We start from the raw sequence: 454,207 nt of genomic DNA on the forward strand, positions 1-454,207 counted from the left end.
CGACCTGCGCACGACGCTCGACCGCGACCTGCAGTGGTACACCCAGCGGGTCCTGCGCCAGACCGTGCGGCAGTCGGGCGGCGAGTCCGGCATCGCGGTGGTCATGGACACCCGCACCGGCGACGTCCTGGCCCTGGCCGACGACCCCACCTACGACGCCAGCAAGCCGCTCGAGGCCGACAAGTCCGACTACAACTCCCGCGCCATGACCGACGTCTACGAGCCCGGCTCGGTCGAGAAGGTGCTCACCGTCGGCGCGCTCATCGACGCCGGCAAGGTCACCGCGCGCACCAAGCTGAAGGTGCCGGGCAGGCTGATGCGCCAGGACCGGCCCATCGGCGACTGGTTCGACCACGGCCTCATCAAGCTCACCCTGGCCGGCGTCATCGCCAAGTCCTCCAACATCGGCACGGTGCTGGCCGCCGACCGGTTCGAGGACGGCCAGCTGCGCGACTACCTCACCCGCTTCGGTCTCGGGCAGAAGACCGACATCGGCGTGGGCGGCGAGACCGCCGGCATCCTGCCCGACGGCAGCCTGTGGACCAGCCAGACCGAGGACCGGATCGCCTTCGGGCAGTCGCTGTCGGTCAACGCCGTGCAGATGACCGCCGCGGTCAACGCCATCGCCAACGGCGGCGTCCGGGTCGACCCCAGCCTGGTGCGCGGCACCGCCACGACCGACAAGGGTGCGAAGGTCGGCACGGACCTCACCACCACGCGCCGCGTCATCAGCGAGGACGCCGCGCGCCAGACCGCGCGGATGATGGAGCGCGTCCTGGACCCCGAGGTCGGCGTCGCGCCCGGTGCGGCCGTCCCGGGCTACCGCGTCGCCGGCAAGACCGGCACCGCGCAGCGCGCCGTCGAGGGCGGCGGCTACGAGGGCACCACGGTGTCCTTCGCCGGCTTCGCCCCGGCCGACGACCCGCGCTTCACGATCTACGTCGTGGTGCAGGACCCCAAGACCGGTGGCGGTGGCTCCGTCGGCGGCCCCGCCTTCGCCAAGCTCATGAGCTACGCGCTGCGCCGCTACGCGGTGCCGCCGACGGGCACCCCGGCCTCCCGGCTGCCCGTCGAGTGGAGATGAGCGATGATCGTCCGGTGGCCACCCGACCCCTGCACCCCGAGGTCGCCGACCTCGCGGACGTCGTCGCCTGGCTGAGCGGGACCGACCGGGTCGAGACCGTCGGCGAGGTCACCGGCGTCGCCGTGACCGGGATGTCGCTGAGCTCCCAGCGGGTCCGCCCCGGTGACCTCTACGCCGCCCTGCCCGGCACCCGCGCGCACGGCATCAGCTTCGCCGCGGCCGCGGTGGGCGCCGGCGCGGTCGCGGTGCTCACCGACCCCGCCGGGGCGGCCGCCGCGGCGGCGGACCCGGCGCTCGGCGTACCCCTGGTCGTGGTCGAGCGCCCGCGCGAGGTGCTCGGCCGCCTGGCCGCCCGCCTCTACGGCGACCCGGCCACCGCGCTGCGGATGATCGGCGTGACCGGGACCCAGGGCAAGACCACCACGACCCGCCTGGCCGTCGACGGCCTCGAGCGCGCCGGCATCAGGGCCGCGGTGGTCGGCACCGTCGGCACCCGCATCGACGGCGTCGACATCAAGACCTCGCTGACGACCCCGGAGGCGCCCGACCTCCACGGGCTGTTCGCCCTCATGCGCGAGCGGGCGGTCGAGGCCTGCGCCATGGAGGTCTCCAGCCACGCCCTCGTGCTCGGCCGGGTCGACGGCGTCGTCTTCGACGTCGCGGTCTTCCTCAACCTGGGCCGCGACCACCTCGACTTCCACGCCGACGTCGAGGACTACTACGCCGCCAAGGCCTCGCTCTTCACCCCCGAGCGCGCCCGCCTGGCGCTGGTCAACCTCGACGACGAGCACGGGCGCCGCCTGGCATCGGAGACCGCGATCCCGGTCCGGACGATGTCGTCGGCCGGGCGCGACGCCGACTGGCGCGCGGTCGACGTCGACCTGCGGGCCGACGGCTCCTCCTTCACGGTCCTCGGTCCGGCGGGGCTGAGCGTCCCGGCCGGGTGCCCGGTGCCCGGCGACTTCAACGTCGCCAACACCCTGGCCGCGGTCGCCGCCTGCGCCGAGGCCGGGCTGGACGCGACTGCCGTCGCCGCCGGCATCCGCGACGGCGCCGGGGTGCCCGGCCGCTTCGAGCGCGTCGACGAGGGCCAGGACTTCGTGGTCGTCGTCGACTACGCCCACAAGCCCGACGCCGTCGACGCGGCGATCCGCACGCTGCGCGCCCTGACGCAGGGCCGCGTCATCGTGGTGCTGGGCGCCGGCGGCGACCGCGACCCCGGCAAGCGCCCGCTGATGGCGGGCATCGCGGCTCGCCTCGCGGACGTCCTCATCGTGACCGATGACAACCCGCGCACCGAGGACCCCGCCGCGATCCGGGCCGCCATGCTGGCCGGGGTCGAGCCCGGGGGCGCGGAGGTCGTGGAGGTGGGCGACCGGCGGGCCGCGATCCACGAGGCCGTCTCCCGAGCCCGTCCCGGTGACATCGTGCTGGTCGCGGGCAAGGGCCACGAGACCGGCCAGAAGATCCTCGACGTGGTGCACCCCTTCGACGACCGGGTGGTCGTGCGCGAGGCGCTGGCGGCGCGGCACCCCCACGGGGCGGCCCGATGATCGCGATGACGCTGGCCGAGGTCGCGGCCGCCGTCGGGGGAGAGGTGCACGGTGACCCCGCGCTGCTCGTCACCGGTCCGGCGTACGTCGACAACCGCACGCCTGTCGCCGACGGGCTCTTCGTCGCGGTGGTGGGGGAGCGGGTCGACGGCCACGACTACGCCGACGGCGCGCACGCGGTGCTGGGCAGCCGGCCGACCGCCGTGCCGACCGTCGTCGTGCCGGACCCCGTGGTCGCCCTCGGCCGCCTCGCCCGCCACGTGCTCGACACCCTGGGCACGCCCGTGCTCGCGCTCACCGGCTCGCAGGGCAAGACCGGCACCAAGGACTACCTCGCACACGTGCTGGCCGCCGCCGGCCCGACCGTGGCGACCCTGGCCAACAACAACAACGAGCTCGGCGTCCCCCTGACCGTGCTGCGCGCCGACCCCACCACCGCCCACGTCGTCGTCGAGATGGGCGCCCGCGGCGTGGGCCACATCGCCTACCTGTGCGACATCGCGCCGCCCACGGTCGGAGCGGTCCTCAACGTGGGCACGGCCCACATCGGCGAGTTCGGCAGCCGCGAGGCGATCGCCCGCGCCAAGGGCGAGCTGGTCGAGGCACTCGCGCCCACCGGCACCGCGGTCCTCAACGCCGACGACCCCCTGACCGCCGCCATGTCCGGGCGCACGCGCGCCGCCACGCTCACCTTCGGGGAGACCGGCGACGTCGCCTGGCGCGAGGTGCGGCTCGACGAGCTCGGGCGGCCGCGCTTCGAGCTGGGCCACGCGGGCCACTGGGTGCCGGTCGCGCTGACCCAGTCGGGCGCCCACCAGGTGCCCAACGCTGCCGCCGCCGTGGCGATGGCGACGGCGGCGGGCATGCCCTTCGCCGAGGCGGCCGCGGCCCTGGACGGTGCCAGGTCCGCCTCGCCCTGGCGGATGGAGCTGCACGAGCGCGCCGACGGCCTGCTGGTCGTCAACGACGCCTACAACGCCAACCCGGCCTCGATGGCCGCCGCGATCGACGCCCTCGCGGCGATCGGCGCGCGGGCCGGCCGCCGTACGGTCGCGGTGCTCGGCGAGATGCGCGAGCTCGGCGCCGACGCGCAGGCCGGGCACCACGACGTGGGCCGCGCCGCCGCCGCGGCGGGGCTCGACGTGATCCTCGTCATCGGCGAGGCCGCTCGCGGCATCGCCGAGGGCGCGCGGACGGCGCCTGGATGGCAAGGTGAGGTCATCGTCACGGCGGGGCGGAGCGACGCACTCGCCTGGTTGCGGGAGAATGCCGTGGCCCGGGACGTCGTCCTGGTCAAGGCCTCACGGGGGGCCGCTCTCGAGGTGGTGGCCGACGGCCTGCTGGACACCGGGGGAACGACAGCGGAAGGAGGTGCCACACGATGAGAGCGATCCTGCTCGGCGGCGGCGTGGCCCTACTCGTGTCGCTGCTCGGCACCCGCGTGGCGATCACCTACTTCACGCGGTGGGGCTACGGCCAGGAGATCCGCGACGACGGGCCGACCAGCCACCACACCAAGCGCGGCACGCCCACGATGGGCGGCGTGGTCATCATCCTGGCCACGGTGCTCGGCTACGGCGCCGCCAAGCTGATCACGATGGACGCGCCCTCGGCCTCCGCGCTGCTGCTGCTGTTCCTCTTCGTGGGGATGGGCCTCGTGGGCTTCCTCGACGACTACATCAAGATCTCGCGCCAGCGCAGCCTCGGCCTGCGCAGCAAGGCCAAGATGGCCGGCCAGACCGTGGTCGCCGTGGTCTTCGGCGTCCTCGCCCTCTCGCCCTGGCTCGAGGACGGCAACGGCCGGACCCCCGCCTCGGAGAAGGTGTCGTTCCTGCGCGAGATCGACTGGCTCGCGCTGCCGATGATCGTGGCCATCGCGCTGATCTGGCTGATCGTCACGGCCACCAGCAACGGCGTCAACCTCACCGACGGCCTCGACGGGCTCGCCACGGGCGCCAGCGTGATGGTGTTCGGCGCCTACATGCTGGTCAACATCTGGCAGAGCAACCAGTCGTGCCAGCTCGACCCCAGCGGCCTCTGCTACAACGTCCGCGACCCCCTCGACCTGGCGGTCATCGCGGCCGCCGTCACCGGCGCCTGCTTCGGGTTCCTGTGGTGGAACGCCGCACCGGCCGCGATCTTCATGGGCGACACCGGCTCGCTGGCCCTGGGCGGCGCGCTGGCCGGCTTCGCGATCCTCACCCGCACCGAGCTGCTGCTGGTCATCCTGGGCGGGCTCTTCGTCCTCGAGACGTTCTCGGTGATGCTGCAGGTGACCTGGTTCAAGACCACCAAGCGGCTCACCGGCACCGGGCGCCGGGTCTTCCGGATCGCCCCCATCCACCACCACTTCGAGATGCTCGGCTGGGAGCAGGTGACCGTGGTGATTCGGTTCTGGATCATCACCGGGCTCTTCGTGGCCACCGGCCTGGGCGTCTTCTACGCCGAGTGGGTGGCACGGCTCTAGTGGACATCGACGACCTGGGCCGCCACGACTCCTGGGAGGGGGTCCGAGCGGTCGTCGCCGGCTTCGGGGTGTCCGGCTTCGCCGCGGCCGACAACCTGACCCACCTCGGCGCGAGCGTGACCGCACTGGCCGAGGGCGCGCGCAACGCCGAGGAGCTCGAGAAGGCCGAGCTGCTGGAGATCCTGGGCGCCCGCGTCCTTCTGCACGAGGGGGCGACGGCGACGCTCCCCGACGACGTGGACCTCGTGGTCACCTCGCCGGGCTTCCGGCCCGACGCCCCCCTGCTGGTGCAGGCGCAGGAGCGCGGCATCCCGGTCTGGGGCGAGGTGGAGCTGGCCTGGCGCCTGCGCGACCCGGCCCACGACACCCCCTGGCTGTGCGTGACCGGCACCAACGGCAAGACCACGACCGTGCAGATGCTCGACGCGATCCTGCGCGCGGCGGGCCTGCGCAGCCGGGCCGTCGGCAACGTCGGCACGCCGATCGTCGAGGCGGTCATGGACCCCGAGCCCTACGACGTGCTGGCCGTCGAGCTCTCCAGCTTCCAGCTGCACTACACGCACTCGATGAGCCCGCAGGCCGCGGCGGTGCTCAACGTCGCCGAGGACCACCTCGACTGGTACACCGGCCCCTCGGGGATGGACGACTACGTCGCCGACAAGGGCCGCATCTACGAGCGCACCCAGCTGGCCTGCGTCTACAACGTCGCCGACCCCGTCACCGAGCGGCTGGTCCGGGAGGCCGACGTCGTCGAGGGCGCCCGGGCGGTGGGCTTCACGCTCGGCACGCCGGGCGTGGGGATGGTCGGGCTGGTGGAGGACATCCTCGCCGACCGGGCCTTCGTCGAGCAGCGCGGGAGCAGCGCCGCCGAGCTGTGCACGGTCGGCGACCTCGCCTCGGAGGCGCCCCACTTCGTGCAGAACGCGCTGGCCGCCGCGGCGCTGGCCCGCGCCCACGGCGTGAGCCAGGCCGCCGTGCGCGACGGCCTGCGCGGCTTCCGCCCCGACGGCCACCGCATCGCGCTCGTCGCCGAGCAGGACGGCATCCGCTGGGTCGACGACTCCAAGGCGACCAACCCGCACGCCGCGCAGTCCTCGCTGCTGGCCTACGACCCCGTCGTGTGGGTCGCCGGGGGCCTGGCCAAGGGCGCCCGCTTCGACGACCTCGTGCAGGCCGCACGCGACCGGCTCAAGGGCGTCGTGCTGATCGGCCGCGACCGCCAGGTCATCGCCGAGGCGCTTTCGCGACACGCACCCGATGTGCGGGTGATCGCCGTGGACGGCGGCGAGACTGGGGCGCAGGACGATGGACGGGCCCTGATGGGGCGTGTCGTGGACGCGGCCGCCGGCCTGGCCGGCGCCGGGGACACGGTGCTCCTCGCACCAGGATGCGCCTCGATGGACCAGTTCACGAGCTATGCGGCGCGAGGCGATGCCTTCGCCGCGGCAGTCCGGGACCGGCTCGACGACCAGCGCTAGGAGGGGTGGGACATGACCACCGTCAACCCCGAGCGCGCCCGCTTCCTGCGCACCTCCGGCCTGCGCAGCTGGCGGCGGGCCGTCAGCGACGCGCTGGCCCGCCCGCTGACGTCGTACTACCTCCTGATGGGCGCGGCGGCGCTGCTGCTGACCATCGGGCTGATCATGGTGCTCAGCGCCTCCAGCGTCTTCTCCTACGACCGCACCGGCGACTCCTTCCTGATCGTCCGTCGTCAGCTCATGTGGGTGATCCTCGGGCTCCCCACCGCGTTCGTCGTCAGCCGGCTGCCACCCCGCCTGGTGCGGCAGCTGGCCTACGTCGGCTTCTCGGTCTCGCTGACCCTGCTCGCCCTCACCGCGCGCTTCGGCGTCGAGCGCAACGGCAACACCAACTGGCTGCCGCTCGGCCCGGTCGAGATCCAGCCGTCCGAGATCGCCAAGCTCGCCCTGGTGATCTGGGCCGCGCACATCTACGCCAACAAGGAGCGCCGGCTCGACAGCTTCCACCAGATCCTGGTGCCGGTGGTGCCGGGCATGCTGCTGGCCACCGGCCTGGTCATCGTCGGGCGCGACCTCGGCACCGCGCTGATCCTGTTCGCCATCCTGCTCGGCATGCTCTGGGTGGTCGGCGCCCCCGCGCGGTTCTTCATCATGTCGACGCTGGTCGTCAGTGTCGGGGTCTTCGCCATGGCGACCACCAACAAGGAGCGGTTCGGCCGGATCACCACCTTCGTCGACCCGTTCAAGGAGTTCGAAGGCGCCGGCTGGCAGCCCGCCCACGGCCTCTACGCCCTGTCCAGCGGCGGGGTCTTCGGCAAGGGCATCGGCGCCAGCCAGACCAAGTGGGGCGACCTGCCCGAGGCCCACACCGACTTCATCTTCGCGGTGCTCGGCGAGGAGCTCGGCCTGGTCGGCACCCTCCTGGTCGTCTCCCTGTTCCTCACCATCGCCTACGCCGCCCTGCGCATCGCCCGCGAGACCGCCGACCCGTTCGTGCGCTACTGCAGCTTCGGCATCGTGGTCTGGCTGATCGGCCAGATGATCATCAACGTCGGCATGGTGCTCACGCTGCTGCCGGTCATCGGCATCCCGCTGCCGCTCGTGTCCTACGGCGGCTCCAGCCTGCTGCCGACCCTCGTCGCGCTCGGTCTGCTGGTCGGCTTCGCGCGCCGTGAGCCCGAGGCCGCGCGGGCGCTGGCCCAGCGGAAGAAGGTCCGCTCCGCCGGGCTCTCCGCCCGATGAGACGATCGGTCTGATGCGCGTCCTACTCGCCGGCGGCGGCACCGCCGGCCACACCTCGCCCCTGCTCGCCACCGCCGACGCCCTGCGCCGGCTCGACCCGGACGTCGAGATCACCTGCCTCGGCACGCCCCGCGGCCTGGAGAACTCCGTGGTCCCCGCGGCGGGCTACCCGCTGGAGCTGATCCCACCGGTGCCCCTGCCGCGCCGGCCCAACGCCGACCTGCTCCGGGTCCCGGGCCGGCTGCGGGGCGCCGTCAAGGAGACGCTCGCGGTCTTCGACCGGGTGCGCCCCGACGTCGTCGTGGGCTACGGCGGCTACGTCTCGATGCCGGCCTACCTCGCCGCCCGCCGCCGACGGCTGCCGCTGGTGGTCCACGAGCAGAACACCGTGCCCGGCCTGGCCAACAAGGCCGGCGCCCGGGTCGCGACCCGGGTGGCGGTGAGCTTCCCCGACACCCCGCTGCCGCGGGCCGAGTACGTCGGCCTGCCGATCCGCCGGATGATCTCCCAGCTCGACCGACCCGCCCTGCGCGCCGAGGCCCTCGCGTTCTTCGGCCTCGACCCCGACCGGCCCACGCTGGTCGTCACCGGCGGCTCCCAGGGGGCGCGCCGGCTCAACCAGGCCGTCTCGGGCGCCTCGACCGCGCTCGGCGAGGCCGGCGTCCAGGTGCTGCACGTCGTCGGGCCGAAGGGCGAGGCCACGCCCGGCCCGACCACGGCGACCGGTGCGCCGTACGTCGTGGTGGGCTTCGTCGACCGCATGGACCTCGCCCTCGCGGCCGCCGACCTGATGGTCTGCCGGGCGGGCGCCTCCAGCGTCGTCGAGGCCGCGGCCAGCGGCGTGCCCGCGATCTTCGTGCCGCTGCCGATCGGCAACGGCGAGCAGGTGCGCAACGCGCAGCCGGTGGTCGACGCCGGGGGAGCGCTCCTGGTCGACGACGCCGACCTCACCTCCGCGTGGGTGGCCGCAACGGTGCCGGCGCTGGCCACCGACCCCGCCCGCCTGGCGGCGATGAGCGCGGCCGCGACCTCCCTGGTCCCGCGCGACGCCGACGACCGGCTCGCTGCGATCGTCCGCGAGGCGGCCGGCTCGTGAAGGTGCCCGTCCCCGACGTCATCGCTCCCGCCGACCAGCTCGGCGCGGTCCACTTCGTCGGCATCGGCGGTGCCGGCCTGTCCGGCATCGCGCGGATCATGCTGGCGCGCGGGATGACCGTGAGCGGCAGCGACGGCACCGACTCCCCGACGCTCGAGGCGCTGCGCGCGCTCGGCGCCCGCGTCCACCTGGGCCACGACGCCGCGCACGTCGCCGACGCCGACACGCTGGTGGTCTCCACCGCCGTCCGCGACGACAACCCCGAGTACGTCGAGGCGGTGCGGCGCGGGCTCGTGGTCCTGCCCCGCTCGGCCGCCGTCGCTGCGGTCATGGCCGGGCGCCGGGTGGTCGCCGTCGCCGGCACCCACGGCAAGACGACGACGACCTCGCTGCTGACCGTGGCCCTGCAGGCCGCCGGCGCCGACCCGACGTACGCGATCGGGGGCGACCTGGCCCAGACCGGCACCAACGCCGCGGAGGGCACGGGCGAGGTGTTCGTGGCCGAGGCCGACGAGAGCGACGGCGCCTTCCTGGTCTACGAGCCCTACGCCGCGATCGTCACCAACGTCGAGGCCGACCACCTCGACCAGTGGGGGACCGAGGAGGCCTACTCCGCGGCCTTCGACGAGTTCGCCGAGGGCATCGACCGCGACGGCTTCCTGGTCTGCATCGCCGACGACGCCGGCGCCGCCCGGCTCGCCGCCCACGCGGCGTCCGTCGGCCTGCCCGTGGTGACGGTGGGGGAGCGCGAGCCCGCCGACCTGCGCGTCACCGACCTGGTCTTCGCCGGCACCACCTCGGCGTTCACGGTCGTCGACGGTGACCGCGAGCTCGGGCGCGTGACGCTGCAGATCCCGGGCCGCCACTACGTCCTCGACGCGGCGGCGGCGCTCGCGACCGGTCTGCGCCTCGGTCACGGCTTCGACGACCTGCGCCGCGGGCTCGAGGGCTTCGGCGGCACCCGCCGGCGCATGGAGGCCAAGGGCGAGGCCGGGGGAGTGCGGGTCTACGACAGCTACGCCCACCACCCCGCCGAGATCGCCGGCGACCTGGCGGCCGCCCGTGCGGTCGCGGGCGAGGGCCGTGTGGTCGTGGCCTACCAGCCCCACCTGGTCTCGCGCACGCGCATCTTCGGCACGGCCATGGGCGAGGCGCTGGGCGCCGCCGACGAGGTGGTCGTGCTGGACGTCTACCTCGCCCGCGAGGAGGCCGACCCCGAGGTCACCGGCGCGCTGGTGGCCGCTGCCGTGCCGCTGCCGCCCGAGCGGGTGGCCTTCGTCCCCGACTTCGACGCCGTCCCCGCCGAGGTGGTGCGGCGCGCCGGGCCCGGCGACCTGGTCGTGACCCTCGGCGCGGGCACCGTGACCCAGCTCGGACCGCGGATCCTGGCGCTCCTGGCGGACGCGGATGGCTAGGTCGCGTCGCCGCGGCTCCACCACCGAGGAGGAGCGCTCCGCGCTCCAGACCCGCCGCCGCTTCGCCCGTCGCCAGTGGCGGCGCCGGTGGCTGGCGTGGAAGTACGTCGTGTCCGCGCTGGTGCTGCTCGTCGTGGTCGTGGGCGGGCTGGTGACGGTCTACTTCTCCGACGCCCTCGCCGTCGACGGCGTCGAGGTGACCGGGCAGCGGACGCTGAGCGACGACGAGGTGCGCGCGGCGGCCCGGGTGCCGCTCGGCGAGCCGCTCGCGCGCATCGACCTCGACCAGGTGCGCGCCCGGGTCGAGGGGCTCGCCGTCGTGCGCTCGGTCGAGGTCTCGCGCCAGTGGCCCCACGAGGTCCTCATCACCGTCGTGGAGCGCACCCCGGTGGCCGTGGTCGAGGTCGCCGGCAAGGTGCGCGGCCTCGACGAGGAGGGCGTCGTCTTCGGCACCTTCAAGAAGGCGCCGGCCGGCCTGCCTCGGGTGCTCACGACCGCCGAGACGAGCGGCGAGGCGCTGACCGAGGCCGCCCGGGTCGTCGCGGCGCTGCCGAAGGATCTGGCCGCGCGCGTCGACCACGTCACCGTGGTGAGCGTGGACGCCATCAACCTCGAGCTGCGCAGCGGCGTCGAGGTCCGGTGGGGGAGCTCGACGCAGTCCGACCAGAAGGCGCGGGTCCTGGAGAAGCTGGTGCTCCAGGAGGCCACGAGCTACTACGACGTCTCGGTCCCGGGCAACCCGACGTTGAACTAGCCCGTGTCGCGGCGTGTCGCCGTCGTCGGCGACCCCGCGGTGCCTAGTGTCGTGACCACGACGAGGTTGACATAACGATAACCCTCAGGCTGAGGGTCAGGGTTCTCGACCCGCCGACTTCCCCGAGCCGGACCCGTCCAGACATACCGAGCACGTACTTCCGAGAGGTGAAGCCGCCGTGGCAGCTGCACAGAACTACCTGGCCATCATCAAGGTCGTCGGCATCGGCGGGGGCGGTGTCAACGCCGTCAACCGGATGATCGAGGTCGGCCTCAAGGGCGTCGAGTTCATCGCCATCAACACCGACGCCCAGGCGCTGCTCATGAGCGACGCCGACGTCAAGCTCGACATCGGCCGCGAGCTCACGCGCGGTCTCGGCGCCGGCGCCAACCCCGACGTCGGGGCCCGCGCCGCCGAGGACCACGCCGACGAGATCGAGGAGGTCATGAAGGGCGCCGACATGGTCTTCGTGACCGCCGGCGAGGGTGGCGGCACCGGCACCGGCGGCGCCCCCGTGGTCGCCCGGATCGCCCGCTCGCTCGGGGCGCTGACCATCGGCGTCGTGACCCGCCCGTTCGCGTTCGAGGGACGCCGCCGCGCCGGCTCGGCCGACGAGGGCATCGCGCAGCTGCGCGAGGAGGTCGACACCCTCATCGTCATCCCCAACGACCGGCTGCTGTCCATCAGCGACCGCAACGTCTCGGTCCTCGACGCCTTCAAGCAGGCCGACCAGGTGCTGCTGCAGGGCGTCTCGGGCATCACCGACCTGATCACGACCCCGGGCCTGATCAACCTCGACTTCGCCGACGTCAAGTCGGTCATGGCCAACGCCGGCTCCGCCCTGATGGGCATCGGCTCGGCCCGCGGCGAGGACCGGGCCGTGGCCGCGGCCGAGATGGCCGTGTCCAGCCCGCTGCTCGAGGCCTCCATCGACGGCGCCCACGGGGTCCTGCTCTCGATCGCCGGCGGCTCCGACCTCGGCCTGTTCGAGATCAACACCGCGGCCGCGCTGGTCGCCGACGCCGTCCACCCCGAGGCCAACATCATCTTCGGCGCCACGATCGACGACGCGCTCGGCGACGAGGTGCGCGTGACCGTCATCGCCGCCGGGTTCGACGGTGGCACGCCCAAGCGCAAGGAGGAGGGCAACGTCCTGCGCCGCGACCCCAAGCCGCAGCAGACGCAGGCCGAGACCCGCGCCGCGGCCGCCGCGGTGGCGACGCGCCGCAAGGACGAGGTCGAGCCGGGCGCCGAGGCCGACAAGGCCAAGGAGACCGAGCGCCAGGCCGTGCTGGCCGGGGCCCGCACGACGCCGGCCGAGGCGACGACGCCGAAGGCCGCGCCCGCGCCGGTGCAGTACGACGACGACGACCTCGACATCCCCGACTTCCTGAAGTAGGCAGTGTTCTTCCACCGAGAGACCCGGGAGGGCGACGTCCGCGTGGACGTCGCCTTCACCGACTCCACGCTCGACCTGCAGGAGCTCGGCCCGGACCTCGCCGCGAGCCTGCCGGCCCTCGAGGAGGCGTGCGGGGTGTCCTTCGCGCGGCTGCGCCAGCGGCACGGGCCCGAGGTGCTCGACGTGGACGAGCCCGTGCCCGCACCGGGGGAGGCGCCCGAGGGTGACGCCCTGGTGAGCGCCACGCGCGGGCTCGGACTGATGATCCGGGTCGCCGACTGCGTGCCCGTCGTCCTCGCCGACCCCGCTTCCGGCGTGGTCGGGGCGGTGCACGCGGGCCGGGCCGGCGTCGCCCTCGACATCGTCGCCGCGACCGTGGAGCGGATGCGCGCCCAAGGCGCCGGCGCGCTGGTGGGGTGGATCGGCCCCCACGTGTGCGGCGGCTGCTACGAGGTGCCCGAGGAGCTGCGCGCCGAGGTGGCCGCGGCCGTCCCGGCCACGTTCGCCACCACCACGTGGGGCACGCCCTCGCTCGACCTGGGGGCGGGGGTCCGGGCCCAGCTCGAGGCCGCGGACGTCGAGGTCGTCGACGTGGGCGGCTGCACCCGCGAGGACGACCGGCTGCACTCCCACCGCCGCGACGGCGACCGAGCGGGCCGCCTCGCCGCCCTTGTGTGGGCGTCGTGAGCCGCCGCGAGGAGCTGGCCGCCAACCTGGACGCCGTGCGGGCACGGATCGCGACGGCCTGCGCGAGCGCCGGCCGTGACGCGTCCGACGTACGACTGACGGTGGTGACCAAGTTCTTCCCGGCCTCCGACGTGCGCCACCTGGCCGAGCTGGGCGTCACCGACGTCGGCGAGAACCGCCACCAGGAGGCCGAGGCCAAGGCCGCGGAGTGCGCCGACCTCGGGCTCCGGTGGCACTTCATCGGGGGGCTCCAGAGCAACAAGGCGGCCGCGGTGGCCCGCTACGCCGACGTCGTCGAGTCGGTCGACCGCGCCAAGCTCGTGGCCGGCCTCGGTCGCGGTGCGGCCGAGGGCGACCGGGACGTCGACGTGCTGCTCCAGGTGAGCCTCGACCCCCCGGGTGCCGAGCACCGCTCGGGCGCGGAGCCGGGCGCGGTCGCCGACCTCGCCGACGCCGTCGCGTCCACGGATCGCCTGTCCCTGAAGGGATTGATGGCCGTGGCCCCCCTCGGCGGCGACCCCGACGCGGCGTTCGCGCAGCTGGCCCAGGTCCACCGTGAGCTGCTCCTCCGCCACCCGGCGGCCACGTGGCTCTCGGCCGGCATGAGCGGCGACCTGGAGCAGGCGATCGGGGCCGGTGCGACACACGTGCGCGTCGGCTCCGCGGTCCTCGGTCCGAGGCCGGAGTTCAAGTAGTGTCCCCATCAGAGAAGGTCGTCCCGACGGGGCGCCCGATTGTCGAAAGGCTTCAGCCATGAGCGGTGCGATGCGCAGGATCGGTGAGTACCTCGGCCTGCTCGAGGACACCGGTCGTTACGACGACTACGACGGCGACGACTACGACACGCAGCAGACGGCGCCGGTCGCGGCCGCGCGTGCGCCGCGGGTCCGCGAGACGCGTCCGGCCCCCGTCTCCGACCTCGCCGAGCGCCGCCGGCACACCCCGGGCCCGTCCGGGGTCGTGGCCGAGCTCTCGAGGATCACCACGCTGCACCCGCGCACCTACAACGAGGCCCGCACCGTCGGCGAGAACTTCCGCGAGGGCGTGCCGGTCATCATGAACCTCTCCGAGATGGACGACGCCGACGCCAAGCGCCTCGTCGACTTTGCCGCCGGGCTCGTGTTTGCCACCCGTGGCACCATCGAGCGCGTCACCAGCAAGGTGTTCCTGCTCTCCCCGCCCAACGTCACGGTCGCCGCCGAGGACAAGCAGCGGATCGCCGAGGGTGGATTCTTCAACCAGAGCTAGGTCAACATCTTGGTCATCGTAGGGACGGTCATCGATGTCGTCCTCTGGATCTTCATCGGCATGCTCTGGGTCCGCTTCGTCGTGGACTGGGTGCAGGTCTTCGCGCGCTCGTGGAGCCCCCGCGGGCCGATCCTGGTCGTGCTGGAGGTCGTCTACTCCGTCACCGACCCGCCGATCAAGGCACTGCGCCGGGTCATCCCGCCGCTGCGCATCGGCAACTTCGCGCTCGACCTCAGTTTCATCATCGTGATGATCTGCGCATACCTTCTGAGGTACATCAACGCCATCGTGTTCCTCAGCAACTAGCGCCGGTGCGGACGTGACCCCACCAGGTCACACCCGCCCCACGCAGGCGCTATTGTTCCGGGAGACACATACTGCTCGAACCGATCAAGAATTGGGTGAGGTCATGCCGCTGACGCCTGAGGACGTGAGCAACAAGCGATTCACGCCTGTCCGGCTCCGTGAGGGCTACGACATGGGCGAGGTCGACCAGTTCCTCGACGAGGTCGAGGCCGAGCTCGCTCGTCTCACCAAGGAGAACGACGACCTGCGCGCCAAGCTCGCGTCGGCCCAGAGCGGCGCCTCGTCGCCCGCCGAGACGGCCCCGCAGCCGGTCGTGGTCGAGCGTGCCCCCGAGCCGCAGCCCGAGCCCGAGCCGGTCCGCGAGGCGCCGGTCCCGGTCGCCGCCGCGGCGCCCGCCCCGGAGACCTTCCGGGTCGAGACGGTCCCGCAGGCCTCCAACGCCGCGGCCCGCCTGCTCGAGATCGCCACGCGCAACGCCGACGAGCTCGTCGAGGACGCCAAGAACCAGGCCGACAAGATCATCGGCGAGGCCCGCACCAAGGCCGAGCGCCTCGAGCACGAGTCGAAGAGCAAGGCCGACCGGCTCGAGTCCGACGCCCGCACCCGCTCGCAGATGCTCGACGCCGAGACCGCGGAGCGTCGTCAGCAGCTGTTCGGCGACCTCGAGAAGGAGCGCGACAAGCTCAGCCTCGACGTCGAGAACCTGCGCTCCTTCGAGCGCGAGTACCGCTCGCGGCTCAAGAGCTACTTCAGCCAGCAGCTCGAGGCGCTCCAGGGCTCCTCGGACACGGCGGCTCCCACGGGCGACCAGGCCCACGCCCCCAAGCGACTGCGCTCGATCCTGGGCGAGGACGAGGCCTGAGCCTCTCCCTCACCGCGACAGACGGCCGGCCCCGAGGGGGTCCGGCCGTCTGTCGCATTTACGGTGCGGCGGTTTGAGCCGTCTCCGCGCGACCGGCTACCCTCCGTGCAGCCCGTGGCTCTCGTCACGGCGACCCCGGTCACAGGAGGCGGCATCCATGGCTCGCAGCACCAGGAAGTCGCTGGCCGGACAGGCCGCCTCCGTCGCCCGCAAGGTCATCTCCCGGCGGCCCGCCACCTCCGCCGCGGTCTCCGCCGAGAAGTCGGCCCCGGTGAAGAAGGCGGCACCGGCGAAGAAGGCGGCACCGGCGAAGAAGGCGGCTCCGGCGAAGAACGCCGCGCCCGCGAAGAAGGCCGCGCCCGCGAAGAAGGCGGCACCCGCGAAGAAGGCGGCACCCGCGAAGAAGGCCGCACCGGCCAAGAAGGCCGCACCGGCCAAGAAGGCCGCACCGGCCAAGAAGGCCGCGCCCGCGAAGAAGGCGGCACCGACGAAGAAGGCGGCGCCGGCGAAGAAGGCCGCACCGGCGAAGAAGGCCGCGCCCGCGAAGAAGGCCGCGCCCGCGAAGAAGGCGGTACCGGCCAAGAAGGCGGTACCCGCCAAGAAGGCGGCACCGGCCAAGAAGGCCGCGCCCGCCACGAAGGCACCCGTGACGACGTCTCCTGCCAAGAAGGCCCCTGGCAAGAAGGCCTCCGCCAAGAAGACCTCGACCAGCGCCCTGGTGGTCAAGGAGGGCGAGGGCGCCTGGACGAAGGCCGAGCTCAAGGAGGTGCTCGACGAGCTGCACGCGCAGCGCACGCACAGCACCGAGATCGTGACCGCGCAGGAGCTGGAGCTCTCCGCGCTGCTGCGCAACGCCGGTGACGGCGCCGGCCAGGACCAGGCCGACATGGGGGCGACGAGCTTCGAGCGCGACCACGAGCTCACGGTGCTCAACAACGAGCGGGACAAGCTGGCGCAGATCGACCGCGCGCTGGGTCGCATCGACGACGGCACCTACGGGGTCTGCGAGTCCTGCGGCAACCCGATCGGCAAGATGCGTCTGATGGCTTTCCCCCGTGCCACACTGTGCATGCCATGCAAGCAGCGCGAGGAACGTCGCTGAGCGACGACGCCACGTCCGACCAGCCACCGCCGAGCACCTCGAGGCGACGCCTCTGGCTCCGCTTCGCGGCCGTGGCCCTGGTGGTCTACGCCGTCGACGTCGGGAGCAAGATCCTGGCCGTCGAGCGGCTGACCGGGCGCGAGGACATCCCGGTCGTCGGTGACCTGCTGGTCCTGCACCTGACCCGCAACCCCGGGGCGGCCTTCAGCACCGGCACCCAGTTCACCGAGGTCCTCAGCTGCATCGCCATCGCGGCGGTGGTGCTCGTGCTCTGGATGAGCCGCCGCCTCGGCAGCGCCGGGTGGGCCGTCGGCCTGGGGCTGCTGCTGGCCGGCGTCGCGGGCAACCTCACCGACCGGCTGCTGCGCGAGCCCGGACCGCTGCGTGGCCACGTCATCGACTTCCTGATGCTGCCGAACTGGCCGATCTTCAACATCGCCGACATGGCCATCAACGCCGCCGCCGTGACCATCCTCGTCCAGGCCTTCCGGGGCGTGCACCTGGACGGCGCCCGCGAGGACCGCTCGCGCGACCACGACGACGACGACCCCCACGAGACCGATCCCCCCGAGTCCAGCCCCCAGGAGCCGACCGCGTGACCCAGACCGACCACCGCAGCCTGCACGTCCCCGACGGGCTGGCCGGCGAGCGCGTCGACGCCGCCCTGGCACAGATGTTCGGGCTCTCGCGCACCCGCGCGGCCGACCTCATCGCCCAGGGCCTGGTGACCGTCGACGGCGGGGGCGTGGCCAAGAGCGACCGGGTCCTGCCCGGCGCCCTGCTGGACGTCACCATCCCGCACGAGCGCGACGTCCTCGCGGTCGTGCCGGAGATCGTCGAGGGCATCAAGATCATCCACGACGACGACTCCATCGTCGTGATCGACAAGCCGGTCGGCGTCGCGGTGCACCCCTCCCCGGGCTGGTCGGGGCCCACCGTGGTCGGCCACCTCGCGGGGGCCGGCTTCCGCATCGCCACCAGCGGCGCCCCCGAGCGCCAGGGGATCGTGCAGCGCCTCGACGTCGGCACGTCGGGCGTCATGGTGATCACCAAGTCCGAGCACGGCTACTCGCTGCTCAAGAACGCCTTCCGGCAGCGCACCGTCGACAAGACCTACCACGCGCTGGTGCAGGGACATCCGGACCCGCACGAGGGCACGGTCGACGCCCCGATCGGGCGCCACCCCAAGGCGGACTACAAGTTCGCCGTGATGGCCGACGGTCGCGCCAGCGTCACCCACTACTCCACGCTCGAGGCGCACCGCTTCGCCAGCCTGCTGGAGGTGCACCTCGAGACCGGCCGGACCCACCAGATCCGGGTCCATATGGCCGCGCTCAAGCACCCCTGCGTCGGCGACATCACCTACGGCGCCGACCCCACGCTGTCGCGCCGCGTCGGCCTCGAGCGCCAGTGGCTGCACGCCGTACGCCTGGGCTTCGAGCACCCCGACAGCGGTGCCTACGTGGAGTACGAGTCGACCTACCCCGACGACCTCACGCACGCGCTCGAGGTCATCCGAGATGCCGACTGACCTGGTCCTCAGGCCGGCCGACCCGCGCGACGCCGCCGCGGTGGCGATGGTCCACCTGGAGTCCAGGGCGGCCGCGCCGATGCCGCCGCCGACGCACCCCGAGCACGAGGTGCGGGCCTGGCTGTCCGGCCGGCTCGGCACCGACGAGGTCTGGGTCGCCGAGCGGGACGGCCGCGTCGCCGGCTACGCGCGGCTGACCGACGTCTGGCTCGACGACCTCTACGTCGCGCCGCCGTACGCCGGACGGGGTGTCGGGTCCGCGCTGCTGGACCTGGCGAAGTCGCGGCGACCGGGCGGGTTCTGCGTGTGGGTCTTCGAGATGAACGCCCCCGCCCGGGCCTTCTACGCCGCGCGCGGGCTGGTGGAGCTGGAGCGCACCGACGGCAGCGCCAACGAGGAGCGCGCGCCGGACATCCGGATGGCCTGGCCGGGCGCCGACCCGGTGGCGTTCCTGCGCGGCCTCATCGACGAGGTCGACGAGCAGCTGGGCGACCTGCTGGCCAGGCGTGCCGCCCTCACCCGTGCGGTGCAGCCGCACAAGGCGCAGCCGGACGCGCGCGACCCCCAGCGCGACCTCCAGCGCGAGCGGGCCATCGCCGAGGCGCTGGCCCGGCGCGCCCCTGCCCTCGGTGCCGAGCGCCTGCAGCGCATCGTGCACGCCATCGTCACCGAGTCCCTGGACGCGGCCCAGGACGCTCCCTGACCGTCGCGGGGGAGCGGCCGTGCTGACCGCCGTCCTCCTCACCCTGCTGGGGTCGGTCGCTCACGCGGCGTGGAACCTCCTGGCCAGCCGCGCGCACGCCGAGGACAGCCGCGTCTTCGTGTGGGTCTACTCCATGCTCTCCCTGGTGGCGCTCGCGCCGGCCGCGGCGGTGGCGGTGGCGCTCGGCGCCGAGCTGACCTGGACGCTGGTGGGGGCCAGCGCGCTGAGCGCGCTGTTCCACACCTGCTACGCGGTGTCCCTGCAGGCGGCGTACTCGCGCAGCGACCTCAACGTCACCTACCCGGTCGCCCGCGGCCTGGGACCGGTGCTGGCCTCGGCCTTCGCGGTGGCCGTCCTGCACGAGCGGCTGAGCGCCGCCGGCTGGGTCGGCATCGCCCTCATCACGGCCGGGGTCGGCGTGGTCTCGACCGGGGCGGCTCCCGCGGACACCCGGCACCGGCGCGCGGCCGGGCTCCGGTGGGGCCTGCTGATCGCGGTCGCGATCGCTGCCTACACGCTGTGGGACGCCCACGCGGTCGCCGAGCTGGGGGTCGACCCGGTGCTCTACTACGCCGTCGGCGGGGTGTGGATGTGCGCGGTCCTGACCGCCTCGTGCGCCTCGCGGCTGCGCCTGGCCCGCGAGGTCGCGCGGCGGCACTGGCGCACCGGCGCCGCGGTGGCCGTGCTGTCCCCGGTCGCCTACGTCCTGGTGCTGGTCGCGCTCACGATGGCGCCGGTCTCGGTGGTGGCGCCGCTGCGCAGCACCAGCATCGTGGTGGGCAGCCTGGTGGCCTGGTGGTGGCTGGGCGAGGCGCACGGGGCGCGCCGCCTGCTGGGGGCGCTGGTGGTCACGGCGGGGGTGGCCGCCCTGGTGCTGGCGTGAACCGGGGCTGTCGGTGCGTGGTGCCACCATGGCCGGAGCGGTTCGCGTAGGCTGGCGGTCTTCCCCCAGCGAGACGATCAGGAGCCCGCGCCAGCGATGGCGACGGGATGACGAGGCCGCTGACGCATGCCCGATCTCGACCGGCGAGGAGCGCCCAGCAGACCATGACGACCGGCTCCGACTCCTTCGTCCACCTGCACGTCCACACCGAGTACTCCATGCTCGACGGTGCGGCCAGGCTCGGGGCGCTGACCGAGCGGGCCGCCGAGCTGGGCATGCCCGCCGTGGCGATGACCGACCACGGCAACGTGTTCGGCGCCTACGAGTTCTACGCGAAGGCGAAGAAGGCCGGGGTCAAGCCGATCATCGGCATCGAGGCCTACTTCACGCCCAACATCTCGCGCTTCGAGCGCAAAGGCGTCAACTTCTACGGCGGCGGCCCCGACGACGTCTCCGCCCGCGGCGCCTACACCCACATGACGCTGCTCTCCGAGACGACCGAGGGCATGCACAACCTGTTCCGCCTCTCGACCGGCTCGTGGCGCGACGGGTTCTTCAAGCACCCCCGCATGGACCGCGAGCTGCTCTCGCAGCACGGCAGGGGCATCATCGGCACCACCGGCTGCCCCTCCGGCGAGGTCCAGGTCCACCTGCGCCACGGCAACTACGAGGCGGCCAAGCAGGTGGCGGGCGAGTTCCAGGACATCCTGGGCCGCGACAGCTACTTCCTGGAGCTGATGGACCACGGGCTCGACATCGAGCGCCGGGTCAAGGACGGCCTCCTCCGGCTGGCCAAGGACCTCTCGATCCCGCTGCTGGCCACCAACGACTCCCACTACGTCATGCGCGAGGACGCCAAGAGCCAGGAGCACCTGCTCTGCATCAACTCCGGCTCCACGATGGACATCCCGGCCGGTGACGGCCCCGGCCAGCGCTTCGCGTTCAACGGCGACGGCTACTACCTCAAGTCCGCCGCCGAGATGCGCGACACCTGGCGCGACTTCCCCGAGGCCTGCGACAACACGCTGCTCATCGCGGAGCGCTGCGACGTGCAGTTCACCGAGGGCAACGGCACGTTCATGCCGCGCTTCCCCTGCCCTCCCGGGGAGAACGAGGACTCCTGGCTGGTCAAGGAGGTCGAGAAGGGCCTGCGCTTCCGCTACCCCGACGGCATCCCCGACGCCGTGCGCAAGCAGGCCGACTTCGAGGTCGGCGTCATCACCCAGATGGGCTTCCCGGGCTACTTCCTGGTCGTCGCCGACTTCATCAACTGGGCCAAGGACAACGGCATCCGCGTCGGCCCGGGCCGCGGCTCCGGTGCCGGGTCGATGGTCGCCTACGCCATGCGCATCACCGACCTGGACCCGCTGGTCCACGGGCTGATCTTCGAGCGCTTCCTCAACCCCGACCGCGTCTCGATGCCCGACTTCGACATCGACTTCGACGAGCGCCGGCGCGGCGAGGTGATCCGCTACGTCTCCGACAAGTACGGCGACGACCGGGTCTCGATGATCGTCACCTACGGCACGATCAAGGCCAAGCAGGCCGTCAAGGACTCCAGCCGCATCCTGGGCTACCCCTTCGCCATGGGCGACCGCATCACCAAGGCCATGCCGGCCTCGGTCATGGGCAAGGACGTGCCGCTCAAGGAGATCTTCGACCCGGCCCACAAGCGCTACGGCGAGGGCGGGGAGTTCCGCACGCTCTACGACGGCGACGCCGACGTCAAGAAGGTCGTCGACACCGCCATCGGCATCGAGGGGCTCAAGCGCCAGTGGGGCGTCCACGCCGCCGGCGTGATCATGTCCAGCGAGCCGCTGATCGACATCATCCCGATGCTCAAGCGCCCGGCCGACGGCGCGATGATCACCCAGTTCGACTACCCGACGTGCGAGGCGCTCGGGCTCATCAAGATGGACTTCCTGGGGCTGCGCAACCTCACGGTCCTCGACGACGCCATCAAGAACATCCAGGCCAACCGCGGCGAGACCGTGGTGCTGGAGGACCTCGAGCTCACCGACGAGGCGACCTACGGGCTGCTGCAGCGCGGCGACACGCTGGGCGTCTTCCAGCTCGACGGCGGGCCGATGCGAGCGCTGCTGCGCTCGATGAAGCCCGACACGTTCGAGGACATCTCGGCCGTCGGCGCGCTCTACCGGCCGGGGCCGATGGGCGCCGACTCGCACAACAAGTACGCCCGTCGCAAGACCGGGCGCGAGCCGGTCGACCCGCTGCACCCCGAGCTCGCCGAGGCGCTCCAGGACATCCTCGGCGAGACCTACGGCCTGATCGTCTACCAGGAGCAGGTCATGGCGATCGCCCAGCAGCTCGCGGGCTACACGCTGGGACAGGCCGACATCCTGCGCCGCGCGATGGGCAAGAAGAAGAAGGAGGAGCTGGACAAGCAGTTCGCCGGCTTCTCCGCGGGCATGCAGGAGCGCGGCTTCTCCGCCCACGCGATCAAGACGCTGTGGGACACCCTGCTGCCGTTCTCCGACTACGCCTTCAACAAGGCCCACTCCGCCGCCTACGGGCTGGTGTCCTACTGGACGGCCTACCTCAAGGCCAACTACCCCGCCGAGTACATGGCGGCGCTGCTGACCTCGACCAAGGACGACAAGGACAAGTCGGCGATCTACCTCAACGAGTGCCGACGGATGAAGATCCAGGTACTGCCGCCCGACGTCAACGAGTCGGCCAACAACTTCACCCCGGTCGGCCACGACATCCGCTTCGGGCTGACCGCCATCCGCAACGTCGGCGCCAACGTCGTCGACGGGATCGTGGCGGCGCGCTCCGAGCACGGCCGCTACGAGTCCTTCGACGACTTCCTGAGCAAGGTCCCCGCGGTGGTCTGCAACAAGCGGGTCATCGAGTCGCTGATCAAGGCCGGGGCCTTCGACGAGCTCAAGCACCGTCGCCGCGCGCTCGTGGCGATCCACGAGAACGCCATCGACCAGTACATCGACATCAAGAAGAACGAGGCGATCGGGCAGGACTCCCTGTTCGGCGGCCTCGAGGACGAGGTCGGGGGAGGGTTCGCGATGACCGTCGCGATCCCCGACATCGACGAGTGGGACAAGACCACGCTGCTCGGCCACGAGCGCGACATGCTGGGGCTCTACGTCTCCGACCACCCGCTGCTCGGGCTCGAGCACGTGCTCTCCAACGGCACCGACTGCACGATCGGCCAGCTGATCCTCGACGAGGAGCGCGCCGACGGCTCCACCGTCACCGTGAGCGGCCTGGTCACCTCGGTGCAGCGCAAGATCACCAAGCGCGGCGACGCCTGGGCGATGGTCAGCCTCGAGGACCTCGAGGGCGCCATCGACGTGCTGCTCTTCCCCAGCTCCTACCAGCTGGCCAGTCCCTACCTCGTCGAGGACGCGATCCTCACGGTCAAGGGCCGGCTCAGCCGCAGCAAGGACCAGCCCGAGCTGCACGGCCAGGAGGTGACCGTCCCCGACCTGTCCGACGGGCCGTCCGGGCCGGTCGTGATCAGCCTGCCCTCGACGCGGTGCACCCCGCCGGTGATCGAGCAGCTCAGGGACGTCCTCGGCACCCACCCCGGGCTGACCGAGGTGCGCCTGCGCCTGCTGACCCGCGACGCCACCAAGGTGATGCGCCTCGACGACCGGCTGCGGGTCTCACCGAGCCCGGCGCTCTTCGCCGACCTCAAGCAGCTGCTGGGCCCCGGATGTCTGGCGGGGTGACCACCGAGCCGCCCACCCACGTCGCCGCCGAGCGTCGCGCGGTCAGGCCGCTGGTGTGGCAGGCCGTCGCGGTCGTGGTGCTCTACGCCGCGGTGGGCGCGGGCGCCGGCTGGCTCTGGCACCACCTCTGGGACCCGCCGACGGGGGTCGCGGTCGACGGCCGCTTCTACCTCGACTCCGCCGGCCTGCGGGGGGAGTTCTCCAGCACCGGCTGGTTCGTCGTCGTGGCGGCCGGGGTGGGCCTGGTGCTGGGCGTCGGGTGCGCCCTGCTCGTCCAGCGCTCCGAGCTGGTCACGCTCGTGGCCGTGGTCGTGGGCGCCGCCCTGGCGACGTACGTGATGTGGAAAGTCGGTCTCTCGCTGAGCGCCGAGGACCCCGCCCGCCTCGCCCGGTCGGCCACGGACGGCGACCGGCTGCCGGCGCGCATCGAGGTCTCGGGGGGCAGCCCCTTCCTGGTGCTCCCGGCCGCCTCGCTGGCCGCGCTGGCCGTCGCCTACGCCGGCTTCCCGAAACGTCGTCTCAGGCGCGGTTGAGCGGGAACCACCGCGGGTAGGCTCCCGTCGAACTCCCGAGCGCCGGGCTCACCACGGGCCCGCCTCGAGCGTCCACCGACTCGTCCTTCGCCACCACCCTGGGGGTCCCCGTGTCCGACAACCTTCCGCCGTCCGGCCCGCCGTCGGGACCCCCGTCCGGCCCGCCCTGGGGCGCTCCCACCCCGCCGCCGTCCGGGATGCCGGCCGGCCCCCCGCCCGCGACCCCGCCGCCCGCCTCCCCGCCCTGGGGACCGCCGGCGGGCCCGCCCCCGCCGCCGGAGTACCTCGAGGCCGGCGGCGGCTACCCGCTGCCGCCGCAGCCGCCCACCGCGCGCCGCGGCGGTCGCAAGAAGTACTTGATCGGCGGCGTCGCCGTGGTCGCCGTCGGCGCGGTCGCGGCCGGTGCCTGGGCGGCGGTGTCGTTCTTCAGCACCGGTGACCAGCCGGCCCAGGCGCTCCCGGCCTCGACGCTGGGCTACGTCAGCATCGACCTCGACCCCAGCGGCGGGCAGAAGATCGAGGCCCTGCGCACCCTGCGCAAGTTCCCCGCGTTCAAGGACGAGGTCGGACTCGACACCGACGACGACCTGCGCCAGAAGCTCTTCGAGAGCGTGCAGGACTCCGAGGTCTGCTCGGACGTCGACTACGGCGACGACATCGAGCCCTGGCTGGGCGACCGGATGGCGGTCGCGGCGGTCCGCACGGACGACGACACCACCTCCCCGGTGGTCGTGGTGCAGGTCAAGGACGCCGGCAAGGCCGAGGACGGCTTCGCCAAGCTCCAGGAGTGCCTCGCCGGTGAGCAGCACTCCGCGCTCGCGGAGCCCTCGGACGGCGACGAGGAGGACCAGCCGGACGAGGAGTCCAGCGAGATGGGCGGCTGGGCCATCGAGGGCGACTGGGCGGTCATCGCCGAGACCACCGAGATCGCCGAGCAGGTCTCCTCCGACGCCCAGAAGGACTCGCTGGCCGACGACGCGGACTTCCAGCGCTGGACCGGGGAGGCCGGCGACGCCGGCATCCTGACGGCGTACGCCGCCCCCGAGGTCGGCGACCTGATGGCCGACGCCGCCGACGAGTTCGCCGGCCTGGGCGGCGCGCTGTCGTCACCCTCGTGCATCCCCGAGCTCGAGCCGGTCGAGCCCGAGACCATCGAGCCCGACCCCGACAGTCTCGACCCCGAGCTCCCGGAGCTGCCGGACTACTCCGGCGACGCCCCGTGCGCGGAGGAGGACGAGGAGGGCGCGACCGACGGCACGACCGACGAGATCGTGAAGATGTTCGAGAACTTCGAGGGCGCGGCGCTGACCGTGCGCTTCGACGACGGCTCGCTCGAGGTCGAGTCCGCCACCGGCACCGGCTTCGCCGGGCTCGACGCGCTCTCCGGCAGCGACCAGGGCGGCGTCGCGATCTCGACGCTCCCCGAGGACACCGCCGCCGCGTGGGGCGTGGGCTTCGAGGAGGGCTGGTTCGACGAGCTCCTCGAGTACGCCTCCACGTTCGCCGGCGACGACATGGACATCGACGAGCTGATCCAGCAGGCCGAGGAGGAGACCGGGCTCTCGCTGCCCGAGGACGTGGAGACGCTGGTCGGTGAGTCGGCGACCGTCGCGATCGGCGGCGACTTCGACCCCGAGGCGCTGGACTCCGGCGACACCGACGCTCTCCCGGTGGGCGTCAAGATCAAGGGCGACCCCGAGGCCATCAACGGCGTCCTGGAGAAGATCGTCTCCTCGCTCGCGGGCAGCGAGCCGGAGGCCGAGGAGCTGCTCGGCAGCGACAGCGACGGCGACTACGTCGCGGTCGGCCCCAGTGCCGACTACCGCGCCTCGCTGCTCGAGGACGGCGGGCTGGGCGACACCGACACCTTCAAGGACGTCGTCCGCGAGGCCGACCAGTCCGGGTCGGTGCTGTTCGTCAACTTCGACGCGGGCGACGGCTGGCTGGTCGAGCTCGCCGGCGGCATGGGCGACGACGAGGAGCTCGCGAAGAACCTCGAGCCGCTCGAGGGCCTGGGCATCAGCGGGTGGACCGACGGCGACGTCGCCCACTCGGTGTTCCGCCTGACCACCAACTAGGAGCAGCTCAGCCGGACCGGCCGACCCGGGCCGTGGTCGCCTCGGTGACCCGGACCAGGTCGGCCGGTGCCAGCTCCAGGTCCAGCCCGCGCCGGCCGGCCGAGACGTAGACCGTCGGGTGGGTCAGCGCCGACTCGTCCACCACGGTGGGGTGCGGGCGCCTCTGGCCCACCGGCGAGATCCCGCCGACGACGTACCCGGTGGCGCGCTCGGCCGCGCCCTTGTCGGCCATCTTGGCCCGGCTGCCGCCCACGGCGCGCGCGAGCGCCTTGAGGTCGAGCTGTCCCGAGACCGGCACCACCGCGACGGTCAGCCGGCCGTCCACGTCGGCGAGCAGCGTCTTGAACACCCGCTCCGGCGCCAGCCCCAGGGCCTGTGCGGCCTCGGTCCCGAAGGACTCCGCCCGCGGGTCGTGGTCGTACTCGTGCAGCGTGAAGTCGATGCCGGCGCTCGTCAGCGCGACCGTCGCCGGGGTGCCGCCGGGTTGCTTCTTGGCCATGAGATTCCTCCCGTTGGTCGAGCAGTGAGGAGCGCCAGCGACGAACGTACGTCGAGACCTCCGCACCCGACGGCTCACGTCCTCATGCTCCGCCTCATGCTCCGCGCATCTCGATGGATTTCGACGCGCCCGTTTCGGGCTTCGCGAGCTCAGCCCGAGGGCTTGCTCGATCTTCACTGACCACGGGACTGTGCTCGTTCCTCGCACAGTCCCTGTCAGTTCGGAGACCACCTGGTGCGGGCCACCTCGGTGGCCGGCAGCGAGGGGATGACGTTCATCGCGCGCAGCTCGGAGCGCAGGAGGTCGGTGACCAGGAGCAGCCGCTCCTCGGCGTCGTCGGCCTCCAGGAGCGACTGACGCTCGGGCATCGGCAGGGGTGCGCAGGCGGCGAGGGTCCAGGAGAGGTAGCCCGGGTCGCGGGGGAGCGAGCCCTCGTAGGGGTCGGCGCGGATGTCGGCCAGCGCCGTGCGGTAGGCCGTGAACGTGGCGCGCGCCCGCTCCAGGACCGCCTCGTCGACGCCGGCGTCGGGCTCCGGCAGGTCGACGACGTGGCCGACCGGGAAGAGGCCGGAGGTGTCCAGGCGGTCGAGCTTGATCCGGTCGAGGCCGACCGCCACGACGTCGAAGCTGCCGTCGGCGTTGGACTCGACCTCGGTGAGCTGCACGCGGCAGCCGACGCGGTAGAGCGACTGGGCGCCGTGGTCGCCGACCTCGTAGCCCTCGCGGATGCCGACCGAGCCGAACACCCGGTCGGTCGGGTCCGAGCGCAGGAGGTGGTGCACCAGCGCGCGGTAGCGGTCCTCGAAGACGTGCAGGGGGACGCTGACGCCGGGGAACAGCACCGAGTTCAGGGGGAACATCGGCAGGGTGTCGGTCACCTCGCCACCGTAGCCGGTGGGCGCGGGGGAGCGGCGGCATCCACCCCGGGCGGGGTGCGGGAGTCCACGGTGCGTCGGCGATGCGGGTCCGGTGCGCGGGGCTTCGTAGAATCGACCCATGATCCGCCGTATCGACCTGCGCGGGGCGGCCGACGCCGGCCCCGTGGACTACCGCGCGGCCGTGCCGCGCGCGGACTTCGACGTCGAGGCGGCGATCCCGGCGGTCCACGCGATCTGCGAGGCGGTCCGCGTGCGCGGCCTCGAGGCGATCGTCGAGATGTCCCAGCAGTACGACGGCGTCACGCAGGACGACATCCGGGTGCCGCGCCAGGCGCTCGTCGACGCGCTCGCCGCGCTCGACCCCGACATCCGCGCCGGCCTCGAGGAGTCGATCCGGCGGCTGCGCGCCACCAGCGAGGCCGAGCTGGAGCACGACGTCACCACCGACCTCGGCCCCGGCGCCCGCGTGACCCACCGCAAGGTGCCGGTCGGCCGCGTCGGCCTCTACGTGCCCGGCGGCCTCGCGCCCCTGGTGTCCAGCGTCCTGATGAACGTCGTGCCGGCCCAGGTGGCCGGGGTGCGCTCGATCGCGCTCAGCTCCACCCCGCAGAAGGCCTTCGGCGGACTGCCGCACCCCACGATCCTGGCCGCCTGCGAGCTGCTCGGCGTCGACGAGGTCTACGCCGTCGGCGGCGCCCAGGCGATCGCGATGTTCGCCTACGGGGTCGGCCCGTGCGCGCGCGTCGACCTCGTCACCGGGCCCGGCAGCATCTGGACGGTGACGGCCAAGCGGCTGCTCAAGGGCCAGGTCGGCATCGACTCCGAGGCCGGCCCCACCGAGATCGCGATCCTCGCCGACGACACCGCGGAGGCGGCCTTCGTCGCGGCCGACCTGGTGAGCCAGGCCGAGCACGACCCGCTGGCGGCGGCGGTGCTGGTCACGACGTCCGAGCGGCTGGCCGACGACGTCGACGCCGAGCTGGAGAAGCAGGTCCTCGCGACCAAGCACGTCGAGCGGATCCGCACCGCCCTCGGCGGCGCGCAGTCGGCGACCGTCCTCGTGGGCGACCTCGAGCAGGGGCTGGCCGTGGTCGACGCCTACGGCGCCGAGCACCTCGAGATCCAGACCGTCGACGCGGCGTCGTGGGCCGCTCGCGTGCGCAACGCCGGGGCGATCTTCGTCGGGCCGCACGCGCCGGTGTCCCTCGGCGACTACTGCGCCGGGTCCAACCACGTGCTCCCCACCGGCGGCTGCTCGTGCCACTCCTCGGGGCTCTCGGTGCGCGCGTTCACCAAGTCCGTGCACGTCGTCGACTACACCCGCGACGCGCTGGCCGAGGTGGCCGACCACGTCGTCACGCTCGCGGAGGCCGAGGACCTGCCCGGTCACGGTGCCGCGGTCCGCGCCCGGTTCGGGCGGTAGCCGTGGCCTTCCCTCCGCTGAGGGAGGAGCTGCGCGGCCTCGAGCCGTACGGCGCCCCCCAGCTGGACGTGCCCGTCCAGCTCAACGTCAACGAGAACCCCTACCCGCCCTCCGAGGCGGTCGTCGCCGACGTCGCGACCGCGGTGGCCGAGGCGACCCGCACCCTCAACCGCTACCCCGACCGCGAGTTCGTCGCGCTGCGCACTGCGCTGGCGGCGTACCTCGGCCACGGGGTGCGCGCCGAGCAGGTGTGGGCGGCCAACGGCTCCAACGAGGTGATGCTGCAGCTCCTGCAAGCCTTCGGCGGTCCAGGGCGCACCGCGCTCAGCTTCGCGCCGACGTACTCGATGTACCCGGAGTACGCCCGCGACTCCAGCACCGCGTGGGTCGTGGGACACCGCGAGGAGGACTTCGAGCTCGACCTCGGCGCCGCCCGGGCGCTGGTCGAGGAGCGGCGTCCCGCCGTGGTGCTGCTGCCCTCGCCCAACAACCCCACCGGCACCGCGCTGCCCCCCGAGGCCGTGTCCGTGCTCTGCGAGGCCGTCGGCGACGACGGGATCGTGGTCGTCGACGAGGCCTACGGCGAGTTCCGCCGCGAGGGCACGCCCTCCGCGCTCGAGCTGCTCCCCACCCACCGCAACCTCGTGGTCTCGCGCACGATGAGCAAGGCCTTCGCCCTGGCGGGCGCCCGGTTGGGCTACCTCGCCGCCGACCCGGCGATCTGCGACGCGATCCGCGTGGTGCGGTTGCCCTACCACCTCTCCGCGGTCACCCAGGCGGTCGCGCTGACCGCGCTGCGCCACGCCCCCGAGCTGCTCGGCAACGTCGCCCTGCTGCGCCAGGAGCGCGACCGGACCGTCGCGTGGCTGCGCGCGCAGGGGCTCCAGGTCGCGGAGAGCGACGCCAACTTCTGTTTGTTCGGGACCTACCCCGACCGCCATGCTGTGTGGCAGGGCCTCCTCGACCGGGGGGTGCTGGTCCGCGAGACCGGCCCGGAGGGTTGGCTCCGGGTCTCCATCGGCACCCCCGAGGAGATGGCGGCCTTCCAGCAGGCACTCACGTCAGTCACGGAAGAAGTCACGGAAGAGGGACAGCGATGAGCAGGACCGCACGCATCGAGCGCGAGACCAGCGAGTCCAAGGTGCTCGTCGAGGTCGACCTCGACGGCACGGGCCGCCACGACATCTCCACCGGCGTCGGCTTCTACGACCACATGCTCACCGCGTTCGCCCGCCACTCGCTCCTGGACCTGACCGTCCACAGCGTCGGCGACCTGCACATCGACGCCCACCACACCGTCGAGGACACCGCGATCGTGCTCGGCCAGGCCCTGCGCCAGGCGCTGGGCGACAAGGTCGGCATCCGCCGCTTCGGCGACGCCACGGTCCCGCTCGACGAGGCGCTCGTGCAGGCCGTGGTCGACGTCTCCGGGCGCCCCTACTGCGTGCACACCGGCGAGCCCGAGGGGCAGCAGTACGTCGAGCTCGGCGGCTCCGGCGTCGCCTACCTCGGCTCGCTGACCCGCCACGTCTTCGAGAGCCTGGCCTTCCACGCCCACCTCGGGCTGCACGTCCGGGTCCTCGCGGGCCGCGAGCCGCACCACATCGTGGAGACGCAGTACAAGGCGTTCGCCCGCGCCTTCCGCGACGCCGTCGCGCTCGACCCTCGCGAGACGGGCGTGCCCTCCACGAAGGGGGCTCTGTGACCGACAAGCGCGACGTCGTCGTCCTCGACTACGGGTCGGGCAACCTCCGCTCGGCGGTCCGCGCGCTCGAGCGCGCCGGCGCGCAGGTGGAGCTGACCGGGGACTTCGACCGCGCCCTGGAGGCCGACGGGCTCGTGGTGCCGGGCGTCGGCGCGTACGCCGCCTGCATGGCCGGCCTGCGCGAGGTCAGGGGCGAGCGACTCATCGGCCGCCGGCTGGCCGGCGGCCGGCCCGTGCTGGGCATCTGCGTGGGCATGCAGATCCTCTTCGAGCGCGGCGTCGAGCACGGGGTCGAGACCGAGGGCTGCGACGAGTGGCCCGGCGTGGTCGAGCGCCTGCAGGCACCGGTCGTGCCGCACATGGGCTGGAACACCGTGGAGGTCCCGGAGGGCTCGACGCTCTTCGCCGGGCTGGAGGAGGAGCGGTTCTACTTCGTGCACTCCTACGGCGTGCGCGAGTGGGCCCTGCGCACCAACGACCGCACCCGCCCCCCGCTGGTCACCTGGTCCGAGCACGGCGGCGACCGGTTCGTGGCCGCCGTGGAGAACGGCCCGCTCACGGCGACGCAGTTCCACCCCGAGAAGTCCGGCGACGCCGGAGCCGCGCTGCTCGACAACTGGGTGCGGAGCCTGGCCGCGTGAGGCGGCCATGAGCCGGGAGCGCGCGCGCCGCCGTGAGGCGCGCGAGCACGAGGCGGCCGTCCGCGCCGCCGCCCGGGCGGCCGAGGAGGAGCGCGCCGAGCGCCGCGCCGCGCGGCGGCGCCGGGTCGCCTCGGTGCTGCCGCAGCCCCGCCCCCAGGCGCGCCAGCCGGTCGGCGTGCTGGCCCGGCGGCGGCGCCACCAGACGCTCGGCACCCTCGCGCTGGTGGTGCTCGTCAACGCCGCGTCCTTCGCGTTCCTCGAGCACTGGGCCGCGCGGCTGCTCGTGCTGATCGTGAGCGTGCTCGCCGCCCCCGTGCTCCACACCCTGCTGTTCCGCCGACGCTGAACCCCCGCGACCCGACCGAGAGAAGACCCATGACCGACCACCTCGAGCTCCTCCCCGCCGTCGACATCGCCGGGGGCCAGGCCGTCCAGCTGGTGCAGGGCGTCGCCGGCTCGGAGAAGCGCTTCGGCGACCCGGTCGAGGCCGCCCTGCGCTGGCAGGAGGCGGGTGCGGAGTGGCTGCATCTGGTCGACCTGGACGCGGCGTTCGGGCGCGGTCACAACCGCGAGCTCCAGGCGCGCATCGTCGGGACGCTCGACATCCAGGTCGAGATGAGCGGCGGCATCCGCGACGACGAGTCGCTGGCGGCCGCGATGGCCACCGGCTGCCGTCGCGTCAACATCGGGACCGCCGCCCTGGAGCAGCCCGAGTGGTGCGCCGCGGCGATCGCCGAGTACGGCGACCGGGTCGCCGTCGGCCTCGACGTGCGGGGTCGCACGCTCGCCGCCCGGGGCTGGACCCGCGACGGCGGCGACCTCTACGACGTCCTCACGCGCCTGGACGCCGAGGGCTGCGCGCGCTACGTCGTCACGGACGTCAACAAGGACGGCATGCTGCAGGGGCCGAACCTCCAGCTGCTGCGCGACGTGTGCGCCGCGACCTCGAGGCCGGTGGTCGCCTCGGGCGGCATCACCGAGCTGGCCGACCTCGAGGCGCTCATGGGCCTCGTCGAGGAGGGGGTCGAGGGCGCCATCATCGGGACCGCCCTCTACGAGGGCCGCTTCACGCTCGAGGACGCCCTCGCCCTGACCCTGCCGAAGGACCGCGCGTGAGCCTCGCCGTCCGCGTCATCCCCTGCCTCGACGTCGACGCGGGGCGGGTCGTCAAGGGCATCAACTTCCGTGAGCTGCGCGACGCCGGGGACCCCGTGGAGCTGGCCCGCACCTACGACGCGGAGGGCGCCGACGAGCTGACGTTCCTCGACATCTCCGCCTCCTTCGAGGGCCGCGCCACGACGATGGAGATCGTGTCGCGCACCGCCGAGGAGGTCTTCATCCCGCTGACCGTCGGCGGGGGAGTGTCCTCCGTGGCCGACGTCGACCGGCTGCTGCGCGCGGGCGCCGACAAGGTCGCGGTCAACACCGCCGCCATCCACAGGCCCGAGCTGGTCGCCGAGATCGCCGACCGCTTCGGCAGCCAGGTCCTGGTGCTCTCGGTCGACGCCCGCCGCGCGCCCCGCACCGACTCCGGCTTCGAGGTCACCACCCACGGGGGCCGCAAGTCCGCCGGCCTCGACGCGATCGAGTGGGCGGCGCGGGCCTGCGAGCTCGGCGCCGGCGAGATCCTGCTCAACGCCATGGACTCCGACGGCACCCAGGACGGCTTCGACCTCGAGCTGATCCGCGCCGTACGGCGTGAGGTCACCGTGCCGGTCATCGCCTCGGGCGGGGCCGGGGCGCCCGAGCACTTCCCGCCCGCCGTCGACGCCGGCGCGGACGCCGTGCTGGCCGCCACCGTCTTCCACTTCGGCACCCTGCGGATCCGCGACGTCAAGGCCGCCCTCAGCGAGGCCGGCCACCCCGTCCGCTGACTCCGCAGGTTTCCGCCGGGTGGGCAGGGGACACGCTCCCGGCATGAGCGACTACGACGTGTACGAGACGCCCGACGACGGGGGCGCCGAGACGCCCGCCGCGCCCGAGGCGGAGGAGCAGTGGCGGGTGCTCGTCGAGTACGCCAACTCGGGTCAGAGCAAGCCGCCGACCGTCGTGGACGTCCGGGGTCCCGTCTACGTGTCCCGCGCGGTCGCCCTCGAGGCGGCGCAGCGCCAGGCGTTCGACTACCAGCCGCCCGACCCGCTCTCCCCGCGAGGCCGCACGGTCTACCAGCGCCCCGACGGCTTCCTGACGATCGTCGAGGGCGCCATGACGACGTTCCACTTCCGCACGCACGTGGTCCGCCTCCTCGGCACGTCCGACCACTGACCGACGCCGCCGTCCGGGGAGCCGTCGTCGGATTGGGCGATGTCGGTGCCCGGGAATAGCCTGCGATCCTCGGCCGTTCCTGCTGGTCGACAGGTGCGAGTCAGGGAGACATGGACGACGAACGAGCAGACGGCCGGGGTTCGACCCGTGCCGGCTTCGGCGTACTCCTGGTCGCCATCAAGCGCGAGCCCTGGATCTTCACGCTCTCGACGCTCGGCAGCGTGCTGTTCGGCGCGCTGACCGTCGCGGACGCGTGGGTCCTGGGCTGGTCGACCGACCACGTCGTGCTGCCGGCCTTCGAGAGCGGCGAGGTCGGCTCCGGCTCCCTGGTCGCCATCCTGGGGCTGTTCCTCGGCGTGGCGATCCTGCGCGCCGTCGGCATCGTGGCGCGACGCCTGGGCGCGGGCATCATGCAGTACCGCATGCAGGCCAGCACCCGCCGCGCCGTGACCCGCCAGTACCTCTCCCTGCCGATGGAGTGGCACCAGCGCCACCCCACCGGTGAGCTGCTGTCCAACGCCAACTCCGACGTCGAGGCCGCCTGGGGCCCCATCGCGCCGCTGCCCATGGCGGTCGGCACCGTCGCGATGATGGTCATCGCGGTGGCCCAGATGCTGCTCGCCGACCTCGTGCTCGCCGCGGTCGGGCTGCTGGTCTTCCCTGCGGTCATCGCCGTCAACGTCATCTACCAGCAGCGCTCCCAGGGGTGGATGACCCGCGCGCAGCAGCTGCGCGGCGAGGTCAGCGAGATCGCCCACGAGTCCTTCGACGGCGCCATGGTCGTCAAGACCCTGGGCCGCGAGCCCGAGGAGACGGCCCGCTTCGCCGCCAAGGCGCAGGAGCTGCGCGACGTCAACATCCGCGTCGGCCGCATCCGGGCGGCGTTCGACCCGGCGCTGGCCGCGCTGCCCGGGCTGGGCGTGCTGTTCGTGCTCGCGGTCGGCGTCTCACGGGTCCTGAGCGGGGCCACCGACGCCGGCGACGTCGTCACCGTCGCCTACCTGCTGACGATCGTGTCCTTCCCGATCCGCTCCATCGGCTGGCTGCTGGGGGAGTTCCCCCGCAGCGTCGTCGGCTACCGCCGGGTGCGCTCCGTGCTGGGCGCCACCGGCGAGATGCCCTACGGCGACCGCCGGGCGGTCCGCGGCGACGCCGGTGCCCGGCTCGACGTGGAGTCCCTGGGCTACCGCTACGACCCCGACCAGCCGCTGCTCGAGGACCTCGCTTTCTCCGTCGAGCCGGGCCGCACGGTCGCGCTCGTGGGAGCCACGGCATCCGGCAAGAGCACGCTCACCACCCTGCTGACGCGCCTGGTCGACCCCGACCGCGGCGCCGTCGCCGTCGACGGCGTCGACCTGCGCGAGCTCGCCCCGGGCGAGCTCGCCGCCACGGTCTCGATCGTGCCGCAGACGGCGTTCCTGTTCGACGACACCGTGCGCGGCAACATCACCCTGGGCGCCGACGTGAGCGACGCCGACGTGTGGGCGGCCCTGCGCACGGCCCAGGCCGACGGGTTCGTCGCGGCCCTGCCGTCGGGCCTCGACACCCAGCTCGGCGAGCGCGGCACGTCGCTCTCGGGCGGCCAGCGCCAGCGCATCTCGCTGGCCCGGGCGCTCGTGCGCCGCCCGCGGCTGCTGATCCTCGACGACGCCACCTCCGCGGTCGACCCCGAGGTCGAGGCACGCATCCTCGCCGGCCTGCGCGAGAGCGGCAGCGGGTCCACGCTGGTCGTGGTCGCCTACCGCAAGGCCACGATCGGGCTGGCCGACGAGGTCCTCCACCTCGAGGGCGGTCGCATCGTCGACCGGGGCACCCACGCCGAGCTCCTCGGCCGCAGCCCGTCCTACGCGCGCCTCGTCAACGCCTACGAGCAGGAGGAGGTGGCCACGTGAGCACCGTCATGGACTCCGGCGAGGAGATCGGCGCGATCGCGACGATCCGTCGCGGCGTGCACTTCTCGCCCGAGCTCAAGGAAGGCGTCTGGGGCACCCTCGCGCTGGCGGTCGTGGCGTCGGTGGGCCAGGTGATCGTCCCGATCGCGGTCCAGCAGACCCTCGACCGCGGCCTGGGCCGCTCCGGTGGCCCCGACGTCTCGTTCACCGTGTGGATGGGCGTCGTGGCGGCGTTCGGGCTGCTCGTCACGAGCTACGCCTCCTACGCCATGACCCGGCGGCTCTTCACCACCTCCGAGCGAGGCCTGGCCTCGCTGCGCATCAAGGCCTTCCGCCACGTCCACGACCTGCCCCTGCTCACCCAGAACACCGAGCGCCGCGGCGCCCTGGTCTCCCGCGTCACCAGCGACGTCGACCAGGTCAGCCAGTTCCTGGTGTTCGGCGGGCTGCTGTTCGTGGTCAGCATCGGCCAGGTGCTGATCGCGACGATCGTCATGCTGTTCTACAGCTGGCAGCTCGCCCTCGTGGTGTGGCTGTGCTTCGCGCCGCTGTTCGCCTCGCTGCGCTTCTTCCAGCGCAAGCTGTCCGACGCTTACAGCGTCGTACGCCGCCAGGTCGGCGTGATGCTCTCCGCGATCTCCGAGCCGGTGGTCGGCGCGGCGGTCGTCCGCTCCTACGCCGTCGAGGCGCGCACCCAGGCCCGCATCGACGAGGCCATCGCCACCCACCAGCAGGCGAGCACCCGCGCCCAGGGCTTCACGGCGTTCTCGTTCTCCCTCGGCGGGGTCTCCGCCGGCCTGGCCAACGCCGGCGTCCTGATCGTCGGCATCTGGCTCGGCTTCGCCGGCGACATCACCGCCGGCGAGGTGCTCGCCTTCGCGTTCCTGGTCACGCTGTTCGTGGGACCGGTGCAGATGGGCACCCAGATCCTCACCGACGCTCAGAACGCCATCGCCGGCTGGCGGCGCGTGATCGGCATCCTGGACACCCCCGCCGACCTGGTCGACCCCGGACCCGCGGGCCAGGTGCTGCCGCGCGGCCCGATCGACGTGCGCTTCGAGGACGTGGAGTTCGCCTACCCCGGCGGGCCGCCGGTCCTGCGTGACGTCACCCTCGACATCGAGGCCGGCCGCCGGGTCGCGATCGTCGGCGAGACCGGCTCGGGCAAGTCGACGTTCGCCAAGCTCCTCACCCGGCTCATGGACCCCTCGCAGGGCGCGGTGCTGCTCGACGGCGTCGACGTGCGCGAGATCGGCGAGGTCTCCCTGCGGCGCAGCGTGGTGCTCGTGCCGCAGGAGGGCTTCCTCTTCGACGACACCCTGCGCGCCAACGTGCGCTACGGCCGGCTCGACGCCACCGACGACGACATCCGCGCCAGCGCCGACGAGCTCGGCCTCACCGACTGGCTCGACGGGCTGCCCCGCGGCCTCGACACCCGCGTCGGCCAGCGCGGCGAGTCGCTCTCGGCCGGGGAGCGGCAGCTGGTCGCGCTGCTGCGCGCCCACCTCGCCGACCCCGACCTGCTCGTCCTCGACGAGGCCACCAGCGCGGTCGACCCCCAGCTCGAGATGCGCATCGGCCGCGCCCTGGAGCGCCTGATGGGCGGGCGCACCTCGGTCACGATCGCCCACCGCCTCTCGACCGCCGAGGGCGCCGACGAGGTCGTGGTCGTCGACCAGGGGCGCGTCGTGCAGCGCGGCCACCACAGCGTCCTCGCCGCCGAGACCGGCAGCGTCTACGCCAACCTGCACCGCTCCTGGGTCTCGCAGCAAGGGCCCGCCCTCGGAGGTTGAGGAAGGCGCGCAGCGCCTGTCTCGAAACCTCGTGAGCGGGGCAGGCGCCTGGCTCACCGGGTTTCGAGACGGTTGCTGCGCAACCTCCTCAACCAACGGCTGGGACGGTTGCTGCGCAACCTCCTCAACCAACGGCTGGGACGGTCGCTGCGCAACCTCCTCAACCCTCGGCGGCGGCGCCGCGCGATACTGGACCCATGCCCCTCGACCCCGCCCTCGCCGACCGGCTCAAGCGCTCCGCGGAGGGGCTGGTCCCGGCCGTCGTGCAGCAGCACGACTCCGGCGAGGTGCTGATGCTGGGGTGGATGGACGACGAGGCGCTGCAGCGCACGCTGACGACCGGCCGGGCGACGTACTGGAGCCGCTCGCGCCGCGAGTACTGGGTCAAGGGCGACACCTCGGGCCACGTCCAGTGGGTCAAGGAGGTCCGCCTCGACTGCGACGGCGACACGCTCCTGGTCAAGGTCGACCAGGTGGGCGCCGCGTGCCACACCGGTGACCGCACCTGCTTCGACGCCGACCTGCTCGGACCCCTCGAGGGCGCCGAGCGTGGCTGAGCCTCGTCGCGGCGGCTTCGCGCTCACCGTCCTGGTCGGTCTCGCCGCGGGGGTCGGGGCCGCGGTCGGGGGCAACCAGGTCTGGGTGGTCGCCGACCTGACCCGCACCGAGGAGTCCGCCTCGCTGGTGACGTCGTTCGTGCTGCGCAGCGAGGGCGCCAGCGTGCCGCTGGCGACCGCACTGGGGCTCGTGGTGCTCGCCTGCTGGGGCGTCGTGCTCGTCTCGCGCGGGCGCGCGCGCCGCGTGGTCGCCGGCCTCGGCGCGCTCGCGGCGCTCGCCACGTTGGTGACCTACGTGGTCGGCGCCGTCACCACCATGCGCGACCTCGCGGACGACTTCGACGCGGCCGGCCTGCCGGGGGTCGACCTCGACCTGACGCGGTGGTTCTTCTTCGGCCTGGCCTGCGCCGTCGTCTCGGCCGCCGCCGCCGTGCTGGCGGTCCGGAGCGTCCGGGGCTGGCCGGAGATGGGCAGCCGCTACGACGCGCCGGGGGAGCAGGGGACCGCGAAGCCGGCGGAGGACCCCTCCAACCTGGACCTGTGGAAGGCGTTGGACCAGGGGGACGACCCCACGCGCTGAGGACCTGAATAGACTGCTGCCGCACCACCACGACGTACCGATCCGCCCTGAACCGCACCGCGAGGAGCCCCGCATGTCTGACAACCACGGCAACACACCGGCCGCCTGGACGGCTGTGGTCGTCGGACTGGTCGGCTTCGTCGTCGGGGCCATCGGACTGATGCTGGACCCGATCAGCTACGCCATCTTCTGGGTCGGTGTCGCGATCACCCTGGGCGCCGGCCTGCTGTTCGCGGTCATGGCCAAGATGGGCCTGCACGGGTCGACGCGTTGACCCACCCGCCGATGGCGCCCCACGCCCCCGCCCGAGTCACGCCGCCGCGCTCGCGGTGGCAGCGCCTGGCCGCGCCGGTGGCGACGATCGGCACCATCGGGGCCCTGACGGTGGCCCTGCACCTGCGAGACCCGCACTCCGCGGGGACGTGGGGGTTCTGCCCGAGCGCCGCGATGGGCTTCTACTGCCCCGGCTGCGGGGGCTTGCGCGCGGTCAACGACCTGAGCAACCTCCAGCTCGCCGACGCCGCGTCGAGCAACCTGGCGTTCGTCGTCGCGCTGCCGTTCATCCTCGCCGGCCTGGCGGTGTGGACGCTCGACCGCTGGCGCGGCCACACGCGCCGGGTGTCGATGGCGCTGGTGACCCGGGTGAGCCTGACGGCGCTCGCGCTCGTCGCGGTGTTCACGGTGGTGCGGAACCTCTCCGGGTCCTGGCTCGCACCCTGACCACGCCGGCCGGGACGCCCTGAGGCGTCCCGGTGCCGGCGGGCGGATCAGCTGTCGAACGAGCCGTTGCTGTTGACCTGGATGACGTCGGCCGCCACCAGCACCCAGAACAGGATGCCCAGGGCGATGCCGACGAGGCCCAGGATGAAGCCCCACTGAGCGAGGGCCGCGCCCTTCTTGGCGCCCTGCGACTCGCGCACGTCCTTCTTGCCGAGCAGGCCGAAGACGGTGCCGCCGATGGCGAAGACGAAGCAGCTCCAGAAGCAGGGGATGACGCCGATGATGCCGAGCACCAGGCCGGTGATGGCCATGGCGGAGTTCTTCTGCGGCTGACCGCCGTAGCCCGGCGGCGGCGCGCCGTACTGGGGGCCCTCGGGGGGCGGCGGGGGCGGCGGAGGCTGTCCGTAGCTCATGGGGATCCCTTCGATCGTGACCGGTCCTGGGTGACCGCTGGCAGGACCCTAGTACGTCGCGTGTCAGACTCAGAGGTACGCATCGCCGGTCCGATCTGGAGGAGGAGTCATGTCCGTGCTCGACGACATCGTCGCCGGTGTGCGGACCGACCTCGCGGAGCGGGAGGCCGCGCTGCCGCTCGCCGACCTGCGCGCCGCCCTCGCGGACGCCGACCCCGTGCGCGACCCGATGCCGCACTTCCGCGCGCCCGGCTCGAGCGTCATCGCCGAGGTCAAGCGCCGCAGCCCCAGCAAGGGTGACCTCGCCGACATCCCCGACCCGGCCTCGCTCGCCCGGGAGTACGCCGCCGGGGGAGCCGCCGCGATCAGCGTGCTGACCGAGCAGCGCCGCTTCGGCGGCAGCCTCGCCGACCTGCGCGCCGTCCGCGCCGCGGTCGACACCCCGCTGCTGCGCAAGGACTTCGTGGTGACCAGCTACCAGGTGGTCGAGGCCCGTGCGGCCGGCGCCGACCTGGTGCTCCTCATCGTGGCCGCCCTCGACGACGACACCCTGCACCGCCTCCACGACGAGGCGCGCGAGCTCGGTCTCACCGTGCTCGTCGAGGTGCACGATGAGGCCGAGACCGAGCGGGCGGTGGCGCTGGGCGCCGAGCTCGTCGGCGTCAACGCCCGCAACCTCAAGACCCTCGCCGTCGACGACGGCACGTTCTCCCGCCTGGCGCCGCTGGTGCCCTCCGACCGCGTGCTCGTGGCGGAGTCCGGGATCACGGGGGAGCAGGACGTCCAGCGGTTCGTGAGCGAGGGCGCCCGTGCGGTGCTCGTCGGCGAGGCGCTCGTGAAGGACGGGGCGCCGCGCCAGGCGGTCGCCGCGATGACAGGAGTCCAGGCATGACCAGCACACCGCACGCCCCCGCACGCGCCTCGAGCTACGACGCCGACGAGCGCGGCTGGTTCGGCGACTTCGGCGGCCGCTTCATGCCCGAGGCGCTCGTCGCCGCGCTGGACGAGCTCACCGAGGCCTGGCAGGACGCGATGGCCGACCCGGCGTTCGTGGCGAGCTTCGAGGCCATCTGCCGCGACTACGCCGGCACGCCGAGCCGGCTCTACGAGGCGCGCCGGCTCTCCGACAAGGTGGGCGCCCGCATCCTGCTCAAGCGCGAGGACCTCAACCACACCGGCGCCCACAAGATCCGCAACGTGCTCGGCCAGGCGCTGCTGACCCAGCGCATGGGAAAGAAGCGGGTCATCGCGGAGACCGGCGCCGGTCAGCACGGCGTCGCGAGCGCCACGGCGGCCGCCTACTTCGGCATGGAGTGCACCGTCTACATGGGCGCGGTCGACGTGAAGCGCCAGGCGCTCAACGTCGCGCGGATGAACCTGCTCGGCGCCAAGGTCGTGTCCGTCGACGGCGGCAGCGCGACGCTCAAGGACGCGATCAACGAGGCGCTGCGCGAGTGGGTCTCGACCGTCGACCACACGGCCTACCTCTTCGGCACCGCCGCCGGGCCGCACCCGTTCCCCAGCATGGTCCGCGACTTCGCGCGCGGCATCGGCGACGAGGCGCGTGCACAGTGCCTCGAGCAGTACGGCGTGCTGCCGGACGCGATCGCGGCGTGCGTGGGCGGCGGGTCCAACGCGATCGGGCTCTACCAGGCGTTCCTGGACGACGAGGACGTGGCCATCTACGGCTTCGAGCCCGGCGGCGACGGGGTCGAGACCGGCCGTCACGCCGCGACCATCCACGCGGCCGACAGCGGCGTGCTGCACGGCGCGCGCACCTACGTCCTGCAGGACGAGGACGGCCAGACCATCGAGTCCCACTCCATCTCCGCGGGCCTCGACTACCCCGGTGTCGGCCCCCAGCACGCCCACCTCGCCAAGACCGGCCGCGTGACCTACCTGCCGATCACCGACGCCCAGGCGATGGACGCGCTCTCGCTGCTGAGCCGCACCGAGGGGATCATCCCGGCCATCGAGTCCGCCCACGCGATCGCGGGGGCCCTGGACGTCGCGAAGCGGCTCGGCGAGGAGAAGGGCCCCGACGCCACGGTGCTGATCAACCTCAGCGGCCGCGGCGACAAGGACATGGAGACCGCCATGGAGTGGTTCGACCTGTGAACACCCCCACGAAATGCTCGCTGCGCTCCGCTTTCGCCGGGGACCCCGCATGAGCAACACCTCTGCCACCGCCTTCGAGAAGGCCCGCGCCGACGGCCGCGCGGCGCTCGTCGGCTATCTGCCGGCCGGCTACCCCGACGTCGACGGCGGCATCGACGCGTTGCGCTGCCTGGTCGACTCGGGCTGCGACGTCATCGAGATCGGCCTGCCCTACAGCGACCCGGTCATGGACGGCCCGACGATCCAGGCCGCCGCGCAGCACGCGCTCGAGGGCGGCGTCCGCACCCGCGACGTGCTCCGCACGGTCGAGGCGGTCGCCGCGACCGGGGTGCCCACCCTGGTCATGACCTACTGGAACCCCGTCGAGCGCTACGGCGTCCCGCGCTTCGCCGCGGACCTCGCCAGCGCCGGGGGAGCGGGCCTGATCACGCCCGACCTGACGCCCGACAGCGCGCCGGAGTGGATCGCGGCCGCCGACGAGCACGACCTCGACAAGGTCTTCCTGGTCGCCCCGTCCTCGACCGACGCGCGGGTCGCGATGACCACCGCCGCCTGTCGCGGCTTCGTCTACGCCACCGCCGTCATGGGCGTCACCGGCGCGCGCACCACCACCAGCGACCTCGCCGGCCCGCTCGTCGCCCGCACCCGCCAGACGACCGACCTGCCGGTCGGGGTCGGTCTCGGCGTGAGCAACGGCGACCAGGCGGCCGAGGTGGCGTCGTACGCCGACGGGGTGATCGTCGGCTCGGCGTTCGTCCGCGCGCTCCTCGACCAGGACGACCGGGCCGCGGGCCTGCGCGCGCTCGCGGCCCTCACCGAGGACCTCGCCGCCGGAGTGAGGCGTGCGTAGCAAGCTCGTCCTGCTCCCGCTCGTCCTGCTGCTGCTCGTGCTCACCGCCTGCGGCGGGGACGAGCCGTCGGAGTTCTCCGGCAGCACCCTGGAGAACCCCTACCAAGTGCCCGACATCGCGCTCACCGACACCGACGGTGCGCCGTACTCCCTGGCCGCCGACACCGACAAGCGGCTCACCCTGGTCTTCTTCGGCTACTCCCACTGCCCCGACATCTGCCAGCAGGTGATGGGCGCCCTCGCCGGCGCGATGAACCGCCTCGACGACACCGACCGCGAGCAGGTCGACGTGGTGTTCGTGACGACGGACCCCACCCGCGACACCCCGAAGGCGCTGCACCAGTACCTCGAGCGCTACGACCCCGCCTTCCTCGGCCTCACCGGCGACATCGACACGATCATCGAGGTCGGCAAGCCGCTGGCGGTCTACGTCAACGACGGGAAGCTGCTGCCCACGGGCGGCTACGACCTCGGCGGGCACAGCACCCAGGTCACCGCGGTCGACAGCGCCGACGAGGCTCCGGTCTACTGGGACCAGGAGACCACCCAGGCGGAGTACGCCGCCGACATCCACACCCTGCTCGCCAAGGAGAACTGACGTGTCGCTCACGGCGATCACCGCCCTCTCGATCCCCAGCCCGTCGTCGGGGGTGTGGCACCTGGGACCCGTGCCGATCCGCGGCTACGCGCTGTCGATCATCCTCGGCATCATCGTCGCGATCTGGATCGGCGAGCGCCGCTGGGTGGCCCGCGGCGGCCGGCCCGGCGACGTCCAGGACCTCGCGATCTGGGCGGTGCCCTTCGGGCTCGTCGGCGCCCGGCTCTACCACGTCGCCACCGACAGCGGCCTCTACTTCGGGAAGGGCGACCACCCCATCGAGGCGCTCTACGTGTGGCGGGGCGGCCTGGGCATCTGGGGCGGCGTCGCGCTGGGCGCCCTCGGCGTGGTCATCGCGGCACGCCGCAAGGGCATCAAGCTGCTGCCCGTCCTCGACGCCATGGCGCCGGGCGTGCTCGTCGCGCAGGCCATCGGCCGGTGGGGCAACTGGTTCAACCAGGAGCTCTACGGGCGGCCCACCGACCTGCCGTGGGGTCTGGAGATCGACCCGTCCAACTGGCCGTCGGGGCTCACCTTCCCGACGGGCACGACCTTCCACCCGACCTACCTCTACGAGTTCCTCTGGAACCTCGCCGCCTTCGCGCTGGTGGTCTGGGCCGACCGCCGCTTCCGCCTGGGCCACGGGCGCGTCCTGGCCCTCTACGTCATGGCCTACACGGCCGGGCGCGCCTGGATCGAGGACCTGCGCATCGACACCGTCGAGCTCAACAACGTGGGCGGGCTGCGCTTCAACGTGTGGGTCTCGATCATCCTGTTCGTCGCCGCGGCGGCGTACTTCCTGCTCAGCCTGCGCCGCCGTCCCGGCCGTGAGGAGACCGTGTGGCAGGACGGCCGCGGTCCGACAGATGAGACGGTCGAGACCGTGGACGAGGTCGACGAGCCCGAGCCGAGCGGGGACGAGGTCGAGAAGTCGCCCAAGGAGACCACGGGCTGACCGTCCCATGGACGGTCCTCGACTGCCACGACGCCGTAACCGGGTGGTAATCTGACGTCTCCGCCGCGTGGGCCAACGTCGTCCCTTGCGCTCAACCGTGCAGAGTGGTCCAGGGTCAGCCCGAAGCCACCTGCGCACGACGACGACGGGAGAACTCAGTGCCCTACTCGCACGCGTTCCCGCCGCCCCAGGGTCTCTACGACCCTCGCCACGAGAAGGACGCCTGTGGCGTCGCGTTCGTGGCGACCCTCACCGGGGAGGCCAGCCACGACATCGTGGCGAAGGCACTGACCGCCCTGCGCAACCTCGAGCACCGCGGTGCCGCGGGCGCCGAGCCCAACTCGGGTGACGGCGCCGGCATCCTGATGCAGGTGCCCGACGCGTTCCTGCGCGCCGTCGTCGACTTCGACCTCCCGCCGGCCAACGCCTACGCCGTCGGCACGGCGTTCCTGCAGGGCGACGACGCCCGCGTGGCCGAGACCCGCGCCGTCGTCGAGCGGATCGCCACGGAGGAGGGCCTCGCCGTCCTCGGCTGGCGCGACGTCCCGACCGACCCCTCGGTCCTGGGCGCCACGGCGCTCGGCGTGATGCCGGCCTTCCAGCAGCTCTTCGTGGCCGGCGCCCGCCAGCGCGTCACCGGCATGTCGCTCGAGCGGATGGCCTACTGCCTGCGCAAGCGCGCCGAGCGCGACGCGGACGTCTACTTCCCGTCGCTGTCGTCGCGGACGCTGGCCTACAAGGGCATGCTCACCACCGAGCAGCTCGACAGCTTCTACCCCGACCTGCGCGACGAGCGGGTGGCCTCGGCCCTCGCGGTGGTCCACTCGCGGTTCTCCACCAACACCTTCCCGAGCTGGCCGCTGTCCCACCCGTTCCGGTTCATCGCCCACAACGGCGAGATCAACACCGTCATGGGCAACCGCAACTGGATGCGCGCCCGTGAGGCGCTGCTGTCCTCCGACCTGATCCCGGGCGACCTCGACCGGATCTTCCCGGTCGTCACCACCGGCGCGTCCGACTCGGCGTCGTTCGACGAGGTGCTGGAGCTGCTCCACATGGGCGGGCGCTCGCTGCCGCACTCGGTGCTGATGATGATCCCGGAGGCCTGGGAGAACCACACCGAGATGGACCAGCGCCGCCGCGACTTCTACTCCTTCCACTCCGCGCTGATGGAGCCGTGGGACGGCCCCGCGTGCGTGGTCTTCACCGACGGCTCCCAGATCGGCGCGGTGCTCGACCGCAACGGGCTGCGCCCGTCGCGCTACTGGGTCACCGACGACGGCCTGGTCGTCCTGGCCTCCGAGGTCGGCGTCCTGGACCTCGACCCGGCCACGATCGTCCGCAAGGGCCGGCTGCAGCCGGGCCGGATGTTCCTCGTCGACACCGACGAGCACCGGATCATCGAGGACGAGGAGATCAAGTCCGAGCTGGCCTCGGAGCACCCCTACGGCGAGTGGCTGCACGCCGGGCTGATCCACCTCAACGACATCCCCGAGCGCGAGCACATCATCCACACGCACGCCTCGGTCACGCGCCGCCAGCAGATCTTCGGCTACACCGAGGAGGAGCTGCGCGTCCTGCTCTCGCCGATGGCCAACACCGGCGGCGAGACCCTCGGCTCCATGGGCACCGACACCCCGATCGCGGCGCTCAGCGACAAGCCGCGGCTGCTGTTCGACTACTTCAGCCAGCTGTTCGCCCAGGTCACCAACCCGCCGCTGGACGCGATCCGCGAGGAGCTCGTCACCTCCCTCAACGGCACCATCGGGCCCGAGGCCAACCTGCTCGACCCGACGCCCGCGTCGTGCCGCCAGGTGGTCCTGCCGTTCCCGGTGATCTCCAACGACGACCTCGCCAAGATCCGCCACATCAACCGTGACGGCGACATGCCCGGCTTCATCACCCACGTCGCCCGCGGCCTCTACGAGGTCGAGGGCGGGGGCGGGGCGCTCGCGCACCGGATCGGCGAGATCTGCGCCGAGGTCTCCCAGGCGATCGCCGAGGGCGCGCGCATCATCGTGCTCTCCGACCGCCACTCGACCGCCGAGCTGGCGCCGATCCCGTCGCTGCTGCTCACCTCCGCGGTCCACCACCACCTCGTGCGCGAGAAGACCCGCACCCAGGTGGGGCTGCTGGTCGAGGCCGGCGACGTGCGCGAGGTCCACCACGTGGCGCTCCTGGTCGGCTACGGCGCCGCCGCGGTCAACCCCTACCTCGCCATGGAGTCCGTCGAGGACCTGGCCCGCGAGGGCTACTACGTCAAGGTCGAGCCCGAGCAGGCCGTCGCCCACCTGGTGAAGGCGCTGGGCAAGGGCGTGCTCAAGGTGATGTCCAAGATGGGCGTCTCCACGGTCGCCTCCTACACCGGCGCCCAGATCTTCGAGGCCGTCGGGCTCTCCGAGGAGCTCGTCGACCGCTACTTCACCGGCACGACGTCCAAGCTGGGCGGTCTCGGTCTCGACACGATCGCCGAGGAGGTCTCCCGTCGCCACGCCACGGCGTACCCCCGCGGTGGGATCCTGCCCGGGCACCGCGAGCTCGCGACCGGTGGCGAGTACCAGTGGCGCCGCGACGGCGAGCCGCACCTCTTCGACCCCGACACGGTCTTCCGCCTCCAGCACGCCACGCGCGCCGGTCGCTACGACGTCTTCAAGCAGTACACCGCCGCGGTCGACGACCAGTCGAGCCGGCTGATGACGCTGCGCGGACTGTTCCGCTTCAAGGACGCCGAGGGCACCGGCCGCGCGCCGGTCCCGATCGACGAGGTCGAGCCGGTCTCGGCGATCGTCAAGCGCTTCTCGACGGGCGCCATGTCCTACGGCTCGATCAGCCAGGAGGCCCACGAGACCCTGGCGATCGCCATGAACCGGCTGGGCGCCAAGTCCAACACCGGTGAGGGCGGGGAGGACTCCGACCGGCTCTACGACCCCGAGCGGCGCAGCTCGATCAAGCAGGTCGCCTCGGGCCGCTTCGGCGTCACCTCGGAGTACCTCACCAACGCCGACGACATCCAGATCAAGATGGCGCAGGGCGCCAAGCCCGGCGAGGGCGGGCAGCTGCCCGGCAACAAGGTCTACCCGTGGGTGGCCAAGACCCGGCACTCCACGCCGGGCGTGGGGCTGATCAGCCCGCCGCCGCACCACGACATCTACTCCATCGAGGACCTGGCGCAGCTGATCCACGACCTCAAGAACGCCAACCCGTCGGCCCGCGTGCACGTCAAGCTGGTCTCCGAGGTCGGCGTCGGCACGGTCGCGGCCGGCGTCTCCAAGGCGCACGCCGACGTGGTGCTCATCTCCGGCCACGACGGCGGCACCGGCGCCTCCCCGCTCACCTCGCTCAAGCACGCGGGCGGGCCGTGGGAGCTGGGGCTGGCCGAGACCCAGCAGACGCTGCTGCTCAACGGCCTGCGCGACCGGATCGTGGTGCAGGCCGACGGCCAGCTCAAGACCGGGCGCGACGTGGTCGTGGCCGCCCTGCTGGGCGCCGAGGAGTTCGGCTTCGCGACGGCACCGCTCGTGGTGTCGGGCTGCATCCTCATGCGGGTCTGCCACCTCGACACCTGTCCCGTGGGCGTCGCCACGCAGAACCCCGTCCTGCGCGAGCGCTTCTCCGGCAAGGCCGAGTACATCGTCAACTTCTTCACCTACATCGCCGAGGAGGTCCGCGAGATCCTCGCCGAGCTCGGCTTCCGCAGCATCGAGGAGGCCATCGGCCAGGTGGGCTCACTCGACACGGTCGAGGCGGTGGAGCACTGGAAGGCCTCGGGCCTCGACCTGCGCCCGATCCTGCACGCGCCCGACACGAGCGCGTTCCCCGGGCAGGACCTGCGCAACACCAAGACCCAGGACCACGGCCTGGACCGCTCCCTGGACCTCACCGAGCTGGTGCCGCTGGCGCAGCCGGCGCTCCAGCACGGCGAGCCGGTGCGCGCCCAGGTCGCGATCCGCAACGTCCACCGCACGGTCGGCACGATCCTGGGCCACGAGGTCACCAAGAAGTACGGCGGCGAGGGGCTGCCCGACGGCACCATCGACCTCACCTTCATCGGCTCGGCGGGCCAGTCCTTCGGCGCCTTCGTGCCGCGGGGGATGACGCTGCGGCTCGAGGGCGACGCCAACGACTACGTCGGCAAGGGCCTCTCCGGCGGACGGATCGTGGTGCGGCCCGACCGCGCGGCGACGTTCAACAGCAACGAGCAGATCATCGCCGGCAACACGATCGCCTACGGCGCCACCAGCGGCCAGATCTTCCTGCGTGGCGGGGTCGGCGAGCGCTTCGCCGTCCGCAACTCCGGCGCCTGGCTGGTCACCGAGGGCGTGGGCGACCACGGCTGCGAGTACATGACCGGGGGCCGGGTCGCCGTGCTCGGCAAGACCGGGCGCAACTTCGGCGCCGGGATGTCCGGCGGCATCGCCTGGGTCCTGGACCTCAAGGAGTTCCGCGTCAACCGCGAGCTCGTGGAGCTGGGCCCGGTCACGGGCGAGGCCGCCCGCGAGCTCGAGCAGATGGTCCGCGGGCACCTCGAGGAGACCGGGTCGCCGGTCGCCGAGGAGCTGCTGGCCGACTGGCCGAGCGCGCTGACGCGCTTCACCGAGGTGATGCCCCGCGACTACCGCGTGGTGCTGGAGGCCAAGGCGAGGGCCGAGGCCGACGGGCTGGACGAGAACGAGATCGCGCACAAGATGATGGAGGCACTCCATGGCTGACCCGAAGGGGTTCCTGAAGGTCGGGCGCGAGGTCGCGCAGCGGCGACCGGTCGAGGAGCGCGTCCACGACTGGAACGAGGTCTACCCCGGTGGGATGGGCCGCTCGCTGCTGCCGATCATCACCGAGCAGGCCGGTCGCTGCATGGACTGCGGCATCCCGTTCTGCCACCAGGGCTGCCCGCTGGGCAACATCATCCCGGAGTGGAACGACCTGGTCTGGCGCGACGACTGGGAGGGCGCGATCGACCGCCTCCACGCGACCAACAACTTCCCGGAGTTCACCGGGCGGCTGTGCCCGGCGCCGTGCGAGACCGCCTGCGTCCTGGGCATCAACCAGGACCCGGTGACCATCAAGAACGTCGAGGTCTCGATCATCGACAAGGCGTGGGAGTCGGGCTTCGTCCGGCCCCAGCCTCCCGAGTGGCTCTCCGGGCGCACGGTCGCCGTCATCGGCTCCGGCCCCGCCGGGCTGGCCGCGGCCCAGCAGCTGACCCGCGCCGGTCACACGGTGGCGGTCTACGAGCGCGCCGACAAGGTCGGCGGGCTGCTGCGCTACGGCATCCCCGAGTTCAAGATGGAGAAGAAGCACCTCGACCGGCGCGTCGAGCAGATGAAGCGTGAGGGCACGGTCTTCCGGGCCGGCGTCGACGTCGGCGGCGAGGACCTCACCGGGGACTCGCTGCGCGAGCGCTACGACGCCGTCGTGCTGGCCATGGGCTCCACCGTGGCGCGCGACCTGCCGGTCCCTGGCCGCGAGCTGGGCGGGATCCACCAGGCGATGGACTTCCTGCCGCAGGCCAACCGGGTCGCGCTGGGCGAGTCCGTCCAGGGCCAGATCCGCGCCGACGGCAAGCACGTGGTGATCATCGGCGGCGGCGACACCGGCGCCGACTGCCTCGGCACGTCGACCCGCCAGGGTGCCGCCTCGATCACGCAGCTCGAGATCATGCCCGAGCCCCCGACCGAGCGCCCGGCGGGACAGCCGTGGCCGACGTACCCGATGACCTTCAAGGTCTCCTCGGCCCACGAGGAGGCGGGGGAGCGGGTCTACGCCGTGTCCACGCAGGAGTTCCTGGGCGACGAGGACGGCAACGTCCGGGCGCTGCGACTGGTCGACGTGGTCTTCGAGGGTGGCAAGCTCACCGAGATCGAGGGCACCGAGCGCGAGATCCCGGCCGAGCTGGTGCTCTTCGCGATGGGCTTCGTCGGACCGGAGAAGCCGGGGCTCGTCGAGCAGCTCGGCGTCGACCTGGACGCGCGCGGCAACGTCGCGCGCGACGGCTCCTACATGAGCTCGCTGCCCGGCGTGTTCGTGGCCGGCGACGCCGGCCGCGGGCAGTCGCTGATCGTGTGGGCCATCGCCGAGGGCCGCGCCGCGGCCGCCGCGGTCGACACCTTCCTCACCGGCTCGACGACGCTGCCCGCGCCGATCCCGCCGACCGCGCGGCCGCTCGTCGTCTGACGCGCCCGCCGCTCCGAGGACGGACGACGCTCCTGGTGGATCCCCCCGGCCCACCAGGAGCGTCTCAGGTGACGCGCCTCGGCCCACCCGAGCGCGTCAAGGGCATCCTGACGTGCGGACATCGCCACGTCAACGGACCGCCCGAGGTCGGGAGTGCCGACGCGAGCGTTGGTTTTATCGATCAAAGACCCGGTAGGCTCGTGCCGTGCGAAGAGCAAAGATCGTGTGCACCCTCGGCCCTGCCACCAACTCCGAACGACGTATCCGTGAGCTCGTCTACGCCGGCATGGACGTCGCCCGGCTGAACATGAGCCACGGCAGCCACGAGGACCATGCGGAGGCCTACCGCCTAGTGCGCGAGGCCGCGGACGCGAGCGGTCACGGGGTCGGCATCTTCGCCGACCTGCAGGGCCCCAAGATCCGCCTCGAGACGTTCGACGACGGCCCGGTCGTGCTGCGCCGCGGGCAGCAGTGGACGATCACGACGCGCGACGTGCCGGGTGACGCCACCATCTGCGGGACGACGTACAAGGGGCTGCCGGGCGACGTCAACATCGGCGACCCGATCCTCATCGACGACGGCAAGGTGCGCCTGCGGGTGACCGGTGTCGACGACACCGACGTCACGACCGAGGTGCTCACCGGCGGCAAGGTGAGCAACAACAAGGGGATCAACCTGCCCGGCGTGGCCGTCTCCGTGCCGGCCCTGTCCGAGAAGGACATCGAGGACCTCCGCTTCGCGCTGAGCCTCAGCGTCGACTTCATCGCCCTGAGCTTCGTGCGCAGCGCGGCGGACGCCGACGACGTACGCCGCGTGATGGACGAGGTCGGCGTGCACCTGCCGATCATCGCCAAGATCGAGAAGCCGCAGGCGATCGACAACCTCGACGAGATCGTGGGTGCCTTCGACGGCTTCATGGTGGCCCGCGGCGACCTCGGCGTGGAGTGCCCGCTCGAGGACGTGCCGTTCCTGCAGAAGCAGATCATCGAGAAGGCGCGGCGCAACGCCAAGCCCGTCATCGTGGCCACCCAGATGCTGGAGTCGATGATCACCAGCCCGTCGCCCACGCGCGCCGAGACCAGCGACGTGGCCAACGCCGTGCTCGACGGCGCCGACGCGGTGATGCTCTCGGGTGAGACGAGCGTGGGGGAGCACCCCATCCACGTCGTGGAGACCATGGCGCGCATCATCACGGCCACCGAGACCCATGCCCTGGAGCCCCAGGAGTTCGGCCGCATCGAGCGCATCACCTGGGACCCGCACACCCGTGGCGGCGTGATCGCCAAGGCGGCCCAGGAGGTCGCCGAGCGCATCGGGGCCAAGTACCTCGTGGCGTTCACCCAGTCGGGGGACTCCGCGCGCCGCATGTCGCGCCTGCGCGGGCCGATCCCGGTGCTGGCGTTCACGCCCGAGGCACGCGTCCGCTCGCAGCTGTCGCTGTCGTGGGGCGTCGAGACCTTCAAGACGTCCTCGGTCGACCACACCGACGAGATGGTGCGCCAGGTCGACGAGCAGCTGCTGCAGATCGGCCGCGTCGAGGAGGGTGACCTCGTCGTCATCATCGCCGGCGCCCCTCCGGGCATCCCCGGCTCGACCAACGCCCTGCGCATCCACCGGATGGGCGACGCCATCAACGAGGTGGCCCCGGCCTACAAGCGCCAGGTCTGAGGTCAGCGCTTCAGCCCGATGAGCGCGTCCAGGCGCGCCACCCCGGCGCGCGTCGACACGCTGATGGTGCGCGCGTTGGACTGCCGCCACGGCACGTCCGCGAGGTCGAGCGCCCAGCAGCACAGCTCGCGGATGTCGTCGGAGTAGTTGGTGAACTGCCAGCGCGGGTAGGCGTAGTACTTCATGGCACCCGCAACCGGCCGACGGACCCGATTGACGAACCGGCTGCCGTCGGAGTGGAACAGTCCGCGCAGGAACGCCGCCGGGTGGTCCTCGACGACGGCGCGCTGCCAGTCTTCGAGGATGATCGGTCGTGAGTGCTTGAGGCCGGGACCGTGCTGGGGGAAGAGGCACGGCCAGTGCTTCCAGGAGACCGTGAGGATCAGGCAGCCCGTCACGTGACGCACGTGGGGGCGTCCCCCAGGTTTGACCTGGGCCATGAGCGACAGGATGCGCGCGTTGTTCTCCTCGTAGCGCTTGTCGTTGAAGACGTGAAGGTTGAAGATCCCGCGACGACCTCGGCTGAGATGACCGTCGCCGAGGTACCAGCCGAGCAGCTCGGCGTACGGAGCATGGTCGAGGGGGGCGTTGTCACACCGTGGACACGGCACGGCGCAATGCGTCTGTCCGCGCGGCAGGCCGCGGCGTTGATAGTCGCGGCGCCACCGCCGGACGGTCTTGATCGCCACGCCGTGCTGGGCGGCGTTGTCGGCGTCGGGGACGCCGGCGTCCGACGCGCGCAGTGCGCTGTCCACGGTGTGTTGCGATCGGATGTGGGGCACCCCGTCATGGTGAGAGGCGCCGCCGACACCGTGCCGGGTGTGGGACTTGAACCCACATGTCCTTTCGGACGATGGTGTTTGAGACCATTGCGTATACCGATTCCGCCAACCCGGCTGGGCAGCGTCACCCTACCTACACGTGCGCGCCGCACCCTCTCTGGACAAAGTCGACTGACTAACTGTACTTTGATGCCACGAGTCCCGGTATCGGAGGTCAGGCCATGTGGATGCCCTGGGAGTGGGCCGCGCGGAGCAACGCGCGTGCCGTGGAGAACGCCCGGACGGCCACGACGCTGTGCAGCCGCCGGCGCCTGGAGCAGGCCGAGGTGGAGCTCTACCTCGCCGCCCTCACCCCCCAGCCGTACGGCGGTCAGGTCGCCGCGAGCGGGGCGACCGGTTCCTGAGCCGGGGGCGCCGGGGGAGCGGGCGCCCGACTAGCCTGGCGTCGTGACCGAGCCTGCCACCGACCACGCCACCGCGCACCGCACCGTCGTCATCGCGGAGGACGAGACGCTGATCCGCATGGACCTCGCGGAGATGCTCACCGAGGAGGGCTACTCCGTGGTCGGCCAGGCCGGTGACGGGGCCCGGGCGATCGAGCTCGCCGAGGAGCACCGCCCCGACCTGGTCATCCTCGACGTGAAGATGCCCGTGCTCGACGGCATCGCCGCGGCGGAGGCCATCGCCGGCAAGCGGATCGCCCCGGTCGTCATCCTCACGGCGTTCTCCCAGCGCGACCTCGTCGAGCGGGCCCGCGACGCCGGCGCGATGGCCTACCTCGTCAAGCCGTTCTCCAAGACCGATCTGCTCCCGGCGATCGAGATGGCGGTCAGCCGCTTCGCCGAGCTCAGCATGCTGGAGGCCGAGGTCGCCGACCTCACCGAGCGCCTCGAGACGCGCAAGGCGGTCGACCGCGCCAAGGGTGTCCTGCAGAAGCAGCTGAGCCTGTCCGAACCGGAAGCCTTCCGCTGGATCCAGAAGACGGCGATGGATCTTCGTCTCTCCATGCGGCAGGTGGCGGAAGGCGTCGTGGAGCACGGTCCGGGCGTCACCGGCGCCGGCGACGGCTGAGCGGCGCTCGATAACGGATCGGTGATGATTCGGCAGCCTTCGCGCAAGTTCCTTACAGGAGGGTGCTCCCGGGTGTACGTTTCCGCACCGGAGGCACCGGCACCGTCGGGATGCCGTCCTCCGACAACTCTGCGTCCTCGGTAGTCGGCCGAGGTCCTGACGAGAGGTAGATGTCTTGAGGCGAAACACACGATTCGGGCTGGGAGCAGTGGTCGTAACGCTGGCCCTGGCCGTTTCTGCTTGTGGAACGACCGACGATGACAAGCCGGGTGCGGGTGGCGGGGACGACTGCGCCTTCAACATCGGCGTGATGGGTGCCCTCAGCGGCAGCAACGCCAGCGTCGTGCTGCCCTCGGTCAACGGTGCCAAGCTGGCCCTGAAGCAGTGGTCCGCGGACAACGACGACTGCGAGATCTCCCTCGAGGAGTTCGACACCGAGGGCGACCCGGCCAAGGCCACGCCGGCTGCGACCAAGATGGCCACGGACGAGACCTTCATCGGCGTCATGGGTGGCGCCTTCTCCGGTGAGACCCGCGCGACGAAGGCCACCTTCGACGACGCCGGCCTGACCATGATCAGCCAGTCCGCCACGGCCACCGACCTCACCACCGAGGAGCCGGCCGCGGTGTTCCACCGCGTCATCGGCTACGACGAGGTCCAGGGTGCGGCCATCGGCCGCTACCTGCGCGACGTCGCGGGCGCCAAGAAGGTCTTCGTCGTCGACGACTCGACCACCTACGGCGAGCCCCTGGCCACCAAGGTCAAGGACGAGCTGGGCGACCTGGTCGTCGACAGTGACAAGACCCAGGAGGGCCAGACCGAGTTCTCCGCCGTCGTCTCGAAGATCGAGTCGGCCAAGCCCGACGCCGTCTTCTACGCCGGGTACGCCGCCGAGGCGGGCCCGTTCCTGAAGCAGCTCCGCGACGCCGGTGTGACCGCGACCTTCGTGGGTGGTGACGGCCTCTACGGCGCCGACTTCCCCAAGGCCGCCGGTGACGCCGCCGAGGGCGCCATCGTCACCTGCCCGTGCCTCCCGGCCGACAAGGCCGAGGGCACCTTCGGCGCCGACTACGAGGCCGAGTTCGGCGAGGCGCCCGGCGCCTACGCCGCCGAGGGCTTCGACGTCATGACGATCTTCCTCGCCGGCATCAAGGACGGTGCCCGTGACCGCAAGGCCATGGAGGAGTTCGTCGACGGCTACACCGGCAAGGGCCTGACGAAGGACTACGCCTTCGACGACAAGGGCGACGTCGCCGAGGAGAACGTCGTGATCTGGAGCTACAAGGTCACCGACGGCACCCTCACGGCCGAGCAGGAGATCCCCAAGGCGTAACGCACGACGCACAACTGACCAGCGGGGCGGCCGGGTCGAGACCCGGCCGCCCCACAGGCCGTGCCCACGCACCGTGGGACGGCCTGGCCCACCCCCCGGGCTCACCCCCCCCCCCCAACCGCCCCGGGGGGGGGGCGGGGCCGCCCCCCCCCCGCCCCTCTGGCATGGCCCACGCACCGTGGGCCGTCCTGGCCCACGCACTGGGGAGACTCCATGGATTTCAGCAGCCTCATCGACCAGATCGGTGAGCACACCGCCAACGGCTTGACCAAGGGCGCGATCTACGCCCTCGTCGCTCTCGGCTACACGCTCGTCTACGGCGTTCTGCGCCTCATCAACTTCGCCCACTCCGAGGTCTTCATGGTGGGGACGTGGGCCGTTCTCGGGGTCTACACCGTCCTGGGCGCCACCGGCGGCAGCGGTGTCGGCCTCGTGATCCTCGCGACCGCGCTCGCCGCGCTGGCGGCCGTGGTCGCCTCGGCCAGCACCGCGCTCATCGTGGAGCGGGTCGCCTACCGGCCGCTGCGCAAGAAGAACGCGCCGCCGCTCATCTTCCTGATCACCGCGATCGGCTGCTCGCTGGTCCTGGTCGAGCTGTTCGGCCACGTGTTCCGGGTGTTCTTCGGCCCGCCGTTCGGTCGTGCGCTGGTGAGCATCCCCAGCCTCATCGACACCGAGGTCTGGCTCGACCTGGGCAAGACCTCGATCACCAACATGCAGATCATCGTGGTCGTGGGCGCCGTCGTGATGATGGTCGCGCTCGACACCTTCGTGAACAAGACCCGGTTGGGCCGCGGCGTGCGCGCCGTCGCCCAGGACCCCGACACCGCCGCCCTCATGGGCGTCAACCAGGACCGGGTGATCATGCTCGTCTTCATCCTGGGTGGGGCCATGGCCGGCGTCGCGGCGATCCTCTACACGATGAACTACGACATCACGAAGTTCGACATCGGCTTCCTGATCGGGGTCAAGGCGTTCACCGCGGCCGTGCTCGGGGGCATCGGCAACCTGCGCGGCGCGCTCGTCGGGGGTCTGCTGCTGGGCGTCGTCGAGGTCTACTCCTCCACCCTGTTCAGCTCCAACTGGGAGGACGTCACCGCGTTCGTCGTCCTGATCCTGGTGCTGATGTTCCGACCGACCGGCATCCTCGGTGAGTCGCTAGGAAAGGCACGCGCATGAGTGACTCTGGCAAGGGCTCCGACACCGCTGTCGCGTCCCCCAAGGGCCTTCTGGGCCTGCCCCACCTCGGCCTGCGCGACAAGTGGGAGCGTGGTCCGATCTGGATGAAGCTCCCCGTCGTCCTGGCGTTGGTCTCGTTCTGCTTCTACCTGCCGTTCCTCAACATCCTGCCGTTCGCGCAGGTGCGGACCGACCTCAGCGCCGCAGGCACCGACTGGTCCAGCGTGCTGTTCCTGATCGTGGTCTACATGATCGTCGCGGTCGGCCTCAACGTCGTGATCGGCCTCGCCGGCCTGCTCGACCTGGGCTACGTCGGCTTCTACGCGCTCGGCGCCTACTCCGTGGCCCTCTTCGGGTCCTCGAGCTCGCCCGTGACGATCTCCCTGCAGGAGAAGTTCGGCTTCAGCGAGGGCTGGGCGGTGCCGTTCGCGGCCTGCATCCCGCTGGCGATCGCGTTCGCGCTGGTCGCCGGCGTCATCCTCGGCGCCCCGACGCTGCGGCTGCGCGGTGACTACCTGGCCATCGTGACGATGGGCTTCGGAGAGATCATCCGGATCATCCTGCGCAACGCGACCGACATCACCGGTGGCCCCAAGGGCGTCATCGGCATCCCCAAGCCTCCGGGCCCCGTGGACGCCGACGGCCGCGACTTCTTCAACGGCCTCGACGTGCATCGCTGGTACTGGCTGGCGCTGATCGTGCTGTTCCTGCTGATGTTCCTCGTGCGCCGGCTGGAGAACAGCCGCGTGGGCCGGTCCTGGCTCGCGATCCGCGAGGACGAGGACGCCGCGCGGATCATGGGTGTCAACGCGTTCAAGTTCAAGCTGTGGGCCTTCGCGATCGGCGCCATGCTCGGCGCGATCGCCGGCGTGCTCTTCGCCAGCAAGCAGGGGGTGGTCGAGCCCAACGGCTTCAAGCTCAACCTCTCGTTCCTGTTCGTGGCGATGGTCGTCATCGGTGGCTCCGGCAACATGATGGGCGCGCTGTTCGGCGCCTTCCTGATCACCTACCTGCCCGAGCGGTTCCGGTTCCTGGACCAGTGGCGTCCGTTCGGCTTCGGGGTCGCGCTGGTCGCCGTCATGGTGCTGCGCCCGCAGGGCCTGATCCCCAACCGCCGAAGAGCTCGAGAGCTCGAGGACCGCAAGGCAGAGGCAGAGGAGGCGGCAGTCGATGTCTGAGCAGACGATGGAGTCCACCCGTGCGGCAGGACACGAGCCGGGGGAGGTGCTGCTCGAGGTCGACCACGTCACGTTGAGGTTCGGCGGTGTCGTCGCGCTCAACGACGTCGACTTCCAGATCCGTCGGGGCGAGATCCTCGGCCTGATCGGTCCCAACGGCGCCGGCAAGACCACCTGCTTCAACGCGATGACCGGCGTCTACAAGCCGACGTCGGGGGAGATCCGGTTCACCGGCAAGCAGATCAGCGGCCGACCGAGCCACCAGATCACCGCGATGGGCATCGCCCGCACGTTCCAGAACATCCGGCTCTTCCCCGAGATGTCGGCGCTGGAGAACGTGATGGTCGGCTGCGACACGCGCCACAAGACGAGTGTGCTGGGCGCCCTGTTCCGGCTCTACCGCGTCCGCCCGAAGGAGCACGAGCTCCCCGACAACGGGATCAAGCGCGCCTTCGCCAAGGTGTTCGGCACCAGCCGCCACGTCCTGGAGGAGCGGGCGGGCCGCGAGAAGGCGATGGCGCTGCTGCGCTTCGTCGGCGTGGCCGACCGGGCGCACGAGCTGTCGCGCAACCTGCCCTACGGCTACCAGCGCCGCCTCGAGATCGCGCGCGCCATGGCCACCGATCCCCAGCTCCTCTGCCTGGACGAGCCGGCTGCCGGCTTCAACCCGGCAGAGAAGGAGGACCTGATGGACCTGATCCGTCAGATCCGCGACCGGGGCCTCACCGTGCTGCTCATCGAGCACGACATGAAGCTGGTCATGGGCGTCACCGACCGGATCGTGGTGCTGGAGTTCGGGACGAAGATCGCCGACGGGCTGCCCGCCGAGGTCGCCCGCAACCCCAAGGTCATCGCTGCCTACCTAGGAGAGCCCGACGATGCTGCTTCAGCTTGAGGACGTGGTCCTCGCCTACGGAAAGATCGAGGCGCTGCACGGCCTGACGATCGACGTGGAGGAGGGCGAGGTCGTCGCCCTGATCGGCGCCAACGGCGCCGGCAAGACCTCGACCATGCGCGCGGTCTCGGGGGTGCGCGGCATCCAGTCCGGGAGGATCATCTTCCAGGGCGAGGACGTCACCAAGCTCCGCGCCGACCAGCGGGTGCGCAAGGGGCTGAGCCTGGCCCCGGAGGGGCGCGGGATCTTCCCCGGCATGACCGTCGTGGAGAACCTCGACATGGGTGCCTACACCCGTCGTGACAAGCCCGAGGTCGGCAAGGACTTCGACCGGGTCTTCGACCTGTTCCCGCGGCTCAACGAGCGCCGCAAGCAGATCGCGGGCACGATGTCCGGCGGGGAGCAGCAGATGCTCGCCATCGGTCGCGCGCTGATGGCGCGACCCAAGCTGCTGCTGCTGGACGAGCCGTCGATGGGCCTGGCGCCGATGCTGATCCAGCAGATCTTCACGATCATCACGGAGATCGCGGAGCAGGGCACCACCATCCTGGTGGTGGAGCAGAACGCCAAGCAGGCGCTCTCGCGCGCCGACCGGGCCTACGTCCTGGAGACGGGCCGGATCGTCAAGACCGGCACCGGCGCCGACCTCCTCGACGACCCGAGCATCCGCGAGGCCTACCTCGGCGTCGCATAGGTAGTGGTGAGGGCCGCCGCCGTCATCGGACGGCGGCGGCCACCGCCACCAGCACGGGCGCGAGGAGCAGCGCGGGCAGCAGGTCCGCGACCGGGATCTCCCGGATCCTCAGGAGCCGCAGGGCCACGCCCACCAGCAGCAGGCCGCCGACGGCGGTGATCGCGGCGAGCTCGGCGTCGGGCAGCACGTCGCCCAGCAGCACGCCGACGAGCGTCAGCCCGCCCTGGACCACCACCACGGTGATCGCCGACGCCGCCACGCCCCAGCCGAAGGCCGAGGCGAACGCGATCGCCGCGAAGCCGTCCAGGGTCGCCTTGAGGAAGAGCTGGTCGGCGCCGTTGCCCAGGCCGTCGTTGAGCGAGCCCAGGATCGTCAGCGGGCCGGTGCAGAACAGCAGCGAGGACACCACGAAGCCCTCGATGAACCGGTGCCGCTCGACCGAGCCCGCGTCCCCGGCGAGCCGGCGCTGCAGCCAGCCGCCGACCGCCTCCACCCGCTGCTCCAGGCGCAGCAGCGAGCCCACGATGCCGCCCAGGACCAGCGAGCCCAGGACGACCAGCATCGGGGCGCTGTCACCGACCCGGTCCGCGAGCGCCGGGTCGAGCACCGCGACGGCCGACGTCGCCGCGATCAGCAGCGTGACCAGGCCGAGCGCGTCGGTCACCAGGTCGCGGGTCCGCTCGGGCAGGCGGTCGCCGAGCAGGCGGCCCAGCAGGGCCCCCAGCAGGACGGTCGCGACGTTCACGACGGTTCCGATTCCGGGGATCACGGGACTCCTCTGTCCAGGGTGGGCGGGCTGAGCGTAGTCTTCGGGCAGATCGTGCACGGGGCGGCGCGTACGCGCAGCCGCTGTCCAAGGGTTTTCCGGGCCTGGGGAGGCGAGAGATGAGTCGGTCGCTGGTGTCGCTGCGCTGTGCGGAGCTGTCCGACGCGCCGGTGCTGGCCGAGCTCTGGTGCGACGGGCTGCGCCGCGCCGACCCCCACGAGCAGGTGGCCGACCTCGAGCTCGTCATCAAGGGCGCCACCGCCTCGCCGGAGCAGCGCATGCTCGTGGCGGAGTACGACGGTGCGCTCGCCGGCGCCATCCTGCTGCGGGTCGCCACCCTGTCGGCGATCAACCTCGAGCAGATCGTCCAGGCCGTCTCCCCGCACGTCTTCCCCCAGTACCGCCGCCACGGCATCGGCCGGGCCCTGATGGAGAGCGCCGTGGCCTTCGCCGAGGAGCTGGGGATCGCCCACGTCGCCACCGCAGCCACGTCCGGCTCGCGCGACGCCAACCGGTTCATGGCGCGGCTCGCGCTGGGTCCTTACGCCACCCTGCGCCTGGCGCCCACGGTCGCCGTGCGCGGCAAGCTCACCGCGCAGCGCCCCGTCCTGCCGGGCAACGGCCGTCAGCGCACCCGGCTGCTGGCCGCCCGCCGCTCCATGCGTCGCGCCCAGGTCGAGACCCCCGAGCTCGAGCTCGGGTAGGTCAGCGGCCCATCCGCTCGGCCGGCACCAGCGCGCAGGTGATGCGCGAGGTGCAGACCCGCTTGCCCCGCTCGTCGGTGATGACCACCTCGAAGCAGGCCGAGGTGCGGCCCAGGTGGATCGGGGTCGCCACGCCGGTCACCGTGCCGGAGGTCGCCGAGCGGTGGTGCGTGGCGTTGATGTCGATGCCCACGGCCACCCGGTCGGGGTGGGCGTGCCGGGCCGAGCCGATCGAGCCGAGGCTCTCGGCGAGCACCACCGAGGCGCCCCCGTGCAGGAGGCCGTAGGGCTGGGTGTTGCCCTCGACCGGCATCGTGGCGACGATGCGCTCGGCGGACACCTCGAGCAGCTCGATGCCCATCTTCTCGTTGAGCGCCCCCATGGGCATCTGGGCGAGGAACTCCTCGAGGGGCACGCTGGTCTGCTCGTCGTCGCTCATGGCGTCATTCTCGCCGACCGCACCCAGCACGGTGTCGTCGGTCATGGATAGAGTCGCCGGGTGCCCGACGCTCCCACGACCGACCGTCCGCGCCTGCTGCTGCTCGACGGCCACTCGCTGGCCTACCGCGCCTTCTTCGCGCTGCCCGTGGAGAACTTCTCGACGACCACCGGCCAGCACACCAACGCGGTCTACGGCTTCACCTCGATGCTCATCAACGTCCTGCGCGACGAGCGACCCACGCACCTCGCGGTCGCCTTCGACGTCTCGCGCCAGACCTTCCGCCTCGCCGAGTACGCCGAGTACAAGGCCGGCCGCAACAAGACGCCGACCGAGTTCAGCAGCCAGCTGCCCCTGATCGAGGAGGTGCTGCAGGCGCTGCGCGTGCCCTTCCTCAAGAAGGACGGCTTCGAGGCCGACGACATCATCGCGACCCTGGCGACCCAGGCGCTGGCCGACGACATGGACGTGCTGATCCTCACCGGTGACCGCGACTCGATCCAGCTCGTCACCGACCGCTCCACCGTGCTCTACCCCATGCGCGGGGTCTCCGACCTGGCGCGGATGACGCCGGCGTGGGTCCAGGACAAGTACGGCGTGCCGCCCGAGCGCTACCCCGAGATCGCGGCGCTGGTGGGGGAGACCTCCGACAACCTGCCCGGCGTCCCGGGCGTCGGTGTCGGCTACGCCGCCAAGTGGATCAACCACTACGACGGCCTCGACAACGTGATCCTGCACGCCGACGAGATCACCGGCAAGAAGGGCGAGGCGCTGCGCGCCCACCTCGGCGACGTCATGCGCAACCGCCAGCTCAACCGGCTGGTGACCGACCTCGACCTCGAGCTCGTGCCGGCCGACCTGGCCGTGCGTCCGTGGGACCGCACCGAGGTCCACACGCTCTTCGACGGCCTGGAGTTCCGGGTGCTGCGCGACCGGCTCTTCGAGACCCTCGAGTCCGAGGAGGAGGTCGACGGCCCCGGCTTCGAGCTCACCGGCGACGTGCTGGCCCCCGGCGCCCTCGGCGCCTGGCTCGCCGAGCTCGGCGACGAGCGGGTGGGCCTCCACGTCCGCGGCGGCTGGGGCGCCGGCACCGGTCGCGTCGAGGGTCTCGCCCTGGCCACCGACACCGACCGTGCGGCCTACGTCGACGTGGCGGAGCTGACCCCCGACGACGACGCGGCGCTGGCCGCGTGGCTGGCCGACCACGACAAGCCCAAGGTGCTCCACGACGCCAAGGGCCCGGCGCTGGCCCTGGCCGCCCACGGCTGGACCCTCTACGGCGTCGCCTCCGACACCGCGCTGGCCGCCTACCTCGTGCGTCCCGACCAGCGCTCCTACGACCTCGCCGACCTCACCGTGCGCTACCTGCGCCGCGAGCTGCGCCAGGAGCAGGAGCCCGAGCAGGACGCCCTCTTCGACACCGCCGAGGGCGGCGGCCACGCCGTCGCGGCGACCGCGATGCTGCACGCGCGGGCCGTGCTCGAGCTGGCCGCGGCCCTCGACACCGCGATCGAGGAGCACGGCGGCACCCGCCTGCTCGCCGACATGGAGCTGCCGCTGGTCGAGCTGCTGACGCTGATGGAGCAGACCGGGATCGCGGTCGACACCGAGCACCTCGAGGCGCTCCAGGGCGAGTTCGACACCGAGGTGCGCAAGGCGGCCCAGTCGGCCTACGACGCGATCGGCAAGGAGATCAACCTCGGCTCGCCCAAGCAGCTGCAGGTGGTGCTCTTCGACGAGCTCGACATGCCCAAGACCAAGCGCACCAAGACCGGCTACACCACCGATGCCGACGCCCTGCAGGCGCTCTACGTCAAGACCGAGCACCCGTTCCTCGAGCACCTCCTGCGCCACCGCGACGTGATCCGGCTGCGCCAGACCATCGAGGGGCTGCTCAAGACGGTCGCGCCCGACGGGCGCATCCACACGACGTTCAACCAGACCATCGCCGCGACCGGGCGCCTGTCCAGCACCGACCCCAACCTGCAGAACATCCCGATCCGCACCGAGGAGGGTCGCCGGATCCGCGAGGCGTTCGTGGTCGGCGGGGGCTACGACTGCCTCCTGACCGCCGACTACAGCCAGATCGAGATGCGGATCATGGCCCACCTCTCGGAGGACGAGCTCCTCATCGAGGCGTTCCGCTCGGGGCGCGACTTCCACTCGATCACGGCCGCGCGGGTCTTCGACGTGCCCGCCGACGACGTCAGCGTCGAGATGCGGGCCAAGATCAAGGCCATGAACTACGGCCTGGCCTACGGCCTGTCGGCGTTCGGCCTGTCGCAGCAGCTGGCCATCGAGCCGGCCGAGGCGCGCGGGCTGATGGATGAGTACTTCGAGACCTTCGGCGGGATCCGCGACTACCTCGGCGGGGTCGTCGACGAGGCGCGCAAGACCGGCTACACCGAGACGATCATGGGTCGTCGCCGCTACCTGCCCGACCTCACCAGCGACAACCGGCAGCGCCGCGAGATGGCGGAGCGGATGGCGCTCAACGCCCCGATCCAGGGCTCCGCGGCCGACCTGATCAAGATCGCGATGCTCAACGTCCAGCGCGCGCTCGAGGAGCAGGGGATGCGCTCGCGGATGCTGCTGCAGGTGCACGACGAGCTCGTGCTCGAGGTCGCCGAGGGCGAGCGCGAGCGCCTGGACGCCCTGGTGCGCGAGCAGATGGGGTCGGCCGCCGAGCTCACCGTGCCGCTCGACGTCTCCGTCGGCACCGGCCACAGCTGGCACGAGGCCGCCCACTGATGCCAGCTGCCTCCGTGCGGCTGGCGTCGCTCACCGCGGACCTCCTGGTCCACGACCTGCCGGAGGCCTCGGTCCACGACGCGGCCGCGATCGGGCGCGCCACCTCTCAGCACCTGGCCTCCCTGCCCGGCGTCACCCGGGCCGGCGTCTGCGTCGCCCAGGCGGCGGTCGTCGGCAGCGCCGCCGTCCTGGGCCGCCGGCCCTACTCGCGGATGACGCCGGATGCCCGGGCCGCGGTCGTGCACCGGCTGGCGGGCAGCGGGCTGCCGCTGGTGTCGGAGTACTTCCGGCTGGTGCGCGGGGTCGCGCTGATGGTCGCCCACGAGGACCCGCGATGACGTACGACGTGGCCGTCGTCGGGTCCGGTCCGGGCGGGGCGGTCACGGCCCGGGAGTGTGCGCGCCGCGGGCTGCGCGTGGTCGTCCTCGAGGAGGGGGCGTGGGTCGAGCCCGGCAGCGCCGAGCCCTACTCGCTGGACCAGATGCGCCGTCAGTACCGCAACCAGGGGCTGACGGTCGCCCTGGGCCGGCCCCCGGTCGCCTACACCGAGGCCAGCTGCGTCGGCGGGGGCAGCGAGGTCAACTCCGGGCTCTACCACCGGGCCGACGCGCAGGTGCTCCAGGAGTGGAGCTCGGCCCACGCCATCGAGGGACTGGGCCTCGCCGACCTCGTCCCGTGGTTCGAGGCCGTCGAGGAGCGGCTCTCGATCAGCACGCCGCCGGGCCCCATGAACGCCGCCTCCGACGTCCTGCGCCGCGGGGCCGAGGCGCTGGGCTGGGACGGCCTCGACGTGCCGCGGTGGGTGCGTCGCGACGCCGGCGCCGCGCCGGTGAAGCAGACCATGCTGCGCACCTACCTCGCGGACGCGGTCGCGGCGGGGGCCGAGGTCCGCTCGGGCGTCCGGGTCGAGCGCCTGCGCCTCGCCGGGGACCGCGTCACCGGCGTGGTGACCGACCGCGAGGTCATCCGGGCCGAGCACGTCGTGGTGTGCGGGGGAGCGGTGCAGAGCCCGGCGCTGCTCCAGCGCAGCGGCCTGCGCCGCAACGTCGGGCGGGGCCTGTCCATGCACCCCACGGTCAAGGTCCTCGCCCAGCTGGACGAGGAGGTCAACGACCCCGCCGACCTGGCGACGTACCAGGTCAAGGAGTTCGCCCCGGCCATGACGATCGGCGGCTCGGCGGGCCGCCCCGGGATGATCGCGCTGGGCCTCTCCGGCACCTGGGACCGCGACCGCGAGCTCGGCGCCGACTGGCGCCGTCAGTCGGTCTACTACGCGTCGATCCGCAGCCAGGGCACCGGCCGCGTCCGGGCCGTGCCCGGCGTGCGCGACCCGGTCGTCACCTACCACCTCACGCGTCGCGACCTGGCGGCGCTCCGCGCCGGCATGGGTCGCCTGATGGTGCTGCTGTCGGCGGCCGGCGCCCAGCTGCAGGTCCCGTCCTACGTCGGCGCCCCCCGGGTCTCGGCCCCGGAGCAGGTCGGCCCCGCGGTCGAGGCGATGAGCCGGGCGGCGGCCGCGGTGATGTCGGTCCATCTCTGCGGCACCGTGCCGATGGGCGAGGACGTCCGCCGCAGCGCCACCGACTCCTTCGGCCGCGTGCACGGGGTGGCCAACCTCAGCGTCAACGACGCCTCGCTGCTCCCGAGCGCACCGGGCGTCAACCCGCAGGGCACACTGATGGCCGTGGCTCACCGCAACGTCGACCGGCTGCTCGAGGGCTCGCGATGACGGCGCGCTGGGAGCCCGCGGGGACCACGGTCCTCACCGGCGGAGGCGGCTGGTTCGGACGTGCCTTCCTGGACGCCGTCGCCCACCCCAGGCCGGAGCACGGACCCGTGGCTCGCGACGGTCAGGTCCGCGTCCTGGCAGCCTCGGCCGCGGAGGTGCCCGCGATCCTCGACGTCCTGCCACGTGCGGTGGTCCACGTGGGCGACGTCGCCGACCCGCACGTGCTCGAGCGTCTCTTCGAGGGCGCCGCCGGGGCCTCGGTCGTCCACGCGGCGGGGGTCATCCACCCGGCGCGCGTGGCCGACTTCGACCGGGTCAACGTCGAGGGCACGCGCGAGGTCCTGCGCGCCGCGTCCCGCGTCGGGGTGCGCCGGCTGGTGCACGTCTCCTCCAACTCCGCCTTCGGGGTCAACGCGACGCCCGACGACCGCTTCCGCCAGCACGAGCCCTACCGGCCCTACCTCGGCTACGGCCGCTCCAAGATGGCCGGCGAGCGGCTGGTGCTGGAGGCGGCCGCGTCCGGGGACACCTCGAGCGTCGTCGTGCGACCGCCGTGGTTCTACGGCCCGTTCCAGCCCGCGCGGCAGAGCTCGTTCTTCACGATGGTGGCCGCGGGCCGGTTCCCGGTCCTCGGCGACGGCGCCCAGCGGCGCTCGATGGTCTTCGTGGACAACCTCGTCCAGGGGGTGGCGCTCGCCGAGCACGCCCCCGACGTCACCGGTCAGGCGTTCTGGGTCGCCGACCGCGAGGCCTACCCCATGGCACACATCGTCGCGACCGTCGCCCAGGTGATGCGCGAGGAGGGCTACGTCGTCAGCGGTCGCCGGCTGCGCGCGCCGGCCCTGGTCGGGAGGCTCGCCGAGCGCGCCGACCGGCTCCTCCAGGACCGCGGCGTCTACCACCAGTCGATCCACGTGCTCGGCGAGATGGACAAGACGATCGCCTGCGACATCTCCGCGACCGAGGCGGCGCTCGGCTACGAGCCGCGGGTCGACCTGGCCGAGGGCATGCGCCGCTCGGTCCGGTGGTGCGCCGCCCAGGGCGTCTCGCTCGCGCCGCGCAGGGCCGAGCGATGAGCGTCGCCCTGGTCACCGGCGGCAGCGGCTACTTCGGCTCGCTGCTGGTCGAGGCGCTGCAGCGCGACGGTCTGGAGGTGCGGGTCCTCGACGTCGTCGACGCTCCCGACCGCCCCCCCGGCGTCGAGCTCTTCCACGGCGACGTGCGCGACGAGGCGCTGGTGGCTCGCGCAGCCGCCGGCGCCGACATGGTGTTCCACAACGTCGCGCAGGTGCCGCTCGCGCGCGACCGCGACCTCTTCGAGTCGGTCAACGTCGAGGGCACGGCGGTGGTGATCCGGGCCTGCGAGCGCGCGGGCGTGGCCAAGCTGGTGCACACCTCCTCGTCGGCGGTCTTCGGCGTCCCCAGCGCCAACCCGGTCACCCGCGCGACCCCCGCCCGCCCGGTCGAGGCCTACGGCCAGGCCAAGCTCGACGCCGAGCTGCTGGTCCGCGCCGCGGTCAGCCGGGGCCTCGACGCCACGATCGTGCGACCCCGCACGATCCTGGGCCACGGCCGGCTGGGGATCTTCGGGATCCTCTTCGACTGGATCGCCGACGGCAGCTCCGTGCCCATCCTGGGTGACGGGAGCAACGTCTACCAGTTCGTGCACGCCGAGGACCTCGCCTCGGCCTGCCTGCTGGCCGCGCGACGGCCCGGTCCGGCCGTCTACAACATCGGCGCCGAGGAGTTCGGCACGATGGGGGAGGCCGTCGGGCACCTCTGCGCCCACGCCGGCACCGGCTCCCGGGTCCGCCACCTCCCGGTCGGACCGACGACCAAGGCGATGGAGTGGTCGGCCCGGCTCGGCCTCACGCCGTTCGCGCCCTACCACTGGATCATGTACAGCCGCTCGCTGTGGTTCGACGTCGCGGACGCCAAGGAGGAGCTCGGGTGGAGCGCCCGGTGGTCCACGGACGCGATGTTCGAGAGCTCCTACGAGTGGTTCCTGCGCCACCGCGACGCCGAGCCCGAGGGTGGGTCGGCGCACCGCCGCTCGGCCAAGCAGGGGCTGCTCCGGGTCGCCAAGCGCGTGCTCTGAGCGTCAGCCGACGTAGACCGCTCCGGCCACGAGGGCCAGCCAGACGAGCGCCAGCACCTGCAGCACGTGGTCGCGCAGCGCGATCTCCTCGGGCTCGCCCGCGACGCCTGCGTCGACCGAGACGGCGTAGCGCAGGACGGCCAGCACGAACGGCGCCATCGAGGCGACGGTGAGGGCCGAGCCGCCGGCGGCGGCGCTCAGCTCGAAGGCCCACAGGCCGTAGGTCATGATCAGCAGCCCGGCCGACATCGTCCAGACGAAGCGCAGGTACGTCGGCGAGTACAGCGCCAGCGTCCGACGGAAGAGCTCGGGCTCCTTGAGGTCCAGCGACACCTCCGCGTAGCGCTTGCCGGCCGCCATGAACAGCGAGCCGAACGACGCGCTCAGCAGGAACCACTGCGACAGCTCGATCCCCGAGGCGGCGCCGCCCGCGACCGCCCGCAGCAGGAAGCCGGAGGCGATGACGGCGATGTCGAGGACCGGCTCGTTCTTGAGCCACCAGGAGTAGGCGGCGGACACGACGAGGTAGGCGGCGATGACCGCCGCGAGCCGCCAGCCGGCCTGGATCGCGATGACCAGGGCCAGGACGTGCAGCACGGCGCCCGCGGCGTAGGCCGCGCCGGGACGGACGATCCCCGCGGCCACCGGCCGGAAGCGCTTGCTGGGGTGGGCCCGGTCCGCCTCCACGTCGCGGGCGTCGTTGACGAGGTAGACGGCGGAGGCGGCACAGCAGAAGGCGACGAAGGCGATCGCCGTGTGCGCGACCACCGAGCCCTCGGTGAGCTCTCCCGACAGCACCGGGGCGGCAAGGACGAGGAGGTTCTTGCTCCACTGGCGCGGTCGCGCCGTCCTGAGCAGCCCGCGCGCGGCGGATGCCGGCGGGGTCTGGGTGGCTGTCATGTGGTCCTTGCCGGTTTCGCGATACGTTGGGCCTTCGTCAGCCGTCACTATGCCTGAGGTTCCCTTGGTGCGTCCCACCCTGCGCGCACGACGCGCCCGGCTCGACCCGGCCGTCCGAGGCGCGCGCGAGGTCGTCGGCATGTACGGCGACCCGGACACCACGTGGGGCATCTGCCTCGAGGCGCACGTCGATGCGCCGGTCGCCGCCGACGACGTCGCCGACCGGGTCGCGGCGCTCTGCGCCCGCCACGCCCACCTCGGCCACGCGCCCGAGGTGCTCGTCGTCGCGGCCGACGGCTGGCCGGCGGCGCGCCGGCAGGTCGCCTCGGCGCCGTACGGACCGAGCTCGCCGCTGGTGCGGCTGGCGCTCACCGACGACGGCACGCGTCTCCTCGTGGGCGCGCACCACGGCGTGATCGACGGTCTGGGGCTGCTCGCGGTCGCCGGCGGCGCCCTGGGGCGGGGGCTGCGCACCCGGGCCCGGGGGATCGGCGACCGCGCGGCGCCGTACGGCTTCCTGGGTTCGAGCGTCCGGCGCCTCGGCGAGGCGCTCACCGACCCACCGGCCCGCTTCGCCGGCGACGGCGACGCCGGCTCCCCGGTCGAGGACCTGAGCTCGGTGACCCGGCCACGCGTCGAGCGCGGCACCGCCCACCTGGCGCGGGCGGTGCTCTCCACCCACGCCGAGGGCCGGTGGCGACGGACCGGACGCCGACCGGTGCTGGTGATCGGCGCCTCGCGCCGGACCGACGACCTGCCCCAGCCCGACCGCCAGACCGCCTACCTGCGGCTGCGTGTCGGCACGGGCGTGGACGTGGAGAGCCTGGCGCCCGCGATCGCGCAGCTGCGCCCGGAGCCGGACTTCCCGGAGACCTCCGCGGGAGGCACCGCACCGCTGGCCGTCCGCCTGCTCAGCAGCCGCCTGGGCGCCACCGCCATGCTGAGCAACCTCGGCCTGGTCAGCGGCGACGGCCTGCTGTCGGTCACCATGTTCCCGGCCAGCAGCGGACCGCGCTCGGTCGCGGTGGGGCTCGCCTCGACGTCGGTCACGACGACCCTCTCGCTGCGGACCCGCCGGCGCGACTTCGGCGTCGAGGAGCACGCCGCCCTCGTCCAGGCACTGTCGGACCGCTTCTTCGCCTAGGGCGCGGCGCTCAGTAGGGGTCGTACGGCGAGTCGTGGCCCACGAGCCGCGCAACGGGGCGCAGTCGGAGGCGCAGCAGCACCTTGATGGCGACGTTGCGAAGCCACCACGGGACCTCGCGCAGGATGCGCAGCCGGTCGGCGAGGCGCGGCGGCGAGGTGCGGAAGAGCGCCATCGAGCCCTCGCGACGCTCGTAGCGCAGCTCCCGGGAGAACAGGACGCGGGCCAGGATCCCGAGCGTCACGCCGATCGAGGAGTAGGCGTCGTGGACCAGCACCGGGGCGCCCGGCGGCAGGAACCGCGCCCAGAGCAGGTCGTCGCTGAAGGTCCAGAAGTCGTGCTTGCCGTCGATGTACAGGTACTGGAAGTGCTCGGTCCAGGCGGGACGGGCCTGCGTGGAGTAGTCCTCGACGTGACGGACCACGTGGGCGACCTCGGCCTCGTCGAGGTGGGCGAGGAACTTGGTCTTGGTCGGTGCGCCGCCGAACAGCCGGCCCTCGACGAAGGGGTCGATCGCGATGACCTCCCCGCCCGTGGCATCGGCCACCTTGCCCAGCACGACCGTCGACCGGCCCTGGTGGCTGCCGATCTCGAGCAGGGCCGAGCCCGCGGACACCGCGAGGGCCTCGTCGTACAGCAGCCGTGCCTGGTCGCGGGTCAGCCAGCCGGGGATGCGGTCGGCGACCGACCAGACCCGCTCGAACCGCGCGTCGCTGTCCCCGCCCGGAAGGCGGCTCACCGGGCACCCCGACCCCGGGGCGCGGGCGCCGCGGGACCGATTCGACCGGGTACGGCTCCGACATTGTCACGACGCCCTAGGATCACACGCGGCAGGTTACCGGTCGGTTCGCCCCGTCCGCGGCACAAGGAGGATTCGTCATCGAAGCCGGACGCTCGCGAGCGCTCGTGGTGGACCGACTTCGCCGACGCCCCTTCACCTGGTGGGCGGTGCCGCTGACCTGGACGTGGCTGATGGCGCTGTCCTTCCTGCAGCGGCTCGGGACCACGACGTTCGACACGAAGTTCGACCTCACCGCCGCACCGGCCCGGTTCATGACGCGCAGCCTCTCGCTGTGGAACCAGGACTCCTCGTTCGGGGAGCTGCAGAACCAGGCCTACGGCTACCTCTTCCCGCAGGGCACCTTCTTCCTGGTGGGGGACTGGGTCGGCCTGCCCGACTGGGTCACCCAGCGGCTGTGGAGCGGGCTGCTGCTCGTCGTCGCCTTCGAGGGCTGCCGCCGGCTCGTGCGGGCGATGAGCCCCGAGGCCTCACCGTGGGCGGGATGGCTGGGCGGCCTGTCGTACGCCGTGGCCCCGCGGCTGCTCGGCCTCGCCGGCGTGCTGACCGCCGAGGTGCTGCCGACCGCCGTGCTGCCCTGGGTGGTGCTCCCGCTCGTGCTGGCCCAGCGCGGCCGTCTCGGCCCCCGCACGGGAGCCCTGTGCTCGGGCGCCGCCTTGCTGTGCTTCGGCGGCGTCAACGCCGTGGAGAACCTCGCCGCGCTGCCGCTGCCGCTCCTCGTGGTGCTGGCGACCGTCCGTCGGCCCGGCGGCGCCCGGCTGGCGCGCTGGTGGGTCGGCGCGACCGCCATGGCCAGTGCCTGGTGGATGCTGCCGCTGCTCGTGCTGGGCCGCTACAGCCCCCCGTTCCTCGACTACATCGAGACCTCGATCGCGGTGGTGCGGCCGTTGGGCTGGACCAACGTGACGCGCGGGGCCGACCACTGGCTCTCCTTCATCTACGTCGGCGGGCAGCCCTGGTGGCCGGGCGCCTACTCCCTGGCCACCGCGCCGGTCCTGATCGCGACCACGGCGGCCGTGTCGGCGCTGGGCTTCTACGGGCTCACGCGCCGCACGATGCCGCTGCGCGTGCCGCTCCTGCTGAGCTTGCTGCTCGGCGCCGTGTGCCTGACCGTCTCGCGCGAAGGTGTCCTGGCCTCACCGCTGGCGAGCCAGTTCCAGTTCCTGCTGGACGGGCCCCTGTCCATGCTCCGCAACGTGCACAAGGTGGACCCGCTCCTGCGGCTGCCCCTCGCGCTCGGCCTCGCCCACGCCGCCACCTCGCTGGTCCCGGCGGCCGGTCGCAGCCGTGAGGCGGCCCGGGTCCTGGGCGCCTCCCTCGTGGCGGTGCTGCTGATCGTGGCGGCGCAGCCCCTGTGGAGCGGTGAGATGCGCAAGCCGGGCTGGACCGAGGTGCCCAGCGCGTGGCAGGAGGCAGCGGACTACCTGGACGACGTGGACGGCACCGCGTCGGCGCTCGTGGTGCCCGGTGCGGGGTTCGGCCAGCAGTGGTGGGGCTGGACGATCGACGAGCCGCTCCAGGGGCTGGCGAGCACCCCGTGGGTCACCCGCAGCCAGATCCCGCTCACCCCGGGCAGCACGATCCGGTTCCTCGACGCGATCCAGGAGCGGGTCTCCGACGGTCAAGGCTCCTCCCAGCTCGCCGGGGTCCTGGCCCGGGCCGGGATCGAGTACGTCGTCGTCCGCCGCGACCTCGACCTCTACGCCAGCGGGGCACCCGACCCCGCCCGCGTCGACCTGGCGCTGCGGCGCAGCCCCGGCCTGACCGAGGTGGCGTCGTTCGGGTCCTCCGGCTTCGGCGACCAGTCGATGATCGACATCCTGCGCGTCGACCGGGACGTGCCCCGGGTCGAGGCCGTGGAGCGCGACGGCGTGCAGACCCTCGCCGGCGGCCCCGAGGACATCCTCACGGCCATGGAGGCCGGACGCCTCGACCCCGACACGCCGGTGGTCATGGAGGGCGAGCCCCACTGGGACGCGACCGCGCCCGACCTCGTCGGCGACGGCTACCGCAAGCGCGAGCGCGGGTTCGGCCGTCTCGAGGACGCCGTGGGGCAGGTCATGACGAAGGACGAGAAGTACCGCACCGCCCGCACGGCCAACGACTACTCCGGCCCGGAGTCCAGCGAGCGCGTCTACGCCGCCTACGAGGGCATCTCCTCGGTCGTCGCCTCGTCCTCGGGCGGCTACTCCGACACCTTCGGGCCGGTGCGACCCGAGCTGGGTCCCTACGCCGCGGTGGACGGTCTGGTCGACACCTACTGGCAGTCCTCGCCGCTGCTGGACCCGGTCGGTCAGTGGGTGGAGGTCCGCTTCGACGAGCCGGTCTCCTTCGAGAGCGCCACGCTGGTCCTGGGCGTCGACGGCGTGACCGGCCTGCCCGTGCGTGAGGTGCGGGTGCAGGCCGGCGACACCGACGAGACCTTGCCCGTGGACCCCGGCTCGGGGACGGTGCAGGTCCCGCTGCGCGGCGCCCTCGACCGCTTCCGCGTCACGGTGACCGACACCGCCGGCACCGACGGCGTGGTCGCCATCAGGGACATCTCCTTCCCCGGGGTGGACGTCGAGCGGCGCCTCGTCGTCCCCGACGCGGGTGCCGACGACGGCACGACGTTCGTCCTGCGCTCGCGCCCCCACCGGCGCGGCTGCATCGATGCCGGGATCGGCACCACCTGCGGCTTCCTCGCCGACGCGCGGGCCAGCGAGGAGGAGTCCGGGCTGGTGCGCGAGCTCACCGTGCACGACGACGGGAGCTGGGACTTCGACGGCTCGGTCGTGGCGCGCACCACCGCGGCCAGCGCGCGGCTCATGGAGCCGATCTTCGGCAAGGTGCGCGTGCGGTCGTCCACGACGTACCAGAACGAGCCGGGCGTCGGGGCCCAGCTCTCCTACGACGGCGACCCGGCGACCTTCTGGTCGGCCGCGAAGGGTGACCCGGACCCGACGCTCCGGCTGCGGTGGAAGGGCCGGCGCACGGTCGACGCGTTGACCGTCACCGCCCCTCGCGGAACCGCCGTCGGGCCGACGAGCGCGACGATCGTGGCCGGCGGGGAGACCAGGAGCGTGACCTTCGACGCCGCCGGGCGGGCGGAGTTCGAGCCCCTGACGGCCAGCCGCCTGCGGATCGTCTTCGCACCGCCGCCGGCCGAGGCGGATGCCCCCCTCGGCGTCGCGGAGCTGACGGTCGCCGGACTCGAGGGGCTGCGCTACAGCCCCGACCGGGACCTGCCGACGGGCGCGATCTGCGGCCTGGGACCCGAGCTCGAGATCGACGGACGCGTCCACCCCACGCAGGTCGCCGGCACGCTGGCCCAGGTCATCGACGGGACGCCCATGCGGCTCGAGTCGTGCGACGGGCCGGTGGCCCTGGACTCGGGGACCCACACGGTGCGCATCAGCGCCACGGAGCAGTTCGCCCCCAGCGAGCTCACCCTGGCTCCCGCCGGGCGCGCCACGCCGGCGGCGCCCGCGCGGCGCGACGTCGAGGTGGGCCGCTGGACGTCCAACGACCGCAGCGTCGAGGTGGGCCCGGGCGCGGAGTCGCTGCTGATCGTGCCGGAGAACGTCAACGACGGCTGGGTCGCCGAGCTCGGCGGCCGCCGGCTGGACCCCGTCCGGGTGGACGGCTGGAAGCAGGGCTACGTGCTGCCCGCGGGCGAGGGCGGTCGCGTGCAGCTCACGTTCGCGCCGAACCGGTGGTACCAGGCCGCCCTCGTGACCGGCGGCGTGCTGGCCCTGCTGCTGGTCGCGGGGGCCGTGCTGGCGAGGCGTCGCGAGCGCCTCCGCACGGTGTCCTGGCCCGAGCCGCTCGCGTCGGAGCCCCTGCGCCCCTGGCGCTGGGGCTGGAGCCTGCTGGGCCTCCTCATCGTCGGGCTCCTGGGCGGACCCGCGCTGGCGGTCGGCTTCCTGGTCGGGGTGCTGGGCCGCCGTCGCCTGGAGGCCGGCACCCTCGGGGCGGTGCTGGTCGGCCTGGCCGGCGTCGCCGCCGCGCTGGTCGCCGTCGGTGAGCCGGGGCTGCCGCCCACCGTCTGCGACGCGGTCGCCGGACTCGGGGTCGGCCTCGTCGCCGCGACGCTGGCCGCGCGCGCCGCACCGGAGAAGCCCGAGACGGAGGTGGCCGCCCATGCCTGAGCGCACCGCGTGGTGGCGCGCGCTGACCGGTCCCTGGAGCTCCTGGCCCGGTCTCGCCGCCCTGTGCCTCATCCTCGCGCAGGGCGTCTGGCGCGGCGTGCTGCTGGCGCGCGGCTACTTCACGCAGGACGACTTCCTCATGCTCCGGCTCGGGGACGAGCCGCTGACCCCCGGACTCCTCACCCAGGACTACTCCGGCCACTTCTTCCCGGGCGGCTTCCTCTTCGCCTGGGCGCACGCGCACTTCGCGCCGCTCGACTGGGGCGCGGTCGTGGTGGAGACGGTCGCGCTGCAGGCCGTCGCGGCCGCCCTGCTCTGGCTGGTCCTCAGCCGGATGCTGCCCGGGTCGTGGGCCCGGGTCCCGCTGCTCGCCGTGGGCCTGGCGTGCCCGCTGGCGCTGTGGCCGACCCTGTGGTGGGCCGTGGCGATCCAGTTCCTGCCGATCAGCATCTGCCTGCTGCTGGCCGTGTGGGCCCTGCTGGTGCACCTGGACGACGAGCGCTGGTGGGCACTGCCGCTGGTCGTGGCCGCGACCGTGGCCGGACTGCTCTTCCAGGAGCGGGCGGCGCTGTTCCCCGTGGTGCTGGGCGCCGTGGCCTGCGCCTACTCCCCGGCGCGCGGGCCGCGCGCCGTCGTCCAGGCGCTGCGCTCGCAGTGGCGGCTGTGGGCGCCGCTGGCGGTCCTGCTCGTGGGCTACGTCGTCCTGCACCGTGCCGTCGCGCCGATCGCCACGACGTCGGCCGGGTCGGGCGGGGACACCGCCGAGCTGCTGGGCAACTTCGTGGTCCGCAACGCGGTCCCGGGCTTCGTCGCCGGGCCGTGGAACCCCGAGGTGGTCGGCGACTCGCTGCTGCTGCCCGCGGCGTACGCGGTCGTGCTGGCCTGGCTCGTGGTCGCCGTGGCCGTGGTCTGGAGCCTGCGCCGCACCCGGGCCGCCGCCTGGGGCTGGCTGCTCCTCCTGGTCTACACCCTGCTCGACGTCGTGCTGCTCTTCGGTGGGCGCACCGGCATGGGTCCCACCTTCGGGCTGATCCCGCGCTACGCCGCCGACATCGTGCCGGTGCTGCCCGTGGCGCTGGCGCTCGTCGTCCGCGCGGTGCTCGCCGCGCCGGCCACCCGCGCGGAGCCGCAGGAGCGGGCCGAGCCCCGGCGGTGGGCCGGCCGGCTGAACCCCGCGGCCGTGGTGGCCTGCGGGCTCGCCCTGCTCTACGTCGGGTCCGCGGCGGTGACCACCGGCCACGTGTCCGGGCACCTCGAGAACCGGGTCGACCGCGACTACGTCGAGACGCTGCGCGCCGAGCTGCGGGCCCAGCCGGAGGTCGTGATCTTCGACGGGGGCGCGCCCGACGACGTGATGATCAACTGGTTCGGCACCGACGCCACGGTGTCCACCCTGGTCGGCATCGCGCCGGAGAGCCCGGTCTTCGACCTGCCCAGCCACTCGATGCGGATGGTGGACTCCGAGGGCCGCCTGCGCCCCATGGACCTCGTCGCGACCGTCGCGAGCCGTCCGACCGACGACGAGACCTGCGGCTACCCGGTCACCGCGGAGCGGCCCACGGCAATCCCGCTCGACGACACCATCGACGGTGACGGCGACCGGATGGTGCTGCGCGTGGGCTACTACACCGCCGCGCGGGGCTCGCTGCTGGTCGACGCTGCCGGCCGGCAGCTGGTGGTCCCGCTGCGCGACGGGCTCAACGTGGTGGACATGGTCGTCTCGGGCCGCCTGGACTCGGTGTCGATGCAGCTGCGGCAGGACGAGCGGCGTGACGAGGCGGGCACCGTCTGCGTGGCGTCGGCGACGGTGGGCTTCCCCGTCGCCCGTGGCGGCGACCGCTCCTGATCAGAGCGACATGGCGCGCCGCAGCGACGCCACCGTCGTCTCCCAGGTGAACTGCGCGGAGCGGATCTTGGCCTTGGCGCCGAGGTCGTGTCGCAGCTCCTCGTCCTCGAGCAGCCGCGCCGTCTGCTGGACGAGGTCGTCCTGGTCGAGCGCCAGGAGACCGGTCACGCCGTCCAGGATCGACTCGCACACGCCGCCCGCGTCGGCGTAGGCGATCGAGGGGACGCCGACGCTGGCCGCCTCGACGATGGAGAGACCCCACCCCTCCTTGACCGAGGGCAGCAGGTGCACCCAGGACCCGGAGAGGACCTCGAACTTGGTGCGGTCGCTGACGTGACCCAGGAAGGTGACGTCGTCCTCCAGGCCGAGGTCCGTGCGGTGCTGGAGGAGCTGCGGCTCCCACCAGCCGGAGCCCATCACCGTGAGGTGCAGCCCGGGGAAGCGACCGCGCAGCGCGGCGACGGTCTCCATCGCGTGCTCCACCCGCTTGTGCGGCACCAGTCGGACCAGCATCACCAGCTCGGGGGTGGGCGACTCCGGGCGGGCGTCGTGCTCGGGGACCGGCGGCAGGCCGTTCCAGGCGATGGTGATGTCCGAGGCCCGCACCCCCAGGTCGACCAGCTCGCTGCGGGTCACCTCGCTCACGGCGACGTAGGAGACGCCGCGGTTGACCCGCACGGCCGCCTGCGACTCCATGAACCAGCCGACGCGGGCCAGGACCGGGTTGAGGATCGACCACTGCTCGCGGTGGACGTGGTGCACCAGCACCGTGACGCGGGCCCGGGTGAAGAGCCGGGCGAGGAACGGCATGCCGTTCTGCACCTCGAGGACGCGGTCGAGCCTGCCGAAGCGCCCGGTGGCGAGGTACCACGCGGCCCACAGGTAGACCGTGAGGTGCCCGCCCCGGCGCACGTAGCGCAGGCCGTCGAGCTCCTCGGTCCTGCTGGAGCCGGGGTACTGGGCGCTGAAGATCGTGACGTCGACCCCGTCGTCGCGCAGGCGCCGGGTGACCTCGCCGACGTAGAGCTCCGAGCCACCGCCCTCGGGGTGCCAGAGGTCGCGCCAGTTGAGCACCAGCAGCCTGGTGGCGCGCGTGTGGCCGGCTGTGCCACGGCCCTTCCTGCGGGCCTGCGTGGCAGCGCGGTATCGATCGAGCACCGTGTCGTCCCCTCCCTGAAACGCCTACGGGTGTGAGGGACGCTACACGCCTTCGCCCACCGCCGGGGGATCTTCGACCACGACGGGGGAGCGGGCGAGATACAGGCTGATCGTCACCAGGACCGCCAGGAGGAGCGTGTCGGCGGCGACGACGACGGCCAGCAGCATGTCCGGGGTGTCGGAGAGGGCGCCCAGCGCCACCACCAGCACCACGCCGGCCCACGGCGCGTAGACCGAGCGCCGCCCCTGGCCGGCCACGACGGCGTAGACGAGCAGCTGCAGCATGGCCAGCAGCGTGCCGAGCACCGCGAACAGCCACAGCCGCGACTCGATCTCGGCGTACTCGCTGCCTCCCACGAAGACCATCGCCAGGCCGGGCAGCAGGAGGGCGCCGGCCGTGGCCGCGGCCCCGATGGCGGCGACCGTCGCCAGGCCGCGCATGAGCGTGCGCCGCCGCTCGTGCGCCGACGACAGGGAAGGGAAGGAGACGACGACGACGAACTGGGGCAGGAAGAGCACCGCCTTGGTCATGATGAGGCCCGCCGCGTAGAGCCCGGCGTCGTGCCCGTCGAGGACGTTGCGCGCGACCATCACGTCGACGTTGCCGAGCGCGAAGAAGGCGAGCAGTGCCTGGGAGTTGCGGGCGACCTCACCCAGGACACCGGGGCCGGTGGGCTCGGCCGCGGAGGACCGGGGGAGCCGGACGCCGCGCAGCGCGATGCTGCCCGCGACGACGGGGGCCAGGGCCGTGACGGCGACCGCGACCATCGCGGAGAGCTCGCTGGGCTGCCACAGGACGATGCCGGCGCCGACGACCAGCCGTGGCACCCCGGCGGCGACGTAGACCATCGCGAGCGCGAGCCAGCGACGCTCGCCCTGCAGCACGCCGGCCTGCCCGCCCATGATCGTCAGGGGGACGGCCGCGAACCCGATGACCGCAGCGCTGGCGATGCTGTCGAGCCGCAGCACGAGGGCGACCACCGGCGACAGCACGAGGAGGAGGGCGCCGACCATGGCGGCCGAGCGGTAGGTGACGCGCAGGATGGCTCGTTCGATCTCGCTCACCCCGTCGGGGTGGGAGGAGATGCGGCGGGCCGCGGTCGCCTGGAGCCCGAGGGCCAGGACGCCGACGATCATCGTGACGTTCATCAGCGCGGCGAACGCGCCGTACTCCCGGGGGCCCAGGGCCCGCGCCGCGATCATCTGGAAGCCGTAGGTGGAGACGTTCATGACGCCCATGGCCACGGCGATGGCGACACCTGTGTCCCGCGCTCGAGGGCGCAGGCCGGTCGCCTCGGTCACGGCGTCATCGTAGACGAGGCCGGAGCCGTGCGGCGCCGTGGTTGGATCACCCCTGATGCCCCGTCCTGCGATGCCCGGCCCCGCGATGCCCCGTCCCGGGCGCGGGTGGTGGGTCCCCGGGTGGGCGGTCCTGGTCACGGTCGTGCTGCTCGGCCCGGCGCTGGCCGCGGGGTACGTGCTGAGCTACGACATGGTCTGGGTCCCCGACCTCACCCTGCGTGCCGACTTCCTCGGCCTGGGCTCCAGCCTGCCGCGCGCGGTGCCGTCCGACGCGGTCGTCTCGGTGCTCGACGAGGTGGTGCCGGGGTGGCTCCTGCAGAAGCTGGTCCTCGCGCTCCCGCTCGTCGCCGGGGCGGTGGGCGTCGTGCGACCGCTCCGGGACCTGCCGCTGACGGCCAGGCTCGTCGCGGTCTCGCTCTTCGTCTGGAACCCCTTCGTCGCCGAGCGGCTCGTGATGGGCCACTGGCCGGTGCTCGTGGGGTACGGCGCCCTGCCGTGGGTCCTCGACCTGGGGCGCAGGTGGCGCGTCGACCGGCGGCTGCCCGCCGCGCTGCCGCTCCTGCTCGTCACCGGGTCGCTCAGCGCCAGCGCCGGTGTCGTCACGGCGGTGGCGCTGGTCGCCTCCGTGGGCCTGAGGTCCCGGGCCCGTGCCGCCCTCGCGGTGGGACTGGTCGCCGCGGCCAACGCGCCGTGGGTGGTGTCCGGCCTGCTGCACGCGGCCGCCGGACGCTCGGACCCCGCCGGGGCGGCGGCGTTCGCCCTCAGCGGCGAGGGCTCGCTCCCGGCGCCACTGGCGGCGCTCTCGCTGGGCGGGATCTGGAACAGCGAGGTGGTGCCGCACTCCCGCACCGGGCTGCTCGCCTGGGTCTCGCTCCTGGTCCTGCTGACCCTGGCGCTGACCGGCGCCCGGCAGTGGTGGGCGCGAGGCCGCCGTGACGCCGCGACGCTCCTGGTGTGCTGGGCGGTCGGGCTCGGCGCGGCGCTGCTCACCTGGGCCAGCCCCGACCTCGTGGCCTGGGTCGCGGTGCACGTCCCGGGGGGTGGGCTCGTCCGGGACGGGTCCCGGCTGCTGGTCCTGTGCGTCCCGCTGGTGGTCACGCTCGCGGCCGTCGCCACCAGCCGGCTGCTGGGCGTGATGGAGGACGCCGGCGCCGTGATGGTCGCCGGGGTGCTCGTCGTCCTGCCGCTGCTGCTCCTGCCCGATGCCGCCCTCGGGGTCGGCGGTCGGCTGCAGGCGGTGGAGTTCCCGACCGACTACGCAGCCGCCCGTGCGGTGATCGACGAGCGCGCGGGGGAGGGCGACGTCCTGCTGCTCCCGCTGGCGAGCTATCGCCGGCCGAGCTGGAACGGGGACCGCAAGGTCCTCGACCCGACCGGCCGCTACCAGTCGCGTGACTTCGTCACCAGCGACGAGCTGGTCGTCTCGGGCACGGTCATCGCGGGAGAGGACCCACGCGTCATGGAGGTGTCCCGCGCCCTGGCGCTCCCCTCGGCCCCGGAGCGGGCGCGCGCGCTCGTGGATGCCGGCATCGGGGTCGTGATCACCGACCGGGACGCCCCCAGGGTGAGTCCCGAGGTGGAGGGCGAAACGCTCCTGCGGGGTTCGCGGCTGACGGTGACGGAGCTGCCGGGGGCGCGACCGCGCTCGTCGTCGGCCGGTCGGGTGGGGGCCATGGCCGCCGCCTGGGCGGCGTTCGTGGGGCCGCTGGGATGGGGTGTCGCAGCAGCGGTGACGCGCCGGCGCCGGCGGCCGGCGGTGTCCTGAAGGTCGGCGCGGCGAATCGGGGCACACCGGCGGGAACGCTGCTACGCTGCACCCACCTAGGGAGGGTGAACACGTGGGAATCTCAGGCATTGCAGGTCTCATCGGGTCGCTGATCGTCGGCGGCGTGGTCGGAACCGTGTCGTTGGTCGGCGTCATCAACAGCCAGACCTCGCCGCCGAGCAAGTCACCGGTGAGCGTCGAGCAGCCGGACCTCGACTACGGCTCGAACAGCTGACCCCGGTCGCTCGCCGTACCGGCGAGCGCCCGCGGCGTCGCGCCACGCTGCGCCGCTCCGTCCGTCTCCTGCGCGAGTTCCGCTACGAGCAGCCCGACCCCGCCCGGTTCTACCGGGCTCTGGCCGCCGACTCCGTCGAGCAGCTCGGCGACTACGCCGACCTGCGCGGAGCCCGGCTGCTGGACGTCGGAGGCGGCCCGGGCTACTTCCGTGACGCGTTCGTCGGCGCCGGCGCGACCTACCTCGCGCTCGACGCCGACGCCGGCGAGCTCGCCGGGCTCGGCGAGATCGCGTCCGGCACCGTCATCGGCAGCGGCATGCAGCTGCCCTTCGCGGACGGCTCCGTGGACATCTGCTACTCCTCCAACGTGCTGGAGCACGTCTCCGACCCCTGGCGGATGGCCCAGGAGATGGTCCGGGTCACGCGGCCCGGCGGCCTGGTCTACCTCAGCTACACCGTGTGGTTCGGCCCCTGGGGCGGCCACGAGACGGCGCCCTGGCACTTCCTCGGAGGGCAGCGGGCGCGACGCCGCTACCGGCGCGTCCACGGCCACGAGCCGAAGAACCGGTTCGGGGAGTCCCTGTTCGCGGTGACCACCGGCGACGGGCTGCGGTGGGCGGCGCGCCAGGAGGTCGCGGACGTGGTCGCGATCCGGCCGCGCTACAACCCGGGATGGTCCTGGTGGCTGCTGCGGGTGCCGCTGGTGCGCGAGGTCGCCACCTGGAACCTGGTGCTCGTGCTGAGGAAACACCCGGTCGACGCCACCTGAGCGTGGGACGTGACTCATCAGTAGTTATCTGCCATATTGACGCCGCGGCAGCTGTGACATGGGTTACTGTGCCGAAATATTCGTTCCTGGGGAGGGGCACAGCTGTGCGTAAGAATCTTGGTGCGATCCTGCTCGCTTTGAGTGGCTTCCTGTTGGTCGTCGGGCTCCTGGCACTCATCTGGGCGCCCGGACAGGTCAAGAAGCTGCCACTCGACGTCAACTCCGTGACGCACCTCAGCGGCACCGTCTCCAAGCTCGGCTCCGACGAGCAGCCGGTCAAGGTCGAGAGCATCTCGAAGGTCGACTCCGACGCCTCCGACGATGACGTCGCCGTCTGGGTCAACACCTCGTGCGTGGTCATCGACGTCGACGACGCGCCCAACTGCGTCGACGACAGCGACGAGCGCCTCGTGAGCGCCAGCACCGACGTCTTCGCGACCGACCGCGTCAGCGCGGAGGCCGTCGAGGAGTTCAAGGGCCTGCCCGACGACGCGACGAAGCACGTCGGGCTCATCAACAAGTGGCCCTTCGACACCGAGAAGAAGGACTACGAGTACTGGGACGGCACCGCTGACGCCGCCGTCAAGGCCGTCTACGACCGCACCGACGAGCTCGAGGGCGTCGACCTCTACGTCTACAAGATCGACATCAAGGACGCCGACATCGAGGTCGCCGACGGCGTGGCCGGCACCTACGACAACGCCGGCGAGGTCTGGGTGGAGCCGGTCACCGGCGCGATCCTCCAGCAGAGCCAGGACCAGCAGCGCTACCTCGCCGACGGCACCAAGGTCCTCGACCTCAAGATCAAGTTCACCGACGACCAGGTCAAGGAGAGCGCCTCCGACGCGAAGGACAACGTCGGGAAGATCAACCTGCTCACCAGCACGATCCCGATCGTGGCCCTCAGCGCGGGCGTCATCGCACTCCTCGCGGCGGTCCTGCTGATCCTCGGCAACCGCCGCGCCGGCACCCGCCGGGACTCCGGCACCGCCTAGGACGCGAGCACCCCAGCACTAGTCGTCGGCGCGGACCACCAGGTCCGCGCCGACCAACGCGTGTTCGGGGGTGGTCCGCCCCCGCCCCCCCCCCCCCCCGCCCCACAGCCGGTCGTGACCCTCGGGCCACTCGGGCTCGAGCAGCGTCGTGATCCGGAAGCCCCGGCCGGCCAGCAGCGCGACCCAGTCGCCCAGCGTGCGGTGGTGCTCGACGTAGGCCACCTGTCCGGTGGCGTCGTCCACCTCGACGTACGGCGTGCGGTCCCAGTAGGACTGGCTCGCGACCAGCCCGGCCTCGGTCGGGTCGTCGGGGAACATCCACCGCGTGGGGTGGGTGATGGAGAAGGCGAATCGCCCGCCGGGCCGCAGCACCCGCGCGGTCTCGGCGACGGCCAGGTCGATCTCGCTGACGAACTGCAGCGCGCCGAAGGAGCAGAACACCACGTCGAAGGTCGCGTCCGCGAACGGCAGCGACGTCGCGGTGCCCAGCACGGAGGGGACCACGATCCGAGTCTGCTCGTCGAGGCGACGCGAGTGCTGCAGCTGGCGGTGCGACAGGTCCAGGCCGAAGGAGCGCCCGCCGCGGGTGCGCACCCACCGCGAGCACTGTCCGGCCCCCGAGCCGACCTCGAGCACGTCCTTGTCCCGGACGTCGCCGAGGACCCCGGCCTGCTCCTCGGTGAGCCCCTCGGGACCCCACACGAAGCCGGCGTCGCCGAGGAACTCGCCGTGCGTGGCCTGGTACTCGTCGGCGTAGCGGTCCCAGTCGGGGCCGTTGGCCGCCCGTGACTCCGCCTCGCCGACGGCTCGCCGCTCCACGCGCACCGGGGGGTGCGGCCAGTGTTCTTGCACGCGGTCACGCTACGCCCCCGCCCCCTGGGAGGATGGCCGGGTGGACCTCGCCTCGATGACGCCGCTGGCCGGGGGCTGGTCGGGCGAGACCTTCCTGGCACAGGCGGCCGGGGAGCGGCAGGTGGTGCGGGTCTACGCGCGACCGCGTCCCGCCGGCCAGCACGCCCACGAGGTCGACGCCGCGCTCCTGACGCTCGTGCGCGGCCTGCTCCCTGTCGCCGACGTGCTCGAGTCGCGGCGGGGTGACCCGGCCTCGGGGATGCCGGCGCTGCTGGTGACCAGCGTGCTGCCGGGAGAGCGCGGCGACCTCGTGCTGTCCACGCTCGACGACGACGGCCTGGCGCGGTGGGGCCGCCAGGTCGGCCGGGTCGTCGCCACCCTGGCCGGTGTGGCGATGCTGCGCCCGGGGCGGTTCCTCGACGGCAGCCTGACGCCGAGCGCGTCACCCGGCGCCGACGGCCTGCCCGGGTGGGTCGAGGAGCACGAGGACTCCCTCGTCCATTGGCCGGCCGCCGACCTCGCCGGGCTGCGCGAGGTCGCCCGCCGCGCCCAGGACCTCCTCGACACCGTGACCCGCACCTGCCTGGTCCACGGCGACCTGAGCCCCGCCAACCTGCTCGCCGACCCGGTCACCCTCCAGGTCACCGGGGTCGTCGACTGGGAGCGCGCCCACGCGGGTCACCCCTTCACCGACCTCGGCAGCGCGCTGCGCGCCGAGCGCGCTCCCGCCTACGTCGACGCCGTGCTGGCGACGTACGCCGAGCGGCTGGGCGTCCCGCCCGACGAGGCGCTGGCGCTGGCCCGGGCGGCCGACCTGTGGTCGCTCGTCGACCTCGCCGCCCGCAGGGAGGAGAATCCCGTCGCCGCTCGCGCCGAGGCGCTCCTGCGGAACGTCGCCCGCACGGGCGACCTGTCGGCCTGCTAGAGGCCCGAGGAGGAGAGCCGTGAGCCTGGACGACGAGCACCCGGACGGTCCCGCCGCAGCACGGGTCCTGGAGGTCCGGACCGGGCGCACCGGTGCGGTCGAGCACCGCGGCCGCTCCGTGCCCACGGCGTACCGCAAGTCACCGCGGAGCGGGCCCGTGGCCGCGGGAGCGCTCGGCCTCGAGGGTGACGAGCAGGCGGACCCGCGCGTGCACGGGGGACCCGACAAGGCCGTCTACGCCTACCCGGTCGAGCACTACGCCTGGTGGGAGGAGCGGCTGGGCGTCGCAATGCCTCCCGGCTCGTTCGGGGAGAACCTGCTGCTCGCGGGGCTGACCGAGGAGCGGGTGCACCTCGGGGACCGCTTCGGCGTGGGCTCGCTCGTGCTCGAGGTGAGCATGCCGCGCCGGCCCTGCTTCAAGCTGGCCGCCGTGCACGACCGGCCGGAGCTGCCCGAGCTGCTGCAGGACAGTGGCCGCACCGGGTTCTACCTGCGCGTCGTCGCCCCGGGCTCGGTGGCAGCGGGGGAGCGGCTGGTCGCCGTCGGGGAGGCGGTCACCTCGGTGACCGTCCTGGAGCTCAACCGGGTGATGAACGTCGACCGCTCCGACCTCGCGGCGGCGGCGGCCCTCAGCAGGGTCCCTCAGGTGCCCGAGCGCTGGCGGCACAGCCTCGCCCGCCGGCTCGAGGGACACCAGGAGCCCGACGAGGGGCCCCGGCTGCTCGGGTCGTGATGACGCACGAAGGGCCCCGACCGCAGTGCGGTCGGGGCCCTTCGCTGGAGATCAGGAGACGCGGACGTTCTCGGCCTGGGGACCCTTGGGGCCCTGGGCCAGGTCGAACTCGACCTTCTGGTTCTCGTCGAGCGACTTGTAGCCGCTGGTCTGGATGGCGGAGAAGTGGACGAACACGTCCTCGCCGCCACCGTCCTGGGCGATGAAGCCGAAGCCCTTTTCAGCGTTGAACCACTTGACGGTGCCCTGAGCCATGATCTTTTCCCTTGTTCACGTGTCGCGGACCTTGTGCCCACGACCTGCTGAAGACATCCATCTGAGCCAGTGTCCAGCGAACCGAAAACCAGGAGAACGAGATACAAGCCGCGACGTCGTGTGCGGCGAGGACGACACGAGGTCGTCCCTTCAACGGCTCCTACGATAGGGCATGGGCCGCGGGTTCCGGTCTTCGCCGCCGCCGTGTCGAGTACGACGGCTCATGGGCCGGTCCCTGCGGCGCCCCCAGGATGGGGCGCATGAGCCCCCTACGACGCCTCGATCTCGCCCTCGCCTGGGTGTCCCTGACCCTCTTCGCGGTGGCCGTGGTGGTGGCGGTCCGGGCCACGGAGCATGCGTGGGACGTCGAGGCGGAGTTCGTCCTGGGTCCGGACGACGACCAGTCCCTCTACGGCATCGCCTACCTCGTCTACGCCGCCGTCCTGGCCCCGGCGGCGCTGGCGCACCTGGTCAGCGTGGCCGTCGCCACCGTCCGGGCGGCGAGCCGCCGCGCCCCGGGCGGCGCCGCGTGGGCCACGGCGTGGGTCGCCTACGGCCTCGGTGTCCTCTGCACGGCCGGGGTGGCCGCCATGGGCGTGGCCTTCGCGCTGGGCCTGGACGCGGCCCCGGACCGCGAGCAGACCCGGACCCTGCTCTACGCCGTCGCCCCGGTGGTGATCTGCGCGCTGGCCGCCGTGGTCCCGCTGCTCGGCCGCGGGCTCACCCCCGCGAGCGACTGACCGCGCGCTCGCGCGGCCCGGGTTGGACTCTCGCGGACGGGCGAGCGTAAACTCGCGAGTTGCGCCTGTTGTCTGCCTGGGTTCCATACGGAGCGGACTCGAGCTCGCTATCACACGCTCCGTCCCGCCTCGCGGGCAGCGGATCCGAGATCGGTAGTGAAAACCGGACCTCCGGCGTGCCCGCACGACATCTGCCCACCAAGGAATAACTTCCCTTATGACGAGCACCATGATCCAGCCGGACTACGACGCGCCCCAGGTGGCGATCAACGACATCGGGTCCGAAGCAGACTTCCTCGCCGCCATCGACGAGACGATCAAGTACTTCAACGACGGTGACATCGTCGCCGGCATCATCGTCAAGGTCGACCGCGACGAGGTCCTCCTCGACATCGGCTACAAGACCGAGGGCGTCATCCCCTCCCGCGAGCTGTCGATCAAGCACGACGTCGACCCCTCCGAGGTCGTCGCCGTCGGCGACGAGGTCGAGGCCCTGGTCCTCCAGAAGGAGGACAAGGAAGGCCGCCTGATCCTGTCCAAGAAGCGCGCCCAGTACGAGCGCGCCTGGGGCACCATCGAGCAGGTCAAGGAGGAGGACGGCGTCGTCGAGGGCACCGTCATCGAGGTCGTCAAGGGCGGCCTCATCATCGACATCGGCCTGCGCGGCTTCCTGCCCGCCTCGCTGGTCGAGATGCGCCGCGTGCGCGACCTGCAGCCCTACGTGGGCCAGGTCCTCGAGGCGAAGATCATCGAGCTCGACAAGAACCGCAACAACGTGGTCCTGTCGCGCCGCGCCTGGCTCGAGCAGACCCAGTCCGAGGTGCGCCACGGCTTCCTGACCCAGCTCCAGAAGGGCCAGATCCGCAAGGGCGTCGTGTCCTCCATCGTCAACTTCGGTGCGTTCGTGGACCTCGGCGGCGTCGACGGCCTCGTGCACGTCTCGGAGCTGTCCTGGAAGCACATCGACCACCCCTCCGAGGTCGTCACCGTCGGCGACGAGGTCACCGTCGAGGTGCTGGACGTGGACATGGACCGCGAGCGCGTCTCGCTGTCGCTCAAGGCCACGCAGGAAGACCCCTGGCAGCACTTCGCCCGCACCCACCAGATGGGTCAGATCGTGCCCGGCAAGGTCACCAAGCTGGTGCCCTTCGGCTCGTTCGTGCGGGTCGAGGAGGGCATCGAGGGCCTGGTGCACATCTCCGAGCTGGCCGAGCGCCACGTGGAGATCCCCGAGCAGGTCGTCCAGGTCAACGACGACGTCATGGTCAAGATCATCGACATCGACCTCGAGCGTCGCCGGATCTCGCTGTCGCTGAAGCAGGCCAACGAGACCGCGACCGCGGCCGACGTCGAGGAGTTCGACCCCACGCTCTACGGCATGGCGGCGACCTACGACGAGCAGGGCAACTACGTCTACCCCGACGGCTTCGACCCCGAGACGGGCGAGTGGCTCGAGGGCTTCGACGAGCAGCGTGCGGTCTGGGAGGAGCAGTACGCCAAGGCGCACGCTCGCTGGGAGGCCCACGTCAAGCAGCAGGCCGAGGCCAAGCAGGCCGACGTCGAGGCCGGCGAGGCCACGACGTACTCCTCGGGCGGCGACACCGACGCCGACACCGAGGGTGGCGGCGCGGCCGAGGGTGGCTCGCTCGCCTCGGACGAGGCGCTGCAGGCGCTGCGCGAGAAGCTCACCGGCGGCCAGGCCTGACCTGTCCCGGCTGAGCAGTCGCTCACCACGCACGAAACCGAAGGGCGCCCACCGCGAGGTGGGCGCCCTTCGGCGTCGTCGGGACGGTCGGGAGCCGCGGGGGTCGGTCAGACCACGCGGCCGCGCAGGGCGAGCGGGCCGAGCTCGTCGTGGTGCTCGGAGGTGTTGGCGGGACCGGCGAAGCGGTCGTGACGGGCGTAGCTCACGAGGGCCGCGAGGCCGGCGAGCAGGACGAGGAGGATCAGTGCGGTAGTCATGGCAGTAATCATGCGCCGCATTAGATCCCGCCACGAGTGGCAGAGAAGTCACTCTCCGTCGATTTGCTGCCAGATGTCTGCCATGATGGGCCGATGCTGACCAACGTCGCCACGCTCGTCTACGACGGCGTCGCCCCCTTCGAGCTCGGCGTGCTGTGCGAGGCCTTCGGGATGGACCGTCGCGACGACGGCGTCCCGCTGCTCGACTTCTCCGTCTGCGGCCCGGTGGTCGGCCGCGTGCCGACGTCGATGGGCTTCTCGATCAACGTCGAGCGGGGCCTGGACCGCCTGGAGGAGGCCGACCTGATCGGTGTGCCCGCCATGCCGCGCGGCGGTCACGTGCCCGACGAGGTCGTGACCGCCCTGCGCCGGGCCCACGAGCGCGGCGCGCGGATCCTGTCGGTGTGCTCCGGGGCCTTCACCCTCGGGTCGGCGGGCCTGCTCGACGGCCGCGAGTGCACGACGCACTGGCGCTACACCAGCGAGCTCGCGGAGCGCTTCCCGCTGGCGCGGGTGGTGCCGGAGGTCCTCTACGTCGACGCCGGCGACATCGTCACCAGCGCGGGGACGGCCGCCGGGCTGGACGCGACCCTGCACATCTGGCGCCAGGAGTACGGCGCCGCCGTGGCCAGCGCCGTCGCGCGCCGGATGGTGGTCCCGCCGCAGCGCGAGGGCGGCCAGGCCCAGTTCATCGCCCGCGCCGTGCCCGACTGCCGCGCCGAGACCCTCGGGCCGGTGCTCCAGTGGATCACCGAGCACCTCGGCGACGACCTCGGCGTCGAGACGCTGGCGCGCCAGGCGCACATGTCCCCGCGCACCTTCGCCCGCCGCTTCCGCGACGAGACCGGCACCACCCCCCACAGCTGGGTGACCTCCCAGCGCGTCCAGGCCGCCGAGGAGCTCCTCGAGCGCAGCGACGCCTCGGTCGACTGGATCGCCGGCGAGGTCGGCTTCGGCAACGCCGCCACGCTGCGCCACCACTTCACCCGGGTCCGGGGCGTCAGCCCCCAGCAGTACCGCCGCCAGTTCGCCTGCTGAGCGACGCGGCAGCTCTTCGGCCGATCCGGCGTACGCCGGGCGGTGCATGGCGCAGACTCGGAGCGTGCTCCGCATCCTCGTGGCCGTCCTGGCCGTCGTGTGCGGGACCGTGTCGGCCTCGGTCGTGGTCCCGCCTGCGGCCGCGGCCGCCGGGGGGCGGCCCTCGGTCTCCCTGTCGCCGTCGGCTGCGATGGTCGGCGAGCAGGTCCGGGTGGCGACCCGGCTCGCCAGCCGGGTCCGCAGACCGGTGCGGCTGGAGAGACGGTCCGGCCGGACGTGGGTCGCCGTGCGCACGGGCACGAGCACGCACGCCGGCCGCGTGGCGTTCACCGTCGCCGCGCCGCCCGGGGCCACGTCGTTCCGCGTGGTGGCGCCCCGCCACCGCGTCGGGGGACGTCGCTACGCCTCCCTCGTCTCGCGCCCCGCCACCGTCCGCGCCACGCGCCCGACGGTGGGCCTGACGGTGTCTCATGGCTCCGGAGGGCTGGTCGACGCCACGGTGACCGTCTCGCACGCCCGCGCGGGGCGCGTCGTGGCGCTGCAGGCGCAGAGCGACGACGGCCACTGGTCCACCCTGTCCAGCCGCCGCGCGGGCGCGTCCCGCAGCGTGCTGCTGGCGGGGGCGACCACCCTCGAGGCGGTCCGCGGGAAGCCGCTGCGCGGATGGGTCGCGGCCCACCGAGGAGCACCGGCCACCTCGTCGGCGGTCCACCTGCCGCCGTCGGTCTCGGCCCCGACCGTGCTCGACGGTGACACCGCACGCCTCGGCGTCACGACCTCCGGCGCCGTCCGGGCCGTGCGGTTCTACGTCGACGGCGTGCTGGCGGCCGAGGACACCGCCGCCCCCTGGCAGGCCACGGTGAGCCCCCGGGTGGGCGAGCACGACGTGCTCGCGCGCGCGGTGGGGCCGCTGGAGAGCGCGACCAGCCCCGTAGTGGGCCTCGTTCGCGCCGCGTCGCCCCTCGGCGCCGACAGCGGCGTGGCCGAGGGGTTCGCGATGGAGCGGGTGCAGAGCGGGCTGAGCCTGCCCACCAGCGCCGCGGTCCTGCCCGGAGGCGCGGTCCTGGTGGCCGAGAAGAGCGGGCGCGTGGTTGTCGTGGAGCCGACGGCCGACGCGGGCGCGGTCGCGTGGTCGCCGCCGCGGGTGGTCCTCGACCTGACGGCCGACGTCGCGGACGAGGGGGACGGGGGACTGACCGGCCTCGCCGTGGACCCCGCCTTCGCGCAGAACGGCTACGTCTACCTGGCCTACGTGCTCGACGGCGGCCCCGACGTCCCGCGCTCACAGCAGGTGGCTCGCCTCACCTGGGACGGCACCGTCCTGGACCCGGCCTCACGTCACGTCGTCCTCGGCTCCGTGACCGGCGCCGCCTGCTCGGAGCCGGCCGACATCCGCACACCCGACTGCGTCCCCCTCATCGGGGAGGCGCACACGATCGGCGACCTGGCCTTCGACGAGGAGGTTCGGCTGCTGGTCGGCGTCGGCGACGGCGCGCTGTACGCCTCACCGACCGGGCTGTCCGGCCGCCTGGAGACGTGGCGCGCCCAGGACCCCGACGTGCTCGCCGGCAAGATCCTCCGCATCGACCCCACGTCGGGGCGAGGGGTCCCGGACAACCCGCTCCACACCGGGGACGGCTCCAGCAACGCCTCGCGGGTGCTGGCCCTGGGGCTGCGCAACCCGTTCCGCTTCGTCGTGCGCGGCGACCGGCTGGTCGTCGGCGACGTCGGGGAGAACGCCTGGGAGGAGATCGACCTCGTGCCCCTCGGCCCCGGTGAGCGGGGCTCGGCGCCGAACTTCGGCTGGCCGTGCCGGGAGGGCGACGCGGACACCTCGCTCGGCGACGTCAGTGACCCCGAGAGCCCCTGGCGCGGCTGTCTCGCGGTCCGCGCCCCGGGCGGGTCCCGCCCGCCGGCGCACGCCTACCCGCACCGAAGCGACGGCGGCTCGGTGACCGCGGGCGTGTTCCTCGACTCGCCGGGCTATCCCGAGCACGTGCGCGGGCGCTTCGTCTTCGGTGACTACGCCCAGATGTTCATCCGCACCGCCGAGCTGACGACCGGGGGCGACGTCTCGGCGGTCGCCGACCTGGCGGACTCCTCCGCGGCCGGGGGACCGGTGCGGTTCTTCACCGGCCCCGACGGCTGGGCGTGGTCGGTCTCCCTCGTCTCCGGCTCGCTCGAGCGGATCCGGTGGACCGGCGACGCAGCGGTCGACACGTGCCCGGTCGGCACCTTCCGGCGTACCTTCCACGACCTCGACGGCCCGGACTCGGAGTTCGACCGGGAGCACACCTCGGACCCCGCCTACTCGTGGATGTACCCCTATGCGGCGGTCCAGCTCCCCGGCGAGGCGCTCGCCGGGGCGACGTGCGAGCCCGACGTCCGCCTGCCGAGCACGGACGGCTCGCCGTGGACGGGCCCGGAGGAGCCGGACACCCGCGCCCACCCGGGCGACCGGTGGGGCACCGCCTGGCGCGGCCGGATCGACGTGGAGCCGGGGACCTACCGGTTCCGCGTCGACGGCACGGAGTGGGTCCGTGTGTGGGTCGACGACCGCCCGCTGCACGACTTCTACGCCACCGCCTTCTGGGGCGACGAGCGGGTGCACGACGTCGTGCTGACCAGGGGACAGCACATCGTGCGGGCCGAGCACGTGCACGGTGACGAGGCGACGGCGGCGGCCGAGGTCACCTGGGAGCGGGTGGGCGGACCGCCGTCGGTCGCGCTGGTCCTGCCGGCCGACGGGTACGTCGCCGCCGACGGGTCGGTCCCGTGGTCGGTCGAGGTCGGCGACCCCGACGGGGACGACCTCGCGGGCCTCACCGAGCGCACGGAGCTCGAGGTCGACCTGCTGCACTACACCGGCAACACCTTCCACGCGCATCCCTCGAGCCGGATCACGGGCCGGCTGTCCGGCACCCTGCACGTCGACGACGTGCACTCCCCGGGCTCCGTCGTGGTGCGGCTGCGGGCGACGGTCACCGACGCCAGCGGCGCCCGGACCAGGAGCCTGCCCGCCTACGTGTGCCTGTCCGGCAGCGCGGCGGGGCCGTGCGCGGGGTGAGTTTCACCGGGTACCCGGTGAAACTCACGCTTCCGGTACGAAGCTTCGTGCCGGAAGCGTGAGTTTCGTACGGTCGGTGGGACGCGAGTGACGACCAGTCGACGACGACGTGCTGCCTCGGCGCTAGCGTGACGGCATGCGAGTGGGACTGACCGGCGGCATCGCCTCGGGCAAGAGCACGGTGTCGGTGATGCTGGCCGAGCTGGGTGCGGTGGTCATCGACGCCGACAGGCTGGCGCGCGAGGTGGTCGAGCGGGGCACGCCGGGGCTGGCGGCGGTGGTCGAGGCGTTCGGCGAGCAGCTGCTGACGCCCGAGGGCGACCTGGACCGACCCGCCATGGGGGCCCTGGTCTTCCAGGACGAGGCCAAGCGGCGCATCCTGGAGTCGATCGTGCACCCGCTCGTCTTCGAGCGGATCGTGGCGCTGGAGGAGCGGGCGCCCGAGGGTGCGGTGGTCGTCCACGACATCCCGCTGCTCGCGGAGTCGGGGCGTGCGGACACCTTCGACGCGGTCGTCGTCGTGGACGTGCCGAGCGAGACGCAGGTGGAGCGGATGCTGCGCGACCGTGGCTGGACGCGCGAGGACGCCGAGTCGCGCATCGCCGCGCAGGCCAGCCGCGAGGACCGGCTCGCGCTGGCGACGTACGTCGTCGACAACACCGGCTCGCTGGACGACCTGCGCCGGCGCGTCGAGGAGGTCTACGCCGCGCTCACGGACCCATCACGAGCGTCATGAACGTGCTGTGCGGGTCGGGGCGGTAGTCGCCGAACGGCTCGCACTCGACGAACCCGTGGCGCACGTAGAGCGCCCGGGCCGGGGCGAAGAAGTCGAAGGAGCCGGTCTCCAGGCTCACCCGCGCGGCGCCGGCGGACCGCGCCTCGTCGAGGACGTGGCGCAGCAGCGCGGTCGCGACGCCCTGACGGGTGCGACCGGTGGCCGTGCGCATCGACTTGAGCTCGGCGTGGTCGGGGCCGAGCGTCTTGAGGGCCGCACACCCGAGCAGGTCGCCGTCCTCGTCGGTGACGCTCCAGAACCGCACGGATGGAGCGCGCAGGCCGTCCAGGTCCAGCGCGTGGCTGCTCCCCGGCGGGGTGACGTCGCGCAGCTGCGCGACGTGCTCCTCGAGGAACGCCACCACCGCCGGGTCGTCCAGGTCGCCCGGTCCGATCCTCATCGCCACACCCCCACGTCGTCCGCCCTCCGCTGGCTCACCGCCTCATGCTGGCACGCAGACGCCCCCCGGCTCGAGGAGCCGGGGGGCGTGTGGTGGTGGTGCGGGTCAGGCGGCCAGGTCGGGGTCGCCCAGGCGGCGCAGCTTCTGCAGCGCCTCCCGCTCGAGCTGGCGGACCCGCTCGGCGGAGATGCCGTGCTTGACGCCGATGTCGGCCAGCTTGTGCTGGCGTCCGTCGACCAGGCCGTAGCGCGAGCGGATGATGTCGGCAGCGCGGTCGTCGAGCTGACCCACCAGCGAGCTCAGGCGCTCGCGCGACTCGACGTCGAGGACCGTGAGGTCCGGACCCGGCGCGGTCTCCTGGGCCATCAGGTCACCCAGCGAGGTGTCGCCGTCCTCGTCCACGGGGGAGTCGAGGCTGACGTGCTCGCGTCCCCAGGCCATCAGGTCCAGGACCCGGTCGACCTCCATGCCGAGCTCGGTGGCGATCTCCGAGGGGTCGGGGTCGCGGCCGAGCTGACGCTCCAGGGTGCGGCGTGCGCCGCCGACCTGGTTGAGCTCCTCCACGACGTGCACGGGCAGCCGCACCACGCGGGCCTGCTGGGCGATGCCGCGGGTGATCGCCTGGCGCACCCACCAGGTGGCGTACGTCGAGAACTTGTAGCCCTTGGTGTAGTCGAACTTCTCGACCGCACGGATCAGGCCGGTGTTGCCCTCCTGGATCAGGTCGAGCATCGGCATCTGGGCGCGACCGTACTTGCGCGCGATCGAGACGACCAGGCGCAGGTTGGCCGAGATGAACAGGTCGACGGCCTTGCGACCCTCCTCGGCGAGCCACTCGAGCTCCTCCTGCTTGGCGAGGCCCGGGGCGCCGCCCTTGCGCCGGCCGACGCGACCCTCCGCGAGCAGGGCCTCGGCCATGAGGCCGGCCTCGATCGTCTTGGAGAGCTCGACCTCGGTCGCCGCGTCGAGGAGGGGAGTGCGCGCGATCTCGTCGAGGTAGAGACCGACGCTGTCGCGCCCCTCGATCTCACGCGTGACCGTTGCCGTTCTTGCCGCCATGGGGACCCTCCCTCACTGCAGGATGACCCTTCACCCTGCTTCTATCCCAACGCTCCGTGAGGACTGAGGATTCCCGGTCCATCTGTAAGAGCCTTCGTCATGGTTGACGATTCGGATTGCCCCAGAGTTGCCAGGTTCTCGAACTCTCAGGGACTTCTCAGGGGTACCCAGAACTTCCTCAGGCAAGTCCCATGCGGTCGAGGATCCAGGCGAGGGAGAACGCGCGGTCGTGCCAGGCCTTGTAGCGCCCCGAGACGCCGCCGTGGCCGGCCGACATCTCGGTGCGCAGGAGGACGTCCGGCTCGACCGCGGTCGCGCGCAGCCGGGCCACCCACTTGGCCGGCTCGACGTAGAGCACCCGGGTGTCGTTGAAGGAGGTCTCGGCCAGGATCGCCGGGTAGCGCACGGCCGCGACGTTGTCGTACGGCGCGTAGCCGGCGATGTAGTCGTAGACGTCCGGATCGGCCGCGGGGTCGCCCCACTCGTCGTACTCGGTCACGGTCAGCGGCAGGGTGGCGTCGAGCATGGTGGTCAGGTTGTCGACGAAGGGCACCCCCGCGACGACGCCCCCGAAGAGGTCCGGGGCCTGGTTGGCCACGGCGCCGGCGAGCAGGCCGCCGGCGCTGGCGCCCTCGGCGACCAGGTGCTCCGGCGTGGTCCAGCCGGTGTCGACCAGGTGCCGCGCGCAGGCGATGAAGTCGGAGAAGGTGTTCTGCTTGTGCTGCATCTTGCCGCCGTCGTACCAGCGGCGGCCCATCTCGCCGCCGCCGCGCACGTGCGCGATCGCGAACGCCGCGCCGCGGTCGAGCAGCGAGAGCCGGGCGATCGAGAAGTAGGGGTCGATGGACATCTCGTAGGCGCCGTAGCCGTAGAGCAGGACGGGCACCGGGCCGGTGCCGCCACCCTCCCCAGGATCGAGGGCAGCCTCGCGGGAGCCCCGGCGGGCCACGATCGAGATCGGGACCTGCTCGCCGTCGTCGGCGGTCGCCCAGAGGCGGTGCTCCTCGTAGTCGGCGGCGTCGTAGCCGCCCAGCACCGGGGTACGGCGGCGCAGCAGCAGCTCGCGGGTGCGCACGTCGTAGTCGTAGACCGACGCAGGGACGGCCATCGTGGTGTAGCCCAGCCGGACCGTGGGCTGGGTGAAGGCGGGGTTGCCGCCCGAGCCCACGGTGTAGACGGGCTCGTCGAACTCCACGAGGTAGTCGTCGCTGACCCCCGCCTCGCCGAGCTCGAGGATGCGCAGCTGGGTGAGGCCCTCGCTGCGCTGGTGGACCACCAGGTGACCGGCGAAGGCGTCGACGTCCTCGAGCCGGGTGGCCGGGTCGTGGGCGACGAGGGGCTCCCACCGGTCGGCCGGGGTCGGCTCGATCGGCGCCGTGGCCAGCTCGAAGTCGGGGCCGGTGGCGTTGTGCAGCACCAGGAACCGGTCCTCGCCCGCGATGACGGCGTGGTCCAGGGAGTACTCCACGCCCTCGCGGCGCTCGCAGAACACCCGGAAACCCGCGTCGGGGTCGTCGGCGTCGAGGACGCGGTACTCGGAGGTGATCTTGGAGCCGGCGGCGATGACCAGGAAGCGGTCGCTGCGGGTGCGGCCCAGGCCGACGAAGAAGCGACCGTCGGTCTCGTGGTGCACCAGCTCGTCGTCGGCCTGCGCGGTGCCCAGCGCGTGCCGCCAGATCTTGTCGGCGCGCCAGCTCTCGTCGACGGTGGAGTAGTAGACGTTCTCACCGGCGCGGTCCCACGTGACGCCGCCCAGGACGCCCTCGATCACGTCCGGCAACGGCTCGCGCGTGCCCAGGTCGAGGATCCGGACGGTGTAGCGCTCGTCGCCCACGACGTCGACGGAGTAGGCGAGCAGGGTGCCGTCCGGGCTGATGCTGGAGCCACCCAGGGAGAAGAAGTCGTGGCCCTCGGCGAGCGCGTTGAGGTCGAGCAGCACCTCCTCGCCGGGCAGCGCCGGCTCGTCGGGGGAGGCGTCCTCGGCGGGGGTGGGCGGGGTCCAGTCGTCGGGGTCGGCCACCGGGACGCGGCAGCTGGCGCCGTACTCGCGGCCCTCGAAGGAGCGGGCGTAGTACCAGTGGCCGCGGTTGCGCGTCGGCACCGACAGGTCGGTCTCGCGGGTGCGGGCCTTGATCTCGTCGAAGATCGACTGCCGCAGTCCGGCGAGGTGAGCGGTGCGGGCCTCGGTGTAGGCGTTCTCGGCCTCGAGGTGGGCGACCACCTCGGGCGACTCCTTGTCGCGCAGCCAGTCGTAGGCGTCGACCCGCGTGCGGCCGTGGTGCTCGGCGGTGACGGGGCGCGGGGTGGCCACCGGCGGGGAGGCCGGCTGCTCGACGGGCGGTGCGGCGGGGTCGGTCATGTCGGGAACGCTATCCACCGTGTGGATGAGAGGCTCGGGGGGTGGGTGACCTGCGCGGCCGCGTCGACCTCAACGCCGACCTGGGCGAGGAGGTCACCGACGACGCCGCCCTGCTGGCGGTGGTCACCAGCGCCAACGTCGCCTGCGGCTACCACGCCGGGAGCGCCGCGATCATGCGCGCGGTGTGCGCCGGGGCGGCGCGTCGCGGGGTGGCGGTGGGCGCCCAGGTGTCCTACGCCGACCGTGAGGGGTTCGGCCGCCGCCGCACCGACGTGGCAGCCGACGTGCTGCGCGAGCAGGTCGCCGACCAGGTCGGCGTGCTGACCGCGATCGCCCGCGCCGAGGGGACCGACGTGCGCTACCTCAAGCCGCACGGCGCGCTCTACCACCGCGCGATCGAGGACGAGGAGCAGGCCGGCGCCGTGCTGGCCGGCTCCGGGGACCTGCCGGTGCTGGGGATGCCGGGGGAGCTGCTGCGGCTCGCCGCCGCGGCCGGCCGCGCCGTGTGGCACGAGGGCTTCCCCGACCGTGCCTACGACGACGGGCGGCTGGTCCCGCGAGGGCGTCCGGGCGCGGTGCTCGACCGGGTCGACGACGTCACGGCGCAGGCCCTCGACCTCGCGCCCCGGGTCGACTCGCTGTGCCTGCACGGCGACGCGCCCGGCGCGGTGGAGCACGCGACCGCCGTGCGGCGTGCGCTCGAGGCTGCCGGGTGGTCGCTGCGGCCCGTCGGGGCCCTCTGACATCCTCGGCGCATGAGCACCCCACCTCGCGCGGCCACCGCCGTGGCCTGCCTCGCCGTCCTGGCGCTGAGCGCCTGCAGCGCCGACGACGGCAGCGCCGAGCGTTACGACGCCGACGAGGTGGCCGGCCAGGTCGCCGACGCCCAGCGGGAGGTCGCGCCCAAGTTCGACGTCGAGCGGGGCTCGTGCCCCGAGGGCGTCGAGCTCGAGAAGGGCACGTCGTTCGACTGCACCGTCGTCGTCGGCGGCGCCGAGGCCACCTACACGGTCACCGTCGAGTCCGTCTCCGACGGCACCGCCGACCTGACCTTCAGCTCCGATCAGGCGGTGATGTCGGCGGCGGGGGCGACCGACCTCGTCGAGGACGACGCGCACGACCGCGGCTACGACGAGGCCAACGCCTCGTGCGGCGAGACCGAGGTGCTCGTCGGGGAGCCCGGCGACGTCCTCACCTGCACGGTGGCCGCCGACGGCGAGCAGTACGACGTCGACGTCGAGATCCTCGACACGGACGGCGCCATCCAGCTCGTCGACTGAGGTCGGTGCTCGTCCACAGGCCACGGCCCCGGGCTGTGGACAGAGCCCGGTTCCTGTGCACTCACGGCCACCTTCTGTGGAGAAGCCTGTGGGACCCGAAGTTTGTGGGAGCAGTTCGGCCCCAGCCCTTGCGGCGGGTGCCCACGGCCCCGTAGAACTCTCCCTACCAGCTCGACGCCGACCTCACGGAAGGCCCGGGCTGCGGATCGGACAGGAGCAAGGACCCGCACCGCGAGGCAACTCGAGGCGTCGGCCCGGTGACGGGGACGGCGGGGTCGGAGCACCCGTCATGATCGACCGGGCGTCACCGTTTCCGGTCAAGCCGAGGGCCTCCTGATGCTCATACCATCAAGAGGCCCTCACCTTTTTCTCACGCCATCCGCGACCATCCTGAGGGCTGTCGGCCCGCCCGGGAACCTCCGCCGGATGACGCGTGCGTGAACATCCCGGCAGACTGGGGCCATGCAGCTGCGCGCCTTCGGCCCCCGGGCGCTGCTGGCCGAGGTGGCAGACGCGCGCGCGGCCGTCGCCCTGGGCGCCTGGGCCCGCGCGGCTCGTCTCGACGTGGCCGAGGTCGTCCCGGCCGCCGGGACCGTGCTCTTCGACGGCGTCCGCGACGCCGAGGCGCTCCGCGTGGCGCTCGCGGCCTGGGACGGTGCCGCTCCGGCGGTCCAGCGGGCGCCGGTCGAGGTGCCGGTCACCTACGACGGCGCCGACCTGGGGTTCGTCGCCGAGCGCTGGGGCACCGACGTCGACGGCGTCGTGGCGCGGCACACCGCGACCACCTTCGTGTCGGCCTTCTGCGGCTTCGCGCCCGGCTTCGCCTACCTCACGGGTCTCGACGACGCGCTGGCCGTGCCGCGGCTGGACTCGCCCCGGGCCCGGGTGCCGGCCGGCTCGGTGGCGCTGGCCGGAGCGTGGTGCGGGGTCTACCCGACGGCGTCGCCCGGCGGCTGGCGGATCCTGGGCCGTACGTCGGTCGCGCTGTGGGACCCGGCCCGGGGCGAGCCCGCGCTGCTGGCGCCCGGCACGCCGGTGCGGTTCGTGCGCGCATGAGCCTGCTCGTGCGGCGCACCGGGCCGCTGGCGACCGTCCAGGACCGTGGCCGGGCCGGGCTGGCCCACCTCGGGGTGCCGCGCGCCGGCCCGCTCGACGCGCCTGCGGCCGCCCTGGCCAACCGCCTGGTCGGCAACGACGCCGACGCCGCCGTCGTCGAGGTGACCTTCGGCGGGCTCGAGCTGCGCACCGACGCCGGCCTCTGGGTGGCCGTGACCGGGGCCGTGGTGCCCGTGCAGGTGGACCGTCGGCCGCGCGGCCACGCGCGCGCCGCGTGGGTCCCGGCCGGTGCGACCCTGCGGCTCGGGACGCCCGCGACGGGCGTGCGCTCCTACGTCGCGGTCGCCGGCGGGGTGGCGGTCGCGCCGGTGCTCGGCTCGCGGTCGACCGACACCCTCGCGTGGGTCGGGCCGCCGCGTCTGGAGGAGGGCGTGGTGCTGCCGGTCGGGTCGTCGACGGGTCCTCCCGCTCCGCACGACACCCCCCGCCCGCCCCGGCCCGGTCCGCTGCGACTGCACCCGGGGCCGCGGGCCGACTGGTTCGCGCCGGGGACCCTCGCGGCGCTGTGCCGTGCGCCGTACGTCGTGGGGGAGGCGTCCGACCGCGTGGGGATGCGCCTGGAGGGCCCGAGGCTGGAGCGGGTGCGCGACGGCGAGCTGCCCAGCGAGGGGATGGTGCTCGGGGCGGTTCAGGTGCCGCCCAGCGGCCTGCCCGTGGTGCTGCTCGCCGACCACCCGCCGACCGGCGGCTACCCGGTGCCGGCTGTCGTCGAGGAGGACGACCTGTGGCGGTGCGCGCAGCTGCGGCCCGGCGACGAGGTGTGGTTCACGCCCGCCTGACGAACTCCACCGACGCCTCGACCGGCCGGAAGCCGATGAGCTCGTTGATCGAGATCATGTACTGGTTGGTCTCGCCGTTCTGGGTGCGGACCCGTTGGATGTGAGGCCGGCGCTCCTGCACGGCGCGCAGGTTGGCCGTCTTGACCGCCAGCCCCAACCGGTGGCCGCGGTGCTCGCGGTGGACGAACGTGCCCCACTGGAACGCGTCGGGGGAGGTCTCGGCGAGCGGGACCTGGAGCGTCGACTGGGCCGCCACGACGCCGTCGGGGGTGAGGGCGACGCTCTCGTAGGTCTCGCGGCCCATGCTCGCCGACATCGCGTAGGTCTCGGCGAGCCGCTGCGGGGTCATCACCTCCTCCTCGAAGTCGACCTCGCCGGTGGGTGCGTCGACGGCGAGCTGGCCCAGCAGGACGCAGAGCGACTCGGCGTACTCGTCGGGGAAGTGGCCCACGAAGGTCTCGATGCGGTAGCCGTCGGAGCGCTCCGCTGCGAGGGCGGCCCACTCGTCGAGCCGCGCGCCGTCGACCGGAAGGTCGAGGTGGCGGACGACCTCGATGTTGGACTGCGTGAAGCCGCGGTGCTCGGCGAAGGAGCGGTAGGGGTGGTCCTCGAGCCGGTCGAAGGGGATGGCCGCGTCGGCCATGACCTCGGTGCGCCCCGCGGCCACGGCGATCCCGGTCAGGTGCTCCAGGAGCGCCGAGCCGACGCCCCGGCCACGGTGGTCGGGGTCGACGAAGACCTCGACCCACGCCTTGTCGGTGTTGTCGAGCAGGAAGAGGTAGACGATGCCGAAGCCGACGAGTGTCTCGCCGTCGTGAGCTGCGACGTGCTCGCTCCGCTCGCCGCTGTCCGGGGCGCGCAGGGCCGCGGCGTACTCCTCGTACGTGAAGCGCGGGGCATCGGGGCGGTCGACGTGACGGGCGAGGTCGTAGACCCGGTGCACCTCACGCATCACGGCGTCGTCGTGGAGGTCGATCGGGCGCAGGTCCATGCGCCGAACGCTAGGGCGGTGGAGGCGGCGCCGCGAGCGAGTTTCCACCGTCGGCCACGTCGTCGGTGGGCGGCTGCCAGGCGACGAGGTCGGGGTCGTCGATGGGGTAGGAGCGCACCGGACCCGCCGGCGTCTCGGCCGTCTCGAAGCGCACGGTGACCACGCCGCGGCCCGAGCCCCACACCCAGCCCCGGCCGAGCTCCGCGTGCACGACGTCCATGCCGGGAGCCCAGGCGGGCCGGCGGGTGCTCGGGGCCTCGACCGGCTCGGGCTCCTCCTCGACGACCTCGGGGTCGGACTCGCCGAAGAGGTCGTCCTGGATCCAGTCGGCCAGGCCCGAGACCCCGACGCCCAGCAGGCGTACGCCGCCGGAGGTGTCGAGGTCGGCGAGCAGGGCGCGCGCAAGACGGCCGATCGTGGCGGTGGAGTCGGTCGGGGACGTCAGCGTCGAGGAGCGGCTCAGCGTCGTGAAGTCGTGGAGACGCACCTTGATGGTGACCGTGCGCCCGGACAGGCCGTGCTTGCGCAGGCGGGTCGCGACCTCGCCGGCCTGGCGGGTGAGCAGGCCCTCCATGAGCCTGCGGTCGGTCAGGTCGGTCTCGTAGGTGCCCTCGACGCTGACCGACTTGGCCTCGCGCTCGGCGAGGACCGGGCGGTCGTCCAGGGCGCGCGCGAGGTGCCACAGGCCGGTGCCGTGGGCCTTGCCCACCAGCCGCACCAGCTCGTCGAGGTCGACCGACTCGAGCTCGGCGACGGTGTGGATGCCGGCGCGGCGCAGCCGCTCCGCGGTGGCCGGGCCGACGCCGGGGATCACCGTGACGTGCATCGGGCGCAGCAGCGCCACCTCGGTGCCGGGGGCCACCACCGTCAGCCCGTCGGGCTTGTCGATCTCGCTGGCGACCTTGGCGATGAACTTCGACGAGCCCAGACCGACCGAGCAGGTCAGGCCGCGGGTGACCTCGGTGACCCGGGAGCGGAGCTCCTCGGCGAAGGCCGTCACCGTGGGCAGCTCGAGGTCGGGCAGGCCGGCGCGCTCGAGGTCGACGAACGCCTCGTCGAGCGAGAGCGGCTCCACCAAGGGCGAGACCGAGCGCAGGAGACCCATGACGGCGTTGCTCGACTCCCGGTAGGCGTGGAAGCGGCCGCTGAGGAAGGCCGCGTGGGGGCATCGCGAGCGGGCCTCGCGGGTCGACATGGCCGACCTCACGCCGTACTTGCGGGCCTCGTAGGAGGCCGTGGCCACCACCCCGCGGCCGCCGACCCCACCCACGACGACCGGTCGGCCGCGCAGCGAGGGCTTGTCGCGCTGCTCGACGGCCGCGAAGAAGGCGTCGAGGTCCAGGTGGAGGACCGAGGCCTGGGCACGCACGCTCGCAAACTACCCGCGGCCACCGACGTGGCCCGGCACCCGGGTGGGGGAGGCCGGTTGCCGTCCACAGGGGCGGTCCACGGACGCGCTCCTCCCCAGGTCGCCCGTCGCCGCCCACGCGGTGTCGGCCACGAGGAGCACGGTGCCTGCATGACCCACCACCACCCGATGACGATGACCGCCCGGTGCCCCGAGGACCTGCTGGCGATGGTGCCGGTGACCCTCGGCTTCGTGCCCGAGGAGTCCGTCGTGATGCTCACCTTCGGCGGGCGCGCGTTCCAGGCGCGGGTCGACCTGCCCGCCTCCCGCGACGAGGTGTCTGAGGTCGTGGCGTCGCTGCTCGAGCCGGCCTGCCTGCACCGTGTGCGGCAGGTGGTGTTCGTGCTCTACACCGGTGACGAGGCACTCGCCGGGCACCTGTGGCGGGGGCTGCGCGACCGGTGCCGCCGGGAGGGCATCGACGTGGTGGAGGCGCTGCGCGCCGACGGCGGTCGCTGGTTCCCGCTCGCCCACGGCAGCCACCTGCTGCGGGAGGTCGGGGTGCCCTACGACGTCAGCGCCCACCCGTTCCAGGTCGACGCCGTGCTCCACGGCCGGGTCACCCACCGCTCGCGCCGCGACCTCGCCGAGACGCTGCGCCCCGACCCCGACCGGGTGGCCGCGGTGGCGGCCGCGCTCCGCGAGCCGGTGGGGGACCGGACAGGCCGGTGGGACCGCACCCACCCGCCCGAGGTGTCGGTGATGCTCGAGGAGGGCCGCTGGGTCCAGGAGACCGTGCGGGCCCACGTCGCCACCGGGTCGCGCCCCTCGGACGCCGACGCCGCCCGGCTGCTGCACGCCGTGGTGCTGCTGCGGCTGCGCGACGCGGCCTGGGAGCTGATCGAGCGCCCTCGCGCGGCCGCCCACGTCGAGCTCTGGTCCGACCTCGTGCGCCGTTGCCCGCGCGAGCTGGTCGCGGGTCCGGGGACCCTGCTCGGGTGGGCCGCCTGGCAGGCCGGCCACGGTGCGCTGGCCTGGTGCGCCCTCGACCGGGTCCTCGAGGTCGAGCCGGACTACACCCTCGCGGCGCACCTCGCCCTCGTCCTCGAGCACGCGGTCCCGCCGGAGGCGTGGGAGGTCGACTTCGACTGGGCCGAGGGACTGCGTCCGGTCGGCAGGTCCGCATGACCACCACGCCTGTGCGGGTGAGGGTTCGGGCCGCCTGGGCGGCACTAGGGTGCCTGCATGGGAGAAGAGGTCGACGCACAGGAGTTCACCCGGGCCGACCGCACGCGGCACCGCGAGAAGGTCCGGCGCAACCTCGACGTGTTCGCGCGGATGCTGCGCGAGGCGGCGTTCGACACCGACGACCCGATGACGGGCCTCGAGGTGGAGCTCAACCTCGTGGACGAGCTCGGCGACCCGGCCCTGAAGAACACCGAGGCGCTCGAGGCGATCGCCGACCCCGACTTCCAGACCGAGCTGGGCCAGTTCAACATCGAGATCAACGTGCCGCCGGCCAAGCTGCGCGAGGGCGGCCTGACGACGTTCGAGGACAACCTGCGCCGCAGCCTCAACGACGCCGAGGAGAAGTCCGCCGAGGTCGGGGCCCACCTGGTGATGATCGGGATCCTGCCGACCCTGGCCGAGGGGCACATGTCGCCGGCGTCGCTGAGCGGCAACCCGCGCTACCGGCTGCTGAGCGAGCAGATCCTCAACGCGCGGGGTGAGGACATCACGATCGCGGTGACCGGCCCCGAGCGGCTCCGCACGACCTCCGACTCGATCGTCCCGGAGGCTGCCTGCACCAGCACGCAGTTCCACGTGCAGACCTCGCCCGAGCAGTTCGCCACCTACTGGAACGCCTCCCAGGCGATCTCGTCGGTCCAGCTCGCGGTCGGCGCCAACTCGCCGTACCTCCTGGGCAAGGAGCTGTGGCGCGAGACCCGGATCCCGCTCTTCGAGCAGGCCACCGACACCCGGAGCGAGGAGCTCAAGGCGCAGGGCGTGCGACCGCGGGTGTGGTTCGGGGAGCGCTGGATCACCTCGATCTTCGACCTGTTCGAGGAGAACGTCCGCTACTTTCCGGCGCTGCTGCCGATCACCGAGGAGGAGGACCCGCTCGAGGTGCTCGAGGCCGGCGGCACCCCGGTGCTCTCCGAGCTGCGGCTGCACAACGGCACGATCTACCGCTGGAACCGCCCGGTCTACGACATCAGCGACGGCGTCCCGCACCTGCGCGTCGAGAACCGCGTCCTGGCCGCCGGGCCGACCGTCGCCGACACCATCGCCAACGCGGCGTTCTACTTCGGCCTGGTCCGGGCGCTCGCCGAGAGCGAGCGGCCGCTGTGGTCGCAGATGTCGTTCAGCGCGGCCGAGGAGAACTTCCACGTGGCCGCCCAGCACGGCATCGACGCCCAGATCTACTGGCCCGGGGTCGGCCAGGTCCAGGCGACCGAGCTGGTGCTGCGCCGGCTGCTGCCGATGGCTCAGGAGGGCCTCGAGGCGTGGGGTGCGACGGGCGCCGAGATCGACCGCATGCTCGGGATCATCGAGCAGCGCTGCCTCACCGGCCGCAACGGCGCGGAGTGGTTCGTGCGGCAGATGCACGAGCGGCGCACCGACGACCGCTACGACGCGCTGCGCGCCACGCTGCTCGACTACCGCGACCGCATGCACACCAACGAGCCGGTCCACGCCTGGTAGGTCAGCCCCGCTCGGGTGGGCGCAGCCGCTGCCAGGTGCGCTCGAGGCCGCTGCGCGGGTCGCGCCAACCGTGCCGGTTGACGACGACCATCAGCAGCGGCAGGCCCAGCTCGCCGTAGGCCGACCGCGCCGCGGCGAGCCACGCCAGGTCGACGTCCTGCGGACGGAGGCGGTCGCGCCGGGTCAGCCACACCATGGGGGCGGGCCCCGGCCGGCGGACCCGACGCACCATCGCGGAGACGATGTCGGTGCGCAGGGCGTGGTCCGTGCGCTCGTCGGGGCGTACGGCGAACACGGTCTCGCGCTGCCCGGGAAGGCCCACGTGCACCAGGGGCAGGAAGCTGCGCCGGTGCTCGGCGGCGGCGTGGTCGAGCACCGCCTGGCGCAGCACCCGGAGCAGCGCCGGCGAGAGCGGGTCGCGCAGTCCCTCGGCCATGGGGGCAGCGTGCCCGACGGGACGGGCGGCGCGCCGTGGTCCTCCACAGGCTCCCCACGAGGGCCGCCGACCGGTACCGTGCCCGACATGGGAAAAGTCGTGGTCGGTTACGTGCCCAAGCCCGAGGGTGAGGCCGCCTTGGATCAGGCGATCTCCGAGGCCAAGCTGAGAGGCGCGGACCTGGTGGTGGTCAACTCCCACCGCGGAGGCGCGGGCTACGACAAAGAGGCCGCCGACCAGCTCGAGACCGACATGGCCGCGGTCAGCGCCAAGCTCGACGCCCAGGGCGTGACCTACGAGCTGCGCCAGCTGGTCCGGGGTTTCGAGCCCGCCGAGGACCTCATCAGCATCGCCGAGGCGAACTCCGCCGAGCTGATCGTCATCGGCCTGCGCCGGCGCACCCCGGTGGGCAAGCTGATCCTCGGGTCCAACGCCCAGCGGGTCCTCCTCGACGCGCACTGCCCGGTCCTGGCCGTCAAGGCGGACTGACCGCCTCACCCGCGACCGACGGCCTAGGCTCGGACCATGAGCCTCTGGGACGCGCCACCGACCACACGTCAGCGGACGGCGGCACGCGTGCTGCTGGGCGGGATCCTGGTCTTCGCCGGCGTCAGCCACCTCACCTTCGCGCGTGAGGAGTTCGTGGCCCAGGTGCCCGACTGGTTCCCCGTCTCGGACGACCCGGTGGTCCTCGTGTCCGGCGCGGTCGAGATCGGGCTGGGCGCCGCCCTGGTCGCCTTCGGCCGCGGACGGATCGGGGTCGGCCTGCTCGCGGCGGCGTTCTTCGTCGCGATCTTCCCCGGCAACATCGCGCAGTACCTCGAGCACACCGACGCCTTCGGCCTCGACACCGACCGCAAGCGCTTCCTGCGTCTGTTCTTCCAGCCGCTGCTCGTCGCCTGGGCGCTCTGGGCCACCGGCGCCTGGCGGGACCGCCGACAGCGCTGAGCGGCCCGCCTGATCGGTGGGCCTACCGTCTCCCGCTCGGCCTGGTCCGCATCAGCCGAGCGTCCGCTCGACGAGGTCCTCGACCAGCTCCTGGCCAGGAGGAGGATCGGCAGGACCCCGAGCAGGCGAAGCGGGGGAGATGGCGGCACGGGTCCGACCCTCCCCCAACCGGTGCGCCCTCACCCGTGCCTGCGTCGGACGCGGAGCAGCACGCACGCCCGCCGGGTCGGGCATGCTGGTCGCATGGCCATCCACATCACCGGCGACGACGCCGCCGACCGGGTCCTGACCGACAGCTCCTTCGCGTTACTCGCGGGAATGATGCTCGACCAGCAGTACCCGATGGAGCACGCCTTCCGGGGTCCGGCCAAGGTGCTGGAGCGGTTCGGGAGCATCGAGCCGGAGGCGATCGCGAGCGCCGACCCCGAGGAGTTCGCGGCGCTGTGCGCGACCCCGCCGGCGGTGCACCGGTTCCCGGGCTCGATGGCGGCGCGGATGCAGGAGCTGGCGGCGCTGGTGGTCGAGCGCTACGACGGTCGCACCGAGCGGCTGTGGACCGAGGCCGCGGACGGCAAGGACCTGCTGAAGCGGGTGATGGAGCTGCCGGGCTTCGGCAGGCAGAAGGCCCGGATCTTCGTCGCGCTGCTGGCCAAGCAGCTCGACGTCCGCCCGGCCGGCTGGGAGCAGGCGGTGGGGGACTACGCCCTCGACGGCTACCGCTCGGTGGCCGACGTGGTCGACGGCGCGTCGCTGCTGAAGGTGCGCGACCACAAGAAGGAGCAGAAGGCGGCCGCCAAGGCCGCCGCCGGCGCGCAGTAGCGGGTCCGTGTGGGGACCTCACGCACGTCGTGGCAGAATGAAGCAGCGGCTCTTGACGACACCGGGTCTTGCCGCGCCCACAGCCAGTTTGACGAGAGGTGTTCGTGTCTTCGAACGCGCGCAAGATCCCTGCCGACGTCCTGTCCCACCCCGCCGTCGAGGCGCTGCTGCAGCAGGCCGCGCCCTCGGCGAGCGTGACACCCGACCAGGTCAGGCAGGCGAGTGAGGCAGCCGCGGTGGAGCCGCGTCACCTCAAGGCCCTGCTCGCGCACCTGAGCTCGCTCGGCATCTCGGTGGCCATGCCGGCCGCCGGCGCCCGGGTGGCCGCTGCGGGCAGCCCGCGCAAGACCACCACCGCGACGGCCACGGCCAAGAAGGCCCCGGCCAAGAAGGCGGCAGCCGCGGCGGAGCCGGCCGAGACGCCGGCCGCACCGGCGAAGAAGGCGGCCGCCAAGAAGGCTGCCCCCGCCAAGAAGGCGCCGACCAAGAAGGCGGTCGCGGAGACCGCGGCGGCCGCCGTGGGCGCCGACGGCAAGAAGATCCTCCCCGACATCCCCGACGAGGAGTTCGAGAAGGACGTCAAGACCGACCCGACGATCGTCGAGGACGAGAAGTCCGCGACGTTCATCGTCTCCGCCGCCGACGAGACCGACGAGCCCGAGCAGCAGGTCATGGTCGCCGGCGCGACGGCCGACCCGGTCAAGGACTACCTCAAGCAGATCGGCAAGGTGCCCCTCCTCAACGCCGAGATGGAGGTCGAGCTCGCCAAGCGGATCGAGGCCGGCCTCTTCTCCGAGGAGAAGCTCGCCAAGGGCGGCAAGATCACGCCCAAGGTCCTCGAGGAGCTCGAGTGGATCTCCGAGGACGGCCGCCGCGCCAAGAACCACCTCCTCGAGGCCAACCTGCGCCTCGTGGTCTCGCTGGCCAAGCGCTACACCGGCCGCGGCATGCTCTTCCTGGACCTGATCCAGGAGGGCAACCTCGGTCTGATCCGTGCGGTCGAGAAGTTCGACTACACCAAGGGCTACAAGTTCTCGACGTACGCCACCTGGTGGATCCGTCAGGCCATCACCCGCGCCATGGCCGACCAGGCCCGCACCATCCGGATCCCGGTCCACATGGTCGAGGTCATCAACAAGCTCGCGCGCGTCCAGCGCCAGATGCTCCAGGACCTGGGCCGCGAGCCCACGCCGGAGGAGCTGGCCAAGGAGCTGGACATGACCCCCGAGAAGGTCATCGAGGTCCAGAAGTACGGCCGCGAGCCGATCTCGCTGCACACGCCCCTGGGTGAGGACGGCGACTCCGAGTTCGGCGACCTGATCGAGGACTCCGAGGCCATCGTCCCGGCCGACGCGGTCAGCTTCACGCTGCTGCAGGAGCAGCTGCACGCCGTGCTCGACACGCTCTCGGAGCGCGAGGCCGGCGTGGTCTCGATGCGCTTCGGCCTCACCGACGGCCAGCCCAAGACCCTCGACGAGATCGGCAAGGTCTACGGCGTGACCCGCGAGCGGATCCGCCAGATCGAGTCCAAGACGATGTCCAAGCTGCGTCACCCCTCGCGCTCGCAGGTCCTGCGCGACTACCTCGACTGAGCACCGCACCACCGCACCACCGCACCGAGGCCCGGCCGCTCCAGCGGCCGGGCCTCGGGCGTTCGGCGGAAGGTTCCTGTTGACCGCGTGGCGCGTGCGGCCCTAGACAAGAACAAGCGTTCGCGTTTGCGGGCGCAGTCTCGGGAGGAAGTCACATGTCCGTACGTCGCACCGTCGCGGCCGCCGCCGCGTCCCTCGCCCTGGGGGCGCTGTCGATCAGCGCCACCACCGGGCCCGCCCAGGCCGACCCGCTGCCACCGACCGCGGTCGCGCTGGGCGACTCCTTCATCAGCGGCGAGGGCGCGGGCAGCTACAGCGCCGTGGCCGACCAGTCCGGCGCCCAGCAGGGCTTCCCCGGCTGGTCCGCGGACAACCACAACGCCTACTTCTGCCACCGGTCCCCGAACGCCTCCATCTCCGTGGCCAGCCTCCCGGGCATCACCGACCGGGTGAACCTCGCCTGCTCGGGCGCCCAGCCGGCCGACATGGCCAACGCCTCCTCGTCGCGTCCCGCCGGCCGGACCGTGGCGAGCCAGATCGACCAGCTGCGGCAGGTCGGTGCCACGCACGACATCGACCTGGTGCTCGTCGGGCTGGGCTCCAACAACGCCCACTTCACCTTCGGCACGGTGGCCGCCGAGTGCGCCGGCCGCTTCGTGGGGGACGGCTACACCGGCTGGTGGGAGGTCTGGGTCGACATCCTCAACTGGGTCAACGGCACCGAGCTCAACGAGGAGCCGTGCACGGACGCGGACCTGGCCAACGCCCAGCAGTTCGCCGGGGCCCAGGCCGACACGACCGCGGCGCTGCGGCAGGTGCTCGACGTGCTGGACGAGATCGACGCCGACGGCCAGCACCGCGTGGTGCTCCAGGACTACACCAACCCGCTGCCCGAGGCCTTCGCCGAGCAGTACCTCACCGAGAGCGGCCGCGACGACGAGCGCGACAAGTACCGTGCCCTGGTCGACGAGCGCTACGCCGCCGGCTGCCCTGCCGACGTGGCCACCCTGGCCCCCGCCCACCGCTTCTCGCAGGGCCTGGGCTCCATGGTGGCCGGCGTGGCCGGCACGCTGCGCGCCGAGCGTCCCGGGGCGGACGTCACCTACCTCAACGTGCAGCACGCCTTCGACGGCGCCCGGCTGTGCGAGCAGCCCGGGAGCCCGGGCAGCGCCCTGGCGACCCCGCTGCGCGTGATGGACGGACCGTCCGGGGTGTTCGTGGACAGCTTCGGGCCCTTCGACAAGCTCGACATCAAGCGGGTCACCGACACCTGCAAGTCCTACTACCAGACCTGCCAGGAGTCGTGGCACCCCAGCGCCGCCGGGCACCAGGTCCTGGGGCAGTGCCTGACCGCGGCCTGGGGCCGCGGCGGCCCGCAGGTCACGTGCTCGCGGACGCCGTCGGGCGCGATCAGCGCGGGATGACCGCCGCCCGCGCCGCGCGCGAGCCCCAGCAGGACCGCTCCCGGGAGACCGTGGAGCGGATCCTCGAGGCTGCCGAGCAGGAGATCGGCAGCCGGGGGCTCGCCGCGGCCGGGACCCGGGCCATCGCCGCCCGTGCCGGGCTGTCGGTGGGAGCGCTCTACCGCTTCTTCCCCGACAAGGACGCGATCGTCGAGGCGCTGACCCGGCGCTACCTCGCCGACCTGACGCCGGCGTACGCCGCGACGGTGGCCGACGTGGCGCCGGGCGCCGACCTCGCGCGGGTCGTCGCCACCCTGGTGCGCCAGGCCGCGGAGCTCCAGCTCGCTCACCCCGGCTACTACCGGCTCACCGAGGAGCTGCCGCCCGAGGACGGTGACTCACCGGCCCACCAGGTGCGTGAGAGCGTCGTGGACCTCTTCGTGGGTGCGCTCCGCTCGGCCGGCGTGGGCTCGACCGAGGAGACCGAGCTGCGCCGGGCGGTGGGCCTCTGCGTCGAGACCGTGCGCCACACGCTCGTGCGCGCTCCCGTCGACCCGGACGGCCGCGGGGCGGTGGTCGAGGAGCTGGCCCGCATGGTCGCCGCCTACGTGCAGGCCCGCTTCACGTCCTGACGGGCGGGCCCACGCTCAGTGTCGGGTACGCCGGACGCGGCGGCGCAGCTGGAGGATCCGCAGCATCCCGGCCAGACCGGCCAGGAAGAGACCGGCCAGGGCGGCGATGAGGATGGCGACCGCCACCGGGACCTGCCCGTCCCAGGCCAGGAAGGACACCGTGGTCTTGCGGGTGTTCTGGGCGATGAAGACGATCAGGAGCAGGAGCACCACGCCGAGCCCGACCACCGCGGCCCAGAAGCCACTGGTCCGGGAGCCGCGCAGCGGGTCGTCGTCGCCGCGAGGCGGCTGCTCGACGGTCGGCTCGTCCAAGGGCCGCGGGTCGCGGGGTTCGTCGGGGATCTGGGTCACGCTGCTTGGTACCCATCGGGGCCGCGAAGCAACCGACGGGGGGTCTGGGGCGTCACCTGAGGTGAACCCTTTCCACCCCCGACCCCAGGAGCCCTCGTGTCCCTCCACCGCCTCACCCGCACTGTCGCCCTCGCCGCCTGCGCCGCGCTCACGCTCGGGCCCGCCGGCCCCGCCTCCGCCGAGTCGACGGTCGTCACCGACCCCGCCGACGTCGGCGGTGCCTCGCTGCACGACATCCGCAGCGTCCGCCTCAAGCACGGCGAGGCGCGGGTGGTCGTCCGGGTGCGCTTCACCGACCTGCAGCCCGAGTCCGACGGCGGCCCCGCGGGCCTGACGGTCTTCCTGGACGGCAACCCGGCCCGCAAGGGACCCGAGCTGCGCGTCGACACCGGCCTGCACGACGGGAGTGACTACCAGCTCACGCGGGCGCGCAACTGGCGCCAGGTCGGGGACCGCCTCACCTGCGCCCACTCGGTCCGGCTGGACTGGAAGACGAACGTCGCCACGGTGCGGGTGGCGCGCGCGTGCCTGGGCACGCCGGAGAGGGTCCGCGTGGCCGTCAAGATGGTCGACTACTACGACGGCAGCCACCCCATCACCGACTGGGCAGGCAAGCGCCGCTCCTTCACGCCGTACGTCACGGCGGGGTGAGGCGGTGATGCCGGGCCGCGCCCGGGTAGGAGATCCGCGACACCTCAGGCCCTAGGAGACTCAGATGAACCGAACGTCCCTCACCGCCACGTCCGTCCTCCTGCTGCTCGTCGCGGTCGGCCTGCTCGTCGCGGCCGTGACCTACGACGGCAACGGCACGTGGATCGGCCTCGGGGCCGCCGCCGTCGCCCTGGTCGCGGTGTTCATCTCGGCCAACGGTCGCAAAGCGCGCTGATCCTCACCCCAGCGCCACCAGCACCACCGTCACCGCACACAGGCCCAGGCCGACGGCCTGGGCCGGGTGCACGCGCTCGCGCAGGATCGACAGGGCGAGCAGCACCGTGAACGCGGGGTAGAGGGAGGTGATGACGGCGGCGACGGTCAGGTTGCCGTCGCGGGAGGCCACCAGGAAGAGCCCGGTCGCCGCGGCCCCCAGGCAGCCGCTGACCACCCCGAGGAGAGCGGCCGGTCGGCGCGGGACCCACGCGGCGCGCAGCGCGGTGGCCACCAGCACCACCACGACCGCGGCCACGAGCTGGTTGAGGGCCAGGGGGACCAGGCCGGCCTCCTCGGGGACCTGCGCCAGCGCGGAGAAGAGAGTGCCGAAGCCGACGCCCGCGACGACGCCGTCGAGGACTCCGGAGCCCGCCTCGGCCGAGGACGCGGAGCGGGGCTCCCGCGCGACCAGCCAGATGGCCGGGACGGCCGCCAGGATGCCGAGCCACACCAGGGTGGAGGGACGCTCGCCGGTCGCCAGGCCCACCGCGATGGGTACGAGCGCGGCGCCCACGGCGGACACAGGGGCGACCACGCCCATCCGCCCCGAGGAGAGCCCCCGGTAGAGGAACGCGGTGCCGAGCCCGTTGCCGAGACCGGCCAGCGCGGCCCAGGCGACGACCTCGCCGCCGAAGGAGCCGCCCCTGAGGAGACCGACCACCAGGAACGGTACGGCGCCGCCGAGCTGCCCCACGAGGGCGATCGTCCACGGCGTCACGCGCTTGGAGGCGACGCCTCCGACGAAGTCGCTGAGGCCGTAGGAGACCGCCGCCAGCAACGAGAGCAGCAGGGCCATGTCAGGTGACGACCACGCCGACGACCCACACGCCCGCGGCGAGCACCCCCGCCGCCAGCTCGATGAGGATGCTGAGCCCGACGGCGCGCAGCGCCTGCACGGTGGACGGCCAGGCGCGCGCCGAACCGACGCGGCGGTGCTCGGCGAGGTAGATCCCGAGCACGAAGCCCAGGAAGATGCCCACCACGGGCACCACGAAGAAGCCGACGATCCCCAGCGCGGCGCCCGCCCACTGCGTGGAGGCGGGGATGCCCGCGGCCTTGAGATGGCGGCCCGGGACGGCGTACTTCACGATGCCGCCCACCACGAGCAGGACCGTGACCACCGCGAACACCGTCCAGGCCGCGCCGCCGCCCACCTGCACCGCCCACACCAGCACGGCGGCCAGGACCAGGATCGAGCCGGGCAGGACCGGGACCAGGATGCCGGCCAGGCCCACGGCGATGGCCAGTGCGACGAGGACTTCGGTGAGGCTCACGGCGCCCAGCCTGTCAGGTCAAGGACCTGAAATGGACGATGGCCCCGGACTCGTGTCCGGGGCCGTCGTCGAAGTCGTCGGGTGGGTTGGCTCAGTGCTCGTCTCGCGGCGTCGTTGCCGGGGTCGTGAGCTTGTGGGTCTCGTCGACCAGGTTGATGGCGACCTCTTTGAGCTTGTCACCGTGCTCGCGCGCGTGGTGGGCACAGAAGAGGAGCTCGCCGCCGGTCTGGAGCTCGACACGCAGGTAGGCCTGCGCGCCGCAGCGGTCGCAGCGGTCCTCGGCAGTCAGAGGAGCACTAGGAGCAACAGCAGTTGTCACGTCGGCCTCATTTCTCGGGTGGTGTCTCTCTCAACCTAGCGAGCGGGGACAACATTCCCGACGCCAGGTGTCCTGGGACACCTCGATCCAATCACGAGTGATCGTTCCCCGAACTCCTGGTTCCCATGCCCTGGACTGGACAGGTGGTGGAGAACGGTTCCGTCCCGCTCACCGTAGGCGGCGCGAGCGAGCGAGCCTTCACCGCCGCGCGGCGTGTCGCGGGTAGATTCGGAGGCGCTCGAAGAACCGCGAACGCCACGCCTGCCAGGAGCCCCACGATCGCCGACAACACCTACAACGCCGCGCACCTCCTCGTCCTCGAGGGACTGGAGGCGGTGCGCAAGCGACCGGGCATGTACATCGGGTCGACCGACACCCGCGGGCTCATGCACTGCCTGTGGGAGATCATCGACAACGGCGTCGACGAGGCGCTGGCGGGCTCGGCCCACCGGGTCGAGGTCACCCTGCACGCCGACGACTCGGTCGAGGTCCACGACGACGGTCGCGGCATCCCCACGGACAAGGAGCCCAAGACCGGGCTGCCCGGGGTCGAGGTGGTCGCCACCAAGCTGCACGCCGGCGGCAAGTTCGGCGGCGGCTCCTACGTCGCCACCGGCGGCCTGCACGGCGTGGGCCTGTCGGTCGTCAACGCGCTGTCCTCGCGGATGGACATCGACGTCGACCGCTCCCCGGCCCAGCAGGGGCTGAGCTTCAACCGCGGCAACCCGGGCGTCTTCGACGGCGAGGGCCCGGCGGCGCCGTTCACCCCCCGCTCCGGCCTGACCCGCAAGGGCCGGAAGGTCGCGAAGGGCAGGACGGGCACGCGCATCCGCTTCTGGCCCGACCGCCAGATCTTCACCAAGGACGCGACCTTCGAGTTCGAGGGCCTGCTGGGACGGGCCCGCCAGACGTCGTTCATCGTGCCGGGCCTCGAGCTGGTCATCCGCGATCTCCGTGGCGACGTACCGGTCGAGGAGAAGTTCCGCCACGACGGGGGCATCGCGGAGTTCGCCGAGTACCTCGCCGCCGACGAGCCGGTCACCGACATCCTGCGGCTCCAGGGCATGGAGACCTTCACCGAGACCGTGCCGATGCTCGACGCCCAGGGGCACATGACCCCCCAGGAGGTCGAGCGCGAGCTGACCGTCGACATCGCGGCCCGCTGGGGCACCGGCTACGACACCGAGCTGCGCTCCTTCGTCAACGTGATCGCCACCCCCAAGGGCGGCACCCACGTGAGCGGGTTCGAGGCCGCGCTGACCAAGACGTTCAACGAGGCCATGAAGGCCACCAAGGCGCTCAAGGTCAACGACGACGACGTGATCAAGGACGACGTGATGGAGGGCCTGACGGCCGTGGTCACCGTCCGGCTGGCCGAGCCGCAGTTCGAGGGCCAGACCAAGGAGATCCTCGGCACCCCCGCGGTGCGCTCCGTCGTACGCCGGGTGGTGTCCGCGGAGCTGAAGAAGTTCCTCACCTCGACCAAGCGGGCCGAGAAGGCCCAGGCCAAGCTCCTCATGGAGAAGATCGTCGGCGCCTCCAAGACCCGCCTGGCCGCGCGCCAGCACAAGGAGACCCAGCGCCGCAAGAACGCCCTCGAGTCCTCGGCGCTGCCCTCCAAGCTCGCCGACTGCCGCGCCAACGACAACGACCGCACCGAGCTCTTCATCGTCGAGGGGGACTCCGCCCTCGGCACGGCCAAGCTCGCACGCAACTCGGAGTTCCAGGCGCTGCTGCCCATCAGGGGCAAGATCCTCAACGTCCAGAAGGCGTCGGTGGGCGACATGCTCAAGAACGCCGAGTGCGCCTCGATCATCCAGGTGGTGGGCGCGGGCTCGGGACGCACCTTCGACCTCGAGGCCCGGCGCTACGGCCGGATCATCTTCATGGCCGACGCCGACTCCGACGGCGCCCACATCCGCTGCCTGCTCGCCACGCTGTTCTTCAAGTACATGCCCGAGCTGATCGCCGAGCGGCGCGTCTACACCGCGGTCCCGCCGCTGCACCGCATCGAGATCTCCAACCCCAAGAAGGGCATGGAGAAGTACCGCTACACCTATTCCGACGACGAGCTGCAGCGCACCCTGGCGGAGCTGAAGAAGAAGAACGTCAAGTGGAAGGACCCGGTCCAGCGCTACAAGGGGCTCGGGGAGATGGACGCCGACCAGCTGGCCGAGACCACGATGGACCCCCGCCACCGCACCCTGCGTCGGATCACCATCGACGACGCCGACGCGGCCACGCAGGTCTTCGAGCTCCTCATGGGCTCCGAGGTCGCGCCCCGCAAGGAGTTCATCGTGCAGGGCGCCTACGAGGTCGACGTGGAGTCGCTCGACGCCTGAGCCGGCCGGTCAGGGGAGGGTGACGCGCAGGAAGCGCGGCCGGTAGAGCAACGGGTCCTTCACGACCTGGCCGAGGTCCGTGCTGTTCCTGCTGTAGGAGACGACCATCGTGCCCTTGCGGGGCAGGAGGTCGGGGTGGGCCAGGGGCATGTAGCGCAGGAGTCCGGTGACGGTGTCCGACGGCAGCTGGGCCAGGGGGGCCTGCCGGGTGAAGGGCCCGGTGGGCGAGGGCGCGGTCCACACCGTGAGGTTGGTGCCCAGGACCTCGTCCTGCTTGCTCAGGGCGTACCAGGTGGCGCCGCTCCGGAAGACGCTCAAGGTCTGCGACACCCCGCCCTGGGCCGGGATCAGGGTCGCGGCCCCTCGCTCGCTCGTCGACCACGTCCGGCCGTCCCAGTAGCGCCACCGGCGCGCGTCCAGGACGTCGTCCGGGCGCACCCGGGCGAGGCGCAGCGCGAAGCCGAAGACGCCGGACGTGTCCGGCCTCGAGGTGCCGTAGAGGTAGACCCACGGCCCGCCGTCGTCGACGATCGTCGAGGCCGCCCCCCACGTGGTCCGTCCCGTGTCCGCGTCGTCGGGGCCGATGTCGCGCCGCGCGACGAGCTGGGGGGTCTCGCCCCGGGGCACGACGAAGACGGCGATCGAGGTGCCGAGGTTCTCGAAGTCGAACGCGCCGTCCCCGACCGTGCGGACGCGCTGCGCCGCGACGCTGACCAGGTCGTAGCCGGGCCGCTGGGCGCGACCGATCGACATCGGCCAGTAGCCGACGGCCCGCGTGCCCGGCGGCGCGTCGGCGTCGGCGCGGTCGGGGATCACCGCCCCTCGGTCGGGGGGCAGCACGACGCTCAGGCAGCCGGGACCGACCACCAGCATCGAGTTGCGCACGAAGGTCTGCCCGTCGAAGTCCGCGCCGCGCAGGGTGTCGCCGAAGACCCAGAGTCGGCGCCCGTCCTGGAGCAGCACGTCGGCGCCGACGTCGCCGCCCTGGAAGGCCGGGCTGCCGCGCAGCCTGCCGGCGACCCGGTTGAGGTCGGCCACGTCCTGGAGCTCGCCGGTCGCGACGCACTCGGTCTGCGACGCCCGTGACGGCAGGGCGCCCACCGGTGGCGCGCCCTCCGGCACCACGAGCGTGGCCGCCAGCAGCAGGGCCCCGGCCGGGACCACGACGGCGAGCGCCCACCAGACACGGACGTCGCCGACGCGGACGGCCGCGTCGGGCGTCGTCGCACGTGACGTCAGCCGGGCGCGCACCCACCGCGCCGACAGCAGCGTCAGCAGCCCCGTGACGAGCCAGGCGAGCAGCACGAGCACCGGACGGAGCAGGTGCTCCCCGCCGAGGACCGCGGCGGCCTCGACGGCGCGCAGCGCCGCGCCGCTCGGCGACCACGACGCGAGGCCGGCCCAGGGCTGGGGGAGCAGCAGGGGGTCGAGCCCGGTGACGAGAGGCGCGTTGAGGACGAGGAACGACAGGGCGGCGACGGCGAGTCCGGTCAGTCCGGCCAGCGACTCGAGGGCCAGCGTGAGCACGGCGACGACGAGCACGTGCAGCGCGACCAGAGCGACGACCGCGGGCCGGGCCGACCCGGGGGCGGTCCAGGGCAGCATGGTCAGCGCCGCTCCTGCGACGGCGGCGAAGGCCGCGAGCTCGGCGACCCGGCGGGCTCCACGGCGCAGGGTCAGGGCGACCGGTCCACTCCGGGCCGACACGAGCACGACCGCCAGGAAGCCCAGGACCGCCGCGAGCAGGCACAGGGCGTAGCCGTGGGACGCGTCGTGCCCTCGGGGTCCCACCTGCTCGACCCGGAGGGTGCGCTCGCGCGTGGCCTCGTTCTGCTGGACGCGGTCGACGACGGCGTCGTTCAGTCCCGGGTCGCGTCCGGCGTTGACGACCAAAGTGTCGCGGGTGCCCGCGAGGTCGACCAGGAGCGCCGCGACGGCCGTGCCGTCGGTGACCTCGTCCCGGGCCTGCTCCGCGTCCGTCTGGTCGGCCGCGGTCGCGGCGAAGGGACGACCGGGCAGCGCGTTCGCCTCGTCGGCGAGCGCGTCGGCGACGACGCCGGGAGCTACCACCACGAGGGGGACCGAGTGCGGCTCGCCGGTGCCCGGATGGCGCGCCAGGCTGACGAGGAGGGCGATGCCGCAGCCCAGCAGCAGCAGGCACAGCAGCACCGCGGGTCGGCGCACGACGCTGCTCATGCCCGTCACCCTGGCACGTGGGCGGCCCGCGCGGAGGGACGGTCGGCCCGAGGTCCGTATGCTCAAGGCGGGAGGGGACATGTCGGAGCACCAACAGCTGGACGCGGACGCCCAGGTGGTGGCGGGGGAGCCCGCGCCCTCCGAGCGCGTGCCGCTGAGCCGGGACCGGATCGTGTCGAGCGCGGTCGAGTTCATCGACGAGTTCGGGCTGCCCGGGCTGACCATGCGCCGGCTGGGCGAGCGGCTGGGCGTCGAGGCCATGTCGCTCTACCGCTACGTGCCCGGCCGCGAGGACCTCCTGGACGCCGTCGTCGAGCACATCATCGACGAGATGCGCGCAGACGAGAGCGTCATCGACGCCCCGTCGGCCGGGTGGCAGGACTTCCTCCAGCGCCTCGCGCACGGCATCCGTCGCGTGGCGCTCGCCCACCCCAAGTGTTTCCCGCTCGTCGCGTCGCGTCCGGCGGAGGCGCCGTGGCTGCGGCCTCCGCTGCGCAGCCTCGAGTGGGTGGAGGCGTTCCTCAACGGGCTGGAGTCCGAGGGGTTCGACGACGCAGCCGCCGTGGGCGCCTACCGCGCCTTCACCAGCTTCCTGCTCGGTCACCTGCTGCTCGAGGTGGCCACGCACGGCGCGGACGTCGGCCCGCTGGACGTCGTCGAGACCGACGAGGAGCCGGAGGGCGACGCGCTCGCGGAGTACCCGACGGTCCGCCGGCTGCGCAGACCCCTGTCGGAGGACCACGCCGCCGTGGAGTTCGAGGATGCCCTCGAGGAGCTGCTCGCGCGCATGGCGCTGATCCAGGCCAACCAGCACGTCGACCTGGCCTGAGGGCGCCCGTCGCGCGGGCGCCCTCAGCCGGGGTCGCTAGCGGCGGTCGTCCACCTGGCCGTCCGCCTCGATGTGCTCCTTGCGGACCTCCTCGCTGACGGTCTGCTCCTCGACGTCGGTCTCGGTGCCGAGGCGCACCCGCTCGACGGGCTCGGTGGTCTTCTCCACCACGGGGCGCTCCTCGTGGAGGACCACCTCGTGCTCCTCCTCGGAGATCGCGGGGCCGTCGAGGGCGTCGCCCGCGTTGCCGTCCGTGATCGGCTCGGTCTCCAGGACCGCGCGCTCCTTGCGCACCGGGACGGTGTGGGTCTCCATCTCGGTGGTGACGTACTTGCGGAGCCGGACCCGACCGACCTCCTCGTCGGTCGTAGCGACGTGGACCTGCTCCTCGGAGCGGGTCATCGCGTCGTCGGTGGTGCGCCCGGACGTGTCGTGGCCGCGGTCGGCGTCGGAGTCGGCCGCATCGCCCGTCCCGCCCGTGCCCGAGGTGGGTGCCTCGGACGTGTCGTCGCCGGCGTCGGAGGAGGTGCGGTAGTGCGCGTAGAGGCGCTCCTCCTCCGCCGGGTCGAGGTGGTCGCCGTCGAGGTCGACGCTCGGGGCGTCCTTGACCTGGTCCTGGTGGACGGCGACCACAAGGTCGTCGCCGTCCAGCCGCGCGTCCTGCAGCGGCACGAACGACTCCTTCCTGCCGAAGAGACCGGTGTTGACCGTGGCGAAGTCGGGGCGTCCCGTCGCGTCGTCCAGGAACACCTGGCCGACCTTGCCGACCTTGTTGCCGTCGTTGTCGTAGGCCGTGCGGCCGATGATCCGCTGGGCGTCGGTCTCGTTGAGCATGGACCCTCCTGGGGGTTCTCGTGGGGAGCGCTCGGTATCCCCGTGGGCCCGCTTGCAATCCCGTTTCGGCGAGAAAGATTTACAACGTAAGGCTTCATCGTTTACGCCGTAAGGTCCTCGGGTACAGGCCGTCAGCCACCGCGCAGCCGCGCCCGGCTGACCCCGTACCAGTGAGGTGCACGATGGACCAGAACGACAAGCGAGGCTCCACCAGGATCGACCCCGACGCCGCGACCGCGGGATCGGGCACGAACCGTGACCCGCGCGACGACCGGCACTCGCACGACGCCGCCAAGGAGCGCTTCGGCGGCGTGAACGTCGGCGCCGCCTTCTTCGGGTGGCTGGTGGCCATTGCGCTCGCCATCCTGCTCACCAGCATCGTCGGCGCCGTGGTGGCGGCGGTGGGCTCCAGCATGGACGTCGGCCAGACCGAGGCCGAGCGCCAGGCCGGCACGATCGGGATCTCCGCCGCCGTCGTGCTCGCGCTCGTCCTCGCCCTCGGCTACTTCGCCGGCGGGTACGTCGCCGGGCGGATGTGCCGCTTCGACGGCGGCCGGCAGGGGTTCGTCGTGTGGCTCATCGGCCTGCTGGTGACGCTGGTGGCCTTCGGCCTCGGGGCCTTCTTCGGGTCCGAGTACAACATCCTCGACCGCGTCGACCTGCCGAACCTGCCGCTCTCCGCCGACGAGGCCGGCACCGGCGGCATCGTCGCCGCCCTGGTCGTCCTGGTGGTGACGCTGCTCGCCGCCGTCGTCGGCGGCAAGGTCGGCCACCGCTACCACGACCGGGTCGACCGCGCGGCGGGCCGATGACCCGCCTGGCGCGAGAAGGAGGTGCGTCGGCGGCGAGCTGAGCACGTACGCGATCTGAGCCCCACCCCGACGGGTGGTTCCCGGTCCGACCGGGCTGTCACCCCGACCCGTGGGTACCAGGTTCTTCCAGCAACGATGAGGAGTCCTCATGAGCACCACACCCCCTAGCACGCCTCCCGGCTCCACGCCGGGTTCCTACGACACCGGCCTCGGCCTCGACACGCCCACGGGCGACACGCCTCTGGGTGACACCGCCTTCGAGACGAGCAGCACGGGCGGCGCGAGCAGCGACACCGGTGGCGACGACTCGTCGTCCGGCGTCAAGGACAAGGCCCAGGACGCCAAGCAGGCCGCGCAGGAGACCGCGTCGACCGCGGCCGACGAGACCAAGCACGTCGCGGGTGTCGCCGGCGAGGAGGCCAAGAAGGTCGCCTCCGAGGCGAAGGACCACGCCCGCGGCCTGCTCGACGAGGCCCTGGGACAGGTGGACGAGCAGTCGCGCACGCAGCGCGACCGCCTGGTCGGCACCCTCGGCACCTTCAGCGACGACCTCCAGCAGATGGCCGAGAAGTCCGAGGCGCCGGGTCTGGCCTCCGACCTGGCACGCCAGGTCGCCGACCGTGCTCGGAGCCTGGGCGACCACCTGGACGGCCGCGAGCCGGCCGAGCTGCTCGACGACGTCCGCTCCTTCGCGCGCCGCCGCCCGGGCATCTTCCTGGCGGGCGCGCTCGCCGCCGGCGTCGTCGCCGGACGCCTGGCGCGCGGTGCCAAGGCCGCCCAGGACGAGGCGCCCGCCGCCGACGCCTCGCCGTCGACGCCGGTGACGCCGTCCGCCCCCGCGCCGGTGCAGGAGACGGGGCTGCCCACCGTGGGACAGCCGCAGTCCACGGCGCCGGTCTCGGTCGACCCGCTGACCACCACGCCGCTCGCCGACGCGGACGGCGCCGGGGCTCCGGCGCCGTCCACGCAGTCGATGCCGGGGTACACGCCGTGACCTCGACCCCCCCGTACGACGGTGGGTCCACGGCACCCGGCAGTCAGGACCAGCGCAGCCTGGGCCAGATCGTCAGTGACGTGACGCAGGACATCACCACCCTGATCCGCCAGGAGATGGACCTGGCCAAGACGGAGCTCAAGCAGGAGATGAGCAAGGCCGGCAAGGGCGCCGGCTTGCTCGGAGGCGCCGGTGTCGCCGGCTACTTCGTCCTGCTGTTCCTGTCCCTGACCGCCATGTTCGGCCTCGGTGAGGCCATGGACCTCTGGCTCGCCGCCCTGATCGTGACCGTGGTGTGGGGCGTCGTCGCCGCCGTCCTCGCCGTCGTCGGCAAGAAGGCGATCCAGGAGAGCAACCCCCAGCTACCCGAGACGCAGCAAACCCTCAAGGAGGATGTCCAATGGGCCAAAGCACAGAAGAGCTGAGCACCGAGATCGCCGGGACCCGCGAGAACCTCGCGAGCGACCTGGACGCACTGCAGGACCGCGTCAGCCCGAGCGCCATCGTCGAGCGTCGCAAGGAAGCCGCGCGCAACCGCGTGCTGGGCGTCAAGGACAAGGTCATGGGCTCCTCGCAGTCCGCAGCCGGGTCCGCCCAGTCGTCGGTCTCTGGTGCGGCCGACAGCGTCAAGGGAGGCGTCCAGGACGTCGCCGGCAGCGCCGGTGACACCGTCCAGGGCAGCCCCCTGGCCGCCGGGGCCGTGGCGTTCGCCGCGGGTCTGGTCATCGCCGGCCTCATCCCGGCCAGCCGGGTGGAGGCGCGCGCCTCGAAGCAGGTGGTCGACGCGGCCAAGGAGCACGGCCAGCCGCTCGTCGACGAGGCCAAGTCCGTCGGCCAGGAGGTGGGGGACCAGCTCAAGGAGCACGCCACCGACGCGGCCCAGCAGGTCAAGCAGACCGCGCAGGAGTCCGCCGGACGCGTCCAGGAGGAGGGTCAGTCCTCCGCCGAGAACGTCAAGTCGGCAGCCCCCGGGCAGTCCTGAGACCACCTGACACAGGTTCGCATCGCGGGCCGGCATCCGCTGAGGCGGGTGCCGGCCCGTTCGGCTGTGCGCTCGCGCGGGCGTGGCCCGGGTCGCTCCAGGCTCAGAGGTGCTGCTCGAGCAGACCGGTGTCGACGTCGTAGATGAAGCCGCCGACGACGGTGGTCTTCGGGACCAGCGGGTGGGTGCGGATGCGCGCGATGTCCTCGGTGAGGGCCTGGAGCTGGTCGGTGATGACCCCGAAGGTCTGCCAGGACGCGTCCTGGCCGGAGGAGGCCGAGATCCGCTCGCGGATCTCCTCCTCGGTGTTGCTGGCCATGGCGCACCGGGTGTGGGGGACGACCAGGATCCGCTCGACGCCCAGCAGGTGGGTCGCCAGCACCAGCGCCTCCAGCGCCTGGGGGGTCACCCGGCCGCCGGGGTTGCGGAAGATCTTGGCGTCGCCGGGCTTGAGGCCCACCATGCCGAGAGGGTCGATGCGCGAGTCCATGCACGTCACGATCGCCACCCCGGCATGGGCCACGCCGTCGAAGCCGCTCAGGGCGAAGTCGGAGGCGAAGTCACGGTTGGCGGCGAGAAGGTCGTCGAAGTCAGCCACGAGCGCGAACCTAGCCGAACCAGGTGACGTCCGCACGACCGCGTCGGACAGGTGGACAGCCGGACGGCTCAGCCGCCGGCGCGCAGGACGTCGGCGGTGCTGAGAGAGCGGGTGTCCGCGCTCCGGAAGACGACCAGGGCGCAGGCGGCAGCCAGGACGGCGCACACCGCGGCGCCGGCGAAGACCGCGTGCTCCTGGGGGATGCCGGCGCCGGCGAGCAGGTCGCTGAAGGCCTGGCAGCGGGTCTTGCCGTCGCACACCTCCTTGGCCGGCGGCATCGGGTGGTCGCCGAGGTAGGAGTAGTAGCGACGCAGGCCGATCGCCGTCAGCGCCGAGATCCCCACCAGCATCCCGACCATCCGGGCGACGACGACCATCGCGCTGGCGACCCCGTGGACGTCGTCGTCGGTGCTGGCCAGGATCGCGGCGTTGACGGGGGCCAGGGCCAGGCCGAACCCGAAGCCGCACAGGACCAGGGTCGCGTCGGAGTGCAGGCTGTCGAGGCTGGTGATGTCCCACCGGGTCATCAGGACGAAGCCGGCGGCGGCCATCAGCATGCCCACGGCCGTGATCAGGCCCGCCCCGACGCGCCGGGTGAGGTAGCCGCCGACCACGGCGCCGACCGGGAGCGCGACCAGGAAGCGGACCAGCTCGAGCGCGGCCATCAGCTGGGAGTCCCGGTGGACGGTGGTGCGGGCGAACAGCGGGATGTCGATGAGCGCGGCGATCAGCGCCGCGCCCACGAAGAAGCTGACCAGGATGGCGCCCCACGCCGGGGTACGGCGCAGGGCACCGCGCGGCACGAGCGGCGAGGGCGTGCGGCGCAGGTGGACGACCAGGGCGAGCGTCGCGACCGCGGAGCCGGTGAGGTACCACCAGCCCTGGTCGGCCACCAGCTGGACCTTCGGGTCGGCGGTCGCGAAGGTCAGGATGACGCCGCCCAGCGCGACGGCGAGGAACAGCGCGCCGACCAGGTCGGCGTCGCGCATGCTGCGCACCCAGCTGGGTCCGTCGACGAGCGGCCGGCGGGCGGTGAAGCACCGCACCACGAACAGCAGCAGCGTCACGACCGCGGTGGCCCCGAGCGGGGTGAGCCACCTGCCGTCGCCGGTGAACGGGATGAACAGCTGGCCCCAGGTGAGGTCGCGCAGCAGCTGCGAGGGACGCAGGAAGACCAGCGCGCCGGCGCCGAGGGCGACGACGAGGAACAGCGCGCCCAGGAGGTCGGGAAGCCCCCGGGCTCCTCCCGGCCGGCGCTCGACCAGCGCGGGCTCGTCGCGCGGGTGGCTTCCCCGCAGCGCCGAGATCGCGGCCGCGAGGACCAGACCGACCGCGAGGTTGATGACGAAGATGACCCGCCAGTCGGCCACCGCGAGCACGGCCGCGCCGAAGAGCGGACCGATGACGCTGCCCAGCTCCTGCACGGCCGAGACCACGCCCAGCGGGACGCCGCGGCGCTCGCGCGGGTAGAGGTCGGCGACCAGGGCGAGCGTGGCCGGCACCAGACCGCCGCCGCCGATCCCCTGCAGGAAGCGCCCGGACACCATGCTGGGCATGTCGTAGGCCAGCGTCGTGACGAGCGAGCCCAGCGCGAAGACGACGAGCGCGGCCACCAGCACCGGCACCCGGCCCCGCAGGTCAGCGATGCGCCCGATCAGCGGGAGCATGGCGACGTAGCCCAGCAGGAAGCCCGAGATGATGGGTGCGGCGCGCTGGAGCTCCTCGGTCGACACCCCGACGGCGCCGACCATCTCGGGCAGCGCCAGGACGACGACGTAGGTGTCGGCTGCGGCGAACGCCACCGCCACCGCGGCGAGGCCGAGCAGCACGCGGGGAGTACTCGCTGAGCTCGTACCCCCGGTCACGGCGCGGTGATGTCCTTCTCGGTGCCGTAGTCGTCGAACTCCAGGGTGTAGGTCATCGAGTCCTCGCCCTCGTAGAACTCGCCGGTGAGCACGGCGGTGCGCAGCTCGCCCGAGTCGGACACGGTGTAGGTCGCGTCGAAGTCGCCGGTCGAGCCGGGGATGATGAACTTGACGACGGTGCCGGGGACCGTGCCGGAGTACTCGGTGAAGATCTCCTTGTTGCCCTCGCCGCCGCGGATCGAGTCGCCCTTCTCGAGGTCGGTCGTCGCGGCGAGCAGCGAGGAGAAGCCCTTGTCGGGGCTCATCAGCTGCGCGGGGTCCGGCGCGCCGTACTCGCCGGGGTCGACCTCCTGCATGCCGGGGCTGAGCGGGAGCTCGGCGAACACCTTGCCGTCGACCGCCACCACCGGCACCTGGAACTGGCCCGCGGCGATGGAGACGTCGATCGAGCCCTCGAACGCCGGCGCGTGGGTGCCGATGCCGTCGGCCTCCAGGATGCCGGTGACGCCGTCGGGGAGGTCGTCGGTCGACAGGGTGATCGCCACGCCGCTGGTCTCGTCGAGCGCGGTCTTGGCGCTGGCCATGGCCTCCTCGGGCGAGGCGCTCTTCGCGCCGCCCTCGTCGTCGCCTCCGCAGGCGGTGAGGGCGAGCGTGAGGAGGCCGGCGACGGCCAGGGGAGCGAGGCGGGAACGCATGGCGTCACCCAACCACATCGGGAGCGGCGGGCAGGCCGACGCGTGCCGCCAGCGGTCCCGCGGCGGCGGCGATCGGCTGCGGGGACGGGGTGCCCGAGCCGTCGCGTCGGCCGTTGGCCTCCGGCAGCTCCACCGGGGCGCCGCTGGCGGCGGCGGCACGCGCCGGCGCCGGGCCGGCCCAGGCGAAGACCAGGGCGTCCTCGCCCTTGAGGAAGCGGTGGCAGCGGACCCCGCCCGTGGCCCGGCCCTTGGCGGGGTACTCCGTGAAGGGCGTGACCTTCACGAGCCCCGGCTCGGTGCCCGGCAGGGCCGTGGACGAGCCGGAGGCGGTGACGACGACCGACCCGGCGGGGTCGTCGACCACCCCGAACCACGCGACCGACTCGCCCGCGGCGAGGCGCACGCCGGCGATGCCGCCGCCGCCGCGGCCCTGCGGGCGCACCGCCTCGGCGGTGAAGTGCAGCAGCTGGGCGTCGGTCGTGATGAAGCACAGCGTCTCGTCGCCCGTGCGCAGCTGGACCGCGCCGACGACCTCGTCGCCGTCCTCGAGGCGGATGACCTCCCACTCGTCCTTGCCCAGCACCTCGGGGTTGACCCGCTTGACCGTGCCCCGGCGGGTGCCGAGGGCCAGCCCGGGACCGTCGGCGGTGAGGGTGCACAGCGCCAGCGCCCGCTCGCCGGTGTCGAGCGGCAGCACCTCGCTCACCTGGAGGCCGCCGTTGAGGTTGGGGTCGTTGGCCGACGGCGGCAGCACCGCGGTGACCTCGAGCATGCTGAGCCGCAGGACCCGGCCCGCGGACGTCAGGACTCCGATCTCGCCGCGCGCGGTCGTGGCGACCGCGGACACGACGACGTCGTGGTTGGTCCGGTCGCCGCCGGAGCCGAACGGCTCGTCGGTGCTCGACCGCGCCAGCAGGCCGCTGGAGGAGAGCAGCGCGTAGCAGGGGTCGTCGGTCATCTCGACCGACGCGGACGCCGCCACGGGAGCCGCGGCGCCGAGCAGGACGGTGCGGCGGGGGGTTCCGTAGGTCTTGGCGACCTCCGTCAGCTCGTCGCTGACGACCCTGCGCAGCAGCTTCTCATCGCCCAGGATGGCCTCGAGCTCCTCGATCTCCCGGCGCAGCTCCTCCTGCTCCTTCTCCAGCTCGATCCTGCTGAAGCGGGTGAGCCGGCGCAGCTGCATCTCCAGGATGTAGTCGGTCTGGGCCACCGAGAGGTCGAAGACCGACATCAGCCGCTCGCGGGCCGTGGCGGTGTCGTCGCTGGTGCGGATCACCTGGATCACCTCGTCGATGTCCAGCAGCGCGACCAGCAGCCCGTCGACCAGGTGGAGGCGGTCGGCGCGCTTGTTGCGGCGGAACTGCGAGCGGCGGCGTACGACGTCGTAGCGGTGGTCCAGGAAGACCTGGAGCATCTCCTTGAGCCCGAGCGTGCGGGGCTGGCCGTCGACGAGGGCGACGTTGTTGATGCCGAAGGAGTCCTCCATCGGCGTCTGGCGGTAGAGCTGCTCGAGCAGCGCCTCGGGCACGAAGCCGTTCTTGATCTCGATGACCAGCCGCAGCCCGTGCTCGCGGTCGGTGAGGTCCTTCATGTCCGAGATGCCCTGGATCTTCTTGCCCTGCACCAGGGTCTTGATGCGCTCGATGACCTTCTCGGTGCCGACGCCGTAGGGCAGCTCGGTGACCACGATCCCCTTGCGGCGACCGATCGCCTCGACGCGGGCGGTGGCGCGCATCCGGAACGAGCCGCGCCCGGACTCGTAGGCGTCGCGGATGCCGTCGAGGCCCACGATCTTGCCGCCGGTGGGCAGGTCAGGGCCCGGGACGAAGCGCATCAGGTCGTCGACCGTCGCCTTCGGGTGCGAGATGAGGTGGCGCAGGGCCTGCACGACCTCGACCAGGTTGTGCGGCGCGCAGTTGGTGGCCATGCCGACCGCGATGCCGGTCGTGCCGTTGACCACGAGGTGCGGGATCGCCGCGGGCAGCACCGAGGGCTCCAGCTCGCGGGAGTCGTAGTTGGGCTTGAAGTCGACGGTGTCCTCGTCGATCGAGGCCGTCATCGCCACCGCGGCGGGCGCCATGCGGCACTCGGTGTAGCGCATGGCGGCGGGGGAGTCGTCGGGCGAGCCGAAGTTGCCGTGGCCGTCGACGGTGGGCAGCCGCAGCGAGAAGGGCTGGGTCATGCGCACCAGCGCGTCGTAGATGGCGCCGTCGCCGTGGGGGTGCAGGCGACCCATGACCTCGCCGACGACGCGGGCGCTCTTGACGTGGCCGCGGTCGGGGCGCAGCCCCATGTCGTTCATCGTGTAGAGGATCCGGCGCTGGACCGGCTTGAGGCCGTCGCGCGCGTCGGGCAGGGCGCGGGAGTAGATGACGGAGTAGGCGTACTCGAGGAACGAGGCGCGCATCTCGTCGCCGACGTCGATGTCGAGGATGTGCTCCTCGAAGTCGTCGGGGACGGGGGGCTGGGGACTACGACGTGCCATGCGCCCATCCTCTCCCGCACCGACCGGTCACCCGGAGGGGGCACGCCGTACACCGGGAACGGGATAGATTGCAGCGCGTGAGCGCCGAGCCGACAGAGGAGACCGTGGTTCCGAGCGCGCCTCGCCACTGGGAGGCCGACGTCCTGCTCCGCGACGGGCGCACCGCGCACATCCGTCCCATCCAGCCGGAGGACGCCGAGCTGCTCGTGGAGTTCTACTCCCGGGTCTCCGACACGTCGAAGTACTACCGCTTCTTCAGCCCGATGCCGCTGCTCTCGGAGCGCGACGTCAAGCGGTTCACCCAGGTCGACCACCAGCAGCGCGTCGCCCTGGTCCTCATGCTGCAGGGCCGGATGATCGCGGTCGGACGCTTCGACGTCGTCCAGCCCGGCGAGGCCGAGGTCGCGTTCCTGGTGGAGGACGAGCACCACGGCCGCGGCATCGCGCAGCTGCTGCTCGAGCACCTGGCCCAGGCCGGGCGCGAGCGCGGGGTGGAGCGCTTCACCGCCGAGGTCCTGCCCGACAACCACCGGATGATCCAGACCTTCCGCGACGCCGGCTACCGCGTCGCCAGCGAGTACGACGAGGGCGTGCTCATGCTGGAGTTCTCCATCGACCCCACCGAGACCGCCATCGGGGTGATGCGTGGGCGCGAGCACCGAGCGGAGGCCGCCTCGATCGAGCGGTTCTTCAACCCGCGCTCGGTGGCCGTCATCGGCGCCAGCCGTCGCCAGGACACGATCGGCCAGGCGCTGGTGCGCAACCTCGTCACCGGCGACTACACGGGCCGCGTCTACGTCGTCAACCAGAGCGCCACGGCCGTCTCGGGCATGCCGGCCTACAAGTCCGTCGGCGAGATCCCCGACGACGTGGACGTCGCGATCGTGGCCGTCCCCGCCGAGGCCGTCGAGGACGTCGTGCTCGACTGCGCGGCCAAGGGCGTGCACGGGCTGATCGTCGTCTCCTCCGGCTTCGCCGAGACCGGCGACGAGGGCCGCAAGCGGCAGCGCCGTCTCGTCGGCCTCTCGCGCTCCTACGGGCTGCGCCTCATCGGACCCAACTGCCTCGGCGTCATCAACACCGACCCCGCGGTCTCGGTCAACGCCTCGCTGTCCTCGGTGATGCCCGCGCGCGGCCGCGCCGGCTTCTTCTGCCAGTCCGGCGCCCTGGGCTCGGCGATCCTGGAGAAGGTCAAGAACCGCGGCCTGGGACTCTCGACGTTCGTCAGCGCCGGCAACCGCGCCGACGTCTCCGGCAACGACCTGCTGCAGTACTGGGAGGAGGACGACTCCACCGAGGTCGTCCTGCTCTACCTCGAGTCCATCGGAAACCCGCGCAAGTTCTCGCGCATCGCGCGCCGGGTCTCGCTGCGCAAGCCGATCATCGCGGTGCGGTCGGGCCGCACGACGCAGGGCGTCCCGATGGGGCACGCCGTACGCCGGATCGCGGCGCCGCCGCAGGCGGTCGACGCGATGTTCCGCCAGGCCGGGGTGATCCAGGTGGACACGCTCGAGGAGATGTTCGACGTCGCCCAGCTGCTCGCCCACCAGCCGCTCCCGCGTGGTCGCCGGGTCGCCGTCGTCGGCAACTCCGACGCGCTGGGGCTGCTCGCGGTGGACGCGGCGGCCTCCGTCGGGCTGGTCGTCAACAAGTCGGTCGCCCTGGGCGCTGAGGCCACGGCCGACGACTTCGAGGACGCGCTCGACGCCGCCATCGACGACCCGGACATCGACTCGGTCATCGCGGTCTACATCCCGCCGCTCAACGTCTCCGGCGAGGACGTCGCCAACGTGCTGGCGGCCGTGGGGGAGCAGTCCGACAAGCCGCTGGTGTCGTCCTTCCTCGGCGCCGAGGGGGTCCCCGAGCTCCTGCGGGTGCCCGACGTCGCCGGCTCCACGGCCGGACGAGGCTCGGTGCCGTCCTACCCCGCCGTCGAGGCGGCCGTCCGGGCGCTGGCGCGCGTCGTCGAGTACGCCGTGTGGCTGCGCACCCCCGACGGGCCCCACCCCGAGTCCGCGGACGTGGACCTCGGCGGGGCGCGCCGGCTCGTGACCGCGGCGCTGGCCGAGCACCCCCAGGGGGTGGCCCTCACGCCAGCGCAGACCGCCGAGCTGCTGGCCGCCTACGACATCCACCTCTGGGACTGCCGCTCCGCCAGCACGCTGCAGGAGGCGCAGGACGCCGCGCGCGAGCTCGGCTGGGACGTCGTGCTCAAGGCGACCTCCCACCCGCTGCGCGAGCGGCCGGACCTGGCCCACGTGTGGCGCAACATCGACACCCCCGACGAGATGAGTGACGCCTGGGAGACGCTCACCGAGCTCGTCGGCCAGCCGGAGACCGCCGGCTTCGTGGTGCAGAAGAACGCCCCTCCCGGCGTGCCTGTGGCGGTGCGCAGCATCGAGGACCCGCTGTTCGGGCCGGTGGTGTCGTTCGGGATCTCGGGGCCGATCATCGAGCTGCTGGCCGACAAGTCCTACCGGATCCCGCCGCTGGGCGGTCGCGACGCCGCCGCCATGGTGCGCGAGGTCAAGAGCTCGCCGATGCTGTTCGGCTACCGCGGCGCCGACGTGGTCGACGTCGCCGAGATCGAGCGGCTGATCTCGCGCGTCGCCCAGCTGCAGAACGACCTGCCGCAGGTCAGCGCGCTCGAGCTCTCGCTGGTCCTGGCCGGCACCAGCGGCGCCAGCGTGCTCACCGCGGAGGCCCGCGTCGAGCCGGTCGCCGACCCCCGCTCCGACCTCTTCGTCCGGCGGATGCCCGAGCTGCCCGGCGACACGTTGCCCAGCTGACACGCTGCCCGGCCGACACCGGTCCCGGTCCCGCGGGACTAGTGACAGACTGACGCCATGCGCACCACCCGTACCGACGACCGCGACCGCACCGTGGAGCTCCGCAAGGCGATCGCCCGCACGGGCTACTACCCCGAGGTCGTGGCGGACGGGGTCGACGCGGCCGTCGCGGGCGAGCAGGTGCTGTCCTTCTACGTCCACCACGAGCCGACCTTCGAGCGCGACGAGGTACGCCGCCACCAGAGCGTCATCGTGCTGACCCCCTCGCGGCTGATCCTGGCCCACACCGACGAGCACGCCGGCGACGACCTCCTGCCCGAGCCCTACACCTCCACGTCCACGGAGGCGATCGCGCTGTCCGCGGTGAAGTCCGTGGTGGTCACCCGCATGACCGCCAACCCCACGTCGGGCCCGACCCCGCCGGCCGAGGCCGTCATGACCATCGGCTGGGGCGGCGTCAGCCGCATCGACCTGGAGCCGGCCGCCTGCGCCGACCCGGACTGCGACGCCGACCACGGCTACACCGGGGTCCTGGCCTCCGACGACTTCTCGCTGCGCGTCAGCGCCGCCGCCGACGGCGGCGAGGCCGTCGCCGGGCTGCTCTCCTTCGCCGAGACCCTGTCCGCGCGCACCCACGCCGGGTGAGCACCTTCCTCGAGCCCGCCTACGGGCGGCGCTCGCTGGGCGACGTCGTCCCGGCCGTCGCGGCCGCGCTGGGCGTGCCCGCTGCCGCGGAGCCCACGGGGCTGGTGCTGCCCGACGCGGCGTCGTACGTCGTCTTCCTGATCGACGGCCTCGGCGCGCGCCTGCTCGAGCGCCACGCCCACGCCGCGCCGTACCTCTCGAGCCTGCTGGCCGGCCAGGAGCCGGGCACCGCGGGCGTGCCGTCCACCACGGCCACCAGCCTCACCTCGCTCGGGACCGGGCTCACTCCCGGCACCCACGGGATGGTCGGCTTCACCTCACGGGTGCCGGGCACGGGCCGGCTGCTCAACGCGCTGTTCTGGGACCAGGACGTCGACCCCCGTGAGTGGCAGCCGCACGAGACGGCGTTCGCGCGGCTGCAGCGCGCGGGGGTGCCCGTCACGGTCGTCAACAAGCGGGAGTTCCGCGACAGCGGCCTGACGGTCGCGGCGCACCGCGGCGGTGACTTCGTCGGGGCCGACAAGGCCGGCGAGGGCATCGCGGCCGCCGTGGCCGCCTCGTCGGCGCGGCCCTCGCTGACCTACCTCTACGACGGCGACCTCGACTGGACCGGGCACCGCTACGGCGTGGCGTCGAGCCAGTGGCTGATCCAGCTGTCGATGATCGACGCCGAGGCCGAGCAGCTGCGCGAGGCGCTGCCGGCCCACACCCGGCTGGTGGTCGTGGCCGACCACGGCATGGTCGACTCCCCGCCGGAGAGCCGGGTCGACGTCGACGAGCACCTCGAGCTGCGCGACGGCGTCGCCCTGCTGGGCGGGGAGGCCCGCTTCCGTCACCTCTACTGCCAGCGCGGCGCCGTCGACGACGTCGTCGCCACCTGGTCCGAGCACCTGGGGGAGCGCGCCGAGGTGATGACGCGCGAGACGGCCATCGCCCGGGGCTGGTTCGGGGCGGTCGCACCGCTCGTGCTGCCTCGGCTCGGCGACGTGGTGGTCGCCGCCCGCGGTGACCACGGCGTCTTCTCGTCGGTCGACTTCGCCTACGAGCAGACCCTGGTCGGGCTGCACGGCTCGCTCACCGAGGACGAGATGCTGATCCCGATCGTGGTCGACTGAGCGGGTTCAGCCGAACGGCAGGGGGTCCGCGGCCAGGCTGACGGCATGGGCGCGGGCGGCGGTGAGCCGGCGCCGGTGGTGCTGGCGGCAGAGCACCTCGTAGGACACCTCGGCCGGCTCGCCGGCCACGGCCTCCTCGGGCTGCTCGACGTCGCCGACGACGATGACCTCGCCCTCGACCACCATGACGCCGTCCTCGGTGCGCGCGTTGTGGGTGGCGCGCTTGCCGCACCAGCACAGGGTCTCGACCTGCAGCACGTTCATCCGGTCGGCCAGCTCCACCAGCCGGGCACTGCCCTCGAAGAGCGAGGTGCGGAAGTCGGTGAGGATCCCGAAGGCGAAGACGTCGATCTGCAGCTCGTCGACCACCTTGGCCAGGTCGTCGACCTGTGCTCGCGTGTAGAACTGGGCCTCGTCGCAGATCAGGTAGTCGATGCGGCCGCCCTGCGTGAGCGCGTCGACGACGTAGCGCCAGAAGTCGAAGTCGGGAGCCACCTCGATCGCCTCGTGGGCCAGCCCGAGGCGGCTGGACAGGGTGGCCTCGCCGGCGCGGTCGAGGGTCGTGAAGATGCGCCCCTGCCGCCCGCGCACCGCGTGGTTGTGGTTGGTCTGGAGCGCCAACGTGCTCTTGCCGGAGTCCATGGTCCCGGTGAAGAAGTGCAGTTCCGCCACGCGGCGCATCCTGTCACGCGGCACGATGGGGGAATGACCACCCCGCTGATCTCGACCGCCGAGCTGCGCGACCTGCTGGCCGGTGCCACCGAGGTCACCCTGCTGGACGTCCGCTACCGCATGGGCGGACCCTCCGGGCCCCAGGAGTACGCCGCCGGCCACCTGCCCGGCGCGGTCTTCGTCGACCTCGACACCGATCTGGCGTCCCCGCCGGGGACCGGCGGGCGGCACCCGCTGCCCGACCCGCAGGTGTTCGAGCGGGCGATGCGACGCGCGGGCGTCTCCTTGGGGCGCCCGGTCGTGGTCTATGACGACTGGTCCGCGCACGCCGCCGGACGCGCGTGGTGGCTCCTGCGCTTCCACGGCCACCCGGACGTGCGGGTGCTCGACGGCGGGCTGTCCGTCTGGGTCGCCGACGGGGGAGCGGTCGAGGAGGGCGCCGTGACGCCCGAGCCGGGCGACTTCACGCGCTCGGAGTCCCCGGGGATGCCCGTGGTCGACGCCGACGGGGTGCTCGACGTCGACGTGCTCGTCGATGCTCGCGCCGCCGAGCGCTACCGGGGCGAGGTCGAGCCCGTCGACCCGGTGGCGGGCCACGTCCCGGGTGCCGTCAACGTCCCGACCTCCCGCAACCTCGGCGACGACGGCCGGTTCCGCTCGGCCGAGGAGCTGCGCGCCGTCTACGCCGAGGTCGGCGCCGTGCCGGGCGCCGACGTGGCGGCGTACTGCGGCTCGGGCGTGACCGCCACCCACGACCTGATCGCGATGGAGCTCGCGGGCATCACCGCAGCGCTCTACCCCGGCAGCTGGAGCGGCTGGGTCACCGACCCGTCCCGACCGGTATCCCGCTGACCTGGGGGTGAGCCGGGTCACGGCGCCGCCACCCTTTGGGGGGGAGATGGTGGGGTCCGACGGGGGCACCGGGCATCCGTACGGCGTACTCGACGTGACGGGTCCCCGACCCGTCGAAGACGGGCATCGTCACGTCGGCACCGTCCTCAAGGAGACACCCATGTCGAGCACCACCACGAGCAGCCACGCTGCCCAGAACGACCACGCCACGAGCACCCGCCGCCTCAGCACCGAGACCAAGGCGTCCTTCAAGACGACCGAGCTGGTCGCCTACGTCGCGGCGGTCATCGGGGTCCTGATCGCCGCCGCCATGGTCGACCGCGGCGACTTCGGCGCGCAGGAGGCCTGGTTCTACGTCACGCTGCTGACCATCGGCTACATGGTGAGCCGCGGCCTGGCCAAGTCCGGCAGCCGCGACTTCTACAGCGACTCGCAGCGCGACCACTGATCCCCGCTCGCTGCCCCGGCCCCTTCTCGAGGGGCCGGGGCAGCGCTCTTCTGCTGCCAGGAGCCCACGATGTTCCTCTTCTTCAACAACCGCCTCGGCTGCGCCGGCTCGCTGCTGGTCTCGCTGGCCCTGAGTGCGGTCCTGTTCCTCGTCCTGCTCGTCCTGAACCGCTGAAGGTGATCTGCTGATGATGTTCCTGTTGCGCCTGCTGCTGTGGTCCGGCGCCTCGGTGCCCGCCCCCGACGAGACCGACGGTGGCGGACCTCTGTCTCACCAGTGAACGCCCTTGAAGAGCCGCGCCAGCATGATCTGCTCGGACTCGCGCGTGCCACCGGAGGCGTCGTCTCCCTTCGCCGCGGCTGAGTCGGGGAACACGTGGTAGGCCATGTTGAGCAGGCGGAACGACAGCTTGGGGGCCACCGTGTGGGCCACCGCGCCGACGTTGCCGAGCAGGGTGTTGATCTCGTGGGGACGCCCCACCATGGCCTCGATCACGAGGTCCGCGGCCTGCGCCGGTGAGATCGTGGGGAACCGGTCGTAGAGCTTCGTGGGCGCGATCATCGGCGTCCGCACCAGCGGCATGTGGACGTTGGTGAACGTCACGCCGTCGCCGACGAGCTCGGAGGACACGACGTTGCTCCACGAGTCGAGCGCGGCCTTGGAGGCGACGTAGGCGGAGAACCGCGGTGGGTTGGTCTGGACGCCGATCGAGCTGACGTTGACGACGTGCCCGCGCCGCTGGTAGCGCATCTGCGGCACCAGTCCCATGACCAGACGGATCGCCCCGAAGTAGTTGAGCTGCATCGTGCGCTCGAAGTCGTGGAACCGGTCGTGGGAGAGCTTCAGCGACCGCCGGATCGAGCGGCCGGCGTTGTTGACGACGAAGTCGACCGACGGGAGCTCGGTCGTCACCTGCTCGCACAGCCGGTCGATCGCCTCCAGGTCGGAGAGGTCGCAGGGGAAGACGTGGGCGGTGCCGCCGCGCCACTCGATGACGGCGCGGGTCTCCTCGAGCTTGTCCTTGCCCCGCGCCACCAGGACCGGGATGCCGCCGGCCTGCGCCACCTTCAGCGCCGTGACCTGGCCGATCCCGGACGAGGCGCCGGTGATCACGACGTACTTGCCGCTCAGCGCCTCGCAGATGCGCGAGTCGCGGGCGGTGGACTCGTCGAGGTGCTCCTCCCAGTAGCTCCAGAGCACGCGGGCGTAGGACTCCAGGTCGGGCACGCCGATGCCGGAACCGGCCAGCGCCCGCTCGGTGCGGCGGGAGTCGAAGACGGCCGAGAACGAGCTGTGGCCCAGGACCTCCGCCGGGACGCCGAGCCGCCCGAGGGTCTGGTCGAGCACGGCCTGGACGAGCGGGTTGCGGACCAGGCCGGTGGCGATCGTCGATGGCCGCAGGGCGCGCGGCACCAGCGCGAGGGGCCTGCGGGTCACCGCGCGGTCGATCGGCGTCGCGAACGTCGGAGCGCCGGCCGCGGAGCAGAACGCGTTGACCATGTCGACCACCGGCTGCGGCTCGGGGTTGACCAGGTGGAAGGCCTCGCCGTCGCGGTCGGGCAGGTGGGCCAGGTGGTCCATCGCCGCCGCGACGTAGTCGACGGGCACGACGTTGGTGTCGCCCAGGTCGACGCCCACCAGGGGCAGCCAGGCCGGCAGCCGGTCGCGCATCCGCTTCATCAACGGGAAGAAGTAGTAGGGGCCGTCGACCTTGTCCATGGCGCCGGTCGTGCTGTCGCCGACCACGATCGCCGGGCGGTAGACCCGCCACGGCACCTCGCACTCCTCGCGGACGATGCGCTCGGACTCGTACTTCGTGCGGTGGTACGGCGAGGGCAGCCGCTGGCCCTCCGCGAACATCGTCTCGTCGAATCGGCCGCGGTGGTCGCCGGCGGCCGCCACGGAGGACACCTGGTGGAAGCAGCCCACGCCGAGGCGACCGGCCAGCTCGACCGCGTGGCGGGTGCCGCCGACGTTCAGCTGCTCGTTGGTCTCGTCGTCGGCGGTCATGTCGTAGATCGCCGCGAGGTGGAACAGGTGCTCGACGCTGTCGCGGTGCTCGGCGACCCAGTCCTCGTCGACCCCCAGCCCCGGCTCCCCGAGGTCGCCCACGACCGGCACCACGCGCTCGGACCCCCACTGTCGGGACAGTGCCTCGAAGCGCGCCATCGAGCCGGCCCGCACCAGCACGAACACCTCGCCCTCGCGGTGGTCGAGCAGCTCCTGCACGAGGCGGCGTCCGATGAACCCTGTGGCGCCCGTCACGAAGTACGACATGGCGGGAGGCTACTCGCCCCGGCGGTGATGCCCCCGGTGGTTGAGGAAGGCGGGGGTTGAGGAAGGCGAGACCCCGCGGGTCGAGGAAGGCGCGACCCCCGGGGGTTGAGGAAGGCGCGCTAGCGCCTGTCTCGAAACCCCTCGCGTATGGAGTGGCGCGTTGGAGGTTTCGAGACGGTTGCTGGCGCAACCTCCTCAACCTCCGGGGGGCTGGGGGTTGAGGAAGGCGCGCTGGCGGCTGTCTCGAAACCCCTGGCGGGTGGGGCGGTGCGCTGGAGGTCTCGAGACGGTTGCCGGCGCAACCTCCTCAACCTCCGGGGGGCTGGGGGTTGAGGAAGGCGCGCTGGCGCCTGTCTCGAAACCCCGCTGTCCCTGGCACCCTGCTTCACTCACGGGGTCTCGACACGCAGCGTCGCGCTTCGTTCCTCAGCCGCGGCGCTGCTCGACCTTCGCGACACTCAATGCCGCGCTCGTACCTCGCGCGTCATTGATCGCTTCCGCCGAACATGATCTCGTCCCAGCTGGGGACCGAGGCGCGGCCGCGCTTCTTGGGCTTGCGGCCGGCGGGCTCGTCGGCCGCGGGGTCGTCCTGGGGGGTGTGGTCGGCGGCGGCGGCCTCGGAGGCCTCCTCGCGCAGGTCGGGGTCGTCGGAGGCGGGGGAGTCATCGAGGAAGGCCTCGACCGGCTCGTCGGCGGCCGGCGGCGTGGCCTCGTCGTCCTTGAGGAGCTCCAGCACGTCGTCGCCGAGCGGCAGCTCGTCGGCGGGTACGGCGGACAGGCGGCGGGTGCGCGCCTGCCGCAGGTCGTCGCGGGGCTCGGCGGGGGCGGCCGGGGCAGCGTCCTCGGCGACCGCCTCGCCCACCAGCCAGCGGGCGTCGTCGTTGTCCAGCAGGACGTAGCTGCCGGGCACGTCGTAGGTCAGCTCGGCCGTGCCCTTGCGGCGCAGCGTGCTGAAGGTCGCGCGCAGCGCCCAGCGGCCGTCCTCGCGGCGCCAGGCGTCCCACGACACGGCGTCGGAGGTGACGTTGAGCGAGCTGAGGTGGGCCGCGACGGCGTCGCCGAGGATCCGGGCGCCGCCCTCGCCGGAGCCGCGGCGCACCGAGGAGCGCTGGGCCCGCTGGGCGACGTGCTCGCGCTCGGCGAGCACCGGGCCGGCGTAGACCATGATCCGGTCGACGCTGGTCTGCGCGGACTGCGCGACCGCCTCGGGTGACTCGCCGGCGCGGATCCGGGCCTGGATGTCGCGGGGACGGAGGGATGAGTCCATCTGAATCTCCAACTGGCCGAGGCGAGAGGCGTCGCCGCGGAGCGCGGCCCGCAGGCTCTGGTCGATGTCGAGCGTGAACTCGGCTCCCGCATCGCTGACCAGCAGGAGGCGCTTCCCGTCGTCGCTCACTCCAGCGAGCGTGAGGTGCGCCATGGGATCGACTTCCTGGTGTCCTGCGGTGTGGGTGTGGGTGAGCCTTCGGTGTCCCCGAGCCTACGCCAGCGAGACCGCCCGACCCGGTCATCGCGCGGCGTGCCCGACGGATAAATCCGCGACCTGACCAGCCACTACGCTGCCCCCGTGCCCAGCACCCTCGTGACCCTCGACCTGGTGGGGATCTTCGTCTTCGCCATGTCCGGCGCGCTGGTCGGCGTGCGCAAGGAGGTGGACGTCTTCGGGGTGCTCGTCCTGGCCGGGACGACCGGCCTGGGCGGCGGCTTCCTGCGCGACGTCCTCATCGACGCCACGCCGCCGGCGGCCCTGGCCGACTGGCGCTACCTGCTGGTGCCGGCCGCGGGTGGGCTCGTCACGTTCGCCTTCCACCCGGTCATCGGGCGCCTCGAGCGCAGCATCAACGTGCTGGACGCCTTCGGCCTCTCGCTGTTCTGCGTGACGGGGGCGACCAAGGCCCTGGAGTACGGGCTCGGCCCCGTGCCCGCGGCCCTCATGGGCATGGTCACGGGCATCGGGGGCGGGATGGTCCGCGACGTCCTGGCGGGTCGGCTGCCGGTCATCTTCCGCGGCGAGCTCTACGCCACGCCGGCCCTGGCCGGCGCCGCGATCGCGGTGGTCGGCACCCGCGCCGACCTGCCGGTGCTGGCCGTCGCCCTCGCCGGCGCCGGGGTCTGCCTGGTCTGGCGGCTGCTGGCGATCTGGCGCGGGTGGCAGGCCCCGATGCCCACGGGGCCCGCCAGCGTCTGAGGCTCAGCGCAGGAGCCGGCCGTTCGGCAGGACGATCTGGGCCCGCGCGGCCCCGGCGTTCTCAACCGTCATCTCGCACTCGCCCGTGGCCACGTCGCACCCGAGGAGGCTCTGGTAGCGCGCCTCGATCGGTCCCGACGACAGCACGGCCACGGTGTCGTCGTCCAGCCACCCGTAGGGGACGGCGAAGCTGAGGGTGGCCGAGGCGATGTCCAGGGGGACCGCGGACCCGTCCACGCCGACGACGCGCGCCTCGGTGTGACCGCCGTTCTCGGGGTCCGGGACGTCGACGTAGAACGCGAACGCGGTGCCCTGCGGAGACAGCTCACCGCTGTCCGTGACCACGCCGGGCAGCTGGACCGCTGTCTCGCGCGTGGTGCCGACCGCGACGCCCTTGCCGTCGCGGAAGGCGATGACGCCGTTCTGCACGTCGAGGATGTCGAGCCCGTCGACCGCGTCGGGGTCGACGAGCTCGGTGTCCTGGGTCTCGAGGTCGACGGCCACCGCGCCGCGGGCGTCGCGCCAGTAGGCGGTGCCGTCGTCGATGGCGTAGAAGTACGCCGGGTCGGCGCTGGCGGCTGCAGCGGACATGTCGTCCGTCGTCTCGCCCCCGGCGAACGCCGGCTCCGCCTCGGTGCTCTGGTCGAAGACCATGAACGCCGGCGCCGGGCCGCTGCTGAAGTCGACCCAGCCGACCAGCGAGCTGCCGTCGTCGGCCACCAGGTGCGGCTCCGACTCGTCGGTCCGGCCGATCGCGTCCACCTTGCCGTCGACCACGGAGTAGACCGTGCCCTCGGGGTCGGCGAAGACGTAGCCGTGCGTCGTGGCGACGTAGACGCTCACCTCGTGGCCCACGTCGAGCGCGTCGTCACCGGCCAGGATCACCGACGAGGTCGCCCAGGAGACGCCGCCGTTGGGCAGGGTCTCGGTCGCCGTGTCGGTCCGGTTGTCGGTGGGCTCGGGAGCCGCGTCGCCGCCCCCGGACAGGGCGGGGACCACTAGCGCGGCCGCGACGGCGAGCGCGGCGAGCGCGCCGCCCGCCGCGAGGCCACGGCGTCGGCGTACGCGCCGGTCGCCGGCGCGCACCAGGGCGTCGAGGTCGTCGGGGGCGAAGTCCACGCCCGCGGCCCGGTCGTGCAGGAGGTCTCGCAGCTTCTCGGTCATCGGTTCACCGCCGTGTCGGCCAGGGGGAGGAGGTCGTCGGCGGCGTGGCCGAGGTGGTCACGCAGCTTGGTCAGGCCCGCCGCGACCTGGCTCTTGACCGTGCCGACGGCACAGCCCATCGCGTGGGCGGTCTGGGCCTCGGTGAGGTCCTCGTAGTAGCGCAGGACGATCGCGGCCCGCTGTCGCACGGGGAGCCGCATCAGGCCCTCCCACAGCCACTGGCTCTGCGCGACCTGGTCGGCGTGCCCCGAGACCGTGTCCCCGGCTCCCGGGTCCTCGGTCGGACGCTCCGACCAGCTCTTGCGCCGGAACCACGAGATAGCGGTCGTCGTGATCGCCTTGCGGCAGTAGGCCTCGGCGTTGGCCGGGTCACGCAGGCGCGGCCAGGCCGTGTAGGTCTTGACCAGCGCCTCCTGCACGAGGTCCTGGGCCAGCGAGGTGTCGCCGACCATCAGGTACGCCGCCCGGTGGAGTGCGGCCGAGCGGGCGGCGACGAACCCGGCGAACTCGTCGCGGCGCGTCATGTCTTTCCCTTCGTCATGACTACCAGACGCGTCGGGCCGGGCGAAAGGTTCGTCAGGGCCCGAGCACGCGCCGCAGGTAGCCGTTGGCGAAGACCCGGTCGGGGTCGAGCCGGTCGCGCATGGCGAGGAACTCCTCGAAGCGGGGGTAGAGCGGGGCCAGGCCGTCGGCCTGGCGGGTGTGCACCTTGCCCCAGTGGGGCCGCCCGCCGTGGGCCCGCATGATCGGCTCCATCAACGCGAAGTAGGCCGTGTGGTCGGCGCGCCGGTGCGTGTGGAAGGCGAGGTAGAACGAGTCGCGACCGCTCGCGGTCGACAGCGGGATGTCGTCGGCCGGGGCGACCCGGATCTCCACGGGGAAGCTGACGGTGAGGTCGGAGGCGTCCAGCGCGGCTCGCGCCTCGCGCAGAGCCGACAGGCCGGCCTCGCGCGGCACGGCGTACTCCATCTCGCGGAAGACGACGTCGCGGTCGGCCACGAAGACCTTGTGGGCGACGTCGGAGTAGGTGCGCGCGCCGAGGATCCGGGCGTTGACCCGGTTCATGGGCGGGATCGCCCGCGGGGCCAGGTTGGCGGCGGCCGTCAGGGCGCCGAACGCCTTGTTGGACAGCAGGTCGTCGTCGAGCCAGGCGCGCAGCCGCGGCACGGGGGAGGCCTCGGACGGCTCGGCGTCGAGACGGTCGTTGCGCTTGGTGAGCAGCCGGTCGGTGTGGGGGAACCAGTACATGTCGACGTGGTGGCTCTCGGCCGTCATCTGGTCGAACGACGCCAGCGCCTCGTCCCAGCGCATCGGCTGCTCGGTGGCCTCGAGGAGGAAGAGCGGCTCCACGCGGAACGTGACCTTCGTGATGACGCCGAGGGCCCCGAGGCCGACGCGGGCGACGGCCAGGACGTCGGCGTTGTCGGTCTCGGTGGCGCGCAGCACCTCGCCGGTGCCGGTCACGAGCTCCAGGCCGACCACCTGCGCGGCGAGGCCCGCCGCGACCCCGCCCGTGCCGTGGGTGCCCGTCGAGATCGCCCCGGCCAGCGTCTGCTCGGCGATGTCGCCCATGTTGTGCAGGCTCAGGCCGAGGGCCTCGAGGTCGGCGTTGAGGTGCTTGAGCTGGGTCCCGGCGAGCGCGGTGACCGTCATCGCGTCGCGGTCGACGGCGACGATCCCGGTCAGGCCCTGGGGGCGCAGCATCGTGTGCTCGGGCGCCGCGATGGCGGTGAAGCTGTGGCCGGTGCCGACCATCTTGACCGTCGTCCCGGCGGCGCGGGCGCGCTCGACCTCGGCCACGACGGCGCCCACGTCGGGGGGCGTCACGGTGTGCTCCGGGCGGGCGGTCACGAGCCCGGACCAGTTCTTCCACTCGCTCACGTCAGTCACGCGTCATCACGGACCCCACGGTAGTGCGGATCGCCAGCGCCGCGAGCACCGCCAGCACCCCGCCGCCGACGGGGACGAGGTACGCCGCCGACGCGCCCTGGTGGTCGACGAGGACGCCGGCGAGCGTCGCGCCCGGGGCGACCCCGGCGACCAGGCCGGTGTGCAGGAACGCCATCCCCTCGGTGAGCCGGGACGCCGGGACCACCCGCTCGCACAGCGACATGGTGGCGATCAGGGTCGGCGCGATGGCGAAGCCGGCCACGAACAGCACGGCGCCCATGACGACCATCGAGTCGATGAAGGTCAGCGGCAGGATCGCCACGGTCATCGCGAGCGTGCCCCACCGCAGTCGGTAGGCGGGGCCGCGACGCCACGTGACCGCCCCGCTCAGCAGGCCCGCGATCAGGCTGCCGGCGGCCCAGAGGGCGAGCAGCGGGCCGGCGTACGCCTCGGCGTCCTGCTCCTCGGCGAAGGCGACGGTGGCGACCTCGGCGGCGCCGAAGAGCAGCCCGAGCATGGTGGAGACGACCGTCAGCGGCACGACCACGCCCCACGGGATCCGGGGGCGCTCGGAGCGGGTCGCCGACGGCGAGTGCCGGGGCGGCTCGGTGCCGCGCTGCGCGGCGAACGCGTAGGTGCCCAGGAGACCGACGACGAGCGCGGTGGCCAGGCCGGCGGCGGGGTGGACCGAGGTGGCCAGGACGGTGACCAGGATCGGGCCGGTGATGAACACCGCCTCGTCCGCGACGGCCTCCAGGGCGAACGCCGTCTGCAGCTCGTCGGGGTCCCGGGTCGTGTGGGACCAGCGGGCGCGCACGCAGCTGCCGACCGAGGGCAGCGAGGCCCCGGCGACGACGGCGAAGACGTAGGTCGTCGCGATCGGCCAGCCCTCGTCCACCGACCACATGAGCAGGGCCAGCGCCACGCCCCACACCGTGATCACCACCGGCAGCACACGCGACTGGCCCAGCCGGTCCAGCAGCTTGCCCTGCAGGATCGCGAAGAACGCGTTGGCCAGGAGATGGGCGGCTGAGACGGCACCGGCGACGCCGTACGAGCCCGAGGCGTCCTCGACGAGCAGCACGATGCCGAGGCCGACCATCGCGATCGGCAGCCGGGCCACCAGGCCGGTGCCGCTGAAGAGCGCGGCGCCGGGCTTGCTGAGGATGCGGCGGTAGGTGCGGATCATGGCCTGCGAACACTAGATCCATACGATGGGGGAGTGCCCAATCCAGACGCCTCCCCGTACGACGCCCTCCTGCTCGTCTCGTTCGGTGGCCCCGAGGCGCCCGACCAGGTCGTGCCCTTCCTCGAGAACGTCACCCGCGGTCGCGGCATCCCCCGCGAGCGGCTCGAGGCGGTCGGCGAGCACTACTTCCTCTTCGGCGGCCGCTCGCCGATCAACGACCTCAACCGCGACCTGCTCGCGGCCATCCGCGCCGACCTCGCCGAGGCCGGGATCGACCTCCCGGTCTACTGGGGCAACCGCAACTGGGACCCGTTCCTGCGCGACACCCTCGCCGAGATGGCCGCCGACGGCGTGACCCGGGCGGCCTGCTTCATCACCAGCACCTACTCCTCGTGGTCGAGCTGCCGGCAGTACCGCGAGAACCTCTTCGACGCCGTCGACGGGCTCGAGGGCGCGCCCGCGCTCGACAAGCTGCGCCACTACTTCAACCACCCCGGCTTCGTCGAGCCGATGGTCGACGCCACGCTGGCCGCGCTCGCCGACCTGCCCGAGGACGTCCGGGCCGGCGCGCACCTCGCGTTCGTGACCCACTCGATCCCGGACGCGATGGCCGACACGAGCGGCCCCGAGGGCGGCGCCTACGTCGACCAGCACCTCAGCGCCGCCGAGGAGATCGCACGGCAGGTGGCCGACAGCACCGGCACCGCCCACCCGTGGCAGCTCGTCTACTGCTCGAGGTCGGGCTCGCCGCAGACGCCGTGGCTGGAGCCCGACGTCAACGACCACCTCGAGGCGCTGCACGAGGCCGGCGTCCCGGCGGTCGTGATGGTGCCGAGCGGCTTCGTCTCCGACCACATGGAGGTCGTCTATGACCTCGACACCGAGGCCATGGCCACCGCCGAGCGGCTCGGGCTGCCCGCGCGCCGCGCGGCGACGGCCGGCACCGACCAGCGGTTCGTCGCGATGGTGCGCGACCTCCTGCTGGAGCGCTCGGCGGCCGAGCGGGGCGAGGCCGTCACCCGCACCGCGATCGGCCGGCTCGACGCCCGCTGGGACCGCTGCCCGGTCGGGTGCTGCCCCAACCCGCGTGCGGAGCGACCGGCCCTCTGCGGCGACGCATGACCCGCCCCGACCCCGCCGAGCTGGCCGACCTCGCGCTGGACACCGCCCGGCTGGCCGCCGAGCTGGTGCGCGGTCGCCGGGCGGCCGGCGTCACCGTGGCCGACACCAAGTCCAGCGACGTCGACATCGTCACCGAGGCCGACCGCGCCGCCGAGACCCTGATCCGCGACACCATCCGAGCCCGTCGGCCCGACGACGCGTTCCTCGGCGAGGAGGGCGACGACGAGGCCGGCACCACCGGCGTGCGCTGGGTGATCGACCCCATCGACGGCACGGTCAACTTCCTCTACGGCCTGCCCCAGTACGCCGTGTCGATCGCGGCCGAGGTCGACGGCGAGGTGGTCGCCGGGGTGGTCCTCAACGCCGCCACCGGTGTCGAGTACGTCGCGCGCGAGGAGGACGGTCGGGTCGTCGCCCGGCGCGACGGGCGACCGCTCGCCGTACGCGGGGAGGCGCCGCTGTCGCACCGCCTGGTCGGCACGGGCTTCTCCTACGACCGCCGCGTGCGGGTGCTGCAGTCCGAGGCCGTCACCCGGCTGCTGCCGCACATCCGCGACGTACGGCGGCTCGGCTCGTGCGCCCTCGACCTGTGCGCCGTGGCCGAGGGCCAGCTCGACGCCTACGTCGAGGAGGGGGTCAACCTCTGGGACCACGCCGCCGCCGGTCTCATCGCCCGCGCGGCCGGTGCGCGCACCGAGACCGCCACCGGGATCGGGGGGATGACCCTCCTCCTGTGTGCCCCAGGTCACGGCTTCGAGGACTTCCGCGAGGCCGTCGTCGAGGCCGGTTTCATGGCGCCTGTCACCATCGCCCCTGAAGGGGAATAGCCGCACGTCAGAGGCTGTTCCGGACACGTCGCGAAGCCGGTGTTTGCCGGATCGCGGAGATAGTGCACAATCTGGCCCGCCACACACAGCCGAAGGGAGTGAGCGACGCAATGGCTACTGACTATGACGCACCGCGTAAGAACGAGGAAGAGCAGTCCGAGGAGAGCATCGAAGAGCTCAAGGCGCGTCGCCACGACAAGAACTCCGGCAAGGTCGACGAGGACGAGGCGGAGGCCGCCGAGGCGTTCGAGCTGCCCGGCGCCGACCTGTCGCACGAGGAGCTCGCCGTCGAGGTGAAGCCGAAGCAGGAGGACGAGTTCACCTGCATGAGCTGCTTCCTGGTCCACCACCGCAGCCAGCTGGCCGACAGCAAGAAGATGATCTGCCGCGACTGCATCTGACCCTCGAGGTCGGAGCGCAGCACCGCTTCCGGACGGCTGACTGCCTCAGGACGGCTGCGGACGCACTGCCCGCGCGGTGACCGCTCAGGTCACCGGCGTCGGGGCGGAGGCGTCCTGGCCGTCCTTCTCCATGCCCGGGGGCAGGTGGCCCGTGGAGCGGGCGTAGTAGTGGGCCGCCTTGCGGGCGGCCAGCATCCGGGCCAGGGCGATGAAGGTGCCGCTCACCGCGGCCCACGCCACGGCCTCCCAGACGTCCACGTCGGGGTCGGCCGGGTTGGCCGGCGGGTTCTTGCCGGTCGCCGCCTTCCAGGAGGTGTTGATCACCTTCTTGGAGACCGCCGCCGCGCCGATGGCGGCGCCGAGCGAGAAGAGGGTCCAGATCTTGGAGCTGTCGGAGGCCATGCCCAGAGCCTAGGGCCGGTCGCCGCCGAACCGGCTAGTGACCCGCGCCGCGGGCGTGCGCCAGGGCCTCGGCCAGGCGCTCGGGGTGGCGCGTGCTCACCAGCCAGTACGGCGTCGGGTCGGCCGGGTCGGCGATGACGACCCGGACCGCGCGCTTGAGGTAGGGGCGCAGCACCAGGAAGGCGCGCGCGTCGGCGTCCACCCCGGCCGCGCGGCGGGCCTGCTCGGCGTCGAGCGGCGTCGCGGCGCCGAGGTGACCCACCTCGATGTGGGCGCGCCCGACGCGCAGCTGGCCGTCGGCGACCACGACGCGGGCCGAGCCGTAGGAGAGCAGCGCCCCGGCGAGCAGCGCCATCGCGAGCGCCGTGACCACCCAGGCCACCGGCCCGGGGACGGCCACCACCAGCGCGAGCCAGAGCGTCGCGACGAGCATGGTCCCCTGCACCCACCAGCGCAGCGGGACCTTGAGCCGCTCGGCGTACGCGGTGTCGGCGGCGCTGGTCACGGGGCCAAGCCTCCCATCCCGCCGGTGGGGGATGGTGCACTAGGGTCCGTCCGTGCCCACGCCCGAGCCGACTCCCGCGGCCCCTGCGGCCGACGGCGTGACCATCGAGGTGGTCCGCCTGGACCGGGACCTGCCGCTGCCGTCGTACGCCCATCCGGGCGACGCGGGCGCCGACCTGGTGACGACCGTCGACGTGACGCTGCGGCCGGGGGAGCGGGCGCTGGTGCCCACCGGGATCGCGATCGCGCTGCCCGACGGCTACGTCGCCCTCGTCCACCCGCGCTCCGGCCTGGCCGCCCGCCACGGGCTGTCGATCGTCAACACCCCGGGCACGATCGACGCGGGCTACCGCGGCGAGATCAAGGTGCTCCTCATCAACCACGACCCCGTCGACGCCGTCGAGCTGCGCCGCGGCGACCGGGTGGCCCAGCTGGTCGTCCAGCGCTTCGAGCGCGCGCGCTTCGCCGAGGTCACCGAACTCCCCGACAGCGCTCGTGGTGGCGGGGGTTACGGTTCTACCGGGGGTTTCGGCCCATCCTGACCACGAGGAGTAGCACGTGAAGTTCCGCCGCAAGTCCGACGCCGACGCCGTCCCCGAGACGGTCGGCGAGAGCGACTCGCCGGACGCCGACAGCGGGCCCGTGGGCCCGCACGACGTGGACGACCTGCCCGAGGGCGTCGACCGCGTCGACCTGGGGTCGCTCGTCATCGAGCCCGAGGCCGGGCGCGAGCTGCGCCTGCAGGTCGACGAGCAGTCCGGCAACGTGCAGGCGGTGGTGCTCGCCGGTGCCGACGGGGCCCTCGAGCTGCGGGCGTTCGCCGCCCCCCGCAACGGCGACCTCTGGTCGGACGTGCGACCCCAGATCGCGGCCGACATGGCGCGACGTGGCGGGACCGCCACCGAGCGGGAGGGCCGGTTCGGCCCGGAGCTGCTGTGCGAGCTCACGGTGACCCGTGCCGACGGGTCCACCGGCTCCCAGCCGTCGCGGATCATCGGCGTCAACGGCCCGCGGTGGCTGCTGCGGGCGACCTTCCTGGGCCGCCCGGCCGTCGAGCCCGAGGCGGCCGAGGCGTGGGAGGACACCCTGCGCAAGGTGGCCGTCCGCCGCGGCGCGCACGCGCTGCCCGTGGGGGAGCCGCTGCCCCTGATCCTCCCGGAGAACGCCCGCCGCACTGACGCACCCTCCGAGTGAGGCTCCTGCCGTGAGCAAGCTGCGACGCACGATCAGCCGCTGGGCCAACAGCTCCGACCAGCACGCAGCCGACCTCCGGCGGACCTACGCCGACGCGGGGGTCGCGACGATCGCCGAGGCGCCCGACCGCGAGCCCGTGCGCCTGCGCGGCACGCTGCGCACCGTGACCCTGCGTCCGCGCGGCGGCGTACCCGCGCTCGAGGCGGAGCTGTTCGACGGCTCGGGCGTCCTCACCGTCGTGTGGCTGGGCCGGCGGCGCATCGCCGGCATCTCGCCGGGCCGCTCGATCGAGGTGCAGGGGCGCATCGGCGCCCACGAAGGCGTCCGCATCATCTACAACCCGCGCTACGAGCTGATGCCATGAGCGAGGCCGCCGTTCCGGGGCAGGTCCCGCAGCCGCCGCCGTCCGCCAGCGTCGCGACCGTCGAGGAGGTCGTGCGCGCCCAGCTGTCCAAGGCGCTGGGCGGACGGCGCGGCATGCTCGAGGCCGCGGTCCCGACCCTGCTCTTCACGATCCTCTGGCTCACGACGCGCGAGCTGACCGTCGCGCTGGGGGTGAGCATCGGGGCGGCGGCCGTGACGCTCGCGATCCGGCTCGTCCAGCGCTCGTCGCCGCAGTTCGCGCTCAACGCGATGTTCGGGATCGGCATCGGGTGGCTCTTCGTGCGCCTGGCCGCCAGCCGTGGCGGCAGCGTGGACGAGCAGGCGCTGGCCTACTTCCTGCCCGGCCTCATCTACAACTCCGGCTACTCCGTCGTCCTCGCCGTCAGCTGCCTGGTCGGCTGGCCGCTCGTCGGCTTCATGGTCGGCAGCGTCACCGGCGACCCGACCGCCTGGCACGCCAACCGCCAGGTGGTGAAGCTGTGCACGATCCTGACCTGGCTCCTGGCCGTCCCGTGCCTGGTGCGCGTCGTCGCCCAGGCGCCGGTCTGGTTCGCCGGCCACTCCGGCGCGATGGACGCCGACACCGCCGTCGCGGTCCTCGGGGTCCTCAAGATCGTGCTCGGCTGGCCCCTCCAGCTCGCGGCCCTCGGCACCATGGTCTGGGTCCTGTCCCGCAACTCCACGCCGGTCGACCCCGCCGAGCACGTCGACCTCACCTGACTCCGCCGGCGGTCGAGGAGGGACGAGGTCCCGTGCCGAGACCTAGCCGCTGTGGTTGCGGGGCGCGAGGAGCTGCTCGAGCTCGTCCTCGCCGGCGTCTGGGATGACGAAGAGGAGCTCGTCGCCGGACTCGACCGGCTGCTCGCCGTCGGGCACGTAGACCTGGCCGTCGCGCAGGATCGTCACGAGCGCGCAGTTCTCCGGCAGCGGGATCAGGCCCGAGGGCTTGCCGACGTACGGCGAGTCGGCCGGCAGCACCATCTCCACGAGGTTGGCGTTGCCCTTGCGGAAGGTGAAGAGCCGCACGAGGTCGCCGACGGTGACGGCCTCCTCGACCAGCGCCGACATGATCCGCGGGGTGGAGACGTTGACGTCCACGCCCCAGGCCTCGGTGAAGAGCCACTCGTTGTTGGGGTGGTTGACCCGCCCGACCGTGCGGGGGACGCCGAACTCGGTCTTGGCCAGCAGCGAGGTGACGAGGTTGGCCTTGTCGTCGCCGGTCGCGGCGATCACGACGTCGCACTTGTCGAGGCGCGCCTCCTCGAGCGAGGACAGCTCGCAGGAGTCGGCGAGCAGCCACTCCGCGTCCGGCACCCGCTCGGGGTGGATGGACCCGGGGTTCTTGTCGATCAGCAGGACCTCGTGGCCGTTCTGGATCAGCTCGCGGGCGATCGAGCGCCCCACGGCGCCGGCTCCGGCAATGGCGACTCGCATGCTCAGCTCTCCTCGGGTCCGCGCTCGATGACCTGGTAGGCGTGCGCCGCGTTCTCCTCGCGCATCACCAGGTGGAGCAGGTCGCCCTCCTGGATCACCGACTCGCGCGTCGGCAGCATGCCCTCGCCCAGCCGGTCGATCCAGGCGATGCGGCTGCGCGACTGCTCCTGGAAGGTCACCGTCCGGTGCCCGATCCAGGGGTCGCCCACCGGGACCTGGTCGAGCCGGATGGTGCCCGAGGGGTCGCGGAAGTCGGGCTCCGCGCCGGCGGGCAGGATCCGGCGCAGCACCTGGTCGGCGGTCCACTTGACGGTCGCGACCGTGGTGATGCCGAGGCGCTGGTAGACCTCGGCGCGGCCGGGGTCGTAGATACGGGCGACGACCTGCTGGATCCCGAACGTCTCGCGGGCGACCCGCGCGGCGATGATGTTGGAGTTGTCGCCGCTGGAGACCGCGGCGAACGCGTCGGCGCGACGGATGCCGGCCTTCTCGAGGACCTGCTGGTCGAAGCCGTAGCCGGTCACCTTGTCGCCGTTGAAGCCGGGCCCGAGACGCCGGAAGGCGTCGGGTTCGGAGTCGATGACGGCCACGGTGTGGTTACGGTCCTCGAGGCTGCGGGCGAGGGTCGAGCCGACCCGGCCACAACCCATGATCACGACGTGCACCCGGCCACCGTACTGCCCCGCGGACGGTGCCGTACCCTTGCCGCTCGTGGGTGTCGGCGACGTCTCCAAACGAATCCTGCTGGGGCGCAAGCTGCGTAGCTCCCAGCTGGGGGAGACCCTTCTCCCCAAGCGGATCGCCCTGCCCGTCTTCGCCAGCGACGCCCTCTCCTCGGTGGCCTACGCGCCCGACGAGGTCTTCATCATGCTGTCGCTGGCGGGCGCCAGCGCCTACGTCTGGTCGTGGAAGATCGCGATCGCGGTCGCCCTGGTCATGGCGGCGGTCATCGCCTCTTACCGCCAGACCGTGCACGCCTACCCCAGCGGCGGCGGCGACTACGAGGTCGCCACGGTCAACCTGGGTCGCCGGGCCGGTGCGACGGTCGCCAGCGCGCTGATCGTCGACTACGTGCTGACGGTGGCGGTGTCGATCTCCTCGGGCTCGCAGTACGCCGCCGCCGCCATCCCGGTCCTGCAGCACCACGAGGCCACGGTCGGCGCCGTGCTGGTGGTGGTGCTGACCGCGCTCAACCTGCGCGGCATCCGCGAGTCCGGGACGCTCTTCGCGATCCCGACGTACGCGTTCATGGTCGCGATCCTGGGCATGTGCGCCTTCGGGTTCCTCCAGATGGCCGCCGGCAACCTGCCCGACGTGGAGTCCGCCGACCTGGTGATCAAGCCCGACTCGGAGTACGACGGCGCGCTGACGACCATCGGTCTGCTGTTCCTGCTGGCGCGCGCCTTCTCGTCGGGCTGTGCGGCTCTCACCGGCGTCGAGGCGATCTCCAACGGCGTGCCGGCGTTCCGCCGGCCCAAGAGCCAGAACGCCGCCACCACGCTGCTGCTGCTCGGCATGATCGCGGTGTCCATGATGGTCAGCGTCATCATCCTGGCCCGGCAGATGGGGCTGCGCTACGTCGACCCCCACGACCTGGACCGGCTCACGCGCAACGGCGAGGCGCTGCCCGGCGACTACGACCAGCACGCGGTCATCGCGCAGATCGCCCGGGCGGTCTTCCACGACTTCCAGCCCGGCTTCTACCTCGTGGTCTCGGTCACCGGGGTCATCCTGGTGCTGGCCGCCAACACCGCCTTCAACGGCTTCCCGGTGCTGGGCTCGATCCTGGCCCGCGACGGCTTCGCGCCCCGCGCCCTCGACTCCCGCGGCGACCGCCTGGCCTACAGCAACGGCATCCTGTTCCTCGCCGCGCTGGCGATCGTGCTGATCATCGCCTTCGACGCGGAGACGACCCGGCTGATCCAGCTCTACATCGTCGGCGTCTTCGTGTCCTTCAACCTCAGCCAGCTCGGCATGATCCGGCACTGGACGCGCAAGCTCGTCACCGAGCGCGACCCGGCCGCGCGACGCAAGATGGTCCGCTCGCGCGTCATCAACGCCGTCGGGCTGACCTTCACCGCGGTGGTCCTGGTGGTCGTGCTGATCACCAAGTTCCTCGCGGGCGCCTGGATCACGATCCTGGCGATGATCTTCTTCTACGTGATCATGAACGGCATCAAGAGCCACTACGACAACGTCAACCGCGAGCTCGCGGCCGACGAGAACGACAAGGCGCTGCCGACCCGCGTCCACGCGATCGTGCTGGTCTCCAAGCTGCACAAGCCGACCCTGCGCGCGCTGGCGTTCGCGAAGGCCTCGCGGCCCAACGTGCTGGAGGGCGTCTACGTCTCCACCGACGACGCCGCGACCAACAAGCTCCTCGAGGAGTGGGACGAGCGGCGCATGGACGTGCCGCTCAAGGTGCTGCACTCGCCCTACCGCGAGCTGGTGCGACCGATCGTCGAGTACGCCACGGAGATCCGCCGGGCCAACCCGCGCGGGGTCGTGGCCGTCTACATCCCCGAGTACGTCGTGGGGCGCTGGTGGGAGCAGCTGCTGCACAACCAGACCGCCCTGCGGCTCAAGGGCCGGCTGCTCTTCACGCCCGGCGTCATGGTCACCTCCGTGCCCTACCAGCTGCGCTCCTCCCAGATCGCGCGGGATCGCGAGGAGCGCGACGACGCCCGGGTGCGCCCCGGCGACCTGCGGCGCGGCCGCGTCGCCGAGCGCGACGACCGCCAGATCCCGCGATGAAGCGCCGGCCGCGGCAGCGCACCGCTCGCGGCGCCTCCCGGGTGGGCGAGCGCTTCGAGGCCGAGGTGGGTCCGGTCGCCCACGGCGGCCACTGCATCGTCCGGCTGCCCGAGCCCGAGGCCCGCGTGGTGTTCGTGCGGCACGCCCTGCCGGGCGAGCGCGTCGTCCTGGAGATCACCGAGGGGACCGAGGGCGACCGGTTCTGGCGCGGCGACGCGGTCGAGGTGCTGACGTCCTCCGCCGACCGGGTCACGCCGCCGTGCCGGTTCGCCGGTCCGGGGCTGTGCGGCGGCTGCGACTTCCAGCACGTGACCCTCGAGCGGCAGCGCTCCCTCAAGGCCGACGTGGTCCGCGAGCAGCTCTCCCGGCTGGCCGGGCTCGACGTCGCGGTCACCGTGGAGCCGGTGCCGGGCGACGACCACGGTCTCCACTGGCGCACCCGGCAGCGCTACGTCGCGCTGCCCGGCGGTGCCCGCGGCATGCGCAAGCACCGCTCCCACGAGGTGGTCGAGATCGACGAGTGCCTCATCGAGGCACCCACCCGGCCCTCGTACGTCGTGGGGCCGCACACCTTCGAGGTGGCCGACGACGGCTTCTGGCAGGTCCACCCCGGTGCGCCGGCGGTGCTCGTCGACACCGTGCTGGAGGCGCTGAGGCCGGCGCCGGGAGAGCACGCGCTCGACCTGTACGCCGGGGTCGGGCTGTTCGCGCGGTTCCTGCTGGACGCCGTGGGGGAGTCGGGGCGGGTCGTGGCCGTCGAGGGGGACGAGCGGGCCTCGGAGCTGTCGATGACCAACAGCCCCGGCATCGAGGCCACCGCGGGCCGCGTCGACCAGGTCCTGGCGGCCGGCGATCCCGAGCACGTCGACGTGGTGGTCCTCGACCCCCCGCGCGAGGGCGCGAAGCGGGCGGTGGTCGAGGCCGTGGTCGCGCGGACCCCGCGCGCGGTGGCCTACGTCGCCTGCGACCCGGCCGCGCTGGCCCGCGACGTCGCGATCTTCGCCGAGCACGGCTACGCGCTGACCCGGCTCCGCGCCTTCGACCTGTTCCCGATGACCCACCACGTGGAGTGCGTGGCCCTGCTCGAGGTGGCCCCTCACTAGTCCGATCGGGCCATGGTGGTCGCCGCAGGGGATCCCTACGATCCGAGACGTCGACCGTCATCCCACAGGAGCGCGCCCCATGACCACGTCCTCGCCTCGTCGCCTCACCTACGCCAACGTCGTCTCGACCCTGGCCCTCGTCATCGCGATGGGCGGTGGCGGCGCGGCCGTGGCCGCCGGTCTCGCGAAGAACTCCGTCGGGTCGCCCCAGATCAAGAACGGCGCGGTCAAGAAGGCCGACCTCGGGGCGGGCTCGGTCGTGTCCACGAAGATCAAGGACGGTGCCGTGACCGGGGCCGACGTCAACGAGTCGTCGCTGGGGAAGGTGCCGTCGGCGAAGCGGGCCGACGCCGCCGGGAGCGCGGAGAACGTGCTCGGTGCCGTCGTCAACTCCAACGGCACCCTGGTGACGGCCCAGTCCTCGCACGCCACCTCCGCCGCCCCGCTGTTCCTCGCCAGCTACGAGGTCGTGTTCGACCGGGACGTCAGCGGCTGCTCCTACACGGTCTCGGTGGGGGAGTCCGGCGTGGGCGACGGCGTCGTGGGGTTCGCCTCCGTGACGGGCAGGGACAACAACCCGAACGGGGTGTTCGTGACGACGTACGACAAGACCGGTGCCGAGGCCGGTCGTCCGTTCATGGTGCACGTCATCTGCTGAGCGCTTGCCCTGGAGCGCACTCCAGGTCCTAACGTCGGGGACATGACATCGCAGACCCCGAAGACATGGTTCATCACCGGCGCCTCGCGCGGCTTCGGCCGGGAGTGGTCGATCGCCGCGCTCGAGCGCGGCGACCGGGTCGCGGCCACCGCACGCGACACCTCGACGCTCGACGACCTCGTGCAGCAGTACGGAGAGGCGATCCTCCCGCTGCGGCTCGACGTCACCGACCGCGACGCCGACTTCGCGGCGGTGGCCCAGGCGCACGAGCACTTCGGCCGGCTCGACGTCGTCGTCAACAACGCCGGCTACGGCCAGTTCGGCTTCGTCGAGGAGCTGAGCGAGGCTGAGTTCCGCGACCAGATGGAGACCAACGTCTTCGGGGCGATGTGGGTGACCCAGGCGGCGCTGCCGTTCCTGCGGGCGCAGGGCTCCGGGCACCTGCTGCAGGTCTCCTCGATCGGCGGGATCTCCGCCTTCCCCAACGTCGGCGCCTACCACGCCTCGAAGTGGGCGCTCGAGGGCTTCTCCCAGGCGCTGGCCCAGGAGGTCGCCGACCTCGGCATCCACGTCACGCTGATCGAGCCCGGTGGCTTCGCGACCGACTGGGCCGGCCCGTCGGCGCGCCACGCGACGCCGCTGCCGGCGTACGAGGAGGCGCGCGAGAAGGCCGCCCAGTGGCGCGCCCAGCGCACCGGCTCCGGTCCCGGCGACCCCACGGCCTCGGCCGCGGCCGTGCTGCGGATCGTGGACGCCGACGAGCCGCCGCTGCGTGCCTTCCTCGGCTCCGCGCCGCTGGGCATCGCCACGGCCGACTACGAGTCGCGGCTGGCCACCTGGCGGGCCTGGCAGGACAACGCGGAGCTCGCGCAGGGGTGAGCCGCCAGCTCGTTGAGTGATGACTCGATGTCGTGTATCTTGACATCAAGAGATATCGCACCGCTCCGAGTAAGGCTCGCCTTACTACCCCGGGCCGCACGAGCGGCGGCAAGATGGGTGGAGCACCCACCTGACTCGACGAGGAGACGGCTTGATGGCCAGCCAGGACAGCTTCGGAGCCAAGAGCACGCTGGACGTGGACGGGAAGTCCTACGAGATCTTCCGTCTCGACGCGGTGACCGGGGACGGGCTCGATGTCGAGAGCCTCCCGTTCTCCCTGAAGGTGCTGCTGGAGAACCTCCTCCGCACCGAGGACGGCGCGGACATCACGGCCGATGACATCAAGGCGATCGCCGGCTGGGACGCGGACGCGGACCCCAGCAAGGAGATCCAGTTCACCCCGGCACGCGTGATCATGCAGGACTTCACGGGCGTGCCCTGCGTCGTCGACCTCGCCACCATGCGCGAGGCGATGGCCGACCTCGGCGGCGACCCGACCAAGATCAACCCGCTCGCGCCCGCCGAGATGGTCATCGACCACTCGGTGATCGCCGACGTGTTCGGCACGCCGGAGGCGTTCGAGCGCAACGTCGAGATCGAGTACGAGCGCAACCGCGAGCGCTACCAGTTCCTGCGCTGGGGCCAGGGCGCCTTCGACGACTTCAAGGTCGTCCCCCCGGGCACCGGCATCGTGCACCAGGTCAACATCGAGCACCTCGCCCGCACGGTCTTCACCCGCGAGGTCGACGGTGAGCTGCAGGCCTACCCCGACACCTGCGTCGGCACCGACTCCCACACCACGATGGTCAACGGCATCGGCGTGGTCGGCTGGGGCGTCGGCGGCATCGAGGCCGAGGCCGCGATGCTCGGCCAGCCGGTCTCCATGCTGATCCCGCGCGTCGTCGGCTTCAAGCTCAACGGCGACCTCCCCGAGGGCGCGACCGCGACCGACCTGGTGCTGACGATCACCGAGATGCTGCGCAAGCACGGCGTCGTGGGCAAGTTCGTGGAGTTCTACGGCCCCGGCGTCTCGGTGCTGCCCCTGGCCAACCGCGCCACGATCGGCAACATGAGCCCGGAGTTCGGCTCCACGATCGCGGTCTTCCCGATCGACGAGGAGACCACGAAGTACCTCAAGCTCACCGGCCGCTCCGAGGAGCAGCTCGCCCTGGTCGAGGCCTACGCCAAGGAGCAGGGCCTCTGGCACGACCCGGACGCCGAGCCGCGCTTCTCCGAGAAGCTCGAGCTCGACCTGGCCACCGTCGTCCCGTCGCTGGCCGGGCCCAAGCGGCCCCAGGACCGCGTCTCGCTGTCCGAGGCCAAGGAGGCCTTCCGCACCGCGCTGGCCGACTACGTCACCGAGGGCGACACCGGCGGCGAGGACCGCAAGCCGGGCGTACCCCAGCAGGAGAAGCCGGAAGGTGTCGTCTCCGAGGTCGACGAGGCCTCGGCGGAGTCCTTCCCCTCGAGCGACGCCCCCGCCTCCAACGGCGGTGGCGGCACCAGCCACGGCAACGGCGGCGGCAAGCCCGACGACTGGCACGACCACGCGGCGACCGGCGCGGGTCGCCCGTCGAACAAGGCGAGCGTCACCCTCGAGGACGGCACCGAGTTCGAGATCGACCACGGCGCCGTCACGATCGCCGCGATCACGTCGTGCACCAACACCTCCAACCCGTCGGTCATGATCGGCGCGGCCCTGCTCGCCAAGAAGGCCGTCGAGAAGGGCCTGGAGCGCAAGCCGTGGGTCAAGACCACGCTGGCGCCCGGCTCCAAGGTGGTCTCCGACTACTACGAGAAGTCCGGCCTGACGCCGTACCTCGACAAGCTGGGCTTCAACCTCGTCGGCTACGGCTGCACGACCTGCATCGGCAACTCCGGCCCGCTCATCCCCGAGGTCAGCCAGGCCGTGAACGACCACGACCTCGCCGTCGTCTCGGTGCTGTCGGGCAACCGCAACTTCGAGGGCCGGATCAACCCCGACATCAAGATGAACTACCTCGCGTCCCCGCCGCTGGTCGTCGCCTACGCGCTGGCTGGCTCCATGGACGTCGACCTGTTCAACGACGCGCTGGGCCAGGACCAGGACGGCAACGACGTCTTCATGAAGGACATCTGGCCGACCTCGCAGGAGGTCGAGGACGTCATCGCGCAGGCGATCACCTCCGAGATGTTCGACGACGGCTACGCCGACGTCTTCGCCGGTGACGAGACGTGGCAGTCGCTGCCCACCCCCGAGGGCAAGACCTTCGAGTGGGACCCCGAGTCCACCTACGTCCGCAAGCCTCCCTACTTCGACGGGATGCCCGACGAGCCGGCCCCGGTCGAGGACATCTCGGGCGCGCGGGTGCTGCTCAAGCTGGGCGACTCGGTCACGACCGACCACATCAGCCCGGCCGGCGCGATCAAGAAGGACTCGCCCGCGGGCCGCTACCTCGCCGAGCACAACGTCGGCCAGCGTGACTTCAACTCCTACGGCTCGCGCCGTGGCAACCACGAGGTCATGATCCGCGGCACGTTCGCCAACATCCGGCTGCGCAACCAGCTGGCCCCCGGCACCGAGGGTGGCGTCACGCGTGACTTCACCCAGGGCGGCGAGGTCACGTCGGTGTTCGAGGCGTCGGAGAACTACCTCGCGGCCGGCACCCCGCTCGTCGTGCTGTCCGGCAAGGAGTACGGCTCCGGCTCGTCGCGCGACTGGGCGGCCAAGGGCACCTCGCTGCTGGGCGTCAAGGCCGTCATCGCCGAGTCCTACGAGCGGATCCACCGCTCCAACCTGATCGGCATGGGCGTCATCCCGCTGCAGTACCCCGCGGGCGAGAACGCCGAGTCGCTCGGCCTGACCGGCGAGGAGGAGTTCTCCATCACCGGCATCACCGAGCTCAACGAGGGCCGCACGCCGAAGACGGTCAAGGTCAAGGCTGGCGACGTCGAGTTCGACGCCGTCGTCCGCATCGACACCCCCGGCGAGGCCAACTACTACCGCAACGGCGGCATCATGCAGTACGTCCTGCGCAACCTGCGGCGGCAGACGGCCTGAGCGCAGCGAAGGCGGTCTGCAGAGCAAGCAGGTTGAGGAGCCGGAGGCAGGGACTCGCGCAGCGAGGAACTGTCTCCGGCGTCTCGAAACCAAGGCGGCAGACCGCCTGAGTGCAGCGGGCCCGGTGAGAATCACCGGGTACCCGGTGAAACTCCCGCTTCCGGTACGAAACTTCGTACCGGAAGCGGGAGTTTCGTCATGTCGGTGGGACGGAAGTGACGACTTCTCGTGCTCGGACCCCTCCTGGACGGGGTGTCGCGTCGTGTTGTCTGGTGACCGCACTCCCGATCCCGGAGGATCCGATGACCTCGCTGCACGACCGCCTGGCCGACCTGGCCGAGAGCGCATCGCAGGACGCCTCCTCGGAGGACGGCGACCTCTGGGAGCGCGGACTCCGCTACTCGCGACGCCGCCGGCTGGAGACGGTGGTCCTCACCCTCGTGATCCTGGGGGCCGTCGGGTCCCTGGTCGGAGCGTTGCTGCCCGCCGCGACGTACGAGGTCGGGCCGGCCGACGCGCAGGCGGCGCTCAGGCTCCCGGACCGGATCGAGCATCCGAGCGGGTGGACCAAGGACACCGGCGACGTGGGGCCGATCGGGCCACTGGTCGCGATCGTCCCCTCCGAGCGCAAGACGGGCCTGCTGCCGCGCTCGAGCGAGGACCTGGTCGCGGTCTCGGTCGACGGGGACTACGCGTTCCTCGAGCTGCCCGGTCGGTCCGACCGGGCGGTGGCCTTCGTCTCCGACGTGGTGCTGTCGCCGGACGGCCGTCGGATCGTCTACTGGCTGACCGGCGACACGTCAAAGGAGCCGAACCTGAGCGCGGGCGACGGAGTGGTGGGGGTCGCCGTCTACGACACGGTGACCGGGGAGGTGCAGCGCCACGAGGTGCCGACCGCGCACGGGCTGAGTCCCATGAGCCTGGCGACGGTGGGGGACCGGGTGTGGATGGAGTACGGCCAGTGGCAGGACGGCGCTCCCGCTGCCGACGGCTCCTCGCTCTCCACGAAGGAGCGCCAGTACGTCTGGGACCTGGGCAGCGGTGACGTCTCCCGCCGCCCGGAGAGCCTCTCGGGTCCGATGGGAGCCACCACCTGGCAGGACCGGCTCGTGGTCCCCACGTCGCGCGGCGCGATCATCGACGACGGCGAGCCTGGGGACACGGCGAGGCGACTGAGACTCGGCTTCAACGTGGACGGCCCGGTCGCGCTCAACCCCAGCGGCAGCCGCGTCGTGGCGACAGAGGACAGGTTCGCCGACGGCGACCGTTCGACGCTGGCGAACCCGCTCCGGCACGGCGTGGTCGCTCCAGCCGGCGACGCGGTCATCGCGACGACCGAGGTCGACGGCACTCGCGGCGAGGAGGTCGTCGGCTGGCGCGACGACTGGCACGTGGTCGTCCGCGAGTACGAGACCGACCAGGGGCCCGCCCTCGTCTCCATCGACGTCAACACCGGAGCGCGGGAGGAGCTGGTCGCTCTCCCCTCCCAGTCGAACCTCGAGGCCATCCTGTGGGCCCAGGACGCCCTGCAGGCGCCGGTGTTCGACGCCGACAGCCCGCCGTACGTGATGCCTCCGTGGCTGCAGGGCAGCCTGCTCCTGCTGGCCGGTGTGCTGTCGTTCGCAGGCCTGCGGCTGTGGAGGCGTCGTGAGCGCGTCTGAGGACCGGGCCGGCTTCGAGGAGTTCGTCCTCGCGCGCCGCTCCGCCCTGCTCCGCACGGCGTACCTCATGACGGGCAGCCACGAGGACGCCGAGGACCTCGTGCAGGTGGCGCTGGTCAAGGCCGTGCCCCAGTGGCGCCGGATCCGGGACCGCCCGGAGCCCTACGTGCGCAAGATCCTGGCGCGCGAGAGCGTCTCGCGCTGGCGTCGGCGGCGCTGGCGCGAGCTCGGCACCGACGAGCCGCCGGAGTCGGGCACCCAGGACCCCGACGCCGACCAGCGCGAGGACCTGCGTCGCGCGCTGCTGACGCTGGCGCCGCGGCAGCGCGCCGTCGTGGTGCTGCGCTACTACGAGGACCTCACCGAGGCGCAGACCGCCGAGGCCCTGGGCATCGCCGTGGGCACGGTCAAGTCCCAGGCCCGCGACGCCCTCGCACGGCTGCGCGTCGTGGTCCCGGACCTGGACGGGGCGACGGTCGGCGCCGGCTGAACTACGCTGCCGCGCGTGAGAAGCACTCGGCTCGCCGGCCCGGTCCTCCTGCTCGCCCTGCTCGCCGCCGGGTGCTCCGAGGACGGCGACTCGGCGCAGCCCGATCCGAGCCCCACCGCGGAGTCGCCGACGACGGAGTCCGGCTCCGGGCTCGGCGGCGAGTCGCTTCAGGAGACGCCGTCGACGCAGACGACGCCGACGCCGGATGCCGACGTCGGGGAGCCGCCCACGACGTACGACGAGGGGGCGGCGCACGTGGCGGCCGCGTCGGGCGAGCCCGTCGAGCTCGCCCGCTTCCTCACGCCCAGCGGCAACATCTACTGCTCGATCAGCGACCTGACCGGGACGCCCGCGTGCGAGCTCGGCGAGGGGCCGGTGAAGGACCTCGACGTCTGCGACCCCCAGGGCCCGTCGGTCTTCGTCGGCCGGATCGAGCTCGGCGAGGACGGGCCCGTGCCGCTCTGCAACACCGACACGATCCGGGGCGCGCAGGCGACGCCCGTCGAGTACGGCGACGTCGTGACCTGGCCCAGCAGCCCGGTCGAGTGCGTGGTCGAGGAGATCGGTGTCACCTGTCTCGACGACGACCTGCGCGAGGGCTTCTTCCTCGCTCGCGGGCGCTACCGGCTGCTGGGCTGACTGGCGCGCTTGGCTACGGTTGCGGACATGATCGTGGCCTTCAGCATCAGTCCCTCCGCCGGCGACGAGACCGGCGGTGTCTCCGAGGCCGTGGCCGCCGCCGTGCGCGTCGTCCGCGAGTCCGGTCTGCCCCACGAGACCAACGCGATGTTCACCAACATCGAGGGGGAGTGGGACGAGGTCATGGCGGTGGTCAAGCGGGCCGTGGACGTCGTCGCCGAGGTCTCCCCGCGTGTCGGTCTCGTGCTCAAGGCCGACATCCGCCCCGGGTGGACCGGCGAGCTCACCGCCAAGGTGGAGCGCATCGAGCGGGCGCTGGAGGGCTGATGTCCTACCCGCCGCCGCCGGGTCCGCCGCCCTCCGGTCCGCCGCCGTCCGGCCCGCCGACGGGCCCGCCGACCGGCCCGCCGTCGTACGGACCTCCGCCCCCACCTCCGCCGCCCACCGGCTGGCCGTCGTACGGGCCGCCGACCCCGCCCCCGTCCTCCGGTGGCTCCCGGACGCTGGCGATCGTGCTCGGCGTCCTCGGCGCGGTCCTGGTCATCGGGCTCGCCGTGCTCGTGCCCGTCGTGCTGTCCGACGACGACGACCCGGAGCCGAGCGCGCACCCGACCTCGTCGGGCTCGCAGCAGGCCACGGACGGTCCGACCGACGAGTCGGGCCTGAGCGGCGTGGAGGAGTTCTCCGGCCTCGAGGCGACCCACACCGAGGACGACGTCGACTACGAGCAGTCGCCCCCGGTGGGCGGCCCGCACAACCCGACCTGGCTCGACTGCGGCGCCTACGACGAGCCCGTGAGCGAGGAGAACGTCGTGCACGACCTCGAGCACGGGACGGTCTGGATCACCTACGAGCCCGGCCTCGACGAGGAGTCCGTGGCCGCGCTGGAGGAGGCGCTGCCGCAGAACGGCATCCTCTCGCCGTACGAGGACCTGCGCGCGCCGGTGGTCGTGACGGTCTGGGAGCGTCAGCTCGAGCTCACCGGCGCCGACGACCCGCGCCTGCAGCGCTTCATCGACGAGTTCGGCGCGGGGGAGACCGCGCCCGAGCCGTTCGCCTCCTGCGCTGGCGGCGTCAAGGACCCGGCGGGGACGGCGGTCTGATGGACAGCGAGACCCGCAGCTACCGCACCGGCGGCGAGGAGGCCGTCCTGGACCTCACCGACGACTGCGCGCAGTTCGTGCGCGGTCGGGGCGACGGGCTCCTGAACGTGTTCGTACCCCACGCGACGGCCGGGATCGCGATCATCGAGACCGGCGCCGGCAGCGACGACGACCTGCTCACCGCCCTGGGCGACCTGCTGCCCGCCGACGACCGCTGGCGGCACCGCCACGGCTCGCCCGGCCACGGCCGCTCCCACGTGATGCCGGCGATCGTGCCGCCGTCGGCGACGGTGCCGGTCCTCGGCGGCCGGCTGGCCCTCGGCACCTGGCAGAGCGTGTGCCTGGTCGACCTGAACCTCGACAACCCCGACCGCGAGGTGCGGCTCAGCTTCCTCGGCTGACCCACCCGTGACGTTCGAACAGGTGTTCGACTAGCCTCGGGTCATGGCACTCGTCGCTCCTCCCGGTTGGCCGCGGGGAGTGCGCCCGCCCGACGCGCCCGACTGGGAGCGGACGGCTGCCGACTGGCTGCTCGACCAGTGCCCGCCCGACTACCGCCGCTACTCCGGGCTGCGGCGCCACGTCGTGGTGCTGGCGCGCTTCGCGGTGCTGCACGTCGAAGCCAGCCAGGCGGCCTGCCGGCGCGGGATGAGCGAGGCGCGCGCCGACCTGCGCGAGGTGGCCTCCGACGAGGTCGTCGAGGCGGCCGTGCAGACCTTCCAGCTGGAGGATGCGCGGCTGCTCGGGCTGCGCCGCGAGGTCGGCCTGGTCGAGGAGGCCCTGCGCGGTCGCCGCTACGTCGCCCGCCTGTAGCCGCCTACGGCAGCGGGTCCGCCGAGCCGAGACGCCACAGCGCGAGGCCGTGGACGCCCAGGTCGTCCGCGAGCCGGGCGCGGAGCCGCCAGGAGCGGGCGTCGGACCACCACAGGACCGTGCCGCTGGACAGCCGCGCGGACCACTCGCCGGAGCGGGGGTGCCACACGGCGCGGGCCCCGTCCTTGCGCACCAGGCGTCGGGCGCCCGCCACGGAGACGGTGCGGCCGGTGCCGCGCCGGGGCCAGGTGTAGCCGTAGCCCGCGACACCCAGGTCGAGCCGGGCGGCGGGCACGGCACGCATCGCGGTGCGGGCCGCCTTGCGCTGCCAGCGCAGCGGGCCGACGGGACCGGGGCCGGACCAGGCAGGCCCGTGGAAGTCGTAGGTCATCAGCACGACCACGTCGGCGGCGCGACCCAGGTCGGCCATCCGGTAGCCGTGGGCGCGGTACGCCGCCAGGCTGGTCGAGGCGCTCACGTCGACCGACACGGTCCTCTCGGCGGGCATCAGGGCCTGAAGCCGCTGCACGAGCCGCACCAGCCCGGCTGCGCGCTTGCGGTGCACCAGCTCGAGGTCGACGTTGACGCCGCCCCAGCCCTGCGCTGCCACGAGGGCGGTGAGCCGCCGGGCCACGCGCTCGATGTTGGCCCGGCTGCCCAGCAGCCGGCTTGCGGCGCGGGCGTCGAAGTCGCCGAGCCGGTTGCTGTAGTTGCTCACCAGCAGCTCGCTGCGCAGCCCCTCGCGCCGGGCGGTGCCCGCGAGGCGACGGGTGCCGGCGTCGGGACGGACCACGCCCCTGCCGTCGGCGGTGATGTTGACGCCGGCCACGGTGAGCGTGGTCAGGGCGTGGGCCTCCCGGGCCACCAGGCGGTCGCTCGCCCCGCCCAGGGCGAACCCGGTCACCGCGGGTCCACCGTCGACCGCGCGGACAGGCGCGGGCGGCGCGGCGGGCGCCGGCGCGGGGGAGGCGACGACGAGCAGTGCCGCCGTGAGCGCCGCGGTGAGCGGGAGGGTCCGGAGCCGAGTCATGGGGTCCACCTTGTCACCACCGGCCCCGTCAGCGCCCGCCACTACCGTGGGCGCCGTGCACCACTTCGCGAGCGTCGTCCTGGTCGACCGGCAGGGGCGGGTGCTGCTGCAGGAGCGCGACTCGCGCCCCCGCATCGACCCGGACCGCTGGGGCTACCCCGGCGGCGGCGTCGAGGCGGGGGAGAGCTACGAGCAGGCGGCCTACCGCGAGCTCGAGGAGGAGACGGGGGTGCGGCTGGCGCCCGGGATCCTGGAGCTCGTCGGCGAGTTCCGCTTCTGGAGCGAGCCGTGCGGCGAGGACGACCAGTTCCGGCTGTACGCCGCCGGCACCGCGCTGACCGAGGTGGAGTGCCACGAGGGGCGGCAGATGGCGTTCGTCGAGCCGGCCGTAGCGCTGGGCCTGGACCTCACCGCCTCGGCGCGCCTCACGCTGGGTGACTTCCTCAGGTCGCCGACGTACGCCAGGGTGGGTCCATGACCTCCCGCTTCCGCGTGTTCCCCGTCCCCGGCGCCGGAGCGGAGGACGTCGTGGTCGCCACCAGCGGCCCCGACGAGGGCGCGGTCTTCACCGGCACCGGGGACGGCGCGATCCTCCGGGTCAGCCACGACGGACAGAAGGTCGACCGCGTCGCCCACACCGGCGGCCGCCCACTCGGCATCGAGCTCGACCTCGACGGCCGCCTGGTCGTCTGCGACGCCCACCGCGGCCTGCTGCGGGTCGACCCCGCGAGCGGGGCGGTCGAGGCCGTCACCGACAGCGTGCGCGGCACCCGCATGGTGTTCTGCAACAACGCGGCCGTGGCCTCCGACGGGACGGTGTGGTTCAGCGACTCCTCGACCCGCTACGGCGTGGAGAGGTGGAAGGACGACTTCGTCCAGAACACCCGCACCGGTCGGCTGCTGAGGCTCTCCACGGACGGCACGGTCGAGGTGGTGCTCGACGGTCTCGCCTTCGCCAACGGCGTGGCCCTGTCGGCCGCCGAGGACTTCGTGTGCGTCGCGGAGACCGGCGCGCGCACCGTCGTACGCCGGTGGCTCACCGGCAACCGCGCCGGCATGCGCGACCTGCTCTGCTCGGGGCTGCCCGGCTACCCCGACAACATCGCGCGCGGCAGCGACGGCCTGATCTGGGTGACGATCGCCAGCCCCGTCGACCCGCTGGTGGAGCGCCTGCAGTCCGGGCCGATGGCGCTGCGCAGGATGGTGACCAAGATCCCGGAGCGGCTGCAGCCCAAGCCCCAGCAGACCGTGCGGGTCCAGGCCTACGACGACGCCGGCACGCTCGTGCACGACGTCGACGTGCAGCCCGGTGAGCACGGCACCGCGTACCACATGGTCACCGGCGTGCGGGAGCACGACGGGCGGGTCTGGATGGGCAGCCTGCACGAGCCGGCCGTCGCCGTGCTGGATCGCTGATCCGGACCCCCGACCCGTAAACTCGCCGACATGGGTGTCCTCGAGCAAGTCTCCGGTCCGCGCGACCTGCGGGACCTCTCCGACGACCAGCTGACGACGCTGGCCGCGGAGATCCGGGACCGGCTCGTCCAGGCCTGCTCGCGCGTGGGCGGCCACCTCGGCCCCAACCTGGGCGTCGTCGAGCTGACGCTGGCGATCCACCGCGTCTTCGACTCCCCGCGCGACCGCGTGGTCTTCGACACCGGTCACCAGGCCTACGTCCACAAGATGCTCACCGGCCGCGTCGAGGACTTCTCCGGCCTGCGCACCGAGGGCGGTCTGTCCGGCTACCCCAGCCGGTCCGAGTCCGAGCACGACATCGTCGAGAACTCCCACGCCTCCACCGCGCTCAGCTACGCCGACGGCATCGCCAAGGCCTACGCGATCCGGGGCGAGGACCGCCACACCGTCGCCGTGATCGGCGACGGCGCGCTCACCGGGGGCATGGCCTGGGAGGCGCTCAACAACATCGCGATCGCCAAGGACTCGCGCCTGGTGATCGTCGTCAACGACAACGGCCGCTCCTACACCCCGACGATCGGCGGCCTCGCCACTGCGCTCACCTCCCTGCGCACGAGCCCGCGCTACGAGCAGGTCCTCGACCTGGTCAAGAAGCGCCTCAACGCCGTCAAGGGCGTCGGCCCCGCCACCTACGACGCGCTGCACGCGATGAAGAAGGGCCTCAAGGACGCCCTGGCGCCGCAAGGGCTCTTCGAGGACCTCGGCCTGAAGTACGTCGGTCCCGTCGACGGCCACGACCGGACCGCGATGGAGCACGCGCTGGCGCAGGCCAAGAAGTTCGGCGGGCCGGTGATCGTCCACGCGATCACCCGCAAGGGCTTCGGCTACGACGCCGCGGAGCGCCACGAGGCCGACCAGTTCCACTCCCCGCAGCCCTTCGACATCGAGACCGGCGAGGAGAAGGTCCGCGGCCAGATCTGGACCGACGTCTTCGCCGACGAGATCGTGCAGATCGGCCAGCGCCGCCAGGACGTCGTGGCGATGACCGCGGCGATGATGCACCCGGTGGGCCTCGACCAGTTCCAGGCGCTCTTCCCCGAGCGGACCTTCGACGTCGGGATCGCCGAGCAGCACGCCGCGACCTCGGCGGCCGGCCTCGCCATCGGCGGGCTGCACCCGGTCGTCGCGATCTACGCGACGTTCCTCAACCGCGCCTTCGACCAGGTGCTCATGGACATCGCGCTGCACCAGTGCGGCGTGACGTTCGTGCTCGACCGCGCCGGGGTCACCGGCGACGACGGCGCCAGCCACAACGGCATGTGGGACATGTCCGTGCTGCAGGTCGTGCCGGGCCTGCGGCTGGCCGCGCCACGTGACGCGACCCGCCTGCGCGAGCTGCTCAACGAGGCGGTCGACGTCGACGACGCCCCCACCGTCGTGCGCTTCCCCAAGGGCCCGCCTCCCACCGACATCCCCACGCACTCCAAGGCCGGCGGCGCCGACGTCCTGGTCCGCACCGGTCCCCTCGACGTGCTGGTGGTCGCCGTCGGCTCGATGGCCGCGGTGGCCGTCGACGTCGCCGCCCGGCTGGACGCGCAGGGCATCGGCGTGACCGTCGTCGACCCGCGCTGGGTCAAGCCGGTCGACCCCGCGATCGTGGAGCTGGCCCGCCAGCACCGGCTCGTCGTGAGCGTCGAGGACAACGGCCGCGTCGGCGGCTGCGGCGCGACCCTGCTGCAGACCCTCAACGACGCCGGCGTGACGACGCCGTTCCGCCTGCACGGCATCCCGCAGGAGTTCCTCGGCCACGCCAAGCGGGCCGCGATCCTGGAGCGGGTGGGGCTCACCTCCCAGGCGATCGCCCTCGGCGTGGTCGAGGACATGACGGCCCTCGCCGAGGGGCGAGCGGTCGTCGATGTCGACCACCTCGGCTGACGTCCTCCCGTCCCGCGCGGTGCGGGCCGTGGTCGCCGGGCTCGCGTGCAGCCTGGCCCTGACCGCCTGCTCCGGCTCCGAGCCCGACGACCCGCCCTCGGCCGCGCCCAGCGACGCCGCCTCGGGAGCCGCCACACCGGTGCCGCCGGACCTGCTCGAGGCGTTCGGCCGCGTGCTGCAGGCTCGGGCCGCCGCGCTGCTCGACGGCGACCTGGCGGCGTTCCGCCGCGGCGTGGCGCGGCGTGCCGGCTTCCGCGCCGAGCAGGAGACCTACTTCGACAACCTCCAGCAGCTCCCGCTGGCGACGGTGTCCTACCGCGTCGACCCCGGCAGCCTGGTGCGGCGAGGCGACGCCTACTGGGTGGCCGTCCACCTGAGCCTGCAGCTGGAGGGCTACGACACGGCCCCGGTGGAGTCGGTCGACCGCTACCGCTTCTCGGCGTCCCGCAAGGACGCGGAGCGCTTCGTGCTGTCCTCGGTGCAGGACGCCGCCTGGGAGGAGCGCCAGGAGGTGCGGCCGCAGCCGTGGGACCTGGGCCCGGTCGAGGTGCGTGAGGGCGCCGGCGTGCTCGGGATCTTCGACGCGGGCAGCATCGGCGACGCGGAGCCGCTGCTGCGCTCGGTCGAGGAGGGCGCGGCGGACGTCGCCGTCCGGGTGCCCTACCCGTGGGACGCCCGGGTGGTCGTCTACGCGCTGTCCGACCCCACCTTCCTGTCGACGGTGGACGACGTGCCCGGCGGCGACCCCGAGGTGCTCGACGGGCTCACCTTCCCGGTGCCGACCGCCCCGGGGAGCCCGACGGTCGCCTCGACCCGCTTCCTGCTGAGCCCGGCCATGGTGGGCAGGGCCGGCCCGGAGCGCGACCGGCTGGTGCGCCACGAGCTCACCCACGTCGCGATGGGACAGCTGGACGACCAGGCGCCGCTGTGGCTGAGCGAGGGGCTCGCGGAGTACGTGTCGGTGCAGTCCCTGGCGCCGGAGGACCGCCGCATCGAGCGCGGTGCGTTGGCGGCGGCCGAGGACGGTGTCGACGGCCTGCCCGCGGACGACACCTTCAACGACGGCGACTCGGCCGTCCACTACGGCCTGTCGTGGTGGGCCTGCGAGTACGTCGCCCGCACCTACGGGGAGTCCGTGCTGTGGTCGCTGGTCGACCAGCTGGCCGCCCCCGGAGCCGACGCGGACCAGGTCGTCACCACCGCCCTGGGGATCGGCCCCCGTCAGCTGGCCCGCCGTGGGGCCAGGCTCCTGATCGCGACCTTCGACCCCGCCTTCCTCGAGCCGAAGCCGAGCGCCACCCCGTCCCCGTCCGCGACACCGTCCGCCGCGCCGTCGGCGGGGCCGTCGACGGGGGTCCCGACGCCCGCGGCGACGGCCCCGACGGGCCCGACGGGCGCGGCGCGCTGACTCGGCTCCCGGAGCCGGTAGGGGACTGTGGGCCACCTCACCCCGGACTGGACCGCCGTACGGCGTGAGGGGCTTGGGCATATCGTTCCCTCGTGACCTCCGAACCCCGGCTCGTGCACATCGTCGACGACGTCCCCGAGCTCGAGGACACGTCCGCGCTGACGATGGTCGTGGTGCTGGACGGCTTCCTGGACGCGGGCAGCGCCGCCGCGATCTCCAGCCGCTTCCTCGTGCAGCTCACCGAGGGCCGGGACGGACGCGACGCCGGACCCGTGGTCGCCACCTTCGACGTCGACCAGTTCCACGACTACCGCGCCCGGCGACCGGCGATGTCCTTCGTGCGCGACCACTACGAGGCCTACGACGCCCCGCGGCTCGTGGTGCGGCTGCTGCACGACTCCGGCGACACCCCCTACCTGCTGCTGCAGGGTCCCGAGCCCGACAACCGGTGGGAGGCCTTCGCCCGCGCGGTGCGCGAGGTCGTGGAGCGCTTCGGAGTCACCCGCGTGGTGAGCCTGGGCTCGGTGCCGATGGCCGTGCCGCACACGCGGCCCGTCGCGATCACCCACCACGCCAACAACCCCGACCTGCTGACCGGCGAGAGCCCGTGGCGCGGTGAGCTGCGGATCCCGAGCAGCGCCCAGTCGCTGCTCGAGGTGCGGCTGGGGGAGTGGGGCCACGACGCGCTCGGCTACGTCGCGCACATCCCGCACTACCTCGCGCAGCTCGACTACCCCCGCGCCTCGCTCTGCCTGCTCGAGCAGCTGGAGCTCGGGGGACGGCTCACGCTGGACCTGACCGCCGTACGCGAGGAGGCGGAGGCGCGCGAGGACGAGATCAGCCACTACCTCAGCGCCAACGAGGAGGTCGCGGACGTCGTCGACGCCCTGGAGCGCCAGTACGACGCCTTCGAGCGCGCCGAGGAGTCCGGCAGCAGCCTGCTCGCGGAGAACCAGCCCCTGCCGACGGGCGACGAGCTCGGCAAGGAGTTCGAGCAGTTCCTGGCCGGCCTGGAGGGCCCGGACGACGAGCAGGGCAGCCGCTAGTGCCGCGCGACGCCGAGGAGCTGGTGCGGCTCCTCGACCTGGAGCGCCTCGACGACAACCTCTTCCGCGGCCAGCAGATGCCCTCGGCGCTGCCGCGCGTCTTCGGCGGGCAGGCCGCTGCCCAGGCGGTCGTCGCCGCGACCCGCACCGTGGACCCGGCCTACGCCGTGCACTCGCTGCACTCCTACTTCCTGCAGCCCGGTGACACCGAGGCGGCGACGATCTTCGACGTCGAGACGCTGCGCGACGGCAGGTCGTTCGCGACGCGGCGGGTCGTGGCGCGCCAGCACGGGCGGCCGATCTACGCGCTGACCGCCAACTTCCAGCGACCCGAGGAGGGCTACGAGCACGCGGAGCCGATGCCCGAGGTGATCGCCCCCGAGGACGCCGTCGACGCGCGAGCCGCGAGCCGGGCGCTCGACCCGGGCCGCGACACGACCCACGACGCGGAGTGGGACGTCGTCGACTTCCGCTACGTCGGCAGCTCGGCGGACGGGCGCTTGGCGCCCGACGAGGAGCACCCGGCGCGCCAGCAGTTCTGGCTGCGCGTCTCCTCGGCGCTGCCCGACGACCCGTTCTGGCACGTCGCGGCCTTCACCTACCTCTCCGACATGACGCTCATGGGCGCGGCGCTGGCCCCGCACGGCGTGCGCATGGGCGACGAGGACATGCTCATCGCCTCCCTCGACCACTCCGTGTGGTTCCACCGCCCGTTCCGCGCCGACGAGTGGTGGCTCTACGACCAGGTCTCGCCGGCGGCGGCGGGCGGCCGCGGCCTCGTGCTCGCCAAGGTCTACACGCAGGACGGCACGCTCGCGGCGAGCGTGGCGCAGGAGGCGCTGCTGCGCCGTCGTACGACGCCAGGAGGCGGCTCATGAGCACCCCGACGCCCGAGCCTGCCGCCCAGCTCGCGACCGACGAGCTGGTGAGCCTGCTCGACCTGGAGCGCCTCGACGTCGACCTCTTCCGCGGCGCCCAGCCCGACTCGGCGCGAGCGCGGGTCTACGGCGGCCAGGTGGCCGCGCAGGCGATGATCGCAGGCGCTCGGACCGTCGACCCGGAGTACGTCGCCCACTCGCTGCACTCCTACTTCCTGCTGCCCGGCGACTACCAGGTCCCGATCATCTACGACGTCGAGCGGATCCGCGACGGGCGCGCGTTCGCCACCCGCCGCGTGGTCGCACGCCAGCACGGGCGCCCGATCTACTACCAGACCCTCAACTTCCAGCGCCCCGAGGAGGGCTTCGCCCACCAGGACGCGATGCCGGCCGTCGGCGCCCCCGAGGACGGGCTCGACCTGGTCGAGCTCATGCGCGGTCGCGGCAACGAGGACGCCGACGCGCTGGGCAAGGAGTGGTCCGCGCTGGACGTGCGCTACCTCGGCAACTCGCGCATCGGCCTGCCTGCCGACCCCGAGCACCCGGCGCAGGCCCGGATGTGGATCCGCGTCACCGGCACGCTCAGCGACGATCCGCTGGAGCACCTGGCGGTGTTCACGTACGCCAGCGACGTGAGCCTGCTCGGCGCGTCGCTGGCCGCGCACGACGCCGACCCGACCAAGACGATGATGGCCTCGCTGGACCACGCGCTGTGGTTCCACCGGCCGTTCCGCGCTGACGAGTGGTGGCTCTACGACCAGTGGTCGCCGTCGGCCAGCGGCGGTCGCGGACTGTCGTTCGGACGGGTGTTCCGGCAGGACGGCACCCTGGTGGCCACCGCGGCGCAGGAAGGCCTGATCCGGCCGCGGCGGCCGCGCTAGCCGAGGTCCGTCGCCCGTGCGTCAGAGCGCGGCGGTCGCGCCGGCCAGGTGGGGCGCCCCCGAGCGCGGGCTGCTCAAGGCGAAGGCGTAGCCCTCGTCGGTGGGACGGGACCCGAACGCGACCGTGCCAGGCAGCAGGATCGGCTTCCTGAACGCGACGTCGACGCGCACGGAGTCGGGCAGCCGGTTCTCCAGGGCGCCGACGCAGCGCGCCATGCTCCACATGCCGTGCGCGATCTGGCGGGGGAAGCCCAGCGCCTTGGCGGTCAGCGCGTACAGGTGGATCGGGTTGTGGTCGCCCGAGACGGCGGCGTAGCGACGGCCCAGGTCACCGCCCAGGCGCCACTCGGTGCCGGTGGGCTCGACCGTGGGCAGGGCCGTGCCGGCGGCAGCCGCCTCGTCGCCCCGGCCGCGGCGCAGGAACGTCGAGGTCTCCTCCCACACCAGCTCGCCGCGCGAGTGGACCTTGGTGACGAGGTCGAAGGCGCGCCCCTTCGCGTGGGGGCGCAGGTGCTCGGCGTGCGCGGTCACCTGGAGCTGCTCGGTCGCCGCGATCGGACGGTGCTGGGTGATCGAGTTCTCGAGGTGGACGGTGCCGATCGCGGGGAACGGGAACGAGGAGTCGGTCATGATCTGCATGTGCAGCCCGAACGCCAGCAGGTGCGGGTAGGGCAGCGGCAGGACGTCCTTGCGGGGGAACCCGCACAGGGCGGCGTACGCCGCCGCGTGCTCGACGTCCACCTCGACGTCGTGGCGGCTCAAAGTCAGGTCGGGAAGGTCTCTGCCGCTCTTGCGGATCCCCGGGAGCAGGTTGACGCCGGGGACGGCGGGCAGGGCCGCCTTCACGAGGACCGGGAGGCCGGCCATGTCAGGCCCCCAGCATCATCTGGCCGCACACGCGGACGACGTTGCCGTTGACGGCGGTGGAGGCGGGGTTGGCGTACCAGGCGATCGTCTCCGCGACGTCGACCGGGAGCCCGCCCTGGGACATCGCGTTGAGGCGCTGCCCGACCTCGCGGGTCGCGAACGGCACGGCCGCGGTCATCTGCGTGATGATGAAGCCGGGCGCGACGGCGTTGACGGTGATGCCGTCGGTGAGCTCGTCGGCCAGGGAGTCGACCAGGCCGATGACGCCGGCCTTGGAGGTCGCGTAGTTGGTCTGCCCGACGTTGCCGGCGATGCCGGCGATGCTCGCCACGCCGATGATCGAGCCGCCGGGGTTGACGACGCCCTGCTCGAGCAGCTCGCGGCTGATCAGCTCCGGCGCGGTCAGGTTGACGGCGATCACGGAGTCCCAGCGCGCGTCGTCCATGTTGGCGAGCTTGCGGTCGCGGGTGATGCCGGCGTTGTGGACGACGACGTCGACGCCGCCGTGCTTCTCCTTGAGGTGGTGCGCGATGCGCTGCGGAGCGTCCTTGCCGGTGATGTCGAGCGTGAGCCAGTCGCCGTCCAGCTCCTTCATCAGCGACTGGAGCTCGCTGGCGGCCTGGGGGACGTCCACCCCGAGGACGGTCGCGCCGTCACGGTGCAGCACGCGCGCGATCTGCTCGCCGATGCCGCGGCTGGCGCCGGTGACGAGGGCGACCTTGCCGGCGAGCGGCTTGGTCCAGTCGGTGACCGCGGGCGCGTCGGTGGTGCCGTGGGCGCCGATGCGGACGACCTGGCCGGAGACGTAGGCGGACTTGGGGGAGAGCAGGAAGGCCAGCGTGCTGGTCACGGCACCTTCCGCACCGTCGGCGACGTAGACGAGCTGGACGGTGCCGCCGCGGCCGATCTCCTTGCCGAGGCTGCGGGTGAAGCCCTCCAGGGCGCGCTGGGCGACGCGCTCGGCGCCGCTGACCGACTCCGGCGGCGTGCCGATGACCACGACGCGGGGGCAGGTCTCGAGGCTGCGCAGGACGGGGGTGAAGAACTCACGCAGCGCGTGCAGGTCGGTGGTGGAGGTGAGCCCGGTGGCGTCGAAGACGAGCCCCTTGAAGCGGGCGCCCTCCTCCACGGCCTCGGTGGAGGCGATGCCGAGGGTGTCGAGGAGGCCGGGCAGCGACTCCGCGAGGCGGCCACGGCCACCGAGGAGGACGGTGCCGTCCACCAGCGGGGCGCCCTCGGTGTAGCGCTCGAGCGGGGTGGGAGCGGGCAGGCCGAGGTTCTTGACCAGCAGCTTGCCGAGGGGGGACCGGGTGAAGCCCTGGTAGCGGTCGCTCATGGGTGGGAGTCCTCCGAAGTCGTGGGTGTGCGGCATCATGTAACTCCAGGTGTAACTCGGAGTCCATGTTTCGTGACCTGGCCCTCATCTCCTTCTCCGCGCGCGCCGCGCGAGGAAGGATGGAACCATGATCGAACGTACCCGTCGCGTCGCCGTCCTCGGCGGCAACCGGATCCCCTTCGCCCGCTCCAACACCGTCTACGCCGGGGTGTCCAACCAGGACATGCTCACCGCCGCGATCGACGGTCTCGTGGCCCGCTACGGCCTCGAGGGCGAACGCCTCGGTGAGGTCGTCGCCGGCGCCGTGCTCAAGCACGCCCGCGACTTCAACCTGACCCGCGAGTCCGTGCTGGGCTCCAAGCTGTCGGCCGAGACGCCGGCCACCGACATCCAGCAGGCGTGCGGCACCGGCCTTCAGGCGGCGATCCAGGTCGCCAACAAGATCGCGCTCGGCCAGATCGAGGTCGGCATCGCGGGTGGCACCGACACGACCTCGGACGCGCCGGTCGCGATCAGCGACAAGCTGCGCAAGAAGCTGATGAAGGTCAACGCGGCGCGCGACACCAAGTCGCGCCTGGCCGCGCTGGCCTCGATCCGGCCCGGCGACATCGGGATCGAGATCCCGCAGAACGGCGAGCCCCGGACGCGACTGTCCATGGGTGAGCACGCCGCGCTGACCGCGCTGGAGTGGCAGATCGGCCGCGAGGAGCAGGACGAGCTCGCCGCCGCCTCGCACCAGCACCTAGCGCAGGCCTACGACGCCGGCTTCCTCGACGACCAGGTGACGCCGTTCCGCGGCGTGGAGCGCGACAACAACCTGCGCCCCGACTCTTCCGTGGAGAAGCTGGGCAAGCTGAAGCCGGTGTTCGGCAGGGGCGAGGCCGCGACGATGACTGCCGGCAACGCCACCCCGCTGACCGACGGCGCCTCGGTGGTGCTGCTCGCCTCCGAGGAGTGGGCCGCGGAGCACGACCTCCCGGTGCTGGCCTACCTGACGGCCTACGAGACGGCCGCCGTCGACTACGTACACGGCGGGGAGGGGCTGCTGATGGCGCCGGCCTACGCCATGGCGCGGATGCTGCAGCGCGAAGGCCTGAGCCTGCAGGACTTCGACTACTACGAGATCCACGAGGCGTTCGCGTCCCAGGTGCTCTCCACGCTGAAGGCCTGGGAGGACCCGGTGTTCTGCAAGGAGCGCCTCGGCCTCGACGAGCCCCTGGGCTCCATCGACCGCGCGAAGCTCAACGTCCACGGATCCTCGCTCGCCGCCGGGCACCCCTTCGCCGCGACCGGAGGCCGGATCATCAACGTCCTGGCCAAGTTGCTCGCGGAGCAGGGCTCCGGCCGTGGCGTGATCTCCATCTGCGCCGCCGGCGGTCAGGGCGTGACTGCGATCCTCGAGCGCCCCTGACGCACCGGCACCCGCAGTCGCTTCACCAGCGCCCGGCTTCCCGTGAGGGGTGCCGGGCGCAGGCGTCTGTGGTGGCTCAGCGCGTGACGAGCGCGAGCGCGGACGCGACGAGGTGGCTGCGGACCTGGGCGGGGGAGATCTCCCCGACGGTCGGGATCCCCGGCGCCGACTCCGCCACCAGGATGCCGACCCGCGCCAGCTGCAGCGCTCCGAGGCCGCTCGCGTAGAGCATGTTCGCCAGGAGGGTGGGGTCGCCGGCGTCGCTCGAGAAGTCGCCGGACTCGATGCCGGTCTCGATCACGCTCGACAGGATGGCCAGGCATGCCGAGATGCTGCGCCCCAGCCGGAACAGCGCGCCCTCGGAGATCTCCTCCAGCAGCTCGGGACCGCGCCGCCGCATCAGGGCCTGGGCGCAGTCGACGAACGCCGGGTGGTCGATGCCGTAGTCCACGAACGACCCCACGAGCTCCTGCAGCGCTCCCGCCGGGCCGTCGCCCCGCCCGGCCGCGGTGGCCAGCGCGTCGCGCAGCTCGTCGAGGTAGCCCACCAAGGTGAGCGCGAAGAGCTCCTCCTTGCCGGTGAAGTGCCGGTAGACGATCGCCCGGTTGATGCCCACGGCCCGGGCGATGTCCTCGATCTGCGCGTCACGCACGCCCCGCTCGTCGAACAGGGTGCGGGTGGCGGCGATGATCTCGGCCTCCCGGGCACGCCGGCGCGCGGCGCCGGCACGGCGCCGGCCGTCGGTCTCGGGCGTCTTCGCAGGCATGGGCCCAGCGTAGACAAGGTGCAACTCCGAGTTGCACGGGTGTGACAGGTTGCCCGCGCGGGCACCGAGCGGCAGCGCGTGCCGGCCTACTCGCGCCGAGGTCGGGCCCTCATCCAGTCGCGCACGACGCCCAGCCTTGGGGGCGGACGGAACTCCGGACGACCGTCGGAGCCGATCCGCACCTCCCACGGGGTCTGGTGCACGGTGCGGTGGTGGTGCCCGCACAGGAGCACCAGGTTGGACAGCGAGGTGGTCCCGCCGTCGGCCCAGGGGACCAGGTGGTGGGCATGGCACATCACCGGTGGTCGCGTGCAGCCCGGGAAGGCGCAGTGCCGGTCGCGCACGACGAGCGCCCGCCACAGCGGCGCCGTCACCAGGCGCCTCGTGCGGCCGACGTCGAGCACCTCGCCGTCGGTGCCCAGCACCATCGGGATGATGTCGGCGTCGCAGGCCAGCCGGCGGGCGACGTCGGGGGAGACGTCGAGACCGTCGTCGGTGCGACCGCGCTCGACGAGGGTGCCCCGCAGTGCCTCCAGGCCGACCGTGACGGCGACCCGCGGTCGCGCGCCGTGGGACTCCGGGGGGAGGTCGGTGTCCAGGGCGTGCTGGGCGAGCTGGAGGAGCGCGTCCCACATGCGGACGCCGTAGTCGCGCCGGTCGGGCAGCTCCTGGCAGGTGTCGGGGTCGATCTCCGGGACGGGGGCGGTCAGCGGCAGCATCGCCGCCCGCAGGGTGGCTCCGTCCTCGACGGAGCCGCGGCCCTTGACGACGACACCGCCGGCCCCGTCGTCGGTGATCGACAGGAAGCGACGCTGGTGGGCGACCCGGTCCTCGCGAGCCAGCTGCGCCTCCGTCGTGCGGGCGGTGTGGGCGGGGTCGAGGGTCTCGATCACCCCGCGCCCGTGGCGCGCCAGCTCGGTCGCGGTCACCCGGGACGCCTCGTCCAGCATCTGCGTCTCGGCCGACTCGCGGAGCCGCTCGTCGCCGGGGAGACGGTCGAGAGTGTTGAGCACGATGTCGGCCTGCTCGGGGCTGATGTCGCCGGAAGCCAGCGCCGACCAGGTGACCGGCCGGTTGGCGACCAGCTCGGTGGCGTGCTCGACGGTCTGCTTGGCCTGCCCGTGCCGCACGCCGGCGAGGTGGCCGAACCAGTCGGCGGTCGAGCCCCAGCCGAGCTTCTCCTTGACCACGCCGCGCGCCTCGATCTCGGCCAGGAGCACGGCCTCGGCGGCGTGCGCCACGGCTCGCAGGCCCTGGAGGGCCTCGACCGCCGAGACGAGCTCGAGGTCCGGCACCTGTGACCAGTCGTGACGGGTCAGCAGGTGCAGCTGGGCAGCCGCGTCGGCCACCTGGTCCTCAGGTGTGGGGAGGGGGAGCGCCGAGATCGCCATGTCGCTCAGGCAACCACCGTCTACCGCTGTGCGCCACCGGCCGCCGCCTGCCCTGTGGACAACCGTCTGTCCAGCCTCGACCCGGGCACGCGCAGCGCCTCAGCGCTCGAACAGCTCGCGCACGGTGTCCACCGTGTCGGCCTCGGCGGCGGTCTTGTCGTCGCGGTAGCGCACCACCCGCGCGAAGCGCAGCGCCATCCCGGCCGGGTAGCGCGGCGACCGCTGCACCCCGTCGAGCGCGATCTCGACGACCTGCTCGGGCCGCACGTGGACGATGTGGCCCTCGCGGTGCGTCTCGAGCGCGAGGAACCGCTCGGTCTGCCAGGCGAGCACCTCGTCGGTCATGCCCTTGAACGTCTTGCCCAGCATGACGAAACCGCCCTCGGCGGACTCGTCGCGCGCGCCGAGGTGGATGTTGGAGAGCCAGCCGCGGCGGCGACCGGAGCCCCACTCGACGGCCAGCACCACCAGGTCGAGGGTGTGGACGGGCTTCACCTTGACCCAGGACGCGCCCCGGCGCCCGGCGTCGTAGGGCGCCGCGGGGTCCTTGACGACGACCCCCTCGTGACCTGCGGCGAGCACCCGGGCGACGAAGGTCTCGGCCGCCTCGGGGTCGCCGGTGACGAGGCGCTCGGTGAGGTGCTCGCGCGGTACCAGCCCTTCGAGCGCGGCCATCCGCTCGGTCAGGGGCGCCTCCAAGAGGTCGGCGCCGTCGAGGTGCAGCAGATCGAAGAAGTACGGCGTGACGTGCACGCCACCGCTCTGGGCCGTGCGCGAGGCGGTCTCCTGGAAGGGCCGCGGCCGACCGGACTCGTCGAGCGCGAGGGCCTCGCCGTCCAGCACGAACGACGTCGCGGGCAGCGCGAGCGCCACCTCGACCACCTCGGGCAGGCGGGCGGTGATGTCCTCCAGCGTCCGCGTCGCGATGCGCACGGTGCCGCCGTGACGGTGCACCTGGATGCGGATCCCGTCGAGCTTGGTGTCGATCGACACCGGGCCGTCCCCGCCGGCCTTGGTCATCGCCTCGGTGACGCTCGGTGCCGAGGACGCGAGCATCGGCAGCACCGGACGCAGCACCTCGAGCCCGACGGCCGACAGGGCCTCCTCGCCGCCGGTGAACGCCAGCCGGGCGACCGAGATCGTCGAGCCCGACAGCATCGCCGCCCGTCGTACGGCGGTCAGGTGCACGCCGGCGGCGGCCGCGACGGCCTCCTGCACCAGCGCGTCCAACGCACCCTGGCGCACCTCACCGGTCACGACGCCCCGCAGCCAGGCCTGCTCCTCGGGCGTGGCCCGGCCGAACAGCTCCGCCACCGCGGCAGACCGCGCGGCCTGCGAGCCCGCGCCCGAGAGCGCCGAGAGCGCGTGGAACGCGGCGTCGACCTCGCCCACCTCCAGCGTCGGCGACTCCGCCGCGGCCGGCAGGGTGGTGAGCCCCCGCCAGCCCAGACCCGTGCGTCGCTGCAGCAGGGTGCCGCCGAGGTAGGCGGTCACGACCTCGAGCTCGTCGACGTCGGCGCGCGCGAGCAGCTCGGCGATCGCGGCGACCTTGGCCTTGCGCGAGCGGGTCGCGGCCACCGCGCCCGAGGTGGTGACGACGTCGTGGAGCAGCACGCGCCCAGTCTGTCCGACGCCACCGACACCGCCCACCCGCACGCGACAGACGAAACACCCCCTTGCGTCACAACGAGAACACGTTCTAGATTGGACACGTGTCCAGTCAGGTGTCCAGCGTGCCTCGCCGCGGCCTCAACGCCCGTCAGGCGGAGACGGTCGCCCGGCTCCTGGCGGCGGCAGACCTGGAGCTGCGCGAGGTGGGCCCGGAGGCGCTCACCGTCCGCACGGTCGCGCTGCGTGCCGGGGTCTCGGCCGCCACGGCCTACACCTACCTCGCGTCGAAGAACCACCTGTTCGCCGAGCTCTTCCTGCGCCACCTGCAGAGCGACCGCCCTCCGCAGCCGGCGGGAGCCGACCGGGTCGCCCGCGTCCAGGCGGTCACCCGCCACCTCGCGGCGTCGCTGGCGGCCTCGCCCGAGCTGGCCGCGGGCGTGACGTCCGCGCTGCTCGGCAGCGACCCCGAGGTCGCCCGCCTGCGGCTGCGCATCGGCGCCGAGTACGTCGACCGGTTCGCCGAGGCGCTCGGCGACGACCCGGACCCCGCCGTCGTCGAGACGCTGGCCCTCGCCTTCTCCGGAGCCCTGCTGCAGGCCGGCATGGGCCTGATGACCTACACCGAGATGGGCGCCCGGCTCGACGTCGTGGTCGCCACGATCCTGCGAGGCACCCCATGAGCACCCTGGTCTTCGACCCCTTCGACTACGCCTTCCAGGAGGATCCCTACCCGGTCTACGCGCGGTGCCGCGAGGAGGACCCACTCCACCACGACGAGCGCCACGACTTCTGGGTGCTCACCCGTCACGCCGACGTCCAGCAGGCCTTCCGCACCGAGGGCGTCTACTCCAACGCGATGGGGGTCTCGCTCGAGCCCAGCGCCTGGGGGCCGCACGCCCACAAGGTGATGTCGTTCCTCGGCATGGACCCGCCCCGCCAGCAGCGGCTGCGCTCCCTGGTCTCGAAGGGCTTCACGCCGCGTCGGGTCACGGCGCTCCAGCCGCGCATCCAGGAGCTCACCGACCACTACCTCGACCGGTGCCTGGAGCAGGGCTCCTTCGACTGGATCAAGGACTTCGCCGGCAAGCTCCCGATGGACGTCATCTCCGAGATGATGGGCGTGCCCGAGGCCGACCGCGACGAGGTACGCCGTCTGGCCGACCTCGTCGTCCACCGCGAGGACGGCGTCCACGACGTGCCCCAGGCCGGCATGGTGGCCAGCCTCGACCTCGTCGTCTACTACGCCGACATGGTCGCGCAGCGCAAGAGGCAGCCGACCGAGGACCTCACCAGCGCCCTGATCGCCGTGGAGCTCGACGGCGACCGGCTCACCGACGACGAGATCATCGCGTTCCTCTTCCTCATGGTCGTCGCCGGCAACGAGACCACCACCAAGCTGCTCGGCCATGCGCTGTTCCACCTCACGCGCCACCCCGACCAGCTCGACCGGGTCTTCGCCGACTCCCACGAGACCGACCTCGTCGTCCCGTGGATCGAGGAGACGCTGCGCTACGACACCTCCAGCCAGCTGCTGGCCCGTCACCTGCTCGAGGACGTCGAGCTCCACGGCAAGGTCGCGCCCAAGGGCGCCAAGATGCTGCTGGCCATCGGCTCGGCCAACCGCGACGACCGCGTCTTCGACCGTCCCGACGACTACGACCTCGACCGCCCCCAGCAGGAGCTCTCCCAGCTGGTCAGCTTCGGCGGCGGACGACACTTCTGCCTCGGCGCCAACCTCGCCCGCCTCGAGGCGCAGGTCGCGCTGCGCTCGCTCGTGCAGCGCGTGAAGCACGTCGAGGTCGCCCACGACGACTGCGTGCGCGTCCACTCCGTCAGCGTCCGCGGCTTCGCCTCCGTGCCCGCCCGAGTCGAGGTCCGATGAGCAAGTACGCCCAGCCGACGCGCCGTCCCGCCGTGGTCACCGGCGCCTCGTCGGGCATCGGCGCGGCCACCGCGCTGGTGCTGGCCGCGGCCGGTCACCCTGTCGCCCTGGGCGCCCGTCGCGCGGAGAGGTGCGAGGAGGTCGCGGCGCAGGTGCGCGAGGGCGGGGGAGAGGCCAGCGTCCACCCCCTCGACCTCACCGACGCCGAGTCGGTCACCGACTTCGCGCGCGCCGTCACCGCCGACCTCGGCGACATCGAGGTCGTCGTCAGCAACGCCGGAGCGGTGGCGCCCGGCACCACCCACGAGGTCGACACCGAGCGCTTCGCACGCGAGCTCGACCTCAACATCCTCGGCGCCCACCGGCTGGTCCGGGCGTTCGTGCCCGGCATGGTCGAGCGCCGCCGCGGCGACCTGGTCTTCGTCTCCTCCGACGTCGCCGTGCGACCGCGTCCCTTCATGTCCTCGTACGCCGCCGGCAAGTGGGGCCTCGAGGGCATGGCCCAGGCGATGCAGATGGAGCTCGAGGGCACCGGGGTGCGCGCCAGCATCGTGCGGCCAGGCCCGACCTGGAGCGGCATGGGCACCGACTGGGCCGACGACGAGGCGGCGTTCGTGCTCGACCAGTGGGTGCGCTTCGGTCTCGCCCGCCACGGCCACTTCATGAAGCCGACGGCGGTCGCCGAGGCGATCGCCACCGTGGTGGGCGCTCCGCGCGGCGTCCACCTCAACCTGATCGAGGTCTCGCCCGAGGCCCCCCTGGAGGACCGATGAAGAGCCAGCAGGACGTCCCCGAGGTCTCCTACGTCGTCGAGGACCGGGACGACTGGGGCCACCTCGCCGAGATGCGGGTCGACCCGATCGGCCTGTTCCAGCGCCTGCGCGACGAGTGCGGTGACATCGGCCGCTTCCGCCTCGCCGATCGAGACGTCGTGCTCGTCAGCGGCGCCGAGGCCAACGAGCAGTTCTTCCGCGCGCCGGACTCGACGCTCGACCAGGCGGCGGCGTACCCCTTCATGACCCCGATCTTCGGCAAGGGCGTCGTCTTCGACGCCTCGCCCGAGGAGCGCCAGCAGATGCTCAAGAACCAGGCGCTGCGCGGCGACATGATGCGCGGGCACGCCGCCACCATCGAGGCCGAGATCAACCGCATGGTCTCCGCGTGGGGCGACGAGGGCGAGATCGACCTGCTCGACTGGTTCGCCGAGCTCACGATCTACACGACGAGCGCCTGCCTGATCGGCAAGCCGTTCCGCGAGGAGCTCGACGGCACCTTCGCGCGCCTCTACCACGACCTGGAGAAGGGCACCGACGCCCTCGCCTACGTCGACCCCTACCTCGACATCGAGTCCTTCCGCACCCGCGACGCCGCCCGCGTCGAGCTCGTCGCGCTGGTGCAGGCGGTCATCGACAAGCGCCTCGCCCGCGCCAAGGCAAATGGGGGGAGCGTCCCACGCGAGGAGCGCGACCTGCTCGACGTGCTGATCTCGGTGGAGATGACGGCCGACTACATCACCGGGATCTTCATCTCCATGATGTTCGCGGGTCACCACACCTCGTCGGGCACCGCCGCCTGGGCCCTCATCGAGCTGATGCGTCACCCCGAGGCGATGAAGGACGTCGTCGCCGAGCTTGACGACCTCTACGCCGACGGCGCCGAGATCTCCTTCCAGGCGCTGCGCTCGATCCCGCGCCTGGAGGCGGCGCTCAAGGAGACGCTGCGGCTGCACCCGCCGCTGATCATCCTGCTGCGCGTCGTGCAGGAGGAGATCGAGCTGGCCGGCCACACCATCGCGCCCGGCACGATGGTCGCCGCGTCGCCGAAGGTGTCCAACCGGATCCCCGAGGACTTCCCGGAGCCCGACTCCTTCGACCCGGGCCGCTACCTCGACCCGCGCCAGGAGGACCTGGTCAACCGCTGGACCTGGATCCCCTTCGGCGCCGGCAAGCACCGGTGCGTCGGCTCGGCGTTCGCGATGATGCAGCTCAAGGCGATCTTCTCGGTGATCCTGCGCGACTACGAGTTCGAGATGGTCCAGCCTCCCGAGACCTACGCCGACGACGTCTCCAAGATGGTGATCCAGCTCCAGCAGCCCTGCCGCGTGCGCTACCGCAGGCGGCAGCGGTGAGGGTGCTGGCCGACCTGGACCTGTGCCAGGGCCACCAGATGTGCCAGGGGGAGGCGCCGGACGTCTTCGGCTTCGACGAGGACGCGGACCTGGTCGTCGTCCTGCAGGAGCACCCCGAGGAGTCCCTACGGCCGCAGGTCCGGGCCGCCGTCCAGTACTGCCCAGCCATGGCGCTGGCCCTAGAGGAGGCATGACCGTGTCGAGCAACGCACTCACCCGCGCAGAGATCGAGGAGTTCTGGGAGACCTGGCTGGAGGTCAACCGGGAGGCCGAGCGCATCGGCGACTGGCGGATCATGGCCGACTGGTACGCCGAGGACGCCACCTACGGCTGGATGTACTCCGTCGACGAGCACTTCATGGCCGTCGGGCGCGAGCAGATCCGCGACTACGCGATCGGCATCGAGATGGACGGCCTGGACGGCTGGCACTACGACTACCAGTGCACGATGATCGACGAGGCCAAGAGCATGGTGCTTGGCTTCTGGAAGCAGCGGTCCGGGATCACGAACGACGCCACCGGCCAGGAGTACGAGATCCTCGGCATCGGCGGCTCGTGGTTCGGCGTGGAGCGGCAGGTCGGCGGCGCCGACGACGGCCAGATCAAGTTCGCCTGGCAGCGCGACTGGTTCGACATGCCCTCGACCGCCCACACGTTCGTCGAGATCATCAAGGCCGGCAAGGCGCCCGACACCCTGCTCAAGCGGATGTCGGTCAGCGGCCTCGACGTCCCGGGCCACTACCGCCTCCAGGACATCCCGGCGCCGGTCTGGCCGCCCCCGGTCGAGGCCGGCGAGCACGTCACCCAGCCGAAGGCGCCCGGCGCATGAGCGAGACCGCCACGCAGCTGCGGACCCCGCCGGCGCGGCTGCTCGTCGACGGCGCGCTGGTCGCGGCGTCGGACGCCGCGACGTACCCGATCCTCAACCCCGCCACGGGCCAGGTGATCGGGCACGCGCCGGACGCGACCGCCGAGGACGTCGACGCCGCGATCGCGGCTGCCCGGCGCGCCTTCGACGAGTCCGGCTGGTCGACCGACGTGGCGCTGCGGGTGCGCTGCCTGCGCCAGCTGCACCAGGCGCTCCTGGACCACGCCGACGACTTCCGCGCGCTCACCACCGCCGAGGTCGGCATGCCCGGCTTCATGATGGGCGCCGCCGGCTTCGACGTGCCCGTCGAGGGCCTGGCCTGGGTGACCGACCTGCTGGAGTCCTACGAGTTCGAGACCGACCTGGGCGTCGCGAAGCCGATGGGCATCGCCTCGCGCCGCACCGTGCGGCGCGAGCCGGTCGGCGTCGTCGCGGCGATCACGCCGTGGAACGTCCCGACCCAGATCAACCTGGCCAAGGTCGGGCCGGCGCTGGCGGCCGGCTGCACGGTCGTGCTGAAGCCGGCTCCCGACACCCCCTGGGTGGCGTGCGAGCTGGGCCGGCTCGTGGCCGAGCACACCGACATCCCGGGCGGCGTCTTCAACGTCGTCACCCCGCGCTCCAACGAGGTCGCCGCGGTGCTGTCGACCGACCCCCGCGTCGACATGGTGTCGTTCACCGGCTCCACCGCGACCGGCCGCGCGATCATGGCCGCGGCCGCGCCGACGCTGAAGAAGGTGTTCCTCGAGCTCGGCGGCAAGTCGGCGGCCATCGCCCTCGACGACGCCGACGTGGCGGCCGTCGCCGGCGCCACGGCGTTCACCGCCTGCATCCACGCGGGCCAGGGCTGCGCGATCACGACGCGCCTGATCGTGCCGCGCGAGCGCTACGACGAGGCGGTGCAGGTCGCGGCCGCGACGATGGAGTCGATCGGCGCCAAGGACCCGGCCGACCCCGGCGCGATCTGCGGCCCGGTCATCTCCCAGGTGCAGCGCGACCGCGTCGAGGGCTACCTCAGGCTCGCCGTCGAGGAGGGCGGCACGTTCGCCACCGGAGGTCACGTCATCGACCAGGACGGCTTCTGGGTCGAGCCCACGGTCGTCGCCGGCCTCGGCAACGACTCCACGCTGGCCCAGGAGGAGATCTTCGGCCCGGTGCTCGTGGTCATCCCGCACGACGGCGACGACGACGCCGTACGCCTCGCCAACGACTCGCCCTACGGGCTCTCTGGCTCGGTCGACTCCGGATCGCTGGAGCGCGCCAAGGCCGTCGCCGCCCGCATCCGCACCGGGACGCTCTCGGTCAACGGCGGAGTGTGGTTCAGCCCCGACGCGCCGTTCGGCGGCTACAAGCAGTCCGGCATCGGCCGCGAGATGGGCGTCGCCGGCTTCGAGGAGTACCTCGAGACCAAAACGATCGCTGAGCCGGCCTAGGGGCCGGTGGTTGAGGAAGGCGCGCTAGCGCCTGTCTCGAAACCAATCGAACTTCAGCAGGTCTCGAGACGGTTGCCAGCGCAACCTCCTCGACCAACGACGGAGAGGCACACAGCATGAGTGAGCGTTTCAAGGACAAGGTCGTCATCGTGACGGGCGCGGCGCAGGGCATCGGCGAGGCGTACGCGAAGGCGCTCGCCGCCGAAGGTGCCGCGGTCGTGGTGGCCGACGTCAACGACGAGGCGGGCGAGAGGGTCGCGGCCGGCATCAACGAGAGCGGCGGCCGGGCGATCTTCGTGCACACCGACGTCTCGTCGGCGGAGTCGGCGAGTGCCATGGCCGAGCGCACGGTCGCCGAGCTCGGCGGGATCGACGGGCTGGTCAACAACGCCGCCATCTACGGGACGATGCAGTTCGACCTGCTGATCACGGTCGACTGGGACTACTACAAGAGGTTCATGTCGGTGAACATGGACGGCGTCCTCGTCGTCACCCGCGCGGTCTGGAAGCACATGCAGGCCCGCGGTGGTGGCTCCATCGTCAACCAGAGCTCGACGGCGGCCTACCTCTACTCCGGTTTCTACGGGCTGGCCAAGACCGGGGTCAACGGGCTGACGCAGCAGCTGGCCCACGAGGTGGGCGGGATGGGCATCCGGGTCAACGCGATCGCGCCCGGCCCCACGGACACCGAGGCGACGCGCACGCAGGCAGGCGACGCCGCCAAGGACCTGGTCAAGGGCCTGGCGCTGAAGCGGATGGGCCAGCCCGAGGACATGGTGGGCGCCTGCCTGTTCCTGCTGTCCGACGAGTCGTCGTGGGTCACCGGCCAGATCATCGCCGTCGACGGCGGACAGACCTTCCGGCCATGACGCGCCTCGCGGTCGGGTTCGTCGGGCTCGGCAACATCGGCCGGCCGATGGCCCTGCGGCTGACGTCGCAGGCCGAGGAGCGGCAGCTCGACGTCCACGTCTTCGACGTCGCGGCCGAGCCGGTGGCGGAGCTGGTCGCAGCCGGGGCGAGCGCGGCGGGCAGCGTCGCCGAGCTGGCGGCGCGCGTCGACGTGCTGTGCGTGATGGTCCGCGACGACGACCAGGTGCGCGAGGTCCTGGGGGCGGCGCTGGGCGTCGCCGGCGAGCGGCTGACGGTCGTCATCCACTCCACCGTCGCCCCCACGACACCCGGCGAGCTGGCCGACACCGCGGCCCGGCACGGCGTCAAGGTCGTCGACGCCCCCGTCAGCGGCGGCGCGATGGGCGCCGCCGACGGCACCCTGGCGATCCTGGTCGGTGGCAGCGACGAGGCCTTCGCCGCCTGCCGTCCGGCGCTCGACGCCATGGGCAGCAAGGTCGTGCACGCCGGCCCGGTCGGCTCCGGCACCCGCTTCAAGCTCGCCCGCAACCTGATGCACTTCGTGGCGTTCACCGCCGCCACCGAGGCCCAGCGCCTCGCCGAGGCGGCCGGGCTCGACCTCAAGGCGCTCGGCGACGTCGTGCGCCACACCGATGCGATCACCGGCGGGCCCGGCGCGATCATGCACCGCGCGACGACGGCGCCGCTGGCCGAGGACGACTTCTGGTTCGGGGTCTTCTCGCACGTCCGCGCGCTCGGGGAGAAGGACCTACGCTTCGCCACGGAGCTCGCCGACCAGCTCGGGGTCGACGTGCCCCTCGCCCGTCTCGCCCTCGACCGCCTCGGCCCCGGCCTGGGCCTTCCAGAGAAGGACCCGTCATGAGCGGCAAGTTCGACGACCTCCCCGAGACGCGGCGACGTGGCCTGGAGAGGATGGAGGCCGTCTACGGCTTCGACATGACCGACGGTCAGGGCGACTTCTTCGCCTACACCGCCGACCACCTCTTCGCCGAGATCTGGAACCGCCCCGGCCTCTCCGACCGCGACCGCCGGCTGCTCCTGATCGGCCTGCTCGCGGGCAACGGCGGCGCCGACGTCCTCGACATCCAGATCCCGGCCGCCTACGCCAACGGCGAGCTCGACGAGACCGCGCTGCGCGAGATCGTGATCTTCCTGTGCCACTACGCCGGCTGGCCCAACGGCGCCCGGGTCAACGCCGTCGTCGAGAAGACCATCGCCAAGGCCCGGCGAGCAGCCGACAAGGCCGCACAGTCGGCGGAGGAGCCGTCATGAGCGACCGCGCCACCCTCGCCGCGCTGCCGGCCGGCGACGCGGGCATCGCCTCCGCGCGACCCGGCCCCGACCTGGCGGCCGCCGGCTACTCCGAGACCGAGCACACCGCCTCCGGCACGGCCGTCTCCTACGTCGCCGACGACCTGCCCACCGACGGGCACTGGTCGCTGCGCGAGGCTGACCGGGCGCCGTACGTCACGCGGGTCGTCGTCCGCCGACCGACCGCGGCTGCGGCGAGCGGCACGCTGGTCGTCGAGTGGCTCAACGTCAGCAGCGGCAACGACGCCGCCCCCGGCTGGACGTTCTTCGGCGAGGAGGTGGTGCGCCGCGGGCACGCCTACGCCGCGGTCTCAGCCCAGTACGTCGGCGTCGAGGGCGGGGTGACCTCGGTGGCGGTGGGCGACCTCGGCAGCCCGGGCCTGCGCGGTCGCGACGCCGAGCGCTACGCCGCGCTCACGCACCCCGGTGACGCCTTCGCCTACGACGTCTTCACCCAGGTGGCGCGCGCCGTCGCCGACGAGGTCGGCGCCACGTGCGTGCTGGCCACGGGGGAGTCGCAGTCGGCGTTCGCGCTGACGTCGTACGTCGACGGAGTGCAGCCGCTCGCCGGCCTCTTCGACGGGCTCCTGGTCCACAGCCGCGGGGGAGCGACCCTCCCGCTCGGCAGCGCCGGGGTCGGGCTCCCCATGGTCGACGTGGTCACCGGCGCCCCGACGCGGCTGCGCACGGACCTGGACGTCCCCGTGCTCGTCGTGCAGACCGAGACCGACCTCTTCGGCCGCCTCGGCTTCCTGCCGGCCCGCCAGCCCGACCACGACCGGCTGCGCACCTGGGAGATCGCCGGGTCCGCGCACGCCGACAAGCACGTGATCGGCGACTTCGAGGACTTCCTCGGCTGCCCGACCCCGGTCAACCGGGGCCAGCAGGTCTTCGTCGTCCGCGCCGCCCTGCACCACCTGGAGCGCTGGGCGCGCGGCGGTGAGGCGCCGCCGGCCGCGGAGCCGCTGGCCGTCGAGGGCGACGCCTTCGTGCTCGACGAGGTCGGCAACGTCCGCGGCGGGGTCCGCACCCCCGTGGTCGACGCTCCGGTCGAGCGGCTCTCCGGGGGCACCGAGCCCGGTGCCTCGGTGATCTGCCAGCTCTTCGGCAGCACCGCGCCCCTGCCTCCCGAGCAGGTCGCCGGTCTCTGGCGCGATCGCGACCTTTACCTCGCGTCCTACGCCGAGGCCGCGGACCGTGCGGTCGCCGCGGGCTTCGTCCTGGCCGACGACCGCGCCGAGATGCTCGCCGACGCGCGGCCGGAGCGGGTCGACGACGGGCATGCCGCGACGCGTCCGGGGTACTGACGCCGGCAGTTTCACCAAGGTATGTCGATGAAGCGTCACTTCCCTCGGTGTGCAACCCGAGGGAAGTGACACCTTCCCTGCATACCTTGGGGAAACGTCACCGGCCGGCTACGCCTCCACGTCGAGCACGACGACGGTGTAGTTGTCGGGAGCTCCGGCCGCCTCGACCGCGGCTGCCACGCCGTCGGCGACCACTTCGACGTCGTCCACGCGGCCGAGCAGCGCGGCCAGCGCGTCCGGCTCGAGCACGGAGTGCACGCCGTCGGTGGTGAGCACCAGCCGGTCGCCCGCTCGTGCGTCGGTCGCGAGCAGGTCGGCCTCGACCGCGACGCCCGGCGCGAGCGCCCGGTTGAGCAGGGCTCGGTGCTCGTGCGAGCGGGCCTCGTCCTCGGTCAGCCGGCCCTCCTCGACCAGCGCCTGCGCGAAGGTGTGGTCGCGGGTGAGCGTCTCGAGCTCGCCGTCGCGGACGCGGTGCACGCGGGCGTCGCCGACGTGCGCCACATGCGCGCGGTCCCCGACCAGCCACAGGGCGGTGAGCGTCGTGCCGTCCCCTGACTCGCCTACCTCGGTGACCCGGTCGGCCGCGCGGGCGACGGCCGCCTTGAGGGCGGCCGTCGGCCCCCCGTCGTACGGCGTGCGCTCCAGGTCGGCGGTGGCCGCGACCGCCACCGCGGCGATGCTCGGCGAGGAGCCGAACCCGTCGGCGACGGCGACGAGCCGGGTGCCGGTGTGGACCGCGTCGAGCTGGGCGGTGCGGGCGCCCTGGCCGTGCCGGACGGCCGGGCGGGCGTGGGCGTGGTGCGTGGGGGTGGTGGACATGGGGTGCTCCTTCGGCTCGAGCTCGTCGACGAGGGCGGCGACGACCGCACGCCGGGAGGCGTGGTCGGCGTCGAGCTGGGACCAGTACGCCGAGACCATCGACGCGCGGGTGTCCGGGCTCGCCGCGCAGACCTCGCGGATCCGGGCCAGCGGCATGCCGACGAGCCGGAGCCGCGCGACCAGGCGGGCCTGGTCCAGCTGCTCGGGCGCGTAGCGGCGGTAGCCGGTCCACGGGTCCACCTCGGCCGGCCGGAGCAGGCCGAGGTCGTCGTACAGCCGCAGCGCCTTGGCGCTCAGGCCGGACGCGCGACCGAAGTCGCCGATGGTCAGGTGCACAGCGTCATCCTCGTCCCCGGTGAGGGTCACCGGTCCCACGAGGCTGCGCCCTGCCCCTGGGTCAAGGTCCAGCCCTCCGCACAGGGGCTCTCAGGCGGTGGCGGCGACCGGCTGCGTCGCCTCGAGGACGGCCGCGGTCACGGCGCCGCGGATCACCTGGGCGAAGACGGTGTCGAGCTCGTCGACGCCGCCGAAGTAGCCGCTCACCTCCAGCGACACGAAGCCGTGCAGCGCCGAGAAGATGGCCATCCCGGTCTGCAGGATGCGCTCCTCGGGCAGCCCGGTCGAGCGCACCATCACCGAGAGCGCCTCGATGGTCCCGGCGGCGGCGCCGAAGAACGCCTCCCGGTCCAGCGGGGCGCGGGTCATGGCGGCGTAGCGGTGCGGGTAGGCGCGGGCGAAGTCCCTCAGCGCGCCGCTCAGCACCCGCAGGCCGTCGGCGCCGGCGTGGCCCATGGCGGCCGAGCGCACCTGCGTGCCCAGCAGCTGCATGGCGCGCACCTGGATCGTGGCGCGCAGGTCCTCGAGGTTGGCGACGTGGTTGTAGAGCGAGGAGACGCGGGTCTCGAGCTCGCCCGCGAGCAAGGTCATGGTGAGGGCGTCGTAGCCGTCGCGGTCCACGAGCGCCTCGGCCGCACGGAGGACGGTCTCGTGGTCGAGGCGCGGCCGGCGGCCGCGAGGGGAGGCGGGGGAGGACGCCACGCTCGCTCCTCTCGTGAACCGGTTTCGTCCGGGAGTGAATGACTATAGCGAGCAGGGTCGGAGCGCCTCGCTCACCAGCCCGCGGGCAGCGAGGTGAAGTCGGGCTCCCGGCCCTCGGCGAACGCCGCCAGCGCCTCCAGGTTGGCCGGTCCGCCCATGAGCTCGGCGAAGGCGGCGTTCTCCCGGTCGCGCGCCGCGCGGATGCCGGCCCGCAGTGGTTCGGTCATCGTGCGCTTGACCGCCACGAGCGAGGAGATCGGACGCGCCGCCAGCACCTCGGCGTGCCGCCGCGCCTCCGCGAGCAGGTCTCCGGGCTCGCACACCCGCCAGACCAGCCCCATCTCCAGCGCCTGCGCGGCGTCGACCCACTCGGCCGACAGCAGCATCCAGGCCGCGTCCTGCCGGCCCACGAGTAGGGGGAGCAGGTACGACGAGGCGGCCTCGGGCGCGACGCCCAGGCTGGTGAAGGGGCACTTGAGTCGCGCCGTGCTGGACATGAACGCCAGGTCGGCGTAGCCGAGGACGGTCGCGCCGATCCCGAGGCCGACCCCGTTGACCGCGCAGACCAGCGGCTTGGGGAAGTCGACCAGCGCGTCGAGGAGCCCGAGGAAGCCGTGCCGGCCCGGCACGAAGGCCGGGTCGGTCGCTCGCGCGTGCATCTCCAGCAGGTCGGTGCCGGCGCTGAAGGCGCGCCCGTTGCCGGTGAGCAGCACGACGGCGACGTCCGGGTCGGCCGCGGCCGCGATCAGCGCGTCCGCCGTGGCGTCGTAGAGCGCCTCGTTGAAGGCGTTGAGCGCCTCGGGGCGGTCCAGGGTGAGGGTGCGCACGCGGTGGGAGTCGGCGATCTGCAGCGTCATGGCGGCAGCGTACCCAGAACTAGAACGCGTTCTACGTCGCCCGCGTCCGCTGTCGGCCCGGCCGATTAGTCTCGGGGCATGGGAGACGACGGGCTGACGCGCGAGTGGCGTCCCGCCTGGCCGTGCTCCGTGGGCTCGGTGCTGCGGCCCCACCGTCGCGGCGCCGGCGACCCGACCTACCGCGTCGACGACGCCGGGCGTCACTGGCGCGGCATCCGCACTCCCGAGGGCCCCGCGACGCTCTGCCTCCAGGCACGCCCCCGCGAGGGCGACGTGCTGGCCCGCGCCTGGGGTCCCGGCGCGTCCTGGGTGCTCGACTCCGTCCCGGCGATGCTGGGCGCCGACGACGACTGGTCGACGTTCGAGCCGCGCCTCCCGGTCCTGGCCGAGGCGCTGAAGCACCACCCGCACTCCCGCCTCGGCCGCACCGGCCTGGTGATGGAGGCGCTGGTGCCGGCGATCATCGAGCAGAAGGTGACCGGCCAGGAGGCGTTCGCGGGCTTCCGGATGCTCGTGCACCGCTTCGGCGAGCGCGCCCCCGGCCCCGGAGCCGAGCTCCGGCTGTGGGTCCAGCCGACCCCCGAGCAGCTGCGGCAGGTCCCGTCCTGGGAGTGGCTGCGCCTCCACGTCGACCCGGCCCGCTCCCGCACGATCGTGACGGTGGCCCGCGTGGCCGACGCGGTCGAGCGCACCGCCTCGCTGGACCCCGAGGAGGCGGAGCGGCGGCTGCGCTCGCTGCCCGGCATCGGCGTGTGGACCGCGGCCGAGGTTCGCCAGCGCGCCTTCGGCGACCCCGACGCGGTCTCCTTCGGCGACTATCACGTCGCCAAGGACGTCGGCTGGGCCCTGACCGGCACGCCGTTCGACGACGCCGAGCTCGAGGCGTACCTCGAGCCCTGGCGTCCCCAGCGCGGTCGCGTGGTCACCCTCGTCTACCTCGCCGGCCTGCGCCGGCCGCGCCACGGGGCGCGCATGGCGCCGCGCACGCACCTGCCCGCCAAGGTGACCCGTACGTGAGGTCCGTCGCGACCCACTAGATTGAGCCCGTGTTCCAGAGCAGCAGCGCCGCAGCCCGCGCGCTGACGCTCGTCCGCAAGACCCTGCTGCGCCTGCTCGCCGGCCAGCTCGCCGTCGCGGTGATCATGTCGCTGGTCGACTCCTACCGCCGCCGCGGCAAGAAGCCCAAGCCGTTCCCGGTCACCCCGCCGAGCACGGTCGAGGTCGGCGACGGCACGGTGACGACGTACACCTACGGCAAGGACCTCTACGCCGACATGCTCGCGGCCATCGAGGGCGCGCAGCGGCAGATCCTCTTCGAGACCTACATCTGGAAGGGCGACGAGACGGGGGAGCGGTTCAAGGCCGCGCTGGCCGCCGCCGCCGACCGCGGCGTCGAGGTCTACTGCATCTACGACGGCTTCGCCAACCTCGTCGTGTCGCCGGTGTTCAAGCACTTCCCCGACAACCTCAAGGTCCTGCGCTACCCCGTCTACGCCGCCGGCTGGCGGTTCTTCGACCTGGCCCGCTACGGCCGCGACCACCGCAAGATCCTCGTCGTCGACGAGACCGTCGGCTTCGTGGGCGGCTACAACATCGGGTCGGCCTACGAGACCGAGTGGCGCGACACCCACATGCGCATCACCGGCCCCGCGGTGTGGGACCTCAAGCGCGCGTTCGCCGACTTCTGGAACCTCAACCGCCGGCGCCGGCTGCGCGCCAGCGAGCGGCCGCTGCTGCTCGAGACCGCCTCCACGTGGGAGCCGCGGATCCGGGTCCAGCGCAACGTGCCGCGGCTGTGGATGTTCCCCATCCGCTCGATGTACATCGAGGCCATCAACCGCGCCAGCCGCAACGTGTGGCTCACGACCGCCTACTTCACCCCCGACCAGGACTTCGTCGACGCCATGCGCCACGCCGCGCAGCGCGGGGTCGACGTCCGGCTGCTGCTGCCGCTGAAGTCCAACCACATCGTGGCCGACTGGATCTCGCGCGGCTACTTCACCCAGCTCCTCGACGCCGGGGTCCGGGTGTTCCGCTACAAGGACGCGATGGTCCACGCCAAGACCGCCACCGTCGACGGCACCTGGGTCACCGTGGGCACGGCCAACATCGACCGGCTCAGCCTGACCGGCAACTACGAGATCAACGTCGAGGTCATCGACGAGTCGCTGGCCAAGCAGCTCGAGGCCGTCTTCTCGACCGACGAGACCAACTGCCTGGAGCTGACCAGCCTCGAGTGGGAGGCCCGTGACCTGCACCGCAAGTTCACGGAGTACTTCCTCGCGCCGCTGCGCCCCCTCCTGTAGCCCGCTCCCGACCCCCCTGTCGGTGGCCGCCCGTACGCTGGATCCATGCGTCCCGTCACCGATCTCGAGCGTCGTCTGGCCCCCTTCAAGGTGGAGGCCGACTACGACCCGAGCGGCGACCAGCCCGCGGCCATCAAGGAGATCACCCAGCGGCTCAACGACGGCCTCCAGGACGTCGTGCTGCTGGGTGCCACCGGCACCGGCAAGACCGCCACGGTCGCGTGGGTGGCCGAGCAGGTCCAGCGGCCGATGCTGGTGCTGCAGCCCAACAAGACCCTCGCCGCCCAGTTCGCCAACGAGCTGCGCCAGCTCTTCCCCAAGAACGCCGTCGAGTACTTCGTCTCCTACTACGACTACTACCAGCCCGAGGCCTACGTCCCCCAGACCGACACCTACATCGAGAAGGATTCCTCCATCAACGAGGAGGTCGAGCGGCTGCGCCACTCGGCCACCAACTCGCTGCTCACGCGTCGCGACGTGATCGTGGTGTCCACGGTGTCCTGCATCTACGGCCTCGGCACCCCCCAGGAGTACGTCGACCGGATGCTGCGGCTCCGGGTGGGCCAGGAGCGCGACCGCGACTCGATCCTGCGCCAGCTCGTCGAGATCCAGTACACCCGCAACGACATGTCGTTCACCCGCGGCACCTTCCGGGTGCGCGGCGACACCCTCGAGATCTTCCCGGTCTACGAGGAGCACGCCGTCCGCATCGAGTTCTTCGGCGACGAGATCGAGCGGCTGATGACGCTGCACGCCGTGACCGGCGAGGTCCTGACCGAGGACCAGGAGCTCTACGTCTTCCCCGCGACCCACTACGTCGCCGGCCCCGAGCGCATGGAACGCGCCATCAAGGGCATCGAGCTCGAGCTGGAGGACCAGCTGGCGACGTTCGAGAAGCAGGGCAAGCTCCTGGAGGCCCAGCGCCTGCGCATGCGCACGACCTACGACGTCGAGATGATGCGCCAGGTCGGGTCCTGCTCCGGCATCGAGAACTACTCGATGCACATGGACGGGCGCACCCGCGGCTCCGCGCCCAACTGCCTGCTCGACTACTTCCCCGAGGACTACGTCGTCGTCATCGACGAGTCCCACGTCGCGGTGCCGCAGATCGGCGGCATGTACGAGGGCGACATGTCGCGCAAGCGCAACCTCGTCGACCACGGCTTCCGCCTGCCCAGCGCGATGGACAACCGTCCGCTGCGCTGGGAGGAGTTCCTGGAGCGCATCGGCCAGACGATCTACCTCTCGGCCACCCCCGGCAACTACGAGCTCGACAAGGTCACGGGGCCCGACGGGATGCCCGACACCGTCCAGCAGATCATCCGCCCGACCGGGCTGATCGACCCCGAGGTCGTCATCAAGCCGACCAAGGGCCAGATCGACGACCTGATCCACGAGATCCGCACCCGCGCCGAGAAGCACGAGCGGGTGCTGGTGACCACGCTGACCAAGAAGATGTCCGAGGACCTGACCGACTACCTCCTCGACGCCGGCATCCGCACCCGCTACCTCCACTCCGAGGTCGACACCCTCAAGCGCATCGAGCTGCTGCGCGACCTGCGCCTGGGCGAGTACGACGTGCTCGTCGGCATCAACCTGCTCCGCGAGGGCCTCGACCTCCCGGAGGTGTCGCTGGTCTCGATCCTCGACGCCGACAAGGAGGGCTTCCTGCGCTCCGACAAGTCGCTGATCCAGACGATCGGCCGCGCGGCCCGCAACGTGTCCGGCCAGGTGCACATGTACGCCGACAAGATCACGCCCTCGATGGAGAAGGCGATCGACGAGACCAACCGCCGCCGCGAGATCCAGGTCGCCTACAACACCAAGCACGGCATCGACCCCACCCCGCTGCGCAAGAAGATCGCCGACATCACCGAGATGCTCGCCCGCGAGGACGAGAACACCCAGGAGCTGCTGCAGACCTGGGCCGGCACCGCCGCGTCCGGTCGGGCAGGGGGAGTCAAGACCAAGCAGCCGGTGCCCGGCCTGTCCAAGGCCGCGGCCGGCCAGCACGCCAAGGACATCGCGGGCCTGCCCAGCTCGGAGCTGGCCTCGCTCATCCAGGAGCTCACCGACCAGATGAAGAACGCCGCCGCGGAGCTGCAGTTCGAGCTGGCCGCGCGCCTGCGCGACGAGATCGGCGACCTCAAGAAGGAGCTGCGCCAGATGATGGAGGCCGGGGCCCGCTAGGCGGCGTCGCCGCTCTCGGTGTCGCGGCGCCGCAGCCAGCGCGCCAGCACCGGCATCGTGAGCAGGATGACCAGCAGCCGGAACAGCTGGACCGCCATCACGTAGGTCACGTCCGAGCCGCTGTCCGCGGCGATCGCGAGCACGGCGAACAGCCCGCCCGGGGTCGTCGCGAGGTACGCCGTCAGGCCGTCCGCCGGGGTCAGCCACGCCAGCGCCGCCCCCATCAGCGCGCTGAGGCCCAGCATCGCCAGGATCAGCAGCGTCACCACGGGCAGCATCCGGGCGATCGAGGCCAGGCTCGTGCGGGTGAAGCGCAGTCCGACCTGCACGCCGATCAGCGCGTAGCCGACCCACTGGACCGGGTCGGGCACGGCCACGTCGCCGAGCCACCCGGAGGAGGCGAGGACCGCCGCGATCAGCAGCGGGGCGAGCAGGGTCGCGGTCGAGAAGCGCACGACGCGGGCCAGGAGCAGCCCGCCGCCCGCCGCCGCCACGACGTACAGGAGGTCGAGGGCGAGCGGCCCGTGCTCGGTCGAGAGCGTCCCGAGGCCGGTCTCGGGCTGGAAGACCACGCCGATCACCAGCGGCAGCGTCACCAGCACGATGAGGACCCGGAGGTACTGCACCACCGTCACCACCCGCTCGTCCGCGTCGAGGTCACGGGCCAGCGCCACGATCCCCGAGGCGCCGCCGGCGATCAGCGCGAAGGCACCGGTCACCAGCGAGACGTCGCGGCGCAGGGACAGCAGCCAGCCGGCGCCCAGGCTCAGCACGACGGTGCCGAGGGTCACCAGCAGCACCGGGGCGATCTCGCCGCCCATCCGCTGGAGCGCCTCGACGCTGACCAGGGTCCCGATCGTGACCCCGATGAGGGCCTGCCCGAGACGGAAGGCGAGGGGCGGGACCTTGATCTCGGTGGGGGAGGTGAGGGCGTGGGTCATGCCGCCCAGCAGCGAGCCGAACAGCACCGCCGAGGGCACCCGCAGCAGCGAGAACGTCAGCGTCAGCGCGACCGTGGCGACCAGCACGAGCAGGGCTCCCGCGAGGGGAGAGCGGGCACGGCCGGTCACCGGACCACCCTAGGCGCGCGCGGGCGGGCGGCTGTCGGTGACCGCGCCTAGGGTCGGCGGCATGGACATCCGAGAGATCCAGGTCACCTTCGACTGCGCCGACCCCCGGGCGCTCTCCCTCTTCTGGAGCGCCGTCCTGGGCTACGAGCTGCCCCCACCGCCGCCGGGCTTCGGCTCGTGGGACGACTTCTCCGCCTCGCTCCCGCCCGAGCACCGCAACTCCGCCTCGGCCTGCGTCGACCCCGCAGGCAACGGCCCGCGGCTGTTCTTCCAGCGGGTCCCGGAGGGCAAGAGCGCCAAGAACCGCGTCCACCTCGACGTGCGGGCCGCCCCGGGGCTCGTGGGGGACGAGCGCATGGCGGCGCTCGAGTCCGAGTGCGAGCGGCTCGTGGCGCTGGGTGCCACCCGCCTCGAGCGTCACGAGCCGGCGCCGCCGATGAGCCACGGCTTCCTGGTGCTGCAGGACCCCGAGGGCAACGAGTTCTGCCTCGACTAGCTGCGGATTCCGCCGAGGACGATGGCGGTCGTCTGGTCCACCCAGTCCTCGGTGAGTCCGTCGGGGCCGCGCACGAGCATGGCCACCAGTGCGGCACCGATGACGATCTCGATGACGGCGACGGCCTCGACCCCGGCGCGGACCCCGGCCGCGGTCCGCAGATAGTCGTCGAAGCCGCTCCAGCCGTGCGCAGCGAACCGGTCCAGCAGCCGCGCGTGCAGCGTCGGGTCCGAGGAGGCCTCGGCCATGAGCCCCGGCACGGCGATCCGGGCCATCGGCGTCGTGAGCAGCTCGGAGGTCATCCGGACCAGCTCGCGGACGTCCTCCTCGAGCACCCCGGTGCGCGCGGACTCCCGCGTGTCACTGTCGCGGAAGGCGGCCTCGTGCACCAGGTGCGCCAGGGTCGGCCAGCGACGGTAGACGGCCGGGCGGGAGGTGCCGGCTCGGTCCGCGACCGCGGCGACGGTCAGGTCGGCGTACCCGACCTCAGCGAGCAGCTCCTCGGCCGCGTCGAGCACGGCGCTGTCGATGCGCGTGTCACGAGGTCGACCGTTTTCATTTGCCATCTCCGTGACAAGTGTAACGTAACTGGGTGTGGCCCACCTCACATGCGAGCTCGTCGAACTCTCCGCCGTCACCGATGCGCGTTACGGCGGAAAGGCGCTCGGCCTCGCCGAGCTGTCGGCCCACGGCTACGCGGTGCCCGCCGCCTTCGTGATCGCCCGTGCCGACCCCGAGGCGCTCCCGGCAGGGCTCGAGGAGCGCTACGCCGGCCTGGTGGCCGGCACCGTCGGCACCGTGGCGGTGCGGTCCTCGGCCTCCGGTGAGGACGGCGCCGAGAGCTCGTTCGCCGGCCAGTACGAGACGGTCCTCGGCGTCGAGAGCTACGAGGAGCTGGTGGCCGCGGTCCGGCGATGTGTCTCCTCGACCCACTCGGAGCGGGCCGACGCCTACCAGGCCCACTCCGGGATCTCCGGCACCATGCACCTCGTCGTCCAGGAGATGGTGGACGCCCGCGCGGCCGGGGTCGTGTTCACCGCCGACCCGACCAGTGCCCGTCGCGACCTGGCCGTCGTCGACGCCGTCGCCGGGCTGGGGGAGGCGCTGGTGGACGGCTCGACGACCTCCGACCACTACGAGGTCGACCGGGAGGGCCTCATCACCGACCGCCAGGTGCCCGGCCCCCCGGCGCTCACCGACAGCCAGGTCCTCGCGATCGCCGCCGGTGCCCGCGAGGCGGAGGCGCTCTGGGGCTGTCCGCTCGACCTCGAGTGGGCCATCGACCGCGCCGGCCGGCTCCGCTGGCTCCAGGCCCGCCCGATCACCACCCTGCCCGGTGACCTGAGCGCCATGGACTCGGTCGTCAACACCGAGGACGACGTCTACACCCGGTGCAACATCGGCGAGATGATGCCGGGTGCGTTCTGCCCGCTCACCGCCGCGGTCAGCGGGCGGGCCATCGAGTACGCCATGCAGCAGGTCCAGGTCTCGGGTGGCTTCCAGAAGGCGTACGACGAGAGCCGCTGGCTCCAGGTGGGCTACTTCTCGGGGCACCTCTTCCTGAACATGACCGAGGGCACCGCGCTGAGCTCCGGGATCCTCGGCAACTCCCTGGAGCAGTACTCGCTCTCGATCGCGGGCCGCGTGGTCGACGAGCTCGTCCCCAAGCCGCCGAAGTCGTTCCCGCGTCGCCTGGTCAACACCGTCCGGCTGACCACCTTCGCCCTGACCGCGGGACGGCACATCCGGCGTCTGGACAAGGCTCTCGCGGCGACGAGCACCCCGTCCGCCAGCACCCCCGCGGCCCTGCTAGCCGAGCTCGACGCCGCGATCGAGCTCTACAACGAGGCCACGTTGACCCACGTGCGCTCGTCGTCCCGCTCGGCGGTCGCCGCCAACGTCCTCGAGGACACGGTGGCCAAGCAGGCGGTCAAGGCCGGCAGGACCGTGGAGGACGGACGGGCCCAGGCCTCGGCCCTGATGGCCGGAGCCACCGACGTCGAGAGCGCCGTCATGCTCAGCCAGCTCGACGAGGTCGTGGCCGAGCTGGCCGGCAGCACGGAGGCGGGTGGCCGCTTCCTGGAGAGGGAGCCGGCCGAGGCGGTGGCCCGGCTGCTCGCAGACGGCGGTGCGACGGCCCAGAAGTTCGCCGCCTTTCTGGCGCGCCACGGTCACCGTGGCTACCGCGAGCTGTGCGTGCGGGACCCGTCCTGGGGCGACGACCCCGAAGGCCTCGGCACGATCATGCAGGGGATGCTGCGCGCCCGCCTGGCCACCGGCAACGGGAACCGACCCCCGCAGACCGTCGATGACGCCGACCTTCCCCGCGCGCTGCGCACCCTCGCCCGGTTGGCTCGTGCGGGCGCCCGTGGGCGCGAGGCCACCAAGTCCCGGATGGTGCTCGTCGCCCACCGGCTCAGCCGCGGCTACCGGCTCCTGGGCGAGCAGCTGGCCGAGCTCGGGCGGCTCCCGGACGCCGACCTGGTCTTCTTCTTCGACCGCTCCGAGCTGCCCCTCCTGCTGGGCACCCAGGACGTCTCCGAGCTGGTCACGGCGGCCGAGTCCCGTCGCGCCGCGTTGGGCTACCAGGCACGCCTCGAGTTCCCCGACGTGACGGTCGGCAAGCCGGTCCCGTTCAAGCCGCTGCCGCCCGAGGGCGTCGAGGACGGCGTGATCGTCGGCCGGCCCGCGTGCAGCGGCGTCGTCGAAGGCACCGTCCGGGTCGCGACCACGATCGCCGAGGCACACGACCTGCAGCCGGGCGAGATCCTGGTGGCGCCCGTGACCGACGTCGGCTGGACGCCGTACTTCACCCTGATCGCCGGGCTGGTGACCGACATCGGGAGCTCGGTGTCGCACGGCGCGGTGGTCGCGCGGGAGTACGGCCTGCCGTGCGTCGTGAACACCCAGGGCGCCACCCGCGTGCTCCGCACCGGCGACCGCGTGCGCGTCGACGGCGACCGCGGCACCGTCACCCTTCTCAGCTGATTCCGCCCACCCGACCCGTCACCACCACCTGGAGGTCCTGCCCGTGCCTGAAGTCCCTGGCGTCTTTCCCCTCGACGAGTACCCCATCCACCAGATCGCGGCGCCGATCGAGTGGGTCGGTACCGACCGCAACTTCTACGACCGTTCCTACTGGAACGCCCACGACCGTAGCGGGGAGATCTTCCTGATCACGGGCATGGGCTACTACCCGAACCTCGGCACGAAGGACGCCTTCCTGCTCATCCGCCGCGGGGAGGAGCAGACGGCGCTGCACTTCGGCGACAAGCTCGACAGCGACCGCCTCAACCAGCACGTCGGCAACTACCGGATCGAGGTCATCGACCCGTTGAAGACCTCGCGGCTGGTCGTCGAGGAGACCGAGGGGATCTCGCTCGACATGACCTGGCGCGGCCTGTTCCCGGCGATCCCCGAGCAGCGGCACATCATGCGTGCGGGCGGTCACCGCGCGATCCTCGACGCGCAACGCTTCGCCCAGGTGGGCTCTTGGGAGGGCACGATCGTCATCGACGGTCAGCAGTACGACGTCACCCCGGACACCTGGCTCGGGACCCGGGACCGCTCGTGGGGCGCGCGTCCGATCGGCGAGGCCGAGCCTGCCGGCAAGCCGGCCGACCCGCCGTTCGACGGCATGTGGTGGCTCTACGTGCCGATCGCGTTCGAGAACTTCGCGATGATCGTGATCCTCCAGGAGGAGCCCGACGGCACCCGCATCCTCAACGACTGCCACCGGGTCTGGCCCGACGGTCGCACCGAGCAGCTCGGCTGGCCCGTGGTCGAGACCAGCTACCGCAGTGGCACCAGGACGCCGCTGAGGGGCACCCTCCGCTTCCGTACGCAGGCGGGCGCCGAGGTCGAGGTCGAGCTGGAGTCCCTGCTTCCCCTGGCCATCCACGTCGGCGGCGGCTACGGCGGCGACTCCGACTGGTCCCACGGGCAGTGGCGCGGCGAGGGCTGGTCCGAGCGGCTCACCTACGACATGACCGACCCGCAGGTCGTCGGCCGAGTTCCGTTCGGCCTCACCGACAACGTCGGTCGGGCCACCTGGCGCGAGCCGGGGCACGAGCCGCAGGTGGGGTGGGGGCTCTACGAGCACGGCGTCATGGGAGTCCACCGGCCGTCGGGGTTCGACGACTGGTTCACGAACGCACCCTGACCCGGACGGAGCCCGCGCACGCGGGCTCTAGGATCGGTGGGTGAGCGCCACCCCCGCGACGAAGTCCGTCCTCGCCGTGTGGCTCGTGGCTCTGCTGACCTACATGGTGGCGGTCTTCCACCGGTCCTCGCTGGCGGTGGCCGGGTTGCAGGCCTCCGACCGCTTCGGCATCTCGGCCGCACAGCTGGCGACGTTCACGATGCTCCAGCTGCTGGTCTACGCCGGGATGCAGATCCCGGTCGGCCTGTTGGTCGACCGGTTCGGCTCGCGCAGTGTCATGCTCGCCGGCACGGTCCTGCTGGTCGTCGCCCAGGCGACGTTCGCCCTCGCCGAGACCTACCCCGTGGCCCTGGCCGCCCGCACCCTGGTCGGCGTCGGGGACGCGCTCACGTTCATCTGCGTCCTGCGGCTGGTCAGCCGGTGGTTCTCCCCGCTGCGGGTCCCGTTCGTGACCCAGGTGACCGGCACGCTGGGGCAGGTGGGCGCCGTGGGCGCCGCCGTCCCCATGACCTGGGCGCTGGGTCGCTGGGGCTGGACGACGGCCTACCTCGCAGCAGCCGCGCTCGGGCTGGTGCTCGCGGTCGCCACGCTGCTGGTCGTGCGCGACTCACCCGAGGACCGCAACCTGCGGGGTCCGCGGCTCTCGTTGTCCGCCGTGGGCGCGAGCCTGGCCGCCTCGTGGTCGCACCCGGGCACGAGGCTGGGCTTCTGGATGCACTTCACGACCCAGTTCAGCTCCACCGCGCTGTCGCTTCTGTGGGGCTACCCGTTCCTGGTGCGCGGCGAGGGTCGCTCGCCCCACGAGGCCGGGCTGCTGCTGTCGCTGATGATCGTCGCGGTGATGGCGAGCGGCCCCGTGCTGGGCTGGCTGATCGGGCGGCACCCCTGGCACCGCTCCAGCCTCGTGCTCGGCATCGTCTGGTCGATCGTCGCGGTCTGGACGGTGGTGCTCCTCTGGCCGGGTCCGGCGCCGCTGGGGCTCCTGGTGGTCCTGGTCCTCGTCGTCGGCATCGGCGGCCCGGCCTCGATGATCGGCTTCGACCTGGGCCGCACCTCCAACCCGGTCGAGCGCCTGGCGAGCGCCAGCGGCATCATCAACCAGGCCGGCTTCACCGCCTCGCTGGTCCTGGTCGTGGCGATCGGGATCATCCTCGACTGGCGCACGCCCGGCGGCAGCACCGCCTACACACCCGGCGCCTTCCAGTGGGCCATGAGCGCCCAGTACGTCCTGTGGGCCCTGGGGCTCCTGCAGATCTGGCGCTACCGCCGCAGAGCCCGTGCGGTCATCGACCGCACCCAGCTCGAGGCGGGTGTCCTCGCATGAGCAGCGACGGCCCCGAGCTCACCGAGGACGGCCACCACGTCGTCATCGACGGCCGCAAGTGGCGCGCCACCGACCCCCTCATCCCCGACGAGCGGCGCTCGGAGCTGCAGCGGGTCCTGATGGCCTGGCGCCGCGACGTGCGCCGCACCAAGGGCACCGACGAGGAGCCCACCTCCCGGGCCGGCGTGCAGGCCGCCAAGGTCGCGCTCGGCGAGCGCGGCACGCCGTGGTGGGAGCAGACCGAGGCCGAGCGCCGTACCCGCTGGGAGGCCGAGGTCCCGACGCCGTCCTGAGGTGGCCCGCGCTCAGCGTGGGACGACCGAGAAGAGGACCTCGCGCTTCACCAGCACCCAGGCCAGCGCGATCTCGACGACGTGGACGAGGATCCCCTGCCACGCGCTGCTGCGGTCCAGCCCCGGCAGGTTGTCCACGGCGAGCACGAAGAAGACGTGCATGACGAACACGTAGAGCGAGGCCTGACCCAAGGGCACGAGCACGCGCCCCACCGCGGCGTTGACCGGGTGCCAGAACGCCGTCAGGAAGGCGAACACCACGACGATCACGAGCGCCAGGTCCGCCAGGCGCCCGGCCTGCAGGAAGACCCGGACGTAGTGCTCGTCGTAGAGGCGCGGGTACAGGTCGCTCGGCCATGGGCCGCTCGGGAGATGGCCGGCGTGAGCCGCCCACAGCCAGCCGAGCGCGAGGGCGTAGCCGACGACCAGCACCGTGCAGACGATCGCGCCGGGCCGGCTCGACAGCACCTGGATCACCCGCTGGCGGTGGTAGCCGAGCACCATGCCGGTGACGAAGACGACCTGCCACGTCAGCAGGGGGAAGACGTCGTCGAACTGTGAAGGCAGGACGTGCCCGCCGTTCACCGCGCCGTAGGCGTAGGCCGCCCACGACACCGCCAGGGCCAGCCACCAGAGCCCGCGTCGGACCAGGAGCAGGAGCGCGGGGGCCAGCGCGATCAGGACGACGAAGAGGCCCAGCACGTTGAGCACCCAGGGGCCCATCCGCAGGGTCAGGAGCTCGCGGACGGCGTACCAGGGCGGGGGGTAGTCGAAGAGGCGCGGCGCGTTGACGTAGAGGTCGTAGACCCGGCCGGCGGCCTCCGCGCCGCCGGCGCCGGTGCCGCGGTCGGTGAAGGTGGTGACGCCGCGCGCGTCGATGCCGGGCACCAGCCCCAGCAGGTAGACGAGCAGCACCACGGCGAGTGCGGTCACGTAGAGGGTGCGGGCGCGGCGCCAGCGCAGCACGGAGGCCGCCCAGTCGCCCAGGCGCTCCGCCTGGCCGCGGTGCACCATGCCGAGCACGACCCCGGACAGCGCCACGAAGGCCTCGGCGCCGCTGACGGCGCCGAAGGCGTTCAGGGTGAACCACGACAGGGCACCCGCGACCTCGGTGTGGGTGACGATGACGGTGCAGATCAGGAACCCGCGGAAGAGGTCGACCCGGAGGTCGCGGGAGCCGGTGGCCTCGTCCGGGTACCGCCAGCCCGGTCGCAGGCGGGCGGCGACCCCGCTGAGCAGGAAGATGAGGGCGAGGACCCCGACCCCTCCGGCGATCCAGTCCATGGACCTGGTCAGGTCCGACGCCGAGGGCATCCGGCCCTGGGCGGTGGCCTCGTTGGCCTGCTGCTGGTCGAGCACGTCGGTCACGGGCCCCAGGTCGATCCCTGCCGTGGCGAGGTCGCGCCGCAGGGCGGAGGCCAGGTCGTCGGTGCGGGTGGCTCCCCACTCCACCTCGAGACCCTCCGCCTCGGCCTCGGGGCGTGCGGTCTCGAGCCAACTGATCCCGGCCACGAGGGGGTGGTCGTCCAGGGCGGCGAATACCTGGCCCCACCACTCGGACTTGATGGCCTGCTCCGGGTCGCCGCCGCGGTCTCCGGCCGTCCAGAGTGCGGCGGTCTCGAGCAGCAGGGGGCGGTCGTCCGCCGCGGCGAACCGGTCGTAGAAGGGGGTACGCCGCCGCTCGTCCCCGTAGCCCCAGCTCTCGTCGAGCCGGGACCGGAGCTCGTCGCTGCGGGGGCGGGTGTTGATGCTGAACGCCGCGTCCTCCTGGTCCGGCCCGACCCCGTCGTTGTCGAAGCCGGGGGCGTCGTACTCGGCGCCGAAGTGGTAGAGCGTCAGCCCGACCCAGTCGACCGCGTCGTCGCCGGGGAAGTAGGGACCGTAGGGGTCGTCCGCGGCGTCGACGTCGCCGTCGTCGTCGGTGTCGAGCGCGCCGGACTGGCCGTCGGGGTCCTGGTCGACGGCGCCGAAGGCGGTGCCGAAGGGATAGCCGGAGCCGTAGACCGGCGCCCACACCATCGCGGCGTGCTCGGTGGCGGCGTGCACCGTGTCGGCGACGACCCGGAAGGCGGCGACGTAGGGGAGCGGCTGCTGACCCCACGACACCCAGGAGCCGTTCATCTCCGGCGCGAACCGCACGAGGAAGTAGCTGTCGAGCCGCACGTGCAGCTCCGCCAGGACCTCGGCCAGGTCGGTCGCATCCGTCCTGGTCAGCTCGGTCAGCGGGACCTGGGGCTCCAGCGACACCACAGCAACGGCACCCTGGGTCGCGCTCTGCTCGGCGAACTGCTCCAGGTACGTCGTGCTCTCCTCGGTGAGCGGGTAGTCGACGTGCTGGGCGTAGAGCGACGGCGTCTCGCCCAGGCGACCTGCGTAGTCGGCCGGCAGGTCGTCCTCCCAGTCCAGGCCGGGACCGAACCACGGCTGGCCGGGAGAGGGCAGCGCCAGGACGGGATCGGTCTCGTCAGCGGTCGCAGCCGGCCCGGTCAGCGACACCAGCAGCAGCGCGAGGACGAGGCCGACGGTCAGGCGGACGAGCCGCGCAGGCACAGCAGGTCCCAGAGGTTCCGGTCCCCGACCCGGTGGTAGCCGAGGTCGTCGAGTGCGGCGGTCGCCAACGCCAGGCCACGGCCGGACTCGGCGAGCTCGTCTGGCATGACGGCGCCGCTCAGGTCGAGCCCCACGGGGAGCCCGTTGTCGGCGAGCCGGGCGACCAACCGGTCCTCGGTCGCCGCGAGCGCGATCTGGAAGCGGCGCGTGGAGGGATGGGTCTCCTCGGCGGCGTAGGCGTGCTCCACGATGTTGCCCAGGATCTCGATCACCGACATCTCGAACCGGGCGCGGTCGCGCTCACCGATGTCGGGATGGGTCGTCCAGAGGTGCTCGATCATCCCGTGGACCAGGTCCATGATCTCGGGGGTCGCCGGGGCGGAGAGCTCGAGGCGACCGACGAGCGCGTCCGCCGCGGGCTGCTGGTCGTCAGTCATCGAACGCGCTGTCCACGGAGTCGCGGGCACGGAGCACCCGGTCGAGGTTGGTGAGCTCGAAGACCGTCATCACCGCGGGCGAGACCCGGGCGATGCGCAGGTCGCCACCCGACTGGCGCGCCGACTTCAGTCCTCCGATGAGGGCGCCGAGGCCCGACGAGTCCAGGAAGGTCGTCTCGCCCAGGTCGACCACGATGCGGTGCGTGCCGCCGGCGACCAGCTCGGAGAGGATCTCCTTGAGCCGCCGGGCCGACACCATGTTGAGTCGGCCCTGCGGGGTGACGACACCGATGCCGTCGTCCCGGGTCTCGACCGCGAACTCGATCATGCTGCTCCTTCGTGGGGTTCTCCGGCGGCGCCCTCGGGCACCTCGGACGGGGTGGGCTCGAACCCGCGGTAGCGGGCTGCCTGGATGATGACGGAGAAGACGGCCAGGTCGAAGATCACCCAGACGACGTTGAACACGGTGCCGAAGACGGGCGCCTGGCCCACCGCGACCCGCACGATGCCGACCAGGGCCGCCACGGCCAGCAGCGCCATGGCCCAGAGCTGCGGACGGACCAGGTCCCAACGGGTCCGGCCGCCCTCGGCGGACTTGGTCTTGGGCGTGACGGCGAAGTCGAGGCTGCGGCCCAGGAACACGTTGCCGAACGCGGTCGTGAACGACTTGATCCAGACCGGGAACAGGGCGAGCGAGTACTGCTGCCCCCGCCAGGTCGGCCGGCCTGCTGCGACCACGATGAACAGCAGCTGGTTGACGACCAGGAACGGCACCAGCCGTGCGAAGAAGTCGGTGCTCAGGGCCTGGACGGGCAGCACCCCGAACGTGAGGTAGATGATCGGGGCGGCGATGTAGACCAGGGCGGCGAAGCCCGACATGTAGCTCCACATCGTCGCGAAGTACATGAGTCGTTGGGCGAGGGTGAGCCCCTTCTGCACGAGGGGGTTCTCCCGGAACATGACCTGCACCGTGCCCTGGGCCCAGCGCAGGCGCTGGGTCAGCATCGTCGCCAGGTCCTCCGGTGCCAGGCCGTCGGCCAGGGTCTCGTCGTGGTACGCCGAGCGCCAGCCCAGGGCGTGCAGACGCATGCAGGTGGCCATGTCCTCGGTCACCGAGATGGTGGCCAGCGGCATCACCGCCTGCGCCTCGCCCCCGCGGTCGACGTCGACGGCGTTGACGAGGGCCTGCACGGTCTCGACCGCTCCGAGCGGTGACCAGTCGCGGTGAGCCAGCTGCTGCAGCACGTCCTCGTCGACGGTCCCGAGGGCCACGTCGGGGTCGTCGGCGATGCCCTCGAGCTCGGCGATGGCCGCGAGGTCGGACTGGAGGGCCGTCAGGTCGGCGGTCACCAGCTCTCGGCGGATCTCCGCGACCCGACGCTGGAAGGCGTAGGTGACGTCGAAGAGCGGCTCGCCCTGCCCCAGGGCGCGCCGCGCCTGCCGGATCTCCGCGAGGATCCGGTCCAGGGCGCCGCGCACCTCCTGCTGGTCGGGGGCCAGGTCGCGCCGGGCGGAGCGCAGCACGGCACGCGCGGCACGCAGCGCACGGTGCACGCCGACCTCCACCTCGCCGACGTAGCGCGAGACGCCGAGCTGCATGAGGGCCTCACGCCGGATCACCGCATTGGAGCCGCAGAAGAAGGCGGCGTTCCAGCCGTCCTTGCCCTGCTGGATGGGGCCGTAGAACAGCGGCGCCTGGCTGCCCAGCGGGTCGCTCTCGGGGACGTTCTCGAAGAACTGCGGCGTCTGGACGATGGCCATCTTCTCGTCGTTGAAGTAGCCCAGGGTCTTGTCCAGGATGTCCGGGTGCGGCACCTGGTCGGCGTCGAGGATGAGGAAGAACTCGCCCTCCGTGGAGAGGAGGGCGTTGTTGAGGTTGCCGGCCTTCGCGTGGCGTGGCATCCCGGCCCAGTCCGCGGAGCGGGTGATCCAGCGGATGCCCTCGGCCTCGGCCGCCTCACGCATGTCGGGGCGGTTGCCGTCGTCGAGCACCCACGTCTCGTGCGGGTAGCGGATCGCCTTGGCGGCGCGCGCGGTGCGCATCACCAGCTCGATCGGCTCGTTGTACGTCGCGATGAAGACGTCGACGGTGAGGTCGGGGTCCGGCGCGGGCGCCGCGCCCCGCTCCTTGAGCCGCCACATGCCCAGGCCGAACAGCAACGAGTCGACCAGGCTGTAGGTCTCCGCGAGGACCAGGGGCACCGCGACCCACCACGCGACCCAGTTGACCGAGAACAGCCAGCGCCAGATCACGTAGTTGAGCCCGAGGACGGCGGTCAGGAGGACGATCGCCCGGATCGCCAGCAACCGCCTGCTCACGAGGACGCCTCCTGGGGGAGATGGCGGAAGACCGCGACGGCGGTGACGTCGTCCAGCGCGGTGAGCTCCTGCACCAGCCCCGCGATGGAGGCCAGCAGGCTGTCGACGTCCGACGCGGCGCGCATGAGGTCGCCGATGGGCACCCACCACGAGATCTCGTCGTCGACCAGGTCCAGCAGTCCGTCGCTGAAAACCAGCATCCGGCTGCCCGGCTCGAGCGTGCTCTCGTGCTCGGTCCAGTGGTCGTCGGGGAGCACCCCCAGGGGCCGGTCCTGCCCGGCGAGGCGCCTCACCTCGCCGGTCGGGCTCATCACGAGGCACAGGCCGGATCCGGCGTCGACGTACCGGGCGTAGCCGTCGTCGAGGTCGATGGCCGCCTCGAACAGGGTCACGAAGCTCTCAGCCTGCTCCAGGTCGGTGAGCATGCTCCGGGCGACCTGGGTCACGGTGATCCCCAGGTCGACGCCTGCCGTGACCGCGGCATGGGTGCCCCGGACGGCGGCGCGGACGCCCGCACCGACCAGGGCGGCCCCGGTGCCCTTGCCCATGACGTCGCCCAGCCCGACGTGGATCACGCCGCTCGAGGTGCCGTAGTCGTAGAAGTCGCCGCCGACCGCCAGGGCGGGCAGGCACACCCCGTTGACCTCCCAGTCGCCGATGCGCACCGCCTTGGCCGGCAGCAGGGAGGCCTGCACCCTCCCGGCCTGCGACATCTCGGTCGAGGCGACGAGCTCCTGCTGGGCCCAGGCGGCCATGTCGCCGAACGCACCGAGCAGCTCGCCCTCCAGCTCGCGAGGCTCGGCGTCGTAGAGGCAGAACGTCCCGACCACGTTGCCCAGCGCGTCGCGCAGCGGGTGGCCGGCGTAGAACCGGACGACCCCGGCCTGGACCGCCGGCAGGTCGCTGAACCGGTCGTCGACCTGGGCGTCCGGGACGACCACCAGGGCGTCGAGGTCCGTCGTCCGGTCGCAGAAGGTCTCGCCGCGTGGCGCCTCGGTCGCCTCGATGCCCTGCGAGCTCGGGAACCACGCGCGGTCGCCGTCGATGACGGTGATGGTGCTCATCGGCACGGCGAAGAGCAGCCGGGCCAGCCGGGTGATGCGGTCGAAGCGCTCGTGGCGGACGTGCTCGGAGAGCATGAGGCTCTCGACCGCGCGCTGCCGTCTCTCCTCGACGGCGGCGTCACGCACCGTCTCCACCTGAGGCGCCATGCTGCGTCCTTCCACCCTGCAGTTCGGCCCCCCAGATCTGCGGTGCCCAATCTTGGACGCCCGACCACACCAGGACAACCCCGGGGCTCCCGATGTCTCGCGATTGCCCCGGTTCGCTAGATTGCTCCCCTCGGATGCAGGAGGTGTGGATGACGCCGTCACATCGGGCGCTGGTGGTCGACGACGACCCCAACGTCCGCGACCTGCTCGAGCACGTGCTGGGCACCGCCGGCCTCGAGGTCTCCTCGGCCGAGACCGGCGAGGAGGCCCTCGCCACGGCGCGCGAGGTGCAACCCGACATCGTCACGCTCGATCTCTCGCTGCCCGACATGGACGGGACCGAGGTCTGTCGGCGCCTGCGGGAGTTCAGCAACGCCTACGTCGTCATGATCACGGGCCGCGACGCCGAGATCGACCGCCTCGTCGGTCTCGAGGTCGGCGCCGACGACTACATGGCCAAGCCGTTCTCCCCGCGTGAGGTGCTCGCGCGGGTCTCCGCGCTGCTCCGGCGCCCACGCCTGGAGCCGCTCCACGACGAACCGTCGGTGGTGACCGACGCGGGTGGCGGCCTGCTCATGGACTCCGCCAGCCACACGGCCAGCATGGCGGGTGAGCCGCTGCCCCTGACCCAGGCGGAGTTCGACCTCCTGGCCGCGCTCGCCTCCCAGCCGGGGCAGGTCCGGGACCGCGAGGCGATCGTGCGCGAGGTCTGGCAGGGCGACTTCATCGAGTCCGACTTCCTGGTGGACGTCCACGTCGCCAACATCCGTCGCAAGCTGCGCCGTGCCGGGGCGGGGACGAGCCTGATCCGCACCGTCGGTGGCTCCGCCTACGTCTTCGACCCCGCCTAGTCTGCCGTGCATGGACGTCACCCGGATGCTCGAGCACTGCCTGGCCCGGCCCGGGGCCTGGACCGACAACCCGTGGGACCACGAGCACCCGGTGGTCAAGGTCGGCGAGGGGGAGCGGGGCCGGATCTTCGCGTTCCTCCGCAGTGAGAGTGTCGGGGTCAAGGGCGGCCCGAGCCGCGAGGCCGCCGACGAGTGGCTCGACCGCTTCCCGGGCGAGGTCACCGTCATGGCCTACATCGGACGCTCGGGCTGGAACGACCTCGCCTTCAGTGGCGCCATCCCGGACGAGGACCTCCTCGACGCGGTGGACGAGTCCTACCGCCTGGTCGTCGCCAAACTGCCGAAGAAGCACCGTCCACCTGGCTGGGAAGACGCCTGACGCACTCCGGACGTGCCTGTGGCCCCGCCGGCGCGGGGTGTGGGGCGGTCAGGTTCGTCGATGGGGCTCGTGGGCTGTGGTCGGGGTGGTGATGGCCTGGGTGCCGGTGTGGTCGCGTCGGTAGGCGTGGCCGAAGGGTGAGTGCCACAGGTAGGTGCCGCGGTCGAGGACGTCGTAGTCCCAGCGGCCGTGGGTCTTGAGCCGGTGGTGCCCGCGGCACAGGGGTGCGGTGTTGCACGAGCACGTCGGCCCGCCGTCGGCGTGGGGGATGGCGTGGTCGACGTCGCAGCGCACGGCGGGTCTGGTGCACCAGGGGAAGACGCAGGTGAGGTCGACGAGCTCGTCCTGCTCACGGAGGCGGTCGGGGATCTCGTAGGCGGCGACGTGGACGTGCCCGGCCAGGTCTCGGACCGGCTTCACGATGACACGGGTGTCGGGACGCCCGCACCACTCGCGGATGGTCTCGGCGAGCAGCGGGGTGCGGGTGTTGCCGAGTCGTCCGACCCCGTCGAGGTCCTCGTGCACATGGACTACGACGTCGGTGGTTGAGGAGGGACGAAGTCCCGTCTCGAAACCATCGTCTCCGGCACCGTCAGCGTGCTCGAAGGGCAGTGAGTCATACCCCCGCGCGAGGTCCCCGGCCGCGATCGAGCGTCTTACGTCGAGGGACTCCTCGGACCCGGCTGCCTTGAGCTCGGCGGCGCGGTGGGACAGGGCGGTGTCGAGGGCGAGACCGTCGACGTAGTCCAGCGTCCCGGACACCTCGACGGTCCCGTTGATGGACACGTGGGCCTTGTCCACGTCGAGCCGCCGGGAGTCGGCGGCCTCCCGGCGGGCCTTCTCGGCGGCTTCGGGGTCGAACCGTGCTTTGGCGGCGGCGATCTGGCGCTCGATCTCGGCGAAGGAGACCTTGTGGGCGACGAACCCGACCATCCGGTCGACGTAGGCGGCGCCGGCTGCAGGTAGGGCCATGGTGTGCTCGGCGATCCAGCGGGCTTTGTAGAACGGCAGCTCCATGGCCTCGACCCGGGCCCACACCCGCGGCAGCCGGTAGCGGACCTCGAGGGCGGCCCCGACGTAGCGCTTCGCGGAGTCGGTGGACATGCCCAGCGCGGCGCCGAGCTCCATGACCGCGAACTCGCTGACCCAGGGGGCGCCGTCGCCGGCCAGGGGGATGCCGTGGTCGCCGAACGAGGCTACGCCCTCGTCGGTCGTGGCGTGCAGGACGCACCAGTCGATGACCGCGCGCAGGCGCTGCACCTCGGCCGCGGCGGCGGTCCGGGTGGTGGTGCGCATGACCTCGAGGAGGTCGGCGGCGGGGCTGGTCATGGGTCTACTCAAGCACCGGCCACCGACAGTCGAAGCCCTGAAAGTGGGCTCAGGAGGCCTTATCCACAAGGGCCGTCGAAACTTTCTGAATCTTCTTTCGGGGGTGGTTTCGAGACGGGACTTCGTCCCTCCTCAGCCACCGGGCGACCTCGTGGGTGGAGGAGGTTGCGCCAGCAACCGTCCCGAAACCAAGGCGACCCGAAGGCCGGCAGCGGCGCGCAAGCACCGCCCACCTCATCCCTGTAAGCGCCAAAGACCGCAACCAACGACGGCGCGCAAGCCGAAGAACGGTCCCCGAGGAGGCGATCAGAGGCGCGAGGGTCCTCGACGTGCGCTCGCTGGCGCTCGCTGCTCGACCACCGAGCCCGCGCTCAGCGCCGCGAGTGGCGGATGGCGTTGAGGCCGACGAGGCGGGCGACGACGAGGGCGACGTAGAAGACGCCGGCGACCTGCTCGACCATGACGAGCGAGCGGGCGTGGTCCTGGATGGGGACGATGTCGGAGAGGCCGACGCTGGTGAGCGTCGTGAAGGAGAGGTAGAGCAGCTCGAACCAGCTCTGGTCGGTGGCGCCCTCCAGGCCCACGAACGACCCGGGCCAGACGACCTGCGCCGCGGCGTAGACGTAGGCGAAGGCCCATGCCACGACGGTGAAGGCGGCGCCGGTCGCGAAGAGCTCGTCGCGGGTGACCTTGTCGTCGTGGAAGAGGTAGCGGATCATCGCGTAGGACACGTAGAAGTAGAACGGCACGTGGAAGACCGCGGAGACCAGCACCACCCAGTCGGTCGACGGTTGCAGGGCCTCGACGATCGTGAAGACCATCGCCGGCCCGCCCAGCAGGCCCGCCATCCAGCTCAGCGCGGGGGTACGGCGCACGGCCCAGGCCGCGAGCAGCACCACCGACATCTGCACGACCCCGACCACGGCCCGGCCGGCCACGGAGCCGTCGAGGAACGGGTAGGACAGCACCGCCACCAGCTGCATCACCAGCAGTACGGCGGACGGGTGCTGGCGGACGGTGCTCAGCGTGCTCATGCGTCGTCGTCCTCGTCGGTGCGGCCCTCGAGCTCGCGCCGCTGGTGCCGCTCGACCTCCTTGGCCTGCTTCTTCTCCAGCCGCCGGACGTGCTCGTCGATGATGTCCTGGCGACGCACGAGCGTGCGCACCAGGTTGATGCCGGTGCCGAGGAGCACGAAGGCCGGCCAGAAGAACCCGCCGAACATCACGACCGTCCAGACGACCAGGCAGATGACGCTGGGCACCAGGAAGCCTGCGAGCGCCTCGCGCCGGTCGGCCTCGTACTTGCGCGTCGCCTGGGCCACCAGGTCGGAGGACGCAGGGCGGGCGGGCAGGCGGGGCGCTCCTGGCGGTGCCTGCGCGACGAGGTCGGCCACGATCGGCGGCAGCTCACCCAGCGTGCGGGCGCCCGTGACGGACTCGCTGCGCTCGTCGAACTCGGCGCGGTCCAGACGGCCGTCGGCGTAGGCGGTCGTCAGCAGCGACCGGACCACCTCGCGGTCCTGGTCGGAGGCGCGCAGCCCGGCGAAGGCGGGGTCGCGCGGGTCGTGGGCGAGCGCCGCCCACAGCTCGTCGGCGGTCACGCTCGACCCGGCAGCGGGGCGACGGCGGCGGGGATCACACCCCGCATCCTAGGGAGCGGCTCCCGCCCCGGAGCCCCCGACGCGGCCGCCGATGGCCACGAGGCAGCCCGTAACCACTCCCCACGCGTGTCGTTAGCCAAGAACGAGAACACGTTCTATTGTGGCCGTCGTCGCACTCCGGGGAGGTACGAATGGCGTTCAGCGCTGTGTCCGTACTCCGTGGACCCGGTGAGCTGGCAGCGATGACGGTCGACGTGGTGAAGCTGACCTTCACCACGCGTTTCCAGTTCCGCGAGTTCGTGGAGCAGGCCTGGTTCATCACGAGCGTGACCCTGATGCCGACCATCCTGGTGTCGATCCCGTTCGGCGCGGTCATCTCGCTCCAGGTCGGCAACCTCACCGGCCAGCTCGGCGCGCAGTCCTTCGCCGGCGCCACCGCGGTGCTCGCCGTCGTCCGCGAGGCGGCGCCGATCGCGGCGGCGCTGATCATCGCCGGCGCGGCCGGCTCGGCCATCTGCTCCGACATGGGCGCGCGCAAGATCCGCGAGGAGATCGACGCCATGGAGGTCCTCGGCGTCAACCCGCTCGCGCGCCTGGTGGTGCCCCGCGTCATCGCCACCATGTTCGTGGCGCTGATGATCATCGGCATCGTGATCGGCGCCGGCATCGGCGGTGGCTACTTCTTCACCGTCATCGTCCAGGACGGCTCGGCGGGCGCGTTCCTGTCCTCGTTCACCGCGCTGGCCTCGATCTCGGACCTCTACATCGCCATCGTCAAGGCCGTCGTGTTCGGCGGCATGGCCGCGATCGTCGGCGCCTACAAGGGTCTCAACGCCGGCGGCGGGCCCAGCGGCGTCGGGCGCGCAGTCAACGAGTCCGTGATCGTCGCCTTCATGCTGCTGTTCTTCATCAACGCGATCATCACGGCCATCTACTTCCAAGTCGTCCCACCCCCGGGGCTCTGACGTGGCGACGATCGGCACGATCGCCAGCGCGGTCATCGACGGGCGACGCAGGTCGCTCGAGGCCTACGGCGACCAGCTGATGTTCTACGTCAAGGCGCTCGCCTGGACCCCCCGCGCGATCCGCCGCTACCCCCGCGAGATCACCAACACCCTCGCGGAGGTCTCGTTCGGCGCCGGCGGCCTCACGCTGATCGCCGGCACCGTCGGCGTCATCGCCTTCCTCTCCTTCTTCGCGGGCACCGAGGTCGGCATCCAGGGCTACGCGTCCCTGAGCCAGCTGGGCGTCGCGAAGTTCAGCGCGTTCATCTCCGCCTACTTCAACACCCGCGAGGTGGCGCCGCTCATCTCCTCGATCGCACTCGCCGCCACCGTCGGCTGCGGCTACACCGCCCGCCTGGGCGCGATGCGCATCTCGGAGGAGATCGACGCCCTGGAGGTCATGGGCATCCCGTCGCTGCCGTTCCTGGTCACCACCCGGATGATCGCCGCCTTCGTCGCCGTCATCCCGCTGTACGTCGTCGCGCTGAGCGCCTCCTACCTCTCACCGCGGCTGATCACGACCCTGATCTACGGGCAGTCCTCGGGCACCTACGACCACTACTTCCTGCAGTTCCTGCCGCCGATCGACATCCTGTGGTCGTTCTTCAAGCTGCTGTTCCTGGCCGCGGCGATCATCCTGATCCACTGCTACTACGGCTACACCGCCTCCGGCGGCCCGGCCGGCGTCGGTACGGCGGTCGGCCGCGCGATCCGCACGAGCATCGTCTTCACGGTCGTCGCCGACTTCTTCCTCAGCTTCGCCATCTGGGGCTCCACCACCACCGTGCGGATCACGGGGTAACGGCGTGGGACTGCTGGTCAACATCCACCACGACAGCCCGGCGGAGCACCGTCGGCTGCTGGTCGCGGGCGTCGTCTTCCTCTCGGTGATGTCGACGCTCGTGTGGTTCTCGATCGCGGTCTACCAGAAGAAGTTCGACACGGTCACGACGATCACGATCAAGGCCGACCGGGCCGGCCTGCAGCTGGCCAAGTTCGGCGACGTCCGCCTCAACGGCGCCCTGGTCGGACAGGTGCGCAGCGTCGAGCAGGACGGCAAGGAGGCCTCCATCGAGGTGGCGCTCGAGCCCGACGCCGCGAAGGAGATCCCCGACAACGTCGAGGTCCAGATCCTCCCCACCACGCTGTTCGGCCAGAAGTTCATCGCGTTCGTGCGCCCGGAGTCGCCGTCCTCGACCTCCCTGAGGGACGGCGGCACGATCCCGTCCGACCGGGTCGAGACCAACGTCGAGCTGAGCCGGATCCTCGCCAACCTCTTCCCGCTCCTGCGCTCGGTCCAGCCCGCGGAGCTCAACGCCACCCTCAACGCCCTGGCCACCGCCCTCGAGGGCCGCGGCGAGCAGCTCGGCGCCACGATGGACAAGCTCGACAGCTACCTCGGAGCGATCGACCAGAGCCTGCCCACGCTGCGCGAGGACCTGGTCACGCTCGCCGACGTGGCCGACACCTACGACGAGGCCGCACCGGACCTGGTCGGCGTGCTGCGCAACCTCACCGTCACCAGCCGGACGGTGCTCGACGAGCGCAAGCAGCTCGACGTCTTCTTCGGCGACGTCTCCGGGCTCGCGGACACCACGACCCGGATCCTGGGCGACAACGAGGACGACCTGATCCGCATCGGCGAGGTCACCGAGCCGGTCCTCAAGCTGCTCGACATCTACTCCCCGGAGTTCCCCTGCCTGATCCGCGGGGCCGCGCGCTACAAGCCGGTGCTGGCCTCGACGTTCGAGGGCAAGCGCGTCAAGCAGTACATCGAGTTCGGCACCGCCCAGTACCGCGCCTACGACGAGCGCGACCTCCCGGAGTACGGCGAGGTCGGCCACGGACCCTGGTGCGCCGGGCTGCCCAACCCCCCGGTGCCGATCGGGCCCAACTCGTTCAAGGACGGCTCCGACCTCGACGACAACCCGCCCACCAGCGACCTGCCCGGCCTGCCGCTCCCGGCCATCCCCGGCTTCCCGCTGACGCGCGCGGAGGCGACGGGCGCCTCCCAGCGCGGGTTCGGCGCCGGCATGTCCAGCGGGTACGCCGGCAGCGAGGCCGACCAGGCGGTCGTCAACGCCGTGCTGGCCGGTGAGTCCGGCCGACCGGCCGATGGCTACGGCGCCCTCGGCTCGCTGCTCTACGGACCCGTGCTGCGCGGAGGTGCGAGCTGATGTCGCGCAACTCCACCACCATCGCCGCCGGCGTCAAGCTGGTCATCTTCACGATCGTCTCGATCCTGGTGACCGGTCTGCTCGCCGCGATCATGGGCAACATCGGCTTCGGGGCGGGCCGCGAGTACCAAGCGGTCTTCACCACCGCCTCCATGCTGGAGAAGGGCGACGACGTCCGCGTCGCCGGCGTCAGCGTCGGCGAGGTCAAGAAGGTCGAGCACTACCGCCGCAACAACGCGCTGGTGACCTTCCGCGTCAAGGCCGACGTGCCGCTCACCACCGCCTCGCGCGCCGAGATCCGCTTCCTCAACCTCGTGGGGGACCGCTACCTCGCCCTCGAGGAGGGCGCCGACATCAAGGCCACGCCCCTCGACGACGGCGGCCGGCTGCCGCTCGACCAGACCAGCCCGGCGCTGGACCTCACCACGCTCTTCAACGGCTTCAAGCCGCTCTTCCAGGCGCTGCAGCCCGACCAGGTCAACGAGCTCACGCTCAACCTGATCCAGGTGCTGCAGGGCGAGGGCGGCACGGTCAGCGGGCTGCTCGAGCACACCGCCTCGCTCACCAACGCCCTCGCCGACCGCGACCAGCTCATCGGGGAGGTCATCGACAACCTCAACGGCACCCTCACCACCGTCTCGGACCGCCGTGAGCAGCTCTCCCAGCTGCTCGTGGAGCTGAAGGGCTGGATGACCGACCTCGCCGCGGACCGCTCGGTCATCGGCTCCTCGCTCAGCAACATCAGCGACCTCACCGTCGTGCTGGCCGACCTGCTGCACGAGAGCCGACCGGTGCTCAAGTCCGACATCGCCGAGCTGCGCCAGCTGGCGGCGCTGCTCAACAAGAAGGCCAACCGCGACCAGATCGTCGAGCTGCTCGACCGGCTGCCCGAGTCGATGACCGACCAGACCCGCACCGGCACCCACGGCTCCTGGTACAGCTACTACATCTGCGGGTTCTCCGGCACGATCACGCTGCCCGAGATCCCCGGCATCCCGCCCGCACTGCTGCGGCAGCTGACCGCCGGCCTCGAGAAGATCGAGTTCCACTCCACCGCGAAGCGGTGCAACCTGTGAGCCGGCACAGCGAGGCCCGCATCCTGCGGCTGGGCGCGATCACGCTGGTCGTGATGCTCGTGATCATGGCCGCGGCGTTCAACCTGTCGAAGTTCCCCGGGTTCGGCGGCACCTCCTACACCGCGGAGTTCAGCGACGCCAGCGGCATCCACCGCGGCAACATGGTCCAGGTCGGCGGCATGCGCGTCGGCCGCGTGCAGGACGTGCGGCTCGACGGCGACAAGGTCGTCGTGCAGTTCGAGGTGGACAACGGCGTGGAGTTCGGCGCCGAGAGCGAGGCCTCCGTCGAGGTCCTCAACCTGCTGGGGGAGAAGTACCTCGAGCTGACGCCCGCGGGCGACGGCCAGCTCGACGAGGACACCCCGATCCCGCTGGCGCGCACCCAGTCGGCCTACGACATCGTCGGCGTCTTCGGGGACCTCACCGAGACCACCGAGGACATCGACAAGGACCAGCTCGTCGAGGCGCTCAACGTCGTGGCCGACACCGTCGACGCGGCCGCGCCCGAGATCGAGTCGTCCTTCGAGGGCATCTCGCGGCTCTCGCAGACCGTCGCGTCGCGCGACGAGCAGATCAAGGGCCTGCTCGACAGCTCCGAGGACGTCAGCGCCCTGCTGGCCGAGCGCAGCGACGACATCGTCGACCTGATGAAGAGCAGCGACCTGGTCTTCCGCGAGGTGCAGCGCCGCAAGGACGCCATCCACCAGCTCCTGGTCAACGCGCGCTCGCTCGCGGTCGAGCTGCGCGGCGTGGCCGTGGACAACCAGCAGCAGATCGGCCCGGCCCTGGCCGAGGTCGACCAGCTGCTCGGCCTGCTCAACTCCAAGGAGAAGCAGCTGAAGGCGACGCTCAACGCCCTCGGCCCCTACGTCTCGATCCTCGGCAACATCATCGGCACCGGTCCGTGGTTCGACGCCTACGCCGCCAACCTCGCCTCGGTCGCCACGCCGGAGTTCCAGCCCGGGCTGGAGGAGTGACGCGATGAGGAAGGTCAGCATCAAGGTCGTCGCCCTCGTGGGCGTGCTCGCCGTGCTCGCGGCGACGCTCCTGGTCCGTGGCGGCAGCTCCGAGACGCGCACCGTGACGGCGCACTTCCCGCGCGCCGTCAGCGTCTACGTCGGCACCGACGTGCGGATCCTGGGCGTCAACGTCGGCGAGGTCACCGAGGTGTCGCCCGAGGGCGAGTCGGTGCGGGTCGAGATGGAGTACGACGCCACCTACGACGTGCCGGCCGACGCCCAGGCGGTCGTCGTGACGCCCACCCTGGTCGCCGACCGCTTCGTGCAGCTGACCCCGGTCTACACCGAGGGCGCGAGGATGGCCGACGGAGCCGACATCGCGCTGCCCGAGACCGGCGTCCCGGTCGAGCTCGACCGCATCTACGCCGCGCTGCGCGACCTCACGCACACGCTCGGACCCAACGGCGTCAACGCCGACGGCACCCTGGACCACCTGCTGGAGGCCGGGGCGAAGGGCCTCGACGGCCAGGGCCAGCGGGCCAACGAGATGATCCGCAACCTCGCCGCGGCCGCCACGACGTTCGGTGAGGGCAGCGGCGACCTGTTCGAGACCGTCAGCCAGCTGGCCGAGTTCACCAGCACGCTGGCCACCAACGACAAGCTCGTCCAGGCGTTCATGCAGGACCTCGCGGGTGTCTCCAACCAGCTCGCCGCCGAGCGCCAGGAGCTCGAGGCCGCGCTCGCGTCGGTCGCCGACGCGGTGGGCACCGTCGAGAAGTTCGTCCGCGGCAACCGCAAGGCGCTGGCCAAGGACGTCCGGGGCCTGACCCGGGTCGTGCGGACCATCAACTCCGAGAAGGGCAACCTCGACGACGCCCTGCGCATCGCCCCCGTCGCGATCGGCAACCTCGTGCTGGCCTACAACTCCGAGTCCGGCACGATCGGCTCGCGCATCGGCGTCCAGGGCAACGTCGCCGACGCCGACGGCTTCCTGTGCGCGGTCGTGCAGCAGTCCGAGCTCCCGGCGCCCAGCAAGGCGCTCGCCTGCACGATCTTCGAGGCGCTGCTGGAGCAGATCACCACCCAGGTCCCCACCCAGGGGCCGGGCGCCAAGGGCGGCGCCGGCCGCCAGGTGATCCCGCCGCTGGAGCCGGCCGCCAACCCCGATCCGACGCTCGACGGCCTGATCGGAGGCACGCCGTGATGCGCCGACGCTGGCCCGCGCTGGTCGCCGCCCTCGCGCTCCTCACCACGGGCTGCGAGTTCGACGGCGCCTACGACCTGCCGCTGCCCGGCTCCCCGGTCGACGCGGACCAGGCCTACGAGGTGACCGCGGAGTTCGCCGACATCCTCAACGTCGTGCCGCGGTCGCCGGTGATGGTCGACGACGTGACCGTCGGCGAGGTCACCGAGGTCGACCGGGTCGGCTGGCACGCCAAGGTCACCCTGCGCATCCGCGACGACGTGGAGCTGCCGGACAACGCCGTCGCCGACATCCGCCAGGTCAGCCTGCTCGGCGAGAAGTACGTCGCGCTCGAGCCGCCCGCGGAGGGCGCCAGCGACAACCCGCTGGGCGACGGCGACGAGCTGCCCCTCAGCAGGACGGGCCGCAACCCCGAGGTCGAGGAGGTCCTCGGCGCGCTGTCGTTCCTGCTCACCGGGGGCGGCGTCGCCCAGCTCGGCACCATCACCGAGGAGATGAACAACGTCATGGGCGGGCGCACCGACCGCCTGCGCCACCTCCTCGGCTCGCTCGAGAGCGTCGTGGGGACCCTCGACGAGCAGAAGGGCGACATCATCAGCGCCCTGGAGTCGCTCAACAACCTCACCGCGACCCTCAACGCCGAGCGGACGACGATCCAGGGCGCGCTGGACGTGGCCGGCCCGGCGATCAAGGTGCTCGGCGCGCAGCACGACGAGCTGGTCGCGATGCTCACCTCCCTGGACCGTCTGGGCGTGGTCGGCACCCGCGTCATCACCGCGAGCAAGGACGACCTGATCTCCTCGCTGCGACACCTGGAGCCCGTCGTACGGCGGCTGCGCGCGGCCGACGACAAGCTCGCGCCGGGTCTCAACCTGCTGCTGAGCTTCCCGTTCCCGCAGGAGGCCTCCGAGATCGTGCTCGGCGACTACGCCAACACCTCGATCCGCGCCGACATCAACCTCGCCAACTTCTTCTCCCGCGGGGGCGGGGGACCGCTGCCGGACCTGCCCGACGTGCCGGTGCTGCCGCCAGGCACGCTCAACAACGTGCTGGACTGCCTCACCAGCGCGAGCCTCGCCAGCGCCTCCTGCGTCAAGGTGCTGGGCAACGTGAGCCAGCTGGCCGAGCTGGTCACGCGCTGCGAGCGGCCGCGCAACGCCCAGCGACCGGTGTGCCTCGCGCTGGCCGCGCTGGCCGCGGGGGAGATCGAGCTGCCCGACCTGGGCCTGCCCGGCGGCCTGCTCGACCGTGACCTGCCGGGGCTGTCGCGGCTGAGCCGGTCGCTGACCGACGACGCGCCCAGCGCCGCCCCGACCACCGACGCCCTCTACGGAGGTGGCGCATGACCCGCGCCGGCATCAAGGTCCGCCTCATCGCGTTCGCCGTGCTGAGCGCGGTCGGGATCGTCTACATCGCCGCCTCCTACCTCGGTCTCGTCGACCGGGCGCTGGGGCGCGGCATCACGGTCCAGGCGACGCTGCCGACGTCCGGCGGCCTCTTCGAGGGCAGCGAGGTGACCTACCGCGGCGTCAAGATCGGCAAGGTCTCGCGGATGACGCCCACCGAGAAGGGCGTCACGCTGGAGCTGAAGCTCGAGGACGAGACCCGGCTGCCGGTGGACTCCCCGATGTTCGTGCACAACCTCTCGGCCGTGGGGGAGCAGTACCTCGACTTCGAGCCGCCGGACGCCGACGGGCCGTACGCCGAGAACGGCACCACCCTCGAGGGGTCGCTGGAGTCGCTGCCGGTCGACGAGGCCGACCTGCTCGTGGAGCTCGACTCGTTCGTCAGCTCCGTCGACCAGGAGAACCTCCAGATCCTGATCACCGAGCTCGGCGCCATGTTCAAGGACACCGGCGTCCCGATCCAGCAGCTCCTCGACAACGGCGGGCAGTTCATCGACGAGGCCTCGGCCCACACGGCGGAGACGATCCAGCTGCTCGAGACCGGCCTGACCGTGCTGCGCACCCAGCGCGCCGAGGGCGAGAACATCCGCACCTTCTCCCGGGACCTGCGGCTGCTCACCGGCTCGCTGCGCCGCGCCGACCCGGACCTGCGGGCCACCCTCCAGGGGGCGCCGGGCGCCGCCCGCGAGGTCCAGGCGCTGCTCGAGGACCTCGAGCCCACCCTGCCGGCCCTGCTGGGCAGCGCCGTCAGCGTCAACCAGGTCGTCGTCTCGCACCTGGCCGGCATCGAGCAGCTGCTCGTGACCTTCCCGCGCACCATCGCCGGCGGCTTCACCGGCACCGACGCGCAGGGCTACGGCCACGTCAGCCTGCAGTTCGACCAGACGCCCCCCTGCACGGCCGGCTACAAGCCGCCCAAGGACTGGCGCCTCACCACCGACCTCACCGACGCCCCGATCTACCCCGCGAAGTGCCTGAGCGGACCGCCGTACGTCATGCGCGGGCCGAAGTACGTGCCCGGCGCGCGAGGCGCCGCCGCCTCGGCTCCGCGTGCGTACGGTGGGTCCTACGACCCGGTCTCGGGGTTGCTCGACGGCGCCGTCGACCGCGAAGGTGGTCGGGTGCGCTACGTGGACCCCGGTGACCTGGCCATCCTGGGAGAGGACTCGTGGAAGTGGCTGCTGATGGGACCGGTGGCCGGCAAGTGACGGCCAGGACCGAGCCGGCGCGTCGTGCGTCGTGGCTGCCCGCCGTCCTCTACGGCCTCGCCCTGGTGCTCGCCGCCGCGTGCGTCGCCGGCGGGGTCGCCTCCTTCCGGGCCCACGAGGACCGCCAGGACGCCCGCACCGAGCAGGAGCGCTACGGCGACGTGGTGAAGGCGGCCTCCGCCCAGGCCGAGGCGCTGGTCAACCTCGACTACCGCGACCTGCAGTCGACCTACGACAAGGTGACCGCCGGCGCGACCGGTGACTTCCTCAAGCAGTACACCGACTCCTGGAAGGACCAGCAGCAGATCTTCGCGCAGGCCAAGTCGGTCTCGACCGGCAAGGTCCGCGCCGCCGCGGTCTCCAACATCGACAAGGACAGCGCGACCGTGATGGTCGCCGTCCAGGGCACCACCCGCAACACCGCCACCGGGGAGGAGGCGCAACAGCGTCGCTTCCGCTTCCGCGTCGACGTGGTCGAGGTCGACGGCGCGTGGCTCACCCAGAAGCTGGAGTTCGTCGGATGACCGCCTCCGGAGCCGGCCGACCGCCGCGCCGTCCGTCCCTCGGCGCCCGCACCCCCGTCTCGCGCCCGCGCAAGGTCGCCGGCCGGCAAGGCCCCACGGCGGACCCGGGCGCCACCGGACCGGTCGAGGAGGCCGTCGAGCCCGGCGAGCAGGTCCGCGAGCCGGAGACCGCTCACGACGACGAGACCGAGGTCGTCGACGACGCGCCCGACCTCGACGGCCCCGCCGAGGTCGACGAGGTCGACGAGGTCGAGCCGGCGGAGGAGGCCTGGCCGACCGAGGACGCGCGCCGACCGTCGTCGAGGCGGGCCACGAGCCTGCTGGTCGCGGTCATCGTGCTGCTGGCCGCGGTCGCCAGCGCGGAGGCCTGGTACCTCTGGGGCGACGACGACCCGGTCGTGTCCACCGGGCGTCCGGTCGTCGTCGGCCAGGTCACCGCCGCCTCGGCCGTGGACGTGGCGGCGACGTCGGCCAAGGAGATCTCGCAGTGGTCCTACGAGACCTACGACGAGGACACCGAGGCCGACGCGGCGCTGATGACCGAGGAGTTCGCCTCCCGCTTCCGCAAGACCAAGACCGACGCGCGCGAGCGGGTCCTGGCGGCCAAGACGGCGGTGACCGCGGAGGTGGCGATGCAGGGCGTGGTGCGCGCCTCGCCCGAGCAGGTCGTGGCGCTGGTCTACCTCGACCAGTCCAGCACCACCGACGGCAAGGACTCCAAGTTCAGCCAGTACATGATCCTGGTGACCGTGGTCCGCACCGGCTCCGGCTGGCTCGTCTCCAAGATGGAGACTTTCTGATAGCGTTCCGCTGGAACTAGAACACGTTCCAGTATTTGCCTCGCGCGTCGTACGGCGCGGTGGTTGAGCCCGGCTGTCGAGCACGGAAGGATCGCGACGTGACCACAGCTGCCCCCGGGCCGGGCCAGAGTGTCGAGACCGACCTGCTCATCGTCGGCGCCGGGCCGACGGGCCTCTACGCCGCCTACTACGCCGGCTTCCGCGGCCACCGCGTGGCGGTCGTCGACTCGCTGCCCGAGCTCGGCGGGCAGATCACGGCGATGTACCCCGAGAAGCAGATCCTCGACGTGGCGGGCTTCCCGAGCGTCAAGGGCCGCGAGCTCGTGGAGGGGCTCGTGACGCAGGCGGCCACGGCCTCCCCGCACTACCTGCTCGACCGCACCGCCGCCACGCTGGTCCACGACGACGACGGCGTGACCGTCGGGCTCGACGACGGCACCCAGGTCCGGGCCGGCGCCGTGCTGATCACCGCCGGCATCGGCAAGTTCAGCCCGCGCCCGCTGCCGGCGCAGGGCGACTGGCTGGGGCGCGGCCTGGAGTTCTTCGTGCCGAGCTTCGCGCCGTACGCCGGCAAGGACGTGGTCATCGTCGGCGGAGGCGACAGCGCGTTCGACTGGGCGGTCCACCTCGAGCCCGTGGCGAGGTCGGTCACGCTCGTGCACCGCCGCGACGCCTTCCGTGCCCACGAGCGCACGGTGCAGCAGGTGCGCGACTCCTCGGTGCGCATCATCACCAAGGCCGAGGTGAGCGCGATCGACGGCGAGCACACCGTGGCCTCCGTCGACGTCACCGTGGACGGCGAGACCACCCGGCTGCCCGCGCAGGCGGTGGTGGCGGCGCTGGGCTTCATCGCCGACCTCGGGCCCCTGCAGCAGTGGGGGATCGAGGTCCTCAAGCGCCACATCGTCGTCGACCCCGCGATGCGCACCAACCTGCCGCGGGTGTTCGCCGCCGGCGACATCACCGAGTACCCCGGCAAGGTGCGCCTGATCGCGGTCGGCTTCGGCGAGGCCGCGACCGCCGTCAACAACGCCACCGTCGCCATCGACCCCACGGCCAAGGTGTTCCCTGGCCACTCGTCCGAGGCCTGACCGGGTCAGATGCCCGGGCAGATGAAGGAGACACCCATGAAGATCAAGGTCGACTTCGACCTGTGCGAGTCCAACGCGCTCTGCGAGGCCATGGCCCCCGAGGTGTTCGAGCTGGACGACGACGACTACCTCCAGGTCAAGACCGACGAGACGACCGACGAGAACGTCGAGAACGTCAAGCGCGCCGTGGCGGCCTGCCCGCGTGCCGCGATCTCGCTCACCGAGTAGGAGCCGCATGTCCTCGCACGACCTGTCCCTCGACGGCCGCGTCGCCGTCGTCACCGGGGCCGGCGCCGGACTGGGCCGCGCCGAGGCGCTCGCCCTGTCGGCGGCCGGTGCCCGCGTCGTCCTCAACGACCTGCCCGGCGCCGCCGACGAGGCGGCCGACGAGATCAAGGCTGCCGGCGGCGAGGTGAGCATCGTCGAGGGCGACGTCTCCGAGCGCGCCACCGCCGACGCGATGCTGGCCGCGGCCGTCGACGGCTTCGGCTCCCTCGACATCGTCGTCAACAACGCCGGGATGACCCGCGACCGGATGCTCTTCAACATGAGCGACGACGAGTGGGACGCGGTGATCCGCGTGCACCTGCGCGGGCACTTCCTGCTCTCCCGCAACGCCGCGTCCTACTGGCGGGCGCGGTCCAAGGAGCTCGACGCCCCCGTCTACGCGCGGGTCGTCAACACCGCCTCCGAGGCGTTCCTGGGCGGCTCGCCCGGCCAGGCCAACTACGCCGCCGCCAAGGCCGGCATCACGGCCCTGACGCTCTCGACCGCGCGCGGCCTGGGCAAGGTCGGCGTGCGCGCCAACGCGATCTGCCCGCGCGCCCGCACCGCCATGACCGCCCAGGTGTTCGGCGAGGACGAGTCCGGGCTCGAGGTCGACCCCTACTCGCCCGAGCACGTCGCCCCGCTCGTCGCCTACCTCGCCTCGCCGGCCGCGGAGTCCATCACCGGCCAGGTCTTCGTCGTCTACGGCGGCATGGTCGCGCTCGTGGCCGCGCCGGTCGTCGAGCAGCGCTTCGACAAGGCCGGCACCGCCTGGACGCTGGACGACCTCGACCAGCAGCTCGGCGGCTACTTCGAGGGCCGCGACCCCGCCCGGGGCTTCGCGGCCGACTCGATCATGCAGCTCACCCTCTAGCCACAGCTCACCAGGAGAACCACATGGGTCGTCTCGACGGCAAGGTCGCGATCGTCACCGGCGGCGCGCAGGGACAGGGCGCCGGCATCGTGCGCGCCTACGTCGCCGAGGGCGCCCAGGTGGTGCTCGCCGACATCGCGGAGGCCGAGGGGCGCGCGCTGGCCGACGAGCTGGGGGACGCCGCGCACTTCGTGCGCCACGACGTCAGCGACGAGGGGTCGTGGACCGCGGTGGTCGAGGACGTCAACGGGCGCTTCGGTCCCGTCAGCGTGCTGGCCAACAACGCCGGCATCCTGCGCTTCGGCGACATCGAGCGCATGGGCTCCGACGAGGTGGAGCTGCTGTGGCGCGTCAACCAGCTCGGCTGCTTCCTCGGCATGCAGGCGGTCACCCGCACCATGCGCAAGAACGGCGGCGGCTCGATCATCAACGCCTCGTCGGTCGAGGGCCTGGCCGGCATGGCCGGCTGCACGGCGTACGCCGCCACCAAGTGGGCCATCCGCGGCATGACCAAGTGCGCCGCGATGGAGCTCGGCCCGAAGGGGATCCGGGTCAACTCCGTGCACCCGGGCATGATCGACACCCCCATGACGCGGGTGCACGGCGGCGACGCCGCGATGGAGTACGGCGCCTCCCGGGTGCCGCTGCGCCGGGTCGGGCACCCCGAGGACGTCGCCCCGCTCTACGTCTTCCTGGCCAGCGAGGAGTCCGCCTACATCAACGGCGCCGAGATCGCGGTCGACGGCGGCGTGACCTCTACGCACGCGTTCGGCGGCTGAGGTCCGGACATGGATGACACTGACAGTGTCACTGTGACAGTCTGAGCGCATGGCCAACCAGCGAGCACAGATCGTCATGAGCCCCGACGAGGTGGCGGAGTTCCTGCAGCAGCAGCGCAGCGCCACCGTCGCCACCCTCGGCCCGCAGGGCCGGCCCCACCTGGTCGGCATGTGGTACGCCGTGCACGACGACCACGTGTGGATCGAGACCAAGCTCAAGTCGCAGAAGGTGGCCAACCTGCGCCGCGACCCGACGATGTCGTTCCTCGTCGAGGCCGGCCACACCTACGACCAGCTGCGCGGCGTGGCGCTGGAGGGCACCGGCACCGTGATCGAGGACCCCGACGTCGTCTGGGACGTGTGCGTCAACGTGTTCGAGCGCTACAACGCGCCCTACACCGAGGAGCTCAAGCCGTTCGTGGAGCTGATGGCCAAGAACCGCGTCGTCGTCCGGCTCGACGCCGTCCGCACCCGCTCCTGGGACCACCGCAAGCTGGGCATGGCGCCCATGGACCTCGGCGGCTCGACGGCGGCGTTCCTGGACCGGTAGCCGGCGAGGATCGCGTACGCTCGCCGCTCACCTGGACGGAGGTACCGATGAGCTCGTTCGGAGCGCACGCACCCGCTGACGGGCTGCCGGAGGGCATCGTCCGCGAGGCATCGGGGCCGGAGCAGGTCGTGCTCGTCTGGGGCTCGGCCGGCCTCGACCGGCTGATGACCGCGCTGCTGGACGCGGGCCACCTCCCGCTGCTCCTGACCCCGGTCGAGACGCCCGAGCTGGTCGAGCTCTCCGGTGCCCCGGCGCTGCTGCTGGTGGACGCCGACCTGCTGGACGACAGCACGGTCGAGATCCTGCGCACCGTGCGGGACCTGGCGCCCCAGACACGGGTGTGCGTGCTGGCCGGCCCCGGGTCGGGTGCCGGCGGCCTGCTCCGGGCACTGCGCGCGGGCCTGTCGGAGGTCGTGGACCCCGGTGACGAGTCCGCCGTGCAGCGGCTCCTCCTGCACGAGGAGGGTCGCGAGGGCGAGCGGGTGCTGGCCGTCGGCGCCCATCCCGACGACGTGGAGATCGGGGCCGGCGCCACCCTCCTGCGGCACCGCGCGCTGGGTCACCCGGTGAGCATCCTGACGCTCAGCAGGGGCGCCGTGGGTGGACACCGCGAAGACCGCCGGCGCGAGGCCGTGGGGGCCGCCGTGGCCCTGTCGGCCGAGCTGCTGATGGGCGACCTCCCCGACACGCGCATGGAGGACGAGCCCGGCATGATCACGCTGATCGAGGGCGTGATCGCCACCGTGCGCCCCACGACGGTCTACGTCCACTCCGCCGCCGACAACCACCAGGACCACCGCGCCGTCCACCACGCGACGGTGATCGCGGCGCGGCGGGTGCCGCAGCTCTTCTGCTACCAGTCGCCGTCCTCGCGCAACGAGTTCGCCCCGACGAAGTTCGTGGCGGTCGACGCGACCATCCACGCCAAGGTCGACGTCCTGGCCAGCTACCGGTCCCAGGCCACCCGTCACTACCTCGAGCCCGACCTCGTCGTGGCGAGCGCGCGCTACTGGGCGCGCCAGCTGACGCACACGCGCTATGCCGAGCCCTTCGAGGTGCTCCGCGCCAGCGAGCGAGCCAGCGTCTAGGGCTCGGGGCGCGTCCGCGGGCCGGATGGGGACACAATGGGGCCATGGACGACCGCCCCGTGCAGACCTGGCTGACCGACATGGACGGCGTGCTGGTGCACGAGGAGGTGCCGATCCCGGGTGCCCAGGAGTTCGTGAAGGCGTTGAAGAGCTCGGGGCTGCCGTTCCTGGTGCTCACCAACAACTCGATCTTCACCCCGCGCGACCTGCGGGCGCGGCTGCTGGGCAGCGGCATCGACGTGCCCGAGGACGCGATCTGGACCTCGGCGCTGGCCACCGCGCAGTTCCTGCTCGACCAGCGCCCGCACGGCACGGCGTACGTCGTGGGGGAGGCCGGGCTGACGACGGCGCTGCACGACATCGGCTACGTGATGACCGACCGCGACCCCGACTACGTCGTGCTGGGGGAGACCCGCACCTACTCCTTCGAAGCGATCACCCGGGCGATCCGGCTGGTCGACGCAGGCGCCCGCTTCATCGCGACCAACCCCGACGCGAGCGGCCCCAGCCACGCCGGCAAGCTGCCGGCGACCGGCTCGGTGGCCGCGCTGATCAGCACGGCGACGGGTCGTCAGCCCTACTTCATCGGCAAGCCCAACCCGCTGATGATGCGCTCGGCCCTCAACCGGCTCAACGCGCACTCCGAGACGACGGTGATGATCGGCGACCGCATGGACACCGACATCATCAGCGGCCTGGAGGCTGGCCTGCGCACGATCCTGGTGACCACCGGCTCGACGCAGCCCGGCGAGGTCGAGCGCTTCCCCTACCGCCCGACGATGGTGTGCGACTCGATCGCCGACCTGGTGGGTCTGGTCGGCAAGGGACTCTAGGTCCGCTCAGTCTCGAAGGAGCAGGTGGACGGCGTTCTCCATGTGGGCGCCGGTCTCGGCGGCCGTGGAGCGTCCGGTGACCCAGGCGACCAGGGCGGAGAGCCAGACGTCGCCGATCACGCGGGCGATCGCCACGTCGTCCTCGGTGAGGTCGGTGACGCCCGGGTGCATGGCGTGGGTGAGCATCGACGTCATCAGCATGCCGACGGAGTGGATCTCGTGGGCCACCGAGCTGTCCGCGAACATGAACGCGCGGGTCAGCGCCTCGGTGAGGTGCGGGTCGCCCTGCAGGCCGCGGGTGGTCTTCTTCAGCACGAAGATGACGCGCTCGGCGGCGGTGTCACCGGGGATCGGCTTCTCGCGCAGGAGCGCCTCGGCGCGCTCGAACTCCCGACCCAGGGCGGAGACGAGCAGGTGGATCTTGGAGGGGAAGTAGCGGTAGAGGGTCCCGAGCGCGACCTCGGCCTGGTCGGCGACGGCGCGCATCTGCACGGCGTCGAAGCCGCCCTCGGAGGCGAGCTCGTAGGTGGCGTCGAGGATGCGCTTGCGGCGGTCGCGCTGGGCGGCAGATCCGAGATCGTCCACCGTCAAGGAGTTGGCGATGCTCACTGGGGCTCCCCAAGATCGTGTGTCTCTCAGCACGTTGCGACGGTGGAATGTGCGGAGGACCGTAGGCGGTTCACTACTTGCGTCACCAGGCTACCAAGTCGTGGGACATAATAGGAACACGTTCCACTTCGTCCGGCCCGGCGTGTCAGCCACCCGGCTAGTGTCCGGATGCCGCAGCACCCCCACGTCGGGGGCGCACCACAGAGAGGGCCGTGCCACGTGCGCATCGCCATGCTGTCCTACCGCAGCAAGCCGCACTGCGGGGGTCAGGGGATCTACCTGCGCCACCTCAGCCGCGAGCTGACCAACCTGGGCCACACGGTGGAGGTGTTCTCCGGCCAGCCCTACCCCGACCTCGACCCGGGCGTGACGCTGACCAAGGTGCCGAGCCTGGACCTCTACCGCGAGCCCGACCCCTTCCGGGTGCCCAAGCTGCGCGAGTTCCGCGACCGCATCGACGTCGAGGAGTTCGCCACGATGTGCGTGGCCGGCTTCCCGGAGCCCAAGACGTTCAGCTCGCGGGTCGCGCGGCTGCTCGCGGACCGCCGCGACGACTTCGACATCGCCCACGACAACCAGGTCCTCGGCTACGGCATGCTCGACATCGAGAAGCTGGGCCTCCCGCTCATCGCGACCGTGCACCACCCCATCACCTTCGACCGCCGCATCGACCTCCAGCAGACGCGCAACCCGTGGCGCAAGGTCACGCTGCGTCGCTGGTACGGCTTCCTGCGGATGCAGGGCAAGGTCGCCCGGCAGCTGCGGTGGATCCTCACGCCGTCGGAGACGTCGAAGCGCGACATCGCCACGGACTTCGGCGTCGACCCGGCCAGGATGCAGGTCATCCTGCTCGGCGTGGACGACGGCTTCCGGCCCCCCACCAAGCCCCGGGTGCCCGGCCGGATCATGGCCATGGCCAGCGCCGACGCGCCCATGAAGGGGATCAACACCCTGCTGGAGGCGTTCGCCAAGATCCGCACCGAGCGCGACGTCGAGCTGGTCCTGGTGACCAAGCCCGCGCCCGGCGGGCGCACCGAGAAGCTGATCGAGAAGCTGTCGATCGGCGACTCCGTGCGCTTCGTGAGCGGCATGACCGAGGAGGAGCTCGTCGACCTGATGGGCTCCGCCGAGGTGGCGTGCGTGCCCTCCCTCTACGAGGGCTTCAGCCTGCCCACGGCCGAGCTGATGGCCTGCGCCACCCCACTCGTCGTGTCGCGCGCCGGCGCCATCCCCGAGGTCGTCGGTCCCGAGGGCGTGTGCGCCGAGGTCGTCACCCCCGGCGACGTCGGCGAGCTCCAGGCGGCCATCGAGGGGCTCCTCGACGACCCCGAGCGCCGGGCCCGCATGGGTGCCGCCGGACGCGCCCGGGTGGAGGAGCTGTTCAGCTGGCGCGCGGTGGCCGCTACCGTCGCCGCGGCGTACGAGCACGTCATCGCCGACTTCCAGAAGGAGCGTTCTTCCGTTGCTGACCGTTGATTTCGACCGCCTGGGGCTGCGCCCCGGGGACCGGGTCCTCGACATGGGCTGCGGCGCCGGTCGCCACGCCTTCGAGATGTACCGCCGCGGCGGTGACGTCGTCGCCTTCGACATGGACGCCGACGAGCTGGCCGGGGTGCGCGAGCTCTTCTCCGCGATGAAGGAGGCCGGCGAGGTGCCCGAGGGCGCCGAGGCCGACATCAAGCAGGGCGACGCCCTGCAGCTGCCCTTCGCCGATGGCGAGTTCGACCGGATCGTGGCCGCCGAGGTGCTCGAGCACATCCACGCCGACGTCGAGGCCATCAAGGAGCTGGTGCGCGTGCTGCGTCCCGGCGGCACGCTGGCGATCTCGGTGCCGCGCTGGCTGCCCGAGGTCATCAACTGGAAGCTCTCCGACGACTACCACAACGCCGAGGGCGGCCACATCCGGATCTACACCGACCACGAGCTGGTCGACAAGGTCACCAAGGCCGGCCGCTTCAACGACGGGACGCCCGGCGAGGCCATGGTCTTCGAGGGCAAGGACTACGCCCACGGCCTGCACGCGCCCTACTGGTGGATCAAGTGCGCGGTCGGGGTCGAGAACGACGAGCACCCGCTGGCCCGCGCCTACCACAAGCTCCTGGTCTGGGAGATCATGAAGCAGCCGAAGGCGCTGCAGGTCGCCGGCAAGGTCCTGGACCCGCTGATCGGCAAGAGCATGGTGCTGTACTTCCGCAAGCCCGAGACCGCGGACGTCGATGTCTGAGTCGCTGGCCCAGCTGCCCTACGTCGACGGCGTCCTGACCGCCGAGCAGGTGGCGCAGACCGCGGCCTCGATCGCGTCGATGCAGGAGCCCACCGGGGCCATCCCGTGGACCACCGGTGAGCACGTCGACATCTGGAACCACGTCGAGGCCGCCATGGCGCTGCTGGTCGGCGGGCAGGTCGAGGCGGCCGAGCGCGCCTACGAGTGGGTGCCCACCCTGCAGCGCGAGGACGGCTCGTGGCCCATGAAGATCGTCGGTGGCGAGGTCGACGACCCCCGCGGCGAGGTCAACATGTCGGCCTACCTCGCGGTGGGCGTGTGGCACCACTGGCTGGTGCGCCGCGACCTCGGGTTCGTGCAGCGCTTCTGGCCCTCGGTGCGGGCCGGCCTCGACTGGGTCGTGTCCCAGCAGCTGCCGTTCGGCGGCATCAACTGGACCCCCACGGAGTCCTTCGCGCTGCTCGCCGGCTCGTCGAGCATCTACCACTCGCTGCGCGCCGGCGTGGCGCTGGCCGACCTGCTCGACGACCCGCAGCCGGAGTGGGAGCTGGCCGGCGGCAGGCTCGGCCACGCCCTGCGCGAGCACCGCGACCTGTTCGAGGACAAGGCGACGTACTCGATGGACTGGTACTACCCGGTCCTCGGCGGCGCCGTCCGCGGCCCCGACGCCTTCGACCTGGTCGCCAGCCGCTGGGACGAGTTCGTGGTGCCCGACCTCGGCATCCGCTGCGTCGACACCAACCCGTGGGTGACGGGCGCCGAGACCTGTGAGCTCGTCATGGCGCTCGACGGGCTGGGCGACCACCGCCGCGCGATGACGCTGCTGCGCGACATGCAGCACCTGCGCGGCGACGACGGCGCCTACTGGACCGGCTGGGTCTACGGCGACGACGTCTACTGGCCCCACGAGCACACGACCTACACCGCCGCCGCGGTCATCCTCGCCGTCGACGCCCTGGGGGAGACCCACGGCCACAGCACCGCCGGCTCCGGCATCTACCGCGGCACCTCGCTGGCCCCCCACTTCACCGAGCTCATGCTCGAGTGCGACTGCGTGGTCGGCGACCCCGTCTGAACGCCGACCCGCCCGAAACTCTCGGGCGGGTCACCCGACGGGGTCGCCGGGGTCGCCGGAGGTGCGGGTGAGGACGCGGAGGGAGCCCAGGGCGTGGGACTCGGCGAAGGCGCCGCCGGCGAGGGCGCGCTGGAAGACGTGGTAGGGCGCCTGGCCGCCGTCGGCGGGGTCGGCGAAGACGTCGTGGATGACCAGGGCGCCGCCGGGCACCAGCCAGTGGGCCCAGCCGGAGTAGTCGTTCTGGGCGTGCTCCTCGGCGTGGCCGCCGTCGATGAAGAGCAGCGACAGCGGCGTGCGCCACAGCCGCGCGACGGTGGTGCTGCGGCCGACGACCGCGACGACCTGATCCTCGAGGCCGGCGTCGGCGATGGTGCGGCGGAAGACCGGGAGGGTGTCCATGAGGCCGAGCTCGGCGTCGACGAGCGTGGGGTCGTGGTGCTCCCAGCCGGCCTGGTTCTCCTCCGAGCCGCGGTGGTGGTCGACGGTGACCACGGTGCCACCGACCTCGCGCGCCGCGGCGCCGAGGTAGATGGCCGACTTGCCGCAGTAGGTGCCGACCTCGAGCGCGAGGCCGTGCGGCAGCCGCTCACGGGCGACCCGGTGCAGGAGGTCACCCTCGTCCTCGGGCATGAAGCCCTTGGCGGCGAGGGCGTGGGCGAGCAGGTCCGCGGGCATGCTGGTGTCGGGCACGGGCCGCACTCTAGGATATGGAACACGTTCTAGTTTTCTGCCGCCACGGAAGGGCGCCGCATGTCGATCGGGATCGCGGACGAGCACGTCGAGCTGGCGGCCAGCCTGCGCAAGTGGGCCGCGTCCCTCGACGGACCCGCGGCGGTCCGGGCGACCGCGGAGGACCCAGCGGCGACGTTCGACGACGTGTGGCGCGCCGTGGGCGAGATGGGGGTCGCCACCATCGGGCTCCCGGAGTCCGCGGGAGGCGGTGGCGGCAGCGTGCTCGACGTCGCCGTGGCCCTCGAGGCGTGCGCCCACGAGCTGGTGCCCGGGCCGCTGCTGTCCACCGCGGTGGCGGCGGCGCTCCTGGGGGAGACGGCCGGGCTCTCGCAGGCGCTCGCCCAGGGCGCGCGCCTCGGGCTCGCGCTCGACGCCCGGCTCGAGGTCGTGTGGGACGCGCCGGGAGCCACCCACCTGCTGGTCCCCGACGACGACGAGCACTGGCACGTCGTCCCGGCGGCCGCGGTGGACGTCACCCCGGTGACCGGGGTCGACCTGAGCCGCCGGTTCGGCTCGGTCCGGGCGGACCGCGCCGCCGACGGCGTCCTGCCCGTGCCGGGCCTCACCGCAGACGTCGTACGCCGCACGGCCGTGACCCTCGCCGCCGCCGAGGCGTCCGGGATCGCGCGCTGGTGCGTGCAGACCGCCGCCGACCACGCCAAGGTCCGCGAGCAGTTCGGCCGGCCGATCGGCGCCTTCCAGGCGGTCAAGCACCTGTGCGCCGAGATGCTCGAGACCGCCGAGGCCGTGACGGCGGCCGCGTGGGACGTCGCCTCGGTCGCGTTCGGCGAGGAGGAGCAGTGGGCGTTCGCGGCCGACGTCGCCGAGACGGTCGCCCTCGACGGCGCCGTCGCCGTCGCCAAGAGCTGCATCCAGGTGCTCGGCGGCATCGGCTTCACCTACGAGCACGACGCCCACCTCTACCTCCGCCGCGCCCTCACCCTGCGCGCGCTGCTGGGCGACGCCGACGCCGCCGCCGAGCGGCTGACCGCCCGCGCCGTCTCCGGCGTACGGCGCACGGTGCGCGTCGACCTCGGCGGGCGGGACGAGCAGATCCGCGCCGACCTCGCGGCCCGGGCGGACCGCGTCGCGGCGGCCGACGACCAGCGCGCCGAGCTCGTCGAGACCGGACTGCTGACCCCGCACTGGCCCGAGCCCTACGGACTCGGCGCCGACCCGGTGACCCAGATCGTGATCGACCAGGAGCTGGCCCGCGCCCAGGTGACGCGCCCCGACATCGTCATCGCCGGGTGGGCGTTGCCGACCATCCTGGAGCACGGCACCGACGAGCAGCGCGAGCGCTTCGTGCGCCCGTCGCTGCTGGGGGAGCTCGTGTGGTGCCAGCTGTTCTCCGAGCCGGGGTCGGGCTCCGACCTGGCCTCCCTGCGCACCCGCGCCGACAAGGTCGACGGCGGCTGGCGGCTCACCGGCCAGAAGGTGTGGACCTCGGTCGCCGAGCGCGCCGACTGGGGCATCTGCCTGGCCCGCACGGACCCGGACGTGCCGCAGCACCGGGGCATCAGCTACTTCCTGGTCGACATGCGCAGCGAGGGCATCGACGTCCGTCCGCTGCGCGAGATCACCGGCCAGGCGCTCTTCAACGAGGTGTTCCTCGACGAGGTTTTCGTGCCGGACGACTGCCTCGTCGCCGAGGTCGGCGACGGCTGGCGGCTGGCCCGCACCACGCTGGCCAACGAGCGCGTCGCTATGGCCACGAGCCGGCTCGACAAGAGCGTCGAGCGGGCGGTGGTCCTCGCGGCCGGCGGCCTGACGGACGCCCAGCGGGTGCGGGTCGGCCACGCCGTCGCGCTGTCGACGGTCTGCTCGCTGCTCGGCGTGCGCTCCACGCTGCGCTCGCTCGCCGGCCAGGGCCCCGGCGCCGAGTCGAGCGTGGCCAAGCTCCTGGGCGTGCGCAACCGCCAGGACAGCGCGGAGCTCGTCGTCGAGCTCCACGGCGAGCGCGCGATGCTCACCGACGACGAGGAGGTGCGCGCGGCGGTGTGGGAGCTGCTCAACACCCGCTGCCTGTCCATCGCCGGCGGCACCACCCAGATCCTGCGCAACGTCGTCGGCGAGCGGATCCTCGGCCTGCCCCGCTGAGCGCGCGCGGCTCAGCGCGACGGGTGCAGGGGCAGCGAGATCCGGACGGTCGTGCCCTCGCCCGGCTGGGAGTCGACGGTGACCGTGCCGGCGTGCGCCTGCACGATGGTGCGCACGATCGCCAGTCCCAGGCCGGTGCCGGGGATCGAGGCCCGCACCGCGCTGCTGGCCCGGAAGAAGCGCTCGAACAGCCGGCCCTGCTCCTCCACGGGGATCCCGATGCCGGTGTCCTCGACGGTGACCACGGCCCGCCCCGGCTGGCCGGCGTCGTCCCCGACCGACCCCAGCGCGACGCGGACCTCGCCGCCGGGAGTGAACTTCATCGCGTTGGAGACCACGTTGACCAGCGCGCGCTCGAGCTGCGCGGCGTCGCCGACGACGCGCACGTCGCCGGAGGGCGGCAGGGTCAGCGTCACCGTCAGCTCGCCGTCGCCCAGCGGCTCGGTCGTCTCGACCACCCGGACCAGCAGCGCGCCCAGGTCGAGCGGGACGTGGTGGGCGCTCTCGACGAGCGACTCCGTGCGCGACATGGTGAGGATGTTCTCGATCAGGCCGAGCAGCCGCTGGCCGGCCCTGGTGCCCCGGCGCAGCAGCTCGCGCTGCCGCTCGTTGACGGGTCCGACCGCCTCGCTGGCGAGGAGCTCGTTGAAGCCCATGATGCTCGTCATGGGCGTGCGCAGCTCGTGGCTGACGGTCGCGAGGAAGTCCGACTTCGACCGGTCCAGCCGCTCGAGCTCCTCCACGCCCTGGCGCTCCTTCTCCAGCGCCGCCCGCAGCGCGTCCTGCGCCAGCGCGCGCTCGGTGACGTCCTCGCCGACCTGGAGGTAGCCGATGAGCTCGCCGGCGGCGTCGCGCAACGGGGTGACGCTGACGCTGACCCGGAGCCGCCGCCCGTCGGCGCCCACGAAGGTCCAGTCGCCGGACACCGGGGCGCCCAGCTCGGTCTCGGCCGGGCGCTCGCGCAGCTCCTCGGGGTCGTAGAGGTCCACCAGGTGCCGGCGGCCCACCAGGTCCGACGGCGCGTAGCCCAGCAGCCGGCGGGTGCCCCGGTTGACGTACGTCGCCAGGCCGTCGCGGTCGGCCGCGATGATCGAGATGCCCGTGGTCGCGTCGAGCAGGGCGGCGTTGAAGCCCAGCTCCTTCTCGAGCGAGCGCTGCGCCACCCGCTGCTCGGTGAGGTCGACCAGCTGCGCCACGACCAGGTCGCCCGAGGAGGTGTCGGGCACCCAGGAGAGGGCCAGCCGCACGCACCTGGCCGGCTCGGTCGCGAACCACAGCTCGTGCTCCCAGCCGCTGCGCCGTCCTGCGGTCATCTCGCGGGCGGCGTCGACCACGAGGCCGCCGTGCGGGCCGAGCGCGTCCGCCCAGTCGCGGCCGAGCAGGTCGTCGCGCCGTACGCCGAGCAGGTCGCCGGCCGGCTCGTTGAGGTCCAGCACGTGGAGCCCGCCGTCGGTCGGGCGCAGGAGCAGCGTGCCGATCACGGACTCGGTCATGCTGCGGCGGTAGGTCTCGCCGACCGCCACGGCCTCGCGGAGGGCCGCCCGCCGCTGGCTGACGTTGAGCGCGAGCGGCAGCGAGACCAGGGCGATGACCACGAGGTCCAGCTGCACGAGCGCGTCGCGGACGCGTGCGGAGATGTCACCGTCCGAGCCGAACGGGCCGCCGCCCTCGGTGGCGAGCGCGGTCACGATCAGGCCGGCGGCCAGTGCCTCGAGCGCCAGGGCGCGTGGCGAGAGCACCTGGGCGCCCCACACGAGCAGCGGCAGCGGGAGGAACGCCAGGGGCAGCGACTGGCCGGAGTGGTGGACGAGGGCGAAGGCGCCCAGCGTCGCGACCACCTGGACGGCCTGCAGCACCCGCGGGTCGTCGCTCAGCCGTGCCTGCGGGTCCCCGACCATCAGGGCCAGCGGCAGGATCAGCAGCGTGGCGGCGCCGTGGGCGGCCGTGACGTTGGTCCAGGTGGCGGCGAAGGACCCCTCCAGCGCGATCGCCACGGTGGCGGCGACGAGGGTGCCCGCCGTCATGGCGCCGGCGGCGATGGCCACCAGCACGCGCGGCAGGTCCTCGGGCGCGCGCATCGGGACGAGGGACGACCGCGGCGCGCGGCCGGCGCGCAGGACCAGGGCCAGGACCAGGCTCTCGGCGGCATTGCCGAGCCCGAAGAGGGCCGCGACCTCGAGGCCGCGGCCCTCCAGGGCGTTGGCGGCGCCGGTCACGACCAGGACGCCACCGAGGAGCGCCGGCCAGTGGCGCGGCGGGCTGAGCACCACCATGGCCGAGCCGACCCCGGCCGCCGGCCACCACGTGGCGACGTCGGAGTCCGGCGGCGCGAAGTGCACCGAGAGGACCGCGAGCACGAACACGGCGACGTACCCCAGCGCGACGCCGGGCAGCCCCCTCCCCGCCAGCAGGGCCGTCGGGGTCGACGGCGCCCACGGGGTCAGGGACACGAAGGGCGCCCCTCGAGGAGCCTCTGGACGGCCTGCGTGAGCGCGGGGATCGTGAACGGCTTGGTGGCGTAGGAGTCGGCGCCGGACGCGATCCCGGCCGCGATGTCGTCGGGGTCGGCCATCGCCGAGAGCATCAGGATCAGCGGCTCGGACGTCGGGGGTGTGGCGCGCACCCGGCGCGCGACCTCCAGACCCGACATCTGCGGCATCGACACGTCCAGCACCATCAGGTCGACCCGCTCCTCGGCGAGCAGGCCGAGCGCGGCCGGCCCGTCGGAGGCGGTCAGCACCTGGTGCCCCGCGATGCCCAGGGCGAGCGAGAGCAGCTCGCGGATGTCCTCGTCGTCGTCGACGACCAGCAGCCTGGCCATGGCGCGCGCCCTCCTGGTACCGGTGGGGGTGCCGGTAGGTGCAGGGTAGACCCCGCCGGGCGCCCAGGAGGGAAGAACCTCAAGCCGACGCGCGGTCGTGTCGCCAGGAGCTCCAGTGCCAGTGGAGGTAGCGGTCGATGGCGCGCACGATGTGCGAGGAGCGGATCGAGGGGAAGACGTCGAAGGCGTGCTGGGCGCCGGGCAGCTCGGCGTAGACGACCGAGCGCCGGGAGATCTCGCGCAGGCGGGCCACGAAGAGCCGCGCCTGGTCGACGCCGACGAGGGTGTCCCGGCTGCCGTGGAGCACGAAGAAGTCCGGTGCGTCGGGGGTGATCCGCAGCAACGGGGACGCGGCCTCGAAGAGCTCGGGGTGGTCCTGCCAGCTGGTCCGCAGGACCCGCCGGGACAGGAAGCCGTCGCGCATCCGCTCGGCGCTCCTCAGGCCGGTCGAGCCCGCGAGGTCGTAGACGCCGTAGTGCGGCACGGCGCACTGCACCGAGGTGTCGGCGTCCTCGAAGCCGGGCTGCCATCCCTTGTCGTCGGCGGTGAGCGCGGCCAGCGACGCGAGGTGACCCCCGGCGGAGCCGCCGGTGATCGCGACGTAGTCGGGGTCGCCGCCGTAGGAGGCGATGTTGTCCTTCACCCACGCGATCGCCTGCTTGACGTCGATGACCTGGGCGGGGAAGGGGTCGCGCGGCGCGAGCCGGTAGTTGACCGCCACGCAGACCCAGCCCTTGGCGGCGAGGTGCTGCATCAGGGGGATGCCCTGCTGCTCCTTGGTGCCGATGGTCCACGCGCCGCCGTGCACCTGGAGCAGCACGGGCGCGCCCTCGACCGGGCTCGAGGCGGGGGAGTAGACGTCGAGCCGGCCCCGGCGCCCGTGGTCGTTGTAGGCGATGTCGCGCTCGACGCGGACCTGCGCCGAGCGCATGCGGAAGGGGTAGACCAGCGAGCGCCACGGCACCGCCAGGTCGGCCGGCGTGGGCGCGGCGTCGAGCTGCTCGACGTACTCCGCGCCGAGCGCCTCGGTCAGCGAGTCCTCGGCGACCTCGCGGACCCGCCGTGCCTGGCCGACCAGGAAGGCCAGGCCCGCTGCGCTCAGGCCGGCCAGCGCCAGCCCCATCGGGTCGCGACGGCGTCCGCGGGCGTGGGTGAGGGCGTCGGCCGCGGTGAGGGCCAGCACGTGCGGGGCGAGCTCGCCGGTGAGCCACCCGGCGAAGAAGGCGGGGATGCCCACCTGGAAGCCCGGCACGGGCCGGATCGCGTTGGCGGTGAGCGCGGCGGTGACGACCTGGCGGCGACGGAACCCCATAACGATCAGGCTAGTGCAGCGTTTAGAACACGTTCCACTCTTCAGACCTAGGATGCCGCCATGGACCGCCTGTCAGGACTCGACGCCAGCTTCCTCTACCTCGAGACGCCGGCCCAGCTCATGCACGTGTGTGGGCTCATCGTCCTGGACCCGAGCACCATCCCGGGCGGCTACTCCTTCGCGGCCATGCAGGCCGGCATCGACCAGCAGGTCAAGGACGTCCCGGCGTTCACGCGCAAGCTGCGCCGCGTCCCCCTGGGCCTCGACCACCCGATCTGGGTCCGGGACCGGCAGTACGACATCGAGCGGCACGTGCACCGGCTCGCGCTCCCGGCGCCGGGTGGCTACGACGAGCTCGTCTCGCTCGCCTCCCACCTCGCGGCCCTGCCGCTGGACCGGTCGCGTCCGCTGTGGGAGATGTGGGTGATCGAGGGCTACGAGGGCGGCGACAAGGTCGTGGTGTTCTCCAAGATGCACCACGCGACCGTCGACGGCGTCTCCGGCTCCAACCTGATCTCCCACCTGTGTGCGCTGGAGCCCGACGCCGCGCCCCTCGTGCAGACCACCGATGAGCGTCACGGACGTGAGCCGGGCCTGCGCGAGCTGCTCGGCCGGGCGCTGCTCACCAACCTCGCGCTGCCCGTGCACGCCGCCAGGATCGTCGCCCCGACGGTCAAGGGCGTCGCACGAACCGTCGGACGGGCACGCGCCGGCACGGCGATGGCCGCGCCCCTCACGGCTCCGCGCACGTCGTTCAACGGCACCATCACGGGCCACCGCACGATCGGCGTCGTGGACGTCGGCCTGGAGGAGGTGCGGGCGGTCAAGACGGCCACCGGCACCACCGTCAACGACGTCGTGCTGGCGCTGGCCGGCGGCGCCCTGCGCGCCTACCTCGACGAGCGCGGCGAGCTGCCCGACAGCTCGCTGCTGGCCTCGGTGCCGGTCAGCGTGCGCGAGCAGTCGCAGCGCGAGGGCGGCGCCAACAAGGTCTCCACCCTCTTCGCCACGCTCGGCACGGACGTCGAGGACCCGCTCGAGCGGCTCCAGGAGCTGGCCGAGTCCAACCGTCACGCCAAGGAGCACCACCAGGCGATCAGCGCGGACGCGCTGCAGGACTGGGCGGAGTTCGCGGCGCCACGCACCTTCGGGCTCGCCGTGCGCGCCTACGCCGGGCTGCGGCTCGCCGAGAAACACCCGGTCGTGCACAACCTGGTGATCTCCAACGTGCCGGGGCCACCGTTCCCGCTCTACTTCATGGGCGCCGAGATCGTCGGCCTCTACCCGCTCGGACCGGTCTTCCACGGGGCCGGCGTCAACATCACGGTGATGTCCAACAACGGCCGGCTCCACGTCGGGGTGATCGCGTGCCGCGAGTCCATGCCCGACGTCGACGCGCTGGTGCGACACTTCCCGACCGAGCTCGCCAAGCTGACCGAGGCCGTCCGGGCGCCCGAGGAGGTCACGCCGATCAGGCGGGCGCGCGCCCGCCGCACGACGAGGGCGGCCGCCGCGGCGGACTGACCCTACGAGAAAGGTAGGCGGTCTAGACAGTTCCGGTGATAGTCGAGTTCTTCTCAGAATGCGCTCCGCGGCACCTACCGTGGTTGCGTGACCTCTCCTCGGAACCGCTCCCTGCGCCGCTGCGCCGCCGGCGCCACGACCGCCGCCGCCCTGCTCCTCTCCCTGCTGGCCGCAGCGCCGCCGTCGGGCGCCGTCGACGGGGACGGCCTCGGCGTGGCCACCGTGAAGGTGGTCGACCACCTGGGCCGGCCCATGGTGGCCCAGGTCGTGGCCAGGACCGCGGACGGCGCGCTCTCCCTGATCGGGCCGACGGGCGACGCCGGCGGCCTGGTGCCCTTCTCCTCCTGGACGGGGGAGAAGGAGGCGGGCAGCTACGCGCTGGCCTCGATCTCGCCGTGGGGCGGACTGGCGTGCTTCAAGATCGACCCCTGCAGCTTCGACATGCTCAGCGGCACGGTGCCGACCCGCTCGTTCTCGCCGGTGCTCATGGTGACGGACTCCGACACCCCGGCGGTCGTCACCCTGCGGACCCCGGCCCCCGGCAGGATCACGGGCCGGCCCGTGGTGGGACGGCGCTTGGCCGTGGTGGTCTCGCCCGGGCTCCGCGCCTACATGAGCATGGCCAAGGCGGACATGAGGTTCGCCATCACGTGGCTCCGGGACGGCAAGGTGATCCGCCGGGCCGCGGGCACCAGCTACAAGATCAAGCGCGCCGACCGCGGGCACCGGCTGACCGCGAGGCTCGCCTACCCCGCCAAGGCGGTCGCGGTCTTCGCCCAGGCGGGGGTGCCCGCCAAGCCCCAGACCCTGGTCGGGAAGCGGGTGCGCAAGCGCTGAGAGCTCAGCGCCGCGCGAAGTCCCGGCGGCGCGCGTCGACCGTGTTGGCGGCCTCGACGACGACCGGGACGAAGCTCTCCGCCTCGAGGACGCACATCGCGTGACCCCCGTCGACCTCGTGGAGCGTGGCGCCGCGGATCGACCGGGCGAGGGCGACCTGGCGCCGCGGCGGGATCACCTTGTCGCGGGTGCCGACCACGACCGCGGTCGGGACGTCGATCTTCCCGAGCCAAGGGCGCGAGTGGTGGCGGCCCAGGGCCGCGAGGGCCTGGCCGACCGCCCACGGGCTGGTGCTGCGGAACTCCCGGATCGCCCACTCGTGCATGTCCGAGGGGGCCAGGTCCACGGCTCGAGCGGCGGCGCGGGCGGCGGTGATCGCCGTGCGCGAGCGGGACAGGCCGCGCGCGCCGACCATGGAGGCGCCCATGCCGGCGAAGAACACCTGCTCCGCGGGGTTGAGCCGGAAGCGGTCGGTGGTCGCGCAGAGCAGCAGCCCCTGCAGCTTGTCGGGATGCTGGCGCCACACGCGCTGGGCCACGACGGACCCCATCGAGTAGCCGCCGACGATGACGTCCCGCAGCTCGAGCACGTCGATGAGCGCGGCGACGTCGTCGGCGCAGTCGCGCAGCGAGAGCTCCTCGCTGCGGATGCCCTGGCCGTGCCAGCGCTGGTCCATCGTCACCACCCGGAAGCGCCGAGACAGCGGCTCGATGGCGGGGTACCACGTGAGCAGGCCCGTGCAGCCGAGCGCGTGGAGCAGCACCAGCGTGGGAGACTCCGGGGAGGGCCCCGGCGTGTCCGTGACGTACGTCGAGCCGCCGCGACCGGGCAGCTCCAGCAGCCGGCCCGGCGGGATCCGCGCCCACGGCAGGTAGACCCGGTTGCGCAGCACCTCGCGCGGTGAGAACACTGCGGCCCCGTCCCTCCGTCGCGGTCGGGACTCTGCTGCGCCGACCGTGGTCACCTAGACTAGAACAGGTTACAGTTTCGGCCAGGTGGCGGCCCCCGGTGCGGCGCGCCGCCGACCATCGTGATCCCGACACGGCAGGAGAACCACGTGGGTGCGGACGGTTTCACCCCGGCGGACCAGGAGTCCGTCGCGGCAGTGCGCTCGGTCATCGAGCAGGCGCTGGAGCGGGACGCGGACTGGGCGGCGCTCGCGTCGGCCGGCATGCTCGGCCTGGCGGTTCCACAGGCCCAGGGTGGCGAGGGCCTCGGCCTCGCCGAGGTCGGCGTGCTGCTGCGCGAGACCGGCGCCCGCGCGGTGCACCTGCCGGTCTGGGAGACGCTCTGCTGCGGCACGCTCACCATCGCCGCCACCGGCTCGGAGACGCAGCAGACGCTCCTGGCGGGCGTCGCGACCGGTGAGGTCGTCCTCACGCCCGCGCTGCGCGAGGTCGGCGTCGGCATCCTGGACCGCCCCACCGCCACGTACGCCGCCGGGCGGGTCACCGGCCGCAAGGTCGGCGTCACCTACGCCGCGGACGCCGCACGGCTGCTCGTGACCGCGCTCGACGGCGACGACGTGGTCGTCGCGCTGGTCGACCCCGCCGACCCCGGCGTGACGCTGCTGGAGTCCGGCTCCTCGGCACGGCGCACCACCCACACGGTGGTCCTCGACGGGGCGCCCGGCGAGCTGCTGCTCGGCCCCGACGCGGCACGGGTGCTCACCGAGCACGCCGTGGCCGGCCTGGCCATCACCGCGGCCGGGCTCGTGGCCGGCGCCCGCGACCTGACCGCCGGCTACATCAAGGGGCGCACCCAGTTCGGGCGTAGCCTGGCGGAGTTCCAGGCCGTCGCGATGCAGATCGCCGACGTCTACATCGCCTCCCGGACCCTCGACCTCGCCGCCGACAACGCCGCCTGGCGGATCCGCGAGGGCCTCGACGTCACCGACGACCTGGCCGTCGCGGCCTACTGGGTCTGCGCCGAGGCGCCCCCCGCGCTGCGCACGTGCCACCACCTGCACGGTGGGATGGGCGTCGACGAGACCTACCCGCTGCACCACTACTTCTCGTGGGTCACCGACATCGCCACCACGCTCGGCGCGCTGGCCTGCGACGTACCCCTCGAGGACCCGACGACCAAGAACCTCGAGCTCACTGCCACCCAGCGCGCGCTCAAGGCCGAGCTGCGCGCCTACTTCACCGACCTGGCCTCCCACGACCAGCACCTCGACATGGGCCAAGAAGATGAAGCCCGTGACAGGCACGGTCCGACGTACCAGCGCGTGGTCAAGCAGATGGGCACCGACGGCTGGATGGGCGTCGGCTGGCCGAAGGAGTACGGCGGTCACGGCCTCGGCGAGGTCGAGCAGACGATCTTCGCCAACGAGGCCCAGCACGCCGACGTGCACCTGCCGGCCGTGACCCTGCAGACCGTCGGGCCCACGCTGATCCGCTACGGCACGGAGAAGCAGAAGGAGATGTTCCTCGCGCGGATCCTCCAGGGCGACGTGCACTTCGCGATCGGCTACAGCGAGCCCGACGCGGGCACCGACCTGGCGTCGCTGCGCACGACGGCCCGGCGCGACGGGGACCACTTCATCGTCAACGGCCAGAAGATGTGGACCACCGGCGGGCACCAGGCCGACTACGTCTGGCTGGCCGTGCGGACCGACCCCGACGCTCCCAAGCACCGGGGCATCTCGATCCTGATCGTCGACACGTCGGACCCCGGCTACTCGTTCACCCCGATCATCACCGCCGACGGCTCCCACCACGTCAACGCCACCTACTTCAACGACGTCCGCGTCCCCGTCGACATGCTCGTCGGCGAGGAGAACCAGGGCTGGAAGCTGATCACCACCCAGCTCAACCACGAGCGCGTCATGCTCGGCCCCGCCGGGCGCATCGAGGGGCTGCGCGACCGGATCGTCGACTGGGCCACCAAGGCCGGCGTCCTCGAGCGGCCCGACGTCCGCGACGTCATGGGCCGCGTGACCGCGGTCTTCCGGGTCAACGAGCTCCTCAACTGGGAGGTCGCCCGCGCCGGCGAGGCAGGTGAGATCTCGGTCGGGGACGCCTCGTCGTCCAAGGTCTTCGCCGCCGACCAGGTCCAGCACCTCGCGGCCGACCTGGCCGGCATCGTCCACCGCTACGGCGACCCGGCCGAGGAGGAGACCCGGCACCTGCTCGACTACCTCGACGGCCAGGCCAAGCGCAACCTGGTCCTGACCTTCGGTGGCGGCGTGCAGGAGGTGCAGCGCGAGCTGATCGCGATGTTCGGCCTCGGGCTCCCGCGGGTCCCACGATGAGCGCGCGGACCAGTGTCGGGCACGACGAGATCATGGCCGAGGCCGAGCGCATCAAGGCCCTCGGCGAGGCGTCGGAGTCGCAGGCGCCGTACCCCGTCAACCAGCCCACGATCGGCACCTGGCTGGACGCGATGGGCTACGACAACGAGCGCTTCCGCAGCGGCGAGGCGCCGCCGTCGATGGCGCAGGTCTGGACGATGCCCGGCCTGGGGCGCAAGCGGCCGCCGGAGGACCCGCTCAGCCGGATGACGGAGTTCCTGACCGCGGCCGGCTACACCGCCGTGCTCGGGACCAACTGCGAGCAGAGCTACGAGCGCTACCTGCGCGTCGGCGAGGAGCTGCGGGTCACCAGCGCGCTCGACTCGGTGGTCGGCCCCAAGCGCACCGCCATGGGCGAGGGCTACTTCGTGACGTCGCGCAACACCTGGTACGTCGACCACCCGGACGGGCGGAGCGAGGCCGTGGCGACCATGCTGTTCCGGGTCCTGAAGTTCGTGCCGAGGGAGACGCCATGACCGTGCGTCCCATGGTCGGCCGCGACTCGCAGTTCTTCTGGGACGGCACCGCCGAGCGCGAGCTGCGCATCCAGACCTGCAACGCCTGCGGGTTCCTGCGCTTCCCGCCCGGCCCGGCCTGCCCCGAGTGCGGCGCCTTCGACCGCGGCCACGTCGTCGCGGCCGGCACCGGCACCGTCTTCTCCTACGTCGTCCACCGCCACCCCCCGGTCCCGGGCAAGGAGCTGCCGATCGTGCTGGCGCTCATCGACCTGGACGAGGGCGTGCGGATGGTCGGCGAGGTGACGGACGCTCTGTCGGACGAGACGGGGGACGCCGAGATCGAGATCGGGATGCGCCTGCGCGTCGACTTCGACCGCGTCGACGACGAGCTGACCCTGCCCGTGTGGAGGAAGGCATGAGGACCCTGACCGTGGGCGAGCAGCTGCCCGAGTGGAGCCTGCCGATGACCCCGACCACGATCGTGAGCACCGCGATCGCCACCCGCGACTGGCAGGACGTCCACCACGACCGCGACGTCGCGCAGGCGTCGGGGTCGAAGGACATCTTTCTGAACATCCTCACCAGCAACGGCCTCGTGGAGCGCTACGTCGTCGACTGGCTCGGCCACGACGCCGAGCTGAAGGGCATCGCGATCCGCCTCGGCGCCCCCGCCCACCCCTACGACACGCTGACCTTCCGCGGCACGGTCGAGTCCGTCGAGGACGGCGTCGCCACCATCTCGGTCGTCGGCTCGGTGTCGCTGGGCGACCACGTCGCCGGCACCGTGCGGGTCGTCGCGTGAGCGCCCTGTCGGGCGCGGCCGCGATCGCCGGCATCGGCGCGACCGAGTTCTCCAAGGCCTCCGGCCGCTCCGAGCTCCAGCTCTCCGTCGAGGCCGTGCAGCACGCGCTGGCCGACTGCGGGCTCACCCCCGCGGACGTCGACGGCCTGACGACGTTCACGATGGACACCTCCTCGGAGATCGCCGTGGCCCGCGAGCTCGGGATCCCGGAGCTGCGCTTCTTCAGCCGGATCAACTACGGCGGCGGCGCCGCCTGCGCGACCGTGCAGCAGGCCGCGATGGCGGTCGCGACCGGGGTCGCGGACGTCGTGGTCTGCTACCGCGGCTTCAACGAGCGCTCGGAGAGCCGCTTCGGGCAGTTCTCGCTCGCGGCCGCCACGCAGGTCAACACCAACGGCCTCGACAACGCCTGGACCTACCCGATGGGCCTGGGCACCCCGGCCGCCACCGTGGCCATGCAGGCGCGCCGCTACATGCACGAGTACGGCGCCACCTCGCGCGACTTCGGCGCCGTCGCGGTGGCCGACCGCCGGCACGCCGCCACCAACCCCGACGCGTTCTTCTTCGGCAGGCCGATCACGATCGAGGACCACCAGGCCTCGCGGATGATCGCCGACCCGCTGCACCTGCTCGACTGCTGCCAGGAGAGCGACGGCGCGGTGGCGCTGGTCGTGGTGTCGGCGGAGCGGGCGCGCGACCTGGCTCAGAAGCCGGCCGTGATCGCGGCGGCGGCGCAGGGCAGCGGACGCGACCAGTTCGTGATGACCTCCTACTACCGCGACGACATCGGCATCCCGGAGATGGGCGTGGTGGGCCGCGAGCTGTGGCGCCAGTCCGGCCTGACCCCCGACGACATGCCGATGGCGATCCTCTACGACCACTTCACGCCGTACGTCCTGATGCAGCTGGAGGAGCTCGGCTTCTGCGGACGCGGGGAGGCGCCCGGCTTCGTCGCCGACGGCGCGATCGAGGTGGGCGGGCGGCTGCCGCTCAACACCCACGGCGGCCAGCTCGGCGAGGCCTACATCCACGGCATGAACGGCATCGCCGAGGGCGTGCGCCAGATCCGCGGCACGTCGGTCAACCCGGTCGAGGCTCCGCACGTGCTGGTCACCGCGGGCACCGGCGTCCCGACGAGCGGGCTTATCCTCTCGGCGTGACGTCCGCTCCGGTCCCCCCGCCCGGGCCGGTCGTGGCCGCGCTGCACGTGGCCAAGGGCCGGCGGCTCCCGACCCGCTCGGTGCCGAGCGTCGAGATCGTCGCCGCCCGGGGCATCGTCGGCGACCGCTACGAGGGCTCCAGGCACCGCCAGGTGAGCATCCAGAGCCAGGAGGCGCTCACGGAGGCCGAGGCGGTCTTCGGCGCCGCCATCGACCCGGGCCTGACCCGTCGCAACATCACGGTCTCCTCCGGCGTCGTGCCGCGTGAGCCCGGCAGCCTGATCCGCATCGGCGACGTCCTGCTGGAGGTGGTCCGCGTCGCGGCTCCCTGCAAGCTGCTCGATGACACGATCGGCCCGGACGCGCAGGTCGCGCTGCGCCGCCGCGGCGGGTCGATCTGCCGGGTCCTGGAGTCGGGCGTCGTGACGGTGGGGGACGCGGTCGACCTGTCGGCGTGACAGGCTGCGCCCGTGCCCGAGGACCCGATCGCCCGGCTGCTGGCGCGGCCGCCGGACCTCCCCGTCGCGGCCGGGCTCGCGGACGTCCTCGAGGCGGTACGCCACAGCGGAGTCGCCGTCGTGCAGGCGCCGCCCGGCTCGGGCAAGACCTCGCTGGTGCCGCCCGCCCTGGCCTCTCTCGGCCCGGGCCGTGTCGTCGTCACCCAGCCCCGACGGATCGCGGCGCGCGCGGCCGGCCGGCGCCTCGCCCACCTGCTGGGCGAGCCTGTCGGGCGGACCTCCGGCTACTCCGTCCGCGGGGACCGGCAGACGAGTGACGCCACGCGCGTGGAGTTCGTGACGACCGGCGTCCTGCTGCGCCGCCTGCAGCGCGACCCGGCCCTGCCGGGCGTCGCGGCGGTCGTGCTCGACGAGGTGCACGAGCGGCAGCTCGACTCCGACCTGGCCCTCGCGCTGCTCGTCGACGTGCGCGCGCACCTGCGCGACGACCTGGTCGTCGTCGCCATGTCGGCCACGGTCGAGGCCCAGCGCACCGCCGCCGTGCTGGGCGGCGCCGCTCCCGCGCCCGTGGTCGACGTGCCCGGCTCCCTGCACCCGGTCGAGACGCTCTGGAGCCCGCTGCCCAGCGGGGTGCTGCGGATGGACGACCGCGGCGTCACCCCGCGCTTCCTCGACCACGTCGCCGCGACCGTGCGTCGAGCGCTCGCCGAGCGGACCGGCGACGTGCTGGTGTTCGTGCCGGGCGTCGCCGAGGTCGCCGGCGTCGTACGTCGCCTGGCCGGTGTCGACGCCGACGTCCGTCCGCTCCACGGGCGGCTGCCCCACCGCGAGCAGGACCTCGCGCTGACCGCCGGCGAGCGGCGCCGGGTGGTCGTCTCCACGGCCGTCGCCGAGTCGTCGCTGACCGTCCCGGGCGTGCGCAGCGTGGTCGACGCCGGGCTGTCGCGCGAGCCGCGCACCGACCACCGGCGCGGGCTGGCCGGCCTGGTCACGGTGAGGGTGAGCCGGGCCAGCGCGGCGCAACGGGCGGGCCGGGCCGGGCGTGAGGGGCCGGGAGCGGCCTACCGCTGCTGGTCGCCCGCCGAGCACGAGCACCTCGCGGACCACCCGGCGCCCGAGATCGCGACCGCCGACCTCACGTCGTTCGCGCTCGAGCTGGCGGTGTGGGGGAGCCCGGACGGCACCGGGCTGGCGCTGCTCGACCGGCCTCCGGCCCCGGCGCTGGCCGCCGCGCGCGAGACGCTCACGGCGCTCGGCGCCGTGGACGCGAGCGGCTCGGTCACCGACCGCGGGCGCGCCATCGCACGCGTCGCCGTCGACCCGCGGCTGGCCCGCGCGCTGCTCGACGGCGCGGAGCTGACCGGCTCTCGGCGGGCGGCGGAGGTCGTCGCCATGCTGGCCGAGGACGTGCGCGCACCCGGCGCCGACCTGGTCGCGGCGCTGCGCGGGCTGCGCCGCGGCGGACCGGACACCGGGGCGTGGAAGGCGGCCGTGCGGCGCCTGGAGGGCGCGGTCACGACCGTCACGGGCGACCAGGGGCTCACCGACGACCTCGCGGTCGGCCTCGTCGTGGCCCTGGCGCACCCCGACCGGGTCGCCCGGCTGCGGCCCAGCGGGTCGTCGTACCTCATGGCCGGCGGCACCGGCGCCACGTTCGCGCGAGGCGAGTCGGCGCTGGCCGGCACCTCCTGGCTGGCGGTGGCCGACGCCGACCGGCCGTCGGGCCGCAGCGACGCGACCATCCGCTCGGCCGCGCCGCTCGACGAGGACCTCGCGCTCGAGGCGGCCTCCGCGCTGTGGCGCGAGGACGAGCAGGTCGCCTGGCGAGGCGGCCGGGTGGTGGCCCGCCGCACGACCTCGTTGGGGGCCATCGAGCTGACGTCGGCGACGATCGCGGAGCCCGCGCCGCACCTGGTGGCGACCGCCGTGCGCGAGGGGCTGCGGGTCGACGGGCTGGCCGCCCTGCCGTGGGGCGAGGGTGCGACGGCCCTGCGCGCCCGGCTGTCCTTCCTGCACCGGGCGCTGGGCGAGCCGTGGCCGGACGTCTCCGACGAGGCCCTCGTGGAGACCGTCGAGACCTGGCTCGGCCCGGACCTGGCGCGGGTGCGGGGAGCGGGCGACCTGCGGCGCCTCGACGTGACCGCCGCCCTGCGACGCCTGCTCCCGTGGCCCGCAGCCGGCCGGCTCGACGACCTGGCGCCCGAGAAGGTCACGGTGCCCAGCGGGTCGGCGGTGCGGGTGGACTACGACGGCGACCAGCCGGTCCTGGCCGTGCGCATCCAGGAGGTCTTCGGCTGGCGCTCGGCGCCGGCGCTGGCCGAGGGCCGCGTCCCCCTGCTCCTGCACCTGCTCTCACCCGCGCGCCGCCCGGTGGCGGTCACCGCCGACCTGGAGTCGTTCTGGGCGACCGGCTACCCGCAGGTCCGCGGCGAGCTGCGCGGCCGCTACCCCAAGCACGCCTGGCCGGACGACCCGTGGACGGCGCCGCCCACCCGCGGGGTCAGACGGCCAGGCGCTCGGTGAAGAAGGCCGGCGACGCTCAGCGGGTTGAGCCCGGCCTCCGGCCTGCCGAAGAGGTGCGGCATCACGACGGTGAAGCCGGCCGCCACGACCTCCTCGCCGAACGCGATCACGTCCGCCCGGGATCTCGTGGACCACGACGACGCCGGGCCCGCTGCCCTTGCGGTACGTCGCGTACGTCGCGGTCGTGCCGCGCAGCGTCTCGGCCGTGTGCTCGCCGCGGGTCCAGCTCTCCAGGAGGCTCATGACGGGAGGATAGGGGTCACCGGGGCCTGGCTAGGGTCGGCGCATGCCGGAGTCACGCGTGCACCTGGTGCTGCCGCACCAGCTCTTCCGCGAGCACCTCGACGCTCCCGACGGCACCCGCTTCGTGCTGGTCGAGCACGACCTGCTGTTCCGCCAGTACGCCTTCCACGCCCAGAAGCTGGTCCTGCACCGCGCCTCGATGCGCCGCTTCGCCGACGCGCTGCGCGAGGCCGGACGCGAGGTGGACGTCGTCGAGAGCTCCGCGACGACCGGCAGCAACGACGCGCTCCGCGCGCTCCTGGCGACGCTGCGGCCGACCCGGGTGAGCGTCTTCGACGTCGTGGACGACTGGCTCTCGCGCGACCTGCACGAGGTGTGGCCCGAGCTCGAGGTGCTGGAGACGCCGAACTTCCTGACGACCCGGCAGCAGGTGCGCGAGCACTTCGCGGGCTCGTCGGCGCGGATGCAGACCTTCTACGCCTGGCAGCGCCGGCGCCTGGACGTGCTGGTCGAGGCCGACGGCAGCCCGGTCGGTGGCCGCTGGTCCTTTGACGAGGACAACCGGCGCAAGCTGCCCCGCGGGCACCCGGTGCCGGAGGTGGCGCGGCCGGAGCGGCACCCGGCCGTGGACGAGGCGATCGCCTGGGTGAAGGAGGCCTTCCCCGACGCTCCCGGCGACCCCGACGCCTTCGCCTGGCCGACCTCGCACGCCGAGGCGGCGGCGGCGTACGACGACTTCCTGGCACAGCGCTTCGCGGAGTTCGGGCCGTTCGAGGACGCGATCTCGGCCACGCACGGGTTCGTCTTCCACTCGCTGCTCACGCCCGGGCTCAACGTCGGGCTGGTCTCCCCGGCGGAGGTGCTGCGGGGAGCCCTGGCGCACGCCGGCGACGTGCCGCTGGCCTCGCTGGAGGGGTTCGTGCGGCAGGTGATCGGCTGGCGCGAGTACATGCGGGCGACGTACCTGATGTGGGGGCGGCGCATGCGCAGCCGCAACCGCCTCGAGCACGCCCGCCCGCTCGACCGCGGCTGGTGGGACGCCACCACGGGGCTCGAGCCGGTCGACCACGTGCTGCGCAAGGTGCTCAGGACCGGCTACGCGCACCACATCGAGCGGCTCATGGTCCTGGGCAACGCCCAGTGCCTGCTGCGCACCGACCCCGACGCGGCGTACGAGTGGTTCATGGAGCTGTTCGTCGACGCCTACGACTGGGTGATGGTCCCCAATGTGTATGCGATGAGCCAGTTCGCCGCGGGACCCGCCATCACGACGAAGCCCTACGTCTCCGGCAGCAACTACCTGCGCAAGATGTCCGACCTCCCGAAGGGGGACTGGACCGACGACTGGGACGCGCTCTACTGGACCTTCGTGCGCGACCACCACGACGTCTTCGCCGGCAACCCGCGCTCGCGGATGGTCGCGAACCTCTACGACGGCATGGACCCGGCCAAGAAGGCCACGCACACGCGTCGTGCCGCGGCGTGGCTCGCCTGATGCCGCGGCTGCACGCGCTGGAGCTGCTGCCGGACACCGCGGGGGAGGCCGCCGTAAGGCGCGACTGGCAGGCGCTGCGCGACGCGGGACTGCCCTCGATGCTCGACCACACGGGCGCCTCCAACACCCCGCACGTGACCGTGCTGGCGGTGCCCGAGATCGAGCCGCCCGACGAGCGGCTGGCCGCGGACCTGCTCGGCCCGCTGCTGCCCGTCACCGCCCGGCTCTCCGGGCTGGCGCTCCTGGGCGGGCAGCGGGTCACCGTGGCGCGGCTGGTCGACGTCCCCGACGAGCTCGTGGCGGCGGTCCTCCGCCTGAAGGCCGCCACCCGCGGTCACCAGCACCCCGGGTGGCTGCCCCACGTCACGCTCGCCAGGCGGGTCGAGCGCACCGACCTGCCGCGGGTGCTCGACGCGGTGGCCATGGACGGTGAGCCGCTGTCGCTGGTCTCGCTCCGGCGCTGGGACCCCGACGAGCTGTCGGTGCACCCGGTCGCGCCCGGCTAGGGTCGGCGGCATGGATCTCCCGGTGCTCGACCCGACCGAGCAGCGCGTCCTCGGCAGCCTGATGGAGAAGGAGCGGACGGTCCCCGCGTCCTACCCGCTGTCGCTCAACGCCCTGCGCACCGCGTGCAACCAGACCAGCAGCCGCGACCCGATCACCGACCACGACGAGGCGACCGTCGAGCGGGTCGCGCGCGAGCTCAAGGACCGTGGGCTGGTGCGGATCGTGTGGGCGGCGACCGGTCGGCGGACCCTGAAGTACCACCAGACGCTCGCCGAGGAGCTCTCGCTGACCGACGCCGAGCGCGCGCTGGTCACCGTGCTGCTGCTGCGCGGGCCCCAGGCGCCCGGCGAGCTGCGCTCGCGCACCGAGCGCCTGCACGCCTTCGCCGACCGCGAGGCCGTCGAGGAGACCCTGCGCCGCATGGCGGGCCGGCCCAGCCCGCTGGTGCGCGAGCTCGAGCGCCGCCCCGGCCAGCACGACAACCGCTGGGTGCACCTGCTCGGCCCGGTCGACGAGGGCGCCGCGGGCGCTGCGCCCGCCGCGACCACCGCCGCGGGCGACTTCGAGAGCGTGCTCGCGCAGGGCGCCGACGCGCGCGACGACAGCGTTCGGGCGACGTACGGCACGGTGGCGCAGACCTACGCCGACCGGCTCACCGACGAGCTCGGCGGGCTGCCCTTCGAGTCCTGGATCCTCGACCGGGTCGCCGCGGAGGCGGGGGACCAGCCGGTGGTCGAGGTCGGCTGCGGGCCGGGCCACGTGACCGCCCACCTGGCCGCGGCAGGCGCCGACGCCACCGGCATCGACCTCACGCCGGCGATGGTCGAGGAGGCCCGTCGGCGCTTCCCCGAGGGTCGCTACGAGGTCGGCGACCTGCGCCGGCTCATGCGCCCGACCACCAGCGACGGGTGGGGTGCCGTGCTCGCGTGGTACTCCCTGATCCATCTCGCTGCCTCCGAGCTGCCCGACGCCGTCGCGGCGCTGGCCCGGCCGATCAGCCCCGGTGGGCGGCTGGTGCTCGCGATGCATGCGGGCGGCGGCGTACGCCACCTGGACTCGTGGTTCGACCTCGACGTCTCGCTCGACTTCGTGTTCCACGACCCCGCCCACGTGCGGTCGGTGGTCGAGGCGGCCGGCTTCGAGGACCTCGAGTGGTACCACCGCGGCCCGTTCACCTGGCGCGGCGAGACCACCGAGCGGTTCTACCTGCTCGCCACCAAGCCTGGCTGAGCTCGCCCGGGCTCAGCCCGCGCCCGCCCCGGCCCGCCCGACCAGCCCGACGACCTCCCACACGAAGTCCCGGGTGAGGGCGACGGCGGCGGAGTCGGCCGGCCGGTGCACGCGCCCCCACGGGTCGGGCCGCGACGCGATCGCGTCGTCGACCAGCCCGGCGAAGCGCTCGGGCACGCGCTCCCGAGCCCACCGCGCGGCCGAGGTCTTGTCGGTGACCGCACCCTCGGTGGCGGTGTAGAGGACCCGGCAGAGGGTCAGGACGACGAACGGCTGCCCCCAGGCGGTGGCGTACGTCGCGGGCTCGTCCTCCCACAGCTCCGCGACGGTGCGCGCGGTGCCGACGGCCTCCGCGCGGAGCATGCCGACGGAGATCTCGGCGACGGACGCCCGCACGGCGGCGCCCGCCACCAGCCGCCCGTTCTCACGCAGCACCCAGCGGGTGTGCGCCGTGTTGTCGTGGTCGGACAGCACGAGCTCGCGGCTGCCGTTGTCGACGTACCACCAGCGCCGCCCGACGGTCATCGGGCTCGCCAGGTCGCCCACCGGCGCGTAGCTGCCCTCCAGGTGGGAGGCCCACGGCGAGGACAGGTCGGGCAGTCGGGCATGCAGGTCCCGGAGCGCTCCCGGGTCGTCCAGCCGGTCGGCGGTCACGACGAGGAAGTCCACGTCGCTGTGCTCGTCGCCGCGTCCCAGCGCGAAGGACCCGAGGAGGTGCACACCGAGGAAGTCCGGGCCGAGCACGCCCCGCGCCCCGGCGGCGAGCTCGTCGAGCACCGCCGCCAGGTCGGCCGCCGACGCCGAGCCGATCTGAGGTTCGAGAAGCTGCTGAAGTCCGGTGTCCACCGGTTCAGTCAAGCGTGAGCACCACGTCGGCGAGGACGGGGGAGCCGTCGCGCTCGCCGCCGGCGACGGTGGCCGAGCCCAGGACCCGGGCGCCGTCGCGCCAGCCCTGCACGCGGATGGTCTCGCCGGGGAAGACCACGCCGGAGAAGCGGCCACCGAAGCCGCGCACCGCGGCCGCGTCGCCGTCGAGCAGCGCGTCGGTCAGCTCGCGCAGCACGATCGCGTAGGAGCACAGTCCGTGCAGGATCGGCGCGGGGAAGCCTGCGGCCCTGGCGAACTCCGGGTCGGCGTGCAGCGGGTTGCGGTCGCCGCAGAGGCGGTAGAGCAGCGCCTGCTGCGGCGTGACGTCGTACGTCGTGTCGGCGTCGGGCGCGCGGTCGGGCAGCTCGACCTTCTCCGAGACGCCGCGCTCACCGCCCCAGCCGCCCTCGCCCTTGACGAAGATCGACGACCGGACCGTCCACAGCTCCTCGCCGGACGGCGCCGTGGCGACGCCCTCCTGCCAGATGACCGCGGCCTTGCCCTTGTCCCACACGTCGCTGATGCGCGTGGAGACGGTGGCGGTGCCGGAGGTCGGCAGCGGGCCGGTCACCGAGATCGACTGCGACCCGTGCACGACCTGCGCGAGGTTGATGTCGCAGCCCGGCAGGTCGAGGGGCGGCGGGTCGGTCTCGTGGAACGTCGGCGCCACGACGCCGAACGACGGCAGCACCTGCAGGCCCGCGGTCTCCAGCGTGTACGACAGGTCGGTGGCGCCGATGCCGAGGTGGTAGAGCAGCACGTCGCTCTCGGTCCACGAGAACTCGCGTGCGCCGAGGTCGGCGCCGATCGCGACGGACGGGTCGATCGGCATCAGGCGCTCTCCTTGCCCACAGCGTTTCGAGACGGTTGCTGCGCAACCTCCTCAACCTCCGGAGCGACCGGGGTGGCGGCGATGTCCTGGGCGGCGAGGTAGCCGAAGGCCATGGCCGGTCCGATGGTGGCGCCGGGCCCGGCGTAGGTGCGGCCCATGACCGCGGACGAGACGTTGCCGGCGGCGTACAGGCCGGGGATCGTCGAGCCGTCGGCGCGCAGCACGCGGGCGCGCTCGTCGGTGACCAGCCCGCCCTTGGTGCCGAGGTCGCCGGGCACGATCTTGACGGCGTAGAACGGACCCTGGTCGATGGTGTGCAGCGAGGGGTTCGGCTTGACCGTGGGGTCGGAGTAGTACTTGTCGTAGGCCGACTCGCCGCGGTGGAAGTCCTCGTCGGTGCCGCCGCGGGCGAAGCCGTTGAAGCGCTCCACCGTGGACTTCAGGCTCTCGGGCGGTACGTCGATCTCGGCGGCGAGCGCCTCGATGGTGTCGGCCCTGCGGATCACGCCGTGCTTGTACCAGCGGCCCGGGAAGGGCTGGCGCGGCATCAGGCCGGCGAAGAGGTAGCGGTTGCGGTAGCGCTGGTCGATGACCATCCAGCTCGGGACGTGGCCGACCCCGGTGGCCTCGCCGGCGTAGATCTCGTGCACCGCCTCGACGTAGGGGAGCGCCTCGTTCATGTAGCGCTCGCCGGCCTGGTTGACGATGATCGAGCCGGGCAGGTTGCGCTCCGCGAGGCAGAACCACGGGCCGCCCGGCAGCGGGATCGTCGGCCCCCACCAGGAGTCGTCGAGCAGGTCGGTCTCGGCGCCGGCGGCGATGCCGGCGAGGATCCCCCCGCCGGTGTTGAACTGCGAGCCGGTCGTCCAGTCGACCGACGTGGGCTGCGGTTGGTACTTCTCGCGCATCTCCAGGTTGCGCTCGAAGCCGCCGCTGCCCAGGATCACCCCGCGCCTCGCGCGTACGACGGACTCCTGACCGTCCAGCGTGACCCGGACGCCGACGACGCGGCCGTCCTCGACGACCAGGTCGGTCAGCTCGGTCTCGTAGTGGACGGGCACGCCCGCGTCGATGAGGCCCTTGCGGAGGCCGATCGCGATCGCGTTGCCCATGGCGAACATCCGGCGACCGCGCAGGCCGCTCAGGATCCGGTTGAGCAGCACCTTCACCATCGTCACCGGCCCGCGCAGCGTGCGCAGGCCGAGGCTGATCTTCCGGAAGTCGGCCTGCGTGACGATCATGTTGGCCGGCGCCTTGGTGTACTGCGGGTGCAGCCGCTTCAGCTCCTCGCCCAGGAAGCGCGCGTCGAGTGGGATCGGCTCGCAGCTGCGGCCCGCGACCCGGCCGCCGGGCGCCTCGGGGTGGTAGTCGGCGTAGTCGGGCACCCAGGTGAAGCGCAGGGGGGTGTGCTCGCGGACGAAGTCGAGGACCTCCGCGCCGCGGTCGATGTAGGTGTCGCGCCGGACCTTGGGGACCACGTCGCCGACGATCGAGTCGAGGTAGCGCTTGGACTCCGCCAGCGGGTCGGCCTGGCCGGCCTTCGCGAGCGCGTAGTTGCCCGGCATCCAGACCCCGCCGCCGCTGCGCGCGGTCGAGCCGCCGAAGTAGGCGCTCTTCTCGAGCAGGACCGTGTCCAGTCCGCGTGTGGCGGCCGCCAGCGCGGCGGTCATGCCGGCCCCTCCGGCGCCCACGACCACGACGTCCACCTCGGGGGGCAGGGGGGTGCTCATGGCGCAAAACTGTAACAGGTTCTACTGTGGACCCGTGACCTCCCAGGACTCGATCGAGGCGGCCGTGTCGCGCCTCGCGCAGGCTCAGGCCACGCGGGTGCCGTGCGCGCCCGTGCGCGACCTCATCGGCACCGACGACCTGCCGGCGGCGTACGCCGTGCAGCGCGGGCTGGTCGACGCCCGGCTGGTCGGCGACGTACGCGTGGTCGGTCGCAAGATCGGCGCCACGTCCGAGGCCGTGCAGCGCCAGCTCGGCGTCGACCAACCTGACTTCGGCTACCTGCTCTCCGACATGGACGTCAGCCACGGCGCCGACGGCGTGCCGGTCTCGATGCGGACGCTCGTGCAGCCGCGGGTCGAGGGCGAGGTCGCCTTCGTGCTGGCCGGCGACATCGACCCGGCGACCGAGGAGGAGATCACCCTCGAGCTCGTGCGCGCGGCCGTCGACGTCGCGCTGCCGGCGCTGGAGATCGTCGACTCGCGCATCGCCGACTGGGACATCGGCTTCACCGACACCGTCGCCGACAACGCCTCCAGCGGGCTGTTCGTCGTCGGCCGCGACGGGCGGCGCCTCGACGACCTCGAGCCGCGCGACGTGACGATGTCGCTGACGATCAACGGCGAGGAGCGCTCCTCCGGCGACGGCGCCGCCTGCCTGGGCGACCCGCTGGAGGCGCTGCGCTGGCTCGCCGTTCAGGCCTGGCGCTTCGGCGACCCGCTGCGGGCCGGCCACCTGATCCTGTCCGGGGCCCTGGGCCCGTTCGTGCCGTTCGCCCCGGGTGACCGGGTCGTGGCGACCATCAGTGGCTTCGCGCCGCTGAGCGTGCAGTTCGAGGAGTGAAGCTGTGAGTGGAAAGCTGACCGCCGCCATCGTGGGGCCGGGCAACATCGGCACCGACCTGATGTTCAAGCTGCTGCGATCGCAGGTGATCCAGCCCCGCTGGATGATCGGCGTCGACCCGACGTCCGAGGGCCTGCGGCTGGCCGCCGAGCAGGGCCTCGAGGCCAGCCACGAGGGGGTCGACTGGCTACTCAAGCAGGACGAGCTGCCCGACCTGATCTTCGAGGCCACCTCCGCCTACGTGCACCGCGAGTACGCCCCCCGCTACGAGGAGGCCGGCATCCGCGCGATCGACCTCACGCCCGCCGCGGTGGGACCGGCGGTGATCCCGCCCGTCAACGGCGAGGAGCACGTCGCCGCGATGAACGTCAACATGATCACCTGCGGCGGGCAGGCCACGATCCCGATGGTCGCCGCGGTCTCGCGCGCCGCCGCCGTGTCGTACGCCGAGATCGTCGCCTCGGTCTCCTCCATGTCGGCCGGGCCCGGCACCCGCGCCAACATCGACGAGTTCACCCGCACCACCGCCGCGGGCGTCGAGACCATCGGCGGCGCCGCGCGCGGCAAGGCGATCATCATCCTCAACCCCGCCGAGCCGCCGATGATCATGCGCGACACGATCTACTGCGCCGTCGCCCCCGACGCCGACCGCGACGCGATCATCGCCAGCGTCTTCGCCATGGAGAAGGCCGTGCAGGAGTACGTGCCCGGCTACCGGCTCCTCCAGGAGCCGCAGATCGACGAGCCGTCCGCCGCCACCCAGGGCCAGACCAAGGTCTCGGTCTTCGTCGAGGTGGAGGGCGCCGGCGACTTCCTCCCGCCGTACGCCGGCAACCTCGACATCATGACCGCCGCCGCCGCCCGCGTCGGCGACACCATCGCCAGGAGCCTGCTGTGAACGACCGCGACATCCTCACCCGCACCTGGTCCCAGACGGACACCTCGAGCGACCTGGACCTGCGCCTGACCGATACCTGCCTGCGCGACGGCTCGCACCACAAGCGGCACCAGTTCACCGCCCAGGAGGTGCACGACATCGTCGAGGCGCTCGACGACTCCGGCGTACCCGTCATCGAGGTCACCCACGGCGACGGCCTCGGCGGCTCGTCGTTCAACTACGGCTTCTCGCGCACCCCCGAGCAGGAGCTGATCCGGATCGCGGCGGAGACCGCCAAGCGGGCCAAGATCGCGTTCCTGATGCTGCCCGGGGTCGGCACCAAGGACGACATCCGCGCCGCCCAGGACAACGGCGGCCAGATCTGCCGGATCGCCACCCACTGCACCGAGGCCGACACCTCGATCCAGCACTTCGGCCTGGCCCGCGAGCTCGGGCTGGAGACCGTGGGCTTCCTGATGATGAGCCACACCCAGCCGCCCGAGGTGCTGGCGAAGCAGGCGCGGATCATGGTCGACGCCGGCAACCAGTGCGTCTACGTGGTCGACTCCGCCGGTGCGCTGGTGATGGAGGAGACCGCCGACCGCGTCGCCGCCGTGGTCGCCGAGATCGGGGGAGAGGCCACGGTCGGCTTCCACGGTCACGAGAACCTCGGCCTGGGCGTCGCCAACACCGTGATCGCGGCCCGCGCGGGCGCCACCCAGATCGACGGCTCCGTGCGCCGCTTCGGCGCCGGCGCCGGCAACACGCCGCTGGAGGCCTTCGTCGGCGTCTGCGACAAGCTCGGCTGGCGGACCGGCATCGACTTCCTCACCATCGTCGACGCCTCCGAGGACGTCATCAAGCCCGCCATGCCCGAGGAGTGCCAGCTCGACCGGATGACGCTGATGATGGGCTACGCCGGCGTCTACTCCTCCTTCCTCAAGCACGCCGGCAACGCCGCCGACCGCTACGGCGTCTCGGGCGCCAAGATCCTGCTCGAGGCCGGTCGCCGCAAGCTCATCGGCGGCCAGGAGGACCAGCTCATCGACATCGCGCTGATGCTCAAGGCCGAGCAGGACAAGGAAGCGGCCAACCGCTGAGCTCGATGCGTCGGGGAGGAGATGGAGCGGACGCGAGGATTTGAACCTCGACCTCTTCCCTGGAAGGGAAGTGTGCTGCGACTACACCACGTCCGCGCAGCCAGTCCCTGTCGAGCCTGGCAGGTCCGAGTATGGACCCTCGGCCCTCACGAGCCGAGGATCTCCACGGTCCGCGGGTCGCGCTCGCCGGCGAAGAACGCGTCCAGCACCTGCTGGAACACCGGCTCGGCGCCGGTGGCGAGGGCGAACAGGGTCATGGAGGAGCGCAGCTTGGCGTCGTCGGGCGAGCCCATGATCTGGTGCGCGCTCAGGTCGCTGTGGGAGAGCGCGGCCGTGGCGCACTCGACGAGCCGAGGGCCGAGCACGGGGTGGTCCAGGTAGGCACGCGCCTCGTCCAGCGAGCCGACGGCGTAGCGCTGCGAGGTCGGTGACAGGCCGAGGCCGGCGACCTGCGGGAAGACGAACCACATCCAGTGGCTCCGCTTGCGACCTGCGCGCAGCTCGGCCAAGGCCTGGGCGTGGACGCCGTTCGACTGCGCCTCGACGAAGCGCTCCAGGCGGAAGGGGTCGTCACTCACCCGGATGACGGTACGTGACGCCGGCGGGCCGGCCGTGCGCCGGAGGTCGGGGGCGTGATCGGGGAAGAGGACCGCTCCCGGGCTTGTTGTGACGAGACGACGACCTGAAAGGCCTTACCCGATGCGCATCCCGCTGTCCGTGCTCGACCTCGCCCCGATCGCGAAGGGGGAGTCCGTCGGCAGCAGCATCGCCGCCAGCGTCGCGCTGGCGCAGCGCGCGGAGGAGCACGGCTACCGTCGCGTCTGGTACGCCGAGCACCACAACATGCCGAGCATCGCCTCGTCCGCGACGAGCGTCCTGATCTCGCACGTCGGAGCCCACACCTCCACCATCCGGCTCGGTGCCGGCGGGGTGATGCTGCCCAACCACTCGCCGCTGACGATCGCCGAGCAGTTCGGGACGCTGGCCTCGATGTACCCCGACCGGATCGACCTCGGTCTGGGCCGCGCGCCCGGCTCGGACCAGACCACGGCGCACGCGCTGCGGCGCGGCCCCTCGGCCTCGGACAGCTTCCCGCAGGACGTCCAGGAGCTTCAGGCCTTCCTGGGCGAGGAGTCCCTGGTGCCCGGCGTGACGGCGGTGCCGGGCCGCGGCACGAACGTCCCGCTCTACATCCTCGGGTCGTCGATGTTCGGCGCCCACCTCGCCGCGGCGCTGGGTCTGCCCTACGCGTTCGCCAGCCACTTCGCACCGCAGGCGCTCGAGGCCGCCGTCGCCGCCTACCGGCGCGAGTTCACGCCGTCGGCCCAGCTGGATGCGCCGTACGTGATCGCCGGCGTCAACGTCGTCGCCGCGGCCACGGAGGCCGAGGCGCGCGAGAACCTGCAGGCGGCACGGCGCACGATCGCCGTCGCCCTGTTCGGCCGCGGCGAGAGCCTGAGCGACATGGAGGCGGACGTGCTCCTCCGACGAGGCGCCGCCGAGCACGTCGACCAGATGTTCACCTACGCCGCGGTCGGGGACGGCCGTGAGGTGGCCGACTACCTCGAGCGCTTCCGCGACCACGTCGGTGCCGACGAGCTGATCACCGCCCACCAGGCGCCCAGCACGGAGGCCCGCCTCCGGTCGGTCACCCTCACCGCCGAGGCCATGGCGTCGGTCGCGGTCTAGGGGTGGCGACTGCGAGGTGACGTTACCGGGGGACGCCCGCTGGAGCGAACGTCGTCCCTGCGTCACCACGGACTGTGTCTGCGGCGAGCCCATCCGTTCACCGCGTCGGTGTCGAACCCCCAGCATGAGCCAGCCCGACACCATGTTCGCCAGCCGCAGCGTTCCCCGGCACCTCGTACGTGGAGCCCTGGGCCTGCCCCTCATGGTGGCGGCCTTCGCGCTGGTGCCGTGGCTGGGGCCGCTGGCGCTCCTGCTCGTCATCCCTGCGGCGGTGCTGCTGCGCGGATGCCCCACGTGCTGGGCCCTCGGGCTGGCGCAGACCTGCGCGCTCAGCCCACCGGCATCCGCGGCTGAATCGCGTCCTCGCCGCTGACGCACACGCCCACTGCTCTGTCCGTGGCCGAGTGTTCATCTGGCGTCCTCCGAGCCGTGCGACCATCCGCCCCGTGAACGCACGACACCGCCTCGGCGCCGCTCTGGTCCTGGTCCTGGGCCTGCTCGGCCTCACCGGGTGTGCGGCCTCCGGCGAGGGCGGCGCGCCCGCGGACGCGACGGGCAACATGGTCAGTGACCGTCCGGTCGCCGCGCCGAAGCACCCGCGATGGTTCTCCGGGCAGCTGGTGGTCGAGCCCGCCGGGGCCGGTCGGGCCTGCCTGCTCCTGGACACCGACGACGGGTCCTACGTCCTCCGCACGGCGCGCACCCACCTCGAGATCAGGGCCTGGCAGCGTGACGGTGCGTTCGACGCGACCAGGTCGGGCGTCGTGGCGAACGGCCGGGTCGTCGCGCCGTACGGCGACGAGCTGACCTCGATCCGCGGCCGGGTCGTCGCGGACGCCGACGGCGAGTGCGACACGCACCCGACGCTCTCCGTCGCGCGCGCGGTGCGGGGTGAGCGCTCGATGCCGGAGTCGACGCCCGATCCGTCGCTCGCCGGGCACCCCGACGCGGGCGCTGGTGGCTCCGGCCCGCTCCTCGCGGAGCCCGCGGTGCGCTGGATGAAGGGCGAGCTCACCGTGGTGCGCGGCAACCAGCGTGACGGCTACTGCCTGGCCATCGACACCGCTGCCGGGGCCTACACCCTGGGCAGCTCGAGCAAGGCCTACGACGTCGTCGTCTCCGAGGTCGAGGGCGGCGTCGACCGCCGTCGCACCGGGATCCACCACCACGGCCGCGACCCGCTCGGGATGTATGCGTCCGTCGGCCAGCAGGTCGAGCTCCTCGGCCGGCTGTACGGCGACAACACCGACTTCCACTGCAGCAGCTACTACTCGTTCTCGATCACCGACGTCGCGCCGTAGCTCAGCCCTCGTCGTACGCCGCGAGAGCTCACTGCCGAGGCCATGGAGCCGGTCGCGGTCCGGGCGCGTGGCGCGGCGTCAGCCGAGCGGGTCGCTGGCGCGGCCAGGCTCGGCACCGAACTCGACCTGTCGTGACCCCCTGTGCTCACCGTGCCAGTCCAGGCACAGCACCGTCGCGTCGTCGCGCAGCCTGCCGCCCGTGGCCTCCAGCGCGCCGTCGGCGAGCGCCCGCACGACCTCGCGCGGATGGAGCTCGCGGCTCTCCAGGATCGCGCGCGAGATGGCGCTGTCCATGTCGTTGCGGTCGAGCATCCCGTCGGTGAGGAGGATGATCCGGTCGCCGGGACGCAGCTGCACGCGCGTGCTCCCGTAGGTGACGTCCTCGAACATCCCGAGCGCCAGGTCCACGCGGAGCTCGAGGGTGTTCAATGCGCCGTCGCGCAGGAGGTACGGCGCGACATGTCCGGCGTTGAGCAGGTCCAACGCCCCGGTCCTCAGCGCCAGACGTCCGACGATCCCCGTCACGAAGTCCTCGCCGGTGCCGCGCGGGTGCTCGCAGAGCGCGGCGTTGGTGGCCGCGGCCTGCTCCACCAGCGACAACCCGCTCCGGCGGCCGCCCCGCAGGCCGGCGAGACACATGCTCGCGGTCAGGGCTGCCTCGACCCCGTGACCCATGGCGTCCGTGAGCGAGAGGTGCAGGAAGTCGCGCGCCAGGCTGTAGTCGAACGTGTCGCCCCCGATCGACGCTGCCGGCTCGAGCCAGCCGGCGAGCGTGAACGCGGCCGCCTCGCAGGTGCGGGCGGACGGCAGCAGACGCTGCTGGATCTCGGCGGACAGGCTGTAGTTCTCGGTGCGCTGGCCCCACTCGTACAGGTCCGTGTGCCGTCGGTTGGCGATGACGACGAACGCCAGCAGGTGAGCCACTTGGGCGATCTCGGTCACGGTCTCGTCGGCCGGCCGTTCGGGCAGGAACATCTCGAGCAGGCCGATGGACTCTCCTCGCTCGGTCACGGGTGCCAGGAGTCGGTGGCGTCCGGTGGGCGGGGTGTCAGGGGAGGGTGCGATGACCTGCACCGTCTGCGTCCTCAGCGCTTGCTCGTCCGGCCCGCCGTCGAGAGTGATCCGCGTTGCCGAGTCCTCGTCGTGCCTGCGCTCGCCGTTGTCCTCGTCGCCCTCGTCGCGGGTCCCGGGCGCACCGACGGAGGGGACGTGGGCCAGGCGCACGAGTGCCCGTCCGGACGCGTCGGTGATCAGGAACGACACCTCGGTCGCGCCAAAGACCAGCGCCAGCTCGCGCGCCACCTCCTCAGCGGCTCGCACGGGCGACGCAGCCTCGGCCGCCTGCAGAAGACGGCCGACGTCGAGCTTCCGCCTCGTCACCTCAGGAGCATAGGGCAGCCCCCGGTGCCGGAAACAGCACGGCAGCCCTTGACATGGAACTCGAACAACTGTTCTAATATCGACAGATGCAGTAGTCCTCCGGTGATCCGGAGCTCGTCATGCGACGCGCTGGCATCGACGTTCTCATGAGTCCCGGTGGGTGGGTCCCCGGGCGACCGTCGACCTCCAGGTGTGGGCATGTCCGAGTCGTTCGCTCCGCAGCATCCGGTGCTGGCCGCGGTGTCGACGATCGAGGACGCCCTGGCGGAGCTCGCCGAGGTCGACCCGATCTACATGTCGACGGACGACAAGGCCGCGGCCCTGCTCCGCCTCAGTGCGTTGAGCGACCGGACCGAGGAGCTGCGGCTGCGCGTGATGGCCTCGGCCGACGACGTCGCCGAGCGGGACGGCGCTCGTGACGTCGCGGCCTGGCTGGCGCACCACGCACGACGTGACCGCGGCGAGTGTCGCCGCCGCCTGCGGCTGGCAGGGGACCTGCTGAAGCACCCGGTCGTGGCCGGGGCGCTGCGGGAGGGGATGGTCAACGTGGGTCAGGCCGAGGTCGTCGTGCGCGCCGTCAAGGAGCTCCCTGCCGAGGTGGGTGAGGAGACCCGCGCCCTGGCCGAGACGCAGCTCGTGACCGAGGCGCAGCAGTTCGGTCCGCGTGAGCTGCGGGAGCTGGGGCGTCGGGTCCTGGACGTCGTGGCGCCCGACGTCAACGACGGCCTGGAGGCCCGCCTGCTCGAGCAGGAGGAGGCGCGGGCCCGCAAGCGCACCTTCCTCAGGACGCGGCGCAACGGCGACGGCACCACCGACCTCCACCTCCGCGTGGCCGACGCCGTGTGCGACCGGCTGCTCACCTACCTCCATGCCTTCGCGGCGCCGCGTCGCGAGCGCGAGAACGCCCCCGACGACCGACGGCCCTACGACCAGCGGATGGGCGAGGCGTTCGGCTCCTTCCTCGAGTCCGTCGACCCCGACCGCATGCCGCTCCACGGCGGCGACGCGACCACCGTGCTGGTCCACATCGACCTCGAGACGCTGCAGGCCGAGCACGGGGTCGCCTTCGTGGGCGACGAGCCGATCTCGGCCGGCGAGGCGCGCCGGCTGGCGTGCACGGCGGGCATCATCCCCGTGGTGCTCGGCGGTCAGAGCCAGGTGCTCGACCTGGGGCGGACGCGCCGCCTCTACTCGCCACCGCAGCGCAAGGCGCTCGCCGTGCACCAGCGCACGTGTCGGGCCGAGGGCTGCGACATCCCGTCAGCCTGGTGCGAGGTCCACCACGGCGGCACCCCCTGGTCCCGGGGTGGCAAGACCGACCTGGCCGACGGGGACCTGTTCTGCTCGTTCCACCACCACCTGGCCCACGACCATCGCTACCTGCTCGTCCGCCTCTCCGACGGGGGAGTCCGCTTCCACCGGCGGACGTAGGCCGACCGATGAGTCCGCCTGAGTCCGGCGGTCACCACGACGACCGCGACCGCCTCCCGAAGGACACCGCCATGCCCAGATTCGTCACGATCGGCTACGGCGACCGCGAGGGCTACGACCGCACCGCGCCCCAGGTGCGAGACGAGGCGCATGCCCACGACCGGCGCCTCCAGGACGGCGGGGTCACGCCCATGGTCGGGGTGGCCGGCCCGCCTGTGCAGGTCCGCAACCACGAGGCAGTGGGGGTCAGGACGACGGACGGCCCCTACCTGCGGTCGGCGCTGCCCGTCGCCGGCTTCGCCATCGTGGAGGCCTCCGATCTCGACGAGGCGGTGAGGCTCGTGTCGGGCACCCCCTGCGCGGTCGCCCACGGAGTGGTCGAGGTGTGGCCGCTCATCGAGGCCGACTGACAGGCGCTCACGTCGACCGCCAGTGGGTACCGGTCGCCCATGACCACCGACCCGACGCCCGAGCACGACCAGGACTCCGAGCCGCCGACCCCGGACGGCCAGGAGCCCAACACCCAGCAGCCGGGTCCGCACCCGGACCCGCCTCCGGGCGAGGAGTAGGCACCCGGGCGGGCCGTCTGCTGAGAGAGTGGCCGGCATGACGACCTCGGACCCCAAGGCCACGCTCGTCGACTACCTCCAGCAGGCGCGCGAGGCGATCGTGTGGAAGCTCGAGGGCCTCGGTGAGTACGACGCCCGCCGGCCGCTGACCCCCACCGGCACTGGCCGGCGCACGTCGCCCGGGTCGAGCGCGCCGCCCGCGCAGCCGGGGGAGACCCGACCGACAGTGCATAAGTTGCGACCGTCCAGGGATGTCGACCAAAACAAGAACGTGTTCTAGTATTGACCTGTCCCACCACGACAGGAGTTCTCGATGTCCCAGGCTGTGCTCGACGGCGTACGCGACCTGCTTCCCACGTTCCGTGAGCGTGCGGACGAGACCGAGCGCCTGCGCGTGGTTCCGGAGTCCAACATCAAGGAGCTGGAGGAGACCGGGTTCTTCAAGCTGCTCCAGCCGAAGCGCTTCGACGGCTTCGAGTCCGACCCGGTCGACTTCTACACCGCGGTGCGCGACATCGCGGGCGCCTGCGGCTCGACCGGCTGGGTCTCCAGCGTGGTCGGGGTGCACCCCTGGCAGGTCGCGCTGTTCTCCGACGAGGCCCAGCAGGCGGTGTGGGGCGAGGACACCAACACCCGGCTGAGCTCCTCCTACGCGCCCACCGGCAAGGCCACCGTCACCGACGGGGGCTACACCCTGTCGGGCAAGTGGAGCTTCTCGTCGGGCTGCGACCACTGCTCGTGGGTGCTGCTCGGCGGCCTCGTGTTCAACGAGGAGGGCAACGTCATCGACTTCAAGACGTTCATGGTGCCCCGCGAGAAGTACACGATCATCGACGTCTGGCACATGGTCGGCCTCAGCGGCACCGGCTCCAACGACATCCTCGTGGAGGAGCAGTTCATCCCCGAGGCGTTCACGCTGAGCATGGGCGAGACCGGGCAGTGCAAGGGCCCCGGCCAGGAGCAGAACACCTCCGACCTCTACAAGCTGCCCTTCCACTCGATCTTCACCGGCACCATCACCACGCCGATCATCGGCATGGCCATGGGCGCCTACGCCGAGCACGTCGAGATGCAGCAGGCCCGCAGCCGTGCGGCGTACCTCGGGGAGAAGGCGTCCAAGGACCCCTTCGCCATGGTCCGCATCGCGCGGGCCTCCTCCGAGATCGACGCGGCCTGGGCGCTGCTGACCAACAACATCCGCGAGGAGATGGCCTACGTCCAGCGTGGCGAGAAGATCCCGCTCGGGCTGCGCCTGAAGGTGCGCCGCGACCAGGTCATCGGCAGCGAGCGCGCGATCGAGGCCATCGACGCGCTGTTCGAGGCCTCCGGTGGCCGGGCGCTGGCCCAGGGCACCTACCTCCAGCGCGCCTGGCGCGACGCGCACGCCGGCCGCGTGCACGCCGCCAACGACCCCGAGCGGGCGCTGCAGATGTTCGGTGCCCACGAGTTCGGCCACAAGGTCGACCCCGGGATGTACTGAGGCATGAGCGACTTCTCCCAGGAGGCGACCCGCCGGTCGGCGAAGGCCCGTGAGCTCACGCTCAACTACTACGAGGCGGGGGAGGCCTCCGACGTCGGTGGCGGCCTGCCGCTCGTGATGCTGCACGGCGGCGGCCCGGGCGCCAGCGCGTGGTCCAACTTCGGCCGCGCGCTGCCCGGCTTCGCGACGTCGTTCCGCACCCTGCTGGTCGACCAGCCCGGCTTCGGCGGGTCCGACAAGCCGCCGGTGGTCGGCAACTTCTACCGCCACGCCGCCGACCACGTCGTCGCCCTGCTCGACGAGCTCGGGATCGAGCGGGTCCACCTGCTCGGCAACAGCCTCGGCGGCGGTACGGCGATGCGGCTCGCGCTCACCTACCCCGACCGGGTCGGCCGGCTGGTGCTGATGGGCCCCGGCGGGCTGTCGCTCAACCTCTTCCACGCCGACCCCACCGAGGGCGTCCAGCGGCTCATGGACTTCGGCGCCGACCCCACCCGCGAGGCCCTGCGCGCGTTCATCTCCACGATGGTCGTCGACCAGTCGCTGGTGACCGACGAGCTCGTCGAGGAGCGCTTCGCCGACGCCACGGCGCCCGGCGCCCAGGAGGCCATGCGCTCGATGGGCATGTCGTTCTGGAACCCCGAGACCGCCGAGGACGGCATGCTGTGGCGCGAGGCGCACCGCCTGCGCAAGCACACGCTGCTCACCTGGGGCCGCGAGGACCGCGTCAACCCGCTCGACGGCGCCATGGTCGCGCTCAAGCTGATCCCGAAGGCGTCGCTGCATGTGTTCCCGAACTGCGGGCACTGGGCGCAGATCGAGGCGGCCGAGGAGTTCCGCGAGGTCGCCACCGCCTTCTACGCGCGCCACACCGAGAGGCCACGCCCATGACCATCGAGATCCGGTCGATGGGCTACGTCCGCGTCGCCAGCACCGACCTCGACCAGTGGACGACGTTCGCCGGCAAGGTGCTCGGGCTCGCCGCCGGTCGCGGCCCGAACCCCGACCACCAGTACTGGCGCATCGACCAGGTCTCGGCCCGCCTCGTCGTGTTCCCCTCCGACGTCGACCAGCTCGCCGCGACCGGCTGGGAGGTCGCCGACCACCGCGCCCTGCAGGAGGCGCGCGAGCACCTGCAGAAGGCCGGCGTCGCGTTCGAGGAGGGCACCCGCGAGGAGCTCGACGAGCGTCGGGTGCAGGAGCTGGTGCGCTTCTCCGACCCGTGGGACAACGTCTTCGAACTCTTCCACGGCATCACCTACGAGTCGCGCCCGGTGGTCACGCCGTACGCCGCCCGCTTCGTCACCGGCGACCAGGGGATGGGCCACATCGTGCTGCCCGTCCTCGACGACGTCGAGGCGCTGCGCTTCTACACCGACGTGCTCGGCTTCCGCCTGCGCGACTCGATGAGCATGCCCGGCGAGTTCGTCGGCAAGGAGCCGGGCTCCAAGGTCTGGCTGCGGTTCCTGGGCGTCAACCCCCGGCACCACTCGCTGGCGTTCCTGCCGATGCCCAACCCCGCCAAGTGCGTCCACATCATGCTCGAGGTCGACGAGCTCGACCACGTGGGTCGCGCGCTGGAGCGCGTGCGCAAGCACCAGGCACCGCTCTCGGCCACGCTCGGGCGGCACATGAACGACGAGATGGTGTCCTTCTACGTCAGGTCGCCCGGCGGCTTCGACATCGAGTTCGGTACCGACGGCCTGCAGGTCGACGACGCCCGCTGGGTGGCGCGCGAGTCGACCGCGGTCTCCTACTGGGGCCACGACTTCGGCGGCGGCCGATGAGCCCCGAGCTCGCCGGCCCGTGTCGGGTGACGACCGTCCCAGTGGAACCATGGGGTCCATGACCTCGAGCCCCGAGATCCCCGAGGGGATGAGCCCCGACGCCCGGGAGTCGTGGCCGAGCCCGGAGCTGATCAGCTCCTGGCTGGGCGACGTGGACTTCGACGTCGAGTGGCGCCCGGGCGAGGTCTCGGGCGTGCACGCCGACGACGAGGAGGCCGTGGCACGCGCCCGCACCTTCCGCGACGTCCTGGGCAGCTTCGCCTCCGGCGTCACCGTCGTGACCGCCGTGAGCGGCGGCGAGCCCGTGGGCATGACCTGCCAGTCGTTCTCCAGCGTCTCGCTCGACCCGCCGCTGGTGCTCTTCATCCCGGCCAAGACCTCGCGCGCGTGGCCGCTGATGCAGCGCGCCGGCAGGTTCTGCGTCAACTTCCTGGCCCACGACCAGGCCGAGCTGTCCAACGCGATGGCCAGCCGGGGCAACGACAAGTTCGCCGGGGTCGGCTGGGAGCCGACTTCGCAGACCGGCTCGCCGCTGCTGCACGGTGCCCTGGGATACGTCGACTGCGCGATCCACGCCGTCCACGAGGCCGGCGACCACTACGTCGTCATCGGCCGGGTGCTGGACCTGGCACTGCACGGCCCGGAGCAGCCGCTGCTGTTCTACCGCGGCAAGTACGCCACGACCGACTGAGCGGTCGCCGTACGCACGCGGGTGCTGCTGGTCCTGCGGGGTGTAACTGGTCCGGTGCGCTCAGAGCTGGGTGCGGCGGGGGTTCGCGGTCATGCCGACGTTGACGTCGGAGGTGTCGTAGGCGGGCTTGGCGGCGGTGGTCTTCGAGGTCATGACAGAAGTCTGGCGTGCCCACCTCAGCGCTTCCTCAAGGCCGCCTCAAGGCTCTCGCAGCGCTCCCTCAGGTCCCGCTCAGCGCTCGGGCAGCTCCAGCTCGCGCCGCAGCTCGCCGCTGCGGGCGTCCCAGGCGAAGACGCCCTCGCGCCCTGAGACCGAGTAGAGGGTGCCGCCGTCGGGGGCCCACGCGACCGCCTCCGGGGCGTCGGTGTGACCGAGGAGCTCGCGTAGGACGCGTCCCTCGCCGCCCAGCGAGGCCGGGCTCCACAACCGGACCGTGTCGTCCTCGGTGTCGGTGAAGGCGAGGGTGCGTGAGCCGGGGGCGAAGGCGGCCTGCTCGAGGTGGTTGCCCGGCAGCCGCTCGGCGAGCGTGAGGTCGGAGGCTCGCCACAGCGCCGGTGAGCCGTCGACGCCGGACGCCGCTAGCCAGCGGCCGTCGGGGCTCCACGCCAGCGCGGACGAGTCGGCCGACTCCGCGAGGGTTCCGACCTCCTCGCCCGTGGCGACGTCGTAGACCCGGGTAGGACCTCCGCCGGCGGTGGCCAGGCGGCTGCCGTCGGGGCTGAACGCCAGCGCGAAGACGTCGCCGCCGGTCTCGACGGTGGTGACGTCCGCGCCGTCGTCGACCGACCACACGGCCACGCGGCCGTCGAGGCCGGCTCCGGCGACCAGGGAGCCGTCGGGGCTGAACGCCACGTCGGTGACGGGTGAGCCGTCGGTGACCTCCTCGTCCTCGAGGCCCGCCAGCTCCTGGACCACGTCGCGCGACGGCAGGTCGAGCAGCAGGACCGACGCGTCGTCCCCGACGCCCGCGAGCAGCGACCAGTCGGGGCTGAGCGCGACGTGGCTGCCGTCGTCGACCTCGGCGAGGGTGCCGGCACCGGTGTCCCAGCGGCAGATCCCCTGCCAGCAGTCCGCGAGCACCTGAGCGCCGTCCGGGCTCACCGCCAGGTCGTCGGGCAGCACCGGGGAGCCGGGCGCGGAGCCCGTGACCGGGGACTGCGACCCGGTCGTCCGGCCCTCCGGCTCGTCGTCGGCGTCGTCCGAGCACCCCGCCAGCGCGACCGCCGCGACGATCAGGGCGAGCAGCGCCGTCGCCGGTCGGGTCCGGTTCCGCACGCCGCCTCAGGCCCTCGGGAGGAGCGCGGTGACGTCGAAGACCAGCTCGGTGCCGTCCTCGCACTCGTGGCGGTCGAGGTCGCGGCCGCCGACCCGGTCGACTTTCTGCCGGCGCGACCGCCGGCCGAGCGCCCGCAGGACGTCGTACTCGTCGCTCACGCGCAGCACCGACCAGGGGCGGGCGGCGGTGCCGTCACCGGTGGAGAGGATGCCGGCCAGGGCGGCACGGGCGAGGGACTCCTCGCGCCGGGCGGCGTCGGCGTGGCCGGCTCCGGTGAGCGCCTCGGCGAGCGCGGAGTGCGCCGACGGGCTCATCATGGCGCCGGGCATCAGGGCGCGCAGGGCGGTCACCGCCTCGGCGTAGGCCCCGCGGTCGAGCAGGGGACGTCCCACCTTCTCGGCGGCCAGGTCCGGGGTGAAGTTCGGCGCCGACCGCACGGCGCCGCGCAGGTCGGCGAGCGTGGCGGGCGTCGGGGCGGCCAGGTAGGCCGCGACGAGGTCGCCGTACGTCGTCATCGGGACTCCTCCAGCAGGCGGTCGAGCTCCGCGGTCGTGAGTCCGTCGAGGTACTCGCGGCCGCTGTCACGAGCATCGTCCTCCACCGGCTGGGTGAAGTAGTCCTCGTAGGAGACCCCCGGGTTGCTGGTGCTCTGGTAGTCGTCGAAGTTGTCCTCCCACTCGTGCACCTGCTCCTCGGTGATGCCGTCCTCCTCGTGCTCCGCGAACGGGTCGTCCTGCCAGGGCCAGTGGAACGCGCCCTCGTCGTCGATCGCCTCGTTCTGGCGGGCGTGGCGCATCTCGTGGGCCACGGTGTGCAGCAGGCGCGGGTCGTCGAGCAGGCCCTCGTTGAGGGAGACGGTGCCGGAGTCCTCGCTCCACATGCCGTTGGAGCTCCAGCTCTCGGGGCGCCAGTCGATCGTCGGCATGTCGATGCCGTACTCGTCGGCCAGCTCCCTGATCTGCTGCTCGATGATGGCGCGGCGCTCGGCGTCGGTGAGCTCGGCCCAGCGCTCGGCCACCGCCGGGTCGGCGGTGCCGTACTCGTCGATGTCCTGGACCGTCCCGGACGGGATGCTGTTGGCGATCGTCATGTCGGCGGCCGCCGCCTTGGCGAGGATCGTCGTGATGTCGTCGGCGATCGCCTGGGCCTGGGAGGTGCGCGAGCGGCTCCACTCCTCGGCCTCGTAGCGGTTCTCGAACGTCGGCGGCGTCTTGACGTCCGTGACCGTGCCGTCGCTGCCGATCGCGAGCTCCTGCGCGGCCGCCTGCCCCTGGACGTCGGCCACGAGACCCTCGATCACCCTCACCTGGGTCTCGGCGTCGTACATCGCCTTCTGGACCTTGGTCTTGCCCTCGATGTGGTCGGTCAGCTGGGAGACCAGGCCGTCGCGCCGCAGCTCAGCGACGAACCGGGCGAGGCCGTTCCAGGAGTCGGGGACGGCCTGCGCCTCGACGGCGTCCCGGCTCTTCTCGAGGGCCGTGACGTCGGTCTTGAGGCCGTCGCCCGCGGCGCCCAGGGGCGCGGCCTGCCAGCGGGCGACCTCGCTGAAGGAGGCCGGCATCAGCCGCCTCCCGATCCGCCGAGGAGACCGCCGAACAACCCGCCGAACAGGCCGCCGCTCTCGGCGTCGGCGCCCTGGGCGTCCTTGCTCGCGCTCTCGATCTGGGTGCCGAACGCGTCCGCGCTGTCGGCCCAGGACTGCACGTCGTCGTCCCAGCTGGTCCCGAGCTCGCCCAGGAAGCCGGCGGAGTCGGCCCCCGGGATCGCGGCCGCGGCCGCGGCCAGGTGGGCCGACGAGCCGTGGCCACGTGCGCCGTCGGCGGCCTCGGTCACGGCGTCGGAGGCCGCGGTCATATCGCCGGGGTTCACCTGGAAGACGGTCATGGCTCCTGCCGGGGAGGTCGTGGGCTCGTGCCGGTCAGGCTCCCCGGTGGCGGAGCGGGCGAAACCTCTCCGGGTCCGACGGGAGGAGTCAGCGCAGGACGAGGTAGGCCGACACGATGCCGGGGACCACGCCGAGCAGCAGCCACGGCGAGGCCAGCCCCCGCTTGTGCATCGCGAGGCCCGCCGCCACGGCGATGACCCCGAACGCGCCGGAGAGCACGCTCAGCCCGATGCCCGCGGACAGCGCGTCCTCGTCGACGTACTGGGCCGCGATCGCGAGCCCGGCCGAGAGGTGCAGGATCGTGGTGACGACCAGGATCGAGAGCACCCACCGCTGGACGCGCTCCAGTCGCTGCACGTCCTCCTGGCGCACCGCCGGGCGCGGTCGGGAGGGGTCCATCAGGTGCCGGGCTCGGCGGACGGGCGGCTCCTCGGTCATGACCCGAAACTACTCGGGTCACGGGTCGCCCGGGTCGCCGGGCGTCGGACGACCCGGTCGGCTGCGGCTCAGATCACGCCGTGCAGGCGCCAGTCGGCGCGGCCGCGCACGGCGCCCTTGGCCCGCGCCACGGCGCGGCCCGAGGTCAGGCGCGACACGACGGTCCAGGTCGCGGTGCCGGCGACCGGGTCGAGGGCCACGACGTTGCCACGGTCGTCGCCGGTGCAGAAGCCGCTGGAGAGCTCGGTGACGCCGGCGTAGCCGCGCCGCTTCAGCGTCTTGGCGCGCATCGCGCGCGGCTTCGCGTGGGGGATCGTGAGCAGTCGCAGCGCGCCGCGGGACGTGACGGCGTAGAGCAGGTCGGCGCCCGGAGCCGCGCGGTAGGCGGCGGTCGTGAGGGCGGTGAGGCCCTGGAGGTCGCGGGCGACCCGGCGCCGTCGCTCGTAGCCGAGGGTGCCGTCCCGTCGCTTCGTGAGCGTCCCGCGGTGCAGCACGCCGGCATCGTCGACCGCGTAGGCGTAGAAGCCGTAGGCGTCGGTGAAGAGGGCGGGGGAGAGGCCCTTCGGCGTGATCCGGCGCGCGGAGACCTTCAGGGTGGTGCGCCGCTTGGGCTCCGTGAGCCGGAGCATCCGCGGCGTGCCGTCGGCGGTGGTGGCCGAGAGCCGGGACACCCCGTCGCGGACGTCGACGTAGCCCAGGGCCGTGATCTCGAACGGCAGGGGAGCCGTCGTCCGGCGGGTGCCGACCAGGCGCCCGTTGCGCACGACGTGCTGCGTGAGGCGACCCGCGGCGTCCTGGCCGAGGACGCCGCTCGTGCAGACCGGGCCGGCCTTGCCCGAGGCCGCGCCACCGCGCAGTGCCTGGTCCGCCGAGGCGGCGCCGGCGGCGGCGAGCGTGCCGGCCAGGGCGGAGGCCAGGGCGAGGGAGAGCAGGGTCGAGCGGGCGCGAGGGCGCATGGGGAAGCTCCTCAGGAGGGGAAGAACCACGACCGTAACCGCCGGTGGCGCCCGCTCGGGACCGACACGCGGCCTACGTGGCCTACGTGGCGCTGCTCCAGCTCCATCCCCGCCAGCTGCGCCATGAGGTCGAGCTCGGAGGGCCAGACGTAGCGGAAGCGGTGGCCGCCTGCTGGGTCAGCATGACGCCGAGCCTGCCTACGTGGCAGGCCCCGTGTCGACCGGTCTTGCGTGGCTCAGACGACGTAGGAGGAGCCGCGCCGCAGCTCCTCGACGGCCCGCACGACGATCCGGTCGACGAGCTCTTCGCAGGTCGGCAGGTCGTCGATGACGCCGACGACCTGACCAGAGGCGAGGACGCCGGCGCTCGTGTCGCCCTCGACGAGTCCGGCCTTGAGCATCACCGGCGTGTTGGCGGCCAGGGTCATCTGGGCCAGCGTGCGGCCCTGGGCCTTCTTCATGGCGCGGCCGTCCTTGGCGAGGTCGAGCCACGTCATGCCGCTGGTGCGCTTGAACTCCAGCGTGCGGCGCAGCGTCGGGGCGAGGCGCCTGACGGCACCGGTCTCCTCCAGCTCCGCCACCAGCTCGGTGCGCAGCATCCGGTGCGGCATGCCGTCGACCTTGGCGGTGACGACGGTGCCGGTGAGGTCGTGGCCGAGGTAGAGGTCCTTGACCGCCTGCGGGACGGCGCTGTCCTGCGTGAGCAGGAAGCGGGTGCCCATGCCGACGCCGGCGGCGCCGTAGGACAGCGCCGCGGCCAGGCCGCGGCCGTCGAAGAACCCGCCGGCGGCGACGACCGGGATGTCCACGGCGTCCAGCACGGTCGGCAGCAGCAGGGTGGTCGGGACCGGGCCCGTGTGACCGCCGCCCTCGCCGCCCTGCACCATCACCGCGTCGGCGCCCCAGGCGGCGACCTTCTCGGCGTGACGGGCGGCGCCGACCGACGGCATCACCACCACACCGTGGTCCTTGAGCTTGGCGATCAGGTCCGGCTTGGGCGCCAGCGCGAACGACGCGACGCGCACGCCGTGCTTGACGAGCAGGTCGCAGCGCTCGCCCGCGTCGCCGGCGTCGGCGCGCAGGTTGACGCCGAACGGCCGGTCGGTGCGCCCCTTCACCTCGAGGATCGCCCGCTCCAGCTCCTCGTAGGTCATGGTGGCGCTGGCCAGGATGCCCAGTCCGCCGGCGTTCGCCGTGCCGCTGACGAGGCGGGGCCCGGAGACCCAGCCCATGCCGGTCTGCACGACGGGGTGCCGCACACCGGTGAGCTCGGTGAACGGCGTCCGGAGCAGCTGCTCGATCACGAGACGGGCACCTCGCGGTGGCGCAGCGCCCTCGGGTCGAGGACCTCGCGGATCAGCACGAGCTCCTCGGTGGTGGGCAGCCGCGTCTCGGGTACGTCGCCGGCGACCGCGAGCTCGAAGCCGGTCGCCTCGCGCACCTCCTCGACGCTGACGCCCGGGTGGACGCTCAGCAGGCGCACGGTGTCGTCCTCGCCGCCGACGTCGAGGACCGCGAGGTTGGTGACGATCCGGTGGATGTCGTTGAAGCGGGCGGCCGCAGGCCCCGCCTGCCTGGCCAGGGCGGGACCCACGCCGGAGACCACGTCGACGCGCTCCACGAAGACCCGCGGCGAGTGCTTGGGCACCCAGTAGGAGGTCCGGTTGTTGACGGTGTTGCCCGGCGCTCCGCGCGAGCCGAGCAGCTGCCGCTTCGGCCGGTCGAAGTCGCCGATCGCCGAGATGTTCTGGTTGCCGTGGCGGTCGACCTGGGTGGCGCCCATCATCACGTGGCGCTTGCCGTAGGCCACCACGTCGAAGACCTTGCGGAACGGGATCCAGCCCTCGACGACGTCGGCCTTGGCGAACAGCGGGGGAGTGCCGGCGAGGAAGAGCGACTCGCCGTCGGAGATCACCAGGTCCGGGTTGGAGGTGAGCCGCGCGAGCCGGACGCCGAGCATCGGCAGCGTGCCCATCGGGCTGGCGAAGATCTCGCCGTCGTCCTTGAACGCGTCGGCGATGGCGGCCGCGCAGACGTCCGCGCGGGTCGCCCCGTCGGTGCCATGGTCGGTGCCAATGTCTGTGGAGGTGCTCATGCCTGCTCCTCGGTGAACGTCCGGACGGCTGCCTGGTAGGCGGCCTCGTCGCCGGACAGGAAGCGCTCCTCGAAGGCCGCCCAGTCCTCCTCGGACCCGCCGGCCGCGGCGGCGTACGCCTTCTGGAAGCGCTCGTCGCGCTCGTAGTCGGGGGTGCACGTCGTGAAGTGCGCGCCGTGGGGCGTCTCGACCACGCCGCTGACCATCATCCGGCTCAGGAGCAGTCGCTGGACGGGGGTGTCGACGGTGAGGCCGGCGGTGTCCACGACCTGCTCCACGCTGACGTAGGCGCGGTCGGCGGCCATGCAGAAGAGGTCGTCGAAGTAGGGGTCCGGCCCGAGGTAGGTGGCGTTGCCGTGACGGTCGGCGCGGTTGAGGTGGACCAGCGCGACGTCGAGGGGCAGGGCTGGGACGGCGACCAGCTCCTCCCCGTCGTCGTAGGGGCTGGTGACGGTCCTGATCGCCGGGTTGTGGACCAGGACGTCGGAGCCCAGGCCGGCGCGCATCGGCAGGAACGGCAGGCGCTGGGCGGCGGCGCGCAGCCCGGTCTGGAACATGCCCTCGTCGAGCTCGACGACCTCGGGGATCGTGCCGTCCTGGCGGGCGCGCTGGAAGTTGGGCTCCAGCGGGACCGAGTCGAGCGAGACGAACGCGTAGACGAGCTTGCGGACCTTGCCGGCGCGCAGCAGGAGTCCGACGTCGGCGCCGCCCCAGCTCACGATCGTCAGGTCCGTGAGGTCGGAGCGCAGGATCGCGCGGACCAGCGCCATCGGCTTGCGCCGCGGCCCCCAGCCGCCGATGCCGATCGTCATGCCGTCCTTCAGCTCGGCGACGACCTCCTCGATGCTCATGCGCTTGTCGCGGGGTGCCTGGGTCACTGCTTCGACTTCTCCGTTCCCGCGAACTCGTCGCGGAGCTCGTCGCTGACGCCCGCGAGGTTGAGCTCCATGGTGAAGCCCTGCTCGAAGCGGTAGCTCTTGTTGACGTCGATCGGGTCGATCCCGTTCAGCGCCTCCTTGGCGGCGCGGATCACCCGGGTGTCCTTGGCGGCGATCTCGCCGGCGACCGCGAGCGCGGCGTCGTCGAGGCGGTCGTGGGGGACCACCTCCAGCACGCTGCCGTGCTGCACGAGGTCGGCGGCTTTGATCGTGCGCGCGGTGAAGTAGAGCGTGCGCATCAGGTGCTGCGGGACGAGGCGGGCCATGTGGGTGGCCGCGCCCAGCGCGCCCTGGTTGACCTCCGGGACGCCGAAGTAGGCGTCGTCGCTGGCCACCACGCAGTCGGCGTTGCCGACCAGGCCGACGCCGCCGCCGAGGCAGAAGCCGTGGACGGCGGCCACGACCGGCACCGCGCACTCGTAGACGGCCTTGAACGCCGCGAAGCAGCCCTTGTTGGCGCCGATCAGCGCCTCGAAGCCGGAGGTCTGCTGCATCTCCTTGATGTCGACGCCCGCGTTGAAGCCGCGCCCCTCGGCGCGCAGCACGACGACGTGGGTGTCCAGGTCGGCGCTGGCCTCGTCCATCGCGGCGGCCACGTCGAACCAGCCCTGGACGGTCAGCGCGTTGACGGGCGGGTGGCTCATCGTGACGACGCGGATGCCGTCGCCGCGGAGCTCGGAGGTGATCGCCATGGCGCTTCTCTCGTGGGGCAGCGGGCCGGAATACAAACCTAACGTTTGCTTGGTACCCTAGCAGCATGGCACTGGCGCTGGACCTCTCCGGACGGGTCGTGCTCGTCACCGGCGGGACCCAGGGGATCGGTCGGGGGATCACCGGGCGCTTCCTCGACGCCGGGGCCACGGTCGCCACCTGCTCGCGCTCCGACGTGGCGCCGGTGGAGGGCACCACACACCACGTGTGCGACGTGCGCGACCCCGCCGCGGTGACCGCGATGGTGGACGCGGTGGTCGCCGCGCACGGCCGGCTCGACGTGCTGGTCAACAACGCCGGCGGCGCGCCCTACGCGCTGGCGGCGGAGGCCTCGCCGCGCTTCCACGACAAGGTGGTCGGTCTCAACCTGCTGGCGCCGCTGAGCTGTGCGCAGGCGGCCAACGCCGTCATGCAGCAGCAGGACGACGGCGGCGTCATCGTCAACATCTCGTCGGTCTCGGCTGTGCGGCCCTCGCCGGGGACGGCCGCCTACGGCGCCGCCAAGGCCGGCCTGGACTCGCTCACCACCTCCCTGGCGATCGAGTGGGCGCCGCGCGTGCGCGTCAACGCCATCGACGTGGGCCTGTGCCGCACCGACCACACCGACGACCACTACGGCGGCGACGCCGGCGTGGCCGCGATCGAGGCGACGATCCCGCTCGGTCGCATGGGGCGTCCCGACGAGGTCGGCAACGTCGCGGTGTTCCTGGCCAGCGACCTGGCGTCGTACGTGTCGGGGGCACGCGTCGAGTGCCACGGCGGCGGCGAGCCCCCCGTCTTCCTGTCCGCAGCCCGACCACCCTCCTGAAGGAGCATCCGTGAGCAAGCTTCTCGACGGCCGCGTCGCGATCGTGACCGGGGCGGGACGCGGCATCGGCCGCGCCCACGCCCTGGAGCTGGCGGCGCACGGCGCCGCCGTCGTCGTCAACGACTACGGCGTCTCGCTCGCCGGCCAGCGTGGTCCGGGGGAGGGCTCGGGGGAGTCTCCCGCGGACCAGGTGGTCGCCGAGATCGAGGCGGCGGGCGGCCGCGCGGTCGCCAACGGCGCCGACGTCGCGGACTTCGCGGACGCCGAGGCCATGGTGCGCCAGGCCATCGACACCTTCGGTGGCCTGGACGTGCTGGTCAACAACGCCGGATTCGTGCGCGACCGGATGCTCGTCAACACCTCCGAGGAGGAGTGGGACGCCGTCGTGCGGGTGCACCTCAAGGGGCACTTCGCGCCGCTGCGCCACGCCGGCGCCTACTGGCGCGCCGAGGCCAAGGAGGGCCGTCAGCGCTCGGCCCGCGTGGTCAACACCTCCTCAGGCGCCGGCCTCCAGGGCTCGGTCGGCCAGGCGACGTACTCCGCGGCCAAGGCCGGCATCGCCGGCCTCACCCTCGTCGCCGCCCAGGAGATGGGCCGCTACGGCGTCACGGTCAACGCGATCGCGCCGGTCGCCCGCACCCGGATGACCGAGGGCGCGTTCGACACCTCCGCGATGGCGCTGCCCGAGGACAACTCCCCGGTCGTCGCCTGGCTGGCCTCGGTCGGGTCGGCCGACGTCACCGGCCGTGTCATCGAGATCGACGGCGGTCGGATCACCGTCGAGAACGGCTGGTCCCACGGCCCCTCCCACGACCTCGGCCGGCGCTGGGACGCCGCCGAGGTCGGTCCGGCGCTGCGCGACCTGCTGTCCGCCGCCCCCGACCCGGAGCCGGTCTACGGCGCCTGACGTCGCTGGGCTCGGCCGGGCGGTTCCGCTCCGCGCCGCCGCGTTTGACCGGACCAAGGCCGGGGCACACCCACGGCATGTCCCGACACCTCGCGCGCCGCGCCGCGGCCGTCTCCGCCCTCTCCGTCGCTCTGGGCCTGAGCTCCGTGGCTGCCTCGCCCGCGCCGGCCGCCCCCGGCGCACCGACCGTCTCCGCGTCGGCCTCGGCGGTGTACTCGCCCACGGCGCGGTCCCTGTTCGGGCGCCCGGGCGCCAACGGGATCCGCTCCGCGGTCCTGTCCAACATCGCCAACGCCCCCGGTGGATCAGTGATCCTCGGCAACACCTGGACGTTCACCGACGTGTCGATCGCCCAGGCCCTCGCCTCGGCCCAGGCGCGCGGCGTCCGGGTGCGCGTGCTGGTCGCGGCCACGACCTGGGACAGCGAGGCGGTCGAGTACCTCCGGGAGCGGCTGCGCGACGGCTCCTACATCAAGAAGAGCCTCGGCGCCGCGCGGAAGGCGACGGCCTCCACCTCGGCGGGAGCCATGCACCAGAAGTCCTGGCTGTTCAGCCGGACCGGGACGAAGAGGTTCGTGTCGATCGTGACGTCGGCCAACGCGACCGACAGCGCCAACGAGACCCAGTACAACGACGGCTACCAGTTCGTCGACTACCCCGAGGTCTACTCGGCGATCCAGTCGAAGTTCTACGAGCAGGTCAAGCGCGTCAAGCACTCCTCGCCGTTCGACCACGTCAGGATCGGCAAGATCACCGCGCTCACGTTCAGCCCGTGGGACAAGCCGACGATGCCCGACCCCGTCGTCCGGCGGATCCGCGGGATCCCCGCAGCCGGCGCCGAGATCCGCGTGGCCAATGCCGCGTTCTACGGCCGTCGTGGGGAGGCGATCGCCCGTGCGCTCGCGGCCAAGAAGGCGAAGGGCGCCAAGGTGTGGGTGCTGTGCGGCCGGCCGTTCGGCGCGGGGGTGAGGCGCATCCTGCGAGCCGCGAAGATCCCGATGCAGAACGCCTACTGGACCCAGGGCACCTCGACCACGGACGACGACCACTACCTCCACAGCAAGATGATGACCGCCAAGTACCGCGCCAAGGGCAAGACCCAGTGGCGGGTATGGACCGGCTCGGAGAACTGGAGCGCCGACGCCACCGCCGCCGACGAGCTCGTCGCCATGGTCGGCGCCGGGCGGGCCTACTCCGACCACGTCGCGTACTTCACGTCCGTGTGGAAGCTGAAGTAGGGCGGTCGGTGCAGCGCCCGGCGGGCGGGAGACCGCGCCGAGGGTTGGCGACGAGTCGGTGAACGGTCGCGCCTGACCGACGAAAGTGGGCGCCGCGCTCAGATCCGCTCGACGACCGTGCCGGTCGCCATGGCGCCGCCGGCACACATCGAGATCAGCGCCGTCGTCCGGTCGCGGCGCTCGAGCTCGTGCAGGGCGGTGGTGATGAGGCGCGTGCCGGTGGAGCCGACCGGGTGTCCGATCGCGATCGCGCCGCCGTTGACGTTGACCTTGTCGAGGTCGACGTGGTGCTGACCGGCCCATGACAGGACGACGGAGGCGAAGGCCTCGTTGACCTCGAACAGGTCGACGTCGGAGATCGTCATGCCGGTGCGGTCGAGCACCCGCTGCGTCGCCTCGATGGGCCCGTCCAGGTGGTAGTAGGGGTCGGAGCCGACGAGGCAGTGCGTGACGATCCGGGCCCGCGGGGTCAGGCCCAGCGACCGCGCCTTGTCCTCGTCCATGAACAGCACGGCGGAGGCGCCGTCGGAGATCTGCGACGAGGTGCCGGCGGTGTGCAGCCCGTCCGGCAGTACGGCGCGCAGCTGGGCAAGGCCCTCGAGCGTGGTGTCGCGCAGCCCCTGGTCGGTGTCCACCAGCCGGGTCTCCCCGGTGGCCGCGCCCTCGGCGTCGAGCACGGGTGCCTCGAGCGGGGCGATCTCCCGCTTGAAGCGGCCCTCGTCGGTGGCCACGCGCGCCTTCTGCTGGGAGGCCAGCCCGAACGCCTCGAGGTCCTCGCGGGTCAGCCCCCGGTTGCGGGCGATCCGGTCGGCCGCCTCGAACTGGTTGGGCAGGTCGATCGTCCAGTCCTCGGGGCGCGGGTCGCCCATCCCAGCCGGGACGTTGGCGCCCAGCGGGATGCGCGACATCGACTCCACGCCGCAGGCGATCCCGACGTCGATCGTGCCGGCGGCGATCATGTCGTGCACCAGGTGGGCCGACTGCTGGCCCGAGCCGCACTGGGCGTCGATCGCGGTGGCGCCGGTGCGCTGGGCCAGGCCGGCGTGCAGCCAGGCGCGCCGCACCATGTCGTTGGACTGCTCCCCGGCCTGGGTCACGCACCCTCCGACGACCTGGTCGACGAGCTCGGAGTCCACGCCGGCGCGGCGCAGCACCTCGGCCTGGGCGAAGCCGAGCAGCACCGCCGGGTGCACGCCGGCCAGCCAGCCCCTCCGCTTGCCGAGAGGGGTGCGGACGGCGTCGACGATCACGGGGGTGCCCATGGCCCAAAACTAGAACACGTTCTTGTTGCCGACAAGGGCCGGGGTGCCGACCGTCGCGATCGGGCACGCGAAACGGGCACGAAAGGCTTTCCGGATATACCGAGAGTATGTAGTCTCGCCGAGGTAGAACGTGTTCCACATCTGAGAGGCGACCCACCGTGACCGCAACCGACGTGATCCCCGACGGCTTCGACTTCACCGATCCCGACGTCAACCTCCGGGGCGTCCCGCACGACGAGTTCCGCATCGCGCGCCGGAGCTCCCCGGTGCACTGGGTCGAGCAGGACCCCGAGATGACGAGCGGGTTCGCCGAGGAGTCCGGCTCGGGCTACTTCGCGATCACCCGGCACGAGGACGTCACCACCATCTCCAAGGACAGCAAGAACTGGTCGACCGCCGAGAACGGCGCGATCATCCGGTTCCCCGGCGCGATGCTGCGCGAGCAGATCGAGCTGCAGCGGGTGATCCTGATCAACCAGGACCCGCCGGAGCACACCGCGACCCGCGCGATCATCTCCCGCGGCTTCACGCCGCGCTCGATCAACGAGCTCGAGGAGACGATGATCGCGCGCGGGGAGGGCATCGTGAAGGCCGCCGTCGAGCGCGGCACGGGCAACTTCGTCGAGGAGATCGCGGCCGAGCTGCCGCTCCAGGCGATCGCCGACCTGATCGGCGTGCCCCAAGAGGACCGACACAAGCTCTTCGACTGGTCCAACCAGATGCTGGCCGGCGAGGACCCGGACTTCGCGGGCAACCAGGACGTCGCCGCGGCCGAGATCCTCGGCTACGCGATGATGCTCGCGGCCGACCGCAAGGAGAACCCGCGCGACGACCTGATCACCAAGCTGATCAACGCGCACAAGGGCGAGCGCGGCCTCAACGACGACGAGTTCGGCTACTTCGTGATCCTGCTGGCCGTGGCCGGCAACGAGACCACCCGCAACGCCATCTCGCACGGCATGAACGCCTTCCTCGACAACCCCGACCAGTGGGAGATCTGGAAGCGCGACCGTCCGGCCACCATGGTCGACGAGGTCGTGCGCTGGGCGACACCGGTCAACGTCTTCCAGCGCACCGCGCTCGACGACGTCGAGGTCGACGGCGTGACGATCAGGAAGGGGCAGCGCGCGGCGCTCTTCTACGCCGCCGCCAACTTCGACGACACCGTCTTCGAGGACCCCTTCCGCTTCGACATCACCCGCGACAACAACGTCCAGGTCGGCTTCGGCGGCCACGGCGCGCACTACTGCCTCGGTGCCAACCTCGCCCGCCAGGAGATCCGGGTGATCTTCAACGCGCTGGCCGACCACGCCCCGGACATCGCCAAGCTCGCCGAGCCGGTGCGCCTGCGTCACTCCTGGGTCAACGGCCTCAAGGAGCTCCAGGTCAGGTACGCATGATCGGGGACGCGTCAGCGGACCCGATCGTCGGTGGTCGAGCAGCGACCACGACCGAGCCTGCGAGGTCGTGACGGAGCGTGTCGAGACCTGGTGAGCCGACGCCGTGCCTCAGCCAGGGGGTCGCATGGACGGGGTGAGGGCGGGGCACGGCACGATGGTCGTCATGAGTGACGTGCAGACACCGAGCCAGGTGCTGAGCACGGTCTTCGGCTACGAGTCCTTCCGGGGCGAGCAGGCCGAGATCATCGACACGCTGGTCGCCGGCGGCGACGCCCTGGTGCTGATGCCGACCGGTGGCGGCAAGTCGCTGTGCTACCAGATCCCCGCGCTGGTCCGCGAGGGCACCGGCGTGGTCATCTCGCCGCTGATCGCGCTGATGGCCGACCAGGTCGACGCGCTGGACGCGCTCGGCGTGCGGGCGGCGTTCCTCAACTCCACGCAGACCCTGCCCGAGCGGCGCGCCGTCGAGGCGGCGTACGTCGCCGGCGAGCTCGACCTGCTCTACCTCGCGCCCGAGCGGCTCTCCGTGCCCGACACCCTCTCGCTGCTCGACCGCGGCACGGTCTCGCTGTTCGCGATCGACGAGGCCCACTGCGTGTCCTCGTGGGGACACGACTTCCGCCCCGACTACCTCATGCTCGACGTGCTGGGCCGGCGCTGGCCGGGCGTGCCGCGCGTCGCGCTGACCGCCACGGCCACCGACGCGACCCGCCGCGAGATGGTCACCCGGCTCGGCCTCGCCGACGCGCGGCAGTTCGTCTCCAGCTTCGACCGGCCCAACATCGAGTACCGCATCGTCGGCAAGGACAACCCGCGCAGTCAGCTGCTCCACCTGCTCCGCACCGAGCACGCCGGCGACTCCGGCATCGTCTACTGCCTCTCGCGCAAGTCGGTCGAGCAGACGGCGACCTACCTCACGGCCAACGGCATCCCGGCCCTGCCCTACCACGCCGGCCTGGACGCGCGGGTGCGCGCCGACCACCAGCGCCGCTTCCTGCGCGAGCCCGCGCTGGTCATCACCGCCACGATCGCCTTCGGCATGGGCATCGACAAGCCCGACGTGCGGTTCGTGGCCCACCTCGACCTGCCCAAGTCCGTCGAGGGCTACTACCAGGAGACCGGCCGTGCGGGCCGCGACGGGCAGCCCGCGACCGCCTGGCTGGCCTACGGCCTGGCCGACGTCGTGCAGCAGCGCAAGATGATCGACACCTCCGAGGGTGACGCCGCCCACCGACGGCGCCTGGGCCAGCACCTCGACGCGATGCTCGCGCTGTGCGAGACCGCCGAGTGCCGCCGGGTGCAGCTGCTGGCCTACTTCGGCCAGGACGGCGAGCCCTGCGGCAACTGCGACACCTGCCTGACCCCGCCCGCGACCTTCGACGGGACCGTCCCGGCGCAGAAGCTGCTCTCCGCGGTGGTGCGGCTCGCGCAGCGCGGCCAGCGCTACGGCGCGGGGCACGTCATCGACATCCTGCTGGGCAAGGACACGCCCCGCGTCTCCTCCCTGGAGCACCACACGCTCACCGTCTACGGCATCGGGACCGAGCTCGACGAGGCCGGGTGGCGCGGCGTCGTGCGCCAGCTCCTGGCGCAGCGGCTGCTCACCGTCGGCACCGACGGCTACGGCACCCTCGAGCTCACCGAGGAGTCCAACGCCGTGCTGCGCGGCGAGCGCACCGTCGCGCTGCGCACCGAGACCCGGGCGCCGGCCCGGCAGCGCAAGGCGTCGCGCTCGAAGGCCGCCGACACCGTCCCGCTGGACGCGCCCGGCGAGGAGCTCTTCGAGCGGCTGCGCGCCTGGCGGGCGTCGACGGCCAAGGAGGCCGGGCTCCCGGCGTACGTCGTCTTCCACGACGCCACGCTGCGCAGCGTGGCGGCGGCGACCCCGGCGTCGCTGGACGAGCTCGCCACGATCTCGGGGATCGGGGCGGGCAAGCTGGACAAGTGGGGCGCCCAGCTCCTCGAGGTGGTCAGCCCCGGGCGGTGAGGACCAGCGGGCCGTCGTCGGTGACGGCGATGGTGTGCTCCATGTGGGCGCCGCGCGAGCCGTCCTGGCTCTTGATCGTCCAGCCGTCCTTGTCGATGTAGATCTCGTCGGTCGTGTGCAGGAACCACGGCTCGATCGCGATGACCAGGCCGGCGCGCAGCTTGAGGCCGCGGCCGGCGCGGCCGTCGTTGGCGATGTGCGGGTCGCCGTGCATCGTGCGGCCCACGCCGTGCCCGCCGAACTGCAGGTTGACGCGCAGACCGGCCTCGCGGGCGACGTCGCCGATGGCTGCCGAGATGTCGCCGGTGCGGTTGCCGACGGTCGCCGCGGCGATCCCGGCGGCGAGGGCGCGGTCGGTGGTGGCGATCAGGTCCAGGTCCTCCTGCCGCGGCGTCCCGACGACCACGGACAGTGCGGAGTCGGCCACCCAGCCGTCGACGCTCGCGGCGAAGTCGACCGAGAGCAGGTCGCCGTCCTGGAGCACGTAGTCGTGGGGGAGGCCGTGCAGCACGGCCTCGTTGACCGAGGTGCACAGCACCTTGCCGAAGGGCATCGCGCCGAACGACGGGTGGTAGTCGATGTAGCAGGACTCCGCGCCCTGGGCGCGGATCATGTCGTGCGCCATCGCGTCGAGCTCGAGCAGGTTGACCCCCACGTCCGCCTTCTCGGCCAGCGCGCTGATCACCGAGGCCACGAAGCGCCCGGCGGGTCGCATCTGCTCGATCTGGGTGGGGGTACGGAGCTCGATCACTCTGGCAGCCTACGGAGTCCTGCCGCTCTGGGCAGAACCGCCCTGAGCGGAATCCCTGGGTCGCAGCCCGTGCGCCGGACAGGCTGGCGGGCATGACCTCCCCCCTGATCGGCCCCATGACCGGCTCCTACGACGACCAGCTCACCGGCCGCCTCCTCCAGCAGCGGATCATCGTGCTCGGGCAGGAGGTGGACGACGTGATCGCCCACCGCCTGTGCGCCGAGCTGCTCCTGCTCTCGGCCGAGGACCCGCACCGCGACATCAGCCTCTACATCAACTCGCCGGGCGGCTCGGTGTCGGCCGGCCTGGCGATCTACGACACGATGCGGCTGGTCCCCAACGACGTCAGCACGCTGGCCATGGGCCTGGCGGCGAGCATGGGCCAGTTCCTGCTGTCCGCGGGCACGCCGGGCAAGCGCTACGCCCTGCCGCACTCCCGGGTGCTGATGCACCAGGGGTCGGCCGGCATCGGCGGCACCGCGATCGACATCGAGATCCAGGCCGACAACCTCGAGCACACCAAGAACGTGATGATGGGGCTGATCGCCGAGCACACGGGCCAGCCGGTGGGGAAGGTCGAGCGCGACGCGCTGCGCGACCGGTGGTTCACCGCCGAGCAGGCGCGCGAGTACGGCTTCGTCGACCAGGTGGTGACCGACCTCGAGGCCGTCACCCCGGCCCGCGGCACCGCGAGCTTCGGGATCTCGCGATGAGCGGCTACACGATCCCCAGCGTCGTGGAGAAGACCCCGCGCGGCGAGCGGGCCGTCGACATCTACAGCCGGCTGCTCAGCGACCGGATCGTCTACGTCGGCACCGAGATCGACGACGGCGTGGCCAACGTGGTCATCGCCCAGCTGCTGCACCTGGAGTCCGACCGGCCCGACACCCAGATCGACCTGTACCTCAACTCCCCGGGCGGCTCGGTCACCGCGACCCTGGCCATCTACGACACCATGCAGTTCATCCACTCGCCGGTCGGGACGACGTGCGTCGGGCAGGCCGCCTCGTCGGCGGCGCTGCTGCTCGCGGGCGGGGCTCCCGGGCGGCGCACGGTCCTGCCGCGCTCGCGGGTCGTGCTGCACCAGCCGTCGGGCGGGGGACAGGGCACGCTCCCGGACCTGGCCCTGCAGGCCAAGGAGATCGTGCGCCTGCGCTCGGAGATGGAGCAGGTGCTGGCCCGCCACAGCGGCCAGAGCATCGAGCGGCTGCGCGAGGACACCGAGCGGGACCTGGTCCTGACCGCCGAGGCGGCGGTGGCCTACGGCCTGGCCGACGCGGTCCTCGGCAGCCGCAAGCCGACTAGTCTCGAAGGATGACCGACCTCCTCGCCCGTACCGTCACCTCCCTGCGCCACCAGCACGGCCAGCTGGCCGCCGCCGTGCCCCAGCTGGGCGAGGACCAGCTCACCGGGCCCAGCGGTGCCGCGGAGTGGACCGTCGCCGACGTGCTCTCCCACCTCGGCAGCGGCGCGGAGATCACCCGCGCCACCATCCTGGCCTCGGTGCAGGAGAGCGCCGAGATGCCCGACAACCAGGCGATCTGGGACCGGTGGAACGCCGCCACCCCGCGCGACCAGGCCGCCGACTTCGTCGACCACGACGACCGGTTGGTGGAGCTGCTCGAGGGCTTCTCCGACACCGAGCGCGCCTCGATGCGCATCGACATGGGCTTCCTGCCCGAGCCGGTCCCGCTGCTGGTCGCCGCGGCCATGCGCCTCAACGAGGTCAGCGCCCACCAGTGGGACGTCGCTGCCGGACTGGACCCGGCCGCGGGCATGGACCCCGAGGCCGCCGACCTGCTCCTCGACCTGTACGCCGGTCCGCTCGCCTTCCTGCTGGGCTACTCCAGCAAGCCCGACCAGCTCTCCGAGCGGGTGGAGCTGGGGGTCGACGAGCGGGCGATCGTCGTCGACGACACCGTGACGGTGGGACCGGCCACCGCGCCGACTGCGACCCTCACCGGCGCCCCCGAGGCGGCCGTGCGGCTGCTGTCCGGCCGGCTGCGTCCGCCGTACACCCCGGAGGGGCTCGAGGTCACCGGAAACGTGACGCTCGACCAGCTGCGCCAGGTGTTCCCGGGCTACTAGGCGGCCAGGCAGACCGGACCGCTGGGGCGCGCGATCTGTCGCGTCACGCGGGCGGTGAGGTCGACCAGCCGCAGCCCGAGAGCACCGGCCACGGCCGAGAGGACCTCCGAGCTCGGCTCCTTGCGTCCGCGCTCCACCTCGGAGAGGTACTGCGTCGAGACGCCGGCCTCGCCCGCCACGTCGGCCAGGGTGCGGCCGTCCGCGGTGCGCTGCTCGCGCAGCTCGCGGCCCACGGCCTCGCGCCAGAGCGGCTCGACCGGCGAGGGCTCGACGGCCCGGGTCGACGTGCGGAACGCGATCAGCTCACCCATGACCCGAGCGTAGGGCCGGGTCGCGGCCCCGTCCGCGCTGTTCGCGGCGGGCGAACGGCTCAGCTGCTCGGCTTCTCCGAGCCGACGACCCACATCGCGAAGAACTGCGAGCCGCCGCCGTAGGCGTGGCCGAGCGCCCGCCGGGCGCCGTCGACCTGGTGCTCGCCGGCTGCGCCGCGCACCTGGAGCGCGGCCTCGCCGAAGCGCAGCATCCCCGAGGCGCCGATCGGGTTGGACGACAGCACGCCGCCCGAGCAGTTGACCGGCAGCCGTCCGGTCATCGCGGTCTCGCCCGACTCGGTGAGCTGCCAGCCCTCGCCCTCCCCGGCGAAGCCCAGGCTCTCCAGCCACATCGGCTCGAACCACGAGAACGGCACGTAGATCTCGGCGGCGTCGATCTCCGCGAACGGGTCGGTGATGCCGGCCTGCTTCCACAGGTACGCCGCGGCGTCGCGCGAGGCCTGCGGGTTGACCTGGTCGCGCTCGGCGGCGGAGGTCGACTCCGAGCGCATGACGGTGCCGTGGATCCAGGCCGGGTTGGGCGAGGCCTTCGCGGTGTCCTCGTCCACGATCACCAGCGCGCAGGCGCCGTCGGAGGACGGGCAGGTCTCGTCGTAGCGGATCGGGTCCCACAGCATCGTGGAGGCCAGGACGGACTCGACGGTGGTGCCCTCGTTGTGGAGGTGGGCGTAGGGGTTCTTGAGCGCGTTGTTGCGGTCCTTGGCGGCCACGATCGCGCCCACGTGCGTGGGGGCGCCCGAGCGGCGGATGTAGGAGCGCACGTGCGGCGCGAAGTAGCCGCCGGCCCCGGCGTGCACGGGCATGTTGAACGGCAGCGGCACCGACAGCGCCCACATGGCGTTGGACTCCGACTGCTTCTCGTAGGCCACCGTGAGCACCCGCTTGTGCACCCCCGACTGCACGAGCGAGGCGGCGACGATCGCGGTCGACCCGCCCACCGAGCCTGCGGTGTGGACCCGCAGGAGCGGCTTGCCGGCGGCTCCCAGCGACTCCGCGAGGAACAGCTCGGGCATCATGACGCCCTCGAACAGGTCCGGCGCCTTGCCGACGACGATCGCGTCGATGTCGTCCAACGTGAGGTTCGCGTCGAGCAGGGCCCGGTCAATGGCCTCGCGGCACAGGCCGGCCATGGACACGTCCTGGCGCTTGGCGCGGTGGTGGGTCTGGCCGATGCCGACCACGGCCGCAGGCTGCTTGGCCATCAGAGGCCGTCCTTTCCGGTGCTGGAGTCCAGGACACACAGGAGGTTCTGCTGAAGAGCCGCCCCGGAGGTCGCGTGGCCGACGCCCTTGGAGATCTCGCCGGACCAGATCCGGCGGGCGGTCTCGCCGACCCTGATCCCGCCGCCGGAGAACATCGGGTTGCTCGTGAGCGCGCCGCCCGACGGGTTGATGCGGACGTCGTCGGCCAGGCCGAGCTCGCGGCGCAGGATCAGCTCCTGGTGGCTGAACGGCGCGTGCAGCTCGGCCACCTCGACGCCGGTGAGGTCGACGGCGGCGGCGGCGTCGGCCGCGCTGGGGGAGCGCGTCAGGTCGCGGTTGGAGAGGCTGGAGGGGTCCACGAAGTGCGACAGCCCGGTGATCCAGGCCGGCCGGTCGCGTACCTCGCGCGCTCTGTCACCCGCGGCCAGCACCAGGGCGGCGACCCCGTCGGTGACCGGTGCGCAGTCGTGCTTGCGCAGCGGGTCGGCGTACATCGGTCGGGCGAGGAGCTCCTCGACCGACGAGCCGCCCTTGCGGATCGAGTGCTCGTTCTGCTCGGCGTCGGTCAGCGAGCGCTGGGCGACCTCGGCCATCGCCCGCTCGTCCCAGACGCCGGCGTCGATCCCGGCGCGGGCCTGGAGCCCGGCGAGCGACACGGTGTCGGGCCACAGCGGCGTCATCGTGTAGGGGTCCAGCTGCAGGGCGAGGGTGCGTCGCAGCACGCCGGCCGAGCTCTTGCCGAACGCGTAGACCAGCGCCGTGTCGACCTCGCCGGTCTGGATCTTGATCCAGGCCTCGTACATCGCCCAGGCCAGGTCCATCTCGACGTGCGACTCGTTGACCGGCGGCGTCACGCCGATGGCGTCGACCGCCTGCACGAAGGAGAACGAGCGGCCGGCGAGGTAGTCGGAGGAGCCGGAGCACCAGAACCCCACGTCGCGCCGCGTCCAGCCGGTCTGCTCGTAGCACTCGGCGAGGATCGGGACCAGCATCTCGACGCAGGTCGGGGACCCGTCGAAGTCCGGCAGCTGCTGCTGGGCGAACCCGACGACGGCAACGTCTCTCATCATCGTCCTTAGAGGTGGCGCTTGTAGGTGTCGTAGTCCGCGTCCGGCTCGTCCGTCGGCGCGAAGTGGTCGATGTTCTCCAGGGAGTAGGCCCACTCCTCGCGGGGCTTCCACACGGCCTTCACCCGCATCCCCATCCGCACCTCGTCGGCGGGCACGCCGAGGATGAGGTGGAGCAGCGCGATGTCGGCGCCGTCGAGCAGCACGTAGGCCGAGACGTACGGCGGGGCGATCTTCTGGCCGAGGAACGGCACGTTGACGATGCAGAACGTCGTGATGGTGCCGGCGCCGCTGAGCTCGATCTCGCCCTCGGTCGGCGTCCCGTCGGTCGGGCACGCGCTGCGGGGCGGCACGTAGACCTTGTGGCACGAAGGGCAGCGCTGGCCGAGGATCCGGCCCTCGTCGAGGCCCCGGTAGAACGTCGACTCCTCCGGGGAGGCGGCGTAGATGTAGTCGAGCGACACCGGCGTCACCACGCCGGCGACGGGCTCGGTGGTCGAGGGGTTTCGAGACGGTTGCTGCGCAACCTCCTCAACCCCCGGCCGGTCGAGAGGCTCGAACGCAGCGATGTCGTTGATGTGGCCGACGCGCTCCGCGGCCCAGCGGACCCGCACCCGCATGCCGGTGCTGATGTCGTCGGGGGAGGCCACGTCGACGGCGTGGAAGAGCGGCCGCGTGGCGCCGTCCAGGGTGACGAGGGCGAAGGCGAAGGGCCGGCCGAAGGGCTGGCCGGCCACCGGCTCGGGCACCCAGGTCCACGACGTCACGGTGCCGACGTCGGCGACCTCGACGAAGTCGGCGGTCTGCTCGTGGGTCACGGGGTCGTACTCCAGGGGCGGCACCACCACCTCGCCCGCCGACGTGCGGCCGCCGACGACCACCTTGTCGCGCAGGCCGGTGAGGAAGCGACCGAGCACCGGCCCGGTCGATCGGGTGTAGTCGAAGGCGACGGTGACGGGCGCTGACAGAGTGCGTGTCATGGTGCGAAAGTGAAACACGTTCTAGATTTGGGAGCAAGCGTTCTGCGAGGGTGTTCCCATGAAACTTGGTTTGCAGCTGGGCTACTGGGGCGCGCAGCCGCCGACGGGCACGGCGGAGCTGGTCGCCGCCGCGGAGGACGCCGGGTTCGACGCGATCTTCACCGCCGAGGCCTGGGGCTCGGACGCCTTCACCCCTCTGGCGTGGTGGGGCCGGGAGACCTCGCGCGTGCGGCTGGGGACCTCGATCGTGCAGATGTCCGGCAGGTCCCCGACGTCCATCGCGATGCACGCGCTGACGCTCGACCACCTCAGCGGCGGCCGGGTCGTGCTGGGCATGGGCGTCAGCGGCCCGCAGGTCGTCGAGGGCTGGTACGGCCAGCCGTTCTCCAAGCCGCTGGCGCGGACCCGTGAGGTCGTCGACATCATCCGCCAGGTGCTGGCCCGCGAGGAGAAGGTGACCAACGACGGCCCGCACTACCCGCTGCCGTTCACCGGTCCGGGCTCGGTCGGCCTGGGCAAGGCGCTCAAGCCGATCGTGCACCCCCTGCGCGCCGACATCCCGATCTGGCTGGGCGCCGAGGGCCCCAAGAACGTCGCCCAGACGGCCGAGATCGCCGACGGCTGGATCCCGATCTTCTACACGCCGCGCTCGGCCGGCATGTACCAGCCGTGGCTCGACGAGGGCTTCGCGCGACCCGGCGCCCGGCGTACGCGGGCGGACTTCGAGATCGCCGCCACCTGCCACGTCCAGGTCGTGTCCGGCGCCGAGGAGAAGGCGGCCGTCATCGCCGCGATGAAGCCGGTCGTCGCCCTCTACATGGGCGGCATGGGCGCCAAGGACCAGAACTTCCACAAGCAGGTCTTCGAGCGGATGGGCCACGAGGCGCTGGCCGACGAGGTGCAGCGGCTCTACCTCGAGGGGGACAAGGACCGTGCGGTCGCGCTGATCCCCGACGAGCTGGTCGACGACATGCACATCATCGGCACCGCCCCGGAGGTCAAGGAGCGGGCGGCGCAGTGGGAGGAGACCGGCGTGACGACGCTGCTGCTCAGCTGCCGCGACGCCGCCGAGGTGCGCACGATCGCGGAGGTACTAGCCTGACCACGTGGCCGACCGCAACGTCCTGGGCGAGGAGCTGCAGGAGTGCGGCACCGACCCGGTCACCGGCTTCTACCGCGACGGGTTCTGCAGCACCGGCCCCGAGGACCTCGGCAGCCACACCATCTGCGCGGTCGTGACCGCGGACTTCCTCGAGCACCAGCGCAGCATCGGCAACGACCTGTCGACCCCGATGCCCGTCTACGGCTTCGCGGGCCTGACGCCGGGGGACCGCTGGTGCGTCACCGCCGTCAACTGGGCCCGCGCGTACGACGCCGGCCACGCCTCCCACGTCGTGCTGGCCGCGACCCACGAGGCGGTCCTGGCGATCGTGCCGCTCGACGTGCTGCAGCGGCACGCCGTCGACGTGCCGGGTGACCTGAGCGGACTCGACGGGTAGCTCTCCTGGAATGCCCCACCGACCACGGTGGTTGAAGCATCAACAAGGTCCGGCACCCGTCCGGCCCCGAGCGGAAGGTCTTCCATGCACATCGGCGTCGACAGCTTCGTCTCCACGGTCACCGACCCCCGGACCGGCAAGGTCGTCGGTCCGGCCGAGCGCATGGAGCACCTGCTCGAGGAGATCGCGCTGGCCGACCGATCGGGCCTCTACTCCTTCGGCATCGGCGAGCACCACCGCAGCGAGTACTACGACTCCGCCCCGCCGGTGATCCTCGCCGCCGCGGCCGCCCGCACCGAGCGGATCCGCCTCGGCAGCGCGGTCGCCGTCCTGAGCGCCACCGACCCGGTCCGCCTGTTCCAGCAGTTCGCGACCCTCGACCTGATCTCGAAGGGCCGCATCGACCTGGTGGTCGGCCGCGGCTCGTTCACCGAGGCGTTCCCGCTCTTCGGCCTGGACCTGGCCGACTACGACTCGCTCTTCACCGAGAAGCTCGAGCTGCTGCTCCAGATCCGCGACCAGGAGGAGGTCACCTGGTCCGGGAAGCACCGGCCGCCGCTGGTGCGCCAGCGCGTCTACCCGCGCCCGGTCCAGGACCCGCTCCCGATCTGGGTCGGCGTCGGCGGCACGCCGGAGTCGTTCGCCCGCGCCGGCTTCCTGGGTCTGCCGCTGATGGTCGCGATCATCGGCGGGGAGCCGCGCCAGTTCGGTCCGCTCGTGGACCTCTACCGCCGCGCCGGCGCGCAGGCCGGCCACGCGCCCGAGAAGCTCCAGGTGGGTCTGCACGTCTTCGGCTTCGTCGCCGAGAGCACCAAGGCCGCGAGCGACACGATCTACCCGGGCTGGGAGGAGATGTTCCGCAAGGTCTCGCGCGAGCGCGGCTTCGCGCCGCCCACCCGGGCGCAGTTCAACGCGACCTCGGGCCCCGACGGAGCCTTCTTCATGGGCGACCCGGACACCGTGGCCACCAAGATCCGCCGCGTCGCCGACCAGCTGGGCGGCGTCGACCGGCTCTCGCTGCAGATGACCAACCCGCGGCTGGCGCACGAGGACCTGCTGCGCGGCATCGAGCTGCTCGGCACCGAGGTCGCCCCGCTGGTCGCGGACGTCTAGGCCACCGCGGTCCCGTACGGTCGTGCCGTGTCCACCAGTGCCGCGGCAGGCTCCCTCGCCCAGCAGCTCCTCGACGCCCAGGTCGCCTTCCACCTCGACCGGCTGAGCGGCGACCGGCTCGCGGCGAAGGTCGCCGACCTGGCGCAGGACGCCCTCGACGCGGCCGGCCAGCACGCGATCGGCGACCTGGTGGAGGTGCAGGCCGTCAAGGACATCGTGACCCGCGCGCTGGGCACGGTCCCGGGCAGCGCGGCCGTGAGCGGCTTCGTGGAGCTCGCCACCGAGGTGCTCGCCGACGGCCCGGCCGAGCCGTACCCGCTCGGCGAGCTCGTCGACCGCGACCAGGTCGCCGGTCTCCTCGACGAGGTGCTGGCGCTCACGCCCGCCCTCGAGCGGGGACTGGAGCGGCTGACCGCGAGCCCGCTGGTGGGCACGATGGCCTCGCGGTTCATGGCCCGCATCGTGGGGGAGGTCCTCCAGGCCAACAAGGCGGTGGCCGACAAGGTGCCCGGCCTGGGCTCGCTGATGTCCTTCGGCACCAGCGCCGCGTCCCGGGTGATGGGTGCGGCCGACAAGCAGTTCGAGGGCCTCATCGGCGACACGATGGGCAAGGGCGGAACCTTCGCCGTACGCCGTCTCAACCGGATCGTCGTGGAGACCCTGCGTGACCCCACGACCCGCGAGGCCGTCCTGCAGGTGTGGGACCTCGCCGCCGCGCAGCCGGTCTCCGGGCTGGGCGAGGAGGCCCGTGAGGAGCTGTCCGGGGTCGTCACGGCCGGGCACGAGCTCCTCGTCACCACCCTGGCGCACGAGCAGGTCGCCCGGCTGGGCGAGGTGGTCGTCGACGGGTTCTTCGAGCGCTTCGGCGGCTACACGCCGACCGAGCTCCTCGACGAGCTCGACCTGAGCCGCGAGCACCTGGTCGCCGACCTGGTCCGGATCGCCCCGGGCGTCGTCGACGCCCTGCGCGAGACCGGCGACCTCGAGCGCCTGCTGCGCGAGCAGCTCGAGCCGTTCTACGCCTCGGCGGAGGTCCGGGACCTGCTCGGCTGACCTGGCTCGCGGATCTGCACGGAACCTCCACACGTCCTCCCCACGACGCGACCGGTCGCGCGCCTAGCGTCGGCCCATGACCACGATCCAGGACACCACCTCGACCTCCCACCGCCGGCTCGGCCTCGCGCTGGCCGGGCTGACCGCCCTGTTCCTGGTGCTCGGCATCGGTGCGCTGGGCATCCTCGGCCCGGGCGGCCGTCCCGACCGCGTGTACGTCGCCGTGCTGGCCGTCCTCGTCGTCGGTGTGGCGGTCTCCCGCCTCCGGCCGCCCGCCCTGGCGCTCGCCCTCGCCGCGACCGCGGCGACCCAGGTGCTGGTCACGGCGGTCGCCCTCCTGGGCGGTCTGCCCCCCGAGGGCTCCTCGACCCTCGACATCGTCGGCGTCAACGCGATGTACACGGGCCTGTGGGCGCTGTCCGCCTGGCTCGTCCACCCCGTCCGGCGCTGACAGCGATGAGTCGACAGGCCGGTCCCGGTCGACACGGCATGACCATCGCCACCCACGTGCTCGAGACCCCCGAGGTCGACCTCGCCTACGACGTCCGCGGCCCGCTCCCCACCGCAGACGGACGCCGGCCGCTGCTCCTGGTAGGCCAGCCCATGGACGCCGGAGGCTTCGCCACCCTGGCCGCGCTGCTGCCCGACCGGACCGTGGTCACCTACGACCCACGTGGCCTGGGTCGCAGCACCCGCAAGGACGGGCGCACCGACCACGACCCCGAGACGCAGGCGGAGGACCTGCACGCCCTCGTGCAGGCCCTGGGAGGGGGGCCGGTGGACATCTTCGGAAGCAGCGGCGGCGCCGTGAGCGCCCTGGCCCTCGTGACGGCGCACCCCGACGACGTCGCCGTCCTGGTCGCCCACGAGCCGCCCCTCATCCCCGTCCTCCCGGACGCGGCCGCCGCCGAGCGTGCCCGCGTGCAGGTGCGCGACGCCTACGAGGCCCACGGCCGGGGCGCCGGCATGGCGGCGTTCATGACGCTGTCCTCCTGGCAGGGCGAGTACACCGACGACTACTTCGCGCAGCCCGCCGCGGATCCGGCGGCGTTCGGCATGCCCGCCGAGGACGACGGCAGCCGCGACGACCCGCTGCTCTCCGACGTCTCCTGGGCGGTCAGCAGCTACCGCCCCGACGTCGGCGCGCTGCTCGCCGCGCCGACCCGCCTCGTGGTCGCCGTGGGGGAGGAGTCGGCAGGGGTGTTCACGGGCCGCACGTCGGTCGCCGCCGCTGAGCGGCTCGGTCAGCAGGTCACGGTCTTCCCCAGCCACCACGGTGGTTTCCTCGGCGGCGAGCACGGCTACGCCGGTCAGCCCGAGGCCTTCGCGGCCCGGCTCCGCGCCGTGCTCGACGGCGACGACTGAGGGTCCGGCCGGGCGCGCCGACCCGGCGTGGTTGGCTGGAGCCATGACGCGCCGGGTCGAGGCCGACTACCTCGTGGTGGGGGCCGGGGCCAGCGGCATGGCCTTCGCCGATGCCCTGGTGGACCACGCCGACGTACGAGTGGCCCTGGTCGACCGCCGCCCGGAGGTCGGCGGCCACTGGCGGGGGGCCTACCCGTTCGTGCGCCTGCACCAGGCGTCGTCGTTCTACGGCGTCGCCTCGACGGTCCTGGGCGGTGGCCGGATCCAGCAGGACGGACCCGAGGCCGGGCTGCACGAGCGGGCCGACCAGCCCACGATCTGCGCCTACTACGACGAGGTGCTCGAGCGGCTCACGGCCACCGGGCGGGTGGAGCTGCTCGCCGAGCACGACCACCTGGGGGACGGGGTGATCGCCGCCCTCGGGACGGGGGAGCGCCTGGAGGTTCCCGAGCGCTGCCGGGTGGTCGACGCGCGCTACCTCGCACCGGAGATCCCCGCCGAGAGCCCGCCGCGCTTCGCCGTCGCCGACGGCGCCCGGGTCGTGCCCGTCAACGACCTCGTGGGCCTCGAGGAGTCGCCCAGCCAGTACGTCGTCGTCGGCTCCGGCAAGACCGCGACCGACGCCTGCGTCTGGCTGCTGGGCCGCGGGGTCGACCCCGGCGCCATCTGCTGGGTCCGCCCGCGCGACCCCTGGATGCTCAACCGCACCCAGGTCCAGCCCGATCCGGCGGTCTACCTCGGCATGGTCGCGGACATGATGCGCGCCGCCGCCGGGGCCCGCACGCTGCCCGACCTGTTCCTGGAGCTCGAGGAGGCCGGCACCATGCTCCGCGTCGACCGCGCGGTCACCCCGACGATGGCCAAGGCGCCGACGCTCGGCACGTGGGAGCTGGACCTGCTCCGCACGGTCGAGGACGTCGTACGTCGCGGGCACCTCGCCTCGGTCTCGCGCGGTCGCCTGGACTTCGAGGACGGCTCGGTCGCGGTCGCCGACGACGCGCTCGTGGTCAACTGCGCCGCCGACGGGCTCAAGCAGCGCCCGAGGGTGCCGATCTGGGCGCCGGAGGCGATCACGCTCCAGCCGGTCCGCGCGGGCTTCCCCTGCTTCGGCGCCGCGCTGGCCGGCTACGTCGAGGCCACCCGCGACGACGACGCCGAGAAGAACCGACTCTGCCCGCCGTCGTCGTTCGGCAACTCGCTGGCCGACTGGGCCCGGATGAACGTGCTGGGCATGCGCGCCTCGGCGGCGTTCGGCGCCGAGCCCGACATCAGGGCCTGGGCCGACCAGGTCGCGCTCAACCCCGCCCGCATCCCGCCCGGGCATCCCGGGTCGCCGGCGCTCGACGACGCGCTGGCAGCCCTGCAGCGCCACTCCGGGCCCGGGGTCGCCCGGCTGGCCGAGCTGGGCGGGCTGCCCCCGGTCTGAGCCGAGGTGGGCTGCGACGTCCCCCGTAGGATCCGGAGATGGATCTCATCGTGCTGGTGCTCGTGATCGCAGCCGTCGCCGCGGTGGTGCTCGTGACGAGCCGCCGCAGCAAGCAGCAGGAGCTCGAGCGGCAGGACCGCGAGCTCGCGCCGGTCAAGAAGCTGGCCGACGAGGACGTCACCGCGCTCGGCGAGGACCTCCAGCGCCTCGACCTGGAGATGAGCGGCCACGAGCTCGACGAGGGTGCCCGGGCCGACTACCAGCGGGCCCTCGACGCCTACGAGTCGGCCAAGACCGCCGGTGACGCCCTGGCGCGGCCCGAGGACGTCCGGCACGTCACCGAGATCATCGAGGACGGCCGCTACGCCATCGCCTGCGTGCGCGCCCGGGTGCAGGGCGACCCGTTGCCGACGCGGCGCGCCCCCTGCTTCTTCGACCCGCGTCACGGCCCGTCGGTCGCCGACGTGCCGTGGATGCCGCCCGACGGCGTCGAGCGCGACGTGCCGGCCTGTGCCCTCGACGCCGAGCGGGTCCGCGCCGGCGCCGACCCGGACGTGCGCAAGGTGATGGTCGGCGCCCAGCGCGTGCCCTACTACCAGGGCGGCCGCGCCTACGAGCCCTACGCCATGGGCTACTTCGGCGCCTTCGGCCCGATGACCTGGATGTTCATGGGCGGCATGATGTTCGGCGGCTTCGGCGACGGCTTCGGCGGCGACGGCGGGGGAGACGGCGGCGACGGTGGTGACGGCGGCGACGGCGGTGACGGCGGTGACGGCGGCGGGTACGACGGTGGCGACGGCGGTGGCGGCTACGACGGCGGCGGCGACGCGGGCGGCTTCGACGGCGGCGGGTTCGACGGCGGCGGGTTCGACATGGGCGGCTTCTAGAGGCTCGCGTCCTGGGGCGTCCAGCCGAGAGCCGGGCCGAGCCGGGTCGCGATGTCGGTGAGGATCTGCACGTAGTCCTCGTGCGCGAAGGAGAACGGCAGCGCGAACGCGACCTCGTCGACCTCGCGGAAGGCGGCGTGGGTGTAGAGGCGCTCCGCGATCTCCTCGGAGGTGCCGACCAGGTCGGGTGCGAAGAGCAGCCGCCCGGGGCCCTGCGGAGCGGTGGTCCGCGGCAGCCGCGCGGCGGCGTACGCCTCGTACCTCGCGCGCTGCTCGCTGGAGGCGGAGTCGGTGGGGACGACGACCAGGCCCTGCGACACCCGAGCGGCGGCACCGTCCGGGTGGTGCTCGCGGAAGCGTCGCACGTGGGACAGCTGGATCTCGGCGAAGTCGAGGCGCTCGTCCTGGCCGGCCGCCGGCGGCTCGGCCTTCACGACGCTGCTGGTGAGCAGGTTCATGCGGTGCTCGCCCGCCCACTGCGCCGAGCGGAGGCTGGCGCCGCCGTACCAGAGGCGGTCGGCGAGGCCCGCCGAGTGCGGCTGCACCCGGTCGGAGAACTCCTCGATGCCGTCCGTCCCCTGGAAGGGGCTGACCGGCTCGCCCCGGACCATGCGGAGCAGCCGCTCGACCCGCCCGTAGGTGAAGTCCTCCAGGTCGGCGGTGTCGGGGTAGAGCGCCTCGCGGACCTCGTCGTAGCGCATCGGGGGCCCGACGCTCAGGCCCGGGTTGAGCCGTCCGCCCGAGAGCAGGTCGACGGTGGCGAGGTCCTCGGCGAGCCGGAGGGGGTTCTCCCAGCCGAGCGGGATCACCGCGGTGCCGAGCTGGATCCGGCGGGTCCGCTGCGACGCTGCAGCCAGCACGGCCACGGGGGAGGAGATGCCGTACTGCAGGTGCCGGTGCCGCACCCACGCGCTGTCGAAGCCCAGCTGCTCGCCCAGCTCGATCACCCGCAGGGTGGACTCGTGACCGGGTCGCGGGTCGGCGGCGTCGAAGAGTCCGATGGTCAGGAACCCCAGGCTCCGCAGGGGGGTGGACGGGTCCGGCACGGTGGTCCTCTCGAGCGGCGGGTGGCGTCCTCGAGCCTAGCCAGCGGCTCGTCAGCCGAGCAGCGGTCGCAGCTCCACCTTGCGGTGACAGGCGCGCGAGCCCTGCGCGGCGAGCCGCATCGCCACGTCGAGGTCCGGGGCCTCCACGATCCACAGGCCCGCGCAGTACTCCTTGGACTCCACGAACGGCCCGTCGGTGACGAGGCCCCGCCCGTCGCGGTCGTCGATCACCGTGGCGCTGCTGGGCGCGGCCAGGCCGCCGGCGAAGACCCAGTGGCCACCGTCGCGCAGCCGGGCGTTGAACTCGTCGATCGCCGCCATCTCCTCGGGGGTGGCGGAGCCGGTCCTGTCGTCGATCACGGACACCAGGTACTGCATGGTCATCGTCTCCTCGTGCTCGGGGGCGCCCCGTCCGGGCGCCCGCTCACCCCTGCCACGAACGCCGGTGCCCGCATACGACATCACGGACCCCCGGTTGTCCGATCCGACGAACCCGGCGCGCCCGGTCGTTCCTACGCTGACCGGCATGACGACCTACGAGCACGCCGTCGAGTGGCTGGACGCGAACTTCGCCGGCCTGGTGGCCGAGCACGGGGTCCCCGGGGCGTCGGTGGGCGTCCTCGTCGGAGACCGGGTCGCCACGGCCGCGGCCGGCGTCACCAGCCTCGGGACCCGGGTGGAGGTCGACACCGACACGGTCTTCCAGATCGGGTCGATCACGAAGATCTGGACCACCACGCTGGTGATGCAGCTGGTCGACGACGGGCTCCTGGACCTCGACGTGCCGGTCGTCCACTACCTGCCCGAGCTCGTCATCGGCGACATGGCGGCGGCCGAGGTCATCACCACGCGCCACCTGCTGACGCACACCGCCGGCTTCGAGGGTGACGTCTTCACCGACACCGGCCGCGGCTCCGACGCCGTCGAGAGGTACGTCGCCACGCTCGGCGACCTCCCGCAGCTGTTCGCCCCGGGCGCGACGTTCTCCTACAACAACACCGGCTTCGTGGTGCTGGGCAGGCTGGTCGAGGTGCTGCGCGGCCAGCCGTTCGACGAGGCGCTGGTCGAGCGGATCGCGGCTCCCCTGGGGCTGGAGCGCGTGTCTCCGAGCCCCTACGAGGCGATCCGCCACCGGGCCGCTCTCGGCCACGTCGCCGGCGAGGACGGCGCCATGAAGCCGGCCCCGACCTGGGCGCTGGCGCGCTCCAACGCGCCCGCCGGCGCGATGCTCGCGATGACGCCCACCGACCTGCTCGGGTTCGTGCGCGCACACCTGTCCGGCGGCACGGCCGCCGACGGCACCCGCATCCTCAGCGCCGCCTCGGTCGCCGCGATGCAGACCCGGGAGGTCGACCTGCCGCTGCTCTCCGGCATGGCGGAGTCCTGGGGCCTGGGCTGGCACCTCGACGGCTCGGGCGAGGACGCGGTCGTCGCCCACGACGGCGGCACGATCGGCCAGGCGGCGTTCCTGCGGGCCGTCCCCGCCCGCGGGGTGGCCGTCACGGTGCTGACCAACGGCGGCGACTTCTTCGGGCTCTTCGAGGACGTCGTCGCGCGGCTCGTGCGCGACCTCACCGGCGTCGTCCTGCCCGTCCGGCCCACCCCGCCGGCGGAGCCCGAGCAGGTCGACGTGGGGCGCTTCCTGGGCCGCTACTCCGACACCATCTACGACGTCACGGTCACCCAGGACGACGACGGCCGGCTCTGGCTGGACCGGGTCCCCAAGGACATCATCGCCGAGATCGGCGAGCAGCCGGTCCGCTTCGAGCTCGTGCACCTCGAGGACGACTCGTTCATCTCGGTGGAGCCCTTCCACAGCATCCACCCGGTCTTCACGTTCATCGCCGCCGCCGACCCCACCGCACCGGCGGCGTACGTCCACTACGGCCGGGTCGTGGCCCGCGCCGACTGAGGGACACGTCGGCCCGCGTGGTCCACCGTTGCCCGAACCTAGAACAGGTTCTAGTCTGCTCCGGTGAGCGACGACATGCGGACCGGCACCCACAACGGCAACCTGATGGTGGCCGCGCTGAAGCGGCACCGCGACAAGGACGTGATGTACCTCGGCGACACCACCCTCAAGGGGGGCGAGGTCGCCGAGCAGATGTCGCGCTACGTCCAGGCGTTCGAGGCGCTGGGCGCCGGCACGGGCACGACCGCGGCGCTGCTGGCGCTGAACCGGCCGGAGGTGCTGTTCATCCTCGGGGCGGGCCAGACCCAGGGCTACCGCCGCACGTCGCTGCACCCGCTGGGCTCGGCCGACGACCACGCCTACGTCATCAACGACGCAGGCATCACGGCGCTGGTCATCGACCCCTACTTCACCGAGCGGGCCCTCGCCCTGCTCGAGAAGTGCCCGGGGCTGACCAAGGTGCTGACGATCGGCCCGGTGCCCGAGGAGCTGGCGCACGTCGGCGAGGACCTCGTGGCCGCGGCGGCGACGTTCGAGGCGCAGCCGCTGACGGCGAAGGTGCTGCCGCCCGACCACATCGTCTCGATCACCTACACCGGCGGCACGACCGGCAAGCCCAAGGGCGTGATCGGCACGTCCGGGGCCATGGCCACGATGGCGCAGATCCAGCTCGCCGAGTGGGAGTGGCCGGTGGAGCCGCGCTTCCTGATGTGCACCCCGCTGTCGCACGCCGGCGCGGCCTTCTTCGTGCCGACCGTCATCAAGGGCGGCTCGCTCTACGTCCTCCCGCGGTTCGACCCCGCCGAGGTGCTGCGCACGATCGAGGAGCAGCGGATCACCGCCACGATGCTGGTGCCGTCGATGCTGTACGCGCTGATGGACCACCCGGACTCGCACACCCGCGACCTGTCGTCGCTCGAGACCGTCTACTACGGCGCCTCGGCGATCAACCCGGTGCGGCTCAAGGAGGCGATCGAGCGGTTCGGCCCGATCTTCGCCCAGTACTACGGCCAGTCCGAGGCCCCGATGGTGATCACCTACCTCGCCAAGGCCGACCACGTGGTCCCGACGTCCTCTCCCGACGAGGTGCCCGCCCGGCTGTCGTCGTGCGGTCGCCCGTCGGCGTTCATCCGCACCGCGCTGCTCGGCGAGGACGGCCAGCCGGTGCCGGTGGGGGAGCCGGGCGAGATCTGCGTGGCCGGGTCGCTGCTGTCGGCCGGCTACTGGAACCTGCCTGACGAGACCGCCGAGACCTTCCGCGACGGCTGGATGCACACCGGCGACGTGGCCCGCGAGGACGAGGACGGCTTCTGGTACATCGTCGACCGCACCAAGGACATGATCGTCACCGGCGGGTTCAACGTGTTCCCCCGTGAGGTCGAGGACGTCATCGCCGAGCACCCGGCGATCGCCCAGGTCGGGGTCATCGGCACGCCCGACGAGAAGTGGGGCGAGGCCGTCACCGCGATCGTCGTCCTGCGCCCCGGCACGGAGCTGACGGGCGAGGTCGAGGCCGAGATCAAGCAGATGGTCAAGGACCGCAAGGGTGCGGTCATGTCGCCCAAGCAGGTCATCGCCACCGAGGCCCTGCCCCTCACCGGGCTCGGCAAGCCGGACAAGAAGGCCCTGCGCGCCCAGTACTGGACCGGCGAGCGCTCCGTTGGCTAGCCGCTACGCCTCGCTCAGCCGCGAGGAGCTCGCGACGCTGGTGCCCGAGCTGCTGCTCATCGGTCAGCTCATCGACCGCTCCGGCATGGCGTGGTGCATCTCGGCGTGGGGCCGCGAGGAGATGGCGCAGGTCGCGATCGAGGAGTGGTCGGGCGCCTCGCCGATCTACACGCGGCGCATGCAGGACGCGCTGGGCTACCGCGGCACCGACGTCGTCACGATCTTCAAGGGCCTCCAGCTCGACATCGGCGCGCCGCCGCAGTTCATGGACTTCCGCTACACCGTCCACGACCCGTGGCACGGCGAGTTCCACCTCGACCACTGCGGCGCGCTGATGGACGTCGAGCCGATGGGGGAGTCCTACGTCGTGTCGATGTGCCACGACATCGAGGACCCCACCTTCGACGCCACCGCCGTGGCCACCAACGCCAGGGCGCAGGTGCGCCCCGTGCACCGGCCCCCGCGGTCCTCGCCGGAGCAGCACCCGCACTGCCGCTGGACGGTCACCATCGACGAGTCGTTCCCGCCGGTGCAGCCGCTGGCGGCGTACCACCATGTCGCGGCGACGCGCGCTGCCACCGTCGAGCTCGACCCGATCGACAACGCGGACGACGGCATGGCCGACTACTCAGGCCCGCTGCTCTCCGACCTCGACTTCGCCGACTTCTCCCACTCGGCCCTGGTGCGGATCGCCGACGAGGTGTGCCTGCAGATGCACCTGCTCAACCTGTCCTTCGAGCACGCCGTGCGCGCCCGGTCGACCGACGAGGAGCAGGCGCGCGAGATCTGCACCAAGCAGCTCGTCGGCATCGCCGGCATCGCGGCCGAGCGCCTGCACCGCGCCCTCGGCCTGCCCGACGGCGTCGAGGGGGCGATGCGCGTGCTCGCGCTGCACCCGCTGCTCAACCCGGCGGCCTACCACCAGGCGGAGGTGGGGGAGTCGAGCGTGACCGTCGGTCCCTCCGCGGCGTCGGTCGACGGGGGCTGGGCCGCGCTCGTCGGGCCGGGCCGGCCCGAGCCGCTGCAGGCGCTGGTCCGTGCCGTCGACCCTCACCTGGACGTGGAGGTCTCGGGGACCCCGGAGACCTACACCGCCCACGTCGTACGGCGTGAGGTCGCCGCCCGCGAGGCCGGCGAGGTCGCGGTGACGCGGTTCAGCACCGGGGCGGCGTTCGAGTTCCAGCCGCGCCGCTCGCTGCCGATCACGCCGGTCTGACCGGAGGAGCGGTGCGGGCCGCCTGGTCGTGCAGCTCGAAGAAGTCGCGGGCCGCGAAGTCGAACATCCCGGCCACGACGTTGGAGGGGAAGGTCCGCACGCGGGTGTTGTAGGCGCGGACGTTGCCGTTGTAGAAGCGGCGGGCGGCGGCGATCCGGTCCTCGGTGTTGGTCAGCTCGTGCTGGAGCTGGAGGAAGCCCTGGTTGGCCCTGAGGTCGGGGTAGGCCTCGGTCCGCACCAGCACCGAGGCGAGCGCGCCTCCGAGGCTGTCCTCGTAGCCCTGCCGCTGCGCCGGCTGCTCGCGGGAGTGGGCGGCCGCCGCCTCGCGGGCCGCGACGAGCTGCTGGAGCAGCGCCTGCTCGTGGGCGGCGTAGCCCCGGACGGTCTCGACGAGGTTGGGGATCAGGTCGTGGCGGCGGGTCAGCTCGACGTCGATGCCGCCCCACGACTCGTCCACGAGGGTGCGCTGGCGCACGAAGCGGTTGTACATGACCACGAGGCTCAGCACGAGGACGAGCACCAGCGCGATGGCGAGGACGAGCAGGACGGCCAGCATCACTGCCCCCGCAGCGTGCGCCACACGTGCTCGGGGATGCGGTCCAGGATCGCGTCCATCACCGCCAGGGTGGCGTCGACCTCGTGCGGCGCGTGGTGGCCGGAGCGCACGACGAGCATCGAGTCGCCCTCGAGCCGCCAGCCGAGCGCGGGCCACTGCAGCAGCATCTGCATCATCTGCGGGTGCAGCACGTCCGAGGCGAAGCGCCGGTCGTGCGCGGTCACGGTGAAGGCCCGGTTGAAGTCCTCCGACTCCAGCTCGATGTCGCGGTTGGTGAGCCGGCCGAAGAAGCGGCCCACCGCGCCCTCGGGGGACACCGCCAGCGGGGGGACGAGGACACCGAGGTTCATCGCGACGACCGAGTAGCGGTGCGTGGTGGTGGTGCGGTTGTCCCCGGACCCGCTGGTGGTCGTGTAGGAGTAGTCGAAGGCCACCATCGGGCGCTCGCCGTGGGCGCCGTAGAGGCAGTTGCGCGCGCTCCGGCTGCTGCCGGTGCCGAACGGCGTCCCGTTGAAGCGACCCACGAGGCTCTGGTCGCCCTGGCGGTAGACCCACCCCCGCGCCGCCGCGAACGCCGCCAGGCCCTCGCGCCGCTTCTTGGCCTGCTGGTAGCCGACGACGACCAGCACGACCATCAGGGCGAGGAACGCGAGGAAGAGCAGCAGGAAGCCGCCACCGAAGAGGGCCGAGGACACCGCAGCAGGGTAGAGGAGGCGTCGCGGGGCTCCGGTGACGCTCATGACGGGTCGCGTGGAAAACGTTATCGACAACGATTGACAAGAGTGCCGAGCGGTGGCACCTTGCCGTGTGACGAACGTCTCAACGAGCGTTGGGGCGGGACGGAGGAACCCCATGAGGTCGAAGACCCGACGCGCGGCCCTCGCCGTGCTCAGCGCCGGAACGCTGCTGCTCGCAGCTGCCTGCGGCGGCGACGACTCGTCCGAGGCGGACGAGAGCACCATCACCTGGTGGCACAACTCGAACAACGAGCCCGGCAAGGGCTACTACGAGCAGGTGGCCAAGGACTTCGAGGCCGACCACCCCGGCGTCGACGTCCAGGTCAGCGCCATGGCCCACGAGGACATGGTCGACAAGCTGGCCGCCGCCTTCCAGAGCGGTGACCTGCCCGACGTCTACATGGAGCGCGGCGGCGGCGAGCTGGCCGACCACGTGGAGGCCGGCCTGGTCCGCGACCTCTCCGACGACGCCGCCGACGAGGTCGAGAAGATCGGCGGCTCGGTCGCCGGCTGGCAGGTCGACGACAAGACCTACGCCCTGCCGTTCTCCCTCGGGGTGGTGGGCTTCTGGTACAACAAGGAGCAGTTCGAGCAGGCCGGCATCACCGAGCTGCCGATCACGATGGACGACCTCTACGACGTCATCGACAAGCTCAAGGCCGCCGACCTCACGCCGCTCTCGGTGGGCGCGGGCGACAAGTGGCCGGCCGCGCACTACTGGTACGCCGCCGCGCTGCGCTCCTGCCCCGAGGAGGTCCTCACGGACGCCGTCGGCAGCCTGGACTTCTCCGACGACTGCTTCGAGCGGGCCGGGGACGTCGTCGAGGAGCTGATCGAGACCGAGCCGTTCAACGCAGGCTTCCTCAGCACGCCGGCCCAGGAGGGCGCCACCTCGGCGTCGGGCCTGCTCGCGACCGGCAAGGTCGCGATGGAGATGCAGGGCCACTGGGAGCCCGGCGTCATGCAGGGCCTGACCGACGACGGCAAGGGGCTGGGCGACAAGACGGGGTGGTTCCCGTTCCCCGAGGTCGACGGCGGCGAGGGCGACCCCGCGGCCCAGCTCGGCGGCGGCGACGCCTGGGCGGTGCCGGAGGGCTCGCCCGACGTGGCGGTCGACCTGGTGAGGTACCTGCTCTCCGACGAGGTCCAGACGGGCTTCGCCGAGAACGACATGGGGCTGCCGACCAACCCGGCCGCCACCGGCGCGGTGTCGGACCCCGCCCTCGCGCAGCTGCTCGAGGTGCGCGACGCGGCGCCGTTCGTCCAGCTCTACTTCGACACCGCCTTCGGCGAGTCGGTCGGCGGTGCGATGAACGACGAGATCGCGCTGATGTTCGCCGGCAAGGCCTCGCCGGACGACGTGGTCTCGGCCACGCAGCAGGCCGCCGACGAGGAGAAGTGAGCTGAGCGTGACTCGCGGGGGCTGGCGTCAACGGCTGGAGATCCTGCTGTTCGTGACGCCGGCCCTCGCCCTCCTCGGCGTCTTCGTGGTGTGGCCGATCGCCTCGGCGGTCCGGATGTCCTTCTACCGCTGGAAGGGCTTCGGCCCGATGGAGGACTTCGTCGGGCTGCGCAACTACGACCGCGTGCTGGGCGACGACGTCTTCCGCGACGCGGTGGCCCACAACGTCGTGATCGTCGTGGCCTCGATCGTGGTGCAGCTGCCGCTGGGGCTGGCGATCGCGATGCTGCTCAACCGCAAGATCCGGCTCCGGGGGCTGCTGCGCACGATCGTCTTCGTCCCCTACGTGATGGCCGAGGTCATCGCGGGCGTCATCTGGTTCCAGCTGCTCCAGCCGCGCTACGGCGTGGTCGACGGCATCATCTCCGCCGTCGGGCTCACCCCGCCGGAGCAGGGGTTCCTCGGGACCCCCGAGCTGGCGCTGCCCACGCTCTTCGTGGTGCTGACCTGGAAGTACCTCGGCCTCGCGGTCCTGCTGTTCCTGGCGGGGCTGCAGGGCGTGCCCGACGAGCTCTACGAGGCCGCCCAGCTCGACGGGGCCGGCTGGTGGCAGACGCAGGTGCGGGTGGCGCTGCCACTGCTCGGGCCGACCATCCGCACCTGGCTGTTCCTCTCGATGATCGGCTCGCTGCAGCAGTTCGACATGGTGTGGGTGCTCACCGGCGGCGGTCCGGCCAACGCCACGACCACGATGGCGACGTACCTGATCAACCAGGGCACCCAGCGCCACAACTACGGCATCGCCGGCGCGGCCTCGGTGGTGCTCTTCCTGGTCAGCTTCGTGATGGCGTTGGCCTACCAGCTCCTCATCCTCCGACGGGACACGGTGACCCAGGAATGAACGGCACAGCGATGAAGGAGAACGAGATGTCGACCCGCCGCATGCGGCCGTTCGGCGCCGGCGGACCGCTCACCTACTTCATCGCGCTGGTGGTGGTGGCCCTGACCGTCGGGCCGGTCCTCTACGGCGCGATGGGCGGCTTCCGCAGCAACGAGCAGCTCGCCCGTGACCCGGCGGGGCTGCCGGAGCCCTGGCTCCTCACCAACTACGAGGGGGTCTTCGGCAACCCCGACTTCTGGCGCTACGCCCTCAACTCCACCGCGATCGCGGTCATCACCACCGTGGTGGCCGTGGCGTGCGGGGTGATGGCGGCCTACCCGCTGGCGCGCTACCACTTCAAGCTGCGCGAGCCGCTGTTCATGGTGTTCGTGCTGGGGCTGCTCTTCCCGGCGGCCGTGGCCATCATCCCGCTGTTCATCCTGGTGACCCGCGACCTGCAGATCGGCAACACCTGGTGGGGCGTGGCGCTGCCGCAGGCGGCCTTCTGGCTGCCGATCACGGTCGTGATCCTGCGGCCCTTCCTGATGGCGATCCCGCGCGAGCTCGAGGAGGCGGCGCTGATGGACGGCGCGTCGCGGGTCGGGATCTTCTGGTGGCTGATGCTGCCGCTGTCCATGCCCGGGCTCGTGACGGTCGCGGTCCTGGCCTTCGTCGGCTCGTGGAACGCCTACCTGCTGCCTCTCCTGCTGCTGCAGGAGGACATGCGTACGCTGCCCCTCGGCGTCGCCGACTACTCGACCGAGCACTCGGCCGACACGGCGGGCGTCCTGGCCTTCACCACGATCGCGATGATCCCGGCCCTGGTGCTGTTCCTCGCGATGCAGCAGCGCATCGTCGGCGGCCTCCGGGGCGCGGTGAAGGGATGAGCAGCCGTGCGGGAGAGGACGAGATGACCAGGGACCACCACCCGACGGGCAGCCGCGTCACGATGCAGCAGGTCGCCGCCGAGGCCGGAGTGTCGGTCTCGACGGTGTCCAAGGTGATCAACGGGCGCTACGGCGTCTCGAGCGACACCTTCGACCACGTCACCGAGATCGTCAGCCGGCTCGGCTACGAGGCCAGCCTGGTCGCGCGCAGCCTGCGCAACAGCCGCACCAACGTGCTGGGCGTGCTGGTCGCCGACTTCGAGCCGTTCAGCACCGAGGTGCTCAAGGGCGCCGCCGACGCGATCCGCGGCACCGGCTTCGAGCTCGTGGCCTACTCCGCGGGCGGCCGCGTCGACGAGCACGTCGGCTGGGAGCGGCGCTACCTGTCGCGCGTCATGGGCACGCTGGTCGACGGCGCGGTCCTCGTCACGCCGACGGTCACCGACGTCCAGTACGACGGCCCGATCGTCGCGGTGGACCCCCACACCGGCCGGTCCAGCCTGCCGACCGTGACGGCCGACAACCTCCAGGGTGCGCGGCTGGGGGTCGACCACCTGCTCGGGCTCGGTCACCGCCGCATCGGCATGGTCACGGGCCGGCCCGACCTGGTCTCGGCCCGGCTGCGTGAGCGCGGCTTCCGCGAGGCGCACGCCGCCGCCGGCGTACCCCTCGACGAGTCGCTGCTGCGGCTCGGCGCCTTCGAGCAGGACCAGGCCGGCGACGCGGCCCGCGAGCTGCTGGCCCTGCCCGACCCGCCGACCGCGATCTTCGCGGCCAACGACCTCTCGGCGATCGCGGCGCTGGAGGTGGCCGCGGAGCTGGGGATCTCGGTCCCCGAGCAGCTGTCGGTGGTGGGCTTCGACAACATCCCCGACTCCGCCCTGTCCTCCCCGCCGCTCACGACCGTGCAGCAGCCGATCCGGCAGATGGGGCACGACGCCATCGCGATGCTGGTGCAGATGATCGCCGGCGAGGAGCTCGCCGAGACCCACGTGACCCTCGAGACCACGCTGGTGAGGCGTCGGTCCACCGCCGCCCCGGGAGGCACCCCATGACCGATCTCTGGCAGGACCCGAGCGAGACCCCCGAGGCACGGGTCGCCGACCTGGTGCCGCGCATGACGCTCCGGGAGAAGGTCAGCCAGCTCTCCGGCATCTGGTGGCTCGACCCCGAGGCCGGCGGCATGGCCCCGATGCTGCGCGAGACGCTCGGCCCCCAGCCCGACTGGGACGAGCTGATCGAGGACGGCCTGGGCCAGCTGACCCGCACCTTCGGCACCGCGCCCGTCGCGCCTCGCGAGGGCCTCGAGCTCCTGGCTCAGCGCCAGCGCGACATCGTCGCCGCCAACCGCTTCGGCATCCCGGCCCAGGCCCACGAGGAGTGCCTGACCGGGCTCGCGGTCTGGGGCGCCACCGTCTACCCCTCGCCGCTCTGCTGGGCGGCGACGTTCGACCCCGCCCTCGTGCAGCGCATGGGGGAGCGGATCGCGGCGTCGATGCGCGCCCTCGGCGTCCACCAGGGCCTCGCCCCCGTCCTCGACGTGGTGCGCGACGCTCGGTGGGGTCGCGTCGAGGAGACCCTCGGCGAGGACCCGTTCCTGGTGGGTCTCATGGCCAGCGCCTACGTGCGGGGTCTGGAGGAGGGGGGAGTGGTCGCCACGCTCAAGCACTTCCTCGGCTACTCCGCCTCCCGCGCGGCCCGCAACCTCGCGCCCGTGTCCGCCGGCCCCCGCGAGCTGGCCGACGTGTTCCTGCCGCCGTTCGAGATGGCGCTGCGCGCCGGCGCCCGGTCGGTGATGAACTCCTACACCGACATCGACGGCGTCCCGGCGGCCGCCGATCCCGAGCTGCTGACCACCCTCCTGCGCGACCGGCTCGGCTTCGAGGGCACGGTCGCGGCCGACTACTTCTCGGTGGCCTTCCTGCAGAGCCTGCACCGCGTCGCCGCCGACCTCGGCGAGGCGGCGGGCCTGGCGCTCGAGGCCGGCATCGACGTCGAGCTGCCCTCGCCCAAGGCCTACGAGGAGCCGCTGCTGGCGGCGGTCGCCGCGGGCCTCGTCGACGAGAAGACCGTCGACCGGGCGGTGTCGCGGGTGCTGCGGCAGAAGTGCGAGCTGGGACTGCTCGACCCGGGCTGGGCGCCGGTGGAGCCGGCCGACGTCGACCTCGACGACCCGGAGTCGCGCGCGCTCGCCCTCGAGCTGGCCCGGCGCTCGGTCGTCCTGCTCGCCAACGACGGCGCGCTGCCGCTGCGCGAGGGCGTCAAGGTCGCCCTCGTCGGCCCCCGGGCGGACACCCCGCAGGCGATGCAGGGCTGCTACGCCTTCCCCATGCACGTGCTGGTCCACCACCCCGAGGTGGACGACGGGCTCACGATCCGCACCGTGCGAGAGGTGCTCGCCGAGACCTACGACCTCTCCTACGCGCTCGGCTGCCCGGTGCTGGGTGGCGAGGACGCCGACCTGGCCGAGGCCGCGGCGACCGCCGCCGCGGCCGACGTGTGCGTGGTCGTGCTCGGCGACCAGGCCGGGCTGTTCGGGCGGGGCACCTCGGGCGAGGGCTGCGACGTACCCGACCTGCGGCTGCCGGGGCGCCAGGAGGAGCTGGTGGAGGCGCTGCTCGAGACCGGCACCCCGGTCGTGGCGGTGCTCCTCGTCGGTCGCCCCTACGACGTCAGCACGATCGCGCCGCGGCTGGCGGGGCTGGTGTGCGGCTTCTTCCCCGGCGAGGAGGGTGCGCAGGCGGTGGCCGACGTGCTGTCCGGCCGGGTCGACCCGTCGGGGCGGCTGCCCGTGAGCTTCCCGGACTCCGGCTCCACCCAGCCGTGGACCTACCTGTCGCCGACGCTGGGCCAGCTCACCGACGTGAGCAGCGTCGACCCGACGCCGTTGTTCCCGTTCGGCCACGGCCTGTCCTACGCCTCGGCCACGTGGGTCTCGGTGGCGGGCACGACCGGGCCGCGATGGGACACCGACGGCGTCTGCGAGGTCGAGGTCGAGCTCCTCAACGAGGCCGACCGGGTCGTCTCCGAGGTGGTGCAGGTCTACCTCCACGACGTCTCCGCGTCGGTCGTGCGGCCCGTGCAGCAGCTCGTGGCCGCCGCCCGGGTCGACCTGGAGCCGGGCACCCGCGCCACGGTCCGCTTCGCGCTGCACGCCGACCTGACGTCGTTCACCGGGCGCGACCTGGTGCGCATCGTCGAGCCCGGCCCGGTGGAGCTGTGGGTGGGTGCCTCCAGCGCCGACGTGCGCGACGTGGTCGCCCTCGACCTCGCCGGGTCCTCACGCCAGGTCGGTCACGACCGGGTGCTGGAGCCGGAGGTCACCGTCGTCCGACCGTGAGGCCCCGGACGGCGGGGCGGCTCCGGTTGCCCGCGGCATCGCGAACCACCACGACGACCCGCCACCGGCCCTCTGCCAGGCGCGGTAGGCGCACGGTCCAGGCACCTCGCCGGGCGAGCCACTTGGTGACCACCATCCGCTTGGTGCCCTGTCGGGTCAGCGTCACCCGGACTCGTCCCCGCTCGGTGGTCCGCAAGGAGACCCTGCCCGGGTCGATCCGCACCCTCGTCAGGCGGGGACGGGTGGTGTCCGGGACGACCACCGTCCTCGTCACCGTGGTCGTGCCGCCGAGCTGGTCGGTCGATGTGACGGTGACCCTGTGTCGTCCCTCGGTCCGGAACGCGTGCCGAACGCTCGTGCCGCTCACGGGGGCGCCCCCGTCGAAGCTCCACCTCGGCGTGGTCGCCGGTGCGGACCACACGTCCTGAGCGCTGGCGCGAGCGGTGAAGGTGCGACCGCGACGCACGCTGACCGGGACGGACGCCGCGAGCCGCGGCCCCGCCGCGTCGAACGCGCGGAGCAGGCCGTAAGAGCTGCCGCCCTCGTGCGTGTAGAAGACGGCCGCGTTGCCCTGGGGGTCGGACGCCGCCCCTATCATCCCGGCCTGGTCGCTGGAGCCGTCGTGGTCGGTCGGCGACAGGACCCCGGCGCCGCTCATCGTGCGGAACTGCGCCCGGTTCGGCGGCAGCGTCTCGCGCCACGCGAACACGGCGCCGCCGGCCGACCCCGTGGCGACCACCCGGCCGCCGCGACCGGATCCGGTCAACATCTGGACGCCGGACCACGCGCCGCCCGGCGCCCTCACCACGACCGCCTGGTGCTGCCTGCTGGTGTGGACGCCCACCGTCGTCACGGCGACCGCGCGTGGGCCCGAGGCCACCAGGTCGGTCAGGCGGTAGTCGCCGGTGGTGGGTGCGGTCTCGGGCCTCGTCCGCCAGGCCCCGCCCGGCGGCCGGTGGAAGGCCCGGACCGCGTGCAGCTCGAGGGCAGGGAGACCAGCGGTGGTGTACGCCGTCACGAGGGTGCCGTCGCTCGTCGTCGTGAGCATCGGTGGCTCCATCGCGGTCCCGCTGGTGGGCGTGCACCGCCCGGAGGTGTAGGTCCCCTGGGCCGGGTAGGAGGCGAGGACCCGCGGGGGCGAGCTCGTGGGCGAGCCCGGGCGCACGTCGGTGACCACGAGCGAGCTGTCCGTCGTGCACGGCTGCCCCTCGGTGTCGCCCGTCAGGTCTCGGAGGCGACGCAGCACGAGGTGGCCGGCCCCGTCCCTCCCGATCGCGAGCTGCGCGTCGGCGTAGAAGGCCCCCGAGGCGAGGACCGGGATGGTCACGCGGGTCGAGGACCTGCCGTCCGCCGCGACGATCTCCACGCGGTTCAGGTTGGGGTCGCCCGAGACCCGCTCGGTCACCCACAGCCGGCCCTGCCCGTCCATCGCAGTGCCACCCAACGCCGTAGCCGAGAGGCGGTAGGGGGCCGACCACGTCGTTGCGCCCTTGGACAGGACCGACACCACCGGGAGGGAGTTGAAGTCGCCGGGGTTCCAGATGGCGGCGAGCGCCCCATCGGGCGCACCGTGGAGGGTGAGCCCCGAGGGCGAGAAGGGCTGGCCGCCGCCGCCGTCGAGGTAGGTCACCGCGCCGAGCGCGGTGCCCGGACGGCGTACCTGGACCTGCACGACGCCCTGGTCGGGTGCGGTGATCTGACCCACGACCAGCGACCCGTCACCGGCCATCGCGATCGCGCCCACGTGGTCGACGTGCGCACCCTCGAACAGCACGACGGGGGAGAGGAACACCGGCTCCGCCCGCGAGGGCGTGGGGGCGACCAGTGCGGCCCCCAGGGCGAGCAGGGCGGTGAGCCACCGTCGAGAGGTGCGTGTGGGCATGGTGGAACCCCGGGAGGTGAGGAGGAGGGTTGACGAGTCCCAGCCACCTCAACACGGAATCTCTGCCTGGCGACGGGCCAGAAGCGGACATGACCGCTTGTGGACCGCGCTCGTCAGGTGCCCGTGAACTCCGGTGCCCGCTTCTCGGCGAAGGCGCGGGGGCCCTCCTTGGCGTCGTTCGACCTGAAGACGGCCGCGCCCACCCGAGCGTCGTCGGCCCAGCAGTCGTCCTCGTGCTTGCCCTCGGAGTCGCGCATGGTCCTCAGGATCGCCTGCACGGCGATCGGGCCGTTGGCGGCGATCAGGTCGGCGATCTCGTGGGCCTTCTCCAGCGCCTGGCCGTCGGGGACGACGTGGCCGATCAGCCCGACCTCCTTGGCCTCGGGCGCCTTCATCGTGCGGCCGGTCAGCAGGAGCTCGGCCGCCACGGTGTAGGGCAGCTGCCGGATGAGGCGGACCGCGGAGCCGCCCATCGGGTAGAGGCTCCAGCGGGCCTCGGCGACGCCGAACTTGGCCGACTCGCCGGCCACCCGGATGTCGGTGCCCTGCAGGATCTCGGTGCCGCCGGCGACGGCCGGCCCCTCCACCGCGGCGATCAGCGGCTTGGTCAGCCGGAAGCCCTTGAGCAGCGACTTGATCACCGACGGGTCGAACTCGCCGGACTCGAAGCTGGCCGAGGGCGGCCGGGAGTTCATCGCCTTGAGGTCGGCTCCCGCGCAGAAGTAGCCGCCGGCACCGGTGAGGATGCAGACCCGGATCGAGTCGTCGGAGTTCACCCGGTCCCAGGCCTCGCTCATGATCGCGAGCATCTCGCCCGACAGCGCGTTGCGGGCCTCCGGCCGGTTCATGGTCACGACGAGCTTGTGCCCCACCTGCTCGACGAGGCAGTGGGGCTGTGCTTCCTGAGGCGGGGCGTCCTGGGTCATCCCAGGAGGCTAGCGAAAAACAAGAACGTGTTCTAGTCTCGCGGCGTGGCCCTCAACATCGCTGATCTGTTCGAACACGCCGTCGACGCCGCCCCGGACAACCCGGCCCTCAAGGTCGGGGACCGGGTGGCGACCTACGCCGACCTGGAGCGCGACGCCAACCGGCTCGCGCACTACCTGCAGTCCCGCGGGGTGGGTCCGGGCGACCACGTCGCGGTCTACGCCAAGAACAGCGTGGAGCACGTCGTGGCGGTCCTGGCCGTCACGAAGGTGCGCGCGGTCAACATCAACGTCAACTACCGCTACGTCGAGGGCGAGCTCAACTACCTCTTCGACAACGCCGACGTCGTCGCGCTGATCCACGAGCGCACCTACTCGCCGCTCGTGGCCGCCTGCGCGCCCCAGCACGAGAAGCTCACGACCTTCGTGGCGATCCCCGACGTGCTCGACCCCGACAACGACGCCGACCTCTCCTCCTTCGGCGGCGTGACGCTGGCCGAGGCGCTCGAGGGCCAGAGCGAGGCGCGCGACTTCGAGGAGCGCAGCCCCGACGACCTGCACATCATCTACACCGGCGGCACCACCGGTTTCCCCAAGGGCGTCATGTGGCGCCACGAGGACTTCTGGCGGGTGCTCGGCGGCGGCATCGACTTCTACAGCGGCGAGCCGCTCGACGAGCTCGACCAGTCCAAGCAGGCCACCGAGCCCCGGATGGTCACGTTCCCGCTCAGCCCGCTCATGCACGGCGGCGCCCAGGCCGGCCTGCTGATGCACCTCTTCGCCGGCCACCTGACCGTGCTCGAGCCGAAGTTCGACGCGCAGCGCACCTGGGAGATCATCGAGCGCGACGGCGTCCAGCTGATCTTCATGACCGGCGACGCGATGGCCCGCCCGCTGATCGAGGAGTACGAGCGCAAGGCCGCGACCGGCACGCCGTACGACGCCTCCAGCCTGTTCGTGATCTCCAGCAGCGCCGCGATCTTCAGCCCCCAGGTCAAGGAGCGCTGGATGGCGGCGTTCCCCAACGGCGTCTTCACCGACTCGGTCGGCGCGTCCGAGACCGGCTTCCAGGGCATGGGCATGCAGGACAAGAACTCCATCAGCCACGACGGCCCGGTCGTCGGGCTCGGCCCCGCCAGCGTGGTCATCGGCGACGACAACCACGTGCTCGACCTCGCCTCCAACGTCGGCAGGATCGGGCGGCTGGGGCGCGGCGGGTCGGTGCCGGTGGGCTACTACAAGGACCCCGAGAAGTCCGCCAAGACCTTCGTGATGATCGACGGCGAGCGCTACTCGGTGCCGGGCGACTTCGCGCGGATCGAGACCGACGGGCGGGTGACCCTGCTGGGCCGCGGCTCCAACTGCGTCAACACCGGTGGCGAGAAGGTCTACCCCGAGGAGGTGGAGATGGCGATCAAGGGCCATCCCGCCGTCTACGACTGCCTCGTGGTCGGGATCCCCGACGAGAAGTACGGGCAGGCCGTCGCCGCGGTCATCCAGCCCCGCGAGGGCGAGACCGTCAGCCTCGACGAGCTGCGCGACTTCCTGCGTGTCTCGCTCTCGGGCTACAAGCTGCCGAGGGCGCTGACGCTGGTGCCCGAGATCCCGCGCAACGCGACGGGCAAGGCGCAGTACCCCAAGGCCAAGGAGATGGCGCTCGCCACCCAGTCCGCGGGAGCGGGTGCCTGATGCGCACCCCGCTGTGCGAGGAGTTCGGGATCGACTACCCGATCTTCGCGTTCACGCCCTCCGAGCACGTCGCGGCCGCCGTCTCCCGGGCCGGTGGCCTCGGGGTGCTGGGCTGCGTGCGCTTCAACGACACCGAGGAGCTCGAGCGGGTCCTCACCTGGCTCGACGACAACACCGACGGCAAGCCCTACGGCGTCGACATCGTCATGCCCATGAAGATCCCGACCGAGGGCACCTCCCTCGACCTCGGCGCGATGATCCCCGAGGAGCACAGGCAGTTCGTCGACGAGACCCTGCTCAAGCTCGGCGTCCCGCCGCTGCCCGAGGGCGAGGGCCGCGAGGGCGTGCTCGGCTGGCTGCACTCCGTGGCCCGCTCGCACCTCGACGTGGCGCTCCAGCACCGGCCGGTGCTGATCGCCAACGCGCTGGGCTCGCCGCCGGCCGACGTGATCGAGAAGTGCCACGAGCACGGCATCAAGGTCGCCGCGCTGGCGGGCGCGGCCAAGCACGCGCTCAACCACGTCGCCAACGGCGTCGACATCATCGTGGCCCAGGGCTACGAGGCCGGCGGCCACACCGGGGAGGTCGCCAGCATGGTGCTCACCCCCGACGTCGTCGACGCCGTCGGCCCGGACGTGCCCGTCCTGGGCGCCGGCGGCATCGGCTCGGGCCGCCAGGTCGCGGCCTCCCTCGCTCTCGGCGCGCAGGGTGTGTGGATGGGGTCGATCTGGCTCGGCACCGAGGAGTACCAGCTGATGGGCGCCGCCAACAGCGAGGCCTGGGAGACGGCGTTCACCCGCGCCACGAGCAGCGACACCGTGCGCACCCGCGTCTACACCGGCAAGCCGGCCCGCCTGCTCAAGACCAAGTGGACCGAGGCCTGGGCCGAGGAGGGCGCCCCGCAGCCGCTGCCGATGCCGCTGCAGAACCTGCTCGTGGCGCAAGCGCACAACCGGATCTCCGCGGCCAACGACCCTGACGTCATCTCGATGCCGATCGGTCAGATCGTCGGCCGCATGAACGAGGTGCGCCCCGTGGCCGACGTCATCGCCGACCTGGTCGCCGAGTTCGAGGAGACGGTCCGCAAGCTCGACAAGATCACCGGCTGAGGGCTGTCAGTAGGGCGTCGTCCGTGCGATCTGGAGCGCTCGCTTCAGCTTGAACGGCGTCGCCTGGAAGTAGAGCCACGGCCGGCCGGACCAGATGAAGGCGTCGACCGTCGCGCCCGCCAGAGCGCGTACGTCGGCGGGCAGGCCGGTCGCGGGGCTCGTCACGTCGGTGGTCGGCGGGATGCCCAGCGTCACGCAGCGCTGCTGCGTCCGGGTGCGGCACGGCGCCGCGTCGTCGAAGTCGCGCCCCTTCGGGTGCGCCTCCCACCACCCGTGGGTGAACGGCCGGCCGCTCTGCGAGGTGTCGATGACCGCCCGTCTGCCGGGGAACCCGCGCGCCGCGAGGCGGGCGGCGACCTGCGCGGCGTACCGGATGTTGGCCTCGGGGGAGTCGTAGTGCGTCGCGTTGAGCGCGAAGCCGCGTGCGTGCTCGACGCCGAGGTCCACGAGCAGGTCGGCGGCGTCGTCGGGGCCGAGCCAGTCGGACGCCCCGGCGTCGAGGTAGACGTGGGTGTGGGGCAGGGCGCCGAAGACCTTGGCGCTCCACGCGATCAGGCGGCTCGGGATCTTGGACCCGCGCGGCGCGCAGCGCGCGAACGGGCCGTCGGGCTGGAGCACCAGCATCGTGTGCGTGTCGTCCAGCTCGCGCGCGAAGCGGCGGACCCATCGCCGGTAGCTCGCGCGCTCGGCCTTGGTGGGCAGGCGCTTGCACGCGTTGTGCTCCCACGGCCGCATGCGGAACACGCTCATCGAGACCATGACCTCGGGGTCGCCGCCGGTCGCGTTCTCGACGTACTTGCGGACCTTGGTGGCGATCTCGTCGTCGGGGATCCAGCCGCCGAACCACGTCGCCTTCGGTCGCAGCGCGATCTTGCCGAGCAGCGCCTTGCGCGCGCCCGTCGAGCGCTCGTAGGGCTTCCAGGCCAGCTCCTGCGTGCCCTTGTAGACGCCCCAGGTGCGACCCGCGAGCGGGTTGAGGGGGTCGGGGTCGCGCGGCGAGGCCGCCCCCGAGTGCGCCGGGGGAGCCAGCGTGAGGGAGGCCGCCAGGGCCACGAGGAGGACGATCATGCGCCGAGTCACGCGCTCAGGCTACGGCCGCCGGCCGGTGGGCGCTGCGGAACGGACGACGTGCCCGGCGGCGTCCGCGCCCCTGTACGTTCGCGACATGACCCTCCTGAGCGGCCCCCGCGTCCGGCACTCCGTCGTCTTCACCCTCCGCCACGAGGAGGGCAGCCCCGAGGCCGCGACCTTCCTGGCCGCCCTCGCGGCGCTCGGCGCCATCGAGGGCGTCGAGGAGCTCGAGGTCGTGCGCGAGGTCAGCCCCAAGAACGACTACCGCCTGGGCGTCGCCATGGAGTTCGCCGACCGCGCGGCCTACGAGGCCTACAACACCCACCCCGACCACGTCGCGTTCGTCCGTGACCGCTGGGACGCCGACGTCGCCGACTTCATGGAGATCGACTTCGAGGCCCTCGGCTAGGAGGCGCCCCCGCCTCGGCCTCCCTCGACGTGGTGTTCCTAGCGCGCCGATGACCCCGCCGAGGCGGGTGTGGGGCGCTCAGGTTCGTCGTTCGGGCTCGCGGGTCATGGTCGGGGTGGTGATGGCCTGGGTGCCGGTGTGGTCGCGACGGTAGAGGTGCCCGAAAGGTGAGTGCCACAGGTAGGTGCCGCGGTCGAGCACGTCGTAGTCCCACCGGCCGTGGGTCTTCAGCCGATGGTGACCTCGACACAACGGTGCGGTGTTGCACGAGCACGTCGGCCCGCCGTCGGCGTGGGGGATCGCATGGTCGACGTCGCAGCGGACCGCGGGTCTGGTGCACCAGGGGAAGACGCAGGTGAGGTCGACGAGCTCGTCCTGCTCACGGAGCCGGTCGGGGATCTCGTAGGCCGCGACATGGATGTGCCCGGCCAGGTCCCGCACCGGCTTCACGATCACGCGGGTGTCAGGGCGTCCGCACCACTCCCGGATCGTCTCGGCGAGCAGCGGTGTGCGGGTGTTGCCGAGGCGTCCGACCCCGTCGAGGCCCTCATGCACGTGGACGACCACCTCGGTGGTTGAGGAGGGACGAAGTCCCGTCTCGAAACCATCGTCTCCGGCACCGTCAGCGTCGTCGAAGGGCAGCGATTCATACCCCCGCGCGAGGTCCCCGGCCGCGATCGACCTCCGCACATCCAACGACTCCTCCGAGCCGGCTGCCTTGAGCTCGGCGGCGCGGTGGGACAGGGCGGTGTCGAGGGCTAGGCCGTCGACGTAGTCCAGCGTCCCGGTGACTTCGACGGTGCCGTTGATGGAGACGTGGGCCTTGTCGATGTCGAGCCGGCGGGAGTCGGCCTCTTCGCGGCGGGCCTTCTCGGCGGCTTCGGGGTCGAACCTGGCTTTGGCGGCGGCGATCTGGCGCTCGATCTCGGCGAAGGAGATCTTGTGGGCGACGAACCCCACCATCCGGTCGACGTAGGCGGCGCCCGCTTCCGGCAGGGCCATGGTGTGCTCGGCGATCCAGCGGGCTTTGTAGAAGGGCAGCTCCATGGCCTCGACCCGTGCCCAGACCCGGGGCAGCCGGTAGCGGACCTCGAGGGCGGCCCCGACGTAGCGCTTGGCGGAGTCGGTGGACATGCCCAGCGCGGCGCCGAGCTCCATGACCGCGAACTCCGAGACCCAGGGGGCGCCGTCGCCGGCGAGCGGGATGCCGTGGTCACCGAACGAGGCTTCGCCTTCGTCGTCGGTGGCGTGCAGGATGCACCACTGCAGAGCACTGCGGAGGGTGTCGAGCTCGCCTTGGGCTTGGGTGGTGCGGCCCGCGCGGACCTGGGCCAGCACGTGGCTGGCTTCGGGTCCGGTGGGGTTGCTCATGGGTCTACTCAAGCACTCGCCACCGACAGTCGAAGCCCTGCAAGGGGGCTCAGGAGGCCTTATCCACAAGGGCTCTCGAAACTTTCTCAAAGTTTTTTCTGGGGTGGTTTCGAGACGGGACTTCGTCCCTCTCAACCACCGAGCCGACCCCGTTGGTTGAGGAGGCGATCAGAGGTGCGTGGGTCTCGACGGGCGCTCGCTGGCGCTCGCTGCTCGACCACCGGAGGGTGGTTTCGAGGCTCGCTTCGCTCGCACCTCAACCACCGGGGCGACCCCGTTGGTTGAGGAGGTTGCGCTAGCAACCGTCTCGAAACCAACCCACCAGACGCCCGGCAGCGGCGCGCGACCTACCGCCCACCTCGTCCCACTCACTGCCAACCACCGCAACCACCAGCGGCGCGCAAGCCAAAGACCAGTCCCCGGGGAGGCGACCAGAGGTGCGGGGGTCTCGACGTGCGCTCGCTGGCGCTCGCTGCTCGACCACCGGAGGGTGGTGTCGAGGCTCGCTCCGCTCGCACCTCAACCACCGGTGGGGACTTTGCGGGTGGAGGGGATGAAGAAGGCGAGGATGAGCGGGACGACGCTGAGGGCGGCGATCCACCAGAACGTGTGGGTGAAGGCGTCGAGGACCTGGGCGGAGCTGGTGGCGTCGTCGAGGTAGCGCTGGAGGACGACCGCGATGACGGTGACGCCGAAGGGGGCGCCGACGCGCTGGACGATGCTGAAAGCGGCGCTTCCGCGCGGGGTCTCGGCGGGGCTGAGGGAGGCGAACGCCATCGTCATCAGGGGGAGCGAGGCGGCGCCCATGCCGAAGCCCTGGACGAGCTGGGCGGCGAGCAGCAGGGCGGTGCCGCCGGTGGCGCCGGCGAGCGCGAACGGCACCATGCCGAGCATCATCAGCACCACGCCGCCGGCGACGACGACGCGGCCGTCGAGGCGCCGGCCCAGCCGGCCGCTGAGCACGATGTAGAGCATGGTGCCGAGGCCCTGGGGGATGAGCAGCAGGCCCGTGTGCATGACGGACTCGCCGCGCACCTGCTGGTAGAAGAGCGGCAGCAGGAACATCACGGCGTACATCGAGAAGCCGCCGACGAACGTGATGACGCTGGACAGCCCGAAGCTGCGGCGTGCGAAGACGCGTACGTCGATCAGCGCGCGGCCGGGCGCGCGCAGGGCGCCGACGGTGAAGACGACAAGCAGCGCGACGCCGACCACGATCGGGAGCCAGGCGCTCGTGGCGCCGAAGCCGCCCGCGCCGCCGACCCGGCTGAGCCCGAAGGCGACCAGGGCGACGCCGGGGGTCAGCACCAGGAAGCCGGCGAGGTCGAGCCGCTGTCCCCGCTGGCCGGCGCTCGCGGGCAGGACCAGGGGACCGAGGGCCAGGGCGAGCAGGCAGAGCGGGAGGTTGACGAGGAACAGCCAGTGCCAGCTGAGGGAGTGGACGATGGAGCCGCCGATGATCGGGCCCAGGATCGGCGCGAGCTGGCCGATCAGCCCGATCGTGGCGATGGCCCGGCCGATGCGGTCCTTGCCGGCGGCGCGCGTGAGGATCGTGATCGTCACCGGCAGCACGAGCCCGCCGCCGATGCCCTGCAGCACCCGGAAGCCGACCAGCGACGGCAGCGACCAGGCGAGGCCGCAGAGCAGCGAGCCCACCATGAACGTCGCCACGGCCGCCATCCACGTGGAGCGGGCGCCGTAGCGCTCGGTCACCCACCCCGAGACGGGGATGACGGAGACGAACGCGAGCAGGTAGCCGGTCGTCACCCACTGGGTGTCGGCCACCGTCGCGTCGAAGGTGGTGCGCAGGTGGTCGAGGGCGATGTTGACGATCGTCGTGTCCAGCAGCGTGGTGACGGCGCCGAGGACCAGCACGAGACTGATCAGGTTCAGCCGGCGGTCGGAGACCGGCGCGGCGGTCTCGGGAGAGGTGGCGGTGGAGGTCATGCCACGACACTACACCGTGTCGTGTAGTGGGTACACCGATAAGTGTAGGATCACGTCGTGAGCCGCGAGACGACCACCAAGCCCGTGCGTGAGGGGCTCGCCCACAAGCGCGCGGCGATCCTCGCGGCGGCGCGCGAGCTGTTCGTCGCCCACGGCGTCGAGCGCACGAGCATGGACGCCGTCGCCGCGGCGGCGGGCGTGTCGAAGCGCACCGTCTACGACTACTACGGCGACAAGCACGGCCTGCTGATGGCGGTCATCGTGGACGCGGGGGAGTCGCTGCTCGTGACGCTGCGGCAGGCGATCGACGACCACCTCGCCGACGACGCCGGGATCGACGACACCGCCGGCCTCGAGCGGGCGCTGACGTCCTTCGCCTGCGAGCTCGGCACCTCCATGCTCGCGTCCTCCGACTACACCGCGACCGTCCGGCTCATCACCGAGAACGCCGCCGTCCTGACCGAGCTGCGCACCCACCCGCTCAACGTCGCGCCGGAGGAGGCGGTGGCCGAGCGCCTCGCGCACTTCGCGACCCGTGGGCTGCTGGAGACCGACGACCCGCGACTGGCGGCCGACCACTTCAACGCGCTGACCACGCTGCTGGCCTTCAGCGGTCAGCAGGTCGACGGCGAGGACCCCGACCGGGTCCGCCGCATCATGACCGACGGGGTGCACGCGTTCATGCGGGCCTACGGAGCGCGGTAGGCGGTCCCTCGCGCGTCGCGGGTCCAGGTGGCACCGGCGGGACCGGCGGCGGAGAGCTGGCGCTTGAGGACCTTGTTGGTCGCGGTGCGGGGCAGGTCGTCGACGACCTTGACGAAGCGCGGCCACGCCTTGGGTGAGAGGTCCGGCTGGGCGGCGAGGAACGACTCGAGCTCGTCGGGGCCCACGGGCGACAGGGTGATCAGCGCGGCCATCACCTGGTCGCCGACGGACTCGTCCGGCACGGCGTAGACGGCGGCCTCGGAGATGGCCGGGTGCCGCAGCAGGATCCGCTCGATGGGCGCCGCGGCGAGGTTCTCGCCGTCCACCCGCAGCCAGTCCGCCGTACGACCGGCGAAGTAGACGAAGCCGTCGGTGTCGCGGTAGGCGAGGTCGCCGGACCAGTACATGCCCGACCGCATCCGCTCCGACTCCGCGTCGGGGTCCTTGTAGTAGCCGGCGAACGCGCCGGCGCCCTGGGTGTTGACCAGCTCGCCGGTCGCCGCGTCGGCGTTGAGCAGCTCGCCGTGCGGCCCGAACTCCGCGTCCGGCGTCTCCTCCAGGCTGACCGGGTCGAGCACCTTGACCCCGTCGAGCGGCCGGCCGAGGCTGCCCGGCGGCATCTCCGGCACCCGCTGCACGACCACGGCGTTCTCGGTCGAGGAGTAGGAGTCCACGACCACGCAGCCGAAGCGCTCGCCGAAGGCGGCGATGTCGCGCTCGTTGGCCTCGTTGCCGAAGACGATCCGCAGCGGGTTGTCCGCGTCGTCGGGCAGCTCGGGCGTCGCCATGATGTAGGTGAGCGGCTTGCCGACGTAGTTGGCGTACGTCGCGCCGTAGCGGCGCACGTCGGCGAGGAAGCCCGACGCGCTGAACCGCGGCGCCAGCGCGATCGTCGTCCCCGAGGCGACCGCCGGACCCCAGCCGGCCATGATCGCGTTGGAGTGGAACATCGGCATCGACAGGTAGGCCACGTGCTCGGGCCCCAGGCCGAAGCGGTCCGCGAGGAACAGCCCCGGGAACGCCACCTTCACCTGCGTGACGTTGACGGCCTTGGGGTTGCCCGACGTGCCGGACGTGAAGATCAGCATCATCAGGTCGTCCATGACGACCTCGACGTCGGGCACGCCGGCGCCGGCGTGCTGGGCCAGTAGGGCCGCCCACTCGTCGGAGTCGGTGCGCAGCACCGGGACCCCCGGGTCGAGGCCGTCCAGCAGCGGCGCGTACGTCGCGTCCGTGACCACCACCTGGCAGTCGGAGCGAGCGATGTCGGCGAGCAGCGACTCGCCGCGACGCGTCGTGTTGAGCCCGACGACCACCTGGCCGCCCAGGGCGGCGCCGCCGAGCAGCAGGCTGAACTCGGGGGTGTTGTCGAGCAGCACGCCGACGTGCGGGGGCGCGCCGTCGCGGAGCAGCGACGCCATCACCGCAGACCGCACGCACGACTCGTCGAGCACCTCGTCCCAGGTCCAGGAGTCGTCACCCGCGAGCAGCCCGGCGTGGGTCTCGCCCCGTCGCGCCAGGAGCTGGTTGCGGACGGTGATCTGCTCCTCAGCCACTAGACGGGCTCGCTCGCGAGGGCGCGCCCGATGGTGAGCGCCTGCTCGGTGGCACCGCCGAACAGGAACTCGAAGCGCTTGGCGCTGGTGAAGAAGCGGTGCGCCTCGCCGTCGAGGTCGATGCCGACCCCGCCGTGGACGTGGACGGTCGTGTGCGCCAGCCGGTGGCCCGCGTCGGCAGCCCAGAGCTTGGCGGTGGCGACCTCGGTCTCGGCCGGCAGGCCCTCCGCGAGCCGCCACACCGCCACCCACAGGGTCAGCCGCTGGGCGAGGACGTCGATGTAGCCGTCAGCCAGGCGCTGAGAGACCGCCTGGAACGTCCCGATGGGACGCCCGAACTGCTCGCGCGTCTTCGCGTACGACGCCGTCAGCCTCAGTGCGCCCTCCGTGACGCCCAGCTGCTCGGCGGCCGAGCACACGGTCAGCAGCTGGCCGAGACGCGAGGCGGCCTCGCCGTCCGCCGTACCGACCAGGGAGGCGGTGGCGCCGGTGAGGTCCAGGCGGGCCACGGCGTCGCCGTCGCTGGTGTGCTGCTCGACCAGCTCGACGCCGTCGGCGCCCGGCTCGACGAGGAAGACCCCGACCCCCTCAGGCGTCGAGGCGGTGACCAGGATCGCCGCCGCGGCCAGGCCGGCCCGCACGATCGCCTTGGACCCCGACAGCGTCCAGCCGCCACCGTCCGGAGCCGCCGTGACGGTCGGCCGGGCGGGCAGGTGCGCGCGCTCCTCGGCCACGGCGGCCGTCAGCACGCCCTCGCCCGAGGCGGCGCCGGGCAGCCAGCGCGCCTGCTGCTCGTCGGTCCCCGACTCGGCCAGCAGCAGCGCTGCGGCGCCGTGCACGGCGAGCGGCACGGGCGCGACCGTGCGGCCGACCTCGACCAGCACGCGGCACAGCTCGAGCAGGCCCAGCCCGGCGCCGCCGTGCTGCTCGGGCACGGCCAGCGACAGCAGCCCGGCGGAGCCCAGCTCGGCCCACAGCGCGCGGTCGAAGCGGTCGCCACCGCGCTCGACCTCCTGGAGCCGGTCGTTGCGCGTGCGATCGGCCAGGATCTGCGCGGCCAGGGCGGCCGCCTCGTCCTGCTCGGCTGTGAAGGTGAAGTCCATGTCGTGCCTTCCTAGCGCTTGGCGGCGGGCAGGCCGAGTCCGACGTAGCCGATGATGTCGCGCTGGATCTCGTTGGTGCCGCCGCCGAAGGTCATGACGAGGGCGGAGCGGAAGTAGCGCTCCAGGCGCCCGGCGAGCACCGCGCCCTCCGAGGCCCCGGTGATGCCGGCGTTGGGGCCGACGATCTCCATGAGCGCGCGGTAGACCTCGGTGGCGAGCTCGGAGCCGTAGATCTTGGTGGCCGACGCCTCGGCCGGCGAGAGGTCGACCTTGGCGTCCGCGTCGGCGGCGAGCTTCCAGTTGACCAGGCTCAGGGCCTCGATGCGGGCGTGCGCGCGGCCCAGCGCGATCTGCACCCACTCGGAGTCGATCACCCGCTGGCCGTCGGGGTTCTTGGTCTGCTGCGCCCACTCGCGCACCATCCGCAGCGAGTGCACGAGCGGCGCGGCCGACGTGAGCGCCACCCGCTCGGCGTTGAGCTGGTTGGTCATCAGCGACCAGCCGCCGTTGAGCTCGCCCACCAGGTTGGCGGCCGGGACGCGCACGTCCTCGTAGTAGGTCGCGCTGGTGCCGACGCCGGCCACGGTGTGCACCGGCGTGTAGGAGACGCCCGGGGCGTCGGCGGGCACCAGGATCATCGAGAGGCCCTTGTGGCGAGGCAGGTCGGCGTCGGTGCGGCAGGCCAGCCAGATCCAGTCGGCGTACTGGATCAGCGAGGTCCACATCTTCTGCCCGTTGACGACCCACTCGTCGCCCTCGCGGACCGCCCTGGTCGCCAGGGACGCGAGGTCGGTGCCGGACCCGGGCTCGGAGTAGCCGATCGAGAAGTGCAGGTCGCCGGCCAGGATGCGGGGGAGGAAGTACTCCTTCTGCTCGTCCGTGCCGTAGCGCATGATCGTCGGCCCGACGGTGTTGAGCGTCAGGTAGGGGATCGGCACGCCGGCGACGGCCGCGGCGTCGGTGAAGATCAGCTGCTCGACCATCGAGCGCGCCTGACCGCCGTACTCCTGGGGCCAGCCGATCCCGAGCCAGCCGTCCGCCCCGACCTGGCGGATGACCTCCTTGTAGACCGTCGAGTCCCCGAACTCGCCGGTCGCCGAGGCGAGACCGGCCCGCCGCTCGGGCGTCACGAGCTCGGCGAAGTACTCCCGGAGCTCCTGCTGGAGGCGGACCTGGTCGGCGTTCAGGGCGACGTGCATACGCGCAAGACTAGAACGTGTTCTCGTTTTGGTCCACACCCGCCGGGGCCGTCGCCAGGTGGCGCGTCAGGAACGCCACCTGGTGCTCGACCGCCGGCTCGAACCAGTCCTTGCCGGGCCACACGTCGAAGTGGTCGCAGGGGTAGTGGCGCACCTCCGCGCGCCCCTTGAACGCCGCCTTGGCGGCCGCCCGCGGCGGCGCGCTGCGGTCGAAGTCGGCGATCTGCACGAGCATCGGGCAGCGCACGCGCGAGGCCAGCCGGCCCGGCCGGTGCCCACCGAGCTCGAGGCCCACCGCGGCGTCGATCTCGTTGACCCAGGTCGGTCCGGCCAGCGCGAGGTAGTCCTCGTACAGACCGGGCAGCGTGAGCGCCGCCGTCTCACCGGGCCGTCCGACGACCGGCATCATCACCGGGCGGCGGCCCGCGCGGCTGCGCACCCCGGCCGCCGTGGAGCGCAGGAGCGAGGCGGGGGAGTGCGACGCCAGCGCGTGCCGGCCCGCGGCCACGCCGTCCACCAGCGGGGTCAGCGCCACGACCGCCGCCACGTCGTCGCGGTCGGCGCCCGCGGCGATGACGTGACCGCCGGCCAGCGACACGCCCCACAGCACGAGGCGCTGCGCGTCGACGCCCGGGAGCGCCGCGGCCGCCGTCATCGCGGCGCGGTAGTCGGCCAGCTGCCCCTCCATGGAGACCTGCTGGCGCGGGCTGCCGCCACTCGCGCCGAAGCCGCGGTAGTCGAAGGCGAGCACGTCGAGCCCGGCCTGTGAGAGCCGCGCGGCGAACGGCTCGAGGCCGGAGTCCTTGGTGCCGCCGAGCCCGTGGGCCATGACGACGACCGGGCGACCGGCCGTCGTGGCGAGCGCGTCGCCCTCGCCCGGGAAGTGCCAGGCGTCGCAGTCGGTGCCTGCGGAGCTGAAGCGGAGGGTGGTGCGGACGCTCACTGGTCGGTCCTTCCGTAGACGGTGCGCAGCCAGATCTCGATGACGGCCTCCTCGATGGCGGCGCGGTCGCCGCCGTGGGCGAGGCGCTCGAGCATCCGGTCGTTGAGCTCCAGCAGGACGCTGGCGACGGCGGCCGGATCGGCGCCGCCCGGCGCCCTGCCGGCGGACCGCTCGGCCGCGATCATCGCGGCCACCGGCTCCACGAACGACAGCCGGTCGCTGTCCCACAGCTCGCGGACCGCCGAGCTGGTCGCGCGGGCGTCGAGCATCGCGCGGAAGAGGTGGCGGTTGGCCTCCCACGCGTCGAAGAGGCCGCTGATCGTGGCGGTGATCCGGCTGTGGGGCGAGCCGTCGGAGCCCAGGTGGTTGCTGGTCGCGATCGCCTCGTACATCTCCTCCATGAGCGCCGCGACCGCGGCCTGCTTGTTCTCGAAGTAGAAGTAGAACGCCGAGCGGGTCACCCCCGCGCGCCGCGAGATCTCGGCGATGTTGATCGACTCCAGGCTCGGGTCGTCGAGGTCCACGCGCTCGCGCAGGATCTCGTCGAGGGAGCCGAGGAGCGCGGCGCGGCGCTGGTCGCCGCGGTGGGCGGCGCGGGGTGCGGGGGTCATGGGCGCAAGCCTGTCAGCACGGGGGCGCCCCGCTGCTCCGCACGCCGTACGCCGGCGGGCAGCTCCTTGGTGCGCAGGTCGTGCTCGTAGACGAAGTAGTCGAGCTGCTGGGTGTGCCGCGGGCGGTCGAGCACGTGGCCGGTGTACTTCTCCTGGTCGGAGTCGATGACCTGCTCCATCTCGGCGGCGGGCGGCAGCGCGTAGCGGCCCACGGCGTAGGCCGCGAGCAGCCGCGCCTGCGCCTCGACGAAGGGGAACAGCGTGGGCGTCGCCTGGGCGAAGCCCATGAACACCAGGTCCTCGATGCCCGGCTTGAACATCCGCTTGAACAGCCGGATCTGGTTGTCGGGGGCGCTGATGAAGCCGGGGTCGAAGAACGGGAACGTGATGTTGTAGCCGGTGGCGTAGACGATGATGTCGAAGTCGCTCGCCGTCCCGTCCTCGAAGTGCACGGTGCTGCCGTCGAGCCGCGCGACGTTGCCCTTCGGCGTAATGTCGCCCGAGCCGAGCCGCAGCGGCAGCTCCACCGACTGCGTGGGGTGGGCCTCGAAGAACTTGTGGTTGGGCTTGGGCAGGCCGTAGAGCTCGGGGTTGGAGCCGGTCATGAACTGCATCTTCTGGATCATCCAGCGCTGCCACTTCAGCGGCAGGTGCGGCGAGGTGACGTAGTACTTGTCGGCCGGCAGGCCGTAGGTGTACTTCGGGACGATCCAGGCGCTCGAGCGCGTGGAGAGCGTGACCTCGTTCTGCAGGGACCTGCTCGAGAGCTCGACCGCGATGTCGGCGGCGCTGTTGCCGATGCCGACGACCAGGATCCGCCTGCCCTTGAAGTCCAGCGGGTCGGTCGGGTCGATGTAGTGGTGCGAGTGGATCGACTCGCCCGTGAACTCACCGGGGAAGTCGGCCATGCGCGGGTCCCAGTGGTGGCCGTTGGCGACGACGAGCAGGTCGAAGCGGCGTACGTCGCCGGCCTGGTCGGTCAGCTCCCACCCGCCGTCGGCGAGCCGCGCCGCGTGCTGCACGCCGTTCTCGAACTCGATCCGCTCGCGCAGGCCGAACGCGTCGGCGTAGGCGTCGAGGTAGGCCTTGATCTGGGTGTGGTGCGGGAAGTCGGGGTAGTCCTCGGGCATCGGGAAGTCCTTGAAGGACAGTCGGTGCTTGGAGGTGTCGATGTGCAGCGACCGGTAGGCGCTGCTGTGTCCGTTGGGGTTGCCGAAGGCCCAGTTGCCGCCGACCCGGTCGGAGGCCTCGAAGCAGGTGTAGTCGACGCCGTAGTCGGCGAGCATCTTGCCGGACGTCAGCCCGCTGATGCCGGCGCCGATCACCGCGGCCGTCGGGCGGGTGCTGGGACGGGACATGTCGGGCCTTCCGGTCGGGGCTCTTGCCACGAGACGTGACGACCGGCACGCTAGGGCCAGATTTGACACGCGTCAACAGAAGGTGGGCAGCCATGGACCAGCAGAGCGACCAGCGGGGCGACCAGCAACGGATCGCCGTCGTCGTGGGCGGAGCGTCCGGCATCGGGGCGGCCGTCGCCACGGCGCTGGAGCACGACGGCTGCCGCGTGGTGGTGGCCGACCTCGCGACCGACGGCGCCGGCGGACCCGCCGTCGACGTCACCGACGAGGCCTCGGTGGAGGCGCTCTTCGCCGGCGTCCTGGCCGAGCACGGCCGGGTCGACGTCGTGGTCAACAGCGCGGGCGTGAGCACGCTCGGGCTGCTGACCGAGCTGGACGCGGCGGAGTTCCGCCGGGTGGTCGACGTCAACCTCACCGGCGCCTTCCTGGTGCTCAAGCACGGCGGCCGTGCGGTGGCCGACGGGGGAGTGCTGATCTCGCTGACCTCCCTCAACGCCCGCCAGCCCGGCACCGGCATGGGCGCCTACTGCGCGGCCAAGGCCGGGCTCGCGATGCTCACCGAGGTCGCCGCCCTCGAGCTGGCGCCGCGGCGGGTGCGGGTCAACGCGATCTCACCAGGGCTCGTCCTCACGCCGCTCACCGCCCCCGCGATGGACATCGCGGGCATCGAGGACGACTACCTCGCCAACACCCCGCTGGGACGCGCGGGCCTGCCGGAGGAGGTGGCAGCGGCCGCGGTCTACATCGCGGGCGCCGCCTGGCTCACCGGCGAGGTGCTCGACCTCAACGGCGGCGCCCACCTGGCGCGCTACCCCGACATCCACGGCCACGTGATGCGGGCGTTCGCATGAGCCGGCACGCGATCGTCACCGGCGGCGGCTCCGGCATCGGCGCCGCGCTCTGCCGCGCGCTCGTCGCCGTGGGGGACCACGTCGTCGTCGCCGACCTCGACGAGGCCGCGGCCCAGGGGACCGTGGACAGCGTGCGCGGCAGCGGGTCGGCGAGGGCGCTGCGCCTGGACGTGACCGACGCGGCGGCCGTGCAGGCCGCCGTGGACGACGTGGTGGCGCGGGACGGCCGGCTGGACCTGATGTTCAACAACGCGGGCATCTCGCTGGGCGGGGAGACCGAGGAGCTCACGCTCGCGCACTGGGACTCGATCATCGACGTCAACATCCGCGGCGTGGTGCACGGCGTGGCGGCGGCGTACCCGGTCATGGTGCGCCAGGGCGCTGCCGACGGTCGGGGCGGGCACATCGTCAACACCGCTTCCATGGGCGGGCTGATGGCGGCCGGGCTGCTGACGAGCTACGTGATGACCAAGCACGCCGTGGTCGGCCTCTCGCTGGCGCTGCGCTCCGAGGCCGCGGCCAAGGGCGTGGGGGTGACGGTGGTCTGCCCGTCGGCGGTCGACACCCCGATCCTGGACAAGGGCGCGGTGGGCCGCTTCCACGGCCGGGACTACTTCCTCAAGGGCCAGGGAGTGCGGCGGCCGCACGACCCCGACGTCCTCGCGCAGGAGGTGCTCCGCGCCGTGCGCGAGGACCGCGGGCTGCTGGTCACGCCGCGCACGGCCCGGGCCACGTGGCTCTTCGGGCGCCTGGCGCCCGTGACCACGCAGCGGATGTCGGCGAAGTTCGTGGCCAAGCAGCGGGCGATGCAGGCGGCGCGCGCGGAGGCGGCGCTTTCATCCCCGGGCCAAAAACTATAACCTGTTCTTGTTTTGGGCGTCAGCAGGCACGACCGGTCGGAGAGAGGCACACGATGAGCGACACGAGGATCCTCGACAGGGGCACCCCGCCGGAGCGCTTCGCGCGCGGCTGGCACTGCCTCGGGCTCGCCGAGAGCTTCGGGGACGGCAAGCCCCACCGCATCGAGGCGTTCGGTGGTCAGCTGGTCGTCTGGCAGGACACCCAGGGTGGGCTCAACGTCCTCGACGGCTACTGCCGCCACATGGGCGGCGACCTGACCCAGGGCACCGTCAAGGGCGACGAGATCGCCTGCCCGTTCCACGACTGGCGCTGGGGCGGCGACGGCAAGTGCAAGGCGATCCCCTACGCCCGCCGGGTGCCGCTGCGCGCGCGCACCCAGAAGTACGCCACCACGATCCGCAACGGCCAGCTGCTGATCTGGCACGACGTCGAGGGCTCCGAGGCCGAGCCCGACCTGCTGCCCCCCGAGCTGCCCGGCGTCGGCACCGACGAGTACACCCCCTGGACCTGGGAGGTCGTGCCGATCACCGACTCCCACTGCCGCGAGCTCATCGACAACGTGGTCGACATGGCGCACTTCTACTACGTGCACTTCTCGTTCCCCACGAGCTTCCGCAACGTCTTCGAGGGCCACCAGGCCACGCAGTTCATGGAGTCCAAGGGGCGCCCGGACATGACCGGCGGCTACGGCGACGCCGAGCTGTTCCTCAAGTCCGAGGCCACCTACTACGGACCGTCGTACATGATCAACTGGCTCGACGTCGACTACAAGGGCTTCCAGACCGAGGTCATCCTGATCAACTGCCACATCCCCACCGGCCCCGACTCGTTCACGCTGCAGTACGGCATCACGGTCAAGAAGCCCGAGGGCATCGACGACAAGACCGCGGCCTACATCAGCAAGAAGTACGCCGAGATGTTCGGCGGCGGCTTCCTGCAGGACGTGCACATCTGGAAGAACAAGGTGCCCGTGCAGAACCCCCTCCTCTGCGAGGAGGACGGCCCCGTCTACCAGCTGCGCCGCTGGTACGAGCAGTTCTACGTCGACCGGGCCGACATCCAGCCGGAGATGGTCGACCGCTTCGAGTTCGAGGTCGACACCACCAAGGCCAACGAGTACTGGCAGGAGGAGGTCGCCGAGAACCTCGCTCGCAAGGCCGCGGAGGAGGCCGAGGGCGCCGACGGGGCCACCGCGGGGAGCGAGAGCGACTCGCCGTCGGTCATGACGGGCACCTGATGGCGTCCTTCGTCCCGACCAGCGCCGACACCCTCGAGGACCAGCGCCTCTACACCAGCGCCCGGCTCACCGAGGTGGCCTGCCTGGACTGCCTGGCGCGGGTGGGCGTGAAGAAGAACAGCGACCACCACACCTCGATCCAGTGGAGCCGCGAGGCCCGGGAGTCGTGCCCCGAGCTGTCGCGGCGCGACGGCCGCGGCCGCGACTACCATCAGGGCTGCCCCCGGCTGCTCGCCAGCATCGAGACCGCCGTACGCGAGGGCCAGGTCGACATCGGCGCCGAGGACGGTTACTGACCCACCCATGGACACCGCATCCTTCGAGCTCACGGTCGTCGAGGTCGTCGAGGAGACGGCCGACGCGCACTCGGTCACCTTCGAGGTCCCCGACGAGCACGCCGACCACTTCTCCTACAGGCCCGGGCAGTTCCTCACCGTCGCCGTGCCCAGCGACCAGACCGGCGTCGCCGCCCGCTGCTACTCGCTGTCCAGCAGTCCGCTGTCCTACGAGCAGACCGGCCGGCTGACGATCACGGTCAAGCGCACCGTCGACGGCTACGCCTCGAACTGGATCTGCGACCGCCTCCACCAGGGTGACTCCCTGCGCGTGCTGCCGCCGAGCGGCATCTTCACCCCGGCCTCGCTCGACGCCGACCTGCTGCTCTTCGCCGGCGGCTCCGGCATCACCCCGATCCTGTCCATCACGCGCACGGCGCTGGCGCAGGGCGCGGGGCGGGTCGTGCTCCTCTACGCCAACCGCGACGAGTCGTCGGTGATCTTCGCCGCCGAGCTCACCGCGCTCGCCGCCGAGCACCCCGAGCGGCTGCAGGTCGTCCACTGGCTCGAGTCGGTCCAGGGGCTGCCCACGCCGGAGCAGATGAAGGCGTTCGCCGCGGCCCACTCCTCCTCCGACGCGTTCGTGTGCGGCCCGGCGCCGTTCATGAAGATGACGGTCGGCGCTCTCAAGGAGCTCGGCTTCCCCCGCGACCGCCGCCACCAGGAGAAGTTCGTCTCGCTGGGCGGCAACCCGTTCGGCGACCTGCACGACGTCGAGGTGGCCGAGAGCGAGATCTCCGCGGCCGAGGCCGACGAGCAGGACGCCGCCGACGACGCGGCCTCCGGCTCCCGTGGCCCGGCCCGGCTCGAGGTCGAGCTGGACGGCGAGCACCACGTCTTCGACGACTGGGAGGCCGGCACCAAGATGCTCGACCACCTCGAGGCCAAGGGCGTCAAAGCGCCGTACTCCTGCCGCGAGGGGGAGTGCTCGGCCTGCGCCGTCCGGCTCCTCGAGGGCGAGGTCAAGCTCCTGCACAACGACGTCCTCGACGACGAGGATCTCGGCGAGGGCATCCGCCTGGCCTGCCAGGCGCTCCCGGTCACGGACACCGTCAAGGTCACCTACAGCTGACCAGATCCACAATCGAGTAACAAAAGGGGCCGGTCTAGTCCACAAAAGGAAATGGACGGTAACAGGTGACACGGGCGACGGGGTCCGGTTGACTGTTCCTCAGAACGCCTCGGTGCTCGGTTCATGGGGACCCGCTGCAGGCTTCCTGTGGTAGCGCGACCTGTCCCGGCCCATCCCCCCATGTCTCCGGGACAGGTCGCCGCCTCATCCCGCCTCTCGGGGCGGGATGACGTGCCGCGGGCGGTCTACCAGCCCCGCGCCCGCCACTCCGCGAGATGAGGGCGCTCGACGCCGAGCGTCGAGTCGTCGCCGTGGCCGGGGTAGAACCACGTGTCGTCGGGCAGGGTGCCGAAGACCTTGGCCTCGACCTCGTCGACCAGCTGGGCGAAGGCCGCGTCGTCGCCGAAGGTGTTGCCGACGCCGCCGGGGAAGAGCGAGTCGCCGGTGAAGAGGTGCGGGTGACCCTCGGGGTCGCGGTAGACCAGGGCGACCGAGCCAGGGGTGTGTCCGGCGATCGCGATGACCTCCAGCGTGCAGGCGCCGACCGCGACCGTGTCGCCGTCGCCGACGGTGCGGGTCACCGCGACGCCGGTCTGGTCGGTGATCGCCGCGGCGTCGGGAGCGCCGGCGACGACCTCCGCGCCGGTGGCGCGGACGACCGCGTCGAGGGCGCGGTGGTGGTCCCAGTGCTGGTGGGTGGTGACGACCGTGGTCAGGCCGGCGTCGCCGATCAGGGGGAGCAGCGTCTCGGGCTCGGAGGCGGCGTCGACGAGCACCTGCTCACCGCTCTCCTTGCAGGTCAGCAGGTAGCAGTTGTTGGACATCGCCTCGTCCACGGCGACCTTGGTGATGCGCAGGTGCGCGAGCTCACGCACGTCGGCGCCGCCCCCGACCGTCACGTCGCCGGCGTAGCCGTCGTTCACCGCGTCGTTCACCATGCCTCGATCCTCGGCAGCGCGTCGCTGTCCGTTGTGAGTCCCTCGCCGTCGTCGCGACCGGTCAGCCACCACGCCAGGTCGGCGGCGCTGCCGCGGACCACGGGGGAGGAGTCGGTCACCTCGCCACACTGCCAGGTGCCCGCCAGGTCGTGGGGGACCGCCGTGAACGGCTCGTCACCGGCGTCCCGCTTCATCATCGAGCGCAGCACGCGCTCCGAGAACGACGTCGGCCACTCGGCGCGGGTGTAACCGGCGGCCAGGTCGGCGTGGTGGATCTCGACCTCGCGCAGCCGCATCCCCGGTACCGCGTGGGCGACGAAGGTCCGTCCGCTGCCCGGCGTGCGCTCGACCACGGTGTCCCACCCCTCGTCGGGCACGGCGGCCATCGCGTCCGCGAGGTCGGTCGTCGAGCCGAGGAGCCGGTCGCGCAGCTCGCTCGGGTCGGCGGCGGCCAGCTCCTCGATGTCGGCGTCGCGCTGCTCCTGCGAGGCGTACATCGTCGTCGGCTCGCCGCCCACGATGCCGCGCAGGACGCCGGTGAGTGCCTCGGCGTTGAGGGCGAGGTGGGCCACCACGTGGGCGCGGCTCCAGTCGGGCAGCAGCGACGCGGCGGCGTACTCCTCGTCGGTGAGGGCGTCCACGGTGCGCACCAGGCGCGAGGTCGCGTCCTGGAGCTCGTCGGTCACGTCGGGATCGGTCATGGGGTCCATCCTGGCGCATGGGTACCGGTCGGCGGGGGAGTGCGAGATTCTGGACTGTCGGCGGCGCGTGAGAGTCTGAGACGTCCGTCGCGTCGGCTTGATTCCCGCCCTCCGATGACGAACACTTGTTCGAACCAGACCTAGCCCGAAGGACGGCAGTGGCCGATCAGCTGATCATCCGGGGAGCCCGGGAGCACAACCTCAAGGACGTCTCGCTCGACCTCCCCCGTGACTCGCTCATCGTGTTCACGGGCCTCTCGGGCTCGGGCAAGTCCTCGCTCGCGTTCGACACGATCTTCGCCGAGGGCCAGCGCCGCTACGTCGAGTCGCTCTCGGCCTACGCGCGCCAGTTCCTGGGCCAGATGGACAAGCCCGACGTCGACTTCATCGAGGGCCTCTCGCCCGCGGTCTCGATCGACCAGAAGTCCACCTCGAAGAACCCCCGCTCCACCGTCGGCACCATCACCGAGGTCTACGACTACCTCCGGCTGCTCTACGCCCGCGCCGGCCGGCCCCACTGCCCCACGTGCGGCGCGCCCATCGAGCGGCAGACGCCGCAACAGATCGTCGACAAGGTGCTCTCGCTCGAGGAGGGCCGCCGGTTCCAGGTGCTGGCGCCCGTCATCCGCGGCCGCAAGGGCGAGTACCTCGAGCTCTTCCGCCAGCTCCAGACCCAGGGCTTCAGCCGCGCCAAGGTCGACGGCGAGACGCACACCCTCGACGCGTTGCTGACCGACGGTCCCAAGCTCGACAAGCAGAAGAAGCACACGATCGAGGTCGTGGTCGACCGGCTGGCGGTCAAGGAGACCTCCAAGCGTCGCCTCACCGACTCCGTCGAGACCGCGCTCAACCTCGCCGGCGGCCTGGTCCTGCTCGACTTCGTCGACCTGGACGCCAAGGACCCCGACCGCGAGATGCGGTTCAGCGAGAAGATGTCGTGCCCCAACGACCACCCGATCGACACCGACGAGCTGGAGCCGCGCTCGTTCTCCTTCAACTCCCCGTTCGGCGCCTGCCCCGCGTGCAGCGGCCTCGGCACCCGGATGGAGGTCGACCCCGAGCTGGTCGTGCCCGACGCGTCGGCCACCCTCGGCGAGGGCGCCATCCAGCCGTGGAGCCAGGCCCACGTCGCCGACTACTTCCTCAAGCTGCTCGGCGCGCTGGGCGACGAGCTCGGCTTCGACCTCAACACGCCCTGGGAGCGGCTCTCCACCAAGTCCCAGAAGTCCATCCTCGACGGCCACTCCACCAAGGTCCACGTCGTCACCCGCAACCGCTACGGCCGCCAGCGCGCCTACTACGCGGCGTTCGAGGGCGTGCGCCCCTACATCGAGCGCCGGCACCGCGAGGCGGAGTCCGACACCAGCCGCGAGCGCTTCGAGGGCTTCATGCGCGAGGTGCCGTGCCCGACCTGCAAGGGCAGCCGGCTCAAGCCCGTCTCGATGGCGGTCCTCCTCGGCGGGCGCAACATCGCCGACGTCTGCGCGCTGCCGATCAACGAGACCGCCGACTTCCTGCGCGACCTCGACCTGAGCGCGCGGGAGCGCCAGATCGGGGAGCGGGTGCTCAAGGAGATCCAGGAGCGCCTCAACTTCCTGCTCGACGTCGGCCTCGACTACCTCTCGCTGGACCGGCCCTCAGGCTCGCTGTCCGGCGGCGAGGCGCAGCGCATCCGCCTGGCCACGCAGATCGGCGCCGGCCTGGTCGGCGTCCTCTACGTCCTCGACGAGCCGTCGATCGGCCTGCACCAGCGCGACAACAAGCGGCTGATCGAGACCCTGGTCCGGCTCAAGGACCTCGGCAACACCCTGATCGTCGTCGAGCACGACGAGGACACGATCCGGGTCGCCGACTGGGTCGTCGACATCGGCCCGGGCGCCGGCGAGCACGGCGGCCAGGTCGTCCACAGCGGCTCGGTGCAGGGCCTGCTCGACCACCCCGACTCGATGACCGGCCAGTACCTCTCCGGCCGCCGCGAGATCCCGGTCCCCGAGATCCGCCGCCCGCGCACCAAGGGCCGCGAGCTCAAGGTCCACGGCGCGCGCGAGCACAACCTGCGCAACGTCGACGTCGCCTTCCCGCTCGGCATGTTCGTCGCGGTCACGGGCGTCTCCGGGTCCGGCAAGTCGACGCTGGTCAACGACATCCTCTACACCTCGCTGGCCAAGCAGATCTACCGCTCGCGCACGGTCCCCGGGCGCCACCAGAAGATCACCGGCCTCGAGCACGTCGACAAGGTGATCCACGTCGACCAGTCGCCGATCGGTCGCACCCCGCGGTCCAACCCGGCGACCTACACCGGCGTCTTCGACCACATCCGCAAGCTGTTCGCCTCGACGCCCGAGGCCAAGATGCGCGGCTACCTCCAGGGCCGCTTCTCGTTCAACGTCAAGGGCGGGCGCTGCGAGGCGTGCTCCGGCGACGGCACGATCAAGATCGAGATGAACTTCCTCCCGGACGTCTACGTCCCGTGCGAGGTGTGCCACGGCGCCCGCTACAACCGCGAGACGCTCGAGGTCCACTACAAGGGCAAGACCATCGCCGAGGTCCTCGACATGCCGATCGAGGAGGCGGTCGACTTCTTCGCGGCGGTCCCGCCGATCGCCCGGCACATGAAGACCCTGGTCGAGGTGGGCCTGGGCTACGTCCGCCTCGGGCAGCCCGCGACCACCCTGTCCGGTGGCGAGGCGCAGCGCGTCAAGCTCTCCTCGGAGCTGCAGAAGCGCTCCACCGGGCGCACCGTCTACGTCCTCGACGAGCCCACCACGGGCCTGCACTTCGAGGACATCCGCAAGCTGCTGCTGGTGCTCGGCCGCCTGGTCGACCAAGGCAACTCCGTGCTGGTGATCGAGCACAACCTCGACGTCATCAAGACCGCCGACTGGCTGGTCGACATGGGTCCCGAGGGCGGCTCGCGCGGTGGCATGGTCGTGGCCGAGGGCACGCCGGAGCAGGTGGCGGCCAACCCCGACTCCTACACCGGCCAGTTCCTCGCGCCGATGCTCGACGGCCGGCACGCCCAGCAGCCGAAGCGGATGCTGGCGGCCAGCGCGGCGCCGGAGGCCAGAGGTGCCCGCAAGGCGGTGGCGGCCAAGGCGCCGGCGAAGAAGACCACCACGCGCCGCACTGCGGCCAAGAAGACGACGAAGGCGGCTGCCAAGAAGTCCTAGCGGCGCCGGTGCAGCCGCTCGACCAGGTCGGGCGACAGGGCGCCATAGCCGGTGGAGGCCCAGGGCTCGTCGTCGGTCTCGAAGTAGTGCACCGGCTCGCCGTCGCGCACCACGTCGAGGATGTCGGGGCGGCGCTTGCGGCGCAGGTCCGCGCGGCACACCTTGCACAGCGGTACGGCGATCCGGTCGCCGTCGCGGTCGATCGAGCCCTCGGTCGTGGCCGCGCCGTGCAGGGGGTCGAGGAAGCAGGGCGTGGTCGGCTCGAAGGGCCGGCCCGCCAGGGCCGCGGTCAGCGCCTCGTCGCCGCGCTCCGCGAGGACGATCGCGCCCACGACGTCCAGGACGTCGACGTCGGTGCCGTCGTCCTCGCCGAGCACGCGCCGCGCGGCGTCGTAGTGGTCGAGCGCCGCCTGCCACGAGCGGGGCGCGCGGTCGGCGTCCATGTCGGCGGCGTCGATCCGCTCGCCGAGCGCGAGCACCTCGCGGTGGGCGCGCCGGGTGAGCTCCTCGTCGTGCGCGTCGCGCACCCGGTCGAGCACGGAGGCCGGCAGGGTGAACTCCCGCCGGGACGAGCCGCTCCCGGTCCGGGCGTGCTGCGGGCGCCTGCGGCGCGCGACGGTCCCCACCACGGCGAGCGCCAGCACCACCCCGCCGACGGTGTAGGCGCCGACCGGGGCGCCGTCCCCGGACCCGTCCCCGGACCCGCCCGAGTCGCCGGTGGACGACGTGTCCTCGCGCTGGTCCTCCACGAGCGCGCGGTACTGCTCGGCGACCGTCCCGTCGGCGACCGCCTCGGCCACGGTCACGAGCTGCTCCCCGAGGTCCTGCGGGGCCGTCTCCTCGCCGATCGTCGTGATCTCGTAGGTCGCCGAGGAGGAGCCGCCACCCAGGGAGTCGCCCCAGGCCCGCGCGTCGAGCCGGAAGTCCTGCGCCTCGTCGTAGACCTGCCCGTTGGCGACGTAGAGGCCCGGCTTGCCCGAGGCGTCGTGCAGCCGGCTCAGCAGGTCCCCGGCGTTGCCGTTGAACACGTCGTCGTAGGACAGCGGGTAGACCACGACGTAGAGCGGCTCGGGGGCCCGGGCCACGGCGGCCTCGATCCGGGCCACGTCCTCGGCGTCGACGTACCTCGCCATGGCGGGGGCGACGTAGACGCCGGTCGCGTCCAGGGACTGCTGGACCGTCGCGAGGAGCTGGTCCAGCTGGTCGTCGGCGGTGCTCATGAGGGGTCCTTCTGCCAGGGGCCGGGGACGCGGTAGGGACGGCCGCGCGTGACGCGCACGCAGCCCACCACGGTCATGAGGAGACCGTAGGCGGCGGCCCCGCCGAAGGCCCCCAGCAGGCCACCGCCGATGACGTCGCCCGTGCCCTCCTCGTCGAGCGGCTCGATCGTCTGCCCGCGCAGCTCCTCGACGAGCTCGGTGACGCGCGCCTCCGGGTCGCCCTCGAAGGCCATCGAGGAGTACACGTAGCCGTCGAGCGCGCCGACGTCGCCGCGGCCCGGGCCCTCCCAGACGACCATGACGGCACGCGGGTCGATGGCGGCGCCGAGCTGGTCGACGACGTCGTACGGCGAGCCGTAGCCGGCCTCGCTGGTCTCGGCCCACACCACGACGTAGACGGCCGGGTCGGAGTCGGCGAGCAGCGCCTCGAGCCGGCGCTCGCCGGCCTCGTCGAGCATGGAGCGGCCGTCCTCCGGCACGTGGACGCGGTCCACGCGCAGCTCGTCGATCGCGGCCTGCACCCGGTCGCCCGGCGGGGCCACGGCCGCCACCCGGTCGGTCTCCATGCCGATCGCGGGCACGAGCCCGGCGCCGGCGCCGGCCAGCACGGACACGAGCAGCCCCAGGACCAGCCGCCAGCCCCTCATGACCGCTCCTCCATGACCCGGCGCCACAGGTCGGTGTCGAGGGAGCCGAAGCCGGTGCGCGCCCAGACGGAGTCGCCCTCGTAGTAGGGCCGGGGAGCGCGGGGGAGCAGCCCGTGCGGGCGCTCGAGCAGCGGCTCGTAGCCGCGTCCCGTCGTGCCGGCCTTGCTGCAGGTCCGGCACACCGGCACCGTCACCTCGTCGTCGCCCCCGACCGGGGCGCTGGTCTCGACGTAGCCGAGTCCGTGGAGGGGGTTGAGGAAGCACGGGCGGTAGGCACGGTCGGGGTCCTCGAGCAGCTTGCGACCCGTCCGCGCCAGCACCAGCGCGCCCACCACGTCGAGCACGTCGTCGGAGCCGAGCGCCTGCTCGGCCGCGACCCGGCAGCCCAGGGCGTCGTCCACCCCGGGTCCGGAGGGACGGCGCACCAGCTCGTCGGCGAGCTTCTCGAGGGTCGTGCCGGCCTGGCGTCGCACGTCCTCGAGGCCGGGCGTCGCGTCGGAGGCGACCGCCCGGGCTGCCGCGTCCACCTTGCGCCGCTTCTGGCGGGTGGGCGTGTGGCTGTCGGCGGGCCGGCGGACGCCTGGTGCCGGGGCCGGCACGACCGAGCGCAGCGCCCATGTGCGGGCCAGGCGCCACGTGGTCAGGGCGACGAGCACGCCCACCAGGGCGGAGAGGCCGGCGACCTCCGCGTGCAGGTAGGCGTCCGGGCGCGACTCGTAGCGCGGGCCGGTCCAGGTGGCGCCGGCGGTGTAGGTGTCCACGAGGGAGTCCGAGATCGTGTGGTTCTCGTCGGCGACCAGGGTCGCGATGATGGCCGCCCGGCCCGCGTCGCTGGGTCGCGGGGCGTCGCTGTCGGAGCTGGTGTCGTAGGTCGGCTCCAGCCCCTCGTAGATCGCGGTCTCCAGGGAGGTGTCGTCGCCGCCGTAGTAGAACGACGTGCCGGAGCGGCCGACGGCCACGACGTAGATCGCGTCCTGGCCCAGCTCCGACTGCAGCCGGATCGCCAGGTCCTCGGTCGGTCGGTCGGTCGCCAGGTCGGGGAGCTCGCCCACGAGCGCGACGTAGATCGGGACGTCGGAGGAGGCGACGATCTCGGTGAGGTGGGCGTCGACCTCGGCCGTGTGGCCGTTGCCGGCGAGCTGCTGGACGTTGACCGGGTCCCGCTCGAGCGCCGCCACGAGGTCGTCGACGGCGGCGACGTATGCGTCGACCTGCCCGTCGGCTCCCGTGACCCCCACGGGCGTAAGGCTATCGACCGGCATCCCGGGGGCGTTCACGGCTGGTTCTCATGCTGTTCTCAGACGGCTGAGTAGTGTGTCTTTCAACTACTGGACCGCTCTCGGAGGACACTCACATGGCGACAGGACTCAGCAGGCGCAAGGCACTGACGGGCGCCGCCGGCATCGGGCTCGCCCTGCCGGTGCTCGCGGCGTGCGGCGGCGACGACGGTGGCACGACCGCCCAGGACGACCCGGCCCCGTCCTCGCCGGGATCTGCGGGGTCCTCCCCGTCGACCCCGTCCGGCTCGGCGTCGGCTCCGGCGGCGAGCGGCTTCGCCGCAGCGGCCGACATCCCGGTCGGCGGCGGCGCGGTCTTCCCCGACGAGGGCGTGGTGGTCACCCAGCCGACCGCAGGTGACTTCAAGGGCTTCGACATCCAGTGCACCCACTCGGGCTGCCCGGTCAGCGAGGTCACCAGCACCATCAACTGCCCCTGCCACGGCAGCAAGTTCGCCCTCACCGACGGCGCCCCCGAGAGCGGCCCCGCCTCGGAGCCCCTGGGCTCCGTCGAGCTCGCCGTCACCGACGGCCAGATCAGCCGGGCCTGACCCCCACGCCGAGGAGGCACCCATGACCGCTCCACGACAGCCCCCGTTCCGGCCCACCCGCCGCATCGTCTTCCACGGCCTCGGGGCGCTCGGCGTCGCCGCCGCCCTCGCGGGCTGCGGTGGCGGCTCGAGCGACGACGAGCCCGCCGGCGGCGAGACCGAGGCCGGCACCGAGCTCGCCACGACCTCGGAGGTGCCCGTCGGTGGCGGGCTCATCCTGGGCGACCAGCAGATCGTCATCACCCAGCCCACCGAGGGCGACTTCGTCGCGTTCTCGGCCGTGTGCACCCACGCGGCCAACACCGTGACGTCGGTCGAGGACGGCGTGATCGCGTGCGCCGTGCACGGCAGCTCGTTCTCCGCCGCGACCGGCGAGGTCGAGGGCGGCCCGGCGACCTCCGCCCTGGCCTCGGTGAAGATCGACGTCAAGGGCGACAAGATCGTGGCGGCGTAGGCGCCCTAGGCCTGGACCTGTCCCTGGCCGGCCGGAAGACAGGAGTCGCGCCAGCGCTCGTCGCGCCGGGAGGTACGGCGGTCCAGCCGCCGGTCGAGCAGCTCGCGGGCCTCGTCGAGCCGGTCGGCCCGGACGAGCGCGGCGATGCGCACCTCCTCGACGAGCTCGCGCTGCGCGTCCGAGCCGCCGAGCCGCGGGACCGCGGGGGACAGGGCCGCCAGCGAGGCGGCCGCGGCGGCGTACCGCCCGGCGTGCAGCTCGCGCAGTGCGGCCACGAGCGGTGCGACGACCTCGCGGTGGGTGGCGTGCGCGTGCTCCGCGGCGAACCGACCCAGCCGCTCCAGCCCGGGGCCGTCGCCGAGCGCCAGCAGGGTGACCGCGCTGTGCATCGCGAGGAAGGGCGTGGCCGGGCGCTCGAGCACGTCGCGCCCGACGACCTGGGCAACCCGGTCGAGGTCCGGGACGTCCTCGGCGTCGGGCGTCATCGACCAGCGGATGAGCAGCGACCCGCTGTCCACGAGGGCGCGGCAGCCCAGCCCGTGCTCGGGACGCAGCTGGGTGTCGTAGCGCCGGCGGACCGCGTCCAGGTCGCCGAGCGAGAGCTCGTGCAGGGCGGCGTGCCAGGAGAAGTGGCTGATGCTGTCGATGCTGGCCCCGTCGCCGGTGACCCAGCCGTCCATCCACGCGAGCCCGGCCAGGTGGTCGCCGGTCTCGTAGTGGGCGTGCGCCCGGGCGTGGGCCGAGTGGCCGGCGCTGGGCTCGATCGCCAGCGACCGGCAGGACAGGTCCATGGCCTCGTCGAAGCGGCCCTGCTCCTGGCGGATGAAGGCCAGCAGGCCGGCGTACCACCAGTCGTCGCCGTAGGCGGGCGCCGCGTGCTCGACGATGTCCCAGGCCTGCTGGGGCACCTCGGTCACCCCTGCGAAGGCGATGGTCGGCACTGCGGCCGACAGCAGGAGCGCGTCGACCGGGTAGGCCTCGAGGTGGCGCACGACCGGCGCGGAGTCGCCGCGCAGGTGCGAGAGGATCGCGTGCACGTGGCTGCGCTCGCGCTCGGTGGCGCGCCCGGCGTGCCGCTCGGCGTCACGCATCCGGCCCTGGACGTCCACCGGGGCGCAGAGGTCGTGGCCGAGCAGCGCGAGGGCGGCGTGGCCCAGCGCGAAGGTCGGGTCGTGCACCACGGACGCGGCGATCGCCTCCACCGAGCCCGCCCGCAGCCGCAGCAGGTCGCCGACGCCGCGGTTGTAGGACTCGGCGGCCACGTCCGACGTGGTGAGCCGGAGTCCGTAGCGGTCACGACAGTGCATGAAAAGCACAGTAATCGACGCGACAATAACCACAAAGCCGACACACTGACCACGGACGAGAGCGTCGGTGGTGGACCGTAGGCTTGAGGAGTGCCACCGCCCCGCTCGTCCCGACCCACCCGCGGGCCGTTGTCCTACCGTCCCGAGGCCGGGTCGATCCCGACGCAGCCGGGCGTCTACCGCTTCCGCGACCCGAAGGGCCGCGTCGTCTACGTCGGCAAGGCGAAGAACCTCCGCTCGCGCCTGTCGTCGTACTTCCAGGACGTCGGCAACCTGCACCAGCGCACCGCCACGATGGTCACCACGGCCGCCAGCGTCGAGTGGACGGTGGTCAACACCGAGGTCGAGGCGCTCCAGCTGGAGTACTCCTGGATCAAGGAGTACGACCCGCGCTTCAACGTCAAGTACCGCGACGACAAGTCCTATCCCTGGCTCGCGGTCACCGTCGGCGACGAGTTCCCCCGCGTGATGGTCGGACGCGGGGCCAAGCGCAAGGGCACCCGCTACTTCGGCCCCTACAGCCACGCCTGGGCGATCCGCGAGACCGTCGACGTCCTGCTGCGGGTCTTCCCGATGCGCTCGTGCAGCAACGGCGTCTTCAAGCGGTCCGCGCAGATCGGGCGGCCCTGCCTCCTCGGCTACATCGGCAAGTGCGCGGCGCCGTGCGTCGGGCAGGTCTCGCCCGAGGAGCACCGCGCGATCGTCGACGACTTCTGCGACTTCATGGGCGGGCAGACGCGGCCGTTCGTGCGCCGCATCGAGAAGGAGATGTACGCCGCCTCCGAGGCCCAGGACTACGAGCGCGCCGCGAGGCTGCGCGACGACCTCGGCGCGCTGGAGAAGGCGCTGGAGAAGCAGGCCGTCGTGCTCGGCGACGGCGCCGACGCCGACGTCATCGCCCTGGCCGAGGACCCGCTCGAGGTGGCGGTCCAGATCTTCTACGTCCGCGGCGGCCGGATCCGCGGCCAGCGCGGCTGGGTGGCCGACCGCGTCGACGAGGGCGGCACCCCCGAGCTGGTCGAGGACTTCCTGCTCCAGCTCTACGCCGGCGAGGCCGAGGCCGACGCGATCCCGCGCGAGATCCTCGTCCCGGCGCTGCCGCCCGACGTCGAGACGTGGGAGGACCTGCTGAGCGACCGGCGGGGGAGCCGCGTGCAGGTCCGGGTCCCGCAGCGCGGCGACAAGAAGACGCTGCAGGAGACCGTCGCCCGCAACGCCGGCCAGGCGCTGGTGCTCCACAAGACACGGCGCGCCAGCGACCTCACGACCCGCAACCGGGCGCTGGAGGAGATCCAGCTCGCGCTCGACCTCGACGAGGTCCCGCTGCGCATCGAGTGCTACGACGTCTCCAACCTCCAGGGCACCGAGGTGGTCGCCTCGATGGTGGTCTTCGAGGACGGCCTGGCCCGCAAGAGCGAGTACCGCCGCTTCGTGATCCGCGGCGTCGACGGCCAGAACGACGTGGCCTCGATGCACGAGGTCATCACCCGGCGCTTCCGGCGCCTGCTCGACGAGCAGGCCCGCAGCAAGGAGGTCGCGACCGACAACGGCCCGATGCTCGTCGACCCGGAGACCGGACGGCCACGCAAGTTCGCCTACGCCCCCGGCCTGGTCGTCGTCGACGGTGGCCCGCCGCAGGTCGCGGCCGCCCAGCAGGCGCTCGACGAGCTCGGCATCGTCGACATCCCGGTCGTCGGCCTGGCCAAGCGCCTCGAGGAGGTGTGGCTGCCCGCCCAGGAGGACCCGGTCATCCTCGCGCGCTCCTCCGAGGGCCTCTACCTCCTGCAGCGGGTGCGCGACGAGGCCCACCGCTTCGCCATCAACCACCACCGGTCGCGACGCTCCAAGACGATGGTCGAGAGCCTGCTCGACGACGTGCCGGGCCTGGGCGAGGTCCGCCGCAAGACCCTGCTGAAGCACTTCGGCTCCCTCAAGAAGCTGCGCCTGGCCACCGTGGAGGAGATCGCGATGGTCCCCGGCATCGGCGAGCGCACCGCGACCGCCATCAAGGACGCCGTCGCCCAGGCCTCGGCGACCGGTCAGACTGTCTCCGTCAACACCGCCACCGGCGAGATCGAGGAGTCCTGATGACGCCCACCCACGACCCCGACGCCACCCGGCGTGGCGAGCTCGTGGTCGTCACGGGCATGACCGGTGCCGGTCGCAGCACGGCGGCCAAGGAGCTCGAGGACCTCGGCTACTACGTCGTCGACAACCTGCCGCCCAGCCTGCTGCCCGACGTCGTCAAGCTCGTCGACGACGGCTTCGGCGAGAGCCAGCGCATCGCGGTCGTCGTCGACGTCCGGTCCGGCTCGTTCTTCCACACGCTGCACGCCAACCTCGCCCAGGGCGCGACCGGGCGGCGCACCACCCTGGTCTTCCTCGACGCGGCTGACGACGTGCTCGTACGCCGCCAGGAGGCCGCGCGGCGACCCCACCCGCTCCAGGGCACCGGGCGGCTCCTCGACGGCCTCCAGCGCGAGCGCCAGGTCCTCGGCGACCTGCGCAGCGACGCCGACCTGGTCATCGACACCACCGCCCTCAACGTCCACCAGCTCACCGACGCGATCGGGGCGGCCTTCGGCTCGCCCGAGACGATGCGACTGAGCGTCAACGTGATCAGCTTCGGCTTCAAGTACGGCATCCCGGTCGACGCCGACTTCGTGGCCGACATGCGCTTCCTGCCCAACCCGTTCTGGGTCCCCGAGCTGCGCGCGAGCACCGGCCAGGACGGCGCGGTCTCCGACTACGTCCGGGCCCAGCCCGGTGCCGAGGAGTTCCTCGACGCCTACGTGCCGGTCCTCACCGGCGTGGCCGAGGGCTACCTCCGCGAGGGCAAGCGCTTCATGCGCGTGGCCCTGGGCTGCACCGGCGGCAAGCACCGCAGCGTCGCCATGAGCGAGGAGATCAGCCGACGCCTGGTCGCCCACGGGCTCGAGGTCCGGGTCACCCACCGCGACCTCGGGCGCGAGTGAGCCGCCGGTGAACGACATGCGCGCCCAGTCGGTCGTCGCGTTCGGGGGCGGGCACGGGCTCTTCGCCTCGCTCACCGCGCTGCGGCTGCTCGTCGACGACCTCACCGTCGACGAGCTGACCGCCATCGTCACCGTCGCCGACGACGGCGGCTCCTCCGGTCGTCTGCGCGGGGAGTTCGGGGTGCTGCCGCCCGGCGACCTGCGCATGGCGCTGGCCGCGCTGTGCGGCCAGGACACCTGGGACGTCACCTGGTCGCGCGTCCTCCAGCACCGCTTCGAGGGCGCCGGCGACATGCGCGGCCACGTCGTCGGCAACCTCCTGATCGTCAGCCTGTGGGAGCTCCTCGGCGACCACGTCGACGCGCTCGACTGGGTGGGCCGGCTGCTCGGGGCCAAGGGGCGCGTGCTGCCGATGGCCCTGACCCCGATGGTGATCACCGCCGAGGTCGAGGGGCTCGAGCCCGACTCGCTGGTCACCGTCCGGGGCCAGGTCGAGGTCGCCTCGACGTCGGGTCGCATCGCCTCGATCGCCCTGGAGCCGGCCGACCCGACCGTCTGCCCCGAGTCCGTCGCCGCCGTCCACGCCGCCGACTGGCTGGTGCTGGGTCCCGGCTCGTGGTTCACCTCCGTCATCCCGCACCTCATGGTCCGCGAGCTGTGCGAGGCGATCGTGACCACCGACGCGCGGCTGATCGTCGTGCTCAACCTCGAGGAGCAGGCCGGCGAGACCGACGGCCTCGGGCCGGCCGGCCACCTCGCGGTGCTCCTCGAGCACGCGCCCGGGCTGCGCCCCCACGTCGTCCTGGCCGACCCGCGCTCCCTAGGTGACGGGGCCGACGAGCTCGCGGCGGCCGTCGCGGCGCAGGGCGCGCGGCTGGTCCTCGACGACGTGATGGTCGACGACGGCTCGGCCCGCCACGACCCGGCCAAGCTGGCCGCCTGCTACGCCCGCATCATGGCCGAGTCCTGAGAGGCCTGCCCCCGAGGGTGATTGACTCGCGTGCGAGGATCGGCGCATGGCAATGACGGCCCAGGTGAAGGCGGAGCTGTCCAGCACCCAGATCACGAAGACCTGCTGCCGCAAGGCGGAAGTGGCCTCGATGCTGAGGTTCGCGGGCGGCCTGCACATCGTCAGCGGCAAGATCGTGGTCGAGGCCGAGCTGGACACCGGCGCCGCGGCCCGACGGCTGCGCAAGGACATCGCCGAGGTCTACGGCCACGGCTCCGACGTCGTGATGGTGCAGGGCGCCGGCATCCGCAAGGGCAGCCGCTACATCGTCCGCGTGACCAAGGACGGCGAGGCGCTGGCGCGTCAGACCGGCCTGCTCGACCAGCGCGGCCGTCCGGTGCGCGGGCTGCCGCCCGCCGTCGTGTCCGGCGGCGGCTGCGACGCCGTGGCCGCCTGGCGCGGGGCCTTCCTCGCCCACGGCTCGCTCACCGAGCCCGGCCGCTCGTCCTCGCTCGAGGTGACGTGCCCCGGACCGGAGGCCGGTCTCGCCCTGGTGGGCGTGGCCCGTCGCCTCGGCATCCAGGCCAAGGCCCGCGAGGTGCGCGGCGTCGACCGCGTCGTGATCCGCGACGGCGACGCGATCGGTCAGCTGCTCACCCGTCTCGGCGCCCACGAGTCGCTGATGGCCTGGGAGGAGCGCCGCATGCGGCGCGAGGTGCGCGCCACCGCCAACCGGCTCGCCAACTTCGACGACGCCAACCTGCGCCGCTCGGCCCGCGCGGCCGTCGCCGCCGGCGCCCGCGTCGAGCGCGCCCTGGAGATCCTGGGCGACGAGATCCCCGACCACCTCCAGCTCGCGGGCTCCCTGCGCCTGGAGCACAAGCAGGCCTCGCTCGAGGAGCTCGGTCAGCTGCACGAGCCCGTGCTCACCAAGGACGCCATCGCCGGGCGGATCCGCCGCCTGCTGGCGATGGCCGACAAGCGCGCCGAGGAGCTCGGCATCCCCGACACGGAGTCCTCGCTGACCCCGGAGATGCTGGCCGACGAGGGCTGAGGTCCCGCCGCGTCGGGACCAAGGAGTGTTACCCGTTGGTACCGCGGGACGACAGTCTGGTCGTAGGCCCGCAACCGATAGGGTCGAACCGACGGCTCCCTGAGCTCGGAGTCGTTCCACCCGCTCACCGCTAGGAGCAATCGCAGTGACCGTACGCGTAGGCATCAACGGATTCGGCCGCATCGGCCGCAACTTCTTCCGGGCCGTCGTGGCCTCCGGAGCCGACATCGAGATCGTGGCCGTCAACGACCTGACGGACAACAAGACCCTCGCCACCCTGGTGAAGTACGACTCCATCCTGGGGCGGCTCGACGGCGACGTCACCCACACCGACACCGACATCTCGGCCGCCGGCCACACGTTCAAGGTCTTCGAGGAGCGCGACCCCGCCGCCCTGCCCTGGGGCGACCTCGACGTCGACGTGGTCATCGAGTCCACCGGCTTCTTCACCGACGCGACGCAGGCCAAGGCCCACATCGACGGCGGCGCCAAGAAGGTCATCATCTCCGCGCCCGCGAAGAACGAGGACGTCACGATCGTCATGGGCGTCAACGAGGGCGACTACGACCCGGCGAGCCACTCGATCATCTCCAACGCCTCCTGCACGACCAACTGCCTCGGCCCGATGGCCAAGGCGCTCAACGACGAGTTCGGCATCGTCAAGGGCCTGATGACCACGATCCACGCCTACACCGGTGACCAGAACCTGCTCGACGGCCCCCACAAGGACCTGCGCCGCGCCCGCGCCGCCGCGACCAACATCGTGCCCACCTCGACCGGTGCGGCCAAGGCCATCGGCCTCGTGCTGCCCGAGCTCAAGGGCAAGCTCGACGGCTACGCCCTGCGCGTGCCCGTCCCGACCGGCTCGGCCACCGACCTCACCTTCGAGGCCGGACGCGAGACCACCGTCGAGGAGGTCAACGCCGTCATGAAGGCCGCCGCCGACGGCAAGATCCTGCGCTACAACGAGGACCCCATCGTCTCCAGCGACATCACCACCGACCCGGCGTCGTGCATCTTCGACGCGCCGCTGACCAAGGTCATCGGCAACCAGGTCAAGGTCGTCGGCTGGTACGACAACGAGTGGGGCTACTCCAACCGCCTCGTCGACCTCGTCAGCTACGTCGGCGAGACCCTCTGACGTGAGCGACCTCTCCTCGCTGGGCGACGTCCGCGGCAAGCGCGTGCTGGTCCGCTCGGACCTCAACGTCCCGCTCGACGGCACGCGCATCTCCGACGACGGCCGGATCCGGGCCAGCGTCCCGACCATCAAGAAGCTGGTCGAGGCCGGCGCCCGGGTGGTCGTCACCGCCCACCTGGGCCGGCCGAAGGGTGCGCCCGACCCGGCCTACTCGCTGCGCCCGGTCGCCGACCGGCTCGGTGAGCTGCTCGGCACCCCGGTCGCCTTCGCCACCGACACGGTGGGGGAGTCCGCGCAGCAGACCGTGGCGGCACTCGGCGACGGGGAGGTCGCCCTGCTCGAGAACGTCCGCTTCAACGCGGGCGAGACGAGCAAGGACGAGGGCGAGCGCGGGGCGTTCGCCGACCAGATGGCGGCGCTCGCCGACGCCTTCGTCTCCGACGGGTTCGGGGTCGTGCACCGCAAGCAGGCGTCGGTCTACGACGTCGCCCAGCGGCTCCCGCACGCGATGGGCGACCTGGTGGCCACCGAGATCGAGGTCCTGCGGCGCCTCACGGTCGACCCCGAGCGGCCCTACGTCGTCGTGCTCGGCGGCTCCAAGGTCTCCGACAAGCTCGGCGTCATCGACAACCTGCTCGGCAAGGCCGACAAGCTGCTCATCGGCGGCGGCATGGTCTTCACCTTCCTCAAGGCCCAGGGCCACGAGGTCGGCAAGAGCCTGCTCGAGGACGACCAGCTCGACGTGTGCCGGTCCTACCTCCAGCGTGCCGAGGAGTCCGGCGTCGAGATCGTGCTGCCGACCGACGTCGTGGTCGACACGACGTTCCCCTCCGGCGACGCCGAGCCGCACCCGCGTGTCGTGCCCGCCTCGGAGATCCCCGCCGACGCCCTCGGGCTCGACATCGGGCCCGACTCCGGTGCGGCGTTCGCCGCGGCGCTCCAGGGTGCCCGCACGGTCTTCTGGAACGGTCCGATGGGCGTCTTCGAGGTCGCCGCCTTCGCCGAGGGAACCCGCGCGGTCGCCCAGGCGTTGACCGAGATCGACGGGCTGTCCGTGGTCGGCGGTGGCGACTCCGCCGCCGCGGTCCGGGCGCTCGGCTTCGACGACGCAGCCTTCGGGCACATCTCCACCGGTGGTGGGGCGAGCCTGGAGTACCTCGAGGGCAAGGAACTGCCCGGCATCACGGTCTTGGAGGACTGACACATGGCTGTCTCGAGCAAGGCCGGCAAGCCCGCGGGGCGCACGCCGCTGATGGCGGGCAACTGGAAGATGAACCTCAACCACCAGGAAGCGGTGGTGCTCGTCCAGAAGCTCGCGTGGACGCTGTCGGACAAGCGCCACGACTTCGCCAAGGTCGAGGTCGTCGTCTGCCCGCCGTTCACCGACCTCCGGTCCGTGCAGACGCTCGTCGACGGCGACCGGCTCTCGGTCAAGTACGCCGCCCAGGACGTCTCCACCAAGGACTCCGGCGCCTACACCGGCGAGATCTCCGCGGGGATGCTGGCCAAGCTCGGCTGCTCCTACGTGGTGGTCGGCCACTCCGAGCGCCGGGAGTACCACGCCGAGACCGACGAGGTCGTCAACGCCAAGGCCCACCAGGCCCACCGCGCCGACATGACCCCGATCGTCTGCGTCGGCGAGGGCCTCGAGGTGCGCCAGTCCGGCGAGCACGTGCCCTACACGCTGGCCCAGGTGGACGGCTCGCTCGAGGGGTTCACCGCCGAGCAGGTCGCCGGCCTGGTGGTGGCCTACGAGCCCGTGTGGGCGATCGGCACCGGCGAGGTGGCCACGCCCGACGACGCGCAGGAGGTCTGCGCGGCCATCCGGGCGCGGATCCGCGAGGTGCACGGCGACGCGGCTGCCGACGGCGTACGCGTGCTCTACGGCGGCTCGGTCAAGGCCAACAACGTGGCCGGCATCATGGCCAAGGAGGACGTGGACGGCGCTCTCGTGGGCGGCGCGAGCCTCCAGGTCGACGAGTTCGGCGGCATCTGCCGCTTCTACGACATGCCGGTCCTCTGACTCCCCACCCTCTGACGTAGGATTCCTCGCTGTGACAACGCTCTTCACTGTTCTGCTCGTCATCACGAGCACCCTGCTGATCGTCCTCGTGCTCCTGCACAAGGGTCGGGGCGGCGGGCTGTCCGACATGTTCGGTGGCGGTGTCAGCAGCTCACTGGGCGGCTCGTCGGTCGCCGAGCGCAACCTCGACCGGTTCACGGTCGGCATCGGTGTCATCTGGTTCGCCTGCGTGATCGCGCTGGGCCTGCTGCTCGCTTACCAAGGCTGAGGGGAAGTAGACACATGGCTGGTGGAGGAAACGCCATTCGTGGCAGCCGGGTCGGCGCCGGACCCATGGGAGAGGCCGAGCGCGGCGAGGCCGCGCCCCGCCAGCCCGTCACCTACTTCTGCTCCCACGGGCACACGTCGGTCGTGACCTTCTCGGTCGAGGCCGTGGCGCCCGACTCGTGGGACTGCCCCAAGTGCGGCCTGCCCGCTGGCCGGGACTCCGAGAACGCCCCGCCGGCGACGAAGGTGGAGCCCTACAAGACCCACCTCGCCTACGTGAAGGAGCGTCGCTCCGACACCGAGGCCGCCGACATCCTCGACGAGGCGCTCCAGCTGCTGCGCTCGCGTCGCAAGTCCGGCGACATCATCTTCTGAGCAGACCGCTCAGAGCTGCGAGGCTGCCTCGCGGTCGAGGAACCACACGGTGTCGACCTGACCGTGGACACCGCGGGCCGGCGTCTCCTCGACGGAGCCGTCGTCGGCCAGCGCCCTCGCCACCGCCTCGGCCTTGCCCTCGCCGCTGGCGATGAGCCAGGTGGAGCGCGTGCGGTTGAGGGCTCCGAACGTGAAGCTGATGCGCTCGGGCGGCGGCTTGGGGGAGTCGGTGACCGAGACGGCGATCCGGTCGTCCACACCGAGCTCGGGGCGGCCCGGGAAGAGCGACGCGACGTGGCCGTCGGGGCCGATGCCGAGCATCACGACCTCGAACTCGCCGACGCCGTAGGCGTGGACGGTCTCCTCGAACGCCAGGGCGGCGGCCTCGACGTCCTGGCGCCCGTCGCTGGCCGGCATCTCGTGCACCTGGGTGGCACCCACGGCGTCCAGGAAGGCGCGCCGCGCCTGCCCGGCGTTGCGGTCGGCGTCGTCGGAGGCCACGAAGCGCTCGTCGCCGAACCACACGACGACCCGGGTCCAGTCGACCTCGGAGGCGGGCGTGAGCCGGGCCAGCTCGCGGTGCAGCGCCTCGGCGATGGTGCCGCCGGTGAGGGCGATGTGGGGCTCGCGGCCGGCCTCCTGGGCGTCCGCGAGCCGCGAGAGCAGCTCACCGGCCACGGCCGTCGCCAGCGCGGCGGAGTCAGGGTGGACCTCGACCAGAGGGGCGCTCACGAGGCCTGGGCCTTGCGCAGCTTCTTGGCGACCTCGGCGTAGACGTCGTCCTCGTCGAGGCGGCGCAGCTCCTCGGCGAGCAGCTCGGGCAGGCTGCGCCGCTTGAGGGCGATGGGCCGGTCCGGCTTGCCGGGGGACTCGTACGTCGCCAGCTTGCCGTCGGGCCGGCTGATCCGGATCGGGCCGTCGGTGGTCTCCAGGACGACCTCGGTGATGCCCGGGCCCGGGGAGTTGGTGCGGTCGACGGTGACCCGCAGCCGCGAGCCGAGCCAGGCGGCCAGCAGGTCCGCGCTGGGGCTGATCCGCTCGGCGGAGACCGAGGCGCCGGTGACCTTGACCTGGTGCTGGTCCAGGGCGGCGGCGAGCAGCGCCCGCCACGGCGTGATCCGGGTCCAGGCGAGGTCGGTGTTGCCCTTGACGTAGGACGCGCACTGCACGTGCAGCGCCTTGCCCTTGGCACGCGGGGCCGCGGCGGCGTCGGTGATCCGTCGCTGGGCGAGCGCGCCCAGCGGGTCGGCGGCCGGGTCGTCGGGGGCCTCGGTGGGCCACCACACGGCGACGGGGGAGTCGGGCAGCAGCAGCGGCAGCACGACCGAGGCCGCGTGCTTGACGACCTCGCCCTTGAGCCGGATGACGGCGGTCTCGCCGGTCCAGCCCGCGCCGGTGCCGACCTGGGCGTTGATCTCGGCGGCGCCGCGGGCGTCACCCAGGATCACGCCCAGGGCGCGGGCCGGGTGCTCGTGGGACGCCTCGCGGGCGGCCTTCATGGCGGCCTCGGCGTCGTCCTCGGGCACGACGATGACCAGGGTCATCACCATGCCCATCGCGGGGCTGCCGGCCTTGACGCGACCGCGCACGAACTCCGCGGCGATCTTCGAGGACGTGGTGTTGGTGAGCTCGATCATGGTTAGGGCCTCCTCCAGACGCGTCCGTCGCGGGCCAGCATCTTGTCTGCCGACTCCGGTCCCCAGGTGCCGGAGCCGTACTGCTCCGGCTTGCCCTTGCGTGCCCAGGCCTCGAGGATCGGGTCGAGGATCTTCCAGGAGAGCTCGACCTCCTCGTGCCGGGGGAACAGCGGCGGGTCGCCGAGCAGGACGTCCAGGATGAGCCGCTCGTAGGCCTCGGGGCTGTCCTCGGTGAACGACCCGCCATAGGCGAAGTCCATGTTGACGTCGCGGATCTCCATCGCGGTGCCCGGCACCTTGGAGCCGAAGCGCAGCGTCATGCCCTCGTCGGGCTGGATCCGGATGACCAGCGCGTTCTGCGTGAGCTCCTCGACCGAGGAGGCGCTGAACGGCTGGTGCGGCGCCCGCTTGAAGACCACGGCCACCTCGGTGACGCGGCGACCGAGGCGCTTGCCGGTGCGCAGGTAGAACGGCACGCCCGCCCAGCGACGGTTGTCGACGTGGAGGGTGATGGCCGCGTAGGTCTCGGTCGTGGAGCTCGCGCCGATGCCCTCCTCCTCGAGGAAGGAGGTGACCTTCTCCCCGCCGGCCCAGCCGGCGGCGTACTGCCCGCGGGCGGTGGTGAGGTCGAGGCGGCGGGGGAGCGTGATGCTCGAGAGGAGCTTCTGCTTCTCGATGCGCAGGCTCTCGGCGTCGAACGACGTCGGCTCCTCCATGGCGACCAGCGACATCAGCTGGAGGAGGTGGTTCTGGATGACGTCGCGGGCGGCCCCGATGCCGTCGTAGTAGCCGGCGCGACCGCCGATGCCGACGTCCTCGGCCATGGTGATCTGCACGTGGTCGACGTAGTTGTTGTTCCAGAGCGGCTCGAACATCGTGTTGGCGAAGCGCGTCGCCAGGATGTTCTGGACCGTCTCCTTGCCGAGGTAGTGGTCGATGCGGAAGATCGAGCCGGAGTCGAAGACCTCGGCCAGGGTGGCGTTGAGCTCGATCGCCGAGTCCAGGTCGTGGCCGAACGGCTTCTCGACGACGACCCGCCGCCAGGAGTCCTCCCGGGGGTCGGCGAGGCCGTGCTCCTTGAGCTGGCCGACCACGTTGCCGAAGAACCCCGGAGGGATGGCGAGGTAGAACGCGTGGTTGCCCTCGGTGCCGCGGGTGCGGTCGAGCTCGTCGATGGTCTGGCGCAGCTGCTCGAAGGCCTCGTCGTCGTCGAAGTCGCCCTGGACGAAGCGGAAGCCCTCGGACAGCTGCTTCCACACCTCCTCGCGGAACTCCGTGCGGGCGTAGGACTTCACCGAGTCGTGCACGATCTGGGCGAAGTCCTGGTCGGCCCAGTCGCGGCGCGCGAAGCCGACCAGGCTGAAGCCCGGGGGCAGCAGGCCGCGGTTGGCGAGGTCGTAGATCGCCGGCATGATCTTCTTGCGCGACAGGTCGCCGGTCACGCCGAAGAGCACCATGCCGCACGGCCCCGCGATGCGCGGAAGGCGGCGGTCGCGGACGTCGCGCAGCGGGTTGACGTAGGTCATGCGAGCACTCCCTGGATCGCCTCGAGGTCAGCGGGGCTGCTGACGTGGAGCCGCAGGACCGGGCGGCCCTTGTCGGCGAGCACCTGGCCGTCGCCCACGGCCTGGGCGGTCAGGAACTCGTGGAACGTGAACGGCCGGTCGGGCACCGCGAGGTCGGCCTCGGGCTGCCCGGTGACCTGGAGGTAGACGCCGGTGGCGGGTCCGCCCTTGTGGTACTGCCCGGTGGAGTGCAGGAAGCGCGGACCCCAGCCGAAGGTGACGGGGCGTCCGGTGCGCTCGGCCAGCGTACGGCGTACGGCGGACAGCGCGGCGTCGCGGTGGCGGTCCAGGTAGGCCTGCACGGCGACGTAGCCGGTCTGGGGGTCGACCGCGGCGAGCAGCGCGTCGACCGCGCCGGCGACGGTGGTCGTGCCGTCGGGCAGCCAGCCGGGGGAGGCGTAGACCGTGACCGCGCCGTCGACGAAGACCGGCGTCGGCTGGTTGCCGCCGCCGTCGAGCATCTCGCGGGCGGCGGCCTTGGCGCTCTCGACGTCGGGCTGGTCGAAGGGGTTGATGCCGATGACGCGACCGGCGACCGCGGTGGCGTACTCCCAGAGCAGCATCTGGCCGCCCAGCGACGCATCCACGGTCGCGCCCCACCCGGAGGCCGGGCTTACGTCGTCGAAGACGAAGTCGGGACCGATGGTCACCAAGACCTCGTCGGGCGTGCTCGGGACGAAGTCGGGGGCGTCGAGCGACTCCACGACGACCGGCAGGATGCCCTTGCCGTCCTTGCCGGTGGACTCGGCCACCAGCTGCTCGGCCCAGTCGCCGAAGCCGGCGAACGGCGCGCCGGCGTTGGCCAGGACCAGCTTGTCGGCGCCGGCGAGGTTGGCCGCGCCGAGCAGCGCGCCGAGACGCAGGCCGGGGTTGTCGGGGGAGTCGGCCTCCAGCGCCGGCCGCAGCGCCTCCGCCTGGTCGAGCAGGGCGGAGATGTCGGCGCCGGCGAGCCCGCTGGGCACCAGCCCGAAGGCCGTCAGCGCGGAGTAGCGACCGCCGACCTCGGGGTCGGCGAGGAAGACGCGGTAGCCGGCCTCACGGGCCGACTTCTCCAGCGGGGAGCCAGGGTCGGTCACGACGACGATGCGCTCGGCGGGGTCGAGCCCGACGTCCGCGAAGGCCTTCTCGAAGGCGCGCCGCTGGCTGTCGGTCTCGACCGTGCCGCCCGACTTGGAGGACACCACGATGACGGTCTCGTCGATGCGGGTCTCCAGGGAGGAGCGCACGAAGTCGGGGTCGGAGGAGTCGAGCACGTCCAGCTCGACGCCGAAGGCCCCGCAGATCACCTCGGGCGCGAGCGAGGATCCGCCCATGCCGCACAGCACGACCCGCGTCAGCCCGAGCTGGGTCAGCTTGACCCGGAGCTCGGTGATCTCGTCGACCAGCGGGCGCGAGCGCTCGGACAGGTCCACCCAGCCCAGCCGCTTGGCGGACTCCTCCTCGGCGGCGGGGCCCCACAGCGTGGCGTCGCGGCCGGCGATGCCGCTGGCGACGCCGTCGGAGACGAGCGCCTCCACCGTCGAGGCGTACGTCGCCTCGTCGGCGTAGCCGAAGAACAGCTCGAAACCGTCCCCCGCGACAGTGTTCCAAGCTGTGCCGGTCATGCGCCCGCCTTCTCCATCTGGCCGCGGACCGTCTCGACGAGCTCGGTCCAGGACTTCTTGAACTTGTCGACGCCCTCGTGCTCGATCGTGAGCAGCACGTCCTCGAAGTCGACGCCGACGGCCTCGAGGCCGTCGAGCACCTTCTGGGACTCCTCGACGCGGCCGGTGACCTGGTCGCCGGTCACCTCGCCGTGGTCGGCGAAGGCGTCCATCGTCTTCTCGGGCATGGTGTTGACGGTGCCGTCGACGACCAGCTCGGTGACGTAGAGGGTGTCGGGGTAGTCGGGGTTCTTGACCCCGGTGGAGGCCCACAGCGGTCGCTGCGTGCGGGCGCCGGAGTCGGCCAGCGACTGCCAGCGCTCGCCGGAGTGGACCTCCTGGTAGGCGGCGTAGGCCAGTCGCGCGTTGGCGATCGCGGCCTTGCCCTTGAGGGCCTTGGCCTCGTCGGTGCCGATCTCGTCGAGGCGGCTGTCGACCTCCGTGTCGACGCGGGAGACGAAGAACGAGGCGACCGACTGGATCGTCGCCAGGTCGATGCCCGCGTCGCGGGCCTGCTCGAGGCCGGTGAGGTAGGCGTCCATGACCTCGCGGTAGCGCTCGAGGCTGAAGATCAGCGTGACGTTGACGCTGATGCCGTGGCCGATCGCGTGGGTGATGGCCGGCAGCCCCTCCTTGGTGGCGGGGATCTTGATCAAGGCGTTGGAGCGGTCGACGGCCTTCCACAGCGCCTCGGCCGAGCCGATCGTGCCCTCGGTGTCGTTGGCGAGGTCGGGCTCGACCTCGATCGAGACCCGGCCGTCCGACGGGCTGCCGTCGGCGACCTGCTTGAGGATGTCGCAGGCGTTGCGGACGTCCTCGGTGGTGAGCTCGAAGATCACCTTGTCGACGTCGGTGCCGTCGGCGACCAGGCGCTTGACCTGGTCGTCGTAGCGCTCGCCGTCGGCGATCGCGCCGGCGAAGATCGTCGGGTTGGTGGTCACGCCCACCACCGACCTCTCCTTGACCAGCTCGGCGAGGTTGCCGCTCTCGATGCGCTCGCGCGACAGGTCGTCGAGCCAGATGGACACTCCCGCGTCAGCGAGAGCCTTGAGACGGTCAGTCATGGTTCCTCCTAGGGAGACTGGGGGGTACGCGGCGGGCGAACCTCAGATGCTGGCCGCTGCGATCGAGTCGCGCGCTGCCGAGACGACTGCCTCGGCGGTCACGCCGTACTCCTGGTAGATCCGTGCATAGTCGGCCGACGCGCCGTAGCGGTCGATGGAGATGATCCGGCCGTGGTCGCCGACGTAGTCGCGCCAGCCCTGCTTCACGCCTGCCTCGACCGAGACCCGCGCCTTCACGATGGGCGGGATGACGGTGTCCCGGTAGGACTGGTCCTGGTCCTCGAACCACTCCTGGCACGGCATGGAGACCACTCGGGCCTGGATGCCGTCCTCGGCCAGCCGGGCGCGCGCCTCGACCGCCAGCTGCACCTCCGATCCCGTGCCGATCAGGACGACGTCGGGAGTGCCGCCCTCGGCATCGAGCAGGACGTAGCCGCCGCGGTGCACCTCGCTGGTCTCGGCGAACCCGTCCTTCCCGCGCGGGAAGACCGGAACGTTCTGCCGGGTCAGGGCCAGGGCCGCGGGCCGGTCGGTGTGGCCGAGGATCGTGGCCCAGCAGGCCGCTGTCTCGTTGGCGTCGGCGGGACGTACGACGTCGAGCCCGGGCATCGCGCGAAGGGCCGCCAGGTGCTCGACCGGCTGGTGGGTCGGTCCGTCCTCGCCGAGCCCGATCGAGTCGTGGGTCCAGACGTAGGTGACCGGCAGCTGGCTGAGGGCCGCCACCCGCACCGCTCCGCGCATGTAGTCCGAGAACGTCAGGAACGTACCGCCGAAGACCCGGGTGAGGGCGTCGGCGGCGATGCCGTTCATGATCGCGCCCATGCCGTGCTCGCGGATGCCGAAGTGGAGCACCCGGCCCTGGTAGGGGTCGGCCGTCCACTCCTTGACGCTCCGGTCGCTCGGGATGAACGACGGCGCCGACTTGATCGTGGTGTTGTTGGAACCCGCGAGGTCCGCGGAGCCGCCCCAGAGCTCGGGCATCAGGGGAGCGACCGCGTTGATCACGTCGCTCGAGGCGACCCGGGTGGCGACGCCCTTGGTGCTCGCCTCGAACACGGGCAGGGCCGCCTCCAGACCCTCGGGGAGGGAGCGCGCCTTGAGCCGGTGGAGCAGCGTGGCCTTGTCAGGGTTGGCCTCCGCCCACGCGGCGTACCGCTCGTCCCACGCGGCACCCCACTCCGCGCCGCGCTCGCTGAGCTTGCGCGTGTGCTCGATGACGTCGGCCGGAACCTGGAAGGTGAGGTCGGGGTCCCAGCCGAGGATCTTCTTGGTGGCGGCGACCTCCTCGTCACCCAGTGCGCTGCCATGGGCCTTCTCCGTGCCCTGCGCGTTGGGGGCGGGCCAGGCGATGACCGTGTCGAGCACGATCAGGGACGGCTTGGTCGTCACCCGGCCGGCGGCCGTGATGGCGTCGTAGAGCGCAGGCACGTCCTCGACGTACTTCTTGCCGCCGTTGGTCCAGTCGACGACCTGCACGTGCCAGCCGTAGGCCTCGTAGCGGGCGGCGACGTCCTCGGTGAACGCGATGTCGGTGTTGCCCTCGATCGAGATCCGGTTGCGGTCGTAGATGACGGTGAGGTTGCCGAGCTCCTGGGTGCCGGCGATCGAGCTGGCCTCGGCGCTGACGCCCTCCTGGAGGTCCCCGTCGGAGCACAGCGCGTAGACGTGGTGGTCGAACAGGCTGTTGCCGGGAGCGGCGTCGGGGTCGAGCAGGCCGTGCACCCGGCGACCGGCCATGGCCATGCCGACGGCGTTGGCCACGCCCTGTCCGAGCGGACCCGTCGTGACCTCGACGCCCGCGGTGTGGTGGAGCTCAGGGTGCCCCGGGGTCTTGCTGCCCCAGCTGCGCAGCGCCTGGAGGTCCTCGAGCTCGAGGCCGAAGCCGCCGAGGTAGAGCTGCGTGTAGAGCGTGATGCTCGAGTGGCCGCAGGAGAGCACGAACCGGTCGCGCGCGATCCAGCGCGAGTCGGCCGGGTCGTGGCGCATCACCTTCTGGAAGAGCAGGTAGGCCGCGGGTGCCAGGCTCATGGCCGTGCCGGGGTGGCCGTTGCCCACCTTCTGCACTGCATCCATGGCGAGCACTCGAGCGGTGTCCACCGCCTTGTCGTCGATCTCGGTCCAGTCCAGCTTCGTGCGAGTCGTCACGTCGGTCCTCTCCGGGGGGTTGCGCCGTTCCGAGCCTACTCAGGCAACGAGTTAGACTCGTACTCGCACCGGTTGCCCGAAGCAGCCTTTCCCATTCCCGAGGACCTCCGTGACCTACGTCGGCCAGACGCATGCGGCTGCCCAGCAGCCCGAGCGTGAGGGCGAGACCGGGCGACCGTCCTTCAAGGACGTCGTCGCCGCCTACGTCGGGCTCACCAAGCCCCGGGTCATCGAGCTGCTCCTGCTCACGACCGTGCCGGTGATGTTCTTCGCCGACCGCGGAGTGCCCGAGCTCGGCCTGGTGCTCGCCACCGTCGTAGGCGGGACGCTCTCGGCCGGCTCGGCGTCGGCGTTCAACTGCGTCTACGACCGCGACATCGACGAGCAGATGCGCCGCACCCGCCGGCGCGCGCTGCCGCGCCACATCGTGACGCCGCTGTCGGCCCTGGTCTTCGCCACGGTGCTCGCCGTGCTCTCGACCGTCGTGCTGGCGCTGTGGGTCAACACCCTGTCGGCCGTGCTGGCGCTCGTGGCCAACGCCTTCTACGTCCTCGTCTACACGATGGTGCTCAAGCGCCGCACGACGCAGAACATCGTCTGGGGCGGTCTCGCCGGCTGCTTCCCGGCGCTCATCGGCTGGACCGCGGTCACCGGCGAGCTCTCGTGGGTGCCGGTGATCCTCTTCGCCGTCGTCTTCTTCTGGACCCCGCCGCACACCTGGGCCTTGGCGCTGCGCTACCGCGAGGACTACGCCAACGTCGACGTGCCGATGCTGCCGGTCGTCGTCCCGGCCCGCGAGGTCGGCCGCCAGATCGTGCTCTACAGCTGGGTGATGGTCGCGGCCTCGTTGCTCCTGTGGCCGGTCGCCGGCACGGGCCCGTTCTACCCCGTCGCCGCCGCCGTGCTGGGCGCGGTCTTCCTCGTCGAGGCGCACAAGCTGATGCGCCGTGCCCGGGGCACCGAGGACCTCAGCGAGATCCAGCCGATGCGGTTGTTCCACCACTCCAACCTCTACCTCTCGCTGCTCTTCGTCGCCGTCGCGCTGGACCCGCTCCTCAAGATCTGAGCCGCTCCCGGAGGTTGAGGAAGGACGAAGTCCTGTCTCGAAACCCCCGGGGCCCGCCTAGCGCCCTGGACCCACCGGAACTAACGTGCTCGGGTGGATCTCTTCCGTACGAAGTCCGTCGAGCAGTCGATCGCCGAGACCGACGAGCCGGAGCACCGGCTCAAGAAGGACCTCGGGGTCCTGGACCTGTTGATCTTCGGCGTCGGGGTCATCGTGGGCGCCGGGATCTTCGTCGTCACGGGCACCGTCGCCAAGACCAACTCCGGTCCGGCGATCACGATCTCCTTCGCCATCGCCGGACTGGCGTGCGCCCTGGCGGCGCTCTGCTACGCGGAGTTCGCCTCGACGCTGCCGGTGGCCGGCAGCGCCTACACGTTCAGCTACGCCTCCTTCGGCGAGCTGCTCGCGTGGATCATCGGCTGGGACCTGGCGCTGGAGTTCACCATCGGGGCGGCGGCGCTCAGCACCAGCTTCTCGGGGTACTTCCAGGAGGTCTTCGACGGCACCTTCCTCGAGGTGCCGACCTCCCTCGGCTCCGCCGGCGAGGGGGTGGTCGACCTGCCGGCGATCGTCATCTCGCTGCTCGTCACCGCGATCCTCATCGGCGGCATCAAGCTGTCGAGCCGGATCAACCAGGTCATCGTCGCGATCAAGCTGCTCGTCATCGCCGCGGTGATCATCTTCGGCGTCGGGCACATCTCCGGCGACAACTACACGCCGTTCATCCCGCCCTCGGAGCCCACGCCCGACGCCACGGGCGGCTTCCTCGACCACACCCTGATCAGCTCGCTGCTGGGAGTCGACCCGGCCGTCTACGGCCTGGCCGGCGTGATCGCGGGCGCCTCCATCGTGTTCTTCGCGTTCATCGGCTTCGACGTCGTGGCCACCACCGCCGAGGAGACCAAGAACCCCCAGCGCGACGTGCCGCGCGGGATCCTCGGGTCGCTGGTCATCGTGACCCTGCTCTACATCGCAGTCAGCCTGGTGCTCACCGGCATGCGCAACTTCCGCGACATCGAGGAGGGCGACCCCGCGCCGCTCGCCACGGCGTTCGACGCCGTCGGGCTGGACTTCATGGGGCGGCTGATCTCGATCGGCGCCTGCATCGGCCTGATCGTCGTGGTGATGATCCTGATGCTCGGCCAGACCCGGGTCGCCTTCGCGATGGCCCGCGACGGGCTGCTGCCCGCGAGCCTCGCCAAGGTGCACCCGCGCTTCGGCACGCCGTACGTCATCACGATCGTCACCGGCGTCGCCGTGGCCCTGATCGGCGGACTGGTCGACCTGAAGGTGTTGGTCAACCTGGTCAGCATCGGCACCCTCTTCGCGTTCATCCTGGTGAGCGTCGGGGTCGTGATCCTGCGCCGCAGCCGCCCCGACCTGCACCGCGGCTTCCGCACGCCGGCCGTCTACGTCGTCGCCACCGCGTCGGTGCTGCTGTGCCTCTACCTGATGCTGAACCTCACCGGCGGCACCTGGGTGCGCTTCCTGGTGTGGATGGCCATCGGCCTGGTCGTCTACGCGTCCTACGGCTACCGGCACTCGCGCCTGGGCCGCGGCGAGGGCGCGCGTCCGGAGGCGCCCGGGCTCAGCTCCTGAGCCGCACCACGACATCGGTGCCGTCGTCCTCGGCGCCGCCGCAGCCGGGATGCTGGGACCGGTACGTCGCCTCGGCGGTGCTCGTCCCGCGGCTGCCGTCCGCTGCGGTGACGACGACCTCGACCGACCCCTGCATCGAGCCGAACCCGCACGGGACGTGGCACATCAGATCGCCGGACGGCGAGATGCTCAGCCCCGTGTGCAGGTGGGCATCGCTCGTGACGTGTCCGGGCGTCCACGTCGCACCGGCGTGCTCGCCGTCGCGTTCGGCGGCGAAGCGCAGCTCGCGCAGCGTTGGTCGACCGTCGACCCGCCACGCGTCCAGCCGGACGGTGTCGAGGCTGGCTCCCGTGGGGCCGAGCACGTCGGTGATCGTGAGACTCGGCTCGGCGTAGGACATGACGGCCGCGCAGCTGCGGTCGTCGGCGTCGTCGCAGGCGACGAGGCACCACGCCAACCCCGCGCAGAGCACCGCTCGTCGCCAGCCTGCGCCGCCCGTGCGTGGTGTGTCTGTCACACGTCTGGGACGCGCTCGGCTGCGGGCCGGTTCCGTGCGCACCGCTCGGTTTGCGGCCACTGTCAGTGGAACATCGCGGCAGCCTCCTCGAGACCCGTGACCTGCACGGCGACGTACGGCGTGCTCGCAGCCCAGCGGTCGGCGGTGAGTCGGAGCCGGTCGGAGACGAGCACCTGGTCGTCGCGCCGGTCACGGGAGATGCCGTCGGGGTGGTAGCCGAGCCGGCGGGAGACGCCTTGGGACGCGTGGTTGTCCGGGAAGACCTCGGTGGTCGCGTCCGTGGCGCCGAGGTGGTCGAAGGCGAGCGTCAGGAGCGCGGAGCGGGCCTCGGTGCCGTACCCCTGCCCTTGGTGCTCGAGCCCGAGCCAGGAGGACGTCGTGACCTCGCGCGTGACCGTGAAGTCCCGGGACCGCAGGGTGACGACCCCCAAGGCCTGTCCGGTGTGGAGGAAGACCCCGAGACCCAGGCGCCAGCTCTCCGGCGTCCAGGACGAGAGCTGGTGCCAGTGCTCCCGGAGCACGAAGCGCGCTCGCTCCTCCGGCGCGCCCTCCGCCCACGGGGTGAGGAACGGGCGCTCGTCGGAACCGTGGACGCCGCGGGCCGCCAGCTGCGCCAGCTCGGCGAGCTCAGCCTCCGACGGCAGCCTCAGGGAGAGCCGGGGCGTGGTGAGTGCGAGGGCGTACGTGGGCCACAGGTCGGCAAGCATGGGGGCATCCTCCTCGACCGTGGGCGAGCGCGCACCGCAGTTCTCCACAGGGTCCGACGCGACCCTGGACGGGTGTCGGTGGGCGGGTCTAGGGTCGAACACATGTTCGAGTCGTTGATGGATCAGGTGCGGGAGGCGCGGTCCGCGCTCGCGGCCTGCCCGAGCGATCTCACGGACGCTGAGCGGGTCGACCTGTTGCGTGAGCTGGAGGACCTGAAGTGCGCTGCGTCGGCGGCGCAGGCGGTGACCGCGGTCGAGCTGGATGCTTCGCAGCGTGCGGCCCAGGTGGAGGCCGGGGTCCGTGCGAGTCGGGTGGGGGAGGGCGTCGCGGCGCAGATCGGTCTGGCGCGGCGGGAGTCGCCGCACGCGGGGGCGCGGTTGTTGGGTCTGGGCAAGGTCCTGACCGCGGAGATGCCGTGCACGCTGCGTCTGATGCAGGAGGGCCGGCTGAGTGAGTGGCGGGCCATGATCCTGGCCCGTGAGACCGCGTGCCTGTCCGTTGAGGACCGTGCCGAGGTCGACGCCCGGTTGTGTGCGAACGGGGAGGCGGCGTCGATGAGCGACCAGGGCCTGAGCCGCGCCGCGCGCAAGCTGGCGTGCGAGCTCGACCCGGCCGCGGTCGCCGCACGTGCCCGTCGTGCGGAGGCTGAGCGGCACGTCTCGCTGCGCCCGGCGCCGGACACGATGTGCTGGGTCCGGGTCCTGCTGCCGGTCAAGCAGGCGGTGTGGGTCTACGCGGTGCTGCTCACGATCGCCAAGAACGCCCGCTCCCAGGGCGACCCCCGCTCCCAGGGCCAGCTCATGGCCGACGCCCTGGTCGAGCGCGTCACGAGCGAGTCCACCGAGGCGGCGCCGAAGGTCGAGCTGAAGCTGGTCATGAGCGACACCTCCTTCTTCGGGACCTCCGAGGATGCCGCGGACCTGGAGGGCTACGGCCCGGTCCCGGCGCCGTGGGCGCGGGCGTTCGTCAGGGACGCCGCTGCGCAGGCGAGGTTGTGGGTCCGGCGGCTCTACGTGGCCCCGAGCACCGGTGAGCTGATCGGCATGGACTCCCGCGCCCGGTGTGCCCCGGCCGGGTTGGCCTCGTTCGTGGCGACCCGTGACCTGGGCCTGTGCCGGACCCCGTGGTGCGGCGCCCCGATCCGCGAGGCCGACCACGTCGTGGCCTACGAGGACAGCGGCCCGACCGCCTCCTACAACCTCCAAGGGCTGTGCCGGCGGTGCAACCTCGTCAAGCAGGCCCTGGGCTGGTCCGCGTCCCAAGTCTTCAGCCTGTGGCGCCACACCGTCGAGACGACCACCCCGACCGGTCACACCTACCGCTCCCGCGCACCCGCCCCATCCGGGCACGTGGACATCTACTCACCCGGCGAACGACTCCTCCTCGAGCTCATCGCCTGAACGAGCGACATCAGACGCTCCGCGCGCCAAAAGACGACAGAATGACGCACGCGCGATGTGCGCGCGGATCGCGGCAGGTCAGGTCACTGTTGTCCATGCAGGCGAGAGCTCATCACGCGGCGCACTGGCTCCACCTCGGCCCAGAGCTCGTCTTCGCTGAGTCTCCATTCCTCAGGCAACGACTTCTCGGGTAGGCGGCGCACCCGTGCACACGGTCGCGGGCGCCCCTCGAGGTGCTCGATCGCCGCCAGCAGGACGCATGAGGCATGACCCCGTGGGCCGCCGGGCCAGAGCCGCTCGGCCTCCCCGCTGAGACTGAGGTCTCCGGCCCGCTCACCGACATCTGCGCATTGACTGGGACTCATCCCGGCTGCGCGCCTCGCCAGGTCTGACTCGCCGAATCGCCACAACTCGCGGGCGTAGGAGACGGCCGGCATGGTGATCACGAACTTGCCCACAGTCGTAAGTCTGCTGCTTAGGGCACGCCCTGTCATCGGCTCGAGCGTCGGTTCCTCTTAACCACCTTCGTCCGCCGGCGTCTCGTGAGACCCTCTCCGGCATGGAGGGACGTGCACTGAACCGCGAGCCCCGACGAGCGTGGGCGTGGCTCGTTCCCTGGTTCGCCGGTTCGGTCGCGATCGTCGTCGCCAACGTCACGGGCGCGCAGAGGGCCAGCTTCTTCCTCACCGGGTTGGCGGCAGGGGTCGGGTGGCAGCTGCTGTACCGCCGCGACCTGGTCTCACGGCTGACGTTCATGGCGGTGCTGATGACCGTCGCGGTCGTGGGGGCACTCGTGGCCCGAGAGGACTTCGTGTGGGAGGACATGGACACGACCGGCCTGCTCGTCATCGGGGTGCTTCTCGGCCTCATCTACTCCGAGCAGTACCTGCGCTGGCGACACGACGCCATGGAGCGTTCTTCTCGGACGGAACCAAGCCGCGACGCCACCGTCTGACCGTTCCCAGGCCCCGTGACTGTGAGCTCAGGCGCGACGACACCCGTCGCTGTGTAGCGGCGTCAGGAGGACTCAGGCAGCACTCGCCGCACGACGCGCCGCCGCAGCGTGGGGGAGGCGTGCACCTCGTAGCCGGCCTCGAGGAAGACCTGGAGCAGGCCGACCGAGGCCTCGTCCCAGATGACCTGCTTGCCGGGCGGCGGCTCCATCGGGTAGCCCTCGAGGATGCGGGCGCCGACCTGCGCGCCGTACTCGACGGTGGCGTTCGCAAGCTCGTAGGTCAGTCCCGCCTGGCGCCAGCCCTTGCGCACGACGAAGCAGGTGACCGACCAGATGCCCGGCAGCTCCGGGTCCATCCGCATCCACGGCTGCTTGCGGCTCCACAGGCGGGGGTAGTTCTCCCGAGGCTCGACGGCGACCCAGCCGGCCGCCTCGCCGTCGACGTAGCCGATCAGCCCGGAGGTCGGTCCGGGGGTGCCGCAGGCGGTCTGCTCGAGCAGGGCGACGTCGCGCTCCTCCTGGGTGATGTCGCGCCAGATCCAGCCCGGCACCTTCATGGCCTGGCAGCGGCACTTGCGGGCGCCGCTCGTGGCGAAGACCGCCTCGACGTCCTCGACCGTCGCTTGGTTGGCGGGGAGCCAGGTGAACTCGGGCATGGTGCGACCCTAGGACCACACCACTCCCCGTGCAGAGCCCTCTCTCGTTGATCCGCCGACGTCGTGGGGGCTACCGCTTCGTGACCCGGAAGGTCAGGACCTGGGGCCGCGAGACGAGTCCGCTGGTCCCGGTGACGGTGATCGTCGCCTTGTAGGTGCCCGGCACGAGCCTCTTGGTGCTGTAGGCGATCGCGGTCCTGCCAGCGGCCTGCGTGCTCCGCAGCGTCGTGACCACCCGGGTGTAGGTGCACTTCTTCTTCGCCTTGTTCTTGGCGGTCTTCGGCTTGCAGACACCCGCGACCACGCGACCGACGGTGGGCTTGCCGACCAGGACCCGCGTGACCCCACGAGCCGAGGACGTGACCGAGAACGTGATGCGCTTCCCCTTGGCGACGGACTTGGGGGAGATGCCGGCCGCTCTGATGACGGGAGCGGCGGTCGGGTTCGCGGGCGGGGTGGTGGGGACGTCGAAGTGGGCAGCCACGGTCTTGCTGGCGTCCATCGTGACCACGCAGGGGTTGGTGCTGCCCGTGCAGCCACCGGTCCAGTACGAGAAGGTCGAGCCGGGGTCCGGCGTCGCGGTCAGGGTGACGACCTCACCGTCGTCATGCGTCGAGTCGCAGGAGGACCAACAAGGAAAACCAGCCTCTGCCCCCTGGACGCTGCTGCCGCCCAGGACCTGGACCCGCAGGTGGCGGGGCCGGCGGAACCTGGGTGTCACGGTGGTGCCGCCGTCCTTGACGGTGACCTCGCACTCCAGGTGCGTGCCGCAGTCGACCTCGTCACCCCACCCCAGGAGCTCGGAGTCACTGTCGGGTGCCGCGGTCAGGACGACCACGGCACCCACGGGCACGACGGGATCGGTGCAGGTCGTGCCGCAGTCGATGCCCGGCCCGCCGCTGGTGACCGTGCCGGTCCCGGTGCCGGTCTTGACGACGGAGAGGGGTGCGTGGTTCACCGTCCCGGTGACCAGCTCGCCGGTGACGTCGGCGGCGAGGCAGAACGTCGTCCGGCGCAGGCTACGCCTTGGAAGGCGGTCGGCCGCCGGCTCGACGCCTGTGCGACCGCACCGTTCCCCCAGTCTCCATCCAGGCCGGGGGCCTGGGCGATGAGGTAGCCGGCGGAGGCCGCCACGCAGACGTCGTCCGCGCTGCAGTCGATGTCGAAGATCCGCGAGCGCGGGGTGTCCTGGGGGAGATCGGCGATCGGCACCTCGTACCAGTCGAGCAGGTCCTCGGCGGGGTTCAGCCGCCACACGTGGCCGCCCCCGTCGCCGACCAGGCACCGGGTGGCGGAGGAGCAGGTCATGGCCCGCGGTGCCCACTCGACGGTGGAGGGCTGGTCGCCCTCGTAGAACCAGTCGTCCGTGGCGGGGTCCGTCGACGACAGGATGTGGCCCCCGTTCGTCACGGCGTAGCACTCGGTCGTCGTACGGCAGGTCACGACGCTGACCCAGTCGTCCGTGACGATCGGGTCGACGACCCAGGCGGCGGTGGTCGGCGCCGTCGAGGTGATGAGGTCGTCGTCCTGCGTGCCGAGCACGCAGAGATCGGCCGACGGGCACGACACCGCACGGATGGTCGCGGTGCCCGCGACGTTGCGGACAGTCGCGGTGCGTGCTCCGAAGGGGTCCTCGACCGTGACGATCTCGCCGTCCGTGTAGCCCACGACGCAGAGAGAGACGGTCGGGCAGTCGACCTTCTGCGCGGCCCGGCCGGACGGGTTGACCTGGGTCGTCGTCCACGCGGAGGCGCCCTCGGTCGGGGAGCTGCTCGAGAGCAGGTGGCCGGTGCCGTCGACGGCGACGCACGCCGTGGCCGAGAGGCAGTCGACGTCGGTCAGGCTGTTGAGCTCCTCCCGCACGCCGCTGGTGGTCCAGGTCGCGGTCGGGGCGGCAGCGTCGTCGGTGCTGATCATGCGGCCGTCGGTGGTCCCGATCACGCACGCCGTGCCCCCTCGCACGCAGCCGACGGCGCTCATGCCCTCCGCGTGCGTCGTGGTCGAGGTGAAGGACCCCCCGCCGACGCTGCGTCGGGCCGTCGTGCCGGCGGCGTCGATCTCGACGCACAGGCTCGTCGTCGGGCAGTCGAGATCGGTCGTCGAGTCCGCCGCGCGGCCCCGGCAGCTGGTCGGCGTGGCGCACGAGACCGTGACGTGGTGATCCACGACGTTGGCGATGGACCAGCTGGCGAACGGTGACCCGGGGGAGCTGATCGACTCCATCTCCTCGCCCTGCCCGTCGACGCCCTTGCAGAGCGTGCCGGGCGAGGCCGCGCACGAGACGTCGGCGAAGGGCGGGTTGTCGACGTAGTTCTGCACGTCCCAGGTCTGGAGCGGGTCCGTCGAGTACCACAGCCCACCGCCGGAAGGACCCCGTCCCGCGGCGGCGCACAGCGTGGGAGTCGCGCACGAGACGGCCGTCAAGGCATGGTCCTGTTCGAGGACGACCCTCCAGGACGACTCGGTAGCGGGCTCGTCCGAGCCGTACATCAGGCCGGACTCCGACACCGCGAGACAGAACGATGCCGTGGCGCACGAGATGTCGGTGAAGCGCAGCGCGTGGTCGGTGAAACGCTCCGTCCACGGCCCTGCGGTGCCCGGCGCCGTGCGGACGACGCCGTACTGGCTCACCGACGCGCAGAAGCCGACCGACGGGCAGGAGACGCCGGTGACCCGGGCGCGGGCGCTGAACGGCGCCTCGCTGACGACCTGCTGCGACGTGCCCCAGGTGACGGTCTCACCGATCTCGTCGGTCTCCTCGGGATCCGCAGCGGTGGCCGGGCCGCTCACGGGACCCACCAGGACCCCGAGGCTGGCGACGATCACCGCCAGGACCGACAGCAGTGAGATCGACAGCCTCGTTCGACGAGCGAGCACAGGTCCCTCCTCAGGTGTGCGGAGCGGCACGGTGACCTGCTAGCCCCCCACGCCGCTCAGTGGCACGTGGCCGGTCAACGCGCCGGGTGCGGTGATCGCGATGGAGGCGGTGGCACTGCCCGCCTGACTGGGATCGAAGCCCACCTGGAAGAGGCACGTCGCGTTCGGCGCGAGGACCTTCCCGGCGCACTCGTCGGGATCGATGAGGAACTGGCCAGGCACGTTCTCGTCCTCGAGCGCGAAGCTGATGACCCCCGAGGGCAGTTCGCCGGTGTTCCTCAGCACCAGGGTCCGTTCGGAGTACCCGACAGCCACCGGGATCGTCCCGAAGTTGATCGAGGTGGTGGGGGCCACCGAGAACATGGCCGGTGCGCGGACGGTGCCCTCCAGCGAGGCGGTCGTGGTCCCACCTGGCTGGCCGCTCACGACGAGCGCGGCCGACCTCCCGCCGTGGGAGCCCGTGGGCTCGAACACGACGGTCACCGAACAGGTGGATCCGGAGGTGAGCGTGGCGCCACCGCACCCATCGCTGACAATCCGGAACTGGGATGCGTCCGGGCCTGTCAGCTGGCTGCTCAACGCGCCGGTGGTGGCGGCATCGAGGTTGGTGACCGTGAACGACGTGGCCTGCGTGGTCTCTCCGGCGAAGGCACTGAACGAGCGGCTGGAGGGGGCGACCGTCATCGGGCGGCCCGAGCCTGTGAGATCGATGACGACGATGCCGCCGGGGGTGGAGCGCAACGAGAGCTGCGCCGTCTTGGCGCCGGGTGACGTGGGCCGGAAGGCGACCTCGATGCTGCACGACTGTCGGGGAGCGACCTGGGGTGAGCAGTTCTGCCACCCGAGCTGGAACTGATCGGCGTCGGGGCCGGTGATGGTCACGCTGACGTCCGTCTTGGTGTCGCCGGTGGCGTTGCCGGGACTGATCGTCTTGGTGCCGCTCTGGTCTCCGACGGCGACCGTCTCGAAGTCCACCTGGGAGTTCCAGATCCAGAAGCCCGTCTCGCCGGTCCCCGTGAGCATGAAGCTCAGGTCGCCTCCCGGCGCGGCACTGACCCAGAGCTTCGCGTACAGGGGGCCCTGAGCGCGCGCCTCGAGGTTCACCGAGACCGTGCACGACTCGCCGACATCGAGCGTCACCCCGGCGCAGGTCTGCGACACGATGTTGAAACCCGTGGCCGCGCCGTTCTCGATGGCCGGCTCCGCGATCACCCCGGACTCGTAGGTGCCGTCGTTGGAGATGGTGAAGGTGGTGGTGGGGGTGGCCACCCGCTGGGGGACCGTGCCGAAGTCCTGGCCGCCGACCCCGCTCGTGAGGTGCGCCCCCAGCGGGTCGACGCCCGTGCCCTGAAGACCGGTGGTCGCCGAGACGAGGCCAGGCCCGGCCCCCGCGCGGACAGTCAGACTGCCCGCTTTGGTCCCGGGGCCGGCGGGGCTGAAGCTCACGACCAGGTTGCACGCGGAGCCGACCCGCAGCGGCTTGCCGGCACACCCGTCGGTGACGATCGCGAAACCGCTGTCGCCGGTCAGTGCCGCGCGGGCCAAGGCGGGCAGCGGTCCGGTGCCCGTGTTGGTCACGGTGATCGTCTTCTGGGCAGGGGCGGACCCGATCGCGACCGTCTGCCAGTCGTAGGACGTCGGGGCGAGCGTCAGCTTCCCGCCGGAGGGGGCGGCCGGCCCGGACGCCGTGACCCGGATCGGCTTGGTGCCGACCCGGCAGTTGTTCCTCTCGTTGCGCTCGCGGACCTTCTTCTTCGCGTCGGCGCAGACGACCAGGTAGTAGGACCCGGCCGTCGTTCGGGCAGGGATCGCCACCGAGATGTTGCGGGAGAGTGACTTCCTCGGTCGCAGGGACGTCATCTTGCCGGCGGCAGCGAGAGCGGTGTCACCGCCGACCTTGCGATCCCGGGACAGGGACAGGGAGACGACCGACGCACCGGCGGCCTTGCTGCCGGTGTTCTTGACCGTGGTCGAGATCCGCGTGCTCGTGCCGGCCTTCACCGAGGACGGGACGGAGACCTTCGCGATCGTCAGGTCGGGCCTGCCCCCGGCGGCGGACGCCCGGCTCGGGGCCACGAGGGCCGTCAGCGCCAGCGCGAGGAGCAGCACCGAGATCGCGGTCCGCGAGGCCGGACGCGAGCGCCCCACCGCCTGAGCAGTAGTCACGTGTCTGCCTCTCGTGCAGGGTCGGGCGGGCCGAGCCCTCATCAAGAGTCCCGATCGCCTTGAGCGGTCGACAATAGCGGGGAACGCGGTTCCCTGCAGTCCTTGCGGAGAAGCGGGCTAGACCACGTCGGGAGTGGCGCCGGCCGAGGTGCGGAGGACCGTCTCAGGCCGCCGGTGACCCGGAGGTGCCTCGGTGGACGACCGTCACCAGCACCCACGTGACGCACGCCGAGATGAGCGCGGCGCCGAGCATGTGGAAGCCGACCAGGATCTCGGGCAGGTCAGTGAAGTACTGCACGAAGCCGATGGCGCCCTGGCCGATCGACACCGCGAGCAGCACGACGACGGCCCGGCGCGCCTCGCGCGACGCCCCGACCGCGGCCAGGGCGCAGAGGAGGCCGATGCCGAGGCCGACGAAGAGGAAGACCGAGTCGGCGTGGAGCTGGCTGACCTGGAGCGGGTCGAGGTTGTTGCGCTCGGAGTCGATGTCACCCGCGTGGGGGCCGGAGCCGGTGACCACGGTGCCGAGGTAGAGCACGACCCATGCGGACGCGAAGGTCAGCCACGCCAGCCAGACCAGGCCGCCCGAGGCCCGCGTGGGGGCCGGGTGGTCGATCCGGCGGAGGAACAGCACCGCCAGGCCGATGATCGCCATCGAGCAGAGCAGGTGGAAGGAGACGATCCACGGGTTCAGCTCGGTGAGCACCGAGATGCCGCCGATGACCGCCTGGGCCGGGATCCCGAGCGCCAGGATGATGGAGAGACGGCGCAGCTCACGCCGGCCGGTCTGCCAGGCCGAGACGAACGTCGCCACGGCGATCGCCACGAGGACGAAGGTCAGCATCCGGTTGCCGAACTCGATCGCGGCGTGGAGGGTCAGCTCGCCGTGCGGGCGGAACGACTCCTCGGTGCACCGCGGCCAGGTGGGGCAGCCGAGGCCGGAGCCGGTGAGCCGGACGGCGCCGCCGGTGACGACGAGCATGATGTTGGCGACCAGGGTGGCCCAGCCCAGCGGCCGCACCCACGGGGCCAGGGTCCAGCGCGGGTCGCTCACTCCCACGTGAACGTCCTCGCGGTGAGGACGGCGCCCCCGACGGCCCAGCCGACGAGCACGGCGAGCTCGCGCCACGCGACGGCGGAGTCGATGAGCGCGTCGCGCATGGCGTTGCCGAGCGCGCCGGAGGGGAGCCAGCGGACGACCTCGCCGAAGTCGCCGTACGCGGAGGTCGGGAGCACGACGGCCCCGCCGGCGAGCAGCAGCAGGTAGACCAGGTTGGCGGCGGCGAGCGTGGCCTCGGCGCGCAGCGAGCCGGCGAGCGCGAGGCCCAGGCCGGCGAACGCGGCGGTGCCGAGGACGAGGGCCAGGACCGTCGCGACCACGTCGACGCGCGGGGACCAGCCCATCGCCAGGCCCACACCGGAGATGACCGCGACCTGCAGCACCTCGACGAGCAGCAGGGCGCCGACCTTGCCCGCGAGCAGTCCGGTGCGGGACAGGGGAGAGGTGCCGAGGCGCTTGATGACGCCGTAGCGGCGCTCGAAGCCGGTGGCGATCGCCAGCGAGGTGAACGCCGTCGACATGATCGCCAGCGCCAGGACGCCGGGGGTGAGCACGTCGACGGCGGGCCGGGAGAAGTCCAGGCCGATGCGGTCGGAGCCCTGCACGCCGCCCACCAGGACGATCGCGGGGATGACCACGGCCAGCAGCAGCTGCTCGCCGTTGCGCAGCATCAGCCGCGCCTCCATGCCTGCCTGCGCGAGGACCTGGCGGGGGAGCGGCGCGGCTCCGGGCATCGGGGTGAAGGTGCCGGTCACGGGGTGAGCTCCCCTCCGGTCAGGTCGAGGAAGACGTCCTCGAGGTTGCGCTGGCCCAGCGTCAGCGACTCCGGCAGCACGCCCTGCTCGTCGCACCACCGCGACACCTTGGCCAGCGTCGAGGCGTCGGCGGGGCCGGTGACGAGCAGGCTCACGGCGTCGAGCTGGGACACGACGGTCTCGGGACCGAGCGCCTCGCGCAGCGAGTCGGGGGCGCCGTCGGGGAAGGGCTGGGTCACGACCAGGCGGATCGTGGTCACCGTGCCGCCGCGCGTCAGCTCCAGCGGCGTGCCCGACGCGACGAGGCGGCCCCGGTCGATGATGTGGATCGTGTCGGCGAGGTGCTCGGCCTCGTCCATGTAGTGCGTGGTGAGGACGACGGTGACGCCGTCGGCGCGCAGCTCCTCGAGCAGCTCCCAGGTCGTACGCCGCACGGCCGGGTCCATGCCCGCGGTGGGCTCGTCGACGAAGACCACCTCGGGCCGTCCGACCAGCGCGAGCGCCAGGGCGAGGCGCTGCTGCTGGCCCCCGGAGAGCCGCCGGTAGGGCGTGCGGCCGCAGTCGCCCAGCCCGATCCGCTCCGCCAGCATGTCCACGTCGAGCGGGTGGGCGTGCAGCTTGGCCATGTGGCGCAGCATCTCCATCGCGCGCACGCCGCTCCACGCGCCGCCGCCCTGGAGCATGACCCCGATGCGGGGGTGCAGCTCGGAGCGCTGGCGCACGGGGTCCAGCCCGAGGACCCGGACGGTGCCCTGATGGGGCGTGCGGTAGCCCTCGCAGGTCTCCAGCGTGGTGGTCTTGCCGGCGCCGTTGGGGCCGAGCACGGCGGTGATCGTCTGCTGCTCCACGGTGAGGCTGAGGCCGTCCACCGCAAGCTTGTCGCCGTACCTCATCACCAGGCCGTCGACGGAGACGGCGGGGATGGCGGGCACGGTCGCAGTCTAGGGTTGCGGCCGTGAACGTCTGGGTCATGGGTGCGGTGCTCGTGCTGGCCGCCGTGACCTTGCTCGCGGTGGCGGTGCTGCTCGCCCGCGACGAGCCCGCCGGCGACCGTGAGTTCGTGGTCATGGGCGTGGCCGAGGCCGTCCTGCTGGTCCAGCTCGTGCTGGGGCTGGTCCTGCTGAACGGCACGGAGCGCGACGTGTCGGGGGTGCTGTTCGTGAGCTATCTGGTGGGCGTGGCGCTGGCGCTCCCGATCGGCGCCTTCTGGTCGCTGGCCGAGCGCTCCCGCGCCGGGACCGCCGTGCTCGGCGTCGCGACGTTCACCGTCGTGGCCCTCGAGCTGCGGCTCTGGGCGATCTGGGGTGGCGCCGGTGCGTGACCTCTCCGCCGGGCCCGGACGGGTGCTGGTCTTCGTCTACGGCGTGTTCGCGGTGGCCGCGACCGGCCGCTCGCTGGTCCAGCTCGGCGCCGACGCCGACCGCGCGCCGGTCGCCTACTCGCTCTCACTCCTGGCGGCCGTCATCTATCTCGTGGCGACCACCTGCCTGCTCCTGGGCGGGCCGCGCGCCTGGCGGTTCGCGGTCGTGGCGTGCTCGGTCGAGCTCGCCGGGGTGGTGCTCGTCGGGGTGCTCAGCTACGTCGTCACCGACTGGTTCCCCGACAAGACGGTGTGGTCCCACTTCGGCCAGGGCTACGGCTTCCTGCCGCTGGTCCTGCCGTTCTTCGGCCTCGCCTGGCTGCGCGCTACGAGACCCGCGTCACACCCCACCGACGGGTAAGGCTCACCTTGCTTGAACGCCCGTAGGCATTAACGTCACACTGGTGTTGTGATATTCGACGAGGCGCCCGTGACCGGGCCCGACCAGACGACGCGCCAGCGTGTCGTGCGGTCGATCCTCGTCGACGGGCCGTCCACCGCCGCGGCGCTGGCGGAGCGGCTCGACCTGACGCCGGCCGCCGTACGCCGCCACCTCGACCAGCTGGTCGAGGAGGGCGCCGTCGAGGCGCGCGAGCCCCGCTCCCAGGCCGTCCGCGGCCGCGGCCGCCCGGCCAAGCTCTTCGCGCTCACCGAGGTGGGCCGCGACGGCTTCGACCAGAAGTACGACGACCTCGCCGTGCTGGCGCTGCGCTTCCTGGCCGAGACCGGGGGCGAGGACGCCGTACGCGCCTTCGCCGACCGCCGGGTCGCCTTCGTCGAGGAGCGCTTCGGGCCGCTGATGGCCGCGGAGCCCGACCTCAGCCCGGCCGAGGTGCTCGCCCGGATCTTCACCGAGGAGGGCTACGCCGCCTCGGTGCGCCAGCTCCCCGTCGTGGGGGAGCAGCTGTGCCAGCAGCACTGCCCGGTCTCCCACGTCGCCCACGAGTTCCCGCAGCTGTGCGAGGCCGAGACCGCGGCGATCAGCCGCGTGCTCGACCACCACGTCCAGCGCCTCGCCACCATCGCGCACGGCGACGGGGTCTGCACCACGTGCATCCCCGCTGCCGCCGCCACGCCAGGCTCGACCAACCAGAAGGAGAGGGTCACCGGATGACCTCCATCGAAGAGCTCAACCCCGAGCTCCAGGGAATCGGCCGCTACGACTTCGGCTGGGCCGACACCGACGTCGCGGGTGCCACCGCGAAGCGCGGCCTGAGCGAGGACGTCGTCCGCAACATCTCCGCGCTCAAGAACGAGCCGCAGTGGATGCTCGACCTCCGCCTGAAGGGCCTCAAGCTCTTCCACCGCAAGCCGATGCCCACGTGGGGCTCCGACCTCGGCGCGATCGACTTCGACAACATCAAGTACTTCGTGCGCTCCAGCGAGAAGCAGGCCGCGACGTGGGACGACCTCCCCGAGGAGATCAAGAACACCTACGACAAGCTCGGCATCCCCGAGGCGGAGAAGCAGCGCCTCGTCTCCGGTGTCGCCGCGCAGTACGAGTCCGAGGTCGTCTACCACTCGATCCGCGAGGACCTCGAGGCCCAGGGCGTGCTCTTCCTCGACACCGACACCGCGCTGCGCGAGCAGCCGGAGCTGTTCCAGGAGTACTTCGGCACCGTCATCCCGGTCGGTGACAACAAGTTCGCCGCGCTCAACACCTCGGTGTGGTCGGGCGGCTCGTTCATCTACGTGCCCAAGGGCGTCCACGTGGACATCCCGCTGCAGGCCTACTTCCGGATCAACACCGAGAACATGGGCCAGTTCGAGCGCACGCTGATCATCGTCGACGAGGACGCCTACGTGCACTACGTCGAGGGCTGCACCGCGCCGATCTACTCCTCCGACTCGCTGCACTCCGCCGTCGTGGAGATCATCGTGAAGAAGGGCGGCCGCTGCCGCTACACGACCATCCAGAACTGGTCCAACAACGTCTACAACCTCGTCACCAAGCGGGCCGTCTGCGAGGCCGGCGCCACCATGGAGTGGGTCGACGGCAACATCGGCTCCAAGGTCACGATGAAGTACCCCGCCGTCTACCTCATGGGCGAGCACGCCAAGGGCGAGACGCTGTCGATCGCCTTCGCCGGCGAGGGCCAGCACCAGGACGCCGGCGCCAAGATGGTCCACGCCGCGCCCCACACGTCCAGCTCGATCCTGAGCAAGTCGGTGGCGCGTGGCGGTGGCCGCACGTCGTACCGCGGGCTGATCCAGATCAACGAGGGCGCCCACGGCTCCAAGTCCAACGTGCTCTGCGACGCGCTCCTGGTCGACCAGATCAGCCGCTCCGACACCTACCCCTACGTCGACATCCGCGAGGACGACGTCTCGATGGGTCACGAGGCGAGCGTCTCCAAGGTCTCCGACGACCAGCTCTTCTACCTGATGTCGCGCGGCATGGAGCAGGACGAGGCCATGGCGATGATCGTGCGCGGGTTCATCGAGCCGATCGCCAAGGAGCTCCCCATGGAGTACGCCCTCGAGCTCAACCGGCTCATCGAGCTCCAGATGGAAGGGGCCGTCGGCTGACCCCGACGCCTCTCCCGACACACCTGCAACGCGAGGAAGACACGTAGTGACTGTGACCGATGCTGCACGCGAGAGCGTGGAGTCGATGCTCGAGACGAAGAAGATCGAGAGCCACCTCAACCCGGCCGGGTCCTTCGACCTGGCCGACCACCCCGTCCCGACGGGCCGCGAGGAGATCTGGCGGTTCACCCCGCTCAAGCGCCTGCGCGGGCTGCACGCCGAGGCGGAGTTCGGCGCCCCGACGAGCACCACGGACTGGAACACCCCGTCCGGAGTGCGCGTCGAGGTCGTCGAGGGTGACGAGGCCCGCGCCCTGCGCGGCGTGAGCGGGCTGGTTCCCAACACCCGCTTCGCCGCGCGCGTGCTGGCCGAGGTGCCCTCGACCCTGCTGGTGGACGTGCCGGCCGAGGCCGAGGTGGCCGAGCCGATCCACGTGACGGTCCAGGGCCAGGACGCCGGCGCCGCCGAGGCGGCCCACGTCGTCCTGCGCTTCGGCGCCCACAGCCGCGCCGTGGTGGTCCTCGACCACACCGGCCACGCCTCGCTCGCCCAGGTGGTCGAGGTCGTCGTCGGCGACGGCTCGCAGGTCTCCGTCGTCTCGCTGCAGGACTGGTCCGACGACGCCGTGCACCTGACCCACCACGAGGCCAGCGTCGGTCGCGACGCGACGTACAAGCACGTGGGCATCAGCTTCGGCGGGGACGTCGTGCGCATGGACTCCAACGTCCACTACGCCGGTCCCGGCGGGTCGGCCGAGCTGCTCGGGCTCTACTTCGCCGACGAGGGCCAGCACATCGAGCACCGGCTCTTCGCCGACCACAACGAGCCCCGCACCAAGAGCAACGTCGTCTACAAGGGCGCGCTGCAGGGCCAGGGCGCCCACACGGTCTGGGTCGGCAACGTCCTGATCCGCCAGGTCGCCGAGGGCATCGAGACCTACGAGGAGAACCGCAACCTCGTGCTCACCGACGGCTGCCAGGCCGACTCTGTGCCGAACCTCGAGATCGAGACCGGCGAGATCGAGGGCGCGGGCCACGCGTCCGCGACCGGCCGCTTCGACGACGAGCAGCTGTTCTACCTCCGCGCCCGCGGCATCGCCGAGGCGGAGGCCCGGCGCCTGGTCGTGCACGGCTTCTTCAACGACCTGATCCGCAAGATCGGCGTCCCCTCCCTGGAGGAGAAGCTGATGGCGACCGTCGAGGACGAGCTGTCGAAGAACGTCCTGAAGGACGTGACGGAGGTCGGCGCCTGATGGCCTTCGAGCTCGCCTGCGCCCTGAGCGACGTCCCCACCGACGAGGCCCTCGGGGTCACCGTCGGGGGCGTCGACCTCGCGGTCGCGCGCCACGAGGACGAGGTCTTCGCGCTGCAGGACCTCTGCTCCCACGCCGCGGTTGCGCTGAGCGAGGGCGAGGTCGAGGACTGCACCGTCGAGTGCTGGCTCCACGGCTCGCGCTTCGACCTGCGCACCGGCAAGCCGAGCGGCTTCCCCGCCACGGAGCCGGTCGCGACCTTCCCGGTCGAGGTCCGCGACGACGGCGTCTACGTCGACGTCTCCGGCACCCTCAACGGCGTCCGTCCCAGCTGAGGTCCAGCACCTCCACCCCCGAACTTCCGCAGAACCTAGGAGACACAATGAGCACCCTCCAGATCACCGACCTGCACGTCTCGGTCGACACCGAGGACGGCCCCAAGCAGATCCTCAAGGGCGTCACGCTGACGATCGACGACGGCGAGACGCACGCGATCATGGGCCCCAACGGCTCCGGCAAGTCCACGCTGGCCTACTCGATCGCCGGCCACCCGAAGTACACCGTCACCGGCGGCAGCGTCACCCTCGACGGCGAGGACGTCCTCGCGATGTCGGTCGACGAGCGCGCCCGCGCCGGGCTGTTCCTAGCGATGCAGTACCCCGTGGAGGTGCCCGGCGTCTCGGTGTCGAACTTCCTGCGCACCGCCAAGACCGCGATCGACGGCGAGGCGCCCAAGCTGCGCCACTGGGTCAAGGACGTCAACAAGGCGCTCCAGGACCTCAACCTCGACCCGTCCTTCGGCACCCGCTCGGTCAACGAGGGCTTCTCCGGCGGCGAGAAGAAGCGCCACGAGATCGCTCAGCTGGAGCTGCTCGACCCCAAGGTCGCGATCCTCGACGAGACCGACTCGGGCCTCGACATCGACGCGCTCAAGGTCGTCTCCGCCGGCGTCAACCGCTTCCGCGCCAAGGAGGGCAAGGGCGTCCTGCTGATCACGCACTACACGCGGATCCTGCGCTACATCACGCCCGACCGCGTGCACGTCTTCGTCGACGGCAAGATCGCCGACCAGGGCGGCCCCGAGCTCGCCGACGCGCTCGAGGCCGAGGGCTACGACAAGTACCTCACGAAGGTCTGACCTCATGGACGGTCTTCTCCCCGAGCTGGACGTCATCCGCAAGGACTTCCCGATCCTCGAGCGCACGTTCGACAACGGGCAGCCGCTGGTCTACCTCGACAGCGCCAACACCTCGCAGAAGCCGCAGGTGGTCATCGACACGATGGTCGACCACCTGGAGCGTCACAACGCCAACATCTCCCGGGCGATGCACCAGCTCGGGGCCGAGTCGACCGAGGCCTTCGAGGGCGCGCGCGACAAGGTGGCGACGTTCATCGGGGCGCCGGACCGCGACGAGGTCATCTTCACCAAGAACGCCACCGAGTCGCTCAACCTGGTCGCCAACACGCTCGCGTGGGCGACCGGCGACCTGGCCGTCGGCGAGGGCGACGAGGTCGTCATCACCGAGATGGAGCACCACTCCAACATCGTGCCGTGGCAGCTCCTGACGCAGCGCAAGGGCGCGACGCTGCGGTGGTTCGGGCTGACCGAGGACGGCCGCCTCGACCTGTCGAACCTCGACGAGCTGATCAACGAGCGCACCAAGGTCGTCTCGCTCACCTGGGTCTCCAACATGCTCGGGACCATCAACCCGATCACGCAGATCGCCCGCCGGGCCCACGAGGTCGGCGCGATCGTCGTCGTCGACGCCTCGCAGGCCGTGCCGCAGCTGCCCGTCGACGTCGCCGCCTCGGGCGCCGACCTGCTGGCCTTCACCGGCCACAAGGTCGTCGGGCCCACGGGCATCGGCGTGCTGTGGGGCAAGCGGGCCGTGCTCGACCAGCTGCCGCCGTTCCACGGGGGCGGCGAGATGATCGAGACCGTTCGCATGGACATCTCGACGTACGCCGGCATCCCGCACAAGTTCGAGGCCGGCACCCCGCCGATCATCGAGGCCATCGGCCTCGGCGCTGCGGTCGACTACCTCGGCCACATCGGCATGGAGGCCGTGCACGCCCACGAGCAGGCCATCACCGGCTACGCGCTCGAGGGACTGGCCACCGTGCCCGGCCTCAAGGTCCTCGGCCCGCTGGAGGCCCGTGAGCGCGGCGGGGCGATCTCCTTCGAGGTCGAGGGCGTCCACCCCCACGACATCGCGCAGGTGCTCGACTCCCGCGGCATCGCGGTGCGCGCCGGGCACCACTGCGCCAAGCCGGCGCACGCGCGGTTCGGCGTCCAGAGCTCGACCCGGATGTCGTCGTACCTCTACACCACACCGAGCGAGATCGACGCCCTCGTCGAGGGGCTGGAATACACCCGGTCCTACTTCAAGTTGGGTTGAGAGATGAGCAACGAACTCGACGCGCTGTACCAGGAGATCATCCTGGACCACTACAAGCACCCCCACCACCAAGGGCTCCGCGAGCCCTTCGAGGCCGAGGTGCACCACGTCAACCCGACCTGCGGCGACGAGGTGACCCTGCGCGTCCACGTCGACGACGGGGTCGTGACCGACGTGTCCTACGACGCCGTCGGCTGCTCGATCTCGCAGGCCTCGACCTCGGTCATGGCCGACCTCGTGATCGGCAAGCCGGTCGCCGAGGCCATGGGCATCCACCAGGAGTTCCTGACCCTGATGCAGGGCAAGGGCACCGTCGTGCCGGACGAGGACGTCCTCGAGGACGGCATCGCGTTCGCCGGTGTCGCTAAGTTCCCGGCGCGCGTGAAGTGCGCTCTACTGTCATGGATGGCCTGGAAAGACGCCACCACCCAGGCGGTCCCGTCCGACGCGACCGCATCGAAGGAGATCTGATGGCTGACACTAGTTCTATCAACTATGGCGACCTGCCCGACGTACCCGAGGCCACCGGCACGGGCGGAGGCACGGCGACCGTGTCGATCGACGACGTCACCGAGGCCATGAAGGACGTGGTCGACCCCGAGCTGGGCATCAACGTCGTCGACCTCGGCCTCGTCTACGACGTCCACGTCGACGAGGGCAGCAACGTCGTCCTCGACATGACCCTGACCTCGGCGGCCTGCCCGCTGACCGACGTGATCATGGACCAGACCAACTCCGCGCTGGAGGGCATCGTCAACGACGTCGCCATCAACTGGGTCTGGATGCCGCCCTGGGGCCCCGACAAGATCACCCCCGACGGCCGCGAGCAGCTGCGCGCCCTCGGGTTCAATGTCTAGGGCCTGACCTGATCCTCATCCCCGCCGCCCGCGTCGAGCGCTGGGTCGCCAACTTCGGCGATCGGCACGGCGGCGCCTCGCTCGCGGTGAGGGACGGTGTCCTGGTCGGGACGGCCGAAGACGGGTCGGACTTCACCGCGGTCCTGCCGTTCGCCGCGCCGTACGGCGGTCCGCCGGACGCGCCGTCGTTCGCGGGCGCCGTGGCGTCGGTCGTGCCGTCGGACTGGGGCGTGCTGCTGGTGCGCAAGGGCGGCTTCGCCGTCGCGCGGATGGCGGGGGAGACGTTCGCGGAGTCCAAGACCGGGCAGCGCCACGTGCAGGGGCGCACCAAGGCCGGGGGCCAGTCGCAGCAGCGCTTCGCCCGGCGCCGGGACAACCAGGCCCGCCAGGCCTACGAAGCCGCCGCCGAGCACGCCGCACGGATCCTGGGCGCCGGGTCGCGCCCGGTCGTCGTCGGCGGTGACCACGCCGCCGTCGAGGAGGTGCTGGCCGACCCGCGCCTGTCCTGGCTCTCCGTGGTGGAGCCGTGGCTGCCGGTGCCCGACCCGCGTCGCGGGATCCTGGAGCAGGCCGCGCGCGACGCCTGCGCCGCGCGCTTCGACGTGCGCAACGCGGGAGAGGCGTCGTGACCAGGCTGCTGCTCCTGGCCGACACCCACGTCCCGAAGCGGGCGCGGGACCTGCCCGAGCAGGTCTGGGCGGAGGTGGAGGCCGCCGACGTGGTGATCCATGCGGGTGACTGGGTCGAGCCGTCCCTGCTCGACGCGCTGGAGGACCGGTCGCGATCGCTGCTGGCCTGCTACGGCAACAACGACGGCGCCGAGCTGCGGCGGCGGCTGCCCGAGGTCGGTCGCGCGGTGATCGGCGGCGTGCGCTTCGCCGTGGTGCACGAGACCGGTGACGCCAAGGGCCGCGAGTCGAGGTGCGCGGCGGCCTACCCGGACGACGACGTGCTGGTCTTCGGGCACAGCCACATCCCCTGGGACACCACCACCGCCACCGGCCTGAGGCTGCTCAACCCGGGCTCGCCGACCGACCGACGGCGTCAGCCGCACTGCACGTACGTGACCGCGGTGGCCCTCGACGGTCGTCTCGAGGACGTCACGCTGCACCGGCTGCCGCCTCGACGCTGACGGGCGTTCGAGGCCCGGTTGCAGGGCCTGGGAGCCCGGATCGGCTAGCGTCCGAGTCATGTGGCAGCCCGAGCCCGGGTGGCACCCGCTCCCCGGCGGCACCGGCACGTCCACGGTCGGCGTCTGGCGCACGTCGCTCAGCGGCCGCCCGATGGTGGTCAAGCGCCTGGCGCGCCCCGGCGCGGACGACCCGTCGGAGCTCTCGGACCCGCGCCACTTCGCCTACTGGCGCCGTGAGGCCGACGTCCTGGACTGCAGCCTCACCGCCTCGACACCGGGGCTGCGCGCGGCGCCGGCCGCGGTCGAGGAGGACGGCGAGGGGATCACCGTCACGCGCGAGTGGGTCGAGGACGCCGCGGTCAGCGGCCTGTTCGCGGCCGTGTCGCTCGGGCGCTTCGCCGGCGCCGGGCTGCCGTCCCTGGCCTGGCTGGCCAAGGACCAGCTCCGCACCCGCGTGAAGCGGCTGGAGGCGCGCGGGGGCTGGCGCACCCTGGAGCGGACCACGGTCGCCGACATCGCCGACCACCTGTGGACCCGGCGCGCCACCATGCTGGAGCTCAGCGAGTCGCTGCCGCAGGTCGCCCAGCACGGTGACCCGGCGCTGGCGAACTTCCCGGGTCGCCACGGCGACGACGTCGTGGCGATCGACTGGGCGACGCTCGGCACCGGCCCGGTCGGCGCGGACCTCGGGCTGCTGTCGCTGGCCACCCGCGAGGAGTTCGAGCCGCTGCTGGACGCCTACCTGCTCGGCCTGCCCCCCGACGTCGCGACGCCCGACGAGGTGCTCACCGGCGCCCGGATCACCGGTGTCTTCACGGCCCTCACCCGGGCCGAGTGGGCGCTCTCCCGGGTCGCCGGGGGAGAGGGCGCCCTCGCCGGCAAGTACCGCCACCCCGCCGTCGCGCCCCACCTGCGCGCCCTGCAGCGGCAGTTCCCCGCGATCGAGGCCCTGCTCGGCTGGTGAGCGGGTCAGCGAGCCGGTGCGGCCGAGCCCGGGGCGACGTGGTGGCGTCCGATGGGCAGCATCAGCGGCCGCCCCGAGACCGGGTCGACGATGACGGTGCAGTCCATCCCGAAGACCGTGCGCACCGTCTCCTCGGTCAGCACGGTGTGGGGCTCGCCCGCCGAGTGGAGGCGTCCGTCGGCCAGCGCGACCAGGTGGTCGGCGTACCGCGCGGCGAGGTTGAGGTCGTGCAGGACCATCACGATGGTGGTGCCGCGGGTCCGGTTGAGGTCCGTGAGCAGGTCGAGCACCTCGATCTGGTGGCTCACGTCGAGGTACGTCGTCGGCTCGTCGAGCAGGAGCAGGTCGGTCTGCTGGGCCAGGGCCATCGCGATCCACACGCGCTGGCGCTGACCACCTGAGAGCTCGTCGACGGCGCGGTCGGCGAGGTCGACGGTGTCGGTGGCCTCCAGGGCGGTGGCGACGGCCGCGTCGTCGTCCGCGCTCCAGCGCGAGAGGACGCGCTGGTGCGGGTTGCGCCCGCGACCGACCAGGTCGCTGACCGTGATGCCCTCGGGCGCGACGGGTGCTTGGGGGAGCAGCCCCAGCGTGCGGGCCAGGGTCTTGGCGGGCAGCTTGTGCACCTGCTCGCCGTCGAGGAGGACCTGGCCCTGACGAGGACGAAGCAGCCGCGTCATCGAGCGCAGCAGCGTGGACTTGCCGCAGGCGTTGGCCCCGACGATGGCGGTGATGCGACCGGCCGGGACGACCAGGTCGAGGCCCTCGATCACGGTCCGGTCGCCGTAGCCGAGCGTGAGCTCGTCGACGGTGAGCGTGTGGCGACTGGTCACAGGGAGCCTCCGGCGCGGTTGGTGCGGACGATCAGGTAGACGAGGTAGGGCGCGCCGAGCACGCCGGTGATGACGCCGACGGGGTAGCGGTGGTCGAACGCGTACTGGCCGGCGAGGTCGGCGACCAGCACGAGCAGGGCGCCCACCAGCGCCGAGGGCACCAGCAGCGAGACCCCCGGTCCGATGATCCGGGCGGCGATGGGACCCGACAGGAATGCCACGAACGCCACCGGGCCGGCGGCGGCGGTCGCGAAGGCGACCAGACCGACGGCGGCCACGATGACGACGAGGCGGGTCCGCTCCACCCGGACCCCGAGCGCGGAGGCCGCGTCGTCGCCGAGCTGCAGCGTCTCCAGGTCGCGGGCCCTCTGGAGCAGCAGCGGTCCCAGCACCGCGAGGGCGACCAGGGTGGGTACGACGTCCTCCCAGCCGGCGCTGTTGAGGCTGCCCGTGAGCCACCGAGTGGCCTCCTGCAGGTCCCACTGCGCCGCGCGGCTCAGGACGTAGGCCGTGACGCTCTCGAGCATGGCGGCGATGCCGATGCCGATGAGGATCAGCCGGGTGCCGGCCACGCCGTCGCGGAAGCTCAGCACGTAGATCAGCAGCGCGACCCCCAGCCCCACCACGATGGCGAAGACCGAGACCGCCGTGCCCGAGAGCCCGAGGGTCACGATCGCGAACGCCGCCGCCGCGCTGGACCCGGCGCTGATCCCGATGATGTCGGGGCTCGCGAGCGGGTTTCGGAGCATGGTCTGGAAGGTCACGCCCGCCAGTCCGAAGCAGGTCCCGACGAGGAGGGCCAGCACCGCCCGGGGGAGCCGGAGCCGGCCGACGGTGAACGAGGCGCCCGGCACGTCCTCGCCCAGGACGACGCGGAGGACGTCGGCGGGCGGGTAGAAGGTGCGTCCCACCATGAGGCTGGCGGCGAAGGTGCCGGTCACGAGCACCGCGAGCACCACGACGACGGCGCGACGCCGCACGACGCGCCGGGCCCGCCCGCGGGACACCCGCTCGATGGTCTGCGCGGTCACAGCGCGCGCACCTTCTGGCGACGGACCACGTGGATGAAGAACGGCGCGCCGACCAGGGCGGTGATGATGCCGACGTCGATCTCGCTGGGCCGCGCGACGATCCGGCCGAGCACGTCCGCCGCGGTCAGCAGCGCGGCGCCGCCCACCGCCGAGAAGGGGAGCAGCCAGCGGTGGTCCACGCCGACGAGCAGGCGGCACAGGTGAGGCACCACCAGGCCGACGAAGCCGATGGGTCCGGCGACCGCCGTCGCGGCACCGCAGAGCAGGACCGCGCCGAGGGCGGCGGCGCCGCGGGTCAGCGCGACCCGCTGGCCGAGCCCGGCCGCGACGTCGTCGCCGAGGGCGAGGGAGTTGAGGCCGCGGGCCGACGCCAGGCTCACGAGCAGTCCGACGAGGAGGAACGGCAGGACCAGGCGGATGGTCTCGAACGACGCGCCCCCGACCCCGCCGATCTGCCAGGAGCGCACCCCGCCGGCGATGTCGCCGCGGGGCAGGACCACCGCGGTGATGAACGAGGCGAACGCCGCCGACGTGGCGGTGCCTGCCAGGGCGAGCTTGAGCGGTGTCGCCCCGCCCCGGCCGAGCGACCCGACGACGTACACGAACACCGCCGTGGCGGCGGCGCCCAGCAGCGCCATCCAGATGAAGCTGGACGGGGCGGTCAGCCCGAACCAGGCGATCCCGCAGATCACGGCCAGGGAGGCGCCCATGTTGACGCCGAGGATGCCCGGGTCGGCCAGCGGGTTGCGCGTCACTCCCTGCATGACGGCGCCGGACAGGCCGAGCGCACCCCCCACGGTCACGGCCAGCAGCGTGCGGGGGATGCGCTTGTAGACCGCCGCCTCCTCCAGGGTGTCGCTGGACCCGCCGAGCGCCGCCAGGATGTCGGCCCAGGCGACCTCACGGGAGCCGATCGCGAGCGACACCACGGTCAGGCCCAGCAGGAACGCCAGGCTGGCCAGGAGCCAGACGGCCCGCAGCCGACGGGGGCGCCGCACCCGCGCAGCGCTCCCGCCCGGCGCGGACGGGTCGGACGTGACGCCGGCAGGCGCCGAGGGGCTCGCAGTCACCGGGCTGCTAGGCGCCCGCGGCGTCGGCCAGCATGGCGACGTAGTCCTCGAGGACGTAGGAGATCGAGAGCGGCGTCGGGTTGGCGGCGGTGCCCAGGGGTGAGTCGGGCAGCAGCACGATCGCGTCGTTCTGGACCGCCGGCATCTTCGAGAGCAGCGGGTCGCTCTTCAGCGCGTCCACGAGCTCCTGGTCGCCGTAGGTCACGATGACCTCCACGTCGTCGAGCTGGTCGATCTGCTCGGCGCTGAGCGTGCCGGAGAACTCGTCGGTCTCCGCGGACGCGGTCTCGATGCTCGCGGGCGTCGCCAGGCCGAGGTCCTCGAAGAAGCGCGCGCGGGTGTCGTGGGTCGTGTAGTAGCTGACCTCGCTCAGGTCGGTGGTGTCGACGTGCGTCAGGAACATCGCCGACGTGCCCTTCAGGGTCGGCTGCTCGGCCACCGTGGCGGCGATCTCTTCCTCCAGGTCGGCGACGAGCTCCTCGCCCTCGGTCTTCATGCCCATCGCCTCGCTGGCGAGCAGGATCATGTCGCGCCACTCCGTCGACCAGGGCGCCTCGGGGTAGGCCACCACGGGGGCGATCTCGCTGAGGGTGTCGTAGTCCTCCTGGGTCAGGCCGGAGTACGGCGCCAGGATCAGGTCGGGCGCGGTGTCGGCCACCGCCTCGAAGTCGATGCCGTCGGTCTCGTCGAAGAGGACCGGCGTCTCCGCGTCGAGCTCCTCGAGCGTGGCGCTCACCCAGGGCAGCAGCCCGTCGCCGTCGTCGTCGCCGAAGTTGGCGGCGGCCATGCCGACCGGGACGACGCCGAGCGCCAGGGGCACCTCGTGGTTGGCCCAGTTGACGGTCGCGACCCGCTCGGGCTTCTCCTCGATCGTGGTCGTGCCGAGCGCGTGCTCGATGGTGATCGGGAAGGACGCGGAGGAGGCGGGGGACCGGTCGTCGGAGTCCGTGTCGTCCGAGGAGTCGCCGCAGCCGGCGAGGAGGAGGGACGCGGCGGCGAGGGAGCCGACCAGCAGGCGCAGTGAGCGCACGGCAGTGACCTTTCGGCAGAGAAAGAGTGGTTAGCCTTACCTAACCACCACTCACGCCAGGAGGGCGAGCCGGGGTCGCGCCGTCGGTCAGACCCGGCGGCCGTCGAAGGTGTCGCACGCCGACAGCGTGCCCTGGTCGAGACCGACCTCGAACCAGCGCTGGCGCTGCTCGGCGGAGCCGTGCGTCCAGGACTCCTCGGTGACCTGTCCCTGGGTCTTGCGCTGGATCCGGTCGTCGCCGACGGAGGCCGCGGCCTCGAGGGCGAGGTCGATGTCCTGCTGGGTGAGCTCGGCGAAGAGCACGTTGCCGTCGGCGTCCTCGGTCTCGCGCGCCGCCTTGGTCCACATGCCGGCGTAGCAGTCGGCCTGGAGCTCGAGCTTGACCGCGTCGCTCTGCGGGCCCTTCTGGGTGCGGACCTTGCTCATCGTGCCGAGGAGGTTCTGGATGTGGTGGCCGTACTCGTGGGCGAGCACGTAGGCCTCGACGAAGCCGCCGTCAGGGCCGCCGAGCTGGTCCTCCAGCACCTGGTCGAAGAAGGTCGAGTCGAGGTAGATGGTCTGGTCGGGCGGGCAGTAGAACGGGCCGACGTCGGCCGTGGCACCGCCGCAGCCGGTGTCGACCGAGCCGGAGAAGGTGACCAGGCCCTGCTCGGGGGTGAAGTCGTCGCCGAGCTCGCCGCCCCAGTAGTCGAAGAGCGAGTTCTCGACCGCCACGCGCTGGCAGTCCTTGTCCTCGTTGGCGTCGTTGCCGTCCTTGCACTTGGTGTAGCGGCCGGTGTCGCTGACCCGGCTCGTGTCGAACGCGCCCCCGGCTCCGCCGGTGCCACCGCCACCGCCGCCGCCGGTGAGGTCGATCCCGGAGCACTGCGCGACGACGAACAGGACGACGAGCAGGATGACCCCGCCGATGCCACCCCCGCCGACGCCGCCCGGGATGGGCAGGCGCGAGCGCGAGCCTCCGCCACCGGCGCCACGGCCCGCGTCACGGGTGCGGCCGGTGTCGAGGCGGGCCTTGGGGTTGAAGCGCATCGGCTTCCTCTCGTCGTTCGGGCATACCGGGCCGCAGTACCCGAATGGGCGTACCTACACTAGTGACCCTCATGATCACTGCCCACCAGCTCGAAGTACGAGCCGGCGCGCGGCTCCTCATGGACAACGTCAGCTTCCGCGTCGCCGCCGGCGACAAGGTCGGCCTGGTGGGCCGCAACGGCGCCGGGAAGACCACGCTCACCAAGATCCTCGCCGGCGAGGCGCAGCCCGCGTCCGGACAGGTCACCGCCACCGGCGACGTCGGCTACCTCCCGCAGGACCCGCGCACGGGGGACCCCGAGGTCCTGGCGCGCGACCGGATCCTCTCCGCGCGCGGTCTCGACGACGTCGTACGCCGCCTGCGCGAGTCCGAGGAGCAGATGGGCAGCGACGACACGGCGGTCTCCGAGCGGGCCATGAAGCGCTGGACGCAGGCCGACGCCGAGCTGCACGCCGGGGGCGGGTACGCCGCCGAGTCGGAGGCGGCCACCATCGCCGCCAGCCTCGGGATCCAGGAGCGCATCCTCGACCAGCCGCTCAAGACCCTGTCCGGTGGCCAGCGGCGCCGCGTCGAGCTGGCGCGCATCCTCTTCTCGGGCGCGGAGATCCTGATCCTCGACGAGCCCACCAACCACCTCGACGCCGACTCGATCGTGTGGCTGCGCGACTTCCTCAAGGCGCACAAGGGCGGGTTCATCGTGATCAGCCACGACAACGCGCTGCTCGAGGAGACCGTCAACAAGGTCCTGCACCTCGACGCCAACCGCATGACCATGGACGTCTACAACATGGGCTGGCGCCACTACCTCACCCAGCGCGAGACCGACGAGAAGCGCCGCAAGCGCGAGCGCGCCAACGCCGAGACCAAGGCCAAGACGCTCACCGACCAGGCCAACAAGATGCGTGCCAAGGCGTCCAAGGCGGTCGCGGCGCAGTCGATGCTCAAGCGCGCCGAGAAGATGATGGCCGGCCTCGAGGGCGAGCGGCAGGCCGACAAGGTCGCCAACATCAAGTTCCCCTCGCCGGCGCCGTGCGGCAAGACGCCGCTCATGGCCGAGGAGCTGTCGAAGTCCTACGGCTCGCTGGAGGTCTTCACCGACGTCGACCTGGCGATCGACAAGGGCTCCCGGGTGGTCATCCTGGGTCTCAACGGCGCGGGCAAGACGACGATGCTGCGGATCCTCGCCGGCGTCGACCAGTCCGACACCGGCCGGGTGATCCCCGGTCACGGCCTCAAGCTCGGCTACTACGCCCAGGAGCACGAGACGCTGGACACCAGCCGCACGGTCCTGGAGAACATGCAGAGCGCGGCGCCGCAGCTCACCGACACCGAGGCGCGCAGCGTGCTCGGCTCGTTCCTCTTCTCCGGCGACGACGCCAACAAGTCCGCCGCCGTGCTGTCCGGCGGCGAGAAGACCCGGCTGGCCCTGGCCAGCCTGGTCGTCTCCAGCGCCAACGTGCTGCTGCTCGACGAGCCCACCAACAACCTCGACCCCGCGTCGCGCGAGGAGGTGCTGGCCGCCATCCGCACCTACGAGGGCGCGATCATCCTGGTCACCCACGACGAGGGCGCCGTGCTCGCCCTGGAGCCCGACCGGGTGCTGCTGCTGCCCGACGGCGACGAGGACCTCTGGAACGACGAGTACGCCGACCTGGTGTCGCTGGCCTGAGCGGCGCTCAGTCCTCGGTCGCGTCCGCCCAGGTGACCGGGTCGGCGACGTAGGCCTCCTCCCCGACGCGGGGGTCGCGGGCGTGCAGCACGTGGAACGACGGCGAGAAGGGGCCGCCCAGCTCGACGACGGTGGCTCCGGCACCCCGGACGGCGCGGACGACGTGCGCAGGCGCGGTCAGGTCGATGCGGGTCACGACCCCCGGCGTCGACCAGACCGTCGCGGGGCCGAGGCGGCCCGTGAGCTGGAGGTGGAAGTGGCCGCACAGGACGGCCACGACGTCGGTGCCCTCGATCGCGGCCGCCAGCTCGTCGCGGTTGTGCAGGCCGGCCGACTCCGTCCAGGGCGCCGTGGGGGAGTGCAGAGGCGGGTGGTGCAGCGCCAGCACCGTCCCGTCCGGCGCGGGTGCGGACAGGACCTCGGTCAGCGCGCGCAGCTGCGCCGCGCTGACGTGCCCGTGGGCGGACCCGGGCACCAGGCTGTCCAGCGTGACCACCCTGAGGCCGCCGACGTGGCTCACGGCGGCCCGCTCGTCGTCGAGCCCGTCGAGCAGGCGGCCCGTGTCGGCGCCGTCGGGGTCCCGGTGACCCGAGCCGAGGACGGTCGCGAACGAGGGGCGCCGGTCGTGGTTGCCGGTCGTGTAGACGTGGGGGATGCCGCGCGCCTGGGCGAACCCCGACACCCGGTCGAGGACGTGGGCGCAGCCCTCCACGGAGGCGTCGTCGGCGATGTCGCCGGTGACCACGACCAGGTCGAGGTCCTGGAGGTGGCGGCAGTCGTGCAGCAGGCCGTCCAGTGCCGCCAACGCGTCGACGCCGTCCATGTCGATCCCGCTGGCGGTCACGTGGGTGTCGGACAGGTGCAGGATGCGGTGGCCCATGATCGCCCATCGTAGGACGGGGCCGAGTCCTACGGCGGCTAGACGGTGCGCACGAGCAGGCTGCTGACGAACCAGCCCGTGACGACCACGAAGCCGCCGACGAGGACCGTCCAGCGCATCGCAATCTCTAGTGACTTCATAAAGTTAATGTACCCCGCCCGTTGGGAGAGCGCCAGTGCCCACCAGGCGGCACCGTCGGCGGGGGTTCCTAGACTGCGCGCATGTCACCTGACGAGCTCGCTGCCGCCGGTCTCCGCCTCGACGTCGACGCCGTGGTCGCGACGATCACGCTGGACCGTCCCGACGTGCGCAACGCCCAGACCCCGGCCATGTGGCGTGCCCTGGGACGCATCGGCGAGGAGCTGCCCGACACGGTACGCGTCGTCGTGGTGCAGGGCGCCGGCTCCAGCTTCTCCGCCGGGCTCGACCGCACCCTGATGGACCCCCGCACCGCCCCGGAGGGCGTGGAGTCGGTCGGAGACCTGTTCGGCATGAGCGACGAGGAGATGGCGGAGACCATCGAGGTCTACCAACGCGGCTTCACCTTCCTGCGCGACCCGCGGTTCGTCTCGATCGCGGTCGTGCGCGGCCACGCCGTCGGCGCCGGCTTCCAGCTGGCCCTCTCCTGCGACCTGCGCGTCCTCGCCGACGACGCCCTGCTGTGCATGAAGGAGTCCGCGCTGGGCCTGGTCCCCGACCTCACGGGAACAAAACCGCTCGTGGAGTGTGTTGGCTATGCACGGGCACTCGAGATCTGCGCCACCGCGCGGACGGTCGGAGCGGCCGAGGCCGTCCAGATCGGCCTCGCCCTGACCGCCGTACCAGCCGAGGAGCTGGACGCGACCGTCGCGGATCTCGTCGTGGCCCTGACCGCCCCCCTCGCGGGTGCGGTGTCCGAGACCAAGGGACTGCTCCTCGGGGCAGCCCAGCGCCCCCTCGAGGAGCAGCGGCGCCTGGAGCGTGAAGCCCAGGTACGCCGGTTCCGCGAGGTGGCCCAGTTCCTGGGCTGACATGACGTCAGCTCCGGGGGAGTAGGAGGGCCCGGATGTCCGGAATGTCCCCCAACGGCGCCGCCTGGCGCAGCCTGCGCGCCGACCGGAGCGTGGTCAACAACCGCATCGAGGGCAAGACCGTGCGCCGCGTGCTCGGCTTCGCCCGACCGCACCGCCGTCTGATCAGCGTCTTCCTGGGCCTCACCGTCGTCGACGCCGCCATGGTCGTCGTGATGCCGCTGCTGGTGCAGCGCATCGTCGACGACGGCGTGCTCGCCGGCGACCGCGGCCTCGTGACCGCCCTCGCGCTGGCCATGGCCGGCGTCGCGGTCCTCACCGCCGCCCTCGCGGTCCTCGGCGGCTGGCTGTCCTCCCGCATCGGTGAGGGCCTCATCTACGACCTGCGCACGCAGGTCTTCTCCCACGTGCAGCGCCAGTCGCTCGCGTTCTTCACCCGCACCCAGACCGGCGCCCTCGTCAGCCGGCTCAACAACGACGTGATCGGCGCCCAGCGCGCCTTCACCTCCACGCTGTCCAGCACCGTCTCCAACAGCATCTCGGTGATCGTCGTCGGCATCGCGATGCTGGCGCTCAGCTGGCAGGTGACGCTGCTCTGCCTGGTGATGTTCCCGATCCTGTTCCTCATCTCCCGCTGGGTCGGCGGCCGGCTCGCCGGCCTCACCCGCCGCCAGATGGACGGCAACGCCGACCTCGGCAACGTCATGACCGAGCGGTTCAACGTCGGTGGCGCGATGCTGCTCAAGCTCTTCGGCCGGCGCGCCGACGAGGACGTGCTGTTCCGCTCCAAGGCCGCCAACGTGCGCGACCTCGGCATCCGCATCTCGCTCATCACCCGCATCTTCGGTGCCTCGATGATGCTGGTCCCGGCGCTGGCGACCGCGCTCGTCTACGGCGTGGGCGGCCACCTCGCCATCGACAAGACGCTCACCGTCGGCACCCTCCTGGCCCTGGCCACCCTGCTGCTGCGGCTGCTCGGCCCGCTCCAGGGGCTCTCCAACGTGCGGATCGACATCATGACCGCCCTGGTGAGCTTCGAGCGCGTCTTCGAGGTGCTCGACCTGCCCTCCTCGATCCGGCAGAAGCACGGCGCGATCGCGCTGCCCCGCGACGCCGGCCGCCTGGAGTTCGAGCACGTCTCGTTCACCTACCCCAAGGCCGAGGACATCTCGCTCGGCTCCCTGGAGTCGGTCGCCCGCGTGGAGTCGCGCGACAACCAGCAGGTGCTCACCGACGTCGGCTTCGTCGCCGAGCCCGGCCAGATGGTCGCGCTCGTCGGCCCCTCGGGCGCGGGCAAGACGACGATGACCCACCTGGTCGCCCGCCTCTACGACGTGGCGTCCGGCGCCGTGCGCGTCGGCGGTCACGACGTGCGCGACGTGACGCTCGACTCCCTCGAGGACGTCGTCGGCTACGTCACCCAGGACGCCCACATGTTCCACGACACGATCCGGGCCAACCTCGTCTACGCGCGCCCCGGCGCCACCGACGAGCAGATCTGGGCTGCCCTCGAGGCGGCGCAGATCGCCCACCTGGTGCGCTCCCTGCCCGACGGCCTCGACACGGTCGTGGGCGACCGCGGCTATCGCCTCTCCGGCGGCGAGCGCCAGCGCCTGGCGATCGGCCGGCTGCTGCTCAAGTCGCCCTCGATCGTCGTGCTCGACGAGGCCACCGCCCACCTCGACAGCGAGTCGGAGGCCGCCGTCCAGCGCGCCCTGGACGCCGCCCTGGAGGGCAGGACCTCGCTGGTGATCGCCCACCGCCTCTCGACGGTGCGCAACGCCGACCAGATCCTGGTGCTCGACGACGGGCGGATCGTGGAGTTCGGGACCCACACCGAGCTGCTCGCACGCGGCGGTCTCTACGCCGACCTCTACCGCACGCAGTTCCACCAGGACGTGGCGCCGGTCGCGGCCGACCTCTCCTAGGCTCGGTCGCATGGACCTCGACCTCGCCGACCGCGTCTACGTCGTCACCGGAGGGGCCCGCGGGCTGGGGCGCGCCACGGCCGACCGCCTCGTGGCGGAGGGCGCCCGCGTGGTCCTGTCGGGGCGCTCGGAGGAGTCGCTGCGCGACGCCGCCGCGGTGCTCGGCGAGCGAGCGCACGCGGTGGTGGCCGACAACGCCGACGCCGCGACGCCGGCGCGGCTGGTCGAGGCCGCCCGCGAGCGCTGGGGTCGGCTCGACGGGGCGCTGGTCAGCGTCGGCGGCCCGCCGAAGGGCCCCGTCACGGTGATCACCGACGAGCAGTGGACGACGGCGTTCGCCACCGTCTTCCTCGGGGCGGTGCGACTCGCGCGCGAGATCGGCCAGGAGCTGCCCTCGGGCGGCTCGCTGGCGCTGGTGCTCTCCTCGAGCGTCAAGGCGCCCCTGGCCGAGATGGCGCTGTCCAACGGCCTGCGACCGGGACTCGCCATGGTCGCCAAGACGCTCGCCGACGAGCTGGGTCCGCGCGGCGTGCGCGTCAACGGCCTGCTGCCCGGGCGCGTGGCCACCGAGCGGGTGGCCGAGCTGGACGAGAGCACCGGCGACCCGGAGGCCGCCCGGCGCGCGGCGCTGGCGACGATCCCGCTGGGACGCTACGGCGAGCCGGAGGAGTTCGGCCGAGCTGCGGCCTTCCTGCTCTCGCCCGCCGCGTCGTTCGTCTCCGGGGTGATGCTGCCCGTCGACGGCGGCATGCTCCGCTCGCTCTGAGCCGCCAGGGCCTTCTCCTCCGCCTCGCGCGCCTCGGCCTCGCGCCGCGCCCGCACGTAGGGGTGGTTGCTCTGGCGCTCCTTCTTGACCTTGGGCGCCCGCGGCCCGGACGGGCGCGGCCCGCGCACGGGCCGGCCGCCGCGGCGGGCGGTGCGCCACTCGTCGTACATCAGGTAGAAGAAGCCGAAGACGGCGAGGACGCCGAAGAACCACCACTGCAGCCCGTAGAAGAAGTGCGGGCCGTTGTCGAGCTCGGGCAGCTCGACCGGGTCGAGCGAGGCGGCCGGCGGCGGGTCCTCCGACCGGAGCTCGACGAAGCCGCCGTAGACGTCGCGGTCGAGTGCCTCGCCGATCGCGCCGCTGTCGATGGCACGGGTGGAGCCGTCGTGGACCTCGGTCGAGCTGCCGGCCCCGTTGGCGCGCAGCCAGCCGGTGACCGTGACCTCGCCCTCCGGGGGAGCCGGTACGTCGTCCAGCGCGGCGTCGCCCTGGTTGTCGGTCGCCATCCAGCCGCGGTCGACGAGCAGCGAGGTGCCCGACGAGGTCACCAGCGGGACGACCACGTCGATGCCCGAGACGCCCTCGCGGGTGCGGTAGCGCACGATGACGGTGTCCTCGTCGGCGTAGGTCCCGGTGGCGGTCACGACCAGCCACTGGTCGTCCTCCCCGACGGTGTCGCCGTCGCCCAGCACCTGCTCGACCGGGGCGGGGGCGCCGTCCTCGTTGGCCCGGACGACCTGGTTGCGCTCCTTGCGGTCCGCGAGCCGGTCGAACTGCCACTGGCCCAGCCACCAGGTCGCGCAGGCGACGACGACGATGGCCAGCGCGAACAGCGCCCAGCGCCTGCTCAGGAGGAACCGGAAGCCGCGCACCCCCCGAGATTATCCGCGCCGCCTAGACTCATGTCATGGAGGTCTTGAAGCTCGGGGACAGGTTCGGCCGTGTGGCCACGGACCTGCGCGTCTCGCTGACCGACAAGTGCAACCTGCGGTGCACCTACTGCATGCCCGCCGAGGGCCTCGACTGGATGCCCGACGACAAGATGCTCACCGACGACGAGCTGGTCCGGCTGATCCGCGTAGGGGTCGAGCGTCTCGGGATCGAGGAGATCCGCTTCACCGGTGGCGAGCCGCTCGTGCGTCGCGGCATCGTCGGCCTCATCGGCCGCGTGCGCGACATCGACCCGCACGTCGACCTCTCCATGACCACCAACGCGCTCGGCCTGGCGCGCTCGGCGCAGGCACTGGCCGACGCCGGCCTCAACCGCGTCAACGTCAGCCTCGACACCGTGCGCGCCGACACCTTCAAGACCATCACCCGCCGCGACCGCGTCGACGACGTCATCGCCGGTCTGGCCGCGGCCGAGGCGGCGGGGATGGGCCCGGTGAAGGTCAACGCCGTGCTCATGCGCGGGGTCAACGACGACCAGGCGGCCGAGCTGCTGCGCTGGTGCCTGGACCGCGGCTACGAGCTGCGGTTCATCGAGCAGATGCCCCTCGACGCCCAGCACGGTTGGCAGCGCGACGGGATGATCACCGCTGACGAGATCTTCGCCCAGCTGGCGACCGTCTTCGAGCTGACCCCGGCGGAGGAGCCGCGCGGCAGCGCCCCGGCGGAGCTCTTCCGGGTCGACGGCGGTCCCGGCACGGTGGGCGTCATCGCCTCGGTCACCCGCCCGTTCTGCGGCGACTGCGACCGGGTCCGGCTCACCGCCGACGGGCAGGTCCGCAACTGCCTCTTCGCCCGCGACGAGTCCGACCTGCGCCTGGCCCTGCGCAGCGGCGCCACCGACGAGGAGATCGCCCGGCGCTGGGTCACCGCCGTCGTCGGCAAGCTCCCGGGCCACGGCATCGACGACCCGGGCTTCCTGCAGCCCGACCGGCCGATGTCCGCCATCGGGGGATGAGGGCCGCTACTCGTCGCTCGATGAGTGCGGCTGCACGTCCTTGAGGAACTGGCGCGCCGTCAGGAAGTCCGAGAGCGACCCCCGGTGCTCGTCGCAGGCGAGCCAGATCTTGCGGCGCTCGGGCGTGTGCAGCTTGGGGTTGTTCCACAGCAGCTGCCACGTGGCAGGCGCCTGACATCCCTTGGCGGAGCAGAGGTCGGGATCCATCAGTCGCGGTGGGCCGCTGCGGTGGGCAGCTCCGGGTGCGACCCCGGAGCTCCGCGCAGCTCGAAGGAGTCGCTGCGCATGGTCGTGGCGTTGGCCAGCACGACCGCGATGTAGGGCAGGATGATCGCGCCCGCGATGAGGAACGGCCACAGCCAGTCGAGGCCGGCGAGGGCCGCGACCACCGCTCCGACGAAGCAGGCGGAGCGCAGGCTCATCGACAGCAGGTAGCGCTTCTGACGTGCGGCGATGTCCTCGCTGCGGCTCGCGGCCGCGGTCGTGATCCGCACCGCGTCGCCGTCTGTCCTGCGTCCCCGAGCCATGACTCGATCCTACGTCGGTCGCGGTAGCCTCCTGAGTCCGCAGTGCACCGTCGTCGAGAGGCTCCCCATGACCAACCGCACCTACCGCGTGACCGAGATCGTCGGCACCTCGCCGGAGGGCATCGACGCCGCCATCCGCAACGGCGTCGAGCGGGCCGCCAAGACGCTGCGCCATCTCGACTGGTTCGAGGTCACCCAGGTCCGCGGCCAGGTCAAGGACGGCACGGTCGAGCACTTCCAGGTCGGCATCAAGGTCGGCTTCCGCCTCGAGGACGACTGAGCGTCCCGGGACACCCGCCCCTGCGGGGGTACTTCGTGGGGGTCGGGGTACTGGTGCCCCCATGGAGCTCATCCCGGGAACTGACGCCGCGATCGAGAGCTTCGGACCGTTCGCGATCGAGCAGGAGGACCTGCGTGCCGAGCTGCTGGACCTGGCCTCCCAGGTGGAGCAGCTGGTCCCGCAGTGCGTCGGCCTCAGCATCGGGTCGAACGTCGATGGCGTCACCTTCACCGTGGTGGCCACCGCGGTCGAGATCGCGGCTCTGGACGCCGTGCAGTACCTCGAGGGCGGTCCATGTGTCGCGGGCGCCACGGACGACCGGATCCTGGGCTACGACAGCGACGAGCTGATGAACGAGCAGGGGTGGCAGCTGTTCGCGACGGCGACGAGCGCCGCCCACGTGGCGAGCACCCTCACCGTGCCCGTCATGGCCGAGGGTCGGGTCGTCGGCACCGTGAACCTCTACGCCTCCACCCCGGACGCCTTCGACGGGCACCACGAGGCCGTCGCCGACCTCTTCGGAGCCTGGGCGCCGGCGGCGATCATCAACGCCGATCTGGCGTTCCACACCCGCACCACGGCCGAGCAGGCCCCCGAGATCCTGCGCGACGACGTCGACATCACCATCGCCTGGACACTGCTGGCCGAGCGGGAGGACATCGACATCGACGCTGCGCGGGAGCGACTGCGCCAGGTCGCACAGCAGGCAGGCGTCACCGAGGCCCAGGTCGCGCGAACGCTGATCGGGTTGGAGGCCGACGACGGCGGATAGTCGCGCGTGACTGTCGCCCACGCCCCCGGTCCTGACCTCGTGGCGACCCCGGGAGTAGGGCTACCTCCCGGTAATCGCTAGCGTCGACGACTGTGAGCAACGAGACCCAGCACGAGCCCCGGTCGGTCCTGGTCACCGGCGGCAACCGCGGCATCGGCCGCGCCATCGCCGAGGCCTTCCTCGCGCAGGGCGACAAGGTCGCCGTGACCACGCGCAACGGCGGGGCGCCCGAGGGCGCGCTCGACGTGCGCTGCGACGTGACGGACCCGGCGGCCGTCGAGGCGGCGTTCGCGACGGTGGAGGCCGAGCACGGCCCGGTGGAGGTGCTCGTGGCCAACGCCGGGATCACCGCCGACACGCTGGTGCTGCGGATGTCGGAGGAGCAGTGGTCCTCGGTCATCGACACCAACCTCACCGGCTCCTTCCGGCTGGCCAAGCGCGCGGCCAAGGGCATGCTGCGCCAGCGCAAGGGCCGGATCATCTTCATCTCCTCGGTCGTGGGCCTCCTCGGCTCGCCGGGGCAGGTCAACTACGCCGCCTCCAAGGCCGGCCTGGTCGGCATGGCGCGCTCGCTGGCTCGCGAGCTGGGCTCGCGCTCGATCACGGCCAACGTCGTGGCGCCGGGCTTCGTGGAGACCGACATGACGGGCGTGCTCACCGACGAGCAGCGCGCGGGCATCAAGAGCCAGGTGCCGTTGGGCCGGTACGCCGCGCCCGAGGAGGTCGCCGCCGCGGTGACCTGGCTGGCCGGCGACGGTGGCGCCTACGTCACCGGAGCGGTCATCCCGGTGGACGGCGGACTAGGAATGGGGCACTGAGCATGAGCGACAGCACGAGCAGCATCAACCCGAACGGCATCCTCGCCGGCAAGCGGATCCTGGTCGCCGGGGTGACGATGGACAGCTCCATCGGCTTCGCCACGGCCAAGGTCGCGCAGGAGCAGGGCGCCACGGTGCTCATCTCCAACTTCGGTCGCGCGCTGGGCATCACCCGGCGCATCGCCAAGCGCCTGCCCGAGACCCCGCCGGTCATCGAGCTCGACGTGACCGACGAGGACCACCTCGCCGCCCTGCCCGACGCCGTGCGCGAGCACGTCGACGGTCTCGACGGCGTCGTGCACTCCATCGCCTACGGCAACCCCGCGACGCTCCTGGGTGGCAACTTCCTCGACGGGCCCTGGGACGACGTCGCCCAGGCGATGCAGGTGTCGGCGTACTCCCTCAAGGCGCTGACCCAGGCCTCCCGGCCGCTGATGGCCTCCGGCGGGTCCGTCGTGGGCCTTACCTTCGACGCCACCGTCGCCTGGCCGGCCTACGACTGGATGGGCGTGGCCAAGGCCGCGCTCGAGTCGACCTCGCGCTACCTCGCGCGCGACCTCGGCGCGGAGGGCATCCGGGTCAACCTCGTGGCCGCCGGTCCGCTGCGCACGCTGGCCGCCAAGGCGATCCCGGGGTTCAGCGACCTCGAGGACCTGTGGGGGAGCCGCGCGCCGCTCGGCTGGGACAACACCGACCAGGAGCCGACGGCCAAGGCCGTGTGCGCGCTGCTGTCGGACTTCTTCCCGGCCACGACCGGCGAGATCGTGCACGTCGACGGCGGCTTCCACGCGATGGGTGCCTGACCGATAGCGTCTGGGCGGTGACGTCCTCCCTCATCGAGATCCGGGTCCTCGAGGGACCCAACCTGTACTTCCCGCGCGCGGCCATCAAGCTGACGCTCGACATCAGCGCGCTGGCCGCCGCCTCGGAGGAGACGGCGCTGCGCTTCGCGACGCGGATCGGGCTCAAGAACGCCCGTCCCGGCGCGGTCGAGTCGGGCTTCCGGCAGCGGTTCGCGCTGCGGGCGGTCGGCCGGCTGGTGCGGGCCGTCGCCCAGGAGTCCGGTACGTCGCGGCTCGGCGTGCGGGTGCGGCCGACGAGCGACCAGCACCAGATCGTGGTCGCCTTCCCGTGGTCGCACCGCGAGCGCGCGCAGGAGATGGGCCGCGCGATCGGCGACGTCCTGGACGCGCTGCTCAGCAAGGACATCGACGCCGCCGTCAGCGCGGCCGCCGAGCGGGTCTCGGCCAGCGAGCCGGGGGAGGGCCCCCTTACGCTGACCCCGTCGGTGCCGGTCGTGGCCGTCACCGGCACCAACGGCAAGACCACGACGTCGCGGATGATCGCCCACATCGGCCGCACGGACGGGCGCCTCGTCGGCTGGTCCAACACCGACGGCATCTACATCGACGGCGAGCTCGTCGAGGGTGGCGACTACTCCGGGCCGAGCGGGGCCGGGCGGGTGCTCGCGCACCCGCAGGTGGAGCTGGCCGTCACCGAGACCGCCCGCGGCGGGATCCTGCTCAAGGGGATCGGGCTCACGCGCAACGACGTCTCGGTGGTCACCAACGTCTCCGCCGACCACCTGGGGCAGCAGGGCATCGACACCGTCGACCAGCTCGCCGAGGTGAAGGCGGTCGTGCCCCGCATCACCCGCAAGAGCGGCTGGGCCGTCCTCAACGCCGACGACCCCCGCGTCTACGACATGCGCAACGTCGTGCGGGCGAAGCCGTGGGTCTTCAGCCGCGACCCGGACTCGCCCGCGATCCGCGAGACGCTCAACGCCGGCGGCCGCGCGACCACGGTGATCGACGGCTGGGTGTCGGTGCTGACACCCAAGGCCGACCCGGACCCGCTCGTCGAGCTCGTGGACGTGCCGATGACGCTGGCCGGCCTGTCGCGCTTCAACGTCGAGAACACCCTGGCGGCGGTCTCCGCGTCGCTGGCCGTCGGCATCTCGCGCGAGGTGGTGGTCGAGGGGCTGCGCACCTTCCTGCCCGACGCCGAGCACAACCCGGGACGGATGAACTTCTTCTCGCTGGGGGAGGTCTCGGTCGTGATGGACCTGGCCCACAACGAGGCCGGGCTCGAGGCGCTGATGGAGATCATGAACGGCGTCCGCCGCCCGGGCGCGCGGCTGCTGCTCGGTCTCGGGGTGGTCGGCGACCGCCAGGACGAGCTGATCGAGAAGCTCGGCGAGATCGCGGCCCGCGACAGCGACGTGGTGGCGATCGGCCATAAGGAGAAGTACCTGCGGGGGCGCACGCCCGAGGAGCTCGAGGCACTGATGCGCGCGGGCGCCGAGCGGGTCGGGGTCACCGGCGTGCCGGCGTACCCGACGGAGGTGTCCGTCCTGGCCGCCCTGGTCGGCCAGGCGCTGCCCGGTGACGTCGTGGGCCTGATGTGCCACGCCGAGCGTGAGGAGTGCTACGAGTGGATCGCCGAGCACGGCGGCAGGCCGGACTCAGCCGAGGCGCTCGCCGCCAAGGTGCGTGCGGCCCGGGAGTGAGCCCCGACGGGTCCACGGCCACGTCATCAGGGCCCACACGACGATGACGATGCCGATCTCGGCCAGCACGTAGACCGGCCACGGGCCCAGCAGGTCGAGGACCGAGCCGCCGCCGGGCTTGCGCTGGAGGTAGCCGTAGTTGGTGCCGGCCACCTCGTTGAAGGCGAAGGCGCACACCGCCCAGGCGAACGTCGCGGCCACGGTGAACCGGTAGTCGCGCCAGCCGGGCGGCAGCCGGAGGCCCCAGACGAGGAAGACCGCCGCCCAGACCACCAGCAGGTGGATGAACCAGTAGGCGAGGTAGCGCACGTCGGGGAAGTCCTCCCCGAGCGACGGCGTCACGATCGCCTGGGTGGTGAGGACGAGGCCCCAGAAGTAGGTCAGCGCCACGGCGTAGCGATGGTGCGTCCAGAGCGCGACGGCCGCCGCGACCCAGGCGAGGTCACTGAGGTGGAAGGGCAGCGAGACGCCCAGCTCGAAGCGGGTCGCGATGTCGTAGACCTGCGTGGGGACGTGGACCAGCGGGATGGCCAGCGCCGCGCCGCGGCTGACGAGGCGGCCGCCGGTGCGTCGCTCCCAGCGGCCGAGCAGGACGGCCAGCGGCAGCCCCGCGACGAAGACGACCAGCATCACCACGTGCGAGGTGCTGTAGGCGTCCATCGTCGTGTCTCAGACGTCGCCCGGGTCGACGTGGTGCCCGGGCGTGCCGACCTCGACCTCGCCCTCGAGCACGAGCGCGACCAGGCCGTCGACCGTGCGGGTCTCGTGCGGCTCGTGCGGCTCCCAGACCACCGCCTGGCCAGGACCGACCGTCACGGCCTCGCCGGTGCCGTCGGACCCGCCGAAGACGACCGCCTCGCCGTCGAGCACCACCAGCAGCTGGCGCGCCGCCGCCGGGTGCCGCCCGATCACGCCTCCGGGGGCGAGGGTGACGGTCACCAGGTGGGCCTCGGCCGTCAGCCCGAACGCCGCCACGGAGAAGCCCTTGCTGCCGTGGGAGTCGACCCGGCGGCCGCGGAGGGTGGTGAGGTCCAGGACGCGCATCAGGCCTCGGTCGGGGCCGCGACGTAGTCGGGGTCGCCCGCCGGTGCCTCGGACGTGACACCGGCCCCGGCCTGGGCCTGCGAGGACCAGCTCTCGAGCTCGGTCATCACGGCCGCGTGCTTGTCGACGCAGATGACGACGAGGTCGCCGCGGTTGGCGCGGGCCATCGCGTGGCGCACGGCCTCGATCTCCTCGTGCACCTCCTCGACCTGCTTGCAGCGGGCACCGGCGTCCATGGCGGCGCGGACGCCCTCGGTCACGAGGCCGGCGACGTCGCCGCGCTCACGGCCGCGCAGCTGGACGTCCTCACGGACGATGACCACGTCGAAGTGCTGCGCGGCGATCTCGCCCAGCTCGCGCATGTCCTGGTCGCGGCGGTCGCCGGCGGTGGCGATGACGCCGATGCGCGAGGGCCGGGCCAGGTCGTGCGAGGACGCCAGGGTCTCGCCCACGCGGTCGACGAAGTCGCCGAGCATCCGCATGCCCGGGGCGTTGTGGCAGTAGTCGACGATGACGTTGACGCCGTTGACCTCGACCTCGTTGAGGCGGCCGGGGGAGAGGTAGTAACTGGTGGAGAACGTCCGCAAGCCCTGGCGGATGTCGTGGAGCGGGGCGCCTGCTGCGAACGCCGCCGCGGCGGCGCCGAGGGCGTTCTGGACGTTCATGCGGGCGCGGCCGCCGAACGTCGCCGGCAGGAGGTGGGTCCAGGCCAGCTGCATCTCGCGCGGACCGTGCTTGACGACGATCATCTCGCCGCGCTCGGACGGGTTGAGGACCAGCGCCTTGCCGCCGCGGCGGCAGTGGGCGTCGATCATGTCGCGAGTCTCCGAGCCGGGCTCCTCCATGGAGAACCAGACGACCTGGCCCGAGCAGCGCCGACGCATCTCGCGCACCAGCGGGTCGTCGGCGTTGAGCACGGCGTGGCCGTCGCGGGGGACCGCCTCGACCAGCACCGCCTTGACGTCGGCGAGCTGCTCGACGGTGTCGATGCCGCGCAGGCCGAGGTGGTCGGGCTGCACGTTGAGGACGACCGCGACGTCGTTGCGCTCGTAGCCCAGGCCCTCGCGCAGGATGCCGCCGCGGGCGACCTCGAAGACCGCGAAGTCGACGCGGGGGTTCTGCAGGACCATGCGGGCCGAGCGGGGGCCCGAGGCGTCCGAGCGGATCAGCAGCCGCTCGTCGATGACGACGCCGTCGGTGGAGGTCATGCCGACCTTGCGGCCCATGCCCTTGAAGATGTGGCTGATCATCCGCGACGTCGTGGTCTTGCCGTTGGTGCCGGTGACGGCCACGATCGGGATCCGGCTGGTCGCGCCCGGCGGGAAGAGCATGTCGACCACCGGCTTGGCGATGAACTGCGGCTCGCCGATCGTCGGGTGGGTGTGCATCCGGAAGCCCGGAGCGGCGTTGATCTCGCAGATCGCCCCGCCCGTCTCGCGCACCGGCTCGGTGATGTCGGGGCAGATGAAGTCGATGCCGGCGATGTCGAGGCCGACCATGCGGGCGGCCTCCTCGGCGATCTCGACGTTCTCCGGGTGGGCCTCGAACGTGCGGTCGATGGAGATGCCGCCGGTGGACATGTTGCCGGTCAGCGCGAGCTTCACGACCTGGCCGTCGGGCGGGACGTCGGACATGGCGTAGCCCTGGTCGCGGACCAGGTCGACCGCCGCGTCGTCGACCTTGATCCGGGTCAGGACCTTCTCGTGGCCCACACCGCGGCGCGGGTCGGCGTTGGCGGTGTCGACCAGCTGCTCCACGGTGCTGGTGCCGTCGCCGGTGACCGAGGCCGGCACCCGCTCGGCGATGGCCGCGACGCGGCCGTCGATGATCAGGCAGCGGTAGTCCTTGCCGACGATGAGCGACTCGACGACCACCACCCCGCGGCGCGACTGCTCCTTGGCGATCGGGAACGCCTCGCGCACGTCGTCGGCGTCCTGCAGGTCGAGGCAGACGCCGCGGCCGTGGTTGCCGTCGAGGGGCTTGACGACCACGGGGTAGCCGATCCGCTCGGCGGCGCGGACGGCCTGGTCCTCGGTGCGGACGGTGTCCTGCTTGGGGACGGGCAGCCCGGCGGCGCCGAGCAGCCGGGTGGTGAGGTCCTTGTCGGAGGCGATGTCGACGGCGATGGCGGAGGTGTTGGACGTCATCGTGGCGCGGATGCGCTTGGCGTGGACGCCCTGGCCGAGCTGGACCAGGGAGTGCTGGTTGAGCCGGATCCACGGGATGTCGCGGGACACTGCCTCGTCGAGGATGGCCTGCGTGGAGGGACCGAACGCCGTGCGCTCGGCGCGCAGGATGAAGGACTCGAGCTCCTCGTCCCAGTCGAGCTCGGGGTCGGCCTGCACGAGGTGGTTGACCAGTCGCACGGCGAGCCTGGCCGCGGCGAGGCCGACCTGCTCGTCGGCGTACCCGAAGATGACGTTGTAGAGGCCCTTCGAGCCGCGCACCTGGCGGGTCTTGCCGCGCCGGATGTCGTGGCCGACGACCTGCTGCAGCGCCAGCGCCGTGTGCTCGGCGACGTGGCCCAGCCAGGTGCCTTCGTTGAGGCGCTCGACGAAGCCGCCGCGCTTGCCGCGCGAGCAGGAGTGCTCGCGCAGGCCGGGCAGCATCTGCAGGAGGTTGTCGGTGAAGCCGGGGATGGTGTTGGTCGGGTAGTCCTCGAGGGAGCCGAGGTCCACGACGAGGTGGATCGCCTTGTCGTAGGACCAGATGTTGGCTCCGCGGTAGACCCGGGTCTCGACGATGTCGAGGTCGGGGGTGGGGCGTTCGCTCATGAGGTGACTCCGTCCGGTCCGTGGGTGGGCGGTGTGCTCTGGCGGCGGGCCCGCGCGAGGCGGCGCCGGAGGGCGGCGGGCGAGGCGTCGGCCGCCGCGATGTCGCGCGCCATCTGGCGCAGGTCGTGGCTGGCCTCGGCGATCTCCGCGGCCTCCTCGAGGTCGACGCGCTGGTCGGGCGCCACGAGGGTGCGGGTGGTGAGGTCGAACTCGCTGCCGGCCGGGAGCGCGTGCAGGACCACGCCGCTGGCGAGGATCGGCGCCGAGCGCTTGGCCTCGAAGGCGTCGGTGGTGATGCGCGCGGGGTCGAAGACCGTGACCGCGCCGCGACCGACCACGCGCAGGACCTCGTGCTCCTCGCCGTCGACCTCGCGGCGCTCGACGACCGCGGCGGTGTCCTCGTCGACACCGATCCCGAGCAGCTGGGGGGACTGGGCGACGATCATCAGCAGGCGGCCGTAGCGGTTGCGCTGGTCGAAGTGCTGGTCGATCACCGACGTCTGCAGCAGGCCGAGTCCCGCGGCGACCTGGGTCATCCGCTGCTTGGCCGTCGCGCCGGGGCCGCCGAACGCGACCATGTGGCTGGACTGGATGCTCGCGCCCGCCGACGTACCGGCCACGACGACGCCGCGCTCGTGGGCCGCGATGATCGCCTCGCCCAGCGGCGTGCCGCCGATGATCGCGGACAGCTTGAGCTGGTTGCCGCCGGTCATGAAGATGCCCGTCGCGTCGCCGAGCGACTTGACCAGCGCTTCGTCGTGCGCGTCGTCGCGGGTCTCCGGGCGGATGGCGATCACCTCGGCCGCGCCCTCGCGGCGGAACAGGGCGTCGTAGACCTGCACGACCTCGATCCCGAGGGAGGAGGCGGTCGGGATGACGGCGATGCGCGCGTCGGCCCCACCCGCGGCCGCGACGAACTCCTTGAGGATGCTGCGCCTGCGGAGCTTGTCCTCGGCGCCGCCGATGATCATGAGGGGTCCCTTGGGCATGCGAGTCACCCTATGGTGTGACGATGCCCGCAGCTCACCGCACCATCGTGGTCATGCGTCACGCCAAGGCCGAGCAGGTCGGGGACACCGACCAGCAGCGCGCCCTCGCCGCTCGCGGCCACGACGACGCGGCCGCCGCCGGCGCGTGGCTGGCCGCGCGCGGCGTACGTCCCGACGTCGCGCTGGTCTCCGCCGCGACGCGCACGCAGCAGACCTGGGCCGCGGTCGCGACGGGAGCTGCCTGGGACCTCGAGCCGTCGCTCGACGAGGGCCTCTACTCCGCCGGCCCGGACACCGTCCTGGACCTCCTGCGCGGGCTCCCCGACTCCGCGTCCAGCGTGGTGGTCGTCGGCCACAACCCGACGATGGCCTACGTCGCCACCACGCTCGACGACGGCGAGGGCGACCCCGCCGCCGCCACCGACCTCGCCGGCGGCTTCCCCACCTGCTCCCTCGCCGTCTTCTCCTACTCCGGCCCCTGGTCCGACCTCGACCTCGGCTCTGCCACTCTGCGCGCGTTCCATGTGGGGCGTGGGTAGCAGGTTTTTCAGCAGATGCTGAAAAACCTGACGTTCTGGGGTGGAATTCTGGCCCGGAAGCGACAGGAAATGCCCAGAAGGTGCTCGACCTCCGAGCCGGCTGCCGTCCCAGGGATCGGCTGAGTCAGCGACAATCCACAGGCTGAGTGCAGGGCCGCGCGGCGACGTCGTTGCTGGCCGAGGGTGGCTGAATGTTCCTTCCCAAGACGACCCGCCCTGCTGATGACCCACGCAACGGTCCCCTGATCTTCCGGCGCGACCTGCTCGCCCAGGGATACGACGACCGGGCGATCGCTCGGCTCGTGCGGCGCGAGGGCCTCGTCAGGGTCCGGGCCGGGGCGTACGTGCCCGCGCTGGTATGGAGCGCCAGCGATGCCCAGGCTCGCTTCGTGCTGCGCGGCCGCGCCGTCCTCGGCGCATCCCGAACCCCGGTCGTCCTGTCCCACACGTCGGCACTGGCCGAGTGGGACGTGCCGCTGTGGGGGTTCGACCTGTCGACGGTCCACACCACTCGGACCGACCAGCTGTCGGGCAGGCGTGGCCGGGACATCCATCAGCACGAGGGACGGATGTGGCCGGGCGACCTGGCCGTCGTCAACGGCGTCCCTGTCATGACGCCGGCGCGTGCCTGTCTCGAGGCGGCCACGCTGGGCCGCACCGAGTCGGCGCTGTGTGCTGCCAACGACGTCCTTCACCGCCGCCTGGCCACGTCCGCGGCCCTGCACACGCAGTACGTCGGCATGGAGAACTGGCCGAACTCGCTCCAGGTGGAGCTACTCCTCCGGTTGGCCGACGGGAGGATCGAGTCGTTGGGGGAGAGCCGGTTCTTCTGGTGCTGCTTCCAGCAGGGGCTGCCCCGTCCCACGTTGCAGTACCTGGTCAGGGACGCCTCGGGGCGGATCGTGGCGCGACTCGACTTCGCGTGGCCCCAGCACCGGGTCTGGCTCGAGTTCGACGGCAACGTGAAGTACGAGAAGTTCCTCAGAGTCGGGGAACGGGCCAGCGACGTGGTCCTGAGGGAGCGGGACCTAGAACGGATGGTGGCCGGGTTGACCGGCTGGCGCTGCATCCGGATCACCTGGTCGGACCTGGCTGACCCCGTCCGCCTCGCGGCCAGCATCCGTGCCGAGCTGCAGCAGGTCGCGGTCGCGTCCTGAGCCGAACGCTTCTGGGTGTTTACCCGCGCTTCTGGGCCGAAATTCTGGCCCGGAAGCGCTGGGTTTTCAGCAGATGCTGAAAAACCTGCTCACGACACCGGCGGCGAGGGGGTGACGATGCCGGCCTCGGCGTCGGCCATCTCGATCTCCTCGCGGGAGATGCCGAGGAGGTAGACGATGGCGTCGAGGTAGGGGACGTTGACGGAGGTGTCGGCCGCCTGCTGGACGATGGGGCGGGCGTTGTAGGCGATGCCGAGGCCGGCGGCGTTGAGCATGTCGAGGTCGTTGGCGCCGTCGCCGATGGCGATGACGGCGGCCTCGGGGACGCCGACCTCCTCCGCGAACTCGCGCAGCGCGCGGGCCTTGCCCGCGCGGTCGACGACGTCGCCCACGATCTCGCCGGTGATGACGCCGTCGACGATCTCGAGCTCGTTGGCGCGGGCGTAGTGGATGCCGAGGTCCGCGGCGAGACGGTCGGTGATCTGGCTGAAGCCGCCGGAGACGATCGCGAAGCGGTAGCCCAGGCGGCGCAGGGTGCGGACCATGGTGCGGGCGCCCGGGGTCACCACGATCTCGTCGTAGACCTCGTCGAGGACCGAGGCGTGCAGGCCGGAGAGCAGCCGCACCCGGGCACGCAGGGACGCCTCGAAGTCGAGCTCGCCGCGCATCGCGGACTCGGTGATGCGCGCGACCTCCGCCTCGTGGCCGGCATGGGCGGCCAGCATCTCGATGACCTCGCCCTGGATCAGGGTGGAGTCGACGTCGAGGACGATGAGCCGCATCCCGCGGCGCAGCAGGTTCGCGGGCTGTACGGCGACGTCCACCGACTGGGCCGCGGCCTCGGCGGCGAGCAGGGCGCGCAGCCGGACGGGGTCGGCGCCGGAGACGTGGAGGTCGATCGCGGTGACGGGGTAGCGCGCCATCCGCTCGATGCGGTCGATGTTGCCCCCGCAGTCGGCGATCCGCCCGGCGATCGCCGACATCGCGCCGGCCTTGAGCGGGGAGCCGATGATCGTCACGTGCGAGCGGCCCTCGCGGCGCGGCTTGTTGTCGCCGGAGCCGCGGTCGACCTCGACCACCATGCCCAGGGACGAGGCGGTCTCCTCGACGGCGGCCTGGAGCCTGCGCCAGTCGCGGGGGGCGGTGACCAGCACGCCGAGGATGAGCCGGCGCCGGAGCAGGATCTGCTCGATGTCGAGCACCTCGACCCCGGCCTGCGCGAGCGCGGCGAAGATCGAGGAGGTCACGCCGGGGCGGTCCTTGCCGGTGAGGGTGATCAGGAGCGTCTCGGGCTTCGACGTGGGGCTCATGATGAGGGCGAGGCTATCGTCCGGACGGCCGGTGTCGGTGGTCCCGTCCATGCTGGGGCCATGTCCGACATCGACAGCACCGCCCGCCTGCTGGAGCGCTACGGCGCCGCCGTGACGGGTCGCGACTGGGCGGCCCTGGCCTCCCTGCTCGCGCCCGCCTTCAGCGCCACCCTGCTCCACACCGGGGAGCGCTTCGACCGCGACGGCTTCGTCGCGCTCAACGCCGACTACCTCGGCGACTGGGTCTTCCACGTCGACGAGGTCGTCGACGGAGGCGACCGCTCGGTGCTCCGGTCGCACACCGTCCTCGGCGAGGAGACCTACCACGCGGCGTCCTTCGCCCGCGCTGCCGACGGGCTGCTCACCGAGCTCGTCGAGGTCTGGACCGAGGCCGTGGCCGATCACCCGACTCGCGGAGGCACGCCGTGAGCCGCCCGGACCACGTCCTCGACCGCGCCGCACCCGCACGGAGCGCAGGGAGCTAGGCCGGTGGCCAGACCTCGGGGGAGAAGGCAGCGACGAGGGCACGGCGCCCCGCGCGCTCCAGCGGCGCCAGCGCGCCACGGCGCGCCGCGATCTCCGCCGCGCTGACCGCGCCCCCGTCGTCGGCCAGGGCCAGCTCCGCGATGTCGAGGGCCTGCATCGCCCGCGCCGCCAGGTCGACGCACCGGGCCGGCACTCCCGGCGGTGCCTCCGGTGCGGCCAGGTGCCGCAGGTTGAGGAGCCGGTCGGCCACCTCGGGGCGCCACCGCGCCACGTCGAGGGCGGCGAGGTCGCGCGCGCTCTCCAGCACGGTCGCCCGCAGCGCCCGGTCGGACTCTCCGACATCGGGCAGCTGACGGGGGGCCGCCGGCTGCGCCTGCCACTCGTACGTCGGTCCGACCGCGCGCGGCGTCAGGCCGATGCCGGCGCCGATGGCGACCACCGCCTCGCCGACATCGAGGGCCTCGGTGTTGAACGCCGCCGGTCCGCCCAGGCCGACCGGGTCACCCTCGGCCGGGAAGGCCGCCCCGAAGCCGGTCGCGCCCCGACTGCGCAGCCGAGCCAACGCGGGGAGGAGCGGCTCGCTCCCGTCGCCGTCGAGACCGCCGACGACGTGCGAGACGCTGTCGGTCAGCAACGCGTCCAGGAGCTGGTCGGCGACGATGTGCCCCCGCAGCCAGGAGGTGCCCCACCACGCGACGCGGGCGGAGATCGCCAGGGGGCTGCTCACGACCGCCGATGCTAGTGGCCCGCACCTAAGACGGCTCTGGATAGGGTGCCCTCATGGGAGCCGTGCTGGAGTTCGCCGACGTCACCGTCAGGCGCGGCCAGGCCACCCTCCTCGACCGGGTCTCGTGGACGGTCGAGGAGGACGAGCGGTGGGTCGTCCTCGGCCCCAACGGTGCCGGCAAGACCACGCTGCTCCAGGTCGCCTCCGCCCAGATGCACCCCACCAGCGGGGTCGTGGGCATCCTCGAGGAGGTCCTCGGCACCGTCGACGTCTTCGACCTCCGGCCCCGGATCGGCCTCACCAGCGCGGCGATCGCCGAGCGCGTGCCGCGCGGCGAGCTCGTGCACGACGTCGTGGTGTCCGCCTCCTACGGCGTGGTGGGCCGCTGGCGCGAGGCCTACGACGACCTGGACCACGAGCGCGCCTCGAGCCTGCTCGTCGAGATGGGCGTGAGCCACCTGACCGACCGCACGTTCGGCACCCTGAGCGAGGGCGAGCGCAAGCGGGTCCAGATCGCCCGGGCCCTGATGTCGGACCCCGAGCTGCTGCTCCTCGACGAGCCCGCCGCGGGCCTGGACCTCGGCGGCCGCGAGGACCTGGTGTCGACGCTGTCGGTGCTGGCCTTCGATCCCGACTCCCCGGCCACCGTCCTGGTCTCCCACCACGTCGAGGAGATCCCGCCCGGCTTCTCCCACGCGCTGCTGCTGCGCCAGGGCGCGGTCGTCGCCGCGGGGCTGCTGGACGACGTGCTCACGCCCGAGACGCTGTCGGCGACGTTCGGGATGCCGCTGGCGCTGCACCACGAGGACGGGCGCTGGGCGGCTCGTCGCCAGACGCGTCACCGATAGGATCGAGGCATGGACTGGCTCTCGGACAACCTGTGGCAGACCTGGCTGGGTCTTGCCATCGTCCTGGGTGTCGCGGAGATGTTCAGCCTCGACCTGGTCCTGATCATGGTCGCCGTCGGCGCGGTCGCCGGCATGCTCGTGGCCCTGCTGGGCGCGCCGTTCGCGCTGCAGGCCCTCGTGGCGGCCGGTGCGTCGGTCGCGATGCTCGCGCTGGTGCGCCCCCAGCTGGCCAAGCGCTTCCACGGCGGCCCCGAGCTCAACCTCGGCCACAACAAGCTGGTCGGGCAGCGCGCGGTCGTCACGCAGGAGATCACCGGTCTCGAGACCGGCCGGATCCGCCTCGGAGGCGAGATCTGGTCCGCCGCGCCCTACGACGAGCACCTCACGATCATCCCGGGGCAGACCGTGGAGGTGCTCGAGATCCGGGGCGCCACCGCCTACGTGCACCCCGTGGCCACCCTCGAGTCCTGACGCTCCACCGAAGGAGAACCCGTGATCTACCTGATCCTGCTGGGTCTGCTGTTCCTGTTCGTGATCGTGCTGCTCGCCAAGACCGTGCGCATCGTCCCGCAGGCGCGCGCGGGCATCGTCGAGCGCTTCGGCAAGTACAAGCAGACGCTGAGCGCGGGCCTCAACGTGGTGGTGCCGTTCGTCGACAAGGTCCGCTACCTCATCGACCTGCGCGAGCAGGTCGTGAGCTTCCCGCCGCAGCCCGTGATCACCCAGGACAACCTGGTGGTCTCGATCGACACGGTCATCTACTTCCAGGTCACCGACCCGATCGCGGCGACCTACGAGATCGCCAACTACATCCAGGCCGTCGAGCAGCTCACGATGACCACGCTGCGCAACATCGTCGGCGGCATGGACCTCGAGGGCACGCTGACCAGCCGCGACGAGATCAACACCCGCCTGCGCGGCGTGCTCGACGAGGCCACCGGCAAGTGGGGCATCCGCGTCAACCGAGTCGAGCTCAAGGGCATCGACCCGCCGCCGTCCATCAAGGACTCGATGGAGAAGCAGATGCGCGCCGACCGCGACAAGCGGGCGCAGATCCTCACCGCCGAGGGTGGCCGCCAGGCCGCCATCCTGACCGCCGAGGGTGAGAAGCAGTCCTCGATCCTCTCGGCCGAGGGTGACCGCGAGTCGCTGATCCTGCGTGCGCAGGCCGACCGCGAGTCCTCGATCCTGCGTGCGCAGGGTGAGGGCCAGGCCATCCAGACCGTCTTCCAGGCGATCCACGACGGCAACCCCGACCAGTCGCTGCTGGCCTACCAGTACCTCACGATGATGCCCAAGCTCGCCGAGGGCAGCGCCAACAAGCTGTGGATCGTGCCGAGCGAGATCGGCAAGGCCCTCGAGGGCCTCGGATCCACGATGAGCGAGATGGCCGGCATCCCCAAGGAGAACGACGGCCCGCGCAACCGCGTCGACATGGGCAGCATGGACCCGGCCAAGCTGGCCGGCAGCGGCGCGCTCGCGGAGAGCGAGCGGCGCACCAACAAGGTCGTGGAGGACGCCATCGCCGAGGCGCAGGCCGCGGCCAACCCGGTCACGCCGAACGCGGCCGCCGTGCCCCCGCCGCCCCCGACCGACGTGGCCGACGTGGCCGAGGCCGGTCGGACCGACGGACCCTCCGACGACAGCGCTCCGCCGCCGCCCCCGCCGCCCGCCCCCTAGTACGTGTCGCTGCTCGAGGCCGCGGCGATCCTGCTCGCGGGCGTCGCTGCCGGCACCATCAACACCGTGGTCGGGTCCGGCACCCTGATCACGTTCCCCACGCTGCTGGCCTTCGGCGTGCCCCCGGTGACGGCCAACGTGTCCAACAACATCGGGCTCGTGCCGGGGTCGGTGACCGGGGCGGTCGGCTACCGCCGGGAGCTCTCCGGTCAGCGCTCGCGGGTGCTGCGCCTGCTCTCCGCCTCCGTCATCGGCGGCGGTGTCGGCGCGGTGCTGCTGCTGGTGCTGCCGGAGGGCGCGTTCTCCGCGATCGTGCCGGTGCTGATCCTGCTGGGCGTGGTGCTGGTGATCTTCCAGCCCCGCCTGTCTGCCTGGGTCGCGGGCCGCTCGGAGGCGCGGGGCACCACGGAGCGGGACGGCGCCTGGTGGGTGTGGCCGGCGGTCCTGCTCACCGGGGTCTACGGCGGCTACTTCGGCGCCGCCCAAGGCGTCCTGCTGATGGCCGTGCTGGGCATCGGGCTCTCCGAGCACCTCCAGCGGCTGAACGCCGTCAAGAACGTGCTGGCTGCGGCCGTCAACGCGGTCGCGGGGCTGCTGTTCGTCTTCATCGCCGACGTCGACTGGCGCGTCGTCGCGCTCATCGGCTGCGGAGCGGTGGTCGGCGGCCTGATCGGCGCCCGCGTCGGTCGCCGGCTGCCGCCGTCGGTGCTGCGCGCGGTGATCGTGGTCGTCGGCCTGGTCGCCCTGGTGTCCCTGCTCCTCACCTGAGCGGCCGAGGCGCCACGGTGGGCTACGCGGCGGTGACCGTCGTGCGCTTCTTGACCCGCAGGCCCAGCAGGCCGGAGAGCACCGCCCCCGTGGCGACCGCCACCAGGCCGTAGCCGGCCTGCTTCGGCAGCGAGCCCGCCTGGATGGCGGCGTAGGCCGTGCCGGCGTCGGCGCCGTCGACGGCCATGCCCACGAGGACGAGGTTGCGTCGGGCGCCGCCGGAGGACACCAGGGTCAGCGCCCCGAGGGCGATCTCGCGCGAGCCGAACCACTGCGTGAGCAGCGGCGAGGACGGCTGGGCCATCGCGGTGGCGACGAGGTCGGGCTTGGCGAGCGAGGCCACGCCGACGGCGATGCGGCCGAGGGCGAGGCTGGTCACGGGGTTCATGCCGGTGACCCTAGCGGGCAGCGCGCACCCAGCGTCCGAAGGTCGGGTCGCGCCAGTCGGGCTCGACGCCCGCGGGCGCCCAGGTGTCGGAGTACCAGCCTTCGCCGACCCGGCCGCTGGTGTCCACGGCCGATCCGCCTCAGAGGAGGGAGCGCGACGGCGGGGCGACGTAGGTGGTGAGCCAGCGCCCCAGCTCGTCGTAGACCCGCGCCCGCGCCTCGGGGCGGGAGAGGACCACGTCGTGCAGCGCCCCGGGTACGGCGACGTAGGTGACGTGGGTGCCGATCGCCGTGGACCACCGGCGGATCTGGGCCACGTCCAGGACGATGTCGGTGCTGAGCACGTCCTCGCCCATCTCGGTCGGACGCGAGGAGCGGTCGGAGGAGAGCACGAGCACGGGGCAGCGCACGTCGAGGCCGCGCTGCAGCCTCTTGTGGCCCTCGCGGATCGCGCGCAGCCAGCCGGCGTAGACCGAGAAGGACGTCATCGGCTTCCACCGCAGGTCGAAGTCCCACTCGCCCTCGTGCTCGGTGTGCAGGCTGCGGGCGTAGAGGCCCGAGACGCTGCGCCGGATCTCGCGCATCGGCTGACGCGCCCCGACCTGCTTGATGATCGGCGTGCCGACCAGCCGGGCGGCCGTGCCGCCCTGGAGGTCCAGCCACGGGGAGTTGAGCACGAGCGCGGCCAGCTCGGCCGGCCGACCCCGGTCGAGCCACAGCGGCAGGATCAGCCCGCCGGTGGAGTGGGCCGACGCGACGACCCGGGTGTGGCCGTCGCGGGCGGTGATCCGGTGCCACGCCTCGGACAGCTCGTCGTCGTACTCGCGCAGGTCACCGACGTAGTTGGGGGTCTGGTGCGGCAGGATCGAGCGGCCGTACTTGCGCAGGTCGAGGGCGTAGAAGTCGTAGCCCCGCTCCAGCCACCAGGCGGCGTACTCGGTCTGGAAGAAGTAGTCGGCGAAGCCGTGCACGTGCAGGACGGCCCCGCGGCTCGCGACCGGTGAGCGGTGGCTCACCAGCGTGGCGACCACCTCGCCCTCCGTGTCGGGCCGCAGCGTGAAGGTCTCGGCGACCCACGGCTCGCCGAGGACGTCGGGTCCGGGCTCGTGCGTCATGCCCGCAGTCTGTCAGGCGCGGTCGGCGGCGTAGGACGAGGCCGCGCGCACGAGACCGGCCAGCAGGCCGACGTCGGCGGCGGTCTCGGGATGCCACTGCACCGCCAGGCAGAACCGCTCGCCGGGGACCTCCATGGCCTCGAGCGTCCCGTCGTCGGCGTGCGCGACCCCGCTGAAGCCGGGGTGCGTGCGCACCGACTGGTGGTGGTGGCAGCGGACGTCGAGGGTCTCGCCGACCAGTCCGGCCAGTCGGGAGCCCGCGGCCGTGCGGACCGCCACGGAGCCGAACACGTCGCCGCCGGGGGAGTGCTCCTCGTGCCCCACCACGTCGGGCGTGTGCTGGTCGAGTACGCCGCCGGCGTGCACCGCCATGAGCTGCATCCCGCGGCAGACACCCAGCACCGGCAGGCCCACCGCCGCAGCGGCGTCGAGCAGCGCGGTCTCCCAGGCGTCGCGGTCGGGGCGCCAGGCGGCGGTGCGGGGGTGCGGCTCGGCGCCGTAGCGCGCCGGGTCCACGTCGGCGCCGCCGGTGACGACCAGGCCGTCGAGCCGTGCGACCACCTCGTCCGCGGCGCCGACGCCGGCCACCGGCGGCAGCAGGACGGGCAGCCCTCCGGTGGCGGTGACGGCGTCGGCGTACTGGGTGGGGAGCAGGTCGGCCGGCTGCTGCCAGACGCCCCAGGCGGCCTGCTCCCGGTACGTCGTCAGCCCGATGACAAGGGCGGCCACGTCAGAGGGGCGTCACGTAGGCGCCGGAGATGCCGCCGTCGACGAGGAACGTGCTCGCAGTCATGAACGAGGAGTCGTCCGAGGCCAGGAACAGCACGGCCGAGGCCATCTCGGAGGGTTCCCCGAAGCGGCCCATCGGCACGTGCACGAGACGGCGGGCGGCCCGCTCGGCGTCCTTGGCGAACAGGTCCTGCAGCAGCGGCGTGTTGACCGGCCCCGGGCACAGCGCGTTGACGCGCACCCCCTGGCGGGCGAACTGCACGCCGAGCTCGCGCGTCATCGCCAGCACCCCGCCCTTGGAGGCGGAGTAGGAGATCTGCGAGGTCGCCGCGCCCATGACCGCCACGAAGGAGGCGGTGTTGATGATGGAGCCGCGGCCCTGCTCGAGCATGTAGGGCAGTGCGGCCTTGCAGCACAGGTAGACCGAGGTGAGGTTGACCTCCTGCACCCGGCGCCAGGCGTCCAGGTCGGTGTCGAGGATCGAGTCGTCCTCGGGCGGGGAGATGCCGGCGTTGTTGAACGCGATGTCGACGGCGCCGTAGGTGTCCTTGGCCGTGCGGAAGAGCGCGTCGACCTGGTCCTTGTCGGTCACGTCGACGTGCACGTAGGTGGCGATGTCGGTGCCGCCGAGCTGCCCGACGAGCTCGTGCCCGCGCTGGTCGTCGATGTCGCCGATGACGACCTTGGCGCCCTCCTCGACGAAGCGCTGCACGGTCGCCAGGCCGATGCCCGAGCAGCCGCCGGTGACGACCGCGACCCGGTCCTGGATGCGTCCTGCCATGGTGATGAGGTTCCTTTCGGGCTCCGGGGTCTCGACGGGCGCTCGGGCCTGGCGGCCCTCGCTGCTCGACCACCGGGGTGGGGAGGGGGGTCAGTGGGCGATGAAGACGTTCTTCTCCTCGGTGAACGCCGAGGTGGCGTCCGGGCCGAGCTCGCGGCCGAGGCCGGACTGCTTGTAGCCGCCGAACGGCGTCCAGTAGCGCACCGCGGAGTGCGAGTTGACGCTGAGGTTGCCGCTCTCGACCGCCCGGGCCACGCGCAGGCCGCGGCCCAGGTCGCGGGTGAAGATGGAGCCGGACAGGCCGTACTCGGTGTCGTTGGCCAGCGCCACGGCGTCGGCCTCGTCGTCGAACGGCATGACGGCGACGACGGGTCCGAAGACCTCCTCGCGCCAGATGCGGGCCTGGGTGTCCTCGGTCGTCACGACGCTCGGCGGGACCCAGAAGCCCGGCCCGCCCGGGGTGGAGCCCTCGAAGGCGACGTCGGCCTCGTCGAGGAAGCCGCGCACCGTGCCGAGCTGCTGGGCGGAGATGAGCGGGCCCATCTCGCTGGTCTCGTCGGTGGGGTCGAGCACCCGCATCCCCGTGACCGCCGGCTCCAGCTTGGACAGGAACTCGTCGTAGACCGAGCGCTGCACGAGGATCCGCGAGCGGGCGCAGCAGTCCTGTCCGGCGTTGTCGAAGACGGCGTACGGCGCGCTGGCCGCGGCCGCGTCGATGTCGGCGTCCGCGAAGACGATGTTGGAGCTCTTGCCGCCGAGCTCCAGGGTCACCCGCTTCACCTGGTCGGCGCAGCCGGCCATGATCTTCTTGCCCACGGCGGTGGAGCCGGTGAAGACGATCTTGCGCACGAGCGGGTGGGTGACGAAGCGCTCGCCGACGACCGAGCCCTTGCCCGGGATCACCGTGAGCACGTGCTCGGGCAGGCCGGCCTCCAGGGCGAGCTCGCCCAGGCGGATCGCGGTGAGCGGGGTCAGCTCCGCGGGCTTGAGGACCACGGTGTTGCCGGCCGCCAGCGCGGGCGCGAAGCCCCAGCCGGCGATCGGCATCGGGAAGTTCCACGGGACGATGACGCCCACGACGCCCAGCGGCTCGCGGAAGGTGACGTCGACGCCGCCCGGCACGGGGATCTGGCGCCCGAAGAGCCGCTCGGGGGCGGCGGAGTAGTAGTTGAGGCAGTCGCGGACGTTGCCGGCCTCCCAGCGCGCGTTGCCCCAGGTGTGCCCGGCGTTGCGCACCTCGAGCTCCGCGAGCTCCTCGACGTGGGCGTCGACGACCGTGGCGAAGCGCCGCAGCAGGGTCGCCCGCTCACCGGGAGCCAGGTCGCGCCAGCCGCCGACGAAGGCGGCGTGCGCGGCCTCGACCGCGGCGTCGGTCTCCTCGACGCTGGCCAGGTGGACGTCGGTCACCGCCTCGGTCGTGGCGGGGTTGATGACGGTGTAGGAGGACATCAGAGCCTTTCGAAGCCGCGGCGCAGCTCCCAGTCGGTCACGGCGGCGTTGAAGGAGGCCAGCTCCACGTCGGCCATGTTGGTGTAGTGCTCGACGACCTCGTCGCCGAACGCCGCCCGCGCGATCGCGGAGGAGGCGAAGGCCTCCCGGGCGGCGGCCATCGTCGCGGGCACCTTGGGCCGGCCCGACGTGTAGGCGTTGCCGGTCAGCGGCTCCTCCAGCTCGAGCTCCTGCTCGATGCCGTGCAGCCCGCCGGCGATCATCGCCGCCAGCGCCAGGTAGGGGTTGGCGTCGGCGCCGGGCACGCGGTTCTCCATGCGGGCGCCGGCGCCGCGACCCACGAGCCGGAGCGCGCAGGTGCGGTTGTCGAGGCCCCAGGCGATCGTCGTCGGCGCGAAGGAGCCGTCGGCGAAGCGCTTGTAGGAGTTGATGTTGGGCGCGAACAGCAGCGTGAAGTCGGAGACCGTCGCCAGCACCCCGGCCACGAAGTGGTCGTAGAGCGGCGTGCGCTCGCCGGACTCCTCGTCCCAGAACACCAGCGACCCGTCGGTGCCCCGCAGCGAGAGGTGGATGTGGCACGAGCTGCCCTCGCGGGCGTCGTACTTGGCCATGAACGTGAGCGCCTTGCCCTGCTGGGCGGCGATCTCCTTGGCGGCGTTCTTGTAGACCGCGTGGTTGTCGGCGGTCGTCATCGCGTCGGCGTAGAGGAAGCCGATCTCGTGCTGGCCGAAGTTGCACTCGCCCTTGGCGCCCTCGACGTCGAGCCCGGCGGCGTACATGTGGTTGCGGATCGAGCGCAGCAGCGGCTCGGCGCGCGTGGTGCCGAGGATGGAGTAGTCGACGTTGTACTGGTTGACCGGGGTCAGGTCGCGGTAGCCGGAGTCCCAGGCCTGCTCGTACGTCGTGTCGAAGGCGATGAACTCCAGCTCGGTGCCGGCGAGCGCGGTCCAGCCCTGCTCGGCGCAGCGGTCGAGCTGCTGGGCCAGGATCGTGCGCGGCGACTGCACCACGGGGGAGTGGTCGGGCCACACCAGGTCGCACTGCACCATCGCGGTGCCCTCGAGGTGCGTCAGCAGCCGGATCGTCTGCTCGTCCAGCACGAACTCCATGTCGCCGTAGCCCTTGTCCCACGAGGACATGGCGTAGCCGTCGACGGTGTTCATGTCGACGTCGACCGACAGCAGGTAGTTGCAGCCCTCGGTGCCGTGGCCGACGACGTGCTCGGCGAAGTAGTGCCCGTGCAGGCGCTTGCCCTGCAGCCGCCCCTGCATGTCGGTGAAGGCCACGATGACGGTGTCGACCGCGCCGTCGCGGATGCGGTCGAGCAGGTGCTGCATGCTCAGGTGCCGGTCGTTGCGCAGTCCCTTGTCGGTCATGGGGCTCCTATCCCAAGAGGCCGCGCAGGAGCGCGGCCGTGTCGTCGCAGTGGTGCTCCATGGCCCGACGGGCCCGGTCGGGGCTGCCGGCGAGGATCGCGCGCACGACGGTCGCGTGCTGCCGGTCGGAGTGGGCGATGTTGGTCTCCAGGACCGGGATCGCCAGCAGCATCTCGTGCAGCGTCGCCTGCACCGACGTCACGGCCTCGATCAGCCGGGGCGACTCGCTGAGCGCCGCGATCGTCAGGTGGAAGCGGCTGTCGGCCTGCCGGTGCGCGGCGGCCTTGTCGGCGCCGGCCACCTCGTCGTGGGCCTGCTCCAGCCGCTCCCGACGTACGGCGGTCAGCTCCAGCTGGGCGGCCAGCGCGGCCGCGCCGGGCTCGACCACGCGTCGGTACTCGAGCGCGTCGAGCCAGTCTTCGCGCTTGGCCTGGGTGACCCGCGCGGCGGCGCGGCCCGACGGGGTGCGCGGCTTGAGCGTGACGACGGTGCCGCCGCCGCGACCGCGCCTGGTCTGGACCAGGCCGGCCTCGCGCAGGGCCGCCATCGCCTCGCGCAGCGTGGCCCGCGAGACGTGCAGCCGCAGGGCCAGCTCGCGCTCCGGCGGGAGGGTCGACCCGAGCGGGTAGACGCCGAGCCGGATGGCCGTGCCCAGCTGCTCCACGCAGGCCTCGAAGGCGTGGTGACCACGCACCGGCCGGAGCACCGCCTCGGGGAGGTGCTGCGCGCGGGAGGCGGTCATGGCGCCCATCCTGAGTTCGGGGGAAGCGGGGTGTCAAACGACCCTCGGAAGCAAAGGTCTGAGTTCATACCAATTTAACGTGAGGGCATTTACAGCCCGACGGCGTGGGTCTAGCGTCCCGTTCACGATCGCACGAACCACTCCGGAAGGCGCTCCATGTCCGACGACACCAAGCCGAAGAACGCTGACGAGGAGCTCCTCGCGAAGCTCGGGTACTCGCAGGAGCTGAGCCGCACGTGGTCCAGCTTCTCCAACTTCGCCATCTCGTTCTCGATCATCTCCATCCTGGCCGGCTGCTTCACGACGTTCGGCCAGGCGTGGAACAACGGTGGTCCGATCGCCATCTCGTGGGGCTGGCCGGTCATCTCGCTGTTCATCCTGATCATCGGCTTCACGATGTCGGAGCTGGTCTCGGCCTACCCGACGTCGGGCGGCATCTACTGGTGGGCCGCGAAGATGGGGGGCCCTGCGACGGGCTTCTTCACCGGCTGGCTCAACCTCATCGGCCTGCTCGCCGTCACCGCGTCCGTCGCCTACGGGTGTGCGACCTTCCTGGACCTGACGCTGCAGACCATCAGCCAGAGCTACCTCGACAGCTACAGCCTGGGACGCGTCTACCTGATCTTCCTCGTGATCTTCGCGCTCGCGGCGCTGCTGAACATCTTCAGCGGTCACCTGCTCGCCATCATCAACAACATCTCGGTGTGGTGGCACGTCGCGGGCGCCGCCGCCGTCATCCTGATCCTGGTGATCATCCCCGACAGCCACCAGAGCCTGGACTTCGTCTTCACCGAGCGCATCAACAACTCCGGCTTCTCCGACGGCAAGTACTGGTTCCTGATCCTCCCGCTCGGCTTCCTGCTGACGCAGTACACGATCACCGGCTTCGACGCCTCCGCCCACCTCTCGGAGGAGACGCAGGGCGCCGCCGAGGGCGCTGCCAAGGGCGTGTGGCGCTCCATCGCCTACTCCGCGCTCGGCGGCTGGTTCCTCCTGCTGGCGTTCCTCTTCGCCGTCCAGGACGCCGACGCGATCACGGCCGGCGGAGGCGGGGTCGACCTGATCTTCGGTCAGGCGCTCGGTGAGGGCTGGCACTTCACGATCCTGCTGATCTCGACCGCGGGCCAGTTCTTCTGCACGATCGCCTGCCTCACCAGCGCCTCGCGCATGACGTTCGCCTTCAGCCGCGACGGGGCGATCCCCGGCTCGAAGCTGTGGGCCACGGTCAACCCGCGGACGAAGGTGCCGGCCAACGCGGTCGTCTTCGTCGCCGTGATCGGCGCCATCATCACCCTGCCCGCGCTGAAGAGCGTCAACGGGATCCCCACGGCCTTCTACGCCGTGACGTCCGTGGCGGTCATCGGCCTCTACCTGGCCTTCGCCATCCCGATCTACCTGCGCTGGAAGATGGGCGACGCCTTCGAGCCGGGATCCTGGACGCTCGGCAACAAGTACCGCTGGATGAACCTCGTGGCGGTCGTGGAGATCGCGATCATCTCGGTCTACTTCATCCTGCCCTTCACCCCGGCCGGCGTGCCGTTCAGCGACGACTTCGCCTGGAGCAGCGTCAACTACGCCCCGGTGCTGACGATCGGCACGCTGGTGGTCCTGGGCATCTGGTGGACGGCGTCGGCCAAGCACTGGTTCACCGGGCCGAAGATGACGATCGACACCGCCGTCACGGACGCCTTCAAGGACTGAGCGACCCAGCTCCTCGTGTCCCAGCTCGACAGCGACCTGGACCGCCTCGCCTGCCTGGCGGGGCGGTCCCGTCGCGTGACCGAGCTGCCCGGGGGGCTCACCAACCACAACGTGCGGGTGCGGACCGACGACGGCGGCGACTACGTCGTGCGCTGCTCGACGGGCGACGTGGGCCTGCTCGGCATCGACCGCGACGCCGAGCACCACAACACCCGTCGGGCGGCCGAGGCCGGGGTCGGCGCCGGGGTCGTCGAGTACCGGCCAGACCTGCGGATGCTGGTCATCGACCACCTGCCCGGCGACGTGCTCGACAACGCGGCGTTCGCCGATCCGGCCGTCCTGGCCCGCGCCGCCGACGCGGTGCGTCGGCTGCACGCCGGGCCGCGGTTCGACGGCGACTTCGACATGTTCGCCCGCCAGGCGACGTACCTCGCCACGGTGAAGTCCGAGGGCTTCGCGCTGCCCTCCGCCTACGACGACCTCGCCGACGCCTGGGACGACGTACGGCGTGCGCTCGCGGCCGCGCCGCGGCCGACCGTGCCGTGCAACAACGACCTGCTGGCCGCCAACTTCATCGACGACGGCGAGCGCGTGTGGCTCATCGACTACGAGTACTCCGGCAACAACGACGCCGCCTTCGAGCTGGGCAACACCGCCACCGAGTGCGACCTCACCCCCGAGCTGACCGAGGCGTGGACCGCGGCCTACTTCGGGGACCCGACCCCGGCCGACCTGGCGCGGGTGCGCGTGCAGGCGCTGTGCTCGGCCTACGGCTGGTCGCTGTGGGGCTTCATCCAGGCCGCCACCAGCACGCTCGACTTCGACTTCTACGCGTGGGGCGAGGAGCGGTTCGAGAAGGCCGCGGCCGGCCTGCGCGGTCCCGACCTGCCCCGACTGCTCCTGGAGACCACCGGTGGTTGACCTCCCCTCGCGCGCCCGTGTCGTCATCGTCGGCGGCGGCGTCGTCGGCACGTCGGTGGCCTACCACCTGGCGACGCTCGGCTGGACCGACGTGCTGCTGCTCGAGCAGGGCCACCTGTCGGGTGGGACCACCTGGCACGCGGCCGGGCTGGTCGGACCGCTGCGGGCCTCGGAGAGCGGGACCCGGCTGGTGCAGTACTCCGCGGAGCTCTACGCCGCGCTCGAGACCGAGACCGGGTTGGCTACGGGCTACCGCAACGTCGGCGGCGTCATCGTGGCGCGCACCGAGGACCGGATGACCCAGCTGCGGCGCACCGCGGCCAACGCCACGGCGTACGACATGGAGTGCGAGCTGATCTCGCCCGAGCGCGCGCAGGAGCTGTGGCCGGCGATGCGCGTCGACGACCTCCTCGGGGCCGTCTGGCTGCCCGGCGACGGCAAGGTCAACCCCACCGACGTGACCCAGGCGCTCGCCAAGGGTGCCCGGCAGCGCGGGGTCCGGATCGCCGAGGGGGTGCGGGTGACCGGCTTCGACCTCGTCGACGGGCCGCGCCGACCCCGGGTGACCGGGGTCCGCACCGAGCAGGGCGACGTCGAGGCGGAGGTCGTCGTCAACTGCGGGGGCCAGTGGGCCAAGGCGCTCGGCGACCTCGCCGGGGTCACCGTGCCGCTGCACTCCGCGGAGCACTTCTACGTCGTCACCGAGGCGGTGGAGGGCTGCCACCCGGACCTGCCGATCATGCGCGACCCCGACGGCTGGACGTACTTCAAGGAGGAGGTGGGCGGCCTCGTGGTCGGCGGCTTCGAGCCCGAGGCCAAGCCGTGGCGCTCGCCCTCGGACCTGCCCCACCCGTTCGAGTTCCAGCTGCTCGAGGAGGACTGGGACCACTTCTCGGTGCTGATGGACGAGGCGCTGGTGCGGGTCCCCGCGCTGGCCGAGACCGGCATCCGCAAGTTCTACAACGGTCCCGAGTCGTTCACCCCCGACAACCAGTTCCTGCTGGGCGAGGCGCCCGAGGTCGCCGGGTTCTTCGTGGGTGCCGGCTTCAACTCCGTCGGCATCGCGTCGGCGGGCGGCGCCGGGCGGGCGCTGGCGGAGTGGATCGTCGAGGGCGAGCCGACCAGCGACCTGGTCGCGGTCGACGTCCGGCGCTTCGCACCGTTCCACGGCGACGAGCGCTGGCTGCGCTCCCGCGTCGCGGAGGTGCTCGGCCTGCACTACGCGGTGCCGTGGCCCAACCGCGAGCTCGAGTCGGGCCGTCCGCAGCGCACCTCGCCGCTGCACGACGTCCTGGCGGCCTCCGGGGCGGTCTTCGGGACCCGCATGGGCTGGGAGCGGCCGCTGGTCTTCGGGCCCGAGGCGCTCGACTACGCCTGGGGCAGGCCGGCCTGGCTGGCCGCCTCGGCCGCCGAGCAGCGGGCGACCCGCACGGCGGTGGCGGTGTTCGACCAGACGTCGTTCAGCAAGTACGCCGTGGCGGGGCCGGGCGCGCTGGCCGCGCTGCAGTGGCTGTGCGCTGCCGACGTCGACGTGGCGGTGGGCGGCTGCGTCTACACGCCGCTGCTCAACCGGCGCGGCACCTACGAGGCCGACCTGACCGTGACCCGCACCGGGGAGTCGGACTTCCTGCTGGTGTCCAGCTCGGCGACCACCGTGCGCGACCTCGACTGGCTGCGGCGCCAGGCCCCCGACGGCCTCGACGTGACCGTCACCGACGTCACCGACGACTTCTCGGTGGTCGGCGTGATGGGGCCGGCCTCGCGCGACCTGCTGGCGGGCCTGTCGGACGCGGACCTCTCCGAGGAGGGCTTCGCGTTCGCGACCAGCCGTGAGATCGACGTGGCGGGCGTGGGCCTGCGCGCGACCCGGATGACCTACGTCGGCGAGCTGGGCTGGGAGCTGATGGTGCCGGTGGCCGGCGCGGCGGCCGTGCACGCCGCCCTGCGCGGCGGCGGTGCGGTCGACGCGGGCTACTACGCGATCGAGTCGCTGCGACTGGAGAAGGGCTACCGCGCCTTCGGTCGCGAGCTGACCCCCGACCTCACGCCGGTCGAGGCGGGCCTGGTCTTCGCCACCGCGCTCAAGGGCGACAAGGACTTCCTGGGACGGACCGCCCTCGAGGCGCACCGCGAGGCGCTGGCGGCCGGCGGGGCGCGGCGGCGGGTGGTGTCGTTCGTGGTGACCGACCCCGAGCCGATGCTGTGGGGCGGCGAGCTGGTGCTGCGCGACGGCACGCCGGTCGGCCAGGTCACCAGCGCGGCGTGGGGGGAGACGGTCGGCTCCAGCGTGGGCCTGGCGCTGCTGCGCCACGACGGCCCGGTGACCTCGGACTGGCTGGCCTCGGGGGAGTGGCGCGTCGACGTCGGCGGTGACCTGAGCGCCGTACGGCTCTCGCTGGCGGCGCCGCTGCGCTGAGCCCGGGTCGGTGCCGGATCGTTACCGGCGCATTGCCGCGTTCGCGACCGGGCGGTGCGCCGTGGCCACTAGCCTGCGCCTGTGGATCCGGACCGACGTGCGTGACCAGCCTGGAGTGATCGCGTGACGAGCGCAGCGTCACGCTACCTCCGCGAGCGGGTCCGCCGCTGGCGCAGCGGCTCGACCGAGGGCCAGCGCGAGGTCCTGGTGGTGCTCGTGGTGTGCGTGGCCGCGTCGTTCGCGGTCTCGGTCATCGACTACGACCTGGTGCCGTTCACGGCGTTCTTCGTCTGGCTGATCGTCGGGATGCTCCTGCTGCGCTTCTGGTTCCTGGCGATCATGACGTCGTGGACCGCCCTCGCCGCGGTCTCGGCCATGCTCATCGACGGGCCGGTCACCGGTCCGCGCGGCGCGGCACTCCTGACCTTCACCGTCGCGGTCGCGCTGATCCTCTACCAGTCCAGCCGGCAGCGCAGCGGCCTGCCGTCGCCGCTGAGCGAGGCCCTGCTCGCCGAGCTCAAGGAGCGGCTGCAGTCGCAGGGCGCCCTGCCGGTGCTGCCCCCCGGCTGGCACGTCGAGACGGCGATGCTCGCCTCCGACGGCGTGGGCTACGCGGGAGACTTCCTGGTGGCCGACCTCGACGACGAGGGCCGGCATGCGGAGCTCGTGCTCGTCGACGTGTGCGGCAAGGGGCTGGGCGCCGGTCCCCAGGCACTGCAGTTCGCCGGTGCCCTCGGCGGCCTGATCGGGTCGCTGCCGCCGGCCGAGCTCATGCAGGCGGCCAACCGCTTCCTGCTGCGCCGCCACCTCGACGACTCCTTCGCCACGGCCGTGCACGTCGCCGTCGACCTCCAGGACGGTCGCTACTCGATCACCAGCGCCGGCCACCCGCCCGCCCTGCGCTGGGAGGCGGCGGCGGACGTGTGGCACATCGACAACGCGCGCGGGATGGCGATCGGCATCGAGCCCGACCCGGAGCTGACCGTGAGCGAGGGCGTCCTCGCCCTCGGCGACGCGCTGCTCTTCTACACCGACGGCGTGATCGAGACCCCCGCGAGCGACCTGGACTCCGGGATCGACTGGCTGTGCGGCGTCGCCCGGGAGGCCATCCGCGAGGGTGCCGTCGGCTCCGCGCAGCGCATGGTCGCGCGCGTCGAGCGGGGCGACGACGACCGCGCCGTGCTCGTGCTCAGCCGGACGGGCGACCCGACGGCTCCGACGGGGGCCGCGAGTACAGCTGGCGGATGACCTCCTCGATGTCGGGCTCCTGGATGGACAGGTCCGCGACGTCGTAGGACGTGGCGAGCGCGGCCACGATCGGGGCGGCGCTCGCGTCCGCGGGGAAGCTCAGCCACTGGCGGGGGCCCTCCACGCGTCGGGTGACGGCGCCGGCCACCTCGATCGGCGGCGCCTCGTCGACCAGGTCGACCACGACCGTGCGGCGCGAGCCCCCTTGCTCGTGCAGTCCGGCCAGCGTGCCGTCGTAGACCTGCGTGCCGTGGTCGATCACGATCACCCGGTCGCAGAGCGCCTCGATGTCCTGCAGGTCGTGGGTCGTGAGCATCAAGGTGGTGCCGCGGTCGCGGTTGAGCGCCCGCAGGAACTCCCGCAGCCGGCCCTTGCTCACCACGTCCAGGCCGATGGTGGGCTCGTCGAGGTAGAGGATCTCCGGGTCGTGCAGGAGCGCCGCCACGATGTCGCCGCGCATCCGCTGGCCCAGGCTGAGCTGGCGCACCGGGGTGTCCAGCAGGTCGCCGAGGTCGAGGAGCTCGACGAACTCCGCGAGGTTGGTGCGGTGCCGCGCGGGGTCGGTGCGGTAGATCTTGTGGAGCAGGTCGAAGGAGTCGTGCAGGGGCAGGTCCCACCACAGCGACGTGCGCTGGCCGAAGACGACGCCGATGCGCCGCGCCAGCGCCGTGCGGTGGCGGCTCGGGTCGACCCCGGCGACCGAGATCCGGCCGCTGGTGGGCACCAGGATCCCGGTGAGCATCTTGACCGTCGTGGACTTCCCGGCGCCGTTGGGGCCGATGTAGCCGACCATCTCACCGGCGTCGATGGCAAACGTGAGGTCGCGCACCGCCTCGACCTCCGTGCGCTGCTTGCGGCGCGCGCCGTCGACGCGGCGGCGCACCGTGAAGGTACGGCGCAGCTCGGAGACCTCGATCAGCGACATGTCAGCTCCCGGTCGATCGGTAGTGGCGCACGCCCACGCGCCAGGCGAGGGCGGCGGCGCCGAGGAACAGCGCGGCTGCGACGGGCGAGGCGAGCTGCAGCCACTCCGGCAGTCCGAACGGGTCGTCGCGGCCGAGGATGAAGAGCGCGGGGTACCAGTTGACGAACGCGATCGGCAGCACGAACGTCAGCGCCTTCACGATCTCCTGCGGGAAGACCGACATCGGGAACTGCGTGACCTGGTTGCCGCCGTAGGTGAAGGCGTTGGCGACCTCGGTGGAGTCGGCGGTCCAGAACTGCACGCAGGCCAGGCCGACGAAGAGGCTGAAGAAGATCACCGAGCCGCTGACGACCATCTCCACGGCCACCAGCGCGCGGGGCAGCGTCCAGTCGACGTACGTCGCCGCCCAGACGAACACCAGGCTCGACTGGAGCACGCGGGCGAAGCGGCGCGGCGCGAACTCGTCGGCGCACACCTGCACCAGCAGCGGCACCGGCTTGGTCATCATGGTGTCCAGGCGGCCCGTGCGGATCATCTGCCCGAGCCGCTCGACGCGCCCCACGCACAGGTCGGCGAACGCGATCCCGAGACCGGTGGCGCCGTAGAGGAAGCCGATCTCGGTGAGGCTGAAGCCGCCGAGGTCGTCGACGTTGCGCAGCAGCACCCAGATCGCGACGAAGTCGAGCCCGGTCATCAGGAAGCTGCCGACCGCCATCATCCAGAAGGACGCGGGGTAGGCCATCGAGGCGCGCACCCACAGGCTCGCGATGCGGCAGTAGTCGACGACGGCGTCAGCCACCCTGCACCACCACCCGGCGCTCGGCGCGGTGCAGGACCCAGGCGCAGGCGGCGAGCAGGACGACCGCCCAGCCGCCCATGAAGGCCAGGCCCTCGACCACCTCGAGCCCGGTGCGCTTGCCCAGCCAGATGTCGGCCGGCACCTGGAGGAACGTCGCCCACGGCAGTGCCATCGCCAGCTCGCGGAGGCCGCCGGGCAGGATCACCAGGGGCACCGTGAGACCGCTGAAGAACAGTGCCGCGAAGCCGAGCAGCATCCGCGGACCGACGTCGTCGAGCAGCCAGAAGGCCGTGAGCGAGGCCAGCATCCGCAGCCCGAAGCTCACCGTCACCGCCACCGGGACCGCCGCCAGGAGGACCAGCCACGTGAGCGGGTCGGCGGGGTAGCGCAGGTCGAAGAGCAGCCCGCCGACCACCGTGGGGGCCAACCCGCGGGTGAGCAGGTGGTAGGCCGCGCGGCCGAGGTCCGCGGAGAGGTACCAGCCCAGGATCCCCACCGGGCGGTAGAGGTCGATGACCACGTCTCCGGAGCGGATCCGCTCGGCGAGGTCGTCGGGCGAGCCGCCGCCCCACACCGCGACGGTCATGATCATCGCCTGGCCGAGCCAGACGTAGGTCACGGCGTCGCTGGCGTCGTACCCACCGGCGTCGGGGTTGGCACCCCACACCTCGAGGTAGACGAAGCAGAGGATCACGCCGAAGACGCAGTTGGTGAAGATGCCGGCCAGGGTCGCTCCGACGTAGGTGGAGTACCGCTTGAAGGCGCGCGTCGCGACGGCGACGTGCAGGGGCATTGCGGCAGTCTCGCACGCCCGGCCCCGGGCGCCGGGACCCGGAATAGCGCGTGCCACGATGTCGTTGGAGCGGGTGATGGATCGTTCAACTACTTCTGAGGAGATGGGCAGCATGCAGTTCGGCATCTTCACCGTCGGCGACGTCACCACCGACCCGACGACCGGGCGGACGCCGACCGAGCACGAGCGGATCAAGGCCCAGGTCCAGATCGCCAAGAAGGCCGAGGAGGTCGGCCTCGACGTCGTTGCCGTCGGCCAGCACCACAACCCGCCGTTCGTCGCGTCGTCCCCGACGACGACCATGGCCTACATCGCCGCGCAGACCGAGCGGATCCTCCTCTCGACCTCCACGACGCTGATCACCACCACCGACCCGGTGCGCATCGCCGAGGACTACGGCACGCTGCAGCACCTCGCCGACGGCCGCATGGACCTGATGATGGGCCGCGGCAACACCGGCCCGGTCTACCCGTGGTTCGGCAAGGACATCCGCGAGGGCATCAACCTCGCCATCGAGAACTACGCGCTGCTGCACCGCCTGTGGCGCGAGGACGTCGTCGACTGGGAGGGCAAGTTCCGCACGCCGCTCCAGGGCTTCACCGCCACCCCGCGCCCGCTCGACGGCGTGCCGCCGTTCGTGTGGCACGGCTCGATCCGCAGCCCCGAGATCGCCGAGCAGGCGGCGTACTACGGCGACGGCTTCTTCCACAACCACATCTTCTGGCCGAGCTCCCACACCCGGCAGATGGTCGCGCTCTACCGGCGCCGCTTCGAGCACTACGGCCACGGTCGCGCCGACCAGGCGATCGTCGGGCTGGGCGGGCAGTTCTTCATGCGCCGCAACAGCCAGGACGCCGTGCGGGAGTTCCGTCCGTACTTCGACAACGCCCCGGTCTACGGCCACGGCCCGTCGCTGGAGGACTTCACCTCCCAGACGCCGCTGACCGTCGGCTCGCCGCAGGAGGTGCTCGAGCGCACCCTCGGCTTCCGGGAGTACGTCGGCGACTACCAGCGCCAGCTCTTCCTGGTCGACCACGCCGGGCTGCCGGTCAAGACCGTGCTGGAGCAGCTGGACCTGCTCGGCGAGATCCTGCCGGACCTGCGCGCCGGGATGGCCGAGGGCCGCCCCGCCCACGTGCCCGACGGCCCGACCCACGCCGGCCTGGTGGCCGCGCGGGACGCCGCCGCTGTGACTGGGGCCGCCGAGGAGGTGTCGGCATGACCCGCATCCTGGCCGTCTCCGCTGGCCTCTCCGTGCCCTCGTCCACGCGGCTGCTCACCGAGCGGCTGGCGGACGCGGTGCGTGCCGACCTCGGCCCCGACGCCGAGGTGGAGCTCGTCGAGCTGCGGCCGCTGGCGCACGCGCTCGCCGACCACCTGCTGACCGGCTTCCCCAACGCCGAGCTCGAGGAGGTGCTCGAGAAGGTGCGCCTGGCCGACGGCCTGATCATGGTCACGCCCGTCTTCAGCGCCTCCTTCAGCGGCCTGTTCAAGACGTTCGTGGACGTGATGGAGCCGGGCCTGCTCATCGGCAAGCCGGTCCTCATCGGCGCGACCGCCGGCACGTCGCGGCACTCGCTGGTGCTCGACCACGCCCTGCGGCCGCTGTTCGCCTACCTGCGCGCCGTCGTCGTCCCGACCGGCGTCTTCGCCGCGACCGAGGACTTCGGCGACCACGGCCTGGAGCAGCGCGTCGAGCGCGCGGCCGGTGAGCTGGCGTCCCTCGTCGGTGGCCGCCGCGCGCTGCACGTCGTACGCGACGAGTTCGCCGACCCCACGCCGTTCGCCGACCGGCTGCGCGGCCTCAGCACCTGAGGCCGCGACGCCGGATGCTCAGTGCTGGTAGGTGCCGTGGAGGATCGCGCGTCCGGCGGTCTTGAAGGCGAGGTTGAACGACACGACCGCGGGCGACGCCTCGGCGTCGACGCCGAGGGTCGCCTCCTTCACCGCGTGCACGACGAAGAAGTAGCGGTGGACCTGGTCGCCCTGCGGCGGGGCGGCGCCCATGAACCCGGCCTCGCCGCCGTCGTTGCGCACGTGGAACGCGCCTCCGGGCAGTTCGCCCGCGGCCGCGCCGGTGTCCAGCGACGTCACGTCGGCGGGCAGGTCCACCAGCACCCAGTGCCAGAAGCCGCTCGGGGTCGGGGCGTCGGGGTCGAAGCAGGTGACGGTGAAGCTCTTGGTGCCCTCCGGGGCGCCCTCCCACGACAGCTGCGGTGAGGTGTTGCCCAGGTCGGCGACCTGGTCGTCCTTCAGCGGCTGGCCGTCGGCGACGTCCGTGCTGGTCACGGAGAACGACGGGACGCTCGGGAGGAGGTCGTAGGGGTTCGGGCTGACGGGACGCTCGAGGCTCATGCGTCAAACGTAGTCCGCGCCCTGAACCCTGACCATCGCCTCGCCGGTCGGACCCGGGATGATGGTGGCGTGGACGAGATCGCGACCTACCCCGTTGGCCTGCGCCTGACCGGCCGACGCGTCGTGGTCGTCGGGGGCGGCCACGTCGCCCAGCGTCGCGTCCCGCAGCTCCTGGCCGCGGGCGCCGACGTCCATGTCGTCTCCCCGGACGTCACGCCCGCGATCGAGGGCCTCGTCGGCGCCGGCGAGGCCACCTGGCACCGCCGCGGCTTCGAGGAGGCCGACCTCGAGGACACCTGGTACGTCCTGGCCGTCACCGACGTCACGGAGGTCAACGAGCGGGTCTCGGCCGAGGCCGAGCGGAGGCGGGTCTTCTGCGTGCGCGCCGACGACGCGACCGACGCCACCGCCTGGACGCCCGCCGTGGGGCGCGCGGCCGGGCTCACCGTCGCGGTCCTGGGCAACCGTGAGCCCCGGCTGTCCGCCGCGGTGCGCGACGAGATCCTGGCCGGCCTGCGCGAGGGCACCCTGGGGCGGCACACGCGCACGCACAAGGCCGGCGTCACCCTCGTCGGCGGCGGGCCGGGCGACCCCGACCTGATCTCGGTGGCCGGCCGCAAGGCGCTCATGGAGGCCGACGTCGTGGTCGCCGACCGGCTCGCCCCGCGCGAGCTGCTCGGGCAGCTGCCCACCGACGTCGAGCTCGTCGACGTGGCCAAGCTGCCGCGCGGCCGCTCGGCGCAGCAGGAGGAGATCAACCGCGTCATCGTCGAGCGGGCGCTCGAGGGCAAGCGGGTCGTGCGCTTCAAGGGCGGCGACAACTTCGTCTTCGGCCGCGGCTACGAGGAGGTCCTGGCGTGCCGGGCCGCCGGCGTGCCGGTCACCGTCATCCCCGGCCTGACCAGCCCGGTCGCCGTACCCGCCGTCGCCGGCATCCCGGTCACCCACCGCGGCGTCGCCCACGAGTTCACCGTCGTCTCCGGGCACCTGCCGCCCGGCCACCCCGAGTCGCTGACCAACTGGGACGCCCTCTCGGCGCTGCGCGGCACGCTGGTGCTGATGATGGCCGTCGAGAACGCCCCCGTCATCGCCGACGTGCTGGTCGCGGGTGGGCGGAGCCCCGAGACCCCGGTGGCGGTCCTGTGCGACGGGACGATGCCGGGGGAGCGCACCGTGCTCGCCACCCTCGGCACCCTCCAGGCCGAGCTCCTCGCCCACGCGGTGCTCCCGCCCGCGATCATCGTCGTCGGCGACGTCGTCGCGGTGGCCCATCCCGAGCGCTTCGCGTGAGCGTCCCCTGATGGCGGTCCTGGTCCCGATCGACGACCCCGCCGACCCTCGGCTCGCCGACTACCGCGACCTGCGCGACGTCGAGCTGCGCAAGCACCTCGAGGGCGAGCACGGGCTCTTCCTGGCGGAGGGCGAGAAGGTCGTACGGCGCGCGGTCGAGGCCGGCCACGCCCCCCGGTCCTTCCTGATGGCGCCGCGCTGGCTCGACGGCCTCGCCGACGTCCTGGACCGCTCCGAGGCACCCTGCTACGTCCTGGAGGAGCGGCTCGCCGAGCAGGTGACGGGCTTCCACGTCCACCGCGGCGCCCTCGCCTCGCTGCACCGCCCGGCGCTGCGCTCCGTCGACGACGTGCTCGAGGGCGCGCGCTCGGTCCTGGTGCTGGAGGACCTCGTCGACCACACCAACGTCGGCGCGGTGTTCCGCAGCGGCGCGGCGCTGGGGTTCGACGCCGTCCTGCTGGCACCGCGCTGCGCCGACCCGCTCTACCGCCGGTCGATCAAGGTCGGCATGGGCGCGGTGTTCACGATGCCGTGGACGCGCCTGCCGGACTGGCACGAGGCGCTGCCCGATCTCTCGGCGCGCGGCTTCACCACCGTCGCGCTGACGCTGGCCGACGACGCGGTCGGCATCGAGGACGCGGTCGCCGGTCTCGACCGCGTCGCGCTGGTCCTCGGCTCGGAGGGCCACGGACTGTCCGCGCGCTGGGAGCAGTCGGCCGACCGGCGGGCGATCATCCCGATGGCCGAGGGCATCGACTCGCTCAACGTTGCCGCCGCCTCCGCCGTCGCGTGCTGGGTGACTGCGCGGCGGTGACCCCTGCGGTTTGGTCACAGACCGCAGGTTCCAAGCGCTCGAAGTGCGGTTGGTGACCAAACGGCAGGGATCGGCCACCGGCGCGGGGGCGGTCGGCAGGGATCGGCCACCGGTCCTTGCGCAGTTCGGCTGCGGCCTGGAGAAGGCCGCGTCTACGGTCGCAGGACCTCGACCACCAGGAGCAGAATCGTGCCTCGTCGCCACGGCCGCCGTTCCGGCGCCCTCGCCATCGTGTCCCTCGTCCTCGGGCTGCTCCTCGGCACGGTGGCCTTCGTGGCGCCCGCGCAGGCGGGCCCGGGCGGCTCGCCCCAGCGAGCGGCCGCTCCGTCCATGGTCAACCTGTCGGCGTCGCTCGCCGGCCCGCCGTCGGGGACCCTGGCGACGGTCGACCTCGACGCGCTGGTCTACATCCCCGGCAGCAACGCCGTGGGCGCGGTCGCGTTCTACGAGGGCGACCTCCTCCGTGACACCCGGCCCGTTGCCGGCGGCGGCTTCCCGACCTCGGTGAAGACCTCGCTGCTGGTCCAGGGCGCCGGGCCGCACACCTTCCACGCGGTGTTCACCCCGACCGACGCCGGGTACGCGCCGTCGCGCTCCAACGACGCGACCGTCAACGTCCCGAAGGTCCTCCAGGCGACGACGACGATGCTGAACGCGACCAAGGACGGTCACCAGGTCAGCCTGCTCTCCGCGACCTCGGCGAGCGGGGGAGTCCCGGTCGGCTCCGTGGAGTTCCGCCAGGACGGCGTCCTGGTCGGCACGGTGCCGGCGGCGACCTCAGGCAACTTCGCGATGGCCCACCAGACGCGGACCGTGCCCGGTGGCACGCACTCCTTCACCGCGACGTTCGTGCCGACCGACCCCGAGGCCTACGCGACCTCCACCTCCCAGCCGCAGTCCCTGACGATCGACGCGACCGCCACCACCACCGCGCTCACGGGCTCGCTCAAGGCCACGACCGGCACCTTCACCGCCACCGTGGACGCGGTCGACGACACCGTCCCGACCGGCAAGGTCGACCTCTACGACGGCGACCGCGTCGTGCGATCGGCCACCCTCACCGAGGGTCGCGCCACGCTGGTGGTCGCCGGACTCGCGCCGGGCAAGCACGACTTCCGTGCCGTCTACGTCCCCGCCGACGGCGCCTACTCCACGTCGAGCTCCCCGGCCGTGTCGATGACCGTGGCGAAGGCCGCCTCGCGGACGACGGTCACGGCACCGGCCAAGGCCAGGGTCGGTGCCCGACCGGTGGTCCGGGTCAAGGTCGTCAGCCAGGGCGCGCCGGCCACGGGCAAGGTCACGCTGCGCTACGGCGTCAAGACGGTGACCCTCAAGCTCGTCGGCGGCAAGGCGTCCTTCAAGCTGCCCAAATTGCGCCAGGGCCGGCTGAAGCTCACGGCGACGTACCTGGGCAACGCGGGCACCCAGGCCTCCGTCGGCAGCGGTCTGGTCAAGGTCAGGCGCTGACCCCTGGTCGGTCCACGGACACGAAGGCCCGCGCGCGCGACGTCCAGCGACGTCGTCGGGCCGGCTCTCTCGTGCGTTCCTGGACCCCGCCGTGTGGTCACCAACCGCAGGTTCGAGCGCCTCAAACGTGCGGTTGGTGACCAAACGGCAGGGATCGGCCACCCGCGGCGGGAGGAGACCACCCCGGGCCCGCCTCGGACAGTCGGACGCCGTCATCGCCGACCACGCGGCCGGATCCGGACGCCCCTGACCTGCGGTTGGTGACCAAACCGCGAGTGCGTCGGCCTCCGGCGGTGACCGGTTCCGGACGCGGCGGGGTGGGGTGGGGTACGTCACGTGGTGCGCGTGGGGCCGATCGCCCCGTTCGACTGCGCGGATCCCGGCGGGCCGCTTAGGGTCGCCCAGAACCTCGGATCAAGGAGCACTACGTGCGTCGTCGGACGGGTCGCCGTCCAGGCGCCATGGTTGTACTCTCGCTCGTTCTCGGGCTCGTCGCCGTCACGGCGCCCGTCGACGCGGCTCCCGCACTCCCGGCATCGCCGTCGGCCCTCGCCGACGGGGTGACCGCAGCCCGCACCACGGCGGCAGCGACCGCGGCGACGACCCGGACCGCCGACGACGAGGACGGCGGGTCCGGCACCGTCCCCGACATCGACGCCAACTACGGCGACACCAGCGTCGACCTGCCGCGCCCCGTCCACGGCGCGACCGCCATCCGGCTGCTGGGCGAGCAGGTCGACGAGGCGGCCGCGCTCAACGACCTGGAGACCGACGAGCTGGTCGACCTCCTGCGCACGGACCCCACCGCCTGGCTCGACGCCGAGGGACTGGTGTTCTTCAAGGACGTCGCCGTCGAGCCGCAGGGCGACCTGCCGGTGCCGGCCGCCGCCGCGCCGCTGGACCAGACCTTCCTCCTGCACAGCCGGCCCGGCGCGAAGCGCACGATCTTCCTCGACTTCGACGGCGGCAGCGTCAGCGGCACCAGCTGGCACGCCCAGAAGCCGGGCCTCCCCACGACCCAGCCGGCCTGGCGTCCCTCCGGGGCCACCTCCGGCTCGTTCAACAGCACCGACCTCGCCGCCTTCCAGTCCGTCTACGAGGGCGTGGCCGAGGACTACGCGGCGTTCGACGTGGACGTGACCACCGCGGACCCGGGCGCCGCGGCCATCCTGCGCAGCAGCCTGAGCGACGAGGTCTACGGCTCGCACGTGCTGATCACGCCCGACGCGGTCTCTCACGACACGCTCTGCGGCAAGGTGTCGGAGGGCTTCGGCTGCGGCGGCGTGGCCTACCTCGGTGTCTTCGACGAGGCTCGGGGCCCGGGCGGCGACGGCTACGGCTACGCCCAGCCGGCCTGGGTGTTCCCCCAGAGCGCAGCGGCCTCCGTGAAGGGTGTCACCGAGGCTGCCAGCCACGAGGCCGGACACCAGCTCAGCCTCTCCCACGACGGCAACCAGGCGGGTGTCGACAACTACGACACGGGTCACGGTGCGTGGGCCCCGATCATGGGCGCCGGCTACAGCCACCCGATCACGCAGTGGTCGAAGGGTGACTACGCCTCGGCCAACAACCGCGAGGACGACGTCGCGATCCTCGGCGCCAAGCTGGGCCTACGGGTCGACGAGGCTCCCTCGGTCATCGTCGGCGCGCCGGTGAAGCCGACGGGGGCGGCCTACATCAGCAGCCGCACCGACGTCGACACCTACCTGCTCGGCACCTGCTCGGGCGCGGTGTCGATCGCGGCGAACCCGCTGTCGGCGATGCCGGACCTCGACATCAAGCTGACCCTGCTCAACGCCGCCGGCAGCGTCGTGGCCGCGGCCGACCCCGCCTCGGGCCAGACGAGCGTCAGCGTTGCCACCGGGATGGCCGCCTCGATCAACCAGACGCTCGGCTCCGCCACCTACTACCTCCAGGTCGACGGTGTCGGGTTCGGCACCTGGGCCAACGGGTACGACGACTACGGCTCCCTCGGCGCCTACACCGTCAGCACCAACGGCTGCGACGGCGCGGCCCCCACGGGCACCCCGACGGCCCCGGTCTCGGTGACGGGCACGCCGCACGCCTCGGACTCGACGGTCAACCTCAGCTGGGCCGCCCCGGCAAGCGACGGCGGCAGCCCCGTCACGGGCTACGTCGTGACCCGCGTCGGCGACCCGACGGTCGTCCAGCTCGGCCCGGGCGCCACCAGCTACTCCTGGACCGGCCTGTCGGTGTCGACGACGTACACGTTCCGGGTCACCGCGCTCAACGCACGGGGGCCGGGTCCGACCGTCAGCGTCAACGCGACCACCACCAACGGGACGATCAAGCCGGGGGCCCCGCAGGCCGTCAGCGCGCGCTGGCTCAGCGTCGCCGGTGCCGCTCAGATCTCCTACTCGCCTCCGGCCAGCGCCGGCACCCACGCCGTGCAGCAGTACGACGTCTTCGTCGACGGCGTCTTCGTCGTCAGCGGCGGCAGCGCCCGGCGCTCGGTCGACGTGCTCAGCAGCCTCCTCACCCCCGGCACGCACACGCTCGGCGTCGCCGCCACGAGCTTCGCCGGCCAAGGCCCGGTCACCACCGTGTCCGTCGAGGTCCCCGCGCGCCCGGCCAACGACGCGTTCGCGCAACGCACGACCCTCTCGGGCATCTCCGGGACGGTCACCGGCGACAACCTCGAGTCGTCGGCCGAGGTCGGGGACCCCCGACCCCCCACGACCCGGATCGTCGCCGGCCGCGCCTCGCTCTGGTACTCCTGGACGGCGCCCCAGTCGGGACTCCTGCAGCTCTCGACGGGATCGAGCGTCGCCGACCGCGACACGACCCTCGGGGTCTACGTCGGGACGGCTCTCGGCTCCCTGACGGAGTGGACCGGCAACGACGACGCCACGGGCAAGCTCTCCTCCGTGCAGCTCCTGGTCACGGCCGGCACCACCTACTCGATCGCCGTCGACGGGTTCCGCGACATCGCGACCGGGGTCGGCCCGTTCACCCTGTCGTGGAACTTCATCGACGACGGCCCCAAGTCGACCACGACCTCCCTGGCGGTGGTCTCCAGCGGGACCACCGTGACCCTGTCGGGCAGCGTCACCGCGACCTACGGCGCCCCGATCGGCTACCTGGAGTACCGCCGCGGCACCGTGATCCTGGGCTACGGCGACGTCAACACCCTGACGACCGCCTCCACGCTCACGGTCGACCGGCAGCCCCGAGGCGAGCAGACTTACACGGCACGCTTCGTGCCCGACAGCCCCAGCAGGTTCGTCCCCTCCTCCACGAGCCAGGTCCACACGGTCGTCGGGACTCCCACGACCACGGGGCTGCAGGCCACGGTCGACGCGCGCAGCGTGACGCTCGCCGTGACCGTCTCGCCGGCGTCGGCCACGGGCTACGTGGAGCTCTACGACGGCAACGTCCAGGTCGGCTCGGGCCAGGTCACGACCGGCACGCTGGCGGTGACCCTCACCTCCGTCACCTCCGGCGAGCACAGCTACACCGCGGTCTTCTCGCCCACCCAGTCACAGCTCTACGACGGCTCGACCTCCCCTGCCCGCAGCGTCACCGTCGAAGGGCCGCCGGGCATCACGCCCACCGCCACCAGCCTGTCCGGATCCCTCGACGGGCGCACCGCCACGCTCACCGCGACCGTGCGATCCGGCTCGGGCACCCCGTCGGGCAGCGTCCAGCTCACCGACGCCGGCGTCGTCGTCGCGACCGCGCCACTGACCGGCGGCACGGCGACGCTCACGGCCGGCGATCTCACCAAGGGCAGCCACACGTTCCGGGCGACCTTCGTCCCGGAGGACCCGGCGGTCTACGCGGCTTCCCAGTCCTCCAACGTCGTCCTGTTCGCGCAGGCCACCGTCACGACCACCGAGCTGACGGCCAGCGTCAGCGGACGCACCGCGACCCTGCGGGCCACGGTCTCCCCGACCGCCGCGGCCGCAGGCGGCCACGTGCGGTTCATGGAGGGCGGCACGCTCGCCGCGTGGGCCTACGTCACCGACGGTGTCGCGCAGGTCTCGGTGTCCGGGCTGGCGACGGGGGAGCACACCTACGTCGCGCAGTTCTACCCGATCGACCCCACCCGCAACGACTACTCGAGCTCCCCGGCACGCACCGCCATCGTCCTGGCGAACCCGACCACGACGGTCCTGGGCTCCGCGGTCGTCGACCGTCAGGTCACCCTGTCCGCCACCGTCACCACCACCCTGGGCAGCCCGGCCGGCTCGGTGCAGTTCCACGAGGACGGCACGCTGGTCGGGACCGGCACGGTCTCCGGCGGCAAGGCCTCCGTCGTCCTCGACGGGGTCACCCGGGGCGACCACGTCTACGTCGCGACGTTCGTCCCCACCAACCCGGCGGACTTCGCCGGCTCCGTCTCGGCCGCCCACACCGCCGTCGTCACCGCCCCTCGCACCACCGCGGACCTGACCGTGGCGGTCGACGGGCGGACCGTGACCCTGGCCAGCAGCGTGAGCGCCACCGAGGGCACCCTCGACGGCACGGTGGAGTTCCGGGAGGGCGGCACGCTGCTCGGCACCCGCCCGCTGGCCTCCGGTGGGGCGGAGCTGGTGCTGCGCGACGTCGGCCCCGGCCCGCACTCCTACACCGCGACGTTCGTCCCCAGCAGCGCGAGCCACGTCGGCTCGACGTCGCCGACGCGCACCGCGACGGTCTTCGTCGCCACCGCGACCGCCCTGACCGCGACCCTCGACGCCCGGCGGATCACGCTGGCCGCCGAGGTCACCGGTCCCGGCAGCCCCAGCGGCGTCGTCCGGTTCCGTGACGGCGGCGTCCTCGTCGGCACGGTCACGCTGTCCGGCGGCGCCGCCACGCTCACCCTGGAGGCGGTCGTCCCGGGCGAGCACACCTACACCGCGACGTTCGAGGCGACCAACCCCGACGCCTACGGCTCCTCGACGTCGGCGCCCAGCGCGCTCGTCGTCGACCGGGTCGCCACCACCACCACGCTCCAGGCCACGGCGACCGGCCGCACGGTCACGCTCGTGGCGACCGTCACCGCCTCCTCCGGCGCCCCCACCGGCACCGTCGAGCTCCGCGACGGCGCGAGCGTCGTCGCCACCGTCACCCTGAGCAACGGCACCGCCACGCGGACCCTCAGCGGCGTCGCGTTCGGCCCGCACTCCTACACCGCGACGTTCGTGCCCTCGGGCGCGGTCCACCTCGGGTCGGCGTCCGCGAGCCAGGTGACCACCGTCCTGGGCACCACCACGACCACGCTGGACGGCAGCGTCAGCGGCCGAACCGTCACGCTGACCGCGTCCGTGGCCAGCGACGGCACCCCCGCCGTCGGCCGGGTGACGTTCTACCGCGGGACGGCACCCTTCTTCGCGGCCGACGTCGTCGCCGGCACGGTGGTGGCCACGCAGACCAACGTCGTGCCCGGCGACTACACCTACACGGCGAAGTTCGTCCCCACCAGCAGCGCCAACCACACCGCCTCCGAGTCACCGGCGACGCCGGTGACGGTCGCGAAGGCCGTCTCCACCACCACGCTCGAGGCGGCCGTCAGCAACCGCACCGTCACCCTCGACGCCGCCGTCACCGTGCCGGGCGGTGCGGCCGCCGGCCAGGTGCGCTTCCGCGAGGGCGAGACCGTCGTCGGGACCGTCACCCTCTCCTCGGGTGCCGCCCGGCTGACGCTGAGCACCGTGGCCCCCGGCGCGCACACCTACACCGCGACCTTCCTGCCCAGCGACTCGGTGACGTACGCCGGGTCGGTGTCCGCCGAGCGCAGCGTCGAGGTCGCACGCATCGCCACCACCACCGGTCTCGCGGCGGTCGTCGACGGCCGCAACGTGACACTGACGGCGGTCCCGGCGACCACGTCCGGCACGCTCACCGGGGCCGTGGAGCTTCGTGAGGGCGACACCCTGCTCGACACCGTGCCGCTCACCGGCGGCAGCTCGGTGCTCGCGCTGTCGGGCGTCACGCCCGGTCAGCACTCCTACACCGCGACGTTCGTTCCCACCGGGACCACGCACGCCGGCTCCACCTCGCCCACCCGCACCGTGACCGTCGCCGCCGTGGCGACCGTCACCGGCCTGAGCGTGCAGGTCTCCGGACGCACCGTCACCCTGGACGCGAACGTCACGTCCGCACTGGGCACCCCCGCCGGCGACCTCGTCCTGCGCGACGGCACCACCGTCGTCGGCACGGTCGCGCTGGTGGACGGCTCGGCGACGCTCGAGCTCAGGTCGGTCGTGCCCGGGGCGCACAGCTACACCGCGACCTTCGCCCCCTCCGACACCGTCAGGCACGGCGCCTCGCAGTCCCCGGCGCGCGTCGTCACGGTCGACCCCATCCCGACCACGACCACGCTCACGGCGACGTACGCCGGAGGCCGCTCGCTCACGCTGGAGGCCCAGGTCGCCGGCGACAGCGGCACGCCCGCGGGCCGTGTCGTCCTCCGCGACGGCACCACCGTCGTCGGCACGGTCGACGTCGAGGACGGCGCCGCGTCGCGGACGCTGCAGGTCAGCCCGGGCGAGCACACCTACGTGGCCACGTTCGTCCCGAGCGACCCGGTGACCTACGGCGGCTCCGCCTCGGCGCCCCGCACGGTCACGGCCGACCCCTACGTGACCAGCACCTCGCTGTCCGCCGCCGCCACCGGGGGGACCGTCGCCCTCGAGGCGCGCACCACGGCGGGCGCCGCCGGCGACGTCGTCTTCCGCGAGGGCGGCGACGTCGTCGCCACGGTCGCGGTCACCGGCGCGGCCGCATCGGCCATGCTCGAGGACGTCGTCCCGGGGGAGCACACCTACACGGCGACCTTCGTGCCGGCCGATCCCGCGACGTACGCCGGCTCGGTCTCTCCGGAGCGCACGGTCAGGGTCAAGAGCCCCAGCGCAACGGCGCTGTCCGCGAGGGTCGCCGGCCGGACGGTCACGCTGACCGCCGACGTGACCACGGACGGCTCGGCCGCCGGCGAGGTGGTGTTCCGCGAGGGCGACACCGTGCTGGGCGCCGTCCCCGTGGCCGATGCTGCGGCGTCGCTGGCCGTGGAGGGCGTCACCCCCGGCGAGCACCGCTACCGGGCGACGTTCGTGCCGGCCTCAGCCGACGCCGTGTCGGGCTCGGTCTCGCCGGTCGCCTCGGCGACGGTCGACCCGTTCGCGACCAGCACGGCGCTCGGCGCGAGCGCCGAGGGCCGCACGGTCACGCTCGACGTCGAGGTCACCAGCGCCGACGGCACGCCGACGGGAGCCGTCGAGCTCCGCCAGGGCGACACCCTGCTGGACACCGTCACGCTGGCCGACGGCGCCGCGACCCTCGACGTCGCGGACGTCGCACCGGGCGAGCACGCCTACACCGCGACGTACGTCCCCGCCGACGCCGTCGCCTTCGCCGGCTCGACCTCCGCCGAGCGCACCGTCACGGTGGCGCCCGTGGCGACGCAGACGACGCTGACCGCGTCGGCCGAGGGCCGCACGGTCACGCTCGCCGCCGAGGTCACGTCCGGCTACGGGAGCCCCGCGGGCGCGGTCGTGCTCCGCGAGGGCTCGACCGTGCTGGGCACCGTCGAGCTCGAGGACGGGGAGGCCGCCCTGGAGCTGACCGACGTCCACCCGGGTGAGCACACCTACACCGCGACGTTCGCGCCGTCGGCGCCCGCGACCCACGCGGCGTCGACCTCGTCGGCGCAGACGGTGGCGGTCGGCGCCATCGCGACGGAGACGTCGCTGACCGCGGCCGCCGAGGTCCGCACGGTCGCGCTGACCGCGGAGGTGACCGCCGACGGCGGGAGCCCTGCTGGTGACGTCGTCTTCCGTGAGGGTGACGAGGTCGTGGGCCGCGCGGCCCTCGAGGACGGCGTCGCCTCCCTGGAGCTGACCGACGTCGCACCGGGGGCGCACGCCTACACCGCGACGTTCGTGCCCGCCGACGAGGTCCGCCACGGCGGGTCGGTCTCCGCGGAGCGACACGTCGTCGTCGACCCGATCGCGACGCAGACGGAGCTGAGCGCCGCCGCCGACGCCCGTACCGTCACGCTGTCGGCCGAGGTGACCGCCGCCGACGGCAGCCCCGCCGGAGACGTGGTGTTCCGTGAGGGTGACGAGGTCGTGGGCCGGGCGACCCTCGAGGACGGCGTCGCCTCCCTGGAGCTGACCGACGTCGCACCGGGGGCGCACGCCTACACCGCGACGTTCGTGCCCGCCGACGAGGTCCGCCAGGGCGGGTCGGTCTCCGCGGAGCGCCGCGTCGTCGTCGACCCGATCGCGACGCAGACGGAGCTGAGCGCCGCCGCCGACGCCCGTACCGTCACGCTGTCGGCCGAGGTGACCGCCGCCGGCGGCAGCCCCGCCGGAGACGTGGTGTTCCGTGAGGGCGACGAGGTCGTGGCCCGGGCGACCCTCGAGGAGGGGACCGCCTCGCTGGAGCTGACCGGCGTCGCGCTGGGCCAGCACGTCTACACCGCGACGTTCGTGCCCGCCGACGAGGTGCGCCACGGCGGTTCGGTCTCGGCCGAGCGCCGCGTCGTCGTCGACCTGATCGTCACCACGACGACGCTGGACGCCGGCGTCGACGTGCGTCGGGTCGTGCTGAGCGCCCGCGTGGACGGCGCCCGCGGCACGCCGGTGGGTGACGTCGTCTTCCGTGAGGGTGACCAGGTGGTGGGCACGAGCCCCGTCGAGGACGGCGCGGCGTCCGTCGAGCTGACCGCGGCCACGCCCGGCCAGCACGCCTACACCGCCACGTTCGTGCCGGCAGACGAGTCCCCGTTCGCCGGGTCCGTCTCGGCCGAGCGCTCCGTGGTGGTCGAGCCGATCGTGACCACGACCGAGCTGACCCTCACCGCACGTGCGCAGACGGTCACCCTCGACGTCCGGGTCGCCGGCGCGTCGGGCTCACCCTCCGGAGACGTCGTGCTGCGTCAGGGGGACACCGTCCTGGCGACGCTGCCGCTCACCGCGGGCGGGGTCACCTTCGACCGGACCGACCTAGACCCGGGCGAGCACCTGTTCAGCGCGACGTTCGAGCCGAGCGACCCGGCGACGTACGCCGGGTCGTCCTCGGGCGAGCAGGGCATCACCCTCGGCGCCGTCGCGACGACGACGGCCCTGAAGGCGGTCGTGGACGAGCGCACCGTCACCCTGACCGCGACCGTCTCCGCCCAGCGGGGGACCCCCCAGGGCTGGGTCGTCTTCGTCCAGGACGGGCAGGAGGTCGCCTACGAGCAGCTCACCGGCGACGGCACCGCCTCCACGACGCGGCTCGCCGTCACGCCCGGCGAGCACGTCTACGCGGCGCGGTTCGTCTTCCCCGAGACGATGCACGCCGAGTCGACGTCGCCGGAGCGCACCGTCACGGTGTCCGACGCCGCGGTCCGCACCACGACCAGGCTCGAGGCCTCGGTCTCGGGCCACACGGTCTCGCTCACGGCGCAGGTCGACGCGTCCGTCGGCTGGCCCGAGGGCTCCGTGGAGCTCCGCGCCGACGGCGTCCTGGTCGAGACGGTCACCGCCTCCTACGGCTACGCCAGCATCCAGCTCCTGGACGTCCCCACCGGCACGCACCGCTACGTCGCCACGTTCGTCCCGTCCGACGCCCAGCAGTACGCGACCTCGACGTCCACCGCGCAGGTGGTCGAGGTGGCGGGCACGCCGACCACGACGTACCTGAGCGGCTGGGCGACCGGCAGCACCGTCTCGTTGTACGCCAACGTCTACCCCGACACGGGCACCAGCGCACCAGCCGGCACCGTGGAGTTCCGCGAAGGCGACCGACTGCTCCAGGCCGTCCCGGTCACCGGCAACGTGGCCCAGCTGCAGGTCCCGAACGTGCTCGGCGGGACGCACACCTACACCGCCACCTACGTGCCGAGCGACGGGATCCACGCAGGGTCCGAGGCGTCCGCTCCGACCGTGGTCGACCCCACGCGGACCACGACCGGCCTGACGGCCTCGGCCGACGGCCGCACCGTCACCCTGGCCTCCGACGTCGACGCCGCGCTCGGCACCCCGACCGGTCGGATCCAGTTCGTGGAGGACGGGGTCGTCCAGGACACCGTCCAGGTGAAGGCCGGCAAGGCCACGCTGTCCCTCGACGCGGTGCGGGCAGGGCGGCACGGCTACGCCGCCTACTTCGTCGCGGACGACGAGTCGGTGCACGCCGGCTCCGTCTCGCCGACGAGCACGCTCACCGTGGCGCCGAGCGACACCACGAGTGCCCTCACGGTGTCGGTCGCGGACAGCACGGTCACCGCCCAGGTCGCCGTGACCAGTCCCTACGAGGTCCCCGAGGGCGTCGTCGTCCTGCGCGAGGGCGGGCTCGACGTCGGCAGCGGGACGGTGGAGTCCGGCGCCGGCACGGTGACGCTCACCGACGTCCCGCGCGGCAAGCACACCTACGTCGCGCACTTCTTCGCAGCGGCCGGGACGTCGTACCGCGACTCTGTCTCGGCATCGCGGGTCGCGCAGGTCGGGGAGCCGGACCCCGAGGCAGCCGCCACCGCGACCGCCCTCGAGGTGGTCGTCACCGGCCGCTCGGTGGCGCTGAGCGCCCTCGTGACGGCCGGCCAGGTGAAGCCGGCCGGCCAGGTGGTCTTCGCCGAGGACGGTGTCGACCTCGGGGTCCCGGTGGCCGCCACCGGTGGTGTGTTCCGCCTGCCCGCCAGGCTCGCCACCGCCGGACCGCACACCTACACGGCGCGCTTCGTGCCGGCCGACGCGGCGGCGTACGGCTCGTCGGTCTCGGCGGGCAAGGTCGTCACGGTCCTGCCCGCGGCCACCACCACGTCGCTGACCGGCTCGGTCAGCGGCACCACGATGTCGTTGAACGCCAAGGTCGCCGTGGCGGGGGAGCCGGTCGTCGGTGGACAGGTGCAGTTCTTCGAGGGCACCAGGTCGGTCGGCGTGGCGAACCTCGTCGGCGAGCGGGCGACCGTGCTGGTGACCGGGGTGAGTGTCGGCCGGCACAGCTACACGGCGCGCTACCTGCCGCCCACCGGTGACCACCTGTCGTCGGACTCGGCGGCGGTGTCCCTGACGGTGGCCCCTGCGGCGTCCCGCACGACGGTCACCGCGCCGAAGAAGGCCAAGCCGGGCGCCCGACCGATGGTGACCGTCAAGGTCCTGCGCGGCGCCGCCCCGGCGGCCGGCCAGGTCCTGCTGCGCTACGGCACGAAGTCGGTGACGCTGACGCTCCGCAACGGCGCCGCCACCTTCAAGCTGCCCAAGCTCCGCGCCGGCAAGCTCAAGCTCACCGCGACCTACCGCGGCAACGCCACCACCAAGACCTCCGTCGGTGTGGCGACCGTGGTCGTCAAGCGCTGAGCCCCCTGCGGTTTGGTCACCAACCGCACGTTTTGGCCCCGATCATCTGCGGTTTGTGACCAAACCGCAGGTGGTCGGGGCGACGCGCTGGGGCGCTCGACAAGTGTGTCCGGCTAGGCCGACGTGCCGGGGAGCGCGTAGCCGAGCTCCTCGTAGTCGCGCGCGTAAAACTCCGTGAGCCGTTCGAGGAGCGACGGCGACAGCTCCACGGCCGAGCTCGGCACGCCGGCCCGCTTGGAGCTGTGCATGGCGTGGGGGATCTTGGGGTCGAGGCCCAGCTGGAGCCGGGTGTTGAGGTCCGTCATGACCGCCTCCATGCCGTCCTCGAGGCGGTGCACGGTGACCCCCTCGAGCAGGAACTCGTGCTGCGGGCGCAGGTGGTTGTCGAAGATGTAGGGATTGGTGCGGTAGCGGGTGAACGCCCGGTCGGCCCAGGCCTCGACCGAGGCCGCGTCGGTGCGCGGGTCCTTGGTGTTGCGCATCAGGTACTCCGAGCGGAAGCGCGCCACCGGGTCGCGCACGATCATGAACCCGCCCGCGAGCCTCGAGACGTCGAGGAGCTCGCGCAGCAGGTCGGCCTGGTAGTGCTGCGGCGAGCACCGGCGCAGCGGGAACAGGTCGCCGCCGGTCGTGCGGGTCTCCAGGAAGTACGTCGTCCAGCCCGAGCGCTTGAAGATCCGCTCGATCGTGCTGCCCCCGGTCTTGGGGACGTGGACGAACAGGACGTTGCGTCCCTCGCGGCTGAAGATCGGCATCGGTCAGTGAGTCCTGGACGGGACCGGGCGGGCCTGCTGCAGCGGTGACACGGTGGTCCTCTCGTGGCGACGTGCTCGCGGTTTCGCGTGGCGCCAGAGCCTACAACGCGCGACCGGGCCCTCGTGAGCCGGTCGCCCGCCCTCTGATCCGCCCGCGCCGGTGCGTCCCCACCCCGTGCGGTTTGGTCACCAACCGCAGGTTCTCGGGCCCGAAACGTGCGGTTGGTGACCAAACCGCAGGGGTACGGGACCCGACGACGCCCTCAGGCCGGCCAGCCGACCGGGTAGTCCTCGGCGAGCTTGTCGTGCTGCTTCTGCAGGCGCTTGCGCAGCTTGGTGGGGAGCCGGTCGCCGAAGACGGTGCCGAGGGTGTGGTCGGTCTCGTGCTGGAGGCAGCGCGCGAGCATGCCGTCGCCGGAGAAGGTGACCGGGGACCCGTCGAGGCCGGTGCCGGTCACCGTGGCGGTGTCGGGGCGACCCAGCTCGACGAAGGCGCCCGGGAAGGACAGGCAGCCCTCGTCGGCCTCGTCGAGGAGCCGGTCGCGGCCCTCGGGCAGCGTGAGGACCGGGTTGCAGACCACGCCGACCGTGCGCTGGCCGGACTCGTCGTGGCAGTCGAAGACGAACATCGCGACGTTCTCGCCGATCTGGCACGCCGCCAGCCCGACGCCGTCGGCGGCGTACATGGTGGCGACCATGTCGGCGGCGAGGGCCGTCAGCGCGTCGTCGTACGCCGTCACGAGCGCCTGCGGGCGGTGCATGACGGGCGTGCCCCACCGGGTGATCGGCCGGACCGTGCCGCCGGTGGGCAGCGGGCCGTGGGGGGCGAGGGGCGCGGGGGAGGGCTGGTCGGGCACGGGAAGATCCTAGGACCGTGCCGAACGGGCGCCGGGGACGGGCCGACGTGACCCGGCCCACCCGAGCCGCTGTAGCCCGGAGTGTAACTCCGAGTTACATTATCTCCATGTCCCTCCTCCAGAGTCTGCGCCCCGGCGGGCGGCACGGTGTCCCCAGCACGGAGTCCCGCGACCCGATCGGCTACCTCGTCGCCGGGCTCAACCGGCTGGCGCAGAGCGACCTGCTCGACCGGGTCGGTCTGCGCAGGCCCGCCGAGCAGGCCGTCTTCACGGCCACGCGCAGTGGCTTCAAGACCATCACCGCCGCGAGCCGCACCTTCTCCGCCGCCGGCACGAAGGACCAGCAGGGCGTGCGCGTCGCGCCGGCGCGGACCAAGGGCGTCTTCGACCTCACTCCGACCGAGGACGAGCAGATGCTCGTGGACGTGGTGCGCGAGCTCGCCGAGGAGGTCGTCCGTCCCGCCGCGGCCAAGGCCGACGAGGCGTGCCTGGCGCCCGAGGCCGTGCTGGCGGCGAGCCTCGAGGTCGGGCTGCCCCTCCTGGGCGTGCCCGAGGCGCTGGGTGGGATCTCCGAGGAGCGCTCGGCCATGGCCGGCACCCTCGTGGCCGAGGCCCTCGCCCACGGCGACATGGGCCTCGCGGTCGCCGCGCTGGCGCCCGGCTCGGTGGCCACCGCGCTGGGGCTCTGGGGCACCGATGCCCAGCAGCAGACCTACCTGCCGGCGTTCACCGGCACCGACGTGCCGGCCGCCGCCCTGGCCCTCAACGAGCCGACGGTGCTCTTCGACGTGCTGGAGCCCGCGACCACCGCGACCCGCACCGCCGACGGCTTCGTCCTCGACGGCGTCAAGAGCCTGGTCCCGCAGGGCGCCCAGGCCGAGCTCTTCGTGGTCGGCGCCTCGCTCGAGGGGCGCCCCGTGCTCTTCCTGGTCGAGTCGTCCACGCCCGGGCTGCGGGTCGAGGCCGACCCCGGCATGGGCGTGCGCGCGGCGTCCCTGACCCGGCTGACTCTGAGTGGCGC

The 454,207-nt window shown here is 72.4% G+C and carries 432 protein-coding genes and 2 tRNA genes (2 of these 434 running past the window's edge); 282 read left to right on the forward strand and 152 right to left on the reverse strand.

Annotated elements, in window-relative coordinates; translation table 11 throughout:
- The 23 genes from E4622_RS04265 to E4622_RS04375 all read left to right on the forward strand — a co-directional run.
- Positions 1-1,084: the 3' portion of a penicillin-binding protein 2 gene (locus tag E4622_RS04265; RefSeq protein ID WP_245155877.1), read on the forward strand. Its footprint begins 773 nt before the window's first position; the window shows 1,084 of its 1,857 coding nt (coding positions 774-1,857); its start codon lies beyond the left edge, outside the window; the stop codon is at positions 1,082-1,084.
- A 71-nt stretch (positions 1,085-1,155) separates the two neighbouring features.
- Positions 1,156-2,637, forward strand: a complete 1,482-nt coding sequence (locus E4622_RS04270; protein WP_348536977.1) for a UDP-N-acetylmuramoyl-L-alanyl-D-glutamate--2,6-diaminopimelate ligase — start codon at positions 1,156-1,158, stop codon at positions 2,635-2,637.
- Positions 2,634-4,022, forward strand: a complete 1,389-nt coding sequence (gene murF, locus E4622_RS04275; protein WP_134738809.1) for a UDP-N-acetylmuramoyl-tripeptide--D-alanyl-D-alanine ligase — start codon at positions 2,634-2,636, stop codon at positions 4,020-4,022. Before E4622_RS04270 ends, murF begins: the two co-directional genes overlap by 4 nt.
- Positions 4,019-5,104, forward strand: a complete 1,086-nt coding sequence (gene mraY / locus E4622_RS04280; RefSeq protein ID WP_134738810.1) for a phospho-N-acetylmuramoyl-pentapeptide-transferase — start codon at positions 4,019-4,021, stop codon at positions 5,102-5,104. Before murF ends, mraY begins: the two co-directional genes overlap by 4 nt.
- A complete protein-coding gene (gene murD / locus E4622_RS04285; RefSeq protein ID WP_134738811.1) occupies positions 5,104-6,582 on the forward strand; it encodes a UDP-N-acetylmuramoyl-L-alanine--D-glutamate ligase in 1,479 nt (492 codons plus the stop codon). Before mraY ends, murD begins: the two co-directional genes overlap by 1 nt.
- A 12-nt stretch (positions 6,583-6,594) precedes the next feature.
- Positions 6,595-7,824: a putative lipid II flippase FtsW gene (gene ftsW / locus E4622_RS04290; RefSeq protein ID WP_134738812.1), complete on the forward strand. Its 1,230-nt coding sequence runs from the start codon at positions 6,595-6,597 to the stop codon at positions 7,822-7,824.
- A gap of 13 nt (positions 7,825-7,837) precedes the next feature.
- Positions 7,838-8,920 (forward strand): undecaprenyldiphospho-muramoylpentapeptide beta-N-acetylglucosaminyltransferase, encoded by a 1,083-nt coding sequence (gene murG, locus E4622_RS04295; RefSeq protein ID WP_134738813.1) that lies wholly within the window; start codon positions 7,838-7,840, stop codon positions 8,918-8,920.
- Positions 8,917-10,335 (forward strand): UDP-N-acetylmuramate--L-alanine ligase, encoded by a 1,419-nt coding sequence (gene murC, locus E4622_RS04300; protein WP_134738814.1) that lies wholly within the window; start codon positions 8,917-8,919, stop codon positions 10,333-10,335. The genes murG and murC overlap by 4 nt, the downstream gene beginning before the upstream one ends.
- Positions 10,328-11,089, forward strand: a complete 762-nt coding sequence (locus E4622_RS04305) for an FtsQ-type POTRA domain-containing protein (protein ID WP_134738815.1) — start codon at positions 10,328-10,330, stop codon at positions 11,087-11,089. Before murC ends, E4622_RS04305 begins: the two co-directional genes overlap by 8 nt.
- A 178-nt stretch (positions 11,090-11,267) precedes the next feature.
- Positions 11,268-12,488, forward strand: coding sequence for a cell division protein FtsZ (gene ftsZ, locus E4622_RS04310; RefSeq protein WP_134738816.1), 1,221 nt, complete (start codon positions 11,268-11,270; stop codon positions 12,486-12,488).
- Between the two features lie 3 nt (positions 12,489-12,491).
- Positions 12,492-13,175: a polyphenol oxidase family protein gene (locus tag E4622_RS04315; RefSeq protein ID WP_134738817.1), complete on the forward strand. Its 684-nt coding sequence runs from the start codon at positions 12,492-12,494 to the stop codon at positions 13,173-13,175.
- Positions 13,172-13,870, forward strand: coding sequence for a YggS family pyridoxal phosphate-dependent enzyme (locus E4622_RS04320; protein ID WP_209021774.1), 699 nt, complete (start codon positions 13,172-13,174; stop codon positions 13,868-13,870). The genes E4622_RS04315 and E4622_RS04320 overlap by 4 nt, the downstream gene beginning before the upstream one ends.
- A gap of 58 nt (positions 13,871-13,928) precedes the next feature.
- Complete coding sequence (sepF, locus tag E4622_RS04325) at positions 13,929-14,423, forward strand: cell division protein SepF (RefSeq protein WP_134738819.1); 495 nt, start codon at positions 13,929-13,931, stop codon at positions 14,421-14,423.
- Between the two features lie 9 nt (positions 14,424-14,432).
- Positions 14,433-14,729 carry a YggT family protein gene (locus E4622_RS04330; protein WP_134738820.1) on the forward strand — a complete coding sequence of 99 codons (297 nt, stop codon included), beginning with the start codon at positions 14,433-14,435 and terminating at the stop codon, positions 14,727-14,729.
- A gap of 103 nt (positions 14,730-14,832) precedes the next feature.
- The gene (locus E4622_RS04335) at positions 14,833-15,591 is read left to right on the forward strand and encodes a DivIVA domain-containing protein (protein ID WP_134738821.1); all 759 of its coding nucleotides are present in this window, start codon (positions 14,833-14,835) and stop codon (positions 15,589-15,591) included.
- A 157-nt stretch (positions 15,592-15,748) separates the two neighbouring features.
- Positions 15,749-16,693: a TraR/DksA C4-type zinc finger protein gene (locus E4622_RS23025; RefSeq protein ID WP_209021775.1), complete on the forward strand. Its 945-nt coding sequence runs from the start codon at positions 15,749-15,751 to the stop codon at positions 16,691-16,693.
- The gene (locus tag E4622_RS04345; RefSeq protein ID WP_134738822.1) at positions 16,666-17,292 is read left to right on the forward strand and encodes a signal peptidase II; all 627 of its coding nucleotides are present in this window, start codon (positions 16,666-16,668) and stop codon (positions 17,290-17,292) included. Before E4622_RS23025 ends, E4622_RS04345 begins: the two co-directional genes overlap by 28 nt.
- Before the next feature lie 20 nt (positions 17,293-17,312).
- Positions 17,313-18,224 carry an RluA family pseudouridine synthase gene (locus E4622_RS04350; protein ID WP_209021816.1) on the forward strand — a complete coding sequence of 304 codons (912 nt, stop codon included), beginning with the start codon at positions 17,313-17,315 and terminating at the stop codon, positions 18,222-18,224.
- A complete protein-coding gene (locus E4622_RS23030) occupies positions 18,214-18,927 on the forward strand; it encodes a GNAT family N-acetyltransferase (protein WP_209021776.1) in 714 nt (237 codons plus the stop codon). Before E4622_RS04350 ends, E4622_RS23030 begins: the two co-directional genes overlap by 11 nt.
- 19 nt (positions 18,928-18,946) lie before the next feature.
- Positions 18,947-19,810: a DMT family transporter gene (locus E4622_RS04360; RefSeq protein ID WP_134738824.1), complete on the forward strand. Its 864-nt coding sequence runs from the start codon at positions 18,947-18,949 to the stop codon at positions 19,808-19,810.
- A 164-nt stretch (positions 19,811-19,974) separates the two neighbouring features.
- Positions 19,975-23,523 carry a DNA polymerase III subunit alpha gene (gene dnaE, locus E4622_RS04365; protein WP_134738825.1) on the forward strand — a complete coding sequence of 1,183 codons (3,549 nt, stop codon included), beginning with the start codon at positions 19,975-19,977 and terminating at the stop codon, positions 23,521-23,523.
- Positions 23,520-24,056 (forward strand): hypothetical protein, encoded by a 537-nt coding sequence (locus E4622_RS22635; RefSeq protein WP_167735970.1) that lies wholly within the window; start codon positions 23,520-23,522, stop codon positions 24,054-24,056. Before dnaE ends, E4622_RS22635 begins: the two co-directional genes overlap by 4 nt.
- A gap of 110 nt (positions 24,057-24,166) precedes the next feature.
- A complete protein-coding gene (locus E4622_RS04375) occupies positions 24,167-26,134 on the forward strand; it encodes a DUF3352 domain-containing protein (protein WP_134738826.1) in 1,968 nt (655 codons plus the stop codon).
- 7 nt (positions 26,135-26,141) lie between these two features.
- Here the strand turns inward: E4622_RS04375 and ybaK are convergent, their stop codons facing one another.
- Positions 26,142-26,633 carry a Cys-tRNA(Pro) deacylase gene (gene ybaK, locus E4622_RS04380; RefSeq protein WP_134738827.1) on the reverse strand — a complete coding sequence of 164 codons (492 nt, stop codon included), beginning with the start codon at positions 26,631-26,633 and terminating at the stop codon, positions 26,142-26,144.
- Between the two features lie 215 nt (positions 26,634-26,848).
- Complete coding sequence (locus tag E4622_RS04385; RefSeq protein ID WP_134738828.1) at positions 26,849-27,511, reverse strand: LON peptidase substrate-binding domain-containing protein; 663 nt, start codon at positions 27,509-27,511, stop codon at positions 26,849-26,851.
- A gap of 118 nt (positions 27,512-27,629) precedes the next feature.
- On the opposite strand from E4622_RS04385, the gene hisD reads away from it, so the two are divergent.
- The 14 genes from hisD (at position 27,630) to E4622_RS04455 (ending at position 39,087) form a co-directional block, all read left to right on the forward strand.
- Positions 27,630-28,934, forward strand: a complete 1,305-nt coding sequence (gene hisD, locus E4622_RS04390) for a histidinol dehydrogenase (protein WP_134738829.1) — start codon at positions 27,630-27,632, stop codon at positions 28,932-28,934.
- 2 nt (positions 28,935-28,936) lie between these two features.
- A complete protein-coding gene (locus E4622_RS04395) occupies positions 28,937-30,034 on the forward strand; it encodes a histidinol-phosphate transaminase (protein WP_134738830.1) in 1,098 nt (365 codons plus the stop codon).
- A complete protein-coding gene (gene hisB / locus E4622_RS04400) occupies positions 30,031-30,639 on the forward strand; it encodes an imidazoleglycerol-phosphate dehydratase HisB (protein WP_134738831.1) in 609 nt (202 codons plus the stop codon). Before E4622_RS04395 ends, hisB begins: the two co-directional genes overlap by 4 nt.
- Positions 30,636-31,280 carry an imidazole glycerol phosphate synthase subunit HisH gene (gene hisH / locus E4622_RS04405; protein ID WP_134738832.1) on the forward strand — a complete coding sequence of 215 codons (645 nt, stop codon included), beginning with the start codon at positions 30,636-30,638 and terminating at the stop codon, positions 31,278-31,280. Before hisB ends, hisH begins: the two co-directional genes overlap by 4 nt.
- 7 nt (positions 31,281-31,287) lie before the next feature.
- The gene (locus E4622_RS04410; protein WP_134738833.1) at positions 31,288-31,626 is read left to right on the forward strand and encodes a hypothetical protein; all 339 of its coding nucleotides are present in this window, start codon (positions 31,288-31,290) and stop codon (positions 31,624-31,626) included.
- 29 nt (positions 31,627-31,655) lie between these two features.
- Positions 31,656-32,396 (forward strand): bifunctional 1-(5-phosphoribosyl)-5-((5-phosphoribosylamino)methylideneamino)imidazole-4-carboxamide isomerase/phosphoribosylanthranilate isomerase PriA, encoded by a 741-nt coding sequence (priA, locus tag E4622_RS04415; RefSeq protein WP_134738834.1) that lies wholly within the window; start codon positions 31,656-31,658, stop codon positions 32,394-32,396.
- Entirely contained in the window at positions 32,393-33,154 is a 762-nt protein-coding gene (gene hisF / locus E4622_RS04420) for an imidazole glycerol phosphate synthase subunit HisF (protein ID WP_134738835.1), read from the forward strand. The genes priA and hisF overlap by 4 nt, the downstream gene beginning before the upstream one ends.
- 43 nt (positions 33,155-33,197) lie before the next feature.
- Positions 33,198-33,545: a hypothetical protein gene (locus tag E4622_RS04425; protein ID WP_134738836.1), complete on the forward strand. Its 348-nt coding sequence runs from the start codon at positions 33,198-33,200 to the stop codon at positions 33,543-33,545.
- Positions 33,546-33,655: 110 nt separating this feature from the next.
- Positions 33,656-35,437 carry an ABC transporter ATP-binding protein gene (locus E4622_RS04430; protein ID WP_134738837.1) on the forward strand — a complete coding sequence of 594 codons (1,782 nt, stop codon included), beginning with the start codon at positions 33,656-33,658 and terminating at the stop codon, positions 35,435-35,437.
- A complete protein-coding gene (locus tag E4622_RS04435) occupies positions 35,434-37,230 on the forward strand; it encodes an ABC transporter ATP-binding protein (protein WP_348536972.1) in 1,797 nt (598 codons plus the stop codon). Before E4622_RS04430 ends, E4622_RS04435 begins: the two co-directional genes overlap by 4 nt.
- A 197-nt stretch (positions 37,231-37,427) precedes the next feature.
- On the forward strand, positions 37,428-37,787 hold the full coding sequence (hisI, locus tag E4622_RS04440; protein ID WP_134738838.1) for a phosphoribosyl-AMP cyclohydrolase: 360 nt from the start codon (positions 37,428-37,430) through the stop codon (positions 37,785-37,787).
- Positions 37,780-38,367, forward strand: a complete 588-nt coding sequence (locus E4622_RS04445; protein WP_167735971.1) for a Trp biosynthesis-associated membrane protein — start codon at positions 37,780-37,782, stop codon at positions 38,365-38,367. Before hisI ends, E4622_RS04445 begins: the two co-directional genes overlap by 8 nt.
- 73 nt (positions 38,368-38,440) lie before the next feature.
- Positions 38,441-38,641 carry an HGxxPAAW family protein gene (locus E4622_RS04450; protein WP_134738840.1) on the forward strand — a complete coding sequence of 67 codons (201 nt, stop codon included), beginning with the start codon at positions 38,441-38,443 and terminating at the stop codon, positions 38,639-38,641.
- Positions 38,642-38,652: 11 nt separating this feature from the next.
- Complete coding sequence (locus tag E4622_RS04455) at positions 38,653-39,087, forward strand: DUF2752 domain-containing protein (protein ID WP_134738841.1); 435 nt, start codon at positions 38,653-38,655, stop codon at positions 39,085-39,087.
- A 47-nt stretch (positions 39,088-39,134) separates the two neighbouring features.
- Here E4622_RS04455 and E4622_RS04460 read toward each other — a convergent pair whose 3' ends face one another.
- A complete protein-coding gene (locus E4622_RS04460; protein WP_134738842.1) occupies positions 39,135-39,500 on the reverse strand; it encodes a DUF4190 domain-containing protein in 366 nt (121 codons plus the stop codon).
- A 109-nt stretch (positions 39,501-39,609) separates the two neighbouring features.
- Here E4622_RS04460 and trpC point away from each other — a divergent pair, with 109 nt between their 5' ends.
- The 8 genes from trpC (at position 39,610) to pyk (ending at position 51,861) form a co-directional block, all read left to right on the forward strand.
- Entirely contained in the window at positions 39,610-40,392 is a 783-nt protein-coding gene (gene trpC / locus E4622_RS04465; RefSeq protein WP_134738843.1) for an indole-3-glycerol phosphate synthase TrpC, read from the forward strand.
- Entirely contained in the window at positions 40,389-41,618 is a 1,230-nt protein-coding gene (gene trpB / locus E4622_RS04470) for a tryptophan synthase subunit beta (protein ID WP_134738844.1), read from the forward strand. Before trpC ends, trpB begins: the two co-directional genes overlap by 4 nt.
- Before the next feature lie 49 nt (positions 41,619-41,667).
- Entirely contained in the window at positions 41,668-42,468 is an 801-nt protein-coding gene (trpA, locus tag E4622_RS04475; RefSeq protein WP_134738845.1) for a tryptophan synthase subunit alpha, read from the forward strand.
- A complete protein-coding gene (locus E4622_RS04480; RefSeq protein ID WP_134738846.1) occupies positions 42,461-43,066 on the forward strand; it encodes an SCO family protein in 606 nt (201 codons plus the stop codon). The genes trpA and E4622_RS04480 overlap by 8 nt, the downstream gene beginning before the upstream one ends.
- A gap of 1 nt (position 43,067) precedes the next feature.
- Positions 43,068-44,021: a prolipoprotein diacylglyceryl transferase gene (gene lgt / locus E4622_RS04485; protein ID WP_245155879.1), complete on the forward strand. Its 954-nt coding sequence runs from the start codon at positions 43,068-43,070 to the stop codon at positions 44,019-44,021.
- A gap of 158 nt (positions 44,022-44,179) precedes the next feature.
- Complete coding sequence (gene gltB, locus E4622_RS04490; RefSeq protein ID WP_134738847.1) at positions 44,180-48,730, forward strand: glutamate synthase large subunit; 4,551 nt, start codon at positions 44,180-44,182, stop codon at positions 48,728-48,730.
- The gene (locus tag E4622_RS04495; RefSeq protein ID WP_134738848.1) at positions 48,723-50,192 is read left to right on the forward strand and encodes a glutamate synthase subunit beta; all 1,470 of its coding nucleotides are present in this window, start codon (positions 48,723-48,725) and stop codon (positions 50,190-50,192) included. The genes gltB and E4622_RS04495 overlap by 8 nt, the downstream gene beginning before the upstream one ends.
- A gap of 205 nt (positions 50,193-50,397) precedes the next feature.
- Entirely contained in the window at positions 50,398-51,861 is a 1,464-nt protein-coding gene (pyk, locus tag E4622_RS04500; protein WP_134738849.1) for a pyruvate kinase, read from the forward strand.
- Positions 51,862-51,863: 2 nt separating this feature from the next.
- On the opposite strand, the gene E4622_RS04505 is transcribed toward pyk, so the two are convergent.
- On the reverse strand, positions 51,864-52,616 hold the full coding sequence (locus E4622_RS04505) for a transcriptional regulator (RefSeq protein WP_245155880.1): 753 nt from the start codon (positions 52,614-52,616) through the stop codon (positions 51,864-51,866).
- Between the two features lie 58 nt (positions 52,617-52,674).
- Positions 52,675-52,758 (reverse strand) — tRNA-Leu (locus E4622_RS04510).
- Between the two features lie 106 nt (positions 52,759-52,864).
- On the opposite strand from E4622_RS04510, the gene E4622_RS04515 reads away from it, so the two are divergent.
- The 7 genes from E4622_RS04515 (at position 52,865) to E4622_RS04545 (ending at position 58,993) form a co-directional block, all read left to right on the forward strand.
- Positions 52,865-53,047, forward strand: a complete 183-nt coding sequence (locus tag E4622_RS04515; RefSeq protein WP_134738851.1) for a hypothetical protein — start codon at positions 52,865-52,867, stop codon at positions 53,045-53,047.
- A 118-nt stretch (positions 53,048-53,165) separates the two neighbouring features.
- Positions 53,166-53,714 carry a response regulator gene (locus E4622_RS04520; RefSeq protein ID WP_245155923.1) on the forward strand — a complete coding sequence of 183 codons (549 nt, stop codon included), beginning with the start codon at positions 53,166-53,168 and terminating at the stop codon, positions 53,712-53,714.
- Positions 53,715-54,024: 310 nt separating this feature from the next.
- Positions 54,025-55,047 (forward strand): branched-chain amino acid ABC transporter substrate-binding protein, encoded by a 1,023-nt coding sequence (locus E4622_RS04525; protein ID WP_209021777.1) that lies wholly within the window; start codon positions 54,025-54,027, stop codon positions 55,045-55,047.
- A 213-nt stretch (positions 55,048-55,260) separates the two neighbouring features.
- Positions 55,261-56,226 (forward strand): branched-chain amino acid ABC transporter permease, encoded by a 966-nt coding sequence (locus E4622_RS04530; RefSeq protein ID WP_134738854.1) that lies wholly within the window; start codon positions 55,261-55,263, stop codon positions 56,224-56,226.
- Complete coding sequence (locus E4622_RS04535) at positions 56,223-57,404, forward strand: branched-chain amino acid ABC transporter permease (protein ID WP_209021778.1); 1,182 nt, start codon at positions 56,223-56,225, stop codon at positions 57,402-57,404. Before E4622_RS04530 ends, E4622_RS04535 begins: the two co-directional genes overlap by 4 nt.
- Complete coding sequence (locus E4622_RS04540) at positions 57,397-58,299, forward strand: ABC transporter ATP-binding protein (protein ID WP_134738855.1); 903 nt, start codon at positions 57,397-57,399, stop codon at positions 58,297-58,299. The genes E4622_RS04535 and E4622_RS04540 overlap by 8 nt, the downstream gene beginning before the upstream one ends.
- Positions 58,283-58,993 (forward strand): ABC transporter ATP-binding protein, encoded by a 711-nt coding sequence (locus E4622_RS04545; RefSeq protein WP_134738856.1) that lies wholly within the window; start codon positions 58,283-58,285, stop codon positions 58,991-58,993. The genes E4622_RS04540 and E4622_RS04545 overlap by 17 nt, the downstream gene beginning before the upstream one ends.
- 22 nt (positions 58,994-59,015) lie before the next feature.
- On the opposite strand, the gene E4622_RS04550 is transcribed toward E4622_RS04545, so the two are convergent.
- A complete protein-coding gene (locus E4622_RS04550) occupies positions 59,016-59,738 on the reverse strand; it encodes a DUF554 domain-containing protein (protein ID WP_245155881.1) in 723 nt (240 codons plus the stop codon).
- Between the two features lie 140 nt (positions 59,739-59,878).
- Between E4622_RS04550 and E4622_RS04555 the strand changes: the two genes are divergently transcribed.
- Positions 59,879-60,463: a GNAT family N-acetyltransferase gene (locus tag E4622_RS04555; RefSeq protein WP_245155882.1), complete on the forward strand. Its 585-nt coding sequence runs from the start codon at positions 59,879-59,881 to the stop codon at positions 60,461-60,463.
- Between the two features lies 1 nt (position 60,464).
- Here the strand turns inward: E4622_RS04555 and E4622_RS04560 are convergent, their stop codons facing one another.
- Positions 60,465-60,947, reverse strand: coding sequence for a hotdog fold thioesterase (locus E4622_RS04560; RefSeq protein ID WP_348536973.1), 483 nt, complete (start codon positions 60,945-60,947; stop codon positions 60,465-60,467).
- Between the two features lie 15 nt (positions 60,948-60,962).
- Here E4622_RS04560 and polA point away from each other — a divergent pair, with 15 nt between their 5' ends.
- The 5 genes from polA to E4622_RS04585 are packed head-to-tail and all read left to right on the forward strand — an operon-like array spanning position 60,963 to position 67,480.
- Positions 60,963-63,653, forward strand: a complete 2,691-nt coding sequence (polA, locus tag E4622_RS04565; RefSeq protein WP_134738857.1) for a DNA polymerase I — start codon at positions 60,963-60,965, stop codon at positions 63,651-63,653.
- Entirely contained in the window at positions 63,653-63,991 is a 339-nt protein-coding gene (locus E4622_RS04570) for a hypothetical protein (protein ID WP_134738858.1), read from the forward strand. The genes polA and E4622_RS04570 overlap by 1 nt, the downstream gene beginning before the upstream one ends.
- Positions 63,988-65,382: a GMC family oxidoreductase gene (locus E4622_RS23310; RefSeq protein ID WP_134738859.1), complete on the forward strand. Its 1,395-nt coding sequence runs from the start codon at positions 63,988-63,990 to the stop codon at positions 65,380-65,382. The genes E4622_RS04570 and E4622_RS23310 overlap by 4 nt, the downstream gene beginning before the upstream one ends.
- Entirely contained in the window at positions 65,379-66,458 is a 1,080-nt protein-coding gene (locus E4622_RS04580) for an NAD(P)-dependent oxidoreductase (RefSeq protein WP_134738860.1), read from the forward strand. Before E4622_RS23310 ends, E4622_RS04580 begins: the two co-directional genes overlap by 4 nt.
- On the forward strand, positions 66,455-67,480 hold the full coding sequence (locus E4622_RS04585) for an NAD-dependent epimerase/dehydratase family protein (protein WP_134738861.1): 1,026 nt from the start codon (positions 66,455-66,457) through the stop codon (positions 67,478-67,480). Before E4622_RS04580 ends, E4622_RS04585 begins: the two co-directional genes overlap by 4 nt.
- 3 nt (positions 67,481-67,483) lie before the next feature.
- Here the strand turns inward: E4622_RS04585 and E4622_RS04590 are convergent, their stop codons facing one another.
- The gene (locus tag E4622_RS04590; protein WP_134738862.1) at positions 67,484-68,380 is read right to left on the reverse strand and encodes a decaprenyl-phosphate phosphoribosyltransferase; all 897 of its coding nucleotides are present in this window, start codon (positions 68,378-68,380) and stop codon (positions 67,484-67,486) included.
- Positions 68,381-68,447: 67 nt separating this feature from the next.
- On the opposite strand from E4622_RS04590, the gene E4622_RS04595 reads away from it, so the two are divergent.
- Positions 68,448-69,524 (forward strand): hypothetical protein, encoded by a 1,077-nt coding sequence (locus E4622_RS04595; protein WP_134738863.1) that lies wholly within the window; start codon positions 68,448-68,450, stop codon positions 69,522-69,524.
- 10 nt (positions 69,525-69,534) lie between these two features.
- Here the strand turns inward: E4622_RS04595 and E4622_RS04600 are convergent, their stop codons facing one another.
- Positions 69,535-70,263, reverse strand: coding sequence for a class I SAM-dependent methyltransferase (locus E4622_RS04600; protein WP_134738864.1), 729 nt, complete (start codon positions 70,261-70,263; stop codon positions 69,535-69,537).
- A gap of 170 nt (positions 70,264-70,433) precedes the next feature.
- Here E4622_RS04600 and E4622_RS04605 point away from each other — a divergent pair, with 170 nt between their 5' ends.
- Both E4622_RS04605 and E4622_RS04610 read left to right on the forward strand, forming a co-directional pair.
- Complete coding sequence (locus E4622_RS04605; RefSeq protein ID WP_134738865.1) at positions 70,434-74,453, forward strand: alpha-(1->3)-arabinofuranosyltransferase family protein; 4,020 nt, start codon at positions 70,434-70,436, stop codon at positions 74,451-74,453.
- A complete protein-coding gene (locus tag E4622_RS04610; RefSeq protein WP_134738866.1) occupies positions 74,446-76,299 on the forward strand; it encodes a hypothetical protein in 1,854 nt (617 codons plus the stop codon). Before E4622_RS04605 ends, E4622_RS04610 begins: the two co-directional genes overlap by 8 nt.
- On the opposite strand, the gene E4622_RS04615 is transcribed toward E4622_RS04610, so the two are convergent.
- Together E4622_RS04615 and E4622_RS04620 are read right to left on the reverse strand one after the other, a co-directional pair.
- A complete protein-coding gene (locus tag E4622_RS04615; protein ID WP_209021780.1) occupies positions 76,300-77,457 on the reverse strand; it encodes a glycosyltransferase family 4 protein in 1,158 nt (385 codons plus the stop codon). It lies immediately after the preceding gene.
- Positions 77,458-77,499: 42 nt separating this feature from the next.
- Positions 77,500-78,759, reverse strand: a complete 1,260-nt coding sequence (locus tag E4622_RS04620) for a polysaccharide biosynthesis protein (RefSeq protein WP_134738867.1) — start codon at positions 78,757-78,759, stop codon at positions 77,500-77,502.
- 55 nt (positions 78,760-78,814) lie between these two features.
- Between E4622_RS04620 and E4622_RS04625 the strand changes: the two genes are divergently transcribed.
- From E4622_RS04625 to E4622_RS04635, 4 genes are all read left to right on the forward strand, one after another.
- A complete protein-coding gene (locus E4622_RS04625) occupies positions 78,815-80,524 on the forward strand; it encodes a hypothetical protein (RefSeq protein WP_134738868.1) in 1,710 nt (569 codons plus the stop codon).
- Positions 80,525-80,597: 73 nt separating this feature from the next.
- On the forward strand, positions 80,598-80,759 hold the full coding sequence (locus E4622_RS22640) for a hypothetical protein (protein WP_167735973.1): 162 nt from the start codon (positions 80,598-80,600) through the stop codon (positions 80,757-80,759).
- A gap of 68 nt (positions 80,760-80,827) precedes the next feature.
- Complete coding sequence (locus E4622_RS04630) at positions 80,828-81,529, forward strand: class I SAM-dependent methyltransferase (protein ID WP_348536978.1); 702 nt, start codon at positions 80,828-80,830, stop codon at positions 81,527-81,529.
- The gene (locus E4622_RS04635) at positions 81,433-82,524 is read left to right on the forward strand and encodes a DUF3068 domain-containing protein (RefSeq protein ID WP_134738870.1); all 1,092 of its coding nucleotides are present in this window, start codon (positions 81,433-81,435) and stop codon (positions 82,522-82,524) included. The genes E4622_RS04630 and E4622_RS04635 overlap by 97 nt, the downstream gene beginning before the upstream one ends.
- An 18-nt stretch (positions 82,525-82,542) precedes the next feature.
- Here E4622_RS04635 and E4622_RS04640 read toward each other — a convergent pair whose 3' ends face one another.
- Entirely contained in the window at positions 82,543-83,376 is an 834-nt protein-coding gene (locus E4622_RS04640) for a class I SAM-dependent methyltransferase (protein ID WP_245155883.1), read from the reverse strand.
- Between the two features lie 40 nt (positions 83,377-83,416).
- On the opposite strand from E4622_RS04640, the gene E4622_RS04645 reads away from it, so the two are divergent.
- Positions 83,417-84,301 (forward strand): aminoglycoside phosphotransferase family protein, encoded by an 885-nt coding sequence (locus E4622_RS04645; RefSeq protein WP_245155884.1) that lies wholly within the window; start codon positions 83,417-83,419, stop codon positions 84,299-84,301.
- A gap of 19 nt (positions 84,302-84,320) precedes the next feature.
- Positions 84,321-85,034, forward strand: a complete 714-nt coding sequence (locus E4622_RS23315) for an MOSC domain-containing protein (protein ID WP_209021781.1) — start codon at positions 84,321-84,323, stop codon at positions 85,032-85,034.
- Between the two features lie 51 nt (positions 85,035-85,085).
- Here E4622_RS23315 and E4622_RS04655 read toward each other — a convergent pair whose 3' ends face one another.
- Complete coding sequence (locus E4622_RS04655; protein ID WP_134738871.1) at positions 85,086-85,289, reverse strand: cold-shock protein; 204 nt, start codon at positions 85,287-85,289, stop codon at positions 85,086-85,088.
- Positions 85,290-85,549: 260 nt separating this feature from the next.
- Here E4622_RS04655 and E4622_RS04660 point away from each other — a divergent pair, with 260 nt between their 5' ends.
- Together E4622_RS04660 and rpsA are read left to right on the forward strand one after the other, a co-directional pair.
- Complete coding sequence (locus E4622_RS04660; RefSeq protein ID WP_134738872.1) at positions 85,550-86,029, forward strand: hypothetical protein; 480 nt, start codon at positions 85,550-85,552, stop codon at positions 86,027-86,029.
- Positions 86,030-86,246: 217 nt separating this feature from the next.
- Positions 86,247-87,734 (forward strand): 30S ribosomal protein S1, encoded by a 1,488-nt coding sequence (gene rpsA / locus E4622_RS04665; RefSeq protein WP_134738873.1) that lies wholly within the window; start codon positions 86,247-86,249, stop codon positions 87,732-87,734.
- A gap of 107 nt (positions 87,735-87,841) precedes the next feature.
- Here the strand turns inward: rpsA and E4622_RS22645 are convergent, their stop codons facing one another.
- Entirely contained in the window at positions 87,842-87,991 is a 150-nt protein-coding gene (locus E4622_RS22645) for a hypothetical protein (protein WP_167735975.1), read from the reverse strand.
- Positions 87,992-88,084: 93 nt separating this feature from the next.
- Here E4622_RS22645 and E4622_RS04670 point away from each other — a divergent pair, with 93 nt between their 5' ends.
- From E4622_RS04670 to coaE, 3 genes are all read left to right on the forward strand, one after another.
- Positions 88,085-89,029 (forward strand): helix-turn-helix domain-containing protein, encoded by a 945-nt coding sequence (locus tag E4622_RS04670; RefSeq protein ID WP_134738874.1) that lies wholly within the window; start codon positions 88,085-88,087, stop codon positions 89,027-89,029.
- 64 nt (positions 89,030-89,093) lie between these two features.
- Positions 89,094-92,096: a PQQ-dependent sugar dehydrogenase gene (locus tag E4622_RS04675; protein WP_167735976.1), complete on the forward strand. Its 3,003-nt coding sequence runs from the start codon at positions 89,094-89,096 to the stop codon at positions 92,094-92,096.
- Positions 92,097-92,232: 136 nt separating this feature from the next.
- The gene (gene coaE / locus E4622_RS04680; RefSeq protein WP_134738876.1) at positions 92,233-92,832 is read left to right on the forward strand and encodes a dephospho-CoA kinase; all 600 of its coding nucleotides are present in this window, start codon (positions 92,233-92,235) and stop codon (positions 92,830-92,832) included.
- On the opposite strand, the gene E4622_RS04685 is transcribed toward coaE, so the two are convergent.
- From E4622_RS04685 to E4622_RS04695, 3 genes are all read right to left on the reverse strand, one after another.
- A complete protein-coding gene (locus E4622_RS04685; protein ID WP_134738877.1) occupies positions 92,807-93,271 on the reverse strand; it encodes a GNAT family N-acetyltransferase in 465 nt (154 codons plus the stop codon). The genes coaE and E4622_RS04685 overlap by 26 nt on opposite strands.
- Before the next feature lie 105 nt (positions 93,272-93,376).
- Positions 93,377-94,330: a sigma-70 family RNA polymerase sigma factor gene (locus E4622_RS04690; protein WP_134738878.1), complete on the reverse strand. Its 954-nt coding sequence runs from the start codon at positions 94,328-94,330 to the stop codon at positions 93,377-93,379.
- Between the two features lie 178 nt (positions 94,331-94,508).
- Positions 94,509-96,689: a S9 family peptidase gene (locus E4622_RS04695; protein WP_134738879.1), complete on the reverse strand. Its 2,181-nt coding sequence runs from the start codon at positions 96,687-96,689 to the stop codon at positions 94,509-94,511.
- 41 nt (positions 96,690-96,730) lie between these two features.
- On the opposite strand from E4622_RS04695, the gene E4622_RS04700 reads away from it, so the two are divergent.
- The 4 genes from E4622_RS04700 (at position 96,731) to E4622_RS04715 (ending at position 99,864) form a co-directional block, all read left to right on the forward strand.
- Positions 96,731-97,432 carry a 5-oxoprolinase subunit PxpA gene (locus E4622_RS04700; RefSeq protein WP_134738880.1) on the forward strand — a complete coding sequence of 234 codons (702 nt, stop codon included), beginning with the start codon at positions 96,731-96,733 and terminating at the stop codon, positions 97,430-97,432.
- Between the two features lie 12 nt (positions 97,433-97,444).
- Entirely contained in the window at positions 97,445-97,969 is a 525-nt protein-coding gene (locus tag E4622_RS04705; protein WP_134738881.1) for a DUF4333 domain-containing protein, read from the forward strand.
- A 462-nt stretch (positions 97,970-98,431) separates the two neighbouring features.
- Positions 98,432-99,025, forward strand: a complete 594-nt coding sequence (locus E4622_RS04710; RefSeq protein ID WP_134738882.1) for an allophanate hydrolase subunit 1 — start codon at positions 98,432-98,434, stop codon at positions 99,023-99,025.
- On the forward strand, positions 99,022-99,864 hold the full coding sequence (locus E4622_RS04715; RefSeq protein ID WP_134738883.1) for a biotin-dependent carboxyltransferase family protein: 843 nt from the start codon (positions 99,022-99,024) through the stop codon (positions 99,862-99,864). The genes E4622_RS04710 and E4622_RS04715 overlap by 4 nt, the downstream gene beginning before the upstream one ends.
- On the opposite strand, the gene E4622_RS04720 is transcribed toward E4622_RS04715, so the two are convergent.
- Complete coding sequence (locus E4622_RS04720; protein WP_134738884.1) at positions 99,851-100,855, reverse strand: GNAT family N-acetyltransferase; 1,005 nt, start codon at positions 100,853-100,855, stop codon at positions 99,851-99,853. The two genes, E4622_RS04715 and E4622_RS04720, sit on opposite strands and share 14 nt — an antisense overlap.
- A 10-nt stretch (positions 100,856-100,865) precedes the next feature.
- Positions 100,866-102,224: a DNA polymerase IV gene (locus E4622_RS04725; RefSeq protein WP_134738885.1), complete on the reverse strand. Its 1,359-nt coding sequence runs from the start codon at positions 102,222-102,224 to the stop codon at positions 100,866-100,868.
- A 150-nt stretch (positions 102,225-102,374) separates the two neighbouring features.
- Here E4622_RS04725 and E4622_RS04730 point away from each other — a divergent pair, with 150 nt between their 5' ends.
- Together E4622_RS04730 and E4622_RS04735 are read left to right on the forward strand one after the other, a co-directional pair.
- Positions 102,375-103,391: a DUF4192 domain-containing protein gene (locus E4622_RS04730; protein ID WP_134738886.1), complete on the forward strand. Its 1,017-nt coding sequence runs from the start codon at positions 102,375-102,377 to the stop codon at positions 103,389-103,391.
- Positions 103,392-103,448: 57 nt separating this feature from the next.
- Positions 103,449-104,909 (forward strand): glutamate--cysteine ligase, encoded by a 1,461-nt coding sequence (locus E4622_RS04735; protein WP_134738887.1) that lies wholly within the window; start codon positions 103,449-103,451, stop codon positions 104,907-104,909.
- A 1-nt stretch (position 104,910) separates the two neighbouring features.
- Here the strand turns inward: E4622_RS04735 and E4622_RS04740 are convergent, their stop codons facing one another.
- Positions 104,911-105,345 (reverse strand): hypothetical protein, encoded by a 435-nt coding sequence (locus E4622_RS04740; RefSeq protein ID WP_134738888.1) that lies wholly within the window; start codon positions 105,343-105,345, stop codon positions 104,911-104,913.
- Between the two features lie 87 nt (positions 105,346-105,432).
- Between E4622_RS04740 and E4622_RS04745 the strand changes: the two genes are divergently transcribed.
- From E4622_RS04745 to E4622_RS04770, 6 genes are all read left to right on the forward strand, one after another.
- Complete coding sequence (locus E4622_RS04745; protein WP_134738889.1) at positions 105,433-105,834, forward strand: universal stress protein; 402 nt, start codon at positions 105,433-105,435, stop codon at positions 105,832-105,834.
- A 36-nt stretch (positions 105,835-105,870) separates the two neighbouring features.
- Complete coding sequence (locus E4622_RS04750; RefSeq protein WP_134738890.1) at positions 105,871-106,293, forward strand: hypothetical protein; 423 nt, start codon at positions 105,871-105,873, stop codon at positions 106,291-106,293.
- 243 nt (positions 106,294-106,536) lie between these two features.
- Complete coding sequence (locus tag E4622_RS04755; RefSeq protein WP_134738891.1) at positions 106,537-107,112, forward strand: HhH-GPD-type base excision DNA repair protein; 576 nt, start codon at positions 106,537-106,539, stop codon at positions 107,110-107,112.
- Positions 107,113-107,210: 98 nt separating this feature from the next.
- Positions 107,211-108,704, forward strand: a complete 1,494-nt coding sequence (locus tag E4622_RS04760) for an RNA polymerase sigma factor (protein WP_134738892.1) — start codon at positions 107,211-107,213, stop codon at positions 108,702-108,704.
- A 155-nt stretch (positions 108,705-108,859) separates the two neighbouring features.
- Entirely contained in the window at positions 108,860-110,128 is a 1,269-nt protein-coding gene (locus tag E4622_RS04765) for a hypothetical protein (RefSeq protein WP_134738893.1), read from the forward strand.
- On the forward strand, positions 110,125-110,739 hold the full coding sequence (locus tag E4622_RS04770; protein WP_134738894.1) for a TetR/AcrR family transcriptional regulator: 615 nt from the start codon (positions 110,125-110,127) through the stop codon (positions 110,737-110,739). Before E4622_RS04765 ends, E4622_RS04770 begins: the two co-directional genes overlap by 4 nt.
- A gap of 15 nt (positions 110,740-110,754) precedes the next feature.
- Here E4622_RS04770 and E4622_RS04775 read toward each other — a convergent pair whose 3' ends face one another.
- Positions 110,755-111,090: a lipopolysaccharide assembly protein LapA domain-containing protein gene (locus E4622_RS04775; protein WP_167735977.1), complete on the reverse strand. Its 336-nt coding sequence runs from the start codon at positions 111,088-111,090 to the stop codon at positions 110,755-110,757.
- A gap of 96 nt (positions 111,091-111,186) precedes the next feature.
- Here E4622_RS04775 and E4622_RS04780 point away from each other — a divergent pair, with 96 nt between their 5' ends.
- Together E4622_RS04780 and E4622_RS22650 are read left to right on the forward strand one after the other, a co-directional pair.
- On the forward strand, positions 111,187-111,741 hold the full coding sequence (locus E4622_RS04780) for a hypothetical protein (protein WP_134738896.1): 555 nt from the start codon (positions 111,187-111,189) through the stop codon (positions 111,739-111,741).
- 64 nt (positions 111,742-111,805) lie between these two features.
- Positions 111,806-111,976: a hypothetical protein gene (locus E4622_RS22650; RefSeq protein ID WP_167735978.1), complete on the forward strand. Its 171-nt coding sequence runs from the start codon at positions 111,806-111,808 to the stop codon at positions 111,974-111,976.
- A 3-nt stretch (positions 111,977-111,979) separates the two neighbouring features.
- On the opposite strand, the gene E4622_RS04785 is transcribed toward E4622_RS22650, so the two are convergent.
- The 3 genes from E4622_RS04785 to E4622_RS04795 form a co-directional block, all read right to left on the reverse strand.
- Entirely contained in the window at positions 111,980-112,813 is an 834-nt protein-coding gene (locus E4622_RS04785) for a DMT family transporter (protein WP_134738897.1), read from the reverse strand.
- Between the two features lies 1 nt (position 112,814).
- Positions 112,815-113,291, reverse strand: a complete 477-nt coding sequence (locus E4622_RS04790; protein WP_134738898.1) for a DUF456 domain-containing protein — start codon at positions 113,289-113,291, stop codon at positions 112,815-112,817.
- A gap of 91 nt (positions 113,292-113,382) precedes the next feature.
- Entirely contained in the window at positions 113,383-113,610 is a 228-nt protein-coding gene (locus E4622_RS04795; RefSeq protein ID WP_134738899.1) for a hypothetical protein, read from the reverse strand.
- Positions 113,611-113,888: 278 nt separating this feature from the next.
- Between E4622_RS04795 and E4622_RS04800 the strand changes: the two genes are divergently transcribed.
- Complete coding sequence (locus E4622_RS04800; RefSeq protein ID WP_280633748.1) at positions 113,889-115,952, forward strand: DNA topoisomerase IV subunit B; 2,064 nt, start codon at positions 113,889-113,891, stop codon at positions 115,950-115,952.
- Between the two features lie 9 nt (positions 115,953-115,961).
- On the opposite strand, the gene E4622_RS04805 is transcribed toward E4622_RS04800, so the two are convergent.
- Positions 115,962-118,148, reverse strand: a complete 2,187-nt coding sequence (locus tag E4622_RS04805) for a DUF4185 domain-containing protein (RefSeq protein WP_134738901.1) — start codon at positions 118,146-118,148, stop codon at positions 115,962-115,964.
- A gap of 79 nt (positions 118,149-118,227) precedes the next feature.
- Here E4622_RS04805 and E4622_RS04810 point away from each other — a divergent pair, with 79 nt between their 5' ends.
- Positions 118,228-118,977 (forward strand): TetR/AcrR family transcriptional regulator C-terminal domain-containing protein, encoded by a 750-nt coding sequence (locus E4622_RS04810; protein ID WP_134738902.1) that lies wholly within the window; start codon positions 118,228-118,230, stop codon positions 118,975-118,977.
- Between the two features lie 36 nt (positions 118,978-119,013).
- On the opposite strand, the gene E4622_RS04815 is transcribed toward E4622_RS04810, so the two are convergent.
- Entirely contained in the window at positions 119,014-119,811 is a 798-nt protein-coding gene (locus tag E4622_RS04815) for a PRC and DUF2382 domain-containing protein (RefSeq protein WP_134738903.1), read from the reverse strand.
- A 182-nt stretch (positions 119,812-119,993) separates the two neighbouring features.
- On the opposite strand from E4622_RS04815, the gene E4622_RS04820 reads away from it, so the two are divergent.
- From E4622_RS04820 to E4622_RS04835, 4 genes are all read left to right on the forward strand, one after another.
- Positions 119,994-120,623 carry a hypothetical protein gene (locus E4622_RS04820; RefSeq protein ID WP_134738904.1) on the forward strand — a complete coding sequence of 210 codons (630 nt, stop codon included), beginning with the start codon at positions 119,994-119,996 and terminating at the stop codon, positions 120,621-120,623.
- A 148-nt stretch (positions 120,624-120,771) separates the two neighbouring features.
- Positions 120,772-121,617, forward strand: coding sequence for a hypothetical protein (locus tag E4622_RS04825; RefSeq protein WP_134738905.1), 846 nt, complete (start codon positions 120,772-120,774; stop codon positions 121,615-121,617).
- Positions 121,614-122,042: a phage holin family protein gene (locus E4622_RS04830; protein WP_134738906.1), complete on the forward strand. Its 429-nt coding sequence runs from the start codon at positions 121,614-121,616 to the stop codon at positions 122,040-122,042. Before E4622_RS04825 ends, E4622_RS04830 begins: the two co-directional genes overlap by 4 nt.
- Positions 122,018-122,599: a DUF3618 domain-containing protein gene (locus E4622_RS04835; protein ID WP_134738907.1), complete on the forward strand. Its 582-nt coding sequence runs from the start codon at positions 122,018-122,020 to the stop codon at positions 122,597-122,599. Before E4622_RS04830 ends, E4622_RS04835 begins: the two co-directional genes overlap by 25 nt.
- A gap of 103 nt (positions 122,600-122,702) precedes the next feature.
- Here E4622_RS04835 and E4622_RS04840 read toward each other — a convergent pair whose 3' ends face one another.
- The 4 genes from E4622_RS04840 to E4622_RS04855 all read right to left on the reverse strand — a co-directional run bounded on the left by E4622_RS04840 (position 122,703) and on the right by E4622_RS04855 (position 128,242).
- Positions 122,703-123,197 carry a carbonic anhydrase gene (locus E4622_RS04840; RefSeq protein WP_134738908.1) on the reverse strand — a complete coding sequence of 165 codons (495 nt, stop codon included), beginning with the start codon at positions 123,195-123,197 and terminating at the stop codon, positions 122,703-122,705.
- A gap of 68 nt (positions 123,198-123,265) precedes the next feature.
- Positions 123,266-125,026 (reverse strand): MFS transporter, encoded by a 1,761-nt coding sequence (locus E4622_RS04845; RefSeq protein WP_245155885.1) that lies wholly within the window; start codon positions 125,024-125,026, stop codon positions 123,266-123,268.
- A 32-nt stretch (positions 125,027-125,058) separates the two neighbouring features.
- The gene (locus E4622_RS04850) at positions 125,059-125,757 is read right to left on the reverse strand and encodes an LppX_LprAFG lipoprotein (protein WP_167735979.1); all 699 of its coding nucleotides are present in this window, start codon (positions 125,755-125,757) and stop codon (positions 125,059-125,061) included.
- A gap of 4 nt (positions 125,758-125,761) precedes the next feature.
- Positions 125,762-128,242: a DNA topoisomerase IV subunit A gene (locus E4622_RS04855; protein ID WP_134738911.1), complete on the reverse strand. Its 2,481-nt coding sequence runs from the start codon at positions 128,240-128,242 to the stop codon at positions 125,762-125,764.
- Positions 128,243-128,319: 77 nt separating this feature from the next.
- On the opposite strand from E4622_RS04855, the gene E4622_RS04860 reads away from it, so the two are divergent.
- Genes E4622_RS04860 through E4622_RS04870 form a run of 3 tightly spaced genes read left to right on the forward strand, consistent with a single transcriptional unit; the run spans position 128,320 to position 132,791 of the window.
- Positions 128,320-131,031, forward strand: a complete 2,712-nt coding sequence (locus tag E4622_RS04860) for a bifunctional GNAT family N-acetyltransferase/acetate--CoA ligase family protein (RefSeq protein ID WP_245155886.1) — start codon at positions 128,320-128,322, stop codon at positions 131,029-131,031.
- A 57-nt stretch (positions 131,032-131,088) separates the two neighbouring features.
- Positions 131,089-131,676 (forward strand): DUF5998 family protein, encoded by a 588-nt coding sequence (locus E4622_RS04865; protein WP_134738912.1) that lies wholly within the window; start codon positions 131,089-131,091, stop codon positions 131,674-131,676.
- Positions 131,673-132,791 carry a nucleotide pyrophosphatase/phosphodiesterase family protein gene (locus E4622_RS04870; protein WP_134738913.1) on the forward strand — a complete coding sequence of 373 codons (1,119 nt, stop codon included), beginning with the start codon at positions 131,673-131,675 and terminating at the stop codon, positions 132,789-132,791. The genes E4622_RS04865 and E4622_RS04870 overlap by 4 nt, the downstream gene beginning before the upstream one ends.
- Before the next feature lie 6 nt (positions 132,792-132,797).
- On the opposite strand, the gene E4622_RS04875 is transcribed toward E4622_RS04870, so the two are convergent.
- The gene (locus E4622_RS04875; RefSeq protein WP_134738914.1) at positions 132,798-133,463 is read right to left on the reverse strand and encodes a thymidine kinase; all 666 of its coding nucleotides are present in this window, start codon (positions 133,461-133,463) and stop codon (positions 132,798-132,800) included.
- Positions 133,464-133,496: 33 nt separating this feature from the next.
- Between E4622_RS04875 and E4622_RS04880 the strand changes: the two genes are divergently transcribed.
- Together E4622_RS04880 and E4622_RS04885 are read left to right on the forward strand one after the other, a co-directional pair.
- Complete coding sequence (locus tag E4622_RS04880) at positions 133,497-134,315, forward strand: sulfurtransferase (protein WP_134738915.1); 819 nt, start codon at positions 133,497-133,499, stop codon at positions 134,313-134,315.
- Between the two features lie 160 nt (positions 134,316-134,475).
- Positions 134,476-134,763 (forward strand): hypothetical protein, encoded by a 288-nt coding sequence (locus tag E4622_RS04885; RefSeq protein WP_134738916.1) that lies wholly within the window; start codon positions 134,476-134,478, stop codon positions 134,761-134,763.
- A gap of 270 nt (positions 134,764-135,033) precedes the next feature.
- On the opposite strand, the gene E4622_RS04890 is transcribed toward E4622_RS04885, so the two are convergent.
- A complete protein-coding gene (locus E4622_RS04890) occupies positions 135,034-137,040 on the reverse strand; it encodes an SDR family oxidoreductase (RefSeq protein WP_134738917.1) in 2,007 nt (668 codons plus the stop codon).
- A gap of 484 nt (positions 137,041-137,524) precedes the next feature.
- The gene (gene sepH, locus E4622_RS04895; RefSeq protein WP_134738918.1) at positions 137,525-138,460 is read right to left on the reverse strand and encodes a septation protein SepH; all 936 of its coding nucleotides are present in this window, start codon (positions 138,458-138,460) and stop codon (positions 137,525-137,527) included.
- 147 nt (positions 138,461-138,607) lie between these two features.
- Between sepH and E4622_RS04900 the strand changes: the two genes are divergently transcribed.
- Positions 138,608-139,228 carry a trimeric intracellular cation channel family protein gene (locus E4622_RS04900; protein WP_134738919.1) on the forward strand — a complete coding sequence of 207 codons (621 nt, stop codon included), beginning with the start codon at positions 138,608-138,610 and terminating at the stop codon, positions 139,226-139,228.
- Positions 139,229-139,231: 3 nt separating this feature from the next.
- On the opposite strand, the gene E4622_RS22655 is transcribed toward E4622_RS04900, so the two are convergent.
- Genes E4622_RS22655 through E4622_RS04920 form a run of 4 tightly spaced genes read right to left on the reverse strand, consistent with a single transcriptional unit; the run spans position 139,232 to position 143,471 of the window.
- Positions 139,232-140,392, reverse strand: coding sequence for a hypothetical protein (locus E4622_RS22655; protein WP_167735981.1), 1,161 nt, complete (start codon positions 140,390-140,392; stop codon positions 139,232-139,234).
- Complete coding sequence (locus E4622_RS04910) at positions 140,389-140,916, reverse strand: SigE family RNA polymerase sigma factor (RefSeq protein WP_134738920.1); 528 nt, start codon at positions 140,914-140,916, stop codon at positions 140,389-140,391. The genes E4622_RS22655 and E4622_RS04910 overlap by 4 nt, the downstream gene beginning before the upstream one ends.
- Before the next feature lie 52 nt (positions 140,917-140,968).
- Positions 140,969-142,282, reverse strand: coding sequence for a D-arabinono-1,4-lactone oxidase (locus tag E4622_RS04915; RefSeq protein WP_134738921.1), 1,314 nt, complete (start codon positions 142,280-142,282; stop codon positions 140,969-140,971).
- On the reverse strand, positions 142,275-143,471 hold the full coding sequence (locus E4622_RS04920; RefSeq protein ID WP_134738922.1) for an MFS transporter: 1,197 nt from the start codon (positions 143,469-143,471) through the stop codon (positions 142,275-142,277). Before E4622_RS04920 ends, E4622_RS04915 begins: the two co-directional genes overlap by 8 nt.
- A gap of 33 nt (positions 143,472-143,504) precedes the next feature.
- On the opposite strand from E4622_RS04920, the gene E4622_RS04925 reads away from it, so the two are divergent.
- The 3 genes from E4622_RS04925 to E4622_RS04935 all read left to right on the forward strand — a co-directional run bounded on the left by E4622_RS04925 (position 143,505) and on the right by E4622_RS04935 (position 145,821).
- A complete protein-coding gene (locus tag E4622_RS04925) occupies positions 143,505-144,593 on the forward strand; it encodes a ferrochelatase (RefSeq protein WP_134738923.1) in 1,089 nt (362 codons plus the stop codon).
- Positions 144,590-145,420 carry an inositol monophosphatase family protein gene (locus tag E4622_RS04930; protein ID WP_134738924.1) on the forward strand — a complete coding sequence of 277 codons (831 nt, stop codon included), beginning with the start codon at positions 144,590-144,592 and terminating at the stop codon, positions 145,418-145,420. The genes E4622_RS04925 and E4622_RS04930 overlap by 4 nt, the downstream gene beginning before the upstream one ends.
- A 110-nt stretch (positions 145,421-145,530) precedes the next feature.
- On the forward strand, positions 145,531-145,821 hold the full coding sequence (locus E4622_RS04935) for a DUF4193 domain-containing protein (protein ID WP_134738925.1): 291 nt from the start codon (positions 145,531-145,533) through the stop codon (positions 145,819-145,821).
- Between the two features lie 84 nt (positions 145,822-145,905).
- On the opposite strand, the gene E4622_RS04940 is transcribed toward E4622_RS04935, so the two are convergent.
- Both E4622_RS04940 and E4622_RS04945 read right to left on the reverse strand, forming a co-directional pair.
- On the reverse strand, positions 145,906-146,223 hold the full coding sequence (locus tag E4622_RS04940; protein WP_134738926.1) for a DUF4235 domain-containing protein: 318 nt from the start codon (positions 146,221-146,223) through the stop codon (positions 145,906-145,908).
- Positions 146,224-146,257: 34 nt separating this feature from the next.
- The gene (locus E4622_RS04945; protein WP_134738927.1) at positions 146,258-146,728 is read right to left on the reverse strand and encodes a DUF3093 domain-containing protein; all 471 of its coding nucleotides are present in this window, start codon (positions 146,726-146,728) and stop codon (positions 146,258-146,260) included.
- Positions 146,729-146,825: 97 nt separating this feature from the next.
- On the opposite strand from E4622_RS04945, the gene dut reads away from it, so the two are divergent.
- The 4 genes from dut to E4622_RS04965 are packed head-to-tail and all read left to right on the forward strand — an operon-like array spanning position 146,826 to position 149,025.
- Positions 146,826-147,269: a dUTP diphosphatase gene (gene dut, locus E4622_RS04950; protein WP_134739423.1), complete on the forward strand. Its 444-nt coding sequence runs from the start codon at positions 146,826-146,828 to the stop codon at positions 147,267-147,269.
- A gap of 16 nt (positions 147,270-147,285) precedes the next feature.
- Positions 147,286-147,921 carry a DUF3710 domain-containing protein gene (locus E4622_RS04955; protein ID WP_134738928.1) on the forward strand — a complete coding sequence of 212 codons (636 nt, stop codon included), beginning with the start codon at positions 147,286-147,288 and terminating at the stop codon, positions 147,919-147,921.
- Positions 147,922-147,931: 10 nt separating this feature from the next.
- The gene (locus tag E4622_RS04960) at positions 147,932-148,285 is read left to right on the forward strand and encodes an OB-fold nucleic acid binding domain-containing protein (RefSeq protein ID WP_209021782.1); all 354 of its coding nucleotides are present in this window, start codon (positions 147,932-147,934) and stop codon (positions 148,283-148,285) included.
- Positions 148,282-149,025, forward strand: coding sequence for a DUF3159 domain-containing protein (locus E4622_RS04965; protein ID WP_134738930.1), 744 nt, complete (start codon positions 148,282-148,284; stop codon positions 149,023-149,025). Before E4622_RS04960 ends, E4622_RS04965 begins: the two co-directional genes overlap by 4 nt.
- 42 nt (positions 149,026-149,067) lie before the next feature.
- On the opposite strand, the gene E4622_RS04970 is transcribed toward E4622_RS04965, so the two are convergent.
- Positions 149,068-149,739, reverse strand: coding sequence for a TrkA family potassium uptake protein (locus tag E4622_RS04970; RefSeq protein WP_134738931.1), 672 nt, complete (start codon positions 149,737-149,739; stop codon positions 149,068-149,070).
- 2 nt (positions 149,740-149,741) lie between these two features.
- Positions 149,742-150,404 (reverse strand): TrkA family potassium uptake protein, encoded by a 663-nt coding sequence (locus E4622_RS04975; RefSeq protein WP_134738932.1) that lies wholly within the window; start codon positions 150,402-150,404, stop codon positions 149,742-149,744.
- Between the two features lie 46 nt (positions 150,405-150,450).
- Between E4622_RS04975 and E4622_RS04980 the strand changes: the two genes are divergently transcribed.
- The 12 genes from E4622_RS04980 to E4622_RS05035 all read left to right on the forward strand — a co-directional run bounded on the left by E4622_RS04980 (position 150,451) and on the right by E4622_RS05035 (position 162,879).
- The gene (locus E4622_RS04980) at positions 150,451-152,493 is read left to right on the forward strand and encodes an APC family permease (protein ID WP_245155887.1); all 2,043 of its coding nucleotides are present in this window, start codon (positions 150,451-150,453) and stop codon (positions 152,491-152,493) included.
- Positions 152,490-153,596: a TRAM domain-containing protein gene (locus E4622_RS04985; RefSeq protein ID WP_134738934.1), complete on the forward strand. Its 1,107-nt coding sequence runs from the start codon at positions 152,490-152,492 to the stop codon at positions 153,594-153,596. Before E4622_RS04980 ends, E4622_RS04985 begins: the two co-directional genes overlap by 4 nt.
- A 79-nt stretch (positions 153,597-153,675) precedes the next feature.
- Positions 153,676-154,254, forward strand: a complete 579-nt coding sequence (locus E4622_RS04990; protein ID WP_134738935.1) for a hypothetical protein — start codon at positions 153,676-153,678, stop codon at positions 154,252-154,254.
- 42 nt (positions 154,255-154,296) lie between these two features.
- Positions 154,297-155,133 (forward strand): SDR family oxidoreductase, encoded by an 837-nt coding sequence (locus E4622_RS04995; protein ID WP_134738936.1) that lies wholly within the window; start codon positions 154,297-154,299, stop codon positions 155,131-155,133.
- Between the two features lie 154 nt (positions 155,134-155,287).
- Positions 155,288-158,173 carry an aconitate hydratase gene (locus E4622_RS05000; RefSeq protein ID WP_134738937.1) on the forward strand — a complete coding sequence of 962 codons (2,886 nt, stop codon included), beginning with the start codon at positions 155,288-155,290 and terminating at the stop codon, positions 158,171-158,173.
- A gap of 302 nt (positions 158,174-158,475) precedes the next feature.
- The gene (locus E4622_RS05005; protein ID WP_209021783.1) at positions 158,476-159,834 is read left to right on the forward strand and encodes a hypothetical protein; all 1,359 of its coding nucleotides are present in this window, start codon (positions 158,476-158,478) and stop codon (positions 159,832-159,834) included.
- Positions 159,821-160,324 carry a SigE family RNA polymerase sigma factor gene (locus tag E4622_RS05010; protein ID WP_134738939.1) on the forward strand — a complete coding sequence of 168 codons (504 nt, stop codon included), beginning with the start codon at positions 159,821-159,823 and terminating at the stop codon, positions 160,322-160,324. The genes E4622_RS05005 and E4622_RS05010 overlap by 14 nt, the downstream gene beginning before the upstream one ends.
- A 15-nt stretch (positions 160,325-160,339) precedes the next feature.
- Positions 160,340-160,963: a hypothetical protein gene (locus tag E4622_RS05015; RefSeq protein WP_134738940.1), complete on the forward strand. Its 624-nt coding sequence runs from the start codon at positions 160,340-160,342 to the stop codon at positions 160,961-160,963.
- A 27-nt stretch (positions 160,964-160,990) separates the two neighbouring features.
- Positions 160,991-161,290 (forward strand): thiamine-binding protein, encoded by a 300-nt coding sequence (locus E4622_RS05020; protein WP_134738941.1) that lies wholly within the window; start codon positions 160,991-160,993, stop codon positions 161,288-161,290.
- On the forward strand, positions 161,290-162,066 hold the full coding sequence (locus tag E4622_RS05025) for a DUF3105 domain-containing protein (protein WP_134738942.1): 777 nt from the start codon (positions 161,290-161,292) through the stop codon (positions 162,064-162,066). The genes E4622_RS05020 and E4622_RS05025 overlap by 1 nt, the downstream gene beginning before the upstream one ends.
- Positions 162,066-162,467: a YjbQ family protein gene (locus E4622_RS05030; protein WP_134738943.1), complete on the forward strand. Its 402-nt coding sequence runs from the start codon at positions 162,066-162,068 to the stop codon at positions 162,465-162,467. The genes E4622_RS05025 and E4622_RS05030 overlap by 1 nt, the downstream gene beginning before the upstream one ends.
- 43 nt (positions 162,468-162,510) lie before the next feature.
- Positions 162,511-162,879, forward strand: a complete 369-nt coding sequence (locus tag E4622_RS05035; protein ID WP_134738944.1) for a hypothetical protein — start codon at positions 162,511-162,513, stop codon at positions 162,877-162,879.
- Between the two features lie 4 nt (positions 162,880-162,883).
- Here E4622_RS05035 and E4622_RS05040 read toward each other — a convergent pair whose 3' ends face one another.
- Complete coding sequence (locus tag E4622_RS05040; RefSeq protein WP_134738945.1) at positions 162,884-163,909, reverse strand: glycosyl hydrolase family 18 protein; 1,026 nt, start codon at positions 163,907-163,909, stop codon at positions 162,884-162,886.
- A 55-nt stretch (positions 163,910-163,964) separates the two neighbouring features.
- Between E4622_RS05040 and E4622_RS05045 the strand changes: the two genes are divergently transcribed.
- From E4622_RS05045 to E4622_RS05075, 7 genes are all read left to right on the forward strand, one after another.
- Entirely contained in the window at positions 163,965-164,387 is a 423-nt protein-coding gene (locus E4622_RS05045) for an NUDIX domain-containing protein (RefSeq protein ID WP_209021784.1), read from the forward strand.
- Positions 164,384-165,325, forward strand: a complete 942-nt coding sequence (locus E4622_RS05050) for an SMP-30/gluconolactonase/LRE family protein (protein WP_134738947.1) — start codon at positions 164,384-164,386, stop codon at positions 165,323-165,325. Before E4622_RS05045 ends, E4622_RS05050 begins: the two co-directional genes overlap by 4 nt.
- Before the next feature lie 30 nt (positions 165,326-165,355).
- Positions 165,356-167,260 (forward strand): 1-deoxy-D-xylulose-5-phosphate synthase, encoded by a 1,905-nt coding sequence (dxs, locus tag E4622_RS05055; protein WP_134738948.1) that lies wholly within the window; start codon positions 165,356-165,358, stop codon positions 167,258-167,260.
- Positions 167,241-168,668, forward strand: a complete 1,428-nt coding sequence (locus E4622_RS05060; protein WP_134738949.1) for a hypothetical protein — start codon at positions 167,241-167,243, stop codon at positions 168,666-168,668. Before dxs ends, E4622_RS05060 begins: the two co-directional genes overlap by 20 nt.
- A gap of 92 nt (positions 168,669-168,760) precedes the next feature.
- Complete coding sequence (locus E4622_RS05065; protein WP_245155888.1) at positions 168,761-169,714, forward strand: PAC2 family protein; 954 nt, start codon at positions 168,761-168,763, stop codon at positions 169,712-169,714.
- Positions 169,714-170,592, forward strand: a complete 879-nt coding sequence (locus E4622_RS05070) for an acyl-CoA thioesterase II (protein ID WP_134738950.1) — start codon at positions 169,714-169,716, stop codon at positions 170,590-170,592. Before E4622_RS05065 ends, E4622_RS05070 begins: the two co-directional genes overlap by 1 nt.
- Positions 170,589-171,473: an acyl-CoA thioesterase II gene (locus E4622_RS05075; RefSeq protein WP_134738951.1), complete on the forward strand. Its 885-nt coding sequence runs from the start codon at positions 170,589-170,591 to the stop codon at positions 171,471-171,473. The genes E4622_RS05070 and E4622_RS05075 overlap by 4 nt, the downstream gene beginning before the upstream one ends.
- Before the next feature lie 21 nt (positions 171,474-171,494).
- On the opposite strand, the gene E4622_RS05080 is transcribed toward E4622_RS05075, so the two are convergent.
- Positions 171,495-172,340, reverse strand: a complete 846-nt coding sequence (locus E4622_RS05080) for a MaoC/PaaZ C-terminal domain-containing protein (RefSeq protein WP_134738952.1) — start codon at positions 172,338-172,340, stop codon at positions 171,495-171,497.
- Between the two features lies 1 nt (position 172,341).
- Entirely contained in the window at positions 172,342-173,676 is a 1,335-nt protein-coding gene (locus E4622_RS05085) for a 3-oxoacyl-ACP reductase (RefSeq protein ID WP_134738953.1), read from the reverse strand.
- A 127-nt stretch (positions 173,677-173,803) separates the two neighbouring features.
- Here E4622_RS05085 and E4622_RS05090 point away from each other — a divergent pair, with 127 nt between their 5' ends.
- Positions 173,804-175,087, forward strand: coding sequence for an acetyl-CoA C-acetyltransferase (locus E4622_RS05090; protein WP_134738954.1), 1,284 nt, complete (start codon positions 173,804-173,806; stop codon positions 175,085-175,087).
- Positions 175,088-175,163: 76 nt separating this feature from the next.
- On the opposite strand, the gene E4622_RS05095 is transcribed toward E4622_RS05090, so the two are convergent.
- The 3 genes from E4622_RS05095 to E4622_RS05105 form a co-directional block, all read right to left on the reverse strand.
- Positions 175,164-175,853 carry a TetR/AcrR family transcriptional regulator gene (locus E4622_RS05095; protein ID WP_134738955.1) on the reverse strand — a complete coding sequence of 230 codons (690 nt, stop codon included), beginning with the start codon at positions 175,851-175,853 and terminating at the stop codon, positions 175,164-175,166.
- An 86-nt stretch (positions 175,854-175,939) separates the two neighbouring features.
- Positions 175,940-177,244, reverse strand: coding sequence for an HNH endonuclease signature motif containing protein (locus E4622_RS05100; protein ID WP_134738956.1), 1,305 nt, complete (start codon positions 177,242-177,244; stop codon positions 175,940-175,942).
- Between the two features lie 99 nt (positions 177,245-177,343).
- Positions 177,344-178,858 carry an ATP-dependent DNA ligase gene (locus E4622_RS05105; protein WP_134738957.1) on the reverse strand — a complete coding sequence of 505 codons (1,515 nt, stop codon included), beginning with the start codon at positions 178,856-178,858 and terminating at the stop codon, positions 177,344-177,346.
- Between the two features lie 98 nt (positions 178,859-178,956).
- Here E4622_RS05105 and E4622_RS05110 point away from each other — a divergent pair, with 98 nt between their 5' ends.
- The 11 genes from E4622_RS05110 to E4622_RS05160 all read left to right on the forward strand — a co-directional run bounded on the left by E4622_RS05110 (position 178,957) and on the right by E4622_RS05160 (position 188,654).
- The gene (locus E4622_RS05110) at positions 178,957-179,535 is read left to right on the forward strand and encodes a TetR/AcrR family transcriptional regulator (protein WP_134738958.1); all 579 of its coding nucleotides are present in this window, start codon (positions 178,957-178,959) and stop codon (positions 179,533-179,535) included.
- Positions 179,532-180,737 carry a cytochrome P450 gene (locus E4622_RS05115; protein ID WP_134738959.1) on the forward strand — a complete coding sequence of 402 codons (1,206 nt, stop codon included), beginning with the start codon at positions 179,532-179,534 and terminating at the stop codon, positions 180,735-180,737. Before E4622_RS05110 ends, E4622_RS05115 begins: the two co-directional genes overlap by 4 nt.
- Positions 180,734-181,510 carry an SDR family oxidoreductase gene (locus E4622_RS05120; RefSeq protein WP_134738960.1) on the forward strand — a complete coding sequence of 259 codons (777 nt, stop codon included), beginning with the start codon at positions 180,734-180,736 and terminating at the stop codon, positions 181,508-181,510. Before E4622_RS05115 ends, E4622_RS05120 begins: the two co-directional genes overlap by 4 nt.
- Positions 181,507-182,865 (forward strand): cytochrome P450, encoded by a 1,359-nt coding sequence (locus E4622_RS05125; protein ID WP_134738961.1) that lies wholly within the window; start codon positions 181,507-181,509, stop codon positions 182,863-182,865. The genes E4622_RS05120 and E4622_RS05125 overlap by 4 nt, the downstream gene beginning before the upstream one ends.
- Positions 182,862-183,059 carry a ferredoxin gene (locus E4622_RS05130; RefSeq protein WP_134738962.1) on the forward strand — a complete coding sequence of 66 codons (198 nt, stop codon included), beginning with the start codon at positions 182,862-182,864 and terminating at the stop codon, positions 183,057-183,059. The genes E4622_RS05125 and E4622_RS05130 overlap by 4 nt, the downstream gene beginning before the upstream one ends.
- 2 nt (positions 183,060-183,061) lie before the next feature.
- Positions 183,062-183,694: a nuclear transport factor 2 family protein gene (locus E4622_RS05135; RefSeq protein ID WP_209021785.1), complete on the forward strand. Its 633-nt coding sequence runs from the start codon at positions 183,062-183,064 to the stop codon at positions 183,692-183,694.
- On the forward strand, positions 183,691-185,166 hold the full coding sequence (locus E4622_RS05140; protein WP_134738964.1) for an aldehyde dehydrogenase: 1,476 nt from the start codon (positions 183,691-183,693) through the stop codon (positions 185,164-185,166). The genes E4622_RS05135 and E4622_RS05140 overlap by 4 nt, the downstream gene beginning before the upstream one ends.
- Positions 185,167-185,282: 116 nt before the next feature.
- A complete protein-coding gene (locus E4622_RS05145) occupies positions 185,283-186,035 on the forward strand; it encodes an SDR family oxidoreductase (protein ID WP_134738965.1) in 753 nt (250 codons plus the stop codon).
- Positions 186,032-186,898, forward strand: a complete 867-nt coding sequence (locus E4622_RS05150; RefSeq protein ID WP_134738966.1) for an NAD(P)-dependent oxidoreductase — start codon at positions 186,032-186,034, stop codon at positions 186,896-186,898. Before E4622_RS05145 ends, E4622_RS05150 begins: the two co-directional genes overlap by 4 nt.
- Positions 186,895-187,308 carry a carboxymuconolactone decarboxylase family protein gene (locus E4622_RS05155; RefSeq protein ID WP_134738967.1) on the forward strand — a complete coding sequence of 138 codons (414 nt, stop codon included), beginning with the start codon at positions 186,895-186,897 and terminating at the stop codon, positions 187,306-187,308. Before E4622_RS05150 ends, E4622_RS05155 begins: the two co-directional genes overlap by 4 nt.
- Positions 187,305-188,654 (forward strand): alpha/beta hydrolase domain-containing protein, encoded by a 1,350-nt coding sequence (locus E4622_RS05160; protein ID WP_134738968.1) that lies wholly within the window; start codon positions 187,305-187,307, stop codon positions 188,652-188,654. The genes E4622_RS05155 and E4622_RS05160 overlap by 4 nt, the downstream gene beginning before the upstream one ends.
- Positions 188,655-188,762: 108 nt before the next feature.
- On the opposite strand, the gene E4622_RS05165 is transcribed toward E4622_RS05160, so the two are convergent.
- From E4622_RS05165 to E4622_RS05175, 3 genes are all read right to left on the reverse strand, one after another.
- A complete protein-coding gene (locus tag E4622_RS05165; protein WP_209021786.1) occupies positions 188,763-189,809 on the reverse strand; it encodes a MerR family transcriptional regulator in 1,047 nt (348 codons plus the stop codon).
- A gap of 90 nt (positions 189,810-189,899) precedes the next feature.
- Complete coding sequence (locus E4622_RS05170) at positions 189,900-190,511, reverse strand: TetR/AcrR family transcriptional regulator (RefSeq protein ID WP_134738969.1); 612 nt, start codon at positions 190,509-190,511, stop codon at positions 189,900-189,902.
- Positions 190,512-190,582: 71 nt separating this feature from the next.
- Positions 190,583-191,368, reverse strand: coding sequence for an enoyl-CoA hydratase-related protein (locus tag E4622_RS05175; RefSeq protein ID WP_134738970.1), 786 nt, complete (start codon positions 191,366-191,368; stop codon positions 190,583-190,585).
- Between the two features lie 78 nt (positions 191,369-191,446).
- Between E4622_RS05175 and E4622_RS05180 the strand changes: the two genes are divergently transcribed.
- Genes E4622_RS05180 through uvrB form a run of 3 tightly spaced genes read left to right on the forward strand, consistent with a single transcriptional unit; the run spans position 191,447 to position 195,864 of the window.
- Positions 191,447-192,385, forward strand: a complete 939-nt coding sequence (locus E4622_RS05180) for a DNA-3-methyladenine glycosylase 2 family protein (protein WP_134738971.1) — start codon at positions 191,447-191,449, stop codon at positions 192,383-192,385.
- Between the two features lie 29 nt (positions 192,386-192,414).
- The gene (locus tag E4622_RS05185) at positions 192,415-193,674 is read left to right on the forward strand and encodes a phospholipase D-like domain-containing protein (RefSeq protein ID WP_245155889.1); all 1,260 of its coding nucleotides are present in this window, start codon (positions 192,415-192,417) and stop codon (positions 193,672-193,674) included.
- A gap of 45 nt (positions 193,675-193,719) precedes the next feature.
- Positions 193,720-195,864 (forward strand): excinuclease ABC subunit UvrB, encoded by a 2,145-nt coding sequence (uvrB, locus tag E4622_RS05190; protein WP_134738972.1) that lies wholly within the window; start codon positions 193,720-193,722, stop codon positions 195,862-195,864.
- Here uvrB and E4622_RS05195 read toward each other — a convergent pair.
- Positions 195,861-196,934 (reverse strand): AbrB family transcriptional regulator, encoded by a 1,074-nt coding sequence (locus E4622_RS05195; RefSeq protein WP_134738973.1) that lies wholly within the window; start codon positions 196,932-196,934, stop codon positions 195,861-195,863. The two genes, uvrB and E4622_RS05195, sit on opposite strands and share 4 nt — an antisense overlap.
- A gap of 61 nt (positions 196,935-196,995) precedes the next feature.
- On the opposite strand from E4622_RS05195, the gene E4622_RS05200 reads away from it, so the two are divergent.
- A complete protein-coding gene (locus E4622_RS05200; protein WP_134738974.1) occupies positions 196,996-197,430 on the forward strand; it encodes a VOC family protein in 435 nt (144 codons plus the stop codon).
- On the opposite strand, the gene E4622_RS05205 is transcribed toward E4622_RS05200, so the two are convergent.
- Complete coding sequence (locus E4622_RS05205) at positions 197,427-197,948, reverse strand: TetR/AcrR family transcriptional regulator (protein WP_209021787.1); 522 nt, start codon at positions 197,946-197,948, stop codon at positions 197,427-197,429. The two genes, E4622_RS05200 and E4622_RS05205, sit on opposite strands and share 4 nt — an antisense overlap.
- Before the next feature lie 76 nt (positions 197,949-198,024).
- Here E4622_RS05205 and E4622_RS05210 point away from each other — a divergent pair, with 76 nt between their 5' ends.
- Genes E4622_RS05210 through E4622_RS05225 form a run of 4 tightly spaced genes read left to right on the forward strand, consistent with a single transcriptional unit; the run spans position 198,025 to position 203,209 of the window.
- Positions 198,025-200,418 carry a PEP/pyruvate-binding domain-containing protein gene (locus tag E4622_RS05210; protein ID WP_134738976.1) on the forward strand — a complete coding sequence of 798 codons (2,394 nt, stop codon included), beginning with the start codon at positions 198,025-198,027 and terminating at the stop codon, positions 200,416-200,418.
- A 43-nt stretch (positions 200,419-200,461) separates the two neighbouring features.
- Positions 200,462-201,592: a hypothetical protein gene (locus E4622_RS05215; protein ID WP_134738977.1), complete on the forward strand. Its 1,131-nt coding sequence runs from the start codon at positions 200,462-200,464 to the stop codon at positions 201,590-201,592.
- A gap of 40 nt (positions 201,593-201,632) precedes the next feature.
- Positions 201,633-202,916 (forward strand): MFS transporter, encoded by a 1,284-nt coding sequence (locus E4622_RS05220; RefSeq protein ID WP_245155890.1) that lies wholly within the window; start codon positions 201,633-201,635, stop codon positions 202,914-202,916.
- Positions 202,913-203,209, forward strand: coding sequence for a hypothetical protein (locus tag E4622_RS05225; RefSeq protein WP_134738978.1), 297 nt, complete (start codon positions 202,913-202,915; stop codon positions 203,207-203,209). Before E4622_RS05220 ends, E4622_RS05225 begins: the two co-directional genes overlap by 4 nt.
- A gap of 12 nt (positions 203,210-203,221) precedes the next feature.
- Here E4622_RS05225 and opgC read toward each other — a convergent pair whose 3' ends face one another.
- Genes opgC through E4622_RS05250 form a run of 5 tightly spaced genes read right to left on the reverse strand, consistent with a single transcriptional unit; the run spans position 203,222 to position 209,726 of the window.
- Positions 203,222-205,759, reverse strand: coding sequence for an OpgC domain-containing protein (gene opgC / locus E4622_RS05230; RefSeq protein ID WP_134738979.1), 2,538 nt, complete (start codon positions 205,757-205,759; stop codon positions 203,222-203,224).
- Entirely contained in the window at positions 205,735-206,196 is a 462-nt protein-coding gene (locus E4622_RS05235; protein WP_134738980.1) for an ATP-binding protein, read from the reverse strand. The genes opgC and E4622_RS05235 overlap by 25 nt, the downstream gene beginning before the upstream one ends.
- Entirely contained in the window at positions 206,189-206,524 is a 336-nt protein-coding gene (locus E4622_RS05240) for an STAS domain-containing protein (protein WP_134738981.1), read from the reverse strand. Before E4622_RS05240 ends, E4622_RS05235 begins: the two co-directional genes overlap by 8 nt.
- Positions 206,521-208,515, reverse strand: coding sequence for a glycosyltransferase family 2 protein (locus tag E4622_RS05245; protein ID WP_134738982.1), 1,995 nt, complete (start codon positions 208,513-208,515; stop codon positions 206,521-206,523). The genes E4622_RS05240 and E4622_RS05245 overlap by 4 nt, the downstream gene beginning before the upstream one ends.
- The gene (locus E4622_RS05250; RefSeq protein WP_134738983.1) at positions 208,512-209,726 is read right to left on the reverse strand and encodes a SpoIIE family protein phosphatase; all 1,215 of its coding nucleotides are present in this window, start codon (positions 209,724-209,726) and stop codon (positions 208,512-208,514) included. The genes E4622_RS05245 and E4622_RS05250 overlap by 4 nt, the downstream gene beginning before the upstream one ends.
- Positions 209,727-209,875: 149 nt before the next feature.
- Between E4622_RS05250 and E4622_RS05255 the strand changes: the two genes are divergently transcribed.
- On the forward strand, positions 209,876-210,577 hold the full coding sequence (locus tag E4622_RS05255; protein WP_134738984.1) for a response regulator transcription factor: 702 nt from the start codon (positions 209,876-209,878) through the stop codon (positions 210,575-210,577).
- Between the two features lie 10 nt (positions 210,578-210,587).
- Complete coding sequence (locus E4622_RS05260) at positions 210,588-210,956, forward strand: MmcQ/YjbR family DNA-binding protein (protein ID WP_134738985.1); 369 nt, start codon at positions 210,588-210,590, stop codon at positions 210,954-210,956.
- A gap of 48 nt (positions 210,957-211,004) precedes the next feature.
- Here E4622_RS05260 and E4622_RS05265 read toward each other — a convergent pair whose 3' ends face one another.
- The 3 genes from E4622_RS05265 to E4622_RS05275 form a co-directional block, all read right to left on the reverse strand.
- Positions 211,005-212,285: an HNH endonuclease signature motif containing protein gene (locus E4622_RS05265; RefSeq protein ID WP_134738986.1), complete on the reverse strand. Its 1,281-nt coding sequence runs from the start codon at positions 212,283-212,285 to the stop codon at positions 211,005-211,007.
- A 371-nt stretch (positions 212,286-212,656) separates the two neighbouring features.
- Entirely contained in the window at positions 212,657-213,319 is a 663-nt protein-coding gene (locus E4622_RS05270) for a potassium channel family protein (RefSeq protein ID WP_134738987.1), read from the reverse strand.
- Positions 213,316-213,885, reverse strand: a complete 570-nt coding sequence (locus E4622_RS05275) for a DUF1707 domain-containing protein (protein WP_134738988.1) — start codon at positions 213,883-213,885, stop codon at positions 213,316-213,318. Before E4622_RS05275 ends, E4622_RS05270 begins: the two co-directional genes overlap by 4 nt.
- A 191-nt stretch (positions 213,886-214,076) precedes the next feature.
- Here E4622_RS05275 and E4622_RS05280 point away from each other — a divergent pair, with 191 nt between their 5' ends.
- From E4622_RS05280 to E4622_RS05360, 17 genes are all read left to right on the forward strand, one after another.
- Positions 214,077-214,850: an ABC transporter permease gene (locus E4622_RS05280; RefSeq protein WP_134738989.1), complete on the forward strand. Its 774-nt coding sequence runs from the start codon at positions 214,077-214,079 to the stop codon at positions 214,848-214,850.
- 1 nt (position 214,851) lies between these two features.
- Positions 214,852-215,691, forward strand: a complete 840-nt coding sequence (locus tag E4622_RS05285) for an ABC transporter permease (protein ID WP_209021788.1) — start codon at positions 214,852-214,854, stop codon at positions 215,689-215,691.
- Positions 215,692-215,695: 4 nt separating this feature from the next.
- Complete coding sequence (locus tag E4622_RS05290) at positions 215,696-217,066, forward strand: MCE family protein (protein ID WP_245155892.1); 1,371 nt, start codon at positions 215,696-215,698, stop codon at positions 217,064-217,066.
- On the forward strand, positions 217,066-218,142 hold the full coding sequence (locus tag E4622_RS05295; RefSeq protein ID WP_134738990.1) for an MCE family protein: 1,077 nt from the start codon (positions 217,066-217,068) through the stop codon (positions 218,140-218,142). Before E4622_RS05290 ends, E4622_RS05295 begins: the two co-directional genes overlap by 1 nt.
- Complete coding sequence (locus E4622_RS05300) at positions 218,139-219,119, forward strand: MlaD family protein (protein ID WP_134738991.1); 981 nt, start codon at positions 218,139-218,141, stop codon at positions 219,117-219,119. The genes E4622_RS05295 and E4622_RS05300 overlap by 4 nt, the downstream gene beginning before the upstream one ends.
- 4 nt (positions 219,120-219,123) lie before the next feature.
- Entirely contained in the window at positions 219,124-220,305 is a 1,182-nt protein-coding gene (locus E4622_RS05305; protein ID WP_134738992.1) for an MCE family protein, read from the forward strand.
- Positions 220,305-221,651 (forward strand): MCE family protein, encoded by a 1,347-nt coding sequence (locus tag E4622_RS05310; RefSeq protein ID WP_134738993.1) that lies wholly within the window; start codon positions 220,305-220,307, stop codon positions 221,649-221,651. The genes E4622_RS05305 and E4622_RS05310 overlap by 1 nt, the downstream gene beginning before the upstream one ends.
- Positions 221,648-222,919 carry an MlaD family protein gene (locus E4622_RS05315; RefSeq protein WP_134738994.1) on the forward strand — a complete coding sequence of 424 codons (1,272 nt, stop codon included), beginning with the start codon at positions 221,648-221,650 and terminating at the stop codon, positions 222,917-222,919. Before E4622_RS05310 ends, E4622_RS05315 begins: the two co-directional genes overlap by 4 nt.
- The gene (locus E4622_RS05320; RefSeq protein WP_134738995.1) at positions 222,916-223,443 is read left to right on the forward strand and encodes a VirB8/TrbF family protein; all 528 of its coding nucleotides are present in this window, start codon (positions 222,916-222,918) and stop codon (positions 223,441-223,443) included. The genes E4622_RS05315 and E4622_RS05320 overlap by 4 nt, the downstream gene beginning before the upstream one ends.
- Positions 223,440-224,243 carry a hypothetical protein gene (locus E4622_RS05325; protein ID WP_134738996.1) on the forward strand — a complete coding sequence of 268 codons (804 nt, stop codon included), beginning with the start codon at positions 223,440-223,442 and terminating at the stop codon, positions 224,241-224,243. The genes E4622_RS05320 and E4622_RS05325 overlap by 4 nt, the downstream gene beginning before the upstream one ends.
- A gap of 98 nt (positions 224,244-224,341) precedes the next feature.
- On the forward strand, positions 224,342-225,334 hold the full coding sequence (locus E4622_RS05330; protein ID WP_134738997.1) for an NAD(P)/FAD-dependent oxidoreductase: 993 nt from the start codon (positions 224,342-224,344) through the stop codon (positions 225,332-225,334).
- Positions 225,335-225,370: 36 nt separating this feature from the next.
- Positions 225,371-225,562 carry a ferredoxin gene (locus E4622_RS05335; RefSeq protein WP_134738998.1) on the forward strand — a complete coding sequence of 64 codons (192 nt, stop codon included), beginning with the start codon at positions 225,371-225,373 and terminating at the stop codon, positions 225,560-225,562.
- Positions 225,563-225,569: 7 nt separating this feature from the next.
- Positions 225,570-226,475, forward strand: a complete 906-nt coding sequence (locus E4622_RS05340; protein WP_209021789.1) for a 3-oxoacyl-ACP reductase — start codon at positions 225,570-225,572, stop codon at positions 226,473-226,475.
- Positions 226,476-226,498: 23 nt separating this feature from the next.
- Positions 226,499-227,254: a glucose 1-dehydrogenase gene (locus E4622_RS05345; RefSeq protein ID WP_134738999.1), complete on the forward strand. Its 756-nt coding sequence runs from the start codon at positions 226,499-226,501 to the stop codon at positions 227,252-227,254.
- 49 nt (positions 227,255-227,303) lie between these two features.
- Positions 227,304-227,804, forward strand: coding sequence for a PPOX class F420-dependent oxidoreductase (locus E4622_RS05350; RefSeq protein WP_134739000.1), 501 nt, complete (start codon positions 227,304-227,306; stop codon positions 227,802-227,804).
- 47 nt (positions 227,805-227,851) lie between these two features.
- The gene (locus tag E4622_RS05355; RefSeq protein ID WP_134739001.1) at positions 227,852-228,892 is read left to right on the forward strand and encodes a PIG-L deacetylase family protein; all 1,041 of its coding nucleotides are present in this window, start codon (positions 227,852-227,854) and stop codon (positions 228,890-228,892) included.
- Positions 228,893-228,936: 44 nt separating this feature from the next.
- Entirely contained in the window at positions 228,937-229,725 is a 789-nt protein-coding gene (locus E4622_RS05360) for an HAD-IIA family hydrolase (RefSeq protein WP_134739002.1), read from the forward strand.
- A gap of 6 nt (positions 229,726-229,731) precedes the next feature.
- On the opposite strand, the gene E4622_RS05365 is transcribed toward E4622_RS05360, so the two are convergent.
- A complete protein-coding gene (locus E4622_RS05365; protein ID WP_134739003.1) occupies positions 229,732-230,334 on the reverse strand; it encodes a TetR family transcriptional regulator in 603 nt (200 codons plus the stop codon).
- A gap of 219 nt (positions 230,335-230,553) precedes the next feature.
- Here E4622_RS05365 and E4622_RS05370 point away from each other — a divergent pair, with 219 nt between their 5' ends.
- Genes E4622_RS05370 through E4622_RS05380 form a run of 3 tightly spaced genes read left to right on the forward strand, consistent with a single transcriptional unit; the run spans position 230,554 to position 233,633 of the window.
- Entirely contained in the window at positions 230,554-231,810 is a 1,257-nt protein-coding gene (locus E4622_RS05370) for a glycosyltransferase family 4 protein (protein WP_134739004.1), read from the forward strand.
- Positions 231,797-232,558, forward strand: a complete 762-nt coding sequence (locus E4622_RS05375; protein WP_134739005.1) for a methyltransferase domain-containing protein — start codon at positions 231,797-231,799, stop codon at positions 232,556-232,558. The genes E4622_RS05370 and E4622_RS05375 overlap by 14 nt, the downstream gene beginning before the upstream one ends.
- Positions 232,551-233,633 carry a prenyltransferase gene (locus E4622_RS05380; protein WP_134739006.1) on the forward strand — a complete coding sequence of 361 codons (1,083 nt, stop codon included), beginning with the start codon at positions 232,551-232,553 and terminating at the stop codon, positions 233,631-233,633. The genes E4622_RS05375 and E4622_RS05380 overlap by 8 nt, the downstream gene beginning before the upstream one ends.
- Positions 233,634-233,663: 30 nt before the next feature.
- Here the strand turns inward: E4622_RS05380 and E4622_RS05385 are convergent, their stop codons facing one another.
- Positions 233,664-234,323, reverse strand: coding sequence for a class I SAM-dependent methyltransferase (locus E4622_RS05385; protein ID WP_245155893.1), 660 nt, complete (start codon positions 234,321-234,323; stop codon positions 233,664-233,666).
- Positions 234,324-234,383: 60 nt separating this feature from the next.
- Here E4622_RS05385 and E4622_RS05390 point away from each other — a divergent pair, with 60 nt between their 5' ends.
- The gene (locus E4622_RS05390) at positions 234,384-236,465 is read left to right on the forward strand and encodes an acyl-CoA dehydrogenase (protein ID WP_134739007.1); all 2,082 of its coding nucleotides are present in this window, start codon (positions 234,384-234,386) and stop codon (positions 236,463-236,465) included.
- 11 nt (positions 236,466-236,476) lie between these two features.
- Here E4622_RS05390 and E4622_RS05395 read toward each other — a convergent pair whose 3' ends face one another.
- The 3 genes from E4622_RS05395 to E4622_RS05405 form a co-directional block, all read right to left on the reverse strand.
- Positions 236,477-238,915 (reverse strand): ATP-binding protein, encoded by a 2,439-nt coding sequence (locus tag E4622_RS05395; RefSeq protein WP_134739008.1) that lies wholly within the window; start codon positions 238,913-238,915, stop codon positions 236,477-236,479.
- The gene (locus E4622_RS05400; RefSeq protein WP_134739009.1) at positions 238,906-239,286 is read right to left on the reverse strand and encodes a response regulator; all 381 of its coding nucleotides are present in this window, start codon (positions 239,284-239,286) and stop codon (positions 238,906-238,908) included. Before E4622_RS05400 ends, E4622_RS05395 begins: the two co-directional genes overlap by 10 nt.
- Before the next feature lie 79 nt (positions 239,287-239,365).
- Entirely contained in the window at positions 239,366-240,598 is a 1,233-nt protein-coding gene (locus E4622_RS05405) for an alpha/beta hydrolase (protein WP_134739010.1), read from the reverse strand.
- A gap of 60 nt (positions 240,599-240,658) precedes the next feature.
- On the opposite strand from E4622_RS05405, the gene E4622_RS05410 reads away from it, so the two are divergent.
- Positions 240,659-242,122 (forward strand): wax ester/triacylglycerol synthase family O-acyltransferase, encoded by a 1,464-nt coding sequence (locus E4622_RS05410; protein WP_134739011.1) that lies wholly within the window; start codon positions 240,659-240,661, stop codon positions 242,120-242,122.
- A gap of 87 nt (positions 242,123-242,209) precedes the next feature.
- Positions 242,210-242,959: a hypothetical protein gene (locus E4622_RS05415; RefSeq protein ID WP_134739012.1), complete on the forward strand. Its 750-nt coding sequence runs from the start codon at positions 242,210-242,212 to the stop codon at positions 242,957-242,959.
- 4 nt (positions 242,960-242,963) lie between these two features.
- On the opposite strand, the gene E4622_RS05420 is transcribed toward E4622_RS05415, so the two are convergent.
- Positions 242,964-243,869, reverse strand: a complete 906-nt coding sequence (locus tag E4622_RS05420) for an alpha/beta hydrolase (RefSeq protein ID WP_209021790.1) — start codon at positions 243,867-243,869, stop codon at positions 242,964-242,966.
- 147 nt (positions 243,870-244,016) lie between these two features.
- Between E4622_RS05420 and E4622_RS05425 the strand changes: the two genes are divergently transcribed.
- The 10 genes from E4622_RS05425 (at position 244,017) to E4622_RS05465 (ending at position 255,130) form a co-directional block, all read left to right on the forward strand.
- Positions 244,017-246,215 carry an acyl-CoA dehydrogenase gene (locus tag E4622_RS05425; RefSeq protein ID WP_134739013.1) on the forward strand — a complete coding sequence of 733 codons (2,199 nt, stop codon included), beginning with the start codon at positions 244,017-244,019 and terminating at the stop codon, positions 246,213-246,215.
- Positions 246,212-246,730 carry a MaoC family dehydratase N-terminal domain-containing protein gene (locus E4622_RS22660; RefSeq protein ID WP_167735983.1) on the forward strand — a complete coding sequence of 173 codons (519 nt, stop codon included), beginning with the start codon at positions 246,212-246,214 and terminating at the stop codon, positions 246,728-246,730. Before E4622_RS05425 ends, E4622_RS22660 begins: the two co-directional genes overlap by 4 nt.
- Positions 246,727-247,131: an OB-fold domain-containing protein gene (locus E4622_RS22665; protein ID WP_167735984.1), complete on the forward strand. Its 405-nt coding sequence runs from the start codon at positions 246,727-246,729 to the stop codon at positions 247,129-247,131. Before E4622_RS22660 ends, E4622_RS22665 begins: the two co-directional genes overlap by 4 nt.
- A complete protein-coding gene (locus E4622_RS05435; protein WP_134739014.1) occupies positions 247,128-247,514 on the forward strand; it encodes a MaoC family dehydratase in 387 nt (128 codons plus the stop codon). Before E4622_RS22665 ends, E4622_RS05435 begins: the two co-directional genes overlap by 4 nt.
- Positions 247,511-248,674 (forward strand): lipid-transfer protein, encoded by a 1,164-nt coding sequence (locus E4622_RS05440; protein ID WP_134739015.1) that lies wholly within the window; start codon positions 247,511-247,513, stop codon positions 248,672-248,674. The genes E4622_RS05435 and E4622_RS05440 overlap by 4 nt, the downstream gene beginning before the upstream one ends.
- Positions 248,671-249,132 (forward strand): MOSC domain-containing protein, encoded by a 462-nt coding sequence (locus tag E4622_RS05445; RefSeq protein WP_134739016.1) that lies wholly within the window; start codon positions 248,671-248,673, stop codon positions 249,130-249,132. Before E4622_RS05440 ends, E4622_RS05445 begins: the two co-directional genes overlap by 4 nt.
- Before the next feature lie 12 nt (positions 249,133-249,144).
- Positions 249,145-251,655, forward strand: coding sequence for an ATP-dependent helicase HrpB (gene hrpB, locus E4622_RS05450; protein WP_134739017.1), 2,511 nt, complete (start codon positions 249,145-249,147; stop codon positions 251,653-251,655).
- Between the two features lie 286 nt (positions 251,656-251,941).
- Positions 251,942-253,393: a cryptochrome/photolyase family protein gene (locus tag E4622_RS05455; protein WP_134739018.1), complete on the forward strand. Its 1,452-nt coding sequence runs from the start codon at positions 251,942-251,944 to the stop codon at positions 253,391-253,393.
- Complete coding sequence (locus E4622_RS05460; RefSeq protein WP_134739019.1) at positions 253,393-253,899, forward strand: 2'-5' RNA ligase family protein; 507 nt, start codon at positions 253,393-253,395, stop codon at positions 253,897-253,899. The genes E4622_RS05455 and E4622_RS05460 overlap by 1 nt, the downstream gene beginning before the upstream one ends.
- A gap of 10 nt (positions 253,900-253,909) precedes the next feature.
- A complete protein-coding gene (locus E4622_RS05465; RefSeq protein ID WP_134739020.1) occupies positions 253,910-255,130 on the forward strand; it encodes a DUF480 domain-containing protein in 1,221 nt (406 codons plus the stop codon).
- Between the two features lie 12 nt (positions 255,131-255,142).
- Here E4622_RS05465 and E4622_RS05470 read toward each other — a convergent pair whose 3' ends face one another.
- From E4622_RS05470 to kstD, 3 genes are read right to left on the reverse strand one after another with little or no spacing between them, the layout of a single operon-like run.
- Positions 255,143-255,976: an aminoglycoside adenylyltransferase domain-containing protein gene (locus tag E4622_RS05470; protein WP_134739021.1), complete on the reverse strand. Its 834-nt coding sequence runs from the start codon at positions 255,974-255,976 to the stop codon at positions 255,143-255,145.
- 4 nt (positions 255,977-255,980) lie between these two features.
- Positions 255,981-256,829 carry a MaoC family dehydratase gene (locus tag E4622_RS05475; RefSeq protein WP_134739022.1) on the reverse strand — a complete coding sequence of 283 codons (849 nt, stop codon included), beginning with the start codon at positions 256,827-256,829 and terminating at the stop codon, positions 255,981-255,983.
- Entirely contained in the window at positions 256,829-258,559 is a 1,731-nt protein-coding gene (gene kstD, locus E4622_RS05480) for a 3-oxosteroid 1-dehydrogenase (RefSeq protein ID WP_134739023.1), read from the reverse strand. The genes E4622_RS05475 and kstD overlap by 1 nt, the downstream gene beginning before the upstream one ends.
- 34 nt (positions 258,560-258,593) lie before the next feature.
- On the opposite strand from kstD, the gene E4622_RS05485 reads away from it, so the two are divergent.
- From E4622_RS05485 to dmpG, 3 genes are read left to right on the forward strand one after another with little or no spacing between them, the layout of a single operon-like run.
- The gene (locus E4622_RS05485) at positions 258,594-259,400 is read left to right on the forward strand and encodes a fumarylacetoacetate hydrolase family protein (protein ID WP_245155894.1); all 807 of its coding nucleotides are present in this window, start codon (positions 258,594-258,596) and stop codon (positions 259,398-259,400) included.
- 4 nt (positions 259,401-259,404) lie between these two features.
- Positions 259,405-260,298: an acetaldehyde dehydrogenase (acetylating) gene (locus E4622_RS05490; RefSeq protein WP_134739025.1), complete on the forward strand. Its 894-nt coding sequence runs from the start codon at positions 259,405-259,407 to the stop codon at positions 260,296-260,298.
- Entirely contained in the window at positions 260,295-261,377 is a 1,083-nt protein-coding gene (gene dmpG / locus E4622_RS05495; protein WP_209021791.1) for a 4-hydroxy-2-oxovalerate aldolase, read from the forward strand. The genes E4622_RS05490 and dmpG overlap by 4 nt, the downstream gene beginning before the upstream one ends.
- Before the next feature lie 22 nt (positions 261,378-261,399).
- Here the strand turns inward: dmpG and E4622_RS05500 are convergent.
- Both E4622_RS05500 and E4622_RS05505 read right to left on the reverse strand, forming a co-directional pair.
- Positions 261,400-261,473, reverse strand: a tRNA-Gly gene (locus tag E4622_RS05500).
- 50 nt (positions 261,474-261,523) lie between these two features.
- Entirely contained in the window at positions 261,524-261,955 is a 432-nt protein-coding gene (locus E4622_RS05505) for a DUF1810 domain-containing protein (RefSeq protein WP_134739026.1), read from the reverse strand.
- A 121-nt stretch (positions 261,956-262,076) separates the two neighbouring features.
- On the opposite strand from E4622_RS05505, the gene E4622_RS05510 reads away from it, so the two are divergent.
- From E4622_RS05510 to E4622_RS05520, 3 genes are all read left to right on the forward strand, one after another.
- Entirely contained in the window at positions 262,077-263,066 is a 990-nt protein-coding gene (locus E4622_RS05510; RefSeq protein WP_134739027.1) for an LLM class flavin-dependent oxidoreductase, read from the forward strand.
- 124 nt (positions 263,067-263,190) lie between these two features.
- On the forward strand, positions 263,191-263,439 hold the full coding sequence (locus E4622_RS05515; RefSeq protein ID WP_134739028.1) for a hypothetical protein: 249 nt from the start codon (positions 263,191-263,193) through the stop codon (positions 263,437-263,439).
- Positions 263,440-263,512: 73 nt separating this feature from the next.
- Positions 263,513-264,367 carry a hypothetical protein gene (locus tag E4622_RS05520; RefSeq protein ID WP_134739029.1) on the forward strand — a complete coding sequence of 285 codons (855 nt, stop codon included), beginning with the start codon at positions 263,513-263,515 and terminating at the stop codon, positions 264,365-264,367.
- A 78-nt stretch (positions 264,368-264,445) separates the two neighbouring features.
- Here the strand turns inward: E4622_RS05520 and E4622_RS05525 are convergent, their stop codons facing one another.
- Positions 264,446-265,747: a PP2C family protein-serine/threonine phosphatase gene (locus E4622_RS05525; RefSeq protein WP_134739030.1), complete on the reverse strand. Its 1,302-nt coding sequence runs from the start codon at positions 265,745-265,747 to the stop codon at positions 264,446-264,448.
- Positions 265,748-265,945: 198 nt separating this feature from the next.
- On the opposite strand from E4622_RS05525, the gene E4622_RS05530 reads away from it, so the two are divergent.
- The 7 genes from E4622_RS05530 (at position 265,946) to E4622_RS05560 (ending at position 271,705) form a co-directional block, all read left to right on the forward strand.
- Positions 265,946-267,178 (forward strand): DUF222 domain-containing protein, encoded by a 1,233-nt coding sequence (locus E4622_RS05530; RefSeq protein WP_134739031.1) that lies wholly within the window; start codon positions 265,946-265,948, stop codon positions 267,176-267,178.
- Between the two features lie 71 nt (positions 267,179-267,249).
- Positions 267,250-267,588, forward strand: a complete 339-nt coding sequence (locus E4622_RS05535; protein WP_134739032.1) for a YciI family protein — start codon at positions 267,250-267,252, stop codon at positions 267,586-267,588.
- A 196-nt stretch (positions 267,589-267,784) separates the two neighbouring features.
- Positions 267,785-268,027 (forward strand): DUF664 domain-containing protein, encoded by a 243-nt coding sequence (locus tag E4622_RS23035; RefSeq protein ID WP_209021792.1) that lies wholly within the window; start codon positions 267,785-267,787, stop codon positions 268,025-268,027.
- Positions 268,028-268,060: 33 nt separating this feature from the next.
- Positions 268,061-269,227, forward strand: coding sequence for a 3-hydroxy-9,10-secoandrosta-1,3,5(10)-triene-9,17-dione monooxygenase oxygenase subunit (gene hsaA / locus E4622_RS05545; protein ID WP_134739033.1), 1,167 nt, complete (start codon positions 268,061-268,063; stop codon positions 269,225-269,227).
- A gap of 3 nt (positions 269,228-269,230) precedes the next feature.
- Positions 269,231-270,118: a 4,5:9,10-diseco-3-hydroxy-5,9,17-trioxoandrosta-1(10),2-diene-4-oate hydrolase gene (hsaD, locus tag E4622_RS05550; protein ID WP_134739034.1), complete on the forward strand. Its 888-nt coding sequence runs from the start codon at positions 269,231-269,233 to the stop codon at positions 270,116-270,118.
- A complete protein-coding gene (hsaC, locus tag E4622_RS05555) occupies positions 270,115-271,014 on the forward strand; it encodes an iron-dependent extradiol dioxygenase HsaC (RefSeq protein WP_134739035.1) in 900 nt (299 codons plus the stop codon). The genes hsaD and hsaC overlap by 4 nt, the downstream gene beginning before the upstream one ends.
- Positions 271,015-271,072: 58 nt before the next feature.
- On the forward strand, positions 271,073-271,705 hold the full coding sequence (locus E4622_RS05560) for a flavin reductase family protein (protein WP_245155895.1): 633 nt from the start codon (positions 271,073-271,075) through the stop codon (positions 271,703-271,705).
- A 231-nt stretch (positions 271,706-271,936) separates the two neighbouring features.
- On the opposite strand, the gene E4622_RS05565 is transcribed toward E4622_RS05560, so the two are convergent.
- From E4622_RS05565 to E4622_RS05615, 10 genes are all read right to left on the reverse strand, one after another.
- Positions 271,937-272,980, reverse strand: a complete 1,044-nt coding sequence (locus E4622_RS05565; RefSeq protein WP_134739036.1) for a PD40 domain-containing protein — start codon at positions 272,978-272,980, stop codon at positions 271,937-271,939.
- 6 nt (positions 272,981-272,986) lie between these two features.
- Entirely contained in the window at positions 272,987-273,496 is a 510-nt protein-coding gene (locus tag E4622_RS05570; protein ID WP_134739037.1) for a DUF4919 domain-containing protein, read from the reverse strand.
- Positions 273,493-274,542 (reverse strand): hypothetical protein, encoded by a 1,050-nt coding sequence (locus tag E4622_RS05575; protein WP_134739038.1) that lies wholly within the window; start codon positions 274,540-274,542, stop codon positions 273,493-273,495. The genes E4622_RS05570 and E4622_RS05575 overlap by 4 nt, the downstream gene beginning before the upstream one ends.
- Positions 274,542-274,865, reverse strand: a complete 324-nt coding sequence (locus E4622_RS05580) for a hypothetical protein (protein WP_134739039.1) — start codon at positions 274,863-274,865, stop codon at positions 274,542-274,544. The genes E4622_RS05575 and E4622_RS05580 overlap by 1 nt, the downstream gene beginning before the upstream one ends.
- 88 nt (positions 274,866-274,953) lie before the next feature.
- Complete coding sequence (locus E4622_RS05585; protein ID WP_134739040.1) at positions 274,954-275,304, reverse strand: hypothetical protein; 351 nt, start codon at positions 275,302-275,304, stop codon at positions 274,954-274,956.
- A gap of 68 nt (positions 275,305-275,372) precedes the next feature.
- Positions 275,373-276,260, reverse strand: a complete 888-nt coding sequence (locus tag E4622_RS05590) for a hypothetical protein (RefSeq protein ID WP_134739041.1) — start codon at positions 276,258-276,260, stop codon at positions 275,373-275,375.
- Between the two features lie 236 nt (positions 276,261-276,496).
- Positions 276,497-277,564 carry a nitronate monooxygenase gene (locus tag E4622_RS05600; RefSeq protein ID WP_209021793.1) on the reverse strand — a complete coding sequence of 356 codons (1,068 nt, stop codon included), beginning with the start codon at positions 277,562-277,564 and terminating at the stop codon, positions 276,497-276,499.
- The gene (locus E4622_RS05605) at positions 277,561-278,355 is read right to left on the reverse strand and encodes a CoA-transferase (protein WP_134739042.1); all 795 of its coding nucleotides are present in this window, start codon (positions 278,353-278,355) and stop codon (positions 277,561-277,563) included. Before E4622_RS05605 ends, E4622_RS05600 begins: the two co-directional genes overlap by 4 nt.
- Positions 278,352-279,233, reverse strand: coding sequence for a CoA-transferase (locus E4622_RS05610; RefSeq protein ID WP_245155896.1), 882 nt, complete (start codon positions 279,231-279,233; stop codon positions 278,352-278,354). Before E4622_RS05610 ends, E4622_RS05605 begins: the two co-directional genes overlap by 4 nt.
- Entirely contained in the window at positions 279,230-279,985 is a 756-nt protein-coding gene (locus E4622_RS05615; protein ID WP_134739043.1) for an enoyl-CoA hydratase family protein, read from the reverse strand. The genes E4622_RS05610 and E4622_RS05615 overlap by 4 nt, the downstream gene beginning before the upstream one ends.
- A gap of 65 nt (positions 279,986-280,050) precedes the next feature.
- Here E4622_RS05615 and E4622_RS05620 point away from each other — a divergent pair, with 65 nt between their 5' ends.
- From E4622_RS05620 to E4622_RS05630, 3 genes are all read left to right on the forward strand, one after another.
- Entirely contained in the window at positions 280,051-280,812 is a 762-nt protein-coding gene (locus E4622_RS05620; protein WP_134739044.1) for an SDR family oxidoreductase, read from the forward strand.
- Between the two features lie 10 nt (positions 280,813-280,822).
- Complete coding sequence (locus E4622_RS05625) at positions 280,823-281,719, forward strand: SDR family oxidoreductase (RefSeq protein ID WP_134739045.1); 897 nt, start codon at positions 280,823-280,825, stop codon at positions 281,717-281,719.
- A 77-nt stretch (positions 281,720-281,796) separates the two neighbouring features.
- Positions 281,797-282,957 (forward strand): phospholipase D-like domain-containing protein, encoded by a 1,161-nt coding sequence (locus E4622_RS05630; protein ID WP_134739046.1) that lies wholly within the window; start codon positions 281,797-281,799, stop codon positions 282,955-282,957.
- A 98-nt stretch (positions 282,958-283,055) separates the two neighbouring features.
- Here E4622_RS05630 and E4622_RS05635 read toward each other — a convergent pair whose 3' ends face one another.
- On the reverse strand, positions 283,056-284,219 hold the full coding sequence (locus E4622_RS05635) for a steroid 3-ketoacyl-CoA thiolase (protein WP_134739047.1): 1,164 nt from the start codon (positions 284,217-284,219) through the stop codon (positions 283,056-283,058).
- 158 nt (positions 284,220-284,377) lie between these two features.
- On the opposite strand from E4622_RS05635, the gene E4622_RS05640 reads away from it, so the two are divergent.
- On the forward strand, positions 284,378-285,619 hold the full coding sequence (locus tag E4622_RS05640; RefSeq protein WP_134739048.1) for a cytochrome P450: 1,242 nt from the start codon (positions 284,378-284,380) through the stop codon (positions 285,617-285,619).
- Positions 285,620-285,782: 163 nt separating this feature from the next.
- Positions 285,783-287,606, forward strand: coding sequence for a DNA helicase RecQ (recQ, locus tag E4622_RS05645; protein ID WP_134739049.1), 1,824 nt, complete (start codon positions 285,783-285,785; stop codon positions 287,604-287,606).
- Here recQ and map read toward each other — a convergent pair.
- Positions 287,590-288,357 carry a type I methionyl aminopeptidase gene (gene map / locus E4622_RS05650; protein ID WP_134739050.1) on the reverse strand — a complete coding sequence of 256 codons (768 nt, stop codon included), beginning with the start codon at positions 288,355-288,357 and terminating at the stop codon, positions 287,590-287,592. The genes recQ and map overlap by 17 nt on opposite strands.
- A 92-nt stretch (positions 288,358-288,449) precedes the next feature.
- Between map and E4622_RS05655 the strand changes: the two genes are divergently transcribed.
- Genes E4622_RS05655 through E4622_RS05665 form a run of 3 tightly spaced genes read left to right on the forward strand, consistent with a single transcriptional unit; the run spans position 288,450 to position 290,445 of the window.
- Positions 288,450-289,070: an ATP-dependent Clp protease proteolytic subunit gene (locus E4622_RS05655; RefSeq protein WP_134739051.1), complete on the forward strand. Its 621-nt coding sequence runs from the start codon at positions 288,450-288,452 to the stop codon at positions 289,068-289,070.
- Positions 289,067-289,675, forward strand: coding sequence for an ATP-dependent Clp protease proteolytic subunit (locus E4622_RS05660; protein WP_134739052.1), 609 nt, complete (start codon positions 289,067-289,069; stop codon positions 289,673-289,675). Before E4622_RS05655 ends, E4622_RS05660 begins: the two co-directional genes overlap by 4 nt.
- On the forward strand, positions 289,672-290,445 hold the full coding sequence (locus E4622_RS05665) for a maleylpyruvate isomerase family mycothiol-dependent enzyme (protein ID WP_134739053.1): 774 nt from the start codon (positions 289,672-289,674) through the stop codon (positions 290,443-290,445). The genes E4622_RS05660 and E4622_RS05665 overlap by 4 nt, the downstream gene beginning before the upstream one ends.
- Here the strand turns inward: E4622_RS05665 and E4622_RS05670 are convergent.
- Genes E4622_RS05670 through E4622_RS05685 form a run of 4 tightly spaced genes read right to left on the reverse strand, consistent with a single transcriptional unit; the run spans position 290,442 to position 294,026 of the window.
- A complete protein-coding gene (locus E4622_RS05670; RefSeq protein WP_134739054.1) occupies positions 290,442-290,756 on the reverse strand; it encodes a helix-turn-helix transcriptional regulator in 315 nt (104 codons plus the stop codon). The two genes, E4622_RS05665 and E4622_RS05670, sit on opposite strands and share 4 nt — an antisense overlap.
- A 59-nt stretch (positions 290,757-290,815) precedes the next feature.
- Positions 290,816-291,979 (reverse strand): thiolase domain-containing protein, encoded by a 1,164-nt coding sequence (locus E4622_RS05675; RefSeq protein ID WP_134739055.1) that lies wholly within the window; start codon positions 291,977-291,979, stop codon positions 290,816-290,818.
- Positions 291,979-293,046 (reverse strand): thiolase domain-containing protein, encoded by a 1,068-nt coding sequence (locus tag E4622_RS05680; RefSeq protein ID WP_134739056.1) that lies wholly within the window; start codon positions 293,044-293,046, stop codon positions 291,979-291,981. Before E4622_RS05680 ends, E4622_RS05675 begins: the two co-directional genes overlap by 1 nt.
- A gap of 8 nt (positions 293,047-293,054) precedes the next feature.
- Positions 293,055-294,026: an OB-fold nucleic acid binding domain-containing protein gene (locus E4622_RS05685; protein ID WP_134739057.1), complete on the reverse strand. Its 972-nt coding sequence runs from the start codon at positions 294,024-294,026 to the stop codon at positions 293,055-293,057.
- Positions 294,027-294,084: 58 nt separating this feature from the next.
- Between E4622_RS05685 and E4622_RS05690 the strand changes: the two genes are divergently transcribed.
- The 8 genes from E4622_RS05690 to E4622_RS05725 all read left to right on the forward strand — a co-directional run bounded on the left by E4622_RS05690 (position 294,085) and on the right by E4622_RS05725 (position 301,369).
- Positions 294,085-295,128: an LLM class F420-dependent oxidoreductase gene (locus E4622_RS05690; RefSeq protein WP_134739058.1), complete on the forward strand. Its 1,044-nt coding sequence runs from the start codon at positions 294,085-294,087 to the stop codon at positions 295,126-295,128.
- Between the two features lie 4 nt (positions 295,129-295,132).
- Positions 295,133-295,525: a DUF2237 domain-containing protein gene (locus tag E4622_RS05695; protein WP_134739059.1), complete on the forward strand. Its 393-nt coding sequence runs from the start codon at positions 295,133-295,135 to the stop codon at positions 295,523-295,525.
- A gap of 84 nt (positions 295,526-295,609) precedes the next feature.
- Positions 295,610-296,638, forward strand: a complete 1,029-nt coding sequence (locus E4622_RS05700; protein WP_134739060.1) for an Atu2307/SP_0267 family LLM class monooxygenase — start codon at positions 295,610-295,612, stop codon at positions 296,636-296,638.
- 27 nt (positions 296,639-296,665) lie between these two features.
- Positions 296,666-297,691: a hypothetical protein gene (locus E4622_RS05705; protein ID WP_134739061.1), complete on the forward strand. Its 1,026-nt coding sequence runs from the start codon at positions 296,666-296,668 to the stop codon at positions 297,689-297,691.
- 76 nt (positions 297,692-297,767) lie between these two features.
- Positions 297,768-298,142 carry a hypothetical protein gene (locus E4622_RS05710; protein WP_134739062.1) on the forward strand — a complete coding sequence of 125 codons (375 nt, stop codon included), beginning with the start codon at positions 297,768-297,770 and terminating at the stop codon, positions 298,140-298,142.
- Positions 298,143-298,180: 38 nt separating this feature from the next.
- Positions 298,181-299,056 carry an alpha/beta hydrolase gene (locus tag E4622_RS05715; RefSeq protein WP_209021794.1) on the forward strand — a complete coding sequence of 292 codons (876 nt, stop codon included), beginning with the start codon at positions 298,181-298,183 and terminating at the stop codon, positions 299,054-299,056.
- Between the two features lie 43 nt (positions 299,057-299,099).
- The gene (locus E4622_RS05720) at positions 299,100-300,482 is read left to right on the forward strand and encodes an NAD(P)-binding protein (RefSeq protein WP_134739063.1); all 1,383 of its coding nucleotides are present in this window, start codon (positions 299,100-299,102) and stop codon (positions 300,480-300,482) included.
- A gap of 38 nt (positions 300,483-300,520) precedes the next feature.
- Positions 300,521-301,369 (forward strand): hypothetical protein, encoded by an 849-nt coding sequence (locus E4622_RS05725; RefSeq protein ID WP_134739064.1) that lies wholly within the window; start codon positions 300,521-300,523, stop codon positions 301,367-301,369.
- On the opposite strand, the gene E4622_RS05730 is transcribed toward E4622_RS05725, so the two are convergent.
- Together E4622_RS05730 and E4622_RS05735 are read right to left on the reverse strand one after the other, a co-directional pair.
- Complete coding sequence (locus E4622_RS05730) at positions 301,366-302,415, reverse strand: LLM class flavin-dependent oxidoreductase (protein ID WP_134739065.1); 1,050 nt, start codon at positions 302,413-302,415, stop codon at positions 301,366-301,368. The two genes, E4622_RS05725 and E4622_RS05730, sit on opposite strands and share 4 nt — an antisense overlap.
- Before the next feature lie 51 nt (positions 302,416-302,466).
- Positions 302,467-302,793, reverse strand: coding sequence for a YciI family protein (locus E4622_RS05735; RefSeq protein WP_134739438.1), 327 nt, complete (start codon positions 302,791-302,793; stop codon positions 302,467-302,469).
- A 148-nt stretch (positions 302,794-302,941) separates the two neighbouring features.
- On the opposite strand from E4622_RS05735, the gene E4622_RS05740 reads away from it, so the two are divergent.
- The 3 genes from E4622_RS05740 to E4622_RS05750 all read left to right on the forward strand — a co-directional run bounded on the left by E4622_RS05740 (position 302,942) and on the right by E4622_RS05750 (position 307,211).
- The gene (locus tag E4622_RS05740; RefSeq protein ID WP_134739066.1) at positions 302,942-304,327 is read left to right on the forward strand and encodes a serine hydrolase domain-containing protein; all 1,386 of its coding nucleotides are present in this window, start codon (positions 302,942-302,944) and stop codon (positions 304,325-304,327) included.
- 63 nt (positions 304,328-304,390) lie between these two features.
- On the forward strand, positions 304,391-305,995 hold the full coding sequence (gene fadD8, locus E4622_RS05745) for a fatty-acid--CoA ligase FadD8 (protein ID WP_209021795.1): 1,605 nt from the start codon (positions 304,391-304,393) through the stop codon (positions 305,993-305,995).
- On the forward strand, positions 305,988-307,211 hold the full coding sequence (locus E4622_RS05750; protein WP_134739067.1) for a hypothetical protein: 1,224 nt from the start codon (positions 305,988-305,990) through the stop codon (positions 307,209-307,211). The genes fadD8 and E4622_RS05750 overlap by 8 nt, the downstream gene beginning before the upstream one ends.
- Here E4622_RS05750 and E4622_RS05755 read toward each other — a convergent pair.
- Both E4622_RS05755 and E4622_RS05760 read right to left on the reverse strand, forming a co-directional pair.
- On the reverse strand, positions 307,198-307,767 hold the full coding sequence (locus E4622_RS05755) for a LemA family protein (RefSeq protein WP_134739068.1): 570 nt from the start codon (positions 307,765-307,767) through the stop codon (positions 307,198-307,200). The two genes, E4622_RS05750 and E4622_RS05755, sit on opposite strands and share 14 nt — an antisense overlap.
- On the reverse strand, positions 307,767-308,462 hold the full coding sequence (locus E4622_RS05760) for a DUF3137 domain-containing protein (RefSeq protein ID WP_134739069.1): 696 nt from the start codon (positions 308,460-308,462) through the stop codon (positions 307,767-307,769). Before E4622_RS05760 ends, E4622_RS05755 begins: the two co-directional genes overlap by 1 nt.
- 157 nt (positions 308,463-308,619) lie before the next feature.
- Between E4622_RS05760 and E4622_RS05765 the strand changes: the two genes are divergently transcribed.
- From E4622_RS05765 to E4622_RS05785, 5 genes are read left to right on the forward strand one after another with little or no spacing between them, the layout of a single operon-like run.
- Entirely contained in the window at positions 308,620-309,906 is a 1,287-nt protein-coding gene (locus tag E4622_RS05765; RefSeq protein WP_134739070.1) for an extracellular solute-binding protein, read from the forward strand.
- A gap of 7 nt (positions 309,907-309,913) precedes the next feature.
- On the forward strand, positions 309,914-310,807 hold the full coding sequence (locus E4622_RS05770) for a sugar ABC transporter permease (RefSeq protein ID WP_245155897.1): 894 nt from the start codon (positions 309,914-309,916) through the stop codon (positions 310,805-310,807).
- A 26-nt stretch (positions 310,808-310,833) separates the two neighbouring features.
- Positions 310,834-311,673 (forward strand): carbohydrate ABC transporter permease, encoded by an 840-nt coding sequence (locus E4622_RS05775; RefSeq protein ID WP_245155898.1) that lies wholly within the window; start codon positions 310,834-310,836, stop codon positions 311,671-311,673.
- A gap of 23 nt (positions 311,674-311,696) precedes the next feature.
- On the forward strand, positions 311,697-312,728 hold the full coding sequence (locus E4622_RS05780) for a LacI family DNA-binding transcriptional regulator (RefSeq protein WP_134739073.1): 1,032 nt from the start codon (positions 311,697-311,699) through the stop codon (positions 312,726-312,728).
- Positions 312,725-315,013, forward strand: a complete 2,289-nt coding sequence (locus tag E4622_RS05785) for a glycoside hydrolase family 3 N-terminal domain-containing protein (RefSeq protein ID WP_134739074.1) — start codon at positions 312,725-312,727, stop codon at positions 315,011-315,013. Before E4622_RS05780 ends, E4622_RS05785 begins: the two co-directional genes overlap by 4 nt.
- On the opposite strand, the gene E4622_RS05790 is transcribed toward E4622_RS05785, so the two are convergent.
- Together E4622_RS05790 and E4622_RS05795 are read right to left on the reverse strand one after the other, a co-directional pair.
- Positions 314,994-316,895, reverse strand: coding sequence for a PKD domain-containing protein (locus E4622_RS05790; protein ID WP_134739075.1), 1,902 nt, complete (start codon positions 316,893-316,895; stop codon positions 314,994-314,996). The genes E4622_RS05785 and E4622_RS05790 overlap by 20 nt on opposite strands.
- 113 nt (positions 316,896-317,008) lie before the next feature.
- On the reverse strand, positions 317,009-317,821 hold the full coding sequence (locus E4622_RS05795; RefSeq protein WP_134739076.1) for a crotonase/enoyl-CoA hydratase family protein: 813 nt from the start codon (positions 317,819-317,821) through the stop codon (positions 317,009-317,011).
- Between the two features lie 45 nt (positions 317,822-317,866).
- Between E4622_RS05795 and E4622_RS05800 the strand changes: the two genes are divergently transcribed.
- Both E4622_RS05800 and E4622_RS05805 read left to right on the forward strand, forming a co-directional pair.
- Positions 317,867-319,510: an acyl-CoA synthetase gene (locus tag E4622_RS05800; protein WP_134739077.1), complete on the forward strand. Its 1,644-nt coding sequence runs from the start codon at positions 317,867-317,869 to the stop codon at positions 319,508-319,510.
- Positions 319,510-320,619, forward strand: a complete 1,110-nt coding sequence (locus tag E4622_RS05805; protein WP_134739078.1) for a nitronate monooxygenase family protein — start codon at positions 319,510-319,512, stop codon at positions 320,617-320,619. Before E4622_RS05800 ends, E4622_RS05805 begins: the two co-directional genes overlap by 1 nt.
- Before the next feature lie 6 nt (positions 320,620-320,625).
- Here the strand turns inward: E4622_RS05805 and E4622_RS05810 are convergent, their stop codons facing one another.
- Positions 320,626-321,699: a glycoside hydrolase family 6 protein gene (locus tag E4622_RS05810; protein ID WP_134739079.1), complete on the reverse strand. Its 1,074-nt coding sequence runs from the start codon at positions 321,697-321,699 to the stop codon at positions 320,626-320,628.
- Between the two features lie 85 nt (positions 321,700-321,784).
- Between E4622_RS05810 and E4622_RS05815 the strand changes: the two genes are divergently transcribed.
- On the forward strand, positions 321,785-322,099 hold the full coding sequence (locus tag E4622_RS05815; protein WP_134739080.1) for a Dabb family protein: 315 nt from the start codon (positions 321,785-321,787) through the stop codon (positions 322,097-322,099).
- A gap of 78 nt (positions 322,100-322,177) precedes the next feature.
- Here the strand turns inward: E4622_RS05815 and E4622_RS05820 are convergent, their stop codons facing one another.
- On the reverse strand, positions 322,178-323,470 hold the full coding sequence (locus E4622_RS05820; RefSeq protein ID WP_134739081.1) for an HNH endonuclease signature motif containing protein: 1,293 nt from the start codon (positions 323,468-323,470) through the stop codon (positions 322,178-322,180).
- Positions 323,471-323,989: 519 nt separating this feature from the next.
- Positions 323,990-325,417, reverse strand: a complete 1,428-nt coding sequence (locus E4622_RS05825) for an MDR family MFS transporter (RefSeq protein ID WP_134739082.1) — start codon at positions 325,415-325,417, stop codon at positions 323,990-323,992.
- 57 nt (positions 325,418-325,474) lie between these two features.
- On the opposite strand from E4622_RS05825, the gene E4622_RS05830 reads away from it, so the two are divergent.
- A complete protein-coding gene (locus tag E4622_RS05830; protein ID WP_134739083.1) occupies positions 325,475-326,122 on the forward strand; it encodes a TetR/AcrR family transcriptional regulator in 648 nt (215 codons plus the stop codon).
- Here the strand turns inward: E4622_RS05830 and E4622_RS05835 are convergent.
- From E4622_RS05835 to E4622_RS05860, 6 genes are read right to left on the reverse strand one after another with little or no spacing between them, the layout of a single operon-like run.
- Entirely contained in the window at positions 326,107-327,678 is a 1,572-nt protein-coding gene (locus E4622_RS05835) for a long-chain-fatty-acid--CoA ligase (protein WP_245155899.1), read from the reverse strand. The genes E4622_RS05830 and E4622_RS05835 overlap by 16 nt on opposite strands.
- Positions 327,678-328,781, reverse strand: a complete 1,104-nt coding sequence (locus E4622_RS05840; protein WP_134739084.1) for an acyl-CoA dehydrogenase family protein — start codon at positions 328,779-328,781, stop codon at positions 327,678-327,680. The genes E4622_RS05835 and E4622_RS05840 overlap by 1 nt, the downstream gene beginning before the upstream one ends.
- Before the next feature lie 11 nt (positions 328,782-328,792).
- Positions 328,793-329,980: an acyl-CoA dehydrogenase family protein gene (locus E4622_RS05845; RefSeq protein ID WP_134739085.1), complete on the reverse strand. Its 1,188-nt coding sequence runs from the start codon at positions 329,978-329,980 to the stop codon at positions 328,793-328,795.
- Positions 329,981-329,990: 10 nt separating this feature from the next.
- Entirely contained in the window at positions 329,991-330,923 is a 933-nt protein-coding gene (locus tag E4622_RS05850; RefSeq protein WP_134739086.1) for an alpha/beta hydrolase, read from the reverse strand.
- Positions 330,920-331,534, reverse strand: a complete 615-nt coding sequence (locus tag E4622_RS05855; protein WP_134739087.1) for a TetR/AcrR family transcriptional regulator — start codon at positions 331,532-331,534, stop codon at positions 330,920-330,922. Before E4622_RS05855 ends, E4622_RS05850 begins: the two co-directional genes overlap by 4 nt.
- Entirely contained in the window at positions 331,531-332,892 is a 1,362-nt protein-coding gene (locus E4622_RS05860) for an NAD(P)-binding domain-containing protein (RefSeq protein ID WP_134739088.1), read from the reverse strand. Before E4622_RS05860 ends, E4622_RS05855 begins: the two co-directional genes overlap by 4 nt.
- 92 nt (positions 332,893-332,984) lie before the next feature.
- Between E4622_RS05860 and E4622_RS05865 the strand changes: the two genes are divergently transcribed.
- The 5 genes from E4622_RS05865 to E4622_RS05885 are packed head-to-tail and all read left to right on the forward strand — an operon-like array spanning position 332,985 to position 337,248.
- A complete protein-coding gene (locus tag E4622_RS05865) occupies positions 332,985-333,743 on the forward strand; it encodes an SDR family oxidoreductase (RefSeq protein ID WP_134739089.1) in 759 nt (252 codons plus the stop codon).
- Positions 333,740-334,603 carry an SDR family oxidoreductase gene (locus tag E4622_RS05870; RefSeq protein ID WP_134739090.1) on the forward strand — a complete coding sequence of 288 codons (864 nt, stop codon included), beginning with the start codon at positions 333,740-333,742 and terminating at the stop codon, positions 334,601-334,603. Before E4622_RS05865 ends, E4622_RS05870 begins: the two co-directional genes overlap by 4 nt.
- Before the next feature lie 53 nt (positions 334,604-334,656).
- Positions 334,657-335,841: a Rieske 2Fe-2S domain-containing protein gene (locus tag E4622_RS05875; protein WP_134739091.1), complete on the forward strand. Its 1,185-nt coding sequence runs from the start codon at positions 334,657-334,659 to the stop codon at positions 335,839-335,841.
- Entirely contained in the window at positions 335,841-336,137 is a 297-nt protein-coding gene (locus E4622_RS05880) for a hypothetical protein (RefSeq protein ID WP_134739092.1), read from the forward strand. Before E4622_RS05875 ends, E4622_RS05880 begins: the two co-directional genes overlap by 1 nt.
- A 7-nt stretch (positions 336,138-336,144) precedes the next feature.
- The gene (locus tag E4622_RS05885) at positions 336,145-337,248 is read left to right on the forward strand and encodes a 2Fe-2S iron-sulfur cluster-binding protein (RefSeq protein ID WP_134739093.1); all 1,104 of its coding nucleotides are present in this window, start codon (positions 336,145-336,147) and stop codon (positions 337,246-337,248) included.
- Positions 337,249-337,493: 245 nt separating this feature from the next.
- Here the strand turns inward: E4622_RS05885 and E4622_RS05890 are convergent, their stop codons facing one another.
- Together E4622_RS05890 and E4622_RS05895 are read right to left on the reverse strand one after the other, a co-directional pair.
- A complete protein-coding gene (locus tag E4622_RS05890; RefSeq protein WP_134739094.1) occupies positions 337,494-338,186 on the reverse strand; it encodes an MBL fold metallo-hydrolase in 693 nt (230 codons plus the stop codon).
- Positions 338,180-338,887: a maleylpyruvate isomerase family mycothiol-dependent enzyme gene (locus E4622_RS05895; RefSeq protein ID WP_167735985.1), complete on the reverse strand. Its 708-nt coding sequence runs from the start codon at positions 338,885-338,887 to the stop codon at positions 338,180-338,182. Before E4622_RS05895 ends, E4622_RS05890 begins: the two co-directional genes overlap by 7 nt.
- 158 nt (positions 338,888-339,045) lie before the next feature.
- On the opposite strand from E4622_RS05895, the gene uvrA reads away from it, so the two are divergent.
- Positions 339,046-342,057, forward strand: a complete 3,012-nt coding sequence (uvrA, locus tag E4622_RS05900) for an excinuclease ABC subunit UvrA (protein ID WP_134739096.1) — start codon at positions 339,046-339,048, stop codon at positions 342,055-342,057.
- On the opposite strand, the gene E4622_RS22670 is transcribed toward uvrA, so the two are convergent.
- From E4622_RS22670 to E4622_RS05915, 3 genes are read right to left on the reverse strand one after another with little or no spacing between them, the layout of a single operon-like run.
- Positions 342,054-343,277 (reverse strand): hypothetical protein, encoded by a 1,224-nt coding sequence (locus E4622_RS22670; protein WP_167735986.1) that lies wholly within the window; start codon positions 343,275-343,277, stop codon positions 342,054-342,056. The two genes, uvrA and E4622_RS22670, sit on opposite strands and share 4 nt — an antisense overlap.
- Positions 343,274-343,924: a hypothetical protein gene (locus tag E4622_RS05910; protein ID WP_134739097.1), complete on the reverse strand. Its 651-nt coding sequence runs from the start codon at positions 343,922-343,924 to the stop codon at positions 343,274-343,276. The genes E4622_RS22670 and E4622_RS05910 overlap by 4 nt, the downstream gene beginning before the upstream one ends.
- Positions 343,921-345,162 (reverse strand): hypothetical protein, encoded by a 1,242-nt coding sequence (locus E4622_RS05915; protein WP_134739098.1) that lies wholly within the window; start codon positions 345,160-345,162, stop codon positions 343,921-343,923. Before E4622_RS05915 ends, E4622_RS05910 begins: the two co-directional genes overlap by 4 nt.
- 116 nt (positions 345,163-345,278) lie before the next feature.
- Between E4622_RS05915 and E4622_RS05920 the strand changes: the two genes are divergently transcribed.
- On the forward strand, positions 345,279-345,752 hold the full coding sequence (locus E4622_RS05920; RefSeq protein WP_134739099.1) for a Rieske (2Fe-2S) protein: 474 nt from the start codon (positions 345,279-345,281) through the stop codon (positions 345,750-345,752).
- 22 nt (positions 345,753-345,774) lie between these two features.
- Complete coding sequence (locus tag E4622_RS05925; RefSeq protein ID WP_134739100.1) at positions 345,775-346,206, forward strand: Rieske (2Fe-2S) protein; 432 nt, start codon at positions 345,775-345,777, stop codon at positions 346,204-346,206.
- 5 nt (positions 346,207-346,211) lie between these two features.
- Here E4622_RS05925 and E4622_RS05930 read toward each other — a convergent pair whose 3' ends face one another.
- Positions 346,212-347,513, reverse strand: a complete 1,302-nt coding sequence (locus E4622_RS05930; protein ID WP_134739101.1) for a pyridine nucleotide-disulfide oxidoreductase — start codon at positions 347,511-347,513, stop codon at positions 346,212-346,214.
- Between the two features lie 90 nt (positions 347,514-347,603).
- Between E4622_RS05930 and uvrC the strand changes: the two genes are divergently transcribed.
- The 9 genes from uvrC (at position 347,604) to E4622_RS05975 (ending at position 356,297) form a co-directional block, all read left to right on the forward strand.
- Positions 347,604-349,601 carry an excinuclease ABC subunit UvrC gene (uvrC, locus tag E4622_RS05935; RefSeq protein WP_134739102.1) on the forward strand — a complete coding sequence of 666 codons (1,998 nt, stop codon included), beginning with the start codon at positions 347,604-347,606 and terminating at the stop codon, positions 349,599-349,601.
- A complete protein-coding gene (gene rapZ / locus E4622_RS05940) occupies positions 349,601-350,488 on the forward strand; it encodes an RNase adapter RapZ (RefSeq protein ID WP_134739103.1) in 888 nt (295 codons plus the stop codon). Before uvrC ends, rapZ begins: the two co-directional genes overlap by 1 nt.
- A gap of 16 nt (positions 350,489-350,504) precedes the next feature.
- Positions 350,505-351,458, forward strand: a complete 954-nt coding sequence (gene yvcK, locus E4622_RS05945; RefSeq protein ID WP_134739441.1) for a uridine diphosphate-N-acetylglucosamine-binding protein YvcK — start codon at positions 350,505-350,507, stop codon at positions 351,456-351,458.
- A 46-nt stretch (positions 351,459-351,504) separates the two neighbouring features.
- A complete protein-coding gene (whiA, locus tag E4622_RS05950) occupies positions 351,505-352,491 on the forward strand; it encodes a DNA-binding protein WhiA (protein ID WP_134739104.1) in 987 nt (328 codons plus the stop codon).
- Between the two features lie 145 nt (positions 352,492-352,636).
- On the forward strand, positions 352,637-353,632 hold the full coding sequence (gene gap / locus E4622_RS05955; protein ID WP_134739105.1) for a type I glyceraldehyde-3-phosphate dehydrogenase: 996 nt from the start codon (positions 352,637-352,639) through the stop codon (positions 353,630-353,632).
- Between the two features lies 1 nt (position 353,633).
- Positions 353,634-354,833: a phosphoglycerate kinase gene (locus tag E4622_RS05960; RefSeq protein WP_134739106.1), complete on the forward strand. Its 1,200-nt coding sequence runs from the start codon at positions 353,634-353,636 to the stop codon at positions 354,831-354,833.
- A 3-nt stretch (positions 354,834-354,836) separates the two neighbouring features.
- A complete protein-coding gene (tpiA, locus tag E4622_RS05965) occupies positions 354,837-355,655 on the forward strand; it encodes a triose-phosphate isomerase (RefSeq protein WP_245155900.1) in 819 nt (272 codons plus the stop codon).
- A gap of 31 nt (positions 355,656-355,686) precedes the next feature.
- Positions 355,687-355,923, forward strand: coding sequence for a preprotein translocase subunit SecG (secG, locus tag E4622_RS05970; protein ID WP_134739107.1), 237 nt, complete (start codon positions 355,687-355,689; stop codon positions 355,921-355,923).
- 14 nt (positions 355,924-355,937) lie between these two features.
- Complete coding sequence (locus tag E4622_RS05975; protein WP_134739108.1) at positions 355,938-356,297, forward strand: RNA polymerase-binding protein RbpA; 360 nt, start codon at positions 355,938-355,940, stop codon at positions 356,295-356,297.
- A 9-nt stretch (positions 356,298-356,306) separates the two neighbouring features.
- Here E4622_RS05975 and pgl read toward each other — a convergent pair whose 3' ends face one another.
- Genes pgl through tkt form a run of 6 tightly spaced genes read right to left on the reverse strand, consistent with a single transcriptional unit; the run spans position 356,307 to position 364,351 of the window.
- On the reverse strand, positions 356,307-357,029 hold the full coding sequence (gene pgl / locus E4622_RS05980) for a 6-phosphogluconolactonase (protein ID WP_134739109.1): 723 nt from the start codon (positions 357,027-357,029) through the stop codon (positions 356,307-356,309).
- Positions 357,026-357,934, reverse strand: a complete 909-nt coding sequence (locus tag E4622_RS05985) for a glucose-6-phosphate dehydrogenase assembly protein OpcA (RefSeq protein WP_134739110.1) — start codon at positions 357,932-357,934, stop codon at positions 357,026-357,028. Before E4622_RS05985 ends, pgl begins: the two co-directional genes overlap by 4 nt.
- 2 nt (positions 357,935-357,936) lie before the next feature.
- Entirely contained in the window at positions 357,937-359,460 is a 1,524-nt protein-coding gene (gene zwf / locus E4622_RS05990) for a glucose-6-phosphate dehydrogenase (RefSeq protein WP_134739111.1), read from the reverse strand.
- The gene (locus tag E4622_RS05995; protein WP_134739112.1) at positions 359,457-361,103 is read right to left on the reverse strand and encodes a glucose-6-phosphate isomerase; all 1,647 of its coding nucleotides are present in this window, start codon (positions 361,101-361,103) and stop codon (positions 359,457-359,459) included. Before E4622_RS05995 ends, zwf begins: the two co-directional genes overlap by 4 nt.
- On the reverse strand, positions 361,100-362,206 hold the full coding sequence (tal, locus tag E4622_RS06000) for a transaldolase (RefSeq protein ID WP_134739113.1): 1,107 nt from the start codon (positions 362,204-362,206) through the stop codon (positions 361,100-361,102). The genes E4622_RS05995 and tal overlap by 4 nt, the downstream gene beginning before the upstream one ends.
- A gap of 42 nt (positions 362,207-362,248) precedes the next feature.
- Positions 362,249-364,351 carry a transketolase gene (tkt, locus tag E4622_RS06005; RefSeq protein ID WP_134739114.1) on the reverse strand — a complete coding sequence of 701 codons (2,103 nt, stop codon included), beginning with the start codon at positions 364,349-364,351 and terminating at the stop codon, positions 362,249-362,251.
- Positions 364,352-364,460: 109 nt separating this feature from the next.
- Here tkt and E4622_RS06010 point away from each other — a divergent pair, with 109 nt between their 5' ends.
- Positions 364,461-365,417, forward strand: coding sequence for a heme o synthase (locus E4622_RS06010; RefSeq protein WP_134739115.1), 957 nt, complete (start codon positions 364,461-364,463; stop codon positions 365,415-365,417).
- 93 nt (positions 365,418-365,510) lie between these two features.
- The gene (locus E4622_RS06015) at positions 365,511-367,016 is read left to right on the forward strand and encodes an amino acid permease (RefSeq protein WP_134739116.1); all 1,506 of its coding nucleotides are present in this window, start codon (positions 365,511-365,513) and stop codon (positions 367,014-367,016) included.
- Here E4622_RS06015 and E4622_RS06020 read toward each other — a convergent pair.
- Together E4622_RS06020 and E4622_RS06025 are read right to left on the reverse strand one after the other, a co-directional pair.
- Positions 367,006-367,533, reverse strand: a complete 528-nt coding sequence (locus E4622_RS06020) for a hypothetical protein (RefSeq protein ID WP_134739117.1) — start codon at positions 367,531-367,533, stop codon at positions 367,006-367,008. The two genes, E4622_RS06015 and E4622_RS06020, sit on opposite strands and share 11 nt — an antisense overlap.
- Positions 367,534-367,595: 62 nt before the next feature.
- On the reverse strand, positions 367,596-368,240 hold the full coding sequence (locus tag E4622_RS06025; protein WP_134739118.1) for a GNAT family protein: 645 nt from the start codon (positions 368,238-368,240) through the stop codon (positions 367,596-367,598).
- Positions 368,241-368,342: 102 nt separating this feature from the next.
- On the opposite strand from E4622_RS06025, the gene E4622_RS06030 reads away from it, so the two are divergent.
- A complete protein-coding gene (locus E4622_RS06030; RefSeq protein WP_134739119.1) occupies positions 368,343-369,641 on the forward strand; it encodes an HNH endonuclease signature motif containing protein in 1,299 nt (432 codons plus the stop codon).
- Between the two features lie 559 nt (positions 369,642-370,200).
- The gene (locus tag E4622_RS06035) at positions 370,201-370,596 is read left to right on the forward strand and encodes a hypothetical protein (protein ID WP_134739120.1); all 396 of its coding nucleotides are present in this window, start codon (positions 370,201-370,203) and stop codon (positions 370,594-370,596) included.
- Positions 370,597-370,658: 62 nt separating this feature from the next.
- Here the strand turns inward: E4622_RS06035 and E4622_RS06040 are convergent, their stop codons facing one another.
- The 7 genes from E4622_RS06040 to E4622_RS06070 all read right to left on the reverse strand — a co-directional run bounded on the left by E4622_RS06040 (position 370,659) and on the right by E4622_RS06070 (position 379,042).
- Positions 370,659-371,252, reverse strand: coding sequence for a GNAT family N-acetyltransferase (locus E4622_RS06040; RefSeq protein ID WP_134739121.1), 594 nt, complete (start codon positions 371,250-371,252; stop codon positions 370,659-370,661).
- A gap of 70 nt (positions 371,253-371,322) precedes the next feature.
- Entirely contained in the window at positions 371,323-372,210 is an 888-nt protein-coding gene (locus E4622_RS06045; RefSeq protein WP_134739122.1) for a hypothetical protein, read from the reverse strand.
- Positions 372,207-374,129 (reverse strand): hypothetical protein, encoded by a 1,923-nt coding sequence (locus tag E4622_RS06050; protein ID WP_134739123.1) that lies wholly within the window; start codon positions 374,127-374,129, stop codon positions 372,207-372,209. Before E4622_RS06050 ends, E4622_RS06045 begins: the two co-directional genes overlap by 4 nt.
- A gap of 39 nt (positions 374,130-374,168) precedes the next feature.
- Positions 374,169-376,295 (reverse strand): choice-of-anchor D domain-containing protein, encoded by a 2,127-nt coding sequence (locus E4622_RS06055; protein ID WP_167735987.1) that lies wholly within the window; start codon positions 376,293-376,295, stop codon positions 374,169-374,171.
- 163 nt (positions 376,296-376,458) lie between these two features.
- Positions 376,459-377,355: a COX15/CtaA family protein gene (locus E4622_RS06060; protein WP_245155901.1), complete on the reverse strand. Its 897-nt coding sequence runs from the start codon at positions 377,353-377,355 to the stop codon at positions 376,459-376,461.
- Complete coding sequence (locus E4622_RS06065) at positions 377,346-378,110, reverse strand: ABC transporter permease (protein ID WP_245155902.1); 765 nt, start codon at positions 378,108-378,110, stop codon at positions 377,346-377,348. Before E4622_RS06065 ends, E4622_RS06060 begins: the two co-directional genes overlap by 10 nt.
- Positions 378,107-379,042: an ABC transporter ATP-binding protein gene (locus E4622_RS06070; protein WP_245155903.1), complete on the reverse strand. Its 936-nt coding sequence runs from the start codon at positions 379,040-379,042 to the stop codon at positions 378,107-378,109. Before E4622_RS06070 ends, E4622_RS06065 begins: the two co-directional genes overlap by 4 nt.
- A 23-nt stretch (positions 379,043-379,065) precedes the next feature.
- Here E4622_RS06070 and E4622_RS06075 point away from each other — a divergent pair, with 23 nt between their 5' ends.
- From E4622_RS06075 to E4622_RS06135, 13 genes are all read left to right on the forward strand, one after another.
- Positions 379,066-379,431 carry a hypothetical protein gene (locus tag E4622_RS06075; protein WP_209021796.1) on the forward strand — a complete coding sequence of 122 codons (366 nt, stop codon included), beginning with the start codon at positions 379,066-379,068 and terminating at the stop codon, positions 379,429-379,431.
- The gene (locus tag E4622_RS06080) at positions 379,424-379,831 is read left to right on the forward strand and encodes a hypothetical protein (RefSeq protein WP_245155904.1); all 408 of its coding nucleotides are present in this window, start codon (positions 379,424-379,426) and stop codon (positions 379,829-379,831) included. The genes E4622_RS06075 and E4622_RS06080 overlap by 8 nt, the downstream gene beginning before the upstream one ends.
- 69 nt (positions 379,832-379,900) lie before the next feature.
- Complete coding sequence (locus E4622_RS06085; protein WP_134739126.1) at positions 379,901-380,584, forward strand: metalloregulator ArsR/SmtB family transcription factor; 684 nt, start codon at positions 379,901-379,903, stop codon at positions 380,582-380,584.
- Positions 380,581-381,999: a Fe-S cluster assembly protein SufB gene (sufB, locus tag E4622_RS06090; protein ID WP_134739127.1), complete on the forward strand. Its 1,419-nt coding sequence runs from the start codon at positions 380,581-380,583 to the stop codon at positions 381,997-381,999. The genes E4622_RS06085 and sufB overlap by 4 nt, the downstream gene beginning before the upstream one ends.
- 85 nt (positions 382,000-382,084) lie before the next feature.
- Entirely contained in the window at positions 382,085-383,251 is a 1,167-nt protein-coding gene (gene sufD / locus E4622_RS06095) for a Fe-S cluster assembly protein SufD (RefSeq protein WP_134739128.1), read from the forward strand.
- Positions 383,251-383,586 (forward strand): non-heme iron oxygenase ferredoxin subunit, encoded by a 336-nt coding sequence (locus E4622_RS06100; protein WP_134739129.1) that lies wholly within the window; start codon positions 383,251-383,253, stop codon positions 383,584-383,586. Before sufD ends, E4622_RS06100 begins: the two co-directional genes overlap by 1 nt.
- Before the next feature lie 47 nt (positions 383,587-383,633).
- Complete coding sequence (gene sufC / locus E4622_RS06105) at positions 383,634-384,389, forward strand: Fe-S cluster assembly ATPase SufC (protein WP_134739130.1); 756 nt, start codon at positions 383,634-383,636, stop codon at positions 384,387-384,389.
- 4 nt (positions 384,390-384,393) lie between these two features.
- Complete coding sequence (locus E4622_RS06110) at positions 384,394-385,650, forward strand: cysteine desulfurase (protein ID WP_134739131.1); 1,257 nt, start codon at positions 384,394-384,396, stop codon at positions 385,648-385,650.
- Positions 385,651-385,653: 3 nt separating this feature from the next.
- On the forward strand, positions 385,654-386,121 hold the full coding sequence (gene sufU / locus E4622_RS06115) for a Fe-S cluster assembly sulfur transfer protein SufU (protein ID WP_134739132.1): 468 nt from the start codon (positions 385,654-385,656) through the stop codon (positions 386,119-386,121).
- The gene (locus tag E4622_RS06120) at positions 386,121-386,507 is read left to right on the forward strand and encodes a metal-sulfur cluster assembly factor (protein WP_134739133.1); all 387 of its coding nucleotides are present in this window, start codon (positions 386,121-386,123) and stop codon (positions 386,505-386,507) included. Before sufU ends, E4622_RS06120 begins: the two co-directional genes overlap by 1 nt.
- A 17-nt stretch (positions 386,508-386,524) precedes the next feature.
- Positions 386,525-387,136 carry an acVLRF1 family peptidyl-tRNA hydrolase gene (locus E4622_RS06125; RefSeq protein ID WP_280633749.1) on the forward strand — a complete coding sequence of 204 codons (612 nt, stop codon included), beginning with the start codon at positions 386,525-386,527 and terminating at the stop codon, positions 387,134-387,136.
- On the forward strand, positions 387,133-387,639 hold the full coding sequence (locus tag E4622_RS06130; RefSeq protein WP_134739135.1) for a metallophosphoesterase: 507 nt from the start codon (positions 387,133-387,135) through the stop codon (positions 387,637-387,639). The genes E4622_RS06125 and E4622_RS06130 overlap by 4 nt, the downstream gene beginning before the upstream one ends.
- A gap of 58 nt (positions 387,640-387,697) precedes the next feature.
- Positions 387,698-388,603, forward strand: coding sequence for a phosphotransferase (locus tag E4622_RS06135; protein WP_134739136.1), 906 nt, complete (start codon positions 387,698-387,700; stop codon positions 388,601-388,603).
- 5 nt (positions 388,604-388,608) lie between these two features.
- On the opposite strand, the gene E4622_RS06140 is transcribed toward E4622_RS06135, so the two are convergent.
- The 5 genes from E4622_RS06140 to E4622_RS06160 all read right to left on the reverse strand — a co-directional run bounded on the left by E4622_RS06140 (position 388,609) and on the right by E4622_RS06160 (position 393,593).
- Positions 388,609-389,433 (reverse strand): ABC transporter ATP-binding protein, encoded by an 825-nt coding sequence (locus tag E4622_RS06140; protein ID WP_134739137.1) that lies wholly within the window; start codon positions 389,431-389,433, stop codon positions 388,609-388,611.
- Entirely contained in the window at positions 389,430-390,464 is a 1,035-nt protein-coding gene (locus E4622_RS06145; RefSeq protein WP_134739138.1) for an iron chelate uptake ABC transporter family permease subunit, read from the reverse strand. Before E4622_RS06145 ends, E4622_RS06140 begins: the two co-directional genes overlap by 4 nt.
- Positions 390,461-391,534 carry an iron ABC transporter permease gene (locus E4622_RS06150; RefSeq protein ID WP_134739139.1) on the reverse strand — a complete coding sequence of 358 codons (1,074 nt, stop codon included), beginning with the start codon at positions 391,532-391,534 and terminating at the stop codon, positions 390,461-390,463. The genes E4622_RS06145 and E4622_RS06150 overlap by 4 nt, the downstream gene beginning before the upstream one ends.
- 7 nt (positions 391,535-391,541) lie before the next feature.
- Positions 391,542-392,564, reverse strand: a complete 1,023-nt coding sequence (locus E4622_RS06155; RefSeq protein ID WP_134739140.1) for an iron-siderophore ABC transporter substrate-binding protein — start codon at positions 392,562-392,564, stop codon at positions 391,542-391,544.
- Positions 392,565-392,651: 87 nt separating this feature from the next.
- Positions 392,652-393,593 carry a neutral zinc metallopeptidase gene (locus E4622_RS06160; protein ID WP_134739141.1) on the reverse strand — a complete coding sequence of 314 codons (942 nt, stop codon included), beginning with the start codon at positions 393,591-393,593 and terminating at the stop codon, positions 392,652-392,654.
- A gap of 71 nt (positions 393,594-393,664) precedes the next feature.
- Here E4622_RS06160 and E4622_RS06165 point away from each other — a divergent pair, with 71 nt between their 5' ends.
- Positions 393,665-395,263 (forward strand): ABC-F family ATP-binding cassette domain-containing protein, encoded by a 1,599-nt coding sequence (locus E4622_RS06165; RefSeq protein ID WP_134739142.1) that lies wholly within the window; start codon positions 393,665-393,667, stop codon positions 395,261-395,263.
- Between the two features lie 7 nt (positions 395,264-395,270).
- Here E4622_RS06165 and E4622_RS06170 read toward each other — a convergent pair whose 3' ends face one another.
- Positions 395,271-396,143, reverse strand: a complete 873-nt coding sequence (locus E4622_RS06170) for a metallophosphoesterase (RefSeq protein WP_134739143.1) — start codon at positions 396,141-396,143, stop codon at positions 395,271-395,273.
- Between the two features lie 221 nt (positions 396,144-396,364).
- Between E4622_RS06170 and E4622_RS06175 the strand changes: the two genes are divergently transcribed.
- Genes E4622_RS06175 through E4622_RS06185 form a run of 3 tightly spaced genes read left to right on the forward strand, consistent with a single transcriptional unit; the run spans position 396,365 to position 399,847 of the window.
- Positions 396,365-397,153, forward strand: a complete 789-nt coding sequence (locus tag E4622_RS06175; protein WP_134739144.1) for an enoyl-CoA hydratase/isomerase family protein — start codon at positions 396,365-396,367, stop codon at positions 397,151-397,153.
- A 35-nt stretch (positions 397,154-397,188) separates the two neighbouring features.
- On the forward strand, positions 397,189-399,081 hold the full coding sequence (locus E4622_RS06180) for an ABC transporter ATP-binding protein (RefSeq protein ID WP_134739145.1): 1,893 nt from the start codon (positions 397,189-397,191) through the stop codon (positions 399,079-399,081).
- Between the two features lie 10 nt (positions 399,082-399,091).
- Positions 399,092-399,847 (forward strand): SDR family oxidoreductase, encoded by a 756-nt coding sequence (locus E4622_RS06185; protein WP_134739146.1) that lies wholly within the window; start codon positions 399,092-399,094, stop codon positions 399,845-399,847.
- On the opposite strand, the gene E4622_RS06190 is transcribed toward E4622_RS06185, so the two are convergent.
- A complete protein-coding gene (locus E4622_RS06190) occupies positions 399,733-400,719 on the reverse strand; it encodes an SURF1 family protein (RefSeq protein WP_134739147.1) in 987 nt (328 codons plus the stop codon). The two genes, E4622_RS06185 and E4622_RS06190, sit on opposite strands and share 115 nt — an antisense overlap.
- Positions 400,720-400,754: 35 nt before the next feature.
- Between E4622_RS06190 and moaA the strand changes: the two genes are divergently transcribed.
- A complete protein-coding gene (gene moaA, locus E4622_RS06195) occupies positions 400,755-401,753 on the forward strand; it encodes a GTP 3',8-cyclase MoaA (protein ID WP_134739148.1) in 999 nt (332 codons plus the stop codon).
- 6 nt (positions 401,754-401,759) lie between these two features.
- Here moaA and E4622_RS06200 read toward each other — a convergent pair whose 3' ends face one another.
- Together E4622_RS06200 and E4622_RS06205 are read right to left on the reverse strand one after the other, a co-directional pair.
- On the reverse strand, positions 401,760-401,960 hold the full coding sequence (locus E4622_RS06200; RefSeq protein ID WP_134739149.1) for an acetone carboxylase: 201 nt from the start codon (positions 401,958-401,960) through the stop codon (positions 401,760-401,762).
- On the reverse strand, positions 401,960-402,280 hold the full coding sequence (locus E4622_RS06205) for a DUF3099 domain-containing protein (protein WP_134739150.1): 321 nt from the start codon (positions 402,278-402,280) through the stop codon (positions 401,960-401,962). The genes E4622_RS06200 and E4622_RS06205 overlap by 1 nt, the downstream gene beginning before the upstream one ends.
- A gap of 67 nt (positions 402,281-402,347) precedes the next feature.
- Between E4622_RS06205 and E4622_RS06210 the strand changes: the two genes are divergently transcribed.
- The 5 genes from E4622_RS06210 to E4622_RS06230 all read left to right on the forward strand — a co-directional run bounded on the left by E4622_RS06210 (position 402,348) and on the right by E4622_RS06230 (position 406,659).
- Positions 402,348-402,560 carry a dodecin gene (locus tag E4622_RS06210; protein ID WP_134739151.1) on the forward strand — a complete coding sequence of 71 codons (213 nt, stop codon included), beginning with the start codon at positions 402,348-402,350 and terminating at the stop codon, positions 402,558-402,560.
- Between the two features lie 61 nt (positions 402,561-402,621).
- Complete coding sequence (locus tag E4622_RS06215) at positions 402,622-403,332, forward strand: GAF and ANTAR domain-containing protein (RefSeq protein WP_134739152.1); 711 nt, start codon at positions 402,622-402,624, stop codon at positions 403,330-403,332.
- 92 nt (positions 403,333-403,424) lie between these two features.
- On the forward strand, positions 403,425-404,150 hold the full coding sequence (fabG, locus tag E4622_RS06220) for a 3-oxoacyl-ACP reductase FabG (RefSeq protein ID WP_134739153.1): 726 nt from the start codon (positions 403,425-403,427) through the stop codon (positions 404,148-404,150).
- A gap of 2 nt (positions 404,151-404,152) precedes the next feature.
- On the forward strand, positions 404,153-404,953 hold the full coding sequence (fabI, locus tag E4622_RS06225) for an enoyl-ACP reductase FabI (RefSeq protein WP_134739154.1): 801 nt from the start codon (positions 404,153-404,155) through the stop codon (positions 404,951-404,953).
- 17 nt (positions 404,954-404,970) lie between these two features.
- Positions 404,971-406,659, forward strand: a complete 1,689-nt coding sequence (locus tag E4622_RS06230; protein WP_134739155.1) for a Mur ligase family protein — start codon at positions 404,971-404,973, stop codon at positions 406,657-406,659.
- Here the strand turns inward: E4622_RS06230 and E4622_RS06235 are convergent.
- Genes E4622_RS06235 through E4622_RS06250 form a run of 4 tightly spaced genes read right to left on the reverse strand, consistent with a single transcriptional unit; the run spans position 406,615 to position 411,466 of the window.
- The gene (locus E4622_RS06235) at positions 406,615-407,319 is read right to left on the reverse strand and encodes a TIGR02206 family membrane protein (RefSeq protein WP_134739156.1); all 705 of its coding nucleotides are present in this window, start codon (positions 407,317-407,319) and stop codon (positions 406,615-406,617) included. The two genes, E4622_RS06230 and E4622_RS06235, sit on opposite strands and share 45 nt — an antisense overlap.
- 9 nt (positions 407,320-407,328) lie before the next feature.
- Positions 407,329-407,703, reverse strand: a complete 375-nt coding sequence (locus E4622_RS06240) for a cupin domain-containing protein (protein WP_134739157.1) — start codon at positions 407,701-407,703, stop codon at positions 407,329-407,331.
- The gene (cphA, locus tag E4622_RS06245; protein WP_134739158.1) at positions 407,703-410,477 is read right to left on the reverse strand and encodes a cyanophycin synthetase; all 2,775 of its coding nucleotides are present in this window, start codon (positions 410,475-410,477) and stop codon (positions 407,703-407,705) included. Before cphA ends, E4622_RS06240 begins: the two co-directional genes overlap by 1 nt.
- Entirely contained in the window at positions 410,474-411,466 is a 993-nt protein-coding gene (locus tag E4622_RS06250) for a cyanophycinase (protein ID WP_134739159.1), read from the reverse strand. The genes cphA and E4622_RS06250 overlap by 4 nt, the downstream gene beginning before the upstream one ends.
- Before the next feature lie 23 nt (positions 411,467-411,489).
- On the opposite strand from E4622_RS06250, the gene E4622_RS06255 reads away from it, so the two are divergent.
- Complete coding sequence (locus E4622_RS06255) at positions 411,490-412,005, forward strand: histidine phosphatase family protein (protein WP_134739160.1); 516 nt, start codon at positions 411,490-411,492, stop codon at positions 412,003-412,005.
- Positions 412,006-412,196: 191 nt separating this feature from the next.
- Positions 412,197-413,162, forward strand: coding sequence for a type IV toxin-antitoxin system AbiEi family antitoxin domain-containing protein (locus E4622_RS06260; protein WP_134739161.1), 966 nt, complete (start codon positions 412,197-412,199; stop codon positions 413,160-413,162).
- 89 nt (positions 413,163-413,251) lie between these two features.
- Here E4622_RS06260 and serB read toward each other — a convergent pair whose 3' ends face one another.
- Positions 413,252-414,472 carry a phosphoserine phosphatase SerB gene (gene serB, locus E4622_RS06265; protein WP_134739162.1) on the reverse strand — a complete coding sequence of 407 codons (1,221 nt, stop codon included), beginning with the start codon at positions 414,470-414,472 and terminating at the stop codon, positions 413,252-413,254.
- Between the two features lie 60 nt (positions 414,473-414,532).
- On the opposite strand from serB, the gene E4622_RS06270 reads away from it, so the two are divergent.
- Positions 414,533-414,901, forward strand: a complete 369-nt coding sequence (locus tag E4622_RS06270; RefSeq protein WP_134739163.1) for a nuclear transport factor 2 family protein — start codon at positions 414,533-414,535, stop codon at positions 414,899-414,901.
- A gap of 52 nt (positions 414,902-414,953) precedes the next feature.
- Here the strand turns inward: E4622_RS06270 and E4622_RS06275 are convergent, their stop codons facing one another.
- On the reverse strand, positions 414,954-415,685 hold the full coding sequence (locus tag E4622_RS06275) for a hypothetical protein (protein WP_134739164.1): 732 nt from the start codon (positions 415,683-415,685) through the stop codon (positions 414,954-414,956).
- A 53-nt stretch (positions 415,686-415,738) separates the two neighbouring features.
- Between E4622_RS06275 and E4622_RS06280 the strand changes: the two genes are divergently transcribed.
- Genes E4622_RS06280 through E4622_RS06295 form a run of 4 tightly spaced genes read left to right on the forward strand, consistent with a single transcriptional unit; the run spans position 415,739 to position 418,981 of the window.
- Positions 415,739-416,533, forward strand: a complete 795-nt coding sequence (locus E4622_RS06280; RefSeq protein ID WP_134739165.1) for an ABC transporter ATP-binding protein — start codon at positions 415,739-415,741, stop codon at positions 416,531-416,533.
- 9 nt (positions 416,534-416,542) lie between these two features.
- Complete coding sequence (locus tag E4622_RS06285) at positions 416,543-417,004, forward strand: NfeD family protein (RefSeq protein ID WP_134739166.1); 462 nt, start codon at positions 416,543-416,545, stop codon at positions 417,002-417,004.
- Between the two features lie 21 nt (positions 417,005-417,025).
- The gene (locus tag E4622_RS06290; protein ID WP_134739167.1) at positions 417,026-418,213 is read left to right on the forward strand and encodes an SPFH domain-containing protein; all 1,188 of its coding nucleotides are present in this window, start codon (positions 417,026-417,028) and stop codon (positions 418,211-418,213) included.
- A gap of 3 nt (positions 418,214-418,216) precedes the next feature.
- A complete protein-coding gene (locus tag E4622_RS06295; protein ID WP_134739168.1) occupies positions 418,217-418,981 on the forward strand; it encodes a sulfite exporter TauE/SafE family protein in 765 nt (254 codons plus the stop codon).
- A 22-nt stretch (positions 418,982-419,003) separates the two neighbouring features.
- Here the strand turns inward: E4622_RS06295 and E4622_RS06300 are convergent, their stop codons facing one another.
- The 7 genes from E4622_RS06300 to E4622_RS06330 all read right to left on the reverse strand — a co-directional run bounded on the left by E4622_RS06300 (position 419,004) and on the right by E4622_RS06330 (position 425,560).
- Complete coding sequence (locus E4622_RS06300; protein WP_134739169.1) at positions 419,004-419,369, reverse strand: hypothetical protein; 366 nt, start codon at positions 419,367-419,369, stop codon at positions 419,004-419,006.
- A 139-nt stretch (positions 419,370-419,508) separates the two neighbouring features.
- Positions 419,509-420,483 carry an alpha/beta hydrolase gene (locus tag E4622_RS06305; protein ID WP_134739170.1) on the reverse strand — a complete coding sequence of 325 codons (975 nt, stop codon included), beginning with the start codon at positions 420,481-420,483 and terminating at the stop codon, positions 419,509-419,511.
- A 12-nt stretch (positions 420,484-420,495) separates the two neighbouring features.
- Positions 420,496-421,212: a gamma-glutamyl-gamma-aminobutyrate hydrolase family protein gene (locus E4622_RS06310; RefSeq protein WP_134739171.1), complete on the reverse strand. Its 717-nt coding sequence runs from the start codon at positions 421,210-421,212 to the stop codon at positions 420,496-420,498.
- Between the two features lies 1 nt (position 421,213).
- The gene (locus E4622_RS06315) at positions 421,214-421,993 is read right to left on the reverse strand and encodes a 3-oxoacyl-ACP reductase (RefSeq protein ID WP_134739172.1); all 780 of its coding nucleotides are present in this window, start codon (positions 421,991-421,993) and stop codon (positions 421,214-421,216) included.
- Between the two features lie 90 nt (positions 421,994-422,083).
- A complete protein-coding gene (locus E4622_RS06320; RefSeq protein ID WP_134739173.1) occupies positions 422,084-423,442 on the reverse strand; it encodes an aldehyde dehydrogenase family protein in 1,359 nt (452 codons plus the stop codon).
- Positions 423,442-424,818 carry a glutamine synthetase family protein gene (locus tag E4622_RS06325; protein WP_134739174.1) on the reverse strand — a complete coding sequence of 459 codons (1,377 nt, stop codon included), beginning with the start codon at positions 424,816-424,818 and terminating at the stop codon, positions 423,442-423,444. Before E4622_RS06325 ends, E4622_RS06320 begins: the two co-directional genes overlap by 1 nt.
- Before the next feature lie 7 nt (positions 424,819-424,825).
- On the reverse strand, positions 424,826-425,560 hold the full coding sequence (locus tag E4622_RS06330; protein ID WP_134739175.1) for an FCD domain-containing protein: 735 nt from the start codon (positions 425,558-425,560) through the stop codon (positions 424,826-424,828).
- 156 nt (positions 425,561-425,716) lie between these two features.
- On the opposite strand from E4622_RS06330, the gene E4622_RS06335 reads away from it, so the two are divergent.
- The 4 genes from E4622_RS06335 to E4622_RS06350 all read left to right on the forward strand — a co-directional run bounded on the left by E4622_RS06335 (position 425,717) and on the right by E4622_RS06350 (position 431,846).
- The gene (locus E4622_RS06335) at positions 425,717-427,261 is read left to right on the forward strand and encodes an amino acid permease (protein WP_134739176.1); all 1,545 of its coding nucleotides are present in this window, start codon (positions 425,717-425,719) and stop codon (positions 427,259-427,261) included.
- Between the two features lie 15 nt (positions 427,262-427,276).
- On the forward strand, positions 427,277-428,182 hold the full coding sequence (locus E4622_RS06340) for a phosphotransferase (RefSeq protein WP_134739177.1): 906 nt from the start codon (positions 427,277-427,279) through the stop codon (positions 428,180-428,182).
- Positions 428,175-430,598 carry an FAD-dependent oxidoreductase gene (locus E4622_RS06345; protein WP_134739178.1) on the forward strand — a complete coding sequence of 808 codons (2,424 nt, stop codon included), beginning with the start codon at positions 428,175-428,177 and terminating at the stop codon, positions 430,596-430,598. Before E4622_RS06340 ends, E4622_RS06345 begins: the two co-directional genes overlap by 8 nt.
- A gap of 123 nt (positions 430,599-430,721) precedes the next feature.
- Positions 430,722-431,846 carry a PP2C family protein-serine/threonine phosphatase gene (locus tag E4622_RS06350; protein ID WP_134739179.1) on the forward strand — a complete coding sequence of 375 codons (1,125 nt, stop codon included), beginning with the start codon at positions 430,722-430,724 and terminating at the stop codon, positions 431,844-431,846.
- Here E4622_RS06350 and E4622_RS06355 read toward each other — a convergent pair.
- The 3 genes from E4622_RS06355 to E4622_RS06365 are packed head-to-tail and all read right to left on the reverse strand — an operon-like array spanning position 431,788 to position 434,363.
- A complete protein-coding gene (locus E4622_RS06355; RefSeq protein ID WP_134739180.1) occupies positions 431,788-432,771 on the reverse strand; it encodes an ATP-binding cassette domain-containing protein in 984 nt (327 codons plus the stop codon). The two genes, E4622_RS06350 and E4622_RS06355, sit on opposite strands and share 59 nt — an antisense overlap.
- Position 432,772: 1 nt before the next feature.
- Positions 432,773-433,570 carry an ABC transporter permease gene (locus tag E4622_RS06360; RefSeq protein WP_245155906.1) on the reverse strand — a complete coding sequence of 266 codons (798 nt, stop codon included), beginning with the start codon at positions 433,568-433,570 and terminating at the stop codon, positions 432,773-432,775.
- Positions 433,563-434,363, reverse strand: coding sequence for an ABC-2 family transporter protein (locus tag E4622_RS06365; protein WP_134739181.1), 801 nt, complete (start codon positions 434,361-434,363; stop codon positions 433,563-433,565). Before E4622_RS06365 ends, E4622_RS06360 begins: the two co-directional genes overlap by 8 nt.
- A gap of 112 nt (positions 434,364-434,475) precedes the next feature.
- Between E4622_RS06365 and E4622_RS06370 the strand changes: the two genes are divergently transcribed.
- Complete coding sequence (locus tag E4622_RS06370; protein WP_134739182.1) at positions 434,476-435,585, forward strand: LLM class flavin-dependent oxidoreductase; 1,110 nt, start codon at positions 434,476-434,478, stop codon at positions 435,583-435,585.
- On the forward strand, positions 435,582-436,178 hold the full coding sequence (locus E4622_RS06375; RefSeq protein ID WP_134739183.1) for an FMN reductase: 597 nt from the start codon (positions 435,582-435,584) through the stop codon (positions 436,176-436,178). The genes E4622_RS06370 and E4622_RS06375 overlap by 4 nt, the downstream gene beginning before the upstream one ends.
- Before the next feature lie 18 nt (positions 436,179-436,196).
- Here E4622_RS06375 and E4622_RS06380 read toward each other — a convergent pair whose 3' ends face one another.
- Positions 436,197-436,718 (reverse strand): YbhB/YbcL family Raf kinase inhibitor-like protein, encoded by a 522-nt coding sequence (locus tag E4622_RS06380; RefSeq protein WP_134739184.1) that lies wholly within the window; start codon positions 436,716-436,718, stop codon positions 436,197-436,199.
- 69 nt (positions 436,719-436,787) lie between these two features.
- Here E4622_RS06380 and cobA point away from each other — a divergent pair, with 69 nt between their 5' ends.
- The 4 genes from cobA (at position 436,788) to E4622_RS06400 (ending at position 451,574) form a co-directional block, all read left to right on the forward strand.
- A complete protein-coding gene (gene cobA / locus E4622_RS06385) occupies positions 436,788-438,008 on the forward strand; it encodes a uroporphyrinogen-III C-methyltransferase (protein WP_134739185.1) in 1,221 nt (406 codons plus the stop codon).
- Positions 438,009-438,018: 10 nt separating this feature from the next.
- Positions 438,019-438,822, forward strand: coding sequence for an RNA methyltransferase (locus tag E4622_RS06390; RefSeq protein WP_134739186.1), 804 nt, complete (start codon positions 438,019-438,021; stop codon positions 438,820-438,822).
- A 189-nt stretch (positions 438,823-439,011) separates the two neighbouring features.
- On the forward strand, positions 439,012-440,289 hold the full coding sequence (locus E4622_RS06395; protein WP_134739187.1) for an Ig-like domain-containing protein: 1,278 nt from the start codon (positions 439,012-439,014) through the stop codon (positions 440,287-440,289).
- A gap of 461 nt (positions 440,290-440,750) precedes the next feature.
- Complete coding sequence (locus E4622_RS06400; RefSeq protein ID WP_134739188.1) at positions 440,751-451,574, forward strand: Ig-like domain repeat protein; 10,824 nt, start codon at positions 440,751-440,753, stop codon at positions 451,572-451,574.
- Between the two features lie 113 nt (positions 451,575-451,687).
- On the opposite strand, the gene E4622_RS06405 is transcribed toward E4622_RS06400, so the two are convergent.
- Both E4622_RS06405 and def read right to left on the reverse strand, forming a co-directional pair.
- The gene (locus tag E4622_RS06405) at positions 451,688-452,329 is read right to left on the reverse strand and encodes a sulfotransferase family 2 domain-containing protein (protein WP_134739189.1); all 642 of its coding nucleotides are present in this window, start codon (positions 452,327-452,329) and stop codon (positions 451,688-451,690) included.
- 263 nt (positions 452,330-452,592) lie between these two features.
- On the reverse strand, positions 452,593-453,186 hold the full coding sequence (def, locus tag E4622_RS06410) for a peptide deformylase (RefSeq protein WP_134739190.1): 594 nt from the start codon (positions 453,184-453,186) through the stop codon (positions 452,593-452,595).
- 107 nt (positions 453,187-453,293) lie between these two features.
- Here def and E4622_RS06415 point away from each other — a divergent pair, with 107 nt between their 5' ends.
- A protein-coding gene (locus tag E4622_RS06415) for an acyl-CoA dehydrogenase family protein (RefSeq protein ID WP_134739191.1) crosses the window boundary here: on the forward strand, positions 453,294-454,207 show its 5' portion. Its footprint extends 451 nt past the window's final position; 914 of the gene's 1,365 nt are visible here — the first part of the coding sequence; its start codon is at positions 453,294-453,296; its stop codon lies off the right edge, out of view.

Source organism: Nocardioides sp. 503, assembly GCF_004522095.1.
Classification (GTDB): Bacteria; Actinomycetota; Actinomycetes; order Propionibacteriales; family Nocardioidaceae; genus Nocardioides.

Bases quoted from the DNA above. Each gene is read 5' to 3' on its own strand.
- murF (WP_134738809.1), top strand. From the start codon at position 2,634: ATGATCGCGATGACGCTGGCCGAGGTCGCGGCCGCCGTCGGGGGAGAG.
- mraY (WP_134738810.1), top strand. From the start codon at position 4,019: ATGAGAGCGATCCTGCTCGGCGGCGGCGTGGCCCTACTCGTGTCGCTG.
- ftsW (WP_134738812.1), top strand. From the start codon at position 6,595: ATGACCACCGTCAACCCCGAGCGCGCCCGCTTCCTGCGCACCTCCGGC.
- murG (WP_134738813.1), top strand. From the start codon at position 7,838: ATGCGCGTCCTACTCGCCGGCGGCGGCACCGCCGGCCACACCTCGCCC.
- E4622_RS04305 (WP_134738815.1), top strand. From the start codon at position 10,328: ATGGCTAGGTCGCGTCGCCGCGGCTCCACCACCGAGGAGGAGCGCTCC.
- sepF (WP_134738819.1), top strand. From the start codon at position 13,929: ATGAGCGGTGCGATGCGCAGGATCGGTGAGTACCTCGGCCTGCTCGAG.
- E4622_RS04335 (WP_134738821.1), top strand. From the start codon at position 14,833: ATGCCGCTGACGCCTGAGGACGTGAGCAACAAGCGATTCACGCCTGTC.
- E4622_RS23025 (WP_209021775.1), top strand. From the start codon at position 15,749: ATGGCTCGCAGCACCAGGAAGTCGCTGGCCGGACAGGCCGCCTCCGTC.
- E4622_RS04345 (WP_134738822.1), top strand. From the start codon at position 16,666: ATGCAAGCAGCGCGAGGAACGTCGCTGAGCGACGACGCCACGTCCGAC.
- E4622_RS23030 (WP_209021776.1), top strand. From the start codon at position 18,214: ATGCCGACTGACCTGGTCCTCAGGCCGGCCGACCCGCGCGACGCCGCC.
- dnaE (WP_134738825.1), top strand. From the start codon at position 19,975: ATGACGACCGGCTCCGACTCCTTCGTCCACCTGCACGTCCACACCGAG.
- ybaK (WP_134738827.1), bottom strand. From the start codon at position 26,633: ATGGCCAAGAAGCAACCCGGCGGCACCCCGGCGACGGTCGCGCTGACG.
- hisD (WP_134738829.1), top strand. From the start codon at position 27,630: ATGATCCGCCGTATCGACCTGCGCGGGGCGGCCGACGCCGGCCCCGTG.
- hisB (WP_134738831.1), top strand. From the start codon at position 30,031: ATGAGCAGGACCGCACGCATCGAGCGCGAGACCAGCGAGTCCAAGGTG.
- E4622_RS04410 (WP_134738833.1), top strand. From the start codon at position 31,288: ATGAGCCGGGAGCGCGCGCGCCGCCGTGAGGCGCGCGAGCACGAGGCG.
- priA (WP_134738834.1), top strand. From the start codon at position 31,656: ATGACCGACCACCTCGAGCTCCTCCCCGCCGTCGACATCGCCGGGGGC.
- E4622_RS04425 (WP_134738836.1), top strand. From the start codon at position 33,198: ATGAGCGACTACGACGTGTACGAGACGCCCGACGACGGGGGCGCCGAG.
- E4622_RS04430 (WP_134738837.1), top strand. From the start codon at position 33,656: ATGGACGACGAACGAGCAGACGGCCGGGGTTCGACCCGTGCCGGCTTC.
- hisI (WP_134738838.1), top strand. From the start codon at position 37,428: ATGCCCCTCGACCCCGCCCTCGCCGACCGGCTCAAGCGCTCCGCGGAG.
- E4622_RS04450 (WP_134738840.1), top strand. From the start codon at position 38,441: ATGTCTGACAACCACGGCAACACACCGGCCGCCTGGACGGCTGTGGTC.
- E4622_RS04455 (WP_134738841.1), top strand. From the start codon at position 38,653: ATGGCGCCCCACGCCCCCGCCCGAGTCACGCCGCCGCGCTCGCGGTGG.
- E4622_RS04460 (WP_134738842.1), bottom strand. From the start codon at position 39,500: ATGAGCTACGGACAGCCTCCGCCGCCCCCGCCGCCCCCCGAGGGCCCC.
- trpC (WP_134738843.1), top strand. From the start codon at position 39,610: ATGTCCGTGCTCGACGACATCGTCGCCGGTGTGCGGACCGACCTCGCG.
- trpB (WP_134738844.1), top strand. From the start codon at position 40,389: ATGACCAGCACACCGCACGCCCCCGCACGCGCCTCGAGCTACGACGCC.
- trpA (WP_134738845.1), top strand. From the start codon at position 41,668: ATGAGCAACACCTCTGCCACCGCCTTCGAGAAGGCCCGCGCCGACGGC.
- E4622_RS04495 (WP_134738848.1), top strand. From the start codon at position 48,723: ATGGCTGACCCGAAGGGGTTCCTGAAGGTCGGGCGCGAGGTCGCGCAG.
- E4622_RS04515 (WP_134738851.1), top strand. From the start codon at position 52,865: ATGTGGATGCCCTGGGAGTGGGCCGCGCGGAGCAACGCGCGTGCCGTG.
- E4622_RS04520 (WP_245155923.1), top strand. From the start codon at position 53,166: ATGGACCTCGCGGAGATGCTCACCGAGGAGGGCTACTCCGTGGTCGGC.
- E4622_RS04525 (WP_209021777.1), top strand. From the start codon at position 54,025: ATGGGTGCCCTCAGCGGCAGCAACGCCAGCGTCGTGCTGCCCTCGGTC.
- E4622_RS04530 (WP_134738854.1), top strand. From the start codon at position 55,261: ATGGATTTCAGCAGCCTCATCGACCAGATCGGTGAGCACACCGCCAAC.
- E4622_RS04535 (WP_209021778.1), top strand. From the start codon at position 56,223: ATGAGTGACTCTGGCAAGGGCTCCGACACCGCTGTCGCGTCCCCCAAG.
- E4622_RS04540 (WP_134738855.1), top strand. From the start codon at position 57,397: ATGTCTGAGCAGACGATGGAGTCCACCCGTGCGGCAGGACACGAGCCG.
- E4622_RS04545 (WP_134738856.1), top strand. From the start codon at position 58,283: ATGCTGCTTCAGCTTGAGGACGTGGTCCTCGCCTACGGAAAGATCGAG.
- E4622_RS04555 (WP_245155882.1), top strand. From the start codon at position 59,879: ATGAGTCGGTCGCTGGTGTCGCTGCGCTGTGCGGAGCTGTCCGACGCG.
- E4622_RS04560 (WP_348536973.1), bottom strand. From the start codon at position 60,947: ATGACCGACGACACCGTGCTGGGTGCGGTCGGCGAGAATGACGCCATG.
- E4622_RS04570 (WP_134738858.1), top strand. From the start codon at position 63,653: ATGCCAGCTGCCTCCGTGCGGCTGGCGTCGCTCACCGCGGACCTCCTG.
- E4622_RS23310 (WP_134738859.1), top strand. From the start codon at position 63,988: ATGACGTACGACGTGGCCGTCGTCGGGTCCGGTCCGGGCGGGGCGGTC.
- E4622_RS04580 (WP_134738860.1), top strand. From the start codon at position 65,379: ATGACGGCGCGCTGGGAGCCCGCGGGGACCACGGTCCTCACCGGCGGA.
- E4622_RS04585 (WP_134738861.1), top strand. From the start codon at position 66,455: ATGAGCGTCGCCCTGGTCACCGGCGGCAGCGGCTACTTCGGCTCGCTG.
- E4622_RS04590 (WP_134738862.1), bottom strand. From the start codon at position 68,380: ATGACAGCCACCCAGACCCCGCCGGCATCCGCCGCGCGCGGGCTGCTC.
- E4622_RS04610 (WP_134738866.1), top strand. From the start codon at position 74,446: ATGCCTGAGCGCACCGCGTGGTGGCGCGCGCTGACCGGTCCCTGGAGC.
- E4622_RS04625 (WP_134738868.1), top strand. From the start codon at position 78,815: ATGCCCCGTCCTGCGATGCCCGGCCCCGCGATGCCCCGTCCCGGGCGC.
- E4622_RS04635 (WP_134738870.1), top strand. From the start codon at position 81,433: ATGGTCCTGGTGGCTGCTGCGGGTGCCGCTGGTGCGCGAGGTCGCCAC.
- E4622_RS04655 (WP_134738871.1), bottom strand. From the start codon at position 85,289: ATGGCTCAGGGCACCGTCAAGTGGTTCAACGCTGAAAAGGGCTTCGGC.
- E4622_RS04660 (WP_134738872.1), top strand. From the start codon at position 85,550: ATGAGCCCCCTACGACGCCTCGATCTCGCCCTCGCCTGGGTGTCCCTG.
- rpsA (WP_134738873.1), top strand. From the start codon at position 86,247: ATGACGAGCACCATGATCCAGCCGGACTACGACGCGCCCCAGGTGGCG.
- E4622_RS22645 (WP_167735975.1), bottom strand. From the start codon at position 87,991: ATGACTACCGCACTGATCCTCCTCGTCCTGCTCGCCGGCCTCGCGGCC.
- E4622_RS04670 (WP_134738874.1), top strand. From the start codon at position 88,085: ATGCTGACCAACGTCGCCACGCTCGTCTACGACGGCGTCGCCCCCTTC.
- coaE (WP_134738876.1), top strand. From the start codon at position 92,233: ATGCGAGTGGGACTGACCGGCGGCATCGCCTCGGGCAAGAGCACGGTG.
- E4622_RS04685 (WP_134738877.1), bottom strand. From the start codon at position 93,271: ATGAGGATCGGACCGGGCGACCTGGACGACCCGGCGGTGGTGGCGTTC.
- E4622_RS04690 (WP_134738878.1), bottom strand. From the start codon at position 94,330: ATGGCGGCAAGAACGGCAACGGTCACGCGTGAGATCGAGGGGCGCGAC.
- E4622_RS04695 (WP_134738879.1), bottom strand. From the start codon at position 96,689: ATGACCGACCCCGCCGCACCGCCCGTCGAGCAGCCGGCCTCCCCGCCG.
- E4622_RS04705 (WP_134738881.1), top strand. From the start codon at position 97,445: ATGAGCACCCCACCTCGCGCGGCCACCGCCGTGGCCTGCCTCGCCGTC.
- E4622_RS04710 (WP_134738882.1), top strand. From the start codon at position 98,432: ATGCAGCTGCGCGCCTTCGGCCCCCGGGCGCTGCTGGCCGAGGTGGCA.
- E4622_RS04715 (WP_134738883.1), top strand. From the start codon at position 99,022: ATGAGCCTGCTCGTGCGGCGCACCGGGCCGCTGGCGACCGTCCAGGAC.
- E4622_RS04720 (WP_134738884.1), bottom strand. From the start codon at position 100,855: ATGGACCTGCGCCCGATCGACCTCCACGACGACGCCGTGATGCGTGAG.
- E4622_RS04730 (WP_134738886.1), top strand. From the start codon at position 102,375: ATGACCCACCACCACCCGATGACGATGACCGCCCGGTGCCCCGAGGAC.
- E4622_RS04735 (WP_134738887.1), top strand. From the start codon at position 103,449: ATGGGAGAAGAGGTCGACGCACAGGAGTTCACCCGGGCCGACCGCACG.
- E4622_RS04740 (WP_134738888.1), bottom strand. From the start codon at position 105,345: ATGGCCGAGGGACTGCGCGACCCGCTCTCGCCGGCGCTGCTCCGGGTG.
- E4622_RS04745 (WP_134738889.1), top strand. From the start codon at position 105,433: ATGGGAAAAGTCGTGGTCGGTTACGTGCCCAAGCCCGAGGGTGAGGCC.
- E4622_RS04750 (WP_134738890.1), top strand. From the start codon at position 105,871: ATGAGCCTCTGGGACGCGCCACCGACCACACGTCAGCGGACGGCGGCA.
- E4622_RS04755 (WP_134738891.1), top strand. From the start codon at position 106,537: ATGGCCATCCACATCACCGGCGACGACGCCGCCGACCGGGTCCTGACC.
- E4622_RS04765 (WP_134738893.1), top strand. From the start codon at position 108,860: ATGTCCGTACGTCGCACCGTCGCGGCCGCCGCCGCGTCCCTCGCCCTG.
- E4622_RS04770 (WP_134738894.1), top strand. From the start codon at position 110,125: ATGACCGCCGCCCGCGCCGCGCGCGAGCCCCAGCAGGACCGCTCCCGG.
- E4622_RS22650 (WP_167735978.1), top strand. From the start codon at position 111,806: ATGAACCGAACGTCCCTCACCGCCACGTCCGTCCTCCTGCTGCTCGTC.
- E4622_RS04785 (WP_134738897.1), bottom strand. From the start codon at position 112,813: ATGGCCCTGCTGCTCTCGTTGCTGGCGGCGGTCTCCTACGGCCTCAGC.
- E4622_RS04805 (WP_134738901.1), bottom strand. From the start codon at position 118,148: ATGAGCAGCGTCGTGCGCCGACCCGCGGTGCTGCTGTGCCTGCTGCTG.
- E4622_RS04810 (WP_134738902.1), top strand. From the start codon at position 118,228: ATGTCGGAGCACCAACAGCTGGACGCGGACGCCCAGGTGGTGGCGGGG.
- E4622_RS04815 (WP_134738903.1), bottom strand. From the start codon at position 119,811: ATGCTCAACGAGACCGACGCCCAGCGGATCATCGGCCGCACGGCCTAC.
- E4622_RS04820 (WP_134738904.1), top strand. From the start codon at position 119,994: ATGGACCAGAACGACAAGCGAGGCTCCACCAGGATCGACCCCGACGCC.
- E4622_RS04825 (WP_134738905.1), top strand. From the start codon at position 120,772: ATGAGCACCACACCCCCTAGCACGCCTCCCGGCTCCACGCCGGGTTCC.
- E4622_RS04835 (WP_134738907.1), top strand. From the start codon at position 122,018: ATGGGCCAAAGCACAGAAGAGCTGAGCACCGAGATCGCCGGGACCCGC.
- E4622_RS04850 (WP_167735979.1), bottom strand. From the start codon at position 125,757: ATGCGTTCCCGCCTCGCTCCCCTGGCCGTCGCCGGCCTCCTCACGCTC.
- E4622_RS04855 (WP_134738911.1), bottom strand. From the start codon at position 128,242: ATGGCACGTCGTAGTCCCCAGCCCCCCGTCCCCGACGACTTCGAGGAG.
- E4622_RS04865 (WP_134738912.1), top strand. From the start codon at position 131,089: ATGCGCACCACCCGTACCGACGACCGCGACCGCACCGTGGAGCTCCGC.
- E4622_RS04880 (WP_134738915.1), top strand. From the start codon at position 133,497: ATGACCACCCCGCTGATCTCGACCGCCGAGCTGCGCGACCTGCTGGCC.
- E4622_RS04885 (WP_134738916.1), top strand. From the start codon at position 134,476: ATGTCGAGCACCACCACGAGCAGCCACGCTGCCCAGAACGACCACGCC.
- E4622_RS04890 (WP_134738917.1), bottom strand. From the start codon at position 137,040: ATGTCGTACTTCGTGACGGGCGCCACAGGGTTCATCGGACGCCGCCTC.
- sepH (WP_134738918.1), bottom strand. From the start codon at position 138,460: ATGGCGCACCTCACGCTCGCTGGAGTGAGCGACGACGGGAAGCGCCTC.
- E4622_RS22655 (WP_167735981.1), bottom strand. From the start codon at position 140,392: ATGACCGAGAAGCTGCGAGACCTCCTGCACGACCGGGCCGCGGGCGTG.
- E4622_RS04910 (WP_134738920.1), bottom strand. From the start codon at position 140,916: ATGACGCGCCGCGACGAGTTCGCCGGGTTCGTCGCCGCCCGCTCGGCC.
- E4622_RS04920 (WP_134738922.1), bottom strand. From the start codon at position 143,471: ATGATCCGCACCTACCGCCGCATCCTCAGCAAGCCCGGCGCCGCGCTC.
- E4622_RS04930 (WP_134738924.1), top strand. From the start codon at position 144,590: ATGACCCGCCCCGACCCCGCCGAGCTGGCCGACCTCGCGCTGGACACC.
- E4622_RS04935 (WP_134738925.1), top strand. From the start codon at position 145,531: ATGGCTACTGACTATGACGCACCGCGTAAGAACGAGGAAGAGCAGTCC.
- E4622_RS04940 (WP_134738926.1), bottom strand. From the start codon at position 146,223: ATGGCCTCCGACAGCTCCAAGATCTGGACCCTCTTCTCGCTCGGCGCC.
- E4622_RS04965 (WP_134738930.1), top strand. From the start codon at position 148,282: ATGAGCGAGGCCGCCGTTCCGGGGCAGGTCCCGCAGCCGCCGCCGTCC.
- E4622_RS04970 (WP_134738931.1), bottom strand. From the start codon at position 149,739: ATGCGAGTCGCCATTGCCGGAGCCGGCGCCGTGGGGCGCTCGATCGCC.
- E4622_RS04985 (WP_134738934.1), top strand. From the start codon at position 152,490: ATGAAGCGCCGGCCGCGGCAGCGCACCGCTCGCGGCGCCTCCCGGGTG.
- E4622_RS04990 (WP_134738935.1), top strand. From the start codon at position 153,676: ATGACCACGTCCTCGCCTCGTCGCCTCACCTACGCCAACGTCGTCTCG.
- E4622_RS04995 (WP_134738936.1), top strand. From the start codon at position 154,297: ATGACATCGCAGACCCCGAAGACATGGTTCATCACCGGCGCCTCGCGC.
- E4622_RS05000 (WP_134738937.1), top strand. From the start codon at position 155,288: ATGGCCAGCCAGGACAGCTTCGGAGCCAAGAGCACGCTGGACGTGGAC.
- E4622_RS05005 (WP_209021783.1), top strand. From the start codon at position 158,476: ATGACCTCGCTGCACGACCGCCTGGCCGACCTGGCCGAGAGCGCATCG.
- E4622_RS05020 (WP_134738941.1), top strand. From the start codon at position 160,991: ATGATCGTGGCCTTCAGCATCAGTCCCTCCGCCGGCGACGAGACCGGC.
- E4622_RS05025 (WP_134738942.1), top strand. From the start codon at position 161,290: ATGTCCTACCCGCCGCCGCCGGGTCCGCCGCCCTCCGGTCCGCCGCCG.
- E4622_RS05030 (WP_134738943.1), top strand. From the start codon at position 162,066: ATGGACAGCGAGACCCGCAGCTACCGCACCGGCGGCGAGGAGGCCGTC.
- E4622_RS05035 (WP_134738944.1), top strand. From the start codon at position 162,511: ATGGCACTCGTCGCTCCTCCCGGTTGGCCGCGGGGAGTGCGCCCGCCC.
- E4622_RS05040 (WP_134738945.1), bottom strand. From the start codon at position 163,909: ATGACTCGGCTCCGGACCCTCCCGCTCACCGCGGCGCTCACGGCGGCA.
- E4622_RS05050 (WP_134738947.1), top strand. From the start codon at position 164,384: ATGACCTCCCGCTTCCGCGTGTTCCCCGTCCCCGGCGCCGGAGCGGAG.
- dxs (WP_134738948.1), top strand. From the start codon at position 165,356: ATGGGTGTCCTCGAGCAAGTCTCCGGTCCGCGCGACCTGCGGGACCTC.
- E4622_RS05060 (WP_134738949.1), top strand. From the start codon at position 167,241: ATGTCGACCACCTCGGCTGACGTCCTCCCGTCCCGCGCGGTGCGGGCC.
- E4622_RS05075 (WP_134738951.1), top strand. From the start codon at position 170,589: ATGAGCACCCCGACGCCCGAGCCTGCCGCCCAGCTCGCGACCGACGAG.
- E4622_RS05080 (WP_134738952.1), bottom strand. From the start codon at position 172,340: ATGGCCGGCCTCCCGGTCCTCGTGAAGGCGGCCCTGCCCGCCGTCCCC.
- E4622_RS05085 (WP_134738953.1), bottom strand. From the start codon at position 173,676: ATGAGCGACCGCTACCAGGGCTTCACCCGGTCCCCCCTCGGCAAGCTG.
- E4622_RS05090 (WP_134738954.1), top strand. From the start codon at position 173,804: ATGATCGAACGTACCCGTCGCGTCGCCGTCCTCGGCGGCAACCGGATC.
- E4622_RS05095 (WP_134738955.1), bottom strand. From the start codon at position 175,853: ATGCCTGCGAAGACGCCCGAGACCGACGGCCGGCGCCGTGCCGGCGCC.
- E4622_RS05100 (WP_134738956.1), bottom strand. From the start codon at position 177,244: ATGGCGATCTCGGCGCTCCCCCTCCCCACACCTGAGGACCAGGTGGCC.
- E4622_RS05115 (WP_134738959.1), top strand. From the start codon at position 179,532: ATGAGCACCCTGGTCTTCGACCCCTTCGACTACGCCTTCCAGGAGGAT.
- E4622_RS05120 (WP_134738960.1), top strand. From the start codon at position 180,734: ATGAGCAAGTACGCCCAGCCGACGCGCCGTCCCGCCGTGGTCACCGGC.
- E4622_RS05125 (WP_134738961.1), top strand. From the start codon at position 181,507: ATGAAGAGCCAGCAGGACGTCCCCGAGGTCTCCTACGTCGTCGAGGAC.
- E4622_RS05140 (WP_134738964.1), top strand. From the start codon at position 183,691: ATGAGCGAGACCGCCACGCAGCTGCGGACCCCGCCGGCGCGGCTGCTC.
- E4622_RS05145 (WP_134738965.1), top strand. From the start codon at position 185,283: ATGAGTGAGCGTTTCAAGGACAAGGTCGTCATCGTGACGGGCGCGGCG.
- E4622_RS05150 (WP_134738966.1), top strand. From the start codon at position 186,032: ATGACGCGCCTCGCGGTCGGGTTCGTCGGGCTCGGCAACATCGGCCGG.
- E4622_RS05155 (WP_134738967.1), top strand. From the start codon at position 186,895: ATGAGCGGCAAGTTCGACGACCTCCCCGAGACGCGGCGACGTGGCCTG.
- E4622_RS05160 (WP_134738968.1), top strand. From the start codon at position 187,305: ATGAGCGACCGCGCCACCCTCGCCGCGCTGCCGGCCGGCGACGCGGGC.
- E4622_RS05175 (WP_134738970.1), bottom strand. From the start codon at position 191,368: ATGACGCTGCAGATCGCCGACTCCCACCGCGTGCGCACCCTCACCCTG.
- E4622_RS05180 (WP_134738971.1), top strand. From the start codon at position 191,447: ATGGGAGACGACGGGCTGACGCGCGAGTGGCGTCCCGCCTGGCCGTGC.
- uvrB (WP_134738972.1), top strand. From the start codon at position 193,720: ATGCGTCCCGTCACCGATCTCGAGCGTCGTCTGGCCCCCTTCAAGGTG.
- E4622_RS05200 (WP_134738974.1), top strand. From the start codon at position 196,996: ATGGACATCCGAGAGATCCAGGTCACCTTCGACTGCGCCGACCCCCGG.
- E4622_RS05225 (WP_134738978.1), top strand. From the start codon at position 202,913: ATGAGCAGCGACGGCCCCGAGCTCACCGAGGACGGCCACCACGTCGTC.
- E4622_RS05235 (WP_134738980.1), bottom strand. From the start codon at position 206,196: ATGACTGACGACCAGCAGCCCGCGGCGGACGCGCTCGTCGGTCGCCTC.
- E4622_RS05240 (WP_134738981.1), bottom strand. From the start codon at position 206,524: ATGATCGAGTTCGCGGTCGAGACCCGGGACGACGGCATCGGTGTCGTC.
- E4622_RS05250 (WP_134738983.1), bottom strand. From the start codon at position 209,726: ATGGCGCCTCAGGTGGAGACGGTGCGTGACGCCGCCGTCGAGGAGAGA.
- E4622_RS05255 (WP_134738984.1), top strand. From the start codon at position 209,876: ATGACGCCGTCACATCGGGCGCTGGTGGTCGACGACGACCCCAACGTC.
- E4622_RS05260 (WP_134738985.1), top strand. From the start codon at position 210,588: ATGGACGTCACCCGGATGCTCGAGCACTGCCTGGCCCGGCCCGGGGCC.
- E4622_RS05265 (WP_134738986.1), bottom strand. From the start codon at position 212,285: ATGACCAGCCCCGCCGCCGACCTCCTCGAGGTCATGCGCACCACCACC.
- E4622_RS05270 (WP_134738987.1), bottom strand. From the start codon at position 213,319: ATGAGCACGCTGAGCACCGTCCGCCAGCACCCGTCCGCCGTACTGCTG.
- E4622_RS05280 (WP_134738989.1), top strand. From the start codon at position 214,077: ATGGCGTTCAGCGCTGTGTCCGTACTCCGTGGACCCGGTGAGCTGGCA.
- E4622_RS05295 (WP_134738990.1), top strand. From the start codon at position 217,066: ATGTCGCGCAACTCCACCACCATCGCCGCCGGCGTCAAGCTGGTCATC.
- E4622_RS05305 (WP_134738992.1), top strand. From the start codon at position 219,124: ATGAGGAAGGTCAGCATCAAGGTCGTCGCCCTCGTGGGCGTGCTCGCC.
- E4622_RS05310 (WP_134738993.1), top strand. From the start codon at position 220,305: ATGCGCCGACGCTGGCCCGCGCTGGTCGCCGCCCTCGCGCTCCTCACC.
- E4622_RS05315 (WP_134738994.1), top strand. From the start codon at position 221,648: ATGACCCGCGCCGGCATCAAGGTCCGCCTCATCGCGTTCGCCGTGCTG.
- E4622_RS05325 (WP_134738996.1), top strand. From the start codon at position 223,440: ATGACCGCCTCCGGAGCCGGCCGACCGCCGCGCCGTCCGTCCCTCGGC.
- E4622_RS05335 (WP_134738998.1), top strand. From the start codon at position 225,371: ATGAAGATCAAGGTCGACTTCGACCTGTGCGAGTCCAACGCGCTCTGC.
- E4622_RS05340 (WP_209021789.1), top strand. From the start codon at position 225,570: ATGTCCTCGCACGACCTGTCCCTCGACGGCCGCGTCGCCGTCGTCACC.
- E4622_RS05345 (WP_134738999.1), top strand. From the start codon at position 226,499: ATGGGTCGTCTCGACGGCAAGGTCGCGATCGTCACCGGCGGCGCGCAG.
- E4622_RS05350 (WP_134739000.1), top strand. From the start codon at position 227,304: ATGGCCAACCAGCGAGCACAGATCGTCATGAGCCCCGACGAGGTGGCG.
- E4622_RS05355 (WP_134739001.1), top strand. From the start codon at position 227,852: ATGAGCTCGTTCGGAGCGCACGCACCCGCTGACGGGCTGCCGGAGGGC.
- E4622_RS05360 (WP_134739002.1), top strand. From the start codon at position 228,937: ATGGACGACCGCCCCGTGCAGACCTGGCTGACCGACATGGACGGCGTG.
- E4622_RS05380 (WP_134739006.1), top strand. From the start codon at position 232,551: ATGTCTGAGTCGCTGGCCCAGCTGCCCTACGTCGACGGCGTCCTGACC.
- E4622_RS05390 (WP_134739007.1), top strand. From the start codon at position 234,384: ATGTCGATCGGGATCGCGGACGAGCACGTCGAGCTGGCGGCCAGCCTG.
- E4622_RS05400 (WP_134739009.1), bottom strand. From the start codon at position 239,286: ATGGCCAGGCTGCTGGTCGTCGACGACGACGAGGACATCCGCGAGCTG.
- E4622_RS05405 (WP_134739010.1), bottom strand. From the start codon at position 240,598: ATGGGGTTCCGTCGCCGCCAGGTCGTCACCGCCGCGCTCACCGCCAAC.
- E4622_RS05410 (WP_134739011.1), top strand. From the start codon at position 240,659: ATGGACCGCCTGTCAGGACTCGACGCCAGCTTCCTCTACCTCGAGACG.
- E4622_RS22660 (WP_167735983.1), top strand. From the start codon at position 246,212: ATGAGCGCGCGGACCAGTGTCGGGCACGACGAGATCATGGCCGAGGCC.
- E4622_RS22665 (WP_167735984.1), top strand. From the start codon at position 246,727: ATGACCGTGCGTCCCATGGTCGGCCGCGACTCGCAGTTCTTCTGGGAC.
- E4622_RS05435 (WP_134739014.1), top strand. From the start codon at position 247,128: ATGAGGACCCTGACCGTGGGCGAGCAGCTGCCCGAGTGGAGCCTGCCG.
- E4622_RS05455 (WP_134739018.1), top strand. From the start codon at position 251,942: ATGCCGGAGTCACGCGTGCACCTGGTGCTGCCGCACCAGCTCTTCCGC.
- E4622_RS05460 (WP_134739019.1), top strand. From the start codon at position 253,393: ATGCCGCGGCTGCACGCGCTGGAGCTGCTGCCGGACACCGCGGGGGAG.
- E4622_RS05465 (WP_134739020.1), top strand. From the start codon at position 253,910: ATGGATCTCCCGGTGCTCGACCCGACCGAGCAGCGCGTCCTCGGCAGC.
- E4622_RS05475 (WP_134739022.1), bottom strand. From the start codon at position 256,829: ATGCCGATCGACCCGTCCGTCGCGATCGGCGCCGACCTCGGCGCACGC.
- kstD (WP_134739023.1), bottom strand. From the start codon at position 258,559: ATGAGCACCCCCCTGCCCCCCGAGGTGGACGTCGTGGTCGTGGGCGCC.
- E4622_RS05510 (WP_134739027.1), top strand. From the start codon at position 262,077: ATGCGCATCCCGCTGTCCGTGCTCGACCTCGCCCCGATCGCGAAGGGG.
- E4622_RS05515 (WP_134739028.1), top strand. From the start codon at position 263,191: ATGAGCCAGCCCGACACCATGTTCGCCAGCCGCAGCGTTCCCCGGCAC.
- E4622_RS05530 (WP_134739031.1), top strand. From the start codon at position 265,946: ATGTCCGAGTCGTTCGCTCCGCAGCATCCGGTGCTGGCCGCGGTGTCG.
- E4622_RS05535 (WP_134739032.1), top strand. From the start codon at position 267,250: ATGCCCAGATTCGTCACGATCGGCTACGGCGACCGCGAGGGCTACGAC.
- E4622_RS23035 (WP_209021792.1), top strand. From the start codon at position 267,785: ATGACGACCTCGGACCCCAAGGCCACGCTCGTCGACTACCTCCAGCAG.
- hsaA (WP_134739033.1), top strand. From the start codon at position 268,061: ATGTCCCAGGCTGTGCTCGACGGCGTACGCGACCTGCTTCCCACGTTC.
- hsaD (WP_134739034.1), top strand. From the start codon at position 269,231: ATGAGCGACTTCTCCCAGGAGGCGACCCGCCGGTCGGCGAAGGCCCGT.
- hsaC (WP_134739035.1), top strand. From the start codon at position 270,115: ATGACCATCGAGATCCGGTCGATGGGCTACGTCCGCGTCGCCAGCACC.
- E4622_RS05560 (WP_245155895.1), top strand. From the start codon at position 271,073: ATGACCTCGAGCCCCGAGATCCCCGAGGGGATGAGCCCCGACGCCCGG.
- E4622_RS05570 (WP_134739037.1), bottom strand. From the start codon at position 273,496: ATGACGACGTACGGCGACCTCGTCGCGGCCTACCTGGCCGCCCCGACG.
- E4622_RS05575 (WP_134739038.1), bottom strand. From the start codon at position 274,542: ATGCCGGCCTCCTTCAGCGAGGTCGCCCGCTGGCAGGCCGCGCCCCTG.
- E4622_RS05580 (WP_134739039.1), bottom strand. From the start codon at position 274,865: ATGACCGTCTTCCAGGTGAACCCCGGCGATATGACCGCGGCCTCCGAC.
- E4622_RS05585 (WP_134739040.1), bottom strand. From the start codon at position 275,304: ATGACCGAGGAGCCGCCCGTCCGCCGAGCCCGGCACCTGATGGACCCC.
- E4622_RS05590 (WP_134739041.1), bottom strand. From the start codon at position 276,260: ATGCGCCCTCGCGCCCGCTCGACCCTGCTCTCCCTCGCCCTGGCCTCC.
- E4622_RS05605 (WP_134739042.1), bottom strand. From the start codon at position 278,355: ATGAGCACCTCCACAGACATTGGCACCGACCATGGCACCGACGGGGCG.
- E4622_RS05615 (WP_134739043.1), bottom strand. From the start codon at position 279,985: ATGGCGATCACCTCCGAGCTCCGCGGCGACGGCATCCGCGTCGTCACG.
- E4622_RS05620 (WP_134739044.1), top strand. From the start codon at position 280,051: ATGGCACTGGCGCTGGACCTCTCCGGACGGGTCGTGCTCGTCACCGGC.
- E4622_RS05630 (WP_134739046.1), top strand. From the start codon at position 281,797: ATGTCCCGACACCTCGCGCGCCGCGCCGCGGCCGTCTCCGCCCTCTCC.
- E4622_RS05635 (WP_134739047.1), bottom strand. From the start codon at position 284,219: ATGGGCACCCCCGTGATCGTCGACGCCGTCCGCACCCCTCTCGGCAAG.
- recQ (WP_134739049.1), top strand. From the start codon at position 285,783: ATGAGTGACGTGCAGACACCGAGCCAGGTGCTGAGCACGGTCTTCGGC.
- E4622_RS05655 (WP_134739051.1), top strand. From the start codon at position 288,450: ATGACCTCCCCCCTGATCGGCCCCATGACCGGCTCCTACGACGACCAG.
- E4622_RS05660 (WP_134739052.1), top strand. From the start codon at position 289,067: ATGAGCGGCTACACGATCCCCAGCGTCGTGGAGAAGACCCCGCGCGGC.
- E4622_RS05665 (WP_134739053.1), top strand. From the start codon at position 289,672: ATGACCGACCTCCTCGCCCGTACCGTCACCTCCCTGCGCCACCAGCAC.
- E4622_RS05670 (WP_134739054.1), bottom strand. From the start codon at position 290,756: ATGGGTGAGCTGATCGCGTTCCGCACGTCGACCCGGGCCGTCGAGCCC.
- E4622_RS05675 (WP_134739055.1), bottom strand. From the start codon at position 291,979: ATGGCCAAGCAGCCTGCGGCCGTGGTCGGCATCGGCCAGACCCACCAC.
- E4622_RS05680 (WP_134739056.1), bottom strand. From the start codon at position 293,046: ATGAGAGACGTTGCCGTCGTCGGGTTCGCCCAGCAGCAGCTGCCGGAC.
- E4622_RS05685 (WP_134739057.1), bottom strand. From the start codon at position 294,026: ATGACACGCACTCTGTCAGCGCCCGTCACCGTCGCCTTCGACTACACC.
- E4622_RS05690 (WP_134739058.1), top strand. From the start codon at position 294,085: ATGAAACTTGGTTTGCAGCTGGGCTACTGGGGCGCGCAGCCGCCGACG.
- E4622_RS05700 (WP_134739060.1), top strand. From the start codon at position 295,610: ATGCACATCGGCGTCGACAGCTTCGTCTCCACGGTCACCGACCCCCGG.
- E4622_RS05710 (WP_134739062.1), top strand. From the start codon at position 297,768: ATGACCACGATCCAGGACACCACCTCGACCTCCCACCGCCGGCTCGGC.
- E4622_RS05715 (WP_209021794.1), top strand. From the start codon at position 298,181: ATGACCATCGCCACCCACGTGCTCGAGACCCCCGAGGTCGACCTCGCC.
- E4622_RS05720 (WP_134739063.1), top strand. From the start codon at position 299,100: ATGACGCGCCGGGTCGAGGCCGACTACCTCGTGGTGGGGGCCGGGGCC.
- E4622_RS05725 (WP_134739064.1), top strand. From the start codon at position 300,521: ATGGATCTCATCGTGCTGGTGCTCGTGATCGCAGCCGTCGCCGCGGTG.
- E4622_RS05735 (WP_134739438.1), bottom strand. From the start codon at position 302,793: ATGCAGTACCTGGTGTCCGTGATCGACGACAGGACCGGCTCCGCCACC.
- E4622_RS05740 (WP_134739066.1), top strand. From the start codon at position 302,942: ATGACGACCTACGAGCACGCCGTCGAGTGGCTGGACGCGAACTTCGCC.
- E4622_RS05755 (WP_134739068.1), bottom strand. From the start codon at position 307,767: ATGCTGGCCGTCCTGCTCGTCCTCGCCATCGCGCTGGTGCTCGTCCTC.
- E4622_RS05765 (WP_134739070.1), top strand. From the start codon at position 308,620: ATGAGGTCGAAGACCCGACGCGCGGCCCTCGCCGTGCTCAGCGCCGGA.
- E4622_RS05775 (WP_245155898.1), top strand. From the start codon at position 310,834: ATGTCGACCCGCCGCATGCGGCCGTTCGGCGCCGGCGGACCGCTCACC.
- E4622_RS05780 (WP_134739073.1), top strand. From the start codon at position 311,697: ATGACCAGGGACCACCACCCGACGGGCAGCCGCGTCACGATGCAGCAG.
- E4622_RS05785 (WP_134739074.1), top strand. From the start codon at position 312,725: ATGACCGATCTCTGGCAGGACCCGAGCGAGACCCCCGAGGCACGGGTC.
- E4622_RS05790 (WP_134739075.1), bottom strand. From the start codon at position 316,895: ATGCCCACACGCACCTCTCGACGGTGGCTCACCGCCCTGCTCGCCCTG.
- E4622_RS05795 (WP_134739076.1), bottom strand. From the start codon at position 317,821: ATGACCCAGGACGCCCCGCCTCAGGAAGCACAGCCCCACTGCCTCGTC.
- E4622_RS05805 (WP_134739078.1), top strand. From the start codon at position 319,510: ATGCGCACCCCGCTGTGCGAGGAGTTCGGGATCGACTACCCGATCTTC.
- E4622_RS05815 (WP_134739080.1), top strand. From the start codon at position 321,785: ATGACCCTCCTGAGCGGCCCCCGCGTCCGGCACTCCGTCGTCTTCACC.
- E4622_RS05820 (WP_134739081.1), bottom strand. From the start codon at position 323,470: ATGAGCAACCCCACCGGACCCGAAGCCAGCCACGTGCTGGCCCAGGTC.
- E4622_RS05825 (WP_134739082.1), bottom strand. From the start codon at position 325,417: ATGACCTCCACCGCCACCTCTCCCGAGACCGCCGCGCCGGTCTCCGAC.
- E4622_RS05840 (WP_134739084.1), bottom strand. From the start codon at position 328,781: ATGGACTTCACCTTCACAGCCGAGCAGGACGAGGCGGCCGCCCTGGCC.
- E4622_RS05845 (WP_134739085.1), bottom strand. From the start codon at position 329,980: ATGCACGTCGCCCTGAACGCCGACCAGGTCCGCCTCCAGCAGGAGCTC.
- E4622_RS05855 (WP_134739087.1), bottom strand. From the start codon at position 331,534: ATGACCCCCGCACCCCGCGCCGCCCACCGCGGCGACCAGCGCCGCGCC.
- E4622_RS05860 (WP_134739088.1), bottom strand. From the start codon at position 332,892: ATGTCCCGTCCCAGCACCCGCCCGACGGCCGCGGTGATCGGCGCCGGC.
- E4622_RS05865 (WP_134739089.1), top strand. From the start codon at position 332,985: ATGGACCAGCAGAGCGACCAGCGGGGCGACCAGCAACGGATCGCCGTC.
- E4622_RS05870 (WP_134739090.1), top strand. From the start codon at position 333,740: ATGAGCCGGCACGCGATCGTCACCGGCGGCGGCTCCGGCATCGGCGCC.
- E4622_RS05875 (WP_134739091.1), top strand. From the start codon at position 334,657: ATGAGCGACACGAGGATCCTCGACAGGGGCACCCCGCCGGAGCGCTTC.
- E4622_RS05880 (WP_134739092.1), top strand. From the start codon at position 335,841: ATGGCGTCCTTCGTCCCGACCAGCGCCGACACCCTCGAGGACCAGCGC.
- E4622_RS05885 (WP_134739093.1), top strand. From the start codon at position 336,145: ATGGACACCGCATCCTTCGAGCTCACGGTCGTCGAGGTCGTCGAGGAG.
- E4622_RS05890 (WP_134739094.1), bottom strand. From the start codon at position 338,186: ATGGTGAACGACGCGGTGAACGACGGCTACGCCGGCGACGTGACGGTC.
- E4622_RS05895 (WP_167735985.1), bottom strand. From the start codon at position 338,887: ATGACCGATCCCGACGTGACCGACGAGCTCCAGGACGCGACCTCGCGC.
- E4622_RS22670 (WP_167735986.1), bottom strand. From the start codon at position 343,277: ATGAGCACCGCCGACGACCAGCTGGACCAGCTCCTCGCGACGGTCCAG.
- E4622_RS05910 (WP_134739097.1), bottom strand. From the start codon at position 343,924: ATGAGGGGCTGGCGGCTGGTCCTGGGGCTGCTCGTGTCCGTGCTGGCC.
- E4622_RS05920 (WP_134739099.1), top strand. From the start codon at position 345,279: ATGGCGACAGGACTCAGCAGGCGCAAGGCACTGACGGGCGCCGCCGGC.
- E4622_RS05925 (WP_134739100.1), top strand. From the start codon at position 345,775: ATGACCGCTCCACGACAGCCCCCGTTCCGGCCCACCCGCCGCATCGTC.
- E4622_RS05930 (WP_134739101.1), bottom strand. From the start codon at position 347,513: ATGCACTGTCGTGACCGCTACGGACTCCGGCTCACCACGTCGGACGTG.
- rapZ (WP_134739103.1), top strand. From the start codon at position 349,601: ATGACGCCCACCCACGACCCCGACGCCACCCGGCGTGGCGAGCTCGTG.
- yvcK (WP_134739441.1), top strand. From the start codon at position 350,505: ATGCGCGCCCAGTCGGTCGTCGCGTTCGGGGGCGGGCACGGGCTCTTC.
- whiA (WP_134739104.1), top strand. From the start codon at position 351,505: ATGGCAATGACGGCCCAGGTGAAGGCGGAGCTGTCCAGCACCCAGATC.
- tpiA (WP_245155900.1), top strand. From the start codon at position 354,837: ATGGCTGTCTCGAGCAAGGCCGGCAAGCCCGCGGGGCGCACGCCGCTG.
- E4622_RS05975 (WP_134739108.1), top strand. From the start codon at position 355,938: ATGGCTGGTGGAGGAAACGCCATTCGTGGCAGCCGGGTCGGCGCCGGA.
- E4622_RS05985 (WP_134739110.1), bottom strand. From the start codon at position 357,934: ATGATCGAGCTCACCAACACCACGTCCTCGAAGATCGCCGCGGAGTTC.
- zwf (WP_134739111.1), bottom strand. From the start codon at position 359,460: ATGACCTACGTCAACCCGCTGCGCGACGTCCGCGACCGCCGCCTTCCG.
- E4622_RS05995 (WP_134739112.1), bottom strand. From the start codon at position 361,103: ATGACCGGCACAGCTTGGAACACTGTCGCGGGGGACGGTTTCGAGCTG.
- tal (WP_134739113.1), bottom strand. From the start codon at position 362,206: ATGACTGACCGTCTCAAGGCTCTCGCTGACGCGGGAGTGTCCATCTGG.
- E4622_RS06025 (WP_134739118.1), bottom strand. From the start codon at position 368,240: ATGCTTGCCGACCTGTGGCCCACGTACGCCCTCGCACTCACCACGCCC.
- E4622_RS06030 (WP_134739119.1), top strand. From the start codon at position 368,343: ATGTTCGAGTCGTTGATGGATCAGGTGCGGGAGGCGCGGTCCGCGCTC.
- E4622_RS06035 (WP_134739120.1), top strand. From the start codon at position 370,201: ATGGAGGGACGTGCACTGAACCGCGAGCCCCGACGAGCGTGGGCGTGG.
- E4622_RS06040 (WP_134739121.1), bottom strand. From the start codon at position 371,252: ATGCCCGAGTTCACCTGGCTCCCCGCCAACCAAGCGACGGTCGAGGAC.
- sufB (WP_134739127.1), top strand. From the start codon at position 380,581: ATGACCTCCATCGAAGAGCTCAACCCCGAGCTCCAGGGAATCGGCCGC.
- sufD (WP_134739128.1), top strand. From the start codon at position 382,085: ATGCTCGAGACGAAGAAGATCGAGAGCCACCTCAACCCGGCCGGGTCC.
- E4622_RS06100 (WP_134739129.1), top strand. From the start codon at position 383,251: ATGGCCTTCGAGCTCGCCTGCGCCCTGAGCGACGTCCCCACCGACGAG.
- sufC (WP_134739130.1), top strand. From the start codon at position 383,634: ATGAGCACCCTCCAGATCACCGACCTGCACGTCTCGGTCGACACCGAG.
- E4622_RS06110 (WP_134739131.1), top strand. From the start codon at position 384,394: ATGGACGGTCTTCTCCCCGAGCTGGACGTCATCCGCAAGGACTTCCCG.
- sufU (WP_134739132.1), top strand. From the start codon at position 385,654: ATGAGCAACGAACTCGACGCGCTGTACCAGGAGATCATCCTGGACCAC.
- E4622_RS06120 (WP_134739133.1), top strand. From the start codon at position 386,121: ATGGCTGACACTAGTTCTATCAACTATGGCGACCTGCCCGACGTACCC.
- E4622_RS06135 (WP_134739136.1), top strand. From the start codon at position 387,698: ATGTGGCAGCCCGAGCCCGGGTGGCACCCGCTCCCCGGCGGCACCGGC.
- E4622_RS06160 (WP_134739141.1), bottom strand. From the start codon at position 393,593: ATGCGCTTCAACCCCAAGGCCCGCCTCGACACCGGCCGCACCCGTGAC.
- E4622_RS06165 (WP_134739142.1), top strand. From the start codon at position 393,665: ATGATCACTGCCCACCAGCTCGAAGTACGAGCCGGCGCGCGGCTCCTC.
- E4622_RS06170 (WP_134739143.1), bottom strand. From the start codon at position 396,143: ATGGGCCACCGCATCCTGCACCTGTCCGACACCCACGTGACCGCCAGC.
- E4622_RS06175 (WP_134739144.1), top strand. From the start codon at position 396,365: ATGTCACCTGACGAGCTCGCTGCCGCCGGTCTCCGCCTCGACGTCGAC.
- E4622_RS06180 (WP_134739145.1), top strand. From the start codon at position 397,189: ATGTCCGGAATGTCCCCCAACGGCGCCGCCTGGCGCAGCCTGCGCGCC.
- E4622_RS06185 (WP_134739146.1), top strand. From the start codon at position 399,092: ATGGACCTCGACCTCGCCGACCGCGTCTACGTCGTCACCGGAGGGGCC.
- moaA (WP_134739148.1), top strand. From the start codon at position 400,755: ATGGAGGTCTTGAAGCTCGGGGACAGGTTCGGCCGTGTGGCCACGGAC.
- E4622_RS06200 (WP_134739149.1), bottom strand. From the start codon at position 401,960: ATGGATCCCGACCTCTGCTCCGCCAAGGGATGTCAGGCGCCTGCCACG.
- E4622_RS06205 (WP_134739150.1), bottom strand. From the start codon at position 402,280: ATGGCTCGGGGACGCAGGACAGACGGCGACGCGGTGCGGATCACGACC.
- E4622_RS06210 (WP_134739151.1), top strand. From the start codon at position 402,348: ATGACCAACCGCACCTACCGCGTGACCGAGATCGTCGGCACCTCGCCG.
- E4622_RS06215 (WP_134739152.1), top strand. From the start codon at position 402,622: ATGGAGCTCATCCCGGGAACTGACGCCGCGATCGAGAGCTTCGGACCG.
- fabI (WP_134739154.1), top strand. From the start codon at position 404,153: ATGAGCGACAGCACGAGCAGCATCAACCCGAACGGCATCCTCGCCGGC.
- E4622_RS06235 (WP_134739156.1), bottom strand. From the start codon at position 407,319: ATGGACGCCTACAGCACCTCGCACGTGGTGATGCTGGTCGTCTTCGTC.
- E4622_RS06240 (WP_134739157.1), bottom strand. From the start codon at position 407,703: ATGCGCGTCCTGGACCTCACCACCCTCCGCGGCCGCCGGGTCGACTCC.
- cphA (WP_134739158.1), bottom strand. From the start codon at position 410,477: ATGAGCGAACGCCCCACCCCCGACCTCGACATCGTCGAGACCCGGGTC.
- E4622_RS06250 (WP_134739159.1), bottom strand. From the start codon at position 411,466: ATGCCCAAGGGACCCCTCATGATCATCGGCGGCGCCGAGGACAAGCTC.
- E4622_RS06255 (WP_134739160.1), top strand. From the start codon at position 411,490: ATGCCCGCAGCTCACCGCACCATCGTGGTCATGCGTCACGCCAAGGCC.
- E4622_RS06260 (WP_134739161.1), top strand. From the start codon at position 412,197: ATGTTCCTTCCCAAGACGACCCGCCCTGCTGATGACCCACGCAACGGT.
- serB (WP_134739162.1), bottom strand. From the start codon at position 414,472: ATGAGCCCCACGTCGAAGCCCGAGACGCTCCTGATCACCCTCACCGGC.
- E4622_RS06270 (WP_134739163.1), top strand. From the start codon at position 414,533: ATGTCCGACATCGACAGCACCGCCCGCCTGCTGGAGCGCTACGGCGCC.
- E4622_RS06280 (WP_134739165.1), top strand. From the start codon at position 415,739: ATGGGAGCCGTGCTGGAGTTCGCCGACGTCACCGTCAGGCGCGGCCAG.
- E4622_RS06285 (WP_134739166.1), top strand. From the start codon at position 416,543: ATGGACTGGCTCTCGGACAACCTGTGGCAGACCTGGCTGGGTCTTGCC.
- E4622_RS06300 (WP_134739169.1), bottom strand. From the start codon at position 419,369: ATGAACCCCGTGACCAGCCTCGCCCTCGGCCGCATCGCCGTCGGCGTG.
- E4622_RS06305 (WP_134739170.1), bottom strand. From the start codon at position 420,483: ATGACGCACGAGCCCGGACCCGACGTCCTCGGCGAGCCGTGGGTCGCC.
- E4622_RS06315 (WP_134739172.1), bottom strand. From the start codon at position 421,993: ATGGCAGGACGCATCCAGGACCGGGTCGCGGTCGTCACCGGCGGCTGC.
- E4622_RS06320 (WP_134739173.1), bottom strand. From the start codon at position 423,442: ATGTCCTCCTACACCGTCATCAACCCCGCCACGACCGAGGCGGTGACC.
- E4622_RS06325 (WP_134739174.1), bottom strand. From the start codon at position 424,818: ATGACCGACAAGGGACTGCGCAACGACCGGCACCTGAGCATGCAGCAC.
- E4622_RS06330 (WP_134739175.1), bottom strand. From the start codon at position 425,560: ATGACCGCCTCCCGCGCGCAGCACCTCCCCGAGGCGGTGCTCCGGCCG.
- E4622_RS06335 (WP_134739176.1), top strand. From the start codon at position 425,717: ATGTCCGACGACACCAAGCCGAAGAACGCTGACGAGGAGCTCCTCGCG.
- E4622_RS06355 (WP_134739180.1), bottom strand. From the start codon at position 432,771: ATGTCGCTGATCGAGGTCTCCGAGCTGCGCCGTACCTTCACGGTGCGC.
- E4622_RS06365 (WP_134739181.1), bottom strand. From the start codon at position 434,363: ATGCCCCTGCACGTCGCCGTCGCGACGCGCGCCTTCAAGCGGTACTCC.
- E4622_RS06370 (WP_134739182.1), top strand. From the start codon at position 434,476: ATGCAGTTCGGCATCTTCACCGTCGGCGACGTCACCACCGACCCGACG.
- E4622_RS06375 (WP_134739183.1), top strand. From the start codon at position 435,582: ATGACCCGCATCCTGGCCGTCTCCGCTGGCCTCTCCGTGCCCTCGTCC.
- E4622_RS06380 (WP_134739184.1), bottom strand. From the start codon at position 436,718: ATGAGCCTCGAGCGTCCCGTCAGCCCGAACCCCTACGACCTCCTCCCG.
- E4622_RS06390 (WP_134739186.1), top strand. From the start codon at position 438,019: ATGGCGGTCCTGGTCCCGATCGACGACCCCGCCGACCCTCGGCTCGCC.
- E4622_RS06400 (WP_134739188.1), top strand. From the start codon at position 440,751: ATGGTTGTACTCTCGCTCGTTCTCGGGCTCGTCGCCGTCACGGCGCCC.
- E4622_RS06405 (WP_134739189.1), bottom strand. From the start codon at position 452,329: ATGCCGATCTTCAGCCGCGAGGGACGCAACGTCCTGTTCGTCCACGTC.